Below are 461,373 nucleotides of genomic sequence, written 5' to 3'. Positions count from 1 at the left end.
CCGGTAGAGTTCGCAGTAATCCACTCTGGCGCCGCGCTTGCGCAGGGCAGCGCCGATCTTGGTGCGGCCTCCACAGCCGCGAAACACCAGCACCCGCTGATCCTCCACCTGTTGCAACCCCGGCAGCGAGAGCAGTTCCGCTGAGTCCATGGCGTTTGCGCCCCTCTCACAGTGGACCCCCTGATTTGACAGCGCCCGCGCCGTAGCGGTGCCGATGGCGTAATAGCGGGGTCCCTGGGGAAGCTGTGGCCAGTAGTCCCACAGCCACTCGAAACCGAAACGAACCGCGTTTTGCGATACGAAGATGGCGTATGCAACCTGGTCGAAATCGAGTATCTGATTTTTGATGGCGTGCAACGGCGGGCCGGAGCAAATCGGTTCTATTGCCAGCATGGGAATACTATCGACCAGGGCGCCGGCATCCAGCAGTGCCCGGCGCCATTGTTCGGTCTGGTGTTGCGGACGGGTAATCAGAATGCGTTTGTTGCGCAGAGCCATTTGGCCGCCCCCGCAGTGTCCCGGTCAGATAGTGGCAAGGATACGGTCAGCGCCCTGTGCCAGTAGCATTTCCGCCACCGCTACTCCCAGCGCTTCACTGTCTTCTGCCCCACCGCGCGCCTCCGCACGCACCAGGGTGCGGCCATCGGGGCTGCCCACCAGGCCCCGCAGCCACAGTTGCTTCCCCTCAATTTCTGCATAGCTACCAATGGGTACCTGGCAGCTGCCGTCGAGGCGTTTGACCAGTGCCCGCTCTGCGGCCAGGCGCGCATTGGTCTCCGGGTGGTGCAGGGGGCACAGCAGCGCCTCCAGATCCGGGTCGCGGCGACTCTCGATACCGACGGCGCCCTGGCCACCGGCGGGCAGCAGCAGCCCGGGGGAGAGGAAATCGCGGATGCGCTCGCGCATGTCCAGCCTCAGCAGGCCGGCCGCCGCCAGGATGATAGCGTCAAACTCACCTGCATCCAGTTTGGCCAGCCGGGTGTTGACGTTGCCGCGCAGAAACTTCACCGTCAGGTCCGGGCGCCCGGCCAGCAACTGGCACTGGCGGCGCAGGCTGGATGTGCCCACCACAGAGCCCTTTGGCAGGGCGTCGATGGTGGCGAAGTGATTGCTGACAAACGCATCGCGCGGATCCTCGCGCTCGCAGATTACCGGCAGGTGAAGCCCATCGGGGAAGGCCATGGGCACATCTTTCATGGAGTGTACGGCGATATCTGCACGTCCCTCCAGCATGGCGACTTCCAGTTCCTTGACGAACAATCCCTTGCCGCCCACCTTGGCCAGGGGCCTGTCCAGCAGCTGGTCGCCGCGGCTGGTGAGCGGCAGCAGCTCCACCTCGAGTGCCGGGTGCTCCTGCTCCAGCCGGTTTTTGACGTGGTTGGCCTGCCAGAGCGCCAGGGCACTCTCGCGGGTGGCGATGCGGATCTGCTTGATGGGCATGTGGCTTCGGTCGATTGGTTCGGAAAGGTGGGCGATTCTACCAGTTTCGCCGCAGCTTGATGAAATACCCTGTGTCAGGCGCGGGCCCGCAGCCAGTCCTCCAGGATGATGCGCGCGGCGATGGAATCTACCGGACTGTCGGCGTAGTTGCCCTTGTGGCCCCGGGCCGCGGCTTCTTCTTTGGCGGCGCGGGTGCTCAGGCGCTCATCCACATACTCTACCGGCAGGCCCGTGCGCCCGTGCAGGCGCTGGCCAAACTTGCGCGCCCTGGCTCCGAATGCGCTGTCGCTGCCGTCCATATTGAGGGGCAGTCCCACCAGCAGTACCTGTGGCTGCCAGGTGTCGACCAACTGCTGCAGTCGCTGCCAGTCGGGTTTGCCATCCCTGGCGGGTAGGGGCGGCAGTTCGCGCGCACTGTCGGTGAGGCTCTGGCCGAAGGCGATGCCAATGGATTTGGTGCCGAAATCGAATGCCAGTGCGGTGACCAATACGGCCATCAGGCATGCCCCGCCTGGCTGCCCATGCCGGCGAGGTCTATGCCGTGGCGCGCGGCCGCTGTCTGCCAGCGCTTTTGCCACGGGGTTGCAAACAGGATTTCCGGTTCCGAAGGCAGGGTGAGCCAGGCGTTTTCCGCCAGCTCCTGCTCCAGCTGGCCGGCCCCCCAGCCGGCACAGCCCAGTGCCAGCAGCACATCATCGGGGCCGCGCCCTATGGCTAGGGATTCGAGTATGTCCTTTGATGCGGTGAGGCTGATTTCCCGGTTGACCTCCACCGTCGAGTCGAAGCCGGCCCCGGCCCCGTGCAGCACGAAGCCCTGCTCCGGTGATACGGGTCCGCCCAGCATCACCACCTCGTCGCCGCGAAGGCTGGAATCTTCCAGTGACAATTGTGCAAAAACCTGGCCCCAGGTCACCTTGCTGGGTGTGTTCACCACTATCGCCATGGCACCCTCCGGATTGTGTTCGCAGACGAAGGCGATGGTCTGGTGAAAGCGCGGATCCTGCATCCCGGGCATGGCGAGAAGAAACTGGCCGCGCAGGCTGCCGTGGGTCAGGTCGCTGTCGATATTGCTAAGGTGCATAGGCGTTGGTTCAAAAGCTGTTATTGGAGAGGCGGGAGACGGCGCCGGTCACTGCAATTCTAGCCGGGCCCGGGTGGGTCGGCTGCAGCGGTGGAGAGACCGGTCATTTCAAAGCGCCAGGTGCGAATGATTTCCAGGCGGTCCGCCGACTTGCGGATCTCCGCCGGAAAGGGTGGAAAAGGTGCCGCCAGCCGCACTATTTGCTGTGCGGCATCATCCAATACAGCTTCGCCGGAGGACTTTAGGATGGTCACTTTCTCTACGGCACCGTTGGGCAGCAGTCGCACCATCATACGCAGATTTCCGGTAATCTGCCGGCGCAGTGCTTCCTGTGGGAAGTTGTCATTGCCCACCGCCTCCACCTTTTGTCGCCAGTCGTGCAGGTAGGCTGCGTCCGCCGACGCGCGGGCGGCCACCGAGGTGAGGCGGCGCACCCGCGGCCGCCGGGCGATGGTTTGGCGAATCTTGTCCAGTCGCGCCTGCAGGCTGGCAATTTCCGGGTTGAGCTGTGGCAAGTCATCGGGCGCATCGCCGCGCCGCTGTGCGGACGGTTTATCCTCCGCCAGTGATTCGGTGGCCTGCACCGGGCTGGCGCCGGTGGTAGTGATCACCTGGCGGCGCTGTTCGGCAGGCCTGGCCGCCCGCTGTTGGGGAAGGGGGTTGACGTCGCGGATGACGCTGTCGGCAATCTCGGCGCGGCGGTTGCTGGACAGCTCCCGGGGGGCTTCGGCGGTGCCGCTCGCCTGCTGGTTGTGCTGTGCCAGGTAGTCGGCGTCTTCGGGCGCCTGCGCGGCGCGGTGCTGGGCCAGGGTCACCTCCAGAGTTGGCGGTGCCTGGGGTGCTTCGGGCGCGGCAAATGCCACACCGAAAATCACTATTGCGTGCAGTGCGCAGGCGAGAAACAGCGCGAATACGAAACGGTCGTGCTGGACTGCCAGGTGCTGAGCGGTACTACCGGTCACGTTCATGAGGATTGCTGTCGCTTGCGGTCCGGTCGGCTGTGGACCGCCGAGTTTACCCCTTTTGCGCCAGCCGGTCTGTGATGGCGCTCATCAGCAGGGCGCCGATGTCGGTGCCGTAGGCGGCGTCGATCTCCCGCACGCAGGTAGGGCTGGTGACGTTGATTTCGGTCAGATAGTCGCCGATTACATCCAGACCCACAAACAGTAAACCGCGCTCTTTCAGGGTGGGCGCCACCTGCTGGACGATCCAGCGGTCCCGATCCGACAGAGGCCGTGCTTCGCCGCGACCGCCGGCGGCGAGATTGCCGCGGGTTTCACCGGCCTCGGGGATGCGCGCCAGGCAGTATGGGACTACCTCGCCGTCGACTACCAGAATACGTTTGTCGCCGTCCTTGATTTCCGGGATATAGCGCTGTCCCATAATTTGCCTGGCGCCGCGATCGGTCAGGAGTTCGAGGATGGCACCGAGGTTGGCGCCATCGGGTTTGCAGTGAAAAACGCCGCTGCCACCCATGCCGTCCAGTGGTTTGAAAATGACATCGCGGTGCTTGGCGTGAAAGGCGCGCAGCCGGGCCATATCGCGGCTGACAATCAGTGGTGGACAGCACTGGGGGAAGGCGGTGGCGAAGATCTTCTCGTTGCAGTCGCGCAGAGACTGCGGCCTGTTGACCACCAGTGCACCCTCCCGCTCCGCGGACTCCAGGATATAGGTGGCGTAGAGGTATTCGTTGTCGAAGGGCGGGTCCACCCGCATCAACATCGCGTCCAGGCGGCCCAGCTGGCATTCACTGGGATTCCCCAGTTCGAACCAGCGTGCTGGGTCGTCGAATACCTTTAGGGAGCGACCCGAGCCCATAGCGCACCCGCCGTCCAGGTAGAGGTCCGACGGCTCGAAGTAAAACAGCTCGAAACCGCTGTTCTGTGCCGCCTGCAGCAGAGCCAGGGAAGTGTCTTTGTGGAAGTTGATATGGGCGATGGGATCCATCACCACGCCGAGAGAATAACGCATAAAGGTATCCGTGCCGGGAGGGGCTGTTACGTTAGATACGTTTGTTTGCCAGGCCGGTAAGTTAAGAGGTGCCCGCGATGGGTGCAACTTTAATTTTCCCCGGGTGGCCGCAGGTGTCCGCCGGATGCGGGCCGGCGTGGCAAGGGGTGCCGGGACATAGCCCCGCACAACAGGGTTGGCTGGAGCGGCAATTGCCGGTTTTGTGGCCTTTTTGTTCCCGACGGGACCGGCGGCGAATTTTTGAGCGAAGTGGAGGCGCGCGCCGGATGCCGGTGGATTCACCCGGGGTTATATGATAAAAGTTCTATTCAATGCGTGGTCCGGGGGAAGACTTTCCACCGGGGCGCCCATGCCCTGAACGCAAAGAAAAACGGCGCTTTTGGCAATTTCTGTAGCTGCGCCGGAAAAATTAAACAGGGGATTCGGAAAACACTATGGAGCTTAACTGGGAAAGCCTGACGGTGATGGTGATCGACGATAGCAAGACTATTCGTCGCACTGCGGAAACCCTGCTGCAAAAGGCAGGGTGCACCGTGGTAACGGCCACTGACGGGTTTGATGCGCTGGCCAAGATAGCCGACTCGCGTCCCGACATCATATTTGTCGATATTATGATGCCGCGGCTGGATGGTTATCAGACCTGCGCACTGATCAAAAACAACAGCGAGTTTCGCTCCACACCGGTGGTGATGCTCTCGAGTAAAGATGGCCTGTTTGACAAGGCGAAAGGGCGTGTCGTCGGGTGTGACCAATATTTAACCAAGCCATTCAGCAAAAGCGAGCTCCTGGGGGCAATTTCTGCACATGCCAAGCCCCACCATGCCGCTTAGGTCGGGCTTTTCCTTAGCGCCGGCATATGGCCGGCGACAGAGTTCTGATATGGCAGGTTTGGTTGATAGCTTTGCCGGTCGCCGCGAGGTCCGGCATTACATAAAAGGGTGTGACGGAAGCTTGGCAAAATAAAAAAGTGGCGCTGTGCGCTGGAATGACCGCAAGGCCGCCTAGCAGACAGCTGCCGGAAAGCAAATAATACTGATAGAGATTGTGGGGGCCGGGTTGTTCGGTGCCCGCCTTTGACCCCGGTGTCGCAATGAAAGCGCCGGGGTCACTGTGCGACACGGGGTTGTGCCGCCATAGGCCAGTGAGAGGCCGGGAAAATAAGCATGCCGTCACATTCGCGCCGGTTTTTGTGCGCAGATAAAGTGAGTCGGGCAGCCTGCTTTGCTGCAGGCGTAATTGCACCAAGCACCGCACCGCCGCGTTAGCCGCGCAGCAGTGTGGTTTTAAATCTGTCGCGGGGGAAAAAATGGCCCGAGTACTTATCGTTGACGACTCGCCAACGGAAACACACAAGCTAACCACTATTTTGGAAAAAAACGGCCATTCGGTGATTGCCGCCACCAGCGGTGACAGTGGCCTCGATGTCGCCCGTGAGCATCACCCGGACGTAATTCTGATGGATATCGTGATGCCCGGACTGAACGGATTTCAGGCCACCCGACAATTGAGCAAGGACGGGAGCACCAGTGGGATACCGATTATCATCGTGACCACAAAGGATCAGGATACGGACCGTGTCTGGGGTTTGCGCCAGGGCGCGCGCGCTTACCTGACCAAACCCGTTTGTGAGCGCGAGCTTCTTGGAACCATCGCGGAGGTGTTGGCGTAAGCCAGCTGCAAAATTCTGTGCAGTCAAAACTCCACCCCTATCTCGCGCTGGTGGATATTGCCAGGCGCGCCCAAAGCCGGACTGTTGACCTGCCCGGACGCCAGGAGATTAAACCCTTCTGGAACGGTATCGGCTTTTCGCTGCTGGGCCACAGGTTCGTGATCTCCATGGAAGACGTGGTGGAGTTGTTGGAGGTCCCGCAACACACTTTTGTGCCTGGGGCGCAGCCCTGGGTGGTAGGTGTGGCCAATGTCCGCGGACGCCTGCTGCCACTGATCGACCTTGCGGTTTTTTTTCGCGGCCAGCTGACTGCGCCACAGCAGAATCGCCGGGCTCTGGTTGTGGAGCGGGACAAGATGTACGCGGGACTGATCGTCGACGAATTGTACGGAATGCAACACCTTGCGCTCGACTATGCGGATCATGCACCGGAGGATTTGCCAGAGTCATTTGCCCCTATGGTCAACGGCCAGTTTCGGTTGCCCCAGGGGCGCTGGCTGGTGTTCGATATTCCATCGCTGTTACATGACGGCCAATTTATGGATGCAGCCGCCAGCTGAGGTGGAGGATATGGCATGCCAGACTATCCGGAGGTGTCCGTCGCCACCCATCCTGCGCGCGGACAAACGATAGCTGTGGGCAGTGCGAACAACTCTAATTTTGCTAGTGAAGAGAATTGGCCTGAGACACAGGCCCGCCAGGAGTAAACTATGAAAAGAGGCTCCCAGAGCTCACTGTCCGCACTGCGCAGCAACCCCGCCGCGCTATTTATGGGCCTGCTGGTGCTCGCCACTCTGGCGGGACTGATCGTCAGCATCTATCTGGTGCAGACCCAGGACGACAGGGACAAGGAATATCTGCAGCAGATTGCCGAACTGCGCGCCCTGTCCTATCAGGTGGTGTCCTATGCCCCCGCCGCTACCGCGGGAGACCAGGAGGCGTTTGTCGAACTGCAAACAGTGGTGCGGGAGATGACGTCTGCCTGGAGCAATCTACAGGGCGCAGACGCCGCCACCCGCCGGGCACTCGAAAAAGAGCTCGCCGAGTACGGCCAGGTATGGCAGCGGGTGCGGGATCAGGTGGAGACGATCCTCGGCAACAGGGAGTCCATTCTCTTTCTGAACGATGTCGCCGCGACGCTCAACGACTCACTGCCGGAACTGCAGGCGGAGCACAACAACATTGTTGAAATTCTGCTGGCCAACAATGCCCCCGCCAACCAGGTGGAGCAGGCGCAATTGCAGGTTTGGCGCGCAGAGCGGATCGGGCGGAACATCGACAGAATGCTGCAGGGTGGTGACGACGCCGAGGATGCGGCGGACCAGTTCAACACCGATGCGAGCCTGTTCGGTAAGGTGGTGGACGGTATGAGGGCCGGTGATCTGATGCTGGGTATCCCGCGCATTACCGATCAGGAAGCCCTGCAGTCACTGGACGAAATTGCCGAGCTGTTTGACATAGTGAGCTCCTCGGTACGGGAGATCTTCGAGTCCACCCCGGCGCTGTTCGCCACGCGCCAGGCAGTTGACGGTATTGTCGCGTCGTCACCGGAATTGCTGGAAGCCCTCAGCAGCCTCAACGACAGCATTGTCTCCCTTTCGGGTGAGCGGCAGCCGAACAACCAGACCATTGCGGCCATCGCCGGCGTCTTCGTACTCTTGATCTTCGGCATGATGATCGCCGCCTTCTCCGGTACCCGCCGCAGCCTGCGCACGGAATCCGAAACCAACGAGCGCAACCAGCAGGCGATCATGCAGCTGCTGGACGAACTGGCGGATCTCGCCGACGGTGACCTGACCACCAGCGCCACGGTGACCGAGGCCTTTACCGGCGCCATCGCGGACTCCATCAACTACACCATCGACCAGCTGCGTGTGCTGGTATCGCGGATCACCGGTGCGGCGCAGGAGGTATCCGGGCTGTCGCAGGAAACCCAGCAGACCGCCCTGCACTTGGCGGAGGCTTCGGAGCACCAGGCCCAGGAAATTGCCGGCGCCTCCGCCGCCGTGAACGATATGGCGGTAACCATTGACCAGGTATCCGCCAACGCCGCCGAGTCGGCCCAGGTGGCCGAGCGCTCGGTACAGATCGCGAGCAACGGCGCCAAGGTGGTGCAAAACACCATCAAGGGCATGGATAACATCCGCGAACAGATCCAGGATACCTCCAAGCGGATCAAGCGACTGGGTGAATCCTCCCAGGAGATCGGCGATATCGTAAGCCTGATCAACGACATTGCGGACCAGACCAATATCCTGGCACTTAACGCTGCCATCCAGGCATCCATGGCCGGGGATGCGGGTCGGGGCTTCGCCGTGGTGGCGGACGAGGTCCAGCGCCTCGCGGAGCGCTCTGCCGCGGCGACCAAACAGATTGAGGCGCTGGTAAAAGCGATTCAGAGCGATACCAACGAAGCGGTAATCTCGATGGAACAGACCACCTCCGAGGTGGTGCGCGGTGCCCGCCTGGCCCAGGATGCCGGTGTGGCCCTGGAGCAGATCGAGAACGTATCCGGCAACCTGGCCACTCTGATCCAGAACATCTCCAACGCGGCGCGTCAGCAGGCGTCCTCGGCGGGCCACATTTCCAACACCATGAATGTGATCCAGGAGATCACCTCGCAGACCTCTGCCGGTACCCAGGCCACCGCCCAGTCGATCGGAAACCTGGCCACCACCGCCAATACGCTGCGGGACTCCGTCGCCGGTTTCAAGTTGCCGAGCGAGGAAAACCTGGGGGACGGTACGGAGATGTATGATGTAGCGCTGCCGGACATGGGTGAGGACGACTTCCCCTTGCTGGATGGCGGGGAGGCTGATGAAAACAACAGCGACCGGGCACTGGCCTGACAGGCCGCACTGGACTGCGACCGGGGTATAACGGGTGCCGACAGTTTTGACCCGCCGGCGGCCTCTGGGCAGGCTGGCTGGACTGCTCCGGCTAACCGACAGAATTATTGAGGGCTTGGCGTGAGTCACGACAATCCGAACTTCCAGGCCCTGGACTGGCTTGGAGACGAAATCAACGCGACCCTGGTGCAGGCGCGCCAACAACTGGAGGCATTTGCGTCTGATTCCTCTGCCGACCCACTGCCCCTGCAAAATTGTCTGGAGCTGATTCACCAGGTCCACGGCAGTCTGCATATGGCGGAGCTGGCCGGGGCCGCAATGCTGGCGGAGGAGATGGAGCAGCTGGTCCAGGCCCTGGCCAGCGGCGATGTGGAGAACTCGCAGGAGACGCAGGAATTCCTGATGCGCGCCCTGCTGGAACTGCCGCTCTACCTTGAGAAAGCAGTTTTTCAGCGGCGCGATACCCCCGTGCTCCTTCTACCCCTGCTGAACGACCTGCGCGCCGTGCGGCGCGAGCGCCTGATTACAGAGGGTGCACTCTTCTCACCGGATCTGTCCCCGCTGCAAATGGCAACCGGGGAGCATCCGGCACTCACAGCCGACAGCGCCAAGCTGACCGAATTGGTGGGCAAACTGCGCAAAATGTACCATGTGGCGGGCGCCGGACTGATCCGGGACGTCAATGGGGGCGAAAGCCTGGCGTATCTGGTCAAGGTGGCTGAAAAGATGTCGCTGCTGTACAGCGGCAGTATCCGCCGTCCCCTGTGGCAAATCCTGTTGGCGATCTTTGAAGCGATAGGGGAGCACCGCATCAACGTGATGCCGGCGTTGCGCCAGCTGTTGCGCCGTATCGATGTTGAATTCCGCCTGCTGCAGGGTCGGGGCGCTCGGGTTCTGGACGCCGGTCTGGACCGGGACCTGGTCCGCAACCTGCTGTTTTACGTATTCCTGGCCGGCCCCAACGGCCCCCGCTGCCAATCCATTTACGGGACTTTCGCCCTCGACCGCGCCGTGCCGGGTACCCCGCGACCCGATACCCAGGACGCACTGGCCATGGGCCCCGAAGCACTGGGCACGGTGATCGCTGCTCTGCGCGAGGAAGTGCAGACGGTACGCGACGCACTTGAGCCCAACAGCGGCACCGGCGAGACCCCACCGCTGGCGGCTACCGTCGCAGTTGCCAAGCGCCTTGCGGATACCCTGGGAGTCCTGGGGCTGGAGGACCAGCGCGCCCGGGCCCGCCGTGTCTACGAACCGGTGCGGGATGCCTCCCGCACTGCCGACAACCAGGATCTGCTGATGCGTGCGGCCGCGGAACTGGTGCAGCTGGATGCATCCCTCGGCGCGGTGCTGGCGAGAAAAGTACACGAGGAGCAGCCGCCGCTGATGGGCGATGCCACCGATACGGTGGTGCGCGAAGTGCGCGCGGAGCTGGAGACGGTCAAAGAGTCCATTGTCGAGTTCATTGCCAGTCACTGGGACCAGAGTTACCTGGCCCGTGTGCCCGGGCGATTACAGGAGGTGCTCGGCGGCCTGGAAATGGCCGGCTATGGTCGAGCGGCGAACATTGTGTCCGCCTGCCGCCGCTATATCTGCGAACAGCTGATGGCTTCGGCGGCAGAGCCCGAATGGAAAGTGCTGGACACCCTTGCCGACGCGATAGCCAGTGTCGATTACTACCTCGAACGCCGTGCTGAAGGGGCTGAGGAAGCCACCATGCTGCTGGCACTGGCGGAGGACAGCGTCGCCGCACTGGGGTTTGCAGTGGCGGAAGAAGTGGTGCCTGTGAACGCCGGGGCAGATGCAGAGATAAAACCACTGAGCAGCGGTGCGCAGAGCGCGGATTCCGGCGGGCAAACTCCCACCACAATTTTTGCTGAAGAAGTCGCCCCCGACGTTGATACGGCACCGGTGGCTGTTGCCGAGAGTGTTCAAACGGCGGACAGCGACGGAGCTGTTGCCGGTGATGACTTGTCCACAGAGGTCGGCGACCCCTACCAAGCGCCGGCTCTGCCCAGCGGGGCGCACCCCGCTGGGGAAGTGCCGCCGGCGGCGGTGCCCGAGGAGGACAGCGACAGCCTGATCGACGAGGAGATCCTGGCTATTTTCCTCGAGGAGGCCGGTGAGGTGTTGGATACCATCGGCGAATACTTTCCCCAATGGGCGTCGGACTTCACCAATCTGGAGGCATTGCGCGAGTTTCGCCGCGGCTTCCATACCCTCAAGGGCTCGGGCCGGATGGTCGAGGCGCTTGAGATTGGCGAGTTGGCCTGGGCGGTGGAGAATATGCTCAACCGCGTGCTCGACAAGACCGTCAAGCCCCACAAGGCCCAGGTGGAACTGATTGAGCTGGTGAGACAAAAGCTGCCATCGATGGTGGATGCCTTCCGTCAGGGTAGCGGTGATCCGGATCCGCGGCGAACCGCACAGCTGGAGGACTGGGCTGGCGGCCTCGCCCGTGGGGAAGTGCCGCCCGGCCTGCTGGTCGCCAGCGCTGAAGTTTCGGCGGTTGCGGCACCGGATTTGGACCCAGCCCCGGATGCCCTTGAGCTCGAATCGGTCCCACAGGGGGAAGTGGATGATGAGATGGGCCAGTTGTGGGAGATCTTTGCCCAGGAGGCGGAGACTCACCTGGCCACAGTGGCAGAATTCTTGAGGGAAATGCGCGCAGCGGCTCCCATTTACGGCGTGCCGTCGGACCCTCTGCACCGGGCCCTGCACACCCTGAAAGGGTCTGCGCACATGGCGGAAGTAACGCCGGTAGCGCAGATTATTGGACCGCTGGAGCGATTCGCCAAGGAGCTCCGCACCTATCAGGTCTCCATCGATGGGGATGTTTACGAGCTGATAAGCGATGGCGCCGACTATGTGCGCGAGGTGTTGGCGCAGATCCGGGCCGGAAATTCCCTGCTGGTCGAAAAGTCGGAGCAGTTCCTGGCGCGGGTGGCGGAATTACAGGAGCGGGCGGTGGGCCATTTGATTCGCGAGCGCGAGGCCAGTGAGCCCCGTGCGGTGGATCCCCAATTGCTGGCAGTGATCATGGCCGACGGTATGCGCGTACTCCTGGATGCCGACCAGATGCTGTCCCAGTGGCGCGCGCACCCCGGCGACACATCCATTTTGCATCCCGTCGTCGACGAGTTGCGGATTCTGCATCAGGCCGCGGAGCAAGCGCAGCTGCCGACGCTGGCGGAGCTGGCGCAACTGTTGTTACAGGTGTACTGCAAGGTTATCGACGGCCACCTGGAGGAGGAGCCGGCGCTGTGGGCCGCGCTGGAGCAGGGCCACAACGAACTGCTGGACCTGGTTGATGCGGTGGCTGCTGCGCAGGATTTGCCGCCAGTCAGCGTGGCGGTGGGAGAAGCGTTGCGCAACCTGGCCCAGGACCAGAGTGACTTGGGAGGTGAGGACGACTACGACTGGTCTGAACTGGGTATCGACGCGGATACATTGCCCCAGGCACCGGGTTTTGAGGCCGGGGACAGCCATAGGCAGACCGGCGAAGATGACCGGGACTGGGAAATCGAAACTGTGCCGGACCGGGCGGAATCCGGCCCCGCAGAGTCGCCCGCAACCGCTGCGGTGCCATTGACCCAAGCTTCTGAGGAACCTGTCGCCCCCGCCATTGAGGTGGACCCGGATGTGGTCGATGTGTTTATGGAGGAGGCCGGTGACCTAGTGGAGGAGCTGGAAGAGCTGATCCAGGGCTGGGAGCAGCTGCCTGCAGATGACGCTGTCAGAGAGGCGCTCAAGCGCGCATTGCACACCTTTAAAGGCGGTGCGCGTATGGCCGGCCTGATGGGTCTCGGCGAAGTGGCACACCGTTTCGAAAGTGTCATCGAGGGGATGCAGAGTGCGGCGGAGCCGCCGGCGGAATTTTTCACCGATGCCCACGCTATTTATGACTGCATCGCAGCCGGATTGGAAACGGTCCGCGCCTGGATGGCGGGAGAACAACTGGACGCTTTCAACCAGCTGCTCAGCACCGACTGGGCTGACGAGCAGCTGGCGCAGGATGCCGACCCCGAGGATTATGGGCTGGAATCAATCGCTCCGGAGCAGGTCGCCGATGAAGTGACAGTGCCGGTCACCGGTGGTGAGGCGCCGGGGCCTGAATCCGGGGCCGGACTGGACGAAATTCCCGCGCTTGTGCAATCCCCACAGGTGGGCGCAGAACCGGCGGGCAATGTGTTGCCGTTCGTGCGCAGGCAGGAGGGCCAGGACAGGCGGGAGGCTACCGCGCCCAGCCGCAGCCAGCCGCAGGAAATGGTGCGGGTGGCCGCAGAGCTGTTGGAGGAATTGGTCAACCTCGCCGGTGAGACATCCATTTCCCGCGGCCGGCTGGAAGAGCAAATGAGTGATTTCGGCCTGGCTCTGGAGGAAATGGATTCCACTTTGCTGCGCCTGAATGAACAGTTGCGCCGCCTGGACCTGGAGACCGAGGCGCAGGTTCTGTTCCGGCAGGAGCAGCTGGCGGAACACGACGATGAATTCGATCCGCTGGAGATGGACCGCTACTCCTCCATTCAACAGCTGTCGCGCTCACTGCTGGAATCCACTTCGGACCTGATGGAGCTGCGCACAACGCTGAACAACAAGGCGCGCGATACCGAGACGCTGCTGCTGCAGCAGTCCCGCGTTAACACCGAGCTCCAGGAGGGGCTGATGCGCAGCCGCATGGTGCCCTTCTCACGGCTGGTGCCCAGGCTGCGCCGTATCGTGCGGCAGGTGAGCGCGGAACTCGGCAAGCAGGTGGATCTGGTGTTCTCCAACGTGGAGGGGGAATTGGACCGCTCCATGCTGGAGCGTATGGTGGCGCCCCTTGAGCATATGCTGCGCAATGCGGTGGACCACGGCATCGAGTTGCTCGATGTGCGCGCGGGATCCGGCAAGCCGGAGCGCGGCCGCATCGATGTGGTGCTCAAGCGGGAAGGCAGTGAAGTGGTGATCACCATCGGCGACGATGGCGGTGGAATCAATCTGCACAAGGTGCGGCAAAAGGCGGTGGAAAAGGGCCTTATGCGCCCGGAAGCGGAGTTGTCCGACAACGAGATACTGCAATTTATCCTCCAGGCCGGTTTCAGTACCGCCGATCAGGTGACACAGATATCCGGGCGCGGAGTGGGTATGGATGTGGTCTCGGCCGAGATCAAGCAGATCGGCGGCTCCGTGAATATCAGCTCCAAGCAGTACATAGGCACCCAGTTTGTGGTGCGCCTGCCCTTTACGGTATCCGTCAACCGGGCGCTGATGGTGCGGGTGGGTGAGGACCTGTTCGCGCTGCCGCTGAACACCATCGAGGGGATAGTGCGCTTGAGTCCATTTGAGCTGGAGCACTATTACCGCTCGGAGGAGGCGCACTTTGACTATGCGGGCGAATCCTATAGCGTCAGTTATTTTGGCGCTCTGCTGAAATCCGGCGCCCAGCCAAAACTGGGCTTCACCGACATGCGGTTACCGGTATTGCTGGTGCGCTCGGAGGGCCACGCCATGGCACTGCAGGTGGATGCCATTATGGGCAGCCGCGAAATTGTGGTGAAAAGCCTGGGGCCGCAGTTTGCCAGCGTACAGGGGGTTTCGGGCGCGACGGTGATGGGCGATGGCACTGTGGTAGTCATTCTCGATGCCCACGCACTGCTGCGCCAGTGGGCGGTACAGCAGGCGCGCCCGCAGATGCCGGCAATCAGTTTGGAACCCCAGCCTGAGTCGGAACCGGACCAGCGCCAGCGGGAGATTATGGTGGTGGACGACTCGGTGACGGTGCGCAAGGTGACGTCCAGGTTCCTGGAGCGCGAAGGGTTTCTGGTCGCCACTGCCAAGGACGGCCAGGACGCTGTGTTTCAGTTGCAGGACCATATCCCCGACCTGATTCTATTGGATATCGAAATGCCCCGTATGGACGGCTTTGAGGTGGCGCGGCATATCCGCTCCAGCAGCCGGTTGAAGGATATTCCAATCATCATGATCACTTCGCGCACCGGGCAGAAGCATCGCGACCACGCCACATCCCTGGGGGTAAACCACTATCTCGGCAAGCCCTACCAGGAGGAAGTGCTGTTGGAGACGATTCGCGAATACATCGCCGAAGCGGCCACTGCGTAGACAAACACGAACAGCGGGAAAAAGTTGCAATGAGTGGAGTTGAGGCGCTGCCGGTGGACACGCCCCGGGAAGTGAGCAGCCTGTTGCTGCCCCTGCACGATGGCCAACTGCTGGTCCCGGTGGACACATTGGCGGAGGTGATTGGCGCTCAGACCCCGGTGTCCGCCTTCGATGCCCCCGCCTGGTATCTGGGTGAACTCACCTGGCGTGAACAACAGCTACCGCTAATTTCCTTCGAAGTGCTTCGCGGTGGCCCCCTGGCCGCAATGAACAGCAACGGCCGCGTTGCCGTGCTGAATACCGGCAGCGCACAGCAACAACTGCCCTTTATTGCACTCTGGCTGCGAGGCACGCCGAGACTGGTGCGGGTGACACCGGAGGAGCTGGCGCCCCGCGAGCAGGACTGTCAGCAGGGAGAGCTGATGCATGCGGCTCTGTCCGGGGAAGTGGTGGTGATTCCCGACCTGGCTGAGATAGAGCGCGCCTGCCTGGAATACCGCAGTCGGCAGTGACAGCAAACTCACTCGGTTAGTTAACCGGCCCTAGAACAGTTCCTCTGGTACGGATTCCTGCTCCTGCCCGTTAGGGGTTTCAGGGGGCTGTTGTCCGTCGGGGTAGGCCGGGCGATAAGAGCTGTAAGCACCCCTGCCGGGAACCCGGTCGCTGCGGAAAATCTCAAAGGTCCCACCGCCGGATGTGCGCCTGCCGGTACGGGGATCGATGCGCACTGTGACTATATCGTCCGGCTGTGCCAGGTGCCGTTCCGGTAGTCCCTTGAGTGCGGTTGACATAAAGTCGATCCAGATCGGCAGTGCCGCCGAGCCCCCGTATTCGTTCTTGCCCAATTCGCCGTTGGAATCGAAACCCACCCAAGTACTGGTGGCCAGGTAGGGGCTGTAGCCGGAGAACCAGGCGTCCCTCGGTCCGTTGGTGGTCCCTGTCTTGCCGGCGATATCGCCGCGCTTCATTACCAGCGCTTTTCTTCCGGTGCCCATCTTGATCACGTCCTTCAGCATCGAGTCCATGATGTAGCTGGTCGCCGGTGACATGGCGCGCGGCGCCTGGGGGCGGGCCTGCTCCGCCTCGACTGCGCCCGGGCTCTCTGTGCCCAGGCCGATGGGCTCTTCGCCGGGCTCGGAAGTATTTGCCGGGATACTAGTGTCGGCCAGGTCCAGTGGCTCCCGCTGCAGGGTTTCGCTGCCGGGCAGGGGGCAGTCGCGGCAGACTGTCAACGGCAGGGCCTGGTAGACTGGTTCGCCGTTTACATCGAGCACCCGCTCCAGAAGGTAGGGTTCCACCCGATAGCCACCGTTGGCGAAGGCGGCGTAGCCGCGGGCCATCTCCAGCGGGGTGAGTGCCGAACTGCCCAGGGCGATGGTGAGGTTGCGAGCGAGTTTGCTGCGCTCGAAACCAAAGTGCTCCACGTAGTCCAGGGCATTATCGATACCCAGTGCCTGCAGCAAGCGGATCGACACCATATTGCGTGAATTGTACAGGGCTACGCGCAGTCGGGTCGGGCCGCGGAAGTCGCCTTCACTGTTTTCCGGACGCCACACATCCTGCAAGCCGGCCTGTTCGAAAATAATCGGGGCATCGTTGATCACACTGGCGGCGGTATAGCCGCGTTCAATGGCGGCCGCGTATATGAAGGGCTTGAAGCTGGACCCGGGCTGTCGCGCTGCCTGGGTAACGCGGTTGAAGTGGCTCTGGTGGAAGTCGTAGCCACCCACCAGGGCGCGGATGGCGCCATTGTCCGGGTCCAGTGAAACCAGGGCCCCCTGGGCCGCCGGTACCTGTCCCAGATGCCATTCCTCCCGCGACAAGGGTTCAGCGGCCGCGACATCTGGTTCCGGGTCCGCAAAGGGATCCGGGCCCGAATCTGCGCCGTTGAGGCTGGTGCCGGGATCCGGCGCTGCGCCTTCCGCACTCGCGGAAGTGACTTCCACCCGTTTCAGCCTGATCAGGTCCCCCGGGGCAAAAATATCCTGTGCGGACTGAATGCGCGCACCGCGCGCATTCTCTGAAATATAGGGGCGGATATCGCTCAGGCCGTTCTCCCAGGGCACTTCAACCACCCGCCGGTCCCGCAGCTGGACCTGCAGGCTTCGCTCCGTCACCGCGGTCACCACCGCGGGTTCGAAGCCACCCAGCACCGGGATTTCGTGCAGCAGGTCGACCAACTGGTCGCTGTCCTGCAGCTGGGCGGGGTCCAGGCGCTCCTCCGGCCCCCGGTATCCGTGGCGGGCGTCATAGGTCTCGAGACCCCTTTGCAGTGCGTCGCGGGCGGCCCGCTGCAGCCTGCTGTCGACCGTAGTGATCACCTGGTAGCCGTCGGTATAGGCCTTGTCACCGAACAACTCAACCGCTTCCTTGCGGGCCATTTCGGCGATATAGGGGGCATCCAGGTCCAGGTCCCGGCCGTGGTACCTGGCGGTGACAGGTGCGGTGACGGAATTCTTGTAGTCGTCCTGATCTATGTAACCCAGCTCCAGCATGCGCTTGAGGATCCAGTTGCGCCGCACCAGGGCCCGGCTGGGATTCGCAATCGGGTTGTAAGTTGAGGGTGCCTTGGGCAGCCCGGCCATCATGGCCCACTGGGCCAGGCTCAACTGGTCGATGTTGCGGCCATAGTAAACCTGTGCTGCGGCCTGGAAACCGTAGGCGCGGTTACCGAGAAAGATTTTGTTGATATACAGCTCGAGGATGTCGTCCTTGCTGAGTTCCCGCTCTATCTGCAGGGAGAGCAGAATCTCGTTGAACTTGCGTACGAAGCGCTGTTCCCGGCTCAGAAAGAAGTTGCGAGCCACCTGCATGGTCAGGGTGCTGCCGCCGGACTGGATGGAACCTGTCTGCAGCAGTTGGGTGACCGCGCGCAGCAGGCCCTTGATGGAGACGCCGTTGTGGGCATAGAAGCCGGCGTCCTCGGCGGCGAGTATGGCTTTGATGAAGAGATCGGGGGTCTGCTGGATGGTGATGGGGCTGCGGCGCTTCTCACCAAACTCACCGATCAGCTCCATGTCCCGGGAGTAGACCCGCAGGGGCGTCTGCAGGCGCACATCGCGCAGACTCTCCACCGAGGGCAATCCCGGTTTGAGATAGAGAAAGATGCTGGCGAAGGCCATAGCGGCGGCGGCGGCCCCCGCTGCACTGAGCCACAACAGTGACAGCAGGCGGTTGCGGGTCTTAAAAGTCATGAACTAGCTACTGGCTGGTTAGGTGTCTAAAAACGGCTCAGATACTCAATTATACGAATATTGTGAGCCGATACCTATGCAAAAGGCGGTTGCTGCTGTAATTTAAAGTGCTATAACATGAAACTCTCATAACCTGCGGAAAAAATAAGAAAAATGGGAATACTCCCTTTTTTGAACAAAGGTCCAAAGGCCCTGCTGGGACTCGATATTAGCTCTACGGCGGTCAAATTACTGGAGCTGAGTCGCAACGGTGACAAATACCGGGTCGAGTGCTATGCGGTGGAGCCTCTGCCGGCCAACGCAGTGGTGGACAAAAATATCAACGATGTTGGCGCTACGGCCGAGGCGGTGCGCAAGGTGGTGCGCCGGGCCAAGACCAAGTTGCGCCAGGCTGCGGTGGCGGTCTCCGGTTCGGCGGTGATAACCAAGACCCTGGAGATGCCCGAAGACCTGTCCTCAGATGCTCTGGAGGCTCAGATCGCCCTGGAGGCCGATCAGTACATTCCCTATCCCCTGGATGAGGTCAATCTGGACTTCGAAGTGCAGGGGCCCTCGGACAAGGGTGAGGGGCAGGTGGAGGTCCTGCTGGCGGCCTGTCGCAGCGAGAATGTGGAGCAGCGCGTGTCCGCCCTGGGGGAAGCCGATTTACAGGCGGCGGTGGTGGATGTAGAGGCCTACGCAATTGAGCGCGCCTATACCCTGCTGGAGGGCCAGTTCCCTCCGCAGGAGCAGCTGGTGGTGGCAGTCGTGGATATCGGGGCCACCATGAGTGCCCTTTCGGTTCTCGTGGACGGCAAGACTGTCTACACCCGCGAGCAGCTATTCGGTGGCCGCCAACTCACCGATGAGATACAGCGCCGCTATGGACTCTCGGCGGAGGAGGCCGGCCTGGCCAAGCGTCAGGGCGGCAGTGGCCTGCCCGACGACTACCATGCCGAAGTGCTGGAACCCTTTCGCGATGCGGTGATTCAACAGGTTACCCGCTCCCTGCAGTTTTTTTACTCCTCCACCTCCTACAGCGATGTGGACTACATTCTGCTCGGCGGTGGTGTCGCGGCGATGGAGGGGCTGGTTGATCTGGTGGGTGAAAAACTCGGCAAGCCCACCATGGTGGCAGACCCGTTTCAGGGCATGGCGGTCGCCTCCCGGGTCAACCGCCTGGCGCTGGCCCGGGAGGCGCCCTCGATGATGATTGTGGCCGGGTTGGCGATGCGCGAGCGGGAGTTCTGATCATGGCGACCATTAATCTCCTACCCTGGCGCCAGGAATACCGCGCTCAAAAACAAAAGGAATTCCAGCAGGTCATGGTCCTGGTGATCATCGTCGCCGGCCTGTGCACTTTTTTGTGGATGAAGACCGTTGACGGTCGGATCGAAAATCAAAATGCACGCAACCAGCTACTTCAGCAAGAGATTTCCGCACTGGACAAACAGGTGCGGGAAATTAAGGACCTGAAGAAGCGCCGCCAGCAGTTGATCGACCGTATGCGGGTCATTCAGGCGCTGCAGGGAAACCGCCCCCTGGCGGTGCGCTACTTTGACGAAATGGTGCGCGCCGTGCCGGAGGGCCTGTGGCTCACAAACCTGCAGCGCACCGGCGACACGGTTCTGATAGCGGGCGTCGCCGAGTCCAATAACCGCGTATCCTCACTGATGCGCAACCTGGACCAGTCGGACTGGTTCGAGTCTCCAAACCTGACAGGTGTCACTGCGAAACCTGAGTTCGGTGAGCAGGCCAGCGCCTTTCAACTGACTGTGACGGTCACGGGGCGCAAGCAGGAAGAAGACCAGCAGCGGGCGGACGCGCCCCTTGCGGCGGCCGGATAGAGAGGCCTGACATGGCACTGGAAGATACGTTTAAAAAGCTGGGCGAACTCGATCTCAACGATATCGACTTTTCGCGTGTGGGCGTCTGGCCAATAGCCGGGCGCGTCGCACTGCTGACGCTGATCGCGGCGGTTCTGATCGGTGGGGGTTACTATGCGCTGATCGGAGACCGCTACCAGCATCTGGAGCTGGCAGTCACAAAGGAAGCTGAGCTTTTTTCCCAGTTTGAAAAAACGTCGTTTGAGGCGGCCAACCTGGATGCCTACCGGACGCAACTGGCGGAGATGGAGGAGACTTTCGGTGCGCTGCTGGAACAGCTGCCCAAAGATACCGAAGTGCCGGGACTGTTGGAGGATATCGACGATTTTGGCCGCGGCAGTGGCCTTACCATTCAGAAGATAGCACTGGAGGATGAGCAGGTGGGGGACTTCTATGTGGAGTTGCCCATTCGTATCGAGGTACAGGGCGGCTATCACGAGTTCGGTGCCTTCGTCAGTGGCATCGCCGGTATGCCGCGCATCGTCACCCTGCACGATTTCTCTATCGAAAACAGCAAGGACGGGGCGACGCTGCTGAATATGGTGATCAATGCCAAGACCTACCGTTATAAAGAGCAGGGAGACGAGGAGGGATGATGAAATACACTGCCCTTGCAATTGCCCTGTTGACACTGGCCGGCTGCAGCCAGCACAACAATCACGCGGACTTGCGCCAGCGCATGGCGGCGGTGAAGAACAAGCCCCGCGGCCAGATAGAGCCAATACCGACTTTTACCCCTTACAGCCCCTATGTATACGCTGCTGCGGCATTGCACAGCCCCTTTAGCCGCCCCATCCTCGAGGGCGACCAGGGCCCGAAGGGCCGCCGGCTGGAGGTTGCACCGGATACCAACCGCCAGCGGGAACTGCTGGAGAGCTTCAATTTCGACGCTCTGTCCATGGTCGGCACCCTTTCCTGGGGCGGTCAGATATGGGCGCTGGTGGATGATGGTGACGGCGGTATACACCGCATCACGGTAGGGAATTATCTGGGTAAAAACTACGGTCGCGTGATCAACGCGTCCCGCTCGCAACTCGATGTGCTGGAAGTTGTGCCGGATGGTACCGGGGGCTGGATTGAACGGCCGCGGGCCCTGACTTTGGAAGAGAAGGACAACCAATAATGATCAAACAGCAACTCGCCAAAGTGTTGGTTGCCGCCGGGGCAGTGTTGCTCAGCCTGGTGCTGCCGCCTGCGGTGTCCCAGGCGCAGGCCAATCAGCTCAATGATATCCAGTTCTCGGAACTGCCGGGGAGCCGGGCTCAGCTTCGGCTGACTTTCAGCGACATACCGCCGGAACCCACCGGCTACACCATTGAGCAACCGGCCCGTATCGTTCTGGACTTTGCCGGCGTGGAGAGCGCCCTGCCGCAGAAGAAATATGCCCTCGGCATAGGTGCGGCCCGCAGCGCTGTGGTGGTATCCGGCGAGGACCGCACCCGCCTGATCGTCAATCTGGATAAGTTGCCGGTGTATACCAGCGAGCGCCAGGGCAACCAGGTGGTGCTGGAGATAGGCGCGGATTCGGCCACCACCGCGTCGGTGGCCACAGCCCCGGTGACCACCCACAATCGCGACCAGGCACTGGACCTCGGGGGCCAGCAGCACTTTCGCGCCGCCAGCAACGTGGCCATCAGCAATGTGGATTTCCGCCGCGGCGAGGCCGGTGAGGGCAAGGTGATTATCAGCCTCTCCGATCCAGCGGTGAACATCGACGTGGAGCGCACCAAAGGTCGGATTCTGTTGACCTTTCTCGGCGCCGATCTGCCGGACACCCTGCGCCAGCGCCTCGATGTCACTGACTTCGCCACCCCGGTGCAATCGATCACCGTCGACTATGACGGCCGCAATACCGTCATTGCGGTAGACCCCGGCAAGGCCGACTACGACTACCTTGCCTATCAGGCTGATAACGAATATGTGTTGAGCGTCAAGCCGCTAACAGTGGCGCAGGTACGGGCGCAGGAAAAGGAATTCCAGTTTAGCGGCAAGAAGCTGTCGCTGAACTTCCAGGATATCGAAGTGCGCTCGGTGCTGCAGCTGATCGCCGACTTCACCGATCTCAACCTGGTTGCCAGTGACACCGTAGAGGGTCGTATCACCCTGCGGCTCGACGGGGTACCCTGGGACCAGGCTCTGGATCTGATTCTCAAGGCAAAGGGGTTGGACAAGCGTCAGGAAGGCAATGTCTTTATGGTTGCCCCGGCGGCGGAGATCGCCGAGCGTGAGCGCCAGGAATTGGAGACACGCCGTCAGTTGGAAGAACTCGCACCCCTGCGCACCGAGTATATTCAGGTCCGCTATGCGGATGCGCGGGAGTTGTTCAGCCTCTTCTCCGGCCAGCAGCAGGGAGGCGCTGGTGGCGGCCTCAATCAGGGTAACTTCGCCGGCGGCAGGGACGACGCAGATCAACGCAGCATCCTCTCCTCCCGGGGCAGCGCCATCGTCGACGAGCGCACAAACACGATTATTCTGACCGATACAGAAGAAAAGATTGTCCAGTTTAGGGAATTGATCGACGCCATCGATATCCCTATACGGCAGGTGATGATCGAAGCGCGAATAGTCAATGCCAATACCGACTTTACGCGGGAACTGGGGGTGCGCTGGCACTACACTGAGAACCATGACATCGACGACGGCAAAATCGGCATAGGCTCCGGCAGTCAGATAGCGGACATCCGCGATGCCGATGGGGCCGGCCCCGATGTGGATGCACCTCAGTCCTCCCACGACCCGCTGCTGGTCGATCTCGGTGTTGCGCAATCGGTGGGCAACATCGCCTATGCGATACTGAAGGACAACCTGTTTCTGGGGCTGGAACTGTCGGCTCTGGAAGACGTGGGCAAGGCGGAGATAGTGTCGCAGCCGCGGGTGGTGACCGGTGACAAACAGCAGGCCAATATCCAGTCCGGGGTGGAAATTCCCTACCTGGAGGCCACCTCTTCCGGTGCGGCGTCGGTGACTTTCCGTGAGGCGGTGCTGGAACTCAACGTTACCCCGCAAATAACCCCCGATAACAACATCATTATGGATCTGCAGATAGACCAGAACAGTGTGGGTGAGCTGTTTACCGACCTGGTGACCGGCAGCTCGATTCCCTCGATCAATGTCAACTCCCTGCAGACCAAGGTCCTGGTGCGCAATGGCGAGACCATAGTGCTGGGGGGCATTTTTGAGAGCCAGGTGATCGAGGGCGAGAGCAAGGTCCCATTGTTGGGGGATATTCCCTATCTGGGCCGTCTGTTCAAGCGAACCAACCGCAATGACGACCGCCGGGAGCTGCTGATGTTTATTACTCCGCGCATCGTCGAAGACGAACCTTATTTCTCCAAGTGATCAGCCGCTCCATCTTCCTTGTCGGCCCCATGGGGGCCGGCAAGTCCACCATCGGTAAATTACTGGCCACTCAGTTGCGCCTGCCGTTCGCCGACTCCGACCGAGTGCTGGAGGCGCGCACCGGTGCCGATATCCCATGGATTTTTGACGTGGAGGGCGAAGCCGGCTTCCGCCGCCGGGAGAGTGAAGTGTTGCGAGAGCTGTGCCAGGGCCCCACACAGGTTGTGGCGACCGGTGGCGGCATAGTTCTGGACGAGCAAAACCGTCGCCAGCTGCGCAGGCACGGACTGGTGATTTATCTGCAGGCGAGCGCCGACCAGCTCCTCAAACGCACCGCCAAGAATACCAATCGTCCCCTGCTCCAGGTTGCCGATCCACAACGGCGTATTGTGGAGTTGCTGAGCCAGCGGGATCCGCTGTACCGGGAGGTGGCGGACATTATTTGCGATACGGATCACTGCTCACCGCGCCAGGCGGTGGACCTGGTGATTGAGCGCCTGTCCCAGACGCCTACACCGGGCGATTGACGCCTTCCTCTCCGCGCCCTCTGTTATTAATCCGGCAGCTCAACTAGTCGCCGGATTAATGTGGTACAGGGATATGCCGTCGTCAGGAGCAGGCAGGCGCGAGCCCTTTCCCATAATTGCGCCGATTTTCAGGGGCGGCAATCCAATCGATACGGGATCACTTAGTGTGAAGAGGCCCTAGGGCCTCTTCACACTAACGGAGTTGGCCCTGTTGTGACAGAAAAGGTGCCAATCGAGGCAAGAGGAGCGCGGTTTGGTTGTTCCAAATGAGCGACGAGCAACGAAGAGTGGCGCCTTTTCCGGCACAACCCGAAGGGCTGCCCCTGGTTTCGCGCCCTGCGGCGTTAGAAATTGCTTATGTGGACCCACCACACTCCGCAATTCCTGCCTTGCAGGCCACAAAACCTGAAGCAGCAGGGCTATCTCAGTTAGTGTGAAGATGCCCTATTAAAAGCGCCGCTGGCGGTGCCCCAAACTGTGCTAGAGTGCTGCGCTTGCAGGCAGTTTCGAAAACCAGTGTTATCACCGCAGGTGATTCAACGGAGGACAGTGGTGCACCGTTTTAACGTCGAACTGGGAGACCGGGGCTATCCCATCGTGATCGGCCGCCAACTCCTCGGGGAACCGCAGCAACTGCAGCCTTATATCCTCGGCGATCAGGTACTGATAGTAACCAATGAAACCGTCGCCCCCCTGTATTTGGATACTTTGCGCAAAGGCTTGCGCGGTGTTAAACAGGTGGATCTGGTGGAGTTGGCGGACGGAGAGGCATTTAAGAATCTCGATACCCTCAACCGCATATTCGACACGCTTTTACAGCGGCGCCACAACCGCTCCACCACCCTGGTTGCCCTGGGTGGCGGTGTCGTGGGTGATATGACCGGATTCGCCGCGGCCTGTTATCAGCGCGGCGTCAACTTCGTGCAGGTCCCCACCACACTGCTGGCACAGGTGGACTCCTCGGTGGGAGGCAAGACCGGGGTCAACCACCCGCTGGGCAAAAATATGATCGGCGCCTTCTACCAACCCCAGCTGGTGCTGGCGGATATGGACACGCTGCAGACACTGCCTGAACGGGAACTGTCGGCGGGGCTCGCCGAGGTCATCAAATATGGTCTTATCTGTGACGCTCCTTTTTTTGCCTGGATAGAGGCGCATATAGAGGAATTGCTGCGCAGGGATACGCAGATACTCGCGCACGCTGTGCAGTTGTGCTGTCGCGCCAAGGCGACGGTGGTGGCGGAGGACGAGCGGGAGCAGGGCCGGCGTGCCATCCTGAATTTTGGTCACACCTTTGGCCACGCTATCGAGTCAGTCCAGGGCTATGGGCAGTGGCTGCACGGCGAGGCGGTCGCTGCGGGGATGGTGATGGCGGCTGAACTGTCCCGCCTGCAAGGGTATATAGATGCGGAACTGGTGGCTCGAATTCGCACCCTGCTACAGCGGGCCGGACTGCCCCAAGAGGCCCCCGAAGACATGGCCAGCGAGGATTTTTTTACCGCCATGGCGGTGGATAAAAAGGTGGTGGACGGTCGCCTGCGTCTGGTGCTGCTGCGGCGGTTGGGTGAAGCGGTGGTGGTGGACGATACACCGAGAGAGAGGATCGTCGAGGCCCTGGCAGTTTGCGGGGCGGGATGACCCGCTTTCCGCCTGTGGGTCGATTTTGAGGACTGGCTCACCAAATCCCACCCATTAAGCAGATAAATCTACTTATCAGGTCTGGAGCAGAATAAAAATCTGCATTTTCTTGCAATTGCAGGGTTGCCCCAGTAACATTGCGCGCCCCGGCGGAAAAACCGCAGGCATGAAACCACAATAACAAAAGCCCCTCAGCGGGCTTTTTTTGTCGGCGCGCCCCGCACACCGGCGCAGCACTATGGTCGACCGCGTTGGGCGGGTTCCGTAACGATAACGATGGGGAATTCTATGGGTAGCGGCCTCTATCGCTTGGATGAGTTTAAAGACAACTGTGGCTTTGGGCTGGTTGCCCATCTCAAAGGCGAGGTCAGCCACAAACTGCTGGAAACCGCGATCGAGTCTCTCACCTGTATGACCCACCGCGGCGGTATTGCCGCAGATGGAAAGACCGGGGATGGCTGTGGCCTTCTGCTACAGAAGCCTGATGGCTTCCTGCGCCGGGAAGCGCGTCGCCTGTGGGGCATCGAACTCACCCAGAACTATGCCGTCGGCGCCCTGATGCTGCCACTCGATGAGGCCGCTGCAGACCAGGCGCGGGCGATATTGCAAGGCGCGCTGGAGGCAGAGGGGCTCAGGGTCGCCGGCTGGCGGCCGGTACCTACCGACCCCGAATGCCTGGGGCCCATCGCCCGGGCATCCCTGCCCCGTTTCGAGCATCTGCTGGTCAATGATGCCGAACAGCCGCTGGGGGAGGTGCAGCTCAACGGGCGCCTGTTTGTCGCCCGCCGGCGCGCGGAGCAGCTGCTGGCCGAGGATCGGCTGGACGATGTGTATATCGCCAGCCTGTCGGCACAGGTGCTGGCCTACAAGGGGTTGATGATCCCCGCCGACCTGCCCAGGTTTTTTCCGGAACTCGCTGACCCCTATCTGGAAACCGCTATCTGCGTATTCCATCAGCGCTTCTCCACCAACACCATGCCGCGCTGGCCCCTGGCACAGCCCTTCCGCCTGCTGGCCCACAATGGCGAGATCAATACCATCACCGGCAATCGCAACTGGTCCGTGGCCCGCACGCCAAAATTCGCCAGCCGGCTGTTGCCGGAACTCGCCACACTGGCACCGCTGGTAAACCGCGAGGGTTCCGATTCATCAAGTCTCGACAACATGTTGGAAATGCTGGTGGCCGGTGGTATGGAACTGCATCGCGCGGTGCGCATGCTGGTGCCGCCGGCCTGGCAAAACGTCGAGAGCATGGATTCGGATCTGCGCGCTTTTTACGAGTATATTTCCATGCACATGGAGCCCTGGGACGGCCCCGCGGGCCTGGTGATGACTGATGGCCGCTACGCCGTCTGCACACTGGACCGCAATGGTCTGCGCCCGTCCCGCTGGGTGATCACCAGGGACGATGTGATTACCGTCGCCTCCGAAATCGGCACCTACGATTACCAACCGGAGGATGTGGTGGCCAAGGGCCGGTTGGGTCCGGGGCAGATGCTGTCGGTGGATACCCGCGAGGGCAAGTTGCTGCACACCGCCGACATCGACAACAAACTCAAGCAGGCGCAGCCCTACCGCCGCTGGCTGAAAAACAAGGCGCGCCGTATTCGCTCGACGCTGGTCACCGCACCGGTCGACAACAATTTTTCCCTCCAGCAGTTCAAGGTGTACCAGAAACTGTTCAGCTCCTCCCTGGAGGAACGGGATACAGTGGTGCGGCCCATGGCGGAGTCGGGCCAGGAAGCTGTGGGTTCCATGGGAGACGACACGCCCATGGCGGTACTGTCGCACCACAACCGGGCCCTGTACGACTATTTTCGCCAGCAGTTTGCCCAGGTGACCAATCCGCCCATCGACCCCCTCCGGGAAACGATTGTCATGTCGCTGGAGACCTGCCTGGGGCGGGAAAAGTCGGTCTTCGAAGAGACGCCGGAACACGCCGACCGAGTGATATTGTCGTCCCCCGTATTGTCCCATATGAAGTACACGGCGCTGCTGGATGTGGATCGGGTGGGCTTCGAGTCAAAAATCTTCGATCTGAATTATGATCCGCAGCGGGTCGACCTCAAGGCCGCGATAGAAACACTCTGCGCGGAAGTGGAGCGGGCGGTGCGGGAGGGTATTGTGCTGGTGGTGCTGTCCGATCGCGAGATAGCGGCGGGCAAACTGCCCATAGATGCTCTGCTAGCAACCGGTGCCGTACACCACCATTTGGTCTACGCCGGTCTGCGTTGCGACTCGAATATTCTGGTGGATACCGCCAGTGCCCGCGACGCCCACCAGCTGGCGTGCCTGGTGGGGGTGGGGGCAACGGCGGTACACCCCTATTTTTCCTACAGTATTATCAATCACCTGATCGATACCGGTGAACTGCTGCTGGATGCCGCCGAGGCGCAGAAAAACTACCGCAACGGCATCATCAAGGGCATGCTGAAAATCCTGTCCAAGATGGGTATTTCCACTGTCGCCTCCTATCGCGGTGCGCTGCTGTTCGAACTGGTGGGGCTCCACCGGGAAGTGGTGGACCTGTGTTTTCCCGGCGCCGCCAGCCGTGTCGCGGGGGCGGACTTTTCCGATCTGCAGGTCGATATGGCGGCCCGCGCAGAGAACGCCTGGAAGGCGCGCAAGCCGGTGTCGCCGGGCGGTCTGCACAAATTCGTTCACGGGCAGGAGTATCACGCCTTCAACCCGGACGTAGTCACGTCGCTGCAGCAGGCGGTGCAGCGGGGTGATTACTCTGCGTGGCGGGATTACGCCACCCTGGTCAACCGGCGGCCGGTGGCGACGCTGCGCGACTTGTTGGCGGTGCGGGAGGATATAGAGCCGATTCCCCTGGACGAGGTGGAGCCGGTGGAGAATATACTGCGCCGCTTTGACTCCGCCGCCATGTCCCTCGGTGCCTTGTCTCCGGAGGCGCACGAAGCACTGGCCCAGGCTATGAACCGCCTGGGTGGCCGCTCCAACAGTGGGGAGGGCGGCGAGGACCCGGCGCGCTTCGGTACCGACAAGGTATCGAAAATCAAACAGGTGGCCTCCGGCCGTTTCGGTGTGACCCCCCACTACCTGGTCAATGCAGAAGTTCTGCAAATCAAAATCGCCCAGGGCGCCAAGCCCGGGGAGGGCGGGCAGCTGCCCGGTGGCAAAGTCAACGACCTTATCGCGCGACTGCGCTATTCGGTGCCCGGCGTTACCCTGATTTCGCCGCCGCCGCACCACGACATCTATTCCATCGAAGATCTGGCACAGCTGATTTTTGATCTCAAACAGGTCAACCCGGAAGCACTGGTATCCGTGAAGCTGGTATCCCGTCCCGGTGTCGGCACTATTGCTGCGGGCGTGGCCAAGGCCTATGCCGACCTGATTACTATCTCCGGCTACGACGGCGGCACCGCCGCCAGTCCGATTACCTCTATCCGCTACGCCGGTTCCCCATGGGAGCTGGGTCTGGCGGAGACCCATCAGACGCTGCGCGCCAACGACCTGCGGGACAAGGTGCGGGTACAAACGGATGGTGGGCTGAAATCCGGTCTCGATGTGGTCAAGGCGGCAATACTGGGTGCGGAGAGTTTCGGCTTTGGTACGGCGCCCATGGTGGCGCTGGGCTGTAAGTACCTGCGCATCTGCCACCTCAACAATTGTGCCACCGGCGTGGCGACGCAGAACAAGGATTTACGCGACGAGCACTATATCGGTACCGTCGATATGGCCATGAACTTCTTCCGCTTCGTGGCCGCAGAGACCCGGGAGTGGATGGCCCGCCTGGGCGTGCGCACCCTGGAACAACTGGTGGGGCGCGTCGACCTTCTGCGAATTTTGGAGGGAGAGACCGGCAAGCAGCACAAACTCAATCTGACGCCACTGCTGCACACAGATTCACTGCTGGAGGGTAAGCCCCAGACCTGCCAGCTGCCGCGGAACAATCCCTGGGACCCGGGGGCACTGGCGGAGCGCATGGTGGCGGACATGCTGCCGGCCATCGAGAGCCTCTCCGGCGGCACCTTCAATTACCGCGTGACGAATTGTGACCGCTCCATCGGCGCGCGCCTGTCCGGTGAAATAGCCCGGCGCCACGGCAACCAGGGCATGGTGGATGCACCGCTGAAAATCCATCTGGAAGGAGTCGCCGGGCAGTCGTTTGGGGTCTGGAACGCCGGCGGCCTGGAAATGTATCTCGACGGCGACGCCAACGATTATGTGGGTAAGGGCATGGCGGGGGGCCGGCTGGTGATCCGCCCACCAGCGGGCAGCAGTTTCGAGTCACAGAACACCAGTATTGTCGGTAACACCTGTCTCTACGGCGCCACCGGCGGCAAGCTGTTCGCCGCCGGCCGTGCCGGAGAGCGCTTCGCCGTGCGCAATTCCGGTGCCTTTGCGGTAGTCGAGGGGGCCGGTGATCACTGTTGTGAGTATATGACCGGTGGCATGGTGGCGGTGTTGGGCCGAACCGGGGTTAATTTTGGTGCCGGCATGACCGGTGGTTTCGCCTATGTGCTGGATCTCGAGCGCAACTTCTTCGACAAATGCAACCACGAGCTGATCGAGTTGCGCCGCATCAACAGCGAGGCGCTTGAGCCCAACCAGAGTCACCTGCGCGAGGTCATCGAAGAGTATGTCGCCGCTACCGGGAGCAGCTGGGGAGAAGAGCTGCTGGACAACTTTGACGACTACCTCAGCCGTTTCTGGTTGGTGAAACCCAAGGCCGCAAGCCTGGCCGGGCTGCTGGCGGACGTGCGCAAGCGGGGCGAATAAGGGGACGACCATGACTCAGCGACTCAACAACGATTTTCAGTTTGTGGATCTGGATCGGATAGATCCGGCGAAAAAAGACATCATCACGCGCACCAACGAGTTCGTGGAGATATACCGGCCCTACAGCGAGCGCCAGGTAGCCAGTCAGGCCCACCGCTGTCTGGACTGCGGCAATCCCTATTGCGAATGGAAATGCCCGGTGCACAATTACATTCCCAACTGGCTGCGCCTGGTCACCGACGGCAATGTTATGGAGGCGGCCGAACTCTGCCATCACACCAATACCCTGCCGGAAGTGTGTGGCCGCGTCTGTCCCCAGGACCGCCTGTGTGAGGGCGCCTGCACGCTGAACGATGGTTTCGGTGCCGTCACTATCGGCAGCGCGGAAAAGTACATCACCGATACCGCCTTTGCCCTGGGCTGGCGACCGGATCTGAGCCACGTGAAAAAAACCGGCCGGCGTGTGGCCGTGGTAGGTGCGGGCCCGGCGGGCCTGGGCTGTGCCGATGTGCTGGTGCGCAATGGCGTGCAGCCCGTGGTGTTCGATAAATATCCGGAGATCGGTGGCCTGCTCACCTTCGGTATCCCCGAATTCAAACTGGAAAAGTCGGTGATGCAAAAGCGCCGCGAGATTTTTACCGAGATGGGTATTGAATTCCGCCTGAATACTGAGATCGGCAGAGACATCAGCTTTGGCCAGCTTCTGGGTGATTACGATGCCGTGTTTATGGGTATGGGCACCTACGATTACATGAAGGGTGGCTTCCCCGGCGAGGAACTGCCCGGTGTTTACGATGCGCTACCGTTCCTGGTGGCCAACGTCAATCGCAACATGGGCTGGGAGAAGAATTCCGGGGAATTTATCTCGGTCGAAGGCCAGCGAGTGGTGGTGCTGGGGGGAGGCGACACTGCCATGGACTGTAACCGCACCTCCATTCGCCAGCGGGCCAGCAGCGTCACCTGTGTCTATCGCCGTGACGAGGAAAATATGCCGGGGTCCCGCCGCGAGGTGGTCAACGCCCGGGAGGAAGGGGTCAGGTTCCTATTCAACCGCCAGCCGGTGGAAATTATCGGTGGTGGTGCAGCTGGCGGCGTCACTGGGGTCAAGGTGGTGACCACGCGGCTGGGTGAGCCGGATGAACAGGGCCGGCGGCGCCCACAGGTGGTGCCCGATTCCGAGGAAATTATTCCCGCTGACAGGGTATTGGTCGCGTTTGGTTTTCGCCCCAGTCCGGCGGATTGGTTCGCCGACCACCACATAGAGGTTGCCGACTGGGGTGGCGTCATAGCGCCGGAAGAACAGGCGTTCAAGTTTCAGACCAGCAACCCCAAGGTGTTTGCCGGTGGGGATATGGTGCGGGGTTCCGACCTGGTGGTGACCGCTATCTGGGAGGGGCGCCAGGCGGCGGAGGGCATTCTCGACTATCTGCAGGTGTAAGTAGCGGCGATATTTTCCTCGGGCGCCGCCCGCACCGGGTGCGCCCTGTCCCCGCGAGCGCCGCCCGGCTACAATAGCGCCTCCTTGCAAACGGCTGTTGTATCCATGTCCCCCAACAAATCCCCGGAATTAAAAAACGACCGATTGCTGCGCGCACTGATGCGCCAGCCCGTCGACCGTACCCCTGTGTGGATGATGCGCCAGGCAGGGCGCTATCTGCCGGAGTACCGCGCCTCCCGCGCCCGTGCCGGGAGTTTTATGGACCTGTGCCGCAACCCCCAACTGGCCTGCGAGGTGACCCTGCAGCCGCTGGAGCGTTACCCGCTCGATGCCGCGATACTGTTTTCCGACATATTGACCATCCCGGATGCCATGGGCCTGGGGCTCTACTTTGAAGAAGGCGAGGGGCCCAAGTTTCACCGGCCACTGCGCAGCGCGGCAGATATTGAGGCGCTGCAAGTAGTCGACAGTGAGCGGCAGCTGGACTATGTGATGAACGCCGTCGCCACCATTCGCCGAGAACTGCACGGCCGGGTACCCTTGATCGGCTTTTCCGGCAGTCCCTGGACCCTGGCCACCTATATGATCGAGGGGGGCTCCAGCCGCGATTTCGCGCGCAGCAAGCAGATGCTGTACGACAAACCGGAGTTGATGCACCACTTGTTGGGGGTGTTGGCGGCTTCCGTCACCGATTATCTCAACGCTCAAATTCGCGCGGGCGCCCAGGCGGTACAGATCTTTGATACCTGGGGCGGGGTTCTCAGTCATGCTGCCTACCGGGAATTCTCCCTGCAGTATATGTCGCGTATCGTCAGTGGCCTGATCAGGGAGGCCGAAGGACGGCCGGTACCGGTGATTCTGTTCACCAAAGGTGGTGGCCAGTGGCTGGAGGCGATGGCAGACAGCGGTGCCGATGCCCTGGGGCTGGACTGGACCACCAATATCGGCAGTGCCCGTGCGCGGGTGGGTGACCGTGTCGCCTTGCAGGGTAATCTCGATCCGGCGGTGCTCTATGCCCAGCCCGAGCGCATACGCGCGGAAGTGGCGACACTGCTGGAGTCGTTCGGTGCGGGCCCGGGGCACGTGTTCAACCTGGGCCACGGCATTACCCCCGGTGTGGACCCGAGACACGCCGGCGCTATGATCGAGGCGGTACACGAGCTGTCGCCGCCATTTCACGGCTGAGATATGCCGACGGGTGATTTTTCGTGACACACATCACAAGTGTTTCGCCTAGCAGGCGCTAGAATCCCTTTTTAAAGAAGCGATAGTGGGTAGCTCTATGCGCGTTTTGCGCTTCGGGCTTACTATCAGCATCGGTCAGCGATAATTGAGGCAGCGGTATTTTTCACCGTGGCAACTGAGCAAGCAAAGGTACATGTGGACGATCTGCAGCGGGGGATGTTTGTCTCCCGCCTGGATCGCCCATGGACGCGGACACCCTTTGCGCTGCAGGGCTTTTATATCCGGGACCTAGCGGACATTCGCCAGCTGCAGAAATATTGCCGTTACGTTTATGTCGATGTAGTGAAAACCACCGGCGACGTCGGTCTAACGTTGCGCCGCATGGTCAGTGCCTCTGGCTCTCGAGCAGGCTCTGGGGCCGCGGGCCGCAAGCGGGCCATCGCCATTCCCTGCCGTCCGGTGCAGGTGTCCCATCAGGCCCATCCGCTACCGTCACCCGTGCGCCGGGAGGCACACAGAGCGCGCCGCCTGTACGGTGAGCTAGACACCGCTATGCGGAATCTCTCGGCGCAACTCAAGACTGGCCGCCCCCTGCCCCTGGTTGAGATCAGACGCAATGCGGAGTCACTGGTGGACAGTGTTCTGCGCAGTCCCGATGCCGCTGCCTGGCTGGCACGGGTGCGGGACAGGGACGCGCACACATACAGCCACTCCATCCGGGCGAGTATCTGGGCCATGCTGTTCGGGCGCCACATAGGTCTGCGCCACCAGGACCTGGTGCGACTGGCTACAGCCGCGCTGTTGAAAGACGTGGGTCTCACCTGTCTGCCGCAGGAATCCGTCGCCACAGACCGGAGCGACCCCCGTGGCGAACTGGAATACCGCAAGTTTGTCGAGCTGAGTGCGCAATTGTTGTCGGCGGATACACAGCTGGATCCACAGGTCACCGATATTGTCCGCGCCCATCGCGAGCGGCACGATGGCAGCGGCTATCCGCGCGGCTTGCGGGGGGACAAGATACCAGTGCTGGCGCGCATGTGCGGCATAGTTACTTTTTACGATGAAGTCACCAATCCCCGCGACGCAAGGGTTCCGGTGGCACCCTCCACAGCGGTCGCCCGGCTGTATGACCTCCGCGACAGCGCCTTTCAGGAGCAACTGGTGGTGGAGTTTATACAGGCCATCGGGCTGTATCCCACTGGCACTCAGGTGGAACTCTCAACAGGGGAAATTGGCGTGGTGGTGGAACAGAGCTATGAGCGCCGCTTAAAGCCAAAGGTGATGGTGGTGTTGGACAGCGATAAGCAGCCACTGCCCAAGGCGCGACTGTTCGATATGGCGGCGGACGATGACGCCAAGCAAAAGCTCATCGACCGGGGCAGTTTGAGTGTCGACGACAAGATCAGGATAGTACAGAGTGTGACACCGGACCTCTACGCGAGTGTGGATGTTGCGGCAGTGCGGGACAGCTATTTGTTTAGCCGGCGGCAACTGCCATCGCTGTTGGGCCGGATCTTTAGACCTTCCCGTAGCGGCAGCCGCGGCTAACCGGTTGCCGAAAAGGCCCTCCCTAGCTTTTCTCAGCCCGGGCTTGCGGCCGTATCCGCAAGCCCTCCACCGCCAATCAACCGGCTGCGAATCTGATTTAGAACCCCGTCAACACAAAGAGTGGCCGATGTCAGTCCAGCTCTCCAAATGCCTGGCCCATGCGCACCGGGCTTTCCGCCTGCAGAGCTTCCAGCCAGCGGACCCTGTCCGCCCCCAGTAACAAAATCACTGTGGAGCCCAGCCGGAAACGGCCCAGTTCTTCGCCCCTCTCCAGCCGAACCTGATCCTTTTGCCCATAGTGGGTGGTGCGGATACGCCGCCTGTAGGGGGTAACCAGCCCCGCCCATACCGTCTCGATACTGGCGACGATCATGGCCCCGACGAGGATCACGGCCATGGGGCCGGCGCTGGTATCGAACAGGCACACCACACGCTCGTTGCGGGCAAACAGTCGCGGCACGTTTTCCGCGGTGGTCGTGTTGACGGAAAACAACTGGCCCGGTACATGGACCATCGCTTGCAGTCTGCCGGCGAGCGGCATATGGACCCGGTGGTAATCCTTTGGCGACAGATACACTGTGGCAAAGCTGCCCCCGGTAAACCGGGCAGCGGTTTCCGGATCTCCCCCCACCAGTTCCAGCAGACTGTAATCGCGGCCCTTGGCCTGGAAGATACGGCCGTTATGAATTTCCCCCAACTGGCTGATACTACCGTCCGCTGGGCACACCAGGGTATCCTCGCCACCGGCGATGGGGCGGGCTTCCGGCTTGAGGGCGCGGGTGAAAAAATCGTTGAAAGTTCCGTAGGCGGTGCAGTCCTGCTCCAGCGCTTCTTCCATATTCACGTCGTATTTCTGTACAAACCAGCGGGTAAATGGATCCTTGATCCACTTGAGGCGGGTTTCCGCCAGCACACCGGCAGCGCGGGACAAGGCGCGCTGTGGTGTGAGGTATTGCAGGGAGCAGAACAATTTCGGGTGCATAGTTTTTTTACTTTGGTTTACAGGAGTTACTTTTCCACCGGGGTTTCGGGCAGGTTACCCCACTCGCTCCATGAGCCGGGGTAGGCGCGGATGTCGAAGCCGAGGGATTTGCCCACCAGCCAGGTAAAGCCGGAACGATGGTGACTCTGGCAATGGGTCACAATTTTCTGCTCACCGGTGAGCCCCAATTGTGCCAGCAGCTGGCGCGCATCCCTGCGGATGCGCCGGTGCCGCTTGGGGTCCATCAGCTGCGTCCACTCGCAGTTGACGGCGCCGGGGATGTGCCCGCCTCTCAGGGCCAGCACTTTCTCGCCGCAGTATTCCTGTGGTGAACGGGCGTCCCAGACTGAAAATTGTGGATCTCCCAACTGCTGTAGTATCTCTTCGGCAGTGGCGGGGATGGCTGTGTCAATCTCGATGTCGATATCGCTCGGGGGCGGAATGGTGGCTTCCCGGGACAGGGGCAGATTCTCCCCCAGCCAGGCGCAGGTGCCGCCGTTCAGGTAGCTGTAGTGCCGGTGACCGATTACCTCCAGTGTCCACAGAAAGCGGCCGGCCCAGCCGCCCCCCTCATCGTCAAATGCCACCACATGGTGTTGCGGGCGCAAACCGAGGCTGCGGAATAACTCCGTCAGTCGCTCTACACTGGGCAGTTTGCCGGGTGCCGGCGGTGTGCCGGCCATCAGTGCCTGAAACGGCAGGTGCACGGCACCGGGAATATGGCCGTGGGCATAAGTTTCAGGGCCACTCAGATCCACCAGCAGCAAATCCTCGCGATCGAGCAGGCCCGCCAGCTGCTGTGGCTCGAGAATCAAAGGCAGTGACTGTGACAAGGGAATCCCTCTGCAATCCAATGGTTGTTAAAGCGGCCCGTTAGCAGGTATGGCGGCCGTCGCCACACCGGGTATGCTGTTTACTGGTGCGTTAATTTTGCCGCTGCAAGCTGTTGCGCAGATGCAGGAAGCTGTTCATACGGCGCTGGCTGATGGCACCGCGCTGCAACGCCTCGGCGATGGCACAGCCGGGCTCGTCCTGATGCCGGCAATCGCGAAAACGGCAGCGGCCGATAAAGGGGCGAAACTCCACAAAGCCCTCCAGCAGCGATTGCTCGCTCATGTGCCACAGGCCGAATTCCCGAATGCCCGGAGAGTCTATCAGATCCCCACCGCCCGGCAGGTGGAACAGTTCCGCCGCAGTGGTTGTGTGAGTGCCTTTGAGGGTGGCCTGGGAAAGAGCGCCGATGCGCGCTCCCGCATCCGGCAGCAGGGCGTTGACCAGGGAGGATTTGCCCACCCCGGACTGGCCGACAAAAACACTGGTGCCTTGAGCGAGGGTGCGCAACAACTGCGGCAGCCCTTCCCCGGTCTTGGTGGAAAGACGTATCACCGGATAGCCCAGTTGCGGGTAGGGTTGCAGAATCTCCGCCAGTGCCTCCCGGTTTTGGTGGTCAATCAAATCGATTTTATTGAGCAGCAAGATTGGTTTGATGCCAGTGGCTTCGGCTGCCACCAGATAGCGGTCGATGGCATTGGCAAAAGGTTGCGGACGGGGGGCAATCACGATGGCGATGCGATCGATATTGGCCGCCACCGTTTTCAGGTCGCCGTAGCGATCCGGCCGCTGCAATTCGGAGTGGCGCTGCAACCGTGCGCCGACTACCCCTAGACTTCCGGCAGCCCCGTCCACCGCAGGCCGCCAGGCGACCCGGTCGCCGGTCACCAGTGGGTCGATATTGGCGCGCAGATGGCAGCGCTGACGCAGCGTGCGGTCATCGCTGGCCTCCACAAGTACCTGGGTGCCATAGTTGGCGATCACAAGGCCGGTCCGCTCAGTGCCCAGATGGCCCTCCTGCAGCGCACCCTCTGCCCGCTGGGCGCTCCGGCGCGCCCTCTCCTCCCGCTCCTGCTGGATTTTGTCGATGCGCCACAACTGACGCCGGCTGAGTTTGCGTTTGCTCATTTGGGGGACCGGGGCTGACACGCCGCGGATTATAGCTTGCATCGCCCGGTCAATGCGGTACCTTGCGCGGAGTTATCGAGGAGGTCTTGTGGAGCAGAATAATTTGATCTGGATCGACCTGGAAATGACAGGACTGGATCCCGAGGCCGAGCGCATCATCGAAATCGCCACCATAGTGACAGACTCCAACCTCAACATTCTGGCCGAGGGCCCGGTCCTGGCGATACACCAAAGCGATACACTGCTCAACGCCATGGACGACTGGAATACGGAGCAGCATGGTGGTTCCGGGCTGGTGACACGGGTGCGCGAGTCGCGATTGGATGAGCGCGAGGCGGAGCGCGAAACGCTGGAATTCCTGCGCCAGTGGGTGCCGGAGGGAGCCTCTCCCATGTGCGGCAACTCCATCGGTCAGGACCGGCGCTTTCTGGTCAAATATATGCCGGCGCTGGAGCGCTATTTTCACTACCGCAATCTGGATGTAAGTTCGGTGAAAGAGCTGGCGCGGCGCTGGCGTCCCGATGTGCTGGAAGGTGTGCAGAAGCAGAGTTGCCACCTCGCGCTGGAAGATATCCGCGATTCCATCAACGAGCTGCGCCACTACCGGGAGCATTTCTTCCGCCTGTAGAGGCCCCTCTTATTGCGGGCGCCGAAGCTTGCGTTTGCGGTGCCTTCCGCTGCGCAACCTGGCCAGCGCCCAGCGGATGTGTTCCGCTACCAGCGCACTGGCGCTGGGCAGCGCCTGTTCAAGCAGTCCAATCACTTCCGGGCCGGGTTCGGAGTTGCCTATTGCCACCGCCAGATTTCGCCGCCAACGCTCATAGCCGATGCGGCGGATGGCGGAGCCGGCAGTTTTGCGCAGAAATTCCTCTTCGTCCCAGCGGAACAGCTGCGACAGCTCGCCGTTGTCCAGCCCGTGGCGGGGGTGAAAATCGGTCTCGGCAGTGGGTTTGGCAAATCTGTTCCAGGGGCAGATGATCTGGCAGTCGTCGCAGCCGAACACCCGGTTGCCCATGGGCTCGCGAAATTCCTCGGGTATAGGGCCGAGGTTTTCGATGGTCAGATAGGAAATGCAGCGACGTGCATCCAACTGGTAGGGACCGACAAAGGCATCGGTGGGGCACACCTTCAGGCAGGCGGTGCAGTCGCCGCATTGATTGCGCTGTGGCTTGTCATCCACCGGGAGTGCGAGGCTGGTGTATACCTCCCCGAGAAAAAACCAGGAGCCGGCGTTTTCGCTCAGCACCATGCAGTTTTTCCCGATCCAGCCCAGGCCGGCCTTTTCCGCCAGGGCGCGTTCCATCACCGGCGCACTGTCGGTGAAGGCGCGACCGCTACAGTGGAGTCCCCGCGCATTGCAAAAAAGCTCTATTTTCTGTGCCAGGTGCGCCAGGCGCTTGCGGATCAGCTTGTGGTAGTCGCGCCCGGTTGCGTAGCGGGAGACATAGGCCTTGCTGGAATCCTTGAGTATGCGCACCGGCGCTGTGTCCGGTGGCAGATAGTCCAGGCTTGCACTGATCACCCTCAGCGTGTTTGGCTCCAGCAATCCCGGGCGCCAGCGCTTTTCTCCGTGTGCGGCCATCCACTCCATGGTCCCGTGATGGCCGGCGCGCAGCCAGGCGGTGAGCCGTTCGCCATGCTCTTCCAGGTGGCAATCGGTAATGCCGATCTGCTGGAAGCCGAGTTCGCGTCCCCAGATCTTTATCAGTCCCGCCAACTCGGCGAGCAGTGCTTCACTTGTGGACATCGGTGAATTGCATTCAGTTAGGGACTGCCGGCGCAGCGCCCGCCGTGTGAGGTGGAACAAATTGCGCGCCGGGAGCGTTATACTTTCCACACGCCGCGCAGAGGGAAGTTTTCTCCTGCGCATTTTGCCACAGTTTAAATTTTGACCATACTGTCGGAGTCGCATGAACAGCCCTCGGCCCCTGTACAGCGCCGCCACCGTGCGCCAACTCGATCAGCGCGTGACCAACGCCTTGGGTATAGCTTCCCTGGTGTTGATGAAGCGTGCCGGGCGGGCAGTTTTTACCGAGCTGCGGCGGCGCTGGTGCGGCACCAAGCGCATCCAGGTGTTTTGTGGCGGTGGCAATAACGGCGGTGACGGCTATGTAGTGGCCGGCTTGGCCGCGCAACAGCAGCTGCCCGTCACCGTCTACGCCTGCTCCGATCCGCAGGAACTGGCCGGGGATGCACATCTCGCGTACCAATTCGCGCGGCAGGAGGGTGTGAAAATCGTTTCCTCCCTGGCGCAGATGGATACTGCCGATGCCGATGCCGATGCCGATGCCGATGCCGACACCGTCACCGTTGACGCCTTGCTGGGCACTGGCTTCCGGGGCCCGCTGCGGGAGCGCTACGCACTGGCAGTGGAGCATGTAAACAAATCCTGTGGGCCTGTGTTGGCGGTGGACATTCCCTCCGGGGTGGAGTCCGACACGGGTCACGCGGATGCCGCCGTGCAGGCGGACGCGACTGTGACCTTTATCGGGCGCAAATTCGGCCTCTACTGTGGTCGCGGTGCCGCCTGTGCCGGTGAAGTGGTGTTCAATGCCCTGGGTGCGCCGGAACAGGTATATGCGGACGCTGTGCCCCTGGCTCTTCGCTACGGTGACACCAGTGTGCCTCGGTTGCCGGAGCGCGCCCGGGACAGTTACAAGCATCAATTCGGCCATGTGCTGGTGGTCGGTGGTGACAGCGGCTTTGGCGGTGCGGCGGTGATGGCGGCCGAGTCCGCGGCCCGCACCGGAGCGGGTCTGGTATCGCTGGCCACACGGCCTCAGCATCTGCCGGCGGCGTTGACCCGCTGCCCGGAGGTGATGGTGCACCCGGTGGTCTCCGGCCAGGAACTGGAGCCGCTGCTACAGGGGCCCAGTGTAATCGCTGTGGGACCCGGGCTCGGGCGTGCGCCCTGGGGGGAGCAACTACTGGCGCGGGCCGCCCGCGCTCAGGCGCCGGTGGTGCTGGATGCCGATGCACTGAATATTCTCGCCGCCGGCCGGGTGCTGGCGGGTATGCGCCGGGACGACTGGATACTGACCCCCCATGCGGGAGAGGCCGCACGGCTGATTGGCTGTGATGCGGCGGAAGTGCTGGCGGACCCCATTGCCGCGGTCAGCGCGATTCAGCGCAAGTTCAGCGGCGTGGTGATACTTAAGGGCGTGGGCACTCTGATCGCCCACGACAAAGGCGTGGATCTCCTTAACAGCGGCAACCCCGGGATGGCCTCCGGTGGTATGGGGGATCTGCTTACCGGCATTATCGCGGGCCTGGTCGCCCAGCGTATGTCGTTGTTGCAGGCGGCCCGTCTGGGGGTCTGGCTGCACGGCGCGGCCGGTGACCGGGCAGGTCAGGACGGCCGGCGGGGTTTGCTGGCCACCGATTTGTTGCCCTGGGTGCGCAGGCTGGTGGACTGAAATGCCGACCGAACTGCAATTCACTCTGGTGGACGAAGAGGCCACCCTGGGCGCCGGCGAGGCGCTGGGACGCGCTTGCCTGGCGGTGGGTCTGCAGCGGGGACTGGCAATCTTTCTACGGGGGCAGTTGGGAGCCGGTAAAACCACCCTTTGTCGCGGTGTTCTGCGGGCCTGTGGCCATGCCGGGGCAGTAAAAAGCCCCACCTACACCCTGGTGGAACCCTATGAGTTTGGCGCCCTGCGCGTTTTCCATTTCGATCTCTACCGTTTAGGGGATGCGGAGGAACTGGAATTCATGGGGGTGCGGGACTATCTGGCACCTGGGAGTCTCAGCCTTGTGGAGTGGCCAGAGCGAGGTGAAGGTGTGCTGCCGCGGGCGGATATCGATGTTGAACTGGGAGTCCTCGATAGTGGTCGACAGCTGTGTCTGGAGGCCAATTCCAGCTCCGGCAGTAAAGTGATCGCAGCACTGGCCCACTTGCTGGGGCCGCAATCCCCGCGCGGTAAATCCGGCATGTAACCGTTTGATGTGTTGTGGGGGCTTAGCGGGCATGGGCCGCAAATCCGGGTTGAGAGGGGCCGCTTAGTTTTTTCAACAAACTGTTGAAGGCCGCCGACGGGAAGCGGTTTATGCGGATCAGGGAAGAGGCACTAACGACAACAGGAGTTTTGGCACTGTAATGAAGAAGGTGTGGAAGCAGTTGTGCGGGCTGAGCGTTGCCCTTGTCCTGGCCCTCCCGGCGATGGCGGCGGAGGTTCAGGGGGTGCGTCTGTGGAGGGCGCCGGATCACACCCGCCTGGTGTTCGATCTGACTGCTCCCGCCGAGCACCAGCTGTTTACTTTGCGAGGTCCGGACCGCGTTGTCGTCGATGTGAACAACACCCGCCTTCGGGCCCAGCTGGACGGGTTGGAACTGGAGGGAACCCCGATCGAGCGGCTGCGCTATGCCCGCCACAACGAGAAGGATCTGCGCGTGGTGCTGGACCTGAAGCAGCAGGTCAATCCGCGCAGTTTTGCCCTGCGCCGTCACCAGAATCTTCCCGACCGCCTGGTGATCGACCTGTACGACCGGGCACAAAGTGAGGAAATCTCACTGCAGCAGGTAAGCCGCGAGCGCGCCATCGTCATCGCCATCGATGCGGGGCACGGCGGAGAGGATCCGGGTGCGCTGGGTCCAGGGGGCCTGAAGGAAAAGGACGTAGTGCTCGCCATCAGCCGCCAGCTGCGGAAATTCATCGATGCCCGACCCGGCTTTTCCGCCAAACTGGTGCGCGGTGGTGACTACTATGTACCCCACCGGGAGAGGGTCAACAAAGGCCGGCAGCTGCGCGCCGATCTGTTTGTTTCCATTCATGCCGACGCCTTTATCCGCAAAAGCGCGCGTGGCGCGGGTGTCTATGCACTGTCGTCGCGGGGCGCCACCAGCGAGACGGCCCGGTTTTTGGCCCAGCGGGAAAACGAGTCCGACCTGATCGGTGGTGTCGGCAATCTCAATCTGGGGGATAAAGACGATACGCTGGCGGGGGTGCTGCTGGACCTGTCCATGACGGCCTCGATCAATGCCAGTCTCGACATAGGAAGCAGTGTGCTGGGGCAGCTGGGAACCCTAACCCACCTGCACAAGAAGCGTGTGGAACAGGCCAACTTCGCAGTGCTGAAGTCCCCGGATGTGCCGTCCATTCTGGTGGAGACCGGATTTATCACCAATCCGCAGGAGGCCAGTCGCCTGCGCGATCTCAAGTTCCAGCGCCGGCTGGCAGAAAAAATCAGTGAGGGTATAGTGTCCTACTTTGTCAGCCACCCGCCCGCCGGCACCTGGCTGGCTGCCAACCCGGCTTCCCGCTCGCGGCGCCACACCATCGCCCGCGGGGACACCCTGAGCGGTATCGCCCTGCGTTACAAGGTGTCGGTGGCGGCATTGAAAGAATTAAACGGCATCGACAGCTCGGTGATCCGTGTGGGACAGACGCTGACTATCCCCTCCGGCTGAGGTGGTGCCAGGCACCGCCCGGAGGTGGCGGCCAGCCATCGGCCGGCATTGGAAGAGCACAGGACGTATCCAGCCTATGCGCGACAGAATCGAGCAATTATCCCCCCGCCTCGCCAACCAGATCGCCGCCGGCGAAGTGGTGGAGCGCCCCGCATCAGTGGTCAAGGAACTGCTGGAAAACAGTCTCGACGCCGGGGCCTCGCGCCTGGAGGTGGAGGTGGAGAGTGGCGGCGTCAAGCGGATCAAGGTGCGTGATAACGGCCAGGGCATAGAGCGCGAGGACTTGGCGTTGGCACTGGAACGGCACGCCACTTCCAAAATCCATGTGTTGGAGGATCTGGAGGCGGTGGCTACGCTGGGTTTTCGCGGCGAGGCCCTCGCCAGCATCTCATCGGTGGCGCGGCTGACCCTGGCCAGCAGCCGCGACGACAGTGGCAAGGGTTGGCAGGTGGGTGCCGAGGGTCGGGACATGCGACCGCAGCTTGCACCGATTGCCCATCCCCAGGGCACCAGCGTCGATGTGCGGGACCTGTTTTTCAATACCCCGGCGCGGCGCAAGTTCCTGCGCACCGAAAAGACGGAATTCAACCGCATTGATGAGGTTATCAGGCGGTTGGCACTGTCGCGCTTCGATGTCTCCATCAACTTGCGCCACAACGGTAAGGGCGTGCACAACCTGCGTGCAGGTAGTGGACGGGTGGAAATGGAGCGGCGTGTGGCCCAGGTGTGCGGTCCGGCATTCATGCAAAATGCGCTGCACCTGGATGTGGAGCGCAACGGACTGCGCTTGTGGGGCTGGGTGGCCGAGCCGGCCTTTTCGCGCTCCCAGGCGGACCTGCAGTTTTTCTATGTCAACGGCCGCGCCATTCGCGACAAGGTTGTCAGCCACGCAGTGCGGCGGGCATTTGCAGATGTCCTGTATCACGGTCGTCACCCCGCATTTGTACTCTACCTGGAACTGGACCCGGCAGCCGTGGATGTGAACGTACACCCCACCAAGCACGAGGTGCGCTTTCGCGACAGCAGGTTGGTACATGATTTTCTGTTTGGCAGTCTGCAGCGCGCCCTCGCCGAGGTGCGACCGGGGCAGACTGAAGTCCAGCAGCCGGAAGCTGGCGTCGATGGGGACAGGGGGGTAACCGTTGCTCAGCAAACTATGCCGCTGACCCCCCGGCCCTCCCCGCAACGGCTGCGGGAGCAGATGCAGACCTATGGCGCCCTGCATCGACCGGAGGGCGAAACAGCGGGGGTGCCGGTCAGTGCACTGGCGCCGGCACAAGCTCCGGTTGCGGAGCAAACGCTGCCGGAGCGGGGGGAGGCTGGAGAGGTGCCACCATTGGGGTTCGCCCTGGCCCAGTTGCACGGTATCTATATCCTGGCGCAAAATGCTTCAGGATTGATTGTGGTGGACATGCACGCCGCCCATGAGCGCATCGTCTACGAGCAGATGAAAAAGGCCCACGCCGCTGGCGGCATTCAGGCCCAGCCACTGCTGGTGCCGGTCACCCTGGCTGTGAGTCAGCGCGAGGCGGACTGTTTCGAGGAGCGCAGCGAGGAGTTTGTCGCGCTGGGTTTCGTCTTGCAGCGTGCGGGGCCGGAAAGTCTGCTGGTGCGCCAGGTGCCCACAGTACTGCACAGCGCCGAAGTGGAGCAGCTGGTGCGCGACGTGCTGGCCGATTTGCTGGCCCAGGGCGGCAGCGACCGTATCGGTGAGCGCATCAACCAGATTCTCGCCACCATGGCCTGCCACGGTTCGGTGCGCGCCAACCGCCGGCTCACAGTGCCGGAAATGAACGCACTGCTGCGGGATATGGAAAACACGGAGCGCAGTGGCCAGTGCAACCACGGCCGCCCCACCTGGACCCAGATCAAACTGGCAGAGGTGGACAAGTGGTTTTTGCGTGGTCGGTAACTGGCGATGCAGTGTGAATGAGTGCAGTGAGAAAGAAAAACCGCGCGCGTTTTTCCTGCTGGGCCCCACAGCCTGCGGCAAGACGGATTTGGCTATGGCGCTCTGTGAGCGGCTGCCCCTGGAGCTGATCAGCGTCGACTCGACACTGGTGTATCGGGGGCTCGATATCGGGTCCGCCAAGCCGACGCCCGCGGAGCTGGCGCGCCACCCCCACCGGCTGATCGATATCTGTGACCCTGCCGAAGCCTACTCCGCCGGACGTTTTCGCCGCGATGCGCTGGCGGCCATGGGCGAAGTGGTCGCCGCGGGCAAGACGCCGCTGCTGGTTGGCGGAACCATGCTCTATTTTCGCGCTCTACTGGAGGGTATGGCGGAGCTGCCGCCGGCGGATCCGGCCCTGCGCGCCGAGATAGAGGCGCGTGCACAGCGCGAGGGCTGGCCGGCACTGCACCGGGAGCTGCAGCGGATCGATCCCGAACTGGCGGCGCAGTTGCACCCCAACCACTCGGCGCGTATCGAGCGGGGCCTGGAGGTGTTCAGGCTCACGGGTCAGCCACTTTCGGTGTTGCGCCGGCGACAGGCCCAGGGTGGCGTAAGGGACAGCTTCAACCTGCGCCAGTTGGCGCTGTTGCCCCGGGACAGAGAGCTGTTGCACGCCCGCATCGAGAGCCGGTTCCAGCAAATGCTGGAGCGCGGTTTTGTCGCCGAAGTGACGTCCCTGCGCGATCGCGGCGACCTGTGCGAGGAACTGCCCGCAATCCGCTCGGTCGGATATCGGCAGGTGTGGCAATTTCTGGAGGGGCGGCTGAGCCGCGACCAGATGCTGCAGGCGGGAATCGCCGCCACCAGGCAACTGGCCAAGCGCCAGCTCACCTGGCTGCGACGCTGGCCGGATCTGGTGCGTATTTACATACAGAAAGAGGATGGCCGGGTGCGCAAAAATGACGAAATCTTGGCGGAGGCCTTGAAATTTCTCAGCTGAGCATCCATAACGTGGTTGGGCTGCAAAAAGACAGGCCGGTTCAGTCAGTTCATTCGCAGAGTCCGGTCATGCCCGGCTCTTTTTTATGCGTGTATTCAACCGTAACCGTTTTTTAGTTCGCGGCATTCGCGGACGCGATTGCGGCCTGCATATCGCTTCTAGCTTTTGACAAGGAGAAAAACATGTCAAAAGGGCATAGCTTACAAGACCCTTATCTCAACGTACTGCGCAAAGAGCGTATACCTGTTTCAATTTACCTGGTAAACGGTATCAAACTTCAAGGACAGATCGAATCGTTTGACCAGTTCGTGGTTCTGCTGAAAAACACTGTCAGCCAGATGGTGTACAAGCACGCGATATCTACGGTAGTGCCGTCCCGGGCAGTGCGCCTGCCGCTGCTGAATCCGGCCGCTCAGGCCGGCGGTGCCGAGGGCGAAGGTGGCGAGCGAGAATCTTTCGGCTGAGCACTGTCCCATCCAGTGACCGGCGCCCCGGAATGACGGGGTGCCGGCGGTTTGCTCCGGGGGCGTCTGCGGGTTTTGTCCGCCACGCTATACCCCCGCGTCCCTGGCACCTGCGGGTATCCGGCGTATTGAGCCTGTTCGAGAGAGTACTTCTTGTTTTTTGACCGACCTGAATCCGGTGAGCTGGCGGTACTGGTGCACCTGCAACTGTCCGCCATCGACAGCCCGGGCGACCCCCGAGAATTTGAGGAGCTGGCGCTGTCTGCCGGCGCCGATCCAGTGGCTTTCATCTTTGGTCAGCGCGCCGCGCCGGCCCCCAAGACGTTCGTCGGCCGGGGCAAGCTGGACGAGATCCAGCGAGCGGTGAAGGAGCATGGCGCAGAGCTGGTCATTTTCGACCACACCCTGTCCCCCAGCCAGGAGCGCAATATAGAGCGCGAACTGCGCTGCCGGGTGTTGGACCGCACCGGTCTGATTCTGGATATCTTTGCCCAGCGGGCCCGCACCCATGAAGGCAAGCTCCAGGTTGAGCTGGCGCAGTTGCGCCATATGGCCACCCGCCTGGTGCGCGGGTGGACACACCTGGAGCGGCAAAAAGGTGGCATAGGCCTGCGCGGGCCCGGTGAAACCCAGCTGGAAACGGACCGCCGCCTGTTGCGCGCACGTATTGATTCCATCGAGAAAAGGCTGGAGAGGGTGCGTCGCCAGCGGGCCCAGGGGCGGCGTGCGCGGCGCCGCGCCGAGGTCGTCACTGTATCCCTGGTGGGCTATACCAATGCCGGCAAGTCTACCCTGTTCAATCGTCTTACCGGCGCCGGTGTTTACGTGCGCGACCAGCTGTTCGCCACCCTGGATCCTACTATGCGCCGGGTCGAACTGCCCAATGTGGGTACCGCGATCCTGGCCGATACGGTGGGTTTTGTGTCCCATTTGCCCCATCGGCTGGTTGAGGCTTTTCGTGCCACCCTGGAAGAGGCAGCCAGTGCCACTCTACTGCTGCATGTGGTCGACGCGGCTGCCGAGGATCGCTTGCATCTGATGGAGCAGGTGCAAAACGTCCTCGGCGAAATAGGTGCGGGAGAGCTGCCGCAGTTGGTGGTGTACAACAAAATTGACCTGTTGCAGGACCGGGGTCCGGCGATCGACCGCGATGGGCAGGGCATTCCCCGCGCCGTGTGGCTGTCGGCGGCCACCGGAGAGGGCTGTGATCTGCTGCTTGAGGCTATCGCCGAACTTGTCGGGGAGCAGCTGGTGTCCGGCACTCTGGTACTGCCGGCACACCAGTCGCGGCTGCGTGCTCAACTTTATGAGGTCGGCGCCGTACAGGCGGAAAGCTATCGTGAAAACGGTGACTGCGAACTGCGCCTGATCCTGCCGCGCGGCGACCTGCAAAGACTGCTGGCACCCTTTGGCGACTCAGAGGGTGCTCCCCACTGGCAGCCCCTAAGCGAACCATAGTCGGGGCAAGCTGCGATATTTCATCGGCGAAGGATGCTAGAATCTGGCCCTAAGCAAACGCCTAACGATCAGAGTTGGAGTAATTAAATGGCCTGGAACGAGCCGGGTGGTAATAACAAAGATCCCTGGGGTGGCGGTAACCGCAACGGCGGTCCACCGGACCTGGACGAGGTGCTGCGCAAGCTGCAGCAGAAACTGAGTGGCTTGTTTGGGGGCGGAGGCCCGGCCGCCACCGGTGGCGGCAGCAGTTCGGGGCGCTTCCCCTGGGCGCTGGTGCTGATAGTGGCGGCGGTGCTCTACGGACTCTGGGGCTTCTACCAGGTGGATGCCAACGAGTCGGCAGTGGTATTGCGCCTGGGCAAGTACCATTCCACGGAAACCGCCGGACTGCACTGGAATCCGCCGCTGATCGATCGGGTCACCAAGGTCAATGTCACCGAGGTGCGGACCGAGAGGACCACCGGGCAAATGCTCACGGAGGATGCGAATATCGCCGAGGTGGTACTGCAGGTCCAGTGGCATATCGACGATGCCGAGTCCTATGTGTTGCGCGTGCGCGACCCCCTCAAGAGCCTGCAGGAAGCTACCGAGAGCGCACTGCGTCACGTGGTGGGTTCAGCTTCCCTGGAGGGTGTTATTTCTCAGAACCGCACCCAGGTTTCCGCAGATACGCAGAAGCGCCTGCAGGAATACCTAGATATGTATCAGACCGGCATCCGTATCGATGTGGTCAACCTGACCGACGCCACGGCGCCGCGCGAGGTGCAGGACGCCTTCGATGACGTGGTGCGGGCGCGGGAAGACGAGGTGCGCCTGCAGAATGAGGCGCAGGCCTACGCCAATCAGGTGATTCCGGTGGCGCGGGGCCGCGCCCAGCGCCTGATCGAAGAGGCGGAAGCCTACAAGACCCGTGTAGTCGAGTCGGCTCGCGGTGAAACGGTGCGCTTCGAAAAACTGTTGCAGGAGTATCAGGCAGCGCCGGTGGTGACCCGCGAGCGCCTCTACCTGGATACAGTGCAGGAGGTGATGAGCAATACCTCCAAGGTGATGGTGGATGTGGAGGGCGGTAACAACATGATGTACCTGCCCCTGGACAAATTGGCGAGAGAATCCGCCGACCGCACCGCCCAGACCAAGGATGTTACTCCAGCGGTAATTGACGAAGTGTACCGGCGTGTAGTCGAGCGCTTCCGCGGCGAAGCCGGCAACGGTCGCCGCGGCCGTGAAGTGCGCTGAGGGGGCTAGCTATGAACAACAGAACACTGATCATTGTCGCCGCATTACTGCTCGCCATACTGGCGATTTCCAGCAGTGCATTTGTGGTGAAGGAAACCGAGAAGGCGGTGCTGCTGCGCTTTGGCGAGGTGGTGCGCAGCGACTATGGACCGGGTCTCTACTTCAAGATTCCGCTGGTGCACCAGTTGCGCAAGTTCGACGCCCGTATCCAGACCGTGGACTCCAGTCCGGTGCGCATGTTGAACAGCGAAAACAAATTCATGATGGTGGACTCCTACGCCAAGTACCGTATTTCCGACGTGGATCGATTTTATGTGGCCACCCGTGGCGATGAGCGCAACGCGGTACGGCTGCTGGCGGAGCAGATCAACGACCGGCTGCGCAACCAGTTTGGTGTGCGCGACCTGCACGAGGTGGTCAGCGGGCAGCGCGACGAGCTGATGGCGGAAATCACCAAGAATCTCAACCAGGCGGCACAGGGCAACCTGGGTGTGGAGATCATCGATGTGCGGGTCAAGCGCATCGATCTGCCGCCGGAGGTCTCCGAGTCGGTATTCCAGCGTATGCGCGCCGGCCGTGAGCTTGAGGCCCGGGACCACCGCGCCAAGGGTGAGGAGGCCAGCGAGCGTATTCGCGCCAACGCCGATCGCCAGGTGGTCGAGATAGGTTCCGAAGCCTACCGTAAATCGGAAGAGTTGCGCGGCGCCGGCGATGCGGAGGCGGCCAAGATCTACGCCCAGGCGTTCAACAAGGACCCGGAGTTCTACAGCTTCACCCGCAGCCTCAAGGCCTATCGGGATTCCTTCAACGATCGCGCCGACACGCTGCTTCTCAAGCCGGACAGTGAGTTCTTCCGCTATCTGAAGGACTCCGAGGGCGGCACGGATCAATGAGTGACGGGCGCTTCGAGCGCCCACTACCTTCCGGCTTACAGTTGGTGTTAAAATTGCGCAAACCGGGCGTCGCCCGGTTTTTTCGTGTTTGCGGGCCGGGCCCGGTTGGCTGGGTCTGCGCGTGCCATCTTGCCCCGTTCCGTCCAGGTGGACGGAACCACTGTTGAACAAGTGTCATTTTTACCATGACCCAAGCTGATCGCTGGTTGCTGCCGGACGGCATCGCCGAGATATTGCCCGCCGATGCCAAGAGCATTGAGACCCTGCGCCGGCGCCTGCTGGATCTCTATCACAGCTGGGGCTACGAATTGGTGATTCCGCCGATGGTGGAGTTCACCGACTCGCTGTTGATCGGAATGGGGCGGGATATAGACCTGAGCACTTTCAAGGTCACCGATCAACTGTCCGGCCGCACCCTGGGTATCCGTGCGGACATCACCCCGCAAGCCGCCCGCATCGATGCCCACAGCTTTCCCCGTACCGGTGCCAACCGCCTGTGCTACGCGGGCCAGGTACTGCACACGCGACCGCGTACCGCCATGGCCTCCCGCGCGCCCATCCAGATCGGCGCGGAGTTGTATGGGGTCGACAACCTGCTGGCGGATATCGAAGTGATATCGCTGATGCTGGAATCCCTGTTGGTCGCGGGGGTAGAGCGGATTCATCTGGATCTCGGCCATGTGATGATATACCGCAGTCTGGCGACAGCAGCGGCGCTGGACGACGATCAACAGCACGAACTCTTTGCCCTGTTGCAGAGCAAGGCCAGTGCCGATATTGAGCGCTGGGTAGCCGCCAACGTCGCCGAACCCCGCTGTGCCCGCTGGCTCTGTACGCTGCCGCAGCTGGCGGGGAGCGAAGACTGCCTGGCCCGGGCCCGGGATCTGTTCAGCGATGCACCCGCGGATCTGAGGGGCGCACTGGAAGACCTGCGTCGGACTGCCAGCCACCTGGCGCGGCGTTATCCGGCGGTGGAACTCTTCTTCGATTTGAGTGAAGTGCGCGGCTACGATTACGAGACCGGACTGGTGTTCGCCGCCTATACGCCGGGCTATGGTCAGGCCCTCGCCAACGGCGGTCGCTATAACGGTATCGGCGCAGTATTCGGTCGCGAGCGGGCCGCTACCGGTTTCAGTACCGACCTGGTGGCACTGAATACCCTCGGTTGCGGCGGGGAGCCGGAGCGTGGTGCCATCCTTGCGCCGGCGGCCGAGGATGAAGAGCTGTGGCATGCGGTACAGGCGTTGCGCGAGCGCGGCGAGGTAGTGATCAGCGCCCTGCCGGATGGCGGTGCAGATGAACTCTGCGCCCGTTGCGAGCGCAAACTGGTCCTTGAGGGTGGTGAATGGCGGGTAGAGCCGCAGAGCTGACCAGGGATTTCCCGAGGCTGGTGGTGGAGTGCCGAACTTTGCAGCGCCTGGGGTGTGCATCTGGGTCAGCTATTAACCCGACGCTGAATTAAGTTGCCGAAGTAGTGCGGCACAGGTCATTGAAGCTCAAGCAATTCCGCGTAATTGCACAGGTTTTCAAGGGCGACAATCCGCGGCTGCCAATACCAGCGGCCGGGTCAACGAGCTAATGCGTTAACGGTGGGATTTGCGTAGATGGGCAAAAATGTAGTGGTGCTGGGTACCCAGTGGGGCGATGAGGGCAAGGGTAAGATCGTCGATCTGCTGACGGAAAAAGTGGCCCTGGTGGTGCGTTTCCAGGGTGGTCACAACGCCGGCCATACGCTTGTGATCGACGGCGAAAAAACCGTTTTACACCTGATTCCCTCCGGTATTCTGCGCCCCAGTGTGACCTGCCTGATTGGCAACGGTGTGGTGCTGTCGCCGGAAGCGTTGCTTGTGGAAATGGACGAGCTGCAAGCGAAAGGTGTGCCGGTACGCGAGCGCCTGCGTCTGTCTCCCGCCTGCCCGCTGATTCTTCCGGTGCATGTGGCACTGGACCAGGCGCGGGAAAAGGCGCGCGGTGCCAAGGCGATCGGCACCACCGGGCGCGGCATAGGCCCCGCCTACGAAGACAAGGTGGCACGCCGGGGACTGCGTCTCGGGGATCTGCGCAATTGGGACAGCTTCTGTGCCCAGTTGCAGGAGCTGCTCGAGTACCACAATTTTATCCTCACCCACTACTACCAGGAGGAACCGGTGAGCTTTCGGGAAACGCTCGCCCGGGCCGAAGTCTGGCGTCGTGAACTGGTGCCGATGATTGCCGATGTAGCCGACCAGTTGCACTGTGCGCGGGAGCGCGGCGACCATATTTTGTTCGAAGGGGCCCAGGGCTCGCTGCTGGACATAGATCATGGCACCTACCCCTATGTCACCTCGTCCAATACCACCGCGGGAGGAACCGCCACCGGTTCCGGGTTCGGCCCCCTCTATCTGGACTATGTGTTGGGCATCACCAAGGCCTACACCACCCGTGTGGGCAGTGGGCCCTTCCCCACCGAGCTGGAGTGTGATGTCGGCCAGCACCTGGGGGAAAAGGGGCACGAATTCGGTGCTACCACCGGTCGCAAGCGCCGCACTGGCTGGTTCGACGCCGTGGCTGTCCGCCACGCCATCCGCATCAACAGTATTTCCGGCCTCTGCCTCACCAAGCTGGACGTGTTGGACGGCCTTGAGGAAGTAAAAATCTGTGTCGGTTACCGCGACAGCGCCGGTCAGGATGTACCCGTACCTTTCGATGCCGCCGGTTGGGAGGGGGTGGAGCCGGTTTACGAAGCCATGCCCGGCTGGAGTGAGAGCACCTGCGGGGTGCGCCGGGAATCGGAGCTTCCGCAAGCAGCGCGGGACTATATCGCCCGTATCGAAGAACTGGTCGGTGCCCCTATCGATATTGTCTCCACCGGACCCGACCGCAGTGAAACCATAGTGCGGGCCTCATCCGCCCTCTGCGACATGGGGATCCACAGCCCCAGTGAATGACCTCGCTGGGGCCGCCAGCCCTGTTTCTTCAGGTGGCTAAGTCGAAAGGCGCTGAAAGCCGATGAATCACCGGTCGGCCGTTGTGCTTGCGGCGCTGACAAACAGTGTCCATTATGGAACTGCCTTGTGGGTTATGGTCACGCCGCGGACCCCAAGCTACCGCCAACTGGCAGTCCCACTTATTCGTCGGTTTTCACTGGCGGCATTACTGGGTCGTGACAGGTCTGTCTGACTGCCAAAGAGAAATTAGTGTCAACAGGCCCTAGAGAGATGTCCATGTCCAGCCATCATGCCGGTGCTCTGGCGCCACGCTACAGCCTCGCGGAGGAGATCGCCAACAGCGTCAGCCACGGTATAGGCGTACTGCTGGCCATTGCCGGACTGGGAGTGCTTTGCGCCTTCGCCGCATTAAAGGGCGATGTCTGGCACCTGGTGAGCTGCAGTATCTATGCGGGGACACTCATACTCTGTTTCGGCACCTCAACCCTGTATCACAGTATTACCCACGCCCCCGCCAAGCGCGTGCTGCGCACCCTGGATCACGTCAGCATCTTTTTGCTGATTGCCGGCAGTTACACGCCGTTTACCCTGGTGACTTTGCGCGATGTGGGGTTTTCGCTGGGTTCCTGGGGTTGGTGGCTATTCGGGATTATTTGGGGCCTGGCGCTTACGGGACTGGTGATTCAGTTTACGCCGCTGAAAAAAGTGCGGGCCCTCTCGATCACCCTCAGTGCATTGATGGGATGGGTGGTCTTGCTGGCGATAGAACCGCTGTTGGGCAGTCTGGCGCCCGGCGGCCTGTGGCTGCTGCTGTTGGGGGGGCTCTGCTACACCGGCGGTATCGTTTTCTACCTCTGGCGAAGCATGCCGTTTCACCACGCCATTTGGCATCTGTGCGTTCTGGCAGGTGCGGTGCTGCACTTCCTGGCAGTATTGTTGTTCGTGATTCCCTGAGCCACCATTCATCCACAGCCCGGTTTCCAATCCGCGCACTTATAGCGCCTTCCGGCTTTCGATTTGCAGCCAATCGCCCTACTCTATGACGGCAATCAATCGCCACAGGAGTAGTTATGTTCCGCTCATTATCCTGGCCATGCCAGCTGTTCTGTATCCTGCTTGCCTTTGTCTCCCCGGTGACTGTCGCCAGTACAGATCAAGGTTTCGAGCAGTGGAAGCGGCAGTTCCGCAAGGAGGCCCTGAGTCAGGGTATTACTCCGGAAGTATTCGACCGCGCCTTTGCCGGCGTCAATACGCCTGACCAATGGGTACTGGACAAGGCCAATTATCAGCCGGAATTCAAGGCACCGGTCTGGCAATACTTCGACAACCGGGTACAGCAAAGGGCGATTCAACAGGGGCGACAGAAACGCGAGGAGCTGAAGCCGTGGCTGGACAGGATAGAGCGGCGTTTTGGTGTAGACCGGGATATATTGCTGGCCATCTGGTCCATCGAGTCCAGCTATGGTGCGATTCTCGGCAATCAGGAGGTTGTGCGAAACCTGGTCCGCTCCCTTGCCACCCTCGCCTATGCGGATCCGAAGCGCAGTAAGTTTGGGCGTCAACAGCTCATCGCCGCCCTGAAGATTCTCCAGAGCGGAGATATTGACGAGGGGCACCTGGTGGGCTCCTGGGCTGGCGCCATGGGCCACACACAATTTATTCCCACCAGCTACCTGGCGTATGCGGTGGATATCGACGGTGACGGCAGGCGCGATATCTGGAATTCGGTCCCCGACGCGTTGGCTACCGCCGCCAGCCTGCTGGCAAAAAATGGCTGGCGCACCGGCGAAACCTGGGGTTACGAGGTGGTTATCCCAAACCGCAAACTACCGGCCGGGCGGCGTACTTTGGCGGAGTGGCAAAAGCTAGGTGTTCGCCGTGCCAATGGCAAGCCGTTTCCTCGTCCTGCCGATAAAGCCGAACTCAAACTGCCGGCGGGACCTGATGGCCCCGCATTCCTGATGTTAAAGAATTTTCGTGTGATCAAGCGCTACAACAACTCGGACCGTTATGCCACCGCCGTGGGACTGCTGGGAGATCAGATAGGTGGTGGCAGTGGACTGGTCCACGACTGGCCGCGACCGTTTACGCCTATTGATAGCACCGAAGTTGAAGAGCTACAAAAACTGCTCCGGGAAAAAGGCTTCTACGATGGAGAGATCGACGGTAAGGCCGGACCTGCGACACGCAAGGCGATCAGGGTGTTTGAGCAAAGCCTGGGCGCCGAAGTACAGGGCTACCCGAGTAGGGAAATCCTGGAGCGGCTGCGTGGTGGTCGGTGAGGGGATAGGAAATGACCAGGGATAGCTACTCTTTGCCAATATCCTCAACGCCGACAGCACACAGACTGTAATGGGCAGTGATTCTGTCGGCGGTTAACACAACTGTCGGGTTGAAACCCAATACACCTTACCGATTCTATATATGGCCGGAAGTGGTACATCCCTGTACCGTATTAACCCAGTAATTTATTGAATTTGTGGGTTAATAGTATCGGCGCCACTCCTTAAGCTTAATGTCCGGTTTCGTAATGCATTGTGGCTTCTACAAATTCGATACTGCCGTCATCGTAGTGGATGTAGGCCTTTCCCCTTTGTATGGAATAGGCAGGTACATTAACTATACATGATAAGCCAGAACTGCATCCGTCAGTCCAGACAACTCGATCAATAGATTTGGTAATATTGACGATACTCCAGCTTCCTGTGGTCGAATTGCCAAAGCTAAAATCTATTCCAAAACAGGAGGAGGTGCCATTGCCAAACACATTGCCCCCGGGTTGCACACTCAAGTGACATACCATATCTGCTGAGAAGGCAGGCAGTGCGACTATTGCTAATAGGGTTGCCAATAGTATTTTTTTCATAGTCGTATTCCTATTCTTAAGTTTAATATCCAGTTTCGTAAAACATGGTGGCTTCTACCAGTTCGATACTGCCGTCATCGTAATGGATATAGGCCTCTCCCTCATTGGCCGTATAGGCATAGACGGTTACTCCACATGAAAGGCCGGAGCTGCAGCCTTTGGTCCAACGAATTCGATCAACAGGCTTCATAATATTGGTAATAGTCCAAGTCCCTGAGGTCGAGCCGCCAAAACTAAAGTCCAGTCCAAAACAGTGGGAGGTGCCATTGCCAATGACGGTTCCCCCAGGCTGCTGTACATTCAGGTTGCATATCATATCTGCAGAGAACGCAGGCAGTGCAGACATGGAGGCTGCAACCAGTAGAAATGCCAATAGTATTTTTTTCATAGTCGTATTCCTAATCTTATTATTTATGGGGTCTATCGTTACCGCGATTAATTCGACGGCGAACACGAGCCTATCACCAGTATTTTTTCTGTACCACCGCCAAAAACTCTATAGCTATAGGAATGCGACTAGGTTAACAAATTGTTTACAGTTGGTAATTTTTAATTATGAATTTATTTTAATTAACTGGCGCATAAAGCAACTAATAAATCGAGTCTTGGAGTTTCTTAATTTTCTAATGAATCTGTAAAAGTAGCTGGACCCAATTATCGTTGATAAAATTAGACCGTTTTTTTTGCACAGTTTTACGATTTCGGTTTAATTTTAATCTGGTACAGCACCAAATATGCACATAAAAAGGCATTTTCTGTGACTAAACTGTCGCTAGCCTGGATATCCTGGCTGATAGGACAATTCGTGCTGGTAGGTCAAATCAACCAATAGTCTATAGGGGTATATCAAAAAATACGACGATAAACTTGGTGTGCTTTCCTCCTCCTGAGTTTTGAGCGAAAGCATCTATGATGGGAAAGTGGATTTTGCTCAATAAGTGTTCGACAAATTTCTGAAATTTATTCTTTCTTTGTATCTCATATCGCTTAAAGTTTTCGGACAGGTCGGTCGACGGGTATTCATTGATCGATTCGAGCAAGGTGTCGAATCTCCGCAAAATTCGTGCTTATCAGCAGGGTCCCGTTTCGGAACACCGGCCTCAGCAGATTATTGCGCCCACCGAGAGCAGTCGCAGCCACTGTATACAACTTGCCCCGGTCATCTACGGTAAGTGCCAGGCGTCCGCGCTTGGATTTTTTTTCCGGATCGGTGACTGGGTCCTTGTAGATGGGCTGCCAGTGGCCATTTATGCGGATGGCACTGGCCTTCATGGCGAAGTTCATGACATCGCGGTCGAGTTTTTGCAGCAGTTCGCCGCCCATGCCAAAAGTGATATTGTCAGCGCTGATTTTCCGCTCTTTCATCGCCTGAAGGATTTTGGGTATGGAGTGACGCGATACGCCGTCGCCCTGTATTACCCGGATGAAGTCCGGCAGTACCCGGTAACCCCTGGTATTCTCGCAAAAGCCGAAGATACGCATCAGTCGCTCCAGGCTTTCAGTCACTATGGCGACCGGATCACCGGAGTCCGGTCTCAACACCAGAGTTCCGCCAGTGTTGACCACGCGGCTGCGCAGTTTGCCACCCCAGAGGTTTTCGATCGCATGCCAGAGGTCGTAGCTGTCGCTCACCACGGCCAGGGTTTTACCCGGCCCCGCAAACCGGTCGAGCATATTGGCGTAGGCATCGACTTCCCGCTCCCTGCCCCAGGCGGTCATGGTGCAATGCTCGGCGGCCGGAATGGAGTGGCCTGCCATGTCCGCGGCATAGAAACGGCGGGCTGCCACCAGTCCCGCTACCGTATCGGTGCCCTGGAAATTCACCAGGTGCGCCATGCCGCCCAGCATGGCGGATTCCTGACTGGTGGCACCTCTGGCACCGAAGTCGTGTAATTTGAACGGCAGTCCCTCCAGATTGTCGGCCGTCTCGCGCAGGAAACCAGCGATGCGCTTTTTGATCTCCCTGCTCTGGGTGGCCACCGTGGTGGGGTACCAGATGGCGCGTAATAAAGCGGTTTCCATATAGCTGGTGAGCCAGAAGCAGGCCGGGCAGGTATTCACCATCTGCAGCATCACATTGTGCGATGGAACCGGTGTGCCCTCGGCAACTGCGGAGATTTCCAGTGGCAGCAGACCGCCGTGGGCTGCGACGATATGCTCCCAGCCGGCGCGGTGAAACGGCAGCCCGTGTTGATGCAGAAGCGTTTCCGCTGCAGCGATATCCGCTGTGCTAATAGGCTGCAGCAAGTACTCTTTCACAAAAGCCTGCAAGCCAAAGAAGACCGCCTCGGGAAACTGCCCTCCCCGGCACTCTATGTAACTGCTCACATACTCGGAGCCGGACGGGTACTGGAGATAGTGGCTCGCCTTGTAGCTGTCGGTATTCAGGATCAGGTTGTGTTTCATCGTCCGGGGGATCTGTTCACGGGGTTGTGTCGCCGAAGGCGGAGGGCAATGCAAGCCATTGGCAGGGGTTCCATTCCACGCAGTCGCACAGGGTTTCAGACTCAGAGGCGGTATTTCTTCCTTTGCTTGCCGGCGAAAGGCTATCCTTGCCATGACCGGGTGGAGCGCGGCCCTTCCCAGAAAACTTTAGCTGCAAATCTGTCGACGGTCGGAACGGGTTAGGGACTGCGGGTGAATATTTTCACATGGGGATTGGCGACGTCTCATGGAGTATAAGGATTACTACAAGATTCTGGGCCTGGAGCGCGACGCAGACCAGGCGACAGTCAAGCGCGCCTACCGCAAACTGGCGCGTAAATATCATCCCGATGTCAGTGAAGAAGAACAGGCGGAGGACCGCTTCAAGGATGTCAACGAGGCTTACGAGGTCCTGAAAGATCCGGAGAAACGTGCCGCTTACGACCAGCTTGGCAGTAGCTACCATTCCGGACAGGAATTTCGGCCGCCGCCGGGCTGGGATGCAGGTTTCGAATTTCATGGCGGTGGCTATACGGAAGCGGACCCGGGTGCTTTCAGTGACTTTTTCGAGAGTTTGTTCGGCCGAGCGGGCGGTTTCGCGCAGGGCTTCGGCGGCGGTCATCAGCCCCAGTTCCACGCGCACGGAGAAAACACTTACGCCCGCATCGCCATAGCGCTGGAGGACAGTTACGGTGGTGCGACCCGGCAGATCACCCTCAAGCATTCCGAGTGGGGCGAGGATGGGCGCCCGCATACAGTAGAGCGAAAGCTGAAGGTGAAAATTCCCCGGGGGGTTACCGAGGGGCAGCAGATCAGGCTTGCGGGCCAGGGAGAACCGGGAATTGGTTCGGGTAAGCGGGGCGATTTATACCTGGAAGTCACCTTTACCCCTCACAGCCTGTATCGCGTCGAGGGCAAGACAGTTTATTTGGATCTGCCAGTGTTGCCTTGGGAGGCTGCGCTGGGTGCCAAAGTGGAGGTGCCCACCCCGGATGGCCCGGTTAACCTGACCATTCCACCAAACAGCGCCAACGGGCGCAAACTGCGTCTCAAAGGGCGTGGAATACCCGCGGCAGAGCCGGGGGACATGTATGTGGTGCTGGAGACGGTGGCGCCACCGGCCCACAGTGAGGCGGAAAAAGATGCCTATCGGCAATTTAGCCAGGCTTTTGAATATGACCCGCGCAGCGGGCTGCGGAGCTGACAGGAGATAGAGATGCCGTCAGATAAAGACCAGACAAAGGCTGCCGCAATCCTCGATGAACAGAGTCAGCTCAGCCTCAGTGAACTCTGCCGCGCCTGCGGCCTATCGGCTGAGTATATATTGGCATTGGTGGAGGAAGGCGTTATAGAGCCCCAGGGCAGATCCCAGGCGCTCTGGCGCTTCAGTGGTATCAGTGTGCGGCGGGTGCGTCGCGCCAGTACCCTGGAGCGGGACCTGGGTATCAACCTGGCCGGTGCAGCACTGGCAGTGGAATTACTGGAGGAGATTGAGCGACTGAGGGTACGTCTGGCCCGGTTTGAGAGAAGGCCCTAGCAGGTTGTTGAAAAGGGCATCCTGCCTGTTTCAGCGCACGAAAAGCAAAAAATGTGATTTTCACTTTTCTCCCAAAATCAACGACTTAGGCGCCGCCGATTTTGCCGGAACATCCATATTCCGGTACCAGGCGTCGAAATTCTTCCAATTTCAACAGCCTGCTAGGCAACCGCAGCTCGGCCCACGGTTACCACCAGATAGCCCATATAGGTGCAGTATGCCAGCAGCAGCACTGCACCTTCCCAGCGGTTGATTCGCCCCTGGCCGCGAAAGCCGTATGCAAACAGGTACAGCAGCAGGGTCAGACCCACTACCGTGGGCCAATCGCGGGACAGCACTTCCGGCGGTACCGAGTCCATAGGCGCTATGGCACCGGCAATGCCTACTACCGCCAGCAGGTTGAACATGTTGGAGCCCACCACATTGCCCACCGCAATGTCGAACTCCCCTTTGCGGGCTGCCGCCACTGTCGCCGCCAGTTCCGGCAGTGACGTTCCCAGCGCGACTATGGTCAGGCCGATAATCAAATCGCTGACCCCGAGCGCCTCGGCGATAGATACCGCGCCCCACACCAACAGCCGGGAGCTGATGATCAGCAGTGCCAGCCCCCCCAGGACCCAGAAAATCGCCCAGCCCAGGGGCATCACGTGGGATTGGAGCTCTCTTTCCACCTCACCTGCCAGCACATCGCCCTTGCCCTTTAGCGCTGCGTAAATAGTCCAGCCGATAAGGCCGACAAAGCCCGCCAGCAGGATCAGGGCCTCCCAGCGCTGCAGAGCACCATTCCACAGGAAGGCACCGGTGAGACAGCTGATGGCCAGTAGCAGCGGCAGCTCCCTGCGGACTATTTTTGAGTGCACTATCAGTGGCACAAACAGAGCGGTAAAACCCAGGATAAGACCCGTGTTGGCAATGTTGGAGCCGTAGGCGTTGCCCAGCGCCAGTCCCGGGCTGCCACCCAGGGCGGCGATGGCGGATACCACCATTTCAGGCGCAGAGGTGCCAAAACCCACAATCACCATACCGACCACCAGCGAAGGTACGCCGGCGTGGGTAGCGGTAGCCGCGGCGCCCTCTACAAAGCGGTCGGCGCTCCAGACCAGCAGGATGAACCCGGTAATGATAGCGAGGGAAGCGAGCAGCATTTTCTGTTCCTGATAGCAGTTACCGGGACCACCGGACCCTATAGCGGGGTTTGCGACCCGCATTCAAGTTTCGCAGCCGGCGGGTGGCAGTGCATGCGCGCCGGGCCATGCCGGCACGGCCGGACAAGCAGGGCACGGGAGGGCGATTGTACCCGCCCGGTAGAATAACGAAAGTATCCTGCCCGGGAGCCGTTCCTGCCCAGGTGGGTTAGGACCGCCGGCGGGTGTGGTGAAATTACCCGGTGGTGGGAACTATATTCGTGGAAAGACTGCTGGGAGTGGGGAAACTGCCGCAACCTGAGCGAGAAAATTCAGTGGCGATTTTTTTCAACAACAGACCCTAGGGAACCTCTGATTAAGTCAGTACTGTCTCAGCGGAGCCTGTGGCACCGCTTGGCAAGGCGCTGCGCGAAGGTCAAGGCTGGTTGTCCTTGATGAGCGCAGCAACACAGTCCAAGTGGCGCCACAGGCCCGCCCTACGGGGCTTTCCGTCGTGTCCGCCCGCTGCGTTGCAGCCGCTTGAAAGGCGGCCAGCATTCCTGCGCGACTGCGCCTAACTGGCGAACTCGACGCAATGCCTGAGATTGCACTGACTTAATCAGAGGTTCCCTAGCTCCAGCCAGCGGCGGCAGTGTCCCTTGCCGCACTGGGCTGCCACTTGTTGCGCGGTCCCACGACCGCATCCTACAGGTGGTCAGGCTGGCCGAAGAGTGCGCTCTTGAACCTACCGTCGTGGACGATGGGCTCCGCGGTAGGGCCGGCTGTAGTGGGGACGGGCGCGATAGTAACGGCTTGAGCGGTAGTAACGGTGCCCGCGGTAGCCGTGGTGATGGTAGTAGCGATAGCGCGGGTAGCCGTGGCGATAGTAGTAGCGGTACGCCGGGTAGGTACGGTAGCGATAGTAGCGGGGGGAAGAATAGTAAAATGAAATATTGCTCGAGGGGTAGGCGTAGGGGCTGCGGTAGTAATAGCTCGGGTAGCTCGACGAGTAACCGCGCGCATAATAACTGCCGGAATAATAGCCATCCGAGGCACAGGCTCCCAGGCCCAGCGCTGCAAATACAGTGGTGCTGATGAGCACCGTTTTAAGCTCTCTGTTCATAGCAGTATCTCCCGTGGGACATCTCCGTTGATGACGGCATTCCCTGCGGCTACTGCTCGCCGCTCGCCCTCGGTTGGATAAGGCGGTCCTTTCCGGGGCCGCCGGGAAGTGAGTTCACAGGAATCGCGGCCGCGCCAATGGAGGCCGCATGGTGATGGGGTGTGTTGAGACTGTTTGGCTTGTAGCTGCCGCCGCACAGGGTTTGGTTGACGGGAAGTGTGCCTGGGCAGAAACAGCCTGTGGAATAGGGCGGATGAGCCCTGGTGACACTGCCGGCGCCGCCAGGGCCGCTCCCATAGGGCACAGCGAGATGAATGACGGGTTGGAACGCTGCCATATCAAGCGCCCGGCGCCCGTCACCAGCAACTGCTCGGATCGTCGCTTCACTACAGACCTCCACGCCTTTCGGCGGGTACAGCGTCTACTTTCAGCCTAGCACTGTTGGCGTGAATTTCATCTTTTGTGTTTCGCCCAGGTTACTCCCTCACCCTGCGGGTTCGGGCTCAAAAAGAGCCGTCACCGGGAGCGGATACGGCTGGTTTGTATCCGCAACAGGCCCTAGCTTAGTGTCGTGGGGAGGCGGACCCCACCGATCCGCAATTGGCAGTGGGGCGCCGCCACTGGGCGTCTGCTGGTGTCCTTTACTGGGCCCGGGGGAGATGGTTATTCATCGGTGTCCTCGACAGTATTGGTGGCGAGTATCTTCGAGTTCATCAATGCCCGCTGCAGTCCTGGGATAAAGGTGGCACCGTGCACCACCTGTACGCTGGAGCCTTTCAGGTCATCGCCGAACGGCTGGTAGCGGCCACCGAGGCAGTCGGATAAAAAGGCTTCCGCGGCGGCGAAAAAAGACAGTCGGTTTTCCGGCTTCTGAAAACCATGTCCCTCATCCGGATAGAGAATATAAGTTACCGGAATCTCCCGCGCTTTCATCGCCGCTACTATCTGATCCGATTCCGCCTGCTTCACCCTGGGGTCATTGGCGCCCTGGCCGATGAGCAGGGGGCGCACAATTTTGTCCGCGCGATGCAGGGGTGAGCGCTCCGTCAGCAGCTTTCTCCCCTCTTCCGTATCCGGATTGCCCACGGCGGCATGCAGGGTGGAGCGGAAGCTCTCCCAATAGGGTGGTATCGAGCTGATCAATGTGTTGAGACTGGACGGCCCCACTACGTCCACACCACAGGCGAATTTCTCCGGTGTGAAGGTGAGCCCCACCAGGGTGGCATAGCCACCGTAACTGGCACCCATAATTGCCACCTCATCCGGGCTGGCAATGCCCTCGGCTATGGCCCAGTCCACCGCGTCCACCAGATCATTGTGCATGGCCCCGGCCCACTCGCCGTTACCGGCGTTGACGAACCCCTTGCCAAAGCCAGTGGATGCGCGGAAGTTGACCTGCAGCACCGCATAGCCGCGATTGGCCAGCCACTGGGCCTCGGGGTCGAAGCCAAAGCTGTCCCGCCCCCAGGGGCCGCCGTGCACCAGCAGCACCATGGGTATCGGCGCCGCCAGGCTGCCGCCCTGGTCGAGATCAGCCGGCAGGGTCAGGTAGGACACCAGATCCCTGCCATCGCGCGCGGAAAGGACCAGCGGGTACATCTTCGCCAGCGGCAGTGTCGCTAGTTTGGGGTGAGTGGTGAACAGCGTCGACAGCGTATTATCGCGGGTGTCGAAAACCTGGTACCGGGGCGCTGCGGCAGCGCTATCGGTATACAGAACCCACTGGCTGGCGTCGAGGGTGGAGCCGAGGATGTTGAAGTCACCGCGCACCTGTTTTTCCAGAGTGGCCAAGTCCTCGGTGTAGGCGCCGTCCAGGGGAATCCAGGCATTGGTCTCGAAGTTAATGGCGTAGGCGATTGGCAGGTGCCTGCGCGGATGCATGAGCACATTGGCAATATCCGCCTTGTTCGACTCGGCGATAACAACCTTGTGGCCGCTGTCCAGCGCATAGTGGACCAGTGCCGCCTTGTCCCGCCCGCGGCTGTCGAGCATGTAAAATCCAGTGTTGTCGCCATCAAACCCGAGAATGTGTGTGGTCAGTGCATCCTCGAAATCCACTTCGAACACTTCCAGCCAGTCGTCGTCAGCAAATTCGTATACGCGGTAGCCGCCACTGGGCGTCGATTCGGTAGCGAGCCTCAGCTTGAGGTCGTGATCCAGAAAAAACTGGGCGAAGCCGTCATTTTCCTGCAGCAGCTCGCGCCCGGCGGTTTTCAGATCGACTTTATAGAGATCGTGCCAGCGCGGGTCCCGGTCGTTCATGCCCACAATAACTGTACCCGGGTGGGTTTCGCTCTGCGCGACCATCTGCGCCTGCACACCGTCGAACGGAGACAGGTCGGTGATTTTGTTATTGTCCAGATCTACGGCGTAAAGGTGCCAGTTTTCGTCGCCATCGCGGTCGCGGATATACAGCAGGTGGCGGCTGTCCAGTGCCCAGAAATGGCTGGGTATACCGCGCCCCGTATCCCGCGTGACCGGCTTCGCCGAGTCTATGTCGCCGGCGGGTGCTACCCAGAGATTCATCACTCCGTTCAGGGGAGCGCGAAAGCTCATCATTTTCCCGTCCGGACTCAGTCGCCCCTGAAAGCGGCTCGGGTTGCCGAATAACAATTGCCGGTCAATGAGGGGCGGAGCCTGCGCTGTGGATTTTGTTTGTTCGGTGTTTATTCCGGTTTCTTCTTTTTTGTTGGCATCGGTCTGTTTGTCCGGCGCACACGCCGAGAGCAAAGCGGCAATGGAGAGGGCCCCTAAAAATCTCAATCGATTTATTGTTGGTCGCTTCATCACTAATTCCTTGTCTGCTTGCAGGTGCTTCCTATTTTTTTACCAGGGCAGCATCGCACAGGCGCTTGGGGGAAAGAAGGGGCGGATCCGGGGCTGAAGAAATTTGTGGCGTGGAAATTATTTCATGCAAAAAAAAGGCGCCAGCAGAAACTGGCGCCTTCTGAGAGTCTGGGTTCAGCCTCGCGGCTGGACAACCATCACTGATTTCCCGGCAGCAGATCCTCCGCCACAAAACCCCGGTATTCTGAGCCTGCGAGTAACTGCTTGGCCTGTTGAATATCCGGCGCGAAATACCGGTCCTTGTCGTAAAAGGGTACACGCGCGCGCAACAGTGCCTTGGCCTGCTCCAGTTTGGCCGTGGTTTTCAGCGGTGCGCGGAAATCCAGTCCCTGGCAGGCAGCCAGCAGTTCCACCGCGAGAATACCGCAGGTGTTGTCGGCCATATCCCGCAGGCGCCGCCCGGCAAAGGTGGCCATGGATACATGGTCCTCCTGGTTGGCGGATGTGGGCAGCGAATCCACACTGGCGGGATGGGCCAGGGACTTGTTCTCACTGGCCAGGGCCGCCGATGTTACCTGGGCGATCATAAAGCCGGAATTGACACCGCCGTTGTCCACCAGAAAGGGCGGCAGTCCGGACAGGTTGGTGTCGATCAGCAGGGCCATGCGCCGCTCCGAGAGGGCGCCGATTTCCGCCAGCGCCAGGGCCAGGTTGTCTGCCACCATGGCCACCGGCTCGGCGTGAAAGTTGCCGCCGGAGATAATGTCGGAATTTTCCGGCTGGGCGCCATCGGTAAACACCAGGGGGTTGTCGGATACACCGTTGGCCTCCGCCAGCAGCACTTCGGCGGCGCAGCGGATCTGCTGTAAGCAGGCGCCCATCACCTGTGGCTGGCAGCGCAGCGAATAGGGATCCTGCACTTTTTCACAGTCCTCGTGGGACTTGCCGATGTCACTGCTGTCACCCAGCAGGTCGCGGTAGCTGGCCGCCACATCCCGCTGTGCCAGCTGGCCGCGGGCGGCGTGGATGCGATCGTCGAACGGGCGGCGGGAGCCCTTGGCCGCCTCCAGGGTGAGGGATCCGGTGACCAGTCCGCCGGCAAACAGATCCTCCGCCGCGAACAGTCCCAGCAGTGCGAAGGCGGTGGAAGCCTGGGTGCCGTTCAGCAGCGCGAGGCCCTCTTTGGGCGCCAGTGTGAGGGGGCCCAGCCCGGCTTTTTTCAGTCCCTCGCTCGCGGGTTTGCGCGCGCCGTCGATAAAGACTTCCCCCTCCCCCAGAAGCACCACGCTCATGTGGGCCAGTGGCGCCAGGTCACCTGAAGCACCCACCGAGCCTTTTTCCGGAATCGCCGGGAAAACACCGGCGTTGACCAGTTGGATCAAAGCTTCGATGACTTGCGGGCGCACTCCGGAAAATCCGCGCGCGAGAGAGTTGATTTTCAACACCATGAGCAGGCGCACCGTGGCCTCATGCATAAAATCCCCGGTGCCGGCAGCGTGGCTTAAAACAATGGCCCGCTGCAGAGTCTCCAGGTCTTGCTGCTCGATACGGGTGTTGGCCAGCAGACCGAAACCGGTGTTGATGCCGTAGACAGTGCGGCCCTGACTGATCACCTGCGCCACTGTCGCCGCCGATGCCTCGATGGCGGTGTAGGCACTGGGGGCCAGAGAGAGCTTGACCGGCTCGCGGGCCGCGCGGCGAAGCTGCGCCAGGCTCAGCTGGCCGGGATCTATTTCCAGTTGATACATAAATATTTTCACCGAAAAATACGTGTTCGATTATATCTTCGTGCTTGCGGGCAAAAATTGAATCAGCCGTTCAGCATGGGCAGATCCAGGTCCAGCTGGCGAGCGCAGTTTTTGGCAATGTCGTAGCCGGCGTCGGCGTGGCGCATCACGCCGGTGGCCGGGTCGTTCCACAGCACGCGCTCGATGCGCTTGCGCGCGGCCTCGGTACCGTCGCAGACAATCACCACCCCGGCGTGCTGGCTAAAGCCCATGCCCACACCGCCGCCGTGGTGCAGGGAAACCCAGGTGGCGCCCGAGGCGGTATTCAGCAGCGCGTTCAACAGAGGCCAGTCGGACACCGCGTCGGATCCGTCCAGCATCGCCTCCGTCTCGCGGTTGGGGCTGGCTACGGATCCGGAATCCAGGTGATCGCGACCTATGACCACCGGCGCCTCCAGCTCGCCGCTGGCAACCATTTCGTTGAACGCCAGGGCCAGCCGTGCGCGGTCCTTCAGGCCCACCCAGCAGATACGCGCCGGCAAACCCTGAAACTGGATGCGTTCGCGGGCCATGTCCAGCCAGTTGTGCAGCTGCGGGTTGTCCGGTATCAGTGCCTTCACCATGGCATCGGTCTTGTAGATGTCCTCCGGGTTGCCCGAGAGGGCGGCCCAGCGGAAGGGTCCAATGCCCTCGCAGAACAGAGGGCGGATATAGGCGGGCACGAATCCGGGAAAATCGAACGCATTCTGCACCCCTTCCTCGAGGGCCATCTGGCGGATGTTGTTGCCGTAGTCGAGGGTGGCTGCGCCGCGCCGCTGCAGCTCCAGCATGGCCTCCACCTGGATTGCCATGGACTGCTTGGCCGCCTTCACTACTGCGGCCTCGTCCTGTTTGCGCATCTGGGCCGCGTATTCCAGGGTCCAGCCCCTGGGCAGGTAGCCGTTCAGAGGGTCGTGGGCGGAAGTCTGGTCGGTGACGGAATCCGGTGTGATATTGCGCTCTACCAGCTGCGGGAAAATTTCCGCGGCGTTGCCCAGCAGGCCCACGGACACCGCCTGCTGCTTTTCCCTGGCATCCGCAAGGATATTCAGGGCCTCGTCCAGGCTGGTCGCTTTTCGGTCCAGGTAGCCGGTGCGCAGGCGGAAGTCGATACGGGTCTCATCGCACTCCACCGCGATCATACTAAAACCCGCCATGGTGGCCGCCAGTGGCTGCGCGCCGCCCATGCCGCCGAGGCCGCCGGTGAGAATCCACCTGCCCGCGGCGGCGCCATCGAAATGTTTGCGCGCAACGGCGGCGAAGGTTTCGTAGGTGCCCTGCACTATGCCCTGGGAACCAATGTAGATCCAGGAGCCGGCGGTCATCTGGCCGTACATGGCCAGCCCCTTTTTATCTAGCTCGTTGAAGTGTTCCCAGGTAGCCCAGTGCGGCACCAGATTCGAATTGGCCAGCAGTACCCGCGGTGCATCGGCGTGGGTCCTGAACACACCCACCGGTTTACCGGACTGCACCAGCAGGGTTTCGTCGTCCTCCAGGCGTTTCAGCACCTCGACAATTTTGTCGAAACACTCCCAGTCCCGTGCGGCCCGGCCGATACCGCCATAGACCACCAGATCTTCGGGCCTTTCGGCGACGTCCGGGTCCAGGTTGTTCATCAGCATGCGCAGTGGCGCTTCTGTCAGCCAGCTTTTTGCATTCAGCGCAGTACCGCGGGGTGCAGTAATCCTGCGGCTGGGGTCGTGACGTTTATCGGCAGTCATGGTCACCTCGAATCCTGTGATAAGTGGTTCGGATATTCCCGGGTGCGACAATCGCTCCGGTTTTTTTGTAGGTTAAAACCGCAGTAGTGCACCCAGACGGTAGCGGTTGCCGGGGTGTATCAAACGGGCAAAGCTCACTGTGCCCGAGCTGCTTTTAGTGCGGCGCCAGATCTGCAGGCAGGCGCTGCCGGCCTCTATTTGCAGTGCCTGCGCAACCGGGCCGTCGGCAGCTATCGCCTCTACCGTGGTGTCCGCCTCGGTCAGCGGTGCTACCCGGGACAGATAGGCGTTCGGCGTGCTGCTGGAAAAGTCCTGACGCAGATATTCCGGGGCAAGCGCCGGATTGGTGTAGCGCTCCTCCCACTGGACCGGCAGGCCGTTGTCCCTGTGCACTATGATTGAGTGAAAGGTGCGTGCACCCTCCCCCAGAGACAGTGCCAGGGCCACTTCAGCGGTAGCGCACTGTGCCTCCAAAACCAGAACCCGGCTGCTGTATCTGTGGCCGCGGGCCGAGATTTCGTCGGCGATATTGCGCACTTCCAGCAGCGAGCCGGCGGGCACCGGCTCGGCGACGAAGGTGCCCAGCCCCTGTGTCCGCTGTAACACACCCTCATCGGTCAGTTCACTCAGGGCGCGGCGCGCGGTCATGCGGCTGACACCAAACTCCTGTGCCAACTGGTTTTCCGACGGCACCTGAAAGTGTATCGGCCAGTCGCCGGACTCAATGCGACAGCGCACATGGCGCTTGATGGCAAGGTAGCGGGGCTGCCCCGGCACCGATGGCACATCTGCTGAAGGTTCTGTTGCAGTATTCATAAACTCAGGTAGAGTGCGGCCTCGTCTTGTATATGCTTGTATATACAAGATCAACTATGAATCGGCGACCCCGGTCTGTCAAGGTGGTCACTGGACCCCAGGCGTGGCAAGGTTCACCTCTGGCGCCGACCTTCGCCGGGGCCCGCACCCGGGGCCGCCTGTAGACCGGGGTTAAAATAAGAGGAAAACGCACCGTGAGCCTTCTATGACAGAACGCTGTGACCTGTTGATTACCAATGTGCACGCCGCCACCATGGACCCCTCTGTCAGTGGCGCCTATGGCGCTGTGGAGGATGCGGCGGTCGCCATCACCGGCGACAGGATCGTATGGCTGGGGCCGCGCAGAGAGCTGCCCCACTGTGCCGCAGACCACAACATCGACGGCGAGGGTGGTTGGCTTACCCCCGGACTCATCGATTGTCACACCCACCTGGTGTACGGCGGTCACCGAGCGTCCGAGTTCGCCCGGCGCCTCGGCGGTGAGAGCTACACAGAGGTGGCACTATCCGGTGGCGGAATTTTATCCACGGTGCGCGCTACTCGCGCCGCCAGCGCCGAGCAGCTCTACCGCGCCGCCGAGCCGCGCCTGCGCGCCCTGCTGGCCGAGGGTGTGACCACGGTGGAAATCAAATCCGGCTACGGGCTCGACCTGGACACAGAATTAAAACAGCTGCGCACCGCGCGGCGGCTCTCCCAGCACTACCCGGTGGCAATTACCACCACCTGCCTCGCTGCCCATGCGTTGCCGCCGGAGTACGAAGGCCGCGCAGATGAGTACATAGATCTGGTGTGCGAAGAGATACTGCCGGCAGTGGCCCGCGAACAACTGGCCGACGCGGTGGATATGTTCTGTGAATCCATCGCTTTCTCCGTGCGGCAGTGCCAGCGGGTCATCGACTGTGCACGGGGGTTGGATCTGCCCGTCAAGGTGCACGCTGAGCAGCTGTCCCGGTCCGGCGCCACTGCCATGGCTGCCGGGGCCAGCGCCCTATCGGTGGACCATGTAGAGTATATTAGCGACGAGGATATAGCGGCCATGGCCGCCAGCGGCACAGTGGCGGTGTTGCTGCCGGGCGCTTACTACACATTGCGCGAAACCCAGAGGCCGCCGGTGGAGACGCTGCGTGCGGCCGGTGTCTGCATGGCACTGTCCACGGATCTCAACCCCGGTAGTTGTCCCATAGCGTCGCTGAGGCTGATGATGAATATGGGCTGCAATCTGTTTGGGCTCACCCCCGCCGAAGCTCTGGCCGGCGTCACCCGCAGTGCGGCCCGCGCCCTGGGAATGTGTTGTTCCCGCGGCGCTTTGCGGCCCGGGTTGCGCGCCGACATGGTGCTCTGGCCTATGGATACCCCGGACCAGTTGGCCTACGAAATAGGCGCACTGCAACCCGCACAGATTTTTTTTGGAGGCCGGGATGTTACAGCTGGCTGATATGCGCCTGTGGAGCGGCCGCACTGATGCTGAGGACGGCAGGGCGGGCGAGCGCTGGCACCAGCGCATTACCCCCCTGCAACTGGACAGTGCTCCGGGACTGGCGGTGCTGGGTTTTGCCAGCGATGAGGGGGTGCGCCGCAACCAGGGGCGTATCGGTGCCGCCAAGGGTCCGCGTATTTTGCGCCTGGCGATGGCCAACCTGCCGGCCACTTTCGACCGGCCCCTGTACGACGCGGGCAATGTGCGGGTGGAACAGGCGGACCTCGAATCGGCTCAGGCACTGTTGGGGGCGCGGGTTGCGGAACTGCTCGACGGAGGCCACTTTCCCCTGGTACTGGGGGGCGGTCACGAAATCGCCTTCGGGAGCTATCAGGGAATTGCCCGCTGGATGCGTGAACTGCACCGGGATAAAAGCCTCGGCATCATCAATTTTGATGCCCACCTGGACCTGCGTATTCCGTCACCGGCCGGCAGTTCGGGAACGCCTTTTTATCAAATTGCCGAGGAGTGCAAACTCGCCGGCAAACCTTTCAACTATCTGTGCCTGGGTGCGGCGGACAATGCCAATACCGATGCCCTGTATCGCCGTGCCGCGGAACTGGGCGCGCAGGTGATCCGCGACCGGGAGATCACCGCCTGGAACCTGGATGTGACGCTGGAAAGGATCGCCGCATTTATCGATGCGGTGGACCTGGTCTATCTCACTGTGTGCCTGGACGTATTTCCGGCAGCGGTGATGCCGGCAGTGAGCGCCCCCGCCAGCAGGGGGGTACCGCTGGAATTGTTTGAACCCATGCTGGATAGGGTGCTGAACTCCGGCAAGGTCTGCCTGGCAGACATGGCTGAATTCAATCCCTACTTCGATATCGAGGATCACGCCGCGCGTACCGCTGCGCGTATCGGCTTCCAGATCGCCAACGGTGTAATGCCTAAGGCCTGTTCAAAAAGCCTCCACGACCAGCCAGCTTGATTTGCGGCCCGTACCCGCCGGTTCGAAACAGCCGCCCACCCTTAACCCGGCGACTCCATAAGTCACCGGTTAACGGGAAGGGCCTGTGCGCCTGGAATCTGCTGGCTCACTTCCTACCAAAGACAAAGAGAAAAAGGTCCGGGTAATTTCCACTGGAAAAATTTTCGTAAGTTTTTTCACCGCCCAGGTACTGTAGAGGTAACAACAGGGGGTGAAGTGGAATCACGCGACCAACTTTTTCAGCAGCTGCTGGCCGAGCACAGTGGGGGCGTGTCCCGCGTCGCAGCGACCTATGCGCGCGGCATCGGCGAGCGCGAGGATCTCACCCAGGAGATCTGGCTGGCAGTATGGCGGGCCCTGCCCGCATTCCGCGGCGAGGCGAGCCTGAAAACCTTTGTCTACCGCATCGCCCACAACCGCAGTGTCTCCGCGCTGGTGCGTCGCCGCCCGCCGGGTGATGCGCTGCAGGACGCCGAAGAGCCGGAGGACCCGACGCCGGGGCCGGCGCAACAGTATGCCGCTCTGCGGGATGCGCAAAGCCTGCTGGCCGCTGTGCAAAAACTGCCGCTGGGTTTGCGCCAGACACTGAGTCTGCGCCTGGAAGGTTTGAGTTACGAGGAAATTGCCGAGGTACTGGGGGTTTCGGAATCCAATGTGGCGGTAAGGCTGAATCGCGCGCGCCAGCGACTGAGCGCACGCCTGACAAGGGAAGAGTAGATATGGCTGATGGGAACAACGGTCACTGGCGACAACTGGAAGCGCTCTGGCAGCAGCAGCCGGTTGCACTGCCGGTGCCGGAAGAATTGTGCAAGCTGGTTAAGCGCCAGGCCCTGCGACTGCGTATCTTCGCCGGCCTGGAGTGGTGTATGGCGGCGCTGCTGGCGGTCTACGCACTCTATAGCCTGGGACAGGGTATGACCCTCAGCAACCTGGCCTGGAGCCTGATTCTGGTGGGCCTGGTGGCCTGGGCCCTGCGCTTTTCCATTGGCAACCGGCGCGGTATCTGGCACCCGTTGGAGGAGTCCACCCAGGCATATCTGGCACTGGCACGCGAACGGCTGCAGCGCAAGCGCGCCGCCATTCGGTTCGCCTGGATTCTCTTTGCCACCGAACTGGCTATTTTTGCCCTTTGGCAACTGCTGGCGGCCTTCGGCTGGCTCGACCCCCTGTTTAATCTTTTCTCCTGGCGGGCGCCGCTTACTATCGGTGTGATCGCTGGAATTCTCGGCGCCTGGAGCTGGCTGGCAAGCGCCCGCATCCGGCGGGAAACACTTGTGTTTGAACAGATTCAACACAGCCAGGAAGAATAATTTTAAGGAAAAAACCCAACCGCGACAGAACAGATAAAACTCGATTATTTTTTGAATATTCAGATTTTTTAATTTGCAGGAGAAACCTAATGTTTACGGATTTTGATCAAACTCTGGCGGCGTTTACCGAGGCCTTCCGCCAAATGAATTGGGTGCAGGTGCTGATGTTCACACTGTTTTTTCTGGTGGTGTGGTTTCTGCCGGCAATCGTGGCACTCTTCTGTAACCGCCGCCATTTGGGCAAGATATTCATTGCCAATATCCCCGCCATCGCCTCCTGGGTGGTCTGGTTCGGCCTGCTGGCCTGGGCGGCGACGGGTCGTTTGACACAGAAAAAAATCGCCGAAGAACCATAAACGCCAAAAGCGGCAATCGCTATACGCCGGCAAGTTATTTAGTTACCGGGCTAATAATTGAAATCGCAAGCCGCTGGAAGAGAGCGCTGAAATACTGCAACCAATATGCAACTAGTTGCATATTGGTTGGGTAGCGGCTATGGTTGGAAAATCAAGATAACAATAGGGCGCTGCCCATGGCTGCTTCGAAACCGGCTTCCCAGGCCCCAAAGCCCAGCCGCTTGCGTATTGGACGGCGCTACCGCGCCACCCGACTCGATCCCCCCTACGATGCCATCGTCATCGGCTCCGGCATTGGCGGGCTCACAACGGCGGCCCTGCTCAGTGCCGTGGGTCGCAAGGTACTAGTGCTGGAGCAGCACTATACCGCCGGGGGCTTCACCCACGCCTATGATCGCAACGGTTACGAGTGGGACGTGGGTATTCACTATATTGGTGACGTGGGTGAACATCCCACCATGGTCCGCAAGCTGTTCGACTTTCTCTCGGATGGCCAGTTGAAGTGGGCACCGATGGATCGGACCTACGACCGGATCTTTCTCGGTGACCAGCAGTTCGATCTGCGCGCCGGGCCGGAGGCATTTATCTCCGGTTTCCTGGAGCGCTTTCCCGGCGAGGAGCGGGCACTGCGCGAATATCTCAAGCGGGTTTCTGCGGTGGGCCGGGCCATGCCGCTGGTGACCATGGAAAAACTGCTGCCGCTCTGGTGCGGTCCCCTGTTGTCGCTGATCAAAAAGTGGAGCCTGCCGCCCTATCTGCACAAAACCACCTATGAGGTGCTAAGGGAACTGACCGACAACGAAACGCTGATTGCCGCGCTCGCCGGCCAGTGGGGTGACTACGGCATGACCCCGGATGTCGGCAGCTTCATGGTCCATGCTTTGATCGTCAAACACTATCTGTACGGTGGCTACTATCCAGTGGGCGGGGCCAGCAAAGTGGCCGAGACCATTATTCCGCGGGTTCAGGCCAGCGGCGGTGAAGTGTTTACTTATGCAGAGGTTGAGACTATTTTGCTCGACGGCCACCGTGCCGTCGGTGTGCGCATGGCCGACGGCACCGAGATCCGCGCACCGCTGGTAATCTCCAGCGCCGGTGTATTCAATACCTTTGCCCGGCTGCTGCCCGCAAGCGCGGCAGAACATAGCGGTTATCGCAGCCAGCTCACCAAGGTGCGCCCGTCCATGGCGCATCTGTGTCTGTACATCGGCTTGCAGAAAACCGCTGAAGAACTGGGCTTGCCGAAAACCAACTACTGGCTGTATCCGGGCGCTGACTACAGCGGCAATGTGCAGAAGTTCCTCGAGGACCCCAACGCCGAAATCCCGCTGGTCTACCTGTCTTTCCCCTCGGCCAAGGACCCCAGTTTTGCCCGGCGCTATCCCGGCCGCGCGACCATCGAAATCGTCGCCCCGGGGCCCTATGAATGGTTTGCCCAGTGGCAGGAGCAGCCCTGGGGCAAGCGCGGGGCGGACTACGAGGCCCTCAAGGAGGACTACAGCCAGCGCCTGCTGGAGTATTTGTACCGGCACTTCCCCCAGCTGCGCGGGCAGATCGATTACTACGAACTCTCCACCCCCTTGTCCACACGCTATTTCTGCAGTTACGGGAAGGGGGAAATCTACGGCCTGGACCACGATCCCGATCGTTTCAAGCAGACCTGGCTGCGGCCAAAAACCCGTATCAAAGGTCTCTTTCTCACTGGCCAGGATATTATGAGCTGCGGTGTGGCGGGGGCCATGGTGGCCGGTATGGTTACCGCGCAGAGTATCCTGGGTCTGCGCCGGGGGCGGTCACTACTGAAACAAGTCTTCGCCGATTCCGCTTCTGCAACGGTGAAAGAAACGGACCCGGGGCCGGGCTCCGTTTCCCGCTCCCCCTGACTCCAGAGAGCCCCTGGTGCGGGAAAGGCTGATTTTGCCTGGGGCAGGTGTCGTGGGGTGCCGCTGGTAGCGAACCCCGGTGATGGGACAGGTCCAGCGGGGACCTATGACGGTGCAGTGAGGGGCAGGTAGGTTTGAGAATGAAAAAAAGGCCGCTGGGGGCGGCCGAGTTAGGGGGTCAATATTCGCAGCGGGTCAGACGTCGAGTTTTACCAGGTCGTAGGGGGCCAGCGCCGGGATTGCGGACTGTAGCTTTTGCTCGGTGCTGTCGATCACCGCTATCTGACTGCAAAGTGCCTCCACCCTCTGCTCAAGCCGCTCGGCCCGCCGTTCCACTTTGTGTCCGATTTCCTCTGCCATCTGTTCAGCTTTGGCATCAATACTGCCGCCACCGGTAAATACCGCTTTTAGAGTGTGCCAGGCGATGGCGCTGGCGGACTTTCGCGCAAGCCGCTCCACCTGGGGCTCCAGTTCCTCGTCGACCATTTGCGCGATGAAGGTGTCCGTTTCCGAGTGGTCAAGGGTATACACCTCACCGTTTTGGTTCAGGTGGTCCTCTACCCGCTGGCGCAAAGCGTCCGCGGCCTGTTTCATATCGAGGGTATCCGGGTGATCCGCTCCGAGCGCGGCCAGTGCAACGGAGACACCGTCGAGGGCCAGTTCCACCGCTTCCAGCGACACCAGGGTCAACTCGCGGCCGGCCTGATGCAGCTGCTGCTGGTACTGCCTGAGCAGCCGTTGCTGAGCGCTGTTCAGGGCGACCTTCCGGCCATCCACCAGCAGCTGGTCCGGGGCGGCGTAATGGAACAGGGTGTCGTGGTCATCTGCCGCGGCCCTGGCTTCGATAAAACCGGGGCCGACACTCACCGAATGGCGTAGCTCCGCGGAGCATTGGACGTCGTCGTCAATGGACAAATCAATGTTGTGTGCCCAGGCACAGCTGCCGGCGACCGCAAAGCAGGACACCAGGCCGAAGTTGGTGAGGGGTTTCCACATAGAGCTAATACCAAGGTTTTTATCGGTTGGCATTAGGACGCGCTCAATTGAGAAATGGATGCGCCGCGGGGAATTATTTTTTAGGTAACTGAACACGAACCCCCGGACAATCCGGAGGGTGCAAAAAAAGGGGCCAGAGGCCCCTTTCCCATCCTGTTACAGTGGTTATGGGTATCAGCGGTTTGGCTTACCGCCTCCATTGCCACCGCCTCCACTACCGCCACCGGGGTTAGAGCCGCTACAGGCGTTGGCGGCCAGATAGTCAAACGCAGCCTTGGCCTGGACCAGACCATAGCCATAGGCGTTGTCCCGACCGGCGGCGCCCAGGTCTTCCGCCGTAGCGTCCAGGGCAGCGCGGATTTCACCCGGAGCACAGGACGGATAGTGGCTCCAGACCAGCGCCGCGACACCGGCCACATGTGGCGTGGCCATGGAGGTGCCATTGTTATAGCCGTAGTCGCTGGCTTCCACAGATACAGTGGCGGAGCTGCCCAGCTGTGCCAGCAGTGCTGCGCCGTCGGTATCGGAAATGCCCACCGAGGGAATGCCGGTGACAGTTTCACCCAGGGTGCCTGACAGGGGGCCCGCTTCGTTGTTGTAGATGATGGCGCCGATACCGCCGCCGGCTTCACAGGCCTGTACCTTTTCAGCAAAGGAAATGTCGCCGCGGGATATAAGGCAGACTTCACCCGCTGCCGCTGTGCAAGCAGTGTCACCCAGACCGCAATCCACCAGAGCGCCGCTGGCGGAGCCGTGGGGACTGCCTTCCATACCCAGGGCCGCTACAGCGTTGCCGGAAACTGACAGGGATGCATCGGTGCCGCTGCCCACCGGAACAGAGGACAAAACGGCCACTCCGGGGGCCGACAATTCAACCTGGTCTGTCTGCTGGGAGAAGTCGGCGATGTTCTTGTCGCTGTCGATGGCCGCCACGGATACGACGGAGTCGTAGGAGGCCGGGTAGGAGTGGCGGGTGTTGCCGTCGTTGCCGGCGGCGGCTATGGAGAGTACGCCCTGGCTGTACAGGTCGCCAAAGGCCCGCTCCTCGGTGCGGGACTTGCGCTCACCACCCAGGCTCATATTCAGCACCTCGGCGCCATTGGTGACGCAGGTGTCCGCTGCTGCCACCAGTGAGGAAGAGTAGCCCCAACCATCTGGATTGAAGACTTTGACGATATGCAGGTTGATATTGCCGTTGGGCAGCACGCCCACAACACCGGTACCGTTATTGATGGCGGCAATGGTGCCGGCTACGTGAGTGCCGTGACCAAGCTGGTCCTCGTACCAGTTGCCGGTGCCAGAGTCATTGGTGCCGGTCACTGCATTGCCCGACAGATCCTCGTGGGCAATATCGTAACCGGAGTCGATGATACAGACAGTGCGGTTGCCCGCGGCCATATCGCTTACCTGATCCGCCTGCACCATGGGAATACCGAAAGGGACTTCCTGTGCCATGGGATAGCGTTTCACATCCGGCTCAACATATTCCACGTTGGGGTTGTTCGCCATTGCCCGCAGTGCCTGTTGCGGCAGGTAGGCCGCCATGGCGTTGCGCTTGTCCAGTGCCAGTGCGGACCGGCCGCCGGCCTGTCGCATTTGCGCTTTTACTGCGGCACCTTTGCCGGCTTTGAATTTGATGATGTAGCGCTGGTCGTCGGCGCTGGCGTAGGAGGAAACTGCAAGCGCGACCGCACTGGCCGCGAACATGGACATCGTTTTTCTCATAAATACTCTCCGCAGTGGGCTGTTTTTTTTTAATATTCTTACTGCCAGCGCCCCGACCAAATCACCGTAGCCGTAACAAGTGGTAGCCTGGTCCGCGCGGTTGGTAGAAGAGAGCGAACCGTAGCAGTTTCACAATAGCAGCCAATGAAAAAATGTCGACGGTGTGAACAAGTTGGCAATTTGAATGCAAAAAAATTGACGTAACGGTTAAAAATATCCGCAAACTGAGGTGGCGAAAACTCTGTTTTTATCGTAGGAAATGCTTTATTGGGCCTGTCCCGCAGTGACAAAATCCCGGCCTTTAATAAAATATCCAAAAGCCGAAATGTCAATTCAGACCGGTGTGTTGGGCTTGTGCCCGCCTCTGCAGAAATTCCAAAAATCAATGTGACCAAAAAACACTTGACCGTCAGCTTGAGTCGAGACGCTATTTCCAATCCCGGCATACAAAGACGGCCATTTACCCCCTGGCTGGAAAGCTGCCAAATATTTCTTGTTTGACAGTATTTTGACAAAAACCCCACAAGACACTGACACAAGACTCAATAGAATAGCGACACCCAAATCGCTGTAGATCATTGATGATGTGTCCGGATGTCGAACAGGCCGAAAGCTCCGGGTGGGCCTGGCCATTACTGTGTCGCCTTCGTGTTCCCTTCACTGGCTTTCTCGCTGCCGGTGGACTGGCAACCGGCGTCCACTGGGTCGTAATGGCTCTGGTTGTCTCTCTCACCGGCCAGCCCGCCATTGCCACTTTCGTCGGATCTGCGTCCGGCGCCGTGGCTAATTATGGCTTGCAACGCCAGCTGGCTTTTCCCAACGCCGGCAGTCACCGGCAGGCCTTTTCCCGCTATCTCCTGTCCTGTGCGTTGGCATGGGGCGCCAATCTGTCCTTTTTCATCCTGTTGAATCAGATTATGCAGGTTACCGTTATCGCCGCGCAGCTTGTCACCACTGCAATGGTGGCCGCCATGAATTTTGTCGTTTATAAAAGGTTGGTATTCAATGACAAATTATCTTAATCCCCTACCCGATCGGTACCAGGATTTGTTGCTGTCGATCGTAGTGCCCGTGTTTAACGAAAGCGCCATGCTGCCGGTATTTTTCCAGCAGGTCCTGCCCATCGTAAAGGCGCTGCCACTCAGGGTAGAACTGATATTCGTCGATGATGGCAGTGAGGACGACAGCGCGGAATATCTCAAGCGGGCCCTGCATAAGCATAGCGAACAAAAGCTGATTAAACTCAGCCGGAACTTTGGCAAGGAGGCCGCAGTGACTGCGGGGCTGGAACATGCCCGCGGGAATGCCGTGGTGATTATGGATGCCGATCTGCAGGACCCCCCGGAATATATACCGGTTATGGTGGATACCTGGTTGTCAGGCACCGATGTGGTGCTTATGCAACGCCATTCGCGGGTCGGCGAAACGCTGTTGAAACGGCTGAGTGCGCATTTATTTTACCGCTTGCTCAACCGGACCAGTCGTACCGAGATTCCGGTGGATACGGGGGATTTTCGCTTGATGAGCCGCCGTTCAGTCAATGCGCTGCTATCGCTGAAGGAGCGCAACCGTTATATGAAGGGCCTGTTTGCCTGGGTCGGCATGCCCACCAAAGTGATTCACTACGATCGGGCGCCCCGTGCTGCCGGGACAACCAAATGGAGCTTTTGGGGTCTTTTGGGGCTGGCCCTGGAGGGATTGACCTCCTTTTCCATCTCGCCATTGAGATGGGCGGCGGGAGTGGGACTCCTGGCCGCTGCCACCGGGGCATTGTTCGGCATCTGGATTGTGGCCAAAACCCTGTTGATCGGCGACGCCGCCGCCGGCTATCCGTCGCTGCTGGCCATTGTCACCTTCCTGGGTGGCGTGCAGCTGTTCAGCATCGGCCTTGTTGGGGAATATGTCGGCAAGACCTATATGGAGACAAAGCAGAGACCCGTCTATCTGGCCGAGGAAATTATTGCCAGCCCATCGGCAGGTAAAACGGCGAAAGTCCAACACAGGGAACCGGTGCAGCATGTCAAAGTGGTCTAATTACTGGTTCCTGGTTCTGGGGGCCGTCGCGATCAGTCGCCTGGCCGCTATGGCAGTATTGCCATTCGTGGATACGACCGAAGCGAGGTATGGGGAAATCGCCCGCCTGATGGCCGAGACGGGCGACTGGATCACCCCCTGGTTCGAGCCGGGAGTCCCGTTTTGGGGTAAACCGCCACTTTCGTTCTGGGCCCAGGCCGCTGCCATAAAAGCACTTGGATTAAGTGAATTCTCCCTTCGCCTTCCCTCCCTGCTGGTTACCGGTGCTATGGCACTTCTTGTCTGGCACCTCGCGCGGGAGTATCGGGGCGTGAACACAGCCCGCTGGGCTGTTGTGATCTTTGCCAGCATGGCGCTGCCCTATGTCAGTGCCGGGGCAGTGATGACTGATGCCTATTTCGCTTTGGGCACCACCCTGTCCCTGGCTGGATTCTATCTGGCGATACAGAAAGCCGGCAGCATCTGGGGCTGGTTGTTTTTTCTGGGGCTGGCAATTGGACTGCTGGCCAAAGGGCCATTGGCAGTGGTGCTGGTGGCCATACCCATAACCCTATGGATACTGTTTGGTCTTTGTCGTTTGCGAGAGCTGGCCATTCTGCCCTGGCGGGCGGGAACGCTGTTGACACTGGTGCTCGTGCTGCCCTGGTATTTATGGGCGGAAATCAAGACACCCGGGTTTCTGCACTACTTCCTGTTGGGTGAACATATCCTTCGCTTTATAGATCCCGGCTGGTCTGGTGACCTCTATGGTAATGCCCACCTGCAGCCCAAAGGCATGATATGGGTATTCTGGCTGTGGGCCAGTTTTCCCTGGGGAATTTTGTCGATACTCCTGAGGGTCTCTGCCGGCTCGAAAAGTGGCAATCTATTCGATCGGGAATTTTGGCGGGACAAGAAGCTGGTTTTTGTGTTGGCTTGTGCCCTGGGGCCGCTGCTGTTTTTTAGCCTCGCCAGCAATCTATTGTGGACCTATGTGCTGCCGTCATTGCCATTTAGCGCAGTGCTGATAGCCGCGCAGATTACACGGTACAGCAGGTCGCCATGTGGCAGACGCCTCCGCAACAGCCTGGCGCTGGTGTCGCCGCTTCTGTTGCTATCCGTCACACTGGCATATGGCCTGGGTGATTACAGATTGAAGAGTGAAAAGAGTCTGGTTGGCCACTATAATCAGCGCAGTGATGCCGGGCACAGCCTTTTGCTCTATTTGGGAGACTTGCCATTTTCCGCGCGTTTTTACTCTCGCGGAACCGCTCAGTCAGTAACTTATGCGCAATTGACAGCGATGTTGAAAAGCGGCAGCTATGATGAGTATTTTATTGCAATTCCCCGCGGGCGGCTAAGTGACGAAAGGTCTGCAATGCTTGCGGATACCGGTATCCGCGAGTTCAAAAATCGCAGATATGAACTGATTTCCATTGACCGCTCGACCCCTGATTCTGAGAGTTTGAGTAGTGCCGAATAGTACTGAAATAAGGGATTGCGGAACTAAAATCCGCCTTCTGATCGTGGAAGACCAAATCGATTTGGCTGAAAATCTATTTGAGTTTTTGGGAGAAGAGCGCTATGTGCTGGATTTTTCTCCGGACGGCCTTACCGCACTGCACTTGTTGGCCACCCATTCCTATGATGTGGTCGTTCTTGATCTGATGTTGCCGGGTGTAAATGGATTTGAATTATGCCGCAGAATCCGCGCGGACCTGAAATGTAAAGTGCCCATTATTCTTACCACAGCATTGGGTTCTCTGGCGGACAAAGAGAAGGGATTTTCCTGCGGTGCTGATGATTACCTGGTAAAGCCGTTTGAGCTGAGGGAATTACAGTTGCGTATAGAAGCTTTGTATCGGCGGAGCATACTAAAAGAGTCGGGGCTCAGGGCGGGAAGTGTCTCTTTTGATCCGGAAACCTTGACCGTTGAGCTATATGGAAAAAGTGTCCAGTTGACAGGTATTCCCGCCAAAATTTTTGAATTGCTGATAGGTGCCTATCCGAAGATTATCAGCCATGAAGTCATGCATGAGGCTATTTGGGGAGAGGATGGCAGCGAGCATGAAGGGCACAGCTTGCGCACACATATCTATGCCCTGAGAAAGATATTGCAGAGCAATTTTGACGTCGGCTTGATAAAAACCGTGCACGGGCGTGGCTATCAATTGATAACTATAGAGAAGAAGAGTGCGGCCAAATGAGGCAAAGCGCACTCTACACCCGTCTTCTGAAAACCATATATTTAATGGTTGCGATTACGGTGCTTATATGCGTACTGGCGGTGGAATTATTCTTTGAGGATGTGGAAAGCAGGGCTTTAAATTTTGAGTTGCAGGCGAATGCAGATTTTTTCAAGGCAAATATAGAGGGGAATAAATTCCAGCATTGGAAAACGGCTGATTTGGAAGCATTCTTCTTGCCCCAAGATGGAAGCGATGCCCGCCTTCCGGAATTATTCAGAGGTAGGGAGGCGCCGTCTTTTGATGAAGTGAAAATTGATGGAAAAACCTTTCTGATCACTGTTGAACAAGTTAATACTCCCTCCGGAAAGCTATATCTGGCTAAAGATTTTACCAGTATGGAGAGGCGCGAATTCATCGTCGAAGCTTTTCTGGTTTTATTCGCTGCTATTATGCTGGTGGCGGGGTTTTTCGTTTCAAAAGGAAGTGCGCGCCTATTAATAAAGCCCCTGGAAAAACTCTCCAGAGATATTCGCGTTGTAAAGCCGGGGGTTTCAATGCAACGGCTCAAGAGAGATTACCGTGATATAGAGTTTGTAAGGATTGCGGAATCCTTCAATTTGTTTCTGTCGGAACTAGAATTTCATATCAAGCGGGAAAAAGCTTTTGTCAAGCTGGCAAGTCATGAATTGCGTACTCCTCTGGCAGTTATCAGCGGCGCGCTGGAGATTCTGGAGCAGCGCCGCGATCTTACGGAAAAGGACCAAAAAACCCTGTCCAGAATTGGTAATGCGACCAGGACCATGCAGCAGGATACGGAGATGCTGTTGCAGTTGGCGCGCGGAAAGGCGGATGATGAAAACCTGACTCAGGTGAATGTGCCAAGGCTGGCCGAGGAGGTGGTAGCAGACTTGGGCAGCAGTAATCGCAGTTTTGCCAATCGGGCAGAAATTATTTCAGAAGCTTCTGTCCCCCGGATTTATACAAATCCCGTATTGGTGCGTATGCTGCTGCGCAATCTGATCAAGAATGCCCTGGTTCATACCCCCTCCAAGGTGGAGATACATCTGGACGAGGAGCAAATTCACATCAATGACTTTGGCGGCGGCCTTCCACCACCTATCGTCAGCAAGGTGACAAGCTCCAGCTACAAGGAATCGGGGGGCTTACAGGAAAGTAGTTTTGGGCTTCTGATCGTTCAGTTGATCTGCGAGCGCCTGAACTGGCAACTGGAAATTGCCCAGTCATCGAAAAGGGGTACACGCTTTGTCATTCATATGAATAGACCCCTACAGGAATAAGCCATGGAAGGACGTCGCCTACTCTAGCAGGTTGTTGAAAAAGGCATCCTGCCTGTTTCAAAACACGAAAAGTGAAAAATGTGATTTTCACTTTTCGCCCAAAATCAACGACTTAGGTGTCGGTGATTTTGCCGGAACATCCATGTTCCGGTACATAAGGCGACAATCCAATCGCTGATGGATCATCTATCGGAGTGCGGGTTCAATAATTGCTGTCACTGCTTCCAGGGTCGCTTGCAAGTTCTCCCAGTCGCAAAGCTCCCGGATTCGGAGCGCGCAATGGACAGGGTTAATGGACAGGGTTACAGAGCCGATGGATCACAACCAGTGGAGAAGCTTCTCCCCTTAAACCGCCGTTTTGTCCCGATCCTGGTATCCCAGCCGGCCCCCCATCCCCGCCCCGGCTGTCTCCCACCCATCCCATTTCGCCGCAGGGAATCCCGATTAACGTACTTTTAATCCGGGATATCCTGTTTGTCCCCACCACCGATTGATGTGCCCGCGAAACCGGGCAAACTGCGATTATGGCGTGCGCATCGCCAGGTTCGGGTGCCTGTGCCGGGTCTGGGCCGGCGGCAAAAGGGTAACCAAGCGACAGCGCCGATAGGCATAAATTACGCTTCAGTCAAAATATAAATACCATTCGGGGTAGTGTCGATGAGAAGAACAATTTTCCATAAGGATCGGCTGGCGCTGACCATTTCTGTCGCCCTGGGGGCCACCGCATGCCCGCAGCTTCTTGTGGCCCAGGAAGTAGACACGGGGCCGCTGGAGGAGATTACCGTAACTGGCATTCGCGCCAGTCTGACCCGGTCCATGGACGTGAAGCGGGACAGTAAAGGTATTGTCGATGCCATCTCAGCGGAGGATATCGGCAAGTTTCCGGATACCAATCTGGCGGAATCCCTGCAGCGCATCACCGGTGTGTCCATTGACCGCCAAAATGGTGAGGGTAGTAAGGTCACTGTGCGCGGTATTGATCCCGAGTTTAACCTGGTGACCCTCAATGGCCGGCAGCTGGCCCGCACCACCGGTGGCCGCTCCTTTGACTTCCAGAATATCGCCTCCGAAATGGTCACCGGGGTATCCGTGGCCAAGAGCAGCAATGCACTGGTGCCCAGTGGCGGTATCGGTTCCACCATCAACTTGCTGACCGCGCGCCCGCTGGAGATCGGCGAGCGCCGCATCAACTTTGCCGCCAAAGGCGTATTGGACGAGTCCTCCCAGGAAGGCGGCATCACCCCGGAATATTCCGGCTTCTACTCCGACACTTTTGCCGAGGGCACTTTTGGTGTGGCCATTTCTGCCAGCGTGGCGGAGCGCGAGAGCGGCAGCCAGCAGGCACTGGTGGGCACCGGCTGGCGCAGCTTTCCTGGCAGTGTGGATCAAAATTATGATGCGGGCACTGGCGATTGGGGCGGTGTGCCCCAGGACAACCAAGTGAACCGGCCCGGTCCCGACGACATCTATTCGGTGCCGCAGACCACCATCTACAAGTTTGAGGAACAGCAGCGCAAGCGTTCCAATGGCCAGTTGGTGTTGCAGTGGGCACCCAATGACGATATCACCGCGACCCTGGACTATATGCACTATGCCAACGATATCGCCAAGCAGCACAATGATATCTCCGCCTGGTACACTTTTGCGCCGTCAGAAAACGTCTGGACCGACGGTCCAGTGGCGTCGCCGCTCATCTACTCGGAAACCTATGACACACCCCAGGATCTGTCCATGGGCGCGGGCAGTGTGGCCGAAGCCTATCGCGGCGACACATTGGGGTTGAACCTGCAGTGGCAGCTCAATGAGCGCCTTTCCCTGGCATTGGATACACATCACTCCGAGGCCGAGCGGCGCCCGGACAGCCCCTGGGGCTCCAATGTCACCCTTTCCACTGCGGCGTTTATCCGCACCAGCGCCACCACGGATTTTACCGGGGAGCTGCCGGCGCTGGCGGTAGGCGGCGGCAACGCGGTTAAGCCATCGGATATGCGAATTACCGGCAGTGTGTTTGGCAATTCCCGTGATTTTTCTGAAATCGACGCCTACCACTTCAGCGGCAACTTTGAATTCAATGAATCCTCCGATATCGATTTTGGTATCAGCAGCCAGGAAGTGACCAATCACTCCCAGTCTGTGAATGTGCAGCGCAATGCCTGGGGGGGTGTGGGCGCGGAGGGGGATTTTGATGATTCCTTCTTCCCCGCTGACAGTATTCAGGACAAATTCGATATTTCCACCGGTGATTTCTCCGAGATTGGTGGCGCAGACATTCAGGACATCTATTTCGCGTGGGATTTTGACCGGGTGCGCGCGCGGGCGGAAGAACTCTACGGCGACCAATTAGAGTCGGGTTTTATAGGTGACTGTGGCACCCAATTCTGTCCCTCTACGGATTACAGCGCCGATGTGGACCGCTTGACCACCGAAACCACCACGGCTTTTTACACCCAATACAACTTTGAATCCGCACTGGGCTCCATGCCTTTCGACGTTCATCTCGGTCTGCGCTACGAGGACACGGAAGTTGATTCCACATCTGCAGCCATTATTTATGATGCGGCGGACTGGATTGCGGCAACTGAGATAGCACTGGTGCCCACTGGTGAGCGCCAATTTTTTACCGACAAGGGTGGTTATGACTACTGGTTACCGAGTTTTAACCTAAATTTTGAACTGCGCGATGACCTGTTTGTACGCGCGGCCGCCAGCAAGACCATAGGCCGCCCGGACTACAACTCCATCAAGGGTGGTACTACCCTGGGGACCCTGGGCAACCGCAATGAATTTGGCGGTTCTACTGGCACTCCTGCATTGTTGCCATTGGAATCGGTCAATCTGGATCTCTCCGTTGAATGGTACTACGGCGAGTCCAGCTATGCCTCCATCGGCTTGTTTAAGAAGGAGATCTCCAACTTTATCACCCAGGTTAAGGAGGAGCAGAATTTCTTTGGTATAGCGAATCCGGCCGACGGCGCTTGGTACAACGAAGCCGTGGAAGCGGTGGGAACCGATGCGCTGGCGATAAAGCGGTATATCGCCGAAAACTATGGTAGCAGTGAATTTGTCACTGTCGCCATAGATCCGGAAACCGGCGATATTGATCCGTCGAAAACTGTGATCAGAGGTAACCCGGAAACCGATGAATTGGTGAAGTTCCTAATCGACACGCCGGTCAATAGCGACCGCGACGAAACCGTGGATGGCCTGGAACTTGCAGTGCAACATGTCTTTGGTGAGACCGGCTTTGGGGTGATCCTCAACTACACCATGGTGGACTCCGGCCTGGAGTACAACCCCTACCTGTTGGAGGACCAGGAGGCGCTGGTTGGTCTCAGCGACTCCGCGAACCTGATTGCCTTCTACGATAAAAATGGCCTGCAGGCGCGGGTGGCTTACAACTGGCGCGATGACTTCCTGAACTCCCGCGGCCAGGGCACCGGCGCCAACCCGCAGTTCACCGAAGCCTACCAGCAGGTGGACCTGAATGTGAGCTACGATGTGCCGCAGTTGCAAGGTCTGCAAGTGTTTCTGGAGGGCTTGAACGTGACCGAGGAATACAGTCGTGTTCACGGGCGCGCCAGGGAGCAGGTGCTCGGTGTTTACCAGGGTGGAGCCCGCTGGCAATTGGGTGCGCGCTACGCATTCTGATAGCATCCTGGAATAATGCAGAGAGCTATGGAAAGCCGCTGATTCCCAGCGGCTTTTCTGTTGACGGAGACGGCCCGGCGAGTCAATGGCAATGTCCCTTTGTGTGGCCCAGTTTCCAACCGGTGGTTACAAGAGTATGAGTAGGCTTGACCCGACAACCCGACACCTGGTGATCGTTGGAGGCGGTAGTGCCGGCTGGCTTACGGCCGCCCTGTTGGGGGCCGAATTCGCCGCTGACCCGGATAGTGGTGTGCGGATAACACTGGTGGAGTCCCCCCAGATACCCACAGTGGGTGTGGGTGAGGGCACCTGGCCGTCCATGCGCGGAACCTTAAAGCGCATAGGGATTGCGGAAACCGAGTTTCTGCGTCAGTGCGATGCCAGCTTCAAACAGGGCAGCCGTTTTATCGACTGGGTCAGCGGCGCGGGGGAGGAATACTTCCACCCGTTCACTCCTCCGGTGGCTTTTCAACAATTGAATCTGGCACCCTACTGGCAGGCGTACCGGGATCAGGTCTCCTATGCGGACGCTGTGTGCGGACAGGCCCAGGTCAGCCGCGGCTGCCTGGCACCCAAGATGCTATCCACGGCGGAATACGCCTTTGCGCTGAATTATGGTTACCACCTGGATGCGGCCAAGTTTGCCGCTTTTCTGCAGCGCCACTGCACGGAAAAGCTTGGGGTTGTCCACCGGCGGGAGCGGATTACCCGCATACAGAATGACCCCGATGGTTATATTGCACTCCTGCACATGGAATCGGGCGCTCAATTGCAGGGGGATTTATTTGTAGACTGCAGCGGCGCGGCGGCGCTGCTGATTGGCGAGCATTACGGTATTGGGGTCCGGCCCCAGGGGCGGACGCTGTTCAACGATCGCGCCCTGGCGACCCAGGTCGCCTATGCGCAGGAGGACAGCCCCATCGCCTCCTGTACCCATTCCAGCGCCAGGGATGCGGGCTGGGTCTGGGATATCGGTCTGCCCTCCCGGCGCGGTGTCGGCTACACCTACTCCAGTGCCCACAGTACGGATGCCCAGGCGGAGCAGGTGTTGCGTGACTATATCCAGCGAAACGGTGGCGGGGACCTGCTCACCGAGCCGCGGCAGATCCGCTTCAACCCCGGCTATCGGGAGAAGTTCTGGCACCGGAACTGCGTCGCCATCGGCATGGCGGCGGGCTTTATCGAGCCGTTGGAAGCTTCGGCGCTGGTAATGGTGGAAAAGTCGGCCCAGATGCTGGCCGAGCAGTTGCCGCCGAATCGCGCCGCCATGGCGGCGGTGGAGCGCCGCTTCAACCGGCGTTTCAGCGCGCACTGGCAACGTATTATCGATTTCCTCAAACTGCACTATGTACTGTCGAAGCGGGAGGACAGCGATTATTGGCGCGACCACCGCACGGCGGCGGGCATCCCTGACAGCTTGCGGGAGGCGCTGGAAATCTGGCGTCTTTACCCGGCCTCGCTGAATGACGCGGTGATGGCGGATGAGTTGTTTCCAGCGGCCAGTTACCAGTATGTACTGTCCGGTATGGGACTGATATCGGCGACGGAGGCATTTTCGCGGCGTCGCAAAGACACGGCGGAGGCGGAGCGGCTTTTTCGCGAAAATGCCGAGCAGACCAGGAAAATGCAGCGGGCCCTGCCCACCAATCGGAACCTGCTGCGGCAGCTCAGGGAGGTGGCGCTGCCAACTATTTAGACCCTGGCAGGTTACCAGGGCATCGAATGAATCAGAAGTGCCCCAGGCCCCGTTAAAAGTGGTTGTTCGACAGGCTGCCGGGGGGGCTCCGCTCACGCGGGGTTGCAGAATTGGATAAGTATAACGAGGTAAATATGACCAAGGCGGTACCACTCAACAGCGTTGACCACAGCGAGCTTCGCGTTATTACGGAGCGCTCTGCGGCCTACGGCGACGACGTCTGGTATGCACTGACGTTTCCACTTGAATTCCGCTCTCTGCAGGCTAGCTATCCAATTTTCTTTCAGAAGGATGCGCGCACGGGAAAATTTCTCTGCCTGGCGTTGCTGGGCTTTACTGAGGGCGAAAACCTGTATCTGCGCGATGGCCGCTGGGACGCCTCCTATGTGCCGCTGGCTATCCGCCGCCAGCCATTTCTCATCGGCCGCCAGACGGTTTTCGAAGAGGGTCAGGAAAAAAATCAGCGGGTGGTTCACATCGATCTGGAAAATCCGCGGGTGAACAGTGAAAAAGGCGAAGCCCTGTTTTTGCAACACGGCGGCAATTCGCCCTACCTGGACCAGGTGGCGGACATGCTGGAAGCCATTCACCAGGGGCTGGGCCAGAACGAGGGGTTTATTGCCGCACTGCTGGCCCACGAGCTGCTCGAATCCTTCACCCTCGATATCACCCTGGACAATGGTGAGCGCAACCAGCTGGTGGGCTTTTACACCATCAATGAGGACCGGCTGCGGCAACTGGACGGAGAAACGCTGGCACAGTTGCACAGTGCCGGTTATCTGGAGGCGATTTTTATGGCGATGGCATCGCAGTCCAATGTGCGCCGGCTGATGGATGAGAAAAACCGCCGGGTGGCCGGCGGGTGATTCCGGTGGATACGAGGGGCGAGGACCTGTTTGCTGCCCTGCCGCCGGTGGCGGAAATGGACAAGTTGCCTGCGGACAGTATCGCCGGGAAAATTCGCGGACTTTCTCAGCCATTGGTGATACGGGATTTCTGTGCCCATTGGCCTGCAGTGGTGGCCGGTCGTGCAGCGCCGCGGCAGGCGGCCGACTATCTGCGCGGTCACTATAAGGGTGTGCCGGTATCCGCCTGTTATGGCGCCCCGGAAACCGGCGGCCGGGTGTTTTACAATGAGGAACTGAGCGGTTTCAATTACCGGAGTGTGCGCGAGGACCTGAACCGGGTTCTGGACGATATTCTCGCCTGTGCCCATAGTGAAAAACCGCCAATGATTTACATGGCCTCTACCGATGTGGGCCACTGGTTCCCCGGTTTCGCCGCCGAAAACGATGCGGGAATTAGCCAGTTGAACCCGACAGGATTTCTGTGGCTGGGCAATCGCGTACGGATTGCCGCACACTACGATTTGCCCGACAACCTGGCCTGTGTAATCGCCGGTCGCCGCCGCTTCACCCTGTTTCCACCGGAGCAGATCGCCAACCTTTACCCCGGCCCACTGGAGTTTGCCCCGGGCGGTCAGGAAATCAGTTTGGTGGATTTACACAACCCAGACTTCGAGCGTTTTCCGCGTTTCCAGGAGGCCCTGGCCTCTGCGCAGGTGGCCGAGTTACATCCGGGTGATGCCCTGTTCCTGCCGGGCATGTGGTGGCATCACGTGGAGAGCCTGGATTCCTTCAACCTGCTCTACACCCAGTGGTGGCGGGACTCACCGGCCTATATGGGCCGCCCCATGAATGCCCTTCTGCACGGGATTCTGAGTATTCGCGATCTGCCGGAAAGGCAGCGCGACGCCTGGAAGGCACTGCTGGATTACTATGTGTTCGATGCGGATGGCGCCGACCACATAGCGGAGCCCGCAAGGGGCGTGCAGAGGCGGCCACTCAGTGAATTGCAGGCGCGCCGGCTGCGGGCGGAACTGCTCAACAGGCTGAAGCGCTGACGACGGGATTGGGCAGGGCCTGGCTATTTTTAACCGAGACGTCAAGTAATGACTGAAAATCCTATCAAAAAAGTTGTCATCGCCGGTGGCGGCACCGCTGGCTGGATGACAGCCGCTGCCCTGGCTAAATTGATCGGCAAGCACCTGGACATCCGCCTGATCGAGTCCGACGCCATCGGCACTGTGGGTGTCGGCGAGGCAACCATTCCCACCCTGCACATTTTTCACCAGTTGCTGGGGTTGAAAGAGCAGGAGGTGATGGCGGCGACCAACGCTACCTTCAAGCTGGGCATCATGTTCGAAAACTGGCGCGATATTGGCGTCGATTATCTGCACTCCTTCGGCTCCCTGGGCAAGGATTGCTGGGCGGCGCAATTCCATCACTTTTGGCGCAAGGGGCTGGACAAAGGGATCGATTTTGAGATCGGCGACTATTGCAAAGAACACCTGGCCGCCCGTTCACACCGCTTCGCCGCCCTGCCCAATCAGGATCGCAACCACGCCTATCACCTGGATGCCTCTCTGTATGCGCGCTATCTGCGTGGTTTTGCCGAAACCCATGGGGTAAGCCGCACCGAGGGCCAGATCCTGGAGGTACAGCTCAACCGGGACAATGGTTTTATCGAGGCACTGCACCTGGACACTGGCGAGTGTGTGGAGGGGGATCTGTTTGTCGACTGTACCGGTTTTCGCGGGCTGCTGATCGAGGGCGCACTGCACAGCGGCTACCACGACTGGACCCACTGGCTGCCCTGTGACCGTGCCATCGCAGTGCAGACGGCGACGGTTGCGCCACCGGTCCCCTATACCCGCTCCATTGCGCGGGAATCCGGCTGGCAGTGGCGAATACCACTGCAAAGCCGGGTGGGCAATGGGCTGGTGTATTGCAGCAGGTATATGGACGAACAGCAGGCAAGCTCGCAACTGCTGGAGAATCTTGAGGGGGAGCCAATCAGCGATCCCCGGGTGATCCCCTTCCGCACCGGAACCCGGCGCAGGCACTGGAACAAAAACTGTATCGCTATCGGGCTGTCGGCCGGTTTTATCGAGCCGTTGGAGTCCACCAGTATCCACTTGATTCAGCGCAGTGTCGTGCGCCTGATGCAGTTGTTTCCTTCGCGGGGAATCTGTGTGGCGGATGTCAATGAATTCAATGCGCAAACGATCCATGAAATGGAATATATCCGCGACTTTATTGTGCTGCATTACCATGTCACTGAACGCAGCGACAGCAAATTCTGGCGCTACTGTCGCTCGATGCCGATTCCCGACAGCCTGGCCCATCGCCTGGAGATGTTTCGAGACAGCGGCAGTTTGTTTAAATACGAGGCGGACCTGTTTGGCGTGGCATCCTGGGTGCAGGTGATGCTCGGCCAGGGATTGATGCCCGCCCGTCACCACCCCATCGCCGACCTGATGGGGGATGCGGAGCTGGCCAGTTTTCTCGACAATATTCGCCAGCAGGTGCGCCGTCAGGTGGAAAATCTGCCCGGCCATCTGGACTTTCTGGATCACTACTGCAAGGCGCAGACTGTGTGAGCGAGGCCGGCAGCAAAAAAGCGCCTGCCCTTATCGGCAGCGGAAGGCGGATCGGCACCGAGCGCACTCCGGTGCTGGTCATCGACGGCTTCACCCCCTGGACCGAACCGTTGCGGCGCAACGCCCATGCCGGTAGTTTTGCCGAGGATGGCGCCACCCTGTATCCGGGCCTGCGCGCCAAAATGCCGAGGGAGCCGGCGCTGGCGGTGCTGGAGAGGGTTTATCGGCAGCTGTATGGACTTTACCGGATTCCGAGTAGTTTGCGCCTGAAGCCCTTGCAGGCGTATTTTTCTCTGGTAACCCGATCCCCGGCGGAACTGGATACGCTCCAGCGCATACCCCACTTCGACACTTCGTCCCCTTTTTTCTTTGCCCTGTTGTTGTACCTCAATCCCGGCAGTCACGGGGCCACCGGTTTTTTTCGTCACAAGCCCACGGGTTACGAGCGTATCGGCGACGACCGTGTGGATTCCTATTTGGTGTCTGCCAGTGAGTATATGCAGAGTGCCGGAGCGCCTGCGCAACAATACTGCACTGGGACCACGGGTCAATATGAGCTGTACCATCAAATTGAATATCTTCAGCACCGCCTGGCAATCTACCCGGGCAATCTGTTGCATTCGATCCTGGTGGATTCAGAGCGTGATATCTGTGCCGACCCCACCAGGGGACGTCTCACGGCCAATATTTTCTTCGAATTCCGCTGAGTCCCGGTCGCCTACGATTTGTACCTCCTTGCCGAAAAGCGGCCTTTAGGCTGGTGCTTTTGTGTTACAAGGTCACCTGGGCCCCACTATTTTTGGGGCGGCCATCCAACCGGTGAGGGGTCATCGATTAGATGGTCGGGTTAATAAAAGTGCAGTTTGAGGAATAAGAACAATGGCAACACTGGGAACCAATGTCGAGACGGGTTCGCTCGATACCAAACAGCGGGAAGCTTCCGGCTACCGGTTTGCGCTGGTCGCGCTCACCTCGCTGTTTTTTATGTGGGGCTTTATCACCTGCTTGAACGATATTCTCATTCCGCACCTGAAGGGTGTGTTCGATCTGAACTATGCCCAGGCGATGCTGGTGCAGTTCTGCTTCTTCGGGGCATATTTTCTCGTTTCACTGCCGGCCGGTTCGCTGGTGAGTCGGATTGGCTATCAGCGTGGCATAGTGGTTGGCCTGTCGGTGGCAGTGGTCGGATGCCTGCTGTTTATCCCCGCTGAACGACTGCAGGCTTATCCGCTGTTTCTGTTTGCCCTGTTCGTGTTGGCGGCGGGGATTACTGTGTTGCAGGTGTCGGCGAACCCCTATGTGACCGCGCTCGGCAGCGAGCGCACCGCCGCCAGTCGCTTAACCCTGACCCAGGCGTTCAACTCCCTGGGCACTACAGTGGCGCCATTTTTTGGTGCCATGCTGATCCTCTCAATCGCTATCCCCGCCGGTGGGGAAGCGGCGGCGGCCCAGCGGGCCTCCGCGGTCGAGGGGCCCTACTTAATGCTGGCCGCGGCCCTGGCGGCCCTAGCGGTGACTTTTGCATTGCTGAAGTTGCCGCGTATCGACAGCCATAAGGTGGTGACCGGTCTAAACGACTTCGCCGCCTTTGGTAAAACCCTCGCGCACCGCCACCTGTTTCTCGGTGCCATCGCGATTTTCCTCTATGTCGGCGCGGAAGTTTCTATTGGCAGTTTTCTGGTTAACTTCCTCTCCGAAGACTCCATAGCCGGTATCAGCGAACAACAGGCGGCGTTTTATGTCTCCCTGTATTGGGGCGGAGCCATGGTAGGCCGCTTTATCGGTGCCGCCGTGATGCGCTATGTTTCCGCCGGTGCTGTGCTGGGCGCCTGCTCGCTGGGTGCCTGCGTGCTGCTCGCTATCACCATCCTCGGCAGTGGCCGGGTGGCCATGTGGGCAGTGCTGGCGATCGGTTTGTGCAATTCGGTGATGTTTCCGACTATTTTCAGCCTGGCACTGGCCCGCCTCGGTGCTCTGACCAGCCAGGGTTCAGGTATCCTCTGTATGGCGATTGTCGGCGGCGCTCTGGTGCCGGTGCTCCAGGGATTGCTGGCGGACCGGATTGGCATTCAGCTGGCGTTTGTGCTGCCGATCTTCTGCTATCTATACATCTTTTACTATGGTGCGGCTGGCCACCAGGTGCGCGGGGCTCGGTAAGTTCCGTCGCCGTGTGGCGGATCGTCGGAAACAGTTCTCCCCTATTTGCCGCCAGCGGGGTTCAAAGTGTGGACCCTCTGGCGTGGCCCGCCCCCTTATCCGGTTGGCAAAAAAACCTCGTATTTATTTTTTCAACCTGCTTTCGTCCGCATCTACTCCTCAACTCTTAGGGGCAGATCAAGCACCCGTGCTGAGAAAAGCCAGGTAAGGCTTTTTCCGCAACCTGTCGCGCCCCCAAGCCCCTCTATGCACCGGGTCTATACTGCGGTGGTGGTTGCGGTAAAGGTTATTTCCAAGAGATTTTTCCGCGTGTCGGTTTGAAATTGCCGACTGCTCTCCATGATTTTTTTGGCGTTGAACTGAACCCAATTGCCATTGCTGAGAACGCCAATGGGTTTTGGTGGCTCTGCGGGCAAGGTCAATGCTCCGGGAGAATAGAGTATGTTGAAGCTGTCAGATTTTTTTATTTTATCCGCTGTGGCGGTGTCTTTTGCACTATCGGGTTTTCTCTGGTTCAACGGTTATCGGGAGCAGGGGTTGTTTACCTCCCTTTGGGTACCCAGCATTCTCGCTTTTGGGATCTATTTCAAAGTGTCGGCCATTCTGACACGGGGATGAGGGAAAATGTCCGATTCAATGCTGCTGGCGATAGCGGCGGGGGTCTTCCTACTGTTGTTGGTGGGTATCGCCCTGACCATTTATGAGTTTCACAAGGCGGGGGCGGAGCCGGTCGCAGATACCCGTGACAGGTCCGACATACGGGGCCGCTGATACCACCCGCCTGGCTGCCATGATGCGTTTGCGGTTGGGGATCAGTTTTCGCTGTCGAGAAGGGCGCTGTAGCCCGCGCGGAAGTCCGGAAACTTCATCTGGTAACCGCTTGCCAGCATGAGTCTGTTATTGAGTTTTTTCGATTGCCGCCCACAACTTTGCACAAATTCGCGCAGGTGTGCACTGGTGTAGCCCATCGCCTTGGCGAGCCATTGCTGTAATTCGTGCAGCGGCACCGGCGTGCAATCGGAACCGATGTAAAGTTGTTCCGGCGACCAGCCCAGCCGCTGCTGCGTAATCAGGTGGGTCAGGAAACCGACACAGTCATCCACGTGGATGCGATTGGTGAACTGCGTGGGTTCGGCCGGGGCACAGCGTCCGGCGCGCACCTGTGAGAGCATCCGGTCGCGACCCGGACCATAGATACCGGCGAAACGCACCACACAGACTGTCGGTGCGGCCCTGCGAATGATTTCCTCTGCCGCCAGCAGTTTATCCCCCTGAAAGTTGGCGGGGGACGCGGGTGTGCTTTCGTCGATCAGTTGATCGCTGTTCTGGCCGTAAACCCGTGTGGACGATACCCAGATCAGCAGCCGCGGTGGGCGGGGCAGTTTCGGCAGCACCTCTGCCAGGGTGGTGGCGGTATCCACATAGGCGTGCTGATAACCATTGGGAGAGCGGTCCTTGGGGGTAAAAGTGGCCAGTATCACATCCGCGCCATCGGCGAGCAGTTCCGCGACGGCCTCTTTGTTGGTGGCATCCCCCCGGCGCCACTGCAGAGCACCGGCGCGGCGCCTGCGTGCCAAAGCCACCAGTGGATTGCGACGCACACCGTAGACGGAGAATTCCCGCTTGGGCAACTGCGCAGCCAACCGCGCCCCCAGATCCCCGCAGCCAAATATCCAAACTTTTTCTTGAGCCATATCAGTACACGGGCGGTCGGGCCGCTACTGCGTCCCCCCAATGCCGCGATCCTTGTTGAAACTTTGAACCCCCGTGTGGCTGCCCGGTGAATACCGTTTGGAGAAACCCCGCCTTTGAAGAGGGGTTTCTCCAGGCTGCCCTGAAAACTGCTAGCGGTTCATGCGCCTGATCATTCGGTAAATGAACAGCAGGATGATTGCGCCAACCACCGCGGTGACAATGTCACCGGGACCAAAACCTGTCACCGGTCCACCGATACCCACCATGGAACCCAGCCAGCCGCCAATAAATGCGCCGACAATGCCAATCACCATGGTGACGATCCAGCCACCGGGATCCGGTCCCGGCATAATCCATTTGGCCAGTGCGCCGGCGATAAGACCCAAGATAATCCAGGATAAAATGCCCATAGCAAGCCTCCGTTCTAGTCGTTCCTCTATATATAGCAAAAGTTAGCGCCTAATTCCTTATTTGCCTGCCAATATTGGAAAAATCTACCAACTTTTACACCCTCTCAGTGACCGGATCACACTATACGCCCTTCTTGGCACCTTGTTGGATCGAGCTTGCCGCACTTTGCCTGTCCCCCCAAATTTCCGGCGCAACCGGGCTGGGACACCGAGTATTAGAGTCGTGCAGACCCGAACTGCGATGGATGGTCACATTTGCGCATGGCCAGTGACGATTATTTATGAATAATTACTATCATCACTGGGTAGCTGATTGTAAAAGCCATGACACTCAACGAGTTGCGTTACATAGTCACACTGGCGCAGGAGAAGCATTTCGGCCGCGCGGCCGAACGCTGTTTTGTAAGCCAGCCAACCCTGTCTATCGCGGTGAAGAAACTCGAGAAAGAATTGGGCGTGGCATTGTTCGAGCGCTCCAAAACCCGGGTACAGCCGACCCCCCTGGGCGAGCGTATCGTGGGTCAGGCGCAACTGGTGTTGGAACAGGCGGCCGCCATCAAGGATATTGCCAGCGCCGGCAAGGACCAGCTGTCGAGCCCCTTGTCGGTGGGTGCCATCTTTACCATTGGCCCCTATCTTTTCCCCCATTTTATTCCCCAGCTTCAGCTGCGGGCGCCGGATATGCCGCTCTATGTGGAGGAAGGTTACACAGCCACGCTGCGCCAGCGCCTGCGCAAAGGAGAGCTGGACACCATCATCATCGCGCTGCCATTCACCGAACCGGACGTGGTTACCCAGCCCCTCTATGACGAACCCTTCATGGTGTTGATGCCGGTCTTCCACCCGCTGGCAAAGCAGAAAGCCATAGATCCGGAACAGCTGGCGGGGGAAAACGTGTTATTGCTGGGGGAGGGCCACTGTTTTCGCGACCAGGTGCTGGAGGCATGCCCGGATCTGCAGCAGTCCATGGAGCGCCAGGGGGGCAGTGCCCAGGTGCGCACCGTAGCAGACGGCAGCTCTCTGGAAACCCTGCGCCATATGGTGGCCTCCGGCCTGGGTATCACCGTATTGCCCATGTCGGCGGCAACCGGCTCGCAATATGCTTCGGGCCTGCTGGAAACACGGCCGTTCACATCCCCCAGCCCGCAGCGGACGGTGGCGCTGGCGTGGCGCGCCAGTTTTCCGCGCCATCAGGCGGTCGATGTGCTGCGGGATGCCATTAACCAGTGTCAGCTGGGGGCGTGACGGCGGGCGGTGAGGGATCTGGCGGATCAACCGGTAACAGTGCTCAAGGGCGTGGGCGACAGGGTGGCCCAGGTACTGGCCAGGCTGCATATCAACACGGTGCAGGACCTGCTGCTGCACCTACCCTGCCGCTACCAGGACCGCACCCGCATCACCCCTATCGCCGGCCTGCAGGCAGGGGTGGACGCTGTGGTGGAGGGGGATATCCGCGCTGCCGATATCCTCTACGGCCGCCGCCGCAGCCTGGTGGTGCGGCTGCAGGATCACAGTGGCACACTATCGCTGCGTTTTTTTCACTTCACTGCAGCACAGAAAAATCGCTTTGCACCCGGCACCCGCCTGCGCTGTTTTGGCGAGGCGCGCCGCGGTGCCGCAGGCCTGGAACTGTATCACCCGGAAACTCTGATCCTGCACGGTGAGTCGCCGGCGATCCCGGATAGTCTCACCCCTATCTATGGACTGACCGAGGGCATGACCCAAGCCCGTCTGCGCCGCCTGGTACTGCAGGGGCTGGAGTTGCTTGTAGACGGTGGCGTCGACGAACTGCTGCCGCCGCAGTTACTGCCACCGGGCATGGATGGCCCCCTCGCCGGCGCTATCCGGTTTCTGCACGCGCCCCCGGCGAGTGCGGACCCGGCGCAACTGGCTGAAGGGCAGCATCCGGCACAGCTGCGGCTGGCTCTGGAAGAGTTGCTGGCACACCACCTGAGTTTGCTGGCATTGCGGCGCGGCATGTCCAGGATCGGTGCCCAGGCACTGCCGGAAAACCCCGCGCTGCGACGCGATTTTCTCGCCCGCCTGCCCTTTGCCCTGACCGGCGCCCAGGAGCGGGTTTGTGCGGAGATCGCCACTGACCTCGCCAAAGCCGCGCCGATGATGCGCCTGTTACAGGGGGACGTGGGATCCGGCAAGACACTGGTTGCCGCCCTGGCGGCGCTGCAGGCACTGGCTAACGGCGCCCAGGTGGCGGTAATGGCTCCCACGGAAATACTTGCGGATCAGCACCGGCGCAACTTCTGTAGCTGGTTCGAACCATTGGGAATTTCGGTGACCTGGCTGGCCGGTGGTCTCAGGGCGGCGGAAAAGCGTCGCCAGCTCGCCGCTATCGGCTGCGGTGACACCCAGCTGGTAATCGGTACCCACGCGCTGTTCCAGGCGGAGGTGGTGTTCGCCAACCTGGCCCTGGTGATCATCGACGAACAGCACCGCTTCGGCGTGCGCCAGCGCCTCGAACTGAGGGACAAGGGCAGTGCCGCCGGCGACACCCAGCGCCTGCAGCCCCACCAGTTGATCATGACCGCCACACCGATTCCGCGCACGCTGGCCATGTCCGCTTTCGCCGATCTGGACTGCTCCGTGATCGACGAACTGCCGCCGGGGCGCCAGCCCATCAATACTGTCGCTATTTCCAATGAGCGCCGCGACCAGGTGATAGAGCGGGTGCAGGGGGCCGTGGCCGAGGGGCGCCAGGCCTATTGGGTGTGCACCCTGATCGAGGAATCCGAAACTCTGGAGGCCCAGGCGGCGGAGTCCACTGCAGCCGAATTGGCCGCGGCACTGCCGGGGCTCAGTGTCGGTCTCGTGCACGGCCGCCTGAAACCGGAGCAGAAAGAGGCTGTCATGGCCGCCTTCAAGGCGGGACAACTGGACCTGCTGGTGGCGACCACGGTCATCGAGGTGGGGGTGGACGTCCCCAATGCCAGCCTGATGATCATCGAGAACCCGGAGCGTCTCGGCCTGGCCCAGCTGCACCAGCTGCGCGGCCGGGTGGGTCGGGGCTCCATCGCCAGCCACTGTGTACTCCTCTACGGTACACCGCTGTCGCAAACGGGCCGCGCGCGGCTGCAGGCGATGCGGCGGCACAGTGACGGCTTCGCCATCGCCGAGGAAGACCTGCGCCTGCGGGGGCCGGGGGAAATACTGGGAACCCGGCAGACCGGCGAAATAGAACACCGGATCGCAGACCTGCAGAGGCATGCGCACCTGTTGCCCCAGATACAGAAAATCGCTGCTGACCCGGCGCTCAGCGACCCGCTGCGCCAGCAGCTGATCGCCCGCTGGTTACAGAACAAGCCGCGTTTTGCCGAAGTCTGAGCGACGGGCGGTTGCTCTCTGGCGCGGTAGCTGGCAGCCTTGGGGTGCTTATAGACGCCTGCGAATGAAGGCCTGACGTTAAACGCCCATTTTCTGTATCCAGGGAGAGCAACAAATGACAAAAATGACGACTATGCTCTGCAGCCTAATGCTTTCTGGATCGCTGCTCTTGACTGCAGAGAGCGCCACTGCCCAGGGCGGGCTCTTTGGCCTGGGGGCGGATGAGGCCAATCCCACCCTGACCATAGACCCCATTCGGATCCACCTGAACATCCCGGTGCCGGTCAACGGCGCCAAACTCTATCAGCTGCTCGCCCAGGCCGGTGGCGAAGGGGAACTCAGCGCGTTGCGGAATGCGGCCCTGGCCCGGTACCGCGCGCAATTCGACAGTGAAATGCAACGGCATTTGCGGGAGTTTTTCGTCGATGAGGAGGTTCCACTGACGCAGACTGAGGCGCTGTTGACGTTGCGCACCATCGCGCAGCTCACCGTGGTTAAAAACCTGGTGGCGCTGGAGAGCAGCGACGGCTATGAAGTTGAGCGCGGTACCATACGTCTTGAGGGGTCGGTGCGCATAGAGGTTCGCGATCGCGCCGATCGCAGCCTGTTTAGTCGCGATATAGACGTCGGCAGGCTGAGGGTGAAAAAAGATTACACCGTGAAGTCCGCCGCTGACGGCAGCAACAGCCAGGATACCACCGATGCCGCTATTAGCGAGGTCCTGAGCGAAGTGGCGAGGAGGTTGGTGCGTCGCGCAGACGGCGACCTGGAGGCCGACGAACTGCGCGATCTGCTCCCCGCCACCGGTTAACAGGCCCTAACCGGTTGCTGAAAAACCCTTTGCGGCTTCCATAAACCCGGGTTTGCGGCGCATGTCCGCAAACTCTCCACGACAAATCGAGCCGCCAGGCCTGAATTGCGATCCCGAAAATCCCTGCCAGGGGATTCCGCCGCAGTCAGCGGGCGGCGGTGGCCGCAGCGGCACCGTCGATCGCGGTGTAGTTGCGGTCATTGAAAACGCTTTCGTCGAAAGCGCCCTCACTCTTCGCCACGATGGTGCTGATGACAGAGTCCCCGGTGATGTTGATCGCGGTGCGCACCATGTCCAGCAGGCGGTCGACGCCTATCACTATGGCAATCCCCTCCAGCGGCAGGCCCACCTGCTGCAGAACCATGGCCAGCATGATCAGCCCGACGCCGGGCACACCTGCAGTTCCAATGGAAGCCAGGGTTGCGGTGAGAATGACTGTCAGATAGCCCGCCAGGCCTATGTCGATACCGTACAACTGGGCGATAAACACCGTGGCTACACCCTGCATGATGGCGGTGCCGTCCATGTTGATAGTCGCCCCCAGGGGGATAGTGAAGGCCGCCACCTTGTTGTCCACCCCCAGGCGCTTTTCCACCGTGGAGAGAGTCACTGGAATCGTCGCCGCCGAAGAGGCCGTGCTGAAGGCGAACACCATGGCCGGACGCATTTTTTTCAGCAGTTCGAGGGGGTTCAGTCCCGACAGCAGCTTGAGCAGAATCGAATAGACACCCAGCGCGTGCAGCAGCAGGGTCGCCAGCACTACCAGGAAATACTTGCCCAGCTGGAATATGGCATCGACACCCAGTTGCGCAATCTTGTTCGCCAGCAGGGCGAATACCCCATAGGGGGCAAATACCATCAGCACGCCGACCATGCGCATAATCACATCGTTGAGGTCACTGAAGAAATCGGCTACGCGGCGGCCGGCCTCGCCGGTGCGGGCTACGGCATAACCCATCAACAGCGCGAACACGATAATCTGCAGCATATTGCCCTTGGCCATGGCGTCCACCGGGTTGGTGGGAAAGATATTCACCAATACCTCCGACAGGGGTGGGGCCGGCTTGGGCTGAAAGGTCGCATCGGCCACCACGTCTGTCATGCCCATACCCGGCTGGAACAGCAGCGCCATGCACAGTGCCAGCGTGATCGCTGCAGCGGTGGTCACCAGGTAGAGCACCACGGTTTTGCCCGCCAGCATGCCCATGCGGCTGCCCTCGGACAGGGCGCAGGCGCCGCAGATCAGCGATACCAGCACCAGCGGTACCACCATCAGCTTCAACGAGGCGATAAATATGCGCCCGATGATGTCGAACAGGCCCTCTGTCAGGTAGCTGTTGATAAACTCGGTCACGCCGCTGCCCAGCAGTTGACTGGCATTGAGGAAATTCAGCAAAACGCCGACGACTATGCCCAGCAGCATCGCCATTACGATTTTGGTGGTGAGGCCCATAGCGATATCACTCTTCGGAAGGGTTCATTATTGTCTCGTGGGAAAGGGCACTATATCCGTCGCCGCGCCCCTGAGCAAAGGTCCAACCTTGCGGCTTGATCAACCCCACCGCCGAGCGGGTACAATGCGGCTTTGATTTTGCACCGAGGGCAGCGTTGTACCACTCTCCCTATGTTCCGCACGGAGCCTGGCTGGCTGAACCGCTGGAGGCTGTGCACGGCCAGCCGCCAGCGCGGCTGCGGCCCTGGCTGTTGTATCCGGGCTCGTTGACCGCGGCACTGAAGCAAGAGAGCCGCGGGTGCCTGGCCGTCAGGGTGCTCAGCCAAAGCTGGCGGCGACCGGCGCAGGAGGAGCGCCGCACACTGGGCCTGCGACCGCGCCAGCTCGCCCTGGTGCGCGAGGTGTTGTTGTGTGGCAGCGGTGTTCCCTGGGTTTACGCGCGCAGCGTGCTGCCCATGCGCAGTCTGCAGGGCAAGTCCCGCTATCTGCGCAGCCTCGACGACCGGCCGCTGGGAGAGCTGCTGTTCTGCGAGGCGGATATGCGGCGCGGCCCCATTCTGCTCAACCAGTTGCGGCGCAACCCGGACTGCCGGCTGGCGGAACTGGAGGACGCAGGGGACAGTGCCTGGGGGCGCCGCTCCACCTTCTGGTTGCGCGACAAGCCCCTGTTGGTGGCGGAGACCTTTCTCAGTAGCTTTCGCCCCGCGGGACCGCCCTGTACCGGCGCCGCCGGACAGCAGCCCAGCGATATAAAGCTCGGGGAGACAGAGTGATCAGTCAACAAATCGCCCAGCGCTGGCCGGCGGTACTGCCCTATTGGCAGCTTGCCCGCATGGACAGGCCCGTTGGCTGGATGCTGCTGCTGTGGCCCACCTGGTGGGCGCTGTGGCTGGCGTCCCCGGGGTGGCCCGGACTGCACCTGTTTGCGGTGTTTACCCTGGGAGTGTTGTTGATGCGGGCCGCCGGCTGCGCGGTCAACGACTTCGCCGACCGCAATGTGGACGGCCGGGTGAAGCGGACCGCAGCGCGGCCACTGGCCACCGGCGCGGTCAGTGCGGCCGGCGCACTGTGGCTGTTTGCCGGCCTGAGCCTGGCGGCCTTCCTGCTGGTGCTGACTACCAATGCATTGACGGTAAAGCTGTCGCTGCTGGCGGTGGTGCTGGCGGCCGCCTACCCATTCGCCAAGCGCTACACCCACCTGCCCCAGGTGGTCCTGGGCGCGGCCTTCAGTATGGGTATACCCATGGCCTTTGCCGCCAGCACCGGTGCAGTGCCGCCGCAGGCATGGCTGCTCTTCACCGCCAACCTGCTGTGGACAGTCGCCTACGATACCTTTTACGCGATGGTGGACAGGGACGACGACCTGCGTATCGGGGTCAAGTCCACCGCCATATTGTTCGGGGAAATGGACCGCGCCATGACCGGTGCCCTGCAGGGAATGACAATTTTTGCGCTGCTGTTGATCGGGCGGCAGTTTCAGCTGGGCGCTGTCTATTTGGTCAGCCTGGCGGCGGTCGCGGGCCTGTTTGTATACCAGCAGTGGCTGGTGCGGGAGCGCCGGCGCGAGGCCTGTTTCAAGGCTTTTATCAATAACAACTGGGTCGGCGCACTGATCTTTGCTGGAATTTTGGTGGACCAGTTCATCAATGGATAAAACCAGTGCCCAGATTTCCCGCCAGTGTTGGGATTAAATCCCCAATGCTCCGGCGATTGTTTCCCCCCGAATTTTTGCCCCGGTGATCGTTACCCATGGGTCATTAAATTAATGTGCAGGGCGTTCCGGCTGTCATATATTTGTCACTGAGTTGCCGTTAAATGTGCGTCGAACGGACATCACTTATGGGATCAGGATGCACAGTAAAACCATTCTAATCGTCGATGATGAAGCGTCAGTGCGGGAAATGCTGCGTGTGGCGTTGGAGATGGCAGACTACCGCTGTATCGAAGCGGAGAATGCCCAGGCCGCGCACGCCCTGGCAATCGATGAAAAGCCGGATCTGATGCTGCTGGACTGGATGCTGCCGGATATTTCCGGTGTAGAGCTGGCCCGCCGTCTCAAGCGGGACGAGTTGACCGCCTCGCTGCCGATTATCATGCTCACCGCCAAGGGCGAGGAGGATCACAAAATCAAGGGGCTGGAAACCGGCGCCGATGACTATATCACCAAACCTTTCTCCCCCCGGGAGCTGGTGGCGCGCCTGAAAGCGGTATTGCGCCGCGCCGGGCCGTCTTCACCGGAGGAGCCCCTCACCGCCGACAAACTGGTGCTCGACCCCATCTGCCACCGGGTCACCATCAACGGCCGGGCGGTGGATATGGGGCCCACCGAATTTCGCCTGCTGACTTTCTTCCTCTCCCATCAGGAGCGGGCCTATACCCGGGCCCAGCTGCTGGACCATGTCTGGGGTGGCAATGTGTATGTAGAGGAGCGCACCGTGGACGTGCATATCCGCCGTCTGCGCAAGGCGCTGAGCCTGGACGGCCACGAGCGCTATGTGCAGACGGTGCGCGGTACCGGCTATCGCTTTTCTGTGCAAACTGCGGAAAAAGTGTGACAATTCCCCCACGCGGGATCGGGGGTTCGCTGGACAGACCCGGGCCCCGGCGCGAAAGATTACCATACCAATAAAATGCCGGCGCCCAGAGCGAATGGTCGCTACGGACCTGCCCCCGCTCGAATCCAATGATGGAGAGAACCAACCACCATGCTGGAACGCAGTATCGGCGAACTCGCGCGCTTTCTGGTCATTGCTCTCGGCTGTATTATTTTCGGTTTCTCGTCTGGGAACTGGCTGTTAGCGATTGCCATGGGGCTTGCCATTTATGTGAGCTGGATGCTGTGGCAGCAAAGTCGCTTTAGCCTGTGGCTGGCCAACGGCCGCCGGGGTGCAGTGCCCACCATGTTTGGTATCTGGGGCGAGATCTTCGACGATTTTTACCGGATGCAGCGCCGTCACCGCCGCGAGAAACAGAAACTCCACACCATGTTGCGCCGGGTCCAGGACAGCACCGGCGCCCTGCGCGAGGGCATTGTGGCACTGGAGGATGGCGGCAATCTGGCCTGGTGGAATCCGGCTGGGGGCGAATTGCTGGCGCTGCAGCCCGGGGATACCGGTCAGCCACTGGTGAATTTTGTGCGCGATCCGGGTTTTGTCCGCCTGATGCACACTGGGGAGCCATCTGCCGGCACACCGCTGACCATGCCGGCGCCGGGGAACGAGGCGCGCACCCTGCAGCTGGAGGTCACCCGTTTCGGACGCGATGAGGCCTTGGTGATAGTTCGCGATATCACCCGCCTGCACAACCTGGAGCAGATGCGCCGGGATTTCGTCGCCAATGTCTCCCACGAGCTGCGCACACCCCTGACGGTGATCGCCGGCTATCTGGAAACCCTGGAAACCAGTGGCCAGGCACCGGCGGGCTGGCAGCGCCCGCTGCTGCAGATGCGCGAGCAGGCAGACCGTATGACCGACCTGGTCAACGACCTGCTACTGCTGTCGAGGCTGGAGACGTCCGAACTCGATCATGGTAGCGACAGGGTGTCGGTCAGGGAATTGATCGGGCAGGTCGCCCACGAGGCCCGCAGTTTCAGCGGCGGGCAGCATGAGATCAGCATCGATTGTAGCGGGGACGCGGTGCTGACCGGGGAGGCCTCGGAATTACACAGCGCCTTTGCCAATCTGGTACTGAATGCAGTCAGATACAGCCCGGAAGGCGGTCCCATCGCCCTGCGCTGGTGGGTGGATGAGCAGGGAGGCCACTTCTCCGTGCGGGACAGTGGTATCGGCATAGAGCCCATTCATATTCCGCGCCTCACCGAGCGTTTCTATCGTGTCGATGCGGGCCGCTCCCGGGACAGTGGCGGCACCGGCCTCGGCCTTGCCATTGTCAAACATATACTGCTGCGCCACGGCGCCGACATGACCATAGAAAGTACGCCGGGCTGCGGCAGTACCTTTGCCCTGCATTTCCCACCCCATAAACTGGACTCGGCAACGGCGGCCTGAGTTAGGGCCAACTTACTCGGTGTGAACAGACCTAGCAGGCTGTTGAAAAATACTTTCTCAACAGGCCCTAGTCTCCCAGCTCTTGCAGCAGCCGCTCAATACCGTCCCTGCGGTACGTCACCTCCTGGCCTTCGCTGACGGCCTGCGCCTGGTGGCCCAGGGTGACATGGTACAGTTGGCGTTCAGAGTCCCGCACCAGCAGGTGTTCGCGCCCGTCGTCATCCACAGGCAGTTGATCGGTGGATATCAGAGCGTCGCGCAGGGCGCGCAGGCGAGGCACATCCCGGTAGCGGTCCAGATCGCCGGAGAGGCGTTTCTTCATGCGTTCGCATTCGTGTAGGGCGGTGGCCGTCTCCCGGTACTTGGCGAAAAAAAATACCGCTGCAATGGCGAAGGCGATAACCACGGACATTTCAAACCACTCGGGCATCTCAACTCCCCTCTATTGTTTTGTGCCACACCATCAACTGGTTGTTGGCCGGTAGGTAATTCAGTTCCGTCCGTCGCAGGCCCGCCGCCTCCGCCAGGCTGTCGAGCCACTCCAGGTCGCGGATGCCCATGTCCGGGTCGCCCTGACGCAGGCTCTGATCGAAAGCGGCATTGCCCTGGCCCACAAACTCGCCGCCAATCTTAACAGGCCCGTACACGATCAGGCGCCCGCCGGGGCGCAGGGCCAGGGGCAGGTGCCGAAACAGGGCCTCTACCGTTACCGCGGACATTATGTGAAAGGTGTTAGCGGTAAAAATAGTGTCGGCTTGAACCGGTGGCCATTCGCCACTCACATCCAGCTGCAGGGGCGGCAGCAGGTTGGTCGCCGGTTCCGCTTCCAGCCAGGCGCGGATGCCCGGCAGCTTGTCAGCGCGGTCGGTGGTCTGCCAGCGTACATGGGGCAGGCGGGGGGCGAAATAGACCGCGTGCTGGCCGGTACCGCTGCCGATCTCCAGCAGGCACTGGGGGTCCGCCAGCAGGCGCTTTAGGTGAGATAGTATGGGTTCCCGGTTGCGCCCGCAGGAGGGTGCGTCCGGCAGAAGACCGTCGCGGGGCGCATTCATGACGCCTGCTCCCGGGTGAAGACCCAGTCGTTGCCCTGCGACAACTGGGGGTTAAAGGCATAGCCAGCCTCGGTGAAGGCTTTCAGTTCTGCGGCCTTCGTCACCCGGTGGTCTATGGCCCAGCGGCTCATCAGGCCGCGCGCTTTCTTGGCGAAAAAACTGATCATCTTGTATTGGCCGTTCTTCAGGTCCCTAAAATGTGGGGTGACAATCTCGGCCTGCAGTTCTTTTGGCTGCACCGACTTGAAATACTCATTGGATGCCAGGTTGACCAGTTCGCGGCTTTTCAGTGCACCCAGCTGTGTATTTAATGCCCGGGTGATCTTGTCACCCCAAAAATCGTAGAGGTTGTTGCCGCGGGCGTTGGCAAACTTGGTGCCCATCTCCAGGCGATAGGGCTGCATCAGATCCAGCGGCCGCAGCAGGCCATAGAGGCCGGACAGAATACGCAGGTGTTTTTGCGCATAGGCGAAGTCGCGTTTGCCCATGGTCTCCGCATCGAGACCAGTATATACATCGCCTTTGAAAGCGAGCAGCGCGGGGCGGGAGTTTTTCTCGGTAAATTTTCGCTTCCAGCTCTGGAAGCGGTCGTAATTCAAGGTGCCCAGCTTATCGGAGATTTTCATCAGGCTGGAGATATCCTGAGGGCTCAGTTTGCGCAGCTCTTTGACCAAGGCGGCTGAATCGGTGGGGAATTCCGGCTCAGTAGAGTCCAGTGCCGGTATATCGCTGTCGTAGTCGAGCGTTTTGGCCGGGGAAATGACGATTAACATAATTGTCCTTGGTTGCTGTTGCGGAGGTTACTCGGGCGCTAAGATATCCCGCCACCAGTTCAGCGGCGTCTGCCCGTCCTCCGGGTCGTATACGTTGCCGTAGTACCAGACGCTATTGGCTCCGTCGCAGGCCTGGTTGAGAATCTTCTCGATGTCCGCAAAGCCGCAACTCACGTGGATGCTGTAGACCAGCAACCTGGGCGTCTCCAGGTCCAGTTCGCCGCCGAGTTTCTCCAGTTGCGGGGTCAGCTGGTCGGACAGCGCGCTACTGTCACCGCGACACAGTACCCTGATGGCCAGGTTGCCCGAGCGCTTGACCAGTTCGAACTGCTGCTTGTGTTTGTCGACCTTGATGGTGTCGCCGCTGGCGATCCCCTTGACAAAAGCCGGAGAGCGCACCAGTTGGCAGCTGTGGTCCTCGTTAACCCTCACCTGCAATCTTTCCACTACCGGTTGGCCGTCCGGGTCGGTGCCGGCAAATAGTTCGATAGTCTGCAGTGCCGCCATAACCCAACCCCTTGAACTGTGTAAACTATGCGCCAGTAAGGTTCGCATTATACAGGGAGGAAGCCATGTTTCCGCGCGCTATTACCGCCATTTTGCTGGCGGCGTCACTGCTGGCCGGCTGTGCGGTCAATCCGGTTACCGGTGAAAGGCAACTGTCACTGATTTCCCCGGGCCAGGAGCTGGCGCTGGGTGCGCAGCAATATCCCATCAACCAGCAACAGCAGGGTGGTCAGTATTTGATCGACCCGGCATTGCAGGATTACGTTGCCCGGGTTGGCAGTAAGCTGGCAAAGGTATCCGACCAGCCGCAGCTGCCCTACGAATTCGTGGTGCTGAACAACTCGGTACCCAATGCCTGGGCCCTGCCCGGCGGAAAGATAGCGGTTAACCGGGGCCTGCTGGTGCTTCTCGACGATGAGGCGGAGCTGGCGGCGGTGCTGGGTCACGAGATAGTCCACGCCGCCGCGCGCCACTCCGCCGCGGCCATGTCCCAGCAGCAGGTATTGGGCGCCGGCCTCGCCGTGCTAGGTGCCGCCACCAGGGAAACCGGTTATGGCGATCTGGTGAATCTCGGCGGCCAGTTGGGGGGCTCCGCCTATATAGCCCGTTACGGGCGCGGCAACGAGTTGGAATCGGATCGGTACGGTATGCAATATATGGCCGCCGCCGGCTACGATCCCCAGGGTGCCGTGCGACTGCAGCGCAAGTTCGTCGAGTTATCCAAGAACCGGCAGGCCGGTGGCCTGGACGCCCTCTTCGCCAGCCATCCGCCGTCCCAGGCTCGCGTCGATGCCAATCTTCGCCACGCGCAGAAGCTGCCCAGGGGGGGCACAAGCAACCGCATTGGCTATCAGCGGGCCATCGCCCAGCTCAAGCGCGATGCGGACGCCTATGATCGTTATGACAAGGCCCAAGTCGCAGCCAGGGACAAACAGTATGATCGCGCCCTCAGTCTGGTGCGCGAGGCCCAGAAGCGACAGCCCAGGGAGGCCTCCTTTTATCAGCTGGAGGGGGATCTGCTGGCACAGAAAAAGCGCTACAGGGCCGCCTACAATGCCTACGACCAGGCGCTGCAGAAAAACCCCGGACTCTTCTCCAACTGGCTCAAGCGCGGTCTCGCCAGCGCACAGCTGAAAAACTACAGTGAAGCGGAGCGCGATCTGACCCGTTCCCTGCGCTATCTGGAAACGCCCTACGCTCACTACTATTTGGGAGAGGTAAACGAGAAGCAGGGGGATCTCAAAACCGCCTACAGTCATTACCAGACCGCGGCCAAGGGCGGAGGCCAGATTGGCAGCGCCGCACAGGCACGGATAGAGGCTTTGGCCGGAAAGGGCTGATTTCACCTGAGCGGATGCCGGTGGGACGCCACAAGCGCAATCAAAATATAAGCCTTGGGTTGTAGCGTTCCATTTAAAGCTCTCCGACAAGGCTGGCGACCGGGCAAAGAGAGGATTATTTGATTGGTCGCCAGAATAAGGCCCCAGCTCAATTACCGTAACAGACCCCGGCAGGTGACTGCAAAAGTTCTCTTTGGCGTTTTTCATCCCGGGTCTGCGGCGCAGATTCCCGGACCCTTAGCGAAAAATCAAGCAGCCTGTGGTTAACCCGGGAACTTATCGAGCTGTCAGCTTGATGATTAGAATTGTAAAGATAAATCTACGGTGTATTGATTGGACTCTATATCGTATTGATTTAACTGCTGTATACCATGCTGGTAACCTACTTCGGCAAGAATATTCGGGGTGAAGAAGTGCGAAAAACTTATACCATAGCGATTGTTCTCACTTGCACTCAGGCCAATAGAGGTGAAGCGGGAGAAATAGTACTCCCCTCCCAGGTTCCATAGGCCGGAGTTGCTAAACAAGGAGCCGTTAAGTGTAAAATAGGTTTCATCTCCCAGGTCCTTGAAATATTTAGTGGAAAATACTGATTCGGTATCAATTCCCAATGCCTCAAACGTAAAGCCAATATAATCCGTTTCATTAAATGGATGGCGGTACTTCCCTGTAAGCACGGTTCTCGTATCCCCATCCAGACTCTGGCCACTCACCTTGGCCATAAAGTTGGGCGTGAAAAAATAGCCTGCCGTTGCAGTATACAGCTGCTGTCCATTGAATTCGCCAATTGAGCCGCCGATAAGAAAACTATTGGCGAAATATTCGCCACCTATATTCCCGTAATTGGAATCAGAAAACTCACCTTCCGCCCGTATATATCCAGCATGGATATTGCTGATGCTATTGATATAGTCAAATTCCTTTAAAGGGCCAAGTGCACTCTTATCCGAGAAGAAATAGGTACTGCCGATAGAATAAAAATCTGTGTTACTTCGAAGTCGCTGGGGCTCATACCGTTCTAGATCCCTGCTCCAGCCATGTATCAGCTGGTCGGATAGGCTGCGATTAAATCCCGCGCTGGAAAAGGACTGGTACTGCTCTGCAACTGCCGATACGGAAAGCAGGCAACAAATGATCAGGCAACTCAATCTCATGCGATTATTCCTTATTTGTATAGATCATCCAGGTGGTTCCGGGTCCCTGCTGCAGGTTGGACGCCGGACCTTTATCCTGGTGGAGATATTGCGATCGCCCTGGTTAGTTGGCCTTGTTGGAAATAAGTTCCATCTCGTTCGCGTTATTTAGAACGGTATTGGTACCAAGTAAGGATTGCCGTTAGTCTTTTGATTGCATCAGTAGGCCTCTTTGACACACTTCAAACCCTTACGGGATACTGCTTGTAGAGGTCCATATAGAAATGGGACAGCGAGTTTGCCAGGTGGAGGAGCCACAGTTGGGTGTAGGTTGGATAGCAACGTTTGCCTTGGGGCTTTTTGTAGCTTAGTGCCTGTTAGATTCGAAGCTTACAGGGACTTGTAAAAAGGGCCGCTTTAAGCGGCCCTGGGGTATAGCCGGTAAACGGCGGCTCTTAAAGTTGTACAGTCAGGCCGAGCAGGAAAGTATCAGTGTCGACACCGCTACCGGCGTTGTAGCTCACTATGCCGGCAGTATCGCTGCCAGTGTTGTAGGCTAGCTTGCCGGAGATATTGCGGTTAAAGAAGTGGGAAACCCCGACTCCGAAATTTTCGCCCCGATCATAGTCGGCAAAAACAGAAGTTTCCCTGCTGAAATAGTACTCGGTGCCCAGCTTCCAGTAGTCGTCAAAATCATCATGGCTGGTAAAGCTGGCACTGGCAGTAATCCAGGTTTCGCCGCCCAGATCTTTAAAGAGCTTGGAAGACAGGGTGCGACTTTCCAAGTCGTCATCCGTTGAGAAGTCGAAACCGATATAGCCGCTGTCACTCAATTGGTGGTTGTAGCGCGCATTGAACAAATAGTCAGCGTCATTGTCTTCCCACTGGGTGCGCTCCACGCTCAGCAGGAAGTTTGGGGAAAACAGATAGCCCACAGAGGCGTTGTAAAGGTTGGTTTCGTCGATATTCACGATGCCGCCGCCAACCACAAAACCATTGGTTGCAAAGTACTCGCCACCGACACCCACAGCATTCGCATCGTCGTCAGGGAAGTCCAGATAACTGTAGCCAGCAGAAATCTTGGTGATTTTGTTGATGTAGTCGAACTCCTTCAGCGGGCCCAGGGTCTCTCTGGGAGCAAAGTAGTAAGTGGTATCCAGATCAAATTCATCAATATCCACACTACGGTCGGAAGTCGAGAATTCATTGTTGGTGTATTGGGCATTGGTGATGGACTGATAACTCTCGGCAGCTGCGGAAGTGGCACATACCATGAGGGGCAGGGCGACAATTTTGAACTTCATTGCGATTTCCTTGTTAGATCGTGGTTCCAATTGGAGGGGTCGATGGTAAGGATTTTTCCTGAATGGGAAATGAATGGACGGAGTGGTGCCGATGCAGCGGGTGGCCCGGCAGGCGAATTGCTTTCAGTTTGCGCTGACCGACGGCTTTACCAGCCACTCGGGACGCTCAAACTCCCCTATGGGCTGCACTTCCACAAAGGGGGCGGCACTGCGAATGATATGATCGATTTGCGGGTCGTGCTGCGCCTCCATGGCGTCCCGGTGCGCCTTGCTCTCCCAGCTGGCGATGGCGATCAGCCGGTTGGGATCGCCGACACAGCGCCTGAGTTCCGTGCCAAGTGCGCCCGGTGCCCTCTGTATGAGTTTGGACGCTCGTACCCAGATAACGGCGTATTCCTCGGCACTGTGCCCTTCCTTGATTCGGACCTCGAAGATATATTGCACCGGCTGCTGCTCCCTGTTTTTATAGAGGATGCTCCAATATTAACCCGGCAACCTGTTTATTGACTCGGCGATCCAATAGGTTGTCGGGATAAAAGTTGCCGGGGTAATCATAAAAAAGGCCGCCCGAGGCGACCTTGTTACAGGCTGCACTGTGTTTACAGGTTGCGCAGGTTTTCCCGGTGCCCGTGGCGAATATCCGCGCCCTCCACCAGGTAGACCACCTGCTCGCAGATATTTTTGGCGTGATCGCCGATCCGCTCCAGTGAGCGCAGAGTCCAGAGAACATTGATCACGCGGGAAATACTTCTGGGATCTTCCATCATGTAAGTGACCAGCTCGCGCAGGGCACTGCGGTAGTCCATATCCACCTGTTCATCCTCTGCCAGAGTACTCATGGCGGCCCGGACATCGAAACGCGTGTAGGCGTCGAGCGCGTCGTTGAGCATCCTGCGCACCGCATTGGCGATGTGGCGGATTTCCGTGTAACCGCGCGGCGCGCTGCCCTCTTCCGTCAGGGCAATCGCCAGTTTGGCGATTTTGCTGGCTTCGTCCCCGATACGCTCCAGGTCGCGGGCAATGCGAATAACTGACATCACCATGCGCAGATCGGAAGCGGCGGGCTGGCGCTTGGCGATAATCAGCGTGGCGTGTTCGTCGATGGCCATTTCCCGCGAGTCGATCTCCTCCTCGATGCGCAGGACCCGCTCCGCCAGCTCACTGTCCGCATTGGCAAGTGATTCGACCGCGTCTGCCACCTGGCGGGCAACCTGGCCGCCCATTTCCAGCATCTCGGTCTTGATGCTCTCGAGATCCTCGTTGAACTGGCGGGATATATGTTGATCGAAATGCATGTCCATAGTCTGTTCGCTTCTGTTCGCGCAAGTGTAGCCCAGGGAATCAACCGAAACGGCCGGTGATATAGGCTTCGGTCAGCTCGTGCTGTGGATTGGTGAACACTGTCTCGGTGTCGTTGACTTCGATCAGGTGGCCCAGGTGGAAGTAGGCGGTGCGCTGGCTGACGCGGGCCGCCTGTTGCATAGAGTGGGTGACTATCCCGATGGTGTAGTTCTTGCGCAACTCGTCGATCAGCTCTTCGATACGCGCGGTGGCGATGGGATCCAGGGCCGAGCAGGGTTCGTCCATAAGGATGACCTCGGGGCTCACGGCGATGGCGCGGGCGATGCACAGTCGCTGCTGCTGGCCGCCGGACAGGCCTGTGCCCGGTTTGCCCAGGCGGTCCTTGACCTCGTTCCACAATCCGGCGCGGCGCAGGCTGTTCTCGACAATCTCATCCAGTTCCGCGCGGCGGTTGGCGATACCGTGGATTTTCGGCCCATAGGCGACATTGTCGTAAATGGATTTGGGGAAGGGGTTTGGCTTTTGGAACACCATGCCGACCCGTGCGCGCAGAGGTACCACATCGACTTTGGGACCGTAAATAGGTTCTCCGTCCAGTGTCAGCTCCCCCTCGACGCGACAGCCTTCGATGGTGTCGTTCATGCGGTTGAGACAGCGCAGAAAGGTGGACTTGCCGCAGCCGGAGGGACCGATCATGGCCACCACCTGGTTGCGGCCTATGTCCAGGCTCACTTCGTGAATTGCATGGGTATCGCCGTAGAAGACATTGACCTTGCGCATGCGCAGCTTGGCGTCGTCACAGATTGGTTGGCCGACTGTCTCGCCGACTCTGGCATTGGTGTCCACAGTAGTTGTTCGCTCCACCGTTTTGGCTTGCGCCGCCTGGCCGGCATCCAGAGTCATCATACTAGTCATAGGGTCAGTTCCAGTTTATCAGCCGTTACCAGCGGCGCTCGAGTTTCTTGCGCAACAGCACTGCACTGGCGTTCATTAGGATCAAAAAGCCCAGCAGCACCATAATGGCGGCGGAGGTGCGCTCCACGAAAGCGCGCTCGGGACTGTCGGCCCAGAGGAAGATCTGCACCGGTAGTACCGTGGCGGGATCGGTAATACTGTGCGGTACGTCGACGATAAAAGCCACCATACCGATCATCAGCAGCGGTGCCGTCTCGCCCAGGGCCTGGGCCATGCCGATAATGGCACCGGTGAGCATACCGGGCATGGCCAGCGGCAGCACATGGTGGAACACCACTTGCATACGGGACGCCCCCATGCCCATGGCGGCTTCGCGGATGGACGGGGGCACCGACTTCAGCGACGCGCGGCTGGAGATGATGATGGTGGGCAGCGTCATCAGCGTCAGCACCAGTCCACCCACCAGGGGCGCCGAACGGGGCAGCTCGAAAAAATTGATGAAGATTGCCAGGCCCAGCAGGCCAAACACAATGGAAGGCACGGCGGCGAGATTGTTGATGTTGACCTCGATCAGGTCGGTCCAGCGATTTTTCGGCGCATACTCCTCCAGGTAGATGGCCGCAGCCACGCCGATCGGGAAGGACAGCGCCAGTGTCACCAGCAGGGTCAGCAGGGACCCCATCAGGGCGGCGCGAATCCCCGCCTGCTCCGGCTCGCGGGAATCGCCGTTGGTGAAAAAGGTGGTGTTGAAGCGTTTTTTCAACTCACCGCTGTCGCGCAGCTGTGCAATCCAGTCCGCCATCCGGTCGGAGGTGCGGCCGCGAAACCCCTCTCTGCTCTCAGCGAGGCTTTTGACATAGGTGTCCACATCGTCGTCCGCGGCCAGCCACACCCGCTCGGTCTGGCCGAGGAGTTCCGGGTTGGCCCGCAGCCGGTCCCGCAGCGTAAAGGGGGCACCGGTGGAAACCAGCCGATAGAGTTCGCGCCGGTCGCTGCGACCGGTGACTTCAGGGAAGCGCTGGCGCAGCGACTGGCGAATCACGCCGGTGAAGTTGGCCGCGGTGAGGCTGGCGTCATCCACGGTGTCTATGTCCAGAACTGCGGGATCGTAGCTTATTTGCAGTTCGATGGCGGTCTGCACAAAGGCGCCACTGCCCTTGCTGATAATGTCGGTGAACAGTATCAGTACCGCCAGCACGCCGAAGGCGATGCTGCCGATTCCCAGGCCGCGAAACAGTTTTTCCTTGCGGTGGCGGCTGCCGAGACGTTGCTCGATACGCGCGCGCACTTCTGCCTGAGTCAGATCAGTCATACTGTTCCCGATATTTTTTTACTACGTGCAGGGCGATAAAGTTCAGTACCAGGGTGGACAGGAATAGCATCAGGCCCAGGGCGAATGCGGCCAGGGTTTTGGGACTGTCGAACTCCTGATCCCCCACCAGCAGGGTCACTATCTGTACCGTGACCGTGGTGACCGATTCCAGCGGGTTGGCGGTGAGGTTGGCGGCCAGACCTGCAGCCATCACCACAATCATGGTCTCGCCGATGGCGCGGGAGACCGCCAGCAGTACTCCGCCGACAATACCCGGCAGTGCGGCTGGAATCACCACTTTGCGCACCATCTCGGAACGGGTGGAGCCGAGGCCCAGGGAACCGTCGCGCAGGGATTGCGGTACGGCGTTGATGACGTCGTCGGACAGGGACGATACAAAGGGGATAATCATCACCCCCATTACCAGGCCCGCCGCCAGCGCGCTTTCGCTGGAGGCCTGCAGGCCCATAGCGGTGGCCAGGTCCCGCACAAAGGGCGCCACCGTCAGCGCAGCGAAAAAGCCGTAGACCACTGTGGGAACACCGGCGAGTATTTCCAGAACCGGTTTGGCCGCCGCGCGCACCCGCTTGCTGGCGTACTCAGCCAGGAAGATAGCGGACATCAGGCCGACGGGAACCGCCACCAGCATGGCGATGGCGGACACCATCAGGGTACCGGTAAACAGCGGCACAGCGCCAAAGGCCCCACTGGAGCCCACCTGGTCCTCCCTCAGTGCCATCTGCGGACTCCAGTGCAGTCCAAACAGGAATTCCGTCAGCGGCACCGACTGGAAGAAGCGCAGGGACTCGAACAGTACCGACAGCAGAATGCCAACGGTGGTGAAGATGGCGGCGGAGGCGCAGCCAACCAGTATGACCCGCAGCACCCGCTCCACCTTTTCCCGCGCCCGCAGTTCCGGCGAAAAGCGCAGCAGGGCGTAAATCCCCAGGCCCAGGGATAAAATCAGCACTATGACAGTCTGCAGTGTCTGCGCGGTGCCGCGCAGGCTGGTGAGTTTTGCCGCAGCCGCCTGCACTTCCGCCGATGCCTGCCCGAACAGGTTTCCCGCCGCCAGGTTCTGCACCTGCGCATACAGAAGGTCGCGCCCGGCGACAGTGTCGGGTTTGTCGGGGAAGGAGTGCATTACCAGTGCGCGGAGGATGGCGTCGTCAAACAGCAGCCAGGCGCTCAACAGGAGCAGGGCCGGCAGGCCGCACCAGAGTGCTATGTGGGTGCCGTAGTAACCGGGCAGAGATGCCAGATGGCGCACACCACCCATGCTGCGCGCCGCTGCCAGGGCGCGGCTGACACCGGTGCCGTAGGCCACCAGGACCAGCAGCAACAACAGGGCAAATAAGGTCGGGGTTTGCATGGACAGAGCGCTCTTTATATTCCGCCGGCATTATCCGGACTTTTTGCAGGCTTTGCAGCGGTAAATGGCGTTTGCGCGCGGGCGCTTTACTGGTTTGAGTCGGCGGGTCTTGGGTGAAACCAAAATGAAAAGGCCAAGACCCAGGGGCTTGGCCTGTCACCCTTTTAACTCAGTTCTCCCTGTTATTCCTTGATCGCGAGATTGGTCAGGGCATTCATCTTGCGCACATTGGTGGCAACCTCCTGGCGCCTGGCGGTGGACAGGGGGATCATACCCTTGTCGGCCAGGTAACCGTCTTCGCCCCAGGCGCGCTCATTGGTGAACTCGGCCAGGAACTGTTTCATCCCCGGAATCACGTCTATGTGGGCTTTCTTCACATAGATGAACAGCGGGCGGGATACCGGGTAGCTCTGTTCGGCGATGGATTCAAAAGTCGGCTTGTGATTCTCGATCACTGAGCCCTGTACCTTGTCGGCGTTCTGATCCAGGAAGCTGAAACCGAAGATGCCCAGCGCATCGGGGTTGGCCACCAGTTTGTTCACGATCAGATTGTCATTCTCGCCGGCTTCTACATAGGCACCGTCTTCACGGACTGTGTGACAGATAGCCTTGTAGGCGTTTTTGTCCTGTTTCTTTTTCGCCGCAATCCAGTCGAATTTCTTACAGCCACCCTCCATCGCCAGTTCGGCGAAGGCATCGCGGGTACCGGAAGTGGGGGGTGGGCCCAAAACTTCGATCTTTATCGCGGGCAGAGCCGGATTGACGTCCTTCCAGGTCTTGTAGGGGTTGGCAACCAGGGTTTTGGAGCCGTCGGGGTTGGGTACCTCCCTGGCCAGCGCCAGGAAAATGTCCTTGCGGGTCAGTTGCAGCGGGTCGGCGCCCTTGGCGTTCGCCAGTACTATTCCGTCGTAGCCCACTTGCACTTCCACCACATCCACGCCATTGTCGTTACAGGTCTTTAGCTCGGATTCCTTGATGCGGCGGGAAGCTCCGGTGACGTCGGCGGTGGTTTCGCCCACGCCCTGGCAAAACAGCTTCATGCCGCCGCCGGTACCGGTGGACTCCACCACCGGGGTCTTGAACTGGGTGCTGCGGCTAAAGCGCTCGGCGACCGTAGTGGTGAAGGGGTATACGGTGGACGAGCCGACGATACTGATATGGTCGCGAGCAGCCATGGCCGCCTGAGATGCTGCAATGGTCAGAGTGGCCAGGGAGGCGGCCAAAATTCGCTTGGTCATTGATAGCTCCAGTGTTTGGATAGGTTTCACGCGGCGATGCTATGAACAGTGGGTGACGATTCTATGAAGGAAAGATGACAAAAAAATTACAGTCGCCGCCGGATGCCCTCTGGCGCCCCTGTGTCCCAGCGGGTACGCTTGGGTCCTGGAAAAAACTATAAGATGTGATGAGACAATCTCCCATTTCCCCCCTGTTGCGATGGACACACCGCCTCGACTGGCTGGCGGACGCCACCGGCCTTGTGCTGGGCTGGTTTACCCTGGCGATGGTGTTGCTGCAGAGCGCCGTTGTGGCGCTGCGGTACGGTTTCAACAGCGGCTCCGTGGCCCTGCAGGATTCCGTCATTTACCTGCACGGTGCCGTCTTCTTGCTGGGTCTCGCCTACGCCCTGCGCACCGGCGCCCACGTGCGGGTGGACGTCTTCTACCGCCGTATGGGTGAGCGCGGCAGGGCCTGGGTGGATGCGGTGGGGACACTGGTGTTCCTGCTGCCGCTGTGCGCCTTTATCCTGGTTGGCGGCTGGCAGTTCGCCACCGCCAGCTGGGCCGTGCACGAGGCCAGCGCCAGCGCCGATGGTCTGGGCGGAGTCTATCTGCTGAAGAGCCTGCTGCCACTGGCGGCGGCGACCCTGGCACTGCAGGGACTGGCGCAGCTGGGGCGGGCGATAAATACCCTGGTGCAGTTAGAGTTGCAACAGGCCCCGCAGAGGCGGTCGCCGTCCCCGGCCGCGACCCAGGTGGAGGAGGCGGGGGTATGATGGAGCTGGTTCCCGCGCTGATGTTTGTCGCTGTGTGCGCGGCGCTGATGTTCGGTTATCCGGTAGCTTTCACCCTGGGGGGTACGGCACTGCTGGCAGCGGGGCTGGGTATAGTCGGCGGTGTCTTCGACCCGGAACTGCTGCGGGCCTTCCCGGACCGGCTGTACGGCATCATGCAAAACGGCACCCTGATGGCGGTGCCGCTGTTCGTGCTGATGGGGGTCATGCTGGAGCGGGCCAGGATCGCCGAGGAGCTGCTGGTCAACCTGGCCAGGGTATTTTCCCGGGTGCCCTCGGGCATGGCGGTTTCGGTGGTGGTAGTGGGCGCCCTGCTCGCTGCCAGTACCGGTATCGTCGGCGCCACCGTGGTTACCATGGGGTTGATGTCGCTGCCCACCATGCTCAAGCGGGGTTATTCGCCCACCCTGGCCACCGGTACCATCTGCGCCACCGGCACTCTCGGGCAGATTATTCCCCCCTCCATCGCCCTGGTGCTGTTGGGCGATACCCTGTCCAATGCCTATCAGCAGGCGCAGTTGTCCGCCGGCATCTTTAACCCGCAACCGGTAAGTGTGGGGGACCTGTTCGTCGGCGCCATAGTGCCGGGCCTGCTGCTGGTGTTGGGCTACATTCTCTACCTGCTGCTGATCGCCCAGCGCGGGCGCCCGGCGGTTGCCAGTTCCACCGAGGAGACGGTGGATTTTTACCGGATTGTCGCCAGCCTGGCGCCGCCCATTGCGCTCATGGTACTGGTGCTGGGCTCCATTATCAGCGGTGCCGCCACCCCAACCGAAGCCGCGGCGGTGGGCGCCCTGGGTGCGGGGCTGCTGGCCGCAAGCCGCGGTGCGCTGAACTGGACCAGAGCGGGGGAAGTGGGGCGCAGTACCCTGCAGGTGACGGCGATGGTATTTGCCATCCTTATCGGCGCTTCGCTGTTTTCCCTGGTGTTCCGCGGCTACCAGGGCGAGGAGCTGGTGACCGGCTTTTTCACCAGTCTACCGGGCGGTGTTTTTAGTGCCACCCTGCTGGTGATGCTGGCGATCTTTTTGCTGGGGTTTATTCTCGATTTTATCGAGATTACTTTCGTCGTGGTGCCGATAGTGGGACCGGTGCTGCTGGCTATGGGCGTGGACCCGGTATGGCTGGGCATTATGATCGCGATCAATCTGCAGACCTCCTTCCTAACGCCGCCCTTTGGTTTTGCGCTTTTCTACCTGCGCGGGGTAGCGCCGCAAGAGGTGGCCACCGGTGCCATCTACCGCGGCGTAATGCCTTTTATCGCCATCCAACTGCTGATGTTGTGCCTGCTGGCCTACTGGCCCGCGCTGGCCACCTGGTTGCCGGGACTGCTGTCATCCTAGGGCCTGCCGGAAATCAGAGACACATTATCAGGGCGGGTACCCTACAGTCCCCGCCGCTTCCACAGATAGTAAATCGCCGGTAACAGCAGCAGGGTCAGCAGCATGGCGCTGACCATGCCGCCCACCACTGGGGCGGCGATGCGTTTCATCACCTCGGAGCCGACACCTCCGCCGAGCATTACCGGAATCAGACCGATAAATACCGTGGCGGTGGTCATCAGCACCGGGCGCATACGCTGCCCCGCACCGATACGGATCGCCTGGCGCAGGTCTGCCAGCCTGGTGCGGGTACCGGCTTCCGCAGCCCTTGCCTGTGCCGCCGCCCAGGCCTGGTTCAGGTAGACCAGCATGATCACGCCGATTTCCACCGCCACCCCTGCCAGAGCAATAAAGCCCACGCCCACCGCCACCGAAAGGTTGTACCCCTGCCAGTGCAGCAGCCACAGGCCACCGATCAGCGCCGCCGGCAGGCTGCCCATGATCACCAGTACCTCGGTGAAACGGCGGAAGCTGAGGTAGAGCAGCAGCACTATGATGGCGAGGGTCAGTGGTAGCAGAAGTCCCAGTCGCTGCTGCGCCCGCTGCAGATACTCGTATTGGCCCGACCAGATCAACGAATATCCCGGTGGCAGGGTCACGCTTTCCGCCACCAGTTGCTGTGCTTCCGCGACCCAGGAACCCAGGTCGCGCCCGGCGATATCGATATATACCCAGCCGTTGGGGCGCGCATTCTCGGTCTTGATCATCGGCGGTCCGTCCTGCACCGAGATTTGGGTAACGTCACCCAGGGTCAGGTGGTTGCCGTTGGGGGCCACCAGCGGCAGTGTCCGCAGACGCTCCGGGGAGTCGCGCCAGTCCTGCGGATAGCGCAGGTTGACCGGGTAGCGCTCCAGTCCCTCCACGGTTTCGGCGACCTGCCGGCCGCCCACCGCAGTCTCGATCGCCGCCTGTACGTCGTCGATATTCAATCCGAAACGCGCGGCGCGGGCCCGGTCAATATCGATATCCAGGTAGCGGCCCCCCTCCACCCGTTCGGCGTAGACGGATGCGGTACCCTGCACCTGGGGCAGCACCTGTTCCAGGCGCTTGCCGATATCCTCTATCTTGTGCAGGTCCGGGCCGGCCACTTTGATGCCGACGGGCGTCTTGATCCCGGTGGCGAGCATATCGATGCGGGTCTTGATGGGCATGACCCACACATTGGCCACACCGGGAATCTGCACTGCGGCATCCAGCTCCGCGCGCAACTTCTCCTTGGTCATACCCGGGCGCCACTGGTCGCGCGGTTTAAAGCGCACAATGGTTTCCATCATCGTCAGTGGCGCCGGATCGGTGGCGGTGTCGGCCCGGCCTATCTTGCCCCATACCTGGGCCACTTCCGGGACCCCCTTGATCATTTTGTCGGTCTGTTGCAAGAGTTCCCGCGCCTTGCCGATGGAGAGCCCCGGATAGGTGCTGGGCATATACATCAGGTCGCCCTCGTCCAGGGGCGGCATAAATTCACTGCCGAGCTTGGACAGAGGGTAGAGGCTGCTCAGCAGCAACAGTAGCGCTATGGAGATCACCGAGCGGGGAAACCGCAGTGCCAGGTCCAGTACCGGGCGGTACAGGAATGTCACCCCCCGGTTGACCGGATTGGCCTGTTCCGGGCGGATACGGCCGCGCACACAGTAGCCCATCAGCACCGGCACCAGCGTAATGGCGAGACCGGCGGCTACCGCCATGGCATAGGTCTTGGTGTAGGCCAATGGCGCAAACAATCGGCCCTCCTGGCCCTCCAGTGCGAATACCGGCAGGAAGCTCAGGGTGATGATCAGCAGGCTGAAGAAGAGTGGTGGCCCCACCTCTGCCGCAGCGCGCCCCACCAGTTGCCAGTGGGCCTGCTCAGACAGGGAGCCGGCGTGTTTGTCCCGCTCCAGGTGCCGGTGCAGGTTCTCTATCATGACGATGGCGCCGTCCACCATGGCGCCGATGGCGATGGCGATGCCCCCCAGACTCATGATATTGGCGTTGATCCCCTGCAGGCGCATCACTGCGAAGGCGCCGAGAATGCCCAGCGGCAGGCTGATGGCGATCACCAGGGACGACCGCAGGTGGAACAGGAACAGGGCGCACACCAGCGCCACCACGATGAACTCTTCCAGCAGCTTGTGGCTGAGGTTGTCCACCGCACTGTCAATCAGGTTGCTGCGGTCGTAGGTGGGGACTATCTCCACCCCTTCCGGCAGACTGCGGCGCAGTTGGTCGAGCCGCTCAGTGACGCCCTTGATCACCGAGCGGGCGTTTTCGCCGAAACGCATCACCACCACGCCGCCCACTGCCTCGCCTTCGCCGTTCAGTTCGGAGATACCGCGGCGCATCTGCGGGCCTGTGGTGATATCGGCCACGTCCTGCAGCAGCAGGGGGGTGCCGCTGTCGCTGACTCCCAGGGGTAGTTGTTTGAGGTCGTCGATGCCCTGGAGATAGCCGCTGGCGCGCACCATATACTCCGCCTCGCCCATCTCGATTACCGAGGCGCCGGCTTCGTGGTTACCCCGGCTGATGGCGCGCTCGATAGTGGCCAGGTCCAGGTTGTAGGCCCGCAACCGCAGTGGGTCCACCTGTACCTGGTACTGGCGAACCATGCCGCCCACCGTCGCCACTTCCGCCACGCCGGGCAGTGTCTGCAACTCGTATTTCAGGAACCAGTCCTGCAGGGTGCGCAACTGGGCCAGATCGTGGCGGCCGCTGCGGTCCACCAGGGTGTAACTGTAGATCCAGCCCACGCCGGTTGCGTCCGGGCCCAGCTCCGGGTTGGCGCCCGGCGGCAACTGTGTCGCCACCTGGCTCAGGTACTCCAGCACCCGCGAGCGAGCCCAGTACAGATCCACGTCGTCATCGAAAATGATGTAGACGTAGGAGTCGCCGAAGAAGGAATAGCCGCGTACGGTTACGGCACCGGGCACCGACAGCATGGCGGTGGTGAGTGGATAGGTGATCTGGTCCTCCACCACCTGGGGCGCCTGGCCCGCATAGTGGGTCTTGATAATGACCTGCACGTCGGACAGGTCCGGCAATGCGTCCACCGGCGTGTGCCGCAGACTGTAGAGGCCGCCCAGGGCGAGTGCCACTGCGGCCATCAGTACCAGGGCCCGGTTGGCCAGCGACCAGTAAATTATGCGGGTGATCATTACTGCTGGCCCCCCATGTGGTTCCCGTCCCTGTGCTCCTGCATAGTGCCCGGGTCGCCGGACATGGATGGCCCCATCATCGGGTCATCGGTACTCGGTGCCGGGCTGCCGGCGCCGTCACCGCTCCGGGCTGAAATCACTTCATATTTGCCGTCGTCGCGCCGGCGCAACTGCACCATCACATCGCCGCCGGTCTCCAGTGCCTGTCGCAGCACCGGACGGGCCGTTTGGGCGACAAAAAAGCCCATTGTCATCGGGGTCCAGTTCCACTCCAGTACCGCGCCGTGCTCGAGCCGCGCATAGTGGTTATCGTCGGGCATGCTCAACACCTGCGCCGTGACCCAGGGCTGAAGCGAATCCGACGGCTGCGCGATGCGCTCCAGGTCGGCGCTGACGCTGGATTCCGAGTCGATCAGGAACTGCGCCGAGGTCACTACCCGGTCGCCGCTCTGCAGACCCTGAAGAATTTCAATCCGGTCGCCGAACTCGCGTCCCGCGCGCACCCGCACGGAGCGGAAATTGCCGCCGCCCAGAGCCATGACTACGCGATCCATGGTGCCGGTGCGGATCAGCGCAGCGCGGGGTACCGTGAGCGCCTCCACCTCCGGGCCGTCCAGTTGCAGATCCACGAACATGCCCGGGCGCAACAACTGGTCCGGGTTGTCCACCGCCACCCGCACGGTCAGCGTGCGGGTCTGCTCGTCCAGGCCCGGCAGTACCTGCAGGATGCGGCCCTGCCAGCGTCTGGCGGGATCTATGTCGGCGGTGACCTCAACTTCGGCACCCTCCTGTACCTGCTGGCCCTCGCGGGGAAATACCTGGCCCTCCACCCAGACAGTGGAGAGTGGTCCCACCGAGATCAAGGCGGTGGCCGGAGTGATATACATACCCTCGCGAATGCCCAGGGTATCCACATAGCCGCTGGCCTCCGCATAGAGAGTGAGGGTGTCACTCACCTCTCCGGAGGCCTCTACCCGCTCTATTTGCTCGCGGGGGATGCCCAGGTTGCGCAGTCGCTCGCGGGTGGCTTCCAGCAGGATGCGGTTGCCGCTCTCTACCGCCGCCACCAGCTCTCTCTGGGCCGTGACCAGTTCCGGTGAATAGAGCCCCAGCAGCGGCTGGCCGGCGCGCACCCTGTCTCCCGCCGCCTTGACCCAGGTGCGCTGCACCCAGCCGCTCAGGCGGCTGTGCTGTTGCTGCATGTATTTTTCGTCCAGCCCTACCAGCCCGACTGCCTGCAGGCGCGGTGATAGGTGTTCCCGTGTGGCGGTGTTTGTGCGCACCCCCAGGTTCTGTTGTACCTGCGGGGGTATGCGCACTGTGCCGGGCGCCTCCGCCATGGCCCCCTGCTCGTCTTCGTAGACCGGAACCAGCGCCATACCCATGGGAGATTTGCCGGGGGCGTCGCGGCGAAAACTGGAATCCATGGGGGCGACCCAGTAGGCCACTTCGCGTTCACCGCTGTCCGCTGGTGCGCCGGAGTCGCGGCTCCCGGCGATCCACCAACCCGCAGCCAGCCCCAACAGTGCTGTGACGGCAGATAACAGGCTCGTTTTCATATCGGTATTCCTTAGTGCCGGCGCCAGTCTGGCCGGCAAATCAATTCGTTTACTTGCTTGCCGGAACTTGCGTCTGCGCCAGGAAGTAGCGCACCTGCGCCAGCGCCCGGTAGTAGCCGTAATCCAGTCGCACCGCATTGATCTGCGCCTCGATAACATCCAGGCGGGCATCGATTACTGCGTCCAGGTCGGTGGTGTCGCTGGCGTAGCCGCGCAGCACCGCGGCGGCGGTGGCTTCCGCCTCGTCGAGAAGAGAGTGCTGATACAGCTGCCGGCGCTGGGCCAGGCTGTGCGCATTGGTGGCGGCGGCGTTAAGGCCCGCGAGCAGGGCCAGCTGCAGGTTCTGGCGTGCCAGGATACCGGCCCCTTCCCGTGCCTGGGCCGAGGCCAGGCGCTTGTCCTGGCGTTTGCCGGTAAACAGTGGCAGGTCGAAGGAAACGGTGGCACTGGCCAGGTCACTGCCGTCACTGAGTGGCGTCAACTCCCGCTGGCCGTAGGAGACCTCGAGGCTCCACTGGGGCTTGTAGGCCTCCCGCGCCAGGGCCACTTCCGCTCCCCGCGCAGAGACCTCGGCCTCCGCCGCCAGCAGCGCCGGGTGGCCGGCGATGGCATCCGCCTGTATTGGTAACGACACAGATGTCAGCCACTGCTCGAGTCTCGCCCAGTGGGGCAGCGATCTGTCGATATGGCGCCAGGCAGCGGCGCCGAGCCAGCGACTGAGTTCACTGCGGGTGGTGTGGATATCCCCGTCCACGGCGACGATACGGTCGTCCACGCGCGCCACGGCCAGTTGAGACTGCAGCAGCTGCTGTGACTGTATCTGGGTCTCGGCCAGGCGGGTGCGGTTGTAGGACACCAGCTCCGCCAAACGGGCGCGGTTTTGCTGCAGCAGGTCGCGGGTGCGCAACTGCTCCGCCAGGGTCATAAAGGTCCGGGAGACATCGCGCACCAGCTGGCGCTCGCGGTCATCGGAGCGCGCGAAGCCGGACTCGGCGCGCAGAGCGCCACGCTCCCCGGCGAGCCGCGCCGAGTCCCCGCGGGGGAGCTGCTGGCGAATACCGATGACTTTCTGTGTCATCGGCTGCTGGTCGAAGGCGAGGCTGTCGGTGGGCAGATTGGCGACGCCGATACGGACGGTCGGGTCGGCCCACTGGGCGTCGGCGATGGCCGCGGCACTTTGCGCCTCGGCCTCCCGGCGGGAGCCCGCGATGCCTGGATCGTTTTGCACCGCTAAGGCCACAGCCTGAGCCAGATCGATGGTCTCTGTGCCGGACATCGGGTTTTGATCGGCGCCCCGCGCCGCGGCCGAGCCATAGCCGGCCGCCAGCAGTGCGCCCAGGCACAGGGCCCGGAAATTGACAAACATGGGATCAGTTCCTGTCAGGTTGAAGTCACACAGGCGCCTGGCGAGCGCCGTTAAGGCTGGGACTTAACCTGCGATGGGGGGGCGGAACAGAGCTGAGGTAGGGGGTGTGGCAATGCTAAAAGCGGGGCTGGTCAGCGTCGATGCAACAGCGGGCCAGTCGGCTCCTGTGGGGGCCGGGGCCAGGGCAAAGGCACCGGAGAAACAGCTTCCCGTCTGGCAGACCAGTTGGCAAAGGCTGGCGGCGATGTCAGCTGAGCCAGTGTCGTCCCCGGCGCAGCAGGGCATGTCGCCGTGGGCCGACATGGAAGTCAGGTGATGGCTAGCGACCGGTTCACCCGGTTCGGAATTCCTGTCACAGGATTGCCCCGCAGCCAGAGCCAAACTCTGGGCGCTGAGAAGCAGTAACAGGAAAAATGCAACCAGATAACGCATAAAGGCAGTCTATGGTTGGCCTGTCAGCGAGTCAAGGCGACCCGGGCAGATGTTATCTGGGCGTGATAAATCACCCGATACCAATAGAACCCGTTGGCTAAATAGTGCCCAGTTTGTGTTAGAATACGCCAGCGCCCGGGGCCGCTGCCACTGGGTGAAAACCAATAACTCTAACGATGTACGAGTGTTTCATGTCACCGATCGATGAAGAACCTTTGCCCAGCGGCACCCTGACCCTGCAGACTCTGGCCATGCCCGGGGATACCAACCCCCAGGGAGATGTTTACGCCGGCTGGCTGATGTCGCAGATGGATCTCGCCGGTGCCATTCTTGCACAGACCATTGCCCGCGGCCGGGTGACCACGGTGGCCACGGGCAATATGGTGTTTTTACGGCCGGTGCCGGTGGGTTCCACCGTCAGTTGCTATGCCGAGGCGATGGAAGTGGGGCGCTCGTCGATCCGCACCATGGTGGAGGTCTGGCTGACCCGGGTGGATTCCGGTGAGCAGGTGAAGGTGACAGAGGGGGAGTTTATATTTGTGGCTATTGATGACCATGGCCATACCCGGCCCCTTCCCAGCTAATCCCGCCTCTGCTTCGGGGCGGTATGGCGTCCAGCCCTTCCGCCCGCTTTATCCAGTGACCCCTGCGTTTGCTAATCCTCCGCTGAGTCCTCTTCCGAAATGGCGCGGGCCTGGTAATAGGCTTCCTCGCTGATCTGGTGGTAGGGGACCACTTGGGACTGGAATTCCTGCAGGGCCTTATAGATACGCGCGAACTCCGGGTCGTCCGCCGCAGTTTCGTCCAGGATCTGGGCATTGACGCTTTTCAGGTGCGCGATCACATCGTCGGGCAGACGGCGTAGCTGCACTCCGTGCTTTTCCACCAGCTCCCTCAGTGCGCGGTTGTTGCGCGCGGTATATTCATCGAGCATATCCTGGTTTGCATCCCGGGCCGCAGTGCGGACTATCTCCTGCAGATCCGCCGGCAGCTTTTCAAAGGCGCTTTTATTGACGATAAATTCGAGGATAGAGCCCGGCTCGTGCCAGCCCGGGTAGTAATAATATTTGGCAATCTGGTGAAAGCCGAACGCCAGGTCGTTGTAGGGTCCAACCCATTCGGTGGCGTCAATCACACCGGTTTGCAGGGCGGTGTACAGCTCTCCGCCGGGGATGGTGACAGCGGTACCACCGGCGCGGTTCAGAACCTCGCCGCCGATGCCGGGGATGCGCATCTTGAGGCCCTGCAGGTCCTCGACGGAATTGATCTCCTTGTTGAACCAGCCGGCCATTTGCACCCCGGTGGACCCGCCGGCCATGGGGATCAGATTGAATGGGGCGTAGATTTCCTCCCACAGCTCCAGCCCCCCACCATAGTGCAGCCAGCCGTTCATTTCCTGGGCGTTCAGGCCGAAGGGTACGGCGGTAAAAAACTGCGCTGCGGGCAGCTTGCCCTTCCAGTAGTAGGCGGCGCCGTGGCCCATCTGCGCGGCGCCCTCGGAAACCGCCCCAAATACGCCCAGCGCGGGAACCAGCTCCCCGGCGCCGTAGACTTTTACTTTCAGCCGCCCGCCGGACATGGCCTCTACCGTTTGCGCGAAACGCTCAGGTGCGCTGCCCAGGCCGGGGAAATTCTTTGGCCAGGTAGTGACGAGTTTCCAGCTAAAGGTCTCGCTACCAGCCTCCCCTCCCAGCCGCTGAACCGGGCCCTGGGATGCCCGGGAAAGCACCAATGCGCCAAAAGTGGCCACCAGCAGGGCGAGGAGTGTGAGGATAACCAGGGGATACCAGTAAGTTCGTTTCATAATATTCAGATCGCAGACGACTTCTGTTCAGGCCAGCGTCATTCTTTTTCGGTGTACCGGGCAGGCGGGCGATGGCTGCAGGTCCAGGGCTTTCGCCGGCCGGGACGATAATAAATAAATCAACGCCGGCAGATTACGATATAAAGCGACATTCGTATACTGCTGTCGAAGCCGGATACCACGGCTGACAGATATCGGGGTTCCGGAATGCCGCCATCAAGCGGCCGCAACCCCCGGTCCGGCATTCCCTACAGAGGCTCCTGCCGTTCAGAGGGTGGGGTATAGCGAGGCCTGGCTACTGCGTGGGATCTGGGATTGGCAGTATTGGGTCGTTGTGGACCAGTGGTTGTCTACCCCCGGTTAATACGTCCATAGAGGCCACACCCAATACCTTTTTCAGGGATAGCACTGTTGTCGACTCGAGGGGGAATCGTTTCCGTCACCTCTGCTATTGATTGTGTGGCCACAGGTATGGCGAAGGAGCGGCCAGTTGATGCTTAGGGAAGCACTAGCAGGTTGTTGAAAAAGGCATCCTGCCTGTTTCAAAACACGAAAAGCGAAGAATGTGATCTTCACTTTTCTCCCAAAATCAACAACTTCGGCGTCGTCGATTTTGCCGGAACATCCATATTCCGGTACCAGGCGTCGAAATTCTTTGAATTTCAACAGCCTGCTAGTCGTCAAATAAAGTGAGCCTGCCGAGCCAAATAAAACTTGTGTGTACGGATACGAAAAAGCATATATAAATAAACCAAAAAATATCTCGATTAATAAAAAGAATTTCGGGAGGAGCAATATGATTAAACAGGTGCCGATTTTAACCGCCGTAGGCGCACTACAGTCAGGTTAATAACAGGATTCAGTAAAATTTCATTTGAGCCATAGTCAAAATTCCCTATAAGGTTGCAATGCTGTTTGAGGTACTACCATTCAACTTAAAAAGGGGTGTTACTATGAAATTCTTAGCAAAAGTATTGCTTGCCTCAGCTGCAGTTTGTTTTTCATCCATGAGTTCGGCCGACCCTATTCAAGATTTATCCATGAATTTGTATCAGGCGGGTTGGTATCCGAATTTTATCCAGGGCATAGGGCCTTTAACCTGCGTGAGAACCTGCGATATATGGGTTAACTCACGACCCGAGCGGGAAAATAGCAGCATCGTGGACCCGGACAGCCAGCAGGCAGCGGTATGTAAGATTACACGGGATGTCAGTATTATTGTCGAGGGTGTCAATGACCCCACATCCCATTGGATTTATGGCAATCAGTTTGATTCTGAGGCGGTATGTCATGTGGCCCATAGGGCCAATTGGGTGGAGCGCAGTGAATATTATATGTGCCTGTGTGTGCGCCCAAGTACATTGCCTCAACCGCTATAACACACGAAAGTTCAGTTCGTAGTATTGGGCTAAGTGTAGTCGATTCATCTATCAAACGATGACTATAGGGATAGGCTGGCAACCTTGCTTTTATTGGGTTGCCAGCCTGATCAATTGGCATAAAAGTACCCAGATCATACTCATGCATATTTATCTGCTCAGGTTAAAGTTTGAGTGCGGTCTGGAATCTGATTGGCGCCAGAGAGTTAGTCTGGCCTGTGAATGATCAGTTGGTCTTATGGCGCCGATAGCTTTATCAATATGTCAGGATTTTCGAAATCCGCTAGTCAGAAAATAACGATCACTCTAGTGAAATAAAAAAGATAATTTGCACAAATTTGACGAAAGTCAATCTAGGTGGCATTCCTTTGATAAGCTGGTTTGTCAATAAAGGTGGCAGCTTGTACTGCTATTTTAAATCGTATCAGAAAAACTTCTGTTTCTTTAAAAAACAGTATAAACAATCCCACGCCTAGAAAATATTTTTATAAATAAATTTTGTTTGGTTGTTCGCTGGTTAAAATAAATCGCGTAGAACTAATTGGCTGTGTAATCTTATCCAGATTGCCAACAATGTCCCATATTTGCGCAAGTTTTTTGTTGAATTAGCTTTGTGCCATTCAGTAAGGTGGTGGGGCTGTTTGAGGTACCTCAATTACTATTCAGTAAAAAAGGAACTTTATCCATGAAATATATAATAAATGTAGTAATTGCCTCAGCGATGGCTTTTTTTTCACTGGGCAGTGTGGCCGATCCTATTCAGGATCTTTCGATGAATGCCTATAGGGCGGGCTGGTATCCCAACTTTTTTCAGGGCGGAGGCCCGTTGACTTGTGCGCAAACCTGTGAGGCATGGGTTGGTACGCGCGCCGAGCGGGAAAGAAGCACTAACGTGGATCCCGATAGCTTCGAAGCCGCTGTATGTAAAATTACCAACGATGACGTGATTATCATCGATCCGGTTAATGACATTACATCGCACTGGATATATGGCAATCAGTTTGATGATGAACCGAGGTGTTATGCGGCCCACCGCGCTCTCTGGGTGGAGACCAGGTCACGCTATATGTGTTTGTGCGCGCGCCCTATCAATATAACCCCCGGTGATCCAATACCACTGGGCTGATCCTTCCACTAAGCAGGTCCAGGGACCTGTAGGGCACAGGGAGGTGCCAAGCCGGCGGTTGCACTACCGCTGCTGATCTGGCACAACAGAAGTGCTTTCCCATCAGCCAGCACAGGCTTGAATCTGCCCGCAACCAATTCGGTGTTATAGCTCAGCCGTCTTTTTTGTAGTGGAAGTCGAAGTGAATGCCAAGAAGCGGCGATACCCTAGCAGGTTGTTGAAAAAGGCATCCTGCCTGTTTCAAAACACGAAAAACGAAGAATGTGATTTTCACTTTTCTCCCAAAATCAACCACGTAGGCGTCGCCGATTTTGCCGGAAGATCCATATTCCAGTAGCAGGCGTCGAAATTCTTCGAATTTCAACAGACTGCTAGACTTCGCCTTTCCGCAAAATTTCCCTTTATTAAACCGGCAAGTGAACAGCTGGCTCCTCTTGAATACCTGTATTACAAGGGCTTGTGTATGCCTCTGATACAACATTCAGACAACCAGTTTGTTGTGGAATTAATATGAGTTGTTAACGGGTCAGCTGGTAGTTGATTGCCTGACGGATGGGTCTGAAGTTGTTGCTGATACGCAAAACCGCCTTGCGCAGTAATTTGGCCGGTGCGCGATTATTGGTAAACAGGTCCACGATCAGGTTGGTGCCACGGTAGATCGGCCGTGACTCGAGGCGGTGCTGAAGCTGGAAGAGCCCCAGAGCTTTGTTCAGAGGTTTTCCATCGACCAGGCCGCTTAGCCTGGCCAGTTGCGCGGCCAAGGTGTTGGCACTGGCAATCCCCAAATTAAAGCCGTGGGCAGTCACCGGGTGCATTCCAACCGCAGCGTCGCCCACCAATGCCAGTCTCTGTGCGTAAAAGCGCCGGGCGTACACGGCCACCAGCGGATAGCAGAAACGCGGGCTGGCGCTGGTTACACTGCCCAGAATGCCACTGCTGGCACGCGCCACATAATTGACAAATTCCTCGTCGGACAATGCCATCACCCCCTGGGCGCTGTCGCTGGTTACTGTTACCACTGCCGATGACTCCTGGGGCTGCGCCAACGGCAACAGTGCCAGGGTAGCGCCATAGCCGAAACACTCCTGTGCGATCCCCTTGTGGGGCAGGCTGGTGTGGATGCGTCCGACGATGGCACTGCGCCCGAAGTCATGCATCTCGGCGCCGATCCCGGCCATACGGCGGACTTCGGAGAAGCGGCTGTCGGAGGCAACCACCAGGGAGGCAGTTACCGTTTGCCCGTCTTGCAGGGACAGGTGACGGCAGTCCCCATCCAGTTCCATATGGGTTACGGTGGAGTCGGCACAAATCTGGATGCCCTGCTGCTCGCTCACCACCTGGTGGAGCGCGCGGCGGATTGCCGAATTGGCGACAATGTAACCCAGGGGTTTGTCGGCACTACCGCGATCATCACCGAATTTCAGGCAGTAGGGTGAAGCCCCGTCGGTCACATGAGCGGACTGGAGAGGACCGATTTCACCGGTGCTCAAATGCTGCCAGGCGCCCAGTCTTTGCAGCAGGCGCACGGATTTATGGGTTAGCGCTATTTCCCGCCCATCGTCCTCCGGCACCGCCAGGCACTCTCCGGGCTGGCGGTCTAGCACTCTGACCCGAAAACCCAGCCGGGCGGCGAAAGCGGCGCAGGCCAGGCCCGCAGGGCCGGCTCCCACTATGGCGATGTCGGTTTTAGACATACTGACCTCTTTATAGCGGATCTCAGCCCCGCCACTGTTGCAACCGCTCCTGGCTTAGGACCCGATGCGGCTCTGGAATTATGGTGCTCAATGGACTCCGCGCGCGCGCACCACCTGGTAATTGCGGCGGAAGTACTGCACAGGGACGCTCCATACATGCACCAGGCGGCTGAAGGGGAACAGCAGGAACAGGGTCATGCCCAGCAGGATATGCAGCTTGTAGATGATATTGACATCGGCAATGGCTGCGGCAGCGGAGACACCGTCAAAAGTGACGATGGACTGGGCCCAGGCCATCAGCTTGAGCATCTCGGCACCGTCCATATGGCCGGCGGAAACCGGGATGCTGATCAGCCCCAGGATCAACTGGGCGTATAGCATCAGCAGGATGGTGAGGTCCATTTTGGACGTGGTGGCGCGCACCCGTGGGTTGGTGAGGCGGCGTTTGATCAGGATGGTGAGGCCGATAAAACAGATCACCCCGAAGAAACCGCCGATCCCCATTGCCATCATCTGCTTGGTGGAAGCCTCAATGCCGAGGAAGTGCCACACCGCTTTGGGTGTAAGCAGGCCGACAAAATGTCCCGCGAGAATGGCGATCACCCCGATATGAAACAGGTAACTGCCGATGCGCAATTGTTTGCGCTCCAATAACTGACTGGAGCCGGTGCGCCAGGTGTACTGGTCGCGGTCGTAGCGGATCAGGCTTCCCACCAGGAACACCGTGAGGGCGATAAACGGATAGATGGCGAAGAGCAGCGTATTCAAATAATGCATAGTGTTACTCCTGTGGTGCAGGCTGGGCAGGATTCTGCGTGGTATCTTTGGAGGGGGCCCAGGTGAGGGGCTGGCCGTCGCGCAGCTGCGCAGCGCTGGGCCGCGCTATCGACTGGTCGCATTTACCGGTAAAGCTGACCACCTCTTCCTCCCAGATTTTGTCCAGCGCTTGTGGGGTGTCGTCGCGCTCCTCATTGGCAACCTCTTGTTGGAGGGCCGACAAGTCGACAGATACCCCGGCCATCTGCAGCAGTGCATCCATCAGCAGGTGATAGGGACTCTCGCGCTTGGACAGGCGCGCGCTGAGCAGGGCGATCACATGGGTGATGTCGTGGACCCATTCATAGGCGCCTTCGCCCTGGGTGGCACAGAATTCCAGGTAGATAGGCAAATAATCCGGCAGCTCGCGCTGGCTCAGTGCCAGGCCGGCGGCCCGGTAGCGTTCCAGCAGATCCACCATGGCCTGACCGCGATCGCGGGATTCGCCGTGAATATGCTCGAACAAATGCAGGGACACGGCGCGTCCACGCTCGAACAGGCCGTCGTACTCGCTCTGCCAGTCCAGTGCATCCATACACTCATAGTGGGAGATAAAAGCCAGCAGCCTGTCACGCAGGGGCGCATCCAGTTCGTCGGACTCTGCCACCCAGTTGGTGAGTTCATTCAGGTTGCGCACCAGTTCGTCGGACGGATAGTCCAGCAGCCGCGAAATCACATTTAATACTTTCATCGGTTTTCTCCCCTGCCTCAATCGATTAGTTTGGCCGGGATCACTTCGCGCCCCGTCTGCTTTTTGCCACCAAAGATATTGGTGCTGTCATTGCCGGTGCTGCAGCCGTTGCCGAAACTGAAGCCGCAAGCGGATTTGATATCGTAGGCGTTTTCGGCGTAGGCCTTGTGGCTGGTGGGTACCACGAAGCGGTCCTCGTAGTTGGCCAGGGCCATATAGCGGTACATCTCCTCCACCTGGGCCACACTCAACCCCGCCGCCTCTAACAGTTCGCGCTCCTGTATGCCATCCACATGGATGCCGCGCATATAGGCGCGCATTACAATCATGCGCTCCAGCGCGCGGGCCACCGGCTTCTCGTCGCCGGCGGTAAGCAGGTTGGCGAGGTATTGCAGCGGGATGCGCAGGGTGGAGAGATCCGGGATCTCGGCGCCGCGGCCCACGGTGATGGTTTCCACCTGGCCGGCCTGCACTGCGTTCTGGATCGGTGACAACGGCGGCACGTACCAAACCATGGGCAGGGTGCGGTACTCCGGGTGCAGCGGCAGGGCGATCTGCCAGTCGATGGCCATCTTGTACACCGGGGATTGTTGCGCAGCTTCGAGCCAGGCTTCGGGGATACCCTCGGCGCGGGCAGCTTCCTGGACCTTGGGATCGCTGGGGTCGAGGAAGATATCGCACTGGGCCTGGTAGAGGGCTTTTTCGTCTTCTACCGCAGCAGCTTCCTCGATGCGGTCGGCGTCATAGAGCAGCACCCCCAGGTAACGGATACGGCCCACGCAGGTCTCGGAACAGATAGTTGGCTGGCCCGCCTCAATACGCGGGTAGCAGAAGATACACTTCTCGGATTTACCGGTTTTCCAGTTGTAGTAGATCTTCTTGTAGGGGCAGGCGGATACGCACATGCGCCAGCCGCGACATTTGTCCTGATCGATCAGGACGATGCCGTCCTCTTCGCGCTTGTAGATGGCACCACTTGGGCAGGAGGCCACACAGGCGGGATTGAGGCAGTGCTCACACAGGCGCGGCAGGTACATCATAAAGGTGTTTTCGAACTCACCGTAGATATCTGCCTGGACCTGCTCGAAGTTCTTGTCCTTCTTGCGCTTGTCGAATTCGGTACCGAGAATCTCCTCCCAGTTGGGACCCCATTCGATCTTCTCCATGCGCTCGCCGCTGATCAGCGAGCGCGGACGGGCCACCGGCTGGTGCTTCTGCTCCGGCGCCTTGTGCAGGGTCTGGTAGTCGAAGTCGAACGGCTCGTAGTAGTCGTCGATTTCCGGCATATCCGGGTTGCCAAACAGGTTGGCCAGCACCCGGTGCTTGCTGCCGATCTTGGGCTGCAACTTGCCGTTTTTCTTGCGGGTCCAGCCGCCGTTCCACTTGTCCTGGTTTTCCCACTCTTTGGGATAGCCGACACCGGGTTTGGTCTCGACGTTATTGAACCAGGCATACTCGACCCCCTCACGGGAGGTCCAGACATTTTTACAGGTCACCGAGCAGGTGTGGCAGCCGATACACTTATCGAGGTTCAGCACCATGCCGATCTGGGCTCTAACTTTCATTGCTACACCTCCTCTCGGGTCGGCTCTTTGACGTCTTCGCCATCCAGCCAGTCGACCTTGTTCATTTTTCTCACCACCACAAACTCATCCCGGTTACAGCCCACAGTGCCGTAGTAGTTAAAGCCGTAGGACTGCTGGGCGTAGCCGCCGATCATATGGGTGGGTTTCATCACCGCGCGGGTTACAGAGTTGTGGATACCGCCGCGGGTGCCGGTGGTTTCCGCTCCCGGTGTATTCACGATGCGCTCCTGGGCGTGGTACATCATGGCCATGCCGTCCGGCACCCGCTGGGACACCACCGCGCGAGCGGCAATGGCGCCGTTGACGTTGAAGATTTCGATCCAGTCGTTGTCTTCAATACCCGCCAGCTTGGCGTCGTTCTCACTCATCCACACAATGGGGCCACCGCGGGACAGGGTGAGCATCAGCAGGTTGTCGGAGTAGGTACTGTGGATGCCCCACTTCTGGTGCGGGGTAATCCAGTTCAGCAGTATTTCCTTGTTGCCGTTGGGCTTCTGGTTCAGCACCGGCTGTACGGTTTTCAGGTTGATGGGCGGCTTGTACACACACATGGTCTCACCGAAGTCGCGCATCCACTCGTGATCCTGGTAGAACTGCTGGCGGCCGGTGATGGTGCGCCAGGGAATCAGCTCGTGCACATTGGTGTAGCCGGCGTTGTAGCTCACATGCTCATCTTCCAGGCCGGACCAGGTGGGTGAGGAGATAATCTTGCGGGGCTGCGCCACAATATCGGCGAAGCGGATCTTCTCGTCTTCCTTGGGCTTGGCCAGATGGGTGTGATCGCGACCGGTAATCTTGCCCAGGGCCTCCCAGGCTTTTACTGCTACCTGGCCATTGGTTTCTGGGGCCAGTGACAGGATCATCTCGGCAGCATCTACGGCGCTGTCGATACGGGCGCGGCCATCGCGGGCAGTTTCATCCTTCCAGGTGCGGTTGAGCTTCTTGAGGAAGTCCACCTCGTCATCGGTATTCCAGCTGATGCCCTTACCACCGTTGCCGAGTTTTTCCAGTAATGGGCCGATAGAGGTAAAGCGGTTGTAGGTGTTGGGATAGTCGCGTTCCACCTCGATCATGCTCGGCGCGGTAACACCGGGAATCAGGTCACACTCACCCTTCCACCAGGCCTTCACCCCAAAGGGCTGGGCGATTTCGGTGGGGGTATCGTGGTGGATTGGCAGGGTTACCAGATCCTTCTCCACCCCCAGGTGGCCGTCGGTCAGTTCGGAGAATTTCTTCGCCACACCTTTGAAGATGTCCCAGTCGCTGCGCGCTTCCCAGGCCGGGTCCACCGCTTTGGTGAGGGGGTGGATAAAGGGGTGCATATCGGAGGTATTGAGGTCGTCCTTCTCATACCAGGTGGCCGTTGGCAGCACGATGTCGGAATAGAGACAGGTGGTGGACATGCGGAAGTCCAGTGTCACCAGCAGATCGACTTTGCCCTCACTGGGGGTATCGTGCCAGGCCACATCTTCCGGCTTCTTGCCGCCGGCTTCGCCCAGGTCCTTACCCATCAGGCCGTGCTTGGTGCCGAGCAGGTGGCGCAGCATGTACTCGTGGCCCTTACCGGAGGAACCCAGTAGGTTGGAGCGCCAGATAAACATGTTACGCGGGAAGTTCTGCGGGTTATCCGGGTCCTGGTTGGCGAACTTGAGCGCGCCACGCTTGAGCTGCTGCACGGTGTAATCCTTGGCGGACATACCCGCAGCAGCGGCATCTTTGGTCAGTTGCAGCGGGTTCATACCCAGCTGCGGTGCGGAGGGCAGCCAGCCCATACGCTCGGCACGGCTGTTGTAATCGATAATGGAAGCCTGCCACTTGCTCTTGTCGGCCAATGGCGAAACCACTTCGTCCATCTCCAACTTCTCGTAGCGCCATTGGCTGGCGTGGTTGTAGAAGAAGGAGGTGCCGTTCATATGGCGCGGCGGACGCTGCCAGTCGAGACCGAAAGCGAGGGGGGTCCAGCCGGTTTGCGGACGCAGTTTTTCCTGCCCCACATAGTGGGCCCAGCCACCGCCGCTCTGGCCGATACAACCGCACATCATCAACATATTGATGAGGCCACGGTAGTTCATATCCATGTGGTACCAGTGGTTGAGGGCAGCGCCCACAATCACCATGGAGCGTCCACGGGTCTTGTCGGCGGTATTGGCGAACTCGCGCGCTACCTGGATAACGTTCTCGCGGCGACAGCCGGTGATTTTCTCCTGCCAGGCGGGAGTGTAGGGCTTGTCTTCGTCGTAGCTGTGGGCACAGTTGGGATCGTCGAGGCCGTGCTCTACGGCGTAGTTGGCCAGGGTCAGATCGTAGACGCTGGCGACTTTGATCACCTCGCCTTCTTTGTTCTGTACAAACTTCACCGGCACCTTGTAGTCGATTACATCGCTGTGGTCGGTGTGCTGGAAGTAGTCGTGTTCGTGGGTCTGGCCACCGAAGTAAGGAAAGGCCACCTGAGCAATTTCATCGGCGCAGTCTTTCAGGCTGAGCTTCAGCTTTACTTCTTCACCTGTGAGGCCGTCGCGCTGCTCGATATTCCACTTGCCCCGCCCGTCCTTCGCTGAGGGCTCTCCCCAGCGGTAACCTACGGAACCCTGGGGGGAAACCAACTGGCCATCGCAATTGACGGCGATGGTCTTCCACTCGGGGTTGTTGTCCTGGCCGAGGTTTTCCGCCAGGTCGGAAGCGCGCAGGAATCGGCCCTGCACCAGCTTGCCGTCGCGCTCTTCCAGGGTCACCAGCATCGGCATATCGGTGGTGGTGCGCACATATTCGGTGAAGTAGGCACTGGGCTTGTCCACATGGAATTCTTTCAGGATCACGTGGCCGAAGGCCATCGCCAGAGCCGCATCGGTACCCTGGCGCGGTGCCAGCCAGGTATCGCCAAACTTGGAGCACTCGGAGTAGTCGGAGGTGATTACGCAGGTCTTGGCACCCTTGTAACGCACCTCGCTGAGGAAGTGCGCATCCGGGGTACGGGTCTGGGGCACATTGGAGCCCCACACGATCAGGTAATTGGAGTTGTACCAGTCGGCGGACTCGGGCACGTCGGTCTGCTCACCCCAAATCTGCGGGGAGGCGGGCGGCAGGTCGCAGTACCAGTCGTAGAAACTCAGGCAGTTGCCGCCGATCAATGACAGATAGCGGGCTCCGGCGGCGTAGGACACCATGGACATGGCGGGGATCGGCGAGAAGCCGGTCACCCGGTCGGGTCCGTATTGCTTGGTGGTGTAGACGTTGGCGGCGGCAATCAGCTCGTTGACCTCGTCCCATTTGATCCGCACAAAGCCGCCCATTCCCCGGCGCTCTTTGTAGGATTTCGCTTTGGCCGGGTCCTCCACAATACTCGCCCAGGCCTCTACGGGATCTCTGTATTTCAACTTGGCTTCGCGCCAGAGTTTTACCAGGCGCTTGCGGATCTTCGGGTACTTGAGGCGGTTGGCGGAGTACATATACCAGGAGTAGCTGGCACCGCGCGGGCAGCCGCGAGGCTCGTGGTTGGGCAGGTCCGGGCGGGTGCGCGGATAGTCGGTCTGCTGGGTCTCCCAGGTGACCAGGCCGTCTTTCACATAAATTTTCCAGCTGCAGGAGCCGGTACAGTTCACCCCGTGGGTGGAACGCACGATCTTGTCAAACTGCCAGCGGCGACGGTAGCCGTCCTCCCAGCTACGATCGTCGTCAGTTTTCTCCCCGTGTCCTCCGGAAAAGGGCTCTTTATTTTTTTTCAGGTATTTCAGTCGGTCCAGGAAATGGCTCATGCAGTACTCCCAGGGCATCAAAATGCAGTTAAAGCAGAGATTTAGCGGGAATATAAAAGCGCCCTTCGCCAGGATCACCTGACCAAAAAGGGGTAGAAATGCGGTCAACTACCCCCGAGGAGGTAGGGAAAGTGGGCTGGTGGACGACCGGTATTGTGTGACGAGCCACTATTGGCAAGGGTGGCGATCAAAAAACAGCCTAAAGGTCGATTTTTGTGCGAAACTGGCGGTCTTTGGTGGTACTCACTACTTTGAACGGCTGTGGGCGGCACAATAGGAATCTCCGACCACAGCCGCCCGGGAGCAGAGCGAAGCGGATATGCTGAACCGAATCCGACAATCCATCGTCTACCGCATCGGCACGCTTATGCTGCTCACGGTACTGGTGGCCCTGAGTTCCATGATGGCTTCGTACATTATTTCCGATGCCGCCGGGAATGATGCCGCCGCAGTGAACCTGGCCGGCTCCCTGCGCGCCATGAGCTACCGGCTTGCAGCTACCGCACCCTCCGGCGACATACAGGCCACCGATGAGCTGGCGGACGAGGTGGCACAGCGCCTGGCAAGGGTGCTGAGCATTTCCGACTTCAGCACCAGCGACAATCTGCGCGCGGCACGTCACTACAACAAGGTGATGCACAGCTGGGAGGAAGAGATACGCCCGCTGCTGCACTCGGTCGCGGGTGGCCACACCGATATGGGTTCCCTGCAACTGGCCAGCCGCCTGGAACCCTTTATTGCCGACGTAAACACCCTGGTGTTCGACTACCAGACCATCGCCGAAGAGAAGATCAATTTGCTCCGCCTGGTACAGGTGGCTTCTCTATTCGCCATAGTGGCATTGGTGTACCTGTCCCTGTATATACTCCACCGTTCGGTGGAACAGCCCCTCAAGCAACTCACCAACCGCTCCCTAAGCATTGCCCAGGGAGATTTCAATCAGCACCGGTTGGAAATCGACAGCAAGGACGAGCTGGGCGTGCTGGCACGCACCATCAACTATATGAGTGACGAGATCCACGCTACCCAGCGGGACCTGGCCCACCGGGTCGAACTGAAGACCGCGCAACTGCAAAAGAGCCACGAGGCGCTGGACTTCCAGTACCGACTCGCGCGGCGTATCGGCGAAGGGCCCCTGGCCGGGGCGGAATTGGAGCAGTGGCTGAAGGAGTTCGCGAGTGTGGCCGATCTGGACAACCTGGACCTGTGTCTGATGACCCCGGAGGGCGAGTCTCCTTACGAGCATCTGGTGCAGGGGCACGGCAGCAGCCAGTGCACAGGTAGTGATTGCACCTCGTGTGTAAGCCACTGTGGCGCTTCCGATGATGGTGAATTCCGCGTCTACCGCTTTCCCCTGGAAGTGGACAGGCGCAACTACGGCGTGTTGATGTGTACTCTGCCGAGTGGCAACAGTCTGGACGATGAACAACAGCAGCGCCTGGGCACTTTCGCCGACAGTGTTACCGCCGCCATCGCCATCAACGAGCGCGAGGCCCAGGAAAGGCGCGTTGCCCTGCTGGATGAGCGCGCCATTATCGCGCGGGAACTGCACGATTCTCTGGCGCAGTCTCTCTCCTACCTGAAAATCCAGGTAACCCGGCTCAACCGCGCCAACCGCCGCGAGCAAGTGGACAGGGCCGCAGTGGAGGAAATCATCGCGGAACTAAAACAGGGCCTGGATGCCTCCTATCGCCAGCTGCGCGAACTGCTCACCACTTTTCGCCTGCAGGTAGGCCCCGGTGGCCTGCGCGATATCCTGGAGCAGTCCATCCTCGCCTATCGCGAACAGCATCCGCAGATCACTATCTTGCTGGACTATCACCTGGACGAAGTGCCCCTCACCCCCCACGAGGAAATCCACCTGCTGCAGCTGGTGCGCGAGGCCTCGCAAAATGCGGTCTACCACTCCCAGGGGAACATGGTGCAGATCAGCCTTATCCAGGCCGAAGACCAGTCCCTGAATGTTCGCATCCGCGACAACGGCATCGGTATCAGCAGTGCGCCGGAAAAGCGTAACCACTTCGGCATGTCTATCATGCAGGAACGCGCCAGCAACCTGAGCGGTGAGCTGGAAATCGGCCGGCGCGCCGAGGGTGGCACCGAGGTGCGGTTCAATTTTATTCCCCACTATGCCCGCGAGCGGGAGCTGGTGTGGCGGCAGCCAGTGTAGACCTCACAGCTACCGCCAGATTGCGCCGGTTAGTGAAAAAACACATTGAATAGCAGGCCGGCGAGAATCGCCATACCAAAGATCACCAGCAGGAAGGCCACGATCATGGGTTTGCGGAACAGCGACTTCAGCAGAATCACTTCGGTCAGGCTGGCGCCGGCGCTGCCGATGATCAACGCCATCACGGCTCCCATCCCCATACCTTTTGCCAGCAGCGCCGCGGACAGGGGAATCACTGCTTCCGCGCGTATATACAGCGGCACACCGATCACCGCGGCCAGGGGCACCGCCAGCGGGTTGTCCGCCCCGGCGTATTTGGCGATCAGCTCGGCGGGCATAAAACCGTAGGTAAAGGCGCCGATGGAAATCCCCAGCAGCAGGTAGGGCATTACTCCCTTGAACTGGCTCCAGGTCTCGGCCCAGACTCGCGCCCAGCGGTTATCCGGCGCGGCGATCGCGGCGGCACCGCCGCCACAGGCAGTGACTGAGCCGGTTGTGTCCCTACCCTTACCACAGCTCGAAACGGGTGCGGCACTATCCCCTGCGCCATTGGCGCCGCCACAACCGGTGGCAGTTTTGCCGTTCAATAACTCCGGGCGTATATAGCGGGCGAAGCGCATTTTCTCCAACAGGTAACCGGCGGTTACGGAAACCGTCAGGGCGATGGCTGCATAAGCCAGCGTGACGTTTAGACCGAAGGTGGCCAGGAACAGCCCGATGATAATGGGGTTCAGGAGCGGCGACGTGAACAGGAAGGTGACCGTGGGTCCAAATCCGGCGCGGGCCTTCAGCAGGCCGGTCAGCATAGGAATGGTGGAGCAACTGCAAAAGGGGGTTACGCCACCGAGCAGCGCGGCGGAGAAGTAGCCCCTGCCGTTCTTGGAGCTCAGGATCGACTGGATTTTACCCGCGGGCAACACGTCCTGGATTACACCGACAATAAAGCTGATCACCAGAAACAGTGCGGTCAGTTCGACCCCCAGCAGGGCGAACATTCCCAGCGCTTCCTGCAACATCGCTAGGGTATCGGGAGACATAACAATACCTCTATATTTCTAGGTTAATAGAAATATCTTATCCCAACCTTTTTGTCGATGCAAGATATTTCTGGTAATGTCGAAATATACCGATTGACCGGGGATTCCCTATGCAGGCCGAAACCGTCGCCACACGCTTCGCGGAGCTGGGCCATATCACCCGCCTGGAGATATTCCGTTTGCTGGTCAGGGGCGGGCACCAGGGGATACCCGTGGGTGAGATTCAGGCGGCCCTGGGCGTGCCAGGCTCCACCCTATCCCACCATATCAACCGGCTGGTATCTGTGGGGCTGGTGGAGCAGCGGCGGGAGGGGCGAACCCTGTATTGTGTGCCCCAGTACCAAGCCCTGTTCGGCCTGATTGAGTTTCTGCAGGAGGAGTGCTGTGTGGATGAAAGGCCCGGGCGGGACCAATGAGTCGCGGTGCCCCGCCCCATACGCCCGGTCCCCTGATTCGCGGCTCAGCGCCACTCCACCCGACTACCCATAATGATCCCTGCCCCTAGCTTGTGGCAGTAATGGCGGCCGCTTATATTGGCGGTTGTTTTTTGCGAGCCGGCAACCGCTGGCCGCACTGGGCAGACTCGGCTGCAACCGGGGGGGAGAGCCGTTTGGACTGGTTGAAAACACTGCACGTTACCCTGGCCGGGGCGTCCTTTGCGGGCTTTCTGCTGCGCACCGGTGGCGCGCTGGCAGCGGCTGCCTGGGTGCGGGCGCGGTTCGCGCGCACTGTGCCCCACCTGCTGGATACGGCACTTTTTATCTCGGCGCTGGCGCTGCTGGCTCGCCTGCACTGGCTTCCACTGCAGCAGCCGTGGCTGCTGGCAAAGCTGGGCGCATTGGTGGGATATATTATCTTTGGGGTTATCACCCTGCGCGCCGCCACCAATAACCGGGTGCGGCTGCTGGCGGCGCTCGGCGCCTGTGGCTGCTTCCTGTATATGCTGGGGGCGGCAATAACCAAATCGCCCTGGCCGTTTAGCTGAAGCGTCGCTATGGCCAGGCCGTTGCGCAGGCGCAAACCGGACAGGGTCAGCGCCATGCGCGCCCTTATCGGCAGGGCCCGCAGTAGCTTCCCCTTCTCCCTCCCCGCAGCACAGCTGTGCGCCGGTCCCTGCCGCGGCTGTGCGAAAAAACTGCTGGAATTTATCGATCTGGAGCTGTGGCAGTGGGAGCAGCGCCTGGCTGCGGGCGAGGTGCCGAGCTTCGGTGACCTGGCCGCGCTGGGCAAGTGCTGCCGCCGTGTTCAGGCGGCGCTGGCGGCGAACGGTCTGCTGACACTGGCACCTGGGGCCGGTGAAAATGTGGCGGCCGGCTGACCGCTCAGGTCAAAGCTCAGCCCGGATGGCCGTCCGGGCGCGCCCGAAACAGCATCGGGGTGTAATAGCGCAGAAACAGGGCGTAACCCAGCACCCAGGCCGCCACCGCCAGAAGGAAACCCGAGGGTACCGGGGCCCAGAAGACGCGCGCCAGGGCCGAGATCACCAGGGCGGCGAATGCAACCGGCATCAGGGCCGGTGCCGACAGCTTGTGGCCTGTATGGCCCAGGCTGACGCGGCTGATCATGGACAGAATCAGGCCGCCGATGCCACCCACTGCGAAAGCGTGTATTGCGGCACTCTGGGTACCGGGCCCCACCCCGCTCCAGGCCGAAGCGGCGAGAAAAAAGCCCAGTATCACCAGCCAGTAACTGACCTGCAGTGACCACACCAGTGGTTCGCGCCAGATCTCGCGGCAATACCAGCGATATGCGCGCACCAGTTGCAGTAGCCCCAGCACCAATGCCAGCAGCGCCCAGACTGGCTTGGGCAGACCGCCTGCCACCGCAACTAGCAGGAGCACCATTGCCAACTGTGTGCCCGTCTCGACCACCGCCAGCCTGTCCGCCTGCACCACTTGGAAGCGCCGCGCGGTAAAGAAGGGGATCACCCGCCCCCCGATCACCAGGATAATTCCCGTCACCAGCAGCAGGGTCAACAGGGCCGCGTGCCCCTGCCGGGCCGGCAGCAGCCAGTGGTAGGCGGCCAGTCCGGCAAAGGCCAGCAGGGCCGGCAGCACAAACAGGTTGCGCCACTGTCTGGCGCGCAACACCCGCCCTCCCAGCATGACCGCCGCAAGTAGGAAGAACGTGCTCTCCGCCACCACCGGCAGCCAGATGGGCACTGGTGCAAACAGGTAGCCGAGCCGCGCCAGCAGCCACAGAGCCACCAGCAGTATCAGCTGGGTGCCCCGGGGGGAGGGAATACTGGTCCACGTCTGCATGGCGGTGCCGAGAAAACCCACCACCACTGCGGCGGCAAAGCCGAACAGCATTTCGTGGGCGTGCCATGTGATACCGCCGCGCAGTGCCAGCAGATGCCAGCCGGAGAGTTGTGCCTGCCACACGACCAGCGCGAAGATACTCCACGCGGCGGCACCCCAGAAAAACGGTCTAAACGGCATACGCCAGATCGGCGTTATGGCCTCCTCGTGACCGCGATCAAGGATTTGCTTCATTCCTGTCCTCTCTCTGGCCCGGAAAAACAAACGGAGAGGCAGAGCCTCTCCGAAAACGTACTGGGGTGCAAGCTGCACCGGTCACGGGTTGTAGAATTCCCCGTTGCGGCGCAGGTAGTACCAGTAGTTGATCACCAGGCACAGAGCGTAAAAGACCGCAAATCCCACCAGCGCATACTCGGGGGTAGTGGCCTTGATCTGCTCGCCGAACACCTTGGGGATGTAAAAGGCACCATAGGCGGCCACCGCGGAGGTCCACCCCAGTACCGGGCCCGCCTGTTCCTTCGGAAAGACCATGGCGATGGTGCGGAAAGTCGAGCCGTTGCCGATACCAGTGGCCGCGAACAGCACCAGGAACAGCAGGAAGAAGGGCAGGAAAAACTCTTCCGGGGTGGCCGAGTTGTAAGCCGCCTTCATGTAGTAGGCCGCAGCCAGGGCGCTCACCACCATGGTTATGGCGCATACCTGGGTGACCAGGGCGCCGCCGATGCGGTCGGCGATCCAGCCACCTACCGGGCGGATGAGGGCGCCGATAAAGGGGCCCATCCAGGCGTACATCAGCGCGCTGGGACCATTGTCGTTGATGGTGTCGTGGGTCATGACTCCATCCACCATCACGTGGCTGTATCCGAAGATCACCTTGATGGCCAGCGGGAAAGCCGCCGCGAAGCCGATGAAGCTGCCGAAAGTCATGGTGTAGATGACGCTCATGGCCCAGGTGTGTTTATTGTTGAAAATACGGTACTGGCGATTGAGGCTGGACCGGATGTCGCCGGGGATCAGCTTGAGGCCGAATACTGTGGCCGCTATCACCAGCACCAGTACGATTTCCTTGGGCACTCCCCAGCCGGAACCGTTGGCCGCCTGCGGCAGCAACAGCCACAAACCGGCAATAGCGGTGACGAAGCCAATACCCAGCATCAGGGTCATCTTGACCATGGACATCAGCGCATTGCCCACGTCCGGGGAGACTTCCTCGGTGCGCAGATTGTTCATCCCCAGCCAGCCCACCACCGCCAGCGGGACAAGCAACAGCAGCCATACAAAACCGGCGTTCTGAATCCAGGCATCGGAGCCCGCCGGCACCTTGCCGATCAGGGAGCCGGAACTGCTCACCAGAGTCATGGGGTCACCGCCGGCCGCGCCAAAGGCACCGAAGGTCATAAACAGAGGTACCAGGATCTGCATGGTGGTTACGCCGAAGTTGCCCAGACCCGCATTCAGACCAAGCGCCAGCCCCTGTTTTTCCTTGGGAAAAAAGAAACTGATGTTGGACATGGAGCTGGCGAAGTTGCCGCCGCCGATACCGGACAGCAGCGCCAGCAGTTGGAAAACCCACAGCGGAGTCTCTTTGTTTTGCAGCGCAATACCGGCGCCCAGAGCGGGAATCATCAGCAGCGCGGTGGTGAATACGATGGTGTTGCGGCCGCCGAACAGGCGAATGAAAAAACTGCTGGGAATACGCAGTGTCGCGCCGGTCAGGCCGGCAATTGCCATCAGTGTGAACAGGTCTGCCTTGGCGAAGGGAAAGCCGAGGTTCAGCATCTGGACCGTGATAATGCCCCAGTAAAGCCATACGGCGAAGCCGCACAGCAGGCTGGGAATAGAGATCCACAGGTTTCGGTTAGCGATCTTTTTGCCCCTGGACTGCCAGAAGCGGCTGTCTTCAGGGCTCCATTCGTATATGTCGGACACAGTGGCCACTCCTGTCGAAAGTTTTTTGTGCTGCCACTATGATCCGCCTTCGGCCACCCCTCAATTACCCTCAGTAAGTAACCCCTTTTGCCCCCATCGACCGCGGCTTAACCCTTTGTGGGTAGGCATGAATACGGGTTGCCTGTGGTAAAGTCATCAGTCGAATCGATTAATCCGGCACCCGAATCAACTGCCGGGTTACCAGCACAGGTTTTGCAGGTACCGCTATGTCCCAAGCCGCAACTGTTATGATGGTTGATGACCATCCGCTGTTTCGCAAAGGTCTGAAGCAATTGTTCGCCATGGAGCCCTGCCTGGAACTGGTCGCGGAGGCCAGTAGTGGCGAAGAGGCGCTGGAGCTGGCCGGGCGCTACGAGCCCGACATCATCCTGCTGGATCTGAACATGCGCGGTATGGATGGTCTGGACACACTCCGCGCCATGCGCGCCGCCGACATCACCTCGCGCATAGTCATGCTGACTGTGTCCGACAACAATGCCGATGTGGTGTCCTGTATCCGCGCCGGTGCCGATGGCTATCTGCTCAAGGACATGGAACCCGAGGACATTCTCGACCAGGTCATAGAGGCCACCCACGGCAGGCTCGCCATCAGCCAAAGGCTCACTGAAATTCTGGCCTCGGCGCTGCGCAAGCCGGATAACTCCGGTGCCGATGCCCTTTCCACCCTCACCAGCCGCGAATACCAGATACTGCAATTAATTGCCGATGGTCTCAGCAACAAATTGATCGCCCGCGAGCTGGGCATCAGCGACGCCACTGTGAAAGTACACGTAAAACACCTGTTGAAAAAACTCGGTATGCGCTCCCGGGTGGAAGCGGCCGTATGGATGGTCAACCAGAAACGGCCCGAATCCGATTGACCGGGGAGTAACCGATGGCAGACTGCTGTAGCCAAACGGGCCTGGTGCCGATTGAATTGGCCCGCGCCAAATTGCTGGACTCGCTGACTGCTGTTGACGGGACTGAATCGGTGCCGCTGGACAGAGCTTCGGGCCGTATCCTGACCCGATCCATTCAGTCTGCCGTCGACCTGCCTCCCGGTGACAACTCGGCGATGGACGGCTATGCGGTGCGGTATACGGATCTGAGCCATCGCAAACCCCTGGAGCTGATCGGCCGCGCTTTTGCCGGTGAACCCTATGCCGGCAGGGTCAACCCCGGTACCTGTGTGCGCATCATGACCGGCGCGCTGGTGCCGGCTGGCGCCGATACCATTGTGATGCAGGAACAGGTGGAGACTGACGCCGAATCGATTTTTGTGAGCGGTGAGGTTCGCCAGGGCGATCACATCCGTCGCCGCGGCGAGGATGTGGGTAGGGGCCAGGAACTACTGGCCGCCGGCACACGCATATCCGTAGCCGATGTCGCCCTGCTGGCCGCCGCCGGTATCGGCGCCGTCGAGGTAAAGCGCAGGCCGGTAATCGCCCTCCTCTCCACCGGCGATGAGTTGTGTCAACCGGGAGAAACCCTGGCTGAGGGGCATATTTACGACAGCAACCGTGTTGCTCTGCGGGCGGCGCTGGCGGAAATGGGTCTGGAGGTTCTGGACCTGGGTATAGTGCCGGACGACAGGCCGGCCATAGGCGCCGCCTTGGAGCGCGCGGCGCGGGAGGCCGACGCCGTCATCACCTCCGGCGGTGTATCCGTGGGCCAGGCGGACTATACCCGGGAACTGTTGCAGGAGCTGGGCCAGATCGATTTCTGGAAAGTGGCGATGAAACCCGGCAAACCCTTTGCCTTCGGGCGCCTGATGGGCAAGCCCCTGTTCGGCTTGCCGGGCAATCCCGTATCGGCGCTGGTCACCTTTTACCAACTGGTTGTGCCCGCCATGACCCTGATGCAGGGTGGCCGCTGGACGGGTCCCACAACCCTGGCCGCCAAATTGCTCAAGCCGCTGAAGAAAAAGCCCGGGCGCACGGACTTCCAGCGCGGCAGCTTTCACAGTGACGCCTGCGGAAGCCTGCTGGTGGAGCCGGTGGCTACCCAGGGCAGCCATATACTCTCGGGGCTGGCCGCCGCCAACTGCTTTATCGTGCTGGGCCGGGACAGCGGCAGTGCGGAAGCCGGCGAAATTGTCTCTATCGAACCCTTTCGGGCGCCGCTGGGCTGAATCTCGGCAGTCGGTCAAGCACAGGCGTTCCTTTCTCCCTCCTGCCTCCAAAAAACCACTGTCCTTTTTTAGTCATCGACGTGTCCAGAGGCTAAACTGCTTGCGCATCAAGTTTGATCCGCATTATGAACACAGAGCTTGTAATCGGCGGTATTGCCGTCGCACCCGGTGAGAGCCGACAAATAGACCTGCCGGTGGTGCACCTGTATACCGGTACCGGAATGGCCATCCCGGTTTACGTGCAGCGGGGAAAGAAGCCCGGGCCGACAATTTTTGTCTGCGCCGCCCTTCACGGCGATGAACTCAACGGCATCGAAATAGTCAGCCGGTTGATCGGCAGCCGCGGTTTGAAATCGCTGCGCGGCACCCTGATTGCCGTGCCAGTGGTCAATGTCTACGGCGTGTTGGAGCAGTCCCGCTATCTGCCCGACCGTCGCGACCTGAATCGCTCCTTTCCCGGTTCGGCCAAAGGCTCCCTGGCGGCGCGTATGGCCCACGTATTCCTGCAGGAGATAGTGTCCAAGTGTGACTATGGTATCGACCTGCACACAGGTGCTGAGCACCGCAGCAACCTGCCGCAGATCCGCGCCAATCTCGACGATGAAAAAACCAATGCCATGGCGCGCGCGTTCGGCGTACCGGTACTGCTCAACTCCACTTTGCGCGATGGCTCCCTGCGACAGGCCGCGGCCGACCTGGGTACCTGTATCCTGCTGTACGAAGCCGGCGAAGCACTGCGCTTCGACGAATTGAGTATCCGCGCCGGCGTCAAGGGGATAATGAATGTGCTGCGGCATTTGGACATGCTGCCCCAGGGGCGCGGCAAGCGCGTCGTCGAACCCTTCGCCGCCCGGAGCAGTGGCTGGTTGCGCGCCACCGACAGCGGCATCGTCAAACACCGGAAAGCACTCGGGGATCATGTTATCCGGGGTGAGCTATTGGCTACCATCACCAATCTCTACGGCCAGGAAATCAACCGGGTTGTCTGCAACACCGATGGCATCATTATCGGGCGGCAGACTATACCCCTGGTCCAGGAGGGTGAGGCCATGTACCACATCGCCTACTTTCACGAGCCCCACGAAGTGGCCGAAAACCTGGAAATACTGCAAGACAGCTTACTGCCCGATGCGAACTTCTAATGGCGCCCAGCCGGGCATCTGAACTGCCGTGCCAACAAGGAGTCGCGAAGTTCGGGGTTGTTCTGGACTAGGACCAGCTCGGTTAATGTCAACAGGTCCTAGCCAAAACCTCTAGCGGCGGAGGGCAGGGGCCACCGACATAGTGTCTATTCAACTAAAAAGATATTTTAGGCGCCAATTATGCTACAGAGTTCCTCCAATAGGGTGACGTGGCGCACCTTTACTTGTACCCTTCCCGGGTGTGTAAGTTCCTTCTAAACAGTTTGAATTAATCGAATATTCGCCGTTTTATCCCTTGGAAGAATCGAATAATTAAATGCGTCGCTTTGCACTGGTGGGGTTACTTACAAGTGCGCCCTCCAGTTTCAAAAAGTAAAAAGAGTCATTGACCTTGGCACGGATTCCTAAATCAATACTCGGCCTGAGTGGATTACTGGTACTTTTTTGCCTTAGCCAGAATACACTAAGCTCCCAGACAATCACCGCTGATGCTGGATACTGCATGGCGCAGGAATCAAAAAGTGGACTCACCCTTACAGGGGGTGCAACGGAAAATACCTCTGAGCTTTGCTTCACTCGCTTCAACGAGTTGTCCGCTGGATTAGCGAAAATAATCCCCGTGAACATTTCAGCGGTTCCGGTACGTAATGGGCATGAGCAACGCATACTGAATATCCCCCGCCAGCAGTTGAAAACCAAGCAGTTCCTCAAGCAAAGGCCGCTGCTGATCTTTTCGGCTCCTCACGAGCGATACGCATTGGCACAGCTTTGTCATGAATTAATCCGCGAAGGATTCGAACTGCCCAAAATATTGATCGGCGAGCGCCCCAGTCGATTTGCACAAGTTGATCATGCCCCTGTTAAAGCAGAAGACTTTCTAGTGGAGCTGAGCCATTTTGGGGCCATAACCATCGCTTCTAATGAGGAAATTGCACAAGCGCTGGCCGAGCTTGGTATCCCCGCCATTCAGGGTGACAGCAATTCGAATGAGGCAATGATGGCGCGCAGTGCCCATACCAACCATTCCCTAAATGGCTATTTGCCGGTTTTTTTGGTGACCGAATCCGCTCGGGAGCAGGGGGTACAATCCCAATTGCAACAAGCCCTACCTAATGAAGCCTTTGTAGTGGCCGGTGGAGTCAGTGCCATCAGAAGTGCACTTAAGAATGGCGCGGCTGGTGCTGTTAAACGAATGAGCCCTGAGGAGATGCCTGCCTGTGCCGGTTAAGAAAAGGCTCATTTCTCAGCTAGCAGTATCCACAGTTGCCATGCTGTTGCTGATTGTTGGAGCTGTGTGGCTATTTGGGCCGGTTCCAGAGGTAAAGGGAAATTACGATATCGCGAAGACCATTCGCTATAGTTTCCAGGTAACCAATAACTCCAGTCAACATATTGATGCCGCGAGTTTCAGCGTATTTGCCCCGGTAAAGCAGAATGCCTTCCAAATGACAGGGATGCTAAGGGCAAACCTGCCTTTTACATTGGACGCAGACCAGTCCGGTAACCAGGCGCTGGTATTCGAATTAAAGAATCTCGCTCCCTTTGCGAGTCAGGTAGTGAACATCACGGCTCGGGTAAATCTGGCCAGTACACCGCAGCCCTTTGGGCCGAACCCAGATTCATTGTTGGGGGAAGAAGAGGGTATTGAAACCAGCGCGCCGGAAATCAATGTGTTGGCGGAAAGGCTCGCCGGCCACCCGGAGCAAATTAACAGCTGGCTGTACAGCAATATTACTGATATCGGCTATGTGATGGAAGACAGAGGTGCCCGCTATGCGGTGACGGAAAAGCGGGGGGACTGCACTGAGTTCGCTTCGGCCTTTGTCGCTCTGGCCCGTGCTTCAAATATCCCCGCTAGAATGATTGGCGGCTTTACCGTCAGCCATTCGGGTCGCCTGCGGGCGGAAAACTATCATAATTGGGCGGAATTTCGGCGGCATAAACGCTGGAATATCGCGGACCCACAAAATAATAATTTCGATTCGAATTATGGGTCCTATATTGCTTTTTATAACTTTGACCAACACTCACGTCTTGAAAATAGCCAGCGATTTCTCGCCTATGATAGGCGATTGAGTGTGCAAATGAATTAAATGCTCAGGTGCCAATAAAGGGTATATATAAGTTTTTCGTACCTGATGTAAAACTGGAATATCGTTTATATTCGGCTTGATTTGTCGAATCTTTTAGGGGGAGCTGTGAAGAACATTTTATTTGTATTGGCCGCATTAGTGGCCACTTTTGCGAGTCCCGCCTATGCAAGCGATATTCCAGATTTAACCCTCCAACAATCAGATACCGTTATCATAAGTAACGATACTTATATAGCTGCAGATAATCATACCTTTGATAATAAGCATATTCTAATTGATGGATCTGTGCTGACGGTGGACGGTTCTCATGTTTTCTCGAGCCTGGTTCTGGAAAACAATGCAAGCCTAACTCATTCAATCGACTCGCCGGAATTGTTGTCGCTAACAATTGAGGGAAATTTAGCAATACAAGATGGCTCAAAGATCGATGTAAGCGAATTGGGTAATTTGGCGTCATCAACAAATTGTGCAGGCTGTGGCGGGGCTTATGCGAGTTTTGGAGGGGGGCAGGGGGAGGATCCTTATGGCGACTATAAAAAGCCTATCGATCTGGGTATGGGTGGATCACATTCTTTGTCTGGTGCAGACGGTACTAGAGGCGGTGGTCGTATTTACCTAAGCGCCAAAAAAATCCTTTTAAATGGGGATATATTGGCTAACGGTGAATCCCGGACAGGTTATGTCGATGGCGGTTACTCTGGTGCAGGGGCTGGTGGCTCCATATTTCTAGTGGCCGAGAGTATAGAAGGAAATGGCGACGTTAGGGCAAACGGTGGTTCAGGAAATGGTTCATATTCCAATGGTGGATCCGGTGGGCGGATTGCGATTTATATAAATTCCGGCAATAAGTTCGATTTCTGGAGCAGAGTCGCAGCTAAAGGAGGTTGGGGTAAAGTCTACGGGGGCCCTGGAAGTGTGTTTTTTCACGATGGAGCTATTGCCAATCTAACTATCGAAAATGCCGGGGGAGAGTTTGGTAATTTAAAGCACTGGCAAATTGAAGAGGGTACTCCAAGTGTTGGAAGTGGCTATCCATATCCACCAAGCTTCGGTGGTGTTTACTATTTGAATGGTTACTCCAGTAGTGGAAGCTCCATAATTTCACAGAACATTAGTCTTGAGAGGGTTGAGTTTTCCGATAGTGATTTATTAGAGGGTGAAGTAGAAATCTCCGTAGACTGGTTGCAATCTTCATATTACACGGAAGATGAAGGTGAGTTGGCTTTTCGCTTTCTGGATGAAAATGGTGATGTCATTTCCGAAAGCTACAGCGGCCTTGCGAGTACTGCCAACCGAGTATGGGAGCAAAGATATTTTTCAACAAAAATTCCCGCGGGATCGAGATCGGTAGATTTATTGGTTAAAGCTTCACGTCAAGATGGCAAGGGCAGTAGTGCATATTTTGATAATCTCGATGTAAAAATTAATATGGCTGGGCACGACCCTCTAGCTGAAGAGGATTTTGCTGGAATCCTGCTCATAGACAATAGAGCTTCGAATGGGAGTGTGGAATCTTTCTTTCTGGATCACAACGAAGTAACTGAAATACTATTGAGAGATGCTTCAGTAGATATTGCGGCTGAGGTTAATTTTTCGAAGTTTAGGGTGCGCGGCAATCACAACGCGGTGGTCAAACTTCCAGGTGAAATTGAACAGGCAGAAGAGGATATAGTTATAGATGGCTATAAGCTCGTTGCCGTAGGGTCAAATAACCTGCAGGGTATGCTGGCACTGGTGAATAGAGCTGAATTAACTAGCGTGGTATACGGGGAAACCGACAAGCCATTGGAGATTCTGGCAGAAAATATATTCATATCGAATAACTCTATCGTAGATGTCAGTGCCAAAGGGAGATTTCCTTTGGGCGGAGGCTCATTTTTGTCGGGCGGTAGCTACGGAGGTCTGGGCGGCAGGGGCTCAGATGGGAACCCGGCTAGTCCCATATTTGGTAATTTTAAATCGCCGTTTGAATTTGGAGTCGGTGGCTACGGTGCTAACGCCAGCGATGAAGAGACGCGGGGTGGCGGTGCAGTCAAGCTGGTTGCGCGTCAAAAATTGGAAGCTTATGGGGGACTGAGAGCCAACGGTGAATCACTGAGCAATATCGGGGGCGGAAGTGGCGGCTCCATTTGGATTGAGGCCGGTGAACTTGTGGGAAGCAGTTCCTTACATATAGAAGCAAATGGTGGTTCCGCCTCCGGTGCCGCAACTGGAGGTGGGGGCCGGATTGCCATTTATTATGACTCGATTTCAGGCTTTAACCCCAGAAATGAAATATTTGCGCCAGCAGGCTCCGGCAGTTATGCGACGGCCCATGGTGGCCCCGGAACAATTTATTTGTTTGATCGATCTGCGGAGATAAATCCTGGCCGTCTACAGATTAATAATCGTGGTACCAGTCAAAGCTATGAGCCATATATGCTTTCCGGTGAGGTCAATATTCCACATTATTTTGATGATGTTCGGGTAGTCATCGAAGAAGCTGTGCACCTAGCTGCACCTATTTCTGGAAGCGACCATGGGCAGGTATTTATTGCGGTAAACGGTGAATTCACCACTAATGATGATAGCCTGACTGTTGATGGATTTACTCTGGAGTTATCGCAGGACTATAGTTTTGAAACGATTACCATACAGAACGCCGGAAAAATCACAACTGCAGTTGCTTCGGAAGATTTTTCTGCTGGCATAACTTTGAGTGCTACCGACTTCTATATAAGTTCCAATTCCTATATTGATGTAAGCAATAAGGGTCGTTTCCCGGATTCCGGTGAACACTGGAAGTCCGGCGGGAGCTATGGCGGTTTAGGAGGAGTTGACCCGGTTTCTGGTACGGTTTCCTCTACCTTTGGTAGCCTGGAAGCCCCTGCAGATTTTGGCGTGGGTGGTTATGGTGCAGATGAAACAATCCAGGGCAGCCGTGGGGGTGGTGCTATCAAGCTGGTGGCCAGTAATAGACTTGAAGTCTACGGTGATATTTTGGCCAATGGTCAAAGTGGGGTCTATCAGGTGGGCGCGGGCAGTGGCGGGTCTATTTGGATCGAAGCGAAGACATTAATCGGCAATAGTTATACCTTGATTGAATCCTCGGGCGGAAATGGATATCAGGCAGGAACCGGCGGTGGTGGCCGTATAGCGATCTACTACGAGTCTATTTCCGGTTTTAATACCAGACACTCTGTATTTTCCAGAGCCGGAAGAAATTACTCTTCCGCTACTGGGTATGGTGCCCCGGGAACAGTTTATCTGTATGACCGCACCTTGTCTGAAAATAATGCACGTATGCAAATTATCAATCAGGGAACTGGGGACGTTTACAATCCATATATATTGACGGGCGCTGTCGATATCCCTATTTATTTTGAAGATATACAGGTAACAATCGACCAAAATATTGATCTGTCTGCACCCCTAAACTTCAAAGATTCAAAGGTATTACTGAAAGATGGTGTGCACCTGGGAAGCCCTATTTCCGGTTCCGGATATGGCTCAGTATATATTACTGCAGAAGGTGATTTTACAGTAAAGGATGCTGAGCTGGTCGTAGACGGGTACACCCTGGAGATGCCGCAGGACTATAATTTCGACTCCATTAGAGTGCAGAACAGTGGCAAGATTACAACACCAGAAGCCTCTGATAGCTTTACATCCGGAATCACCTTAAGCACTACCAACTTTTATATCAGTTCCAATTCTTATATTGATGTGAATTCGAAAGGAAGGAAGCCGATAGAAGGAGAGCATTGGAAATCTGGAGGAAGTCACGGCGGCCCCGGAGGTATAGATCCCGCTTCCGGATCCACCAATTCGACCTTTGGTGACTACAAGCTTCCTGGCGAATTCGGCGTAGGGGGCTATGGCTCCGATATGTCCGTAGAAGGAACCCGTGGCGGTGGGGCGATCAAACTTATTGCTACTGAAAGATTTGAACTCTATGGTGATATTTATGCAAATGGTGAATATAAGGCCTATATAGGTGGTGGTAGTGGAGGTTCCATCTGGATTGAAGCTGGTGAACTAGTAGGAGGTAGCTATACCACAATTCAGGCCTATGGTGGAAACGGCTATTATTCGGCATCGGGTGGTGGTGGACGAATTGCGATTTATTATGATGTTCTCTCCGGCTTCGATCCAAAGACAAGTCCCAGAAGCTATATATACGCCAGGCCAGGCATTGGAGGCTCTGCAACTGCGCGAGGTGGCGCAGGTAGTATTTATCTTCATGACCGCTCCCAGGTTAGCAACCCTGGGCTGTTGCAAATTCTGAATGAATCCACATCCAGTGTATATACACCGTTTCTGATCGATGGATTGATAGATAGCCCGATACAGCTAGCATATATTTACGCGGAAATAGTCGATGGCGCGCATCTTGCAAACCCAATTTATGGCTATGGATTTAATAATACCTATATTAAGGCAGAGGGGGATTTCTCCGTTGCCAATGGCGAGCTTGTAGTTGATGGTTTTAGCTTAGAGCTGCCTCAGGATTACAACTTTGAAAATATCTCCATTCGCAATAGTGGAAAGATTACAACCCCGGCAGTATCGGAGAATTTTACTTCAGGTATTACTTTGAGCGCGACCGATTTTTATATCAGTTCCAACTCCTTCATTGATGTGAGTGCCAAGGGACTTGGCCCTCTCGATGGGCAGCACTGGAAATCCGGAGGCAGCTATGGTGGTTTGGGAGGGCGGGATCCACTGACAGGAAATTCTGATCCCATCTTTGGATCTATCGAGGCGCCAGTGGATTTTGGTCGGGGTGGCTACGGTATTGATGATACCGTTGAAGGGAGTCGTGGTGGTGGAGCGATTAAGCTGGTGGCCTCCAACCGATTTGAAGTTTATGGAGATATCCTAGCACATGGTCAGGGTCGCCCTTATCGCATTGGCGCGGGAAGCGGTGGTTCTATCTGGATTGAGGCTAAAGAGCTTATTGGTAACAGTAATACCCTAATAGAAGCCTCCGGCGGAAGAGGGTATCAGGCTGGTACTGGTGGTGGTGGGCGGATCGCCATTTATTATGATTCGCTATCGGGCTTTGCACCTCGAGATAAAGTATTAGCCATGGCAGGCTATAATTATTCAGCGGCAACTGCTTATGGTGGGCCAGGGACGGTTTATTTGTATGACCGATCCTTATCAGCTAATAATGGTAAGCTGCTGATAACCAACAGGGGGGTCTCCGGTAATTACGAGCCCTTTCGAATTACAGGGCAGATGATCACACCTCTGAATTTTTATAATACGAATGTAGAGATTGACGCTGGAGCACATTTAGGTGCTTCAATTTCCGGTTCTGGCTATGGCAATTCCTATGTAAAGGCAGTGGGCGACTTCACGGTTGCCAATAACGCTTTAGTTGTGGATGGTTTTACGTTAGAGCTGCCGCAAGATTACAGTTTTGAGACCATAAGGGTGGAAAACAGTGGCAAGATCGCAACTCCCCTGGCTTCCGATACATTTACCTCAGGTATTACCCTGAGCGCGACCGATTTTTATATCAGCTCCAATTCCTTCATTGATGTGAGTGCCAAGGGGCTTGGCCCCCTCGATGGGCAACACTGGAAATCCGGGGGCAGCTATGGCGGCTTGGGGGGACGGGATCCCCTGACAGGTACTTCTGATCCCACCTTTGGATCTATCGAGGCGCCAGTGGATTTTGGTCGGGGTGGTTACGGAATTGATGAAACCGTTGAAGGCAGTCGAGGTGGTGGGGCCATAAAATTGGCCGCTAGTAATCGTTTCGAAGTATATGGAAGTATACTTAGTGATGGTTCACAAGATTATTTGAAGGGAGGTGGTAGTGGTGGTTCAATTTGGATTGAGGCTAGAGAGTTTATAGGTGGAACAAACACAAAAATACGCGCTGAAGGGGGAGATGGGCACTCTTCTGCGACCGGGGGCGGGGGTAGGATCGCAGTCTACTTCGATATCATTTCGGGGATCGATACAGTCTCACAAATTTTAACCAGATCGGGCAGTCATTGGGGGACAGTAACGGCCTATGGAGGTCCTGGGTCTGTCTACCTCTATGATCGCTCTCTTGCTTCTAAGAATGAATTAATTCAAATCAAGAACCATAGCTCTTCAAGTTCATATGAGCCATATAGATTGAGTGGGCAAGTTGATAAGCCGTTATATTTTTTGAATGTTCGAGCGATAATTGAGACTGGAGCACATTTAGCTGCTTCAATTTCCGGTTCTGGCTATAGCAATACCTATGTAAAGGCATTGGGCGACTTCACGGTCGCCAACAACGCTTTATTTGTGGATGGTTTTACGTTAGAGCTACCGCAGGATTACAGTTTTGAGACCATAAGGGTGCAAAACAGCGGCAAGATCACAACTCCCCTGGCCTCCGATACATTCACCTCAGGTATTACTCTGAGCGCAACCGATTTTTATATCAGTTCCAATTCTTTTATTGATGTAAGTGCCAAGGGGCTTGGCCCCCTCGACGGGCAACACTGGAAATCCGGGGGCAGCTATGGCGGTTTGGGGGGGCGGGATCCCCTGACAGGTACTTCTGATCCTATCTTTGGGTCTATCGATGCGCCAGTGGATTTTGGTCGGGGTGGTTACGGGATTGATGAAACCGTTGAAGGGAGTCGTGGTGGTGGAGCGATTAAGCTGGTGGCCTCGAATCGATTTGAAGTTTATGGAGATATCTTAGCGCATGGTCAAGATCGCCCTTATCGCATTGGCGCGGGCAGTGGTGGTTCCATTTGGATTGAGACCAAAGAGCTTATTGGCAACAGTAATACCCTGATAGAAGCCTCCGGCGGAAAGGGGTATCAGGCTGCTGCCGGTGGCGGTGGCCGTATAGCAATCTACTATGAATCCTTAACTGGGTTTAATCCTCAGCATGAAATTTTTTCCCGCTCCGGAAGTAATTATTCCTCTGTAACGGCCTATGGTGGTGCGGGAACCGTCTATCTTTATGATAAATCATTGCCGGCAAATAACGCCCATATCCAAGTTATCAATCGAAGTAACAGTAGTCTGTATGAACCCTATATTATTTCCGGAAACCTTGATATTCCGTTGTACCTTGAAGATGTAAGGCTGACTATCGAGGCGGGTGCTCAACTTAATGCGGCTATAAGGGGTGAAACTTATTCCTCTGTATATGTTAAGGCTGAAGGGGATTTTACTGCCGCCGACGATGCTCTAATTGTGGATGGTTTTACACTGGAACTACCCCAGGACTACAGTTTTGAGAACATAAGGGTGCAAAACAGTGGCAAAATTACCACACCCGTGGCTTCCGATACCTTTACTTCTGGCGTTACTCTGAGTGCGTCCGATTTTTATATTAGTCCTAATTCCTATGTTGATGTCAGCGGTAAGGGATTCCCGCCAAGTGAAGAGGTTGGCTATTTATCCGGTGGTAGTTATGGAGGTCTGGGCGGCCTGGTAGATGGTAACGAGACCAATCCAATCTACGGCAGCGCCGTCGCGCCAAGCGATTTCGGCACCGGTGGTCGCTATAGGGACGATAGCCAGTCGGGTTCTCGTGGTGGCGGTGCAATAAAAATAGTGGCGGAAAGGCTACAGCACTATGGCTATATCTATTCGTCGGGAGCTGGCAACTATAGCTATCGGGGTGGAGGCAGCGGAGGTTCGATTTGGTTAGACATCGGCGAGTTGATTATTGGCAGCTATGGGTATATTCATGCCGATGGTGGTTATGGACGCTATGCGGGGCCCGGTGGAGGCGGTCGCATAGCGGTATATTATGAATCCTTGGATGGAAATATTTCATCGAAAACGCGGGCTAATAGCGGTGGACGGAGTGGTTCCGCCGTTGCGGGTGAGCCAGGTACAGTTCACGTTGCACAAAAAACTGCCGCTTTAAGGGTTCGTTCGGTCACCCCGGATGGTAACCATGGGGAGCTTATTTCCGGTGTCATTGTGCAGTTCAATGTGGGCGTAAGCACTGATTCTTTGGATATAAACGATTTCCAATTATTGGATGAAGAGAACGGGCCGGTTGCAGTCATTGCCGTTACGTCTATTGATGATATTCGCTATCAAGTTGACTTTGAGAAAATCTTGCCCGAGGGCTCATACATATTGTCTATTGGGCCGGATATTTTTGGCGCCAATGGACTGGGCATGGACCAAGATGAGGATGGGATCGAGCAGGAAGTCGAAGACGATCGCTTTGTAACCACAATTATTCTTGATGTCACCCCTCCCCAGTCTCTCACACTGAACCAGCCGCTTGCCCCGGCAGTGATCAGTTCCAATAGTAGATGGGTGACCCTGTCTGGGAATAGGGAAGACAACACTTCAATTGTTGTAAATGGCAGTGAGATTGTTGCCGCGGGTTCGGGAAGCTGGTCTGGGAACTACTATGTATCCGAGGGGCAATCCACAGTAGAAGTCGTTGCCCGGGACCTCAGTGGAAACCTGTCTGACCCGGTACTGCTGATTTTTAATATAGACAGTAAGGCACCGAGCATATCCGCTGCCAACCCTACCGGCAGTATTAATATTGCGCCTCCTTTTGTAACCCTGGTGGTCACGGAAGAAGGTAGCGGTGTTGATCTGGAGAATAGCCAACTGATAGTTAAGCGCAACAGCGTCCCCCTATCCGGTACGATTGCATTGTTCGAGGGCCAGGTACAGTTCACCCCCGAAGCACCATTCCTGGATGGTAATTATGAAATCGTTGCGCAGATCGCAGATACGTTGGGTAATCTTTCCTCAAAACGCACTTACACCTTTACCCTGGATTACACGCCGCCAGCTGCACCGGTTTTAAACCCTTACCCACAGGTTACCACGGTTAACGCCCAGGTCTTCGGCGGTACCAAGGAAGCCGGCGGTGCGGTATTGGTGAATGGCAGCCTGGCGGTATTGAATTCATCCGATACCGATTGGAGTATCCAGGTGGCGTTGCTGCAGGGGGATAACACTATTTCATTCACCGTGCGTGATGCGGCGGGAAATGTGAGTGATGCCGCGGTAGCACAGATTCACTATGACAATACGCCACCAGGTGTCGTAGATCTGTCCATCAACCCCAATGGTAGTGGCACTGAGTTGATTCTGGACTGGAGTAGCTATAGCGAGTTCGACAATGGCAATGATATTGCGGAGTATCGCATCTATCAGAGTGCCACCGGTTTTTCCGATATCGCCGGCAAGGCTCCCGTGGCAGTTGTGCCTCAGGGAAGCAAGCAGTATCGATTGGAAGGGTTGCCCCGCGGTGCATTGATGCACTTTGCGGTGGTGGCCTACGATTCCCAGGGATTATTTAATCCCTCAGTCAATTCCACAGCGGCGACGCCGGTGGATACCGAAGCACCGGACGAAGTAAGCAACCTGGTGGTGACTTCCGGAGCGGATAATCTGGTATTGCGCTGGAGTCCATCTGCAGATTCTGCCGATGATCTGGCGGGCTACCGGGTAGTCTTTACGCAGGATCCAGCGGGCCGGGTGGATGATATTCCTTTGACATCCCTGGCCGACCCCCGGGCGATGGTAGAGTATCAAGTAACGGATTTGAGTCCAGCCACCGCCTACCCGTTACGGGTTTCTGCTTACGATAATGACGGCAATACCTCCAATGGCATTGCGGATTCCGGAACCACTCTTCTGTCAAATCCTACCTCTGTAATTGCGGAGGCCGGAAGCAGCCGTATTGATATTCGCTGGTCCAGCGTTGTTCCTTATGCGCTGCTTAAAAATTATGCGGTCTATGTCCAGGAAAGTAATTTCAGCAGTATTACCGGTCTGCAATATAAGTCGCTGCGCAGTAAGGGGAATGAGTCGGATGCCGAGCACAACTGGTCCCTGGCGGGCCTGGAAAACGACAGGACATATTATGTCGCTGTGGTATCAGTCAACAATTCCGGGGGCTCTGAACAGCTAGTGACACCGGTGGCGGTAACCCCGGTGGCGGATTCCGAAGGCCCGCAAATTACCGCAGCGCAATACCGGCAGGACAGCCAATTGCTGGATCTCAGTATTGTCCCCGAATTGTCTCAGGATGGTGATTTCAATATCACTGCAACTGATGATTCCGGCGTTGCCCGTGTGGAATTTTATCTGGACGGCCAGTTACTGGGTACTAAATACGCTCCCAGGGGGGATGCCTTTGCCCATGATATTGCCCTGCTGGGTGTTGCCGATGGGGATCACACCCTGACGGTGAAAGTCTACGATGTCTGGGAAAACGTGACCATCGCGCAATACTCCTTTAGCGTGGCCCTGGCCTCGCCTCTTGCACCGCAAATTACCAGTCCGGTGGAGGGGTGGCTGACCAATAAGGCACTGGTCACCATTGCCGGCACGGCGGAAAAACAAACCCGGGTCCAGGTTTACCGCAACGGTGCGCCTGTAGCCAATCCGGATGCCGTGGACAGCTATGGCAGGTTCCAGGTGGAAATCTCCCTGGAAGAGGGGGACAACCAGATTACAGCGGCGGCGGAATACCCCGGCCGCAGTGGCTTCGGCGCCCAGAGTGCGGTGCGCAGCATCAGCCTGAATACCGCCATTCCCGATGCGCCCGCAAATGTCGCCGTGATCGAACGGGAGCTGGGGCAGATTTCCCTGTCCTGGGATGCGGTCACCAGCGATGACAGCGACAACCAGATCGCCGGCTATAACGTCTACCGCGCCGGTGCCCTATTCAGTTCGGTAGTGGAGGCACAGCGGATCAACGGGCAACTGTTGACGGAACTGAAATACAACGACCTGCCCGCGGACGACGGCCACTACTTCTACGGGGTAACGGCGGTGAATAGGGCCGCTACCGAAGGCAGCCTGTCCAGGCTGGTGGAAGCCGAAGCGGACAGCGAGGGGCCCCGTGCCCTGCAGGTGAGTTATCAGTCTGACGGTGTCGTGGACAGCACCACGGGCCGCCACGGGCCGGGCAGGGTAGAAGTGGCGGTGCAGTTTGATGAGCCATTGCGCAACAAACCCTATTTCGCCATGGCACCGGAGGGCGGCGTGCCTGTCGCGGTGGAACTCACTAAGGACTACAGTGATGACACCCTCTATACCGGCAGTTTTGTGATTGAGCCGGGTACACTCTCCGGCACAGCCTATGCGGTGATGTCAGCCCATGACCAGGTCGGCAACCGCGGCACGATTGTGGAACAGGGCACCAGCCTGTTGATCGATGCCCGGGGGCCGGAGGTGATCGCGCTTACGCTAAATCCCGGCGCGCCACTAAAAGTGCACGAGCAGGACGGTCTGCTTGTGGAGGTGGTGCTGCAGTTGAGTGATGAGGTAAAACCCGGCGACATGCCCAGATTGGTGCCACTGGTGGGTAACGCTACAGTGAGCGGCCTGGAGGACGGCATAGTACTTAGCCGGGATTCCCAGTCCACCCAGGGCCAGCCTTTATGGGTGGGCAGCTTTACCCTGCCAACTGCCGCCGGACAGGATGAAAGCGGCAACCCCACCGTGGAAAACCTACGTTTTGATTTCCAGGCGCTGGATGACCTGGAGAATCTGGGCGATAAAATCCGCGTGGCGAATAGTTTCCAGGTGTACCAGGGCGATCTGCCGCCCCTGGCAATTCCCCGAAACCTGCGCGCCACTGCACAGCCCGGCGCCGAAGTGACGCTGCAGTGGGAGGCAGTGGAGGACGCCCGCTATGTGGTTTACCGCAGGGCGGAAAACGATGGGGAATTTACTGAAATTCTGCGCCTGTCTGAGACCAGTGCCCAGGATAACCTGCCCAGCGATGGCGATTACTATTACGGTATTGCCAGCGAGCGCCGCAGCAACGACCAGATTGCAGTCAGTGCCATGAGCGCGCCGGTCAAAGTGGGCGCCGACAGCATAGCGCCGGCCAAACCCACCGAACTGGCGCTGGAATTAAATGGGGCCGGCATCGTCGCCACCTGGCAGGCACCCAGTGCCGATGCCCAGGGTAATCCCGAGATGGTGGACGGGCTCAGTTACAACCTCTACCGCCTGGATCTGGCGCAAGGGGAAAATGCAACTGCGGAAACCCTGCAGGGAATTGTGCCGCTGCAAACCGGCATCCCGGACACCATTGCCCTGGATGCCAAGCCCAGCGAAAACGCGCACGCCTACGTAGTTACCGCGCTGGATGAAGCCGGTAATGAGTCCCTGCCCAGCGTCACCGCCTACCTCAATTTCGGCCTGCTGCCGGTGTCCGACCTGAGTATCCAGGTGGATAGCAGCGGCAGCCCGCGACTGCAGTGGAACCACAGTGGCACCGCCATCGCAGGTTACCGGGTCTATGTGGGGGAAGACGGCAGCCTGCAGGAAATTACCAGTGCCGTGATTCCCCACAGCGGCAATCCCACGACTTTTGTGGATAGTGACTACAGTGCTGCCGGGCAGGGGGTAAACACCGAGCGCCGCTACACCGTCGTTGCGGAAGACAGCCAGGGGGCTGCCAGTATCGGCCACAGCCTGTTGCTGCCGGCACTGTCAGTGGAAGTGGTGGATGCACCGGAGGGTGAGGCTGCCATTAGCCGCGGCGTGATGAATGAAGTGCGTTTCCGCATGCAGAATCGTGGCAGTAGTGATGTCAGTGGGGTCAAACTGTTTGCCACTGTCAGTGACAATGGCACTGACCGCCAGCACCAGTCGATACCCTTCAGTGTTGCCGCCGGCGACCTGGTGGAAGTCCCGATCATTATCGGTGGCTATAAAAAGCTGGACATCTTGAGTGATATCCAGCTGCGCCTGGAGCAGTCCCCCCTGCCTGGTGAGGCGATATTTATTCATACCGAAGATCAGGCACTGGTGGGTGATGCCGCGCTGCGCCTGGAGCTGGAAACAGACGCCCTCTATCGCGGGGGCGTCGGCAGAGTGCGCTTCACCATGGAAAACACTTCCACGGTGGAAACCGAAGTACTGGTAGCGCGCAGCAATGGCAGCGCCGCCTCCGACGAAGTGCGGGTGCGCATTGAGGACGTGGATGGCAACCTGCTCGCCCTGCAGCCGGTGCAGCAGTTTACCGGCGACGTGATTACTGTGGCCAGTGGAGAAACAGTCGCCCGGTTGCAACCCGGCCAGACCTTCGTGTCCGACTGGGTTGAGGTGCCGGTGCCCGCCGCCGCCCCGGATGATGTGACGGTTGCGCTGGAAATCGATCATTTCCGTTACCATACCGGCAAAGCTACCCAGGTGGTGATCGAGGGCAATGGCACCCGCACCCAGGCCTCCCTGCAGGAAACTGCCTACCTGGGTGAGCTGGAAAGTGTAACCCCGGCACAGGTATACAATTCCGGGGACGCAGTCACCATCACCGGGCGTGCGGTGGATCGTCAAAGCGCCGCTCCTATGGGCAATGTCCCCCTCTCGCTGGTCATGGAACTGCGCGGTTTCGAGCGCAATGCCTCGGTCATTACCGATGGCTCCGGCAACTTCTCCTACAGCTTTGACCCGCAGGGGCAGAGCGGTAACTGGCGGGTTTCCGTGATCCACCCGGACAGCCTCGGCCGCCCGGCCCAGGGCGGGTTCGCCGTGCTGACTTCCTCGGTAACGCCCCGGCAACTGGATGTGAATATTCCGCGCAACTACACCCAGAAAATGCCGATCACCATTACCGCCGGCCACGGCACAGAGCTGACGGATGTGCGCCTGGTATCGGTGGCCGCGCCCGATGAGGAGCAGTTGCAGATTCCCGGTGGATTGCACCTGGATCTCGGTTCCACGATCGCACTTGCCGAACAGGAGAAAGGGGTGATCAACCTCTCCCTGTCCGGCGACAACCTGGCGCCGGAACAGGGCTATCTCTACTTCCAGGTGCTGGCTTCGGTCAACGGGGTCGAGCTGGTACTGGAAAAACTCTCGCTGGAATACCGCCTGTCGGAAAGCCGCCCGGCGATTCAGTCCACGCCGTCCTTTCTGGATACGGGCGTCGCCCTCAACGGTACCACCACAGAAACCCTGAGGGTAAAAAACACCGGCTTCGATGCGCTGCGCAACACCACCCTCACCCTGGTGGACAGCGAGCAAAATCCCGCACCCGCCTGGGTACGTATTGATGGCACCGCCACTTTGGGGGAATTGGCCATTGGCGACAGCCGCGATGTCAATATCAGTTTCAGCCCGGATAACACTGTGCAGCAGGGGAATTATGAGTTTCACCTGTTGGTGCAGGGGGACGGTGGCCACAGTTTTGCCCTGCCGCTGTTTGTGGCAGTAGTGACCTCGGAGGTCGGCAATGCCTTCTTCCATATCAGCGATATCTACACCGCCACCCTGGATGAAGACAATAAGCTGATTCCGGGGCTGGCCGGCGCCAGAGTCGAACTGCAAAACGAACAGGTTCTGTCGGAAACCCGCACCATCGACAGCGATGCCAATGGCGAAGCCTTCCTGCAGGACCTGCCGGCGGGTCGCTATGCCTACCGTGTCACCGCCTTCGATCATGAAAGCGTCTCGGGCCGCCTGTGGGTGAAACCCGGGGCCACGATTGCGGAGGATGTATTCCTGATGAACCAGATAGTCAGCGTGGAATGGCAGGTGAATGAAATCAACCTGGAGGATCGCTACGAAATCAAACTGGAAGCCACCTTCGAAACCCAGGTCCCGGTCGCCGTGGTGATGCTGGATCCCATCAGCGTCACCCTGCCGGATATGCGCAAGGGCGATGTGTTTACCGGGGAACTGAGCCTGACCAACTATGGCCTGATCCGCGCGGAAGAGGTCAGCGGCCGACTGCCCACCGGCAATGATGTAGTTTCTTTCGAGTTTCTCGCCCAGGTGCCGCAAACCCTGGAGGCCGGGGAGGTGGTGTATATCCCCTACCGCATCACCGCCCTGCGCGACTTCAATCCCAATGAGGAGGGTGAGGCCAGCGGTGCCGGCTGCGGTACCTATAACTACCAGTACCAGGTGGGCTACCAGAGCCAGTGTGCCAATGGGCAAATTGTACCCGGTGGCACCTCCACCTACTGGGCCACCGCCTCGCGCGGTTCCTGTGGCGGCGGTAGTGGCGGCGGTGGCGGTGGCGGCGGCTACTACTATGGTGGCGGTGGTGGCGGTGGCACCAGCTATGGTGGCGGCTACTCGCCCATCAGTGATGACGACACTCTGCGCTGTGCGCCGGACCCGGCCTGTGACGGCCCCTGTAACAAGGACAACAGCAGTCCCCAATAACCCGTGCGCGGTGCATCCTCATTCATTGCGGGAGCATCGCCCTTAAAAAACAAAACAAAACAAAACAGAACAGAACAGAACAGAACTTGTTGGTGGATGTGGAGCATTCGCCCTTAGTAAAGACCAGGAAACTACCATGCAATTTTTTACCGGGGCATCCGCACAGGCATTAGCGGCAGGCTTGAAGGGCAAGGGCGGCGCAATACCAATCCCCCCGGCTCTGGCAGCGACACTTTGCCTCTGCATCTTACTGGGCACTCCCCAGGCTGTGGCCAGGCCGGGAATCAACAGCGATGGCGCCGCACCGAGGGCGGTGAATTCCGCCAATCGGGAAGACATGGAGGATATGCGGGTAAAAGTGCTCGGTGGCGATGTGCGCATGACCCGCCGCTGGACCCGCAGTGGTTGGGAGTGGAACAGCCGCTGGAACCCGATTCTTACCTACAGCGAATACAAATCCCAGCTGGATGCCCGGCAACAGGCCGATTTGAATACCGCCGAAAGCGAGGCCCGCATAGCTGCCCTGCGGCACTTCGGCAAAGGCGCCTTCAGGTCCGGTGGTGGCGGAGGTGGGCGCTTTGGCCTGGCCGCCCGGCAGAGTGTTCCTACAGAAAGCTGCAAGCTGCCCTATGAGCACTACCTGTTTCGCAATGGTCAGTCCTATCGCCCGGAAGAGTTTCTCGCTGGTTTTGGCTGTCCCACACCCGTTGGCGATGAGTATCACGCGCAGCTGCTGTTTACCATTACCAAACAGGATAACAACTACACCTGGCGGGACAGAAGGGGCAACCTGACTTTTTATGAAGCGGGCAGCCTGGCTCATTACGAGGACAGAAATGGTGTTCGCGTCTCACTGGAATATGAGGGCGGACGGGTTAAGTCCGTTAAAGACCATCACGGCAATACCGTAATTAGCTACCACTGGCGCGAATTACAGGATCAGGTGGATGGGGAAACCGCCTCCACCTATGTGCTGGAAAAACTGGAAGACTACACCGGCCGCACAGTGACCTATCACTACGGCGAAGACAGTGCGGACAGCCTCAACTACCGCCAGTTGGTTGCTGTAACCGATGTGCGCGGCCATAACTGGACCTACCAGTACCGCACCCTTTCGGATGGTGAACGCACCCTGAAAAGCCTGACCGATCCCAATGGCCGTATTATTACTTACTCCACCAATGCCGATGGCGATATCAGTGGCTATGAAAATGCCGACGGAGCCGGTATCAGTTATAGCCACAGTTACGACCGCCAGGCGGAAATCTATACATTTACCAGGCGCGACAAATCCGGCGTAATTACCGAAACCTGGCATGATGCAGCCGGCATGCCCATCAAACAGTCCATTGGCGGCGAACTGCAATATACGATTGAATATCAGTATTCGGGCAATAATACCGCCGCGTCCCTGGCCGACCGTTATAGTTTCACAGGCGCAGCTCGCAGTGGTGGTGGGAGTGGCTCCTTCAGTGCCAATAATGACCCGGTGAGGTTGGTCAGCAGTATCACCACCGACGCCCGTGGTCTGCAAACCAAGCGCTATTACGATACCTTTCGCAATGTCACCCGCACCGAATATGCCGATGGCAGCGATACCACGACAGAGTGGAATACCAGGCTGACCCTGCCCCTGCGCGAAAAAGATCACCGGGGTGTGATTACCGAATACGAATACGATGAGCGCGGCAATCTATTGACATTGACCGAAGCCGTGGGCACCTCAGAACAGCGAATCACCCGTTATACCTACGACCAGTACGGACAGGTACTCAGCCAGATCACCGGTGAATCCACCGCTGGCAATACCGCCCTGGCTACTACCACTTGGGAATACGACGCCCACGGAAACGTCACCAGGATGGTCAGCCCCGAGCAGGAAGTAACCGAATACAGAGACTACGACGCAAATGGCGATGCCCATACCCTGGTGGACGCGCGCCTGAAAACCTGGGCCAGCGACTTCGATGCGGTGGGCAACCAGTTGTCGGGATTAAATCCCTACGGTCAGGGCTACCGTTACCAATACGATGCCGCCGGGGACCTGGTTAAAGTCACCGATGCCAGCGGCAGCAGCCTGCATATCGTCAATAATGCCGCCGGCCTGCCGCGCAGTGTGACCGACGACAATGGCAATCAACTGGCTCTGGCGTATGACAAGGGCAATCGACTGGTCACTGTCACCGATGCCGAGGGAGCGAGCATCGGGTTGGAATACGACGGCCAGAACCGCTTGCAGGCCCTGGTGGATGGCGAGCAGAACCGCACCCAGTACACCTACCAGCAGAATCTACTTTCTAAAATCCAGTACCCCACCTACGCCGAAGGGCTGGGCTACGACAAGCGCAATCGTATCGAGCAGAGCAAGCAGAACGCCAACAATCTGGAGTACCTGCGCACCTATGGTTATGACCTGGGGCAAAACCTGACCAGCGACACCGATGCCCTGGCGAACACCGAACAATACCAGTACGACGCGCTGAACAGGCTGGTGGCGATTATCGATCCGGTCAATGGCGAGGAAAAGAAAACCCGGTTTAGCTACGATGCCCGCGACAACCTGCTGCAGGTGGAAGACCCGGAAGGGCGCTTGACGGTTTACACCTACGACAAAGCCGACCGCCTGAAAACGGAAACCAAGCACGACTTTATCGGTACCAACAAGCAGCGTGTCTATCACTACGATGCCAATGGCAACCAGGTTGAGGTCATCAACCCCCAGCAGGAAAAGCGCGGCTACACCTATGACGATGCCAACCGCCTGCGCAAACTGGCTGTCTTTGCGCACAAAGATAACGCGCAACCGGTCAAGGTGGTGGATTACCACTACAACACCAAGGCCCAGTACACCGGTTATACCCAGCAGCCCGGTGCCGATACTGCCAATGCGACCGCGGATATTGTTCATCACGGGGAAGCCTATACCTACGATGCACTCAATCGTCTCGAATCCGTGCGGGTGGATTATTACGGAGAAGGTGCGCAGGCTGCGGAAATTACGTTCTCCAAAGGTTACAGCTACAGCTACTACGGCAATGGCCTGAAGAAGACCTATTCCAATCCGGAAGGTATTACCTATACCTACTACTACAACAAGAACAACCAGCTGGCGGCAGTGCATGTGCCCGGGGAGGGGCAGCTGGCGTGGACCAATTTCAACTGGCTGACTCCGCAGACCTTGTTGTTGTCCGGTGGTAATAAGATCACTTTGACCTATGACGACTTCCTGCGGGTGAAAGAGCGGATTCTGGAAGACTCTGCCGGTAACGATAAGGCCACTGCGGTGTACGAGTATGACCTAGAGAGCAATATCAAGAGTATCAACACCGAGCATGGGGCTTATGCGTTTGATTATGACGATTTGTACCGACTTACTGAGGCAGATTACCCGCTAGACAATGCGGCAAACGATGAGCAGTTTGGGTATGACGGGGTGGGCAACCGAACCGATTATGCGGCCGGTGAGGTTGCGGGGACGGAATTTATTCCGTCCTCCTCTGAGGTGTTGGAATACAACGATCACAACCAACTGACGGGAATCACCGGGGAGGATCCGGCAAGCTTCCAGTACAACGACAATGGTCACACCACGCAGAAGGTGCAGGGTGGGGTTACCTGGGATTATCGCTACAACCATGAAGAGCGTTTGATTGCTGTCGATAAGAATACCCAGACGGTAGGGGAGTATCAGTACAACCCTTACGGCCAGCGGATTCGCAAGCAGACCGATAGTGCAACTTACTTCCTCTATACCGAAGAGGGGATGGCTGCGGAATATGATGCGGGTGGGAATCTAGTTAAGGAGTACCACTTCAAGCCGGGTATGCCGTGGATGACTGAGCCCCTGTTCCAGCGGGTGGCTTCCGGGGAGGTTTATTACTACCAGAATGATCATTTGGGTACGCCGCAGCGGATGGTGGATAAGTCTGGGGCTGTGGTTTGGGAGGCGAGGTATGAGGCTTTTGGTAAGGCTGAGGTGCTGGTTGAGGTTATTGGGAATGAATTGAGGTTTCCGGGGCAGTATTTTGATGGGGAGTCAGGACTAAATCAGAATTATTTTCGTGATTATGACGTTATTTGGGGGAGGTACCTTCAAGAAGATCCCATTGGCCTAAATGGTGGACTCAATTTTTATGCATATGGGATGGCCAATCCAAGAAAGTATATTGATCCAACAGGTGAAATTGGTCTGCCGGGAGCAATTATAGGTGTTGCAGTCGGTTGGCTAACAAGTGCGTTGATGGGATGTGATTATAGCTGGGAAGATGCTGTGACAGATGCTGCGTTAGGTTTCGTGGGTGGAATAGGTGCATCAGCAGCAAGAGGTGCCGCTACGAAGGCATTCGGCCATTCTTTAAAAGGAAAGAAGTGGTCAAAAGCAAGTAAGAAGTGGGGTGACGTTTCACCCAGGTATAGGAAGTATCAAGAGCGACATGGAAATGCACCTGATGGGCCCTGGGAAGCTCATCATTGGAAATTTCCCCGTGGTGGTGAAAAAGGGCCTACGTGGAAAAATCATCCAGCGAACTTGCATCCTATGCCCAAAGATAAGCATCGGAGGATGCATGGATCATACAATGGGATGCGTGAGTACACGCCGATAGAGAAAATGTGGCATGGATCACCAAATTGGTATAAGCAGGGGCAAGTTGCTGGCGGTGCTGCAGGCGGTTTGGCAGGAGGAGTTTGCGGGTGCTGACAAAAAATCTATCTTTTCCTGTTCTCTTGTTCTCCCGTAATTTTTTACAGGGAGCTATTTATTCAGAGAGGCAACTTTGTTTGAGGACCGTCGGTAGTTATGAGGTGGGAACGTATGAGGGGGCTGAAATTCTGGATTCTAATGGAGCTCTTTATAAGGTGAATCGGGTAATCTCGACTAAGAATTTTTTCTCCACGTGTGACAATTTTTTAGTTGATATACAAACACTGTTTAGTCGCCCGTCTTCAGAAAGAGTGATTTGGGTATTGTTCGATATCCAGTTTGTTGCTGATTTAGACTTTAATGCCTCCAAGCGGAAGGTCTCAAAGTTTGTCGAGGAAAATGGATTGTTTGATCGAAACTTGGAGGTTGATGATTCTATCGCCCGGCGGTTAGATAAGTTCAAATCTGTTAAGGATCTTTGCGGCAATCTTCGCGGGTATTCAAAAGAATAAGAATAAAGGGACTGAATAAAGGGGAAAAATCTATTTAAGACGCCCAAATAAACAAGGCAGGGAGTGACGCCGGGAAGGATCGAGAAGAGCTATGCCAAGTAAGGCTCGAATATTGGTGGCGAATATGCCACATCACGTTGTGCAGCGTGGGCACAATCGTGAGGCGCCAAAATAACTAAGTAGTCTCGCGGATGAGGATTATCAGTATTACCGGGACAACTTGTTCGAATGGAAGGATAAGTTGGAAATCAAGTTGTATGCCTGGTGTTTGATGACCAACCATGTTCATCTGCTAGTGGGGCCGGGGGATCGGGCGGAATCGATTTCATTGTTGATGAAGCGGATTGCCGGTCGGCAGGCGGCTTATGTGAACAAGCTGGAGGGTCGTCGGGGGTCTCTGTGGGAAGGGCGCTTCAAGGCGAGTGTGGTTCAGGCGGAGTCGTACTTTCTGGCTTGTTGCCGGTATATCGAACTAAACCCGGTGCGCGCCGGGATGGCGCGCGGGCCACGGCAATATAATTGGTCCAGCTAGCGCGAACGGGTTGGGCCCGATTTGAGCTGTTTACTCGACAGCCGCCCAGAGCTGTAGAGGCTCGGGCGCACTGGTGCCGAGCGGTTGGCAGCGTATAAAGAATTTGTGAAAGCCGGCGTGTCGTCTGACGAACTGGTTTTCTTGAATGGGGTCTGGTCTCGCAACCAGCTTACTGGCAACCGCTGGTTTGCAGATGAGATCGAACGCAGGGTAGGGTTTAGGATTGAACATCGCCGGCCCGGCAGACTGCAAATGGAAATAGATTGACGTCGGGCTGCTACGGCAGCCTGGCGAACAAATAATTAAACGAAAGCATTACGACAATTAGGAACAGAAAACATGTTGCAGCGTTGGGGAATACTGACGGCATTTTGGATCTGCGCACTGGGTGTGCCTGCTATCGCTACAGCTCAGGAAGAGGCTCTCTGCGCGGAAGTGCGGATCGAGATACTGCAGGAGCTGACACTGGAGCGCCAGGGCTTTGAGGCCATCATGCGTATCACCAACAGCCTGGATACCTTTGCCATCGAGGATGTCGCTATTACGGTGGATTTTACCGATGCCGAGGGCAACCGGGTCACTGCCACTTCCGACAGCTCCGCCAGCGATGCGGAATTCTTTATCCGTATCGATGACACCCGTAATATCGGTGCCCTGGTAATCGGCGAGGACGGCGCTGTGACCGATGGCGAAATCCCCGCCGGCAAGGTGGGGGAATTCCGCTGGCTGATCGTACCCACCGCCAATGCCGCCGGGCAGACCGACAATGGCCAGCTGTTTTTTGTCGGGGCCACCCTGTCTTATGCCTATGGGGGCAAGGAGGAAGTGGTGCAGGTGGCGCCGGACTCCATTGTGGTCAAACCCCAGCCGTTGCTGACCCTGGATTATTTCCTCACCGAACAGGTGGTGGGGGACGATGCCTTCACTACAGAAATCGAACCCCCGGAGCCCTATACGTTGGGTGTGCGTATCGATAATAACGGCTACGGCACTGCGCGCTCGGTGAATATCGAATCCGCCCAGCCGCGGATAGTGGACAATGAGCAGGGCCTTGCGATCGACTTCGCCATCACCAGCAGCTTTGTGGAAAATCAGCCCGCAAGCCCAAGCCTGTTGATCAATTTCGGCGATATAGCGCCCCAGGCCATGAAGGCGGGGCGCTGGGTGATGGAATCCACCCTGTCCGGGCAGTTTACCGATTTCGCCGCCAGCTTTACCCACGCCGATGAGTTGGGCGGTGAACTGACCTCACTAATCGATGCCACCCATGCCCACCTGCTGGTCGGGGATGTGCAGGTGGATCTGCCGGGGCGGGATTCGGTATTGGACTATCTCGCCTATGGCGGTGACGGTAATCTGACCCTCTACGAAAGTGAAAATACCGGTGCGGACCTGGCCCTGTGCCGCAGCTGTGCGGAGGTAACCACCCTGTCCTATTCCCTGGGTTCTGGAAGCGGCGGTGCCCGGACCCTGAGTGGCAGCGCTGCAGAGGGTTTTGGTTATATCCAGGTCAGCGACCCCTATGCCGGTGCAAAAGTATTACAGGGGGTGACAGGGGATGATGGCCGTGTACTGAATAGCAATAACTATTGGCTGTCGAAAAAACGCGCCGCCAATAAGGTGGATTTTGATTATTTTATCAATGTTTTCGATTTCAACGGCAGCGACAGTTATACGTTGCAGTTTGTCGATTCGGTGGCAGTGCCCCAGGCACCGGTAATCCAGGCGATTCTGGACCGCACCGGCCATGAAGGCGGCCAGGTTGGCTTTTTGGTGCAGTCCTCGGATCCCAACGGGACCGTGCCGCAACTGGCCGCCAGCAGCCTGCCCTCCGGGGCCGTTTTTGCCGACGGCGGTGACGGTACTGGAATTTTCCGCTGGGCGCCGTCCATCGGTCAGGCGGGCGATTATGTGGTTTCCTTTACCGCCAGCGATGGCGTTCTTTCCGGTAGTCGCAGCGTCAATCTGACGATCAATCCCGCCTCGGATATCGATGGTGATGGCCTCGACGACGCCTGGGAAATGGAACATTTCGGCAACCTGGACCGCGATGGCAGCGGTGATTATGACGAGGATGGCCGCACCGATGCCGAGGAGGAGGAGGCCGGTAGCGATCCCACGGTGCCGGAGGTGGCCCCAGGGGCGCCGCAGCTGACCAGCCCGCTGTTCGATGGGGAAATACTCGCGGGTGCCGTGGAACTGCTGCCGCAACTCACGGTGACCAACGGCGCGCACGCCGCGGATTTGTCTGTCGCCTATGAATTCGAAGTCTATGCCGACGAGGCCATGCTGACACCGGTCGCCAGCTCAACCGTCGAGGAGGGGGCTGATTCCACCCTCTGGGCGGTGGTCGCTGATGACCTTTTGCCCGGTCGGGCATTTGAGGATAACAGCCTCTATTACTGGCGCGCCCGCGCGATTACGCGGGTGGAAGCCGGCAGCGGCGATGTCCCTGTGGCCTCCCGTTGGGAGACCAGCCGCTTCTTTATCAATACCGCCAACGACGCCCCCAGCGCGCCCGCGATCCAAGCTCCCCAGCGGGACGCCATAGTGGCGGATACCCGCCCGGAATTGATTGTGGCCCACGCCTTCGATGTGGACCGGGATGCGCTCACCTATGGTTTCGAGCTGTTCCACGAATCCGATCTGGACAATCCCAGCGCCCAGGTTTCCGGTCTTCTTCCCGGCGGCAATTTCCAGGTCCGCTGGCAGGTGCCGAATCCCCTGGCGGAAGACAGTGCCTACCTGTGGAAGGCCTGGGTGCAGGATGAACACGGATCGCGGACCGAGAGTGCCCTGGGCTCTTTCCTGGTCAGTGGTCTGAATCACGCACCCGCGGCGCCCTCTGTGCTGTTCCCCACTGGTACTGTGTCCGCCTGGCTGGCCAATAACGGAGTGGAATTGCGCCTGTCCAACGGCGCCGACCCGGAGCAGCAGCCCCTCACCTATTACTTTGAGCTGGATACCCGGGCCGGCTTCGACGGCGACAACAAACTGGTTTCCGGCCCGGTCAGCGAAGGGCAGGATGAGACCCGCTGGATCGCGGAGGGCTTGCAGGAGGACACTCCCTATTACTGGCGCGCCAAGGTCAGTGATGGCGAAGTGGAGAGCCAGTGGGTCGCCGCCAGCTTTACCGTGGATACGGACAACACAGCGCCGCCGCTGCCCAGTCTGCAAAACCCTGGATCCGGGGCTGTGGTGCAAAGCCTGCGCCCGCTGTTTGAAGTGAACCCGGTCACCGACCCCGACGGGGATACGGTGCAGTACCGTTTCGAGGTGTTTTCCGATGGGGATTTGACCCTGCTGGTGGCGAGCCAGGTACAGGCAGGTACCCAGTGGACTCCGGCGTTCGATTTTAACGACAACAGTCATTACTTCTGGCGTGCCCGCGCCGAGGATGCCAGGGGGGGTGTCAGCGGCTGGAGTGCCGTCAATGGATTCTTTATCAATGAAGATGGCATTGACGATGCGCCGCAGATCACCCTGGTATTGCCCGATAGCGCGGTTACCGTCAGTGAAGCGGAATTGCTGATTCAGTGGCAGGACAGCGATCCGGACAGCAATGCCAGTATCTCCCTTTACTATTTGTACGAGGGCGGAAGCAGAACCCTGATTGCCGGAGGTATTGCCGAAGACGAGGACGGCACCGCGGACCAGTACCGCTGGGATGTATCCGGTCTGCTCGCCGGCAACTACACCCTGGAGGTGGAAATCAGCGATGGGGAAACTACCGTAACCGCCAGTGGCTGCTGCATCATCGAGGTGCCCGAGCGGAGCAACCCCATTCGCGTGCAGGCGCTCACGGCGCTGGAGACCGATGAAGCGGGTACCGGTGTGGTCGCACTGGAAGTCAGCCTGGAACAGGCCCTGCAGGCGGGCACCAGCCTGACCCTGAATATGTCGGTGTCGGACAGCACCGAAGCGCAGCTTCTCGGCGACCCCTATCTGCAGTTTACCGCAGATAACTGGCAGACCCCGCAGACCATTCAGTTATTGGGTCTGGATGATTGCCTGGTGGATGGGGATAGTGGTTACAGCCTGATATTCCAGCCGTCCCAGAGCGATGATCCAGCCTACAGCGGACAGCTGTTGGATAGTGTCGGCCTGATCAACCGGGACAATGAAACCACTGGCCAGCTGTTGTTTATCTGTGAGTATTCCCCGGTGGACCAGGTGGTGGTCAACGGCGGTGCGGAGCTGGAATCCAGCTACCGGGTAGGTTTAGACAACCGCGGTCCGGGCCTGGTGGATGCCAGCGCAAGCCTCACTCTGTTGCCTTCACCGGACTTGAACTATTCCGCCACTGTTGTCAGTGGCGGCAGTCTGACGTTTACCGGTATTTCAGCGCAGGGCAGTGCTTTTAGCAACGAGCAGCTGGTGATCCGCCATCCCGCCGGGCAGCCGCTGGATTTTGCCAAATTCTCCTGGAGCATAGAGCCGGGGGACTCCATGACCAATGTGGAGGGCAATAACAGCAATAATACCCTGCAGGGGACAGAGAGCGCGGATACCATCGATGGCAAGGGCGGTAACGATACCATTTATGCCGGAGACGGCGATGATGTCATTATCGGCGGCAGCGGTGCCGACGCGCTCTATGGCCAGGGCGGTAACGATACCTTTATTGTGGAGGGCAATGACGGCAGCGCTGACCGCTTCGACGGCGGTGAGGGGTTCGACCAGATACTGGGGGGCAGCGGCGACGATAGTATCCGTATCAGTGTGTTCAGTGGCAGTGCCACGGTGGAGCGTATCGATGGTGCCGGCGGCTACAATGCCATTTACGGAACCAGTGCCAACAACACCCTGGATTTCTCCAACACCGAACTGCTGAATATCGCCTTTATCGATGGCCTGGGAGGCAATGACACCATCTATGGCAGTCCCGGCAGCGATAAGATTATTGGCAACAGCGGCAGCGACAACCTCTACGGTAATGCGGGCGACGATATTTTTTATATCAGCGGTCTGGATTCGGGCGCAGACCGTGTCAACGGCGGGACCGGTTTCGACCGGGTGATCGGTGCCGAGGGGGACGACTGGTTCCGCTTTAGTGTATTCAGCGGTGATTCGCGGGTGGAAGCCATAGACGGTGGTGATGGTAGCAACTGGATCATTGGCACTTCGGCCAACAATACCCTGGATTTTCGCGGTGTCAGCCTGCTGAATATTGCGCGTCTGGATGCGGCGGAGGGCAACGACACTCTCTATGGCTCCAGTATCGCGGATGAAATTGTCGGTGGTTTGGGCAGCGACAGGTTGTATGGTGAAGGGGGCGATGACCGTTTTCTGCTGACCGGCGGTGATACCGGTTTTGATGTGTACAGTGGCGGTGAAGGGGACGACTGGCTGCTGGGCAGCCCCGGCGATGATATCTTCCGCTTGAGCGTTTTTTCCGGTGCAGCGACGGTGGAAGTGATCGATGGGGATGGTGGCGACAACCGGATCATTGGCAGCTCCGCCAATAACACCCTGGATTTTACCAACACCCGCTTGCTGTCCATCGAACGCATCGATGCTGCTGCGGGCAATGACACTGTTTACGGTTCCGCCGCGGTGGACAGGATTGAAGGCGGTGTCGGTTCCGACGTGCTGTACGGTAACGGCGGTGCGGATGTCTTTCTGCTGACCGCGGGTGATACCGGATTTGACCAGTATCGCGGCGGCGAGGGCAGCGACCGGATTCTGGGTGGCTCTGGGGATAACGAAATCCGCCTGAGTGTATTCAGCGGTGATGCGCGGGTGGAAATTATCGACGGTGCCGGTGGCAACAACCGGATTCTCGGTTCCTCCGCCAATAACACTCTGGATTTTTCCGATACGCAGCTGGACAATATTTTTGCGATCGATGCCGGTGCCGGCAACGATACGGTATACGGCAGCCAGCAGGCGGATCGGATTATGGTGAGCGCCGGTTCCGATAACCTCTACGGCAGTGGCGGTGACGATACCTTTGTTCTGGGTGAGGGGGATACAGGCGTTAACCGCGTCGATGGGGGCGCGGGTTTCGATAGGCTGCTGGCGGGTGACACCGACGACCAGATCAAATTTTCTGTATTCAGCGGTTCGGCCACCGTGGAGTTAATTGATGGTGGCGCCGGCACCAATACACTTCAGGGCACCAGTGCAAACAATAGCCTGGATTTTCGCAGCACCGAGCTGACCCGGATTGCATTGATCGACGGCGCTGCCGGCAATGATTTGATTTACGGTTCCTCTGGTGCCGACGTGATCGAGGGTGGCCTTGGCAGCGATAATCTCTACGGTGAGGGTGGCGATGATATTTTCCGGCTTACCCCCGGGGATACCGGCGCTGATACCTATCGTGGTGGCGAGGGGCGCGATACCCTGATGGGTACCGCATCCGATGATATTTTCACCTTCAGCGTGTTTGCCGGAGATGCCAGGGTGGAGGTGATCGACGGCCGGGGTGGCAGCGACAGGATAGTGGGCACCAATGCCAATAACACCCTGGATTTTTCTGCCACCGAGTTGGTGGGGATCGCCCGGATTGATGGTGCCGCCGGCAACGATGCCGTTTACGGTACCAGCGGGGCGGATACCATTATCGGCGGCCCGGGAAGCGATTACCTGTCCGGTGGCGACGGCGACGATACCTTTGTATTTACCCAAGGGGACAGGGGGGCGGATACCTATAGTGGTGGTCAGGGTCACGATCGTTTGCTGGGTACGGATGGAGATGATGATTTTATTTTCAGCAACTTTACCGGTGCCAATATTCTGGAGGAGATAGATGGCGGCAGTGGTGAAGATCGCATTCTCGGTACCAGTGCCAACAACTCTCTGGACTTCAGCGCGACACAGTTGAATGGTATTGCGCTGATTGACGGGGGCGCAGGCAACGATACCCTAAAGGGCTCCGCCAGCGGCGATCTGCTCGCCGGAGGTATGGGCAGCGATACGCTGTACGGCAATGGTGGTGATGACATTTTTCTGCTCACCGCGGGCGATAGCGGTTACGACCGCTATGAAGGGGGAGACGGTGTCGACACCCTGCGGGGTGGAGATACGGATGATGCATTCCGTTTTAGTGTTTTCTCCGGCAGCGCCACTGTTGAGGTGATCGACGGAAAGGCGGGCGTGAACACCATTATTGGCAGCACCGCCAACAACACCCTGGACTTCCGCCATACCAACCTGATCAATATTGCGGCGATCAAGGGCGCTTCCGGCAACGACACCATCTACGGCTCCGCGGGGAATGACGTCATCGAGGGCGGCATCGGTAGCGACAACCTCTACGGAGAGAGTGGCGATGATATTTTCCTGGTAACCCCGGGAGACACCGGCTACGACCGCTATTCCGGTGGCGCGGGTAGCGATGAAGTGCGTGGGACCGCCGCCGATGACCTGATCCGCCTGTCCGCCTATTCGGGAACTGCCATCGTGGAAGCCATTCGCGGCTTTGGGGGTGTGGATAAAATCCAGGGCACTACAGGCAACAATAGCCTGGATTTCTCCACCACTCTGCTGGATTCCATAGAGGAAATCAGTGGGGAAAAAGGCAATGACACCATTATAGGTTCCAATGCTGGGGACACTATCCGCGGCGGCGAGGGCAGTGACACCCTCAGGGGGGGCGCCGGCGATGACAACTATCTGTTTGCCCGCGGCGATGGCCTGGATGTCATCGCAGATAGCGGCAATAGCCCCGCGGATATTTTATTGCTTGAGGGTGCAATAGCACCGGAGGATCTCTGGTTGGTCATCAACGGCAATCACCTGGATATCTATCTGCTTGCCGGCACGGAAAAAATTCAGGTGCGCGACTGGCAGTCAAGCGAGAATGCCATTGAAACCATTGCCACGGCATCGGGAGCCCGGCTGCCAATCGCCAATATCCCCGCCCTTGCGGACCTGATGACGGCGATGGGCGTGCCAACCAGTGGTGTGATCAGCCTGACTGCGACGCAGCAATCGGTTCTAGGCACCGCCCGGGAGAACGCCTGGCAGTAACAACCTGGCAACTAAGATAAGTTGCCAGGTTGTTAATACCGATTTTGCTGGGCTTGACCTTGCTAAGAGTGACATGGCGGATATTTCATTGTATGCTCGGTAGTAGCTGCTGCCCGCACAGGCTCTCACGCAAGCTGCCATAACTTCGTGACAATCACTTCAATCTTGTGGTGTTTGACTCCAAGCTTTGACCCTTCCCCTCCCAGATATGCGGGTGAACTCATTCAGTGGGAGCGGAGCCTGTTAAAGGAGTTGCGTCCAGAAAAAGCGCGGGTCAGGTGAAAAAAGTTTTGTACTTTTGGTCCGCAAAGCTATTCATGGAGTTGGCTGAATATGAGGCTATTATCAAGGTGGCGATCCACTCCGTGGGCGAGTATTTGAAACGCTACCTGTATAAGGATTACTTCAAGATTAAATTTCACTTCAGCGCATTGGTTAAAGAAGCTGTAATCAAAATAAGGGGGAGTTTTTGTTAGATGTTTAAGCCACTTATTTATTTTATACTACTGCTGAAAATTTTATTTTTCTCGCCTTTACTTCATGCCAACTTTGATAAAGCCATGGAGATATATAATACTGGGAAATTTTATGAGGCAAAAACAGCCTTCGAAGCACTTGCTGCTATTGGAGACAGATCCTCTTTATTTAACCTTGGTGTTATGTATTACCGCGGGGAATCTGTGGTAAAAAATCCGGTTAAAGCCTATGTTCTGATGCGAATCGCGAACGATGGAGTTGGTGACGAAAATTTTTCGCATGTTGCCAAATCTATATTTGCAAAGTTTGATGAAGCTCAGAGAATTGAGGCTGAGCAATTATTTGTCGAATTAAATACTATCTATAATGTTTCCGAGATTGAAAATAATATCTTTCCCAAACCCCTAAGTGATGCAGATTGTGTCCCGGAAACCACTCCTATCAAAAAAACTACACCACGATATCCTTCATCTGAGCTCAGCTCTGGTCGAATGGGGCTCGTTCATATGGAATTTACCATTTCTCCTGAAGGCTACCCCCGCGATATTATTGCAACCAGATCCACAAGTAAAGACTTCACAAAAGCAAGCGTAAAAGCCATTAAGCGCGATTTATATAAACGACCAGCGGATGGAAAGCCGATTTATAACCATAGAACTATATACACCTATAAGCTAGAGGGGGCTAGCGTTAAAGTCAGAACCAAGCAGCTTACTAAGGAGTTAAATGAACTTGCAGCGGCTGCGGATAGTGGCGATGCAGTGGCCCAATATATCTATGGTTCTCGTCTTAACACCTTCCGATATTTTAAACGTTACTTGGAAAAAGTTGATCTGCAGTATAAAACTGCTAACGCTTGGTTCACTAAGTCCGCCAAAAGTGGCCTTCCCAATGCCCAGTATGAAATTGGGCGCAATATGCTTGCAGGTAGAGGGTGTGAGGTAGATGTTGTTAATGGCTATAAATGGATTAATGCGGCGGCTATCGGTGGTTACTCGCCAGCGCAAAATACCCTGGCCCAGTCTGCACTTTCTGAGCAGGATAATTTGCCTGCAAAATCACGCGCTGCCATTGCTTGGCTGAGGAATTCTGTGCAGTCCAATAACTTTACAGCAAGGTTATTGTTGGCCTGGGAACTCTCAACTTCCAATTTCAGTGAACTCAGAAATGGAGAGGAGGCCCTGAGGTTGCTTGAATCCAAGGCCGATAATTATTTTGATGAAGTGAGAATCATGGAAACCAGGGCGGCGGCTTACGCGGAATCTGGTAACTTTAAAGCGGCCATCAAATGGCAGAAGAAAGCACAAAAACTTGCCAGCAGTCTCGGTTGGAGTATTCCGCTGATATCGGAACGCCTGGACGGATATCGCCAGAATGTGCCCTTTAGGGGATCCTACTATTGAATTCCAAAAATTGATTGAACAGGCATTCAGGGCGCCTGGAGTGTTCAAACCTTCCCCGAGAGTGCCATTGAAATCCGACAACTCAATAAGTTGCCGGATGAAGGTAATACAAGGATGTACTACCGCCGGGCGGAAGTCTGTGCAAACCCCTGAAAAGCCAGCTATTGCACCTAATTGCGCAGCTTCTCAAGGGCGATAATCCAATCGATGAGGGGTCGTCAATTGGATTACCGGGTTGATGCTGTTGGCGACCTCCCCCAGTGGGGTCAGTTGTCCTGCAGAAAACGGGCGATGGTGCGCACGCCCTGCCCCTTGGCGCCCTGGGCCCAGAGATCGGTTGCGCTGGGCTGGTAGGAGCCGGACAGGTCCAGGTGCGCCCAGCCCCGACCCTGGTCGCGCACAAACCGCGCCAGGAAGGCCGCTGCGGTGGTGGCTCCCGGGCTGCCCGGGGCACCCACATTGGCGATGTCCGCAAAGCCCGAAGGGATCTGCTCCAGGTGGAATTTTTCCAGGGGCAGGCGCCAGGTTTTTTCATGTTCATGGGCGGCGGCATCCAGTATCCGCCGGGCCGAGTCGTCCTCCAGGCTCAGCACGCAATTGTAATCCCGCCCCACGGCGATTTTGGCGGCGCCGGTAAGGGTGGCGGCGTCGAGAATCCAGCGCGGCTCCTCCGCCGAGGCGGCGATCAGGCCGTCCGCCAGCACCAGCCGGCCCTCCGCGTCGGTATTGAGTACTTCCGCGGTTACGCCATTCTTGTAGTGGATGATGTCCCCCAGCTTGAAGGCGTGGCCGGAGACCAGATTCTCCGCGCAGCACAGGTACAGCTTCACCCGCTTGCGGAGCCCGCGGGCTATGGCGAGCGCAAGGCCCCCGCTGACCATGGCGGCGCCACCCATATCGGATTTCATGGTGGCCATATTGTCCGAAGGCTTGATGCTGTAGCCGCCGGAGTCGAAGGTGATGCCTTTGCCCACCAGGCAGAAGTCCACCGGTGCACTGTCGTCGTCCCCGGGGTTGTAATCCAGTTGCAACATGGCCGGCTCGCGTTCACTGCCGCGCCCCACCTGGTAAATGCCGGCGAAGCCCTGCTGCTGCAGCTCCTCGCCGGCAATGATTTGATAGCGCACCTGGTCCGGGGCCAGCTTGTGCAGCATAGACGCGGCGCTTTCGGCCAGAACCCGCGGTGACACTTCTTCGGGGGAACCGTTGGTGATTTCGCGCACCCAGCGCAGGGTCTGCTCCCGCGCCTGCAGTTCCTCCAGTTGGGCCCTGTCCCCGTTCCCCCAGTCCAGTTGGTTGTCGCGCCTGGGGTTGTAGTAACCACACCAGAATGCCCAGCGGCTCTCCATATCCCAGCCGTCCCCGCTCAGACTGACCGCCGGCACGCCCATGCCGTCGAGGCGGCGCGCTGCGCGCTGCGCCGCGACCGAAGCGCCGCCGGTCGCTTCGCTGGCGTGCACAGTGGCGCCCTGGGCGGAAAAACTCAGCAGCGCGTTTTGGCCCCAAATCTCCGGCGCCGGGGTTTGTACCAGTTGAACCTGCATAGTGTCGGTCATAGGGTTTCCTGTTGTCGGTCAGTTGTCGGGCGGTGAAATTAACCCAAAGTGGTGTATCCCGTCCAAGCTTCCGGCTGCGGAGGATATGGTTGACCGGGATCTGGGCTGGTCAATGCACGCCGACCGGCCACTATTTGGGGTGGGCTATATCGCTGTGATTGACCAGCTCCCAGGGCAGGCCCCGGTTGCGGTAGATTCGTTTGTTTTTGTTGGGGTAGTCGGCTACGTCGTGATCCAGGCGCTGGCCCACCACGATACACCGCAGAAGTTCTCTGCCCGTATTGCGCATGGTGTGGGGCGGACCGCCTGCGGGATAGCCGATAAAGTCCCCGGCGGTCACTGTGTGGATCTCCTCGCCGATCTGGACTTGGGCCTCTCCCTGAAGAATGTATACGCATTCATCTTCAAACCGGTGGCAGTGATATTCGGTGGATTCCCGTCCCGGTTCCAGTTCGATGATATGGAACCCAAAACCGGATATTCCGGTGAGATCGCCCAGGGATTTATTGCGACGCACGGCGTTGGGGTTGAGGAAGTGCACCTTGTGCTCGCCTTCCATTGCCACAATCTGCGCTTTTTTCAGGATGTATTCACTCATGTTCCCCGCTCCGTTGTCGCTTATATTGTCGACGGATCTGCTGTTGCCTCTGTGGCCCCCGCCGGTGGGCGCCGGTAGAGCATCAGCAGCGCCAGGACAAAACCCGCCAGCAGGCCGCCGGCGTGTGCCCAGTAGGCGACGCCGGCGTCGCCATAGAAGTAGCCGAGCAGTTCCTTGGCCAGCCACAGTGGCAGTATCAGCAGCGCGGGTGCGCTGAATTTTCCCAGCAAAGAGCCGCTCCTGCCCAATGCGTGCAGCCGGGCCAAGCCGTAAATGGCTACGCATGCGCCCATGACTGCGGAAACGGCTCCGGATGCGCCGACCATAGGCATGGGGCTGCCGGCGTCGGCCACCAGGTGCAGGCCGGCAGCGGCGAGACCGCCGAACAGGTACAGGGCCAGAAATCTCAGGTGTCCGAGGGCCAGTTCCACCGACAGGCCAAACAAAAGCAGGAAGATCATATTGCCGATCAGGTGATCCCAGCTCCCATGCAGGAACATATGCGCGAGCCAGGGGGAAATTCCGGGGTCGGACGGCACCAGCCCGAGGGCAAAGCTGCTGAGCCTGTCGCGCAGGGTGGCGAACTCACGCCGGGCGTCCAGCCACTCCGCCTCTCCCCCGGCCTGTAACTGGGGCAGCAGCCAGCGGTGGAATTCGCGGTTGGCCATCAACTCCCGGTAGACGAAGTCCTGCCCCTGGGCGTCCAGCTGAGAGCGCCACTCCGGGTGTCTCTCGTTGACGTAGATCAGAAACCACTGTTCCTCCAGCAGGGGCAGTTCGCTGGAAAAGTAATAGTCCTCGGCCTTCTGCCAGCGCTTTTCGTCACCGCTCTGGTAGAAGACGAAAACCAGCAGGTTCAACGCGATGAGAGCAACGCATATGAGCGGCAGCCCGGGCCGGCCGGACCTGTTGTGGGCGGGGGTGGTCAGCACAGGCTGCGGTGTCCCGGGGCAGTGAGTGAAAGGTCTGGGCACCAGAATACAGGCCGGGGGCTGGCGAAACAAACCGCCCCCCTGGTGCTGGGGTCCGCCGCGCGGGCGATGGTGATTGCGGGGGATTGGCTATTTCTTTACCTGGCGGGTCACCACCAGGGGCGTGTCCCAGCTGCGCAAGTGGAGATCCCGTTGGGGGAAGGGCACTTCGATGCCGTGCTCACCGAATGCCCGCAGCAGCTCCAGGTTGTAGAGTGCCCGCGGATCACCCAGGGGGGAGACCATGTTGCTGTTGATCCACACCACCAGCTCGAAGTTGAGGGCGCTGTCGCCAAACTCCATCAGCCAGACTTCGGTTTTGCGACGCCAGTCGGTGTGGGTGATGGGCACCCGCTCGGCGGCCTGGATGGCGGCCTCCCGCACTAGGTCTGGGTCGGAATCATAGCCGACCCCGAAGGGTACATGGATGCGCCGCACCGGATCATCGAGGGTGTGGTTGATGACCTGATTGGCCACCAGTTCTGAGTTGGGCACCAGAATGTCGATGTTGTCGCGGGTGGTGATGCGGGTCGAGCGGACATTGATGTCGCGGATACGGCCGAAGACGCCCGATTCCAGCTCCACCAGATCCCCTACCCGCAGGGGTTGTTCAAACAGCAGGATCAGCCCGGAAATGAAATTGGAAAAGATCGCCTGCAGGCCGAAGCCGATGCCCACCGACAGGGCCCCTGCCACCAGCGCCAGCTTGGAGGTGTCCAGCCCCAGCATGATAAGCGCGACCAGCAGGGCTATGGCGATGATGCTGTAGTGGAGTACCCGCCCCAGATTGTACATGGAGGATTCGGCAGCTTTTTTCCTGCGCACCAGACGGTTGAGGAAGCGGCGGATCAGGTTGGAAAGCAGCCAGGCGGAGATCAGCACAAACAGGATTCTTGCCACCACCCGCAGGGTGATGGGGGTCTGCGAAATCGTAAACAACTGATAATCCGCCAGGCGGCGCCAGCGCGAATAGGCGACATTGGAAAAGTATGCGGCCCGCTCCCGAACCGTTGCCCACCACCCTTTGCGCTGTTTGAATACCGCGAGCTGCGCGGTTTGGTACCGCTCCAGATCTTTTATCAGGTCGTCGATACGGGCGATGCCGCCGCTCACCTTTTCAAAATACTCCCACCAGCGACTCATGGCCCGGGGTTCTTCGCTGGCCCAGCTGGCGATCTGGCGCTGGCGCAGGTTCAGCTCCCGCAGGGTTTGGTCCACCACTGTACGGGCCGCTGCCACCAGGTCGCGAATTGGCACCAGTGATTGGTCCCCGGTCTCGGGATCCAGGGCCGAATTGATAGACAGGAGTATCTCCCGTTTGCGTTTTTCCAGCCGCAGTTCGGTCTCCTGTACCTCCAGCTCCAGCGCCGCCAATTCATTTTCCGCCGCCGCCGCCGAGTCGCTGGATAGGAGTACGGCGCTCTGCAACTTGTTGCGCCGCTCCACCAATGTGCCGATTTCCCCGTCCCGGGTTTCGATCTCCCTCTCCAGCCGATCGCCGCTGGCGGCGCTGAAAGTCAGTTCCGCCAGCATGCGCGTCAACTGTACATTGGCCAGCTCGATTTCCTCCTGCCACGCCTCCAGCTGTTGGGTGGTGACGGCAAGGCGCTCGATGGTGTTCAGGTGTTGCATCTCCGCCAGGAAGAGTGTCAGGCCGGCGACCATGGCCTCTCCCTCGTCGTCACCCACTCCGCGGAACACAGTGACCTGTTGGCGCAGCTTGCCCAGTGACTGCTTGGTAGCCTGGTCCAGTTTGCGGGTCTCCAGCTTTACACTGAGCGAGCGTTTGCGTGCCCGCGCCAGAATTGCGTCGGCTTGCGCCCACTGGTCCACATTGGGATTTTCCGGAAACTCGATGCCCGGCAGCAGGGCTATTTGCTGATATTCCTGGGCTTTGTCCCAGGTGGCCTGAATGTTGGTAAAGCTGTTGTCGATCTCCTGCGCCAGCTCCTGCAGGGGTGCAGAGGGGGGTAACCGCTTACTCCACTCGCGCCAGCCCTCCTCCAGTGCCTGGAGCCACTGCTGTCGCTCCTGCAGAGACAGCTCCGGCCACTGGGTCCACCAGTCGGCGGCGGGCGCGCTGAAGTCGGGCACCTCCGGCTGAAACTGTGTTGGCTTGTCCAGGCCCGGCAGCTGCGCTATGGCGAGGGTGCTGAACAGGGTGAAGGTGAATCCAAGCCACGCAAAAGCGCAGCGACGGAGCAGGCGGCGCCACCGTTGTGCGGGGGGGGGAGAGAAGAGATGGCTGGTGCCCACCATAGCCGGCCTGTTTCCCTGGCACTGTTGAGCCGACATTCGGCATAAATTGCCCCGGCAGTTTATGGAGTTGCCGGGTTAATGGCTGCAAGGTACAGCCCTGGTAAAAGTGTAGCCGAGGCGCCGGACTGCCCGTGACCGCTGTGCCTGTTCGGGGGTTGGCGTCAGTTGTTGTGGTCGCGCCGGTACTGGCGCAGGCAGCGCTGATAGACCAGCCGGTTGCTTCTGCCCGGGTCAAACCGGCGTCGGTCTTCCCGATTGGCAGTGTGCCTGCGGCGACCGGCATCGGTGGCGATAAAGCGGCAATAGCTTTCCCGATCCACACGGTCTTCCCAATAGGGCGCCCGCAGTGTTTCGCTGTCTCTGTCCCCGGTATCGGAGCGGGTTTGGATGGGGGGGAAGGCGCGTGGATAGACGGTAATTTCCGGCGCCAACGGATCCCGGTAGTAATTGCGCCAGTTATAGGGGGGGCTGGCCACGGTATAGGTTCTGTGGGTGGCGCTGTAGAGAAAGAAGGTCCCGGTACCGGAGAGAAAATAGTGTTTGCCGTCGATGGAAAAGAAGGTGCCCTGGGATGGTAGTCGCGGAACTGTCGCTCCCAGCGGCGCTTCTACGGGCACAAAGTACCGCTGTTCCCTGCGATAAAAATAGCCGTTGGAAAAATAATAGGTTTGTCCCTGGTGGCTGAGTGTTACCGCGTCACCTGGCAGCACAGGCAAAAGATCCTGTGCCCTGCCCCTGTCTGTATGGAAAACCGCCCCCAGGGCGGCGGTGACAACCAATACAGAGATCAGTCCCATAACAGACAATCCCACAACCACCGGATTGTCCAAAGTGTAGTCGGTGACCTATAGGCCACCCAGCCGGGGGCGGCCCAGTGGGGTTACAGAGTGGACTGGGGTTCGGTATCCGCGGTTTCGCGCCCGGCGACTTCCGGCAGTACCTTGACCTTTTGCCCCGGTTGCAGCCGCTCGGCACCCCGCACTATGACTTTGTCTCCGGCCAGGATGCCGCCGCTGACCCCGATCCAGTCGCCATCCCCATTGCCGGTTTGCACCGCCAGCCGTTCGGCGGTGGCGTCATCGGATACGCGGAATACAAAGGCGCTGCCCTCGCGCAGTACCAGCGCGTCCCGCGGCACTGCGACCCTCTGCTGGCTGGGGGCGACGGGCACTGCCACCTGAACCGGCATACCCACTATCCAGCCGGACTGCTGCGGCAGGCTTACCATCAGTTTCACGCGGCGTGAATTGTCGTTGGTCACCGGCACCGACTGGCGTACCCGCCCCTGCAAAAGTCCCTGTCCGGGAAGACTGTCGGTCTCCGGCTGTGAAACTGCATCGCTGCGCAAGGTAATCAAATCCCCGCTTTGCAGCAGCGGCAGGGAGACAATGGGAATGTCCGCCTCCACCTCCAGCTGCGACATATCCAACGCCCGCAGCAGCTGCTCGCCGGAACGCACATACTCGCCGGCCTGGCGCTCGCGGCTCACTACCAATGCGTCGAAGGGCGCGCGGATGTCGGCCTTGGCCAGCTCATAGGCGATGCGGTCGCGCTCAATCCGCGCCGTCTGCAGATCTTCCGCCATGGCCTCGCGTTCCGCCTGCTGTTCATCCAGTGCCGCGCGGGAGGTACTGTTGGTTTCGCTGAGCTTGCGCAGGCGCTCCAACTGGGTATCCAGGTAGGTGAGGCGCGCCTGCAGCTGGCGTATGCGGCTCTCGGCGCTGCGCAATTGCAGGCGCCAGCGGGTGGCGTCCAGCTGTGCCAGGCGCTCCCCCTTTTTGATGATGCTGCCGGGCTCGGCGACAAACTCCAGCGCACCTTCCAGTTCGGCGGCGATTCTGATGTCCCTGCGGCTGACCACCCGGCCCGGCGACCACTGGCTCGGGGCTATGTTTCGCACCTCGGCGCTGTCCACAGCCACGGCGGCCGGCCCGGGTTGGGCCAGGGCCGGCATGGCTGCACTCGCGAACAGGAGGAGCGCCCAGGCCGGTATCGTCTTTTTCATGGTGTATTCCTTATGGCCGTCCGGCCGCGCCAGCCCGCAAACCTCGGCAGGGAGAAACCGTCGGTCTGCAACAGGGCCGGCAGTAGAATCAGGGTGAAGAAGGTGCTGACGGCCATGCCGCCGACGATCACTGCGGCCATGCCGCGGTAGATGACGCTGCCTTCACCCGGTGCGAGCAGTAGTGGCAGCATGCCGAACACGCTGGTGAGGGTGCTCATAAAGATGGGCCGCAGGCGCAGACGCAGAGCCTGTTCCACCGCCGCTGTGCGCGTCGCCCCTTCCCGCTCGGCGGTGCGGGTCTGGTGAACCAGCAGTATGGCGTTGTTCACCACCAGTCCCAGCAGAATAACGAAGCCGATCATGGTGAGGAGATCCAGGGGCTGAAAGCCGATCAGGTTCAGCAGCCGCAGGGCCAGCACCCCGCCCACAGTCGCCAGTGGCACTGTGAGCAGTACCAGCCCCGCGTCCCGCAATGAGCGGAACAGGCCGCTCAACAGCAGGAACAGGATAACCAGTGCGAGGACAAAGTTCTGCGCCAGGGCGCGCAGTGCCTGGTCCAGGTCGCTGGCATTGCCGCCCACCAGGATGTTGCCGTCGGCGGGCATCACCGCCTCTATCTGGGGCAGTATTTCGGTATCGATTTGCGCCCGCACTTCCTCCAGGGAGACGTTGTCTGGCGGCACTATATTCAGTGTGATGGTGCGGCGCCCATCCACCCGGCGCAGACTGCCGGGGCCGACGTTGCGCTCTATGCGGGCCAGCTGGTTGAGGGGCACTACCTCGCCGCTGGGGGTTGCCAGTGGGGTATTCTGCAATTGCTCCGGGGTATTCCACTGGCGGGCTTTGAAGATGACGTCGAGACGTTTTTCGCCGTTGAAGTATTCGCCCACATAGAGACCGTTGCCGAGGGCGCGGATCAGCCCGCCCAGATCCTGGCGGTTCCAGCCCTGCTCGTGCATGGCGCGGTCGTGGGGGTGTACCGTGAGTTCCGGCTCCGACAGAGCAAGTCCCGGATTCGGCTGCACCGGTACCCCGGGCATCACTTCCTCGATGACCTCGACCCCGCGCGCCGCCGCCTGCATCAGTCCGTCGGCGTCACGGGACTGCAGGTGCAAAGTGATCTGGCGGTCGCCGCCGAACTGGCCGAACAGGTTGCCGCGCGCGGCGAAGCCCCGCAGGTCCGGGATATCCACCAGCACTTCCTCGCGCAGAATACGCTCCATTTCCCCGGCCTGGTCCATGTCCTTGACCCGCACGCCCATGGTGCCGCCATTGGGCCAGGCGAGGATATAGTAGTTTTTCAGTGCCGGTTCCCGCTCGCCCCGCATGTAGGGCCCCATGCGGTGGTCCAGCTCGGCGATTATCTCCCGCGAAATAGTGCCGGTGTTGGTGGCGGCGGGAAAATTCAGCCACACGTCCACGGCGTCGCGTTTTACCGGCGGCAGATAGTCGAGCTTGGGCAGCAGCAGGTAACTGGCCCCTACGGGCAACAGCAGCAGTGTGCAGATCACGCGCCAGCGGCGCCCGGATGTGCGGGTCAGGCGCATGACCCCCCCGGTGAGTTTTCCCCAGGCGGGTGCCAGGCGGTCGCGGCTGGAGAGGTCCGGCAACCACAACCTGGCGGCCACCGGCACCACTGCCACCGCCACCAGCAGTGAGAATACGACAGCCACGGCGATGGTCAGCGCCAGGTCGCCGAATACCTGCCCCTCCACACTGTCGAGGAAAAATACCGGGAGGAAAATCGCCACAGTGGTGGCGGTGCTGGCCAGCAGTGCACCCCAAACCTGACGGGCGCCCTCGAGACTGGCGTCTTCCGGCCGGCGGCCGCTCTCGCGCAAGCGCAGTATGTTTTCCAGCACCACTATGGCCGCATCCAGCACCATGCCGGTGGCAAACGCCAGCCCCGCCAGGGAGATGACGTTCAGGCTGCGCCCGGCCGCCGAGAGCACCACGAAAGTGGCACACAGGGAGATAGGAATGGCCGCGGCGACAATCAGGGTGGCGCGCATGCGGCGCACGAACCACCACAGGATTCCCACCGCCAGCAGAATGCCCAGTATCAGGTTGCCACCCAGTAGATTGAGTGCCCGATAGACGAATACCGATGCGTCGAAGGACTGCACCAGGGTCAGCTGTTCCGGCCCCAGGGTTGTCCGGTTCAACGCTTCCACTTCAGCTTTTACCCGCTCCAGGGTGGCGAGCATGTTGGCGTCGTTGGCGCGGTTGATTCGCAGGGATACCGCCGGATTGCCATTTTGCGTGGCGAGACCATTGGCGTCGGAGGGCGCCACGCGAACTTCGGCAATGTCGCCGAGGCGGACCGGGCGGCCGTCGCGCCATTCCAGCACCAGCTGCGCCAGGTCATCGGGATGGTATTCGCCGGCGAAGCGCAGTGTGTAGCGTCGCCTTCCGACATCGGTAAAGCCGCCGGAAACATCCCGCGCTGAGGCCAGCTGCCGGGTGACGGCAGGCAGCTGGATACCCAGCTCGGCGGCTTTCCAGGGGTCGAAAACCACCTGCAGCTCTTCGCGGGCGGAGGCACCGTTCTGCGCCTCGACACTGGCGACTCCGGGCACGGCTTCCAGCGTTGGGCGGATGACATCGTCGATCAGGCCGGTGTAGTCATTCAGGCTGTTTGGATTGCCCGGCAGTTGCTGCAGAAAGAAATAGGTGAGGGCCGGGGTGCCGCCGCCCCATCCCCCCAGCATCACCCTGGGCGGTTCCGCATCCCGGGGCAGGGGCGGCAGGCTGCCCATACGGCTGATGACATCGATCAGCACCTTGTCCATGTCGGTGCTCATGGCGAATTCCAGATTTACCCAGGCGCCTCCGCGGCCGGCGTTGACCTGCATCTGCTCCAGACCTGTGAGGCCCTGTAAAACCGATTCGATCGGCTCGACGATTTCCGCTTCGATTTCTTTCGGCGAAGCGGCGCGCCAGCCGGCCTGAATGGTAATGCGCGGGTTGTCGATGTCCGGAAACAACTGGACCGGAAGCTGACTGGCGAGAAAGAGTCCCAGCAGAACCGCCATGACGACCGCGACGGCGGCGGCGGCGGGGTTTTTCAGTGCGGTGGCAGTGAGGGCCATACCCCAATTCCATATTGGTTTTTATTGTCTGGCAGATTAGCTGTTCGGCCGGTCCGGGCAATACCCTTGCGTTCAGTCGCCGGTTTTTTCGGACCAATTCCAGGATGGGATTTTGGCGCGGGTTAATGCGGTACAGGGATGTGCCGCCGCAAGCCGTTGGGAAGCAATTAATTCTGCGTAATTGCGCCGCTTTTTAAGGGCGACAATCCAATCCATGAAGGATCATCTATCGGATGTGAATAGTTACAGGAAGTGCTGCACTTTATTCTTGTAACTACGGCTCATTTTCAGGCGCTCGCCATTGTTGAGCACCAGATAGTATTCACCGTTGATATGGGCACAGATTTCCCGCACCCGCTCCAGGTTGACGATGGTGGAGCGGTGAATGCGCTGGAAGGCTTTGGGATCCAGCTGTTGTTCCAGCTCCTTCATGGTAATGCGCATGACGTGAGTTTCACCTTCCGCATGTACGCACATATAGTCGCCGGCGGCGTCTATCCAGTCGATTTCCCGGGCTGGTACCAGGGTGATTTTACCGGCGTCCTTGATGGCGATTTTTTCCGGATACTGGCTGCCGCCGAGATCTCCGGCAGCAAGTCGCTGCTCGAGTTCCAGGGGCGATTCGTTGGTCAGGCCGGCCACCGCTTCCAACAGCTGCTCGCGCTGATTGGCGATATCCGCGCTGGCGCGTTTTTCACGCACCCGCGCCAGTGCCGCTGCCAGCCGCTCCTCTTCAATGGGTTTTAGGACATAGTCCACGGCGTTGATCTCAAACGCCTCCACCGCATACTGGTCGTAGGCGGTGACGAACACAATCTGCGGCAGCTGTTCCGGGGGCAGGTCGCGCACCAGTTCGAGACCGCTGATACCGGGCATCTGAATATCGATGAAGGCCACATCCGGCTGCAGTTCCAGTATCCGCTCGCGCGCTTCGCGACCGTTGGTGCATTCCGCCACTATGTCCACATCGCGGAGTTTTTCCAGGCGTAAACGCAGACCCCGCCGGGCCAGCGGTTCGTCATCCACTATGACGGCGGAGAGTTTTGTCGTGCTGTCGCTCATGCGCTATTCCTTTTCGAACGGAATTCTGATGTGTACTGCCAGGCCGCCCGCCGGCTGGTTGCGGAATCGGACCTTTTGTTCAACTCCGTAAAGCGAGCGCAGTCGGTCGCAGGTATTGCGTATGCCCACGCCGCGGCCGGAGCCCAGTTGCGCCAGTTCCGCTTCCGCAACCCCGGGGCCATTGTCACTGACCTCCAGTAACAGTTCGCCGGCAAAGGTGCGTGCGCCAATGGTAATCTTTCCTCCCATTTCGCGCTGGGAAATGCCGTATTTTACCGCGTTTTCCACCAGTGGCTGTAGCAGCAGCCCCGGGACCAGCGCCTGGGGTGAATCCCCTTGCAGATCGATGTCCACCTGCAATCGGTCGGCGAAGCGCACCTTCTCAATGTCCAGGTACAACATCAGCGCCTCCACTTCCTTCGCCAGGGTCACCTTCAGCATGGGGTCATTGTCCAGGGAGTGGCGCAGAAACTGCGACAGGCGTGTGACCATGGTGTTGGCGGTGCGCCCATCCTGGTCCAGGATCAGGGTCGAAATGGCGTTCAGGGTATTGAACAGGAAGTGCGGATTGAGCTGGTAGCGCAGCATTTTCAGCTGCGCCTGGTGTGCCATGGATTCGGCGCGCAGAGTCCTTTCCTGCTGGGTCAGGGAGGCCTCGTAGTATTTGATTCCATAGTAGAGCGCGCCCCAGGTCAAAAAGATCAGAAACGAGTAGGAGAACCAGTAGATCGCCAATACCATCGGGTGCTCGTCGTTCTTTATACCGTAGAGCCACACCGATCCCCCCCATTTGAAGGCCGCCCACACCAACGCCGCCGCTATGACAACGCCGAAGGAGCCGAACAAACGCTCCAGGGGTCCCTTGTCCCAGAGTTTGCGAAAGCCGCGACGCATGAGTTCGGACAGGGCGATTCCCGAGGCGGTGGCCGCGGCAATATAGCCGGTGTGGAGCCAGTGGTTTTTCACCCAGAAGAAGCTGCCCACGAAGGTCAGGAGGGTATAGCCGCCCCAGCCGGAAAGCTGCAGTGCCCAGTAGCGCCACCGGTGTGAACCCAGCCGCTGCCACAGCCATTCAATTGCTCTGTTGCCCATAAAGCCCCACAGTTGCCGCTAACCGCCGCCGCGGGTAGCGAGTTGACACTTCTACAAGCCTTCATACTAAATGGGCCGGGGCAATGGCGGAATGCCACCGGGCGCAGCATTGTCACAGGTTGCCGCATTGGCGTGTGTCGGTGCGGCACTATTGACCCGGCAAGGGGTTAAGGAACCCGGTGGGGGGACTGTGGATCGAGGATGTGGATGAACTACTGGCTGTTTAAATCGGAACCGGACGTGTACGGAATCACCGATCTGGCGGCGGAGCCCGGCAGGACGGGGCGCTGGGATGGTATTCGGAATTATCAGGCGCGCAACTTCCTGCGCGATCAGGTACAGGTGGGGGACGGGGTGCTCTTCTACCACAGCGCCTGCCGGGTGCCCGCGGTGGTGGGTACGGCGGAGGTGGTGCGGGCCGCCTATGCGGACCCGGCCCAGTTCGACCCGGGCAGCAAATACTTCGATCCCAGGTCTTCCGCGGCCAAACCGCGCTGGTACTGTGTGGACATCCGCTGGGGCAGCCAGTTCGCCCGGCCGGTGCCGCTGGCCGCAATCAAGCGGGATCCGGAGCTGGCGGAGATGGTGCTGGTGCGGCAGGGGCGGCTGTCTGTTCAACCGGTGACGGCGCGGGAATGGCAGAGAATTCTGGACCTGGGCGGTCACTAGCCGCCGGCGTCACAGGAATTCCGCTATCTCATCCAGTGGTTTTTTCTCGATAGCCGGCACCAGCGCCCCCTCCGCCGGCATGCCCGCCACCAGGATCATATAGGGTTTTTCGGTGGCCGGACGACCGAGGATCTCGTTGAGGAATTTCATCGGGCTGGGAGTGTGGGTCAGCGTTGCCACACCGGCATTGTGCAGCGCCGCTATCAGCATGCCGGTGGCGATACCCACGGATTCGGCGGTGTAATAGTTTTTTAGCTTTTCACCGGCGTCACCGCTGCTGAATTTTTTCAGGAAAATCACGATCAGGTAGGGCGCTGTCTGCAGAAAGGGTTTGTGCGCATCGGTGCCCAAAGGCTCCAGTGCGTTGAGCCATTCGGTGGAGGCGCGGCGCTGGTAGAACTCGCGCTCCTCCTCCTCCGCCGCCAGTCTGATCCGGCGCTTGATCTCCTCGCTCTGCACCACCGCGAAGTGCCAGGGTTGCATATTGGCGCCGCTGGGCGCGCTGCCAGCGGTGCGAATCGCGTCCTCGATCACCCCGCGCGGTACCGGGGCGGCGGAAAAATCACGCACACTGCGGCGCGCCCGCATCTGTTCATAGAAGTCGCGCCCGCGCTTGCGCATTTCCGCTTCATCGAGATGTTCGAATTCCAGCGGCTGGAAATTTTTGCTTTCACTCATGGGGACTCCGGTACAGCATTTCACACGACGCCCTTGGTGCGCGCGATCATCAGGCTCAGCAGGGAAAGCAGGGTGAGGACACCGACTATCACCGCCAGCAGCAGCCATGGTCGAAACGGTTTGCGCTCCACATCGTTGACACCGGTATGCAGGAATTTGTCCACCCGGGCCTGGTCCTCGTCGGACAGTTTTTTGGGGTGGAACCCGCTGTCAGAGGTTTTGGGTGCGTCTCGTTTATCGGGCATAGGGACTGTGGGCTTATATTTTTTCTGTAGCGAGTTTAGAGGAAAGCCTCCCCTGATGAAAGCGCCGCCGCTGCGCCCGGCGCCCTGTTGTTGGGTTTGTCCACAAGGGATAAATACCGCAGCCGAAACCCCGGGCGCCGGAGGTCCCCACCCGGTTTTGGCAGGAGCTGCGCACCCGGCTAAAAACTGTCCGGGTTGCGAATGATCTGCTGCGCCCTGGATTTCAGTGCCCCCAGTTCCCGGGGGTCCATCTTGTCCAGCAGGCTCAGCATCATCGCCATGCGGGGATTGCCCTGGAAGTGTGCGCGTTTCTCCGCCAGGAAGTTCCAGTAGAGGCTGTTGAAGGGACAGGCACTGTCCCCGGTCTTCTCTGTGACCCGGTAGTGGCAGTCCTCACAGTAGTTGCTCATTTTGTGGATATAGCTGCCGCTACTCACATAGGGCTTGGTGGCCACAAGGCCGCCGTCGGCAAACTGGCTCATGCCGCGGGTGTTGGGCAGCTGTACCCACTGTACGGCGTCTGTATAGATGCCCAGATACCAGGCGTCCACCTGATCCGGGTGTACCTGGGTCAACAGGGCGAAGTTGCCGGTGATCATCAGCCGCTGTATGTGGTGGGCATAGGCGTGTTCCAGACTGTTCCTGATGGCGTGGTGCAGGCAGTTCATGCGGGTGTGGCCGGTCCAGTAGAAGTCCGGCAGGAGCCGCCGGTTGCGAAGGCGGTTGCAGTTTGCATAGCCGGGCATTTCCCGCCAGTAGACGCCGCGCATATACTCGCGCCAGCCGAGGATCTGCCGTACGAACCCCTCCACCTGACTGATATGGATCTGGCGTTTGTGGGCCCGCCAGTGGGCGAGCACTGCCTCAATCACCTCGCCCGGGTGCAGCAGTTTGCTGTTCAGGGCGAAGCTGAGGCGGCTGTGAAACAGGAAGTCCTCACCGGGATCCATGGCGTCCTGGTAGTCGCCGAAGTGCACCAACAGTTGCCGGCAGAAGTGGCGCAGGAGCTTCAGACAATCGGCGCGGGTGCTGGGCCAGTTGAAGTGCAGTGGATCTATATCGCCCACAGTGGCGACGCCAGCGGCGGTAATGCGCTCCAGGGTGGCGCGAACATCCTTGCGAAAACCAACCCCGCGGGGAACCGCGGGCTGGCCCCGCCACTTTTTGCGGTTGCTCTGGTCGTAGTTCCACTGTCCGCCCTCCGGTTTGCCGTCGCCGGTCATGAGGATCTTGTGCTTGCGGCGCAGCTGGCGATAAAAACTTTCCATCAGCAGGGTCTTTTTGCCCTGGAAGTATTCCGCCAGCTCGGTGCGTGTGGTGAGGAAGTGCTCACTGTCGACGGCTTCGCATTCAATATCGAGATCCTCGCTCAGCTGCCGGAGCTGCTGTTCGAGCCGGTATTCGTCCGGCAACTGGTATTCGAACCTGCCGATGCCATGCTTGCGGATCAGATTGCGGATATTCTGCTCCAGCCGCTGGGTATTGTGGGGGTGATCCAGTGGGTAGTGAATGACCCTTTTGCCGCGGGATTCCAGCCAGCGGGCGAAGGCCTGCATGGCCTCGAAGAAGGCCACCAGTTTCTGGATGTGGTGCCTGGCGTAGTCGGTCTCCTGGCGCATCTCGGCGATAAAGTACAGGGTGTCTTTATGGTCGTTGCGATACCAGCTGTGCCTGTGGTTGAGCTGGTCGCCGAGGATCAGGCGCAGAGTTTTCACAAACGATGTCCGTTTTGAGGTTGCGCGGCCGCAGCGCCGGCAGCGCTCAGTTGCGGTGTCGCCGGCCGATACCAGTGCCCGGGCCTGTTGTCCCGAACAGGGCTCTTCGGGTCGCAAATCCGGTTCGTAACTGCTTGATTTGTCCTGGAGGCTTTGCGGACATACGCGGCAAACCCGATTGAGGAAAGCCTGGGAAGGCTTTTTCAACATTCTGATAGAGGTTAGTTCAGAAGCGGTATCGCAAGAGCCTTGTCTTAGTGTCAACAGGCCCTAGGCAATTATCCCCTGGGTCTGGAACTGTTGGATTTGTTCCGCGCTGTAACCCAGCGTGCGCAAAATCTCATCGGAGTGTGTACCGGGCTGTACGCCGGCACTGTGGCGCATGGGTTTGTCGGGGCCAAAGTTCAGGGGGGTGTTGATTTGTGTCTGCTCGCCGCCTCCGGGCAAGCTGGCCTGGCACAGCATTCGCCGCGCCTTGATCAGGTCGCTCTGCGCGGCTTCGGAAAAAGTCAGCACCGGCTCCACGCAGGCATCCAGCGGTGCCAGGTCCCGCAGCCAGTGATCGAGACTGCGCGTGGCTATGACTGCGGCGATGTCCCGTTTGAGGGATGGCTGTTGCTCCGGGTCCAGCAGGCGCTGCTGCCAGTCCGGGTGCCCCAGCAGTTGAAAAAAGCGCCCGGCAAACTGTGGTTCCAGCCCGCCCACGGCCAGGTGGCGGGCGTCGGCGGTGGCATAGTAATCGTAGTGGCTGCCGCCGTTCAGCAGCTCCTGTTCCAGCTTTGGTTCCCCGGCGCCGGCCAGTGCGTTGGCGCCGCAGATGGCGTTGAGGGCAAAGGCGCAGTCGGTAATGCTGAGGTCGATATGTCCACCGCGGCCAGTGCACTGGCGCCGGTACACGGCGGCGAGAATACCCATGACCGCATGGTGGGCGCCGCCGGCGATATCCGCTACCTGGGTGCCGCTGAGACTGGGGCCGCCGTCGCGCCGGCCCGAATAGCTGGCCAGGCCGGACAGAGCCAGGTAATTGATGTCGTGCCCGGCGCGGGCCCGCAGGGGGCCGCTGTGGCCATAGCCGGAGATGGAGCAATAGATCAGGTCTTCGCGGACCTGTTGCAGAGCGGCGTAATCCAGGCCCAGTTTGGCCATCACCCCGGGGCGGAACTGCGCCAACACTATGTCGTACTCGCTTAGCAGGCGCCGTATTATTTCTATGGCGCAGGGGTCTTTCAGGTTCAGTGCGAGAGATTTCTTGTTGCGATTGATGGTGGCGTGGGCCGCCGACGCGGCGCCAACCTTGGGGGGCAGGCTGCGCAGCAGGTCCGGACGCGTGGGGGATTCGATGCGCAGCACTGTGGCCCCCATATCCGCCAGCAGCATGCTGGCGTAGGGGCCCGGCAACAGGGTGGAGAAGTCGAGTATTTTAAGGCCGTTCAGTGGGCCCTGGATTTCCCTCATGGTCGTTTCGTCACCCGAGTGCCGCCCCCGATGTCAGTCCTTGAGCAACTCCCGGGAGATAATCACCTTCATAATCTCGTTGCTGCCGGCGTAAATACGCTGCACCCGCGCATCCGCCCAGGCGCGGGCGATAGGGTATTCCCACATGTAGCCGAAGCCCCCGTGCAACTGCACACATTCGTCCAGCAGTTTGCACTGGAAGTCGGTGGTCAACAGCTTGGCTTTGGCCGCGGTGGCCACGTCGAGCTTGCGCGCATAGTGCAATTCCAGGCAGCGGTCGACAAAAACCCTGAGTGCGGTCAGCTCGCTGGACAACTCCGCCAGCTTGAACTGGGTGTTTTGGAAGGCGGAGATGGGTTTGCCAAACGCCTTGCGTTCGCGCACATAGTCGATGGTCCACTGGAGAGCGGCCGCAGAGTTGGCTATGGCACCGATGGCCACGCTGAGCCGCTCCTGCGGCAGTTCCTGCATGAGGTAGACAAATCCTTTCCCCTCGGCCCCAAGCAGATTTTCCGCCGGTACCTCGACGTCGTCGAAGAAAAGCTCGGAAGTGTCCTGGGCCTTCATGCCGATTTTTTCCAGGTTGGTGCCCCTTCTGAATCCGGGCAGATCCGCTTCCACCAACAACAGGCTGATGCCGGAGGCGCCTTCGCCCGGATCGGTCTTGGCCACCACCACTACCAGGTCGGCCATCTGACCGTTGGTGATAAAGGTCTTGGAGCCGTTCAACACATAGTGATCGCCGCGCCGGACGGCGGTGGTGCGCACGCCCTGTAAGTCGGAGCCGGCACCCGGCTCGGTCATGGCGATGGCGGTGACTATCTCACCACTGATGCACCTGGGCAGGTAATTCTGTTTCTGATCGTCGGAGCCGTAATTGGCGATGTAGGGTACGGCGATATCGGAATGCAGCCCCCAGCCGATGCCGGTGAGACCCAGATGCGAGATCTCCTCGCCGATGATGGCGTTGTAGCCGAAGTCCAGTTCCAGCCCGCCGTAGGCCTCGGGAGCCTGGGGGCACAGGAAGCCCATTTCACCGGCCTTGTTCCACAGGGCGCGGTCCACCTGTCCGTCCTTTTCCCATTGGGGATGGTGGGGCACCGCTTCATTTTGCAGAAACTTGCGCACTGTATCGCGAAACTGCTCATGTTCTTGGGTGAATACGGTTCGGGGGATCATGGCGGGTCTCCGAATTTATTGCGGTTCATCTCTCAATTGTTGCCTTTTTGCGGCCAGAATCCGCAGTGATTCCGTCGGCTGCAGCCGCTGGCCGTAAACTTCGCTGAGCGCCAGGGCGCGGCGGCAGAAAGCCTCGGGGCCGTATTGATTGATATACTGCAGTGCGCCACCTGTCCAGGGCGGGAAACCAATACCGAAAATGGAGCCGATATTGGCATCGCGCACACTGCGCAGCACCCCTTCGTCATAGCAGCGCAGGGTTTCCAGGACCATGGTGAACAGCAGTCGCTCCTGCAGATCCCGCAGTGGCGGCTGTTCATCACTCGGGGGAAACTCTCTGCGCAGGGCCGGCCACAGACATTTCTTGCGATCCTCTGGGTAATCATAAAAACCGCCGCCCGCGGCTTTGCCGGCGCGGCCCAGGGCGAGCATGCGGTCGATGACCGTATCCGCCGGGTGGGCGGCGGGGACCCGGTTTTCCCGCCGTATGTCGGCCAGGGTCTGCTGGCGGATTTTCGCCATCAGTGCCAGCGACACTTCGTCACTCACCGCCAGTGGTCCCACGGGAAAGCCCGCCAGCAATGCCGCGTTTTCGATCAGGGCGGGGCTGACGCCCTCTCCCAGCATGGCGATGGCTTCACTGGTATAGCAGCCGAAAACCCGCGAAGTGAAAAAGCCGCGACTGTCGTTGACGACGATGGGTGTTTTGCCAATTTGCACGGCGAAGGCAAAGGCGCGGGCAATAGTGGCATCACTGGTGTGCTCACCGCGGATGATTTCCACCAGTGGCATTTTTTCCGCCGGTGAGAAGAAGTGCAGGCCGATAAAGTTTTGCGGCCGCTCCGCGGCCTCGGCGAGGCCGGTGATGGGCAGGGTGGAGGTGTTGGAAGCGAAAATGGCGTCCTCCGCCAGTTGCGCCTCGGTATCTGCAGTCACTCTCGCCTTGAGGGCGCGATCCTCAAATACGGCCTCGACAACCAGTTCGCAGCGGCGCAGATCCTCTGCCGCGGTGGTGGGGTGAATGCGGTCGAGGATGGCCTCCATGCCGGCTGTATCCATAGATCCCTGTTGCACACGTTTTTGCAGGGATTTTTCCGCGTAGTCTTTCCCCTTTGCGGCGGCTTCTGCGGAAACATCTTTCAGGACCACCTGGACACCCTTGGCGGCGCAGGCATAGGCGATTCCGGCGCCCATCATGCCGGCGCCGAGAATACCGACTTTGTTCAGGGGAGTGGTGTTTATCTCCCGCGCACTTGCTGGCAGAGAGGCGCCGGCCTTGATGGCGTTCAGACCGAACCAGAAACTGCCGATCATGTTTTTCGCCACCTGCCCACAGGCCAGCTGGACAAAGTAGCGGGATTCAATACGGGTGGCGGTGTCGAAATCCACCTGCGCCGCTTCCACCACCGTGGACAGGATAGCCGCCGGTGCCGGCTGGTGGGCACCGGCTCGCTGTCTCTGCATCGCTGGCGCCGCGATGAGAAACCGGGCATTGAGGGGATCTTTGGCATCGCCACCGGGCATCTGGTAACCGGGCCTGTCCCAGGGCTGCGACATGGCATCGCCGGCGTTGGCGAGGACAAAGGCGCGGGCGCGGTCCAGCAGTTCTCCCTCGTCTTTGGCCAGCTGGTGGATCAGGCCCGCTGCCAGGGCCCGGACCGGCGCCAGTTGCCTGCCCTCCAGTAAATAGGGCAGGGCGCTCTGCATGCCCAGCAGGCGCGACATGCGCACACAGCCGCCGCCTCCGGGGAGCAGCCCCAGGGTCACTTCCGGCAAGCCAATTTTTGTCGTGTGGCGGTCGATGGCGATACGGTGGTGGCAGCTCAGGGCAATTTCCCAGCCACCGCCGAGGGCGGCGCCGTTGATGGCCGCCACCACTGGCTTGCCCTGGGTTTCCAGCCAGCGCAGATCCTCTTTCAGTGCCTGGCACTGCTGGAACAGTTGCTGGGCATCGTCCTCGGTGGCGTTGTAGAGGCGGTTCAGATCCCCACCGGCAAAAAAACTGCTTTTGGCGGAGCGCACAATAATGCCAGTGTAGCCCCGGTCGGACAGCGCCTGTACCACAGAGCGCAGAGAGTTGGTGAAGTCGCCGTCCATGACGTTGGCGGAGGCGTTGGGATTGTCCAGAATCAGGTGGATTATGTTGTCGCTGTCTTTTTCTACGCGGATGGATTTCATGGTCTGCGCCCCGCTCTAAAGCCGCTCTATGACGGTGGCGACACCCATGCCGCCGCCCACGCACAGGGTCACCAGGCCGTAGCGCAGCTGGCGTCGCTCCAGTTCGTCGAGGAGTGTTCCGATCAGCATGGCGCCGGTGGCGCCCAGCGGGTGGCCCATGGCGATGGCGCCGCCGTTGACGTTGACTTTCTCGGGGTCGATATCCAATTCGCGCTGAAAGCGCAGCACCACTGCAGCGAAGGCCTCGTTAACCTCAAATAAATCGATATCCCCTGTTTTCAGCCCCGCTGCCGCGAGTGCTTTTAGGGTCGCGGGAGCCGGGCCGGTGAGCATGATGGTGGGATCGGTACCCACCACCGCGGCGGCAGCAATACGCGCGCGCGGGGTGAGACTCTGTTCCCTGCCCGCCCGCTCGCTGCCGATCAGCAACACCGCCGCACCGTCGGCGATGCCGGAGGAGTTGCCGGCGGTGTGCATATGTTGGATGCACTCCAGCTGGGGATAAGCTGCGCGGGCGACGCTATCGAACCCCACAGCACCCACTGCGGCAAACGACGGCTGCAATTGTGCCAGCCCCTCCAGGGAGGTGTCGGCGCGCACCAGTTGATCCCGCTGGAGAATGACCAGACCACTCTGGTCCCGCACCGGCACTAAAGATTTCCCGAAGGCGCCACAGGCCCAGGCGGCATCGGCCCTTTGCTGCGAGCGGAGGGCGAAGTTGTCCAGATCCTCGCGGTTGAAGCCATCGAGGGTGGCAATCAGGTCGGCACTGACCCCCTGGGGAATGAAACCGGTATCCAGTGCGGTGCGCGGGTCTGCCGACCAGGCGCCGCCATCGCTGCCCATGGGTACCCGCGACATGGATTCCACCCCGCCGGCCACGATCAGGTGTTCCCAGCCGGAGCGCACTTTGGCGGCCGCCAGATTCACCGCCTCGGCGCCGGACGCGCAAAAGCGGTTCAGGGTGACACCGCCCAGATCCCAGTCCCAGCCTGCGACCAGAGCGGCGGTCTTGGCGATGTCGGCACCCTGGTCGCCGATGGGGGTGACACAACCCAGCACTAGGTCGTCCAGTTGCCCCGTATCGAATTGAGAGCGGCTTTGCAGCGTGCCCAGCAGGCTGGCGAGGAGGCTTATGGGTTTGACTTCGTACAGTGCACCACCGGGCTTGCCCTTGCCCCGCGGCGTGCGGAGGGCGTCGTAAATATAAGCTTCGCTGGGCATGGCTCGGCCTCTCTTATCATTGATCCGGCACAGTCCGGCGCCGGGTCGGCACCCCGGCTGTTTTGTTTCTCCGCGCAACCGGCTGGCGCTGAGGTTACCTTAGTCCGGCTGCAGAGCGGCGCAATGACGACAGGCGCCAGCGGCAGTGACGTTGGCGCCTCGGGGAACGGAAAGCAGGATTGGTACCGCAGGTGTTGACCATAAAGCCACCGCTGAAAAATCGCAGTGGTTTATTCGGAATCGGACTAATACGCCGATGTGGTGGCCATACACTGAGTGGAGATGTTGAGCGGTATCCAGTGGTGAGGACAGATCATGGCCGACAATGTATTGGAGTTGGCGGGGCGTCAATTGGGTTCCCCGGGTCTGAATGCGCTCGGCAGTGCCCTGGGCCTGCCGTCGGGAGGAGAGGCGGCAGCGGTCGATAGTGGGGTGGCCTCAGTACTGGCGGGCATGCTGAACAAAAGTGAGAGCAAGACGGGGCTCACCAGTCTCTTTAAGGCGATCGCCGACAGCGATGAGCTGGATTTTGCCGCAATCAGTACTACCTTTGGCGACGCAGCCGGGATGAGCGGCCTGCAGCAGACCGGGGGCAAGGTGCTGGAATGCCTGTTTGGCAGCAAGGCCGCCGATGTGGGCGGTTTGCTGGCGGGCAGCCTGGGAGTTGGCAAGAATACCGGACTGGGCCTGTTGCAAGTGGCCGCTCCGGTGGTGATGTCGCTGTTCAGTACCAGGGTCAGGGACGGTGGCCTCGACATGGGTGGCTTTGCCACCCTTTTGTTTAGCCAGAAAACAATTATTCAGGACAAGCTGCCCGACGGCTTGTTGAAAACCATCGGGGTACACGAGTTCGCGGACCTGGGGCAGCATCTGGAGCCCCATGGCCACCGGGAGCCCCTCACAGTGCGCCCGCGAAAACCGGTCGACAAGGGCAGGGGTTTCGGCAAGTGGGTCTGGCCACTGCTGATCGTGCTGGCGGTGCTTTACAGCCTCAATTTGTGCGCGCGCCGGGATGCCGGCAGGGAGAGTAATGGCGCCATAGTCCTGGAGGAGGAACAGCTGGTGGTGGAGACTGCGCCGGATTTTGCCCGCAGTCTGCGTGACCATATCGCCGGCGCCGAGCGCGACCCCAACCCCAACCGTACTTTTCCCCTGGGCATCCGCTTCGGCGAACACAATGCCACCGCCACCAGCAGCTCTGTGCCGGATGTGCAGGCCTTGGCAGCGATCATGACCGAATATCCGGGCCTCTCTATCGTCATCAGCGGCCATGCCTCAGGGGAGGGGAGTGAGGCGGCCAATCGCAAGCTGGCGCAGGAGCGCGCCGACACAGTGCGACAAATGCTTTTGAGGTTGGGTATAGCCCCCAACCGGATTGGTGCTGCCGCTATGGATTCCGCCGGATCACCGGCAGGTAGGGACGGCGCGCAAGGCGGACAGGAGAGCCACCCCATTACCGTCCGGGTGGTGACGGTCCGCTAACCTCTGAGCGACGTTGTTACCCGCTGACTGCGAATACCTGCTTTAGCGCCCCGCGTTGTTGCGATATTTGTCTCGATAGGCGCCCGGTGCCAGGCCGGTCCATTTTTTGAAGGCGCGATTGAAGGCGCTGGGCTCGGAAAAGCCCAGCCGCTCCGCTATTTCCGCCACAGCGGTTTCCTGCTGCTTCAACTGGTATACCGCCATGTCGCGGCGCACCGAGTCCTTGATGTCCTGCCAGCTGTTGCCCTCTTCCTTTAAGCGCCGGCGCAGGGTTTGCGGGGACGTGTGCATCCGCGCCGCCACACCGTCGAGGGACAGGTTTTCCACCGTATCCTGTTGTTGCAGCATGCGGCGGACACGGCCGGTGTAACTGTTGTCAGATTTGTATTGCGTCAACAGGCATTCCGGCGCGCGGGCGAGAAATTCCCCCAATTGCTGCTCATCCCGCACCAGCGGCATCTGCAGATAGCGGGTGCTGAATACCAGGCAGGTCTCCCGCTGGTGAAAGTAGTGCCGGCAGGGAAACATGTCACTGTAGTCCTCGCCGTAGTCCGGTGGCGGAAAGGCCAGGTGCACACGCTCCAGCAGGATAGTGCGGTCGATCAACCAGCTGAAAAAGCGCAGCCAGATAACGGCGATGGATTCAACGAAAATCTGGTTTGGCAACTGCCGGCGGTTGCTGTGGTGGATCAGCAGGCGCGCCTCCTCACCGTCTTCCACCAGTTTTATGTGGAGGTCGTCACAGACCATGGCCACGAAACGGCCCGAGCGCGCCAGGGCCCGTCTCAGGTTGGGGCTGCTGAGCAGGGCGTGCCCCATCATGGCGAAGGTGCCGGGGAGCCAGGGGCGGGAGAGAAAACCGCCGGACTCGTCGCCCAGTAAATCCCATTCGCGGCGCAACAGGCTGGCGACTTTTTCCCGGCCGATGCGGCAGTCCGCGTCGTCCAGCCGTACGGGGTCTATCCCCGAGTCCAGCAGCAGTTGTTGTGTGTCCAGGCCCGCCGCACGGGCTCCCGCCAGTTGTGCCTTCAGTGCAGTGGCGAGAATACCCGGCTGCACTTCGCTCGGTATCTGAGTCTCGGTTTCCACAGTCTCAGTCCTCGATCTTGTCCTGCACCGACAATGGATCGCCGGTGTGGCCTGGGATTATGCGCCAAGCAGTGCTGAAAGTCAGGCCAGTCTTGCGGCCCTGTCCGGGAGTAAGCCAAACAGGCCCTGTTCAGGTGCATCCTGTGTCTGATCCTCTGTGGTTGCTGCGGGCCTCGCTTCCGCAGTGTGAATACAAAGCCTGGGCAGGTGGGAAGGGTCGCTCGCTTCGCGAATGGCGGCCCCATGGCCGCCCGGAAGGGTGAGCTGGGAATCGCACTGTGTTACAACAGTGTTCCAGGTAACGGTGGAAGTGGATTATGTCTCTGCAACTGGAAAGCCAGCTCAACCCAACAATTTGTCGGCGGATGTTGATCGCCTACCTGATTGAACTGCTGCCCAAAGCCAATAATCCGGCTCTGGAAGAGGCCACTGGCTGGCCGCGACGCACGGTACAGGACATCATCGCCAAGGGATTGCCCGGGCATGGCGCCCGGGTCGAGTTCATACAGGAGGGAGTGCGCAACAACGACGGTTACTATGTGCTGCGCGACTGGGGTTCTTTTGACCGGCAGTGGGTGCGCGAACACCTGCCGGCAATCCGTCGGGCACTGGGGGTGCCCGCGGACTGATACAGGCCCAGACAGCTGCCGGTGGCGGCAGCTGAATCTACTCGGCGGGTTGCGCGGCCTGCTGCAGAATCTTGTTGACCCTTTCCAGCAGCGCCGGATTGTTTCTCAGGCTGGCGGCAATCTGTTGATACTCCTCCTTGGACAGGCCGGCCTGATTGATCGCCGCCACCATTTTCCCCTGGGCTTCCCGGTTGATGGCTTCCGCCTCCTGAATATCCGCCGCAGCCTGCAACTTGGGCGCATATTCGCGGCTCAGGACGACGATGGCCTGGTAGGCGCTGGCAAACTGCTGCAGCTTGGGCTCGCTGTAGGCCGGCGCTTTCGCTTCCGTTGTCTGGGCCTGGACCGCGGCGGTGGGAAGGGCCAGCAGCAGCGCCACCAGCGCCAGGCAGTGGAGGAGAGTTTTCATTGTGCACCTTTGGCAATACTGGGGACGCTTTTGCCGGTAGAGAAGGCGCCCAGCGTCGTAAATGGGCTGCAACCGCGCTCTTTCGCAGCAAAAAGCGCCTGATGGTCAGTTCAGGGTAGCCAATCTGACCAGTGGTTTGCGTCTTTTGCTGCCAGAAGGAAAGATATGGCCCCAAATTGGATTGGCACTGTGGGAAGCCCGGGGCGGAGCTAAAAAATCCCCAGAAACCTGCCCCGTTTGGGCAGGGATTCCTCACATCCCGCCAGCTGGCGCCGATAGGTGCGGGCCTGGGCGGAGACCTTTTTGGATACCCCTTTCAGCCAGGCCTTGTTGCGGAAACTGCGGCGGTTAAAGCCGCCGTGACCCTCGTGGTAGGCCAGGTAGAGGTGGTAGGTATCGTCTGTGCGAATGCGGCACTGCCTGGCGCTGGTGTTGTTGTACCAGCCGACAAAATCGATCGCATCCCCGAAATCGTCCCGGTCCGCGCCGTAATTGCCGGAGGCGCGTTCATAGGTTTGCCAGGTAGTGCCGAGAGCCTGTGGGTAACCGTAGGCATCGGATGGTCGAGGGCCGGGGATAAAGCCCAGGATCTTGGTGCGGGGGGGGCGCGCATCGTGCACAAAACGGGATTCCTGGTGCAGCACCGCCATCATTATGGGGATGGAGGATCCCCACTTGCGCTCTGCCTTTTTGGCGTCCCGGTACCAGTGTTTCTTTTCGCGGAAAATGGCACAGATATCGCCGGTATTGCTCGGAGGCGTGGTGGTGCAGCCGGCCAGTGACCCCGCTGTCCCCAGTATCAGTATCAACAGCCGGCATTTTATTGTTGTGGCGTCCATGGTGGCTTGGCATCCATATCAGTTTGGCATTTATTTGGCGGTGATTGTCTTTACCCCGGAGCTGGTTCCCAGCAACAGCAGGTCCGCGGGCCGCTGGGCAAAGATACCGTTGGTTACCACCCCGGTGAGATTGTTGATGGCCCGCTCGAGCTGTGGCGGATCGGTAATACACAGGTTGTGTACGTCGAGGATGACATTGCCATTGTCGGTAGTCACGCCCTCGCGGTAGACAGGATCGCCGCCCAATTTGACGATCTCACGACCCACCAGGGAGCGCGCCATGGGAATCACCTCCACCGGCAGGGGAAAGCGGCCCAGTACCGGAACCCATTTGCTCTCGTCGGCGATGCAGACAAACTCGCCGGCGCAGGCGGCAACTATTTTCTCCCGCGTCAGCGCCGCACCGCCGCCCTTGATCAGCTGCAGGGCGGCATTGGTTTCGTCGGCACCATCCACGTACACCTGAATGTCGTCCACGCTGTTGAGATCGTAAACCGGGATGCCGTGGGCCCGGAGGCGCTGTGCCGACGCCTCGGAGCTGGCGACGGCACCGTCGAAGCGGCCTTTCAGTTCCGCCAGCAGGTCGATGAAAAAATTGGCGGTGGAGCCGGTGCCCACGCCGATGATGGAGCGCGGCTCCAGTTTGGGGGCGATATAGTGGATGGCGGCACCCGCGGTGGCGCGTTTGAGTTGGTCCTGGGTCATGATAGGGTAGCTTTCCGCAATTTTTTCCGGCTATATGCCATTTTTGTGAAAATAATGTTCGCGCAGTTGGCTTTGAGGTGGCATTGCTGCTGTTGCAGGGTTAGACTGGCACCTTGTGCCACCTGTTGTCACGCCCGGCCCCAGGCACTGATTTTAACTGTTACCACGACCGATTCATCCAATGCCCGAGTCTTACATCAAGCGCATTTTAGACGCGCGGATTTACGATGTCGCCACCGAAACACCGCTGGACGTTCTGGGGGCCCTGTCCCATCGCCTGCACAACCGGATTCTGCTCAAGCGCGAGGATCTGCAGCCGGTGTTCTCCTTCAAGATTCGCGGCGCTTACAACAAACTGCTGCGGCTGCCGGCGGAGCAGCGGGCGCGGGGCGTAATTGCCGCGTCTGCCGGCAACCACGCCCAGGGGCTGGCGATGGGGGCGGCACAGTTGGGTGTGCGCGCCACCATAGTCATGCCGACCACAACACCGCAGATCAAAGTCAACGCGGTGCGTATGCGCGGTGCCGAGGTGGTGCTGTGGGGCGATAGTTTTGACGAGGCGGCGGCGCACGCCCACCGGCTGGTGGAGGAGCGCGGCCTGGTGCCCGTGCATCCCTACGATGATCCGGATGTGATCGCCGGACAGGGCACTGTCGCCATGGAACTGCTGCGGCAGCACTCCGGTCGTCTGGATGCGGTTTTTATTCCGGTTGGCGGCGGCGGTCTGGCCGCGGGTATGGCAGCTTATATCAAGTATGTGCGACCGGAGGTGAAAGTATTTGCCGTGGAGCCGGAGGAGGCGGCCTGTCTCGAGGCGGCACTGGCGGCCAATACCCGGGTGCGCCTGCCCCAGGTGGGGCTCTTCGCCGACGGGGTGGCGGTGGCGCAGATAGGCAGCGAGACTTTCCGCGTACTGCGGGAGACGGTGGATGGAGTCATTACTGTTTCCACCGACGAGATGTGCGCGGCAATCAAAGACATTTTCGAAGGTACCCGCTCCATTGCCGAGCCAGCCGGTGCCGTCGGGCTGGCGGGCCTGAAGAAGTATATCGAGCAGAATCGCTGCAGCAATGCCGTGCTGGCGACAGTCTGCAGCGGTGCCAACATCAACTTCGACCGCTTGCGGTATATCAGTGAGCGCACCGAAACCGGTGAGCGGCGCGAGGCGGTGCTGGCGGTTACGATTCCCGAGCGCCCCGGCAGCTACCTGCAGTTTTGCCGGGACCTGGGGGACAGGGCCATCACCGAGTTCAACTACCGCTACGCCAATAGCGGTGAGGCGCATATCTTTGTGGGCGTGCAGGTGACGGCGGACGGCGACCGCCGCCGCACGGTGGAGGGGCTCTCGGCCGCCGGCTACAGCGTGACTGACCTCACGGACGACGAGATGGCCAAGCTGCATATCCGCCACCTTGTCGGCGGGCGGGCCGCGGGTCTGGAAAACGAGGTGGTGTACCGGTTCGAGTTTCCCGAGCGCCCCGGTGCCCTGCGCAAGTTCCTGGAGCAGCTGGCGGGGCGCTGGAATATCACCCTGTTTCACTATCGCAACCACGGCGCCGCCTATGGCCGGGTCCTGGTGGGCCTGCAGGTGCGCCCGGCGGAGCGCGGCGAACTGCAGGCGCTGCTGCAGCAACTGCAGTTTCCCTTCTGGGACGAGACGGACAGTCCCGCCTACCGTTTCTTTCTGGCCAGTTGAAGCTGGGGGACGGTGAGGGCCAAGTGACTGCCCGGCAGGGGCGCGACTGAACTTTTTCAGGTGAAAACGCGACAGTTTTCACAAAATTCCGCTGGAGATCCGTTATTATTTGCTTGGCGGACAATTATTTTGCCAATTGTGGAACCTTTGCGTTGAGCCGAATCTAATGCAGGGTGAAACACCGATAATAAAAGTATATATCCTACAGGATGGTCCTTATGAAACCCGATGCACTGACAATCGCTGTGGTTGTCTTTGTCGCGGGCGTCCTGCTGAGTAGTGTCGGCCTGACCGAGGTTTTCGCTTCGGATCCGGAACCGCCGGCGGCCCTGCAGCAGGGGGTGGTGACGCGCTGAGCGTACACCTGGCCCGCAGTTAAAAAAGCCGAGTGCCTTGTGCCCTCGGCTTTTTTATTGGGTTTTCAGCGGCAGGGGTAAAGGCGCCGGTCGGTCACTACCGCCTGCAGTGGTATGTCCCAGCTGTCAGTGGGCAGTTTCCCCACACACTGAAATTGATGGGCCACCCCCACCAGGTCCGGGCCGGCGCCCCGCAACAATCCTTTGAGGGCGAAGGTGCGGTCGTAAAAGCCGGCCCCCATTCCCAGCCGGGCACCACCGGCATCGAAGGCCACCAGTGGCAGCAAGACCAGGTCGAGCTGTTGCGGCGGCCGACTGTGGCCCTGCAGCGGCTCGGGTATCTGGAAGCGGTTGCGGTAGCCGGGGCTGTCACCCCGCCAGCGACGGAAATGCAGCTGTGGCCGCGGGGTGGGTGCCAGCACCGGCAGATAAAAGTATTTGTTGGGGTGGCGTTGCAGCAGCCCGCGAATATCCACCTCTCCGTCCATGGGCCAGTAGATGCCGATGTGTCGCGCGCGCAGCAACTGTGGCGTGCGTTGCAGGTGGTTGATCACGTTGCGCCCGTTCAGGCGCTGCTGATAGACGCTGAGGCTGCGTCGCGCGGAACGCATATGGCGGCGCAGTTGCACTTTGCTTTCCGTCATAGTGTCAGGCGTCTGGGAAAAGAATCCGGAGGGAGGAGTGTTTAAGGGCCCCGAGTGTGCGGCTGCAGACATAGCCTTGAACCGTAGGGTTCAAGGAGGTGGCTTCAGGAATACAAAAGGCTTTCCGCTGCGTGGCGGACCTGCACACCAGCATCCGCTGGAAGCCCCCATGATCGGATTATCGGCTCGAGGACATAGTCAACTGGCCAACACCCCAGGGTCTAAAAATTATAACCCGTGTCGCTGCAAAAGGGTAACAACGATGGCGGTTGCGAAAGCGTTGTTGACTGGCCCTGTAAATCCTGCGACCGGGCCAAAGCGGAACCCAACCGCGCGTTGATGCCAGCCGCTGGAAAGCGCCGGGTACAGCGGGTTTTACCAGTCGGGGTGAGAGGTAGTGGGAAGACCAGGTCGCTTTTGAGAATCAGGTTTCGCCCGAGTCGATTTCACTGAGCGCGGAGCGCACCTTGTCCCGCAGCCGCGAGACCATTTCCTGCTCCAGGGGTGCCCGGATCAGTTCCGCCTTGGCCTGAATCAGCTCGTGGGCGATGTTGAGAGCCGCCATCACTGCGATACGCTCGAGGCCAACCACCGAGCCACTCGCGCGAATGCGCGACATACGCTCGTGCAGCAGGCGGGCCGACGCCTGAAGCTCCGCGCGCTCCTCTTCGGTGCAGGCGACACGGTAGTCTTTGTCGAGGATGGAGACCGATACGGTTTCCAGGGTCGGTTTTGCGTCACCCATCAGGAATCTTGCGCTAGCCCTTTGAGGCGGTTGATCATGGACTCTACCCGACTGCGGGCCACTTCATTATTTTTTACCAGGCGCTGCCGCTCCTGCTGCCACTCGGTTTCCTGCCGGCGCAGTTCGCGATTGTCCTTCGCGAGCTGCTGGCAGCGCGCGATGAGCGTATCCACCGTGCTTTCTAACGCTTGTAACTTGTCCATATTTCCCGCGTCTTATGTCCGTGCCCCATTGGCTCGCAGCGGGACAGACTGCGAGGGATTCCGCTACTATATTGCCGCTGTATGGGGTGGTCAATCGCCCCGCCTTGTCGGGCCTGTGCAATTCTAATCCCGACCTCGCCTGTCTGCTGTCGACTGATTCCGCTTGCGGTAGAAAACGACAAGTTGCATAAAGTTTGAACGAAATTTCAGGAAGTGATTATGAGCGCCGCTCCGCCCAGCTACGATACCCTCTCCGCAGCTATTCTCGCAGCGGGCGGCGAGAGCGATCCCAGTGAATTGCACGGTTTTGTATGCGGCCTCCTGTGCGCCGAGAAAGCACCGGATAGCAGCTTTTGGCAGGGTGAGCTGGCCCGGATACTGGCACTCGAAGCGGTGCCGGCGGCACTGGAAAATTCCATGGCGCGATTGGCCCAGGTCAGCGCTGAACGCTTGCGGGACGATAGTTTTGAGTTTCAGCTGCTGCTCCCGGACGATAGTGGCATAGACCTGCGCGCCCAGTCACTGGGGCAGTGGTGTCAGGGATTCCTGCACGGTTTAGGTGTCGGGGCGCCGCCGGGGATAAAGTCGCCCGGTTGTCGCGAGGCGCTGCAGGATTTGAGCGAGATAGCTCAGATCGATGCCTTGGGGGTGGAGGAGTCCGGGGAGGCGGAGCAGCAGTTGTTGCAGGTACAGGAATATGTGCGTGTGGCGGTGCTGACTATCTTTACCGAGATTGTGCAGATCGGCGGCGCCGATCAGGGCAGTAACACCCGCGGCCAATGAGCATCGGCAAGCGAGAATACGCCCGCCGTCGCGCGCGCCTGATCGCCGGGCTGCCGCAGGGCAGCCTTGCTGTGGTGCCCGCGGCGCGGGAGCAGCTGCGCTCCCGGGACACCTATTTTCCCTTTCGTCAGGATAGCGATTTCCTCTATCTGACCGGATTTGCCGAGCCGGAGGCACTGTTGGTGCTGGTGCCGGACCGGGCTCAGGGACGGGAGCTGCTGTTTTGCCGCGAGCGCAACGCGGACAAGGAGCTTTGGGACGGGCCGCGCCTGGGGCCGGAAAGGGCCGCCGAGCAGTGCGGTCTCTGCGATGCTTTCCCGATCAGTGACCTGGACGACATTCTGCCGGGCCTGCTGGAGGGACGCACGCGGGTCTATTATACGTTCGGGCGCTACCCGCAGCTGGATCGGCGCTTGCAGCGCTATCTGCACACCATAGGCCGGGCGCCGGGCAGTGCCGGGGTGCCGGAGCTGGTGGACCTCGACCGCCAGTTGCACGATTTGCGTCTGATCAAAAGTGCGCAGGAAGTGCGCCTGATGCAGAGTGCGGCGGAAATCACCGCGGAGGCCCACTGCCGGGCCATGCGCCGTTGCCGCGCGGGCCTGTATGAGTTTCAACTGGAAGCGGAGATTCTGCACACCTTCGTCGGTGCCGGCGCCCGCCAACCCGCCTACCCGACAATCGTCGGCGGCGGCACAAATGCGCTGGTGATGCACTATTGCAGCAACAATGCGGTGTTGAAAAACGGCGACCTCGTGCTGGTGGATGCCGGTTGTGAGCACCGCGGTTACACCGCCGACGTGACCCGGACCTACCCGGTCAACGGGCGTTTCAGCGGTGAGCAGAAGGCCCTGTATGAAATCGTGCTGGCGGGCCAGGCGGCGGCCATCGACAAGATTCGCCTGGGTGCCCACTGGGACCACCCGCATATGGCCAGTGTGGAGGTGATTACCCGCGGTTTGGTGGACCTGGGCCTGCTGCGGGGTGACGTTAGCGGGCTGATTGAGGCGGGTGCCTACCGCCGCTTCTATATGCACCGGACCGGCCACTGGCTGGGGATGGATGTGCACGATGTGGGCGATTACCGGGTACACGGCCAGTGGCGCCAGCTGGAACCGGGGATGGTGATGACGGTAGAGCCGGGTATTTATATCGCCGCGGACGATGACCAGGCACCGGAGCGGTATCGCGGCATAGGTATCCGGGTTGAGGACGATGTGGCGCTGATGAAATCCGGTCCTCTGGTGCTGTCATCCGCCGCACCCAAGACGGTGGCGGAAATTGAGTACACTATGCGCCAGGGTGTAGTGCAGGAGGAATTGTGGTGAAGCTTGGGTCCCGCATCGATGTGGCCATCGTCGGCGGAGGCATGGCCGGTGCCAGCCTGGCACTGCTGTTGGCAAAGTTTTGCCCCAATCTCTCGGTGGCACTTCTGGAGCAGCGCCCATTGATGGACCCGGGTGCCAGCATTGCGCTACCGAGTTTTGACACCCGTGCGACGGCTCTGGCGGCGGGGAGTCTGCAGTTGTTCGATGAGCTGGGTCTCTGGCCGCAACTAAAGCCCTACTGCGCGCCTATCTCCCGGGTCAGGGTCAGTGACCGCGGGCGCGCAGCGGGCGTGGCCTTCACTGCAGACAAACAGCGGCGGGCCAGCTTTGCCGGTATGTTGGGTGCGGTGATCGAAAATGCGGCGCTGGGACCGGTTCTGTATCGCGCCCTGGCGCAACTGCCGGTAACGCTGGTGTCCCCGGCGCAGGTGGAGCGGGTGCGCGTCTGCGATCAAGGGGTGGATTTAGGCTGGCAGGGTGAGGACGGACCCGGCTGTCTTGCAGCGCGCCTGCTGGTGGTTGCGGACGGTGTCGACTCACCCCTGTGCCGGCAGTTGGGCATTGAAACCGAGAGGGTCGAGTATCGACAGAGGGCGTTGGTGGCCACACTCGCCACCCAGCGGGATCACGGCGGCGTCGCCTACGAGCGCTTCACGGACCGGGGCCCCATGGCGATGCTGCCGCTTCCGCGACGGGACGGCAGCCACCGCATGGCCCTGGTGTGGACCTGTCCCGAAGAGGACGCCGGCGAGTTGCAGGCGCTGTCACCGGCGGCATTTGTTCAGCGGGTACAGTCTGCATTCGGCTGGCGCGCCGGGCGTATCCTCAGGTCGGGGGAGCTACAGGGGTATCCCCTGAGCCTGCATGTGGCCCGGGAGCAGTGGCGGCGCAATCTGGTACTGCTGGGGAACTGCGCCCATTTTCTGCACCCGGTGGCGGGGCAGGGATTTAACCTGACCCTGCGCGACAGCTACCACCTGGCGACGACACTGGCTGCGGGTTGTTGTACGGGTGAGTCACCCGGTCAACTAAACTTGCTGGAGGAATACGGCCGCGCGCGTCGACTCGACCAGCAGCTGACCATCGGATTCAGCGACCGCGTGCCCGCCCTGTTCGCAGCGCCGGGATTGCTGGCGGGCGGCCTGCGCCAGGCGGGGCTGCTGGGATTAAATCTTGCCCCATCCCTGCGGGCGAGCTTTATCGGCCAGGCGGCGGGTTTTGGGCTTTAACAGGCTGTTGAAAAAATAGTTTTCAACAGCCCGCTGTACCGAACAGGGATGCTCGGATCGCAAATCCAGTGTGCAACTGTTTGATTTGTAGTGGAGGCTTTGCGGACATGGGCCGCAAAACCGGGTTGAGATAAGGCAGGGGAAGGCTTTTTCAACAATCTATACAAGGGCCCGCGGACCGGTGCGGAAACATTGGAAACAGGACGCCATGAGCAGACGACGGCTGGATATTGTGATTGTGGGCGCGGGCATGGTCGGCCTGACCCAGGCCGCCCTGCTGGCAGTGCGCCACCCGCAGCTGCGCATCGGGGTGCTGGAGGCGTCCACCGATGCGCCGCGGATTGCGCCACAGCACTATGATCCAAGGGTAGTGGCCCTGACCAAGGGGTCCCAGAATCTGCTCGAGGAGGTGGGTGTCTGGGGTGAAACCACAGCCCGGCGCGCCTGCCCCTATACGGTGATGCGGGTTTGGGATGCCGACGGCACCGGCTCTGTGTGTTTCAACAGTCGCGACGTGCAGATGCCGAATCTGGGACACATTGTGGAAAACAATGTGCTCACGGCCGCTCTTTGGGCCAGGGTGGCGGAGCTGTCCAATGTCGAGATGGTGACTGGCTTCCGGCTGGAGAACTGGTGGCGCGACTGTGGCCACTGGTTTCTGCAACCCCGCAGAGATGACGAGAATGTGATCGAGGGGCTGCAGGAAAACGTCGACACGGTGAGTACCCGCCTGCTGATCGGCGCCGACGGCGCGCGCTCCCGGGTAAGGGATCTGCTGCGTATCCGCGCAAGCGACACCGTCTATCGCCAGATGGCGCTGGTCTGTATCGCCCGCTGCGAGCGCAACCACCAGCACACCGCCTGGCAGCGCTTTCTAAAGAGCGGTCCGCTGGCGTTCCTGCCGTTGGAGGGCCTGGGGGATGACAATCACTGCGCAGTCGTCTGGTCGGCGGACGACGAACTGGCGCGCGAGCTGCTGATGCTCGACGACGCTGCCTTCGCCCTGAACCTGGAGAAGGCATTCGAGAGCCGCCTGGGGGCGGTGGAGTCGGTCGGCGAACGCCTTTCCTTTCCCCTGCGGGCGCGCCATGCGGAGCGCTATTCCGGCCCGGGCGCAGCACTGATCGGTGACGCCGCGCACAGTATCCACCCCCTGGCCGGCCAGGGAGCCAACCTCGGCTTGCAGGATGTGCGGGTGTTGAGCGAGGAAATAGCGCGCGCACTCAAGCGGGGGCTTGAGCCATCCGATGCATCGGTGCTGTCGCGTTACCAGCGCCGCTGCCGCGGTGAGAATGCGGCGACACTGAAAGCGATGAGCACCTTCAAGTCACTGTTTGGTGCCGGGGACCTGCACTGGCGCTGGCTGCGCAATACCGGGCTCAATATGGTGGACGCCAGCCCGCTGCTGAAAAAGCGTATTATCCTCCGAGCTATGGCGGTGTGACGCCGGCGGAGGGGAGTGGCACCTGTCGCTGAGGCCCTGTTTTTTCGCGCCGGTTTACTTTAGTCTCATCCTTCTGGTCCCTGACCTGTAACCGCAATCTAAAAAGGCACCGGCCTTGGACGACTGGATTCCCGTTCGTGAATTTCCCCTCAATCAGGATCTGGCGGAGCTGGCACAGTTTATCCAGCGCTGCCGGCTGCCCCTGCGTATTTCCGAGGTGAACAACTGTCAACTGCTGACCACTCTGGATCCGGCGCTGCACCGCTTGTTGCCGCCGCTTCTGGACCGCTGGCAGGCGGGGGAAATCAGCCTTGCGGATATCCGTGTGGGGCCGGCCGCTAACCTATCTGAAGTCGATGCAGCCACCGAGAAAGACAGCGGGGCGGCAAAGCGTGCGCCGATAGCGGTGCCGCTGCCCAGTTGGCCGCTGAACAGGACCCCTCTCTGTCTGGTGCTGATTGCGCTGTGTTTTGTCGGCTGGTTGCTGTTGCGGGAAAATCTGGTGCAGGCACTGCTGATTTTTCCCGATCGGGGCGGCGGCCTGGGCCTGCCGCAGTCGACACTGGCGTGGCATCTCGAGCGGGGGGAATACTGGCGGCTGTGGTCGCCGGCCATGGTGCATTTTTCCCTCCCCCACGCCCTCTTTAATGCCCTCGGGATCTGGATACTGGGGCGCCCGCTGGAGGTTCGCGCCGGTACACTGACCTTTGCACTCCTGGTGGGTATCAGCGCACCGGTGTCCAATCTGGCGCAGTATTTCTGGGCTCCCGAGACCTTGTTTGGCGGCATGTCCGGCGTGGTCTACGCCCTGGTGGGCAGTGTGGCGGTGCTGCGCTATCGCTACCCCCAGTGGCGCGATGTCCCCTCGGGGCTGGTGGTGCTGGCGTTGGCTTGGCTGCTGTTGTGTGCCAGTGGCATAGTCACCTGGGTGTTCGGCGTGGGCGTTGCCAATGCGGCCCATATCGGCGGCTTTATCTGTGGCTTCCTGCTGGCCTGGCTCTATATTCTGGCTGGCGGGGGGCGATATTTCTCCGCGCCGCAAAGCGCTGCCGCGGTCGATGGAAAAGATACGGAAAACCGATGATCCTGCTGTTTGTCTATGTTCTGATTGCCCTCGGCTTCTCATTTTTGTGTTCCATCGCCGAGTCCGTCATCCTCAGTGTGACGACGCCTTATATCAGTCTGCTGGAGCGCGAGGGCCACAGGGCGGGCCCGGTGCTGCGCAGACTCAAAGGGGACATCAACGCGCCCCTGGCGGCCATTCTGACTCTGAACACCATCGCCCACACCGCCGGTGCCGCCGGCGCCGGTGCACAGGCGGCAGCGGTGTTCGGCAGCCAGTACCTGGGTATTGCGTCCGCTATCCTGACATTGCTGATACTGGTCTTCTCCGAGATTATCCCCAAGACTCTGGGCACTTTTTACTGGCGGCAGCTGGCACCGGCGACGGCCTATGGCCTGCGTTTTTTGGTGTGGGTGCTTTTCCCGTTCGTAAAAATGTCCGAGTGGCTCACCCGCGGCTTGTCCCACGGCCCGACGCTCACCGGATTCAGCCGCGAGGAATTTGCGGTGATGGCGGAGCTCGGCCGCGCGGAGGGGCAGCTGGAGGAGCGCGAGTCCAGTATTTTGCGCAACCTGTTTTTCACTCTGCAGGACCAATCGGTGCGGGAGGTGATGACGCCGCGCACCGTGGTGTTTTCCCTGTCTCAGGACGCGACTATCGGCGAGGCTTACGAGGAGGTGGAGAAAAGCCGCTTTTCCCGTATCCCGATCTACGAGCGCGGCGATCCCGTGTGTGTGGTGGGGTTTGTGTTGAAACAGGACCTGCTGATGGCCTACCTCAGCGGCCAGCGGGATGAAAAGCTGGCCGATTTCCGCCGCGACATGCTGATGCTGCCGGAAACGGCGACCATTTATCAGGCGTTTCAGAAGATGCTTGCGCGGCGGGTGCAAATCAGCGCAGTACTGGATGAGTACGGCGGGCTCGAGGGGCTGGTAACGCTGGAGGACCTGCTGGAGACACTGCTCGGGGAGGAGATTGTCGACGAAGCGGACCGGACGCCCGATCGCCAGGAACTGGCAAAGCGGTTGTGGCGCTGGCGCTCCAAACGCCACGGACTCAAGGTCGACACCAGTGAGGAGGAAAAGGATGATGCGGACACCGATTCGGGTGAGGGCGACAAGTCCGGCCGCGACCATTAACCCGGCGGACTGTTAGTTGCCGGATTAATGGCGATCAGTATGACGCAACCAGCCGCTGGAGGGCGGCACTGCTCTGGAAAGCGCACCAGTGGCGCCGGTAGAATACGCGGCTTCGATAGCACTGACGTTGAGAAGAAAGATGGGAAACAGAACGCCTCTATATGACGCACATGCCGCCATGGGCGGCAAACTGGTGGACTTTGGTGGCTGGGATATGCCCTTGCACTATGGTTCGCAGTTGGAGGAGCACAATAAGGTGCGCAGTGCCGCGGGTATGTTCGACGTCTCGCATATGACGGTGGTGGATATAGACGGTGAGGGTGCGCGGGACTATCTGCGCCACCTGCTGGCCAACGACGTGGCCAAACTCGACGGTCGGCCCGGCAAGGCTCTCTATACCGGAATGCTCAATGAGAGGGGTGGCGTAATCGATGATTTGATCGTCTACCTGCGCGACCCCGGTTACCGGTTAGTGGTGAACTGCGCCACGCGCGAAAAGGATCTGGCGTGGATGCGACAGCAGGCGGCAGCTTTCGACGTAACCCTGAGTGAGCGCCCGCAGCTGGCGATGGTGGCGGTTCAGGGGCCGGAGGCAATTGACAGGGCCAAGCAGGTATTGGGCATCGAGTGGACGGCGGCGATAGACGGATTGAAACCCTTTCACAGTGCGGTGGCAGGGGAGTGGTTCGTGGCCCGCACTGGCTATACCGGTGAAGACGGCCTCGAAATCATGTTGCCGGGGGAGGATGCCGAGGGGTTTTGGCGCGCGCTGGCGGAAGCGGGCGTGGCGCCCTGCGGGCTGGGCGCCCGGGATACACTGCGCCTGGAGGCCGGTATGAACCTCTATGGCCACGAGATGGACGAGGATACCTCGCCGCTGGCAGCCAATATGGGCTGGACCATCGCCTGGGAGCCGGCGGAACGGGACTTTATCGGTCGCGCCGCACTGGAACGGGAAAAGGCCGCCGGTCCCGGCGAGAAGCTGGTAGGGCTGGTACTGGCGGAGCGCGGTGTGTTGCGCGCGGGGCAAGCGGTGGTAGTGGAGGGGAGCGAGAAGCGGGGTATCGTCACCAGCGGCACCTTTTCCCCCACTTTGGGTCACTCAGTGGCACTGGCCCGGGTGCCTGCCGCCACCGGCGATACGGCGCAGGTGGAAATCCGCAACAAGCTGGTACCGGTGAAAGTTGTGAAACCCTGTTTCGTGCGCAACGGCGAGTCCCTGGTCTGACCGGTATGGGGCGGGGATGCTCCCGGCCCCGGGCAGTTGCGCGAAAAAAAATTATTCATGAGGCTTAATCGAGGAATCATCGCATGAGCGAAATTCGCAATGAAATGAAATACCTGGCCAGTCACGAGTGGGCGCGCCTGGAGGAGGACGGTACCGTCACCATCGGCATCAGCGATCACGCCCAGGAGGCGCTGGGCGATGTGGTCTTTGTGGAGACCCCCGAGGTGGGCACGGCCCTGGCCGCCGGGGACGAGGCCGGTGTGGTTGAATCCGTAAAAGCAGCCAGTGATATCTACAGCCCGGTATCCGGCGAGGTGGTTGCGGTCAACGCAGTGCTGCAGGACGCGCCGGAGACTGTCAACGCCTCGCCTTATGACGATGGCTGGTTCTTTCGGGTGAAGCCCGCCGATGTCAGCGAGCTGGACAAGATGCTGAGTGCGGATGCCTACCGGGAGCAGGCCGAGGACTGACCGCTACAGGTGATTCGCCCAACGTCTACTGGGGCTGTAGCAGAGCCTTCAGCCCCATCTTCTTCAGGGTTTGCTGCAGGGTAGCTTCGATTTCCTCCGGGCACTGCATGGCCAGTACCTTGCACAGCAGTTCCTGCGCCTCCGCGGTAGTGATTGCGCGCAGAGCCGCCTTGACCCGCAACAGGTTGGTGGCGTTCATGGACAATACGTCGTAACCCATGGCGAGCAGCAGCAGGGCGCCACCGGGATCACCCGCCAGTTCGCCGCAAATACCGACCTTGGTGTTGCAGGCGTGTCCCGTGTCGACGATTTCCCGCAGCGCCCGCAGTACCGCCGGGTGCAGGGAGTGATAAATATTGGCCACGCGGCTGTTGTTGCGATCAACCGCGAGCAGATACTGGGTCAGGTCGTTGCTGCCCACCGACATAAAATCCACCTGCGCCGCCAGCTCCCGTACCTGGTATACCGCGGACGGCACCTCGATCATGAGGCCGAGGGGCGGCATGGCGATTTTGAAACCTTCGTCCAGCAGTTCTGTGTAGGCCCTTTGCACCAGCTTGCGCGCCGCCTCGAGTTCACCGACACCGCTGATCATGGGCAGCATAATACGCAGATTGTCCAGGCCCAGGCTGGCTTTCATCATCGCGCGCACCTGGGCGAGAAAAATCTCCGGGTGATCCAGGGTTACGCGAATGCCGCGCCAGCCCAGAAAAGGGTTGGTCTCCTCAATGGGGAAGTAGGCCAGCGCCTTGTCGCCACCTATGTCCAGCGTGCGCATGGTGACCGGCCGAGGTGCAAAGGCTTCCAACTGCTCGCGATAGATCTCGCGCTGTTCCTCTTCGGAGGGGAAGCGGTCGCGCAGTAAAAAGGGTACCTCGGTACGGTAGAGACCCACGCCTTCGGCACCCCGCTCCAGGGACCGCACCACGTCGGCCATCAGCCCGGTATTCACCCACAGGCGCACCCGGTGGTGGTCGGCAGTCTCGCAGGGCAGCGCCGCCAGGTGGTCCAGGTTGCGCTCCAGTTCGCGCTCCTCGGCCACGATACTGTCGTAGCGCCGGCGGAGTTCACGGCCGGGGTGCACATACAGTTCGCCGCGGTAGCCGTCCACAACCAGATCGGCACCGTCCACCTGTTCGTAGGGCAGTTCCTGAGCCCCCATCACCGCCGGCAGCCCCATGGCACGGGCAATAATTGCCACGTGGCTGTTGGCCGACCCTTTCACCGACACCAGGCCGATCAGCTTTTGCCGCGGTACCTCCGCCAATACTGCCGCTGTCAGCTCTTCACCGATCAGGATGGTGTTGTCCGGGTAGTCGCGCTCGCTCTGCTGCTGTTGGTGCAGGTGCATCAGCACCCTGGCACCCAGGTCGCGCACATCGGCGGCGCGGTCGCGAAAGTAGGAGTCGGACATGGCCTCGAAGCGGCGCACATGTTCCAGCATTACCTCTGCCCAGGCGCGGCTGGCGCTCAGTTGCTGGCGGATACGGGCGGTGACCTCCACCGCCAGAGAACTGTCGTCCAGCATGGCGGTATAGGCATCGAACAGGGCGCGCTCCTCGCGGTTCAGCTCGCCCTTGAGCCTGTCCCCAACGGCGCGAATTTCATCTCGCGCACCGGTGAGGGCCTGCTGGAACAACACCAGCTCTGCCTCCACGTCCATGCAGCAGGCATAGGGTACTGCGGCCAGGTTGGCCAGGGGGGCGACGATATGGGCGCGACCTATGGCGACTCCGGGGGAGGCTGCCAGTCCGCGGAACTTCGCCTCGCGGCGCTGCTCGCCCATCACCGCCAGGGCACCGGTGGCCTCGGCGTGGGCGATAACACCGGCCAGCTGTGCTGAGAGTGTGATCAGGAAAGCTTCTTCACCCTCGTCGAAGCGGCGTTTCTCCTCCTGCTGCACCACCAGCACACCGAGTACTTCCCGGTGGTGAATGATCGGCGTGCCGAGGAAGGCACTGAAACGCTCTTCTCCGGTGGCGGGAAAATAATGGTAGGCGGGATGCGCCTGGGCCTGCTCCAGGTTGATGGGTTCGGCGCGGGTGACCACATTGCCGACCAGGCCTTCGCCGGGGGCCAGATAGACATTGCCGACCGCACTGGGGTTCAGCCCCTGGGTCGCCATCAGTACATAGGAGCCGGACTGCTTGTCCCGCAGGTACACCGAACACACCCGGGTGTGCATCACTTCGCGCACGCGGCGCACAATAATATCCAGCACCGCGGTGAGGTCGCGGGCGCTGTTCACCTGCTGTACGATGGAACGCAATGATTCGAGCAAAGGCCTGTCCTCGCCTTGGTGGACTCGCAGTGGGGCCGCCAGGGGCGGTATGGGTCGCGCGCTTATCCCTGCCCGCGCAGCCAGCGTTTCTCCAATTGTATTTGTTGGGGCGCCAGTTCGGTCAGTGCACGCCGGTAGACCTCGCGCTTGAAGGTCACCACTTTGGCGAGCGGGTGCCAGTAATTCACCCAGCGCCAGTGGTCGAACTCCGGCTTATAGCCGTTGTTGAAACTGACGGCGCTATCCGGCGCCTGCAGGCGCAGCAGGTACCACTTCTGCTTTTGCCCGATGCACAGGGGCTCGGTGCGGCGCCGGATCAGCCGCTGTGGCAGCCGGTAGCGCAGCCAGCCGCGTGTACAGGCTATGAAGCTGACCTGATCCCGGGTCAGCCCTATCTCTTCGTACAACTCGCGGTAAAGGGCCTGTTCCGGGGACTCGCCCGGGTTGATGCCGCCCTGGGGGAACTGCCAGGCATCCTTACCCCCAACCCGCCGCGCCCACAGCGCCTGGCCGCGGGCGTTTAACACAATAATGCCGACGTTGGGGCGAAAGCCCTCGGCATCGATATTGCTGTTACCAACACTGCCGTCTAGCTTCCGGCTTTTGTCGGGGTTGACACTGCGGTTTTGCTGTTTGGCGGATCGGCGGCGGTTCTTTCGTTCGGCTTGCGATGGCTTGCCGTCGCCCAAAATAACATCCTCACAATAGGGTGTGCGCGGCTGTAGGCCGCACAGCTTGCCCGGCATTGTTCCACAGGGTGGGGGCAACGGCAATTGACAGTATTTGGCCGTGTGCGCCAGTCGTCAAACGGGTAACATTGCCCGCCGCCCAAAGGTTTTTCGCAATTCCGGGGCGGGGGTTTGGCGGCGACCGAAACCTGTTGGATCGACCTTCAAACGGAGGGATGGCAGTGCAACTGGCAATTTTTGACCTGGATAACACCTTGATCGGCGGAGACAGTGACCACGCCTGGGGAGAGTTCCTCGTGGAGCGAAACCATGTGGATGTCGCGCGCTATCGCTCTGCCAACGACCGCTTCCTGCGCGATTATCAGCGCGGGGAACTGGATATCTTCGCCTACCTGGAGTTTGCCCTGGAGCCCCTGGCACAGCTGTCCCGCAGCCAGTTGGACAATCTGCACCGGGAGTTTATGAACGAGGTTATCAGCGAGATCTGGCTGCCCGGTGCCGAAGCGTTAATTGGTCGGCATCGCCGCCAGGGGCGTCATATTATGATTATTACCGCCACCAACCGCTTCGTGGCGGAGCCAATAGCGACTCGCCTGGGTGTGGATACCCTGCTCGCGACCGAACCGGAGCTGGTGGAAGACCGGTATACCGGCAGGGTGGTGGGCGAGCCCTGCTATCAGGCCGGCAAGGTGGCGCGGTTGCATCGCTGGCTGGCGGAGAATCCGGAGTTCAGCGCCGAGGAAAAGTGGTTCTACAGCGATTCCATCAATGATCTGCCACTGTTAGAACAGGTGGAAAATCCGGTGGCGGTCGATCCGGATGCACGGTTGAAAGAAGAGGCGCTTAAGCGCGGTTGGCCGGTAATCAGCCTGCGTGAAATGGACGCTTAACCCGGCGACTTGTTTAGCTGTCGGGTTATATAGCGGGGATCTCAGGGCCGCAGATTGCGCTTGTAGTTGCCCGTTTGGTTGTACAGGGTTTGCGTACCTGGGCCGCAATGCCAGGTTGGGATAAGCTTGGTGGAGAGCAGCCGGGTAAGGTTTTTGCTGCGACCTGCCGGGGTCGGTACGGATTCCGCGCCAGCCCTGTGCCGCCTCTCTATAGCGGGCCGGCGACTGCGATTGGGTCTGAACAGGCGCGGAAAGACTTGTGAGGCCTGGGGGGCAAAGAAAAGTTGGGGGAACCAGTGATCGGGAATATTTGGGGTAAGGCGGGGCCGCTATTGTTTTTGGTGGTGGGGCTGGCCCTCGCCGCCTGTGACCGCGAGGCTTCGCCGCAGTTGCCGGATACGGAGCAAAAGTCGGTGGCGCGGTTGTTTAGTGTGGAGGCGGCCGAAACGTTGTCGAAGTCTATCTGGCAGTCGGGGCAGGCCCAGTTGATCGATACACAAGCGGCGGTGAATGAACTCAATGGCGCCGTTACCGGGCTGCTGGAAGCACCCAGCGAAGATCACCTGGAGGTGGCCAGGCTCGCCTGGCTGAACGCACATCGGCAGTTTGCCGCAGCGGTGCCCTACATCCGCCTGGGGTTTGCCCCGGCGACCCTGAGGGACGAAGGGCGCCGGCTGCAATTGTCGGTGGACAGCTGGCCGGTTCAACCCGGTTATCTGGATACGGTGCCCGGGTACTCTGAGAGTGGTATCGTCAATGACACCGCAGTCGAACTGACGTTGTCCAACCTGCGCAAGCAGCACCGCCTGACCGCCCACGAGGAGGCCAGTCTGGGATTTCACGCCATGGAGGTGATGTTGTGGGGGCCCACCGGGGAGCGTACCGCACAGCAGTTCGCGCCTGTGGGCGAGGGGCAGAAGCCCGAGGCGCGGGCGGCCAACCGCCGCCGGCAGCTGACCCGCCTGATCGGTCAGGCTCTGGCAGAGGATATCGACGAGCTGGCAGGGCGTTGGCCGATGGCTGCCAATGACCTTTCGCGGCACTTTCTCTCCCTGGATCCGGCAGCGCGCCTGCGGCAGATTCGGGCCATTCACACCCAGGTGGTCGATGAGGAATTGTTGCCGCGGCTACCGGAAAGCTCTGAAAGCGATGTCGAAAGCGGTCGCGCGGCGGACTCAAAACTGGCGTTGCTGGCTATGCTGGCAACCCTGCGCGAGAACTGGTTGATGAATAATGGCACCGGCCTGGCCAAGCTTTTGCTGGAAGCCCCGCAGGCAGAAGCCCTGGAGGGCACTTTTGCGATGCTGGAGGAACTGCTGCGGAATGCGGAGGACCCGATCGAGCTGGCGGAACCGGATCAGTTGGCGCGCTCGCGCGAACTGCTGGAGGAGCTGGCAGGGCTGATGAGCGGCACCGCGGAGGCCCCGGCGGCAGAGCAGGAGGTGACTCCGGTCTCCGCACCGGTCCAGGAGTGAGACCGCCCTCCCCAAAAAAGACAAACCCCGGCGCCTGGCCGGGGTTTGCGTTTGCGTGAGCCGCCTTAGCGGCGCTCCGCTACCAGCGTCGCACCGGGCCTGTGTCCACGTGGACGAAGTTGCTCTTGGGGTAGTAACCCACTCCACCCGCCTTGAGATCCAGCGCAGCCTGGCGAAGTTTGCTCAGGGCTACACCGGGCATACGGATGTCCAGAGCCATGCCGCGGGTGTGGTAGCTGCGGCGGGCAACACCGCGGCCGGCAGCGCGCAGTTTGGCGTTGGTCTTCTTTGAACGATAACCGGAGATGATCTCAATCTCGCCGTTATAGTTCAGTTTTTCCTTCAGCTTGTACACTATGTCGAACAGCTTCGGGTCCATGCGCGTCACCTCGTTGGCACGGTGGTCACGCAGCAGCCGGTTAAATTGCTTTAAGCCAGCGCTGTCATAATCGCCGTCAGACCAATAGGCGGTGTTCAGCCGTTCTCCGGTATGCAGATTGCGCATCTTTAAACTGCGGACCTTGCCTACTTTTGCCAATGCTGGCCCGGCACCCACAGCCGCCGCAGTTGCGCAGGTCACGGCCAGGAACCGGCGTCTGGATGGATTCTTCATACCCTACTTCCGCCTCGTCGTGTTTTTCAAAGCTGACTCGCATTCGCTATTGGCGCCATCGAGCACGCAGAGACTGTATAAAAAATAACCTGATGTTACAAACCTGATAGTGCTGATCAGCAATTGTTTGCAGGATTGCCCTGGTATTTTGTTTCACTTTGAGCTACCGCCGGATCCGGGCTATGGGCTTTTGGTGGAAGTGGGCCGGAAGCGGTGAAGATAGCGTTGTCATTTTGTTTTCAGTACGGGAATTTCATTTCTCTGTGACTGGTTGGTTTTAGCTTTGTCTTTTGTGGGTGAGGGTCCCACTTGAATACCGCTGTCCGATTTGTGCGAGCTGAGTTGGGAGGGGGCGACGGTCAAGCCTGCCTGCTGTGGACCAAGTGAGTTGAACTAGTCGGATTCGTCCGATGGGTCACGGTGATAGATGTCGCGGCGAAACTGCACCTGTCCGCTATTGTCCACCCAGGCGGTGATATAGGTGATCACCAGGCGCGGTGGCCGTTCGACACGGATATTGACCCTTTCCCCTGCGGCCGTGGCCCGCGCGACGCTCACCCTGTCCCAGCCCTGGCGGCGCAGCAGCGCATATGCCAGCTCCTCCGGTTCTTTCAGTCGCACACAGCCGTGACTAAAGGCGCGCTGGCGTCGTTCGAACAGGCTCTGAGCCTGGGTATCGTGCAGGAAAATGGCCTGGTTGTTGGGGACAATGAACTTTACCCGCCCCAAGGAGTTCTCCGGGCCACCCATCTGGCGCAGAGTGGCCTGGCCCGCCGCGGCGCGGGACAAACTGTCCTCTGTGATCGGTACCGTATTGCCTCCGCCGTAACTGATCACGCGATAGCCGCGCCGGTGCATGGCTCCCGGATTGTTGCGCGCCTTGGGCAGCAATTCCGTCAGGAGAATATTGCGCGGTACCGTCCAGGTGGGGTTGAACACAATATTGGTAATGCGGGTCCGCAGTTCCGGTGTGCGGGTACTGGTTTTTCCCACTACGGTTTTCATGCGCAGCACAACCCTGCCCTTTTCCACCAACTGCAACTGATAGGCAGGCACATTGACCAGGACATAGGGGCGCTCTTTCGGTAGTGAGAGTTTTTCCCAGCGATCCGCATTGACTTCCAATTGCCGCGCCCGCGTGCGCGGAGGCACCGCCAGCTCGCGCCGGGTGTATCGGTCCAGCCATCCGGTGGGTTCGAGACCATGGCGCCACTGATAGTGCTCAAGGGCCCTTTGCAGGCTGCCGTCGAAGCGCTGTAGATCCAAACCGGTGGAGTTCTGTAGGGGTCCCGGCAGTCCCTGGTGATCGCCATACAGCTGCATTATCCGGTAAAGCTGACGCACCCGCGGGCCATAGTCGCCGGGTTTCAACGGTGGGCCCTGGGAAAGGGGTTGCCACGACACTGACAGCCGGTGGTAGCGTTGGGCCTGGGTGCGCAACTGCGCACCCGCCCGCGCCGGGTTTATGGCGGCCTCAGTCCGCCGCGCCTCACCGCCGTTCGCGGGTGTCGCAGCGGGCGGAACGCTGAGCGCTGCCGCCAGGCCGATTGCGGCCACCAGTGCCAGGTGGCCGCTCCTGAGTGCCATTGTTCAACCCCTCTGATCGCTTTGGGAGCCATTGTCTGCCGATGCATCGGTGGGGTCTGTTTGGTCGCGGCCGTAGATATCAGGCCGGAACTGCAGCAGCCCCTCCTCGTCGACCCAGGCACTCCAGTAAGCGATATACACCGGCAGTGGTTTCTTCAGCTCCACTGCCCGGGTGCGGTTGCTGTTGATATAGTGTTCCGCCCGTTCAGGGCTCCAGCTATTTTGCTCAGTCAACATCAAGCGGGCGAACTGCAGCGGTTTCTCCAGGCGAATGCAGCCGTGGCTGAAGGCCCGCTGGCTCTGCTTGAACAGGTGTTTGCTGTTGGTGTCGTGGAGAAAGATGGCTTCCGGGTTGGGAATTACAAACTTGACCCGCCCCAGTGCATTACCGGGTCCGCCCTTCTGCTGGAGGGTGACCTTGCCCCGTCGGGTCGCGGCGATATTGTGGGCCGTAAAAGGTACAGAGCGCCCCTTGTGGTTCACCAGCCGGTAGCCGCTGGCGGTCAGTCTGGCGGCCCCCTTGGGCAGCAGTTCGCGCACGGCGATGCTGGGGGGCACCCGCCAGATGGGATTGAACACCAGTCGGGTCAGGCGGGTGGTGAGCTGTGGTGTGGCGTGCACCGGCTTGCCCACCACCACGCGCATACGGAGTTGCTCGCGCTCATTGTGGATCAGTCGCAGGCTGAAATCCGGAATATTGACCACTATGTAGCGGGGTCCAAGGTCCCTGGGCATCATGTCCCAGCGGCTGAGGTTGGCCGCCAGAGTCCGCACCCGCTGCTGCGGGTTGACATTGAGAAGCCGCCGGGTGCGCTCATCCACCAGGGCGTCCTCCTGCAGTCCGTGGCGGCGCTGGAAGCGGCGCACTGCCCGCTGCAGCCGCGGGTCGTATAGATCGGCCAGATTGGTGTCGGTATGGTCACGCAGCGTAAGGTCGCCATACTGCATCAACAGGCTGCGCAGCCTTCTGACCCGGGGATGGCGCATTCCCGGTGCCAGTGTCTGCCCCCCGTCCAATGGCTGCCAGACGTCGCCCTGGGTCAGGGCGGTGTAGCGTGCCAGCTCCTCGCGCATCAGGGTGTACTGCCGGTCCACCGGAGTGAAGGGGTCCATGGTGTCGCCGCTACCGCCCTGTAGCGGTTGACTGAGCATTTCCGGCGCGGTGGCAGTTCTGCTCTGGTCTGTCCCGTCAGCGGTGCAGGGTGTGCTGTCCAGCGCCAGGTAGAGTGCCAGCACCAGGGCGCCGCAATAATGGGGCGGGGCGTGCAAATACCGGTGATCATTGCCCATAAACTACCCCCGTGAGCCGGGAGGGCTCGCCGTGGTTGGGAGACCTTACTGGCAGTGGTAATTTGTGACCGCCGCTGCGCCAATAATTTTTATGGCGCAGGCTTCCGGTCTAAGGGGGAAATGGGAATATGCCCCGGGGTCGCTAATAGCCCGGGCCGCTGAGGACCCCGGAATACCGGGGAGTCATTGAAGCTTGCGTCAGTACCGGGAGGAAGCCAGCCCAGGGGCCTTGAGGGGTCGATGGGTTGGCCATGAGGGGCGGTGAACAGCCGTCACCTAGCCGGTGAAGGTCCGGTCTAAAACTGATTGGCGCTGAGGCCGTCCTTATCGTAGATATCGGGGCGGAAATTGAGCAGTCCATCTCCATCGACCCAGGCGGTCCAATAGGTCACATACACCTTTACCCGTTGGGTCAGATTTACCTCAGTGGTTTCGTCGCCGACGGTGAGCTGATCGATACGCCACTGGTCCCAGTGGCCTTCGGGGCTCAGCAGAGCCTCCGCCAGGTGTCGCGGCTTCTCCAGCCGAATACAGCCGTGACTGTAGCCGCGCTTGGTCAGTGAGAAGAGGCTGCGGGCACGGGTGTCGTGCAGATAGATATCGTGTTTGTTGGGGATCTCGAATTTGATCCGCCCGAGAATATTCTCCTCCCCGCCCATCTGGCGCATCAGATAGGAACCGGCACCGGCAGCGGACAGGTTTCCGTTAGTGAGGGGCAGGTGCTCGCCGCTGCCGCTCACCACCCGGTATCCCAGTTTTTCCATTCCGGCGGGATTGGCGCGGGCCTTGGGCAGAATTTCCTTTACCAGGATGCTGCGGGGTACTGTCCAGGTGGGGTTGAACACCACGCGGCTTACCCGTGTGGTGATTTCCGGTGTGGCGTGCTCCTTCTTGCCCACCACCACGTTCATCGACAGTCGAACCCGGTCATTTTCCACATAATGCAGTTTGTACTCTGGGATATTGACCTGAATAAACCGGCTGCCGAGATCATTGGGCAGGGATTCGCGGCGGCGAATATTGAACTCCACGATACGCGCGCGCGCGGCGGGAGAGAAGTTCAGCCGTTTACGGGTGCTGCGGCCGACAATGCCATCGGGTTTGAGGCCATGGCGCGACTGGAAACGCAACACTGCTTCGTGCAGCCGGCGGTCGAAGCGGTTTCTCTCGCCATAGCTGTAGTAACTGGGAAAGTCACCATAGAGGGTGAGCATATCCCGCAGCAGGGCCACATGCGGGTGCTTGGCGCCGATGGTCATAGCCGGGCCGGCCGGCATGGGCCGCCAACGGCCACTGGCGGCCAAATCCCGCAGGCGCACCAACTGGTCGCGCAGGGCGACAGCATCGCCGCCGTAGGGGGCATTGTCCGGATAATAGGGGCCTTCGCTGTTTTCCGCCTGCTCGGTGGTTGTATTTGGGTTGTTACTGTTTTGGCGGTGTTGCAGTGTGCCGTAGCGAGATGGTGGCCGGCCGGTGGAAAAACGGGACCGGGTGCCGCCGCGCGCCGCATCGTTGGAATAGTGCCGCGAGCGGTCGATCTGGTATTGCTGCCGGTAGCGCCGGTAATTGTTGGTCGATTCGGCCCGGCGGCGGTCATAACCGCGAAAATACAGGCGTCCACTGGGTGTCGGTTCGCTCTGGCGCTGGGGGCGGAATGACACCAGGCGGAATCCCGGATCGTAATTCTGTACCGGTGTGATATCGCGGCGTGGCCGGTTTTTCGGCCTGATCTTATCCAGCTGAGTATCCTGAGCGTAGGAAACAAAAGCATCCGTCAACAATACGTCCAGCACTGCCGCCATTTGCAGGCGTTGGGGCGTGTCGCGCAGGGTGCGATCGAAATAGCCCAGGTGATAGCGGTAATCCACCATGCTGCTGGGGTTGCCGGAACTGGAGGCAGTCAGCTGCTTGAGTAGGTCGTTGGCGGTATCGCTCAGGCTGTAGTTGTCGAACCAGAGCAGCCGGTAGTCGGTTCGCTCGTAGATGCGCTTTACCGCGGCGGGGTTGAAGATCGGATCCTGGGCCGGCCAGGAGTCCGGGTTTTCCACCAGCCAGCGCACCAGATGTGGGCGCACGGCATTTTCCGGCAGTACCGGCACCGTTTTCTGATTGGCGGTGAAGGCGTAGAAGAGGACGAACACGCTCAGGCTGCCGAGAAAAAGCAGTGGCAGCGGCGACTTGCGGGTGCGGTGCTTAGGGTTGAAATAAAACATGGTACCTCAGCGATGCTGCGGGGTCCGGTGCGCCAACAGTCGCGCCCGCCGGACACCGGATCCTTCATACCTTCCCAACCGGTAGAGAGCCGGTCCCATGGTCTATCCCTGGTGGCGGCTCACCTGCGTCATGCGTCCCGCGCGACCTTCCTTATATATAGGCCTGGGCTGGCCCTTACGTTGCGCGTAAGTCAACCAGCTTCAGCCTTTGAAACTAAGTATGGCAATAAACGCAAAACTTGCCTGACGCTTTAATCTTTTTATTGCCCTGGGACAGGTCTTTTCCTGACTATTCGGTCGGGGTGCCTGCCTGCCCTCTGGGCAACGCCGGCGCGGGTCTGAAGAGGTCTCTGTGGCGTAGGTCAGTCGAGTGCAAAATGGCGCAGGGGCGCCAGTTTCTCGCCCCGCTGGTAGCTTTGCTCCCAGAATTGGATATGGCCATCTTTATCGACCGCAACCAGAGTGCTGGCGCGGGTGCCGTAGCCGCCGGAAGGGTCATCCGCATAGGCTGCGGGTAAGTCCCCCCGCCCGATTTGCACAAATATTGGCGACAGGGCCAGCTCCATCTGCTTGCTCACACCTGTGTCGGGCAGCGCCGCTTCCGCTCCGGGCTGCCGGTCCTGCAGCAGGGCCAGGCCCGGGCTTACGAAGTTGTCGTCGCTCAGCTGTGTATCGATACCCTGCAGCAGCTGCGCAATTAGACGTTTGCCTTTTTTCACCTTGGGCCAGGGCGCATCCGGAGCGCCGTTGGAGATGCCGTGAATACCCGGTGTAAAGGCAAAGGGCTGGTGGCGGTTGCCGGCACAGATCAGCTCGCCGACCGCTCCGTGTTGATACAGCAGTGCATTGAAGCCGCGGTAACGCGACAGCTTCAGAGTAGCGGCATAGCGTGCGGGCAAAACCCGGTGGCGGAGGAAGGCCAGGGGTATGTCGCCGCGGGAAAGCGGGTCTACAGGGACCGGTTGCAAGGGTTCACGGATATTGGTTACCGCTGCGACCCGGCCGGGTGCCACGCCGGCCCAGGTGCCGCCGCCCTGCAGATCCCGCCCGGCCACCAGGTCCGTGTCGGGCCAGCGTGCGGCGGGCTGGGTGGGGCGCCGGTAGTACTCGTCCCGGTTGGCGAATAGCAGCAGCGGGTATTCGGTGTGGCAACGGTAGGCGAACAGGAGAAGACACATGCAGTTTTGGGCTCCGTAGCGGGAGACGGCCCTTTCTCTTTGGTGGCCTTTGCCACCATAATACGCGCTCAGCTCCCAAACCTGACTAGCCCATGCTGACTTACCCAGAAATTGACCCGGTTGCGGTGTCCATAGGCCCGTTGAAAGTGCACTGGTACGGCTTGATGTACCTGGCCGGCTTTGCCGCCGCCTGGTGGCTGGCGCTGCGTCGCGCGCGCAAACCCTGGTCGCCGGTGATCAAATCCGAGGTGGAGGACCTGATCCTCTACTGCGCTATCGGCGTCGTGGTCGGAGGGCGGCTGGGTTACATGTTTTTCTATAACTTCCCGCAGTTGGTGGCTGATCCGCTGGCACTGGTGCGGGTATGGGAAGGCGGCATGAGCTTCCACGGTGGTCTTATCGGCGTGATGCTGGCCACAGTGCTCTATGCGCGCCGGATCGGCACCACCTTTGCGGACCTGATCGATTTCGTGGCACCGCTGGTGCCCATCGGCCTGGGTCTGGGACGGATGGGCAACTTTATTGGCCAGGAGCTGTGGGGGCGTGAGACGACGGTGCCCTGGGGCATGGTATTCCCGCGGGATCCAGATTTGCTGGTGCGCCACCCGTCGCAGCTCTACCAGGCTTTTCTCGAGGGCTTGGTGCTCTTTGCGGTACTGTGGTGGTTCTCCAGCAAGCCGCGGCCGCGCCTGGCGGTGGGGGGGCTGTTTGTGCTGCTCTACGGAATCTTCCGTTTTGCGGTGGAATTTGTGCGGGAGCCGGACAGACTTATCGGTTTCGACCTGTTTGGCTGGATGACCAGGGGCCAGCTGTTGAGCCTGCCGATGATTGCCGCCGGGGTCCTGCTGCTGGCGTGGAGCTACCGTACCCAGCCACTGCCCCAGGGGCGTGTGCGGGAATCCGGTGGATCCTGACGTATGCGGCAATATCTCGACCTGATGCGCCATGTGCGCGACCAAGGCGCGGTCAAGAGCGATCGCACCGGCACCGGTACGCGGAGTGTGTTCGGCTACCAGATGCGGTTTGATCTGGCCGCGGGGTTCCCGCTGGTTACCACCAAAAAGCTACACCTGCGTTCCATTATTCACGAGCTGCTATGGTTTCTGCGCGGCGACACCAATATTGCTTATTTGCAACAACACGGCGTGCGTATCTGGGACGAGTGGGCCACGGCGGAGGGTGATCTGGGGCCTGTGTACGGCCGGCAGTGGCGCTCCTGGCCGGCCCCCGACGGCCGTTGTATCGACCAGATCAGGGCGTTGCTGCACCAGCTGCAAACCCGGCCCGACTCCCGCCGGTTGCTGGTCAGTGCCTGGAATCCCGCGGACCTGCCCGATGAGGGGGCCTCCCCGGCGGCGAATGCGGCCGCCGGGCGCATGGCGCTGGCGCCCTGTCACTGTCTGTTCCAGTTTTATGTGGCGGATGGCAGGCTGTCCTGCCAGCTCTACCAGCGCAGCGCCGATATTTTTCTCGGTGTGCCGTTCAATATCGCATCCTACAGTCTTCTCACTCTGATGCTGGCCCAGGTTTGCGGGCTGGCGCCGGGGGAATTTATTCACACCTTCGGTGACGCCCACCTCTATGCCAACCATATGGAGCAGGTGGCGCGGCAGTTGGAGCGAAAACCACTGCCTTCACCCACCATGCACCTGAACCCGGAAGTGACGGATCTGTTCGCCTTTCGTTTTGAGGACTTCGAGTTGCGCAACTATGAGGCGCACCCCCATATTCCGGCTCCGGTGGCGGTCTGAAATGACGGCTGCTATTGCTATAATCGCCGCGGTTGCGCGCAATCGGGCCATCGGTATCGGCAATGGTCTGCCCTGGCGGCTGTCCGGTGACCTGAAGTTTTTCAAGCAGGTGACTATGGGTAAGCCATTGGTCATGGGGCGCAAGACGTACGATTCCATCGGACGGCCGCTACCGGGACGCCGCAATATCGTCGTTAGCCGCGACCCGGACTGGTCCGCCCCCGGTGTTGAACCGGTGCCTTCCCTGGAGCAGGCGCTGGAACTGGCCCAGGGGGCTGCGGAGGCCTCCGGGGTCGGAGAGGTGATGGTCATTGGCGGGGCAGAGGTCTACCGCCAGCTGTTGCCCCTGGCGACCCGGCTGTACCTGACCGAAGTGGAGGCTGAGGTCGCCGGAGACGCTTTTTTCCCGCCACTGGGAGAGGGCTGGAAAGAGGTGACCCGAAGCTGTTACCCGGCTTCGAAAGTGGATGAATACCGATACTGCTTAGTTCAATACGACAGGTTAAAATAAAAACAACTTGATTAAATCATAATCTAACTGGTAGTTTTGCTTACTAATTGTACAAATAGCTGACTGCAAATGTGTGCGTAACACCCGGGATTGTTACCCGTTCGTTACCTTGCTACTCATGCAGGTCGATGGGAATCATCGGCATTTGAATAATCAATTCGGCTGTTTACAATGTGCGGCTCTTAGCTGTCTTCAAACCAAAACCCAACCGCGTTGTGGCAGCTAATCCATCGCGACCATGTTGTGAAATATCGAACCCACTGGGGGGTCTAATGAAAACCAAGCGATTCATGGCTGTGGCGCTGACCACTGCGCTGTCTGCCGGCGCACTCTATGGCGGCGTAGCCACTGCGGATACACTCGACAATGTTCTGGCGGTTGGCCAGCAGCGTACCACCGCTGCTCAGGCTTCCCAGAAGCGCATTGACAAGATCGCCGAAGAAACCAGCAGCCTGCTGCAGGACTTCAAGGTGGTCAACAAAGAGATCGACGGTCTGCAGGTGTACAACCGTCAGCTCGAGAAGCAACTGGCCAACCAGCGGACAGTGCTCAACGACCTGGACGAATCCATCGAGAATGTGACTGTAATCGAGCGCCTGATCCAGCCGCTGATTCTGCGCATGCTGGATGGCCTGGAGCAGTTCATCAAACTGGATGCCCCATTCAAGCTGGAAGAGCGCCTGGGCAACCTGGAAGGCGTCAAGTCCACAATGGATCGCTCCGACGTTTCCGTGGCGGAGAAATTCCGTCAGGTGCTGGAGCTCTACAATTTCGAAATGGAATACGCGCGCAAGATAGACAGCTACGGCGCGACCCTGGATGTGGACGGTCAGGAGCGCGAAGTCAACGTGCTGCAGATCGGGCGTATTGCACTGGTGGCGCAGACCACTGACTCCAAGATTTCCCTGGCCTACGACAAACAGCAGAAGGGCTGGGTCGAAATCGATGCTGGCGAATACCGCCGGGCCATTCTGCAGGGGCTGAAAATCGCCAAGAAACAGGCCACCACTGATATCCTGACCATGCCGATCCCGGCTCCGGAGGCTGCGCAATGAATACCTCTATCGCCAAACGCCTAGTATCCATGACGGCCGCCCTGGCCGCGGCTGGACTGATCAGCGTTACCGCTGTGGCGCAGGAAAAAGCCGCCACCCTGGATCAACTGTTGCAACTGGTGCGCAGCGCCAAGATCTCCGAATCTGCAGAGCACAAGAAGCGTGAAGCCGACTTCAGACGCCAGAAAGCCAATCAGCAAAACTTGCTGACCCAGGCTGAAAACACCCGCGATGCGGAAGAGCGCCGCTCGGCGGAGCTGGAGAACCAGTATCAGGAACAGGAAACCCTGGTACAGCAAAAGCGTCAGCAACTGGATGAGCGCATGGGCTCCCTGAAAGAGCTGTTCGGTCACTTGACCTCCACCGCTGGCGACCTTCGCGCCAACCTGGACAGCTCTATAGTCTCCGCCCAGTATCCGGGCCGCACCGAGTTCCTCGACTCTCTGATCGAAAAGATGAACTCCCAGACCAAACTGCCCACCATCGAAGAGATAGAGCGTCTCTGGTATGAGCTGCAGCGTGAAATCGTGGAATCCGGCAAAGTGGTCAAGTTCAGCGGTGCGGTGATCAAACCGGATGGCGAGCAGGCGGAGCAGGAAGTGGTTCGCGTGGGTAACTTCAACCTGGTCTCGGACGGTCGCTACCTGGAAATGACTGACGCCAATAAGATGGCCGAACTTATCCGCCAGCCGGACAGCAAATACCTGTCCATGGCCGCCGATCTGCAGGCCGCAACCTCCGGCTTCCACGCCTTTGGTGTCGACCCGACGGGCCCTACCGGTGGCTCCTATCTCAAGGCCATGATCAACACCCCGGATTGGGTTGAGCGCTGGCATCAGGGTGGCCCTGTGGGTTACATCATCACCGCCGTGGGCGCCTTCGCTATGCTGCTGGCCATCTGGCGCCTGATCGCGCTGTCCGGCATGAGTGCCAAAGTGACTGCCCAGCTGCGCTCCTCTACCCCCAACACCAACAACCCGCTGGGTCGTGTGCTGGCGGTGGCCGAGGAGAACAAGGGTATCGATGGAGAGACCCTGGAGCTGAAGATGGAGGAGGCGGTACTGAAAGAGCGCCCCGCAATCGAGTCCGGTCTCAACCTGTTGAAGATTATCGCTATGGTGGCGCCTTTGCTGGGTCTGCTGGGTACCGTGACCGGTATGATCATCACTTTCCAGGCGATTACCATCTTCGGCGCCGGCGATCCCAGGGCCATGGCGGACGGTATCTCCTCAGCCCTGATCACCACCGTGCTGGGCCTGTGTGTGGCTATCCCGACCGTTCTGATGCACACCATTGTGAACGGCCGCGCCAAGCGTATCCTGCACGTTCTCGATGAGCAGAGTGCCGGTATCGTGGCGGAAAACGCCGAGCGTAAATAAGAGGAGGCGGCAACATGCACGCATTGATTGACGCATGGGCCGCCGTCAACGCCTTTATGGCGTCGGGCGGGCCAGTACTGCTTCTGATCGCCGGCCTGACCTTCTTTATGTGGACGCTGATTTTCGAGCGGGTGTTCTACTTCAACCGAAGTCTCAAGGTCGATGTGCAGGGTGCGGTGGACCAGTGGGAGGCGCGCCCTGAGCGCAAATCCTGGAGCGCACACCAAATCCGTCACGCAATGGTTTCCCGGGTATCCGAGAAGATTCAGGACAATATGGACATGATCCAGGCCTGTGTGGCCCTTGCCCCCCTGTTCGGGCTGCTGGGTACGGTTTGGGGTATGATCAATGTTTTTGAGGTTCTCGCGATCACCGGTGGTGGTGATGCCAAGCAGATGGCCAGTGGTGTTTCCATGGCAACCATTCCCACAATGGCGGGGATGGTTGCGGCACTGTCCGGCGTGTTTGCCAACACCTATCTCACCCGCAAGGCGGAGCGCGAAACCCAGCTGCTGGAAGACCATCTGACGATGGATCACTAAGGCACCACACGAGGCGAACAGCTGCGCCTGTCCGCCGTGAAGGTTTAGCAAGCCGGATATTTTCGCCGGGGTGCCCATGGCGCGGCCCCGGCGGGAAAGTTCGCTAAGAGAGTTGCAATGAGCAAGAAACAAAATACGGCAGAAGAGGAAGCTGGAGCGATTGACCTCACGCCCATGCTGGACGTGGTGTTCATTATGCTGATCTTCTTTATCGTCACCGCGACCTTTATCAAGGTGCCGGGCGCCGACGTGATCAAGCCGGAAGCGACGACCGCTGAACTCAAGACCGCCTCCATTCTGGTAGCGATTAACGAAAACAACGAAGTCTGGATCGCCAAGGAGCGGGTGGAAGACCGCATGGTCAAGCTCACCCTCGAGCGCCTCTACGCGGAGAATCCGAAGGGGTGGTTGGTGATTCAGCCCGACAAGAAAGCGAGTGTCGAGAAGATTGCCCTGATCGCCGATGCGGCCAGGAGAATTGGTATCGAGAAAGTTTCGGTCGCGACAGAAAAGAGTTGACAGCTATGAATCCGGTAAGATTAACAGGGGCGGGTGCGTTGGCACTGGCTACCACCTTTGGTCTGATCTTCACCATGCATCAGCTGATTGAGGCGAACATGAAAGCTCCGGAAGATGTGGAGCAGATCAAGATTGCCGATGTCGTGATGCCCGAGCAGGAGATCGAAACCCAGTACGACACCAGTAAGCCGGACAAACCGGACGAGCCGGAGGAGCCGCCACCCGAGGCGCCGGAGCCGGAGTTCGATGATCCGAATCTGGACAACAGCATCAATATTGCTGCGCCGCGGACATCGGTTGACCTGAGGGTTGGCGGGATCGGCGGTTTCGCCAGCGAGGGCGACTATCTGCCCATCGTGAAGGTCGCGCCCCAGTACCCCCGGCGGGCGCTGCAGCGGGGTATCGAAGGCTATGCAATCGTCGAGTATACGGTGACCAAAAACGGTTCTGTGCGTGACCCGCGGGTGGTGGAAGCCTATACTTTGGATGGCAATCCGACCACTATCTTCAACAGTGCAGCGGTCAAGTCTGCATTGAGATACAAGTACAAACCGCGAGTGGTTGATGGTGAGCCGATCGAAGTACCCGGTGTGAAAACCAAGATCAGCTTTACTCTGGACAAGAGCTAAAGGGGAGGCCTATGAAATTGACCACCATGGCGAGAGGGTTTTCCAGATTCGTTCTGCGTACCTCCGTGGCTCTGCCTCTGGTACTGGCACCGGCGGCGAGTGTCACGGTGCTTGAGGCGCTAGGTGTGTCCGCGACCTTCGCCCAGGCCGAAGCGCAAAGCGACCAGAAAACGCGCAAAGTGCCGGCGATGCGGGAAAACGTGTTCAAGAAACTGGGCAAGGTGCAGGAGGCTGCGGATGCGCAGAACTGGCCCGCCGCCCTGGCCGCGTTGCGGGACATGGAGGCCGGCAAGAGTAAATACAATGCCTACGAAGTGGCGCAGATGTATTACTTCTACGGCTTCGTATACTACAGCATGGAGCGCTATCAGGACGCCATCAACGCCTATAAGCAGGTGCTTGCGCAGGGTGTGGAGAATATCCCGGTAGGGGTTGAGTTGAATACACTCAAAACCATCGCGCAGCTGTACCTGGCCACCGAGAACTACAAGAGTGGACTGGACTATCTGAATCGCTGGTTTGCCGCCGCCGACAAGGTGAACGCGGAGGACTATGCTCTGCGCTCCCAGGCCCACTACCAGTTGGGTGATGCGGCCAGTGCACTGGCCGACGTCAACCGAGCGGTTTCCATGTACGAGAAAGATGGCAAGGTGCCAAAGGAGAGCTGGCTGAGCCTGCAGCGCTTTCTCTACTATGAAAAGAACGATTACAACAAGGTGATCGATATTCTCGAGAAGCTGGTGAAGCACTACCCGAAAGGGGAGTATTACAAGCAGCTGGCGGGCATGTACGGTGAACTCAAGCGGGACAGGGACCAGCTCTATATGATGGAAGCGGCCTATGCCGCCGGGGCGCTGCAGAAAGAGAAGGAACTCCTGAATATGGCCTATCTCTACATGGGTAACGATACACCCTACAAGGGTGCCAAGGTTATCCAGAAGGGGTTCGATGAGAAGAAGATAGAGCGCACTTCCAAGAACCTGGAAACCCTGGCCCAGGCTTACCAAATGGCGCAGGAGTTGCAGAAGTCGATTCCGCAGCTTGAGGCGGCGGCCAGATTGTCCGACAAGGGTGATCTCTATGCGCGACTGGCCACCATCTACCTGGACCTGGACCAAAACCAGAAGGCAGTGGAGGTGGGTTCCAAGGCGCTGAATAAGGGCGGTGTCAAACGTCCGGATCAGCTTTACATTGTGATAGGCATGGCCAATGCGAACCAGAAGAAATACGACGCCGCACTGGTGAGCCTGAGGAAAGCACTGAAAGACGAGCGTTCCAAGAAGTTCGCCGAGCAGTGGATCAGCTTTGTGGAAGGTGAAAAGAAGCGTGAAGAGCAGTTGGCTATCTGACCGGATTCGCTTTTCGACGCCAAAAAGGCCGCACACTACTGTGCGGCCTTTTTTTTGATGATTTCCTGTCTATCTTTCGGGCAACCTGACTAAATGTCGAACTATTAATGAGAATTATTTGCAAATTCGCCAAAATCAGTTATTAATGAACTTGAGCTGATCAGCTTTTTCATGGCCGCCCTGTCGGCCGACCATTTAAACACCCGACAAGAATAAGGAGAGGTGTTATGGATAGAGCTTGTTCAGCAACTCCCTGGACCCAGTTCACACCCACTGCTTCCGCCCTAGCTGTGCGCAACTGGCTGCTGGCCGCTGTTGTGACTCTGTTACTGATAAGTGTGATGAGCCAGCTGATCGCCACGGATTATCAGTTGCCGCAAGCGGAGCCAGGTCCACCAGTCGCCGATGTGCATCTGCCCAAGTTAATACCGACGGTAGAGCCGTACAAACCGCCGGTACCCGTTACCGATCCCCAACAACCGCCACCACGCCCACAGACTAAACAAACGGTAGAGCCGACGACGATTAACGTTTCTCTGCCGCCACCGGTACCGGGGGACAACCCTATTGACACGACCGCGGTCAGTCGCGATCCGCTGCCGGTATTTAAGCCAGCTCCACGCTATCCGTCGATTGCGTTGCGGCGTGGACTGGAGGGCTATGTAGTGGTGGAGTTCAGCATTGGTACGGCGGGCAATGTACTGAATCCTCGGGTTGTCGGCGGCTACGACAGTGCGGGCAATGTCACCGATGTGTTTAACCGTGCGGCCCTGGCGGCGGTGGCGCGGTTCAAGTATCAGCCGCAGTTGGAGGATGGCGAGCCGACCGTACGTCACGGTGTGCGCAACCGTATCCGCTTTACCCTGGCGGATTAGCACCCTGTTATAGAGTTTTCGGATACAGGTGCTAGTTGCCGGGATAATAGCAGGCCACTGGTAAAGTCTTTACCAGTGGCCTGCTATTCATCATCCAGTGTCCGCACAGCGCCGCGGTCGGCGCTGGCGGCCAGCATCCCATAGGCCCTCAACGCCTTGCTCACCTTCCTTGGGCGCATCTGCGCCGGGCTCCAGCCGCGGGCATTCATGGCCTGGCGGCGCCGCTCCAGCTCTGCATCATCGATGTCCACCTCTATGGTGCGCGCGGGGATATCGATGCGGATACTATCCCCCTGTTCGACGAGGCCAATGGCCCCTCCGGACGCTGCCTCCGGGGATACATGGCCGATTGACAGACCCGAGGTGCCGCCGGAGAAGCGGCCGTCGGTAATCAGGGCGCAGGACTGGCCCAGGCCCTTGGATTTCAGGTAACTGGTGGGGTAGAGCATCTCCTGCATCCCCGGTCCGCCTTTGGGGCCCTCGTAGCGCACTATCACCGCCTCCCCTCCCTGCACCTCTCCGGCGAGGATCTGTTCCACTGCGGCTTCCTGGCTCTCGACTACGCGCGCGGGCCCGCAGAAGTGCCACAGGGCCTCATCGACGCCGGAAGTCTTCACCACGCAGCCATCTGGAGCGAGGTTGCCAAACAGCACTGCCAGGCCGCCCTGGTCGGAATAGGCGTGCTCCACCGAGCGGATACAGCCGCCCTGGCGGTCCTCGTCCAGACTCCCCCAGCGTGTGGCCTGGCTGAAAGCGGTCTGGGTGGGGATGCCCCCGGGGCCGGCGCGGTAGAAATCGCGCACTGATTTGTCGTCGGTACGGCGGACATCCCACAGTTTCAATGCCTCGCTCAGGGAGTCGCTGTATACCGTGGGTAGCGAGGCGTCCAGCAGACCGCCCGCCTCCAGCTCTCCCAGAATGGCCATCACGCCCCCGGCTCTATGCACATCCTCGATGTGGTATTGCTGGGTATTGGGCGCCACTTTGCACAGCTGTGGAATCCTTCTGGACAACTGATCTATATCCGCCAGGGAGAAATCCACCTGGCCTTCCTGCGCCGCTGCGAGCAGGTGGAGAATGGTGTTGGTGGAGCCGCCCATGGCGATGTCCAATGCCATGGCGTTGAGGAAGGCCCCCCGGTTGGCGATAGCCCTGGGCAGCGCCCTGGTGTCTTCCTGCTCGTAATAGCGTTTGGCGAGGGCGACTATTTCGCGGCCCGCGCGCAGGAACAGCTCCCGGCGGTCGGCGTGGGTGGCGAGGAGGGTGCCGTTGCCGGGTAGTGCCAGTCCCAGCGCCTCGGTCAGGCAGTTCATGGAGTTGGCGGTAAACATACCGGAGCAGGAGCCGCAGGTGGGGCAGGCGGAGCGTTCGTACTCGGCCACCTCCTCATCCGATGCGCTGTCGGTGGCCGCAATGACCATCGCATCCACCAGGTCCAGCTTGTGCTCCGAAAGCTTGGTTTTGCCCGCCTCCATGGGGCCACCGGAGACAAAAATGGTGGGAATGTTCAGCCGCATGGCGGCCATCAGCATGCCGGGTGTGATCTTGTCACAATTGGAAATACACACCAGGGCGTCGGCACAGTGGGCATTCACCATATACTCCACCGAGTCGGCAATAATTTCACGGCTCGGCAGGCTGTAGAGCATGCCGTCGTGACCCATGGCGATACCATCGTCCACCGCGATAGTGTTGAACTCCTTGGCGACTCCACCGGCTTTCTCGATCTCCCGGGCGACCAGCTGACCCATGTCCTTCAGGTGCACATGGCCCGGTACGAACTGGGTGAAAGAGTTGGCCACCGCAATAATGGGTTTGTGAAAGTCGTCGTCTTTCATTCCGGTGGCACGCCACAGAGCGCGGGCGCCAGCCATGTTGCGGCCGGCGGTGGAGGTTCTTGAGCGGTATTCAGGCATCTTGGTCAGTCCGCTGAAACAGATAAAATGGGGGCTAGCTTAACAAAAAAGCGCCAAATTCGGGACAATTTGGCGCTTTACGAAAGCTAATTGGTGTTTCTTAGGATACAGATCCTGCCTGGATGGGTCCAGGCGGCCGCTTGTCTCTAGGCCAACCGTTTTTGGAGTACGCGGGAATTTCGCTGAATATTGTAGAGAGACTTCCGCGCCGCCGGTAAATCCTGCACCGCAGCCACCGTAAAGCCCTGTTCGACGAACCAGTGCTCTGCCTGGGTGGTGAGCACATAGAGGGCATCGACACCGAGTACCCGCGCCTGCCGCTCCAGGTGGTGGAGCAGCTTGGCCCCGCGGCGGTTGCCGCGAAAGTCCGGATGGATGGCGACACAGGCGATCTCCGCGGCCACGGCCTCGCCTCGTTTATCCCGAATGGGATAGAGCGCAGCGCAGGCTACTGGTGTGCCGTCCACTTCCACCAGGGTGAAGTGGTCAATCTCGGCCTCCAGCTTTTCCCGCGGGCGCCGGACCAGTATCCCCTGCTTTTCCAGCGGGCGGATCAGCCCCAGAATACCCCCCACGTCGGTAATGCGCGCACGTCGCACCACCTCGTAGCTGTCCCGGTAAATCATGGTGCCGGCACCCTCGCGGCGAAACAGTTCCTGCACCATCGCCCCGTCCTGGGTGTAGCTCAGCAGGTGGGCGCGCGGAGTGCCGGCGTTACAGGCGCGGATGGCGCAGTCGAGGGCACTGGACTGCAATGCCTCCGCGCGCTGCTCGGCCTGTACCAGGCTCAGTTCAAATAGCGGTTGGCCGTCCATCAGCAGCTGGGGCGCACGGCGGAAAAGCACCAGCTTCTCCGCCTGCAGCGCGCGCGCCGCCTCGGCGGCCAGTTCCAGATAGTTCACATTGAACAACTCCCCGGTGAGCGACGTGCCCAGGGGTGACAGGAGTACCAGTGCCCCCTGTTCAAGAGCGAGATTGATGGTATCGGTCTCCATGCGCCGCACTGTGCCGGCCCAGCCCAGATCTTCGCCGTCCAGGACGCCGATAGGACGCGCGGTGACGAAGTTGCCGGAGACCACTTTGAGGGCCGAGCGCGCCATGGGTGAGTCCGGCAGCCCCTGGGAGAAAGCGGCCTCGATATCGAAGCGCAGTGTTCCCACGACGGACTTGATCACCTCCAGTGTGTCCCGGTCCGTAACCCGGATATCGCCGTGAAACTGACAGCGGCGGCCGTGCCCGGCCAGAGCCTGGTTGACCTGTGGGCGCGCGCCGTAGACCACCACCAGCTTGACCCCCAGGCTCACCAGCAGGGCCAGGTCGTGCACCAGATTGCGAAAATTGGCGTGCTCCAGGGCCTCGCCGGGGAGGGCGATCACCACAGTACGGCCGCGCAGATCGTTGATGTAAGGCGCCGCATGTCGAAACCAATTGAGGGAGGCGTTGGTGTCGCTCAAGCTCAATTCCCCTGTCGTTAACTTTTACCAGTGCGCCTTTAGGGCCAACTCAGTTAGTGTGAACAGGCCCGGACAGGGCGCCGGTTTCCCCTTGCAAATATAAGCTTACAGGCAAAACTTGGCGATCAGTCCGCGCAGTATGTCTACCATCGGCTCTATGCGCTCCTGTCCCAGATACTCGTCGGGCTGGTGAGCCTGATCGATATCGCCGGGCCCCAGTACTATGGTGTCCATGCCCATGCGTTTGAAATAGGGCGCTTCGGTGGCGAAGGCGACGCTTTCCGCCCGGTGTCCGGTGAGTTTTTCCGCGGTTTGAACCAGCTCGCTGTGGCGATCCTGCTCAAACGCCTCGGTGCCGTCAAACAGTGCCCGGCATTCCAACTGCACCTGTTCTTCACTGACACTGTCCTGCAGGCGCCGCTCCAGTTCCCCGCACAGATCTGCCAATGCCATGCCCGGCAGAGGGCGCAGGTCAAACTGTAATTCCGCTGAGCCGCAGATGCGGTTGGGGTTGTCACCGCCGTGGATACAGCCCAGGTTCATGGTGGGAACCGGCACCGCAAACCCGGGGTTTTGGTAGCTGTCCTGCCACTCGGCTCGCAGCGCCAGCAGCGCGCCAATGGCCTTGTGCATCGCCTCCAGCGCGCTGGCGCCCAGGGCCGGGTTGGAGGAGTGACCGGAGCGCCCGGTGATCTGCACCGCCTGCATGGTGATGCCCTTGTGCATATGCACCGGCTTCAGGCCTGTGGGTTCCCCCACCACCGCGTAGCGCGCGCGCGGGCGGCCGGCCTTTACCAGAGCCCTGGCACCCGCCATGGAGGTTTCCTCATCGGCAGTGGCGAGAATGATCAGCGGCTGCCGCCGGGGCTTGTCGAGAAAAGTCTTGGCGGCTTCGATGGCCAGGGGGAAAAAGCCCTTCATGTCCGCAGTGCCGAGCCCGTACAGGCGGCCATCGCGCTCCCGCAACTGGAAGGGGTCCGACTGCCAGCGCCCCTCGTCGTAGGGGACCGTATCCGTGTGTCCGGCCAGTACCAGGCCGCCGTCGCCAGGGCCGCCTGCGGATAGTGTGGCGATCAAGTTGGCTTTGTGGGGCTGCCCCGGCAGCGGCAGGATTTCGGCTTTGAAACCGAGCGTTTCCAGCCAGGCGGCGAGCAATTCGACCACTGCCAGGTTCCCCATATCCAGTTTGGGGTCGGTGGCGCTGACACTGGGAAGTGCCACCAGTTGCTGTAGCTGCCGCATCAGGTTTGGAACTGTCGCCATCGTCCGCCTCACTCTGTGCTGTTCCTACACAAGGGTCCACATGATTGGCCGTCAACCGGGCAGGCAAACCCTTGGCCTTTCCATTGGATCGCCGATATTCAAATAGTGGCGCAACAGCCTCTGGTGTGAAAGTCGGTGTCGCTTAATCCTACAGGCCGGCAGCTGCTGTTCTGGTGCGGCCCCGGTTGTAGCGGCTACTGGCAACCACCGCCGCCACGATGACCACGCCGCCAACAAAAAGCCGGGTAAGGTCGGTTTCGCGATTCCAGAGTAACAGATTCACCAACAGCCCGGCGGGTACCAGTGCGTTGTTCATGGCCGCCAGGGTAGCGGCGGATACCTGGGTGGCGCCTTTATTCCACAGAAAATATCCCAATCCGGAGGCGACGATACCCAGCCATAGGAGCACCGTCCACTGTTCCACCGTGCGGGGGTAGTTGGGAGTCCCGAGTCCCCACCAGGCGCCGGTAGCTACCAACAGGGCTCCCAGGTAAAACCAGCCGAAGGTCTGGCGCGCCGGCAGGCGGGGATGGGTTTGTGCGAACCGCCGATAGGCGACCTGGCCGAACGCGAAGCAGAGATTGGCGCCCTGTACGACACAAAAGCCGCGCCAGAAATCGCCGGACAGATGGTCCCAGCGAATGATTGCCGCCCCAAATACCGCCACCGCGGCAATCAGCAGATTCCAGCCCGACAGCTGCCGCGTCAGCAGGTCGTAGATCAGTGCAAGGTACAGGGGTGTAAAGATGGTAAACAGCAGTACTTCCGGCACACTAAGCAGCAGAAATGACTGATAATAAAACAGGTACATCAGCCCCAGCTGGACCGCGCCTATACCCATCAGGGCAAAGGCGCTGCGGGCCGGCAGACCGCGCCATTGCAACAGCGGTAAAAATACCAGTGCGGCGAGAAATACCCGGCTCAATACCGAAAAATAGCTGTCCACCTGTCCGGCCAGGTAGACGCCGATCAGGCTGAAAGAAAAGGCCCAGAGGGCGGTGACAAATAGGAGTAGTGGCATTGGAAGAAAGGTGTCTCGTGGGCGATGGTCAGCGCCGGGCGCTGGCCTGCCTGTGGCAGTGCCTGGGCCGGGTGAGCGAATTTAGTTTTACCGCCAGCAATGGCCCCGGCTCTGCCACCGATTGGCACGGTCACGGGCGTGGTCAGGTTGTTGCCGAAACAGCGGCCTCACAGTTACTGTTCGAGGAAAGCGCGCATTTTACCCATAGCGACGGGCGTCGGGTCAAAATGCAAAACCGCTATCGCTGGACCCTGTTGCAGGACAGCCTGAAGCTGGAACACCTGCGCCGCGCTGTGCCGGTACTCTTGTTTGAATTGGCGCCAGTCACCGCCCACGGCTTCCGCCAGGTGACTCCCCATCATTGCGGTCGCGATACCTATACCGCTGAACTGTTACTGCACCGGCCGGATATCGAGCTGATCTGGCAGATACAGGGACCGCATAAAAATGAGCGGCTGCATTACCACTACTGGTGAACAACCTGCTAGAGCCTGATTTCACCGCGCATATAGGTCACGGCCCTACCCCGCAATATCACTCTGTTGCTTTGCAACTGGCATTCCAGCACTCCTCCGCGGGCGGAGATCTGCCGCGCCTGCATTTGTGCCAGGTCCAGCTTTTCCGCCCAGTATGGCGTCAATAGGGTATGCGCAAAGCCGGTTACCGGATCTTCGTCGATGCCGACATTGGGGGCGAAAAAACGGCTGACAAAGTCGCATGGGTACTCATCGCCGGTGGCGGTGCACACCACTCCCTGGTACGGCAGGGCGGCAACGGATCGCATGTCCGGTTTCAGTGCCGCCACCTGGGCGGCACCGGCAAATTCCAGCAGCAGTTTTCCCCCTTCACTTTCTTCCCTGACCGCGTTGCGTGGCAGACAGCCGAAGGCCTGCTTTAAGTTGTCGGCAAAAGCCCCGCTGGTGGTCAGGGGCTGCATCTTCTGCGCGGGAAAGTCCATCGCGATCAGATCCTTCTCGCGCTGCACCCGCAGCTCGCCGCTCAGGGTACTAAAGAGAATCTCCCGGTGCCCGCAGCCAAGCTCGGTCCACAAAAGGTGCGCGGCCGCGAGGGTGGCGTGGCCGCAAAGGGGGACCTCCGACGCTGGAGTGAACCAGCGCAATTGGAACCCCGCCGCGCTCGGCACGGTAAAGGCGGTTTCCGACAGCTGGTTCTCGGTGGCTATCTGCTGCAGCAGGTCATTGGGCAACCACTGCTCAAGAGGCACCAGGGCTGCCGGGTTGCCTCCAAACAACTCCGCTGTGAAGGCATCGGCCTGAAAAATGGGTAGTCGCATGGACATTCCTTTTGCGGGTGGCACGGTGGTGCAAAAAAAGGGAAGCGCATAAGGCTTCCCTATTTTTATCAGAGCAAAAGACCGGTTGCTAGAACAGGCCCTAGCCGAATATGCCTTTAAAGAAAAAGAAAAACAGGATGGCAAGGCCGGCGCCAGCCGGCAATGTGACCACCCAGGAGGCGGCAATGGTGGTGACCATACGCAGGTTGAGGGCGCCGATACCTCGGGCCAGGCCAACGCCCAGCACAGCACCTACCAGGGTGTGAGTGGTGGAGATCGGCAGGCCGGTTCCTGAGGCCAGCACCACTGTGGCCGCCGCACCCAGCTCGGCGGCAAAGCCGCGGCTCGGCGTCAGTTCAGTGATCTTGCGGCCAATGGTGGCCATGACCTTAAAACCGTAGGTAGCCAGGCCCACGACGATTCCCAGTCCGCCCAACAGCAGTATCCACGAGGGCATGGTGGCCTTTGCGGTAACCGCCCCCTGCTGGATGGTATTGACCACCGCCGCCAGCGGTCCCACGGCATTGGCGACGTCGTTGGAACCGTGGGCGAAGGCCATGGCGCAGGCGGTAAAAATCATCAAAATCGCAAATACCCGCTCCACATTGGCAAAGCGGTTTTCTTTTTCCCGCTCCGGGTCGCGCTTGACGCGCTTGAGCATCACCACACCCACAGCCATAACCACCAAGCCGACAATGGCCGCTATACCGGCATCCTGTATAAAGCTCAGCTGGATAGCGGCATCCTTGAACACATGTTTGAGACCCTTGGTCAGAGTCACCATGGCGATCATCCAGCCTACGGCAAACATGTAGAAGGGAATGTAGCGCTTGGCATTGCTGAAGGGATCTTCGGTATTGAGGATCAGCCGCTGCACGCTGCGAAACAGCATGAATGAAATGGTGCCTGCCAGCACCGGGGATACGACCCAGCTGGCAACAATGCTGCCCACCTTGCCCCAGGAGACCGCGTCGACGGAAATACCTACCGCGGAAAAGCCGACGATAGCGCCGACAATGGAGTGGGTGGTGGACACAGGCCAGCCGAGGATACTGGCGATCAGCAGCCAGGTGCCGGCAGCCAGCAGCGCCGAGAGCATACCGTAGACAAGTAACTGTGGCTGGTCGGAGAATATCTCTGAATCGATGATGCCCTTGCGGATGGTGGCCGTGACCTCTCCGCCCGCCAGATAGGCGCCGGCGAACTCAAATACCATCGCGATCAGAATTGCCTGCTTGATGGTCAGCGCCCGGGAGCCCACGGAGGTGCCCATGGCGTTGGCAACGTCGTTGGCGCCTACACCCCAGGCCATAAAAAAGCCGAAAATACAGGCGAGAATCAGCAGAATAGTGCCGTACTGGCTGATAATTTCCACGGTGCCCCCTTAGCGCGCCAACAACAATTGCAATCGGTTACCCACGCTGTGGGCGCGATCGGCCAGAACGCCGATCCATTCAATGACCCGGTAGAGGAAAATCACATCCACCGGTGGGAGTTCTTTTTCGATTCCGAACAGCTGTGCGCGGATTTCCACTTCCAGCCTGTCGGACTCGCGCTCCAGGTCGTCCAGTTCCTCGGTCATACGCTGGACGATTTCCACTTCCCGGCCCGCGAAACCGGATTCCAGCAGCTCATCCAGTTCGTTGATGGCTCGCAACGCCTGGGCCGAGGCGGCCACGGCGCTGTCGACAAAGGTTTTCATCTTCGGCTGCAGATCCGCGGGGATCTCCATCTTGCGGCCCGTGGCCAGCCCGGCGATATCCTGGGCGGTATTGGCCACTTCGTCCTGGGCCCGCAGCAGTTCCAGCAGGTCGGAGCGGGATACCGGCAGAAACAGGCTGTTGGGCAGGTGCAGGCGCAGGTCGCGCTTGATATCGTCGGCGTGATTTTCGCTGGCAGAAATGCGTTTTTGCAGTGTTTCCGCCGTTTCCAGGTCGCGCTCCATCAGGGCCGCAAAGAAGGGCACCAGGTCGGCGGCGGCCTGCTGGGCGGCGGCCATGTGCTCCTTGATGGGTTTGATGGGGGACTGGCCAAACAGGTTGGCGATGTTGGACAAGGGCATGGTGAGCTCCGTTGCTCTGGACGCAAGCGCGGCATGGTACCCCAAGATGTGCGCAGCGCGGTAATTCGGGGCAAAGTGCACTGTGGTACGGCGCCGATAGAGCTACAATGCGCCGTCAGGCCAATCGAAAATAGATGATGGAGTGTCCGCTATGGGGGCCAGATTGACGGACAGGGTACTGGACTTGCCGGGTTTGCTGGAGGAGCTGGTGTCGGCGGGGCTGGTGAGTCGCAGGGATGCCAACCGCCTGGTGGGGACGCCGCGCTCCGCCGAACAGGCGCAGATGCACCCGCTCACTTATATCGCCAGCTGTGCACTGGAGCACCAGGGCGACGCCGGTGGGGTGCTCGGCGCGGAGCTTCTGACCCAGTGGCTGGCGGATGCTTCGGGCCACGACATCTATCACATAGACCCACTCAAGGTGAATGTGGCTGCCGTCACTGAAGTGATGAGCTTCCAGTTTGCCAAGCGCCACGAAATTTTGTGTGTCGAAGCGGGCCCCGAGGAACTCCTGGTCGCCACTGCTCAGCCCTATACCAGCGGTTGGGAGGAGCAGCTGGGGCACACCAGCGGCCGGCAGATCAAACGGGTGGTGGCGGACCCGGCGGATGTGCGGCGCTACTGTGTGGAATTCTATTCCCTGGCCAATTCCATTTCCGGGGCCAGCGGTCTCAAGGGTAGCTCCTCTTCCGGTAACTTCGAACAGTTGCTGGAGCTGGGCAGTCTCAAGGACCCGGACGCTAACGACCAGCATATTGTCAACATCGTCGACTGGTTGCTGCAGCACGCTTTCGATCAGCGTGCCAGTGATATCCATATCGAACCGCGCCGCGAAATAGCGCGTATCCGCTTCCGGATCGACGGTGTGCTGCACCCGATCCACGAGCTGCCGGACCAGGTCAACGCCGCGGTGACCAGCCGCCTGAAAATACTGGGCCGCATGAATGTGGCGGAAAAGCGCAAACCCCAGGACGGCCGTATCAAAACCAAGCGCCCGGACGGTAGCGAAGTGGAGCTGCGTCTGTCCACACTGCCCACCGCCTTTGGCGAAAAACTGGTGATGCGGATCTTCGACCCCGAGGTACTGGCACGCTCCTATAGCGACCTGGGACTCAGCGGCGACGACCTGGCGCGCTGGCAGGCGATGCTGGGGCGCCCCAACGGCATAGTGCTGGTCACCGGCCCCACCGGTTCCGGCAAGACCACCACCCTGTACACCGGCCTCAAGCAGCTTGCCACCAGTGCGGTCAATGTATCCACCATCGAAGATCCCATTGAAATGGTGGAGGAAAGTTTCAACCAGACCCAGGTCCACCACACCATAGGACTGGATTTTGCCGCCGGTATCCGCACCCTGATGCGCCAGGATCCGGACATCATCATGGTGGGGGAGATCCGCGACCTGGAGACGGCACAGATGGCGGTTCAGGCGGCGTTGACTGGTCATCTGGTTATTTCCACCCTGCACACCAACGATGCCCCCACCGCTGTGACCCGCCTGCTGGACCTGGGGCTGCCACACTATCTACTGAAGTCCACAGTGCTGGGTGTGATGGCCCAGCGCCTAGTGCGCACCCTCTGTCCGGCGTGCAGGCGGGAGGGCGCTGCCGACGACGGCGACTGGCAGGCGCTGGTGCGGCCCTGGAAGGCACAGTCACCGCAAACCGTATACCTGCCGGGGGGCTGCCTGGAATGTCGCAACACCGGCTACCGGGGCCGGCAGGGGATCTACGAGATACTGCCATTCAGCACGTCAATCCAGGCCCTGGTGACCGCCGACTGCGATTTGGAGCAGCTGCGCCGCCAGGCCATGCGCGAGGGTATGAGCAGTCTGCGGCTGTCCGGTGCCAGAAAAGTCGCTGCCGGTATCACCACTGTGGCGGAAGTACTGCGGGTGGCACCGCCACCGGACATCGCTTTTTGATCTCTGCCGTGACACGACCTGAGTATGATGAGCTCCCCTATGTTTGACCCGGATATCTGTCCCGTGGCGCTGCAACCGCTTTTACAGCGGCGCTGGCACCACTGGGTGGATTCGGTGGAGCCGGAAATTGTGATCGAGGTGAAAGCGCTGCTCGGCGACGGGGACAATCGACTGGCACTCGCCCGCTGTCTGGTGGGCTCCGAATTTTTTCTGCAACAGTGCTGCCGTTTCCCGACGCTGTTGCCGCAATTGCTACAGCGGGATGATCTGGGGTTGTCCGCCGATGGGCTGGGCGCCATCGACACAGAGGCGGAATTGCAGTCGGCCCTGCGGCATCTGCGCAACCGGGTTACGGCGGAAGTGATCTGGCGCGATTTTGCCGGTCAGTGGGACATTCCCACCACCTGTGGGCGACTCACGGATCTGGCCGAACTCTGTATTCAGGTAGCCCTGGACTGGCATCACCGGGCACTGGTTTCCCGCTATGGCGAGCCCCGCGATGGATTGGGGTGGCCACAGTCACTGCTGGTGCTGGGTATGGGCAAGCTGGGTGCGCGGGAATTGAACCTGTCCTCCGATATCGACCTGATCTTCGCCTTCCCGGAGCCCGGCCATACGGATGGGGCAGAAGTGCTGGAAAACCAGAAGTTTTTTCAGCGCCTGGGCCAGCGCCTGATTAAGTCCCTCGACACCATCACCGCCGACGGTTTTGTGTTTCGTGTGGACATGCGCCTGCGTCCCTATGGCGACAGCGGCCCATTGGTGAGCCATTTCGCCGCGCTGGAGGATTACTACCAGACCCAGGGGCGGGAATGGGAGCGTTTCGCCATGGTCAAGGCACGCCCGGTGGCGGGAGATCCGGAGGCCTGTGCCGAACTGATGGAATTGCTGCGGCCCTTTACCTACCGCCGCTATATCGACTTCAGCGCCATCGATGCCCTGCGGGAAATGAAAGCACTGATTCAGCGCCAAGTGCGTGCCCGTGGGCTGGACAGCAATATCAAGCTGGGGCCCGGCGGTATTCGCGAAGTCGAGTTTATTGCCCAGGCCTTCCAGCTGATCCGCGGCGGGCGCGAGCCGGCCCTGCGCGAGCGCAATCTGCTAAAGCTGCTGCCGCTGCTGGAGAGTGACGGACATCTGGCCCAGGGGGTCGCGCGGCAACTGGTAAACGCCTATCTGTTACTGCGCAGAGTGGAGCATGCGCTACAGGCGGAGCGGGATCGGCAAACTCAGTCGCTGCCGGCAGAATCGGAGCACTGCGAGCAACTGGCGTTTGCTCTGGGTCGGGCGAACTGGGTGGCGCTGGAAACCGAATTGAAGGCGGCGCGGAGGGTGATTGAGCGGGAATTCGACCGGGTGATTGCACCGCCGGAAGAGATTGCCGCGCCCAGTGCTGCCGAGGAGTGGCAGAGCCTGTGGCTGGGGTGTGGCAGCGACGCGGGGAAGGACGCCAATCTGGCCACACTTGAGCGGGCGGGGTTTGCGCCGCCCGGCGAGGCGCTGCGGCTGCTGTCGGAACTGGCAGGCGCGCGGATCGTTGCCGCGTTGCCCAATACCGCCCGGGTGCGGCTGGACCGCTGCATACCGCTGTTGCTGGCGGCTGCGGCGGGAGAGCCACAGCCGCTGCTGGCGCTGGACAGAGTTTTGCCCCTGATACGCGCGGTGCTGCGGCGCAGCGCCTATCTGGTTCTGATCAACGAAAACCCGCCGGTGCTGACACAGTTGCTGCGCCTGTGCAGTGCCAGCCCCTGGATCGCTGATCAATTGGCGCGCCATCCCATCCTGCTGGACGAACTGCTGGATTCGCGCCGGTTGTTGGTGCCAGCTACGGCGCGGGATATTGCTGACGAATTGCGCCGCGACCTGTTGCGGATCGACCCGGACGACCTGGAAACGCAGATGGAGGCTCTGCGCCACTTCAAGCAGGGTCAGAGCCTGCGTATCGCCGCTCAGGAAGTGAGTGGCGCCCTGCCATTGATGAGGGTGAGCGACTCCCTCACCTGGCTGGCGGAGGCCATCCTGCAGCAGGCGCTGCAGCTGGCCTGGGCCCAGCAGCGGGATAAACACGGCCTGCCTCCCGGCGCATCCGACGAGGACATGCGCTTCGCCATCATCGCCTACGGCAAGCTCGGCGGTCTGGAGCTGGGGCACGGGTCCGACCTGGATCTTGTCTTCGTGCACGATGCTGACCCCGGGCAGGTGACTGACGGCGCCGCCCCCATCGACACTGGCCGTTTTTACACGCGCCTGGCCCAGCGCCTGATCCATATACTGCAGACACGCACCCTGAGTGGCCCGCTGTACGAGGTGGACACGCGGTTGCGCCCCTCCGGCAATTCGGGCCTGCTGGTGACGCCGCTGGTGGCGTTCGGCAAATACCAGCGCGAGAGCGCCTGGACCTGGGAGCACCAGGCGCTGGTAAGGGCGCGCCCGGTGGCCGGCAGCCGCCGTCTGAGTGGCGATTTCGAGCAGCTGCGGCTCGAGCTGCTATGTACACAGCGCGATGTGCAAACATTGCGCGGGGAAGTGGTAACAATGCGCGATAAGATGCGTGCGCACCTCGACAGCAGCAATAATCAAACATTCGATTTGAAGCAGGGGCGCGGCGGTATTGTCGATATTGAGTTTATGGTTCAATATGCCGCTCTGGCCTGGGCGCACAGGGCGCCATCGATAGTGCGGTACTCCGACAATATCCGCATTCTCGACAGCCTCATTGAGGCGGGCCTGATGCCGGCCCACCAGGCCGGTCATTTGATCGATGCCTACAAAGCCTACCGATCCGAGAGTCACCGTCTGGCATTACAACGACTGCCGGGCGCTGTTGACAATAATCAGTTCAAAGCGGAGAGAGAGACCGTCTGCAACTGCTGGCAGCAGCTGCTGGGCTGAGCCAGGCCGCGGTCCGCTCTAAGCTTAAACTGTGTCTGTGGTCCGAGTTACGGTTTTGTAGGAGTTCATCATGTCTTTTGCCGATCGCGACGGCGTTATCTGGTTCGACGGCGAGCTGGTTCCCTGGCGGGATGCCAGGGTCCATGTGCTCACCCACACACTGCACTATGGAATGGGTGTCTTCGAGGGTGTGCGCGCTTACGGGACCGACAGCGGCACCAGCATTTTTCGTCTGCACGACCATAGCCGCCGCCTGTTCCGCTCCGCCAAGATTATGAATATGGCCATGCCATTCGATTTGGAGCAGATCGACGAGGCCCAGCGGATGGTGGTGCGGGAGAACCATCTGCAACAGGCGTACCTGCGGCCGATGGTGTTCTACGGATCCGAGGGTATGGGCCTGCGTGCCGACGCCCTGCGCACCCACGTGATTGTGGCGGCCTGGGAGTGGCCCAGTTACATGACGCCGGAAGCGCGGGAACTGGGTATCAAGGTGAACACCTCCTCCTATACGCGCCACCACGTCAATATCAGCATGTGCAAGGCGAAGGCCAACGGCAATTACATTAACTCCATGCTGGCCCTGCAGGAGGCCGTCCGCAATGGCTGCGAGGAGGCGCTGTTGCTGGATCCAGAGGGCTATGTGGCCGAGGGCAGTGGGGAAAATGTGTTTATCGTCAGCGACGGCGTGCTGTTTACCCCGGAGCTGACCTCCTGTCTGGACGGCATCACCCGCAACACGGTCATCGAGCTGGCCCGCGAGTGCGGTCACCGGGTGGTGGAAAAACGCATTACCCGCGACGAAGTGTATATCGCCGATGAGGCATTTTTTACCGGTACCGCCGCCGAAGTGCTGCCGATCCGCATGCTGGACGGTCGCACTATCGGCCGGGGTCGCCGCGGCCCGGTCACCAGGCGTTTACAGGAGCTGTATTTCGACGTGGTGCAAGGGCGCAGCGCGGCACATCGGGGCTGGCTGACCGATGTATTGGACCCGGTCGAGCCGCAGGCTTATGGGGCCTGACCGGCCAGCACCTGCCGGATGCCACAGAATGCGGTAGGTGATCGGCTCTTCCCCTATCAGGCGGTGTGAATATCCGGGCGGCCGACACAGTAGTAGTGGAAGCCGGCCTGGCGCATTTCCTCCGGCTCGTACTGGTTGCGGCCGTCGAAGAGCACCGGTGCTTTCAGTGCGGCTTTCACCGCACCGGTATCCAGGGCCTTGAATTGCTGCCACTCAGTGGCAATGATCAGCCCATCGGCGCCTTCCAGGGCCTCCTCCTTGGTGTTGCACAGTTCCAGGTCCCCCCGGTCCCCATAGAGGCGCCGGCACTCCTCCATCGCCTCCGGATCGTAGGCGCGCACCGCGGCACCCTGTGCCCACAGCCGTTCCATCAGCACGCGGCTGGGCGCCTCGCGCATATCGTCGGTGTTTGGCTTGAAGGAAAGGCCCCAGAGGGCGAGGGCCTTGCCCCGCAGGTCGCCCTGGTAGTGCCCGCTGATCTTGTCGGCCAGATAGTGTTTCTGTTGCTGGTTGCGGGATTCCACCGCAGTGAGGATATCGGCGTTCAGGCCCCATTGTTTTGCCGAGGAAATGAGGGCTTTGACATCCTTGGGAAAGCAGGAGCCGCCGTAACCGATGCCGGCGTAGATAAAATGGTAGCCAACGCGGGGGTCTGAGCCGATGCCTTTGCGCACCGCCTCTATGTCCGCGCCCACCCGGTCGGCGATATTGGCCATCTCATTCATAAAACTGATCTTGGTGGCCAGCAGGCAGTTGGCGGCGTATTTGGTCAACTCCGCGCTTTTTACATCCATTACCAGGATTTTTTCGTGGTTGCGGTTGAAAGGTGCATACAGGTGACGCAGCTTCTGCTCAGAATCCCACTCCGAAGTGCCGATGACAATGCGATCGGGACGCATACAGTCGGCGACTGCGGATCCCTCCTTGAGAAACTCCGGATTGGAGATTACATCGAACGCCAGCGCAGCCCTGTCGCGTCGCGCCAGCGTATCGCCCACGGCTGCCCGCACCTTGTCCGCCGTACCCACCGGCACGGTGGACTTGTTAATAATGTATTTTTTGCATTCCATGTGTTCAGCGATGGTCGTGGCTACTGCCAGCACATGGCGCAGATCCGCGGATCCATCTTCATCCGGTGGCGTGCCCACGGCGATAAAGATCAGTTCACCGTGCCCGACCCCTAAGGCGGCATCAGTGGAGAAAGACAGGTTGCCGGTGGCTACGCTGTTTTTCACCATCGGTTCCAGGCCCGGTTCGTAGATGGGGATTTGCCCCCTTTGCAGGCGGGCGATCTTGTCCGCATCGATATCAATACAGACTACTTTGTTGCCGGCTTCCGCCAGTACTGCGGCTTGCACCAGGCCCACATAGCCGGTTCCGAATACGGTGACATTCATTTGTTTGACTCTGTTGTTATGGTTGCAAAACCACTGTACTGGGATGGCAGCTGCTGCCTGCTGGATGCTTTTTGCAGCACCGTGGCCTGAAGTTGGCTGCGCGCCAGCAGCAGCGCCAGCGGAATCCAGTAGAAAAACCAGATATAGGAGGGTTTTACCAGCGGCTGCTGGGCGTAGATGGCCATTGCCACTGTGCCGAAGCCAAACCAGGCTGCGATGAGTCCCGGTATCCAGGTTGACAGCTTTTCCCGGGACAACACCGTATAGACGGCGCCCAGGCCCTGCCAGGCACAGGCGGCCAACCCGAGCAGACCGGAAAAGCGGGCCACATCCAACAGGTAATTGTGTGGATGCGGCAACAGGTGATGCAGTTTAATAAATTGTTTGTGCACCAGTCCCGATCCCAATAGGGGTGCCTGAGCAAACTCCCGCCAGGCTTGGCCCCAGAGTTCCAGGCGGATCGAGTAGGCATTGCTTCTGTGCAGCAGCGGCAGGTCGCCAAACAGCGCCAGATATCCCAGCGGCAGCGCAGCCAATGCCGCCAGTAGAAGCAGACCCCGCAACAGACGCGAACCGCTAATAAAGGCCGCCAGCAGTAGCGCGCACAATGCCATGACCAGGGGCAGCTTGGTTTGCGACAGGACTATGTAGAGGCAGGAAACAACCAGTCCGCTCCAGGACAGCCAGCGCCAGGGGCGGGCTGACTGTGCGATGCCGTAACAGCAAAACAGGGCGTGAAAGCCGAACAATATGCCGGTTTTGTCGATATCGCCCTCCAGGGAAATACCGCCGATACGCCGAAACTGCTGCAGGCCGCCGTCGAGTCCGTAGGCGATCAGCGAGGCCAGACCGGAAACCAGTCCCACTGCGACCAGTGCCAGCAGCCACTGGTGCAGCGCCCTGTCGCCGCGGCGCTCCAGCACCAGATAAGTACCACAGTAAAACAGTGCCAGGTAGAGCACTAATTTCAGATAGAAGCTGGTTTTTCGCTGGACATCGGCGACATCGGCGGATGCCCACAGTGTCGACAGTGCCAGCACCAGTGGCAGGGTACAAAAGGCGGCAAACTGCCATGACCAGACGAAACGGTAATCCCTCCGCCAGAGCATCAGCAGCAGGGCGGCCGGCAGCAGAGTGAGATAAAAAGCGGTCTGCACGCCCGCCACTTTCGGGGCCAGGTAGAAGCCGCACAGCAGCAGGAGCATGCCCCCATAGGCCAGCGTTGACAGTCCCGCTATCCACTTTGAGTCCTGCTGGCGATACAGGCCGGGAGAGAGGATTGCGTTGTTAATTTCTGATCCAGACATAATCGTGGCTGTAGGGCAAATTCATGGCGCTCTCGACAATATACTGCGCGTAGAGCCTATTGTTGATTTCGCGGTGGAAAAACGCTCGGGCACGACTGGCCCAGTGTCGCCGCCTGGCATCATCTTCGTGGAACTCCAGCAGGCGCCGCAGCAGCGACTCCTCACTGTCGAAGTACACAAGGCTCTCCGCCGGCATAAACTCGTCGAAGCGCGCTGCGGCATGGGTGAAAACCAACAGGCCATTACCCGCCATCTGGGCGATCCGCGCCGAGGAGTACCATTGCAGTCCCTCCTGCCGGTTGAGGTTCAGGCCCATTTTGCTGTCACCGAGCATGCGGTCATAGTCCCGTCCCCAGACGGTCGGCTGGTCGAACATCCCGGGTGTGGCGAAACGAAAATCCTGCGGGAGCCGTTCGCGGAGGTAATCGACCAGTTTGCCGCGCTCCGTATAGGCCTGGGCTTTGCTGCAAAACAGCAGATCCACACTCTGGTTGCTGTGGGCGCTGCAGTCCCAGGTTTCCACCGCCGGGTCCACCGGGTTGGGCATATGCCACAATGTTGCCTCCTTGCCCTCGAAGCGCGCCAGTTCCGCGACACCGGTAGAGACAAACATGGCGTCGGCAACTTCGCAGCGCATGGCGATATTGGCGGCGTTTCGGGGGACGAACAAAGGGTCGTTATTGCATGCGGCTATGACTGTTTGCGGCCGCATACGGCGAATCTCCGCAAAAGTCTTGTTGTCGATCAGGTCGCAGTGGCCAAATACCAGTAGATCTGGCTCGAACGCCTCCACGGTCTGTAGGAGTCGTCGGTTGACTTTTTTGCGGCTGGCGAGTTCGCGAATGCGCAGCGGCGCTTCGAAAGCGGCCACATCGCGGTCGCTGAAAGCCAATACGTTGTGACCGGCGCGCACCAGGCCGGTATATAGCTTGATCGCCCAGCTAACGCGGGTATGGCCATATTTCCGCTGTTGGTGATTGTCGACGTGGATGATACGCATAGGATCTGGTGTGCCGCTGGGGTTATCTCTCGCCGCCGATCGACAGGATTTTGCAGAACAAAGTGCGGGCGCGGGGCGACGCCGCGGCCGCTGGATTATACTGCATGCTTCCGGTGCTTCAATAGAGCCTTTCTATGGGCTAGCATGGCTCTTCGGTATTTTGAGGGTTTGCGATAAACTTCCGCGGTTCCAAAGGTCAATCCCAGGGTTTCCCAATTGCAGCTGACGATCTGGCGCTTTCTCGATGGAAACCGCGCGCACGAAAAACAAAGTGCGGCGTTGATAAGCGGTCTGCGCGATTGTATCGGCGATACATTGGATTGCTACGATATTGCACCATTGACACTCTTCCAACTGTTGCGTCGGGGGCTGCCCGCGGAACTGCAACAGCTCCCCCTTCCCCACTTTATCGTCGGTGCCGGTCATCGCAGTCATTGGCCGATGCTGCTGGCCAGACGCCGCTTCGGCGGCCGCAGTGTCGTGATCATGAAGCCTTCGTTGCCGCTGTGCTGGTTTGATTTCGCCATTATTCCGGAACACGATCGGCCTCCCGCGCTGGCCAACGTGATTGTCAGTCAGGGTGCCCTGACCGAACCCCTGCCCGCGGGCCCCACTGTTGCTGGCCGCGGTCTGATCCTCCTGGGGGGGCCGAGCAAACACTTTCGCTGGGACGGTACAAAAGTGCAGGCGGTGGTGGAAAAGTTACTGCAGATGCCGGGAGACTGGATAGTCTCCGACAGCCGGCGCACGCCGTTGGGGGTGCTGGAAAGGTTGCGTGGCAGCGGGGGAAAGATTTTTCACTGGCGTGATTGTCCGCCCGACTGGCTGGCGGAGCAACTGGCGCAGGCTGAGCGTATCTGGGTGACCGGTGACAGTATTTCCATGCTGTTCGAGGCTTTGCAAAGCCGCGCTCAGGTGGGAGTCATAGCGCTGCCCAGCCGCCGGCGGAACAACAAGGTTCGCGCCGCGGTGCAGCGCTTGCTGGACCAGGAAATGCTGGTGGATGCATTGGCCTTGGAGCAGGGTGAATGCATAAAGGCTGTGCCCAGGGAACCACTGGCGCAACAGAGACTCTGTGCGCGGGCATTGCTGCGGCGCAGCGGTATGGTTGAGTCGTGAGCACTGAGTATAAGCAGGGAGAACCGCTGCGTATCTGCCATCTGTTTACCAGCCAGGAAACCGGCGGTCTGGAAAAGCATGTGCAGGAGCAGTGCCGCTGGCAGGTGCAGAATACATCCGCACAAGTCTGTGTGGTGGCGCACCCCCGTTACCGGAAACTGTTTGCTAGCGAAGTGCGCTTCATAGCCCTCGACACAGACCGGGGGCGCCGCAATCCCCTGTTTCTGCTGGCATTGCTGCGCACCCTGCGTCAGGAGCATTTCGATCTGGTCCATGGCCACGGTGGCAAGCCTGCCTATCTGTTACAAAAGCTGCAGCCGTTGCTGCGAGGTCGATGTGTGATTACGCGCCATAATGCACCCAATCCGAAGGATGGTATAGCGCGCCATTTTCCGCAGCGAATCGCGGTCAGTCACAAGGCAGTGGAGGATTCCGCGCTGGACTGGCGGGTGATTCCCAACGGCACCCAACTGCCGGCGGACGCCGGAAGCCTCCCCGAACAGCTGCAGCCTGGGCGTCCGGCAGTGATTGCGGTGGCGCGCCTGGTTGCGGCCAAGGGTATCGATCTATTGCTGCAGGCCTGGGGAGATACCGCCCGGGGTGAGGCGCAGTTGTATATTGTCGGTGACGGTCCCGAGCGCACAGGACTGGAGGCGCTGGCAAAAGAGCTGGGTATTGCTGACAGCGTAAAATTTGTCGGGTTTTCACCCCAGGTCGCCTCCTGGTATCGGGCGGCGGATTTGCTGGTGATCTCCTCGCGCTATGAAGGCGGCCCCTACACGGTGGCGGAAGCACTGCTTAGTGGCTGCCCTGTGGTTTCAACCGATGTGGGCTATGTGGCGGAGAATATTCCCGCACGCTGGCTGGCCCGGGACCTGAATCCACCCACCCTGGCGGCCCTGCTGACCGAGGCATTGGGGGATTTGGGGGCCCTGCGTGAGAGTTACCGGGAGAGTATTGCCCGCGCCGCCGGGCGGCTCACACTGGAAGCGATGGCAGCGGATACCTGGCGGGTATATCAGCGCGCGTTGGCGTGATCCCCGGTCTCTAAGTGCTGCGGTGCTCGGCTTCCTTCCAGGTCAGCCTCTTGTCTGACACTTCCCAGTGAATACGGCGCCACATGCGCTGTATTCGCCGTCGAATGTAATGCCGCCTGGAAACGCCAAGCCACTCCGGAAACAGCAGCTGGCTGGAGCGTCCCAGGCCGTCGATGACTACCAGCTCGGGGGCGCCCCGCCGCACCTCTACAACCAGATTGTGGGGCAGGATATTCTTGGTGAGTACCTCCGTTTCCAGCAACCACTGCGTGAAACGTTCCAGCGCCGCCCTAATGGAGGTATCTAGTCCGTGCTTCTGCAGATAGCGCTCCAGAGTCGGCGCTGGACGGCCCTTTTCATCCAGAATCAGCTGGGTCACTGCAGCCCTGCCCCGGGTGCTTTGCTGTAGGCCATACCAGCGTGCCAAGTGGAACCATACTGGGCTGTCGGGGCCCTGGTTGCGCAGAGCGCGCTGGTTGTAACCGGCCTGCTCGCGCAAGTTGTCATCAAAGCGGGCGCTGCCAGTCAGACGTTTGTACCAGGGTGCCCGCGCACGCAATTCGGCAATGCGGCCAGCGCGCATCACCTTGACACACTTGTTTGGCTCCAGCGGGTGGCGGTAGCAGTGGCGGTTGCCGCCACTGGCAAAAGGCTGTTGGTCGCTCAGGTCGATCACGCTCTGGCCTTCCCGGATTCATTTAGCAGTGACTTGTACAGGCTGAGGGTGCGTCGAACCAGGGTGTCCAGCGTGAATTCACTGTCCAGGGTCGGTTTAGCGTCGCTTCCCAACAATTCCAGCGTTTTTTCAAACAGCTGTTCGGCATTACCGTTTGCCACCAGTCCCTCTGGAAAGCAGGCCCGCAGGGACTCCGCCGGGCCACCCAGGTTGTAGCCGATGATCGGCGTACCTATCGCTGCCGATTCAATAACCGTACGACCGAAGGGTTCCGGCCGCCTGGAGAGGTTATACACCAAGTCGGATTCACAGTACCAGTAGCGGATGTCGCTGCGTTGGCCCACGAAGGTCAGCCGGTCCTCTATACCCAGTGTTTTAACCTGCTGTTTAAGCTCGTTAGCATAGTGCTGCTTGTTGGCCTCGGCCCCGCCGAGAATTACCCCCTGGATATCGTTTCGATGGCTGCGGAGGCGTTGGACCAATCGTATGAAGTCTTCCTGTCCCTTCCAGCGGGTCAGGCGCCCGGGTAGCAGCAGCCAGCGTTTGCCGGCCAGCTGCGGAAATTCCTGTTCGACGGACTGGCGCCAGCCGGCTGGTGGCCGCAGATGTGGATGGAACTCCCCGGTGTCCACGCCGCGGTAGATGACCTGTGGCGGTCGTTGCAGGTATTTTGCGTAATGGGCCAGCAGGTAATCTCGCACGCATTCCGAGATGGCGATTACCTGCTCACTGCGGGCCATGATGGCGCTGTATGGGCTGATAGAGTAGAGGCCGTGGGCGGTAGTCACCAGGCGTGGTCGTGTGCGCGGATCCAGCTTGCGCCAGGCCAGGTAGGTCAGCCATGCCGGTATCCGCGAGCGGACATGGAGTATGTCCGGTTGCTCCGATGCGATCAGCCTGCGCAACGGGCGCACGGTACTGAGACTGGTGACCGATTTTCTGTGGATTGGCAGGGGTATATGTCGCGATCCCTCCCCCTGTAACTGTGTCACCAGTTTGCCGCCACTGGATACCACCAGTGACTGGTGGCCGGCCTGCACCAGGGCACGGGCCAGGTCCAGGGTGCCGCGCTCTACGCCACCGGTGTTTAGAGCCGGCAGCAGCTGCATAACTTTCATGGGTGGTTTACCAGGATCGGGTGGTGCTTAGAGCTTGCGAACTGCCCGCCCACATTTGCAGTCTGCGCCAGTGGCGTACGCGTCACTTTTGGCCTTTGACTTAGTTCGCTATTTGCAATGCATGGTCGCCTATTATAGACATCCAGGAATGGCGGGTATAGGCTGTGTTCCCAATAGCCGAATCGTCCGCCTGCGATCCAGTGTCATTTCTGGTGGGCTTTTGGCTTTGGATCTGTTGTTGGCACCGCATTCCAGAGTTGGTCCTGCAGACGAAAGAACCTTATTTTTCAATTCGCGGTTGTTAGAGTTTACCGGCAATTACAGTACAGTAAGCTATCCGGTTGATGTTGCCGCAGGCCAGTGTGGGCCGATTATACAGGATGGACTTCACGTATGGGCGCCACTAACCCAGAGGCGGTCGTCAAGCCGGTGATCGAGGACGGATCCGGCGGGCGGATAAATCAAACAGGTTTTAAGTTACAGCCGCTACTGTGTGTCTGTGTCTGCACCTGCAAACGGCCCAAGTCGCTGCGCGGGGCCCTGCAGAGCCTGGGTGCCCTCCAGTTGCCGCCGGATGTGCGCGTTGCCGTAACGGTCGTGGACAACGACCCCGAAGGGCAGGCGGGCAGGGCGGTGGTGGAGTCCCTGGCCGGAGAGTTTCCACTGCCGTTGGAGTGTTTATTGGAACCGAGGCGGGGCATTCCCTATGCCCGCAACCGCTGTATCCACGCGGCCAGTGCCAAAAATGCAGACTACCTGATATTTATCGATGACGACGAATGGGTGGCGCCGGACTGGCTGACCCGGCTGTATGGTTACGCCAGGTTTCTGGGTGGCAGTGCGGTGGTCAGCGGCAGCGTGATCAGCCAGTTGCCGGCCGCCGCACCGGAATATTATTCGATGTTCTTTTCCCGCCGCCGGCGCAAAACCGGCGAGCGGCTTACCTACTGTGCCACCAACAATGTCCTGGTGCCCATGGGGATTGTCGAGGAACTAGGACTGCGCTTTGATGAGAGGGATCCCTTTGCCGGCGGGGAGGATGTCATGTTTTTCACCGAGGCCAGCACCAAGGGCGTGGAGATAGTGCATTGCGCCGAAGCCACTGTCTACGAGGCGGTGCCCGTCGGCCGCGCAAACCTGCGCTGGCTGTCGCGGCGAAAGTTTTCTGTCGGCGTCACCCTGGCAAAACAGAAACTGGTCTGTGGGCGCAGTCGCGCCGGGGTACTGGCCTCGGCCCTGTTTCAGTTGCTCACCGCATGCGCCAGCCTGCCGTTCGCCATGGTGACGGGCAGACGTCTGGGCTCCAGGGCATGGTTGCGACTGTGTCGCTCGACCGGTATGGCCTGTGGCGTTTTTGGTGTCCGGCCGCAGTTCTACCGGGTGGTGGAAGGCAGTTGAGCAACGCGTTGCGCTGAAAGTCCCCTGCCGTTCCGTATAGAATATCCTGTGACAGCGCCGCCGGAATAAGCGGCGGATACTATGGACCGGTTGCTTCCCAATTGATGTTGACTCTCTATTCCTGGCTGTTTCGGCTGGCGCTCCCGTTTGTGCTGCTGCGGCTCTGGTGGCGCGGCCGGGCACAGCCCGACTACCGGCGCCGAATCCGCGAGCGCTGCGGGCGCGTGCCCGAACGGCTCAGCCGTGCCCCCCTAATTTGGGTGCACTCGGTGTCCGTGGGTGAAACCCTGGCGGCGGTGCCCGTGATCGCTCGGCTTTCCCGGCGCCACCCGCAGTGGCAGTGGCTGGTCACTACCATGACTCCCACCGGGTCGGAGCGGGTGTTGCAGACGCTGAAGCCACTGCTCGGCGGGCGTTTGCTGCACTACTATCTGCCCTATGATCTGCCCGAATGCCTCAATCCCTTCCTGGATCGCCTGCGCCCGCAGATGCTGGTAATCGTCGAGACGGAGCTGTGGCCGAATCTGCTGGCAGCCTGCGCCCGGCGCGAGATTCCGGTATTGCTGGCCAATGCCAGACTGAGCGAAAGGTCCGCGCGGGGTTACCGGCGTTTTGCCGGATTGACCCGGGCTATGCTGGATAATTTATCGGCGGTGGTGGCGCAGTATCCGGCCGATGCCGAAAGGTTCGTCAAGCTCGGGCTGTGCGCAAATAAGGTTGGCATCAGCGGCAATATCAAATTTGACCTGCGCATCGACCGGGGACTGGTGAGCGAGGCCCAGGTACTGGCGCACCGATGGCGCGGAAAAGGCCGCAGTGTCTGGTTGGCGGCGAGTACCCACGGGGGGGAGGAAGAGCAGCTCCTGGATGCCTTCGCAGCACTGCGGCGGGAGTTCCCCCAATTGCTGCTGGTATTGGTGCCCCGGCACCCGCAGCGATTTGATGCCGTGGCGCGCCTGGTGCGCGAGCGCGGTTTCAGGCTAAAGCGGCATAGTAGCGGCGACTGGCCCGATGAGAGCGACCAGGTTCTGCTGGGGGACACCCTGGGCGAACTGCTGCGATTCTACGGTGCCTGTGATGTGGCTTTTGTGGGGGGGAGCCTGGTACCTGTGGGTGGCCACAATATGATCGAGCCGGCCGCCTGGGGAATACCGGTGGTTTGCGGCCCCCATCTGTACAATTTTGCCACCGTTGCCGGAATGCTGACCCAGGCCGGCGCCATGAGGGTGGCGGACGATGGCACACAACTGGTGTCAATTGTCGCTAACTGGCTGCGGGATGAGGGCGCGCGGCAGAGTGCGGGATTGAGTGGGAAACAGGTGGCCGAAGCCAATAGCGGCGCTCTGGAACACCTGGTGGATGAGGTGGAGAAGCTGGCTGTCGGCCGCCTAGCAGGCTGAGCAAAACCGGGAATGGCTTTTTCAGCAACCTGCTAGGCGGCTGGTAAACGAACTATTTCACCGAGGTGGGGACACTGGTGGGCAAGGGGTCCGCGACCCTGGTGACCGGAATTGCCGGGTTCAGGCGGCTGTCCAGCTGCTGCAGGTCCAGCGGCGCCAGCAGCCCCGCGAACCGCTTCAGGTTCAGGGTGTTGAGTACATAGTCGTACAGCGCATTGGCGTATTGGGTCCTGGCATCAAACAGGGTGCGCTGGGCCAGCAACACATCGACGATATTGCGCGTACCCACCTCGTAACCAGCCTGGGTGGCATCCAATGCACTTTTTGCGGATACCACCGCCTGTTGGCGGGCTGACACCCGCGAAACGTCGGTGACCACCGCCCGGTGCAAAGTGCGGGTGTTCTGGATGGTATTGCGCTGGGTCAGGTTGCGCAGGTCTTCCGCCTGGAACGACTGGTTGCGGGCTTCCCGGCGGCTGGCGCTGATACGGCCACCAGAATAGATGGGCACGTTCAGGGTAATTGCGGCGACGGTGGATTCTGTCCTTGTGTCAATGGGCAGGGTTCTCGATCTTTCATTCTGTATCTTGGTATCGCGGTCGCCGTCATCATGGGTGTTCCGATAACTGATCGAGCCGGTCAGTGTGGGCAGATGTTCACTGGCGGCGGCCCTGGCATTGTAGCGGGCGGCGTCGGCGGCCAGGCTGGCGGCCTTGAGATCGAAGTTGTTCTGCAGCGCAAAGTCCACCCAAGCACTGCGCTCTATGGGGTCCGGTGGCGCCACACTGAAATCGGCCTGTAGCGGTGCCACCTGTTCGTGATTGGTGCCGGTGAGCACTGACAGAGCGTCGAAATTGCTGAGCAAATTGTCCTGCGCTGTTAGCCGCCGGGCCACCGAGCTGTCGTAGGCGGCCTGGGAGTCATAGACATCGGTAATGGCGGTCAAGCCTACCTCGAAGCGCTGCTGGGTTTGCTCCAGCTGCTTGGCCAGCGCCTCCTCCTCGGCGACGGCGGCCTCCAGCACATCGTGGGCCCGCAGCACGTCAAAATAGGCGGTGGAGACCCGCAGCATCATATCCTGTTGCTGGGCACTGAATTCCGCCGCCGCCTGCTCGCTGACTTTCTTTCCCTGCTGATAGCCAAACCATGCCGGCAGATCAAAAATAGCCTGGTCCAGACGTGCAGAGTAGACGCGTCCGTCGATGGTGGTATTGCTGTCGTTTGGAGTGGCGATTACCGTGTCCGGGCCAAAAGTATAATCAAATTGAGTGCCTCTGGATTTGGTACGACTGGCCTCAGCACTGCCATTAATCTGTGGCAGCAGCGCCGAGCGGCCCAGGTTCTTGGCCTCCAGGCCGGCGTTGTAGGCGGCGCGGTCGGCGGCCAGCTGCTGGTCATTGTCCAGTGCCTGGAGATAGATCTCCCACAGAGTGTCGGCCTGAGCCTGCACGGCGCCCAGGCTCAGCAGGGCCGATGCAAGCAGGTGTTTCAGCGGACGCCTGATACGGCCGGGCGCACTGGCTAACTCGTTTCTTTTCATTGATCCTAACTTCCCATGGTGTATGCGGTCTCAAAAGTGCCAGCCTCCCCGACTGGTCAGACTCACCTGGGCGAGCCTTGCAGCGCGTGAGTGTAACGCCGGGCCAACGGGGCGTCGAGGCGACGGTGCCGGCTTTTTGGTATATCTTCGTTAAGCTGACACAACGGTGCGGTTATCGGTCGGCGAATCGCGGCTGCGGATTGGCGTCCGGGGCAATGGCCACCCGCTATAGACGCGGGCGGGTGCAAGGTTGGATGCAATGGCTTGGAATTAAAGGACAGTTTGCAGCAATGGGACCAACGGCGATCGACCACAGAGTCCGGGATCCAAACCGGAAGCGTGCCTGCCACGAGTGTGATTTGCTGCTGGACAAGGGTATAGCGCCCCCGGGCGACAAGCTCTCCTGTCCCCGTTGCGGAGCCACCATTCACCGCAATCCCTCGCACAGTGTGCACTACACAGCCGCGCTCAGTATTACCGGATTGGTGCTGTTTGTTCCCGCTGTGAGTCTGCCGTTACTGCACTTTTCCATCCTGGCCCTGGGTGCTGAAAATACCCTGTTCAACGGGGTTCATTCGCTGTTGGGTGCCGGTTTTGTCTGGCTGGCTTCACTGGTACTGTTTTGCAGTGTACTGGCACCACTGGGCAAGTTTTTATTATTGACCTTTGTCAGTATCGGTTGTCACTTCCGTACTTTGGACGGACCTGTGACCGGTGCGGTGCGCTGGTACCAGCACTTGAAAGACTGGGGCATGCTGGATGTTTATCTCCTCGGTCTGCTGGTGGCACTGGTGAAGATGGAAGACCTCGGCAAGCTGGTGGTGGAGCCGGGCTTTTACTGTTTCTGCGCGCTGATGGTGGTGTCGAATCTGTCCATGCTTGCCTTTGACCAGCAATCTATATGGAACCGCATGGAGCGCCGCCGGCGGGTTGCGTTGCCCGCAGCCGAAGGGGGTGAAGTCGGATGAATCCGAACAGGGCGCTGGCACAGGGGTTGGTTACCTGCCTGAGCTGCTATCAGCTGCTGCACCTGCCGGCGGGTGCCAGCAGCGGGTGTTGCGTGCGCTGTGGGGCGCGGGTGTACGGCCGGGTCGAGAGAAGCCTGATGCTGACCTGGGCCCTGGTGATCACCGGTGCGCTGTTGCTGATTCCCGCAAACATCCTGCCGGTGACTACAGTTATTTATCTGGGTTCCGGCGAGCCCTCAACCATTATTAGCGGCGTTTTCCAGCTGTATCACGCGGGTCTCTGGGGTATAGCGCTGATTGTGTTTGTCGCCAGTATTGCGGTACCGGTGATGAAGCTGGTGGGACTGACTATTTTGTTGATTCAGGCGCAGTGGCTGCCACCCAGAAACCCGGTGCAGAGTATGAAGCTCTACCGGCTGGTGGCGGCTATCGGCCGCTGGTCGCTGCTGGACCTATTTATGATCTCCATCCTGGTGGCATTGGTGGATATGGGCTTGATTGCACGAGTGGAAGCGGGGCCGGGCAGCACCGCCTTTGCCACAGTGGTGGTGGTCACCATGCTGGCGGTGCGCGCCTTCGATCCGCGCCTGATCTGGGATGCGGTGGAGCGGCAGTCCGTATCGCCCAGCGCAGCTGCCCCCACCGGGGGGGATGCCTATGGCTGAGCCGCAAGTCGCCCAGCCGGAGGTGCGCCGCAGTCGCGGCCTGCCGCTGGTGTGGCTGGTGCCCCTGGTCGCGGCGCTGATCGCCGTCTGGCTGCTCTATCGCGACCTGGCCCAGGGGGATATTCAGGCGACGATTTTGTTTCGTACCGGAGATGGCCTTGTGGGGGGCAAAACCGTAGTCAAATACGCCGGTGTGGATATCGGCGTAGTGCAGAATTTCCGCCTGGTGCAGAATGCGGAAGCGCTGGGTGGCGCCGACGGGGTACTGGCGGAGGTGGCGTTCAATCCCAGTGCGGCCTATCTGCTGGTGCGCGGCAGCCGTTTTTGGCTGGTAAAGCCGGAAGTCTCGATCACCGGCATCCGCGGGCTCGAAACACTGGTATCGGGCAACTACATCGCCCTGGAACCGGGTAACGGTGTGCCGGAGAGAAAATTTGTCGCGGTGGATAAGCCGCCGGTCACGGTTTCCGGCGAGGGATTGCGGGTCGTGCTCAAGACGCCGCGCCTGGGGTCGCTGAGTCGCGGTTCGCCGGTCTATTACCGCCAGCTCGAAGTGGGGGAGGTGGAGAGCTACCAGCTTTCCGAAGACGGCACCGAAGTGGAGGTGGGGGTGTTTGTCCGCCGTGAACACGCGGGCCTGGTGCACCGCGGCAGCCGCTTTTGGAACAGCTCCGGGGTTTCCATCGAGGCCGGCATCGGCGGCGTCTCGGTGGATATCGAATCCCTGGCGTCGCTGCTGGCGGGCGGGATTTCATTTTATACGCCCAAGAACCAGCTGCACTCACCCCTGGCGAAGGACGGTGCCCAGTTCAAGCTGTTCAAGAATTTTGAGTACGCCGATGCCGGTATTCCCGTTACGCTTCATTTCGAGCGCGGGGTCGAGGTGACCCCGGGAACCACAGAGGTATTTTATCGGGGCATCATGGTGGGCAAGGTCAGTGATGCCAAGCCCAGCGCCGGCATCGACGGTATGGAAGTCCAGGTGATGATGAATCCTATCACCGATGATCTCTTGAGTGAGAATACACGCTTCTGGATGGCGTCGGCGACACTGGATCTGTCCGGGGGGCTGAGCGAACTGCTGCAGGGCAAACGCATTGAAGTGGATCTGCGCCGCGGCCAGCGATCGGTACGTGAATTCTCCGCCCGGGCCGTGGCACCGGAGCGGGACCTGCGGGAGCCGGGTCTGCACCTGCAGTTGACCGCCAAAGATCCGGGCTCCCTGCAGCGCGGTGCCCCCATCCATTATCGGCGCATCGAGGTGGGGCGGGTGCAGGGCATGGAGCTGCGCAAGGATGGTACTGGTGTCACTGTCTTTGCAGTGATCCAGCCCCGCTATGCGCACCTGGTTAACAGCCACAGCCGTTTTTGGAATGTGAGCGGCCTGCGCGCCAAGGCGGGCCTGGCCAGTGTCGAGGTGGAAGCGGACTCGCTGCTGACCCTGGTGCGCGGTGGTATTGCATTTGGCAATGAACTGGCCGCTACAGGTAAAGTTGCGCCGGCACCCGATGGTGCCCGGTTTCAACTTTACCCCAACCGGGAAGCGGCGCTGGAAGACGGAATCAGGGTGCGTATCGCGCTGCCGTCGGCGGAGGGGTTCAGGCAGGGTGCACCGTTGCGCTACCGGGGTATACAGGTGGGCGAGGTGGAACAGTTGCAGCTGGGACAGGATCTCGATTCCGTCTGGGCCATCGCCAAACTCTACCGGCGCGGTGAGCGGTTCGCCCGCGCCGGTACCCGCTTTTGGGTAGTGGCACCTCAAGTCGGGCTGGAAAAAGTCGCCAATTTGGATACCCTGGTCACCGGACGCTACCTGGCTTTGGAGCCGGGTGGCGGTGAACCGCAAGCAGAGTTTGCGGCCCTGGCCGAGGCGCCAAAAGTGAACCTGGCCGAAAGCCTGCAACGCCCTGGCTTGACAGTGATCCTCGATGCATCGCGCCGCGGGTCCCTGAGCGCGGGCAGCCCAATTTACTATCGCCAGGTGCAGGTGGGGGAAGTGATCGGCTATGCCCTGGGGGAACTGGCGGACCGCGTGTACATATACGCCTACATAGAGCCCCGCTATCGTCCGCTGGTTCGCGAAAATACCGTTTTCTGGAACGCCAGCGGAGTGGAAGTGAACTTTGGCCTGCAGACCGGACTCACAGTCCACACAGAGTCGGCGCGCGCGCTGCTGGCCGGGGGTATAGCGCTGGCCACGCCGGAAGGGGCGGAGATGGGGCGGGAAGTGGAGTCCGGAAGCCACTATCCACTCTACCCCGAAGCCGAATCCGAATGGCACCGCTGGCGCCCCAAAATACAACTTTACGCCACTGACGAGCCGCAAAAATAGCGTCATTATGGCGACCGGATCGCTCACAATAAGAGGTAGGGAGTAAATGATGATGCGAATAGAAATGCTTGCCCGGCTCGCAGCCGGCTTGTTGGGTGCGGCACTGTTGGCCGGTTGCGACACGGTGCAAACACAGAGAATCGAACCGCGTTCCGCGCCGGAGGCTTTCTCCACGTATGCCTGGGGACGATCGGGGTTGGCCACGGTGCCCGAGGCATCGGCGCAGTTGGTGGAGCTGGACGAAACCCTGCGCGCTTCGGTATCGGCTTTGATGAGCGCCCGCGGCTATCAGTTGATCGAGGATCCGACACGGGCGGATATGGTCATGGACTATCAGGTGGCCGTGATCGAGGAACAGTTTGCCGGGGACCCAACGGACAGCAGCTGGGATGCCCAGTTTGACAGCAATGCCCCCAGCGGCGTGGTCGAACTGCCCGCCCGCACCGGCGCGCCGCGGTTCACTCTCACGCTGGGGCTTGGGCGGCCCGGGGGCATGGCGCTGTGGGGCGGCAATGCCACCAAACTGATGACCCGTCCCGAAGACGCCAATGAGCGCCGCCGTATCATCGACACCGCTGTGCGGGAGCTGCTGGAAAGTCTGCCCGCGCGCGTTCAGTAAGGTTGTACTGCAGTCACCCGACTCCGCCGCGCGGCGGGTGGTTGCTGTTGCATGTCACATGGTTGTTTTCATCAGTGTGGCAGGGATGCTGTTTCTTGTGATGTCTAGCAGTAGGAGAGACTATGCCTGCCTTTCAAACAACATCGAAGACGGTTCTGTTGTGTGTCCTGGCGTTGTGGTTGACAGCCTGTGCCAGCGCTCCCCCCGTGGCGGTGGATTATGATCCACAGGCCGATTTCTCCGGGTTCAAAAGCTACTTCCTGCTCGATGCCCTCGCTATAGGACCAGTGGCGCCGCTGGAGATGAAACGTGCGCGCCAGTCTCTGGATGGAGTCCTGCGCACCCACTACCTGCCGGCCGCGAGCCGCGACGAGGCAGATTTTCTGGTGCGGGTGCAGATAGTGGCGTCGGACAAGGTTGCGGTCTACCAGGACAGCTTGGGTTTATACGGTAGCGGCTACTACTGGGGCTGGGGTGTGCGGGCACCGCTCACAGTGCGCGAGTATCGCGAGATGTCTCTGGTAGTGGATGTCCTCTCACCATCCAACGCGCCCCTGTGGCGAGGCAGCCTGGTTTCAGATGCGCAGCGCGCCGGCAGTCCGGAACAACAGCAACAGCGGCTGCGCGAGGAAGCGACGCAGATTCTCAGCCGTTTCCCGCCACATTTGCGGTTGCGCGACAGGGGATAAGCGGCAATACAGAAGAGTGGAAACATGGATAAGGACCTGAGCCCGAAATTCGGCCACGAGGATGTGGAGATCATCGCCCGCGCACCTGTGTTTCAGGGATTTTTTACTATGCTCCGGGTGAGACTGCGCCACCGGCTTTATGGCGGCGGCTGGAGCGAGGAGTTCGAACGGGAACTGTTCGTGCGCGGTGCCGCGGTGGGGGTTTTACTGTACGATCCGCGTCGGCAACTGGTGGGCCTGGTGGAACAGTTCCGTATCGGTGCCCTGGCAAGGTCGGGAGGACCCTGGTGTCTGGAGTTGGTTGCAGGGATGGTGGAGGACAGTGAGTCGCTGGAGAGTGTCGCCCGGCGCGAAGTGCTGGAAGAGGCCGGGATAGCTGTCGACGGCTTGCACCATATCCGCAGTTATATGCCGAGCCCCGGTGGCAGCAGCGAGCGCATGCATCTGTTCTGTGCCCTGGTCGATTTGCATGAGGTCGAGGGCTATTTTGGCCTGGACCATGAGCACGAGGATATTCACCTGCGTGTGCTGCCCCTGCCGGTGGTGTTGAAGGCATTGGAAACTGGGTGTGGGGAAGGCTGTGTGATCGACAATGCCGCCACCATCATCGGTTTGCAATGGCTGCAATTGCATCGAACGGAGTTGAAGCCCAACCACTGACGTAATGAGACCCACTGGTCATCGATTCTTGGATTCCGCCGCTGGCAAGGGGCTTGAACTGAGATCTAGATCACGGCGACAACAGAGGCTGAGTGTCAATAATGGCCCCACCGACAGATACTGAAACGGAAGCGCCGCCGGCTGAGCAAAAGTCGCGCAAGGCGCAACATAAGCCTGCTTATCGGGTAAATCTGTCGGATTACCATGCCGACTGTGATGCCAATTATGTGCGCCTGTGCAAGTTGTTACCGGGCCTGGAGGAGCGGTGCTACTGGCGCTACCGTATGCCTGCCGGCGCACTGGAAATGTCCGTGCAGGAGCGCTCGCGCTATACCACCGAAGTGCGCCTGAGCGCCTGTAGGGATCGGGGTGACAGTGACTGGTTGATGCCGCCACAGCTGATAGTGCGCCTCTACCACGATACGCGCATGGCGGAGGTGGTGGCGGTTGGGGGGCGCGGACCCCTGGGTGAACAGGGAGTGAACTTCACCTATCCAAATCCGCGCATGGAGCAGGCCGACGAGCGTCAGCAGGTCAATCGCTTTTTGGGCGAATGGCTGGGACATTGTCTGACCAACGGCCGCGTGGAGTTTGATTTGATACTGGAGGGTCGGCGGTTCTGAGTATGCACCGACCACACAGGGAAGTGACTGGATGGTGAGAGAGTGAGCGAAGCGTCGAGCGGATCTGTGTATCGTCTGGTGCAGTTTACCGACCCCCATATCGGAGGGCGGCCGGATTACCAGTTGTTGGGCCTGGATACCGGCTACACCCTGGGTCAGGTACTGGAAGCCATAGCGCGGGATCAGTCCTCGGCCGACCTGTTGGTGGCCACTGGTGATATCACCGCCAATGGCTCCGATGCAGCTTATCATCGCTTCCTGCAGCAGATGCAGTCTGTCACCAAGCCCTGGTACTGGCTGCCGGGTAATCACGATCGCAGCGCGCTTATGCAGCAGCTTGCCCCGGGGCACTGTACCGATGCCATTGAACTGGGCAACTGGCGGTTGTTACTACTCGATACCAGCGTGGAAAATCAGATTTGCGGCGGCCTGAACGACGATCAGCTGGACCGTCTGCAAATGCAGCTCCACGAGTGTGGCGATCACCCGGTAATGATCCTCATGCACCATCAGCCGGTGCCGGTTGGCAGCGACTGGATCGACGGGCATATGTTGCGCCGGGGTGCCCCGCGCCTGCTGAGTATGGTAACTGAGGCAGCTAATGTGCGCGCACTGGTGTGGGGACATGTTCACCAGCAGTTCGACAGCCGACTCGAACACTGTGGCCTGCATGCCACCCCCTCAACCTCGATCCAGTTCACCCCGGGCAGTGGTCCTTTTGCCGTGGACGACTGCATGCCCGGCTACCGCTGGTTTGAACTCAGCGCCGACGGCAGCTACCGCACAGGGGTTGAGAGGGTCACCATTGCCGAGTACGACGTCGATCTGGACTCCGACGGTTACTGATCGCCAACGCTATTAGAAGGTGATACCCGCCCTTGGGTCTGACGCTGCGGGCTGTGACTGGCGTCGCCCCGCCCTACAATGAAGTCTGCGGTGCCGAGCAGTTGAGGTTCAGCATGATAAAGGTCCTGATTGCCCCAGTGCCCCTATTAGCGGCGGTGCTGGTCTTACTGGGTGGCTGCCAGCAGAGCGGTACCACCACAACCCCATCCCAACTCACGTCTACCGCCGAGACAGGCAGGTCAGCCAGCAGCGGTGCTTCCGGCCTGGTGCCGCGCGCGGGTGGGGCAGGTCTGAATAGCGTGGAAGCCGCCTTTGCCCTGGATGTCAGCGGTGCCTCAGTGTACGTCGAGCCATTGGTCATCGATTACAGGCGCAGTGCTCAAACCGGCCCCCGACGCCTAGGGGAAGGGGACCTTCAGCTGGGGCCCAGTGACCGGGCGCGACTGCAATCATTGACAGCGGGGGCGTTTAACGAGCGCTTTCTCGGCCCCAGAGGAGGGCGCCTGGCCACAGATCCGGGCGGCGCGGACTATCGTCTGCGGTTGCGACTGGAGAATTTTGCCCTGAGTGGCCCCCTGCAACTGACGACAGGTCTGCAGCGCACCTTTGCCCGGAGCAGCGCCCAGGGCACCCTGACAGGCGGGCTCTACAATCGGGAAGGCCAGTTGGTCATGCGATTCCGCAGCCGCAACCTGTATCGCGAGCGCGCGGGAGGGCTGGGTTCAGCGCGCTTTGAGCGCTTCTCCAGCGCCAGCTTCTGGGCCGAAACCCGCGCCTCCATGCGACGCACTTTTTCCAGCCTGGGTGCCAGCCTGGATGGGGGTGGGCGTTAAACCCTGGCGCAGAATCATATAGCCCCGCTGTCGCTTGCCGGTGAGGCTGGACACAAGGTGCGCCGCGCGCCGTCTATAGGCGGCGGATGGTTTGCACATTGCACCGGAAAAGGCCCGAGAAAGGGCTTTGCTCCCGCAAGGACCGGGCTATAATTCGCGGCCATGTCCGCCCAGCAATCTGCCAATCCGTCGCTGTTGATCTATCTGCACGGCTTTTTGTCTTCACCGCAGTCGTTCAAATGCCGGTCGATGTGCGACTGGCTGGTGCGGGCGCACAGCGATATCGCCTTCGCTGCACCGCAGCTGTCGCCGCACCCCGGCAAGGCCATGGCAGTGTTGACCCGGCTGATCGATGGCCGCTTCGCGGCCGATGCGGATTCCAGAGTCGGGCTCTTGGGTAGCTCCATGGGTGGATTTTTCGCCACAGTGCTGGCCGAGCGCTATCGGCTTCCCGCAGTGCTGGTCAACCCCGCCGTTCGCCCCGCCCGGTTTATGCCCGCCTACCTGGGGCAGACCCTGACTCCCTACAGCGGCGAGGCGCGGGACTATCGCTTAACCGAAGCTGACGTTGATACTATGCAGCAACTGGAAGATGAATTGCCGCAGCCACTGACGAGCCGTTACTGGCTGCTTGCACAGCGGGGCGACGAGACATTGGATTGCCGCGAAGCGGAGGTGTTTTACCGCGGTGAGCGGCAAACTGTAGAGGATGGCGGCAATCACAGCTTTGCAGGGTACGAGCGTTATCGTCAGCCTATAATCGATTTTTTATTTAAGCAGCAGTAATAAGCAGTATGGACAACTATTCCGCCGAAGATATCGAGGTGCTCACGGGGCTGGATCCGGTACGTAAGCGCCCCGGCATGTACACCGATACCACCCGTCCCAACCACCTGGCCCAGGAGGTCATCGACAACAGTGTCGACGAAGCACTGGCCGGGCATGCGAAGAAAATTGAAGTGGTGCTGCACAAAGACAATTCGCTATCGGTGAGCGATGACGGCCGGGGTATGCCGGTGGACATACACCCGGAGCAGGGGCGTCCGGGAGTGGAAGTCATCCTCTCCACCCTGCATGCCGGGGGCAAATTTTCCAACAAAAACTACCAGTTTTCCGGTGGTCTGCACGGTGTCGGGGTTTCCGTGGTCAACGCCCTGTCCAAAGTTCTGGAAGTCACCATCCAGCGCAACGGGCAGATTTATCGTATGGGGTTCCACAACGGCGACAAGGCCTCGGAGCTGGAAGTGATCGGTAGCTGCGGCAAGCGCACCACCGGTACCAGCCTGCGTTTCCTGCCCGATCCCAAATATTTTGATTCCATCAAGTTCTCCGTGCGTCATCTGCGCCACCTGTTGCGCGCCAAGGCGGTGTTGTGTCCCGGCCTGACGGTGGTTTTTATCAATGAACAGGACGGGGAATCGGATCAGTGGTATTACGAGGACGGTCTCACTGACTACCTAGCCGCCGCCAATCAGGGCTGGGAGGTATTGCCCGCAGAGCCATTCGTAGGCAGTTTCAGCGCCACCAGTGAAGCGGCCGACTGGGCTGTACAGTGGCTGCCCCAGGGGGGCGAAGTGACGACCGAGTCCTACGTCAACCTTATACCCACCGCCCAGGGAGGCACGCACGTCAACGGCCTGCGCGCCGGCCTGCTGGATGCGATGCGGGAGTATTGTGAAATCCGCAACCTGGTACCCCGCGGCGTCAAACTTGGCCCCGAGGATATCTGGGCCCAGTGCAGCTATGTGCTGTCCGCCAAACTTGCAGAACCGCAATTTTCCGGCCAGACCAAAGAGCGCCTGTCTTCCCGTGAAGCGACTGCATTTGTGTCCGGAGTGGCCAAAGACGCCTTTAGCTTATGGCTGAACCAGCATACCGGGGAGGGGGACAAGCTGGCCGAGTTGTGTGTCAGCAACGCGCAAAAACGCCTGCGTTCGGCTAAGAAAATTGCACGTAAAAAGGTTAACCAGGGCCCCGCACTGCCGGGCAAACTGGCGGACTGTGCCAGTGGTGATACCAGTAGCTCGGAACTGTTTCTGGTAGAGGGGGACTCCGCCGGCGGCTCCGCCAAGCAGGCGCGGGACCGCGAATTCCAGGCCATAATGCCGCTGCGCGGAAAGATCCTGAACACCTGGGAAGTGGATTCGGCGGAAATTCTCGCCAGCCAGGAGGTGCATGATGTCGCTGTGGCGCTGGGCGTAGACCCCGGCAGCGACAATCTGGAAGGATTGCGCTATGACAAAATCTGTATCCTCGCAGACGCCGACTCCGACGGGCTCCACATCGCTACCTTGTTGTGTGCATTGTTTCTGCGACACTTTCGCCCTCTGGTGACAAACGGTCACGTCTATGTGGCTATGCCTCCTCTGTATCGCATAGATATCGGCAAGGACGTCTACTATGCGCTGGATGAAGCGGAGAAGCAGGGGGTTCTCGACCACATAGCGGCGGAAAACAAGAAAGGCAAAATCCAGGTCACGCGGTTTAAAGGGTTGGGTGAAATGAATCCGCTGCAACTGCGGGAGACCACTATGGATCCCAATACCCGCCGGCTGGTGCAACTGTATGTGGATGCCGGTGATGACAGCAACCAGCTGCTGGATATGTTGCTTGCCAAAAAGCGTGCTGGAGATCGCAAACTGTGGCTGGAAAGCAAAGGGAATTTGGCTGAAATAGGCTAAGTGTAAATTTTACCAAAAGTTTATAAATTTTTATGGTAATCCTATAAAAATTTTATACTTCGAGAAAGGAATCTCGGAGTATCCTGCGTCCTGTCGTTTCACTGTGCGCTATAATTGTGGCTCCGAACTAGGCGCCAGCCAAACAAGAAAAAGGGTTGCCTGTTCTTTTGTAGCCGTGATAAATCACAATTCCATGCTTGAACTTCTCGCCAAACGTACCGCTGACCACTTGCGACTCGCCCCAAGATCGCCGAAATATTTGTGCCTGCGAGATGCCATTGTGCAGATGATCTCCGAAGGACTTCTCAGCGAAGGTGATCGTATACCTACGGAGCAACAACTTGCCGCAGCGCTGCCCGTTAGCTTGGGGACAGTGCAAAAAGCGCTGAACAACCTTGTGGAAACCGGCGATCTCTATCGCCAACGGCGGCGGGGAACCTTTGTCGCGGAAAGCGAGCGCCGCCACCAGTTAGGGTATCCTATCTTCTCTTTTTTCCGCCCCGATAACACCATGGTGCAGCTGACCTTTGTCAAACTGTTGAAACGGGAGCGCGTACAGAAATCGGGGCCTTGGAGTGACAGACTGGGGTCCTGTGCTGAGGGCTATGTACATTTGGTGCGTCGAGACCGCATCGACGGTGTTTTTAATTGCCATACGGAACTCTATCTGCGAGCGGATACCGCTGAACAATTGATGCAAGTGGATAGCACTGTACTGGAACAGGAAAGCATCCTGCCCCTATTGCAAACGCTGCACAGCGAACAAAAATTTCAAGCGCAAAACCAAGTTGGCTGTGTTCGTCTGCCGCGGCCAATAAGGGAAGTGATTGATACGGAAATGCCCGAGGAAAGTTGGGGGATACGCCTTGAAACGCTTTATCAATTGACAAGTGGCAGCACGGTTGTCTGGCAAGTAATGCATATCCCCATCAATGAATATCGTCTGAATTTCCTGGTTGCCCACGCCTGATTGCGCTGGGGGTAGATAATAGGCACTGTGTGACCTGGCTGAGAATTCCACCCAATGCCTAGGGCCTGCTGACACTAACTGAGTTGGCCCTGTTGTGACAGAAAAGGGGCCAATCGAGGCAAGAGGAGCGCGGTTTGGTTGTTCCTAATGAGCGACGAGCAACGAAGAGTGGCGCCTTTTCTGGTACAACCCGAAGGGCTGCCCCTGGTTTCGCGCCCTGCGGCGTTAAAAATTGCTTATGTGGACCCACCACACAGCGCAATTCCTGCCTTGCAGGCCACAAAACCAGTGGCAGCAGGGCTATCTCAGTTAGTGTCAACAGGCCCTAGCTCAACACCAGTGGGTAGCATTGTCAGCGGTCCGCAAACGCCACAAGTGACCATTTTGGGCCTCGCCATAGCCTCACTGTCCTGAATTTTTCAACACGATCAGTATCCGAATTAATACCGTAGAAGCTGGTCGATAAGCATGGGCTTATTTTTGTTTAAAAATCCTTAAATAAACAAATTTATCACTTGCAAATATATATATAGTAAAAATTTACTGCATATAAAGTACTTTAGTAGGATAAATGTAATTACTGGGCTTCAGGCTATCTATCTATTTTCTATTCTCAATAAAGAGATTAATCCTGTCTTTTTATAACAAATCAGTATATATAAATACTATATAGTATTGACGGGCGATTTGTTTGGCGCTTATTCTCACCTCCGGCTATTCGAAAGATAACGCGCCAGATTCAGTTTTCTGCGGAGGTTTATTTCCATGAGCTGGACCACTGTCTGCACAAAAGAACAGATACAGGAAGACTTTCCCTGCTCGGTAGAGATCAACGACAAGAAAGTTGGGGTTTACCTAGTGGAAGGGGCCTATTACGCCCTTGAGGACATCTGCCCTCACGCCTATGCACTGCTGTCCCAAGGGTTCGTTGAGAACGGCCAAGTGGAGTGCCCGCTGCACGAAGCCGTGTTCGATATCAAAAGTGGCAAGTGTATTCACGACGTGGGCTTTGGCGGCAAGAGTTTACAGACCTACCCCATTCGGATCGTCGATAACGCCATTCAAATCCAGACCGATAACCAGGAGTCCGATTCGTGAGCGAGCAGAACTTCAACCCCCAGCTCAAACAGTGGGCCCAAATTATCCCTTCCAGCGAAGCCGGCCAGGGTCGGATAGAGCAGCCCGGCGGATTCGACAATCGGGTATGGCAGACCCGTGAAAGACCTGCCGAGCCCTTTGAGCTGGCCCTGGCGGAAGCCCTGGAAAGTGCCTTTGAAGGCGGTGCAGAAACCTTCGAAGAGTTGCTTGTGGCGCTACAGACGCAAAAGAGCTTGGATCGCCAGGGCTGCCTGTGGAGCGAGCAGACTTTGCTAAACGAATTAACCGTGCTCGGGCAATAGCCGCCTTTGTCGGTACCAGCGGCATAACAATTAAGAGGTTCACTATGCACACCCTTTCTTCCCCCGAGCAGGCAGTTCGCGATTATTTGGACACCGGTTTGCGTTCCTTATGGTACCCGGTGATTGCCAGCTGGGAGCTTGGCTCCGAACCCTTGGGCATCACCCGACTGGGTGAGAACATCGTATTGTGGCGCGACAATGAGGGCGTTGTGCGTGCCATTGAGGATCGTTGTCCGCACCGGGGCGCACGTCTGTCCCGGGGCTGGAATCTGGGGGACAGGCTGGCCTGCTGGTACCACGGCGTAGAGGTAGACGGAGAGGGCCGCATTCGCGACGTTCCCGCGGTGGACAACAGCCCCCTGGTGGGCAAGAAGTGCCAGCGCCACTATTCGGTGATTGAAACCCAGGGCGCCATTTTTCTCTACTTTCCCACCGTCGAGGGGGAGCCGGTTCCGGAATTGCAGTTGCCTCGGGAATTGAGCGACGACAGCTACAGCAATTTCTTGTGTGTCGCCAGCTGGCGCTGCAACTACCAATACGCCGTCGACAATGTGATGGACCCCATGCACGGGACCTACCTGCACGCCAATTCCCACTCTATGGCCGAGGGCAATCGCCAGGCGGAAATGGAACTCAAGCCCACCGAAAGCGGCTTTGTGTTCAAGAAGACCGATCAAGCCGGGGTCAACTTCGACTGGGTGGAGTACGGCAATAGCGGCGCCCTGTGGCTGCGTCTGTCCATTCCATATAAGAAGTGCTTTGGCCCCGGCGGACCCTTTTGGATCGTGGGTATGGCGGTGCCGGAAGATCGCGACCACTGTCGAGTGTTTTTTTGGCGTATTCGCAAGGTGGAAGGCTGGCAGCGCCAGGCTTGGCGCTTCCTGTACCGCACCAAACTGGAAAAACTGCATTGGGATGTGCTGGAACAGGACCGCATGATCCTGGAAGCCCTGGACCCCGCCGCCCGGGATCTGGAAAACCTCTACGAACACGATGTGGGTTTGCAGCGCCTGCGGCGGGTGATGCAAAAACTTGCCAAAGCGCAGTTGGCCCGGCGCGCTGAAGCCGAATCGAGCCAAGGGGCAGGGCACTGATGCGGGGCCAGTCTCTTGCGGGCAAACGCTTGTTAATCACCGGCGCCGCCCGCGGTCTGGGTCGTGCCATCGCCGAGGCAGCTGCCGCTGAGGGCGCGCAGCTGGTTCTGAGCGATTTGCTCGACAAGGAATTGACGGCCACTGCCGAAGCGCTGCGCAGCAGCGGTCATTCGGTGGAGACCCTGTTGATGGATCAGGGCAACCCCGATGCGATCAACTCGGCCATGGCAAGCCTTCGGGGCCCTCTACACGGATTGATCAACAACGCCGCCGTGGCCACCGACGTCGGCGGCGCGCTGATGGAAGACTACGATCTGGCGCTGTGGGACAGGGTGATGCAAGTGAATGTGCGCGGCCTCTGGCTCACCACCCGCGCAGCCCTGCCGTTGATGGAAAAAGCCGGGGGTGCCAGCGTCGTCAACCTGGCCTCGGATACAGCGCTGTGGGGCGCGCCAAAACTGATGGCCTACGTGGCCAGCAAGGGTGCTGTGATCGCCATGACCCGTGCCATGGCTCGGGAATTGGGCGAACGCCAGATTCGGGTCAACACCATCGCTCCCGGACTCGTCCGCGGACAATCAACCGACTATGTCCCCGCAGAGCGCCATCGCCTGTACGCGGAGGGGCGTGCCCTAAAACGGGAGCAGCAGCCGCAAGATGTCTGCGGCAGTGTGCTTTATCTGCTCTCGGACTGGTCGGAATTTGTCACTGGTCAATTGCTGCCGGTGAACGGCGGTTTTCTTTTTAACTAAACGGTTACTTTAGCGGAGCCAATCCATGGGCATTATCGGAATCGAAGAACTGGAATTTGGTGTGCAGGATATTGAGGCTGCCGCCCGCTTCGCCGACGACTTCGGTCTCGCTCGCGCCGCGGATTGCAGCGGGCAGTTCCCGGCTTTTGAGACCCTTGACGGCGCGCGCATTTTGCTGCGGGATCTCAACGCGCCTGAGTTGCCGCCCGCCTTTGAATCCGGTTCCACCCTGCGGCGCATCACTTGGGGAGTGGCCGATCATCAAAGCCTAGAAACCATGCGCGCGCGCATGCAAGGGCAACCAGGCTTTATCGATGGTGGCGATCACTTGCAGTGTCGCGACCCCAACGGCCTGACCCTGATGGTGCGAACCAGCACCTTGCGTCCTGTGGACCTGGAGGTGCCGCCGATCAATCAGTGGGGCGATATGCGCCGCGTAGACCTGCCCAGTCCCGTGTATGAAAAAGCCGAGCCAATTGGCATTGGCCACGCGGTGTTTTTTGTTGCCGATCTGGCCGAGAGCGAAAGCTTTTATCGCGAGGTAATGGGATTCCACGTTTCTGACCGCTATACCGATCGCGGTGTTTTTATGCGTATGCAGGCGCGCGGCGGTCACCACAATATTTTTCTGCTCAAGTTGCCCGGTCGCACGGCCGGCCTGAACCATGTCGCCTTCACCGTGCGGGATATCCACGAAGTGATTGGTGGGGGACTGGCGATGCACCGCAAACAGTGGACCACCTTTATCGGCCCGGGTCGCCACCCGGTGTCTTCAGCCTACTTTTGGTACGTCAACAGCCCAATGGGCGGCCCCTTTGAATACTACACCAACGAGGATTATCTGACCGAACACTGGACCCCCAGGGAACTGGTGCACTCGCTGGAATCTTTTACCGAGTGGGGTGTCGAGGGCGGTATCGACATCCACACCCGACGCCAGAAGCCCCGAGCAGTGGAGTCTTGAGGTGGACAAGGTTCTGGTAATCGGCGGCGGCCAAGCGGCAGGGTGGGCTTGCAAAACGCTGCGGGCCGAAGGTTATGACGGTGCGATCACCGTAGTGGCGGAAGAGGCGCATGATTTTTACGAACGCCCGCCCCTGTCCAAAGATGCCTTGACTGCCGATGCACCGCTGCCGCGGTTGTTTTCGCCGGAGGATATGGCTGCGCTCCAATTGCGTTGGAAGCGCCCGGCACGTGCTGTCGCCATAGACCGTGCATCTCGGCAGGTGACGCTTGCTGACGGCGAACGCCTGTCCTACGAACGTCTGCTGGTCGCCACGGGTGCCCGCGCACGCCTGCCGGTGGCTGACTGGGCACAGTTGGACCGGGTGGTGACATTGCGAAGTTGGGATGACGCACAAGTGCTGCGCCGCCGACTGGCGACTGCACGCCGCGTGGCGGTGATTGGCGGCGGCTGGATTGGCCTGGAAGTTGCCTCCAGTGCCCGTGCTCTCGGGCTGGAGGTGGCAGTGTTCGAGCGCGCACCTGGTTTGTGTGGGCGCAGTGTCGGCCCTGAAGTGGCAGAGGCCATCGCCGAATTGCATCGCGAAAACGGTGTTGCCTTACATCTGGATTGTGGTGACCTCCATCTGGCGCAAACGCCTTCCGCCATTCATGTGAGCGCCGGTGGCAATAGTGAATCTTTCGATCTGGTGGTGGTGGGCACTGGAGTACAAATCAATTTAGAGCTGGCCCGCGACGCAGGCCTGGACACAGACCAAGGGGTGCTGGTGGATGAGGCGGGGCGTACCAGCGATCCACATATTTTTGCCGCCGGCGATGTGGCCCAGCATCCGCAATTGGGTATTTGCCTGCAATCCTGGGCGTTCGCGCAAAATCAGGCGACAGTGGCCGCCCGCGCCCTGTTGGGCCAAGCGGTCGGCTACCGGGAGCCCGCTTGGCTCTGGTCTGATCAGTGCGGACGCAATATTCAAATCCTCGGCACGCCGGTCGCTAATGGCCACTGCGTAGTACGCCGGGAAACGGCAAGTGCAGTGTTCTTTTACCTGGACGCTGACAATCGATTGGCGCAGATGGTGGCCTTTGATCAGCCACGTGCCATCAAGTTAGGCAAACGCTGGATAAACACCGGGTTGGCGCTGGATACCAGTCTCCTCGCCAATCCCGACTTCAACCTGATGCAGCTTCGCTAGCCCGCGACACAATTCGCGGCACGAGTATGCAAAGCAACCATGGGATCAGACGATGACAATAATAGCGGTTAACAAGCCGGCCACGGCGCCAAACACGAGTACAACCAGTGCAAAGCAATGGGCCATTCCACTGGCCTTGCTTACCTGCGTGATTCTCTCCTTTTTCGACAAGATCAGTATCGCTGTACTGCTGGCCATTCCGGCGTTTCAGGCCGATATGGGAGTGGTGGGGGACACCACTAAGCTCGGCTGGTTGATGTCGGCATTTTTGATTTCCTATGGCCTCTCGTCCATGTTTCTCAGTTCTCTCGCCGACGTTATCAGCCCTAAGCGTTGCCTCTATGCCATCATGATTGTGACCGCACTGATCATGGCGCTGATGGGGCTGGTTGATAACTACCAGCATATGCTCACCCTGCGCATTGTGCTGGGGGTGGTTGAGGGCCCGCTGTTTGGCATCGCCTACGCCATCGTCAAGCGGAGTTTTCCGCTACGGGAACAGGCCCGTGCCACCATGCTGTGGATTATCGGTACCCCGATCGGCGCCATGATCGGCTTTCCCCTCACGTTTCAGATTTTGCAAACCTTCGGCTGGCGCGCCACCTTTTTCACAATGGCACTGTTGACGATACCGATCCTGCTATTGATGTGGGCGGTGTTTCGCAATCAGCTCCATCTGGATTACACAACGCCCGAGGGCGAGCAGCGCGACCGTCAGCCGATCAGTGCGAAAGCTTACCTGTCGGCTTGTCGCGAGCTACTGGCAAACACCCCATTCGTTGCCGTGTGCCTGTTCAACGCCGCCCTGCTCAGTTACCTGTGGGGCCTCAACTCCTGGCTACCCACCTACTTGACCCAGGAGCGCGGTGTGCAGCTGAGAGATGCCGGGCTGGTTTCCGCGATCCCCTTTGTGTCCATGCTCTTGGGGCAGTTTGTCGGCGCCAGCCTGTCGGATCGCTACGACCGCCGCGCGTTGATGTGCGCCTTGCCGCTGATCTTCGCTGGGGTCGGTATTCTCGCTCTGTTGGCGTTTGACAATAGTGTTTTGGCAATCGCCGCGTTGGCCTTTAGCACCTTTTGTTGGGGCATGGTGCCGCCGAGCATCTTTACCCTGGTGGGCAAGCTGGCACCCGCCGACAAAATTTCGAGCTATGGCGGTGTCGCCAACGGTTTTGGCAACCTCACTTCCGCTTTTATGCCCGTCGCCATTGGCGCCTTGATCGCCTTTACCGGCAGCGTGAACTTCGGCCTGTTGTTTATGGCGTTGCTGGCGTTGATTGGCGGAGCCCTGCTACTGCCGCTGGTGCGGCGCTACTAGCGCGCCCGGCCATTACCGGAACCTGAAATAGAGGAGACAACCATGACCGCACAATCCGCCACCATGAAGCGACCCGCCGACATGAACTTTTCCGACTGGATAGAGAGTCGCGTTGCACGCTACAAGGGCCGTACCTACGACTGGAGCGCACTGAAATTCCAGGCAGATTTCGACCCCAAGTACCGGCGCGCGCAGATGCGTTATATCGGCACTGGGGCCACCGGGGTTGCCACGGACACCAATACCATTCCCGCGGAACATTTCACTTTTTCCACCATGGTACTGCCTTCCAAGTGTGAAGGCCCCCTGCATGTGCACGATGATGTAGAGGAGGTCTTCTTCGTACTCAAGGGACAGATTCGCCTGTTTTTAAAAGATGGTGATGACTACACCGAAACCGTGTTGCAAGAACGCGATGTGGTATCGGTTCCCCCGGGTATCTACCGTGGCCTGCTCAACGAAAGTGAGGAAGAGGCATTGATGTGCGTGATGTTGGGCACACCCAAGCCCAAGATTCCCACCTACCCGGAAGATCACCCGCTTTCCAAAATTAAGCGCAATTAAGGCGGCGATAGCTCGTGCAGATAAAGCGTTTGCAACTGTCAGCGGGTCCGCTCTATTACCGCGAGAGCGGTCGCGGCCCGGCATTGGTGTTGCTGCACGGCATCAGCTCCGGTGCTGCCTCCTGGGAACCACTAGCGGCGCATCTGCCGGACTATCGCCTGCTGGCTTGGGATGCCCCTGGTTACGGCCAAAGTCAGCCGCTGGCGAACCCGTGTCCCAACGCTGCCGATTACGTGCAGCGCCTGGAGGACTGGCGCCAAGCGCTGGACTTGGAGAGTTTCGTCTTGGTGGGCCACTCCCTGGGCGCCATGGTCGCCGCCGCCTATTGGCGGGCCTATCCGGAGCGGCTCGCCGGGCTGGTGCTGGCCAGCCCCGCAGCGGGTTATCAGTACGCTGCACAGGAGAAAAGGACCGCCGTCTATCGCAGTCGCTTTACGCAGTTGCAGGACATGGGCCACAAGGCCTATGCCGCGGCGCGCGCACCTCACCTGCTGCGCCGCAATGCTTCCCCGGAGGATATCGCCCGGGTGCAGGCCGGCATTGAACGACTCAATATCGACGGGTTTCGGCAAGCCAGTTGGATGTTGGCGGAAGACGCCATCGCCAACTATTTGAATACTTCGTTGGCGCTTCCGGGGCTGGTGCTGTGCGGAGAAGAGGACTCCATCACCCCGCCGAAGGGTGCGCGAGAACTGGCACAGCACCTGTCTCTACCTTATCGGGAAATCCGCGGCGCCGGTCACGCTTGTTATATCGACGCGCCTTTGGCGTTCGCCGCTGCCTTGCGAGGCTTCGCCACCCGGGAAAAGTTCGCCACTGTCAACGGGAGGACCTCAGTGTGAAATTGTCGATTGACAACCGTGTAGCGGTGGTAACGGGTGGCAGCTCAGGTATCGGCTTTGAGACGGTAAGACTGCTGTTGGCCGCTGGTGCGCGCGTTGCCTTTTGTGGGCGCAACAGAGAGCGTCTGGAAAATGCGCGTGTGTTGCTGGAGCGCGATTACCCGAGCGGTGAGCTGTTGGCGCTGCCCTGCGATGTTTTGAATGAGGACGACTGCCGCGAATTTGCTGTGGCGGTAAAAGAGCGTTTTGGTGGCTGCGACCTGTTGATTGCCAATGCGGGTCAGGGTTTTGTAGCGCATTTGGACGATACCCCTGAGGAGGCTTGGCTGGGCGAGTCACGCCTAAAACTATTCGGTGTGCTGAATCCCTTGGCCGCCTTTCGTCCTTTGCTGCGCAATTCCGACATCGCCTCGCTCACCTGTGTGAACTCGCTGCTGGCGCTGCAGCCGGAGCCACACATGATCGCCACTTCAGCGGCGCGCGCGGCGTTGCTCAATTTAACCCACTCTCTATCCCATGAGTTGATTGGGGAAGGCATTCGCGTCAATTCGATTTTGCTCGGCATGGTGGAATCCGGCCAATGGCGGCGGCGTTTCGAACAGCGTGGCGAGCGATCGCAGAGCTGGGAGCAATGGTCCAGCGCCATAGCGGCCAAGCGGGGCATCCCCATGGGCCGCCTGGGGCGGCCGGAAGAAGCGGCGCGGGCGCTGGTGTTTTTAGCGTCGCCATTGGCTTCTTTCACCACCGGCGCCGCGCTCGATGTATCCGGTGGCTTCAACCGGCATCTATAGCGGCGCCGTACTTTTAACTGAGAGGAGTCCAGCCCTTGGACAAGAAATTAATGATGATCGGCTACGGCGCTATGGGTCGGGCAGTACACCGACTGTTGCCGGAGGGCTTTCGCCTGCATTGGGTAGTGGTGCCTGTCGCCAGCGCCGCCGCAACCCGCGAGCAGCTGGGCGGCCATACCAAGGTGCTGGTGAATCTGGATAACTTTGATGAACGTCCGGATCTGGTGGTGGAGTGCGCCGGCCAAGCGGCTTTGGAGGAGCATGGCGAGGCATTATTGCGCCGCGGTCTCACCCTGGTTTCGGTGGCCAGCGGTGCCCTGGCGAATCCAGATTTACGCGGGCGTCTCGACCAAGCCTTGCAAGAGGGCGGAGGGCGCCTGGAAATCGCCACGGGTGCTGTTGCCGGTATGGACGGCTTGGCGGCGGCTCGCAGTGGCGGTCTCGACAGCGTTTTATATGAGTCCTGCAAGGCGCCCCGAAGCTGGGCCGGCAGTCACGCGGAAACCTTGATCGATTTGGATCGGGTAACGGAAAAAACCGTTTTTTACCAGGGCAGTGCTGGTGAAGCGGCGCGCTTGTTTCCCGCCAACGCTAATGTGGCGGCCACCATTGCCCTGGCCGGCGTGGGTATGGAGGCCACGCAGGTGCGATTGGCAGTCGATCCTCTAACCGAACGCAACAGCCACCGTATCCATGCGGTGGGGCGCTTTGGTGAATTCAATATGGAGATCCGCGGCGTGCCACTGGAGGACAACCCCAAGACATCCATGCTGGCCGCTTTATCTGTGGTGCGCGCCTGTCAGCGCCACCTGGACCCAGTTACCTTATAAATAGAGTCACCCTATGCATAAGCCCCGGATACAGCCTATTTTTATTGCCGGCGAATGGCGCACTGGGCGCGGTGCGCCGCTGATCTCTCAGTTTCCCGCTGATGGCTCGGTTAATGCTGAGTTGCGTGCGGCCAGCGTCGAAGACGTCGAAGAGGCGGTGGTAATGGCTGACGCCGCCCAGCGCAGCGCCGCCTGGAGAGCCACATTGCCACACCAGCGCGCCGCCATCCTCGCGCGGGTATCGGATCTGCTGTTGTCTCGTGCAGAGGAACTGGCGGCTCTGCAGACCCGTGACAATGGCAAGCCGTTGGCGGAGACACGTGCCTTAGTGGCCAGTGCGGCGGGCACCGCGCGCTATTTCGCCGCTGCCTGTGAGACCCTTGAAGGCGAACTGCCAACCCCGCGCAACGGGGATTTCATGACGTTTAGCCAGTACGAGCCACTGGGGGTGGTAGGGGCCATCACACCCTGGAACTCTCCGATCGCCAGTGAAATGCAAAAGATCGCCCCAGCCATCGCTGCCGGCAACGCGGTGTTGCTTAAACCCGCCGAGGCCACGCCACTGGCGGCCTTAAAACTGGCGGAATTGTTTCAGGAAGCCGGGCTGCCGCAGGGATTGCTGAGTGTGCTGCCGGGTCGCGGCAGCGTAATCGGAGAAGCCATCGTCCGCCACCCGTTGGTGCGCAAGATTTCCTTTACCGGCGGCACAACTACTGGTCGCCACCTGGCCCACATCGCCGCCGATAAATTGATCGGAACCTCCTTGGAGTTGGGGGGTAAGTCGCCCACCATTATCTGCGCAGACGCAAATCTGGAGCAGGCGGTCAAGGGAGTCGCCTACGGCATTTTTAGTTCCGGCGGCCAGGCGTGCATTGCTGGTTCACGGTTGTTTGTCCACCGCAGTATCTACCAGTCGGTGTTGAAGCAGTTGTGCCAAGTGGCACGTCAGCTGCGTGTGGGGCACCCGGAAAAGCCTGGCATTCATGTGGGGCCCTTGATTAATGAGCGGCATAGGGAGCAGGTCGCCAGCTATGTGGAGCGTGCGCGTGCAGAGGGTGGGCGTGTATTGGTGGGCGGTTGTCCTCCCGAGGATTCAGCACTCGCCGACGGTAGTTACTATCTGCCCACCGTAATTGAGGGGCTGCCAAATCACAGTGTCGTGTGTCAGGAAGAAATCTTTGGTCCAGTTTTGGTCGCGCAGCCTTTCGACGACGAGGCGTCCCTGCTGGCCCAGGCCAATGACAGTGTTTACGGCCTCGCGGCGGGTATCTGGAGCGCGGACTACCGCGCGGCACTAAAACTGGCCGAGCAGCTGGAGGTCGGCACTGTGTGGATCAATACCTACAAGAAATTTTCCATCTCTACGCCTTTCGGTGGCTACAAGGAGAGCGGCCTGGGGCGAGAGAAGGGTCGGCGGGGCATTCTCGCCTATATGCAGCAGAAAAGTATCTACCTGGGTCTCGATCCGAACCCGATCGGCTGGTGCGACTGATAACTGCTGCCCTGAGCGCGGCGAAATTCAAAAGATGAGTACAACATGAGCAAAGAGATCACCGTTGGAGATGCGCTAGTTCGCACCTTGGAACAGCAGGCCGTGAGTGCAGTTTACGGTGTCATTTCGATTCATAACCTGCCCATTGCAGACGCTCTCGGCCGTCGCGGCAGCCCTCGTTTCGTGCCTGCCCGCGGTGAGGCGGGAGCGGTCACCATGGCGGATGCCCACGGTCGCCAGACTGGATTGGGGGTCGCGCTTACCAGCACCGGGGCGGGTGCTGGCAATGCTGTAGGCGCCCTATTAGAAGCTCTGAACGCCGGGACCCCACTGTTGCATATCACCGGTCAGGTGGAGCGACAGTATTTGGGCCGCGATGCCGGGTTTATTCATGAGACTCAAGACCAATTGGGCTTTTTGCGCGCCTGTTGCAAGGGCGCCTATCGAGTGACCAGCGCTGAGCAGGCGGTGCCGATCGTTCGGCGCGCAATTCGCGAGGCGATGACCGCCCCCATGGGCCCGGTGAGTGTGGAGATCCCCATCGATCTACAGGGGGCCTTGTTCGATGGATTTTTGCCGAGTGCGCCGGTGGCGCCGGCGAGGCCGCCGGCATTGGCGAATTGTCGGGTCCAGGCCCTGGCGCAACGATTGCGCACCGCCACGCGGCCCCTGTTGTGGGTAGGGGGTGGTGCCTTGGGGGCTGGCGATGCCGTGCGACGCCTGGCGGACGCGGGCCTGCCAGTGATTTCCAGCACCCACGGACGGGGCATAGTGCCCGACAGCCATCCCCGTAGCTTGCGCGCTTTTCACAATGCAGAAGCGGTCGAGGCGCTGTTTGCACAATCGGATCTATTGATCGTCGCCGGCTCGAAACTGCGCTCAAACGAGACCAAGACCTATTCGCTGGCACTGCCAGAACCGCTGGTGCAGATCGACATCGACCCGGCTGCGTGTCATCGCAACTATCGGGCGGATGAATTTATTGAGGGGGACTGCGGCGAAGTTCTTACGGCGCTGGCGGATTGTTTTGACGGCGAGAGCTTGGCCGACGGTCAATACGACGGCGATATTTCCAGTGCGATAGCACAAGCGGAACAAAAACTTCGTGCACAGATGGGCCCCTATGCGGTGCTTTGCGATGCCGTGCGCGCGGCATTGCCCGCGGATGGCTTGTTTGTGCGCGACATCACCATGTCTGGCAGCACCTGGGGTAGCCGCTTGCTGCCGATTGAATTTCCCAACACCAACATTCACTCCCTGGCGGGCGCCATCGGTATGGGGTTACCGATGGCCATCGGTAGTGCGGTGGCACAGCCTGGACGCAAAGTTTTGGGGCTGGTGGGGGATGGTGGCCTGATGCTTGGTGTTGGCGAGATCGCCACTATGGTACAGGAAAATCTGGACCTCACCTTGCTGGTTATGAACGACGGCGGTTACGGCGTGATGCGGGGTATACAGCGCAATCACTTTTCAGACCGCCAGTACTACAACACCTTGCTTACGCCTCAGTTTACCACCCTGGCGGATTCTATGGGGCTAAAACATTGGCAAATTCGTGACGCTTCTCAGGCGAGCGAGTTGCTGTTCCAGGCGGTGTCCCATGCTGGCCCCGCACTGGTAGAAGTGGACATGGCTTGTTTCGGCGAACTGAAGTTTGCCGGCCCACCGCAGCGGAAGCTTTTTTGAAACAGAAAGAAAGACAACTGAGAGAGATTAAAATAATGAGAGTTGATAAATCCTTGCACCTTTGCAGTACTTTTATCGCACTGTGTTTTTTGTTCGAAACCGCGGTTGCTGCCGAAACAACAGAAGACCCGGTGGATTCCAATCTGGATCTCGGCGGAGCCCTGCGCCTGCAGCATCGCTACGAAGACTGGGATTCCAGCAGCAAAGGTGGTGCTGGCAAGATTGATTTTGAGTCCCTCACGCTCAAGCTCAAGGGCAATCAAGGCAACTTTTTTGCCGACGCTTCTTATTACCTGCGCTACCTCAATGATGAGGAAATCAACTCGCTGGAACACGGCTATGTAGGTTATCGTTTTTCCAGCGATCGTCAGCTTCAGCTCGGTTGGGCCTATGAGCCGTTTGGCCTACAACCTTATCCCCAATTTGGCTGGACATTCAATATTCCTTTTTATCTGGCGATGGGACATTCCAGTGCCCTCGGTGGAAAATACGTCCAGGAATTCGGTGATTGGGATATACAGCTTGGGGCTTTTAAAAAAGCCATACCGGTGGAAAACCGCTTCTCCCCCAACATGGCCGACGCCAAGGATGTCGATGACGCCTTTGTGGCGCCGACAAACCGCCTACAAGCCAACGAGAAGGAAAATCAATTCAACCTTCACCTGAATCGTGAATTCAAGGGGGATGGCTGGGATGGCACCTTCGGAGTGTCTGCCTATCGGGGAGACTTGGTTAACCGGCTCAGCGATGGCGATGGCGACTACTGGGGCGCAGAGCTTCAATCTATCATCCACCGGGGCCCCTGGACACTGGCACTTCAGGGTATCCGTTACGCCTTCAACCCCAACAATCCTGCCGGGGTCAGCGAAGACAGTGTCCTCTTTGCCGGGGCCGGCACGCCCAGTTATCTGGTGGCCGCAAAAGGCAGCATCGGTGTCGCCAACCTGGCTTACGATCTGCCTGTAAGCAGCCTGGGGCCGGTTAAAAAATTACGCTTGTACTCCGATTACAGCCATTTGCTCAAAGACAAGGCTGGTTGGGATGATTCACAGATGGCGACTCTTGGAGTTCAGTTCTTTGCCTGGCCAGTAATGGGTTGGCTGGACTTCACCTGGGGCAGGAACCTCAACGTCATGGGCGGCCGTCCTGGCGGTGTCGGCTTGGCTTCCGCGGATGCTTCCGGGAGTGATCGGGTGGAATTTCGCACCAATCTCAATATAGGCTATTACTTTTAAGGCTGTTTGACGGCCTGTGGCGAAAATCTGGCCATAAACTTATAGTCTATTAATTCGTAAACTTGCTATCTCCGATCTGTGGTCTGAACCCCCATCATTTCGGAGGTATCTGCTTTGACAGCCCAGCTGTGCGAGTGTATTGGTAATCCCCCATTATCAACCAAAGCTAAAAGTAGAGAGTTATACGACCTCCAGCCTCTCACTTTGGGGTAGCCTGATTTCTCCAGACAGCCCCGATTGTTACCATAGGCAATCGGGAGTATGTAATGACTATCAGAAAGGCTTATTCAATAGAGTTTCGCTCAGAGGCTCTAAAGCTGCTCCTCAAGCAGGGGTGGACGCAGGCGGAGGCGGCCCGGAGGTTGGGTATCTCCAAGGGGACGCAGCAAATTAGGTGGTGGTTGAAAGGGCTGGGGGCGCCATCGTTCGCAGTCCTGAAGACGGAGTGATAATGTTGCTACACAAATAAGTTGAGAATGAGATTGATTCCGACAACTTTTATAATCATATAGTAAAAATAGCTTTATGGGATTTTGCTAAAACTTCCCTTAAGTAATTGATTTCACGCAACTTTATTTATAATGTCCCGGTAAACTGCACAGTTAGGGTCTGTTGACACTAACGGAGTTGGCCCTGTTGTGACAGAAAAGGTGCCAATCGAGGTGAGAGGAGCGCGGTTTGGTTGCTCCAAATGAGCGACGAAGAGTGGCGCCTTCTCCGGCACAACCCGAAGGGCTGCAGCTGGTTTCGCGCCCTGCAGTGTTAGAAATTGCTTATGTGGACCCACCACACAGCGCCATTCCTGCCTTGCAGGCAGTGGCAGCAGGGCTATCTCGGTTAGTGTCAACAGGCCCTAAGTAAGGGTTGATATGGGCGAAACTTGGTTGAGTTTCTTTATTTTAGGATATGATATATCATAATTCAGTTAAAATGCACATGCCTGAATTGAGCGTGAACGAATCAGAAGGGTTGTTGTGAGAGATACTTTGGGAATCTTGGCTTCCGGCTTATGCTTGCTCCACTGTATGTTGATCCCTGTTTTACCTGCCCTGGGGGGACTGGGGGTATTGGTCGCGCTGCAGGGGAGCCAGTATCTCCACTTGGCTTTGCTCATACCAGTGGTACTCTTGGCCCTGGCGAGCTTCCCGGCTTCATGTAGGCGCCATCGGCGCCATGCGGTGATGATTGCTGGGGTTTCTGGGATCTTGTTGTTAGTTATTGCGTTATACCTGGAGGGTATTTGGGAGCTACTTGCCAGTATCCTGGGAGCTGGCCTGTTAATCCTCGCTCACTGGGTAAACCGACGCCTGATCTATCGAGCGGTGCTGGCTGATTAGGTAAAGGTCATGAAATCTATAGGGATTGTTTTTATCATTGTGTATCTTTATCGATGCCCTGGCAGCTTGTTGAAAAAGGCATCCTGCCTGCTTCAAAACACGAAAAGCGAAAAATGTGTTTTTCACTGTTCTCCCAAAATCAACGACTTAGGCGTCGCCGATTTTGCCGGACATCCATGTTCCGGTACCGGGCTGGTAAAATAATTCGAATTTCAACAGCCCGCTAGATGGGTGATCATGCCTTTGACAGGGCAATAGATTTTTTTATGAAATTTTGCGTTGCCGAAGCCTATTTGTTCACCTCAAAGAGAAACAATCACGAATGAAATAAATTATGAATGTATCCCAAATTAAAAAGACCTTGAGTGCGGCCGAGGAAACTTGCCGTAGTTCAGGGGTTCGGTTTACCGAGAAGCGCAGAAATGTTCTTACCATCCTGCTGTGGTCAAAAATTCCTCTCTCTGCCTATGAGATAGCAGAGCAGTACAAACGTGACTATGGTGATTCAATTCCCGTCATGTCCGTTTACCGAATGCTGGATTTCCTGGCTGAAGAAGACTTTGTCCACAAGCTTAATTCGGAAAACAAATACCTGGCGTGCACCCATATTACTTGTGACCACAGTCACCAAACGCCACAATTCCTGATTTGCAATCGCTGTAACAAAGTGCGGGAAGTCGGTATCAAGCCCGAAGTGATCGCAGCGTTGCGTGAAACGGTTAAGAATGCGGGCTACCATTTCCAAACATCCCAGCTGGAGCTGGATTGCCTCTGTGACAAGTGCGGTCAGGATGCAGCTTAGTGGTCAATAAGCAGTTGGTACAGGGGGTGCCTGCGAATGTTATCACCGGCTTTCTCGGTGTGGGTAAGACGACCGCGATTCGCCACCTTCTGGAAAGCAAGCCCGATGGTGAACGCTGGGCTGTTCTGGTAAATGAGTTTGGAGAGGTGGGTGTTGACGGCGCATTTTTTAAGCCGGACCAGGAAGACAGCGTTTATATCCGAGAGGTGCCCGGTGGCTGTATGTGCTGTGCGGCCGGCTTGCCAATGCAGGTTGCTTTAAACCAGTTACTGGCTAAATCCAGACCCCATCGATTATTGATTGAGCCTACGGGCCTGGGACATCCTCGCGAGGTATTGGCAGCATTGTCTGACGTTGTACGTAGTGGTGTTTTAGATCTTCGCTGTACACTTGCTTTGGTAGATGCCCGCTGTATTGAAGATGATCGCTACTTACGTAGTGAGACTTTTCGACAGCAGTTAGAAGTTGCTGACCTGGTGATAGCCAACAAGTCTGATCTCTATGGTCCTGAGGACTTGCAAAACCTCCAGCGTTTTCTCTCATTCTCAGGTAAAGACACTGAGCAGCCTTTGCAAGTGGTGGAGCAAGGGCGTATCGAATTAGATTGGCTTCATCTCCCCAGTCGTTTCCAGGCTTCTGCAGGGGGCAATCACCAGCATCCGGCTCCGAAGGAGGCGGATGAAGTTGAGCTATTACCAGCGTGTGGTTATCTCCGTTCAGAGAATAGCGGCGAGGGTTATTATAGCTGTGGCTGGCGTTTTAGTCCGGAATTTATATTTGACTATGACGCGCTCTTTTCGCTATTCAGCGCCGCTGAAGCGGAAAGGATCAAGGGTGTATTTATTACCGGGCAAGGTGTTTTCGGATTTAATAGGGCTGGCGAAGTGTTAACAGTGCTGGAGTTGGATGACATATTGGAAAGCCGGGTAGAAGTGCTTAACCAGATACGCCTGGGCTGGGATGAAATGGAACGATCCTGGATCGACGCCATAGCAGGTGATCAGAATGCAGAAACGAAAGTTTTTAATGAATCCAGATAGTTGTTGGGCCAGATACTTAAGTCTGGCCTGACCTATAGGATGTCTCTGACTTTAATAAAAATTGTTGAGTAAATATGAAAATAAACCATTCAATCGTTTTCAGGATTGCAACTGCTGCACTGCTCGTTGGTGCCAGTTATTCCAGTCTTGCTGCAGGGAAAAAGAGTGTTTCGACCGAGGGGATGTGGCAACCACACCAGCTGCCTGAGCTGTCCAAAGAACTTCGCGGATATGGTCTTGAGCTGGATCCGGCCAGCATGACCAAACTCACTGAATTTCCAATGAATGCGGTGATCAGTTTGGGAGGCTGTTCGGCCTCCTTTGTCTCTCCACAAGGATTGGTGATTACCAATCACCACTGTGCCTACGGCTCGATTTCTTACAACTCAACAGAATCCAGGGATCTACTTGCGGAAGGTTTTCTGGCTGGGGATTTATCGGAAGAACTACCTGCCGCTCCTGGTTCCCGTGTCTATGTCACCGTAGAAATGAACGAAGTGACAGATAAGGTCAACGACCGTCTGACTGATGACATGGATGGCGCCGCACGTTTTGCCGCAATCGAAGAAGCGGAGAAGGCACTGGTTTCCGAGTGTGAAAAAGATCCGGGGCATCGCTGTGAGGTTTACAGCTACTACGGTGGTTTGAATTACTACCTGGTCAAGCAATTGGAAATCCGCGATGTGCGTTTGGTTCATGCACCTGCGTCTTCAATCGGAAAGTTCGGCGGCGATATCGATAACTGGATGTGGCCTCGCCATACCGGCGATTACGCTTTCTACCGTGCCTATGTTGGTAAAGATGGCAAACCGGCCGATTACTCCAAGGATAATGTCCCTTACCAGCCCAAGCACTACCTGCCCGTAGCGGCAAACGGACCTAAAGAAGGTGACTTTGTCATGGTTGCCGGTTATCCGGGCCGTACAAACCGTTATCGCACTGCGCAAGAAGTGGAAAGCAACTTCAACTGGTATTACCCGAACATGCAGCGGGTATTGGGGGAGTGGTCTGAAACCATTGGTGCTGCTACCGCTGACAATAAAGATGCGGAGCTAAAGTATGCCAGTCGCGTGGCAGGCTTGAATAATTACTCCAAAAACTTTACCGGCATGATGGAGGGATACCAGCGCAGTGATCTGTTACAGCACAAACAAAAGCTGGAAAAAGATTTGCAGGCCTGGGTGAATTCTGACAAAGCCCGCCAGAAGAAATACCAGTCTACTATCGATGACCTGGAGGCATTGGTTGTTGAAGAAGAGTCAACCCGTGAACAGGATCTGGCCATCAATTATATGGATCGCTCCGCCATGTTGGGCGCCGCGCGCAAATTGTATCGTTTGGCCAAAGAGAACGAAAAACCTGATGCCGAGCGCAAACCGGGTTATCAGGAGCGGGATCTGACACGATTCACAGAGAGTATGCGTCGTATTGAACGAAGCTACCACCCATCGGTGGACAAGCAGATTTGGCTCTACTTCCTGGAGCGCTACCAGGCGCTTCCGAAAGAACAGCGTATATCCAGCTTTGATCGTTACCTGAACATCGATAAAGGCAATGCTGGTTTAGAGGCAACTCTCGACAAGATGTACAGGGACACAGAGCTTTCCGATGTCGAGGTGCGTGAAGGCTGGATCGGCAAAAAGCCTGAAGATTTCAAAGAGAGCAAAGATCCGTTTATCCAGTTGGCCGTGGCCATGTACGATGACATGCTTGTGCGTGAAGAGCATGAGGATTCCATGAAAGGGCGTTTTGCTCAACTCCGCCCGGAGTATATGGAACTACTGATCGATTATTACCAATCACTGGGCAAGCCGGTCTACCCTGATGCAAACAGCTCCCTTCGTGTGACCTATGGTCTGGTCAAAGGCTATCAGCCACCAGCCGGCACCATTAAAGAGGCTGCCGATGGCAACGATGGTAAGGAGGGATTTGTAGCTTTTACAACCCTGCGCGGCATAAAGGCGAAGTACACCGGCGAGGATCCCTTTGATGCCCCTAAAGCCCTGATGGAAGCTATTGATAAGAAGGACTTTGGCCGTTACTACGAAAAGCAGCTGGATTCAGTGCCGGTGAATTTCTTAAGCACCGTAGATATTACCGGCGGTAACTCCGGATCTCCGACAATGAATGGTCGCGGCGAGTTGGTAGGGGTAGTGTTTGATGGGACCTACGATAGCATCAATGCTGACTGGGACTTCACTGATAGTACCCGGGCGATTCATGTCGATATCGCTTACATTCTTTGGGTGATGGAGAATATCGACGGTGCCGGATATTTGGTACGCGAGATGGGTCAATAATCTTACTGCCGGCCAGTAGCATCACTAAACCAATCGGGACTGATTGTTTAGTGATGCATTGGGAGCAATCTTTTCCTTACTGGTTTTCATGCTCCAAAAGCTTTTTCTGATCAATATGGCGGTGATCCGGGCTGGCACCTCGAGTGAACACCACTTGTCCACCTATTGCCGGGGTGCCGAACACCGCCTATCGACCCAGTTTTTTGGCCGTTTTGCCGCCTATCCCCCAGTTTTGCTTGGGAATTTCCTGGACAAGGACTCTAACATTCTCTTCGGGTGCATTCAGTGAGCGGCAAATGGCGGCCGTCACCTCGGCAATTAGCGCCTCTTTTTGTTCTTCGGTGCGCCCTTCCATCATATTGATATGTGCGATCGGCATAATCGATTCCTCTTAATAAAGTGCCACTGGTCCAATAGCTGTAATCACGAGAGCAAGCCTGTCGCTTCGCACTGCATCAAAGCAGCGCGGCACCAAAGGCGTTAGCGTGATTACACGAAGCGGCCGCTGATGGTGCCCAGATCCTGATACCTTACGCAGAAGCTATCACCTTTGTTCACCTGCACTGCAGCAGTGATGGCGCCCACCATTACAAAGGACCCGGCTGGCAGTTCCTCACCCCGTTCGCCCAGCATATTGGCCAGCATGGCGACTGAGGCGGCGGGGTGACCCAATACTGCGGCGCCGGCCCCCACCTCGACCACTTCGCCATTCACTTCCATCACCACGCCTAAATTGCGCAGATCCAGATCGCCCACATCCGCCATCCGACCGCCAGTAAAAAAGCGGGTAGAGGAGGAGTTGTCCGCGATGACGCTCTTCAAATCAAATTTGAAGTCCTTGTAGCGTGAATCGATCACTTCCACCGCCGGCAGAACGAAATCCGTGGCCCGCAGTACATCGCCGATATGTACTCCCGGGCCTTTTAGGGGCGCCTTGGTGACAAATGCGAGTTCCGCTTCAATCTTGGGGTGAATCAACTCATCATGCTTGACTTCCCCGCCTTCCGGCACAGAGAAATAATCGGCCAGAAAGCCGTAGCAGGGATGCTCTACTCCCATCTGCGACATCTTCGCCCAGGAGGTAAGCCCCATTTTCATGCCCACTATCTTATGTCCGCGGGCCTCCTTGCGACGGCGGATCTCCCACTGGATGTCAAAGGCATCCTCGTAGGTCATCTGCGGATAATCATCCGTGATTTTGGTAATTTCGTATGCCTGCAGCTCGGCGTTTTCGCAGTGTTCCGCCAACTGTTCAATTTGTTCTCTGGTCAAGTTACCCATCAGATTAACCCTTTGTCTTTGGCCATGGTCAATGCCAGGTCTTCAATCATGTCTTCCTGTCCGCCTACAGTGCCGCGACGTCCCAGCTCCACCAGAATATCCCGCGCGGGGATGCCATACTTGGCTTCAGCGCGCTGGGCAAACAGCAGGAAGGAGCTGTAAACGCCGGCGTAGCCCAGTGTCAGCGCATCGCGGTCGACGCGAATCGGTTGGTCCATCATCGGCACAACGCGGTCCTCGGCCACATCCATAATTTTGTACAGATCAATATTGTGAACTGCGCCCATTCTATTCAGTACCGCTACCATCACTTCCAGCGGCGTGTTGCCGGCACCGGCACCCAGCCCAGCAACGGAGCCGTCGATACGAACAGCACCCGCTTCCATCGCTGCCAGTGAGTTGGCAATCGCCATCCCCATATTGTGGTGACCGTGAAAACCGATCTCGGTATCGGATTTCAGCTGTGCGCGCAACAGGCTGATTTTTGCAGACACTTCTTCCGGCAGCATATAACCGGCCGAGTCGGTGCAGTAGATGCAGTTGGCACCGTAGGATTCCATCAACTGAGCCTGTTCCAGAAGTTGTTCTGGCGTAACCATATGGGCCATCATCAAAAAGCCGACCGTATCCATCCCCAGGCTGGCGGCGAGATGAATGTGCTGCTCGGAGACATCCGCTTCCGTACAGTGGGTGGCTACACGGATAGTGCTGACCCCAAGATCGCGGGCCACACGCAAATGGTCGACAGTACCAATCCCGGGCAGCAGCAACGCCGATACTTTGGCCTGCTTCATTTTCGGGATAACTGCGTCCAGATACTCCTCATCACTGTGGGCCGGAAAACCGTAGTTGACGGAAGCGCCACCCAGGCCGTCACCGTGGGTCACTTCGATCAATGGTATGCCGGCCTCATCCAGGCCTGTGGCAATATCCACCATCTGCTCCAGGGTGATCTGGTGACGTTTAGCGTGCATACCGTCGCGCAGACTCATATCGTGGAGCAGGACTTTTTTACCTTGTAAATTCATTGATTAAGCCTCCACTTGACCGCGAGCGGGCAACTCCAGCGCACCCAGGTCCACTTCTTCGGCGAATATTTCCGCAGTGCGCAAACCAGCCGCGGTCATGATGTCCAGGTTGCCGGCATACTTTGGCAGGAAGTCACCCAGGCCTTCCACTTCAATAAAGATGGAGACGCGATTGCCGTCAAATACAGGACCGTTCACCAGTCGGTAGCCGGGTACATACTTCTGAACTTCCTGCACCATGCGGTGGACTGAGTCGGTAATAGCCGCCTGATCGGGTTCCGTTGCGGTCAGACAATGGATGGTGTCGCGCATGATCAGGGGCGGTTCGGCAGGATTAATAATGATGATTGCCTTGCCCTGTTTGGCCCCACCCACTTTTTCCACAGCACCAGCGGTAGTGCGGGTGAATTCATCGATGTTTTTACGTGTACCCGGCCCCACCGAGCGGGAGGATACGGTGGCAATGATTTCTCCGTAATCAACTGGTTGGATACGTGACACCGCAGCCACCATAGGAATAGTCGCCTGACCACCGCAGGTGACCATATTGACGTTCATTTCCAGGTTCCTGGTGTGATCGGCCAGGTTGACTGGTGGTATGCAATAGGGACCGATCGCCGCCGGCGTGAGGTCAATCATAATTACCCCCAGCTCGTTCAACTTGCGGCTGTTCTCGGCATGTACATAAGCGGAGGTGGCATCAAAGGCAATGCGGATATCGTCCTCCAGTACATGGGGCAACAGGCCGTCCACACCAGCTGCCGTGGTGCGGATACCCATTGCCCGGGCCCGCTTGAGACCTTCGGATTCCGGATCAATACCGACCATCCATACCGGCTCTATCCACTCCGAACGCTGCATTTTCATCAGCAGGTCTGTGCCGATGTTGCCAGGGCCGATAATGGCCGCTTTTAGTTTCTTGCTCATTGTCAAATCATCTGCCCGGTTAAATGAAGCGAACGGATGCGGAACCAATGCCGCCAATACTGACGCTCATATGGTCGCCGGCCTGTACCGGTGCCAGCGGTACCAGTGAACCCGACAGGATAACTTCACCCGCTTTCAGGGCGATGCCGAATTGGCCGAGGGTATTGGCCAACCAGGCGACACAGTTGACCGGGCTGCCCAGTGCCGCAGCACCGGCTCCGGTCGAGATGACCGCGCCATTTTTTTCCACCACCATACCGCAGGTGGTCAGATCCACTTTGCGCGGGTCGATCGCTTTATCGCCCAGGATAAACAGCCCACAGGAGGCGTTATCTGCGATGGTGTCCTGGATTTTGATCTGCCAATTCTCGATTCGTGAGTCGATCACTTCGAAACAGGGCATCACGCACTCGGTCGCCGCCAATACCTCGGCGTTGGTGATACCCGGCCCCATCAAATCCTTTTTCAGGATAAAGGCAATCTCGCCTTCGGCCTTGGGCTGAATCAGCTGCTCGCTGATAGGCATCTCCTGACCCTGGCTGAAGGCCATCTTGTCAGTGAGATAGCCGAAATCGGGCTGATCAACCTTCAGCATGGTCTGCACAGCCTTGGAAGTGAGGCCAATTTTTTTACCGATTACCCGTTCGCCGGATTCTAGGCGGCGTTCCAGCATGCGCTGCGAAATGCTGTAGGCATCGCCGATGGTGATATCCTCAAAGCGAGTCGTCAGAGGAGCAACCGCTTCGCGCTGCACCATCGCCTGATACAACTCATCACCGAGGTCTTGAATCTGTGTCTTTTCCATTTTGAAATACCAATAAATGTTTCTAAGGTCCGCATAGGTGCTTGTATCTGCGACCGCTCATCACTGTTTACAGTTTGATGCAGATATTCTTAAGTTCGGTATAGAATTCGAGTCCGTGCACACCACCTTCACGACCGATGCCTGATTGTTTGGCGCCCCCAAAGGCCGTACGCAGATCCCGCAGGAACCAGCTATTGACCCAGACAATTCCCGCTTCCATCTGCTCGGCCACGCGCACCGCACGGGCGCTGTTCTCGGTCCAGATCGCCGCCGCCAGGCCATAGTCGGTATCGTTGGCCAACTCGATCACTTCTTCCTCAGTGTCGAAGGGGCGGATATGACAACAGGGACCAAAAATTTCCTCACGTATCACACGGGCATCGTCGGCCAGTCCAGTCCAGATGGTGGGTTCGATCCAGGCACCGTCATTCAGCGCAGAACCCATATCCGGCACGCCGCCACCAATCTCGACTTTGGCCCCTTCTTCTACCGCAAGCTGGTAGTAAGACAACACCTTGTCCCGGTGTTCATGACTGACCAGCGGCCCAAAGTTGGCGTCGGCGTCCTGTGGACGCCCGAGTTTCAATTTGCTCACTTCCTCTTTTAGGCGCGCCAGGAATGCGGCAAAGATGGGGCGTTCAACATAGATGCGTTCTGTACCCAGACAAACCTGGCCGCAGTTCACAAACGCAGAACGCATGGTGCCTTCTATGGCCTTTTCCAAATCACTGTCTGCAAATACAATGCCCGGGTTTTTGCCACCACACTCCAGCGAGATGTTGCGCAGCCCGACCGCCGCCGCCTTCATGATGGCTTCTCCCGTGCAGGTTTCGCCGGTGAAGGTGATCGCATCTACCTGTGGGTGGGTGGTGAGAAATTCACCGGCTGATCCCGGCCCCAGGCCGTGTACCACGTTAAAGACACCGGCTGGGACACCGCACTCGTTCATCACGTCCCCCAAAAGGGTGGTAGTCGCCGGGGTCTCCTCTGAAGGCTTTACCACTACGGTGTTGCCACAGGCCAGTGCAGGGCCCACCTTCCAGGTCATTAGCAGCAGCGGCAGATTCCAGGGGCAGATCACGGCAATCACGCCTTTTGGGGTACGGTGTCCCACATTGAGTGCGCCCTGGCCGTCCGGAGTATCCAGGCGGAAACCTTCGGTGGGGTGATTCGCCAGAGTCTCTGAGAATGCCTTGAAGTTGGCCGCCCCGCGCGGGATATCGATATGGCTGGCAATACTGTAGGGTTTGCCCGTATCGCGGCATTCCGCTTCGAGAAATTCATCGAAGCGCGCATTGATCCGATCGGCCACTTTATTCAGTAACTGAATACGCTGGGTTTGGGTAAACTGGCTCCAGGGGCCCTTCAGCGCCCGTTTAGCCGCAGCTACAGCGGCATTGACCTCATCTTTACCGGCTTCGTGCACCTGACCAATCAGGCTGCCGTCAACGGGGCAAATGTTATCGAAGGTCTTACCGCTCGCCGAAGTAACAAACTCGCCGTCGATAAAATGTTTAAACTCTTGCATAAAACACCCTGATTTTTGCAGTCTAAAGTTCTGCACAAAATGCCATCGCCAGATCCTGAATGACCGTATCTATTTCTGGCATTCGCGAACTACAATTGCCTGGAAACCGTGGTCACTAGGCAAAGCTTCTCTGCAGTACCTTCAGGCCCTCTTTCAAACACTGCTGCTGCCCGGCACCGAGACCGGAGAGCACTTTCCCCTCGTGTTCAATCGCCTTGCCCAGCAGTTTATCGGCCAGCTGCTGGCCTTTGTCCGTCAGCCGAAATTCATTGCCGCTCACCGACAACAGTCCTTTTTCCTGCAACCATTCACCGATATCCGCCAGTTCCTGCAGGGGTTGGGAGACAAAACGGCTGATATTTTCCTGTGTCATGGGTTTGCCGTCGGCCAGTAGGGTCAACACCCGCCACTCTTCGGTGTTAATGCCAAATTGACTTAACTGGGGGTAAAAATCCGCAGCATAGGCATTCAGGGCCTGGCGCAACTGGTACAACAGGTAGTCATCCAGAAAACCATGGGCCTGCAAAGATTCGGCGGGTGCTTTGACTGCGGGGTGGGTCAGCGGTACCGCGTAGCGGCCATTGTGGAAGACCAGTGAGCTGACGTTTTCCTCGTAGTGGTAGTCAGTCACCTCACCGACGATAATAAAGTGATCGCCGCCTTCGTAAACCTCCCAGGTGTTGCATTCAAACCAGGCGGCGACATCCGGCAGCAGCGGCGACCCGTTGGCACAATCGCGGGTGTCGATACCCGCGAACTTGTCCTCGCCCCTGCGGGCGAAACCATTGGACAATTCCACCTGATCGTTGCGCAATACGTTGACGGCAAAGCCCCGGCCTTTGGTGAAAGACTCCAGGCTCCAGGCGCGCTTATCGATACTCCACAGCACCAGTGCCGGGTCGATCGACAGGGTATTGAAACTACTGGCGGTCATGCCGATAGGCGCACCCCCGGCATCTCGGGTTGTGATCACCGTAACCCCGGTGGGGAACTGGCCCAGCGCCCGGCGGAAATCTTTTGGATCAAACGACATCATAGATCTCCGATATCAAGTCAGGGCGGTCAGGAACCGTTCGTTGAGCTGGCGGTCATGATAGAAAATCGCCTTGCCCAGTTTGTCCGCATCCCAGGTAACGGGCGCATGGTCGGGGTAAAAATAATCACCGCCGCAGAATACTTCGTTGCGATTACCGGAAGGGTCGAAAAAGTAGATGGTCTGGCCGTGGGTGAGACCATGGCGGGTGGGACCTATATCGATAGAGGTATCGGTCATTGAAATCAGGTCACCCGCGCGCAGGATATCTTCCCAGGTTTCAAGCTTGAAGGAGGCGTGGTGGAATTTACCCGGTTCCTTATGATCGATGAAGGCAACATCGTGGGCCTTCATGCTGGTGGTGAGGAACTGGGCAACACGTGTTCCATCCGGGGTCACAACCTGCTCAGAGAGGTCGAAGCCGAGTACATCCCGGAACAAATCCAGTGTCTTGTCCAGCTCAGGACCGTACAGCAGGCAGTGGTCAAAACGCTGTGCCTTCATACCACTGAGGTCGCGCGGCCAGGCTTCCGGATTGTGGTTGCCCACCCCGTAGCGCCCGGTCTGGACCTTGGTTGCGAAGACTTCGAAGTTGTGGCCGCTGGGAGCCTGGAAGCGAATGCGTCGCCCGCAGTCCTTCAGTTCACCCGCAGGGATTTCCTCCGCGTCTACGCCATAGGCCAGCAGCGCCTGTCGCAGCTGCTCAAGTGTGTCTTCGTTCACACACTTAAAGCCCATGAAGTCCATTCCCGGCTGGTCCGCCTCGACCAATACGACGGAGAACTTGTCGACCTCTGTCCAGCCTTTAAGGTAAATACGGCCCTGTTCGTCACGGTCAACCTCGATCAGGCCGAGCAGGTCCACATAGTGTTTGATCGCTTCGTCAAGATCCAGTACACGGATTTGTACATGTCCTGGTCGCATTACACCTTTTTTCATCGCTATTTCCCTCAGTTGGGTTTTTATCGTCGGTCGATCTCAACTGGCACCGTCTATTTGCATCGCGCCAGTCAACAGTTGTCAGATATCCACTACCAGTCGACCACTCTTGGCTCTGGAGCAGCAGAGGGCAATCTGGTCGTTATCTTCTTTTTCTTCATCCGTCAGAAATTGATCCCGGTGATCGGGGGTTCCCTCAATCACATCGCAAATGCAGGTGCCGCAGACCCCTTCTTCACAGGATACCGGCACCTTCACGCCAGCTGCTTTCAGGGCTGTGGCAATACTTTCTTCGGGACCAACCTGTACCGTGATATCACTGCTTTCGGCGTATACTTCAAACGCCTCGCCACTGACGTCTACCTCGGCACTAAAGTACTCAAAGTGAATCTGTGACTCGGGCAGACCCGCCCCTTTTGCCTGGTCGATCACCCATTCCATAAAGGCGCTGGGGCCACACACATAGAGGTGGGCATCCGGGTGGGATTCCGCCAGCGCTTTCGGTTTAATCAGGCTGGCTTCGCCACAGTCGTCGAAGTGCGTCACCAGGGATGCCCCAAACTCGCGCTGGAGCTCCTCCAGGAAAGCCGCTTTACTCTCACTGCGACAGCAGTAGTGCAGCTCGAATGACTTACCAGCTGAGCGCAACGCATAGGCCATCGCTATCATCGGCGTGATGCCGATACCTCCGCCGATCAAAAGGCTGTGTTGGGCCTCCATTGCCAATGGGAAATGGTTGCGCGGTGCACTGATTTGCAGTTTTGCTCCGGCTTGCAATTCCGCATGGATCTGGCGGGATCCGCCCCGGGAGTTGGGATCATTGAGAATACCCAGGCGATAGTGGCCCTGGCCCGGTGCGTTGCTGAGCGAGTACTGACGGATCAGTTCCGGTGCCACCACCACATCGATGTGCGCGCCGGCTTCGAATTCCGGCAGGGGACTGCCATCTGCCGCCGCCAGCTCAAATACCGAGATCTCATCGGTGTGGTCGTCGCGGCCGGTGACAATTACGTCCATGAGGGTGTTTTCGATACTAATAGTCATAGAGGTAACCTCAGCGCATGAACAGGCCGCCGTTGATGTCCCAGGTAGCCCCGGTGACGAAAGCGGCTTCCGGACGTGCCAGCTGCACCACCGCGTCACCGATGAAATCGGCATCCCCCAGTTGTCCAACCGGGATTGCGGCCAACAGGCCGGGAAGGCGGGATTCCGGTACCAGTGCTTTTACCATCGGCGAGTCAATCGGACCGGGGGCGATGGCATTCACGGTAACCCCCTGTGCAGCCAGTTCTTTGGCAAACACTTTGGTCAGTGTCAGGATGCCGCCTTTGGAGGCGGCGTAGTGGGCCCCGGTAGAGGTGCCACCATTCTGGCCAGCCAGGGACGAGAGATTGATGATGCGTCCGTAGCCCTGATCGGCCATATGGCGACCGATCACCTGGCAGCCGACAAAGGTGCCACCCAGATTGATATTGACAATGTTATTGAACTCTTCCGCTGAGATTTCCATGACCGGAGTGGCACGGGTAACGGCTGCGTTATTCACCAGCACATGCAGCGTGCCCCAGTACTCCAGTACCTGGTTCAATGCCGTTTCAAACCCGCTTTGGCGGGCCACATCGAGACACAGGCCCAGGGCAGTGTTGCCGCTGGAATCCAGCAGCTGCGCGGCCCTATGGGCGGCCTCGCCATCGATGTCACTGAGCACCACACGGTAACCGGCGCTGTGCAGCTTTCGGGCGATATGCTGGCCAAGGCCCTGGGCGGCTCCGGTCACCAATGCCACCTGTGACTCTGCAGATACCGACATAAGCAAATCCCTCAAAAGATAAAGCTGACGGTGCGCAGGAAACCGTCGCTGTGCAATAACTTGACGACTTTCTGTTGCAGCTCAAACCCACCGGATTTCGGTTTCAGGGTGTATTCGACGTTGGCCGGATAAGTAACCAGCTTGCCGTGGCGCAATTCATTGAGGGTCATGGCACAGCGCGCTATGACTAAATCCTCACCGGCTTCGAGGATGCGCACACGGGACACCATGCGCACTGTGTAGCTCACGGAGCGCGCAGATACGGATTCGCCGTTTTCCAGGCGAGCCACACGCATACGGCGCATGTCGGCGTCATCCAGTGCCAGATTCAGGGTATTCAGGTAATCGGTTTCATCCAGGTCCGCCGGAACGATATAGAGACCGGAATCGGTCCACAGTGACAACCATTCCTGGTAGTTCTTATGGTCCAGCAGATCTCCCTCATAGCCGATAAATTCGGTTACCTGGGTCAACAATTGTGTATTGGTATTCACGATTTATTCCCCCTTTCCGGCAGCCATCATCTTTTTATATTGACGGTAGGCACCGCGCATTCCGGTTTCCGAGCACACCGCGCCGGCGGTGTTGCCGTCCGCAGATTCATGCAGGTTGTTCATGCCCCGGTTGACCAGAATCCAGCCGTCTTTGCCCGCGTTGGCACCTTTCTGTACACGTTCCCAGGCCTCGCCGTCATCCGGCGTACCAAACCCCATTGGGCCCTGGAAGTGTTCGTGCAGACGCATGCGCTTGCGATTGAAGGCGTTGGGTGCACCATCGCCACCCAGGGCCACATGCTGAATTTCTGTCTCGCCCACGCTGACCGGACGCAACACGCGGAAAAAAGCCATGGAGCAGGAGACATTGGGAAACAGGTTGAGGTTAAAGCCTGTGCCGTGGGCAGCGCGCACCAGTTTTTTCACTTCGTCTTCGGACTTGCCTTCATCGCGCAGCGCTTGGGCCAGCTCGGAGAAACGTTCTGGAATCGGCTGGTCGAGATCCTCTTCCAGGTCCACCAACTGTGGAATCATCACCATCACACTGTGACCATTACCCAGGTCTTCCACAAAGCCATCGCCATCGAGGAAATCGAAGATGTCTGCGGTCGCCTCATCCAGTGAGCTCACAAAGGACTTGTGCACAATGGGGAAATGGTAGGCATCCGTGGTGTTTTCCAACTGGATTTTCCAGTTGCCTGGAAAGTTGAAGCGGTGCTCACCCAGCACTTTTACCGGGTAGCCACCACCTTGTTTCATAAACAGGTCGATCCACTTCCTGGCAGCACCGAGAAACTCCTCCAACGGCTCTATGTCGTTTTTGAAAGTGGCGAACACCATCCCCTGGTAGGTTTCAACACGCAAGCTTTCCAGGGGCATGTCTTTTTTGTCGAAGACACCTTCGTATTCTTCCGGTTTCGGCAACGCGCGCAGGCTGCCGTCCAATCCGTAGCCCCAGCCGTGGTAGGGGCAGGTGAAGGCCTTGGTTTTACCCTTGCGCGCTTCACAAACGGTAGCGCCGCGGTGGCGGCAGCGGTTCTGCAATACATGCAGATTTCCCTTGCGGTCCCGGCTGAGGATAATTGGCTGCCGGCCTATATAGGCGGTCCTGAAACAGCCGGCTTCGGGGACTTCGCTTTCGTGACCTACAAATACCCAGGTGTTGTTAAACACCTTGTCCAGCTCTTCCTCAAAGATGTCGGGGTTCGAATACAGGTCTTTGTGAACGCGCCCCTCTTCCACCATCTCAGCTGCTTTCAGGCTGAGATTTTCTACGTCGATCAACTCACTCATGTTTGTAACCTCTTTGTCCAATTTCTCTGCCCGGCTTTGGCCGGGCGAGATTGTTATTCTTCCGGCACCGGTAGCGGCTGCGGATTGTCCCAGGGAGTCTGCACCGGACGGTTGAAGCGACTGGTGGTACAGAAATGGGCGATCTTCCAAGCGCCTTCGGACAGGCGAAAGCGCACATTGAGCAGCGCACTGCTGAGCTGGGAGCGACCGTCGGCAAAGGTGGCCGTTTGCAACAACACCCAGCTGCCTTCGGCTTCGGAATCACTCAGTACCGCCACTTTTTCTGAAGTGAGAAAATGCACGTTGAGTGCGAAGTGCGCCGGTGGCTGTGTGTAGCGCGCAAACATTGTCCGGATCGCTTCGCGTCCTTCCCGGCGGCCGAATGTCGCCGCATAGCGCTTGCCTTTTCCTTCCCAAATGGCGTCCCCGGTAAACAGTGCCATGAGTGGAGCCAGATCGAAGCCTTCATCCAGGTGGTCGCACAGCCGCATATATTCGTGCAGGCAGGCGCTGATATCCCGGCTCGCCTCCAGGTCACTAACCCGTTTGCGCAGCTGCTCCAGTTCGCTCACTTCTCTATCCTCAAGCCCGCTGTACAATCAGTTCACGCCCAATACGCGCCTCTACCTGGGCGTAGCGCCACAGTTTGTAGGGAGTTTCGCCCACTGCTGTAGTTCGGAACAGGTTGCAACAGGCAACTACGGTGGCGTAGTCGGCCACATCGGCAAGCAGGTAAGTGGTCCATGGATAGCCACTTGAAGGGCCAACCATGCTCTGGTCGTCATCCATGTTGCCAATCACTTGCACACCGTCCATGTCGTGAATGCCATTCCACATTTCGCCGAAGGCCGCCCATACATCCAGTTGCTCGGGGCGGGCCGCGTCCATAAAGTTCTGGTTGATACCCATGCAAAACAGAACGCGAAGGGGCTTGTTATCACTCATGATCTATCTCTCCATTCATTTGATTCAGTGGCGTTGCCTTGCTTCATAGCCACCTTTTTATTCACAGCGGTTGCTTCAATTACAGCGTTTCGTACAGGTCACAGATAACCTGGCAATGGGTCATGTCCAAAGAACATTGCGCCAGCGTTTTTCAGGGTGATGGCGCCCATAAAAGCGTGCTGGGTACACATCATCGAATCACGCACAACCCGTGACAGCGGGTGGTCGTTGTAGCTGCCGGTCATCCCCGTCACTTCATAGGTGGAACGAATCACTTCGGCACAGTCGTGGGTCAGGTGGGTAGCTGCCAGTCGAACCAGATTGGTCTGCTCAGGGGACGGCTTGCCCCCGGCCAAAACGGTATTCCACGCATCTTCGGTGGTCTGGTAGAAGAAAGCGCGTGCGGCCCGCAGCCTGGCTTCCGCCTTGGCGATTTCAATCTGTACATGCTCGCGTTCCCCCAGGTTGGGGGCGCCGGTAACGGACTTGCGCCCCGCCGCCATTGCCTGCACCACATCCAGGGCTTCACGGGCAAGGCCGGCAGTAGTCACCGACAATACCTGGGCGGCAAAAGCCAGTGACGGGTAGCGGAAGAAGCTGGATTCGATATTGGGCTTGCCGCCGCGGATAAAGGTCCACTCCTCCGGTACAAACACCTCTTTCACTACCAGATCGTGACTGCCGGTGCCGACCATGCCAATCACATCCCAGTTGGGCTCGATGCTTACCTGCTCGGCCGGCATCACCGCCATGCGGGGCAATGCATCACCGCTATCCGGCTGAATACCCACTCCAATAAGTGAGGCACCCATAGAGCCGCTGCCAAATTTCCAGCGGCCGTTCACAATGTAACCGCCGGGGACTTTTTTCGCGGGTTGCAGTGGGAATATACCGCCGGCAAACACAACGTCGGGGCTGTCCGCCCAAACTTTTTCAACGGTTTCCGGGGGTAACGCCGCCAGGTATGCCGGGCTCATCCCGAAACTGGCCACCCATCCGGCAGAGCCGTCGGCCGCGGCCATGGCTTCTACCATCTGTAAAAATTCCATCGGGCTGCGCTCATCACCGCCTTGTGACGCGGGCACCATCGCCCGGTAAACACCGATCTTCCTGAAAGACTCGATAATGTCCTGGGAGATGTATTTCTGATCTTCAAACTCCTGCCGGCGTTTGCGGACATCATCTAACAGGGCATCAAAAACCTTCTCCCCACCCCACAGGGATTTATCGATCTGATAACCAGGCATGCATTGGTCCCCTTGCTTATCGCCTTATGGTTTTAATTGGTCTGGCCGGCCTCAAGCAGTGCATGAGCCGCTGCGAATACGGCCTCATCTTCATGCTTGCGGCCCACCAGTTGAATTCCGATTGGATTGCCATTCACCTCGAAAGGGATGACCAGGGCCGGGTGGCCGGACAGATTGAACGGCCGCACCAGGGCCGTCATCTTCAAATCCATCTGCCCCTCCCGGGCTTGCTGCAGGGACATGGGGCCCCTGGGCATTGCCGGCAGGACCAGAACATCTGCCTGCTCCAGCAGATGATCCACTTCAGCGGTGAATGTCTCGCGTAACTTCTCCGCCGCCTCTACTTCCGGGGCCGCAACTGTACCGGCGCGTGCCAGCCGGGCTGCCACATCAGTGCCGATCAGGCCCGTCGCCAGCAGCTCCGCCGTTGCCGCGGAGGTTTCCACATTAATTACCGCCAGCGCTGCCTGGAAAGCTTTATCGAGCAGGGGCAACTCAACGCGGATTAACGATAGCGGGGATAAAAAAGTGTCGAGCGCTGCCTCCACCGCTGGCTCTGCACCAGTGTGGGTCAGTAACGCAAATCGAGTTGGCGCTAACGCCGGCCCAGGCTTGAAAGAGGGATCGATGGCCTCCTGGGCCTCCTGTAGCATGGACAGGTCAGCGGCAAAAGGGCCCACGCAGTCGAGGGAGCTGGACGAAGGCCAAACACCGCGACGACTGACGCGGCCAAAGGTTGGCTTGAAACCAAAGACTCCACAGCAGGCCGCGGGGATCCTTACTGAGCCGCCGGTATCTGTCCCCAGTGCGTAATCCGCCAGGCCTTCGGCAACTGCTGCTGCTGATCCACTGGAAGAACCCCCGGGAATTAACTGGGGATAGTGTGGATTGATGGGTGTGCCAGAGTGATGGTTGATACCGGTTACCCCAAAGGCCAGCTCGTGCATCACCGCCTTACCAATAATGTGATGCCCCGCCGCGAGCAGTTGCCCAACCACATCGGCATGCTGCGCGGCGGGGACGGCATCATCACAAGCCTTGCTGCCCAGGCGGGTTGGCAGGCCGGCAATGTCGATAGAGTCTTTGATGGCGACTGTTCGCCCATCTGGGGCACCCAGTTCGCAACGGGAAACCAGTACTGTCATAAGGCTCTTCTTGTTATCACCATATTCTTCCGCAGTTTTTGATCGGGTAATCTGCTCAAAATCTGTCATCGAGAATTATATAATTCACTTGAATTGTCAACTAAATATTGAGTAAAAACCGATCAAAATCGGTAGAGGATGCTTCTGTAATTAAGCGCGATGAGATAACAAAAATACCTATAAAATGCTCTAAAATGCATTTTTTTGTGCTATTTAGATATGAAATTAGATTTTTTCAATAAAAATGTACTCTTTAGTGCAATCAGGAGGTGTCGGTTAGGTAGATCAGAATGGTTTATTTGGCAAATATATGTGACCAGAAAGGCGCATTTAGTTGGACAAAATTGGGTGAAATTTTCACCCTGACAGGATTGGCTATATACTTTCCAAATCAACTTTAACCTCCGCCTACAGGCGGAACCGCAAGAGCGCTTCCTCCCCCATGACCAACAGATCCAAGTCAGACAGGTATGACCCCCTCAGTGATAATTTCAAACGGCAGGAATTTCCCTTCTACTGGGTAGCGCAGCTCAACGCCCTCTACACCCAGGAAATGGAGCGATTGCTGAAGAGGGTGGGTATGGATGTGCCCCGCTGGCGCATCATCATGATCCTCAAGGAACATTCACTACTGAGCATTTCTGAGATCGCGGATCACGCGGTGGCCAAATTACCCACCACCACGAAGATTCTCTACCGGATGCAGGATGATGGACTGGTCCGACTGACAGTGTCGCCCGAGGACGGCCGGGTAACGCTGGTTTCCCTGACGGATCTGGGCCTGGAGCAACTGGAAGTGATTCGCGGCCCCGCCAGCCAGCTGTTCAAGCGCAGCTTCAAAGGACTGACGGTTGCCCAAATTGAGCGCACCAACCGGCTGCTGGCAATGATCTATAACAATCTGCGTCAAAGACCTGATTGACCTACGAATTACCACCAGTACCAATGAATTGAGCCCCCTGGCAATAGTCCCCGTGATTAGCGGAAGATAAACAGGATTGAACCAGCACTGCCAGTCCACCGCGTGTATCAATTAGCTCTTTTTGTCCTCCACTATCGGGGCATCCATCGTGTGCCTGCTGACCCCAATCTCCGGGGGGGCGGGTTCAATCAGCATGTCGCTGCGGGGAAATACCCGGCAAGCCAGCGCAGTGCCTTCCGCTGCCATTTCCGGTGTGACCCAGGCGCTGCTCATACGCTTGCCGACATAGTCACCGCGCAAAATACGGATACGGCACTTGCCGCAACCACCGCCACGGCAACCGACAGCAATAAAACTCTTGCCCGCCTGCTCCATGGCCACCAGGAGACTCCGGTCGGACCGGGCGGTGAAATCTCCGCCGTCTGGCGTCTTCACGACAATGCGGTGTTCCCTGATATCCTCACTGCCGGTATCCGTCTGCTTATTCGTAGTCATGGCTAACTGACAGACTGCTTAAAAGAGTTTACCCGGGTTCCTGCCTGTGAGGTTTCGCCCTGTGGTTGTTGAGGTGGAATTCCTCTTGAACAAAAGTGGCGCCGGAAAGCCGAGGCTTCCACCGCAATTAGCTCAACAACTTGCTGACTGCAACACCAATGAAAGTTGCAATTGCATAGCCAAAAACACCGCACATGATCCCCGGCGTAATCAAATTCCGCCAACCCTTAGAAATCGCGATTGCACTGGTGACCGCCGGGCCAACCAAAGCCGCTGCTGAGGCCACCAGGGTTTCCTCCATGGTGAACTTGAAAGTGCGACCCAGGTATATTGTCAGTAGCAGGTGGCCGAGAATAGTAAACATGCCGTAAAAGAACAGTGTTATTGCCACGCCGAAGAAGGCGGATGTATCGGTGCCGGCGCCAACAACGGCGAAGAACAGGTACATCAGCAACAGACCAATCTCAAACTCCCCTTCCAGTTTGGCCATGGTCTGGGGAAATAGGTTGGCCACCAGTAGACTGAATAGTGTAATCAGAAGAAAAGTATATTGTTGATAGCCGCTAACCTCTGCCAGCCACTGGGAGATGGTACAGATCACAAAACTCAATGCCAGTGCGCCAGAGATATGGGACAGCTTGAGTTGCGCCGTATTTTCATCCGACTTTAACGTATCCAGTTTAATACCCGGCGACTGTTGTGTTGCGCCAAAGTAGTGCAGGAGCCAGCGGAAAGAGGGGAGGGCCAACAGCAGCATCAGCGCCAATATACTCACTATACTGCTGGCGCTAATCGCGGTGCTGAACTCCGTCTCGCTCATTCCCATGACCTGCGAGACCGCCAAAAAATTCACGGCGCCGCCAATAAATCCACCGGTATAAACTCCCGCCACCTTGGGGCCAATTTCCCCCAAATTAAACAGGAAAAAACCTGCTATGGCTGCAGTTACAGTCGCTGTACTGGCGATCAGGAATACAAGCATTACCCGGCCGCTATCTTTAAAGATCCTGCGGAGGTTACTTTTGAACAGCAATAGGGGAATAGCCAGTGGGACCAGACTGGAGCCCACAAAATCATAGGTGGGCGCCTTGAAGGGAATAATACCGAAATTCGACAGTAACATAGCTGCCAGCAATATCCATACGACCCCGGAGATCCGTTTGCCAATAGGCCGGGTATCTATCCAAAACCCGAACCAGACCAGGCCCATAATAACGGCGCAAATGGCCATGGTGTTGTCTGCAGAGATTAAGCTCATAGTCAATTTCCTACAGCGGCAAATAGATTCTGCCAATAAAGGGATTTTTCTTTCAATGTTTTATTATCTTGCTGTTTTTGCTGCTCGCAGCTATAAGCCGCCAGGAATCCATCGTGGGCGTCCGCCAGGCAGGCGTCCAATAACTGGGATAGCAGTTCAGAGGGAGTTATTCCCAGCATTTCCCCCATGGCGTGTATTCTGGCTTGCTGCACGACAGAGAATTCGTAAGAAGCAATCGCAGTGCCCTCTGCTGCCGGTGCTGAATCACCAGCAGCCTTTAATTTTTCAGAATTCAATCGGCAGATGAGTGCTTGTGTATGCATTGTCTTTATTGCTTAGTTGCAGTTGGCATTGATGCCATTGGTATAATGGCGCCACGATGTTGTACTACAGTGCCCGCCAGTTGCTGTCCCAGCGATACCGCTTCCACACAATCGAGCCCCCGCAGGCGGCCAATTAAATATCCGGCATTAAACGAATCCCCAGCCGCCGTGGTATCGAGCGCCTTGACAGGGTTTTCCAGCGGACACTGTGTCTGCATATCGGCGTGGAACAGTGTGCACCCCTCTACCCCCTGTTTGACGACCAGTTCAGAAGCGTCGTAGGCCCGCAACCTTTCCATCAGCGAATTGGATGATTCCCCGGGGTAAAGCAGAGCTTCGTCTTCCAGTGTTGGCAGAGCTATGTCCGCCAGAGAGTAGGCCTGTGCAAACAGTTGGCGAGCGCGATCGGGATCAGGCCATTGTCTCGGTCGGTAATTGCTGTCGAACGCAATGACGCCACCGGAATGCTTGAAGTGAGTGAGAAAGTCCAGCCAGTACTGAAGTGATTGATCGGAAAAAAGGGACATGCTGATGCCCGTGAAATAAATCACATCCGCGTCAGCCAATCGGTCAAAAATACGTTGCCGTCTATCGGCGTCGTCGAATAGTTGCCTGACCGGTGCCTGGTTGCGCCAATAGTGAAAGCAACGCTCTCCCGCATCGTCGGTCTCAATGGCATAGAGCCCCGGCAGGGCGCCTGGAAATCGCTCTACCAGTGCCGTGTCCACCTGCTCCGCCTGCCACTGGCTGAGCAGCCAGTCGCTGATGGTGTCGTCACCCAGAGCGGTCAGGTAGGCTACCCGGCCACCCAGCCGGGCCATATAAAGTGCGGTGTTGAAGGTGTCGCCGCCGTAGGAAAAGCTGGCCGCCAGCCTGGCCGATGATGCCAGCCCCTGGGGCAGGGACAACTCAACCATACACTCACCCATAATCGCAACCCGACTGCCGGGTTTGCGCGGAAGCTTCAGGTTTGAAGCTTCATCACTCATAAGCTGAGTTCCAGTGCGTAAATAAGGCCGCGTAACTCCGCCAGCCCTTTCATTCGACCCAGCATGGAATACCCGGGATTGGTATCCTTGCCTATATCGTCACCAAGCAGGTGACCGTGGTCAGGCCGCATAGGAATCTGGCTGTTTTCAAGTCCCTCTTCCCGCCGGCGGCGCTCTTCCAGGAGCAGTGCCTTTGTCAGGGCAAACATGTCGTTGTCACCTTTCAGGTGCTCCGACTCATAAAAGGATCCATCCGGCTGTCGGCTGACATTGCGCAAATGGACAAAGTGAATCTGCCGGCCAAACTCCTCCACCATGGCTACCAGATTGTTGTCGCCCCTGGAGCCGTAGGAACCTGCGCAGAGTGTCAATCCATTGCTGGGGCTCTGTACCGCATTCAGCAGCGCCCTGGCGTCGTCGGCGGTGGAAACCACGCGAGGCAGTCCGAACAGGGAAAAGGGTGGGTCATCAGGGTGAATACACAGCCTGACGCCATGCTTTTCAGCGGTAGGTACCACATCGGAAAGGAAGGAAAACAAATTTCGCTGGAAGCTTTGATTGTCTACATCCTTATACTCCGCAATAGCGGCGCGAATGCCTTCGCGATCAAACCCCTCTGCACCACCGGGCAGCCCGGCGATAATGTTTGCCTCCAGCAAGTCAATCTCTTGCCGGGTCATGGAGCCAAACCGCGCTTCAGCCGCGCTCAACTGCTCGGCAGTATAATCCGCCCTGCCGCCTTCCCTTTTTAGAACATAGACATCGTAGGCGATGAAATCGTCCATACGAAACTGGAGCGCATAGCTTTCGTTGTCAAGTTTGTAGTTCAGGCTGGTCCGGGTCCAGTCAACCACGGGCATAAAGTTGTAGCAAACGGTATTGATACCCGCTTTTGCCAGGTTGATCAGCGTCTGTTTATAAGCTTCGATATACTGTTGATAGCCACCGCGCCGCAGCTTGATATCATTGTGTAGTGGAACGCTTTCCACCACATTCCAGCTCAGGCCACTTTTCTCGATTTCAGCTTTGCGCTGCGCGATTTCCTCCAGGGGCCAAGCTTCGCCAATATCCAAGTGATGGAGGGAAGTAACCACATGGGAGGCCCCTGCCTGAACAATATTCTCCAGGCTTACCGGATCCTTGGGGCCAAACCAGCGCCAGGATTCTTGCATATTTCACCTCGTTGTTACAGACGGACAACTACCGATTTAAGTTCTGTATATTGCAGCAGGGCTTGGTGTCCATTCTCTCGTCCCCAGCCCGATTGTTTATATCCCCCAAAGGGAACCGCCATATCCGGAATGCCGTGGCAATTCACCCAGAGTAACCCCGCTTTTATTGCCGCCGCAGTTCTGTGGGCGCGACTGACATCAGCGGTCCATACACTGGCTGCCAGGCCATAGTCGCTGTCGTTGGCCAGTGCAATAATGTCGTCGTCATCGCTAAACGGTAAGACGGTCAATACAGGTCCGAAAATTTCTTCACGAACCAGGCTCATATCCGCGTTGACCTCGGTAAATACTGTTGGACTGATATAGTAGCCACCCTGTGTTTCCAGAACCTGGCCGCCGCACAACAAGCTCGCGCCCTCGGCCAGGCCCGCATCGATCTTTTGTTTTACCGAATTGAGCTGTCGCGCTGAGATTAATGGGCCCATTTGGGTGTCGGTATCACAGGCATCACCAACAACCAGTGACTCCGCGCGATGCTTGATTTTGGCAATAAGCTCCGGGTAGATATCGCGGTGGACATAAAGGCGCGAAGCTGCCACACAAACCTGTCCCGCATTGGAGAAGATGGCTTCGATAGCGCCCTGGGCTGCCGCTTCAACATCCGCGTCGGCAAAAACGATCATGGGCGACTTGCCGCCCAACTCCAGGGATACCTTCTTCAGGTTACCCTTGGCGGCCTCGACTATTTTTTTCCCCACTTCGGTGGAGCCTGTGAAGGAGACCTTGTCCACATCCCTGTGTGCCGCCAGGTGGTGGCCAATGGTGACGCCATCCCCCAAAACGATATTGACCACTCCTGACGGAATACCCGCCTCCATCATCAGCTCACCCAGCAGTATGGTGGAAAGAGGGGTTTCCTCGGCGGGTTTGATGATGCAACTGCAACCGGCCGCCAACGCCGGTGCCAGTTTCCAGCACGCTTGTACCAGTGGGCCATTCCAGGGCACGATGAGTGCAGCCACGCCGACCGGTTCGCGCCGCGTATAGACATGAAACTCGGAATCAGGGGCTCCTGAAAGACTCTTGCTGTCCCCTTCGAGCTTGGTGCACCAGCCCGCATAGTAGCGAAAGCACTCGGCAGCAAAAGGCACTTCGCCATTTTTGGCGGAGAGATATAATTTCCCCCCATCCAGCATTTCCAATTCAGCCAGCTGCTCAGCGTGCTCATCCATCAAGTCCGCCAGCTTCCACAGTATTTTGGCTCTGGCAGTGCTGCTTAGACCCGTCCAGCGCTGCTCATCAAAAGCCTTTCTGGCGGCCGCCACGGCGCTATCCACATCCGTCGTGTTTGCGGGGCTATACTGGGAAATAGCTTTCCCATTGCTGGGATTGAATACCGGCAGGCTCTGCTCTGAACACAGCCACTGACCGTTCACCAAACTCCCCTGGTGTTGTTGTAAACGCCGCTGAGTTTTCTCTGAGATCTCGTGCTGCATTTGCTTAGGTCCGCATATAGTCTGCCAAAGCGGATAAAACCGCTTGGTTCTCCTGGTCCAGGCCAACACTGATTCTCAGATATTGATCCGATCCCCCGGCCGGTCTGGGTATTATTCCCCGGGACTGCAGAAAAGCCGCTGCATCTGATCCGCTTTTACCCTGGGATTCCGGGAATTTCATCAGATAGAAGTTGGTTTGACTGGGAATAATCTCTATACCCATAGCACCAACTGCTTCTCTAATATGAATCAGGGAGGCTTTGTTGTGGGCCTTTATCCGGGCCGTAAACTCTATATCTTTGACCGCTGCCTTTGCTGCTGCCAGAGCCGGTCCGTTGGTATTGAATGGTGTGCGAATTCTCCCCGCAGACCTGACAACGGACTCAGGACAATATGCCCATCCAATACGCAATGACGGCAGGCCGTATATTTTTGAGAAGGTTCGCGTCATCACGACATTTTCAAACTCTTCTACCAGTGACGAACCGTCTTCATAGCTTTCATCCCATACATACTCGGCGTAGGCATCGTCGATCAACAGAAGGCAATTTTCAGGCAGGCCGGCGTGCAGTCGCCTTAACTCGGAGCCGCTGATAAAGGTTCCGGTGGGATTGTTGGGATTGGCGATGGTACAAAAGCGGGTTTTTTCCGTAACCCGCTCCAGCAATGCGTCCACATCCACCCGGTAGTCCTTTTCCGGTGCGATCACCAATTCGGCGCCCTGGGCAACGCAGTGAATGTTGCTCATAATAAAACCGTTTTCACTGAGCAGCGCCTGATCCCCGGGGCGCACATAGGTTCGCACCATCAGTTGAATCAGCTCGTCTGAGCCGTTGCCGCAAATAATTTTGTCAGCATCCAGGTTGTGCACTACAGCTATGGCATGGCGCAGTTCATACTGGCTGCCGTCCGGGTAGCGGTTCAGTGTCGCCGCAGCATCCTGGTAAGCTTCCAAGGCCCTTGGCGACGGCCCGTGGGATGACTCGTTTGAGGATAATTTGATGGGGTTGCTGACCCCGTCTATCTGGCTTTGCCCCTGCTTGTAGGGAGCCAGTTTCAGTACCCCGGATACCGGTTCGAGTTTACTCATAATTCAGCCTCGTGCAGTGCGCCGGTTTATTTGCAAACGGATTTGCGGTTTTGCGGCATCATCAAAAAAGGCCAGGGTGCCGGGAAGAATTCATCTATCGCCACTTCGATGATACTGGGCCCACGCTGGTCAAAGGCCTGGCGTATGGCCTGGCGCATAGTCTCCGGGTCCGAGGCTTTAAAGCCCGCAGCACCGAAACTTTCCGCCATTTTGACGAAGTCCGGGTTGTGCAGGTCCGAGCAGATTACGCGGCCGTCAAACCACTCCTTCTGCTGGCGCTGTACATTGGTGAAGCGTTTGTCATTGAAGATGATCGTCACCAGTGGCAGCTGGTACTGTACCGCCGTTGCCAGTTCCTGCATGGTGAACATAAAGCCACCGTCGCCACTGATTTGGATTACCTTCTTGTCCATATTGCCCGCCATCACTCCCAGTGCGGTGGCATAGCCGTAGCCCAGGGTGCCCTGGTAGCCAGCGCTGATATGCTGGCGGGGTTTGTATACGGGGAAACCATACCAGGAGACGAAGCCCACCTGGGTAACTTCGTCGACGAATATGCCATCTTTGGGCAACTCTTCGCGGATAACGTCCAGGTAGGCCATCTGCGGCCCCACCTTTTGCCGGATCTCGGCGTCGACCGCGGTCTTAAGCGCGACAAGCTCCTCTTCGCGGCTTTCTGAACGGTGATCCTTGAGGTTTTCCAGCAGCGCTTGCACCACTTGTGCTGAGTCCCCAACGATACCCACCTCGGGCTTGCATATGCGGGAGATCTGTGTGGGATCGATATCCACCCTAATCAATTTAAGGTCGTCATCCTTGCCCCACATGGTCAGCGGCCAGTTTAACCGTGTGCCGATTGCCAATACCGCGTCTGTATCCCCCCAGAGTCGATGTCCCATGGGGAAATTGGCGCTCAGGTAATGTTCACTGGATACGATGCCCTTGCCGCTGCGGCAGGCCATTACCGGTGCCTGCAGCCTTTCCGCCAATGCCTGGATTTCATCACTGGCTTCCAGTGCTCCGGAACCCACGACAATCATCGGCTTGCGCGCATTGCGCAAAACCTCGGTTGCCTCGGCGACAAGCTCTTCGTCCACCGGCGGGGTGATATACCCGGTCACCGCAGGTAAAATTTCCACTTCGGCCTGTAATGCCATGATGTCCATGGGCATTTCGACTTCAACTGGGCGCGGATAACCGGATTGTAGTTGTTTGAACGCCTCGGCAATTTTTTCCGGTGCCTGACTCGGGTAATCGATCGACGAGGACCATTTGGTGATATGGCTGATCATGCCCAATTGGTCATCGATTTCATGCAAGTCCCCATATCCTTTACCGATAGCGGTGGAGGGGATTTGCCCCGAGATACACAAAACCGGCGCATAGTTTGACCAGGCTGTGCAGAGCGCGCCGGCCGCGTTCAGCAATCCCGGCCCAGGCACTACAGCACAGGTACCCACCTTGCCTGTGGATTTGGCATAGCCATAGGCCATATAGGCAGTACCCTGCTCGTGACGGGTATGAATGAGTCGGAAGTCCTCGCCTTCCTTGTACATTGCGTCGAACAGAAAATCCAGCTGTCCACCGGGTAGTCCGAAGACGGTGTCTACACCATTGGCACGCAAGGACTTAATGATCGCCTCGCCCCCTGTCATTTTTGTCATGATTGAAACCCTACTGCTAAAACTGTGACTATTTATTACGTTGCGATATCGGACGCTTGGCGCTGCTATTGCTCGCTTGCCGCATGGCTTTGCGTCGACGATAGCGAATCAGGAAAACTGGAAAGGCCAGCAGGTATAGCCACACCATGGGAACCTTCAGCGCCTTGCCCAATGCGGACACCACATCATCGGGGCTCACGTATACCCGGCTCTGCATGGCTTGATCCGGATGGCTGTGGATAATCAGGTGGTCTTTCTTGTATTCGAAATGACCGAACTCAAAATCTATATCCGCCAGTTTACTTTTGACTTTCATAATGACCTCTTAGGTTTTTTTGAGTCGCCCAGTCGACTGTGCGTAGTCAATACGCTTCTGCAACAACTCTGATACCTGTCCGGGCTCCATCCCCGCCGGCGGTGTAAATTGCCCACGGGCGTAGAGGTCGTCGAACACTTCCTTACATATGGAAATTTTTTCCACCAGCGCTTTCGGGGGTTTTCCGGAAGGGAAGCGGTTGGGTGGATAAATGGAATTGGTATACATCTCCCGAAAGCCCTCGGTGCGCACGTCAATCCAGCAGTTGTGATTGGTTTTGGTCCGGTACATGCGCAGCGCCTCGATATCGATGGGGACCGCTAACACCTGCTCATTGGGGTAGGGCGCCTCGCGCAGCATCATGCCGGTATAGTCGATGGCGAAGGAGTGCCCCGGGCAGAATGCTTTCGGGTAGTAGTCGTAGTTTACGCTGCCCCAGTTGGCACCAAGCAGGTAGCACATATTGTCGTGGGCCCGGGTACGACGGGTAAAACGCCAGAAATCCCAGGGTTCTGAAACCCCTTCGAACTCCTGTATGGCACCCGGGTGACAAATGACCTCTGCGCCGTTATAGCCCAATGCCCTGGAGACTTCGGGGGTACAGCCATCGTGGCAGGTCATGGTACCCAGCTTGCCTATTTCGGTATCAATCACCGGGAACAGGTCTTTGATGCCGCCGCCGAAGTGTTCGCAGTATTCGTCAAAGATATCGTGCGGACTGGTTCCCAATCCCAGTGAAGCGTTGATATGCCACTTGTGATATTTCAATACCACTTCGCCGGTGGGGCCCACGATAAAGTTGGTGTTAAACCAGCGGTCTGGAAATTCCGCAACCTGCTCCACCACACCGCCACCGCAAATGTAGAGGCCGTATTCTTTGGCAATCTCGCCGAGTTGATCAATTTCCGGACCGGGGATGGTCACCGCTTTCTTCATCTGGTCGGAAATCTTGCTTTCACCTTTGCCAGGCGTGCCCACACCCTGCATAAAATACTCGGGCAGAATTACCAGGCGAACCGGTACTTCCCAGTGGTAGCCCACGCCAAAATGGATCAGGTTTTTCACCCGGTCCAGGTTCAGCTGGATGCCTTCGCGGTCATTGACCACATTCACTTCGGGCTGAATGATCAGCGCCGTATATGGATCCACTTTCTTCTGTGTCATATTTGTTCAGCCCTATGCTTAAAAAGCAAAATCGTCGTCTTCTTGTTTGATACCGAGATCCAGCAGAATCTCGTTGGCGGCAATGGTGCCCATACCGCAAATACCACCTCCGGGATGGCAGGAAGGCCCGGTCATATAGAATTTCTTCACCGGACCACGGTAATCGGCGTAATTGGGGAAGGGGCGAAAGGCGCCCATCTGCGCCAGCGTTCTCTCACCACCGGTAGTGACGCCGCGATGGAAACAAAGGTTGGCTCTCGCCAGGCTCGGCCCTGTTTCCACATATTCCGCCAGGATATTGTCGTCGGTCATATTGGTGGTGTAGTTCCGCAACTGGGACAATAGGGTGTTGCGACAGTAGTCAGCGCCGATCTTCTCCCAGTTTTCACCACTGGCGAGATCCACCGGCACGAAGGTGTCCATAATCAGCGTGTGCTTGCCGTCTGGGGCACGGGTGGGGTCCATTTGTGTCCAGGCGGCAGTCCACAAGAACGGGTCGCTGGGCGCCTGTCCAGCGGCGATTTCCCGGTACTGCTTGTCGATGTCGGCAACGGTTCCAAACATGCGCTGAAAGGCGGTCGCGTTCATATCCGCACCGCCCTTGAAATGGGGCGCTTCATTCAGAGCGTAATGCACCCGGGCAATCGTGATGTCGCCAAAGCTGAAATTGCGCACCATTTGTTTGAAACCGCTGGGGAGTTCATTGTCTTCGAATCCCTTTAAGTAGGTCTGGAAAGGATCCAGAGCGCTGACTACACCCTGGCGGGCGAATATTTCGCGGCCATCTTCCAGGCGGATGCCTTTACATTCATTGTTTTCGGTAATGAATTTGTCCAGTGTTGCGCCGGTCAGAACAGTGCTGCCGTTGGCCTCAATATAGCGGCGCATGGACTCAGACAGCATGCCGCTGCCGCCCTCGGGGATGGACTGGCCATAGTAGTGAATACTGGGGATCATCACGTAGAAGCCGGCGGCGGTGCCCAATTGATCCGGCAGGGTCTGAGGTGCCATAGCCCACCCCAGGATGAAGGCGCGAACATGGTCGTTTTCAAAATTTTCCAGGGTGAACTGGCGGGAGCTGAGCTGGTAGTCCCGCAGGCGCTTTAAGCCCTCGGGGTTGTTCTCCAGGCCTTGATACATATAGCTTGGAGGCGCCGGTGGGGAGAACATTCCCTTGATTACGCCATCCTGAATCTCACCAAACTCCTGGTAAATTTCGCGGTAGCGGCGGGCATCATTTTTGGAGTACTCGGCGATGGTATCGCAGGTCTTGTCCACGTCCTTATAGACTACGATTCCCTGTCCTTCGTATTTATTGGGGTGACCGGTGATCTGGTCCTCGGACCAGATGTATTTTAGGCCGTGTTTCTCAAGTTCAGGTTTCAGTTCCTTGAAATCGGGATTCAGATGAATCCAGACATGGGAGGAGCCAAAAGGATCATGCTTGAAGCCCGGCAGGGTCAACTCCCGGGTCAAGGCTCCACCTCCAACCCAGTCGTTGCGCTCAGCTACCAGTACTTTGAGGCCATTCTTTACCAGCAGTGAGGCACATATCAGGCCGTTGTGGCCGCCACCCGCAATAATGACATCGTAATCCGCCATTTAACCCCCTCTCCACTCCCCACGCTTGGCGGGGTCAAAATTTTATGAGTTCCTGTTTCGGCTGCCCTGGCTATCCTAGTAGCCTTAGGGAGCCACAAGCTATCAATAACCCCATTAATTGTCAAACGTTCAGAAAGCGAGTTAGGTAATTAGTAGGTAAGGAGTATAAGGATTTGGTTCATATAAACAGCAGAAGCTGCTTTTTTTGGCTAATTTTTAACCTACTTCAAAGTAGATGGCCGCTTAGTTTGGATGGTCGACTGGCATAAAAGGTTTAGTCAATCTAGTTATAAACCCATTATTTGTCTATTGATTAGATTAAATAGTAGATTTTGGGTAGAATCTTGTGGGCTAAATATTCTTAACAGGGAACATAATGGAAACCGAAGAGATCTCGCGTAAAAACACCCGGGGACAGGTGAACGCGGCCGTGCATACCCTGGGCCGGCGGATTGCCAACGGGACCTACGCCGAGGGGAGCACATTAGCCATCGAACAGGATCTTGCGGCTAATTTGGGTGTGGGCCGCAACGCATTGCGAGAAACTGTAAAGGTGCTATCCGGAAAAGGCTTGTTGTCCACGGCCCCTCGCAGTGGTACCAAGGTGCGCCCCAGGGACGAGTGGAATATGCTCGATCCAGACGTGCTGGCGTGGCATGCAGACCCGGATACGGCTACCCGCGAATTTATGCTCGATCTCATAGAGTTGCGTCATATTATTGAGCCCAAAGCCGCAGAACTGGCGGCGAAGCGGGCAACCCGGGAAGATATTTCAAACATTTTGTCGGCTTACGATGCCATGGCCAACTGCGGAGAAGATCTGCAAAAGCGCATAGAGGCGGATATTGAATTTCACACCGCAGTGCTAAAAGCCTCGCACAATTCGGTGCTTACTCATTTCAAGCACGCCATTTCAACCTATTTGCGGGCGCATGTGAAACAAGGTGAGGCCCAGACGGAAGAGGTCAGCCAAGCCGATTTGGAGCGCCACTATCAGATCGCCCTGGCCATCGCTTCGGGTGAGGCCAAGTCCGCCTGCAGTCTGGCTAAGGAGATGCTCAATCTGAATCGCCGCCACTTCGACTAGTACTCTTTCCCCAGCCCCCTCCAGGCAGTGCCCTTTTGCGGGATCTCCAATCGCTCCCTGCAATCTGGTGCGAGAGTGATTGAAGCCCGATGGCCCTGGCGCTCAAATATTGGGTCGTCAGTTGCGATGAAGCCCGCCCCTTACAGCCTGACTCCACCCTTTATAGGGGTCATCACCCGCGTCGAAAGGATCAATAATATTCCTGACTTTTCCTCAGCAAATCATGCAGTTACAGGCATGAGTTGCGTCCTGGATATCGCTGTTTCGGACTGCCTCCTGTTGGAAAAGCCTCTTTCAGTAGCCGGACATTAACCTGGCAACTTATTTAGTTGTCGGGTCAGTAGCTACACCTGTGGTGCCATAGGTCCATTGATCCTCTGTTGCGGGGCGAATGCAAAGCCGGCTTCTCATAACGGATGCCGGGTGCCTGGAGCGCTGGGCGCAACTCGGTTTTTCCTTGGGTCTCCCTCTGATGCCCTGGTGCTCAAATTGGCCGTTTACTGGAGCGGTATCCAGCATACCGGCATACCCAATAGCATTAAATTCTATGAGTAAAATCTGCTTAATGGGATTAATTGTTTCCATGGCATTCTTAAAAGAATGGGCCAAAAGTCCAGTTTAACTACAATATTGACAGGATAGTCACTTATTTTGACGATGGTTGGTGTAAAAAAAGGGGGTTAAATCTGTTGACCGGTGATTATTAATGGGATTATATTGAGTCCCGGTTTGGGTGGTATATGTTCTGGCTATAAGCCATTCCTCGCTTTATGAGAAGACCTGAGCCCCCATAAGTTAATAATGAGAGGAGGCGTTACAAGATGATCAATGGGAGATCTTTGAGTCCATTGGCCGCGGCGATAATGGCATTGGGCTCAGGTGTCGGTTTTGCTCAAAGCGACACTGATACCAAGCAGCTCGCCTTGGAAGAGGTGGTTGTCACCGCGCAGCGGAGAGAGGAATCACTTCAGGACGTACCTATCAGTGTTTCAGCCTTTACCTCTGAATCCATCGAAAAGGCGAATATTACTTCTGCTTCCGACTACCTGGCGGTAACGCCCAATGTGGCATTCTCCGAGGATGGAGAGGGCGGAAGTCGCAGCATCAACATCAGTATTCGCGGCGTCAGCAATATCACCCTGGACGGTATCTCCACCGCCAACTCCATTGGTTACTATATCGATGAGCTTTCCGTTGGCAGTGTGGCTCAGGGCACTATCAACCCACAGTTGCAGGACGTGGAGCGTATCGAAGTCCTGCGGGGGCCGCAGGGCACCTACTTTGGCCGCAATGCAGTCGGTGGTGCACTCAATATCACCACCAAAAAGCCCGACGACCAGTTCCTTTTTGAAGGTTCAGTGAAAGCGGGTAACTTCGGCAGCAAAGGCGCCGAAACGGTGATCAACGTTCCCATTAGTGACAAGCTGATGGCGCGTGCCGTACTGGGCTACGATGAATCCGATACGCCTATCAAGAATGTGAACCCCCTGGGTAACGATCCGTTTTATGAGTATACGACGGGGCGCGTGTCTATCCGGGCTTTGCCAACCGATGACATCACCCTCGATCTAAGTGTGACCCATACCCAGGAAGACGAGGGTGGGGACATCAGCATCCCGTCAGGGGTGGTCGACCTGGACACCCAGTCGATTTTTGGCATTGGGGCGCATGATGCCGTTGACTCAGGTCAGGGATTTTACCCCGAAAACAAAACCCGCATCGATCGCGATACCCGCGAACTCAATGAAAAAGAGTTCACAGTCGTCAATGCACGATTGACTTGGGAACTGGAGAACATGACATTCAAGTCAATTACAGGTTGGCTTGATAGCTCTTTCGACCGTGTTGCTGACCTCGATGGCATTCCATTTACCTTTGGCCCCTTGCCGCTTCGCCGGGTGAATGACTACGCTGGCGACTCGATCAGCCAGGAATTTCGCTTGCAGTCCGCCGGTGAAGATACCGTCGACTGGACAGCAGGTCTCTATTACGTAAAAGATGAGTTGGATCGCAATAATCAGATCCAGATTTTGCCGAAAGACGACCCTAATGCCGCAGTGCCACTGGGATTTATCAACAGCAATATACAGGAGTTCGATTACGAGAGCTCGGCAGTATTCGGCGAAATGGTATGGCACTTGAATGACCAGTTTGACCTGACCCTGGGTGGACGTTATTCCCGGGATAAAGTCACTGCCAGCGAAATTGATCTTGTCGCCAGGCCTGTACCGGTAAAAGATACTGTGGAGTTTAGCGACTTTTCTCCGCGGGTAGTGCTGCGCTATATACCCACTGATGATCTCACCCTCTATGGCAGCGTTTCCAAGGGCTATAAAGCGGGTGGAACAGACGTGACAGGTGGCTCCAGGACCGAGGGGGCAGAATTTGATCCCGAAGAGCTCATTAACTACGAATTAGGTTTTAAGAGTTCTCTCCTGGATGGTCGTGTGAATCTGTCGGGCGCCATATTTGCGCTGAGATGGGATGACTTCCAGGTACAGACCAGTCGTCTGGAAGATCCGACTGATATCGGCTCGGATATTTCAACTACGCAAAATGCCAATGAAGCCAGTGCTGAAGGTATAGAGCTGGAAATGCTGGCACTGTTGACGGAAGGGCTAACCTGGTCGGTGGGCCTTGGCTATATCGACGCACAGTTTGATGACTATCAGGATGCTGTATTGAAAGGCGAGACCAACGGCTTGCCCAATGTGGTCGATGTATCTGGCCAGCCGTTGCCGCGCACGCCGGAATGGACATTCAACACAGCCCTGGAGTATCGCTTCAACGTCGGTGGAATGGACCCCTATGTGCGTGCCCAGTGGGCCTATACCGACGAAACGGTTAGTGATATTGAGGGGGTTGGCTCGTTGGTTGGTCAGACAGTCAATGGCGATCCGTTCAACCTGCCGGAATTTCCCTATCAAATTGACAGCTATGATGTGCTCAACTTGAGCGCTGGCCTGGAGACGGATAGCTACCGCGTGTCGGCATTTGTCAAAAATGCGCTGGATGAAGACTACTATACAGGTACCGCGGATAATTTCGGTGCCGCAGGTATCCGGCTTCGTCCTCACTACCGGGAATTTGGTGTGAAGTTTACCTACATCTATTTTTAGGTAAGTTTGTAACAGCGTCGTAATTGACAACTTGTTTGTCTTGTTAGCGGGTGGCCAATGGTCACCCGCAGTTTTTTGGGGATTTAATTTTTAGGAATAGTGCTATTTGATGGTGTAAGCTCTAAGTAAGTTTTCCTGTATGAAGCGGGCGAAAATCAATATTGTGACAGTGAGTGATAAACTGATGAAGCCATTGATGGTTATCACCGGTGCAGCCAGTGGCTTGGGTGCCGAACTGACGAAGCAGGCATTGATTGCTGGTTACCATGTCCTGGCGATTGTGCGCAATAAAAGCAGCTTTAAAAATTCCACTGCTTCTGAGAATAGCGCACTGCACATTTTGCAGCTTGACTTAAATCGCCATGATTGTGGTGAAGTGCTGCAGGAGAAGCTTGCTGTCATGCTCAATGATGGTTTTAGCTTGAAAGCGCTTATCTTTAATGCCGGAGAGCACCATTGTTCAACAATAGAAGAACATCCTTTGGAAGATGCAAAGCGTCTGTTCGATACTAATTTCTTTTCCGTCTTGCGATGCTTGCAGGAAGTTCTCCCTCTTATACGGGAGCGGGGAGAGGCGCAAATCTGGGCAACCAGCTCTCTGTCGGCACATATGGGCCTGCCCTCCGATGGGCTTTACGCAGCAAGTAAGGCGGCGCTGGAGAGATTGTTCGAAAGCCTGCGCTTGGAGTTGGAGCCATTTGGTATCGACGTTGGATTGCTGGTACCCAGTACATTTGAATCCCGCCTGATGCGACAGGAGCAGGTAGTCTCGGAGAATTCATCCTGCGACCAAGCCCAGCGGACAGGTAGCACGTCAACGCCAGGAAAATCTGTAACGATTCTGGCTTCCAGGTTTCTGGAAATTTTAAAAGGGACGCCAGAAAGTTTTCGCTATCCTGGAGACAGTAAGGCCGAAGCTATTTTGGATCAGCTTTACGTAGATTTTGGAATTCAAAGACTGGGTCTGGCAAAACAGTGGTCAGATCGCAACTAAGAATATTAAGAACTGTTATAAATGCAACTTATTGAAACATACTTTTTATTAATCTAAATATACTGGTTCAGTAATTCCAGGCTATTGCAGCAACTCTGGGAGATTCGGACGAAAAACTTTGCCAATTTTAACCAGTTTGTCACCGGCCAGCCTGATTCGTTCCTTGTCTTGTGCGACTACCTTGTCCTTATTTACCAAAAAAGATTTGTGTACCTGAATAAACCGGTCTTTGGGCAAGGTTTCGACAAAGTGTTTAAGGGTTGCGGCAGTAAGCAGGCAGGAATCTTCCAGCCAGACCTTGACGTAATTGCCATAGGCTTCAAAGCACTGCACCTTGTCCAGATCAATTTTTCGATGCTCCCTATCCACCCGAATCACAATATGGCCCGGCACCACAGGTACTACCGTTTCTCCAGCGCGGCTTCGAACCTTATCCAGCGCCTGGGCAAAGCGCTCGGCGCTGATGGGTTTCAGCAGGTAGTCGGTCACATCCAATTCAAAGGCTTCCAGCGCATGCTCCTGGTAGGCAGTGCACAGAACCACCTGCGGCCGGCCAAGCATTACTCTCAGCATATCCAGGCCCGAGAGCACCGGCATATGAATATCCAACAGGATCAAATCCACCGGCTGCCTGGCCAGAAAAGCCAGGGCCTCGGCGGCGTTATAGCACTGCCTTACTATCTGGATATCGGCGTGGGCGCGGCTATGGTGTAGCAGCACTTCATGGGCCAGGGGTTCATCATCAATAATCAGGGTGTTCACAGTTGTAGCCTGAGTCGGGCATGCCAGTGCTGCTCTTGCGCTTGGCTCAGCAGGGCAAAGCGCTGCGGGTAACTTAATTGCAGGCGGCGTTTCAGGTTTACCAAACCCATACCATCCGGCACCTCATTGGCAGGCCGTCGGGGCAGGCTGTTATTACATTCAAACTCCAGTTCAGCATCCTGTATCCGCAGGGAGAGCCGGATATGGCACTCGTCCTGGCTGACCTCCGCTCCGTGTTTAAAGGCATTTTCCACCAGCATAATCAGCAGCAGAGGGGCAATCTGCCACTTGCCATCAGGTACCCGAAAATCCGTTTCGATCCGACAGCGACGCCCTGTCCGCACTTGCTGTAATTCCAGGTAGTTTTGCAGGTAGGCCAGGTCATCCTCCAGCGGTACTCTGGGTTTTTGTCCCTGGTAAACCACATAGCGCAGCAGGTCAGACAGTTTCAATACCAAAGGCGCGGCCTGGCCTGATTGTGCCAGGCACAGGGCATAGAGGCCGTTCAGGGTATTAAACAAAAAATGCGGGTTAACCTGCTGCTGCAGTACTTTAAGCTCGGCCTGGGCCTGTTCCCGGGTGAGTTCAGCCAGGTCATGGGCGCTCTGCTGGCGTTCAAAGGCCAGAATCAAGGGCATGCTGATGGCCCAGATGATGGTCGCCACAAGCAGATTCAGGGTATCGAAGGGGTTATGGTTTTCCGAGGGCAACAGGCTCAGTCCGGCAATATTCAAGGGTAACTGTAATAGCAGGGCGCCGAACAACGGATAAGACAGTAGCAACCAGCCGGCACTGCACAGCAAAAACAAATAGACACCCCGGCCTGCCAACACCTTTCGGATCAGCAAATAGCGATTGACCCAGTAGTAGGCGAATACCACCAGCGCCATCAGAGAAAACTGCCACAGGTAATACAAGGTAAGTGGCCATTGTTTGAGCATCTGACCAATATCCAATCTGGGTTCCAATGGCTGGTTGTGCATGGGGTCAGGGTTATATACAAAGATACCGCTCATCAGTATGACCCAACCACCGAGACACAGCAGCAGGGCCGCATCCAGCGACAGTAGATAGCACCACCAGGATGGCCTGCTACGGGCGCCCGGTAAGTGCTGGTAGGCCTGGTGCAACCAATACATCAGCGACAGCCCCGCCGCCAAGCCCCAAAAGGGTACACCCAGCATCAATTCCCTATTGTCCAGCAGCCTTTCCTGTAGCGCCAGGCTGCAGGCCGGATAGGCGATAAACCCCAATGTCCAGCACAGGTAACGCCGCCAGCCAGATAAAGACGGTAGCAGAAACTGCGCTATCAACAGCGGCAGGCTTTCCACCAGCAGTTGCAGTGCCGGCAACCAATAGAGCGCCCAAATCCCGTGAACGTCGAAGTCGTGGCTTTGGGTTTGCGGTACATCATTGTGCAGGCGGATTACGGTTTCCGCCAATACCGCCACCAATACCGGCAACAGTGGCAATAGGGCTTGTGGGTTCGGGGGGGAAGTGACCAATCTCGCCATGCTGGGGAAACCTGCTCGCAAAGCGCAAATGCCAATTGTTGGCTAGCTGCCAGGGTCTGTCAGCCAAATCATGACAAACCTATCCATTTTACTGATAAACGACAATTTACCCCACTGAATTCATTATGTCATAAAAACCATCTGCTTCGTCATCAAAGCCTTTATGCCCTATACAGCCGTAGTTAGCCTGATAAAAAACCACGGGATGCCCCAATGCTACAGCTCCACAATATCAACAAAACCTACCGGGATGGCACCCGGGCCCTTAAAGACATCTCGCTGCAGTTGGGCACGGGCATGCTGGGCCTGCTAGGTCCTAACGGTGCGGGCAAGTCCAGCCTGATGCGCACTATTGCCACCATACAGGCGCCGGACAGCGGCCGTATCCTGTTTGAAGGGCGGGATATGGTTCAAGAGCCGCATCGGCTACGCAGCCGGCTGGGTTATCTGCCCCAGCACTTTGGTGTCTACCCACATATTTCCTGCTACGCCCTGCTTGAGCATCTGGCAATACTGAAGGGCTTGCAGGACAAACCGCAGCGCCGCCGGCAGATTGATCAGGTATTGGCGCTGACCAACCTCACCGGACAGGCAACCCGGCAGTCAAGCCATTTTTCCGGTGGACAGCTGCAGCGCTTTGGAGTAGCCCAGGCCCTGCTAGGCAACCCGCAGATTCTGATTCTCGATGAACCCACCGCCGGGCTGGACCCGGCCGAACGGCTGCGCCTGCACCAGCTATTACACGATATTGCCCGAACACGCCTGGTGCTGCTCTCCACCCATATTGTTGAGGATATTGAGCATTTGGCCGGGCACACCGCCCTATTGATCGACGGTGCAATTGTTGCCTGCGGTCATACCCGCGCCTTATTCAGTTGCCTGGACGGAAAGATTTGGCAGGGTCCGGCCAAAAACCCGTTACCCGACAATACACAACTGCTCGGCCAGCGCCTGCACTATGGCAAGCCGATGGTGCGTCTCTTCAGCCAACAGTGCCCGGCTGCGGAATTTGAACCCGTTACACCCAGTCTGCAGGACAGCTATTTTCTGGCCCTGCAAAAACACACAGGGGCAATCGCCTGATGGTTGGCGCGCGCATTTTTAATGAGGTGCAACTCATCCTGCGCCAACCGCTTTGCTGGATACTGGCACCATTGGCGGGTCTGTTCGGTTTTTTTGTCGGCCGGGGCATCCATATTCGTCAGGCAGAGTTGTTCAATGACCCGCATCTGTTCCATCTTGTGGGTGCCTTGTGCCTGATGGCACTGCCCTGGGCAAGCTGTCTGCTGGCCGGATTTGCCCTGTATCGCGCCACTGGCCATAAGATGCACGAGTTAACCCTGGCGGCCCCACTATCCCAGGCCAGGCAGCAGGCCATTCAGGCCACCGGCCTCTGCCTGGTGCTGATCCTGCTCGGTGTACTGGCGGCACTTGGTGTGCTAGCTGGCCTGGTCAGCAGTGCCGAAAAGCTACCGGATACGCTTGGCTTGCTGACTGCAGCTTTAAAATTACAGGGCTTGCAACTGTTAGTCGGTATACCGGCAATATTGCTTTTTGTGTCGACCTTCTGGCTCCTGCGTAACCTGAGTCCATCGCCACTGCTGGTTTATATGGGCGGTTTTTTGTGGTTTATCAGTTATATCCTGCTGGCCAGTGCCAGCGGCTCACCGCTAATGGCGAGTTCCCAAACACCCGCACCCTGGTTGTTAAGCGTAATGGGATACCTGGATTGGCTTGGTCTTACAGCACTAATGGCCAAACAGCCTGATGTACTCCTGCTCAGTGTAAACAGGATACTGATTTGCCTTACTGCCTTCACAATGGCCTTTATCGCGTTTCACCTGGCCGGGCATTGTTTCGCGTATCGGGCAAAATCCTCAGCACAGCGTTTAAGCCAGCCGCGCGGACAAACTCCAGCCCTGTTCGCCTTTACTGCGGTTAAACCGCGGGGTCTTGTACAGTTTTCAGCCCTGGTGCGCATGCAGTGTGCGCAAGTTTTTCAATCCCCGGTGGTGTGGTTGCTGGGCCTGATCTGGTGTTGTGTGGTCATTGGCGAAACTTATCCGTCTTTCAACCATGCAGAACCAGGTGCACAGTTGGCTGGGCGGAGCTTGGACGCCATCAACCGCACTATGTGGGATTTGGTACCGCTGGCTGGCTCAATGCTGCTGCTGTATTTCAGTGATTGGCTGACCCGGCGCGATCAACGGCTGAATATCGCGGGTATTGTTGATGCCCTGCCATTCTTCCCATCCGCTGCGCTACTGGCCAGAGTGATCAGCCTGCTGGTCCTGCTCCTGGCATTGTTGCTGCTGGCCGCCATGGCATCCACAGTGTGCCAGTGGCTGAAACAGAGCCCTATAGAGCTGGGTGACTATGGGCATTTTATCCTCTACTCGGGACTGCCGCTGGCAGCACTGGGAACCGTGTTTCTGGCCATTCAGGCAATTGTACGCAATCGCCTTGCTGCACTGGTACTCTGTTGTCTGCTGTTGATCCTGCGCTTTACCCCCCTTGCCGTCTTGCTGGGTATACATCACCCCTTGCTGCGCCCGTTTGCTACACCGCTGATGGCTGCGGATGGGTATATCGGCTATAGCGCTAATCTGGACGGTTTCCGGGCCTTTACCCTCTTCTGGTGCCTGCTGGCCACACTGCTGCTGTTCACCGTCATTCTGGCAAATTCTCGGGGCCGAAAAACCGGTATGCACTGGCGAAACATTTCGCCCTTGCTGGGTTTTGCTGCGCTGGCCGGCTTGCTGGTGCAGCAAGGGATAGGCATCCAGACCGGGCTGGATGCCAACGGTCGCAATTTGGACCCGGACAGCCGCGCAGCTTTGCTGGCTGATTATGAAAAGGGCTATCGGTCTTTTGCCGAGCTGCCGATGCCGGTCATTGCCAAGGTCAGCACCCGGGTGGATTTCTTTCCCAGGCAACGCCAGGTACGGGTGAATGGACACTATCAGCTGCAAAACCCCCACTCCCAGGCAGTGCAAACCCTGCTGGTGGGTGAGCACTGGCAAACCCCACTGAGCCATATCAGCCTGAATGCAGAAGCCGAAGTGGAATACAACCGCAAGCTGGGCCAGCGGGTGTATCAATTGGCAACGCCACTGTTCCCGGGGCAATCCCTGAGGCTGGATTTCAGCCTGGTGCTGGTCCAAAACGGTTATCAGCCGCTGCCCGCGCATAAGATACTCACCGAGAACTTCAGCTATCTGCGCGCTGTTCCCTACTTTCCAACTATTGGTTATCAGTCAATACGCGAACTTGACAACGAGAACCTGCGCCGACAATTTGAGCTGCCGGAAAAACCGCAGCAGTCTGTGGAACAGGCACTGACCTCAAGGGATAAAAGTAGAGATGGCTACGACTGGTCGCAAATGGATACACAAATCTCTACCCCAATCGGCTATCAGAGTTTTACTCAGGGCGAGTTGGTGAAAAGCTGGCAGCAGGATAAGCGCCAGTTCCGTCACTTTGTCACCCGGCAGCCGGTACGTAATCTGCAGGGTTTTATTGCGGCACCCGTGCAACTGAGTAGCCGCCGCTTGGGCACGACAACTCTACAGGTAGCTTATTTGCCGCAACATCGGACCAATGTGGAAATGACGCTGGATGCCATGGCGCAAACAGTCAGTTTTTTATCTTCACATATCGGTCCCTATAACGGCCATACCCTGACCCTGGTGGAAAAACCCGACATCGGCCCCACTGGCTATGCTCTGCCGCAATTGATGCTAATTAGCAGCCGGGTCGGCTTTCGCAGCCTGCAGAATGCAAAATTGCCCTTCAGCCAGGCCTATCGGCGCGCCGTACATGAAACTGCGCATCAATGGTTCGGTCATTGGTTTGGCAATGGTATTGCGAAAGACAGCGCCTTCCTGGTGGAGTCCCTGGCCAAATACATAGAACTGGTGATGCTGGAGCATTACCGGGGCAGAGCTGCCATGCGGGCGCTGATTGCCTATGAACGCGCGCGTTATGAAATGGCCGAAGGCCATAACCGCCAAGCTTTGCTCAGCCTGGTCAGCGCCGAGTCCCCCCATGACCAGTATTCCCGCGCTACCCTGGCTTTTGCCCGGCTGCGCCAGGCAATAGGCGATACCCCTATCCTTGCCGCTCTTGGCGAGCTGAACAAAAAGCATGGCTATCCCGCCCCGCCGGCCAGCTCTGTGGATTTTGTCGATGCCCTTGTGCGCCAGGTACCTGCCCAGCGCGAATTGATCGAGACCCTGTTTATCCGCCCTGTACCTGTGGCCCAGTGGTTGGAGGATCTAAAAACAGAATAACCCCAAAGTTGCCGACTGTATGGGGTTAGCTCCTATCAGTGGTCATTTGACTTCTATAAAGGGAAATAGATAAGTCAGTTATTTGCTCTCTCAAGTAAAGCCTTTTTATCCATATCGCTCGAATACCATCGATGCCGTAGAAAGCACCTGCAATTTGGCCACAGATAGCTGCAGTCGTATCGGCGTCATCTCCAAGATTTGCGGCGGCCAGTACAGCTTTGTCATAGCAGGCTGTTGAAATTCGCAGAATTTCGACAGCCTGGTACCGGAATATGGATGTTCCGGCAAAATCGATGACGCCTAAGTCGTTGATTTTGGAAGAAAAGTAAAAATCACATTTTTCGCTTTTCGTGTTTTGAAACAGGCAGGATGCCTTTTTCAACAACCTGATAGGAGTCCGTTGTAGCGAAACACTATTGTTAGGTTTTGAATCTATTGTGTGTCTCTTCCTTCCTTTATGTTCTTCCTGTTACCTTGGGCCTTCAATATTTCTGGCGAAGAAGTGGCTCTGGCCATCAGCTTTCACCCGGTAGAGTTTGGCGGGGCGGTTGCTGCCTGTTTTGACATTTCCGGTTTCCTCCAAAATATCTGCATCCAGGATGCGTCGCCGAAAAGATTTTTTCTCAACGCTATTTCCCAGCACTATCTCAAAGGTCTGCTGCAGTTCAGTTAGCGTGAACTCACGGGGCAGTAAATTAACGGGCAGCGATGTGTACTGCACTTTGCTTGTTAGGCGCCCATGGCAACTTTTCAGTATCTCCGCATGATCAAAAGCCAGGTCAAAATGCTGTTCTGCTTTCTCCACCGGGACCCAGGCCACTTCTTCGGAGCTGCCGTCCCTGCTAAGCCTGATTTCCTCACTGGCAATCAAGGCCAGATAGGCCACCGTCACAGACCAGCCCCTCGGATCCCTGTCACGGCTACCAAAGCTCTCTACCTGTTCCAGGTAGGGGGTATCGACACCGGTTTTCTCCAGTAACTTGCGGCGGGCGGTATCCGCCAGTGTCCTGTCTCGCTTGAGGTCGATAAATCCCCCGGGTAGTGCCCAGAAGCCCAAAGCGGGGTGTTGCGCCCGCTTTACCAGCAGGACCTGCAGTTTGCTATCTCTAACCGTAAAGATTGCCATGTCGACGGAGGTGAGGGGTACATCAAAGTCATGGATATTGTAATCAGTCAAAAATGCCTTTTCTGACAGTTTTCGGGCCATTTGGGTTACCAGTGGACAGTTAGAGTCTATAAGCCACTATGTTAGTGTCATAACGACACTAAGAAAAGGGGCCAGAATATATGCTTATGAATTTTTTCAATCCGGAGGGTTGACATATAAGTGGCACTGAGCCACTATCTCCTCAAGCTAACCGCAGAGGTGGGAATCACCCGGTTAGCTACAGCCAGCCAGTTCGCGCTGGCATGCGTACCGGCCCGGATAGACTGGGCTGTGTTCCGGTCCTTCCTTCAGGAGAAATCTCCAGGTAGAGAAGGGGTAATAGCAGCAAGGGGTTTGCTGACATGACTAATAGCAACAACAAGCTATTCGATTTTCTGGTCTTTATCGGCCGTTTCCAGCCATTCCATCGGGGACATCTCGCCGTTGTCGAGGCAGGCTTGGCGCGGGCAGAGCAAATGATCATCCTGTGTGGCTCCGCCCACCAACCCAGGTCGGTCCGCAACCCTTGGACCGTGGCTGAACGTGAAGCCATGATCCGCGGCGCTGTGCGGGAAGAGGATAACTCCCGCATCCATATCGCCCCTTTGATGGATATTGTTTACAACGACGAGTCCTGGGTAAAAAATGTTCAGGCAACCATCAATGGTATGGTCACTGCGCACCACCGCGTGCCCCATCGCCGGCCCAAACTCGGGCTCATTGGCCACAGTAAGGATCACAGCGCCTACTACCTCAATTTATTCCCCCAGTGGGGGGCGGTGGAAGTAGAGAATTTCAAAGGGATCAGTGCCACACCTATCCGCGAGTCCATCTTCGCCCAGGGCAGTAACTACATCGCCGGGGATGCCGTGAATGTGTTACCAGCTAATGTACAGCGGGAAATGGCGGCCTTCTGTGAAACCCCCGCCTTCGCTGCGGTGAAAGGTGAACAGGAGTTTGTCGCAAAGTACAGGCGGGCCTGGGAGGCAGCTCCGTATGAACCGACGTTCGTCACCGTCGATGCAGTCGTGGTCCAGAGTGGCCATGTTTTGATGGTGGAGCGCAAGGCGCGACCCGGTAAAGGCTTATTGGCCCTACCCGGTGGTTTTGTCGACCAGGGAGAGAAGCTGGTGGATGCCTGCCTGAGGGAGTTGCGCGAAGAGACCCGTTTAAAGGTGCCGGCGCCAGTGCTCAAAGGCTCTATCAAGGGCCGACAGGTTTTTGATGATCCGCACCGCTCGGCCCGGGGCAGAACCATCACCCACGCTTTTTATATCGAACTCCAGCCCAACAAGGAGCTGCCTAAAGTGAAGGGCGGAGATGATGCCAAAGATGCCATGTGGGTACCGCTGGCCGACCTGGACCCCAGCCAGATCTTTGAGGATCACTACTTCATTATTCAGGAACTGACCGGAATGTAAAACAAAGCCCTCCCTTTCATAAGGGTTTGTGAGGGCAATAACCAGGAGAAGGGAAAGACCCGACTCCCTTATCGATGACAGGAGGATTTCCGTCATGACCATTGCAAATCGCAACTTCATTTTAAATGCGGATTCTTATAAGGCATCTCACTACCTCCAATATCCACCCGGTACCAGCCAGGTCTCCAGTTATATAGAGGCGCGCGGTGGGGAGTTCAAACAAGCGGTTTTTTTTGGGCTGCAGATGTTCATCAAGGAATATCTGGCGAGGCCCATCACCGGTGGTGATATCGACGAGGCCAAGACGGTGTTCGAAGCCCACGGTGTACCCTTCAATGAAAAAGGCTGGCGCTACATTCTGGAGGCCCACAAGGGGTATCTGCCTATAGAGATCCAGGCGATTCCGGAGGGCACCCTGGTACCCGTAGGGAGCGCTATGGTACAGGTGACCAACACGGACCCCAACTGTGCCTGGTTAACCAGTTATGTGGAGACGGCGCTGCTTAGAGCCGTATGGTATCCCACTACAGTCGCCACCGTTTCCTGGCATTGTCGTCAAGTCATCCAGCGCTATATGCAGGAAACCTGCGATGACATCGAAGGTATCGGCTTCAAGCTACACGACTTTGGCGCCCGTGGTGCTACCACGGAAGAAGCTGCAGCACTCGGCGGAGCGGCACATCTGGTGAACTTCCAGGGTACCGATACCCTGAGCGGTATCATGGCGGCGAGACGCTACTATGGTGCAGATATGGCGGGGTTTTCTATCCCCGCCGCCGAGCACAGCACCATAACCGCTTGGGGACGGGAAAATGAGGCCGCAGCCTACGCCAACATGCTGCAGCAGTTCGCGGGTCCCGGAAAGTTGGTGGCTGTAGTGAGTGATTCTTACGATCTGTGGAATGCCATCGACAATATCTGGGGCGATGAACTGAGGGGGAAAGTCGAGGCTAGCGGTGGCACTCTGGTAGTCCGCCCCGATAGCGGTGACCCCGTCACTATTGTGACCGAGACCATAGAACGGCTGATGAACAAGTTCGGCTACAAAGTGAATGGCAAAGGCTACCGGGTATTGCCCGACTACATAAGGGTGATCCAGGGTGACGGTATTTCCCAGAGAACCATTGAAGCCATTCTCGAGGCGATGAAGCAGCGCAAACAAAGTGCCGACAATATCGCCTTTGGCATGGGGGGAGAGTTGCTGCAGAAAGTCAACCGCGACACCATGAAGTTCGCTATGAAAGCCTCTGCAGCCAAAGTCGGGGAAAGCTGGCGAGAGGTTTACAAAGACCCCGTTACCGACCGCGGCAAGCGCTCTAAAAAAGGCCGGCTGGCAGTTATCAGGGATGGCAAGGGGGTGGTGAAAACCATAGGTGTACAGGATCTGGGACAACGGGTGAACCTGCTGCACAGTGTGTTCAAAAATGGCCGCTTGACCAGGGAGTTCAACTTCGACCAGGTGCGCATCAATGCGTTGCAGGGAGCGGTGGCCGAGGGGGAACAATTGGAAGCAGTGGTCTAAGCCGTTAAAACCAACAGGTGGTTGGGATAGACCCGACCCTCTCACACACAAGGGTGACCACAGTGGCACCTGCAACGGGCAAGGAGTTTGTCATGTTGAACATCAACTATATCAAGGTTGATCCCACAACCTTTCTTATCCAGTTCGTCAAGGGGCGAGCCAGGCGAAAAGGGAATGGCCTGGCCCTATGGTACTATGCGCCAAGCACCTCCCTGGTGGCAATTCCCTCCACAACAACCGATCTGCCATTTATTTTCAAGGAGATCACCAAGGACTTCCAGGAAATCACTGTACAGGGGCAGTTGGTATACCGTATCGCTGACCCGGAAAAAATAGCCGCTCTGATGAACTTCACTCTCAAGCCGCAGAGCAGTGGCAACCACTTGGCATACAGCACCGATGACCCGGAAAACCTGCGAAACCGCATCGCCAATCTGATACAGGTGGAAATGCGAAGTGCAATAGAGCAGCTACCCCTGCGGCAGGCACTGAATGCCTCCCAATCCCTGATGAAGGTGATAAAAGTAGAGCTGGCCAGATCGGAGGTGCTGGATACTCTGGGCGTTGAAGTGGTGGATCTGTCTATAGTGGCTATCAAACCGACCCCGGAAACCGCTCGCGCACTGGAAGCTGCCGTTCGGGAGCGGCTTCTGGAAGAGGCTGACGTGGCGATTTACCGACGCCGTAATGCCTCGATTGAGCAGGAAAAAATCGTAAAGGAGAACGAACTCAATAGCGAAATTGCTATTGAGGTCAAACAGCGGGAAATTGAAGAGACGCGACTGGCCGCCGAGCGCGCCATCCAGGAACAGCGCAATAAAATCCAGCGCGAGCAGCTGGACGCCAGTATGGATCGCGAGAGGGCCACTAAGGAAAATGACCGGAAGATTGCCTTTGAAATGGAAACAGCCAAAGGTGCCATCCAGGCGGAGCGTTTGCGTGCAGAGCGGATGCAGCGACAGCAGCGCAGCGAAATGGAAGGCGAACAGCTGGAGTCAGACGTGTTACTGGAGCGGCAGCGCAAAGATCTGGTAGAGTTGACGGTGCGAAACGAACGCATGCGGGCGGATGCCAAAGCCTACGATGTCGCAGCCACTATGGAGGCGCTGTCCAGGGTCGACCCCAAAGTGTTGGAGGCAATGACTATGGGTAATCTCGATCCGCGGCAGCTGATGGCGCAGGCCTTCAGGGAGCTGGCCGCTGGTGCTGATAAAATTGGCCAGCTCAATATCGCACCGGACCTGCTCCAGTCTATTGCGGGAAAACTACAGCCTGGTGCAGCCAAGGGCGGCAATAAACTGCCATAGGCCACATCAAACAGGACATTAGTCATGGGTGAGGATACCAAGGTTATTCTCGTTACCCGCCGCACACGGCTGGAGGCGTTGGTGGCGCAATACAATACTGAAGCGCAGGCAGAATTTGTGATTCAGAGCCGGGGTGGGGATTTTAATGACTATAAAGCAGAATTCACTGTCTACCAGCAGTCGGTCATGCAGGTGGAAGCGGAGCTTAGGGGCTTCGCCCGCTTGCATCGCATAGAGCGGGAATTCTTGCCAAACTTTATCTTTGGACCCAGGGATATTGTAGTGGTCGTAGGGCAGGATGGCCTGGTGGCTAATACGTTGAAGTACCTGAGTGGCCAGCCGGTGATTGCCATTAATCCGGACCCAGCGCGTTTTGACGGTGTGCTGCTGCCCTTCATGGTGGCGGACCTGAAGACGGTTTTTGCGGATGTCGTGCAGGGCAGTTACCTGTCAAAGCAGATCACCATGGCCAAGGCCAGAGTGAATGATGGGCAAGAGCTGATAGCCGTCAATGATTTCTTTATAGGTCCCCGCTACCAGATATCCGCCCGGTATGAAATTTCGGTGGATGTGCATACCGAGCAGCAGTCCTCCAGTGGTGTTATCGTTTCCACCGGTCTGGGCAGTAGCGGCTGGATGAAAAGTGTGGTAGCGGGTGCCGCAGGTGTCACTGGTTCTGAAGAGGGAAAAGTTCTCGAGCCTATGGAATGGAATTCCGACTATCTTAGGTTTGCGGTCCGGGAGCCTTTTCCCAGTAATACCACCGGAACGGAACTGGTGTTTGGGATTCTGGAAAAGCATGCGGAGCTGGAATTGTCGTCACTAATGGCTGAAAACGGTGTGATATTTAGCGACGGAATGGTGGAGGATGTCATAGCTTTCAATAGCGGCAGCAGAGTTGCTATTGGGGTGTCTGAGCATAAGGGATTGCTTGTGGTCTGAATGTCCACTTGTGGAGTTTTATAGATATTTTTTACGGGTGTAAATAATGTTTTCCATTGTAGTACGGATGCGCCGTTGGAGAAGGGCTCCCGGTTACCAAGCTTCGAAAAGCGCATAGGCCCAGTTACCAAAGAAGAAGTAGGAGTATGCTTACGAAAGAAGATCGGATGTTTTTTTAGATCTCTCTGTGCCGGTTTTCCCGTCACGTGGGGTGTTTACGCCCTGGGTATTCTCCTGCTGTAAGTGCTTATGGGGGAAAGCCCATATGCAACTGGAATCCGCATATCGAAACGGACTCCTTCGGCCAATGGCCGGTAACCTTCCTCGTCTTCCAAGACCTATTCATATGTTACCTATCCGTAGCCTAGGCCCGGTGGCCGGGGGAATCCCCGGGGCAGGAGCTTCCCGGCCTCGAGGTGCTATAGAGCCCAGCGCCTATGTGATTGTGAAGACGCCTGGCGTCAATGTGGTCACGATATTGCCGAAAAGTAGCCCGGCCTCTCGGTGAGCAATCCGATCCTGAATGTACCCGGCTCGCCGAAGCTGGAGACCCCTAATCCAGGGAGTGGTCACGGCAGCTAGTGTCTGTCACCAGATGGGGCTGGTGGCGTAGCAAAAGTCGTCTCCGGCAACGGCCGTTCGGCTTGATGGCCTGCAGATTCCACCGATGCGCCCCTTTGTTAACTGCTTCTTAACCGCCGCGACGATAGGCTGGCCCCCTGTTTCAGGAGTCCCGAATATGATCTATCGCCCATTGATACTCACAATGATATTACTGACATCAGGGCAGGTGTTTTCCCAGCCACCTCCCACTCCGGTCTTCGTTGCGGAAGTGAAGCGTGTCCAGTGGGTTGAGCCAATTGAAGCATTGGGGACCCTGCAAGCCGATGAGAATGTGATTATCACCTCGACGGTCACCGAAAAGGTGACCCGGATCAATTTCGACGACGGCGACCGGGTGGCCAGTGGTGACCTGCTGCTGGAAATGGATGCATCCGAAGAGCGGGCACTGCTGTCCGAGGAACGGTCGCGCCTCAGTGAAGCGGAGTTGCAGATCAGGCGGCTCAACCCGCTCATTGCCAAGGGGAGCGCCCCGGAATCGGCGCTGGATGAGCAGGTTCTCAAGAAGCAGACTGCCCAGGCGCGCATGGAAGCCATCCAGGCCCAGATACGTCAGCGGCAAATCCTGGCTCCCTTCGACGGGGTTATCGGTCAACGCAATATCAGCGTTGGCGCATTGGTTCAACCGGGGACTGTGGTTACCACCATCGATGATGACCTGACCATGAAGCTGGACTTTTCAGTGCCGGCGCGTTTTCTGTCGCTGCTGACCCCCCAATCCGAGGTTACAGGAACCACCGCCGCCTGGCCGAACGAGGTGTTCCGCGGAAGCCTGAGTAGTGTCAATAGCCGAATTGACCCGGTTACCCGATCCATCTCAGTCCGGGCGATATTGCCAAACCCCGACCACAAGCTGCGCCCGGGCCAGCTGATGCGGGTGCGTCTGCTGACGCCGGCCAGATCGGCGCTGATGATTCCGGAGGAAGCGCTGTTGAGTCGCGGCAAACAGGAGTTTGTCAGGCGTATCACCACTGAAGACAACCGCACAGTGGCCACACAAGTTGCAGTGACCATTGGTGCCCGTCGTCAGGGCGGCGTGGAGATTCTGGCGGGCCTGGCAGAGGGGGACCAGGTAGTGACTCACGGCAATGTCCGTCTCAGCCCCGGGGCCACAGTGGAAGTGAAGGCGGTACAGGCAGATGACAACCAATTGGTGGATCTGCTGGCACAGCCGCGCTCTGGGGAGCTGACGCCGTGATTTTGTCTGATATCTCCGTCAAGCGGCCTGTTTTTGCCAGTGTGCTGTCGATTCTGCTGGTGGCATTCGGGTTGGTGGCTTTTGAGCGGTTGTCCCTGCGTGAATATCCGCATATTGATCCGCCGGTTGTTACCATCGAGGTTAACTACCCGGGTGCGCCCGCCAATATTGTCGAGACCCGCATCACCGAGGTGGTGGAGGAACGTATAGCGGGTATAGAAGGTGTGCGGTTTATTGAATCCTCTTCCCAGGATGGCCGGTCCCGCATCACCCTGGAATTTTCCATCAACCGCGATATCGATGCGGCAGCTAATGACATACGGGACCAGATCTCCGGTATTGCCGATGACCTGCCGGTGGATGCCGATCCCCCGGAGGTACAGAAAGTCGACAGTAATGACGACGTGATCATCTGGCGGAATTTAACCAGTGACAGCATGACCGTACAGGAGCTGACCGATTACGCACAGCGCTTTCTGGTTGATCAGTATTCCACTGTGGATGGCGTTGCCCGGGTGCGTATCGGTGGTGGCCAGGATACCGCCATGCGCATCTGGCTGGACCGGGAGGCAATGGCGGCCCGCAACTTGAGTGTTGGCGACATCGAGGCGGCACTACGCGCCGAGAATGTGGAGTTGCCGGCGGGCAGACTGGAATCTGAAACGCGGATCTTTCGCGCCCGGGTTAACCGCCAGTTTATTGAACCGGAACATTTTGCCTCCCTGGTGGTTGGTCGGGGCGAAGATAATTATCTGATTCGCTTGGGTGATATTGCTGAAGTTGAACTGGGTGTGGTGGAGGACAGAACATTTTTCCGCGGTAATGGCGTGCCCATGGTGGGCATCGGGATTATCCGCCAGTCCACCGCGAATACCATAGAGGTGGTCGACGGCGTACTGGAATTGACCGAACGTCTCAACCATAGTCTTCCCGAAGGCATGTCGATCGAGGAAAGCTACAACGCGGCGGTGTTTATCGAGGCATCCATTCTCGAAGTGTATTTCACGCTCCTGATTGCCATCGCCTGTGTGGTTCTGGTTATCTACCTGTTTCTGGGCCGGGCCCGCGCCATGTTGATCCCCGCCGTGACGGTACCGGTTTCGCTGGTGGCAACCTTTATTGCCATGTATGCGTTTGGTTTTTCCCTGAATTTACTCACCCTCCTGGCACTGGTGTTGGCCATCGGCCTGGTGGTCGATGATGCCATTGTGATGCTGGAAAATATTGTCAGGCGCATGCAGGAATACGATGAGCCGCCATTGATTGCCGCCTACCGCGGCGCCAAGCAGGTGGGGTTTGTGGTGATCTCGACAACCGTAGTGCTGATAGCAGTCTTTGTGCCTATCACGTTTCTTGAAGGGGATATTGGCCGGCTGTTCACGCAGTTTGCACTGACCATCGCCGCCGCTGTCAGCCTGTCGTCTCTGGTGGCCCTGACACTTTGCCCCATGCTGGCTTCCAAACTCCTGAAATCTGGCCAGGATGACACCCAACCCAGCCGCTTGGTCAGGTGGGTGGACTCGGACTCAACCCGATTGCGCGATCGCTATATCAGCCTGTTGAAACTGGCGTTGCGACGACCACTGATCGTCTCCCTGGTGGTCGCCCTTGTGGCCGTGATTAGCTTTATGGCCTATCCGCGTATAGCCCAGGAATTCACCCCCTATGAAGATCGGGGGGCATTTTTCCTCATCGTGAATGGTCCCGAGGGTGCAAGCTATGCCTTTATGGAAGAGTATATGGATGAGATTGAACGCCGCTTGATACCCTTTGTCGACAATGGGGAAATCAATCGGTTGCTGGTCCGTACCCCCCGCTCATTTGGCAATATCGAAAACTTCAACTCCGGTTTTGCTATCGCCGTACTCAATGACTGGTCCGAGCGCCGCCCCGCCAAAGCGATTATGGCTGATGTAAGTGCTGCCCTGGCAGACCTTCCCGGAGTTCGCGCCTTCCCGGTGATGCGGCAGGGGCTGGGTGGCGGCGTCAGCAAGCCGGTACAGTTTGTTCTCGGGGGTAGTAATTATGATGACCTGGCCGAATGGGTCCAGATACTGCAAGAACAAATAGATGCCAATAATCCCGGCCTGAATGGTGTCGATACCGATTACAAAGATGTCCGGCCACAATTGGACTTCACGGTTGACTACGACCGGGCGGCGGACCTGGGGGTGAGCATCACGGAAGTGGGGCGCACCCTGGAAACCATGATGGGGGGGCGCAGGATCACAACCTACCTCAATGACGGTGAAGAATACGATGTGATCGTTGAAGGCATGCGCGACAACCAGCGGTCTCTGACCGACGTCAGCAATATCTACGTGCGTTCCAGCCGGTCTCCGCAGTTGATTCCCATCTCCAACCTGGTTGACATCCAGGAGTATGGTGCTGCCGAAACCTTGCCCCGTTTCAATCGAATTCGCTCCATTACCCTGGAGGCAAACCTGGGCGAAGGGTACAGCCTGGGGGAAGCCCTGAGTTATCTGCAACAATTAGTTCGCACCCATTTGCCGCCCGAGGCTATGATCGACTACAAAGGGCAGAGCCGGGATTTTATTGAGTCAGGGAGCTCGATTTTATTTGTCTTCCTGTTGGGGCTATTGGTGGTCTATCTGGTCCTGGCTGCTCAGTTCGAAAGCTTTATTCACCCTCTGGTTGTGATGATGACAGTGCCCTTAGCCTTGGCTGGCGGATTACTGGGGCTCTATTTCACCGACAACTCGCTGAATATTTACTCGCAGATCGGCCTGATTATGCTGGTGGGGCTGGCGGCCAAAAACAGCATCCTGATCGTGGAATTTGCCAACCAGCTGCGCGAGCAGGGCATGTCCTTTGATGCGGCCCTGATGGAAGCCTCATCAACCCGCTTTCGGCCTATCCTGATGACCGGACTGACGACCATTGCCGGTACAATTCCGCTGGTCCTCACCAGTGGCGCCGGTGCGGAAACCCGCATCGCCATTGGCACTGTCGTACTGGCGGGTGTAATGATGGCGACGGTGTTTACCCTGTTTATCGTTCCGGTTGCCTACCAGTTAATTGCCCGTAGAACCGGCTCGCCAGGCGCCATCTCCCGCGCCATTGCCGAAGCCGAATCACCGGCTGTCTGAAGCAGGGGTAAAAATGAAGGCGCGAGTACATGCGGTTTTATTCTGGCTGCTACCACTACTGGTCAGCTGTCGTGGCGTCCCTACGCATCCGATGCTGACGCCGTCGGAGGCGAGTCCGGTCACCGACTACAGCTCCTTTGAGCAATACGTTGCGAAAACCGAGCAGCTATTGACAAGGCACCGGTACTTTCTCACCAGTGATACACAGGCGGAGATCACCGCCAACCTGCCGTTCGAGCGTTCCGCGGGCAAGGACCTGAAACCCACAAGAGGCGTGCTGTTGATCCATGGGCTTGGGGATTCCCCCTGGTCATTTGTGGATATTGCCAAGTCTTTGAGCCGGCATGGTTTCCTGGTTCGCACCCTGTTGCTGTCCGGCCACGGAACCAGGCCCGCAGATATGCTTATCGCCGATCACGATAGCTGGCAACAGGAAGTCCATCGACAGGTTGCACTGCTAAAGGCCGATGTCGAGGAAGTATATCTGGGAGGATTTTCGACAGGTGGTAATCTGGCGTATCTTGAAGCGGCCGCAGATCCGGTGATCAAGGGGCTGATGTTGTTTTCACCGGGATTTGAATCCGGGCAGCCACTGGCAAGGTTTGCCCCGCTGCTCAGCCGCTTCACGCCCTGGCTGTTTGTGCCGGACCCCGATAGGCTCACAAACTATACGCGCTATGCCAGCATGCCCACCAACGGCTTTTCCCAGTACTACAAAACCAGTGCAAAAGCCATGTCGAGGCTCAGCAGGGAAAAATTCCGGCGGCCGGTATTTATCGCGCTGAGCGAACACGACAGTGTCCTGGACAGTGCAGAAATACACAGACTGTTTGTTAAAAACTTCACCCATCCGCAAAGCCGTCTTATATGGTTCGGCACCTCACCACCGGGCCTGGCAGATGAGCGCACTCTTTACCTCGACAGCAAGCTTCCGTCCCTGCGGATCAGCAACATGTCTCATATGGGTATTCTCTTTTCCCCGGATAACCCCTATTACGGTATCCATGGCAGTGAGCGTATTTGCCATAATGGGCAGGAGCTCGAAGACGCCAGTGACCATTGTCGTAGTGGTGGCGAAATCTGGTACAGCGCATGGGGCTATAATGAATCAGGCAAGGTCCATGCGCGTCTGACCTTCAACCCCTATTTCGGAGCTATGATGAAGGAAGTCAGGTCCACTTTTACTTTTTAGGCGCATAAAAATAGATTGATTTTCAAGCTTTAAGAGTGCAAAAGTCATCGAATATTCACTTGGGGCAGAGTAAGGCAGGGGGCCGGGCTGGCATTTATGCCCTTAGATTCAGCCCCGGGGAACCCGAAGTAAAAGAATTGAGATAGTAGGTGTCGGATAGCTATTGCACAGGAGTTCATCGATGACTGTTATTGTGGTTGAAGACGATCGTGCTTTGGCAAGTACTATCATAGATTATTTGGAAATCGAAAATATTGTCTGTGACTATGCCAGCGATGGCGTTAATGCCCTCAACCTGATTCGGGCGAACAGCTATCAGGTTATCGTTTTGGATATCAACCTGCCCCGTATAGATGGTCTGAACGTTTGCAAGCAATTGCGTGCCAGCGGCAATACCACCCCGATCATCATGCTAACAGCTAAAGACAAGCTGGATGACAAATTAAATGGTTTTCGCGTGGGAACTGACGATTACCTGGTCAAACCCTTTGCCATGGATGAACTGGTGGCCCGGATTCGTGCTTTGAGCGGCAGGTTGAGCGGGCAAACCACAAAGATATCCGTTGGGGACCTGACTCTGGATTTGGACCAGAATATTGCCAGCCGGGGGGATCGTATCCTAAAACTATCTCCGACCGCTTTTAGGCTGCTCGAAATATTGATGCGGGCAAGCCCCAGGGTGGTCAGCAAGCAGGTATTGATCAATTCTGTTTGGGGCGACGATTACACTGATGCCAACAATCTGAAAGTCCATATCCACCATATACGAAAACAGGTGGATCATCCGGAGCAAGTTCCGCTGGTTCACACAATCAAGTCATCCGGTTATGCAGTGAGGTCCGCCAATGAAAATTAGGACCCGCCTCAATGTTGTATTTACAGTTACCTGTATTCTCGCGTGCCTGGTCATGTCGCGAATATTCTTTGTGCTTATGTTCGATTATTTCAAAGAAGGTACCGGAACCGCTACCAAAACTTTTCTTGAGGATGCTGCCAGGCAGGATATATCTGGAAATACCACCCAGTTTGATATTTATATTCGAAAGAACTGGAGTGAATTTCCCGAAGACTTCAAGAAATATGCGAAAAAGCTTCCGTCAAAAGAGGGCGATATCGTCAAGTTTAAAGGCCATATGCCATTGCTTCATACACCCGATAAGCTTTATTATGTCCTGATGACGCGCAATAAAGCGGGGGATGAGGTCTACGTTGGTAAGCGGGTTGACTGGCACAAAACCGAAACTATGATCGGTAATTTCAGTGTGCATATTTACTGGAGGCTATTGCTGCTAAGTATATTTTTCTCAGCAATTTTTGCTGTTTTCCTGCTATTTATCCTTAGAACTATAGTATCTCCATTGGAGTCTCTTAAAGCCTGGGCTCAGGAAATTTCCAGTAAGAATATTGCAGGTAAAAATACATTTGAGCCAAAATTTCGCTACAAGGAGATTTCAGATATTGCTGAAATTATAACTGACAGCCTGGCAAGAAGGCAGGAGAGTATAGATAGGGAAAAAGAATTTCTCGAATTTTCCAGCCATGAACTGCGGTCACCCCTGGCCGTCATGAAGAGCAATGTGGATTTGTTGAAAAAACTTGACCTTCATTACCCGGACAAGGTTGATATTGCGGTAAGCCGTCTCGATTTTGCAACCACCACCATGTCTCGACTGGTGGATACTTTTCTCTGGCTCAGTCGCGGCGATAACCAGCCAGTTGCCTATGAAATCATAGATCTCGAGGAGCTGGTTACCCAGGTAGCTTCCGAAATGCAGTACCTGACAAAGGGGAAGCCGGTATCGATAGAAATTAACACCAGCCCCTATAAAACCTCGCTACCTCTAATGCCGTGTCTCATTTTGCTGAGAAATCTAATTGGCAATGCTTTTCAGCATGTTTATGAAGGCGCTATAGTTATCCATCAGGATGCCGATTCTATTAAAATAGTTAACAAGCATCATGCTGTAGACAGCGGTCATAATTCCGGATTCGGGTTGGGGCTGAGGTTGGTCGAAAAAATTTCGGCTCAATACAACTGGAAAGTGAAAATCGAGAAGTCAAAAGAGTATTTTCAGGTGGTGGTGAGATTTTCGTAATTGTTGTCCAAGCTTTTAAGGGGAAAGCGTCCGCGGGTAGGGCCCCTGGATTTGGAGTATAAATCTGGGAAGAATATGACTGACGGCCTCCACATAGGGATGCGGAGGCCGCTGCAAACTTTAGCCTAAAGCCTAATGTGGCACTTGTGAACTCAGCAGTGTCATGGCGAAACCAGCTGCCACTGGGATCGCTCTAGAGGGCTTTTATCACAATAATCCAGGTACAGGGCTCTCCATCTATCCCGGCTGCTCAATGTTTGAGCTGATTTGTCTCCAACGACAATACATAGATTTGATCCGCTGAGCTCCAGTTGTTTATTTTGCTTGAATGTGAATTTTTTGTGCATGGACGGACTGGCAAATACACCCCTTTCTTCACAGGGTTTTAGCATTAGACTGGTTCTCGGTAATAGCGTGCTTCCGGTCCCCATGGCGGTGACACAACGGTCAAAAGCGGTAAAGAACAACATACTGTCCGCATTGTGTTCAACCAGTCCGTCTGGTGCGGCGCCGGGCTTACAATTATGTGCCACAAGAGGCTTGTCCGCGCGGAAATTTCCTCTGACCCCCTGCACATCGAAACAGTATCCATCATTCGGGCGATCAAGCTTGTCAACCAGCTGCAAATACTTTGGCTCGTCGGCGTAAGAATGAGTCCAGCTAAAGACTAGAAATACTGCAGTTGAGGCGCAGGAAATAGCTTTATTAATCATCGATAAGTGAACTCCTTGGATGAATAAGTATTGAAGTGAAACTCTAGCACAGGCGGGTAGGCCTGAGAATAAACTTTCCAAAGTAAGACAGGCGGTTAAAAACAGTTTGTAGATTTTGGCGACAATTTAAGCTATTGATGCTGTGATTCCTGATTTTGTCGCGGCCTGTGAAGTCATAGACTTTTTTATTGCCGGGGAGTTCATAGTGAAGTCCCAATGGCTGGAGACTGATAAATAGGGCCTGAAGCTGTAATGGTGTCCTTACCAATCGAACTGGTGGCAGGGCTTTGGTTGGCGCAGTCCTGAGTTGAGTCTAATTTGAACCTGAACAGATGTATGTGGATGTGGTTTTGCTTATCGTTCAGTCGACAACGAAATTTGGTATCGAATGGATGCGCTGAGATTAGCTGTGAGAAACTCTTGTCGATTTGGATAGCTTCTCCGGTATTATCAATTGCCCGTGCGGGTTGTTGAGTTAAAGTAATCCCCCTATAACCGGTTCATAGGACTTCAGGAATCAGATTCAGATCGCCAAAGCATTACGGGATAAGCAGGTAGATGACAAAGGCCCTACCCGGTTTGGAACCCAGTTCTTTTCGGTCGCTATATTTCTGTGGGTACGGCTTGAGTTGGCGGCTTATAGGTCCTGAAATGGCTGGCTTGTACCAGTGTGGATATTGGGAAAAGCTGCAGGATGGTGAATGGGCGTCTAATCATGTATCTCTGGAAATTGATGAGAGATTTTGATTTTTCCTTAATCTCTGATCACAGGGCATGAATTTTTATTGGATAATAGTGAATACCAGGATTTTGTATTTATTCAACGGTTTGCGTACAAACTGTGCAATATGTGCAGCCCTGTCGCAATTCAAATCCTGCCACCTTATGAGTATTAATATATCCACAATAATTTGTTATTGGTGAGTTCATAAAAACTCTGTAGAATCCCGGTCATATACATAACAAGAATAACAGTCATATGGACCAGCCTTCTTTCAGTATCAACCCCAAGGGTTTGGAGTGTTTCCGCTCTATCATGGCGACGGGCAGTGCCACTGCTGCCGCCCGGCACCTGGGCCTGACTCAACCCGGCGTCAGTCGCCTGTTGGGTGTGTTGGAATCCTATCTGGGTTTTGAGCTCTTCTATCGGGAAAAAGGCCGGTTGATTCCGACAGAAGAGGCGTTGACGCTGCACCCGGAGGTGGAGTTGGCGCTGGACAGCCTCGAGCGGGTCACCAGGCTGGCGCAGGGTCTGAAGGATTCAGATATGGGAGCCCTGCGAATCGTCGCTCCGCCCAGTGTCGCTGAGGGTATGTTGTCGGATTTGGTCAGTCGCTTTCTGGTGGCCTATCCCAGTGTACAGATCAGCCTGGATTCCCATAGCGTGGATACTGCCACCAAGATGGTGGCTCTGCGCGCGGTGGACTGCGGTTTTCTCAAGCTGCCCGTCGATTACCCAGGCCTCAGTGCCCACTCCCTGTTCGTCGCTAATACGGTTTGTGCCCTCGGCGGTGACCACCCGCTGGCGCAAAAGGATAAGATAAGTGCCCAGGACCTGCAGGAGGAACCGCTGATTCTGATGGGTAAGGGGCGGCATTCCCGGGTGCAGATAGAAAAGGCCTTTCACAGCGCGGGTGTAAAAATGCGTGTGCAGGTGGAGACGCATACCATCGCTGGTGCCTGCGCTTTCGCCCGGCGTGAGACCGGTATCGCTCTGGTCAATGGGGTGCTGGCCCGGCAATATGCCGGCGGTTCCCTGGTGTTTCGCTCCTTCGTGCCCGAGATAGCACAAGAATACGCTTTTGTGACCTCGGCCCATGCACCCATGACGCGAATCACTCGAACCTTTTTCGGTTTTTGCAAAGAGTATTTTACCGGTGAAAGTGGGGGCGGACAGGGCCTTCATGTTGTTTAAAGAGCGGTACAGCGGCGTTGTGGAGCGGTGTGCCTGGGGCGGTTTAAGCTGGTTGCAGTGTGTGTCCGGCCTGGCCCCTTAGATATCTCCCCGACCCCGGTGGCATTGAGGTGAGGGGTTCCCTAATTGTCGCACGGCAGTTGTGGTATTTTCCCAGCCGCTGAATAACTACTTATGCGTGCGGAGCAGACCGGGGGTGAAAGCGCTCCAGGGGGCGCTGGTGATTACGGCGCGCAATAGAGTTGATAAAGAGTCTGCAGCAGTGCCAGCACCCGCCGATCGCGGATTCGGTAGTAGATGTGTTTTCCCTCACGGCGGGTGGCCACCAGTCCTTCCCGGCGCAATATGCCCAGTTGTTGTGACAGGCTGGGCTGGTGGATATCCAGTTGCTCCTCCAGCTCGCTTACGCATAGTTCTTCGTGACTGAGCTGACACAGCAGTAACAACCTGTCCCGGTGGGCCAGAGAGCGTAGCATGGTTGCCGCCTCGGCCGCTGAGGCGCGTATTTTTTCCACTCGGATGCTGGAGGTCTTGGGCATATCCGGGCTCTTTGCCGCCTGAATTCCAAAAACAAATTCTATTTGTAAACATAATACAGAATAATATATTGTTGCCAAGCTTACGGAAGTTAAGAGACAGGTATATGTCGATAAGAAAAACCGGGCCCCTGGTTGAGCCCTTTTTGGATAAAGCTTCAGAGACCTGGAGTTACGTGGTGTACGACCGCCCCGGAGGCTCCGCCGCAATAATAGACCCGGTGCTGGATTTCGACGTCCCCTCCGGCCGCACGGGAACCGCCAATGCCCAGCGACTGGTGGATTATGTGCGTGCGCAGCAGCTCAGCCTGGATTGGATTCTGGAGACCCATGCCCACGCGGACCACCTGTCCGCGGCACCATTCATTCGTGAACAACTGGGCGGCAGGGTGGGCGTCGGTGAACATATCCGCGATGTACAGAAAATCTTCTGCGATGTTTTCAATCTGGAAAGGGAGTTTCTGGTGGATGGCAGTCAGTTTGATCACCTGTTTGCCGATGGGGATAGTTTTACACTGGGCGATCTGCAGGGGCGGGTCATCTACTCACCGGGCCATACCCCGGCAGACATGGCGTGGCTGATCGGCGACGCGCTGTTTGTCGGCGATACCCTGTTTATGCCCGACGTCGGCAGCGCCCGCTGCGATTTTCCCGGCGGCGACGCGACCCAGCTCTACCGTTCGGTGCGACATCTACTGGAGCTGCCGGAAGACACCCGCATGTTTATGTGCCACGACTATCCTCCGCAGGGTCGCGATAGGCACTGCTGTGAAACCACCGTGGGTGAGCAGAAGCGCAGTAACATCCATATGCGGGCGGGTATCAGCGAGGCGGAGTTTGTGGCCATGCGCCAACAGCGCGATGCCACATTGGAGGTGCCGCGGCTGATTCTGCCTTCCATCCAGGTGAATATCCGGGCCGGCCAAATGCCGCCGGCGGAGGACAACGGCACTGTGTACCTGAAGATTCCCGTGGACAAATTGTAAGGAATGTCCCTCGGCCCCTGGACCGGTGGAAATATGGCCTATGGATAAATTCGCCCCAATCCCCGCTGCGGGTAAGCGGATAGGTATAGTCCGCAGCGGTGGCAGTCTCTCATGCCGCTTCTGCAAGGCCGCGAGGCATCGTCAGAGCACGGAACGAAAGTACCCGGTTATACGGGGGGCAACTTGCAATTCCGGCAGTGGCTCGGATGCTTCGGACTCTTGATTGTTATGGGAAGATTCAAGAACTATCTGCCGATTTTCGGCTGGCTTAAAGACTACAATAGTGCCTCCTTGCGCAGCGATTTACTGGCGGCAATGATTGTCACCAGCATGCTGATTCCCCAGTCCCTGGCTTATGCCTTGCTGGCCGGCTTGCCTGCGGAAGTGGGGTTATATGCGAGTATCGCGCCCCTGGTCGCCTACGCTGTTTTCGGCAGCAGTCGTACCCTTTCGGTGGGACCGGTTGCCATAGCCTCGCTGATGAGTGCAGCGGCATTGGGGGAAGTGGCCCTGCAGGGCAGTGAAAGTTATCTGGCAGCGGCCGCCATGTTGGCACTGTTTTCCGGGTTGTTTCTGCTGTTACTGGGGTGGTTGCGCCTGGGTTTCCTGGCCAGCTTTTTGTCCCATCCGGTTATCTCGGGATTTATCACCGCTTCGGGAATACTCATCGCATTCAGCCAGCTCAAACACCTTCTGGGTATCGAGGCAGGCGGTCACAGCCTGCCGCAGTTGGTACAGTCGATGCTGACCGATCTGTCGCAATGGAGCCCCTATGCGCTTGGGCTGGGACTCGGAGTCGGCGCATTTCTGGTCTGGATGCGAAGCGGCGCCGTGAGCTTGCTGACGCGCCTATCCGTTCCGCGCCACCAAGCGGCACTGCTGGCAAAAGCGGCACCCCTGGTGGGCATTGTGGTCACTATACTGCTGACCCTGTGGTGGGACCTGGAGCAAAGACAGGTGGCACTGGTGGGGGCTATTCCTGCGGGTCTGCCATTGCTGTCGGTGCCGAACCTCAGCTGGTCGCTTGCACAGCAGCTGCTGCTGCCGGCATTGATGATATCCATTATTGGCTATGTGGAGTCGGTGTCGGTGGGTAAAACCCTGGCGGCAAAACGCCGACAAAAAATCGGATCTAACCAGGAGCTTATCGGCCTCGGCGCAGCCAACCTGGCCGCGGGGTTTTCCGGGGCCTTCCCCGTTTCCGGTGGTTTTGCCCGTTCAGTGGTTAACTTCGATGCCGGCGCAGTTACCCAAATGGCCAGTATTATTACCGCAGCTGGCATTGCCCTCGCTTCGGTTTTTCTCACACCTTACCTATACTACCTGCCCAAAGCGACACTGGCGGCAATCATTATGGTGGCCGTGCTGTCGCTGGTGGATTTTTCCATTTTAAAAAAAACCTGGCGGTTTTCCAGAAGCGATTTCTTTGCGGTACTCATCACCATTTTGGTCACCCTGATATTTGGAGTGGAGGCGGGCGTTTCTTGTGGCGTGATCGCTTCCATTGTGCTGTTCTTGTTACGCACTTCAAAGCCGCATATAGCAGAAGTAGGGCTGGTTGAAGGGACAGAGCATTTTCGCAACATAAAAAGGCATAAAGTGATCACTGATCCTCAACTCCTCAGCATTCGTGTGGACCAGAGTCTGATGTTTTCCAATGCCGGATTTCTCGAGGATCGCATTTACGCAGATCTGGCCGGCAACAGGCAGGTACGCCATGTGATCCTGATGTGCAGTGCAATTAACGAAATAGACTGGAGTGCCCTGGAAGTGCTAGAAGCAATCAATAGTCGCCTGGTAGAGCAGGGTATTGAGCTGCATCTGTCCGAAGTCAAGGGCCCGGTCATGGATTCTCTGGTGCGTACGGGATTTCTTGGGCACTTATCGGGAAAGATATTTTTAAGTCAGTACCAGGCATTTGAACAATTGCGCTATAGAAGCGACCGGCAGTTAGTGTCGGAGGTATAACCAGTCGCCTCTCAGTCTGATACACGGTTGTATTTCAAGGTGCAGCGCAAGCACATACAGCCGGGTGTGGCACATAGGAGCAGCTCCGGTAGCGTCTCTTCTTCGACAGCAGGCTTTGTCCTGCGGCTAATGCCGATCAGCTCTTAACGGCTGGGTGTGGCCCATTGCCGCGAATACTATTCACACTGTAGATTGATAGTACTCCTGCACAATTGGCCGGGGCGTTGCTGATTCAACTGTGCGGAAGGCAGAGGTTTTACGCAATTAGATGTGGAACCTTTAAAATCCCGACGGGTCTATTTAACAAATTGCCACCCTTCAATTGACCCTGGATACCTGGAAGTCCTCACATCGGGTGGCGCGGTTTATTTTTTGAGCAAAATGGCGCATGAAACCTGAAGTCTGTACACTGTTTTAAATAAAAGGACAGACTTCCTGGGCGCTGCTCAAACTGCAAAGGCTTTATGCAACCCCCCGAGCCGCTTCGTTAATGCATAAGAAGGAATTGTACCTTCAATAAGATTGCTCGGGCAAAGTCGGAGCATTTGGTTGAGAAACGCTATTTTGCCAAGTAATGACTTTCGCGATAGCTAAATTAATCGCCATAGCAATGAGTCGGTCATAATTATTATGGAAAGCCCGTAAGGATTCATAGATTCCCTCCCAGGAGCTAAACACAAGGTGTAATAAGGCACCGGTAAACAGTGGTGTGATTGCTGCTAAAGAAAGTGCTACGGCACCTATCATCCATTTTTTATGCTGTGCAATACGCCCTTTTTTAATATGCACAATGGCGACACAAAAAGCGGTGCAAATAGCGGTACTCATAATAAGCAAGGAAACAAAACGCCCACCCAGCTCATGTGGTGAAAGCATCAAATGCATCCAAACCCCTGACAAAGCCATAATACAGCCCGAGGTAACAGCCAGTCGTCCGCCTACTTTGTGCCATACCGACCGACGCACTCTAATTCGGGGTGAAAACTGCCAAGGCATAGTCAAAAAGAATAACACGCCAGCCGTTGCATGCGTTAGTATCGCCGCAGGTGTAGCAAAGTACTGTGCATTGATGACATCCGACACCCCCGCCACAGCGCCGCTGCCAAACAGGACCAAAGCTAGGATAACAATTGCAGGGATACCAGGTATGGCAGTTATCAATAATAACCCGGCCACCACGGGCCAGTTGAATGTAATAACCTGTTTAGTATGCCGAGTTTGTGCGGTCATTGTTTACTTTCTTTTCCGTTTGATAAAGCTTGAGCACAGTATTTCGCAAGCCTGAAAAGACATCGTCCAACCTTATTGGCAAGGACCATTTTCACCTGTCAGGCTGTTGAAATTCGAAGAATTTCGACGCCTGGTGCCGGAATATGGATGTTCCGGCAAAATCGACGACGCCTAAGTCGTTGATTTTGGGAGAAAAGTGAAAATCACATTTTTCGCTTTTCGTGTTTTGAAACAGGCAGGATGCCTTTTTCAACAACCTGCTAGATAGGCACTCAAGAAGCACAATAAATCAGCAACTTTCCGCGAAGCGGGCGGTATATTGCAAGCCACCAGAGGGAGATATGTTACAGCCCCATCAACCCCATCAACCCCATCAACCCCATCAACCCCATCTGCCCTTGATGGCGTTTCTCGCTTTCTTGATTCTTGATGTACTCTCGAATTAGCTGCTAATCTGGGCCAACTGTGCCAACGCAGTAGCCCCTGCCCCAGAAATGCCTGCCGGTGAAATTTCCCTTGACCTGCAAGTGCTCACGCAATATTAGAATCGCCGACTTGCCTTTAAGGAGCGCTACCGTATGAACCACACCGAACTTGGGAGGAATCCTCAACAATATGTGGATGCGCTCCTTCATTGCATAATCCTCGGCTAGGCCAATTACTGCTTGGCAGCAAAGATCACGGAATATGGCTCCGACCTGTCTTCTTAAAGTACCAAATATCATTTTTTTCGACACTTCTGGACAAATACTATGTGATACCTGCAATAATGCTTAACGTGGACTTGGATCTGCCTGTCTCTCATATGGCCAGCTAAAAGAACCTGCCGTTTAATGGGTGGCTATATCCTCTACCCTGTACGACTGAACGGCACAGCCGTGTCAAGCCTCACCGACAGAGGTGGTGGTTTCCTACGTATTAATCCAAGGTGTGGACTTGTAAAATGAGCTTACTTTAAATATAAAAACAAAACCAAGGAGCCAACTGATGAGTGACCAGCCGATTCTCTTTTCTCTCAATATTGCAACGCTTTGCATCATCCTTTTTAGCACTCATCAACTGGTTTTGCGTGCACATGGCAGGCAGATGTACTGGCCACTGGCGCTGTGCTTAATGTCTATTGGTATGGTCATTTGCCTGCCTTCAGTTCAGCGGCTGATACCTCAGTTTCAAGTGATCAGCTTGATACTTTCAATGCCCGCGCTACTGTTGATTGCCCCTTGCTTATGGCTCTATACCAATGGCCTGACCAGCCAGATACCATGGCAGCTTAAACTAAAGGACGGTATGCATTTAGCACCCGCAGCTTTTGGCTGTTTGATAGCTTTAGTCGCGCTTTGCTTGCCAGCACAGTACTTAAATGCAATATTAGTCACAGAAGAACACAGTGTTATTGAGCAAGCACCTGGCCTTTATCGCAATACCATCTATGGCTTGCTGATCTCAGCGTTTCTGATTGTATTAGGCTGGGTATTGCAGTCTGCTTGGTACGCCTGCAAAATCGTCTTTAGGCTAAGAGTTTATCGTGCTCAGCTTCAGGATGTATTTGCCTCCACCGAACAAAAAGAACTGCGTTGGTTAAACTGGCTATTGATAGTAGTGGGCGGAGTTTGGATGTTTACCGCGTTCAATTTGGTGCTCGACAACCTTTTCAGTCCAATGCACTTTGACGCTCGGCTTTATGCTTTGATGATTTTTATGGTGATCTATAGCCTCGCACTTTGGGGGCTAAGACAAAAACCAGGTTTTGCAGAGCTTTATGCCGCATCGCCCTCTGCCGGCAGCACATCTATCGAACTGAAATCCATCAGTGGAAGTTCAGATAACGGTGAGCAAAAATACCAGCGCAGTGCATTGAGTGCGAAGCAGGCGACCAAAATTGCGGAAAAAATAGAGCTTGCCATGAAGAGTGATAAACTCTACCTTGATGCAGCTTTATCACTCCCAAAACTGGCTGCACATATCCACACTTCACCAAACTATATATCACAAACGTTAAACGAAACATTGGACGTGCGTTTTTTCGATTACGTAAATCAATATCGAGTATCAGCGGCTAAGACACAGCTAAGAAAAACGGACTCCACGATACTCGAGGTGGCCATGGCAGTTGGTTTCAACTCAAAGTCGGCATTTTATACCGCGTTTAAGAAGTACGTCAAAATTACACCTAGCCAATATAAAAAGCAATATCACCCAGCCAATTAGTAAAGTAAGCGGATAGGTTTTATTTAAGCTAGTTTTTCTAAATTGTCTATCCCATTTTGGAAAATTGACGATTAAGATTGATTATTGATTAGGTATAAAAAAATAAATAGGCACTTCAATGCTTTGGCTTATACTATATTTAATTCCGGTGACTTAGCCTTGAAATACTGGGTATGTTTTTTTGTATCTAATGGAATTAAATGTTTAAAATCGACAAATTTCTTAATAGTTTGGATTGATTGAAAAAAACAGCCAAAAGTATGACGAGTCGAAAACTAGAATAGATTTGAAAAATTGTCCTTAGACAACACTATCTGGAGGGGCTACATCTGAAGAGGTTTATGTGCTGTCAAGACACAATGGGTATCAAGAATCCGTTAAAGAGGGCGAAAGCCACGCAGGTGGCGGTTAAAGGGTAAGCGTGGTCCGGGAACACTCGAAAAGGAGAAGCTGCTAACTGGGGGTGATCCAGAGAGGCAGTGCGGTTGTTATTCATATGCTTGAGAATGTTAAACAGGAGATCATTCGTCCAATTCTAGCAAAATATGCCGGAAAGAGAACAAGCGCCTATACAGATGAATATGATATTAATAACCGGGTCAATGCCTGGGAGTATAAGCGACTTTCAGTTTGTTATTCGGATGGTTGATATGCAAAGGATTATGGTGGCGATGGATTTAAGGGTAGAAAAAATCTTGCATTTTATTTGATTGCCAATTCTACAGCTTTATCCGCATGGATTTTCATTGTATCGTAAAGCGGAATGCGAGTGTGTTGTTGTTTAACTAGCAGTGCGATTTCAGTGCAGCCAAGAATCGCGGATTCCGCGCCTTTTAAATGTAAGTTATCAATTATCTGAAGATAAGATTGTCTGGATGAATCACTGATTTTCCCGAGGCATAGCTCTTTATAAATCACCTGATGAATGATCTCTTGTTCATGATTATCTGGTATAACGACGTTAATCCCATACTTTTCTGATAATCTGGTTTTAAAAAAATCTTGCGTCATAGTGAATTTGGTTCCAAGAAGACCGACTTGCCTGATTCCCTCAGAGATAAGTTTTTCGGCTGTTGCATCCGCGATATGGATGAGAGGAATAGAAATGGCAGATTGAACCTCCTCTGCCACCTTGTGCATAGTATTTGTGCAGATCAGAAGGAAGTCGGCTCCACCTGCCTGAACAGATTGCGCCGCCCTGGAAAGGATGTATGCAGTTTCTTTCCAGCAACCTTTGTGTTGCAGTTTTTCTATTTCATGAAAATCAACACTGTAGAGACAGATTTTTGCGGAGTGTAATCCACCTAGGGCTTGCTTTACGCCTTCGTTTATGGCTTTGTAATAGCTCAAAGTTGACTCCCAACTCATTCCCCCTAGCAGGCCAATTGTTTTCATTGCTCACCTAATGAATTCATATGTCAGATAAATTTCCTGGTTGTAGTTTATTCATTAGTCCCCTGGCTAACAGCTTGATATGTCTCTGGAATATAACGAAAATGTCCAGTAATTTCATAGGTAAAGAGCATGTCATCCAATACTGGACCTGCGCCAATGTTGTGAGCGACAAGAGGATTTCCGCTGTGTTTGGAAATTCTGTCTGTGATGATACCAATATGGGGTAAATTGCCTGGAAGCATCCAGGTAACGATATCCCCTGGAGTATAATCTGTGGGTAATTGGCTTATCTTCAATGTGATCCCCTGTCGGGAGAAAAATGACTGAAGGTTCGGTACCCGTCGATGATCTATATTGCGATCTGGCTTATTGAGCCCCCAAATTCGCTTCGAAGGATAGTCATTAAAATGAGCCGAAATATCCTCGTGGACAAGTTTTTGCAAATCGACGCCGACTGCACGATAAGATCGTATAACTACATCAGTGCAAACCCCAATATGGCTTGGTACATCGCCGTTAGGATAAGGGATTGAGTGGTAAGAGCCGTCATAGACAATTTGTTGAGTGGTCCGAAAGAGAGCTGCTTCGACCAGCTTGTCTTCAAAGCTGGCGTATGAATTTTGCGAAAACGCTAATATTATCAGAAGCAGGAATTTACGCATAAAGCCCCCTCTCTCAATATTTGTATAATAAATCTACAAAGTTTTTAAAATGGCAATGTTCAAATTAGAGTCACAATAGCTGTTTGCAATTTACCAGCTCATGACTTACATGGAAGATTAAATTTCTAAGTTTATAAGTCGGTTTAATGGGCGACGCGTCTATTTGCCGGTTTCCCAACTGTCAATCTATTATTGGTTTCTATATTTCCAAATAATTGATTAGTGCGTCAGGCAATGTATCCCGCCAATTCAAGTGGGAGTGCCCCTTTTGTACTCCCTGTAACTTAGCTTATATCCTTGATGGTTATGGATGGATTTACCATTAACGCTTTTCGCGGATTTCCTGAAAGAGAAAATAATCAACTAGCTAACAGGAGTTGGCACAAATGTCCCATATAGAAAGTGAGTTATTGTTACCAGTATTCCAAAAAATGGTACTGAATGTCACCCCCTGTATTTATTGGGTTTTTGGGGGGCGCTGTTCCTCTTGCAGGGGAACCGTGGCGATGATCGAAAATTCTTCTGGACTGGGGCTGGCTCAAAAAGGTATGTAGGAATCCAGTATCACCCAGCCTATCTTTTCGGGTGACTACTTGTGATTGGATGGGTAAGGGAGATGACCTGGATCTTTGTTGACCCTCGAAGTGTCATTGGGAAATTGGATCACAGGTTGCCCGGGACATGGTGGACAAGCCGGCAGGGTGCCGGGCTGTCCACCATGTCCCGGGGAGTCAGTCGGCCTCGGTAGTGGTGAATTCGTTACACACCACCACGTCCACGTCCAGGTTGCCGATGACGCGCTCCGCTGTGTTGCCGCGCAGGAGGGAGCCGGTGGCCCCGTACTGGTTGAGGGTGCCCATGACCACCACATCCGCATTGATTTCGCGGGCCACTTCGGCCACCACGTCGCTGGTGTAACCCTGTTTGACGTGGATGCGGTCAGTGGGGACACCGGTCTTTTGAGCCAGCTTTGCCAGGGCACCGCGATCCGGGTAGAGCATGGAGTCCAGGTAGGCATTGACCAGGTGTAGCTCGGCACCGTAGTTGGCGGCGATATAGCGCGCCCGCTCGCTGACCTGGCGGTTGAGCTGGCGCTGCTGGGTGGTCTGCGCCTGGTAGTTGACGGTGGCCAGTACCACCTGGCGCCGGTCCTTGGCACCGGGGCGGATCAATACCACCGGACACTTGGCCTGCTTGAGCACCTGCCACTTGGACTCGGCAAAGGTGAAGCGGCGACTGGCCTTGGCGTGTACCGGCAGGTAGATCATTTCGGCGTTGCAGCGCTTGGATTCCTGGATGATGGCGTCCTGCCAGTCACTGGACCAGCAAACGGTGATTTCGCACTCCAGCCCGGCGCTGGTGATGGGCTCGCGAATCTGCTCGCGAAACCAGGATTCATCGCGGAACAGATGGTCGTTGACGGCTCGGGTGTCGACGGCTTCGCCATCGACGGCCACAAATACGGCGAGGCGCGGTTGCGGGTCGCGCAGTTGTGAAGTGGCCAGGGCACGTTCCAGTGCAACATGCCGGTCATCATTGGGGTCGACGACGACGAATAAGGTGTGCTGCTGTTGCATTTTTTCTCCAAGTATCGCTGAAAATAGAGATCAGATGGCCATCCCTCCGGTGGGGCTCTTTGTCCCCGGAGCCGGTATTGGTATCGCGTGATTCGCAGTCCGGTAAGCCAATATAAACCCGGATAAATCCCGTGAAGCGAGGCATTTGTGTCTGGGCCTGCCGGGGATGGGCACTGGGTGGGTCTGTTTCACTGCCGGATGCAGAGTATCTCCGCCGGATGTTGTTACTTTATGGCGGGATGATAGCAGATCCCAGGGGAGGGGTCTTGAGGCAGGTCAACGGAAATGCGAACCGCGGCTGGCCGCGGTTCGCGGGCGATTGAGGGATTAGCGGCCGACCCGAAATATACGGTAGCCGAGAGGCGCCAGGTGGACTGTGACACTGCCCTCGCCGTTCTCCACCTTAAGCTCAGCGGTAGCGGTCTCATCGAGCTGGCCTGTCAGGGGATAGCTGCCATCCGCCAGTTGCCAGGCCTGGATCAACTGCGGGGGCAGGCGCAGAGCGATCCGGGTTCCCTGAGGGGCAAAATTGGCGATGACGATGAGGCGCTGGGCACCGGACCAGCGTGCGAAACTGTAGAGTTTTCCGGTGTAGTCGCTGTTGTGCTTGCGGTTGAATTGGTGCAGGTCCGCGAATTCCCCCCGCAGGGCCTCACTGTGGGTGGAAAATCTCAGCAGGCGGCGGTAGAAGTCCCGCAGGGCTCTCTCGTCACCGGTCAGCTGGCCGCCGTCAAAGCGGCCGTGGTTGTTCCAGCGACGGATGCTGGGTACCGAGCCGTAGTCAAAGATGGAGGTGCGGCCGGCCTTGCCGAAGCCGGCGTCCTCGCTGGCGGTCTCGCCCAATTCCTGGCCGAAATAGATCAGGGTGGGGGCGGGGGAAAGCGTGGCCGAGACCACCATTCCGGGCCTGCCCGCCGCGGCGCTGCCGGCGAAGTCCGCGCTGGCAATACGGTGCTCGTCGTGGTTTTCCAGGAAGTGCAGCATATGTGGGGCGATATCGGCCAGGCTGGCCTGGACCCGGGCGATGGCGTCGGTGCTGCCCCCGCCCTCCATCACCGCGCGGATTGCATCGTAGGTGCCGACCTTGTCGTAGAGGTAGTCCATTTTGCCCAGGTAAATGTAGTCCCGGTAGCGGTCGGGATTGTATATCTCCGCCAGCAGCAGTGCCTGGGGGTTGCGCATCTTGATGGCGGAGTTCAGGTAGCTCCAGAACTCCACCGGTACCATGCCGGACATGTCGAAGCGAAATCCATCCACACCGAAGTCGAGCCAGTAGAAGGCGATATCGCGGAATTTGTGCCAGGAGTCAGGCAGGTCCTTGTCCGCCCAAAAAGCCGCGTGTTCAGCGATTGTCTTGTCGCCGTAGTTGGGGGGGAGTTCGGGAAAATCCCTGCTGCCGTCCGGGCGCAGGCCAAAATTGACCTTGACCGTTTCATACCAGTCGTCGATACGCGGCTGTGCGGCCCGGGCGCCATTGCCGGTCCATTTGGCCGGGCTCTCCGCGAAGGCGCCGTCCACCAGTGGGTGCGGCTCGCCGTTGAGTGGTCGATAGTCCCCACTGTCGGGAACCCTGAAATCCTCGCCGGGGACATAATAAAAGTTGTTGTCGCGGGCATAGGTGACCGAGGTATCGTCATCCGCCCCGAAGTCGCGCACCCCCTGGGGTTTGTTCAGGGAGTGGTAGGCGCGGGCCACATGGTTGGGCACTATATCGATGATTACCCTTAGGCCGGCATTGTGGCTGCGTTCAACCAGTGCGCGAAATTCCCGCAGGCGTTGCGCCGGGTTGTCGGCCAGGTCGGGGTTCACACTGTAATAATCCCTGATGGCGTAAGGGGAGCCCGCCCGGCCCTTCACCACGTCCGGGTCGTCACTGTCGATGCCATAGGCGGTGTAGTCCCCCACCAGGGCGTGGTGCAATACCCCCGTGTACCAGATATGCGTAGCTCCCAGATCGCGAATTTCCGCCAGTGCCCCAGGGGTGAAATCACTGAACTTGCCGACGCCATTGTCCTGGATGGTGCCCCAGGGTTTGTTGGTGGCATTGGTATTGCCGAACAGGCGCGTCATCACCTGGTAAATCACCGGTTTTTCCACCGGCGCGCCTGCCGCAGCGGCCTGCCCGGTGTCCGGGTCCCCGCCGTCGCAACCCAGGGCGACCAGTGCCAAACCCGCGGTAAAAAGTTTTTTCAGCATTATATCCATGGCAGTAACGTCGTTGTTGTCATCAGTTGCAGTCGGACTTGGTGGCGTCTGTCAGAACTCCACTTTCAGGGTGCTTTGTGTTTGCTTCCAGTCGAACTTGATCCGCAGTTGCCGGGCTCGCCGGTCGAACCAGGCACCGGTGGTCGCTCGGGCAAATTCCTTTTCCCGCTGGAACAGTGTCAGTTGTCCACCGTTGGCGGTCACTTGCGCGGGCGCATCTGTCCAGTTGTGCAGATTCAGGCTTATCCGGCGTTGCTCAGGCTCCCCGGTGTAGCCAGCCCCCTCCCGGTGGAATAAAAACCGGATTCCGCTCTGCTCCCGGTTGGCGTCGAAGTGCAGTTTGCGATAGCGGCCGGCTGTAAAGGCATTGACGGTCTCGCCGTCGTCCTCGTAGATATAGCCACTGGAGCGCGGGGATGAGGGGTGGGCATAGTAATCCAGCGTGAGTTCCGCGCTGGAATAGTTCCCTGTGTTGGCCATGTCGGCCACGGTTGGGATAAAGGCGCCGGCGCGCACCAGCACCGGGATTGTCTCCAGGTCTACGGCGATAGAGGCGGTATCACCGGAATATTGATTGTCGTTCCAGTAATCGAACCAGACACCGCCGGGCAGCTTCACGTCCACTTTTCGGACGCCGGCGGCGGTGATCGGTGCCACCAGAAATTCGTCGCCCCACAGGTAGGCGTCATGGCGATCCATCAGCTGCGGCTTGTTTTCATCAGTGAAAAACAATGGGCGCATCAGCGGCATACCCGCCTGGCTGTTTTCGAATGCCAGGGTGTAGTTGTAGGGGAGCAGTCGGTAGCGCAGTTTGATAAATGCGCGGGTGATATCGCGGGTTTTGCGGTCGTGGAATACCGGTTCAGAGGCGATGTGTTCCTGCGCATGGGGGCGGTAGACGGGCTGAAAAACTCCGTATTGCAGCCAGCGGATATAAAGCTCCCGGTCAAATTTGTCGCCGCCGGCGAAGCCGCCCAGGTCCGAGTGGGTGTAGCCGAAACCCAGCAGACCCATGGACAATGCCAGTTCCACCTGGGGTTGCAGGCCGCCCCAGGAGCGCGCCACATCGCCGGTCCAGGGAATCATGCCGAAGCGCTGGGAGCCGGCAAAGCCGGCGCGCATCATAATAAAGGGGCGGCGTTGCGGGTAGGCAGCGGTTTGTCTTTCGTGTAGCAACTGCGCCCAGCGGTGGCCGTAGGCATTGTGTATTTCGTCGGCCATTCCGATGGCGTGCACCGTGTCCGATGGGTGCACTTCCGGCTCGCCGAGGTCGCCCCACCAGCCGCTGACGCCCTGTTGCAGCAGACCATCGTAGATATTCCAGAACCAGTCGCCGGCACGCTCGGAGAAAACGTCGATCAGTCCGGTGTTGCCAAAGTAGAAATCGAACCGCTTGGGCTGCCCGGCAAGGTTTTTTGCCAGTGCGCCGGCGGCCACCGCCTGGTCCCATCGTTCCGATGTGGAGAGTACAAATGGCTCGGTGACGAGAATGGTATGGATTCCGCGCCGATTGAAATCCGCTATCATTTCTTCGGGCTGTGGGAAGGCGTTTTTGTCCCAGGCCAGGTTGCCCATATGGCCCTGGATATCCGCGCCGAACCAATAGAGATCCAGTACCACCGCATCCAGGGGGAAATCCTCCGCGGCGAATTTATCCACCGTGGCCCTCACCTCCGCTTCGCTATGGTAGCCAAAGCGGGAAGCGAAATTGCCCAGCGCCCAGCGCGGCGGCAGTGGTTGCCTGCCGGTCACATCCACATAGTTTTCCATCAGTTGGGGATAGCTTTTGCCGGTGGCGATAATGTAGGAGGTGCGGCCGCCGACGGCCTCGAACTGCAACACATCGTCTTCGCTGGCACCGAGGTCGAGGTTGCCGGTGGCACTGTTGTCAAACAGCAATATATATTTGTTGCTGGACAGTATCGCGGGCAGGCCAAAATACATTTGTTCCGATTCGGTGCTGTAACCATAGTGTGCCCGGTTGTAGAGGGGCAGGCGTTTGCCGCGGCGGTCCATACCCAGTACCCGCTCGCCGCCACCGAGTAGCTTTTCACCTTCTTCCAGTGAAAAGCGGAAACCGCGCAGTGTCTGGTTGGCGAAAAATCCCGACTCCTCCTGAGTCAGCAGTTTGCTGCCGCGATAGTACTGGATTCTGAAAGGTTGTTTGTGAATAACGGCGCTGAGGCCGGCGAGGCTATAGGTGAGCTGGTCAGGTTGCTCACTCAGCTGGGCGGTGAGCGGCGCCCGCTGTCCTCCGGCGATGGCAAAAGAAGGTAGTTGCCGGACGCCCTCGCGCTGGTAGTGTACTTCCAGGGCGCTGTCGTTGAGGGGCCTGAGGCTGACGGTGGCATCGCTGAGTTGCACAATTAGTGCATCCCCGCTCAGCCGGTGGTGGAGGTAGTGGCGTTCGCCGGCATTCACCAGCCCCGCGATCAGCAGGGCCATTATTATTGTGCAGCTGCGTATTACACTTTTACCGGTCATCATCACCTCTTATTTAGGTCTTAGCGGTTGCTGTCCTCACAGCAACCCTTCAGGAAATTTATTACCTGCGCGCCCTTTGCTGCCTGGACAGTGGCTGGGGCGGCAGGGTATTGCCTGTAATTCAGCAGCGGTGCAATTGATCCGCCGGGAAAATCCTTGCAGGTTGCTGCATAATCTTTTCCTGGCTTTCCTCAATACGGGTTTGAGATGCATGTCCGCAAACCCTTTGCGATAAATCGAGCAGCTACACGCTTGATTTGCTGATCCTTACTTTGTTCCTGGATGGGCTGGGGGCTCAATAGATCTCAGCAACCAGAACGTCCCTGGCGGGCAGCTCCAGACGGGACAGGGGGTAAATGTTGCCGCTCACGATATCGCGGGCTCTCTTTTTCCCCGCGAGGACCTCGGAAAAACGATCGATATCCACTGTTGCCGGCTCGCTGCCTTTGTTCATGGCCACCATGACGATTTTTTCGTCGTCGTAGCGGAAATAAACGTAGGTATTGTCGTGGGGTGCAAACTGCATCAGGCGGCCCCGGTGAATGACCGGGTTGTCCCGCCGCCAGCGAAACAGAGTCCGGACAAAATCCTGGGCCTGTTTCCGTTTGTCGCTGAGCCCTTTGCCGGTAAAGGCATTGACGGCGTCCCCCTTCCAGCCGCCGGGGAAATCTCCGCGCACAACACCATCGTCGCGGTGCTTGGGGCTTTCCATCAGCACTTCGTCGCCGTAGAAGAACTGGGGTATGCCGCGCATGGTGGCGAGATAGGCGATCGCCATGCGATAGAGCCCCGGATCGTCGTCGAGTTGGCTGAAGAGGCGGCTGGTATCGTGGTTGCCGCCAAAGATCACCAAGCGCTGCGGGTTGGGGTATACGAAATCGTGGGCCAACCCCTGGTAAAGGGAGGTCAGTCCGCTGTTCCAGTTATCGTCCTGGGCCAACCCCTCGCGCAAGGCGTAATGCAGGGGGAAATCCATCATGCTTTTCACGCGGCCGCCGGTGACTTCGCCGTTTTCTTTTCGCTGCCAGCGGGCGATCAGAGGAGCGCTGCGGGTCCACTCCTCACCCACGATATTGAAGTTGGGGTACTCGCGGTGGACACGTTCGGCCCAGGACTGCAGAAAGTCCGGGTCCGGGTAGGTATAGGTGTCGGCGCGAATACCACTCAGGCCCGCAAACTCTATCCACCAAATGGTGTTCTGAATCAGGTAATTGGTCACCAGTGGGTGGCGCTGGTTCAGGTCGGGCATGGAATCCACGAACCAGCCGCGCAGAAACTGGCTCTTGTCGGTTTCGCTCACATAGGGATCTGCCAGTGCGATCAGGGCGTGGTTGGTGATGGTGATCTCATCCGCGCCCGTGCCGTTGAGCCAGTTCTGGTCCGGCAAGTCGTCCATCCACCAGTGCCCGTCGCCAATATGGTTGAGCACCATATCCTGGATAACGCCAATGCCCTTGGCGTTCGCAGCGGCGACAAACCGGCGAAAATCCTCGTTGGTACCAAAGCGCGGATCGATACGGTAGTAGTCTGTGGCGGAGTAGCCGTGGTAGGAGTATTCCCTCTGGTCGTTTTCCACCAGCGGATTGGGCCACAGGGCGGTAAAGCCCAGGTCGGCAATGTAGTCCAGGTGCCGCTGCATACCGGCGATATCGCCGCCGTGGCGGCCGCCGGGAGCCTGGCGGTTTGGGGCTTCCTGCATCCCGGGCACTGTGTCGTTATCCGGATTGCCGTTGGCAAAGCGGTCCGGCGTGATCAGGTAGATGGCGTCGCGACTGTCGAAGCCGCGGCGGCCGGCGGAGCCGGGCCCACGCTCGCGCAGGGAATAGGCGAAGCTGGCGGCGATCCGCTCACCGTCGAGCAGGGCTATGTCCACTGTGCCCGGCGCGGCCTGCGCGGAAATGGACAGGTTGATGAACAGGTAGTTGGGGTTGCCCAGGGTTTCCGAGCCCAGGAGGGTGACTCCCGGGTAGGACAGGCTGGGCTTCAGACCGGCCAGATTTTCTCCGTAAAGCAGCAACTGGAGCTGCGGCTCATGCATACCCGCCCACCAGAAGGGAGGCTCCACGCGCTCCAGCGGATCCGCCGGGCGGCCTATTGAAACCTGCGGCAGGCAGAGCAGCGCAACAGCCAGGCCCGAGAGCGCTTTTGTCATGGATTACCTCCAGGTGCCACCTCGGCACGAATTTATTCTTTTAAGCCGCCAATCCAACCGATGGTCCACACATCGTTTGGATTGACGCCCTTGAAAACCTGCGTAATTACGTAAAATCGCCCGCTTTTCAAGAGGTTGCGCCGGCCTCTGTCCGGCGACGACACATCCTCGTACCCCATTAACCCGGCAACTTATAGAGTCGCCGGGTTAATAACAGCCCATTGTTGCCCAGTGGCACAGCTTTTCACTCCCCCCCGGCACAGGGGGAGTCTTGGCGCATAAATCATCCACCACCCCCGGGGGGAGGATGTGTCGCTCGATTCGGGTACTTGAAACTGCCGCTGAGGTTCGCGGGGTGGTCGGCCGCGAGGGGCAATGCTGAGACACATAGTAATGGTGAGAAACCCTATGAATAGAATCTTTTGGACAGTGGCGCTGATGACTGTCAGCCTGGTCGCACAGGCGGAATGGTACCTGCGGGGCACACACAACAACTGGCAGGCCGACCCCATGCAGGATGTCGGTAGCAATACCGTCGTCGCCAACAGTGTGGTTTTTATGACCGCTGGGGAAATCAAGTTCGACCGCTGGGGGGACTGGAGCGAGAACTACGGCGCGAACCAACAGCAGAATGGCGCCAATATTCCAGTCGCTGCCGGCACCTGGGACATTTCCTTTTATACCGATACCAAGGATTACCGCATTGACCCGGCGAATCCGTCCGGTGGCGGTCTGCAATTGCATCTGCGCGGCACCCACAACGGCTGGGCAACCGGTGATCTGCTCAGTGACCTGGGTGGCGGTCAGTACGGGGCCTGTCGCAACTTCGTCGGTGGGGACGGAAACGGTGGCCCGCGTTTCAAGATTGACCCCAACGGTGGTTGGGGCGGTGACGAATTCCCGGCATCGGATGTGGCAGCGAGTGGCTGGACTGAAATAGTAGTGGACGGAAACAGCCTTTCGCTAGTTAGCGTAACCACCGACCTTGGCGAGAACTGCGGTATGACGGACTTCCGTTCGCGCAGTATGTATTTTGTGTTTGTGGATCGCTTCGCCAACGGTGATTCCACCAACGACAATGGCAACAATGCTGCCGCCACCTCGACAGTGAAGCAGAACGGTGGCTTGTCCGAGTGGAAGAAGTACTGGGGCGGCGATATCCAGGGGTTGATCGATAAGCTCGATTACCTGCAGGCCCTGGGTGTCTCGGCGATCTGGGTCACGCCCCTCAATAACAATATCGACAACTCCGGCAGCGATGGCGCCTACCATGGCTACTGGGGCCGCGACTTTTACGAAGTGGATGAACATTTGGGGGACTGGGCGCTGGTGGACCAACTGGATGCGGCGATGGAGGCGCGCGGCATGAAACTGGTGTTGGACATTGCCCTCAACCATTCCAACCAGGATGACCAGTACGAGTTCGGTGCCCTGTATAAAGAGGGCGTATTTGTTACTGATTATTTGCAGGATAATGGTACCTGGTATCACCGCAACGGCGCTATCGCCGACTGTGGCGACAGTGACCCGGCCACCCAGTGCCCCGGTGAATGGAACGACCCCTGGTCCTTCCGCAACAAGACTTTGTTCAACCTCACCGATTTCAACCATGGAGTGAGCGCAAACAGCACTGCGGACCAGTACCTGATCGATGCGGCGCTCAAGTGGATGTCCCACGGTGTCGACGCTTTTCGGATCGATGCGATCAAACATATAGAGCCGGGTTTTATCAATCGCTTTAGCGCAGCGGTACGGGCAGTGAATCCGGATGTATATATTTTTGGTGAATGGTATGGCGCCGGTGCCGGTGACAGCCTGTCGATGCAATTTCTCAACGAGGGTCGGGGTTCGGAGTTGCTGGACTTCCGCTTGCGCGACCATATAGAGAACGCAATCGCCGGTGACATCACCATGACCGCACTCAATGCCCATATCGAATCGCGCACCGGTGCCATGGGTGGTCGCGAGAGCTGGCAACCGATATTTCTCGACAATCACGATGCCACCCGCACCAGTGTCTATCTGCAGACCAGTGGTCCGGTGGACAATGGCCGCACCGGCAAGGGGTTTAGCAAGGCGCTGGCGGATGCGCGCCAGAATCTGGGTATGGCACTGGTGATGACACTGCCCGGCATCCCCACCGTTTACTACGGTAGCGAGCAGAACTCCACCTGGTTTACCGCCAATGGCGATGGCCAGATAGGGCACGACCCCTACAACCGCGAGGCCATGCCGTCGTTCAGCCAGACCACCACCGCATTTCAGCGGATCAAGGCGCTGGCAGAATTGCGTGCCCAGAGCCCGGCGCTGGCAAGGGGCAGTTATACCGAGCGCTGGATCAATAGCGATATCCTGGTATTCGAGCGCCAGGCCGCCGGTGATTCCGTAGTGGTGGCGGTCAATCGCGGGGGCAGCACCTCCATTACTGTCAGTGCCTTGGGACTGGCGGATGGACAGTACAATAGCTTAACCAGTGCCGATGTGGTGAATGTCAGCGGTGGCTCAGCGGTTCTGAACCTGGATGCCAACGAAGTGATAGTGTTGCACTGATAACCTGTTGTTGGGGAAAGCCAGGGAAGGCTTTTTCAATAACCCGGCCCTCCACCCCCGGTGGGGAGGAGGGCCGGGTTGTCCGCGCCTGCGACAATCCGGGCATAACCATAAGCGCGTGCAACAGATTCAGCGGTGATTGCTATGTCCGATCCGGTAGCCGGGGCCCCGGTCCAGCCCAAACTCCCCTTCTGGCAGGTGTGGAATGTAAGCCTAGGATTTCTCGGGGTGCAGTTCGGTTTTGCCCTGCAGAATGCCAACGCCAGCCGGATTCTGTCCGACCTGGGGGCGGACCTGCATTCGCTGTCGCTGTTCTGGATAGTGGCTCCATTGATGGGGCTGATTGTGCAGCCGATCGTAGGCTCCGCTTCCGACCGCACCTGGAACCGCTTTGGCCGCCGCAATCCCTATATACTGTTTGGCGCAGTCGCGGCGGCATTGGGGATGGCGTTTATGCCCAATGCTAGTATCGCAGTGGTCTTTATTGCGCCCATCCTTTTCGGTGGTGTGATGCTGGCGCTGATGGATGCGGCCTTTAATGTCACCATGCAACCCTTTCGCGCCCTGGTGTCCGATATGGTGCCCTCGCAGCAGCGCACCCTGGGCTATTCGGTCCAGTCCCTGCTGATCAATATCGGCGCTGTGCTGGGTTCCACGCTGCCCTTTATTCTCACCAATGTGGTGGGGCTGGAGAATACTGCGCGGGCCGGTGAAGTGGCGCCCTCGGTGATTTGGGCCTTCTATGTGGGCGCTACCGTGCTGCTGGGCAGTGTCCTGTGGACAGTGGTGCGCACCCGGGAATACCCACCCAAACAGTACAATGCTTACAAGGGCATCGATGAGGCACAGCTTGCCCGGGAGCTGGCGGAGCGCCAAACCCTGTGGCAACGGCTGCGGGGTTTCATGGGGTTGCTTTGGGATATGCCTAAAACCATGCGTCAACTGGCGCTGGTGCAATTCTTCTCCTGGTTCGCGCTGTTTATCATGTGGGTATACACCACCCCCGCTATTACTCAACATGTGTGGGGTGTGGAGGCCAAATGGTTCGATCACGATTATCTGGCCACTCTAGACCAGATCCCCGCCCATATCGCCGCGGCCAAAGGGGCAGCCGGTGACTGGGTGGGGATTATCTTTGCCGCCTACTCGCTGTTTGCAGCGGTTTTTTCTATCGCTCTGACCCGTATTGCCACTGCGCTGGGGCGCAGGGCGACCTACTCCCTGTCCCTGTTGCTGGGCGGCCTGGGGTATATCAGTTTCCTGCTGTTTCGGGGCGGTGAGGCGATCCAGGTCAACCTGCTGATTACCCAAGTGACTGTGCCCTCCGGTGCGCTGGGTCTGTTGCTGCCCATGGTGGGCGTGGGCATTGCCTGGGCGGCGATTCTGGCCATGCCCTACGCGATCCTGTCCGACGCCCTGCCCGCCAGTAAAACCGGTGTCTACATGGGCATCTTCAACTTCACCATCGCCGCGCCGCAGATTCTGTCGGCCCTGGTGGCGGGCCCGATACTGCACAGTGTGTTCGACAACCGGGCCATCTACATCATTGTTTTGGCCGGGGTATTTATGCTGTGTGGCTCTGTATCGGTGTGGTTTGTGCGGGAAACGGGCACTGCAGCGGGTGAAGTGGAGCCGGGGGCGGCCACTGCCTGACTGAAACCTCTTCCTAGACGTTGGCGCGGCGGTTTTGACAGAGGCGGGTGCCTCTTCATAGACTCGTTGGTTTGCTGACTGGCACCCGAATTTCCTATGTCTTTGTTAGAGTCCATCGATGCGGCACTGGCCGCCTTCGCCTCATTCGTCTGGGGCACGCCTCTGCTGGTACTGCTGGTGGGGGGCGGCCTGACACTGCTGCTGCTCTCCCGGGGCAGGCCCTACCGGCATCTCGGCCACAGTGTCGACTTGCTGCGGGGAAAATACGACCGCCCGGATGACCCCGGACAGGTACCGCACCGGCAGGCACTGTCCACCGCCCTGTCGGGCACCCTGGGCCTGGGCAATATCGCCGGTGTGGCGATAGCCATCAGTACCGGCGGCCCCGGCGCCATCTTCTGGATGTGGGTAACGGCGGTGGTGGGTGTGGCCACCAAGTTCTATACCGCGACGCTGGCGGTTATGTACCGCGGCCACGATGCCTCCGGCGAGCTGCAGGGCGGCCCCATGTACGTGATCCGCGAGGGACTGGGGCGGCGCTGGATGCCGCTGGCGCTGCTGTTTGCGGTGGCGGGCCTGTGCGGCATGCTGCCGGTTTTTCAGTCCAACCAGACGGCGCAGCTGCTGCGGGAATCCTTCGCGGTACCGCTGGGGATCGTGGGCGGGGATGGCTCACTGTGGTTCGACTTCGCCATAGGTCTGGTGCTGGCACTGGCGGCTGCCGTAGTGATTGCTGGCCGTATCCAGCGTATCGGCAAATTCGCCGAGCGACTGGTGCCGTCCATGGTGCTGTTCTACCTGGCGTTGACCGTCATCGTAATCGGCCACTTCTGGCGCGAGGTGCCGGCGGCTCTGGCAATGATCTTCGATGACGCTTTTTCCGGTCAGGCGGTGGCCGGTGGCACACTCGGTGCCGTGATTGCCACCGGTATCAGTCGCGGAGCCTTTTCCAACGAGGCGGGGATCGGCACTGAGTCGCTGGCGCACGGTGCGGCCAAGACCAGTGAGCCGGTGCGCGAGGGTGTGGTGGCCATGGTGGGGCCCATCATCGACACATTGGTGGTCTGTACCTGTACCGCCCTGGTGATTCTGCTCACCGGGGTATGGCAGCAGGGAGTGGGCATGGAGGGGATCTCATTGACCGCGGAAGCCTTTTCACAGGTCTTCGGCCAGTGGGGGCCGCTTTTGCTGTTGGCCATGGTGTTGCCTCTGGCGTTCAGCACCATCGTCACCTTTTGGTATTACGGTGTGAAGTGTTTTGTGTTTTTGTTTGGTACCCGCTTCCAGGCTTTCTACACTGCGCTCTATATCGTCTTGATCGTGATCGGCGCCGTGGCGTCCCTGAACTCGGTCAACAGCATCATTATCGGTATGTACGCGATTATGGCGATACCCACCATGACCTCTACGCTGCTGCTTGCGGGCAGGGTCAACCGCGCGGCGCACGATTATTTTACCCGTCACCAGTTGGAGGCCCCGCCGGTGGCGGCGAATTAAAGGACTCAGTACAGCAAGGCCGGGGTATACACCCCGGCCTTTTTGGTTGCGGAATCCGAATTGCCAGCCTTCATCAGGGCACCACGCTGACCTTGGTGCCCATGGGCGCATTGGCGAAGAAGACCTGCGCCATATGCCAGGGCAGCCGTATACAACCGTGGGAGGCGGGATAGCCGGGCACATAGCCAGCGTGCATGGTGATAGCGCCGTTGATACGCATCATGTAGTCCATGGAAGCACCGCGGAACACCGAGCCGGGAGGGCGTCGGTGGCGGCGTACGTCCACATTGCTGCGCAGCACATAGCCCCGCCGGCTCACATAGTGGCCGTAGAGGTTGGAGCGGTGGTTGAGTTTCTTTTCCGACACGCGAAAGCTGCCGGTGGGGGTGCGGTGGCCGGCCATACCGGTGGAGACCGGAGACATGCCCACCAGGCGGCCGCCCTTGTAGAAATAGGCCGCCTGCTCGCTCAGGTCGATACGGATGTGCGCCGCGCCGCCGCCCGCACCGTGGCGCCACCAGGACCGGGCCGTGTACCGGGAAGCACCCTGTTGCATATGGCGGGGGTTGCGGTAGGAGCGGTTATAGCGCCCACCGTAGTTGTTGGAGTTGCGATAGTAGCGGTGGCCGCGGTAGCCGCGGGGATTGCGGTAGGCACGGCCGTGGCGCGCATTCTGTTGGTTCAGTTGTCGGTAGTACTCGCGCACATAGGGCGGTGGGTTGTTGGGGTCGCGGTAATCCCGGCCTTGCGCTTCCGGCGTCATCAGGGATGTACCGCCGAGAAGCAGCAGCGCGACCAGTGAAGATCGGGTTAACAGTGATGAACGGCTTTGCATTGCGCACCTCTCTGTTGGGCAGAAACGGCGAGTTGCGAGCTGCAGCTTCGGCACGCGCCGTCGCGGGGCACAAAGTGACCCGGCGCCGGAGCGGCGTGGCAACAGGCATTGATTTCCCCAGTACAGCGCCGGTGTCTCCCGACTTGTGCCGCTGAATGGGCCCGCAGTGGTCGCGACCGCAACGGGTGCGAACGATGTTAGGGTGGCGCAAATTGCCCCATTACAACGAATGAGTATGAATGGCGCTGTGGATAGTCCGAAAGAGACGCTGGCGGATCCCAGGGGGAGCTGGAAAAGCGCTAATGCCATATCCGGGCTTGTCGAAAGTAGCCGTTGGGCGGTGGCAGGCGTAAGCCCTTGAAAAGCAAGCGATTCCGCGCACTTGCACAGATTTTTCAAGGGCGACAATCCAATGGATGAGAGATTGTCTATTGGCTTATGGGGCGGCGCAGTACCCGCGCGCCGGCCAGGGGCAGGTCCAGTTGGCCGGCACTGCAGCGGCCGGGCAGTATAGCGGGGGTGATGTCCTCAGCGTCGGCAAACCGGGCCGGCAGGGTCAGGGTTTCGTCGCCGGCGCCTAGGTTCAGGGCCACGAAAAATTCTTCGGTTTCAGCGCGGCGACAAAATAACAGCAGCGCGTCGCCGTCTTCGATGACTTCCTGTTCCGCCACCGCGAGCCCAGGCCACTGGCGATGCCAGTTGAGCAGGGCACGAAACTGGTTCAGCGTCGAGCCCGGGTCTTCTTCCTGAATACTCACCGCCTTGCCGCGATGCACCGGCGGAACCGGCAGCCAGGGCTTGACCCTGGAGAAGCCGGCGTTGATCTCGCCGTGGTCGACCCAGGGCATGGGGGTGCGGCAGCCGTCGCGGCCCTTGAACTCCGGCCACAGGCTGATGCCGTAGGGGTCGCGCAGATCCTCGAAGGCGATATCGGCCTCCTCCAGGCCGAGTTCCTCGCCCTGGTAGAGACACACGCTGCCGCGCAGGGTCAGTTGCATCAACAGGAACAGCGGCAACCGGGCCCTGGCCTGTTCGTTGCTGAAGCCTTTGTTCCAGCGGGTCATGGGGCGCGGTACATCGTGGTTGGCGATGGACCAGCAGGGCCAGCCCTGAGCGATTACGCGGCGGTTCTTGTGCAGGGTTTCGCGCAGAAAGTCGGCGTTGCAATCCTCCGCCAGCAGGTCGAAGGAATAGGCCATGTGCAGCCGCTTGCCACTGGTGTAGTCGGCCATGATCTCCTGGGTTTTGTCATCGCACACTTCACCCATGGCCACCGTGCCCGGATACTGCTCCAGCAGCTGGCGCACCCGTTGCAAAAACAAAAGGTTTTCCGGCTGCGACTTGTCGTAGACATGCCACTGGTAGCGGTAGGTGTTGACGGGCGGCAGCCCCCTCTCGTCCAGTGCTGGCGGTCGGGGGGGGTTGTCGGCCAGGGACTGGTGGTGGAAAGCGTGATTGATGGCGTCCAGGCGAAAGCCGTCCACACCCCGGTCGAGCCAGAACTTCAGGTCCGCCAGCAGCTGCGCCTGAACTGCCGGGTTGTGCAGGTTCAGGTCCGGTTGCTGTTCGAGGAAATTGGTCAGGTAGTACTGGCGGCGGCGACTGCACCAGCGCCAGGCAGTACCGCCAAAATTGGACATCCAGTTGTTTGGCACACTGCCGTCCGCTTTGGGGTCGGCCCAGACGTACCAGTCGGCGCGGGGGTTGTCTCGACTGGAGCGGCTCTCCCGGAACCAGGGGTGCTGATCGGAGGAGTGGCTGAGAATCTGGTCGATAATGACTTTGAGATGGCGCTGGTGGGCCGCCTCGATAAGGCGGTCGAAATCGTCCAGGTTGCCGAACAGCGGGTCCACGTCCCGGTAGTCGGATACGTCGTAACCGAAATCCGCCATGGGGGATTTAAAAAACGGCGATATCCAGATGGCATCGACCCCGAGAGACTGCACATAGTCGAGTTTCTGCGTTATACCGGCCAGATCCCCGATACCGTCGCCGTTGGCGTCGCAAAAGCTGCGCGGGTAGATCTGGTAGATAACACTGTTGCGCCACCATGCGGTGCTTTTACCACTCATGACTACTGCCCTAAGGATTGTCGCTTCCAGGATTGATTATGGCGCTACCCGCCGGGGCTGTGCCTCCTCCCCGGGTGGGGGAGGAGAGGACGTCAATCCAGGGGCCGGTCCTGGATCGAGCGCAGCATCTGTTCCGCCAGGGCTATGGCCTCCTGCCGGTCCTTGACGTCCAGCTTTTGGTAGAGGCTGCGAATGTGGGTCTTGATGGTGCTCGGTGCGACTTTGAAATGACGGGCGATGCGCTCGTTCGAGAGTCCGGAGTGAATGGCATTTAACACCTGCCACTCCCGCGGGGTCAGCGGGGAGTGGCGCAGAAAGTCGGGTATTGCGTCGCTGTCGAGTATCTCGCGGATAATGGTTTCATCCAGCTCGATGCGGATGCCGCCGTCCAGCTCCGGCTGCTGTTGCGCCAGGCGGATCAGCCCCTGGGCCTTGTCGCGCTGCGCATCGCTGAGATCCCGGTCCGGCAGTGCTTTCAGGATGACGATCAGCGGCTTGCCCAGCTGCAGGAAACTGGCGGTAAAGTCCCGCTCCACGGCGATGCCCAGCGCCTCGCGCATGGCGTCCAGAGCGTTGTCACGCTGCCCGCGCAGCCACAGTAGCTGCGCTTCCAGCACCAGGTTGCGCAAACTGTCCGTGACCAGCCCACACTCGCTCGCCATCTGCTGCAGGCGGCTCAGCAGCCGGTTGGCATCGGACCAGCGGTGGAGTTCGATCAGGGCGCGCACATGGTTGCGCCCGTGGCACTGTTCAAAGTGGTTGCTGGGGCGGTCGGACACCGGCTGCGCCTGCTCCAGCCAGGCGGCGATGTCGGCCTGCTGGCCCAGGGCGCGCCAGACGCGGATTCGCACGGCGTCCGCGTTGGCGACCCAGTCGCGATGATAGCGCTCGCCCGCCAGCAACCGGTCGATACGCGCCAGCCACTCCAGGGACTCGCCGCGCTCGCCCCGGGCAGCCGCCACCTTCAGCAGGGTGGTGTATTCCGGCAGCAGCCAGCGCTCCCCTACCTTGCGGTTGATCTGCATACCGCGGCGGGCGGAATTGGCGGCCGCGTCCAGGTCGCATCTCTCCCACTCCAGCAGGCTGCGTAGCCGGTAGATAAATTCCGAGATCGGCAGGCTGCCCAGCCGCTGGTCTTCCACCAGCTGGTGGGCGCGTCGCTGCAGTGCGGCGGCCTTTTTCCACAGGCCCTGGGCGATGGCGATCTCGGCCTGCTGGCAGATGGCCCAGGCGGCGCTGGGGTAATCCTGTTCCGCTACTGCCAGTGCCTCCACTTCGAGCAGGTGGGTGTTGGCGGTCTCCACCTCGCCCAGGCAAAAACCGGTTTCGCCGGTGACTAACAGGGCGGCGATACGCTCGCCGAGCTGCTCCGGCCGCAGCAACCCCAGGGCCTCCTGGGCGTATTCCTTTGCCTGCAGAGTCTGGCCGCGGGCCACGGCGGTCTGGGCGCGCATGGTGGCAAAGGCGCCCTCGAAGTCGCGCCACTGCCCGGGGTCCTCCCGCTGCAACCAGCTCTCGGCGGCGGCGAGGAATTTTTCGCACTGGGGGTATTCGAAATTGTCCCTGGCCATCTTGGCGGCCAGCAGGGTAAAGCGGGCGCTGCGCTGCAATTCGCCGGGCCCCAGCCAGCGCAGACAGTCGTTGAGCAGGCGTGTCTGCCCCTCGCGCAGAAACTGTTCGCCACGCTCGCTCAGGAGTCGCTGCAGTCGCTCGCCATCCTCCGCCGCGCGGGCGTGGCGCAGCGCTTCCAGGGGCTGGTGCAGCTGCAGCCAGGTGTCGCTGGCGCGGCGGTGCAGATCCTGCACGCGGCTCGCGTCGGTGAGCTGGCGCTGCAGGAAGCGGGCGAAGACCGGATGGTAGCGGAACCACTGGCGGCTGGAGTCCTGAGCCTGCAGAAAGAGACCCCGCTGAGCGGCCTGTTCCAGCAGCAGCTGTCCGCCGCTCTGGCCGCTGAGCGCCTGTGCCAATTCAGCGTTGATCCGGGTGAGAATCGAGGTACAGGCGAGCAGTTCGCGCAATTCCGGTTCGAGTCGTTCCAGCACTTCCTCGGCCAGGTAGTCGAGGATATGGCTATGCCCCTGTTCCAGCTCGCCCAGGTAGCGGTCCACCGCCTGGCGGTCGCGCACGGACAGGGCGAACAGCTGTACCGCCGGCGGCCAGCCCTCGCTCAATTGCAGCAGCTGTTCGACGCGATCGCTTTCCAGTGTGAATGGCAGGCGTTGCTGCAGCAGCTGTGCAATCTCCCCGCTGTTGAGCGCCAGTTCGGCGCTGTCCAGTTCCAGCAGGCGCCCCTGCACCCGCAGCGCGGCCAGGCCCAGCGGCGGCTGGCTGCGACTGGTGAGGGCGATGCCCACGCCGGCAGGGGCGTGTCGCAGCAGGAAGCGGGTGGCGCTGTGTACTTTGTCGTTGTCGATATGGTGATAATCGTCCAGCACTATGCGCAATTCACTGGGCAGGCTGCGCAGCTCCGCCAGCAGCTGGCTGATCATCAGCGCCGGGTCCGGACGCTGCTGTGCAGCGAGCAGGGCGTGGGTCTCGGGTACGCCATTGCCGGTGGCCCTGTGCACACTCTCCACCAGATAGCGGCAGAACTGGCCGGGGTCATTGTCGCTGGCATCCAGGGAGAACCAGGCGATCGGGGATTCCAGGCCCGCAGCCCAGGAGGAGATCAGCGTGGTTTTACCGTACCCGGCGGGTGCCGTGACTATCAGCAGCTGGTCAGCGGAGGTTTCCCTCAACCGCGACAGCAGGCGGGGTCTTTCCAGCGTGTGTTCGGGGCAGTCGGGGAGGCTGTATTTCGAGGTCAGTAACATCGCTCAGCGCGGATCGCTCGCATGGATTGAAGTGGTGGCCACATTATGCACCAAGAAACCGGTTTGGCTATTACTGCCGCCCACCCCGGGGTGCGTGACCGCTCGCTTTTCAACTGTCGGTCTAAGTGTTACTTTCACTCGATTCAGCGGTGCCGGCTTTCTAACAATAACGAAAGGCACTGAACGGTCTTCCTCAGTGCCACAATATCTATCAGGGGCGAATATGGCCGATATAGTCATCCTGGCGGCACAGGGTATGGGTGCGGTGGACGAGAACTTTGCCGAACCTCTGTTTACCGCACTGCGGCATGGTCTTGAGGATGAAGACTGGTCGCGCTTGTACTGCGGCAGCATTCTGTGCAAGGGACATCTGCAAAACAACATCGAGCGGGTGGGTGAGGTGATGCAAAAGCGCGATATGGATTTCATACGCGCGCGCAAATTCCTGCTCCACGGTATGGCCGAAAGCGCCGCGCAGCTGCAGGATATACAGCAGCGCGGCGGCAACTACGACAAGGGCCAGCAGGCGATCTACGCCGGTTTGGAGAAGGCCGCTGCCGCGGCGGGCGACCAGGCGCCGGTGATACTGCTGACCCATTCAGTGGGTTGCGTGAACCTGTCCAACTACCTCTGGGACGCACAGCGCCCCACCGTCAACCACGGCATCTGGCGCGACGGCGGCCCGCGGGGCGTGCACAAGGGGTCGGGGCGGGATCTGTTCCTGCGCTTCAAAACTCTCAGCCATTGGTACACCCTGGGGCCCACCAATCCGCTGTGGTGCGCGGGCCTGCCGCGGGACCAGATCCAGGCGGTCACTGCGGATACCCGCGGTTATCATTTCCGCTGGAAGAATTTCTATCACCCGGACGACCCCTTCGGCTGGCCGCTAAAGCCGTTGAGTCCGTCGTACAACCAGGCGGTTTATCGCGACTACGAGACCCGGCCCTTGTCCGATTGGAGCGGCGGCCACTGGGGGCCGCAATGGACAGCCCACGCTGGCTACTGGGACAGTGCACTGGTACAGCAGGCGCTGTTGGAGGACCTGCGCCAGTTGTTAAAGAAGGCCGGCGACAGCGGCCGCTCCTCGCGCAGGGCTGGCGTTGTGGAGGCGGTAGTATAATATTGTCGCGCATATTTTCCGGCTAGCAGGTTGCTGCAAGGCTTCCCTGGCTTTTAAGCCCGGATTTGCGGCCTATGTCCGCAAGCTCTCCACGACAAATCAAGCAGTTACAGGCTCTAGATGGCTCTTCAATTTCACACGGTTCCGGTTACCCCGTTTCAGCAGAACTGTACCCTGTTGTGGTGTGAGGACACCAAGCGCGCAGCGGTGGTGGACCCCGGCGGCGATGTCGAGCGAATTCTCGCCGCGGTGGCGGAGCGCGGACTGAAGCTGGAAAAAATTCTGCTCACACACGGCCACCTGGACCATGTGGGTGGCACAGTGGAACTGGTGAAACAGTTGCAATTGCCTGTGGAAGGGCCCCACAAGGAAGATGCTTTTTGGATCGAGCAGTTGCCTTTACAAGCACAGATGTTCGGATTTCCCGCAGTGGAGGCGTTTACACCGGACCGCTGGCTGCAACAGGGCGACACAGTGACCCTGGGGGACGAGACATTGGAGGTCCATCACTGCCCCGGCCATACCCCGGGGCATGTGGTTTTCTTTTACCCACCGGGCAAGCTGGCGCTGGTGGGGGACGTGTTGTTTGCCGGTTCCATCGGCCGCACGGATTTCCCCCGCGGTGACCAGGATACTCTGATCCGCTCCATTACCGAGCGGCTGTGGCCACTGGGGGATGCGGTGCGCTTTATTCCCGGCCACGGCCCCATGTCCACTTTTGGCCAGGAGCGTCGCAGCAACCCCTTCGTGGCGGACAAGCGCTTTGGCTGAGAAGGGTGATGGGTGCGGCGGCAACCACAAGGAACCCCTGTAGAAATGGCAATCTGGAAGAGTCGGGCATCCCTTGAGGAACTGAACCTGTTGGTCGCCGATGTGATGCCCGGCCTGCTGGGCATGGTATTTACCGAGTTGGGTGACGGACACCTCACGGCCACCATGCCGGTGGACCGGCGCACCCGTCAGCCCCAGGGGATTCTGCACGGTGGCGCCAGCGTGGTGTTGGCGGAAACCCTGGGCTCCGTTGCCGCCAACCTGGTGGTGGACGCCGCGAGCTTTTACTGCGTCGGTCAGGAAATCAATGCCAATCACCTGCGCCCAGTGGCGGAGGGATTGGTGACGGGCACGGCCAGGCCGGTGCACATAGGGCGCAGCAGCCAGGTGTGGGAGATTCACATCAGCGACCCCCGTGGAAAGCTTTGTTGTATCTCCCGCATCACCATGGCGGTGGTGGCCTACCAGCGGTGATGAGCGAAGCGCAGCGGTTTACGTTTGCAGGCATACCCTATCGGCTGGTCCGTTCGACCCGGCGCAAACGGTTGGGTTTGGTAATGGCGGCGACAGGTGTGGAGGTGCGCATTCCGCAACGCTGCGCCGAGCGCCACGGACACCAGTTTTTGCGCGACAATATCCAGTGGGTGCGCGCCCAGCTTGTACGCGCTGATGAGCGCGCGCGGGAAATCCCCTCCTATCTCTACCAGTTGGGTGAAACTATTCCCTGGCTGGGGCGTGCACACCGTTTGCAGCGCGCTGCAGACCCTGCCGACAGCGGAGTGAAAGACGGCGTCCTGGCGGTGTTCACCCAGGCGCGGGAACCGGATGCCGCACAGCTGCGCCCGGCCCTGCACCGGCTGTTGAAGCGCGAGGCGCTGGCGCTGCTGACAGACAAGTCGCAGGAACTGGCGGCCCTCACGGGGGTGCAGTTTTGCGCGGTGAAAGTGCGGCGCACCAAGACCAAATGGGGTCATTGCAGCCTGGGCGGCGAACTGCAATACAACTGGCTGGTGTGCCTGGCCCCGGAGGCGGTGGTGGATTATCTGGTGGCACACGAGGTCAGCCACCTGCACCATCACAACCACAGCCGTGCCTTCTGGCGGCAGGTGGAGAGTGTCTGCCCAAACTACCGCGAGCTGCGGCGCTGGCTGCGCGACAATGGCCACCGGCTGGTGGTCTAGGGAACCTCTGATTAAGTCAGTACTGTCTCAGCGGAGCCTGTGGCACCGCTTGGCAAGGCGCTGCGCGAAGGTCAAGGCTGGTTGTCCTTGACGAGCGGAGCAACAAGGTCCAAGTGGCGCCACAGGCCCGCCCTGCGGGGCTTTGCCTCGAGTCCGCCCGCTGCGTTGCAGCCGCTTGAAAGGTAACCAACATTCCTGCGCGACTGCGCCTAACTGGCGAACTCGACGCAAAGCCTGAGATTGCACTGACTTAATCAGAGGTTCCCTAGGGCCTGTGGCACCGTTTGAAGCTGCTGGGCCCTTACCCAGTGGCGCCGATCTGACGTACACTGCGAAAAACTCCCGAGGTCCCGGTGCCATGCAAGTCGAGCCCCTGACAGACGATTTCGAAGCCAACTGCGCGCGCTTTCTACCGGAGGCGACCGCCCAGGGCTGTGTCTGGGCACTGCAGGGGGAGGAGGGATTCGCGCTGTGCGAATCCGAGCGACATCCGCAAACCGATGTCATGCCCTTCTGGTCCCTGCAGGCTTTTGCCGAGGTGCACGCAGGTGGCGAATGGAGTGGCTACCAACCGGTTGCCATAGCCCTGGAGGAATTCATGGACGACTGGCTGACGGGTATGCACGAGGATGTTCTGCTAGTGGGCATCAACTGGAACGGCGACCTGGAGGGTGTGGAGCTTGAGCCGCTGGACCTGCTGGAACAGTTGGAGCAGGCGCTGTCCTGAGTGGGAGCCTCCCCGAGCGGGGGGAGAAAACAACAAGGCACGAGGTCTCAGGATGGGACAGTTTCTCGGTTTGCGCACGGTGATTTACGGTGTCACGCGGATCGCCGACGCCAGGGCCTGGTACTGCGAATTGCTGCAGCAGGAGCCCTATTTTGACTCTGAGTGTTATGTCGGCTTCAACGTCGGTGGCTATGAGCTGGGGCTGAATCCGGACGCTCGCAGCGCCACCAGCCGCGCGGATGGCGTGGTCGCCTATTGGGGTGTCAGCGATATGGCCGCCCAGGTCGAGCGTATCAGCGCCCTGGGGGCCAGGCAGCACAGCGAGGTGGTGGATGTGGGGGATGGCATTCTGATGGCGACTTTCCTCGATCCGGACGGCAATATCTTCGGGATCATAGAGAACCCTCACTTCCAACCGGGGGTAGGCGAGACACAACCGGAGTAGTTTCTGTGAGCAAGGCACCGGCGTCCAGATTTCGCCCGTCCGATCACCAGTTTGCCGCCGACAGCCTGGCGCAGATAGGGCGGGGCTATGTGGTGCCGGATAGGGTCGCACTGATCACCGGCTGCTCCAGCGGCATCGGGCGCGAACTCGCACTGGCCCTGCACCGCCGCGGCACCATAGTGATCGCCACTGCGCGGCGCCCGGAGAGCCTGCAGGAACTGGCGGACCTGGGCATTGCCACCGAGGCGCTGGATGTGAATTCACCGGCCGATATCAGTCGGGTGGTGCACGCCCTCCGGGCCGCCTACGGCCGTCTCGATATCCTCATCAACAACGCCGGCTACGGACAGATGGGGCCGCTGCTGGAGTTGGATACCCGCGTCCTCGAACACCAGTTCCACACCAATGTTTTTGCACCCATGGCACTGATCCGCGCCTGCACCCCGCTGATGCGCTTGGCGCGGCGCGGCATCATCTGCAATATCGGTTCCGTGTCCGGCGTGGTGCCGACCCCTTTCTCCGGCGCCTACAGCGCCTCCAAGGCGGCGCTGCACTGTCTCTCGGATGTGTTGCGGCTGGAGCTGAAACCTTTCGGGATACGCGTGATGACGGTTCAGCCGGGCGCCATAGCGTCGGAGTTCGGCCGCCATGCGGAAGTGTCCCTGCGCGGTTTGCTGGCGCCGGACTCCTGGTACAAACGCCAGGAAGAGGCGGTGCGCGCGCGTGCCCAGCTGTCGCAGCAGGACGCCACCCTGGCCAGTACTCTGGCGCGCAGGCTGGTGAGCGAGCTGCTGCGCAAGCGCCCCCCGGCAGTGGTGCGGCTGGGGAACAAAAGCCGCCTGTTGCCGTGGATGGTGCGCTGGCTGCCGCGGGGTCTGCGGGACTGGATCATGGCGCGGCGCTTTGGGTTAAACCGCAGCGCGGCCAGCCCCTAGCAGGCCATTTTAATGTCAACAGGCCCTGGCTAGGAGCCTGTCGCCAGCCACTGGGCGACTTCATCGAAGTCGCCGCGAAACAGAATTTCTCCGGGCTGCTTCTGCATCAGATAGTCGTAGGCGCCATCGTAGTAGTCCGTCAGCAACGCCATCACCAGCGGGATAAAGGCTTCGGTGGTGCCGTTTTCACGCAGCTCGCGGTTGGCTTCCTGCAACTGGGCGTCCAGTTGCCGGTGGCGCAGGTCGCCGAGCCGCTTGCGAATCCGGCCCAGGCTCTCTCTCAGTTCCTCTCCCAGGGCCAGTTCGGGGCCCTGATCGGCATCCGCAAAGCGCTCCAGGGCATCGGCGACGTAATCGCGGACTATGCGCCGCGCGCGTTTTTCCACCGACTCCAGCACCAGCACCCTGGGCGCCGCCGCCATGGCCTGCTGCAATACCGGCGGCAGTGCGCAGCGGCCGATCAGGCGGCTCTCGTCCTCGACAAAGACAGGTCCTCTGCCCTGCGCGAGTTTCAGCAGGTCGATGCTGACCCGGTTTTCAAAATCGATCTGAGCCGGTTGCGCATGTCGGGTGCGGCCGAAACTGGAGCCACGGTGGTGGGCTATGCCCTCCAGATCCAGTGCGCGGCCGGCGCGCCGGATCAAATCCGTCTTGCCACTGCCGGTGTGGCCGCCAATCACCACCAGCGGTAACCCGGCGCAATGTGCTTCCAGCTGTTGCAGCAGAAAGGCGCGCATGGCCTTGTAACCACCCTCCACCAGCGGCATTTCGATACCGCTCTGCCGCAGCAGTTGCTGGGCGGTGCGCGAGCGCAGGCCGCCGCGGAAACAGTAGAGGTGAGCAGCCCGGTGGCGGGTTGCGAAGGCGCGCCACTGCGCCAGCCGCTGCGCCAACACCCCCTCGGTGGCCAGCTTCCAGCCCAGCGCCACCGCCGCCGCCTGGCCGGCGCGCCGGTACTCGGTACCCACCAGCTCGCGCTGCCGGTCGTCCAGCAACGGCAGGTTGCGTGCCTGGGGAAAGGCGCCGCGCGCGAATTCCACCGGCGCACGCACGTCCATCAGCGGAGTATCGTCGAGAAAAAGCTGTCGATAGTCAGCCGTGTTCTGGCACAAATTACACCTCCCAATTTCCCCCGCCAGTGTAACCTGAATGCATGGGTTTCTCTCCTGTCACCGGCGTGGGTAAGAAGTGCCGCTTATGACCGCAGCTCAACTGATCATCCTGGTGATTCTCGCTGTTACCGTGGCCCTCTTCATCTGGGGGGCCTGGCGGCACGATATGGTGGCCCTCGCATCCCTGCTCGCCTGTGTCTTTACCGGCCTGATCGATCCGCAGGACGCCTTTGCCGGTTTTGCCCACCCGGCGGTGGTTACCGTGGCTTGTGTACTGGTGCTCAGCCGCGGCCTGCAGGGCACCGGGGCACTGGATGCGCTGGCCCAGCGGATGATTCCCAGCGGTGGCGGCAAGGTGCTGGCGATCGGTGCGCTCACCGGCGTGGGAGCGTTGCTATCGGGATTTATGAACAATGTCGGTGCCCTGGCGCTGCTGATGCCGGTGGCCGCGGATGTGGCGGAGAAGCATGAATTGCCGCCCGGCAAAGTGCTGATGCCCCTTTCCTTTGGAACCATCCTCGGCGGCATGACCACTCTCATCGGTACGCCGCCAAACCTCATAGTTTCAGGTTTTCGAGCCACCGCCGGGGTCGGCAGCTACGGCATGTTCGACTTCACGCCGGTGGGGCTGGTGGTGGCTATGGTGGGGGTGCTGTTCGTGTGCCTGATCGGCTGGCGGCTGGTGCCGGCACGGGGTCAGGTGGGTGCCGCCACTTTTGATACTGGCACCTACCTTACCGAGGCATTGGTGGGGGAGAAGAGTGCCGCCGCGGGCAAAACGGTGTGGGAGATCACCCGCCTGCTGGTGGAGGAGGACGCGCAGGTGGTCGGTATAGTGCGCAACGACGCGCGGGTTGCCGCCGCCCGCGCGGGGCAGCGTGTCAACGCCGGTGATATTCTCGTGATCGAAGCGGAGCCGGAGGCGCTTGCATCGGTTATATCGAGCCTTGGTTTAACCCTGGCCGGGGGCCCCGCCCAGGGCGATGCGCAAAAGAGGACGCGGGAGGCGGAGGCCAGGGGCAGTGCGGGGAAGTCCGTCGCGGCGGACGCCGACGGGAAAATAAGAGGCGCGACCAAGCGCGGCAAGGAAAGGGACAGAGCGACCGGTGGCGAAGAGGTGCAGTTGCGGGAACTGGTGGTGATGCCGGATTCGTCCCTGATCGGCCGAACCGTGCAGCACCTCCACCTGCCCAGTCATTACGAAGTCAATTTGCTCGCCCTGTCCCGCCAGGGGCGGCGCACTGTGCGGCGACTGCGTTCCACACCGCTGCTGGCCGGGGACGCGCTGCTGATGATGGGCACCGACGACGACATCAATACGTTGGCCGCCGACAAGGGCTGTGTGCCGCTGGCGTTTCGCGATATCAGTATCCCCAACAAGGAAAAGGCGGCGGTGGCACTGGTGGCGATGGCCCTGGCGGTGGCGGGGGCCACCTTCGGCCTGCTGCCTGCCGCCATCTCCTTCGCCACCTGTGTACTGGCTTTCATGGCCCTGAAAGTGGTGCCCTGGCGGGGTGTCTACGACGCCATCGACGGCTCTGTGCTGGTCCTTCTGGGTGCGCTGATCACCGTGGCGGAGGCGATGGAGACCACCGGCGCCGCGGACCTGGTGGCCCAGGGCCTGTTGGATACCCTGGCTCAGGGAGAGCCGCTGGTGGCGCTGGTGCTGATTCTGGTGATCACTATGACCCTGTCGGATTTTATGAACAACGCCGCCACGGCAGCGGTGATGTGTTCCATCGCCATCGGTGTCGCGGAGCAGCTACAGGCGAATCCGGACAGTTTCCTGATGGCGGTGGCCATAGGCGCCTCCTGTGCGTTTCTGACCCCGGTGGGGCACCAGAACAATATGTTGATACTGGGTCTGGGGGGCTTCCGTTTCGGCGATTACTGGCGCATGGGCCTGCCGCTGGAAATTCTGGTGGTGCTGGTCAGCGTGCCCATGCTGTTGTGGGTGTGGCCGCTGTAACTGCGGCCGGCGCCAGCTGTCAGGCGACGGAGTCGTCCACCGGTTGCGCCAGCTCGGCGAGATAGTTGCCACAAAAACGCAGGGCGTCGGTGACTGTGACAATGCCCGCCAGGTCGCCCTCGCGCATCACCAGGACCGAGCCAATACCGGTATCGGCCATCGCCAGCAGTATGCGGTCCAGGGGGTCGTGAATGTCGGCTATGTAGGGGCGTCGCGCACAGAGGTCGGAGACATAGAGTTGCTGTTCCTCCAGCCGGTGACCGGGGGAACTGGCCCGTTCGATATTGTTGCGGGATATGACCGTTTCCAAGTCGCCATCGCGGGTCACTGGCAGATGGTGCACATTGTGTTCTTCCATCAGCGCCAGCGCCGACTCCGCAGTGGCGTTAATATCGATATGGTAGGGAAACGGCGTCATTAGTGCCGCCAGGGTCGGAATATGGTGCATATCTCGCTTTCTGGACATGGCATCTGGAGCTGTTGTGGTTCGAATTGAAGCTTAGGTCAGTAATGGCGTTCGACCAAGCTTCAAATATCACATGTATATCACAGGTGGCACATATCCCCTTATCAAATGATAATTGCCGGCTACAATAGTGTCATTAGCGGTTGATATCTGACGCAAAGCCCTTATTATGCGCAACGACGACCAGGAGAATTTACTTGCAGTCGGTCGTGGTGCCTTGAATGTTTTGCGTAAGGCGACTCCAAACTCCGGAAAGCGAAGTAACGGTAACGGTATTGCAAAGGCTCATGTGGTTATATCAGTGCCGTTAATTCCACTGACAGTTTAATTAGGATGATACCCGTATAGCCATTGCATATTGCAATCGCGACGTCAATACGGTTTTGTCCGCAATGACAATTGCTGTTAATCCGGGGATCAAATAAGTCGTATGTGACTTATCTGATGATCGCTCTTGAAATACCGGCGTAATCCCGAGGATTTGCCTGTATTTCAGGGGTCAGCCGGCATTTGGCTGGTTGTGGCACCGCCCTGTGCCGCGTTGATCCGACGAGTGGTTTGTTTGTCGGGTCAATAACCCGGGCAAATGTTCGTTATTACGAATAGCCGGGCCGCAGTCAGGTGGTGCCCGGAATTTATACTTAATTATCAAAATTATGGTCCCAATGAGGTTGTTTTAATGTTTCAAGAGTACGATCAGATCGAGATGCAGATTGCTGAACACCAGGCAAAGATCGAGGAATTGCAGGAGCAAAAGGCCCTGGCGGAACACAGGAAGGCGGGTGTGATCGCTTTTGATAAAGCACTGGTAAACCTGGCAGCCGAATACAAAATGGAGGAGGAGGAGCTATACGTCGCGCGCGGGGAGCAAATCGTTGAATGGCTGGTGGCGCAACTGGATAATGAAAACGCGCCGGATTATGTCCAGACCCTGAAGACGCGTGTGGCCCGCTCGCTTAAGAGAAGCAGCGAAACGCCCCGCCGTAAACGCGCCGCGACCGCCAAGCCGAGTGAGCCAAAACTGGAGACCGGCCACTATCGCAATCCCTATACCGGTGCCACCATCGAGAAGAAAAAGCGCAATCCCAAGCAATTGAACGAATGGATCGAGGAGCATGGTCTGGAAACTGTGCAGGAGTGGAAGATCTGAATTCCCGGGCCAGGTAGGGCAATCAAATAGATTTGTATAATTATTTTATTAATGCGGCACCCTAATAAGGTGTCGCATTAATAGGGTACCAGGATATGCCGCCGCTGAAAGGCTGGTGTAGTTGGTAGCGGATTGCTTCCATTTTGCCATTTCGAAACCAAACTGCGCGTTGTAAACCCTAGCAGGTTGTTGAAAAGGGTATCCTGCCTTTTTCAACACACGAAAAGCGAAAAATGTGATTTTCACTTTTCTCCCAAAATCAACGACTTAGGCGTCGCCGATTTTGCCGGAACATCCATATTCCGGTAGCAGACTGTCCAGCGCGACGGTTTTTCTATGGGTTGCGGGGTTCCAGTAACTGCTGGACAAATGTTTCCACCACTTCTGAGGCGGGGCCGTAGCGGTGCTCGGCGAAAGCATCGCCCACCTCGGACCGCTCCAGGTTCAGTTCGACACTGTGGGCTCCGGCCAAGTTAGCGCATTCGACGAAACCCGCCGCCGGGTACACATTGCCGGATGTCCCTATGCTGACAAACAGGTCGCAGCGGCTCAGTGCTTCATATATCCGCTCCATTTCCAGCGGCATTTCACCGAACCAGACCACATGGGGGCGCAGGGTGCCGGCCAGTTGGCAGCATTGGCACAGGGCTTCTGTGGACAAGTCTTCCCGTAACGGAAACAGGGTGCCGCTGCTGCTGCAGCGGGCCTGCAACAGCTCCCCATGCATATGGATCAGATTGTGACTGCCGGCGCGCTCGTGCAGGTCATCGATGTTTTGCGTGATCAGTAAAAACTCGCCGTTAAATTCCCTTTCCAGTCTTGCCAGTGCCCTGTGGGCGGGGTTGGGCGCCGTGTCCCCATACAACAGCTGCCGGCGGCGCGCATTGTAAAAACGCTGTACCAGTGCCGGGTCGCGCAGGAAGGCCTCCGGTGTGGCCACATCCTCAAGGCGGTGGTTTTCCCACAATCCGTTGGCGTCGCGAAAGGTGCGGATGCCGGACTCGGCGGAAATCCCGGCGCCGGTCAGGACCACTATCTGCTGGTATTGCATTTGCTCTCCGGGGTGCAAGGCCGGGGTGACAGAACGGCGCCCCGGCGTTGGATGGGATTCTAGCGCGCTACTCAGTGCAGTTTCAGCGGCGGCTTCACAAAGCGGTTGGCCTGGCCGATCAGGTAGATCAGCATCGCCTTGGGCCAGCCGTGTATCGCCGCCAGGTGCATACGGTAGAGGGAACGGTAGGCGAGACCCGCCAGACGCCCCTCGATGGTCAGGCTGCCCTTTACCAGCGCGCCCATCAGGTTGCCCACCGCAGTGTACTTGCTGAGGGACACGAGAGAGCCGCGGTCGCGGTAGCGGAAAGGTTGCAGAGGCCGGCCTTCGATCCTGGCGATGAGATTTTTCTCCGCAGTGACCGCCATTTGCTGGGCGGATTGGGCGCGGGGTGGCACCCGCTGCGAGGCGCTGTCGATACAGCCGGCACAGTCCCCGATGGCGAAGATATCCGCATCGGTGATGGAGACCAGCTCGGGGGTGACTTCTATCTGGTTGAGGCGGTTGGTAGCCAGCCCGTCCAGCTGTGAAAGGAAGTCGGCGGCTTTTACCCCGGCGGCCCAGAGACGCAGAGAGGCTGGAATGAATTCCCCCTCCGTAGTGACCAGCCCCCTGTCGTCGGCCCGCGCCACGGTGCAGCCGGTCAACACACGCACACCCAGGCGGCTCAGCTCGCGCTCGGCATTGTTGCCCAGACGCGGCGGCAGCGCCGGCAGCAAGTGGGGCCCGGCCTCGAGCAACGTCACCTGCAGCGAACCCCGCGGGATATGTCCGTAGCGGCCGATTTGGCGCGTTGCATCCATCAGCTCCGCGGCCAGTTCCACCCCGGTGGCCCCACCGCCGACAATGGCGACTTGTATTTGCTCGGTGATGTGGGTTTCCAGCTGCAGGAACCGGTCCAGCAACTGGCGGTGGAAACGGCGCGCCTGTTCGGCACTGTCCAGAAACACACAGTGCTCCCGCACACCGGGGGTATTGAAATCGTTGCTCTGGCTGCCCAGTGCCAGCACCAGCAGGTCGTAGGGGATTTCGCGGGCCGGGACCAGCTCGCGGCCATCCTCGTCCTGCACCGGCGCCAGTTCGATGGCTTTGCGTTCCCGGTGGAGTTTTTGCAGCGCGCCCAGTTCAAACCGGAAGCCGTTGCGCCGCGCGTGCACCTGGTAGTTGAGGGCGTCCAGGCTGGTGTCCAGTGCCCCGGTGGCGACCTGGTGCAGCAGGGGTTTCCAGATATGGGTGCGGTTTCTGTCCACCAGGGTCACACTGGCCACCGGTGTCTGGAGGCGCCGCTTCAGCAGGGGCGAAAAGCTGAAGTAATGGCCCAGGCGGGTGGCCAGTTGCAGGCCGCCGGCGCCACCGCCGACGATCACGATATTTTTCATTGGGGGTCTCCCTGTCGATTACCTAAATCCGACTCCCACAGCGAAGATAGCGGTGCAGTTTTGCCGCCGATAACGGCCGGGCTTTCGCCCAACAGCTTTGCTCCCAGATTATCGGGGTCCGGGCCTGCCTTACTTCACCGGCTGGGGGGGTAATTGTGGGTTAGCAGCTGCCGCCAGTCGCCGCTACGCAGCAACCGTACAGGCCGCTGGTTGGATGCGTCATCCTCCCGGTCGGCCTGGTTGATTTCAGTGACACATCCTACAATGGCAGCGCTTTCCAGTCCCGCCTGGTGCAATTCCCGCAGGCATGCCTCCGCCCCGGCCGCGGGTACGGCGGCCAGTAACCCACCGCAGGTTTGCGGGTCTATCAACAGCGCGGCCTGCGGTATGCACCGCCACTCCTGGGGGTTGGCAATGCGGTCCATGGCCTCAGCGTTCTGTGGCGCCAGGCTGGAAAGCCAGCCCTGTTCGATGCAATAGGCAGCGCCTTCCAGCACCGGCAGCCGGTCCGCAATCAGCGTCACGTGCAAATCGACCCGGTCGCCCAGCATCTCCAGCAGGTGTCCCAAGAGTCCAAAGCCGGTGACGTCGGTCATGGCGTGAGCGCTGTGGGCAGCGAAAACGCGGGCGGCCGTGTCGTTACTTTGCAGCATGGAATCGATCGCCCGGGCGACCCAGCGGCCCTGTGCCTGGCCCTGTCCCTCAGCGGCGAAAATAGTGCCGACCCCCAGGGGTTTGGTGAGGATTAGACAATCGCCAGCACGCAATCCGGTCTTCTCCACAACCCCACCCGGCTGCGCCAGTCCATTCACTGTGAAACCCAGTTGCAGATCCGTGCCTTCCGCGGAGTGGCCGCCGCTCAGGACACAGTGGTGTCGGTTGAGTTCGTAAACTGCCCCCCGCAGCAACTGGTACAGGTCCCGCTGGGTGAGTTCCGCGGCGGCGGTGGGCAGGGTCGCCAGTGCCTGGGCGGCAATGGGCTGAGCGTGCATTGCGAACAGGTCCGACAGTGCGTGCAGCGCCGCCAGGCGGCCGCATAGCCAGGGGTCGCTGACCGGCGCCCGCAACTGGTCGGAACTCTGTACCAGCAGCTGGTCCGGGGGCAGCTCCATGACCGCGGCGTCATCGCCGACTCCACGCAGCAGGTAGCGCGACTGTTGCCGGGGCAGGCGCCGGAGTGCAGCGGACAGAACCCCCGCCCCGATTTTTGCGCCGCAACCATTGCAGCGCATAGCTGCCAGACTGACTCCCTCCCGCTGATCGATACCCTGCCGGGGGCGCGGTTGAGACGCCCCGGCGGTGGATTCGCTCATCGACACTGGCAGATCGCTGAAGCGGTGCATGAATTTTTGATCGATGGCGTCTTTCCAGCGCCAGGGGAGTTCACCCGCGAACGCCAGTCCGTTGCGCACCGCGACCGCGCGCCTGCCGCCGCAGGACAGCAGGCTCAGAAAGCGTCTTTGCGGGCGGTATTGCCGCGCGGGGCTATTGCTGAGGGCGGCGCGCAAATTGTGAAATAACACAGGTCCCTGGCGCACAGCATAGACCCCCGCCTTGGGCAGCGGAGAGGCGGCAAAACTGGCCACATCACCGACGGCGAAAACCGTCGTCTGCCCCAGTGCGCGCAGCTGCGTATCCACCAGAACGAAGCCGCGCTGATCCAGTTCCAGTCCCGAGTCCGCCAACCAGGCCGGCGCACCGGCCGGTGTACACAACAGCACCTCATCCAGGTGCAGCGGCTTGCCTCTGTCACTGATCAGGCCCTCGGCGGTGATGGCGGACACTTTCCAGTTGCGGTGGACGTGCACCCCTAGCCGGGTCAGCTCCCGCGCCACCAGCCTGCGGGCCATGGGCGGATAGCCTTGCGGTATCTGTTCACCGGAGTGAATCAGGTGGACCTGCACAGCGCCGGTCTCCAAAGGTTCCCGCAGTGCCCAGGCCAGGGCCATGGCCAGTTCGCAACCGCCGGCGCCGCCGCCGACGACGCCCAGGCTGGTGGAGGTGGGGTTTTCTCTCAGCCGCTGTTGAAGGCTTTGCCAGTGGGCATAGAAACGGCCGACGGGCTTGATCGGAGTGGCATGCTCAGCGCCGGGCAGGTTCTGCACCGGCGTCGAGCCCACGTCCAGCGACAGCAGGTCGTATTCCAGTTCCGGGCGCCCCTGCAGGTGAATTCTCCTCCGCACCGGATCGATATGCTCCGCCGCCGCGCGGATAAAGCGCGCTCCCGCCGCCCGACACAGCCGCATTAAATCGATATGGGTTTGGTCGAACTCGTAGTGCCCCGCGATCAGGCCCGGCACCATGCCGGAGTAGGGCGTCTGTATCTGCGGCGAAACCAGGGTCAGGCGTGCGCCCGGCAGCGGGTTCATGGCCCACATCTGCAGCACTATGGCGTGGGCGTGTCCGCCGCCTACGAGGACCAGGTCCTGATAATTTGGGTGCGCCTGCATCAACTGTCGTCTCCGTCTGGGTTCGATCGGTTCGGCACCTGCCACAGGGGTCGCCACAAGTGCGGGTGCATTATGGCGAAAAGGAAGCGGTGGCCCCAGTGGCGCTGGTCTTTAATTAAGTGGCACAAGTGCAGCCGCGACTTGCGTGAAATTCATTTCTGTAAGCCTTAACTGATAATGCCAACACCCTATATGGCTAATTCGACACACCGTCATGTGCGCCTGTTGTGGTGGCTCCTGGGTCTGTTGCTGGTGGTCGGTGTCCTAAACATTATGGCCGGCGCCCTGTTGGTGAACCGTCTGGAAGCCTGGCTGGAACAACGCGGCTTGACGCTGGAGGTGGGGTCTCAGCAGCTGTTTCTGCCCGAATTGCGTGTGCAGATGCAGGGGGTGTCTGTGCGCGGTGCAAGGGGGAAGCGATTCACTGCCCGCGAGCTGATGCTCGATTACAGCTGGTGGCAACTGTTGCGCGGGCGCCTGCGCGCGCAGGAGGTCTACCTGCGGGGCGTATCCATGGAACTGGAGTCCAGCCCCAGTGAATTTGGACGGGCCTGGGATATCGGTGGCTGGTCGCTGGTGCCGGGCGGCGAGCGGCGCGACCGCAACCTGCGCCTGGAGATCGGGCGGCTGGATATTCGCGACAGCCGTGTTTGCTATCGACACCGACCCCAGTGGTCCACCCCGAGCTGTGTGGGTGTTGGTCAACTCAGCGCCGCAGACTGGGTGCTGGACATGCGCCGCAGCGGCGACCAGCGCTTGCAACTGCAGCTGGGCGCGGATGCAGTCGACCTGCGCGACCTGCTGGCGGAGGAAGCGGGCAGCGGGAGGGCCGACGCCGTGCTGGTGCGGGCGCAGTTGTCGCGAAGTTTTTTTACCTGGCCCGACAACCGGATCTCCGTCGGCCATGCGCGCTTCAGCCGGTTTGGCAGCTGTCCGCCTCAGCGCTGGGCCGATGCACTGCCGGCGCTGGGGCGTTTGATCGGCCACTGCGCCACCGCCCGGCGGTTGCAACTCAGCGGGGGGGCTGAGTTTGGTTTTGGTCCCGGCGCCGAGGTGCGCTGGCACAGTGCCGAGGGGCGGGACCTGGTGCTGCGCTACCAGAACCGCCGCTGGCAGAACTGGCGCGCCGGCTCGGTGGCGATCGGTGATTTTTCCTATGTGCGTGCGCAAAAAAAACTCCATTGGCAGCTCGGCCTGGCGCGGGAGTTCGACTGGTGCCCAAAACAGTGGCGCAACCACCGGCAGCACTTTTGTGTGCGCGCTGGCAAGCTGCAACTGCCGTCTCCTGTAAGTTTCGACTGGAAGGATTCCCTCCTTGTGGCGGTGGGACCCGGCCGCCTGCGGCGAACGCAGGTACTGGACGTCGCCGGGGACAACAGCGACCCCTTCACCGTCAACGCCGTGCAACTGGAGGGTGTCGGCTACCGCGCCGCCAGCCGTCAACTCTCCCTCTCGGGACTGGACCTGGACAGCGCCGCCGGCTGCCTGCCGGGGCGTCTGTCGCAGGGGGATTTTTACTGTCTGCGGCTGGAGAGTTTGCACGGGACTGAAGGTCTGGATCTGCGTTTCCCTTCCCGGGCCGCAGACAGCTCCTGGGGGCTGTCCGGTGGTCCCCTGCAGTTGGCCGGGTTGTGGTTGCAAAGGGGCGGTGAAACACAGTTGCAGTTGCGTGCGCTGCATTGGCGGCAGATTGATGCCATGCGCGGTGAGGGTCCTCTGTTGTTGCAGGACTTTTCCGCGCAACTGTTGCGGGGATGTGTCCCGGCCGGGATCTGGGGGCAGGTCGACGAGCCCCTCTGTGCCGATGTCAGTGCGCTCAGTGGCGATGGGGGCTTTGTCTGGCAGCCGGGAGCCAGGGGTTATTGGGTAATGGGTGAATTGCGCGCCGAAAGAGCGCTGTTTGCCGATAGCTTGCGGGGCCAGGGGGGCCTTTTAGTGGAGAAACTCCACACCGGGGCGGGGTTCTATCGTGTGCGGACCGGTGCCAAGGGCCTCTGGCAACATTCCCCCGGGCTTGCGTCCGGGACAGTTGCGGGTGCGGCCGGAACTCGCTCCAACACCGGTGTGCCGGGGGCGGAAAAGGGCCTGTTGCCGGAGGAGCTGGAGCGGCGCCGCGCCCGGGGCAGTAAGGCGGCCGGTGGGCCAGGTTCGATTGCGGACCCCAGCGCCGAGCTGCACAGTCTGTCCCTGTCGCGGGTATCCGGCTGCCTGTCGCGGGGCTGGGCCGAGGCTTTGTACCGGGATTTTACCCATATGCCCACCTGTGTGGACCTGATTAATCTGCACCAGCGCCGGCCGTTGCGACTGGCCTGGAACCGGGCGGGGGAGGATACGGCAGCCGGTTTTGCGCTGGAGGGGGCGGAGTTGTCGCTGGATGAGGCCAGGGCGCGCAGCTACGGTGGCGAGCAGCTGCTGGAAGTGCAGGCGTTGCGCATGCCGGCAATGCGCCTGGGTTATGCCCCCGGGGACTTTCGCTTCGAAGCGCCGGACCTGTCCCTGCAGCAGTTGGAAGCCTGTCGGCCCGGTGGCATGGCGATGCCGGGCAGTATTCGCTGTGTTGAGGTGCGGCGCGTCCGCGCTGGCAATCCCTTTGCGCTTGTGGTGAGCCGCCGGCAGGTGGTCGCCAAGGTGACGGAATCCTCTGTGTACCTTATTAGGGCGACAGATATAGATGGCACCGAGCTACTGGGTATGGAGCGGCTGCTGGTGCCGCGCTTGGAGGTGGCCTGGCACCGGCAGAGCGACAGCCCCGCTGAACTGGCGGTGGAAAAACTCTCACTGGAAAAACTGCACGGCTGTCTGCCGCCCGCCGGCGATACGGAAGGGACGACCTACTGTTTGAGTTTGCGACAGTTAAACACTACCGGGAACAACGGGTTCGAAATGGCGGACATACAGCTGCGTTCCGCGGTGGATAAGGAGGCCTGGAGTGTCGCCGGTCTCGCGGTGGGCGGGCTTACCCTGTCCCCACAGGCGCTTGGGTTTGGCGCTGTGCAGCTGACGGACTTGCGGGGATGTGGCGGCGCCGGGTGGCCCTCCACCGATTCGCCGGAGGCCTGCCTGGAAATACAGAGTCTGCACTTGCAGGCGGGCAGCCGTATAGGCTTGGCCGACGGCCTGCCACCGCTGCAGTTGGCGGCCCTGGAATCATCGCCGCTGGTCTACCCTGCCAGCGGTGAAGGCGACACGCAGCTGTCGCTGCAGAGTATTTCCTGGACACAGATGCAGTGGCTCGGCGAAAGCCGCTACCGCTTGCAGGATTTTGCCCTGCGGGACTTGAATGGCTGTTTGCCGCCCTCTGCCGGTGGCGACCGGCGGCGCTGTGCCGCCTTGAGAGAGTTAGGGCTGGCCGGTACCCAGACACTGTCCTTGGAAGCGCCTTTTTCGACCACCGGGGTGATTTCCGTGCGTGAAGCCAGTATCGGCAGTGGACCGGATGCCTGGCGGATTGAGGAGGCCTACCTGGAGCAGCCGGTGCTGGACCAGAGCGCGGACCGGGTCCTGAGCGGCAGCCTGAATCAGTTGCGCGGCTGCGCCACCTTAGTCGGCCCGGCGGGCCGGCGGATGCACCCCTGTTACCGGATTGGTCCGGTCCGTTTCGCTGCTGTGGAGCGCGTCGACTCCCAACTGGTGGTGCGCGACCTGGCGGTGGATGGAGTTCAAGTGACCCAGGCCGATCCTCCACTGGGGCTGCCCGCCCCGCTGTTGCAATTGGGCGCAATGGAGCTGGTGCGCCTTACCATCGGAGATATGGGGGTGGAGGTGGCCGGCATGCGTGTCGCAAATCTGGCAAGCTGTATACCCAATGGGGTTTTTGCGCGGGTGAACCACTGTGTGTCCGCGGAACGCCTGGCCGCGAACGGGCGTATGGCGGACGGCGGGAAGTTTTTCCTGCAGGAGTTGCAGCTAGGGGAATTGCAGCTGCAAAACCACACTGGATGGCAACTGTCGGAATTGCAGTCCGCCAGGTTGCAGGACTTCTCCTGGGATGGCGACAAGCTGACACTGGCCCTGTTACAGGCGGCAGACCTGAAGTTGATCGCTAGGCCAGCGCGCGGAGCTGAGGCTGAGAGGGATCCCTGGGTCATCGAAGTGGGGGGGCTGAGCATGGAACAGCTGCGGTACGGGCGCAGCGGCCGGGCACTGCAGCTGTCCCGTATCGCCCTGGGACAGCCCAAATTGATACTGGAGCGGGACCGGGATGGACATCTGCCGGTGAGAGCCGGCTTTGCGGCGCTGACCGGGGGGGACAGCCGGGCGGACAGGCCCGCGCGGGAGGCGGGGGGGCCGCGGTTCCGCTATCGCCTGGAGGAACTGGCGGTGCAAGAGGGGAATTTTGTCTGGCTGGACCGTTTGGGTGAGTTCGGTGCCCGGGTGCCGGTGGACGGCATAAACCTTTTATTGCGCGGGGCAAGCAATTACCCGCACCACGCGCCCGCGAGACTGTTCGTCAGCGGTCATCCGGGGCAGCAGGGGAAACTGCAGGTGCAGGGGGAAATCGACTATCTGGCAAATAAAAAGTGGGATGCGAGCCTTAGCGGTTATCTGCTCAACGCCAATCTGATTCCCGCCACACCTTATATTGCCAATCTGCTCGGGTTTAAGATTTTGCAGGGGCAGATGGACGCACAGTTCGAAATTGCAATCCGCTCCAACAAGGTGGACGCCAGCGTTGACATCACGCTGCACAAGCCGCGGGTACGGCGGGTGCGCGACAGCGACCAGTTGCAGGTGGAGTCCAGCATGATACCGCTCAACGTGGCCTTGCTGTTGCTGGAGGACGGCCAGCAGAACGTCAAATTTTCCATGCCCGTTAGCGGCGATCTGTACGACCCGAAATTTTCCTTCAGCTTTATTTTCAGCCACCTGCTGCAACAGGCTATCCTCGAGACCCTGTTCAGCTATTTCACACCCCTGGGCTTTTACACCCTGGCGAAACGGGCCTGGGCCAGATTCCAGTGGGTGCGCATAGCGCCGGTGGACTTTGCCCCCGGTAGCGCAGAGCTGGATAACGACGCCAAAGCGCAACTGGCGCGGGCGGTCGAAATTTTGCGCAGGCACCAGGTGGCGCGCCCGGGGGTGTGCGGCATCGCCAATGCCCGCGACTGGCAGGCACTCTATCCCGGCCAGGCCGTCAGCCTGCGCGCCGCGCGCAAGGTGCGGGAGCGTTTTTACCGCGCGCCGAGCCCCGACAAGTATCGGGAGTTCGAGTGGCTGGCGGAGCAGAGGAGCCAGGCGGTAAGCCGCTATCTGTTGGATGGCGGTATACTCCCGGACCGGTTTATTCAGTGTGCGCCGGACTATGACGGCGGGGACTTCGGGCGGCCGCGGGTGGAGTTTTCCCGCTGAGAACGTCGCCGGCGGCCCTGGGGGTGGGATCTGGCCCGGCCCTGAACCCCGTGCAGCCGTCACTTCTGGCGCTATCGGCGCGGGGAATATCTGTATTCCCGCGCGACCCGCCGCCCTGCACTTTGAACCCTCCGTCAATCGCCGCCATAATTCGTCTTTTGGCGAACCCTATATTGAGATCGACGCAGTATGACCGACACTTCCGTCTATGAGGCTTCCGAGCGCCTGTCGCTGAAGGAGTACACCGAGAAGGCGTACCTGGACTACTCCATGTACGTGATTCTGGATCGGGCCCTGCCCAATATCGGCGACGGCCTGAAACCGGTGCAGAGACGGATCGTCTACGCCATGAGCGAACTGGGGCTGAAGAACTCCGCCAAACACAAGAAATCTGCCCGCACCGTCGGCGACGTGATCGGTAAGTACCACCCGCACGGCGACAGCGCCGTCTACGAAGCCATGGTGTTGATGGCGCAGTCCTTCAGCTACCGCTATCCGCTGATCGACGGCCAGGGCAACTGGGGGTCGCCGGACGATCCCAAGTCCTTCGCTGCCATGCGCTACACCGAATCCCGCATGGGCAAGTATTCCGAGGTGCTCCTGTCGGAGCTGGGACAGGGCACTGTCGACTGGCAGCCGAACTTCGACGGCACTATCGACGAGCCAATGGTACTGCCCGCGCGGGTACCCAATATCCTGCTGAACGGCACCACCGGCATCGCTGTGGGTATGGCCACCGATATTCCGCCGCACAACCTGCGCGAAGTGGTCGACGCTACCGTAGCGTTACTGGAGAACCCCAAAGCCTCGGTGGCGGAACTCTGTGGCTATATCCAGGGCCCGGATATGCCCACCGAAGCGGAAATTGTCACCCCCCGCGGGGATCTGCTGAAGGTCTACCAGAGCGGCCGCGGTTCGATCAGGATGCGCGCGATCTGGAGCAGGGACGAGGGCGACATAGTGATCACCGCGCTGCCTCACCAGGTGAGCGGCGCCAAGGTACTGGAGCAGATTGCCCAGCAGATGCAGGGCAAGAAGCTGCCGATGATTACCGATCTGCGCGATGAGTCGGACCACGAGCACCCCACCCGCCTGGTGATAGTGCCCAAATCCAACCGCGTCGATCTGGAGCAGGTGATGAGTCACCTGTTCGCCACCACCGACCTGGAAAAGAGCTACCGCGTCAACCTGAACATGATCGGCATCGATGGCCGGCCCCAGGTAAAACCGCTGGACAAGATCCTGGGGGAATGGCTCAGTTTCCGCACCGTCACCACCCGCCGCCGGTTGCAGTTTCGCCTCGACAAAGTGGAAAAGCGCCTGCACCTGCTGGCCGGTTTACTGGTTGCCTTTCTCAATATCGATGAGGTGATTGAGATTATCCGCACCAGCGACGAGCCAAAGCGGGAGTTGATGGACCGCTTCCAGCTCAGCGAGGCACAGGCGGACTATATCCTCGATACCCGCTTGCGCCAGTTGGCGCGCCTGGAGGAAATGAAGATCCGCAGCGAGCAGGCGGAGCTGGAGAAGGAGCGCGATACGCTTAGCAAAACACTCGGCAGTGCGCGCCGCCTGAAGACCCTGATCAAGCGGGAACTACTGGAGGCCGCCAAAGAGTTCGGCGATCAGCGCCGTTCGCCCATTGTCGCGCGCACTGAGGCCAAAGCCTTCAGCGAGGAGGAGTTGTTGTCCTCCGACCCGATTACGGTGGTGCTGTCGGAGAAGGGCTGGATCCGCGCCGCCAAGGGCCACGAGATAGATCCCTCTGCACTCAATTACAAGGCGGGCGACGGGTTCAAGTTCGCCGCCCGCGGCAAGAGCAACCAGCCGGTGTTATTGCTGGACAGCAGCGGCCGCAGCTATTCCATCGCCTCCCACACGCTGCCCTCGGCGCGCGGTCAGGGGGACCCGCTCAGCGGGCGCATCAATCCGCCTTCCGGTGTCACCTTCGAGGGGTTGTTGATGGGGGCCGAAAATCAGCGTGTGGTGCTGGCCAGTGATGCCGGTTACGGTTTTGTCGCCAGGTTCGCGGACCTGCAATCGCGCAACAAAACCGGCAAGGCCCTGTTGACCCTACCCAAGGGTGCCCGTGTATTGCCTCCCTGCAATGTCGAAGACCCGGCCTCGGCCCTGCTGGCGGCAGTGACCAATGAGGGCCGTATGCTGGTGTTTCCGGTAGCGGAACTGCCGGAACTGGCCAAGGGCAAAGGTAATAAGATTATTAATATTCCGTCTGCGCGGGCTGCCAGCCGTGAGGAAACTGTAGTGGGCATTGCGGTTTTGGAAGGCAGTGCACAATTGGTAATTCACGCTGGCAGACGCCACACCAAAATCAAAATGAGTGAACTGGAGTACTACCAGGGAGAGCGCGGTCGCCGTGGCAACAAACTGCCGCGCGGCTTCCAGAAAGTGGACCGGATAACAGTGATGGAGTGAATAGGCTGCACCAGGCGGCGCTGTGACGATTACAACGGATACCGGTAGCCTCCGGACTGCCAGGTACAAAGCAGTGCTCCGCTTGGAGTTGTCGCTATGGTTATGTGCCGGTCTTGAGAAGATTACTGCAAAATCTTCCCAGGCTTTCCTCTACCCGGGTTTGCGGAACGTACCCGCAAACCCTCCACCCCAAATCAAACAGTTATATGCTTGGTTTGCGGTCCGAGCATCCCTGTTTTTAACAAGCTGCTGTAGGCTCACAGGAAATGTGAATCAATTCTGGGACCGGAGAGCAAATGTCTGCCCGGTGATTGGGTATTGGAAAAGGAATTGTAAACAATATTACGGCGACAGAATTGAAGTTTGTTGGGTGTTGTTATCTTTTCAGCCCCACGCCAATAACTCTCTGCAATTTGGTAGTTCATGCAGGCGCACTTTAAGTTTCGGTGTTTAAGAGTCTCCCTTCCGTGGACCGGAAACGTCAGTGTTGAAGCAAAATTATACTTGTCAATAATTTCACGAAAATATCAATTATAACCCAAAAGTTTGCGACTGGAACAAATGTGCAAATCAGAGTTTTGCATACTTCACATTAAAAGAATCGGGCGCCGACCTTCTAATTTCTATCCTAAAAATATAAAAAAATAACACTCTATATTGCTTTTAGTGTGAGATGCATTTACTTCCAATATCTGCTCCGGGTTAGATAGCTTGATTGTGTTGGGTGTGCCGCTGTTACATGGAAGAGGGCTGGGCTCTCAGTGCTTGAAATTTTTTTGGTTATTCGGGTTTGTCACTACTCGATCATTGGCGACATCTGATGCAATTCATCCGGCAATCGCTATAGCCGCACAATTGAAAAATCATCTCCCAGTAGTTTGCAATAGGGAAGCCAAAAACAACTACTTTGACCGGAGGTTGTATGTTTAACAGAAGCTGTATTGCTCTATTTTCTTCGCTTGCTCTCTCCTCGGTGATTTCTGTCTCAGCCCAGGCAGATTCCTGGGTGCTGGTATCCCATGGCAATAGTATCCAGGAGGATACGCTCAGCGATATTCAGGCAGCCGGGGGCCAGGTGCAAAGGGCAGTCCCGGAAATTGGTATTTTACTGGTGGAGGCCGATGCGGAATTTGGTGCGCACGCCAATACAATTTCGGGCGTCAAGTATGTGGGGGCCAATTCCACGTTTGACTTTCAGTGGCCCGTGGCTACCGAGGGCCCTGGGTTCGATGATGTGGGCAATCCACCCAACAGCGGTGACGATGATTTCTACTTTGATCTGCAGTGGGGGCATGATGCAGTCAATGCTCCGGAAGCCTGGAACAAAGGTGTAACCGGTAATGGCGTAAGGGTCGCGGTGATTGACGGTGGCTATGATCTCGATCACCCGGATCTGATGCCCAATATCGACTTGGCTGCCAGTATGGACTTTACCGGCGAGGGACTCGAATACGGCCCGGCCGATACCTTTAGCCATGGCACCCATGTGGCGGGCACTGTGGCTGCGGCAGACAATGGCTTTGGCGTTATTGGAGTTGCGCCGGAAGCGACTTTAATTCTGTTAAAGGCACTGGGCGATGCGGGTACCGGGTCATTTGGCGATGTGGCTGCGGCTATAGTACACGCCGCCAATATGGATGCGGACGTGATTAATATGAGCCTGGGAGCTTCATTTCCCGCCAGCGTGGAGGGGGCCGCCGCACTCAGAACTTTGATGTCCCGAGCCACCAACTACGCCTATCAGGCCGGTGTGACCATTATCACCTCTGCCGGCAATGACGCCAGGGACGGTGATAAAGATAGGGATACCATTACCCTGCCCGCCGATTCCCCGCATGTCATTTCTATTTCCGCAACCGGGCCGAGGGGTTGGGCTGCGGGCAACAGCGATTTGAATCAGCTGGCCATCTACTCCAACTATGGCCAGTCCCTGATCGATTTTGCCGCACCGGGTGGCGATCCCGAGTACTTTCAGCAAAATAACGATGTGTGCCAAGTGGCAGGCGTCGTACAGTTTTGCGGAGTATTTGACTTTGTTTTCAGTACCGGCAACGGTGGCTGGTACTGGTCAGTGGGCACCAGTATGGCCTCCCCCCACGCCGCAGGAGTGGCAGCGCTTATCATTCAGGAGAATGGTGGCGAAATGCACCCCGCGCAAGTGGAAGCCAGGATGGCCAGATTATCCGCCGACCTGGGCAAGCCCGGCAATGACGATGATTATGGGGCCGGTCTGGTCCAAGCTCCTTAGCAGGCTGTTGAAACTCGAAGAATTTCGACACCTGACTTGCTGCCGGAATATGGATATTCCGGCAAAATCGGCGACGCCTAAGCTGTTAATTTTGGGAGAAAAGCGAAAACCACATTTTTTGCTTTTCGTGTTTTGAAACAGGCAGGATGCCTTTTTCAGCAGCCTGTTAGGGTAGTGGAGTTTAATCTTCAAGTAGCCGCTATCAATTGACAGAGTAAACGATAACTCCAAACCGTACCCCTTCCACTGGAAAGACAAAGTCCGCCGCTCGCCGCGGACTTTGTCTTGTTTGCTGAAAAACCTCCACCCTGTGATCTGGCGCCGACAACGGATGTCTATCTAGTTGCACAGGCACCCCTTGTGTTTCCCGTCCGGGGTGTCGCGAGACCTGTTGCGCGGGAAAGGTTGTGAACCCTGTGCTGTCCGGATTTTCGGGCTGAGAAAGTGAATGAGCGTTGAAGTACTTTATTGCAAGTGTGGAGAGGAGTTAGGGAATTGTCGCTTTTTAGCACATAGTCTGCACTACTCCAAAGCGTATATAGCCCGCTAGAGCGCCAGATTGCCGCTGTGCCTTGAGCTGCCCGATTTGTACTACACTGGTGTAGCTCAAAATAGCAGGAGGCTGAATTGACTATGAGCTTGCCAAACCGGTCCCATACCGCAGACTGGCCGGATCTCTCCTTAAAAAGTGGATCGGATACGGCAGCAACCCTCCATATGTTGACCCAAATTGTTGGCAAGATCCGACTGGCACAAACACCCTGGACAAACCACTCCTGGCATGTCCCCCTCTATATGACAGCGCGGGGACTCAGCTCGTCCCTGGTTCCCTATGATGGCAAGGCATTTGAAGTCAACTTCAACCTGCTCGACCACCTGCTGGTGATCCAGACAACGGATGGGGGGCAGGAGTCTATAGCCCTGGAGCCCCGGCCTGTTTGCGACTTCTATGGGGATATTGTCGGGGTGCTCGAGAAACTTGGGCTGGATATAAAAATCTTTACCGTACCGAGTGAAGTAAGTGATGGAATTCCATTCGAAAAGGATACCAAGCACTGTCACTATGACCGGGAATTCGCCACCCGCTTTTGGCGCGCATTGGTACAGATTGATCGGGTTTTCAAAGAGTTTCGCGCGCACTTTATGGGAAAATGCAGTCCTATCCACTTTTTCTGGGGCAGTTTCGACCTGGCAGTAACACGATTTTCCGGTAAAGAGGCGCCGGTTCACCCGGGGCATGTTGCACACTGCCCGGACTGGGTGGCCCAGGAAGCCTATTCCCACGAAGTAAGTAGTGCCGGGTTTTGGTTGGGCGGAGGCCCAATCAAGGGGCCATCCTTCTACTCCTATGCCTATCCCACACGGGAGGAATTCCCCAAAGCCAAAGTTGCACCGCCGGAGGCCTACTATTCCAACGAGGTGGGTGAATTTATTCTTTCCTACGAAGATGTACGAACAGCGGCATCTCCTGACGAAATGCTACTGGAGTTTCTGCAAAGCACCTATGAGGCAGCCGCTGATAGCTTGGGCTGGGATAGATCCAGTCTGGAGTGTAAGCTTGTGCCAAGCCGTTAGCTTAACATTGGCGAAGCGGAATTTCTGTGAAATCTCGCGAGCGAAATTTTAAGTTATTTTCGTTCTGCAATAACTTATAAATAAATTTCTACGCATATCGATCAAGCTTAGAAGAGAAAATATATTCGATGGCGCGATACTATTCTGTGAAAATAGAAGGGTCATTTGATATTTAGAAGTGAAGGCAAATAAGATCTGAGGTGCTATATTATGCACAATTAGAGAGGTTTTCCTGTTTTGGCACTATAGACGGTGGTAATGCTTAATGTTTATCTGGCAATTATTCCTTTCCCTTTTGGTTGCTTTTGCTGTCAATTTTGTTTCTGCGGAATCCTTTCCTGAGGAGCTGCGCTCTGATGACCCTGATGTCGCCAAAGAGCAAAAAGCGGTTTATGATCTGATTTTGAAATATCAAACGGCTTTGAATTCAGGAGATACAAAAACAATTCTAACCTTGTTTTCCCCTGAAAGTTATTCCCAGTGGAATAATAAGCCGACGGATGATACCTCTGAAGAGCGGCGCAAGCGATATAAACGTCTGTTTGGAGAGGAAAAATTTGAAACGGATTTTCAGTTTGACAGTATTGAGGTTCATGGAAATATGGCTTTTGTGCGTACCCACCATGAGCGCGGCGCCACGGTGGTGAATATAAAAACAGGGTATACCTCCATAGATCTAAACCGGGAGTTGTTTGTTCTGCAGAAGATAAATGGGGAGTGGCTTATTCGCGTTTATATGTTTAATACGAATCCCATCCAGGGGGAAGCCTAGAGCTTTCGGGCTTTAAACAGGGTAAAATATAACGGTAATGAATCTGGTATTGATAAATAAATTAACGCCTTTGGCGATTTTTATTTTTATAAACCTTAACACCACATGACAGACGGTGTCTGATTTCGACTCCAAGAGGATATTGAGCGACTGGTCAACTATAATTTTTAAATGTCAGAATTCCTTCCCCAATCAAAGGAGGGGTGACCATGAGGCGTCCGAATGCTGCATTACTAGCTTGGCTGGTGATTCTATTCATTCCAGCAATTGGCTGGTCAAAGGGTGAAACCGCAAAAATAGAGATAGAGGGCGAAAATCTTGCGGCCCCGATCGAGATCACTGATTCAAATATTGTCAAACAGTTTAATATTTGGAATGGCCCCGGTGTAAGTATGCGAAATGCGCGTAGCGTAAAGCTTCCGCCCCGTTACTTGGACCCAAGTAAGCCTGGCGGTAGGTTTATTGATTGGTCTAAAGGTAAGATTGTGGATCGGCCACCGGGATTATACCGTTACAAAGTTGCTTTCTACATCGCGAGTGCTAGATCCAAAGATGAAGTGATGGGCGTGTACGCGGTGACGTATGAATTCGACCCATCGGTTGAGCTGGGCTATATGTACCTACCTGGATTTGCCGACGGGAGTATGAATACTAGATTTATTGACCGCGGAGTAGAAGGAAATTGGTTTTTCTCTTCAAGAAAGTGGGAAGAAATCGTAAGGCCGCTCATTGAAAATGCCCAAGAAATGAGTGGTGATCCGCCCGCAAGGTAACCTAAAAATGCTAACTCGGCATGTCCGCTTTTGGCATATGTCAGATATTGATTTCGTCTTGTGAATCAGTTGCTGTCAGCCAGGTTTTCCCTGAATTAATCCATTTTATTTAAAAATGACAAAAATTCTTGTGGCTGTTTTATAAATTCTACTGTGTGATTTTACAGCTAAAGAATAAACAGGTTCTAGCGGGGGTGCCGTTCCCTTCGATTAATATTCGAAGCTTCAAAAGTTGCATTTTTCGCGATAGACACTGCATTGGAACCTTTGCCGAATGCAACAATCTCTTCCCCCACGTTTATTGATTTGATTTCTCCGTTAACTTCAAGGGTGGGTGTATCATCCCCCATCGAAATCAGCGATCCTCCAATATTCAGTTCTTCCACAATACCCCCTTCTTTAATACTTACCGCAATGGCTTTAAGATTAACGACAACACCCTTGACCAGGCTGGAACCGGACTGGCCGTAGGTTTTGACATCTTCGCAAATGGTGATGCGATTGAGTGGCTTGCTGATCTGGAGGCCGACACTGCCGTCGCCATGGGTGGTGATTGAATGGATTTCGAGTTCCTGCAGAGAGCCGTCATACAGGTTAAAACCCCGTGAGCCATCGCCCCTTGTGATAATCTCTGCATCGATTTTAAGTTTGTCAATATTGCCAAAGTTTACAAAACCTATTGCGCTGGGACCATAGGAGAGCAGCTGGTCTAAAACATGCCAGTTTTTGACATCGCCCCACAGGTCGAGCACCATATCGTTGGGGCCGAAAGTGACTACTCTTTCCTTATTCACCACTTTCTCAAAGAAACTGCCGTAGCAAATGAATACTCCGCCACTAATCAGGTTGGGTGTTGCCGGTGATATACCCCCATCGGTAAATATTCCCTTTGTGGATACTTCTTTTCCTTTAACGACGCCTCCTACATTACTGCTCTCTGAATAGCCAGATACGAATATTCCGCTACCCCTAACCGGCGTCGCCGGTGTGCCAATGGCAATATTGGTTAGCCGAACCGTCAATTCGGTGTTTTCGGGACATTGATTCCAGATGTTAAATCCACCCTGCAAGGTCTCCACAGCATATTTAAACGGACGCTGTTCCCGACCTCTAACGTCGGCTTCAATCACATGGACGTCTTCAGCCACTAGCGTCCCCATGTTGAAACCCTGCGCGGCGATGATATTGACCTGGCCATAGGTCTTGACATGGTTCATCGACAGTGTCCCGAAATCCTCGATTTGGGGATGATTCCAGATGGCCTGCTCCACCGGGGGGCAAACTATGGTGATATTCTTTAAGGTATTATTCGACGTCAAGCCAAGGCCTTTGGACTTGAATTCGAGGCACCCGCCGGAAAGGCACTGGCCGTCGCCAAGTATCATCACGCCAATGTTGGATATGGTTCCCTCTATCCGAATGTCCTTTTCGTTCTTCTCTATGGCTAATTGCAGTTCAGACAGTGAGTGAACCCTTTTCATCTGTAATCTCCTACGTATATAAGCCCAGCGCCTAATTACGTTAGTTGAGCAGCGGATTATTGTCCAATGGCTGCATCGGAGGTTTTTCGTCGGGAAGTGACCCCGAAGAACCGGATGGTAAGGCGGACGGATTTCATGCGTGGCTTAAGGTATCGCCGGCACAGAGGCAGCTGAATCCCTATCGCAGGCTTCTCTCTACTGGTGGATGGATTAGGGACTTCTATGCCGGAAGGGTTGGGTGGCTCCATCGGAGACTCTATGGGAAGCCGGCAACTGGAAAAACCAATGTTTAAGCGTTGCGACTTTCCGGGCTACTTGGTAATTGAGATATGCGGGTTCGCGTGGGTGGATGAGGCAAATTGTTTTGGGGCGAGATTGGTAACCAGTCAAGTTTACGGCCAGTGTCGATGTCCGCGAGACTGTCCCGGCGGTCAGGGTTTGATTCCGCTTTGCAACACTGTCGATACAGATAGCAGTTTGAATCCGGGGCCGGAACCTGTTGATAGAGGCATTATGAAAGCCCGGGTCTTTCGGGGTTGACACAAGCCTCCTTAGTAATTATTCGACAAATATCGGTAATTACTGTCTGTATAGACAATATTAACCTGGCCAATTGCTCCCGTGGCTTGGCAATCTGTAGTCGGTGTCACAGAACAGCCAGGAGGGCTTTCTTATAATGCCGCCTTGATTCTATCGCAAACAATTGGATTGACCGGAACCGCTATGAATAAGCCCTTGAAGTCATTCGCCTTATGTAGCCTGTCCGTGCTCCTTGTCGCCTGTGGTGGTGGTGGCAGTTCAGACAATGGGGATGATGCTGAAGAGGTTCCAACCAGTGTAATCAGTGGTGGAGAGGGCAGTGTGGTGGAAAACACCACAACCACAGCCTCCGGCAGGCTTGTGGACAGTGCCGATGGCGGCAGAACTTTTGAGGCCAGTCACTTTCAGGGACTTTACGGTGAACTGGAGACATCTGCGGATGGCAGCTGGACCTATACGCTGGACAGTGAACTGGCGGACCCCCTGGACGGAGGTGAGCAGGTGGTGGATGCGTTCACTGTGGGTGTGGATGGCAGCGGCACAACTGCCACCGTTACCCTATCGGTCACCGGCTACGACGATCCTTACAGCTTTCAGCCTGAGTCGCCCCTGGCGTTGATGGTCGCGGGCAGTAAGACATTTGCTTCTGGCACCCTGACCCTGGAGGATGTGGACGGCAATACTCCGGAATTCACTCCGGGTGTCGTTTCCGGCAGTTACGGCGATTTCCGGCTGGACGCGAACGGCGCCTGGGAATATAGCCTGAATAGCAACGTGGACAGCCTCAATGCCGGTGAGTCCGCAACGGACTCCGTCACTTTTACACTGAGTGATGGTTCAGAGCAGACGGTGGTCTTTTCTGTTTCCACCCTGGAGGCGACGGAAAACACTATCGTGTTCGTGCTGATGAATTTTTCCGACGGGTCGGCGACGGACAGGGCCAGTATGGCGGATATCGCGGATATGGTATTTAACGACGTGGATTCGCTGGACAACAGTTACCGGAAAAACTCCCTGGGTCAGTTGGGCTTCCTCCGCCATCGCACCAACGACAATTCCCTGGATTACTACTGCTATGGGGAGCCGAGTATCGAAGAGAGTTCCCTGGACTGTTTGAGTTTCGATATTCCCGACAGTCAGAATGGCGGTATTCTGAGTATGCAGGATGCCGCGGACCGCGCCGGTCTCGGCGGCGAGTATACCGACCGAGGGTTTACCTGGCGGGACAAGGCCTATCAGTGGGCGCGGGACAACTTCGTGGACGACCAGGGCCAGCCTTTGAATCTGCGCGACTGGCGCCATCAGGTGTTTATCTACCCACAGGCCGCCAGGACAGCGGGGTTGGTGGGGACCGGCATCGCCAGCGTGACAGGCGGGATGAGCATGGTGGTCTCCTCTTCGGACCAGAATATCCTGGGGCATGAGCTGGGCCACAACATCGGCCTCGGCCATGCCGGCTGGGACAGCAACAATGACGGGGATGTCGAGGATAGCGGCGACAGTGAGTATGGTACTGACGGCGCATTTATGGGCAACCGCTTCCAGTCCCGGCTTTTTGGCGGCGCGCACCGGGATTACCTGGAATGGTATAGCCTGTTTCCGCAATACAGCGTTAGCGTAGAGCGGCTGGCAAATAGCGCCCGAGATCTGGAGATACAGGCAATTGAGCTGACGGCCGGTGAACTCGCGGGCGACCTGCCCCAGCAGCTGAAGGTGGCGAGCGCCGGCAGCCGCAACGGTCAAAGCTATTATTATGTCAACTACCATGTGGCCCATGAGGTGCTCAATCCCCGGCCGCACTTTCAGCATTCAGTGACGGTTCACTATCTCAATGGTAGAACTTCCAACCATGTCGCTGTACTCAAAGAGCCCGGCGACAGTTTTAGCGATGAGTCTGCCGGACTCAGTATCGCCTACAAGTCCAGGGATGCAGCCAGGCAGTCGGCTGTGATCACCGTTACCTATGGCGAGTGACAGCCCGGTGGTTTGCGCTGGTATTGCAGCGGTGGCGACTAACAAGAAGAGCGGGGGACCTTTTGATTGCCCGCTCAATGGGACAGAAAATAGACGGGGTGCAGAGTATGTTTAGAGTTTTGGCACTGACAGCAGGGTTGGCTTTTAGTCTCCTCGCCCAGGCGGAAGAGGTGGTTACCGGAACCCTGGAAGAGCTTATCTTCGAAGACTTTGAGAGCGGGAAGGTGGAGCGCCGCTTTTCCCTGAAGGATGAGCAGAGCGGTAACTACTATTTTCTCGACGCCGGGGAACTCAAGCGCAGGGGCATGAAGTCCGGGGACCGGGTAACCATCCGCGGTGAAATGGACAGCCGGCGCATTCTTCAGGTGCGGGAGACGCAAAAGCTCGAAGCCGCCCGGGAGGAATAGAAAAAGGCGCATGCCGCCGGGTCTGGCCCGGCAGGGTGCAATGCCGGGGGCACCTGCAATAGTGGCGCCTGCAGTACCTTCAGCACGGCGTCGCGGGCCCTTGCCCTATTGGTGACATCGCTGACCCTGGGCGCCATTGTGCCTGCCTGGGGACACAAAGGGTTTCCTGTATTTTCCCCTCTTCCCTGTTTCCCGCCATTTCCGGATGCCGCTGCGCATATGGTCGGTTTGCGCAAATCATAAGGATGCTTATAATACGCGCCATTAAAATAAGGGAATATTATGAAGACCGACAACGAAAGTGCCTTGGGCGAGCCGGAGCCGCAACAGCCAGTGCAAGAGAGTGCGGCCAAAATGAGCTTCGAACTCCACAGTGCAGCGCGCCTGATGCGGCGCGACTTCGACCGGCGTGCCGGGGCCCACGGCCTCAGCCGCTCGCGCTGGCAGGTGTTGTGGCAGCTGGCGCGGGACCAGGGAGTGAAGCAGGCGGAGCTGGCCGAGCGTATGGATGTGGCGCCCATCAGTCTGGCGCGACAACTGGATAAATTGCAGGACGAGGGGTTGATAGAGCGGCGCCAGGATCCCAGCGATCGCCGCTGCTTCCGTATTTTTCTTACTGAAAGCGCCACACCGGCGCTGCAGGTGCTGGGCGATCTGGCGCTGAAGACCCGGGCCAGGGCACTGACAGGCTTCTCAGCCGAAGAAATACAACTGCTGCAGACGCTGCTGGGGCGGCTGCGGCTCAACCTGACGTGAGTTCTCTGAGCGGGGCCGAGCGGAGGAATGTTCGCGTGATCAAAGAATGGATGAAAGTTGCGGCCCGGGTTTCACCCCGGCGCCTGGGGTTTGCCGCCGGAATTTTGCTGGCGGCACTGGTGACGGCTTGGTGCCTGTTTGGTGGCCGCGGCAGCGTATATACGGAGAACGCCTATATCAAGGCGGACAAGCTGTCGCTTTCATCGGAGGTGAGCGGCGTCATCGCCACAGTGGCGGTGAAGGCGAATCAACAGGTGGTCAGCGGTGAGTTGTTGTTGCAGCTGGACGAGACGCCGTTTCAACTGGCGGTGGAGGAAGCGGAGGCGCACCTGAGCCAGATACGCAATCGACTGTTGGCCCGCCGCGCCGACTATGCGGAGGCGGTGGCCACTCTGCAACAGGCGCGCAACGATGCGGACTACTTCCGGCGCCAACTGGAGCGCAACGAGAAGTTGGGCCGAGTGGCTCTGTCCGAGTCCCAACTGGACGACTCGCGCCAGCAACTAGAGCGGGCGCAGGCCAAGATTGCCATCAACAGTGAAAAGCTGGCCAGTTTGCGAGCCGAGTTGGGGGGCAATCCCCAGGCGCCACTGGAGGCGCAGGCGGACCTGAAAGTGGCCCAGGCGCAGCTGGACAAGGCGCGCTATGAACTGACGCAGACCAGAATTCTGGCGCCGGTAGATGGGGTCATCGCCAATGAGGTACCCCAGGCGGGTGAGATGGCCCGCGCCGGTGTCGGCCTGATCAGTATGCTGGCGGCGAAGGGTATCTGGGTGGAGGCAAACCTCAAGGAGACCCAGCTGGCGCGGGTGCGCGCCGGCCAACGGGCCGAAGTGACCCTGGATGCCTATCCGGACTTTACCTGGCAGGCGCAGGTGGAGAGCCTGAGCCCTGCCAGCGGCAGTGAGTTTGCGCTGATCCCACCACAGAATGCCAGTGGCAACTGGGTCAAGGTGGTGCAGCGGGTACCGGTGCGCCTGCGTCTTTACCCGGTCCAGGATGCACCGCCGTTGCGTGCCGGTATGAGCGCCCAGGTACGCATCGATACCAGTGAGGACGACACAGTGGTTTCGGCCCGTTCCGCAACGGATGAAAAAGACCGGGTGGTGCTTTAACTGGATTGGCCTTGTTGTGATAGAAAACGCGCCAATCGAGGCAGTAGGAGAACGGTTTGGTTGCTCCAGATGAACCACAGGTAACGAAGGGTGGCGCTTTTCCCGTCGCAACCCCAAGGGTTGGCTCAGTTAGTGTGAGCAGGCCCTAGGCGTGGGGCCCGCCGCCGGCAGCCGGCGCGGCAATGAGCTGATGATCACGGTCAGTATCATGCTGGCCACCGTTATCCAGGTGTTGGACACCACCATCGCCAACGTGGCCCTGCCCCATATGCAGGGCAGCCTCGGCGCCGGCAGTGATCAGATTACTTGGGTGCTCACTTCCTATATCGTGGCCGCAGCCATTATGACGCTGCCGGTGGGTTACCTGTCCCGCCGCTTTGGCCGCCGCAACCTGTTTCTGTGGTCGGTAGCCGGATTCACCGCCGCCTCCGCCATGTGCGGCCAGGCCTCCAGTCTCGACGAGATGGTACTGTGGCGGCTGTTACAGGGTGTTTTTGGCGCGGCGCTGGTGCCCCTGTCCCAGGCCACGCTGTTGGATACCTTTCCCCGGGAGCGCCATGCGTCCGCCATGAGTATCTGGGGTCTGGGGGTTATGATCGGGCCGGTCCTGGGACCAACCCTGGGGGGCTGGCTCACCGAGTATCACTCCTGGCGCTGGGTTTTCTACATCAATTTGCCCCTGGGCATATTGTCGCTGATAGGCATCTATCTATATCTGCCCGAGGACCGTAAAGAGGCGCCGCGCTTCGATGCCCTGGGCTTTGGCCTGCTGGCTCTGGCGGTGGGTGCCCTGCAACTGTTGCTGGACCGCGGCGAGCAGGTGCACTGGTTTGAATCGCTGGAAATTCAGGTTTATGGAATAGCCGCGTCATTGGGCTTGTATCTGTTCCTGGTCCACTCCCTGACCACCAAAACGCCCTTCCTGTCCCCCGGACTGTTTCGCGATCGCAACTATGTCTCGGGGCTGGTGTTTATCTTTGTGGTCGGCATCATCCTGCTGGCCACACTGGCATTGCTGCCCTCATACCTGCAGCAGTGGAAGGGTTATCCGGTAGTGACCACTGGCCTGGTGATGATGCCGCGGGGACTGGGAGTCATGGCGGCGATGCTGGTGGTGGGGCGACTGCTGCGGTTTATCGACGGCCGGCTGTTGATCCTGGTGGGTATCCTGTGTGTGAGCCTGTCACTGCACTGGATGTCCGGCTTCACCCTGCAGGTGTCCCAGTCCGCGCTGGTATGGACCGGGCTGCTGCAGGGTGCGGGCCTGGGACTGGTGTTCGTGCCCATCTCCACCCTCGCCTATGCGACCCTGCCGGCGGCACTGCGGGGGGAGGCGACGGCACTGTTCAGTCTGTCGCGCAACCTCGGCAGCAGTATCGGCGTGTCCGTGGTGACGGCGGTATTGACGCGCAATCTGTGGGTGAACCAGCAGCAGTTGGGTGCGCGCCTGCAGCCTCCGGTGGAGCTCTCGGACACTGCCAGGGGAGAGGCACTGGCAGCGCTGCCGGCCCAGGTGGTACAGGAAGTCAGTCGCCAGGCGGCGGAGATCGCCTATGTGAACGATTTCCAACTGCTGATGTGGATCAGCCTCGCCGCCATTCCACTGCTGTTGTTGCTGTCCGGTCCGCAGCGGGAGGCCACTGCTGGTTGAGCAGTTACCGGTAGGGCGCAGGGGCTTGGCTACACTTATGCCCTGACAGTGAATATGGACAGGCGCGGTTATGGGAAAGTCGATCTCAAGGGCGTTGATCCTGGCCAGCTCAGTGGCATTGGGTTTCAGTCTGGTTGCGGTGGTCCAGTCCCAGGAACCAAAGCCCGCAACTTCCGCTACCAAACGCGCGAATGCAAAAGTCACGGACGCGCTGCCCTTTAATGACCGGCAGGATTTTGCTGACGTTAAGCGCGGCCTTATTGCGCCACTGCCCGACGGTGGTGTGATCAAGGATGCAAAGGGCAATGTCATATGGGACCGGAGCGCCTACGACTTTGCCATGGACAGTGCCGCCCCGGATACCGTGAATCCCAGTTTGTGGCGTCAGCTGCAGCTCATCTCCCAGGGTGGCTTGTATGAGGTGATACCGGGGATCTATCAGGTGCGAGGGGCAGACCTTTCCAATATCACCTTTATCGAGGGCGATGAAGGGGTTTTGGTGATGGATCCCCTGATCTCTAAGGAAACCGCTGCTGCGGCTTTGGCACTGTATCGCAAACACCGCGGCAACAAGCCGGTGCTGGGGGTTATATATACCCACAGCCACTCGGATCATTTTGGAGGGGTCCGCGGTGTGGTGGACGAGGCCGATGTGAAAGCGGGCAAAGTGAAAATCATTGCACCGGAAGGTTTCGTCGAGGAGGCGGTGAGTGAAAACGTGTTCGCCGGCAACCATATGGGGCGCCGGGCGAGTTTTATGTTTGGCAATCTGCTGCCCAAAGGTCCCAAGGGAGGGCTGGGCACGGGCCTGGGGCTGGGTACCTCAGCCGGCGAGGTGACTTTTATCGAGCCGACGGAGGTCATCACCAAAAACGGGCAGACGGTGGAACTCGATGGCCTGACCTATGAATTTTTGCTAGCGCCGGGATCAGAGGCTCCCGCGGAGATGCATTTTTATATACCCCAGCTGAATGCCGTAACGGCGGCCGAGAATGCCAATCACACGCTGCATAATCTGTATACCCTCCGGGGGGCCAAGGTCCGGGATGCGCGGGCCTGGTCCTCTTACCTGGATGACACATTGCGCCGTTGGGGAGACAAGGCCAAGGTGTTGTTCGGCCCACACCACTGGCCGACCTGGGGCCGGGAAAATGTGGTCAACCACCTTAAAAAACAGCGCGACCTGTACAAGTATCTCAACGACCAGACCCTGCGGCTTGCCAATCACGGCTACAACATGGTTGAGGCGGCGGAGATGATGGAGCTTCCCCCTGAACTGGCCGACTACTGGGCAAACCGGGGTTACTACGGCAGCGTCAACCACGACACCCGCGCGGTGTGGAATTATTATCTGGGTTTTTTCGATGGCAATCCGGCGCGCCTGTACCCCCTGCCTCCGGCGGAGGCGGGCAAGCGATTCGTGGAGTATATGGGGGGATCGGACAAGGTGATGGAGCGCGCCAGAAAAGATTTTGATGCGGGCGATTACCGCTGGGTTGCGCAGGTGATGGACCAGGTGGTCTCTGCGGAACCGGACAATGATGCCGCGCGAAACCTGCTGGCAGATGCACTGGAACAGCTGGGTTACCAGCAGGAGAATGGCTCCTGGCGCAACTTCTTTCTCAGCGGTGCCAAGGAGTTGCGGGGCGGAGTGCAGAAGCTGCCCGTTCCGGTACCCGCCAGTGCCGACTCTATTCGCAGCATGCCCATAGAGGACTTTTTCGACTACCTTGCCATCCGGCTGAATGGCCCCAAGGCGGCGGGGAAAAACATCTCCGTCAACCTATCGCTACCGGACGTGAAGGGTAATTATTCTCTGGTGTTGGAAAATGGCGTACTGAATTACGGTGCGCCTGTCGATCGTCCGGACACGAGCCTGACTATCAACCGCAGCGATCTTAATGAAATTATTCTCGGCACGGTGGCTGTGGAAGACAAGTTGCAGGACGGGTCACTAAAACTGACCGGGGATCGGGAACAGCTGAAAACTCTGCTGTCCCTGCTCGACACTTTCGAATTCTGGTGGAATCTGGTAACACCCAACCCGCCAATGAAAAACTAGCGCCCTTGATCCGGTGCAGTCACTGGTGTTTTGAGGGTGGCAATAGCCGCTTAGCTGGGCCGGGTCCAGGTCTGGGTGCGGTAGAAGAAACCCAGGTAGCCGCGCACTTTCAGCTGCCCGCCCTCGAGCCAGAGCTTGCAGTCGTAGACTTTGCCGTTGTTGGGGTCCAGAATCTGTCCGCCCTCGTACTTGTCGCCGCTTCTCACCATGCCGGTGATGACATCCATGCCCACGATGGGTTTGCCTTTGCGATCGCCGGGACATTTATCGCACACTGTGTCGTCGGGCCTCATCAATAGGTCCACGACACGGCCGTAATATTTGCCGCCCTTCTGATAAATCTCGACAATGGATTTTGCCTGTCCGGTTTCGTCATCGACGGTTTGCCAGTTTCCCAACACGTCGGCGGCGCTGGCCTGCAGCGCAAACAGCAGGGCGGATGTCGCCCACAGCAGATTTCTCATCATTGTTCATATCCTTAGCTATGCAGGTGACCAGGAGCATACACCAAGTCGCTGGTGGAAAAGAGAATCTATATCCATTGTAGCCCTGGCGCGTGAAGTTTATTGTCCATGCCTCGACTTACCGCCGGTTCAGGAGGAACAGCTGATGGGCATATGCTTGCCCGATGCCGGCGGGGCCGCCGCCCAGGTTTCGTGCTCCGGGTGCTCGTCAAAGGGGGATTGCAGCAGTTCAAACAGGGTCTGCAGCGGCTGAAAGTCGCCGGCTTCGGCGGCGTCTATGACTTTCTGCGCCAGATAATTGCGCAGGATAAACTTGGGGTTGGCGGCCAGCATGGCGCTGTTGCGGTCGTCGCCACTGTCATCCCGGGCCAGCCGTTCGTCATAGTGGTGCAGCCAGTCGAGCAGTGCCTGGTGGTGCGGTTCCGGCAGCAGATTTATCAGGGCGCCGGGCGGGCGTTCGCCGCCATAGTGGGCCAGGGCGCGGAAGAACAGCGTATAGTCGGCCCGGGCCGCGGCGAGCAGTTGCAGCAGATCGGCACAGAGTTTGTGATCCCCCTCCTCGGGTTTGGCGAGACCGAGCTTGCGTCCCATGAGCGCCGCATAGTGATCCGTCAGCTGTGGCTGAAAATCTTCCAGGGAGTCCCGCAATGTGTCGGTGCTGACCAGCGCGGAAAAAGCGTGCGCCAGGGCGTTCAGATTCCACAACACCACCCCCGGTTGTTGCTCGAAGGCGTAACGGCCCGTGTGGTCGGAATGGTTGCAGATAAATTCCGGCTCGTAATCGTCGAGAAAGCCGTAGGGACCGAAATCGAAAGTGTCGCCGATAATCGACATATTGTCGGTGTTGAGCACCCCGTGGGCGAAGCCCTGGGCCTGCCAGGCGGCCACCAGCTCGGCACTGCGCCTCACCGCGAAGCGCAGCAGTGCCTCGGCCCGCTCCGGCGGCGGCAGGGAGAGACTCTGGGGCAGGAAGCGCCGGCAGACAAAGTCAATCAGTTGCTGTAGTGCCTGCAGTTGCCGGGTGTAGAAGAGGTACTCGAAATGGCCGAAGCGCACATGGGTGCGCGCAACCCGAATCAGCATGGCGCCGGTTTCAATGCTTTCACGGGTCACCGGTTCGTCGCTGCCCACCAGGCAGAGGGCGCGGGTGCTGCGGATACCCAGGCCGTGCAGTGCTTCTCCGGCAAGGTATTCGCGAATAGTCGAGCGCAGCACCGCGCGCCCGTCGCCAAAACGGGAATAGGGCGTCTTGCCGGCACCTTTCAGGTGCAGCTCCCACAGTCGCTGGTCCTGTTCTATCTCGCCCAGCAACAGCGCGCGGCCGTCCCCAAGGTCGGGATTGTAGACCCCGAACTGGTGGCCGGTGTACTTCATGGCGAAGGGCCGGCTGCCCGGCAGCAGACGCTTGCCGCAGCCGATGGCGGCCCAGGCCGGGTCGCCGGCTGTGGCGGGGTCTATACCCAGCAGCGTCAGCACCTGTGGATTGACGTGCAGCAGGCGGGGGTGTTCAAACGGCGTGGGTGCAACCCGGCTGCCAAAAACCTCGCCGAGGTCGGCGTAGCGGTGGCTGAGGGCAACTTGGGTCAACTTCTTCATTGTGGGCTCAATTGCAGGCTGAGGGGCTGGTTCTGCCAATGCTCCGACTCCTGGTACAACAGATCCTCGATAGCGGGATGTCGATCCAGCCACGACTGGTGTACGCGCAGAGTGTAGCCGCCCGCGTGGGCAACCAGTTGCAGCTCGCCGGCGTTGCGGTCACTGCGGTCCCGGTGAATGGTACAGGCCAGCCGCAGGCACAGCAGCAGGTCCGGACTGGGGTGGAAGCCGTAGTGCTCCCGCGGCGGTTTGATGCGCCCGCGCTGATTGCGCACCAGGTGCGCGATGTTTTCCTGCTCGCTGGTACCGAAACCCGCCAGGTCCGCGTGTTCGATCATATAGGCGCCCAGCCTGCGGAAGTCGCTGTGGGACAGGGCCAGACCCAGCTCGTGCAGTTGCGCGGCCCAGCGCAGGCGCCGGTGTTCGTCGTCGGACTGGGGGCGCAGCTGCGACAAAAAGTGCAGGGCTGTGTCACCGACGCGCTGCGCCTGGCGCCGGTCCACCCGGGATTGCTGCATCAGCGCTGCCACCGTATCGCTGCGCCTGTCGCCGCCGTGCAGGCGACCGGCGAGATCGTGCACTATGCCCTCGCGGATGGCGTAGGGGGAGACGCGCATGGCGCGGATATCGAGTTCACAAAAGATGCCGTGCAGTATCGCCAGGCCGGCGGCAAACACCGGTCGTCGTTCCGGCTCCAGGCCGGCCAGGTCGATCTCCTCCACCCGGGGGGTGTCGGCCACCTTTGCGGCGAGTTGGTCCAGCGCCTGCCGCTCGATCTCCCCCGGCTCGCCACGATTGAGAATCCGGGCGACGGATTTGATGGTGCCGGAAGCGCCGATCACTTCGGCCCCGTCGGCCAGGTGCTGCAGTTCCTGCAGCTCCGCCCGTGCAGCGCGGCGCGCGCGCTGGAAATTATTGCCATTGGCGGTGCGAATTATGCCGTCGGTGAAAAAACGCCTGCTGTATGAGACGCAGCCCATAAACAGGCTCTGTAACTGCTGTGGGGTTTCGACCCCGCGCACCAGCTCGGTGGAGCCGCCGCCGATATCGATGACACAGCGCTGTTGCGGGGGGCCGGTGGCAGCGGCCATCACACCGCTGTAGATAAGGCGCGCCTCCTCGATGCCGCTGATAATATCGATGGGCACGCCGAGGATGGATTCCGCCCGCTCCAGGAAGTCGTCGGCATCGCGGACCAGGCGCAGGGTATTGGTGCCGACACAGCGCACATGGTTCGCCGGCAGGCCGGCCAGCACCGGGCGGAAGCGGTGCAGTGCCGCAAGGGCCCGTTCTGCCACCGCCGGGTCCAGGTGGCGCTCTGGGTCCAGGCCCTCTGCCAGGCGCACCATGGAGCGGTCGGTGTGCAGGCGCACCATACGCTGTTCACGAAACTCCGCCAGCAACAGGTGGAAGCTGTTGGACCCCAGGTCCAGTGCGGCATAGCGTTCGATGTCCTGCTCCATGCACTACTCAGTCAATAAACTGTCATCTGAATGTAGCAAACTGCCCTGCTATGATTAACCCGGCAGTCAATCAGTCCCCTTGTTCCCCCGCTGATTGCCGTCCCTGAAATCCACTGAGGTAAGGGTATGCAGGCACTCACTTCCAGTGCCGGGGCCCGACCGGGAATCGGATTGGCCCGGGTCCATTTTGATCGGACGTTTTTGCATGCCCAATAATACGCCCCTCTACCCCAAAGAGCTAAGCTGGCTCTCTTTCAACGAACGTGTGCTGCAGGAAGTGGAGGATGAGAGTGTGCCCGTTATCGAGCGGGTGCGCTTTCTCGGGATCTTTTCCAGCAACCTGGATGAATTCTACCGTGTGCGGGTGGCGGATGTGCGCCGCCTGGCCGCGTTTGCCAAGGGGCCGGAACAGAGAGACAGGTTCCGCGAACTGTTGAACAGAATCAACGAAAAGGTGTTGCGGCTTCAGCACCGCTCCTTTGCCGCCTACAGCAAGGTGTTGGCGGATCTCGACAGGCACCAGATCCACATAGTCAACGAAGATCAGTTGTGTGAACGCCAGCTCAGTTTTGTGGAAAATTATTTTCACGACGAAGTACTGCCGGAGCTAGAGCCCTTCTTTATCGATGACCGCGACACCATGCCGCTGCTCAATGAGGTCAGTATTTACTTCGCCATTTACCTGCGCCTTGAGGACGGTTCCGAACGGTTCGCGGCGATGGAGATCCCCACCGACAATCTGCCGCGTTTCGTGACGATTCCACCGCGCCGGGACCGGCAGGAAAAAGTTTACATAGTGCTCGACAACATCATCCGCGCCTGTCTGGCGGAGGTGTTCCGCAATGTGTTGCCGATCAAGTCCGCACAGGCCTATATGTTCAAAATCAGCCGCGACGCGGAGCTGGAGCTAGGAGAGTATATAACCCAGAACATCGTCGACCGTGTGACCAAATCCCTGAAAAAGCGCAAACAGGCAGACCCGGTACGCCTGGCCTACGATGCCAGCATGCCGGAGGTACTGTTGCAGCTGGTGAAGAAGAAACTGAAGATGGGGCGCTATGACAGCTATACACCCGGAGGGCGCTACCACAACTCCAAGGATTTTATGGCCTTTGCAGCGGACTCGGCGCGGCTCTGCTACAAGCGCCCGAAACCGATTCTGATCCTGCCGCGGGGGGAAAGTGTATTCGACCAGCTGAGGCGGCGCGACCAGCTGCTGTATTACCCCTACCACAGCTTCCGCGCCATCACCAACCTGCTGATATCGGCCGCCATCGATCCCCAGGTACGGGAAATCCGTATCAATCTCTACCGGGTGGCGAAAAATTCACGTGTGGTGGCGGCGCTGGTGAACGCAGTGCGCAATAACAAGCGGGTCACGGCGGTGGTGGAATTGCAGGCGCGCTTCGATGAGCTGGCCAATATTCACTGGTCCAATGAACTGCGCGACGCCGGGGTCAATGTCATCTACGGCGTTCCAGGACTGAAGGTGCACTGCAAGCTGATTTCCATCCTGCGCCAGGAGGGCGGCGAGCGGGTTTACTACAGCCACCTGGGCACGGGCAATTTCAACGAGAGCACTGCCAGGGTCTACTGCGATTTCAGCCTGCTTACCAGCGATCAGGGGCTGGGGCAGGATGTTTACCAGGTGTTCGAGTTTATCCAGTACACACATCAGCGCCCCACCTACAACTATATCGCGGTGTCGCCCTACACCAATCGCCCGGCGCTGATCGCCGCCATCGACCGGGAGATCGAAGCCGCCGAGGCGGGCAGGGAAGCGGCGCTGTTTTTCAAGTGCAACAATCTGGTGGACAGCCAGGTGGTGGAGCGGCTCTACCGCGCCAGCGCCGCCGGGGTCAGGGTTCGTATCATAGTGCGGAGCATGTGCTCACTGGTGTGTGAAACCTCGGGGCTGTCCGACAATATAGAGGTGATCAGCCTGGTGGATAAGTACCTGGAGCACGCGCGGGTATACCTGTTCCACAATGACGGGGACCCCCAGGTGTGGCTGTCATCCGCCGACCTTATGACCCGCAATCTGGACCACCGGGTGGAAGTGACTTTTCCCATCACCGATGAAATGCACCGGGATTCCATCAAAAAAATTATGGAACTCCAGTGGAGCGACAATCATAAGGCGCGGGTGCTGGATGCGGAGCAGAGCAACACCCGTATCGCCAACCGGGGCACTGGGCGGGACCTGCGGGCCCAGGATGCTATCTATACCTACCTGAAGCGGCAGAAGTTGTCGGAGCAATGACTTTGGTGCCGGCTTTTTCAGCAACCTGTTAGCGATTAAAACCCACCATTTGCCCGCGGCTGAACGAGAACCGGTAGCGCTCGCCGGTCCTCAACTGGTCCCGACAGCGGGATTGGACCACTATCCGCGGGTATTGGGGGGTCACCACCCAGGTGCCGTAATCCCCCCTGGGGCCCCGCTCAATCAGAGTGAAATAACCGCCGCCCGCGCAGTTAGGGGTGCCTTCGCAGGATTTGTAACTCCAGACATAGGCGCTGACATCGTATTCCTGTGGGAGCTTGTCCGATGCGCGGAAAGGAGTGTCCGGGTCGCCTGTGGTGATAAAGAGGTCGGCAAACGTCAAATGGCTGAAGCCGCGCGCCCCGTTGCTGCACCTGGTTGTGTGCCGGAGGACGCCGTTGCTGTCCCTGCCTTTGACCCCGGGCATTTCACTGGGCAGGTAGCCACAACCCTGGGCCAGCAGAAGGTATAGAGCGCAGATAGCTGCCGCTGGGGCGCGAAAGCGCACACCTTTCTCCTTTGGGGAAAATTCCTTGCCTATTAACCCTGCAATCCAATGGATGATCCCTCAGCGATTGGATTGTCGCCCATGAAAACCAGTGCAATTACACGGAATCGCCTGCTTTTCAAGGGCTTGCGCCGGCCTGTACCGCATTATCCTGGCAGCTTGGTTTGTCGCCGGGATAATAAAGACTATAGCGCTAAATTATTGCGTGGGTTGGGCAGTGTTACTGCGGCGCCGGAAGCGCCACTTGCGCCGATAGGGAAAGGCGCTCTCGATATGTCCCGCGCGTATCCGCTCCTGCAGGTGCTGCCAATAGCGGTAATCGTATAAGTCGCTGTGCTCATCTTCGAATGCTTCGCGGGCGGCGTGATTGCCGGAAAAGAAGAGGCGGAACTCCTGCGGAAAGACGTCATTCTCGTTCACTGTGTACCAGGGGATATCCGCCAGCTCCTGTTCCGGCATATGGGTGTCGGGAATCCTGCGGAAGTTGCAGTCGGTGAGCGGGCAGAGTTCGTCGTAGTCATAGAAAACCACCCGTCCATGCCGCGTTACGCCAAAGTTCTTCAACAGCATATCGCCGGGGAAAATATTCGCCGCCGCCAGCTGCTTGATCGCGTTGCCGTACTCCTCCATGGCTTCGCGCACCTGGTCCCCGCTGGCGTGCTCGAGATAGAGGTTGAGAGGCTCCATGCGCCGCTCTACATAAAGGTGCCTGATGATGACCCACTTGTCGTCCATATGCAGCTTGGAGGGCGCCAGCGCCTGCAGTTCCTCCAGCAGTTCGTCGCTGAAACGGTTGCGGTAAAAAATAAAATTGGTGTACTCCTGGGTATCCGCCATGCGGCCGACCCGGTCGGAGCGGGATACGAACTTGTATTTTTCCCGCACTATTTTTTCGGTGACTGTCTTGGGCCGGTCGAACCTGTCCTTGATCACCTTGAACACCACCGGATAGGAGGGCAGCGTGAAGACGCTCATGACCATACCGCGAATCCCCGGAGCCACCACAAACTTGTCGTTGCTCGTTTTCATATGGGCGAGAATATGCCGGTAAAACTCGGTTTTGCCGTGCTTGTGAAAACCGATGGAGTTGTACAGCTCCGAGCGCTCTTTCAGTGGCATTATGGTGGACAGGAAGCGTACGAAGCGCGATGGAATAGGCGCGTCCACCATGAAGTAGGAGCGGGTAAAACTAAAAATGATACTGGCGGAGTCGTTGCGGTACAGCACAGTGTCGACAAAGATTCCGCCGCGGCCGTTGTTCAGACAGGGCAGCAGCAGGGGAATCACCTGTCCGTCGAACATCATGCGCCCCACCAAGTAGGCGGCCTTGTTGCGGTAAAATACCGACTCCAGCATATCCACCCGCAGCAGCCTGTCGTCCGCCAGCCCGGCCAGCGGCCGGGCCCGCAGCACGGCGCAGATATTCTCAACATCCCGCGGCAGCTTTTCCCAGGGGATGGAGAAGCCGTAATCAGTGAGAATGTCCCCGATCATGGATTCGAGGCCGTCGGCACCACTGTAGCTGATGTAGATGCTGTAATCCCGCAGCGGCTTGTCGTCGGGGGTGCGCGAAGGCTTCACAAACAGGTTGCTGTCGTGGATATGCGCGTGCTGGAACTGGCTGCAAAACACCGAGTTGAAAAAGGTTTCGGCAATTTCGTAGTTGCTGTGATTGGCGATCAGCTGGGCAAAGGTGTGGCGGGCGTCACGCCACAGCGCCAGCGCCGCCGTGTCCTTGCTGGTGACCGAGTGCACCAGCTTGAGCACCTGGTTGACTTTGGTTTTATAGAGGTCGATGCGCTCCCGGTTGGCCTGGTGCGCCTCGTGCCAGGCGGCCCTTTCGAAGCGCGCCTTGGCCCCCAGGGTGATGTTCTGAAAATCGGCGAAGTAGGCGTCGAAGCCATTGAGGATCGTCTTGGCGATGCGTCGCGCTGTCGGAGAGTGATTGGTCATGCGCTAAACTCTTGCCATTGGTGCGGCTTCTCGGGTAGTTTGCATTGCCCTATACGGCGGATGTTAGCACGGTGAGCGGGAGCGGGACTTGGACGATTGGATCAGTAGCTTTGTCTTTTTCTTTGCGGTGATAGACCCGGTGGGAACACTGCCGGTGTTCATCGCGGTGACGGCCCGCCATTCGGAGTGGCAAAAGCGCAAAATCGCTTTTTTGTCCGTGGCGGTGGCGACCGGCATTCTGCTGTTCTTTCTGGTTGCGGGCCAGTTTCTGCTGGAGAGCATCGGCGTGCCCCTGTCCGCGTTTCAGGTATCCGGCGGTGTGGTGCTGTTCCTGTTCGCCCTCACCATGATCTTTGGGCCGGGCAAGCCGGAACAGGAAGTGGAAATGGTGCAGAGCGGCCACGAGACCGCCATTTTTCCCCTTGCCGTGCCATCCATCGCGTCGCCGGGGGCCATGCTGGCCGCGGTGGTGTTGACCGATAATCACCGCTTCGACCCCATCCATCAGATGCGCACCGCTACCGCCATGCTGCTGGTGCTGGGCCTGGTTTTGCTGCTGTTGCTGACCGCCCGCTGGGTGTATCGCTGGATTGGTGATGCCGGTGCCAGTATCGTCAGCCGGGTAATGGGACTGATCATCGCCTCGGTGGCGACCACCAATGTACTGCTGGGGGTGCAGCAGTTTTATGCCATGTAGCCAGGCCCGGTTCGGGGGTAGCGGACTCCGGGTCAGCGGATGTACTTGGCAGCCTCGCGCGCTTTGGCGCGAATTTCTTCCGGTAGTGGAATATAGCCCAACTCGTCCGCCAGTGCCTGGGCCTCGTCACTCAGCATGTAATTCACCAGCAGGTTGAGGGCCTCCGCCTCGTAGCTGTTGTCGTGCTCGGTGGGGATTATCAGCCAGGAGAAGTTGGTGATGGGGTAGGCCTGTACATCCTCCGGGTCCCAGGTCCAGGCAACCAGATCGGGCACTTCGCTGGCAGGTAGTGTGTCATTGGGGAAGCTGATGCCGACCAGTGCCGCGGCTCCTGTATGCAGTCCCGGGTCGATATAGGTGCCGGCGCGGTTTTCCAGTTTGGCCACCGGCAGCCCGGTCAGTTTGGCGTAACCGTAATTGAGGTAACCGATGGCGCCCGGTTTTTGGGATATCCGCGCGGACACACCGTCGTTTTTGGGCGCCTTGATGATATTGGCCTCGCTGGGCCAGCTGGGTGTGATTGCAGGGCCCACTTTGTTCCTGAACTCCTCGCTGATGGCGCTCAGGTGGCCGGTGAACACATAGCTGGTGCCGGATGCGTCGGAGCGGGTCACCAGGGTGATATCCAGGTCCGGAAGGTCGATGTCGGGATTGGCCGCCGCAATTTGCGGGTCGTTCCATTTGGTGATTTCACCCAGGAAAATCTTCGTATACACCTTTCGGGGCATATACAGTTCTTCCACACCCGGCAGGTTGAACGCCAGTACGATTTTGCCGGCAGTCACCGGCAGCAGCACCAGGCCGTGGGTTGCCTGCGCCATCTCCTCGTCGGTCATGGCGGCGTCCGATCCAGCGAAATTCACCACATCGTGGATAAAGTCCAGCACGCCGGCGCTGCTGCCCTTGGCGTGGTAATCAATAGTCACCGTCTTGTATCTGTCGGTGAAGTTTTTGAACCACTGGGAAAAAATCGGATGTGGGGAAGAGGCGCCGGATCCATACAACTGCACTGACTTGGTGAATTCCGGGGCCGGTTCCTCTTGTTTGGGGGGATCGGCCGCGGGTTCGGGGGCCGGTGCTTCGCTCTCTTTTTTACCAGTGTCGCAGCCGCACAGGATTGCCAGTGCCAGCAGCAGGGAGGTAAGTCCCGGGGAGACGGCGTTGCGGATCCTGGCGGTGGCGTGCATGCAGCGGCTTCCCCGGATTTAAGACAGGCGCTGTCGTGAACACAAGCGGCGACAGCGCGGATTTGGCAGAGATACCCTAGGATTCTAGTTCAGTGGGTCGATAGGGTCCGGGGTGCCGGCATTTTGGCTGCGGGAAAATTCAGCTGCCCACGGGTCCGCCATCCCGTCTGCGGATGGCCACTACCGAGGGCCTGGGGGGCAGCTCCGGATCATTGTCCGGCCAGCGGTGCGCCGGCTCATCGAATGTGGAGTCGCGGCTGTCAGCGGGGTGTTGCACCGCCACGAACAGAGTGGTGCCATCGGGGGTGAATTCCGGACCACAGACTTCCGCCCCCAGAGGGCAGCCGAAGAAGTGTTTGGGTATGGCGCGCCCCTCGCCTTCGGTGGCCATGGCCCAGAGGCCGTCGTGGAAACCGAAATCCTCGCAGCCATCGGTGGCGATCCACATGTTGCCACGCTGGTCGAAGGCGACATTGTCGGGGTTGGCAAACCAGCCGTCGGGTGAAATGTCCCCGGCGGACTGCTGTCCGTAGGCGCCCCGCTCGGCCGGGTCTTCGGCCTGGGGGTTGCCCCCCAGCAGAAAAAGATTCCAGCGGAAAGTGTCGCTGGTGTGATCGCGGTTGCCCTGTGTGCCCGGCGGCACTATTTCCAGGACGTGGCCGGCGCTATTGCGCGGCCGCGGGTTGCTGGCATTCAAGCCATCCTCGCCGCGCCGCTTGTTTTTGGTCAGCATGACATAGGTGCAGTCATTGACGGGGTTGGTCTGCACATCTTCGGGTCGGTCCATGGGCGTTGCACCCAGCAGTGTGGCGGCGCGGCGCGCATCGATAAGCACATCGGCCTGGCTGTGAAATCCGTTGTCGGCGGTGAGGGGGCCGAGACCGAATACCAGCGGCAGCCAGCGTCCACTGCCATCTTGATCAAATCGACCGGCGTAGAGGGTACCCTCGCTGAGCAGCTGCCGGTTGTCCGCCTGAGTTTCATAGCGGCCGCTGGACAGGAAGCGGTAGACAAACTGGTGCTCATCGTCATCGCCCCCGTAAGCGGCGATGAGCTGGCCCGGCTTGGCCACCAGGGTAAAACCCTCGTGCTCGAATCGCCCCAGGGCGGTCAGTTTGCGCGGTGTGCTTGTGGGATCGTAGGGATCTATCTCCACCATCCAGCCGAAACGATTGGGCTCATTGGGCTCCCGCTCGATATCGAAGCGGGAGTGGTGGTCGCCCCAGTTGCGGTTGTCCGGCCCTATGCCAAAATCCCGGTGGTTGCGGGCTTCCGCCGGGTCGGCGACCTTGTCCGGATTCCCCTGAAAGGCGTCGCCAAAACCCTCTTCGGCAATTAACAAGGTACCCCAGGGTGTTTTGCCGCCGGCGCAGTTGGCGATGGTTCCGACCGGGCGCCGCCCGCTGGGGTCGGCACTGGTGCGCAGTCTGGGGTCGCCCGCGGCGGGGCCGACTATTTCCATCGGCGTGGTGACGGTGATGCGGCGGTTGTAGGCACTCTCCAACACCGGCCGCCAACCTTCATCGGTTTTTTTTACCTCGACGATGGAGTGGCCGCAGGCGGCCATTTCGATCGCCACATGCTCCGCGCTCACTTTGCGGCCGGCACTGCGTTTATCCGCGTAACCGGGAAACATCAGGTGGGGCAAAGTGTATTCGTGATTGACACACAGCAGGCCCGAGCGGCTGTTGTGGCTGCAGCTGTGGCGCAGCCCCTCGGCGGGGCCAACATTGCTGTCCAGGGGCATAAAAGCGATAAAGTCGTTGTTGTAGCCGAAGCGCCTTTGCTGTTCAGCGGGGGTCAGCGCGGCGGGCTTAAAAGTGTCGCCCCCCGCGTCGATAGGGTCACCCCAACGCAGCAGTATGTCGGCGGTATAGTCTTTCGGCAGGTGGTGCCTCGCGTCCAGCCTATGGGGAATTTCCGCAAAACCCAGGTTTTTTTCTGCGCTGCGGTGTCCGCTGCTACAGGCCGTCAACAGGGCCGCACCGCCACCGGCTGCAAGCCCCAATGTCTTTATAAAGTGCCTTCGAACTGGATTTCGCGGATTCTTGCTCATTAATTTTCACCTTTTTGCCGGCCGCGCGGTATGGACCGCCGGGTTAATAATCAGCTAAGCCGGAGCATAAATTCTGCCGCCCTTTGGTGAACTTTGTATGACAACCGTAAAAAAACTGTCACGCAACGTTAATCATGGCCCACTAGGCTGCGCCCCATCAAATTTATGGCCTAGCACAAAATGGCAAGGGGGTAACGTGAACAATAAATCACTCTGCGGTGTGAAGGGTGGGGTGCCACTCACCACCCTGGCGGTCTTCGCAATCAGTGTTAACCTGGGTGCCCAGGAAACGCCAGACGATAGCCCCCGAGCGATGGAAACCATTGAGGTGACGGCCCAGGCGGCCAACGCCAGCAGTGCTATCGAACGGCAGCGGGCGTCCGACAAGGTTGTCTCGGTGTTGACTTCGGAGGCCATCGGCTCCCTGCCGGACGCCAACGTGAGCGAAGCGCTGCAGCGGATTCCGGGCGTGTTTATTGAACGGGACCAGGGCGAGGGCCGCTTTGTCGGCGTGCGTGGTATAGACCCGAATCTGAATGCCGCCAGCATCAACGGCATGGGCATCCCGGCCCCGGAGCGGGACCGCCGCTCCGTTGCGCTGGATGTGATTCCGTCGGATTTGCTCTCCAGCCTGGAAGTGTTCAAGACGCTGACTCCGGACATGAGTGCCGATTCCATCGGTGGCGCCATCGAGATCAAGAGTCTGAACGCATTCGATCGGGATGGGCGCAGCGTCAAAATGACGGTTGAGAACGGTTACAGCGCCCTGCAGGAGGAGACCAGCCCCAAGCTGTCGGGCGCTTTTACCGAGGTATTCGAACTGGACGGGCGCGAGCTGGGCGTGGCGCTGGCCGCCAGCTGGCAACAGCGTAACTTCGGTTCCGAGAACATTGAGACCGATGGCGTGTGGCAGCCACTCACGGCTCTGGATGGCAGCGAGGCCGTTGGTGCCACTGAGCTGGAGCAGCGGGACTACACAGTGACCCGTGAGCGCACCGGCCTGGTGGCCAATTTTGACTATCGCCCCAACGACAGCACTGAATTTTTCCTGCGCAGTCTCTATTCCGATTTTTCCGACGAGGAACAGCGCCAGCGCAATTCGTTTAAGTTGGACGAGGAGAACGACGAGCCGGACACCATCGCCGAAGGCTTTGCGGTCTGGTCCGGTGCCGCACTGGAAAAAGAGCTGAAAGACCGCTCTGAGGAGCAGAAGATTTTCTCTGTGGTCGCCGGTGGCGAGCACAGCTTTGCCCAGTGGGGCGTGAATTACTCGCTGGGCTATTCCCAGTCAGAGGAAAACGAACCGGGCCGCCGGGATACCACATTCGTGCAGGAAGGGCTGCAGCTGGGCTATACCCGTGCCGGTGAGAGACCTCAACTGACGGCCGGGGAGGCCGCATTCACCGCGGCCAATTACGAACTGGACGAACTGGTGGTTGAAAACAATTTCACCGAGGACGGGGAAACCAGCTTCCGTCTGGATATCAGTCGCGAACTGCAGCTGGCGGGCAACCCTTCGTCGCTGCAGTTTGGCCTCAGCGAACGCCGCCGCAAAAAGAGTGATGACGTCAATGCAACCGTCTACGACGGTTTTGGCGGTGACTACACACTGGCGGACTTTGCTGCGGACAACCTGGATTACAGTCTGGCCGATTTCGGTCCGGCGGTGAATCGCAGTGCCCTGAATCGTTTTATTAGTGCCAATATCGACAGCTTTGACATTGACGCCACCGATACGGCGCTGAATTCCACCCGCGACTATAAGGTGGAAGAGGACGTCTCTGCTCTTGATGTCATGAACAGCATCGACTTTGGCAACGGCAATCTGGTCTATGGCCTACGTTACGAGGCGACCGAGTTTCGCGCCAATGGTTGGCGCGCCGTGGAATCCGATGACGCTGTAGAGGGTGCCACCCAGGTGGCGGAAGATGTATATGTTTCCGCTACTGCCTATCAGCGGGAATATCACCACATCTTCCCCAGCGTAAATCTGAAGTACCAACTCAGTGATAATATACTGCTGCGCGGCGCCTATACCGAATCGCTGGCCCGCCCGTCCTTTGGTTATTTAAACCCGTCCCCCGCAGCCGTCGAGTACGATGATGGAGAGCTGGAGGTGGAGGCGGGCAATCCAAACCTGGATCCATTCGAGTCGCAGAATCTGGATTTTTCCTTTGAGTATTACGCCGATACCCTGGGGATGTTTTCCGTGGGTGTTTTTTACAAGAACATCGATCACTTCATCGCCATTGCGGATGTGGCCGATCGTGTGGATCTCACCCAGTTCCTGGGCGGCCTGCCGATCGAAGAGGCGCAGGTGTTGCAACCCATCAATGGGGACACAGCGACTCTGACCGGCGCCGAGCTCGCCTGGACCCGCGGCTTCGACAATGGCCTGCTGCTCAAGGCCAACGCCACCTTTACCGACTCAGAGGCGCAGCTGGACCTGGGTCACGGGACCAGCCGCAGCGAAACCATTTCCCTGCCGCAGCAGGCGGATACGGTTGCCAACCTGATTCTCGGATATGAACGCGACGCTTTCAGTATGCGCCTGTCCGCCGCTTTCAGGGGCGCACGCCTGCTGGAACTGGACCTGGAAGACGCGGCTTTCGATCTGTACGAGGACGACCATTTGCAGTTTGATCTGACTGCAAAATACAGTTTTCAAAACGGCGTGCAGTTGTCCTTTAGCGGTATCAACCTGACCGATGAACCTTTCTACGCCAATCGCAATGGTTTCAACGGTCAGTACGAGGAGTATGGCCCCTCCTATGTGCTCGGTCTGACCTACAGCAATTTTTAACTTCGTGCAGTAGCGCAGTTTTCAGTGCTGCCTGCTATCAGTGGCTATTGAGAAACAATGTCGATTCCAGTGTCCACCGCGCCGGCGGCGGGGTAGTTTATGGAGGTTTAACTGGTGCGAGAGTCCGCAAACGCTATGAGAAAAAACGGTTGGCAATATGGATTGGCGGCACTGGTCCTATTGTCTGTCGGTGCATGTCAGCGGGAGGCATCCCGGGACCTTTCGCCGTCGCCCTGGCGCCCTGTAGAGGAGATGAATTTTCCCCACCTGCAGGCCAGCCAATTGTCACCCTTCCAACTGGGTGGCCTTGATTATGTATTGCTGGGCAGTGAGGTCCGGGGCCTGGTGCTGGCCGATGCCGACGGCAGTCGGGTTCTGGAGTCCGGCAGTGGCAGTGTGGAGCATTTCGCCACCCAGCGTCAGGCGGACGGCAGCTGGCTTGTAGCCGCCTATGACGGCGACGTCGGTGAATTACAGCTGCGCCGCCTCAGCGCTGTCTCTGGCGAAGCCGGACCGACAATGCATTTTCTCGGCGCTGTTGATCTCTCCGCATCTCCCGCCGCTCTGTGTTTTTCCCGCCAGGCGCAGCGCGCGCACCTGTTTGTGATCGGCGAAGACGGCGTGGGCCGTGAGTTCATTGTGCATACAGCGCCGCAGGCGTGGCAGTTCAGTGAGGTGCGCCTGCTGTATTTTGGTCCCCAGGTCACCAGCTGCGTGGTGGACGACCGGCGACAGCAGCTGCTGGTGGCCCAGCCTCCCCTGGGTATCTGGGCTTTGCACGCCAGTGCCGAAGCGGATGAAAACCGCAGGGTTGTTGTCCCCGGCGGTGCACTGGGGGAGGAGTTTGGCGGGCTTTGGTTGGACAGAGACAGAGACGAACTCTGGGTTGCCGGTGGCGCGCGGGTGCGGGCTTACAGTCTGGGCCTGCTGCCGGGCACCCCGGTATTTGAGCGCGCCCTGGCGGATATGGCGCCGGTCTCCATTGCCTTGCAGCGGGACCTTTTGCTGGCACTGGGTGAAGAGAGCAGCCGGGTGCAGAAATACGATGTGGCGCGGTCGCCAGCCGTTGCCGGGGCACAGGCTCCTGTGGCCGCAGCGCCAATTCCACAGGTGCTTCCCCGCGCCCAGACGCAGCCGGTGGCTTCCGGGGGCGATGCCGCCGACGATCCCGCCATCTGGGTCAATGGGCGTGACGCCAGTGCCAGCCTGGTGCTGGGCACGGACAAGAAGCATGGACTCAACGTCTACCGGCTCGATGGCACTCTGGTGCAGCAGTTTCCGGTGGGCCGGGTCAACAATGTAGATCTGCGTCCGGTGGCGCAGGGGCGTTTCGCTGCACTGGCGGCAGCATCCAATCGCACCACTGCGGGGATCAATCTGTTTGGCATCACTGCGGACGGGTTGGTGGAACATCTCGGGCTGCGCCCGGTCTCCATGGGCGACCCCTACGGTCTCTGTATGTACCGCCGGGATGGCAACTTCTATGCCTGGTTGTCCGACAAGGACGCAGGCCTGCAACTGCTGGAAATCCAACTGCAGGACAATGGGCTGGAATGGCAGCTGCGCAAGGTCGCCGAATTACAGGTCGCCAGTCAGGTAGAGGGCTGTGTGGTCGACGACGAGCGCGGCACCCTGTTTTTCGGCGAGGAGGATGGTGGGGTCTGGCGGCTGGATATCGCCGCATTCCTGGCCCACCGCGCCGGGCCGGAACTGGTGGCACCGGTGGATGGCGGGCAGCTGGTGGCGGATGTGGAAGGCATGGGGCTATACCTGGACGGGCCCCACAGCTATCTGGTGGTATCCAGCCAGGGCAACGACAGCTATGTGCTGTTCAGTCGCGATGGCAGCGAGTTTGTCGGCCGTTTTCGCGTCGCGGCCAATCTGCAGTTGGGAATTGACGGCAGTTCGGAAACAGACGGGTTGGATGTCACCAGTGCCATGCTCGGTGCCGATTACCCCCAGGGCCTGTTGGTGGTGCAGGATGGTCGCAACCGCATGCCCGGCGCGGCTCAGAATTTCAAACTGGTATCCTGGCAGGATGTCATGCGGCAGTTGCCTGCGGGTCACTCTGACTGAATTGGTGGCACCTGCGGCTGGCGGTGCTACAAGCACCGCCATAGTCGGGTTCATATCTCAGAAGTGGGTGCTCCAGCCAAGGGACAGTGTGTTGGCGTCGAAGGTGCCGCGCAGCTCATCGCTGCCCATGCTCTGCAGCGTCTCCCACTCCAGGCGCAGTGCCCAGGCATTGTCGTGCACATAACTGACACCGGCCCCATAGCCATACATAAAGCCTGTGTCGCCGTTGCTTCCCCTGCGATTGACGTTGTCCAGTTCTTCGAACACCTCACCCGTATTCAGGTCGACGAAGGTGACTAGATCCTGGCCGGTTTGTTTTTCGTGCAGTTGCCCGCTCCAGAAGCCGCCGCCGAGTTTTCCAAACAGACTGAAACTATCCCCTGCCAGTGGCCAGTGCCCCACTATATAGCCGGCGCCCAGATGCGTTTCCACCTTGTCGATGATATGCAGAAACTTTCCGAGGTCGTTGCTGAGATAGAAACCCAGTTCGGTCCGGTTCAGGCGCTGCAAACTGGCCTCCACGGCCAGATACGGCGACCAGCGCCAGCCGGCGTAGAGCTTCACACTGCTACCGGTATCGCTGCACTTGTCACTGGAAGCCATTTCGGGGCCGGCATCGACGCGCTGCACAAAGCGATCGGCGGCCTCGCAGAAGCCGCTTTGTCCGGTATCGCCAAAACTGATACCGGCGTAACGGTGGGAGTAAAAGTCGGCGCTGGCCAGGTTTGGCAGCGACAGAAGGGGTACCGCTAGCAGAAAAGAGGGTCTGGTCATGACGTCACCTGCTGGCTGGAAAAAAGTTTATTCTTGTGAGGCCCTCCGGGCCTGTTATTTATACGGCGATTCTATTGTTCTGAACAGGCCCTGGATCATCGCCCTTGAACTCTGGGAATTGTCCCGGGGCGGTGCTCCGGGAAAAAGCATCGGGGCCCGGTTAGAGACCCAGCTCCGCGCGCAACGCCGCCAGTCTTTGCGCGTTTTCCTCTTTGCCCAGGGGCTCGCCGGGACTGTCCTCCAGTTGCAGCTGCTCCGGCGGTGCAAGTTTCTGTCCTTCCAGTACCTGCGCGCATATCCTGCGATAGTGCTTGGCAAATACCGGGAAGGCAACCGATTCCGGGTTGTTGGCGAGGAAAAACCAGTTGGCCTCGCGCCCGGCGTGGTACACAGCCGGGTGGCTCCAGTGGCAAGCGGCCTTGGGACTGGGGGCGTTGCACGCCTCCCGGTAGGCGGCGCGGGCCTCCGGCAGTCCCCTGTCACCGGCGGCGCACAGCTTGAGCATCTTGTGCACTGTGGGCAGGTATTCGCTTTGCAGAATGGCTCGCTTGGCGCCGGCCATTATCTCTTCCGGGGTGAAGGCGGCCAGGGCTTCGAGCCACAGCCGCTGGGCATGGTGCAGTGTCTGGGTGTCCGGAAACGCCGCGCTGTACTGGTTGTGGTAGTTCAGTTTGAACAGGCCGAATACCTGGTTGACGGCGGCTACCTTTTCCCGGTCAGTTGGCCCAGCTCGTGTCTGCGAGGATGTCCCCGATGGAGCGGTCGCGGGTTCGCTGGTTTTCGTTGTTGGTACTTTGCTGGGTGCCATGTGCCCGTCCTATCGCCAGTTTGTTGCGCTCCGCCCATTGGTGGCGCGCGTGGCGCACAAACACGGCGTCCCAACTCTTGCGCGCCGCGTTTTGATCGCGCCAGTAGAGAATGAATTCCGGCACCAGTGCCAGGGCGAAGTCCCGTTCTATTTCACACTGGTTGACCAGGTGACTCAAGCAGTCGCCTCCCGGCTGCCAGTTGCGCGGAATAGGCTTGGCCACCGGATTCTTCTCGATCCCCTGGCAGAAATAGGCCCACTCCTCGCGCGCATACTCGATGAACAATTCACCCCAGCGCGCACTGTGGCCACCGCGCTCCAGCCATTTGTAGATAAACTCCGGCAGCAGCTCGGCGGCGAAACTGGGGTTGATGGCCAGGCGCCGCAGCTGCTCCCAGGTGTGCTCACTGGGCTGCCAGTCGCGGGTCATGGCGGCGGGCCTGCGCTTTTCGATAAAGGGGGTGTCCTGCTTCTCCCAGTCCTCCATCACCCAGTCGTTGAATTCCAGGTCCCAGGAAATGGATTGCTTGCCACTGGAGCCGTGGTAGTCACGAAAACGCTGTAGCGCCCGCTGCACAAAAGTGCTGGGTACCCCCTCGTCCGCCAGCTTGCGCAATGTCTCGTCGACCGGGCGCCAGTCCGCCGGCAGCGGCTGCTTCCGCTGCGCGGTGGCCCGGAATGCCTCCCATTTGGTTTTCACCTGCTTGAGAAACAGAGCGCCGAAGGAGTGGCGCGGCTGGCCCCGTTCACGCCAGTAGGTGACAAACTCCGGCAGCTGTTCGCGCACGAAGTGTTCCGGCACCCCCAGTTGCGTAATGCGCGCAAGCGTCTCCTGATCCGGCTGCCAATTGGGGGCAATGGTGTTGGCGCTGCGGGAGCTGGGTGCGGCAACCGGCGGTATTTGTCGTGCCCTCGAGTCGCCGGGGGTGTAGTCGCCCGGCAGTGCGAATTTAAGCAGGCTGCTTTCGCCGTAGGGTGCTGCGCCCAGCAGCAGGGCGCCCTGGTTGCGCAGGCTGGTGGCGACCCTCTGGATGTCCGCCGGCTGCCAGAAGGGCAGTTGCAGCTGCAGCTGCCGGGCATCCGCACTGTACCAGTCCCGCCCCGGGTGGGATTCCGCCGGCAGGAAGGGCAGCAGATCACCCAGAGCCGTCAGCAACACCGCTTCCTCCAGGCCGAGGGTGGCGGCCAGAGCCGGTGAAATACTCAGGGGACGTTCGGGAAGCAGGGGGTGTCGCATAGTGGCATTCTAACATCCGCACATCGGCTGTGCGCGGTGTCTTTTGGTGCCAAACCACTCGTTCGACAGCACGGTGGGGTGGATCCGCGACCTTTTCCTTGCGCGGATTTTGGGCCGGGATTTAAGCTTGACTATCGAAGTACCAGTGGCGGAGTGGTTATGACCGGTCAAACACTAAACTTTCGACTGCGCGGCATCCGCTGTGCCAGCTGTGTCAGCAAGGTAGAGGCAGCTTTGAAGTCTGTCCCCGGTATCGGGGAAATCAGGGTCAACCTCGCCGATCGCTCCCTGAGCGTGGCGGGGCAGGTCAGTGAATCCCAGTGCATCGCCGCTGTCAGGGCGGCGGGCTACGACGCCGAGCCGGTACACCCGGACGCGCGCGAGTCGCGGGAGAGGCAGCGCGAAGAAGAACGGCGCCTTTACCACTCCCTGTTGTGGCGCTGTGCCGCGGCACTGGGCCTGGGAGTGCCGCTGATGGCCTGGGGGCTGTTGGGCGGTGACATGGCGGTGACCACTCTGGGGCAACAGTTATTGTGGGGCCTGGTGGGGCTGCTGACATTGGCGGTACTGGTTTTCTGTGGCGGACATTTCTTTACCGGTGCCTGGCGGGCTTTTCTGCATCACAGTGCCACCATGGATACCCTGGTGGCACTGGGAACCGGTGCCGCCTGGCTGTTTTCCATGGCCGTGGTACTGATGCCCCAGGCACTTCCCGAAGCCGCGCGGCACGTTTATTTCGAAGCCAGCGCCATGATTATCGGCCTGATCAACCTGGGTCAGGCACTGGAACTCCGCGCCCGCAGTCGCACCGGCTCGGCGGTGGAGAAACTGCTGGAACTGCGGGATACCACCGCGCGGGTGCTGCGCGCCGGGTCCGAGGAGGATGTGCCGCTGGAGCTGGTGCAGGTAGGGGATCGCATCCGGGTGCGTCCCGGTGAAAAAATTCCCGTGGATGGTACCGTCGAGGAGGGAGCCAGTCTGGTGGACGAATCCATGCTCACGGGTGAACCGGTACCAGTGCGCAAGGCGGCGGGGGATTTTCTGGTTTCCGGCACTCAGAACCAAAATGGCAGCCTGCTGTTTCGGGCGGAAAAAGTCGGCGCCGACACACGTCTGGCCCATATCGTCAAGATGGTGCAAAACGCCCAGAGTTCGCGGGTCCCAATCGCCCGCCTGGCGGACAAGATCTCCGGTATTTTTGTACCGGTAGTCATAATTTTCGCCCTGTTGGCAGCGCTGGTCTGGTTTAACTGGGGACCGCCGCCGCAGGCTGCCCATATGCTGGTGGTGCTCACCTCGGTATTGATTATTGCCTGTCCCTGTGCCCTGGGTCTGGCCACCCCTATGTCGGTGATGGTGGGCGTGGGCAAGGGGGCCGAATACGGTGTGCTTATTCGCAATGGCAAGGCGCTGCAACAGGCCAGCAAACTGGACACCCTGGTGGTGGATAAAACTGGCACTTTGACCGAGGGCGCGGCGCGGGTGACCGATATTGTCACCGGCGGTGACAGGAGCGAAGCGGAACTGCTCACCGTCCTCGGCAGCCTGGAGCTGGGTTCGGAACACCCGTTGGCGGCGGCACTGGTGTCGGCGGCAAAGGACAGGCACCTGACGCTGAACGCGGCGACGGATTTCAATGCCGTTATCGGCCAGGGTGTGACGGGCACCGTCGAAGGCAAACGAGTGGCGTTCGGCAACCGGAAATTGATGCAGCGGGAAAGTGTCGACATCAGCCACTGGCAGGAACGCGCACACGCACTGGCGGACCTGGGGCGCACGGCCATCTTTGCGGCCATCGATGGCAGGGCCGCCGGCATTATTGCGGTTGCCGACCCGCTGCGGGCCGATGCCGGGGCGGCGGTGGCGCGGCTGCAGTCACTGGGTTTGCGGGTAGAGATGCTTACCGGCGACAACCAGGCTACGGCGGAGGCGGTGGCGCGGCAGGTGGGAATCGAGAGGGTGCATGCGGATCTGCAGCCGGAGGACAAACAGCGTATCGTCGCCGAGTTACAGCGGGGTGGCGAGCTGGTGGGGGTGGCAGGTGATGGCATCAACGATGCACCGGCACTGGCGCGCGCGGATGTAGGTTTTGCCATCGGCGCCGGGACCGATGTGGCAATTGAAACGGCCGACGTGACTCTGATGCGCTCTTCCCTGCATGGGGTCGCCGACGCGATTGAACTGTCCCAGGCCACCCTGCGCAATATTCGCCAGAATCTGTTCGGTGCCTTTATTTACAACACTTTGGGAATACCCATAGCGGCGGGAGTGCTCTACCCCTTGACCGGCGCTTTGTTGAGTCCGGTGGTCGCCGGTGCCGCCATGGCTTTTTCATCGGTCACGGTAGTGAGTAATGCCGGCCGTCTGCGGTTCTTTCGACCGACGGAGGCTCGGGTATGATGCATTTATTGGTCAACCTCACCGGTTTGCTGTTGATTGGTGCCACCGTCTGGTGGTTCTGGCTGGGGCCGACAAAAACCGCTGCCGCCGTGCCACCCTCAGCGTCGAAGCTGGAAATACTGGTCAAGGATGGCGTCTACCAGCCTGATCAAATCCTGTTGCCGGCGGGCCAGCCCACTGAACTGATTTTTCGGCGTGAGGACCCCAACCCCTGTGCCGAACATGTCCTTTTCCCCGACCTTGAAATCAGTGCCCAGCTGGCATCTGATACCAGCACCAGCCTCCAGCTGCCGGCACTGAAGGCCGGTGAATACCCGTTTCACTGTCAGATGCAGATGTACCGCGGCCGGCTGCTGGTGGAGTGATATTGGGTGAGGGGGCTCTCCGCAGTCTGTCGTCCCCAGCAGGGATTTAGCAGGCTGTTGAAATTCGAAGAATTTCGACGCCTGGTACCGGAATATGGATGTTCCGGCAAAATCAACGACGCCTAAGTCGTTGATTTTGGGAGAAAAGTGAAAATCACATTTTTCGCTTTTCGTGTTTTGAAACAGGCAGGATGCCTTTTTCAACAACCTGTTGGGGCTCGCAAATCAAGCGCGTAACTGCTTGATTGGTTGTAGAGGGCTCGCGGACATGCACCGCAAACCGGATTGAGGAAAGCCAGGGGCGGCTTTTTCAATATCCTCTTTAAGGAACCCGAGAGACAACCCATGAGTAAGGAAAGCGAAGGGGCGAACGATATTCGCGACTACAAAAAAGACCTTCGCCACCTGCAGATTGAGCTGGTCAGGTTGCAGCGACACCTTATAGCCGAGCAGTTACAGATACTCATTATATTTGAAGGGCGTGACGCCGCTGGCAAGGACGGCTGTATCAAGCGCATTGTCGAGCACTTGAGCCCGCGGGAAACGCGGGTGGTGGCACTGGGAAAGCCCTCAGACCGGGATCAAAACAGCTGGTACTTTCAGCGTTACGTTTCGCACCTGCCGGCAAAGCAGGAGATGGTGCTATTCAACCGCAGCTGGTACAACCGCGCCGGGGTGGAGCGGGTAATGGGCTTTTGCACCGAGCACCAGTACCAGGATTTTGTTATGTCCGTGGTGCCCTTCGAGCATATGCTGGTGGATTCCGGCATACAGATTCTCAAATACTATCTGGATATTGATCGCCGGGAGCAGGAAGAGCGCCTGCAGGCGCGGCGTCAGGATCCGCTAAAACAGTGGAAGGTGAGCCCGGTTGACGAAGTGGCGGTAGAACACTGGCGCGCTTACAGTGTGGCCCGCAACGAGATGTTTGCCGCAACCCACAATGAAATCACGCCCTGGTACCTGGTGCGGGCCAACAACAAGAAGCGCGCGCGCCTCAATGTCATCCGCCATATGCTGAGCCGTATTGACTGGCCCGGCCGGGAGCACAGAATCGACCAACCCGATCAACAGGTGGTGTTTCCCTACAACGCCAAGCACCTTTTGACTGAGACAATCGCCCCCTGATTGCCCGGGTCCGGCGGGAACAGGCCCTCATCTCAGTTGTCTTATCAGCCCGTGAGTCCAATCCATGATCCGTCATCGATTGGATTGACGTCCTCAAAAAGCTACGCATTTCCCCGGCAACTTTCCGCCCCATTGCGGGCCAGTTTGCCGGAAGGGGCAAACTCATCCTATAGATAAATTCTATTGAGCGCATAATAACAATTGTCTTTATGCGTTCATTGGCCAGGGATAACCTGCAGCTATCCGGTGAGCGTCGAGTTGGCGCCCTGGTCCCCGGAGAGTGTACTGGCCCCACTATGCTTTTTGGGCATCTCTTTTTGCACCTGGAGTAGGAGAACAACCTTGAGCAAGAAACTAACCACAGCTGCCGGCTGCCCCGTAGCCCACAATCAGAATGTGATGACCGCCGGCCCCCGCGGTCCCCAGCTGCTACAAGATGTCTGGTTTCTGGAAAAACTGGCGCACTTCGACCGCGAGGTAATCCCGGAGCGGCGTATGCATGCGAAGGGGTCCGGTGCTTACGGTACCTTTACCGTGACCCATGACATCAGCAAATATACGCGGGCTAAGATCTTCTCCGAAATCGGCAAACAGACGGAGTTGTTCGCACGTTTTACCACCGTGGCGGGGGAGCGGGGCGCAGCGGACGCGGAGCGGGATATTCGCGGTTTCGCCCTCAAGTTCTACACCGAGGAGGGCAATTGGGACCTGGTTGGCAACAACACGCCGGTATTCTTCCTGCGCGACCCGCTCAAGTTCCCGGACCTGAATCACGCGGTAAAACGGGATCCCCGCACCAATATGCGCAGTGCCACCAATAACTGGGATTTCTGGACCTCGTTGCCGGAGGCATTTCACCAGGTAACCATCGTGATGAGCGATCGCGGAATACCGGCCAGTTACCGCCATATGCACGGCTTTGGCAGTCACACCTTCAGTTTTATCAATGCGGATAACGAGCGTTTCTGGGTCAAATTTCACTTTAAGACCCAGCAGGGAATTAAAAATCTGACCGACGGGGAAGCTGGCGAATTGATTGGCCGCGATCGCGAAAGTCACCAGCGCGACCTGTATGACGCTATCGAGAACAAGGATTTTCCAAAATGGACCCTGTATGTACAAATCATGCCGGAATTGGAAGCCGATACAGTCCAGTTCAACCCGTTTGACCTGACCAGAGTCTGGTCGCAAAAAGACTATCCGCTGATTGAGGTGGGGGAGTTTGAGTTAAATCGCAATCCTGAAAACTTTTTTGCCGAAGTCGAGCAGGCCGCTTTTAACCCCGCTGCGGTAGTACCGGGTATCGGCTTTTCCCCGGACAAGATGCTGCAGGGCCGCCTCTTCTCCTACGGCGATGCGCAGCGCTATCGGTTGGGGGTAAACCACCACCAGATTCCGGTGAATGCACCCCGCTGTCCTGTTCACAGCTATCACCGCGACGGGGCCATGCGCGTGGACGGCAACCACGGCTCTACCATCGGTTACGAGCCAAACTCCCACAAACAGTGGGAGGAGCAGCCGGACTATGCCGAGCCACCACTGCGTATTTCCAATGATGCCGACCATTACGATCACCGCATTGACAGCGATTACTTTTCCCAGGCCGGGGATCTGTTTCGCCTCATGAGTGAGGAAGAGCGGCAGCGCCTGTTGGAGAATACTGCCCGCTCGATGGAAGGCGTGCCGGACTTTATCAAGCAACGGCATCTCGACCATGCGTATCAGGCCGACGAGGCTTACGGACAGGGCCTCGCGGCAGCTTTGGGGATGGAGAAATAATTCCTCCACAGGAACATTAGGTGCGCCCTGTGTGCTCCAGCGGATGCCGGCGAGCGGTGTATTCTGTTGCCGGTCGCCTCCCTTTGGCTGGCCTTGAACAGGCTCTAGCAGGTTGTTGAAAAAGGCATCCTGCCTTTTTCAAAACCCGAAAAGCGAAAAATGTGATTTTCACTTTTCTCCCAAAATCAACGACTTAGGCGTCGCCGATTTTGCCGGAACATCCCTATTCCGGTAGCAGGCGTCGAAATTCTTCGAATTTCAACAGTCTGCTAATCGATAGCTGAACAAGTCTTCCATGGCTTTTCCCAGTCCGGGTTTGCGGCTCTAGCGGTCAAACCTGCCCACTGTTGGTGCGGCTGTTTTCCCGGTCAACCCCGGGCGGTTACACTGTGCCCCCTGTGCGGTGACGACCGCGATCGACCGGGAGAGGGGCCTTGGCGAAAAAAAGCAAAACCGCTTACGTTTGCAACGAATGCGGAGCGGACCATACCAAGTGGTCCGGCCAGTGTGGCGCCTGTGGGGCCTGGAACAGTCTCAGTGAGGTGCGCCTGGGCCGCGGGCGCAGTGCTATCGATGGCCAGAGTGGTTACGCCGGGGCAGCCGGTGCGGGCGAAGTGCAGAAGCTTGCCGAAATCGATCTGAGCGAGCTGCCGCGCATTCCCACCAATGCCGGAGAGCTGGACCGGGTGCTGGGCGGTGGATTGGTGCCGGGTTCGGTGGTCCTGATTGGCGGTCACCCGGGCGCCGGCAAATCCACCATTTTATTGCAGACCCTGTGCCATCTGTCACAGCAGATGCCGGCCCTGTATGTCACTGGCGAGGAATCCCTGCAACAGGTTGCCATGCGAGCCAAACGGCTGGGACTGCCGATGGATCAACTGCAGGTGCTGTCGGAAACGGACGTGGAGCGCATCTGCCACATCGCCGGCACCGTTAAGCCGCGGGTGGTGGTGGTGGACTCGATCCAGGTCATGCATATGAGCGAAGTGCAGTCGGCACCGGGATCTGTGGCCCAGGTGCGGGAAAGTGCCGCCTACCTGACCCGCTTCGCCAAACAGACCGATACCGCCATGATTGTGGTGGGCCACGTCACCAAAGATGGCAGCCTGGCGGGCCCCAAGGTACTGGAACACATTATCGACTGCTCCATTCTGCTGGAAAGTACCCACGACTCCCGTTTCCGCACCCTGCGCGCCCACAAGAACCGCTTCGGCGCTGTCAATGAGCTGGGTGTCTTCGCCATGACGGAACAGGGTTTGAAGGAGGTTTCCAACCCCTCGGCCATATTCCTGCAGCGGGCCGAGGAGGTGGCGGCCGGCTCCGTGGTGACTTCCGTGTGGGAGGGCACCCGACCCTTGTTGGTGGAGTTGCAGGCGCTGGTGGACGACAGCAGTCTCGGCAACCCCCGCCGGGTGGCCGTCGGTCTGGACCAGAACCGGCTCAATATGCTGCTGGCGGTATTGCACCGTCACGGCGGCCTGTTGGTTGGCGACCAGGACGTCTTTATCAATGTGGTGGGAGGCGTGCGGGTGATGGAAACCAGCGCCGACCTGACGCTGCAACTGGCAGTTGTATCCAGTTTTCGCGACCGGCCGCTGCCGCGGGACCTGATGGTCTTCGGGGAGGTTGGGCTGGCGGGTGAAATCCGCCCTGTACCCTCCGGTCAGGAGCGTTTGCGCGAAGCGGCCAAGCACGGTTTCCGCAAAGCCATAGTACCCGCCGCCAACCGGCTGAAAAATGATATCGACGGGATGGAGATGGTGCCCGTCAGAAGCCTCGCGGAAGCACTGGCGGCGATTGACGCGTGAAGTGGTGTTGTGGCCTTCTGTTGAGCTGCCTGGTACTGCCGGCCAGCGCCTATGAACGCATTGCCTCGCTCAATCTGTGTCTCGATCAATTGCTGCTGAACTGGGTGGCGCCGGAAAAAATCGCCTCAGTGACCTGGCTGTCCGCCAACGATCAATACCGGCGCGCACCACTGCCCGGGCATGTCTATCTGAACCGCGGCCAGGCGGAGGAGCTGCTGCACCTGCGACCGGATCTGGTGCTGGTTGGCCAGTACGGCGGCGGCCGCGCGGCGGCGCGGTTACAGGCGTTGGGAGTACAGGTGGTGCGCATCCCCGACGCCCACAACCTGGAGCAGTTGGAGCAGCAGTTGCACCAGTTGCAGCAGGTGCTGGGGCCACTGCCCCGGTTGCAGGCCCAGCGGCGGCGACTGCGCCAGCTGCTGGACCGGACGGCAGTCGATACAAGCAGCCGGAACCGGCCGGGAGCGCTGATTCTGTCCGCCAACAACATCACTTACGGCGACGGCATGCTGGAGCACCAGTTGCTGCAACAAGCCGGGTTTGCCAACCTCGCCGCAGAGCAGGGCATTCACCAACTGGGTCGCGTCAGTCTGGAGCAGGTCATAGCGGCACAGCCGGAGCTGCTGGTGTTCTACGGTGGTGACAGTGCTTTTGCGCTGGCGCACCTGGCCAGCCGCCACCCGGTTCTGAGACCCTATATCGATAGCGGCCGGATTTATACCCTGCCCGCAGAACTGGGCTATTGTCCGGCGCTGGTGGCAGTGGAGGTACTTAGGCAACTCGAGGAAAAGAGAAAAACCCTTGGCGAATAACCCAAAAGCCCCTCTGTTGTTACTGATCTTACTGCTGCCGCCCGCACTGGTGCTGGCCTTGCTCAGCGGTCCGGTGGATATCGATCTGTTGCAGGCTCTGCAGCTCGGCTGGCGCAGTGAGGAAGGTGACGCTGTCATTCTGTGGCAGTTGCGCCTGCCGCGGGCACTGCTGGCTCTGAGCGTGGGCGCGGCTCTCGGTATGGGGGGTGCGGCCATGCAGGGGATGTTGCGCAATCCCCTGGCGGAGCCCGCGCTGCTGGGGGTGAGCAGTGGTGCGGCGCTGGCGGCGATAATCCTGCTCTACTATGGCCTTGCCTGGCAGTCGGGCTGGTTGTTGCCGCTGCTGGCCATCGGTGGCGCCTTTGCCGCAGTGGCCGGGGTCTGGCTGCTTGCGGGGCGGGGCGCCAGTGCCGGGCGACTGGTGCTGGCGGGGGTGGCCATCAATGCGTTTCTGTCCGCCTCTATAGCCCTGGCCCTCAATTACGCGCCGAGTATGTTCGCGATGCAGGAAATCGTCTTCTGGCTGTTGGGATCGCTGGCCAACCGGGGCTGGGACCAGTTGCTGTTGGCACTGCCATTTATGCTGTTTGGGGGCCTGTTATTGTTTGCAGCGCGCAACTATCTGCGTGCGCTTTCACTGGGTGAGGCCAGTGCCGCCTCCCTGGGCTTTGGCGGTCGCCGCTATCCCATGGCGATACTGTTGGGAATTGCTGCAGCGGTGGGGGCGGCGGTGGCGGTGGCGGGTACCATCGGATTTATCGGTCTGGTGGTGCCGCACCTGATGCGACCGCTGGTGCGTCAGGATCCGGGCCGGTTGTTGTGGGCCAGTGCCCTCGCCGGTGCCCTGTTACTTCTGTTGGCGGACATTTTCGTGTTGAATTTTATCGGTACCCAGGAATTGCGCATTGGCGCGGTCACCGCCTTTATCGGCGCGCCGTTTTTCTTCTGGCTGATCGCCGGTACACGGCGGGAGCGGTTCCTGTGAGCACAGATAGTCTGGAGGCCAGCTGCCATCAGCTGTGTTTGCGGCGTCACCGCCGGACTGTACTCACCGGTATCGACTGCGCTTTCAAGCCGTTCCAGCTGACCGCCGTGGCGGGCCCCAACGGTGCCGGCAAAAGCAGTTTGCTGGCAGCCCTGGCGGGAGTGTTGACACCCTCCTCCGGGAGGGTGGAACTGGGCGGGCGCGATGCGGGCCAGCTTTCCGCGGTACAGCGCGCGCGCATCAGTGCCTATTTGCCCCAGGCCGAGTCTCCGGCCTGGAGTTTTGTCGCCGCGGATCTGGTGGGGGTGGGGCTGCTGCCCTGGGGACGGATTGCAAACCGGCAGCAGCGCATCCACTGGGCTTTACAGCAGGTGGATGCCGGCGCCCTGGCCGGGCGCCCGGTGACCCATCTGTCCGGTGGCGAGCTGCGGCGGGTTCAGTTGGCGCGCCTGCTGGTGGGCGAGGCGCCACTTTTGATCGCCGACGAACCCACTGCGGCCCTGGATATCCGCCACCAGTTGCAGCTGATGCAGACGTTTCGAGCGCTGGCTGCCGGGGGGAAAACGGTGGTGCTGGCGCTCCACGACCTCCAACTGGCGGCCCGCTACTGTGACCGTATCCTGCTGCTGGAACAGGGACAGCTGCGTGCCCAGGGCACCCCTGAGGAAGTGTTGACCCCGGATCTGGTCAGCGAGGTTTACGGCGTGAGCAGCAGCTTGCGGCGCCGCAACGGCGTGACTGAATTTATGCCTCTCGACCTGCTGCCGTAGTTGGCAGGTGCTGTCAGCTGGCTATCACCAACAGGCCAAACCGGCGCGCTTTGCCGCGACTGCGTTGACCCGACTCCTCTGGCCCGCTAACCTTGCCGCCGCTTTGGGTGCCCAGCAGCACTGCCAGATGGGGTGGTGCTTGGTTGGGTTAAATGGGAAGTCCGGTATCAATTTACATAAATCCGGCGCTGCCCCCGCAACGGTGATTCGCGCGAGCGATCAGCCCGATACCAGCCCCGAGCGAAGCGTAGGATAAAGCGGAGGGCTTTGTCTGGTCCGTGTGGGGTGCCGGCCCAGTCCGCCGACACCGCTGTATGCACTGATTGTACTCACCCTCCCTCAATTCGTTTTTGACTTCGAAATTGGGGAACCCCTGTGAAAAAAACACTTGTCGCTGCGGCTGTTATCGCCGCCAGCCAATCTGTGTCCGCCGACGGTGCGGACGGCCTCGAACTGGTTTCGGTAACCGCGAGCCGTGTGGAGATCCCGCGCGAACAGCTCGGCGTTTCCGTTTCTGTGCTGACCCGGCCCGAAATCCAACGTCTTGGCTACACCAGCCTGATGGACGTGTTGCGCACTCTACCGGGCGTGTCCATCAGCAACAGTGGCGGTGCCGGCAAAGTCAGCTCCCTGTTTATTCGCGGAGAGAGCAATTACCGCACTTTGGTGTTGCTGGATGGCGTCAATATCGCCGACCCCACCAGCCCGCAGGTTTCCACCCAGCTGCAACATCTACTCGCGGCGGATGTGGAGCGCATCGAGGTTTTGCGGGGCCCACAGGGAATGATGTACGGCGCCGGCGCCGGCGGTGTCATCAATATAGTGACGCGAAAAGCGCAATCGGACCTGGAGGGACGCCTGGCGCTGGAGGCGGGGCGCTATGGTACTACTACCGGCTCCGCCGGTGTCGGGGGCCGGAGGGGGGCATTCGATTATGCGCTCAATGTCTCCACCCTGGACACAGAGGGATTTAACAGCCGCGCCATGGATTTATCCGGCGAGCGCGACGGCTACCGCAATCGCACAGCTGACGCCAGGCTGGGTTACCGTTTCAGCGATACCCTGGACTTGAGCTTGCAGCTGCGTCACAACGACAATGAAACCGATTTTGACGGTTGTTTTTTCTCGCCCAGCAGCGATTGCGTGGACCAGTTCACCCAACAGAGTTACCGCCTGGGGCTGGGCTATAGCGGTGCGGGCAAGCACCAGCTGGATCTGGCGGAACAGCGCATCGAGCGCGACAACCTGGATGATGGGATCAGCACTTTCGCCGTCGAGGGCACCATCCGCGAACTGAACTATGTGGGCAACACTGCGGCCGCAGGCGGTGAACTGGTATGGGGAGCGGAATACGAACAGCAGGAGTTCGCCAGTGCTTTCAGCGATCAAGAGATCGATAGCCTGGGGCTGTTCAGCGAATGGCGTGGCGACATGGCCGGCAAGTTGTTTTATACCCTGGGGGTTCGCCACGAAAATCTCGAGACCGATGATCGTGTCAGCTGGCGTTCCAGTTTGGCCTATCCAGTGTTGCTGGGGCCGAATCAACAGTTGAAGCTGCGTGCCAGTTATGGCACCGGTTACCGGGCCCCCAGTCCTTTCGAGGTGTCCTACAACCTGGGTGAGGGTGTGGCGCCGGTGGGACCGGAAACCAGCCGGGGCTATGAAGTGGGTGCCGAGTATCGTCTGGGTAGCGCATTGGAAGCGGAGCTGGTGTTGTTCGACCAACAGATCAGCGATGCCATCGTGTTTGACTTCAGGCTCGGCAGCTCGGGCTTCGGTGCCTACCGCCAGGACCCAGGCGAGAGCAGATCCCGTGGCATTGAACTGTCCCTGGGTGGGGCCTTTGGGGAGCACCTGGACTGGTATTTTAACGGTACACTGCTGGACAGTGAGGATGCCGGAGGTAACCAGCGTCTGGGTGTTGCGCAACAGGTCGCCAATCTGGGGGGCAGCTATCGCTGGTTGGGGGATGCTGTGGTCATGGGTGTCAACTGGCAGTATGTGGGGGACCGGAAGAACCTCAATCCAAGGGCTTTCGGTATTGTTGGGCTGGATCCCTACAACAAGCTGGACCTCAAGCTATCCTACCAGCTGTCGTCCCGTGTGGCGTTGAGCTTGCGCGGGGAAAATCTGCTGAATGAAGACTATCGGGAAGTGGCCGGCTTCAACACTGCTGGGGCCGCAGTCTATGGAGGGGTGCAGCTGCGTCTTTAGCAGCCTGCTGTCCCGAACCGGCGGTAGCGCGACCCGGGGTGAAGGAATATGAGCGATAACAGTAGCGACGAAAGCCAGCGCCAGCGCCACAAGCAGCGCATGCAGAAACGCAAGAAAATCGTCGACGCGGGTATTGCCCAGGCACTGGAGCAGCGCGGGGTGGTGGTGGTTTACACCGGCGAGGGCAAGGGTAAGACCACTGCCGCCATTGGTACGGTTACCCGCGCCCTGGGCTACGGTTACCGGGTTTTCGTGGCCCAGTTCATCAAGGGCACCTGGGAGTGCGGAGAGAAAAATCTATTGGCCGGTTTGCCGGCGGAGCAGTACTCGCTGGAATGGCACCAGATGGGCACCGGCTTTACCTGGGAAACCCAGGACGATGAAGTCGACCGGGCGGCGGCGCAGGCGCTGTGGGACAAGGCCAGCAAAGCCCTGGCCGATCCCGACGTGTATCTGGTGGTGCTCGATGAGCTGACCTATGCGCTCAACTACCGCTGGCTGGACAGGTCCCACGTGCTGGCGGCCATCGACAGCCGTCCACAGGCGCAAACGGTGGTGATCACCGGTCGCGGAGCCAGGCAGTACCTGCTCGATATTGCCGATACCGTCAGTGAAATGCGCTCCCACAAGCACGCCTTTGCGGCCGGCGTGGCGGCACGCCGGGGCATAGAGTGGTGAGGCTGGGTCTCGCGGTGTTAGGGATGTCCCGCTGCGGCCTGCAGTTCAGTGAACCCCGGCGGGTTCTGTCTCTGTCAGCAACTGGCGGCGACGCTCCATCGGGGTGCAGTTGAACCAGCGACGGCAGGACCGATTGAGCGAGCTCTGCTCGCGGTAACCCAGCAGGGAGGCGATGTGAGTCATCGATGCCCCCGGCTGCGCCAAGTATATCTCCGCCTGCTTTCTGCGTGTGCGATCGATGATCTCTTCGAATACCAGCGACTCTTTGGCAAGCTTCCGCTGCAGGGTGCGTTTGTGTAGCCCCAGGTGCCGCGCCACTGCGGCGAGTGTGCACTGGTGGCTGGGCAGCAACTCGTATATCAGTTGTTCCACCCGGCGGATCAGGCCCAGAGGTTGGTGCAGCGCATCCCCGTCTCGATATTCCGCCGCCAGCCGATTCAGTTCGGCGTGGTCCTGTGGAATTGGCTTTGACAACAGTTCGGAGCGGAAAAACAGGGCATCAATATCGCCGGAAAATTCTACCGGCGCACCAAATACTGACTGGTAGCGGCGGTGCTGCAAAGGCACTGGAGCGCGCATCTGGACCTTTGTCAGAGGGAAGCTTCCGGCACCGATCAGCTGTAGCAGTTTGTGGATTGTGCGCAGGGCCAGCTCCACGGACTGGCGCTGACAAACCTCCCCCTGCCCCAGCTTTAGCACCATACGCGCGAGACCGCCCCGATGGGTGGTTTGCACCTCCATCAGGATACCCGGGGAGGATTGGCCCAGATAGCCTAGGATGGTCTCCAGGCCCTCTCTGACAGTGGCTTGTGCCAGGGCGAGTGAGGCGATTTCTGCCAGGATACGGGTGTCCTGCAGTTCGGCCAACCGCAGCCCGAAGTCCGCGCAGTCGAACTCCTGTGCGGAGGTTTCGATAAGATGGATTCTTGTGTTCAGTGGCAGCTCCCGCGCCGGATTTGCCGCCTTTCCAGGGTCTATATCGCAACGTCGCAGCAGCGTATCGGGATCCTTGCCAAGGCTGGCAACCAATGTGTAGAAGCCGCTAAATGAGTTGGTTTTGAGTAACATCACACTATCCTGGATTGTCCGGTCCATGCCGGGGCGCGGCGGGAGAACATTGACGGCCGCTGCCCCTCCCACCCTTATAGGTGTGAGAGCGGAGTACCCTTGTGGCTTTTCGCAACCAGGGAGAATCCGTTTGAAAGCGGCTGTGAATGACTGTTACCGGAGAACGTCGAACGGGTAATTAGCGGGATTAAGAAAGGAGTCAGATACCAAGCTCCGCCAGAATTTCGTCAACCTTGCTCGCGGCTTTTTATATCGCCGAGATGCCTTGGCCTTAAGGCCAATGGTGCCAGCTATACCTTTTATGTTCCGAATCGGCTGTAATATTACTCGGTAATTTCCGGTGATGTTTTGACAATTGACGACATTTGCCCGCGGCAGTGCTGAAGTATTAAAAGTATCTGCGGACGGTTTTGCCGGGTTTTTGTTCTTATTGGAACGCTGTTCTCAAATAAAAATGCTATCGTCTCCCAAATCGAGTCAATTCTCATTGAGAGGAATATAATTTCCAGCACACAAATTTTTCTCAGTCACCGGGTTTATGTGGCCGTCTGTCGAAAACAAGCGATCCGGGGGACCCTGTCTGCGGAAAGCGCCCCTGCTGGCGCCGGTGCCGCCATAATGTGGCGGTGAATTGGAAGTCCGAGAGTAGTCCTTTCCTGTTATCCGGGCCGCAATGAGAAGTCATAGCCAGCACCGATAGAACCTATTCAGAGATGGGGCTCCGTATCCACTTTATTAGCCGGACAATCCAGTCGATGATCTCTCATCGACTGGATTGTTGCCCGTGAAAGCCTGCGCAATTACCCGGACTTGTATACTTTTCAATGGCTTGCGGCCGCCCCGAACGGCGGCGGCAAACTCATGTGGACAATCATGCCTGTCAGAGAAGTGGACCTGTGGCTTGCGGGTATCGGGGGCGACTGCTGGGCCTGGGGTGGGCAGTTGGGTGGAAGTAGAGGGTATGACTCGGTGACTTTGGAGTACCTGGTAGCCGTTCCAGGTCGGGGAAGGCGCGATACCCTGCTGGGATGGAAGATTGTCCGTTGGTGAGGGCCAGCAGTGGTGTGAATGTGCCATAATCGGCCAACTCAGCGGTCAATTTCAGCGGTGGAAGAATGAAAATTGGAGTATTGAAGACTGACGATGTGCGCGCAGAGCTGGTGGGAGACTTCGGCGAGTACCCGGAGATGTTCGCCGAGTTGCTGAACAGCCAGGACCCGGGTCTGGAGTTTGTAACCTACGAAGTGCAGCGCGGCCACTTGCCGGACCAAATCGATGAGGTGGATGCCTACTTGATCACCGGCAGCAAAACCGGTGTTTACGAGGACAAGGCGTGGATAGCGCCACTGATGGCGTTCGTGCGCAAGTTGCATGAGGCCCGCAAACCCACCATCGGCATCTGCTTCGGCCACCAGCTGATTGCCCATGCACTGGGCGGCAGGACGCGCAAATCCGACAAAGGCTGGGGTATCGGTGTGCACAGTTACGAGATGCAGGAAACCCCCGCGTGGATGTCCGAACCCATGCAGAGGTTCAGCCTGCTGGTCAGCCATCAGGATCAGGTGGAGGAGCTGCCGCCCGGCGCCCGGGTGCTGGCGTCCAGTGAGTTTTGTCCCATGGCGATGGTTCAGATCGACGATCATATGCTTACTTTTCAGGCCCACCCTGAATTTACCAAACCCTACTCCCGGAGCCTGATGGAACTGCGTCGCGAAGTCTTTGGTGAGGAGCTGGTGCAGAAGGGGCAGGCCTCTTTGCAGAACGATATTCACGAAAACACGGTGGCCAAGTGGATGCTGGAATTTCTGCGTAAGTAACGGCTGTTGCAATTAACCCGTCAATCCAATAGATGCTCTCTCCTCGATTGAATTGTCGCCCTTGAAAACCTGTGCAATTACGCGGAAGGGTTTGCGCTGGCCTCCGCCCGGTAGTGGTACATCCTTGTGCCACGTTAACCCGGCAACTAAGTAAGCTGCTGGGTTAATAAATGTGGGCGTGGTTCGGTGTTACCTCGACTTGCAGTTGCAGCCTGTGGAGGACGTTTGAGCACCGCTTTGCTCGCTCCAAAAAGAGTTGCTTTTGCCATTAGAGGTGAACGGCTTGGTTTGTGGTTGTTGAACCCAGACGCTAATCGTTGTTGCCAGGTGGATTGAATGGGAGGTGTTGTGGTTTGCTTTCTACCAGCCAGAACTGCTTTGCTGCCCGGTTTAAAAGCCGCTATAAGCTGCCATTTGTACGGGGGAAGATGTTCGGTTTCGAGGGTTTTCTCACCCAATGCTTGATACAAATTGCACAGGGTTGATGAATCTGCGGCAAAAAGCAGCCTGTCTCTCTGATAAATAGGCCGCGATTGTTCAGACTGGAAACCAGTAGGTATTTTCTATGAGGTCTACCGCAAGTTGCATTTGTCCCCCCACCGGTATCCTTTTTACTCTTTCGCCAGAGCCTGGTCACACTAGGGCCTGTTAACACTAATTTTGATAAAATCTGCGTTTATGGAAATCACAAAATCGCAGTTCAAAATTATCGAACACCTGCTGCCTTTACAGCGGGGTAACGTCAAAATACCGAATATCCAGGTCATAAACGCTGTTTTGTACGTGGCAGAGCATGGTTGTAAGTGGCGAGGGCTGCCTGAGCACTTTGGTAATTGGCACAGCATCTACACCCGTGTAAATCGCTGGGCTAAAAATGGTGTATTGGATCATGTCTTTGGTGTCCTTCAAGATGCCGATGTGATCAACATTCAAGTNTATCGTGGGTTGGCAAAGAACACCAACCGGTTGTATGTACTAGCTGGTCTGTCAAACCTGCTTCGCAGTCAAAAATATCTTCTGGCTTAGGGCCAGTGCACCTGGAATCTGCTGAGAAGTAGATTCCAGGTGAAAAAACAAACAATCTCAGGGTTGTTTTGGTCAAATTCAGGCCCGCACCAGAAAATACTGATACTGCCGTAGCGATTGTTGAGTTATTCAGACGTTCCTTAACACTAATTTTGATAAAATCTGCGTTTATGGAAATCACAAAATCGCAGTTCAAAATTATCGAACACCTGCTGCCTTTACAGCGGGGTAACGTAAAAATAGCGAATATCCAGGTCATAAACGCTGTTTTGTACGTGGCTGAGCATGGTTGTAAGTGGCGAGGGCTGCCTGAGCACTTTGGTAATTGGCACAGCATCTACACCCGTGTAAATCGCTGGGCTAAAAATGGTGTATTGGA

At 58.6% G+C, this 461,373-nt stretch carries 360 protein-coding genes, 1 other RNA gene, 2 pseudogenes and 1 riboswitch (1 of these 364 only partly in view); of the genes and pseudogenes, 206 read left to right on the top strand and 157 right to left on the bottom strand.

Annotation, left to right across the window (positions count from 1 at the left end; all coding sequences use genetic code 11):
* The 6 genes from ABVT36_RS04075 to gshB form a co-directional block, all read right to left on the bottom strand.
* Nucleotides 1-498, bottom strand: the 5' portion of a protein-coding gene (locus ABVT36_RS04075; protein WP_368455387.1) for a uroporphyrinogen-III synthase. 261 nt of this gene lie to the left of the window's left edge; the window shows 498 of its 759 coding nt (coding positions 1-498); it begins with the start codon at nt 496-498; its stop codon lies off the left edge, out of view.
* 24 nt (nt 499-522) lie between these two features.
* Nucleotides 523-1,440, bottom strand: a complete 918-nt coding sequence (gene hemC, locus ABVT36_RS04070; RefSeq protein WP_368455386.1) for a hydroxymethylbilane synthase — start codon at nt 1,438-1,440, stop codon at nt 523-525.
* A 74-nt stretch (nt 1,441-1,514) separates the two neighbouring features.
* Nucleotides 1,515-1,937 carry a Holliday junction resolvase RuvX gene (gene ruvX / locus ABVT36_RS04065; RefSeq protein WP_368455385.1) on the bottom strand — a complete coding sequence of 141 codons (423 nt, stop codon included), beginning with the start codon at nt 1,935-1,937 and terminating at the stop codon, nt 1,515-1,517.
* Nucleotides 1,937-2,521 (bottom strand): YqgE/AlgH family protein, encoded by a 585-nt coding sequence (locus tag ABVT36_RS04060; RefSeq protein ID WP_368455384.1) that lies wholly within the window; start codon nt 2,519-2,521, stop codon nt 1,937-1,939. Before ABVT36_RS04060 ends, ruvX begins: the two co-directional genes overlap by 1 nt.
* A gap of 59 nt (nt 2,522-2,580) precedes the next feature.
* Entirely contained in the window at nt 2,581-3,489 is a 909-nt protein-coding gene (locus ABVT36_RS04055; protein ID WP_368455383.1) for an energy transducer TonB, read from the bottom strand.
* A 46-nt stretch (nt 3,490-3,535) separates the two neighbouring features.
* Nucleotides 3,536-4,492 carry a glutathione synthase gene (gene gshB, locus ABVT36_RS04050; protein WP_368455382.1) on the bottom strand — a complete coding sequence of 319 codons (957 nt, stop codon included), beginning with the start codon at nt 4,490-4,492 and terminating at the stop codon, nt 3,536-3,538.
* Nucleotides 4,493-4,926: 434 nt separating this feature from the next.
* Between gshB and pilG the strand changes: the two genes are divergently transcribed.
* The 6 genes from pilG to ABVT36_RS04020 all read left to right on the top strand — a co-directional run bounded on the left by pilG (nt 4,927) and on the right by ABVT36_RS04020 (nt 15,624).
* Entirely contained in the window at nt 4,927-5,322 is a 396-nt protein-coding gene (gene pilG / locus ABVT36_RS04045) for a twitching motility response regulator PilG (RefSeq protein ID WP_067084389.1), read from the top strand.
* A gap of 476 nt (nt 5,323-5,798) precedes the next feature.
* A complete protein-coding gene (gene pilH / locus ABVT36_RS04040; RefSeq protein WP_367148859.1) occupies nt 5,799-6,161 on the top strand; it encodes a twitching motility response regulator PilH in 363 nt (120 codons plus the stop codon).
* Nucleotides 6,162-6,178: 17 nt separating this feature from the next.
* Entirely contained in the window at nt 6,179-6,721 is a 543-nt protein-coding gene (locus ABVT36_RS04035) for a chemotaxis protein CheW (protein WP_367148858.1), read from the top strand.
* A 150-nt stretch (nt 6,722-6,871) separates the two neighbouring features.
* Nucleotides 6,872-9,010 (top strand): methyl-accepting chemotaxis protein, encoded by a 2,139-nt coding sequence (locus tag ABVT36_RS04030; RefSeq protein ID WP_368455381.1) that lies wholly within the window; start codon nt 6,872-6,874, stop codon nt 9,008-9,010.
* 120 nt (nt 9,011-9,130) lie between these two features.
* Entirely contained in the window at nt 9,131-15,112 is a 5,982-nt protein-coding gene (locus ABVT36_RS04025; RefSeq protein ID WP_368455380.1) for an Hpt domain-containing protein, read from the top strand.
* Nucleotides 15,113-15,141: 29 nt separating this feature from the next.
* On the top strand, nt 15,142-15,624 hold the full coding sequence (locus ABVT36_RS04020) for a chemotaxis protein CheW (protein WP_368455379.1): 483 nt from the start codon (nt 15,142-15,144) through the stop codon (nt 15,622-15,624).
* A gap of 30 nt (nt 15,625-15,654) precedes the next feature.
* Here the strand turns inward: ABVT36_RS04020 and ABVT36_RS04015 are convergent, their stop codons facing one another.
* Nucleotides 15,655-18,306: a penicillin-binding protein 1A gene (locus ABVT36_RS04015; protein ID WP_368455378.1), complete on the bottom strand. Its 2,652-nt coding sequence runs from the start codon at nt 18,304-18,306 to the stop codon at nt 15,655-15,657.
* Nucleotides 18,307-18,459: 153 nt separating this feature from the next.
* Here ABVT36_RS04015 and ABVT36_RS04010 point away from each other — a divergent pair, with 153 nt between their 5' ends.
* From ABVT36_RS04010 to ABVT36_RS03960, 11 genes are all read left to right on the top strand, one after another.
* Complete coding sequence (locus ABVT36_RS04010; protein ID WP_367148853.1) at nt 18,460-19,536, top strand: pilus assembly protein PilM; 1,077 nt, start codon at nt 18,460-18,462, stop codon at nt 19,534-19,536.
* Nucleotides 19,537-19,538: 2 nt separating this feature from the next.
* Nucleotides 19,539-20,132, top strand: coding sequence for a PilN domain-containing protein (locus ABVT36_RS04005; RefSeq protein ID WP_367148852.1), 594 nt, complete (start codon nt 19,539-19,541; stop codon nt 20,130-20,132).
* 11 nt (nt 20,133-20,143) lie between these two features.
* Nucleotides 20,144-20,767 (top strand): type 4a pilus biogenesis protein PilO, encoded by a 624-nt coding sequence (locus ABVT36_RS04000; RefSeq protein WP_368455377.1) that lies wholly within the window; start codon nt 20,144-20,146, stop codon nt 20,765-20,767.
* Nucleotides 20,764-21,294, top strand: coding sequence for a pilus assembly protein PilP (locus ABVT36_RS03995; protein WP_367148850.1), 531 nt, complete (start codon nt 20,764-20,766; stop codon nt 21,292-21,294). The genes ABVT36_RS04000 and ABVT36_RS03995 overlap by 4 nt, the downstream gene beginning before the upstream one ends.
* Nucleotides 21,294-23,510 (top strand): type IV pilus secretin PilQ, encoded by a 2,217-nt coding sequence (gene pilQ, locus ABVT36_RS03990; protein WP_368455376.1) that lies wholly within the window; start codon nt 21,294-21,296, stop codon nt 23,508-23,510. Before ABVT36_RS03995 ends, pilQ begins: the two co-directional genes overlap by 1 nt.
* The gene (gene aroK, locus ABVT36_RS03985) at nt 23,510-24,037 is read left to right on the top strand and encodes a shikimate kinase AroK (RefSeq protein ID WP_368455449.1); all 528 of its coding nucleotides are present in this window, start codon (nt 23,510-23,512) and stop codon (nt 24,035-24,037) included. Before pilQ ends, aroK begins: the two co-directional genes overlap by 1 nt.
* Nucleotides 24,038-24,589: 552 nt before the next feature.
* Nucleotides 24,590-25,675 (top strand): 3-dehydroquinate synthase, encoded by a 1,086-nt coding sequence (gene aroB, locus ABVT36_RS03980; RefSeq protein ID WP_368455375.1) that lies wholly within the window; start codon nt 24,590-24,592, stop codon nt 25,673-25,675.
* Between the two features lie 288 nt (nt 25,676-25,963).
* Nucleotides 25,964-30,424: a glutamate synthase large subunit gene (gltB, locus tag ABVT36_RS03975; RefSeq protein WP_368455374.1), complete on the top strand. Its 4,461-nt coding sequence runs from the start codon at nt 25,964-25,966 to the stop codon at nt 30,422-30,424.
* A 10-nt stretch (nt 30,425-30,434) separates the two neighbouring features.
* Nucleotides 30,435-31,862 carry an FAD-dependent oxidoreductase gene (locus ABVT36_RS03970; protein ID WP_368455373.1) on the top strand — a complete coding sequence of 476 codons (1,428 nt, stop codon included), beginning with the start codon at nt 30,435-30,437 and terminating at the stop codon, nt 31,860-31,862.
* Nucleotides 31,863-31,967: 105 nt separating this feature from the next.
* A complete protein-coding gene (gene hemE / locus ABVT36_RS03965) occupies nt 31,968-33,047 on the top strand; it encodes a uroporphyrinogen decarboxylase (protein ID WP_368455372.1) in 1,080 nt (359 codons plus the stop codon).
* Between the two features lie 168 nt (nt 33,048-33,215).
* Entirely contained in the window at nt 33,216-34,595 is a 1,380-nt protein-coding gene (locus ABVT36_RS03960) for an HD-GYP domain-containing protein (protein ID WP_368455371.1), read from the top strand.
* Nucleotides 34,596-34,725: 130 nt separating this feature from the next.
* On the opposite strand, the gene asd is transcribed toward ABVT36_RS03960, so the two are convergent.
* The 3 genes from asd to rsgA all read right to left on the bottom strand — a co-directional run bounded on the left by asd (nt 34,726) and on the right by rsgA (nt 37,536).
* A complete protein-coding gene (gene asd, locus ABVT36_RS03955) occupies nt 34,726-35,577 on the bottom strand; it encodes an archaetidylserine decarboxylase (protein ID WP_368455370.1) in 852 nt (283 codons plus the stop codon).
* A 26-nt stretch (nt 35,578-35,603) separates the two neighbouring features.
* Nucleotides 35,604-36,398, bottom strand: a complete 795-nt coding sequence (locus ABVT36_RS03950) for a sulfurtransferase (RefSeq protein WP_368455448.1) — start codon at nt 36,396-36,398, stop codon at nt 35,604-35,606.
* Nucleotides 36,399-36,501: 103 nt separating this feature from the next.
* A complete protein-coding gene (gene rsgA, locus ABVT36_RS03945; RefSeq protein ID WP_368455369.1) occupies nt 36,502-37,536 on the bottom strand; it encodes a small ribosomal subunit biogenesis GTPase RsgA in 1,035 nt (344 codons plus the stop codon).
* A gap of 52 nt (nt 37,537-37,588) precedes the next feature.
* Here rsgA and orn point away from each other — a divergent pair, with 52 nt between their 5' ends.
* Nucleotides 37,589-38,164 (top strand): oligoribonuclease, encoded by a 576-nt coding sequence (gene orn / locus ABVT36_RS03940; protein WP_368455368.1) that lies wholly within the window; start codon nt 37,589-37,591, stop codon nt 38,162-38,164.
* A 9-nt stretch (nt 38,165-38,173) separates the two neighbouring features.
* On the opposite strand, the gene queG is transcribed toward orn, so the two are convergent.
* Nucleotides 38,174-39,283 carry a tRNA epoxyqueuosine(34) reductase QueG gene (gene queG, locus ABVT36_RS03935; RefSeq protein ID WP_368455367.1) on the bottom strand — a complete coding sequence of 370 codons (1,110 nt, stop codon included), beginning with the start codon at nt 39,281-39,283 and terminating at the stop codon, nt 38,174-38,176.
* Between the two features lie 163 nt (nt 39,284-39,446).
* Here queG and ABVT36_RS03930 point away from each other — a divergent pair, with 163 nt between their 5' ends.
* From ABVT36_RS03930 to ABVT36_RS03870, 13 genes are all read left to right on the top strand, one after another.
* Nucleotides 39,447-40,952 (top strand): NAD(P)H-hydrate dehydratase, encoded by a 1,506-nt coding sequence (locus ABVT36_RS03930; RefSeq protein ID WP_368455366.1) that lies wholly within the window; start codon nt 39,447-39,449, stop codon nt 40,950-40,952.
* A 1-nt stretch (nt 40,953) separates the two neighbouring features.
* Nucleotides 40,954-41,472 (top strand): tRNA (adenosine(37)-N6)-threonylcarbamoyltransferase complex ATPase subunit type 1 TsaE, encoded by a 519-nt coding sequence (tsaE, locus tag ABVT36_RS03925; RefSeq protein WP_368455365.1) that lies wholly within the window; start codon nt 40,954-40,956, stop codon nt 41,470-41,472.
* 160 nt (nt 41,473-41,632) lie between these two features.
* Nucleotides 41,633-42,943 carry an N-acetylmuramoyl-L-alanine amidase gene (locus tag ABVT36_RS03920; RefSeq protein WP_368455364.1) on the top strand — a complete coding sequence of 437 codons (1,311 nt, stop codon included), beginning with the start codon at nt 41,633-41,635 and terminating at the stop codon, nt 42,941-42,943.
* A 76-nt stretch (nt 42,944-43,019) separates the two neighbouring features.
* On the top strand, nt 43,020-44,855 hold the full coding sequence (gene mutL / locus ABVT36_RS03915) for a DNA mismatch repair endonuclease MutL (RefSeq protein WP_368455363.1): 1,836 nt from the start codon (nt 43,020-43,022) through the stop codon (nt 44,853-44,855).
* A 13-nt stretch (nt 44,856-44,868) separates the two neighbouring features.
* The gene (gene miaA / locus ABVT36_RS03910; protein ID WP_367149982.1) at nt 44,869-45,837 is read left to right on the top strand and encodes a tRNA (adenosine(37)-N6)-dimethylallyltransferase MiaA; all 969 of its coding nucleotides are present in this window, start codon (nt 44,869-44,871) and stop codon (nt 45,835-45,837) included.
* Nucleotides 45,838-46,019: 182 nt separating this feature from the next.
* Entirely contained in the window at nt 46,020-46,301 is a 282-nt protein-coding gene (gene hfq / locus ABVT36_RS03905; protein WP_367149981.1) for an RNA chaperone Hfq, read from the top strand.
* Nucleotides 46,302-46,454: 153 nt separating this feature from the next.
* Nucleotides 46,455-47,759, top strand: a complete 1,305-nt coding sequence (gene hflX, locus ABVT36_RS03900; protein ID WP_368455362.1) for a ribosome rescue GTPase HflX — start codon at nt 46,455-46,457, stop codon at nt 47,757-47,759.
* Between the two features lie 87 nt (nt 47,760-47,846).
* Complete coding sequence (hflK, locus tag ABVT36_RS03895; protein ID WP_367149978.1) at nt 47,847-48,995, top strand: FtsH protease activity modulator HflK; 1,149 nt, start codon at nt 47,847-47,849, stop codon at nt 48,993-48,995.
* 11 nt (nt 48,996-49,006) lie between these two features.
* Nucleotides 49,007-49,888 (top strand): protease modulator HflC, encoded by an 882-nt coding sequence (hflC, locus tag ABVT36_RS03890; protein ID WP_368455361.1) that lies wholly within the window; start codon nt 49,007-49,009, stop codon nt 49,886-49,888.
* A 185-nt stretch (nt 49,889-50,073) separates the two neighbouring features.
* The gene (locus ABVT36_RS03885; RefSeq protein ID WP_368455360.1) at nt 50,074-51,258 is read left to right on the top strand and encodes an ATP phosphoribosyltransferase regulatory subunit; all 1,185 of its coding nucleotides are present in this window, start codon (nt 50,074-50,076) and stop codon (nt 51,256-51,258) included.
* 234 nt (nt 51,259-51,492) lie between these two features.
* Entirely contained in the window at nt 51,493-52,815 is a 1,323-nt protein-coding gene (locus ABVT36_RS03880; RefSeq protein ID WP_368455358.1) for an adenylosuccinate synthase, read from the top strand.
* 276 nt (nt 52,816-53,091) lie between these two features.
* Nucleotides 53,092-53,769: a hemolysin III family protein gene (locus tag ABVT36_RS03875; protein ID WP_368455357.1), complete on the top strand. Its 678-nt coding sequence runs from the start codon at nt 53,092-53,094 to the stop codon at nt 53,767-53,769.
* A gap of 116 nt (nt 53,770-53,885) precedes the next feature.
* Nucleotides 53,886-55,097 (top strand): lytic murein transglycosylase, encoded by a 1,212-nt coding sequence (locus ABVT36_RS03870; protein WP_368455355.1) that lies wholly within the window; start codon nt 53,886-53,888, stop codon nt 55,095-55,097.
* A gap of 230 nt (nt 55,098-55,327) precedes the next feature.
* Here ABVT36_RS03870 and ABVT36_RS03865 read toward each other — a convergent pair whose 3' ends face one another.
* The 3 genes from ABVT36_RS03865 to ABVT36_RS03855 all read right to left on the bottom strand — a co-directional run bounded on the left by ABVT36_RS03865 (nt 55,328) and on the right by ABVT36_RS03855 (nt 58,087).
* Nucleotides 55,328-55,681, bottom strand: coding sequence for a hypothetical protein (locus tag ABVT36_RS03865; RefSeq protein WP_368455354.1), 354 nt, complete (start codon nt 55,679-55,681; stop codon nt 55,328-55,330).
* A 22-nt stretch (nt 55,682-55,703) separates the two neighbouring features.
* Complete coding sequence (locus ABVT36_RS03860) at nt 55,704-56,069, bottom strand: hypothetical protein (RefSeq protein ID WP_368455353.1); 366 nt, start codon at nt 56,067-56,069, stop codon at nt 55,704-55,706.
* Nucleotides 56,070-56,701: 632 nt separating this feature from the next.
* On the bottom strand, nt 56,702-58,087 hold the full coding sequence (locus tag ABVT36_RS03855) for a nicotinate phosphoribosyltransferase (protein WP_368455352.1): 1,386 nt from the start codon (nt 58,085-58,087) through the stop codon (nt 56,702-56,704).
* Nucleotides 58,088-58,352: 265 nt separating this feature from the next.
* Between ABVT36_RS03855 and ABVT36_RS03850 the strand changes: the two genes are divergently transcribed.
* Both ABVT36_RS03850 and ABVT36_RS03845 read left to right on the top strand, forming a co-directional pair.
* The gene (locus ABVT36_RS03850) at nt 58,353-59,309 is read left to right on the top strand and encodes a DnaJ C-terminal domain-containing protein (protein ID WP_368455350.1); all 957 of its coding nucleotides are present in this window, start codon (nt 58,353-58,355) and stop codon (nt 59,307-59,309) included.
* A gap of 12 nt (nt 59,310-59,321) precedes the next feature.
* On the top strand, nt 59,322-59,642 hold the full coding sequence (locus tag ABVT36_RS03845; RefSeq protein ID WP_367149969.1) for a chaperone modulator CbpM: 321 nt from the start codon (nt 59,322-59,324) through the stop codon (nt 59,640-59,642).
* Nucleotides 59,643-59,803: 161 nt separating this feature from the next.
* On the opposite strand, the gene ABVT36_RS03840 is transcribed toward ABVT36_RS03845, so the two are convergent.
* Nucleotides 59,804-60,787, bottom strand: a complete 984-nt coding sequence (locus tag ABVT36_RS03840) for a calcium/sodium antiporter (RefSeq protein ID WP_367149968.1) — start codon at nt 60,785-60,787, stop codon at nt 59,804-59,806.
* 724 nt (nt 60,788-61,511) lie between these two features.
* Nucleotides 61,512-61,889 (bottom strand): hypothetical protein, encoded by a 378-nt coding sequence (locus tag ABVT36_RS03835; protein ID WP_368455349.1) that lies wholly within the window; start codon nt 61,887-61,889, stop codon nt 61,512-61,514.
* Between the two features lie 253 nt (nt 61,890-62,142).
* Here ABVT36_RS03835 and ABVT36_RS03830 point away from each other — a divergent pair, with 253 nt between their 5' ends.
* The gene (locus ABVT36_RS03830; RefSeq protein ID WP_368455348.1) at nt 62,143-62,325 is read left to right on the top strand and encodes a hypothetical protein; all 183 of its coding nucleotides are present in this window, start codon (nt 62,143-62,145) and stop codon (nt 62,323-62,325) included.
* Nucleotides 62,326-62,552: 227 nt separating this feature from the next.
* On the opposite strand, the gene ABVT36_RS03825 is transcribed toward ABVT36_RS03830, so the two are convergent.
* From ABVT36_RS03825 to hutC, 4 genes are all read right to left on the bottom strand, one after another.
* On the bottom strand, nt 62,553-64,676 hold the full coding sequence (locus tag ABVT36_RS03825) for an alpha/beta fold hydrolase (protein WP_368455347.1): 2,124 nt from the start codon (nt 64,674-64,676) through the stop codon (nt 62,553-62,555).
* Between the two features lie 197 nt (nt 64,677-64,873).
* Nucleotides 64,874-66,424, bottom strand: coding sequence for a histidine ammonia-lyase (gene hutH / locus ABVT36_RS03820; RefSeq protein ID WP_368455346.1), 1,551 nt, complete (start codon nt 66,422-66,424; stop codon nt 64,874-64,876).
* 62 nt (nt 66,425-66,486) lie between these two features.
* Nucleotides 66,487-68,163 (bottom strand): urocanate hydratase, encoded by a 1,677-nt coding sequence (gene hutU, locus ABVT36_RS03815; RefSeq protein WP_368455345.1) that lies wholly within the window; start codon nt 68,161-68,163, stop codon nt 66,487-66,489.
* A 72-nt stretch (nt 68,164-68,235) separates the two neighbouring features.
* Nucleotides 68,236-68,979, bottom strand: coding sequence for a histidine utilization repressor (gene hutC / locus ABVT36_RS03810; RefSeq protein ID WP_368455344.1), 744 nt, complete (start codon nt 68,977-68,979; stop codon nt 68,236-68,238).
* 205 nt (nt 68,980-69,184) lie between these two features.
* On the opposite strand from hutC, the gene hutI reads away from it, so the two are divergent.
* The 6 genes from hutI (at nt 69,185) to ABVT36_RS03780 (ending at nt 74,936) form a co-directional block, all read left to right on the top strand.
* A complete protein-coding gene (gene hutI, locus ABVT36_RS03805) occupies nt 69,185-70,414 on the top strand; it encodes an imidazolonepropionase (RefSeq protein WP_368455343.1) in 1,230 nt (409 codons plus the stop codon).
* Nucleotides 70,398-71,387: a formimidoylglutamase gene (hutG, locus tag ABVT36_RS03800; protein WP_368455341.1), complete on the top strand. Its 990-nt coding sequence runs from the start codon at nt 70,398-70,400 to the stop codon at nt 71,385-71,387. Before hutI ends, hutG begins: the two co-directional genes overlap by 17 nt.
* A 216-nt stretch (nt 71,388-71,603) precedes the next feature.
* Nucleotides 71,604-72,104 carry an RNA polymerase sigma factor gene (locus tag ABVT36_RS03795; RefSeq protein ID WP_368455340.1) on the top strand — a complete coding sequence of 167 codons (501 nt, stop codon included), beginning with the start codon at nt 71,604-71,606 and terminating at the stop codon, nt 72,102-72,104.
* 2 nt (nt 72,105-72,106) lie between these two features.
* On the top strand, nt 72,107-72,697 hold the full coding sequence (locus ABVT36_RS03790; protein ID WP_368455339.1) for a hypothetical protein: 591 nt from the start codon (nt 72,107-72,109) through the stop codon (nt 72,695-72,697).
* Nucleotides 72,698-72,786: 89 nt separating this feature from the next.
* Nucleotides 72,787-73,053, top strand: a complete 267-nt coding sequence (locus ABVT36_RS03785) for a superinfection immunity protein (RefSeq protein WP_368455338.1) — start codon at nt 72,787-72,789, stop codon at nt 73,051-73,053.
* A 176-nt stretch (nt 73,054-73,229) separates the two neighbouring features.
* Nucleotides 73,230-74,936 (top strand): phytoene desaturase family protein, encoded by a 1,707-nt coding sequence (locus tag ABVT36_RS03780; protein ID WP_368455337.1) that lies wholly within the window; start codon nt 73,230-73,232, stop codon nt 74,934-74,936.
* A gap of 195 nt (nt 74,937-75,131) precedes the next feature.
* Here ABVT36_RS03780 and ABVT36_RS03775 read toward each other — a convergent pair whose 3' ends face one another.
* Both ABVT36_RS03775 and ABVT36_RS03770 read right to left on the bottom strand, forming a co-directional pair.
* The gene (locus ABVT36_RS03775; protein ID WP_368455336.1) at nt 75,132-75,932 is read right to left on the bottom strand and encodes a DUF2884 family protein; all 801 of its coding nucleotides are present in this window, start codon (nt 75,930-75,932) and stop codon (nt 75,132-75,134) included.
* Between the two features lie 174 nt (nt 75,933-76,106).
* Nucleotides 76,107-77,657 (bottom strand): S8 family serine peptidase, encoded by a 1,551-nt coding sequence (locus tag ABVT36_RS03770; RefSeq protein WP_368455335.1) that lies wholly within the window; start codon nt 77,655-77,657, stop codon nt 76,107-76,109.
* A 581-nt stretch (nt 77,658-78,238) separates the two neighbouring features.
* On the opposite strand from ABVT36_RS03770, the gene ABVT36_RS03765 reads away from it, so the two are divergent.
* From ABVT36_RS03765 to ABVT36_RS03710, 12 genes are all read left to right on the top strand, one after another.
* Nucleotides 78,239-78,679 (top strand): GtrA family protein, encoded by a 441-nt coding sequence (locus tag ABVT36_RS03765; RefSeq protein ID WP_368455334.1) that lies wholly within the window; start codon nt 78,239-78,241, stop codon nt 78,677-78,679.
* A complete protein-coding gene (locus tag ABVT36_RS03760) occupies nt 78,663-79,691 on the top strand; it encodes a glycosyltransferase family 2 protein (protein WP_368455333.1) in 1,029 nt (342 codons plus the stop codon). Before ABVT36_RS03765 ends, ABVT36_RS03760 begins: the two co-directional genes overlap by 17 nt.
* The gene (locus ABVT36_RS03755; protein ID WP_368455332.1) at nt 79,675-81,153 is read left to right on the top strand and encodes an ArnT family glycosyltransferase; all 1,479 of its coding nucleotides are present in this window, start codon (nt 79,675-79,677) and stop codon (nt 81,151-81,153) included. Before ABVT36_RS03760 ends, ABVT36_RS03755 begins: the two co-directional genes overlap by 17 nt.
* On the top strand, nt 81,143-81,877 hold the full coding sequence (locus tag ABVT36_RS03750; RefSeq protein ID WP_368455331.1) for a response regulator transcription factor: 735 nt from the start codon (nt 81,143-81,145) through the stop codon (nt 81,875-81,877). The genes ABVT36_RS03755 and ABVT36_RS03750 overlap by 11 nt, the downstream gene beginning before the upstream one ends.
* Nucleotides 81,874-83,157, top strand: coding sequence for a sensor histidine kinase (locus ABVT36_RS03745; protein ID WP_368455330.1), 1,284 nt, complete (start codon nt 81,874-81,876; stop codon nt 83,155-83,157). The genes ABVT36_RS03750 and ABVT36_RS03745 overlap by 4 nt, the downstream gene beginning before the upstream one ends.
* Before the next feature lie 657 nt (nt 83,158-83,814).
* Nucleotides 83,815-86,805 carry a TonB-dependent receptor gene (locus ABVT36_RS03740; protein WP_368455329.1) on the top strand — a complete coding sequence of 997 codons (2,991 nt, stop codon included), beginning with the start codon at nt 83,815-83,817 and terminating at the stop codon, nt 86,803-86,805.
* 136 nt (nt 86,806-86,941) lie between these two features.
* Entirely contained in the window at nt 86,942-88,501 is a 1,560-nt protein-coding gene (locus ABVT36_RS03735) for a tryptophan halogenase family protein (protein ID WP_368455328.1), read from the top strand.
* Nucleotides 88,502-88,611: 110 nt separating this feature from the next.
* The gene (locus tag ABVT36_RS03730) at nt 88,612-89,367 is read left to right on the top strand and encodes a SapC family protein (RefSeq protein ID WP_368455327.1); all 756 of its coding nucleotides are present in this window, start codon (nt 88,612-88,614) and stop codon (nt 89,365-89,367) included.
* 5 nt (nt 89,368-89,372) lie between these two features.
* A complete protein-coding gene (locus ABVT36_RS03725) occupies nt 89,373-90,404 on the top strand; it encodes a cupin-like domain-containing protein (protein WP_368455326.1) in 1,032 nt (343 codons plus the stop codon).
* 48 nt (nt 90,405-90,452) lie between these two features.
* Nucleotides 90,453-91,943 carry a tryptophan halogenase family protein gene (locus ABVT36_RS03720; protein ID WP_368455325.1) on the top strand — a complete coding sequence of 497 codons (1,491 nt, stop codon included), beginning with the start codon at nt 90,453-90,455 and terminating at the stop codon, nt 91,941-91,943.
* A complete protein-coding gene (locus tag ABVT36_RS03715; RefSeq protein WP_368455324.1) occupies nt 91,940-92,650 on the top strand; it encodes a DUF6445 family protein in 711 nt (236 codons plus the stop codon). Before ABVT36_RS03720 ends, ABVT36_RS03715 begins: the two co-directional genes overlap by 4 nt.
* A 172-nt stretch (nt 92,651-92,822) precedes the next feature.
* Nucleotides 92,823-94,100 (top strand): sugar MFS transporter, encoded by a 1,278-nt coding sequence (locus ABVT36_RS03710; protein ID WP_368455323.1) that lies wholly within the window; start codon nt 92,823-92,825, stop codon nt 94,098-94,100.
* A 257-nt stretch (nt 94,101-94,357) separates the two neighbouring features.
* Here ABVT36_RS03710 and ABVT36_RS03705 read toward each other — a convergent pair whose 3' ends face one another.
* Complete coding sequence (locus ABVT36_RS03705; protein ID WP_368455322.1) at nt 94,358-94,618, bottom strand: hypothetical protein; 261 nt, start codon at nt 94,616-94,618, stop codon at nt 94,358-94,360.
* Nucleotides 94,619-94,724: 106 nt separating this feature from the next.
* Between ABVT36_RS03705 and ABVT36_RS03700 the strand changes: the two genes are divergently transcribed.
* On the top strand, nt 94,725-94,871 hold the full coding sequence (locus tag ABVT36_RS03700; RefSeq protein ID WP_368455321.1) for a hypothetical protein: 147 nt from the start codon (nt 94,725-94,727) through the stop codon (nt 94,869-94,871).
* Between the two features lie 41 nt (nt 94,872-94,912).
* Here ABVT36_RS03700 and ABVT36_RS03695 read toward each other — a convergent pair whose 3' ends face one another.
* Nucleotides 94,913-95,794, bottom strand: coding sequence for a sugar nucleotide-binding protein (locus ABVT36_RS03695; protein ID WP_368455320.1), 882 nt, complete (start codon nt 95,792-95,794; stop codon nt 94,913-94,915).
* 150 nt (nt 95,795-95,944) lie between these two features.
* On the bottom strand, nt 95,945-96,205 hold the full coding sequence (locus ABVT36_RS03690; protein WP_367149936.1) for a GlsB/YeaQ/YmgE family stress response membrane protein: 261 nt from the start codon (nt 96,203-96,205) through the stop codon (nt 95,945-95,947).
* A gap of 324 nt (nt 96,206-96,529) precedes the next feature.
* On the opposite strand from ABVT36_RS03690, the gene ABVT36_RS03685 reads away from it, so the two are divergent.
* The 3 genes from ABVT36_RS03685 to ABVT36_RS03675 all read left to right on the top strand — a co-directional run bounded on the left by ABVT36_RS03685 (nt 96,530) and on the right by ABVT36_RS03675 (nt 100,355).
* Nucleotides 96,530-97,450, top strand: a complete 921-nt coding sequence (locus ABVT36_RS03685; protein ID WP_367149935.1) for a hydrogen peroxide-inducible genes activator — start codon at nt 96,530-96,532, stop codon at nt 97,448-97,450.
* 9 nt (nt 97,451-97,459) lie between these two features.
* On the top strand, nt 97,460-99,544 hold the full coding sequence (gene recG / locus ABVT36_RS03680) for an ATP-dependent DNA helicase RecG (RefSeq protein ID WP_368455319.1): 2,085 nt from the start codon (nt 97,460-97,462) through the stop codon (nt 99,542-99,544).
* 115 nt (nt 99,545-99,659) lie between these two features.
* Nucleotides 99,660-100,355, top strand: a complete 696-nt coding sequence (locus tag ABVT36_RS03675; protein WP_368455318.1) for a hypothetical protein — start codon at nt 99,660-99,662, stop codon at nt 100,353-100,355.
* A gap of 145 nt (nt 100,356-100,500) precedes the next feature.
* Here ABVT36_RS03675 and ABVT36_RS03670 read toward each other — a convergent pair whose 3' ends face one another.
* A complete protein-coding gene (locus ABVT36_RS03670; protein WP_367149931.1) occupies nt 100,501-101,808 on the bottom strand; it encodes a dicarboxylate/amino acid:cation symporter in 1,308 nt (435 codons plus the stop codon).
* Nucleotides 101,809-101,903: 95 nt separating this feature from the next.
* On the opposite strand from ABVT36_RS03670, the gene ABVT36_RS03665 reads away from it, so the two are divergent.
* The 4 genes from ABVT36_RS03665 (at nt 101,904) to phoR (ending at nt 105,815) form a co-directional block, all read left to right on the top strand.
* Nucleotides 101,904-102,581: a chorismate lyase gene (locus ABVT36_RS03665; RefSeq protein ID WP_368455317.1), complete on the top strand. Its 678-nt coding sequence runs from the start codon at nt 101,904-101,906 to the stop codon at nt 102,579-102,581.
* Nucleotides 102,578-103,462 (top strand): 4-hydroxybenzoate octaprenyltransferase, encoded by an 885-nt coding sequence (gene ubiA, locus ABVT36_RS03660; RefSeq protein ID WP_368455316.1) that lies wholly within the window; start codon nt 102,578-102,580, stop codon nt 103,460-103,462. The genes ABVT36_RS03665 and ubiA overlap by 4 nt, the downstream gene beginning before the upstream one ends.
* Before the next feature lie 196 nt (nt 103,463-103,658).
* Complete coding sequence (gene phoB / locus ABVT36_RS03655) at nt 103,659-104,363, top strand: phosphate regulon transcriptional regulator PhoB (protein ID WP_368455315.1); 705 nt, start codon at nt 103,659-103,661, stop codon at nt 104,361-104,363.
* A 150-nt stretch (nt 104,364-104,513) separates the two neighbouring features.
* The gene (gene phoR, locus ABVT36_RS03650; RefSeq protein WP_368455314.1) at nt 104,514-105,815 is read left to right on the top strand and encodes a phosphate regulon sensor histidine kinase PhoR; all 1,302 of its coding nucleotides are present in this window, start codon (nt 104,514-104,516) and stop codon (nt 105,813-105,815) included.
* Between the two features lie 67 nt (nt 105,816-105,882).
* Here the strand turns inward: phoR and ABVT36_RS03645 are convergent, their stop codons facing one another.
* Genes ABVT36_RS03645 through ABVT36_RS03630 form a run of 4 tightly spaced genes read right to left on the bottom strand, consistent with a single transcriptional unit; the run spans nt 105,883 to nt 108,147 of the window.
* Nucleotides 105,883-106,245 carry a hypothetical protein gene (locus ABVT36_RS03645; RefSeq protein WP_368455313.1) on the bottom strand — a complete coding sequence of 121 codons (363 nt, stop codon included), beginning with the start codon at nt 106,243-106,245 and terminating at the stop codon, nt 105,883-105,885.
* Between the two features lies 1 nt (nt 106,246).
* A complete protein-coding gene (locus ABVT36_RS03640) occupies nt 106,247-106,867 on the bottom strand; it encodes a DUF938 domain-containing protein (protein ID WP_368455312.1) in 621 nt (206 codons plus the stop codon).
* Nucleotides 106,864-107,640, bottom strand: coding sequence for a peroxide stress protein YaaA (yaaA, locus tag ABVT36_RS03635; protein ID WP_368455311.1), 777 nt, complete (start codon nt 107,638-107,640; stop codon nt 106,864-106,866). Before yaaA ends, ABVT36_RS03640 begins: the two co-directional genes overlap by 4 nt.
* A gap of 27 nt (nt 107,641-107,667) precedes the next feature.
* Nucleotides 107,668-108,147, bottom strand: a complete 480-nt coding sequence (locus ABVT36_RS03630) for a DUF4265 domain-containing protein (protein ID WP_367149923.1) — start codon at nt 108,145-108,147, stop codon at nt 107,668-107,670.
* A 65-nt stretch (nt 108,148-108,212) separates the two neighbouring features.
* Here ABVT36_RS03630 and ABVT36_RS03625 point away from each other — a divergent pair, with 65 nt between their 5' ends.
* The gene (locus tag ABVT36_RS03625) at nt 108,213-109,487 is read left to right on the top strand and encodes a M48 family metalloprotease (RefSeq protein WP_368455310.1); all 1,275 of its coding nucleotides are present in this window, start codon (nt 108,213-108,215) and stop codon (nt 109,485-109,487) included.
* A 299-nt stretch (nt 109,488-109,786) separates the two neighbouring features.
* On the opposite strand, the gene ABVT36_RS03620 is transcribed toward ABVT36_RS03625, so the two are convergent.
* The 8 genes from ABVT36_RS03620 to ABVT36_RS03585 form a co-directional block, all read right to left on the bottom strand.
* Nucleotides 109,787-110,641, bottom strand: coding sequence for a putative porin (locus ABVT36_RS03620; RefSeq protein WP_368455309.1), 855 nt, complete (start codon nt 110,639-110,641; stop codon nt 109,787-109,789).
* 434 nt (nt 110,642-111,075) lie between these two features.
* A complete protein-coding gene (locus ABVT36_RS03615; RefSeq protein WP_368455308.1) occupies nt 111,076-111,924 on the bottom strand; it encodes a putative porin in 849 nt (282 codons plus the stop codon).
* 123 nt (nt 111,925-112,047) lie between these two features.
* A complete protein-coding gene (locus ABVT36_RS03610) occupies nt 112,048-112,368 on the bottom strand; it encodes an antibiotic biosynthesis monooxygenase (RefSeq protein WP_368455307.1) in 321 nt (106 codons plus the stop codon).
* Between the two features lie 155 nt (nt 112,369-112,523).
* Nucleotides 112,524-113,225 carry a phosphate signaling complex protein PhoU gene (phoU, locus tag ABVT36_RS03605; RefSeq protein ID WP_368455306.1) on the bottom strand — a complete coding sequence of 234 codons (702 nt, stop codon included), beginning with the start codon at nt 113,223-113,225 and terminating at the stop codon, nt 112,524-112,526.
* Between the two features lie 40 nt (nt 113,226-113,265).
* Nucleotides 113,266-114,006 (bottom strand): phosphate ABC transporter ATP-binding protein PstB, encoded by a 741-nt coding sequence (pstB, locus tag ABVT36_RS03600; RefSeq protein WP_368455447.1) that lies wholly within the window; start codon nt 114,004-114,006, stop codon nt 113,266-113,268.
* 160 nt (nt 114,007-114,166) lie between these two features.
* Nucleotides 114,167-115,453 (bottom strand): phosphate ABC transporter permease PstA, encoded by a 1,287-nt coding sequence (pstA, locus tag ABVT36_RS03595; protein ID WP_368455305.1) that lies wholly within the window; start codon nt 115,451-115,453, stop codon nt 114,167-114,169.
* The gene (gene pstC, locus ABVT36_RS03590; protein ID WP_368455304.1) at nt 115,446-116,825 is read right to left on the bottom strand and encodes a phosphate ABC transporter permease subunit PstC; all 1,380 of its coding nucleotides are present in this window, start codon (nt 116,823-116,825) and stop codon (nt 115,446-115,448) included. The genes pstA and pstC overlap by 8 nt, the downstream gene beginning before the upstream one ends.
* A 182-nt stretch (nt 116,826-117,007) precedes the next feature.
* A complete protein-coding gene (locus ABVT36_RS03585) occupies nt 117,008-118,063 on the bottom strand; it encodes a PstS family phosphate ABC transporter substrate-binding protein (protein ID WP_368455303.1) in 1,056 nt (351 codons plus the stop codon).
* A gap of 167 nt (nt 118,064-118,230) precedes the next feature.
* Between ABVT36_RS03585 and ABVT36_RS03580 the strand changes: the two genes are divergently transcribed.
* Both ABVT36_RS03580 and ABVT36_RS03575 read left to right on the top strand, forming a co-directional pair.
* The gene (locus tag ABVT36_RS03580) at nt 118,231-118,821 is read left to right on the top strand and encodes a TRAP transporter small permease subunit (RefSeq protein WP_368455446.1); all 591 of its coding nucleotides are present in this window, start codon (nt 118,231-118,233) and stop codon (nt 118,819-118,821) included.
* Nucleotides 118,818-120,182, top strand: coding sequence for a TRAP transporter large permease subunit (locus tag ABVT36_RS03575; RefSeq protein WP_368455302.1), 1,365 nt, complete (start codon nt 118,818-118,820; stop codon nt 120,180-120,182). The genes ABVT36_RS03580 and ABVT36_RS03575 overlap by 4 nt, the downstream gene beginning before the upstream one ends.
* A 41-nt stretch (nt 120,183-120,223) precedes the next feature.
* Here the strand turns inward: ABVT36_RS03575 and ABVT36_RS03570 are convergent, their stop codons facing one another.
* The 4 genes from ABVT36_RS03570 to ABVT36_RS03555 form a co-directional block, all read right to left on the bottom strand.
* Nucleotides 120,224-123,352, bottom strand: coding sequence for an efflux RND transporter permease subunit (locus ABVT36_RS03570; RefSeq protein ID WP_368455301.1), 3,129 nt, complete (start codon nt 123,350-123,352; stop codon nt 120,224-120,226).
* On the bottom strand, nt 123,352-124,911 hold the full coding sequence (locus tag ABVT36_RS03565; RefSeq protein ID WP_368455300.1) for an efflux RND transporter periplasmic adaptor subunit: 1,560 nt from the start codon (nt 124,909-124,911) through the stop codon (nt 123,352-123,354). Before ABVT36_RS03565 ends, ABVT36_RS03570 begins: the two co-directional genes overlap by 1 nt.
* 49 nt (nt 124,912-124,960) lie before the next feature.
* Nucleotides 124,961-126,277, bottom strand: coding sequence for a TolC family protein (locus ABVT36_RS03560; RefSeq protein ID WP_368455298.1), 1,317 nt, complete (start codon nt 126,275-126,277; stop codon nt 124,961-124,963).
* A 63-nt stretch (nt 126,278-126,340) separates the two neighbouring features.
* Nucleotides 126,341-126,709, bottom strand: a complete 369-nt coding sequence (locus tag ABVT36_RS03555; RefSeq protein ID WP_368455297.1) for a hypothetical protein — start codon at nt 126,707-126,709, stop codon at nt 126,341-126,343.
* A gap of 191 nt (nt 126,710-126,900) precedes the next feature.
* On the opposite strand from ABVT36_RS03555, the gene ABVT36_RS03550 reads away from it, so the two are divergent.
* The gene (locus ABVT36_RS03550; RefSeq protein ID WP_368455296.1) at nt 126,901-127,293 is read left to right on the top strand and encodes an acyl-CoA thioesterase; all 393 of its coding nucleotides are present in this window, start codon (nt 126,901-126,903) and stop codon (nt 127,291-127,293) included.
* A 71-nt stretch (nt 127,294-127,364) separates the two neighbouring features.
* On the opposite strand, the gene ABVT36_RS03545 is transcribed toward ABVT36_RS03550, so the two are convergent.
* The gene (locus ABVT36_RS03545) at nt 127,365-128,513 is read right to left on the bottom strand and encodes a TRAP transporter substrate-binding protein (RefSeq protein WP_368455295.1); all 1,149 of its coding nucleotides are present in this window, start codon (nt 128,511-128,513) and stop codon (nt 127,365-127,367) included.
* A 953-nt stretch (nt 128,514-129,466) separates the two neighbouring features.
* Here ABVT36_RS03545 and ABVT36_RS03540 point away from each other — a divergent pair.
* Together ABVT36_RS03540 and ABVT36_RS03535 are read left to right on the top strand one after the other, a co-directional pair.
* Nucleotides 129,467-129,892, top strand: a complete 426-nt coding sequence (locus ABVT36_RS03540) for a hypothetical protein (protein WP_367150478.1) — start codon at nt 129,467-129,469, stop codon at nt 129,890-129,892.
* A 685-nt stretch (nt 129,893-130,577) separates the two neighbouring features.
* Nucleotides 130,578-131,018: a hypothetical protein gene (locus ABVT36_RS03535; RefSeq protein WP_367150477.1), complete on the top strand. Its 441-nt coding sequence runs from the start codon at nt 130,578-130,580 to the stop codon at nt 131,016-131,018.
* 151 nt (nt 131,019-131,169) lie between these two features.
* On the opposite strand, the gene ABVT36_RS03530 is transcribed toward ABVT36_RS03535, so the two are convergent.
* The 6 genes from ABVT36_RS03530 to ABVT36_RS03505 form a co-directional block, all read right to left on the bottom strand.
* A complete protein-coding gene (locus ABVT36_RS03530) occupies nt 131,170-131,382 on the bottom strand; it encodes a hypothetical protein (protein WP_368455294.1) in 213 nt (70 codons plus the stop codon).
* Nucleotides 131,383-131,536: 154 nt separating this feature from the next.
* Entirely contained in the window at nt 131,537-132,712 is a 1,176-nt protein-coding gene (ubiM, locus tag ABVT36_RS03525) for a 5-demethoxyubiquinol-8 5-hydroxylase UbiM (protein WP_368455293.1), read from the bottom strand.
* Between the two features lie 87 nt (nt 132,713-132,799).
* Nucleotides 132,800-133,489 carry a respiratory nitrate reductase subunit gamma gene (gene narI, locus ABVT36_RS03520; RefSeq protein WP_368455292.1) on the bottom strand — a complete coding sequence of 230 codons (690 nt, stop codon included), beginning with the start codon at nt 133,487-133,489 and terminating at the stop codon, nt 132,800-132,802.
* A gap of 4 nt (nt 133,490-133,493) precedes the next feature.
* On the bottom strand, nt 133,494-134,219 hold the full coding sequence (gene narJ / locus ABVT36_RS03515) for a nitrate reductase molybdenum cofactor assembly chaperone (RefSeq protein WP_368455291.1): 726 nt from the start codon (nt 134,217-134,219) through the stop codon (nt 133,494-133,496).
* 17 nt (nt 134,220-134,236) lie between these two features.
* Entirely contained in the window at nt 134,237-135,784 is a 1,548-nt protein-coding gene (gene narH, locus ABVT36_RS03510; RefSeq protein WP_368455289.1) for a nitrate reductase subunit beta, read from the bottom strand.
* Between the two features lie 2 nt (nt 135,785-135,786).
* A complete protein-coding gene (locus ABVT36_RS03505; protein WP_368455288.1) occupies nt 135,787-139,557 on the bottom strand; it encodes a nitrate reductase subunit alpha in 3,771 nt (1,256 codons plus the stop codon).
* Nucleotides 139,558-139,876: 319 nt separating this feature from the next.
* Between ABVT36_RS03505 and ABVT36_RS03500 the strand changes: the two genes are divergently transcribed.
* Complete coding sequence (locus ABVT36_RS03500; protein ID WP_368455287.1) at nt 139,877-141,727, top strand: histidine kinase; 1,851 nt, start codon at nt 139,877-139,879, stop codon at nt 141,725-141,727.
* 29 nt (nt 141,728-141,756) lie between these two features.
* On the opposite strand, the gene ABVT36_RS03495 is transcribed toward ABVT36_RS03500, so the two are convergent.
* On the bottom strand, nt 141,757-142,764 hold the full coding sequence (locus ABVT36_RS03495; RefSeq protein WP_368455286.1) for a permease: 1,008 nt from the start codon (nt 142,762-142,764) through the stop codon (nt 141,757-141,759).
* Nucleotides 142,765-142,874: 110 nt separating this feature from the next.
* On the opposite strand from ABVT36_RS03495, the gene ABVT36_RS03490 reads away from it, so the two are divergent.
* The 3 genes from ABVT36_RS03490 to ABVT36_RS03480 all read left to right on the top strand — a co-directional run bounded on the left by ABVT36_RS03490 (nt 142,875) and on the right by ABVT36_RS03480 (nt 144,082).
* Nucleotides 142,875-143,180 carry an ArsR/SmtB family transcription factor gene (locus tag ABVT36_RS03490; RefSeq protein ID WP_368455285.1) on the top strand — a complete coding sequence of 102 codons (306 nt, stop codon included), beginning with the start codon at nt 142,875-142,877 and terminating at the stop codon, nt 143,178-143,180.
* Nucleotides 143,181-143,374: 194 nt separating this feature from the next.
* Complete coding sequence (locus ABVT36_RS03485) at nt 143,375-143,749, top strand: SirB2 family protein (protein ID WP_368455284.1); 375 nt, start codon at nt 143,375-143,377, stop codon at nt 143,747-143,749.
* A 9-nt stretch (nt 143,750-143,758) separates the two neighbouring features.
* Nucleotides 143,759-144,082: a hypothetical protein gene (locus tag ABVT36_RS03480; RefSeq protein ID WP_368455283.1), complete on the top strand. Its 324-nt coding sequence runs from the start codon at nt 143,759-143,761 to the stop codon at nt 144,080-144,082.
* A gap of 16 nt (nt 144,083-144,098) precedes the next feature.
* Here the strand turns inward: ABVT36_RS03480 and ABVT36_RS03475 are convergent, their stop codons facing one another.
* Together ABVT36_RS03475 and ABVT36_RS03470 are read right to left on the bottom strand one after the other, a co-directional pair.
* Complete coding sequence (locus ABVT36_RS03475; protein WP_368455282.1) at nt 144,099-145,259, bottom strand: NnrS family protein; 1,161 nt, start codon at nt 145,257-145,259, stop codon at nt 144,099-144,101.
* A gap of 81 nt (nt 145,260-145,340) precedes the next feature.
* On the bottom strand, nt 145,341-146,954 hold the full coding sequence (locus ABVT36_RS03470; RefSeq protein WP_368455280.1) for an antiporter: 1,614 nt from the start codon (nt 146,952-146,954) through the stop codon (nt 145,341-145,343).
* 227 nt (nt 146,955-147,181) lie between these two features.
* On the opposite strand from ABVT36_RS03470, the gene narL reads away from it, so the two are divergent.
* The 11 genes and pseudogenes from narL to ABVT36_RS03415 all read left to right on the top strand — a co-directional run bounded on the left by narL (nt 147,182) and on the right by ABVT36_RS03415 (nt 182,974).
* On the top strand, nt 147,182-147,835 hold the full coding sequence (gene narL / locus ABVT36_RS03465; protein WP_367150461.1) for a two-component system response regulator NarL: 654 nt from the start codon (nt 147,182-147,184) through the stop codon (nt 147,833-147,835).
* A gap of 14 nt (nt 147,836-147,849) precedes the next feature.
* Nucleotides 147,850-149,085, top strand: coding sequence for a gephyrin-like molybdotransferase Glp (glp, locus tag ABVT36_RS03460; protein WP_368455278.1), 1,236 nt, complete (start codon nt 147,850-147,852; stop codon nt 149,083-149,085).
* 125 nt (nt 149,086-149,210) lie between these two features.
* Nucleotides 149,211-150,227: a succinylglutamate desuccinylase/aspartoacylase family protein gene (locus tag ABVT36_RS03455; protein WP_368455277.1), complete on the top strand. Its 1,017-nt coding sequence runs from the start codon at nt 149,211-149,213 to the stop codon at nt 150,225-150,227.
* Nucleotides 150,228-150,729: 502 nt separating this feature from the next.
* On the top strand, nt 150,730-151,455 hold the full coding sequence (locus ABVT36_RS03450) for a hypothetical protein (protein WP_368455276.1): 726 nt from the start codon (nt 150,730-150,732) through the stop codon (nt 151,453-151,455).
* On the top strand, nt 151,445-152,320 hold the full coding sequence (locus ABVT36_RS03445) for a transglutaminase family protein (protein ID WP_368455275.1): 876 nt from the start codon (nt 151,445-151,447) through the stop codon (nt 152,318-152,320). Before ABVT36_RS03450 ends, ABVT36_RS03445 begins: the two co-directional genes overlap by 11 nt.
* 6,237 nt (nt 152,321-158,557) lie before the next feature.
* A complete protein-coding gene (locus ABVT36_RS03440; RefSeq protein ID WP_368455274.1) occupies nt 158,558-167,431 on the top strand; it encodes a fibronectin type III domain-containing protein in 8,874 nt (2,957 codons plus the stop codon).
* Between the two features lie 136 nt (nt 167,432-167,567).
* Entirely contained in the window at nt 167,568-172,130 is a 4,563-nt protein-coding gene (locus ABVT36_RS03435; RefSeq protein ID WP_368455273.1) for an RHS repeat-associated core domain-containing protein, read from the top strand.
* Nucleotides 172,124-172,585: a hypothetical protein gene (locus ABVT36_RS03430; protein WP_368455271.1), complete on the top strand. Its 462-nt coding sequence runs from the start codon at nt 172,124-172,126 to the stop codon at nt 172,583-172,585. The genes ABVT36_RS03435 and ABVT36_RS03430 overlap by 7 nt, the downstream gene beginning before the upstream one ends.
* A gap of 199 nt (nt 172,586-172,784) precedes the next feature.
* Nucleotides 172,785-173,117: pseudogene (locus ABVT36_RS03425) on the top strand (transposase); the annotation flags it as partial.
* A 339-nt stretch (nt 173,118-173,456) separates the two neighbouring features.
* On the top strand, nt 173,457-181,094 hold the full coding sequence (locus ABVT36_RS03420) for a hypothetical protein (RefSeq protein WP_368455270.1): 7,638 nt from the start codon (nt 173,457-173,459) through the stop codon (nt 181,092-181,094).
* 476 nt (nt 181,095-181,570) lie between these two features.
* Nucleotides 181,571-182,974, top strand: a complete 1,404-nt coding sequence (locus tag ABVT36_RS03415) for an energy transducer TonB (protein WP_368455269.1) — start codon at nt 181,571-181,573, stop codon at nt 182,972-182,974.
* Between the two features lie 266 nt (nt 182,975-183,240).
* On the opposite strand, the gene pepB is transcribed toward ABVT36_RS03415, so the two are convergent.
* The 9 genes from pepB to ABVT36_RS03370 form a co-directional block, all read right to left on the bottom strand.
* Nucleotides 183,241-184,530: an aminopeptidase PepB gene (pepB, locus tag ABVT36_RS03410; RefSeq protein ID WP_368455268.1), complete on the bottom strand. Its 1,290-nt coding sequence runs from the start codon at nt 184,528-184,530 to the stop codon at nt 183,241-183,243.
* Nucleotides 184,531-184,660: 130 nt separating this feature from the next.
* On the bottom strand, nt 184,661-185,128 hold the full coding sequence (locus ABVT36_RS03405; RefSeq protein WP_368455267.1) for a cupin domain-containing protein: 468 nt from the start codon (nt 185,126-185,128) through the stop codon (nt 184,661-184,663).
* Nucleotides 185,129-185,148: 20 nt separating this feature from the next.
* Complete coding sequence (locus ABVT36_RS03400) at nt 185,149-186,060, bottom strand: rhomboid family intramembrane serine protease (protein ID WP_368455266.1); 912 nt, start codon at nt 186,058-186,060, stop codon at nt 185,149-185,151.
* A gap of 129 nt (nt 186,061-186,189) precedes the next feature.
* A complete protein-coding gene (locus tag ABVT36_RS03395; protein ID WP_368455265.1) occupies nt 186,190-188,358 on the bottom strand; it encodes a mechanosensitive ion channel family protein in 2,169 nt (722 codons plus the stop codon).
* Nucleotides 188,359-188,519: 161 nt separating this feature from the next.
* Nucleotides 188,520-189,155 carry a DUF6515 family protein gene (locus ABVT36_RS03390; RefSeq protein ID WP_368455264.1) on the bottom strand — a complete coding sequence of 212 codons (636 nt, stop codon included), beginning with the start codon at nt 189,153-189,155 and terminating at the stop codon, nt 188,520-188,522.
* 83 nt (nt 189,156-189,238) lie between these two features.
* Nucleotides 189,239-190,363: an efflux RND transporter periplasmic adaptor subunit gene (locus ABVT36_RS03385; protein WP_368455263.1), complete on the bottom strand. Its 1,125-nt coding sequence runs from the start codon at nt 190,361-190,363 to the stop codon at nt 189,239-189,241.
* Complete coding sequence (locus ABVT36_RS03380) at nt 190,360-193,455, bottom strand: efflux RND transporter permease subunit (protein ID WP_368455262.1); 3,096 nt, start codon at nt 193,453-193,455, stop codon at nt 190,360-190,362. The genes ABVT36_RS03385 and ABVT36_RS03380 overlap by 4 nt, the downstream gene beginning before the upstream one ends.
* Nucleotides 193,456-193,698: 243 nt before the next feature.
* Nucleotides 193,699-194,517: a LytR/AlgR family response regulator transcription factor gene (locus ABVT36_RS03375; RefSeq protein WP_368455261.1), complete on the bottom strand. Its 819-nt coding sequence runs from the start codon at nt 194,515-194,517 to the stop codon at nt 193,699-193,701.
* 3 nt (nt 194,518-194,520) lie between these two features.
* Entirely contained in the window at nt 194,521-195,609 is a 1,089-nt protein-coding gene (locus tag ABVT36_RS03370; protein WP_368455260.1) for a sensor histidine kinase, read from the bottom strand.
* A 207-nt stretch (nt 195,610-195,816) separates the two neighbouring features.
* Between ABVT36_RS03370 and ABVT36_RS03365 the strand changes: the two genes are divergently transcribed.
* On the top strand, nt 195,817-196,278 hold the full coding sequence (locus ABVT36_RS03365) for an EVE domain-containing protein (RefSeq protein ID WP_368455445.1): 462 nt from the start codon (nt 195,817-195,819) through the stop codon (nt 196,276-196,278).
* 9 nt (nt 196,279-196,287) lie between these two features.
* Here the strand turns inward: ABVT36_RS03365 and ABVT36_RS03360 are convergent, their stop codons facing one another.
* The 7 genes from ABVT36_RS03360 to ABVT36_RS03330 all read right to left on the bottom strand — a co-directional run bounded on the left by ABVT36_RS03360 (nt 196,288) and on the right by ABVT36_RS03330 (nt 204,952).
* Complete coding sequence (locus ABVT36_RS03360; protein WP_368455259.1) at nt 196,288-196,956, bottom strand: nitroreductase family protein; 669 nt, start codon at nt 196,954-196,956, stop codon at nt 196,288-196,290.
* A gap of 20 nt (nt 196,957-196,976) precedes the next feature.
* Nucleotides 196,977-197,201: a DUF3094 family protein gene (locus ABVT36_RS03355; protein WP_368455258.1), complete on the bottom strand. Its 225-nt coding sequence runs from the start codon at nt 197,199-197,201 to the stop codon at nt 196,977-196,979.
* Nucleotides 197,202-197,380: 179 nt separating this feature from the next.
* Complete coding sequence (locus ABVT36_RS03350; protein ID WP_368455257.1) at nt 197,381-198,916, bottom strand: cryptochrome/photolyase family protein; 1,536 nt, start codon at nt 198,914-198,916, stop codon at nt 197,381-197,383.
* Nucleotides 198,917-199,186: 270 nt separating this feature from the next.
* Complete coding sequence (locus tag ABVT36_RS03345; protein WP_368455256.1) at nt 199,187-200,371, bottom strand: CaiB/BaiF CoA transferase family protein; 1,185 nt, start codon at nt 200,369-200,371, stop codon at nt 199,187-199,189.
* Nucleotides 200,372-200,404: 33 nt separating this feature from the next.
* Complete coding sequence (locus ABVT36_RS03340) at nt 200,405-201,550, bottom strand: acyl-CoA dehydrogenase family protein (protein WP_368455255.1); 1,146 nt, start codon at nt 201,548-201,550, stop codon at nt 200,405-200,407.
* Nucleotides 201,551-201,565: 15 nt separating this feature from the next.
* A complete protein-coding gene (locus ABVT36_RS03335) occupies nt 201,566-203,728 on the bottom strand; it encodes a 3-hydroxyacyl-CoA dehydrogenase NAD-binding domain-containing protein (RefSeq protein ID WP_368455254.1) in 2,163 nt (720 codons plus the stop codon).
* 15 nt (nt 203,729-203,743) lie between these two features.
* Nucleotides 203,744-204,952, bottom strand: a complete 1,209-nt coding sequence (locus ABVT36_RS03330; protein ID WP_368455253.1) for an acetyl-CoA C-acetyltransferase — start codon at nt 204,950-204,952, stop codon at nt 203,744-203,746.
* 315 nt (nt 204,953-205,267) lie between these two features.
* Here ABVT36_RS03330 and ABVT36_RS03325 point away from each other — a divergent pair, with 315 nt between their 5' ends.
* On the top strand, nt 205,268-206,434 hold the full coding sequence (locus ABVT36_RS03325) for a DUF937 domain-containing protein (protein ID WP_368455252.1): 1,167 nt from the start codon (nt 205,268-205,270) through the stop codon (nt 206,432-206,434).
* A 42-nt stretch (nt 206,435-206,476) separates the two neighbouring features.
* Here ABVT36_RS03325 and ABVT36_RS03320 read toward each other — a convergent pair whose 3' ends face one another.
* Nucleotides 206,477-207,523 carry an AraC family transcriptional regulator gene (locus ABVT36_RS03320; RefSeq protein ID WP_368455251.1) on the bottom strand — a complete coding sequence of 349 codons (1,047 nt, stop codon included), beginning with the start codon at nt 207,521-207,523 and terminating at the stop codon, nt 206,477-206,479.
* A 317-nt stretch (nt 207,524-207,840) separates the two neighbouring features.
* Between ABVT36_RS03320 and ABVT36_RS03315 the strand changes: the two genes are divergently transcribed.
* On the top strand, nt 207,841-208,152 hold the full coding sequence (locus tag ABVT36_RS03315) for a helix-turn-helix domain-containing protein (RefSeq protein ID WP_367148594.1): 312 nt from the start codon (nt 207,841-207,843) through the stop codon (nt 208,150-208,152).
* A gap of 37 nt (nt 208,153-208,189) precedes the next feature.
* Here ABVT36_RS03315 and ABVT36_RS03310 read toward each other — a convergent pair whose 3' ends face one another.
* The 3 genes from ABVT36_RS03310 to rpiA all read right to left on the bottom strand — a co-directional run bounded on the left by ABVT36_RS03310 (nt 208,190) and on the right by rpiA (nt 210,105).
* The gene (locus ABVT36_RS03310; RefSeq protein ID WP_367148595.1) at nt 208,190-208,561 is read right to left on the bottom strand and encodes a DUF4168 domain-containing protein; all 372 of its coding nucleotides are present in this window, start codon (nt 208,559-208,561) and stop codon (nt 208,190-208,192) included.
* 209 nt (nt 208,562-208,770) lie between these two features.
* Nucleotides 208,771-209,400, bottom strand: a complete 630-nt coding sequence (locus tag ABVT36_RS03305; RefSeq protein WP_368455250.1) for a hypothetical protein — start codon at nt 209,398-209,400, stop codon at nt 208,771-208,773.
* 30 nt (nt 209,401-209,430) lie between these two features.
* Nucleotides 209,431-210,105 (bottom strand): ribose-5-phosphate isomerase RpiA, encoded by a 675-nt coding sequence (gene rpiA, locus ABVT36_RS03300; protein ID WP_368455249.1) that lies wholly within the window; start codon nt 210,103-210,105, stop codon nt 209,431-209,433.
* Nucleotides 210,106-210,286: 181 nt separating this feature from the next.
* On the opposite strand from rpiA, the gene ilvA reads away from it, so the two are divergent.
* Both ilvA and ABVT36_RS03290 read left to right on the top strand, forming a co-directional pair.
* Nucleotides 210,287-211,801, top strand: a complete 1,515-nt coding sequence (gene ilvA, locus ABVT36_RS03295; RefSeq protein WP_368455248.1) for a threonine ammonia-lyase, biosynthetic — start codon at nt 210,287-210,289, stop codon at nt 211,799-211,801.
* A gap of 218 nt (nt 211,802-212,019) precedes the next feature.
* Nucleotides 212,020-212,157, top strand: a complete 138-nt coding sequence (locus ABVT36_RS03290) for a hypothetical protein (protein WP_367148600.1) — start codon at nt 212,020-212,022, stop codon at nt 212,155-212,157.
* A gap of 65 nt (nt 212,158-212,222) precedes the next feature.
* On the opposite strand, the gene ABVT36_RS03285 is transcribed toward ABVT36_RS03290, so the two are convergent.
* From ABVT36_RS03285 to ABVT36_RS03270, 4 genes are all read right to left on the bottom strand, one after another.
* A complete protein-coding gene (locus tag ABVT36_RS03285) occupies nt 212,223-212,801 on the bottom strand; it encodes a 5-formyltetrahydrofolate cyclo-ligase (protein WP_368455247.1) in 579 nt (192 codons plus the stop codon).
* A gap of 43 nt (nt 212,802-212,844) precedes the next feature.
* Nucleotides 212,845-213,025: non-coding RNA, 6S RNA (gene ssrS / locus ABVT36_RS03280), on the bottom strand.
* Between the two features lie 200 nt (nt 213,026-213,225).
* Entirely contained in the window at nt 213,226-213,546 is a 321-nt protein-coding gene (locus ABVT36_RS03275) for a cell division protein ZapA (protein WP_367148603.1), read from the bottom strand.
* The gene (locus ABVT36_RS03270) at nt 213,546-213,749 is read right to left on the bottom strand and encodes a TIGR02449 family protein (protein ID WP_367148604.1); all 204 of its coding nucleotides are present in this window, start codon (nt 213,747-213,749) and stop codon (nt 213,546-213,548) included. Before ABVT36_RS03270 ends, ABVT36_RS03275 begins: the two co-directional genes overlap by 1 nt.
* 219 nt (nt 213,750-213,968) lie before the next feature.
* On the opposite strand from ABVT36_RS03270, the gene ABVT36_RS03265 reads away from it, so the two are divergent.
* The 8 genes from ABVT36_RS03265 (at nt 213,969) to gcvH (ending at nt 222,433) form a co-directional block, all read left to right on the top strand.
* Nucleotides 213,969-214,532 (top strand): UPF0149 family protein, encoded by a 564-nt coding sequence (locus ABVT36_RS03265; RefSeq protein WP_368455245.1) that lies wholly within the window; start codon nt 213,969-213,971, stop codon nt 214,530-214,532.
* Complete coding sequence (locus ABVT36_RS03260; RefSeq protein ID WP_368455244.1) at nt 214,529-215,860, top strand: aminopeptidase P N-terminal domain-containing protein; 1,332 nt, start codon at nt 214,529-214,531, stop codon at nt 215,858-215,860. The genes ABVT36_RS03265 and ABVT36_RS03260 overlap by 4 nt, the downstream gene beginning before the upstream one ends.
* On the top strand, nt 215,857-217,089 hold the full coding sequence (gene ubiH, locus ABVT36_RS03255; RefSeq protein ID WP_368455243.1) for a 2-octaprenyl-6-methoxyphenyl hydroxylase: 1,233 nt from the start codon (nt 215,857-215,859) through the stop codon (nt 217,087-217,089). The genes ABVT36_RS03260 and ubiH overlap by 4 nt, the downstream gene beginning before the upstream one ends.
* 208 nt (nt 217,090-217,297) lie before the next feature.
* Nucleotides 217,298-218,533, top strand: coding sequence for a UbiH/UbiF/VisC/COQ6 family ubiquinone biosynthesis hydroxylase (locus tag ABVT36_RS03250; protein WP_368455242.1), 1,236 nt, complete (start codon nt 217,298-217,300; stop codon nt 218,531-218,533).
* Between the two features lie 115 nt (nt 218,534-218,648).
* Nucleotides 218,649-219,617 (top strand): rhomboid family intramembrane serine protease, encoded by a 969-nt coding sequence (locus tag ABVT36_RS03245; protein WP_368455241.1) that lies wholly within the window; start codon nt 218,649-218,651, stop codon nt 219,615-219,617.
* Nucleotides 219,614-220,735 (top strand): CNNM domain-containing protein, encoded by a 1,122-nt coding sequence (locus tag ABVT36_RS03240; protein WP_368455240.1) that lies wholly within the window; start codon nt 219,614-219,616, stop codon nt 220,733-220,735. Before ABVT36_RS03245 ends, ABVT36_RS03240 begins: the two co-directional genes overlap by 4 nt.
* A 139-nt stretch (nt 220,736-220,874) precedes the next feature.
* Nucleotides 220,875-221,963 carry a glycine cleavage system aminomethyltransferase GcvT gene (gene gcvT, locus ABVT36_RS03235; RefSeq protein WP_368455239.1) on the top strand — a complete coding sequence of 363 codons (1,089 nt, stop codon included), beginning with the start codon at nt 220,875-220,877 and terminating at the stop codon, nt 221,961-221,963.
* Between the two features lie 83 nt (nt 221,964-222,046).
* Nucleotides 222,047-222,433: a glycine cleavage system protein GcvH gene (gene gcvH / locus ABVT36_RS03230; RefSeq protein WP_368455238.1), complete on the top strand. Its 387-nt coding sequence runs from the start codon at nt 222,047-222,049 to the stop codon at nt 222,431-222,433.
* Between the two features lie 25 nt (nt 222,434-222,458).
* Here the strand turns inward: gcvH and ptsP are convergent, their stop codons facing one another.
* Both ptsP and ABVT36_RS03220 read right to left on the bottom strand, forming a co-directional pair.
* Complete coding sequence (gene ptsP / locus ABVT36_RS03225; protein WP_368455237.1) at nt 222,459-224,714, bottom strand: phosphoenolpyruvate--protein phosphotransferase; 2,256 nt, start codon at nt 224,712-224,714, stop codon at nt 222,459-222,461.
* 62 nt (nt 224,715-224,776) lie between these two features.
* The gene (locus ABVT36_RS03220) at nt 224,777-225,280 is read right to left on the bottom strand and encodes an RNA pyrophosphohydrolase (protein WP_367148719.1); all 504 of its coding nucleotides are present in this window, start codon (nt 225,278-225,280) and stop codon (nt 224,777-224,779) included.
* Nucleotides 225,281-225,624: 344 nt separating this feature from the next.
* On the opposite strand from ABVT36_RS03220, the gene ABVT36_RS03215 reads away from it, so the two are divergent.
* Together ABVT36_RS03215 and ABVT36_RS03210 are read left to right on the top strand one after the other, a co-directional pair.
* Nucleotides 225,625-226,293, top strand: coding sequence for an HAD family hydrolase (locus ABVT36_RS03215; protein ID WP_367148614.1), 669 nt, complete (start codon nt 225,625-225,627; stop codon nt 226,291-226,293).
* A gap of 296 nt (nt 226,294-226,589) precedes the next feature.
* Nucleotides 226,590-227,768, top strand: a complete 1,179-nt coding sequence (locus ABVT36_RS03210; RefSeq protein ID WP_367148615.1) for an imelysin family protein — start codon at nt 226,590-226,592, stop codon at nt 227,766-227,768.
* Nucleotides 227,769-227,847: 79 nt separating this feature from the next.
* On the opposite strand, the gene ABVT36_RS03205 is transcribed toward ABVT36_RS03210, so the two are convergent.
* The 5 genes from ABVT36_RS03205 to ABVT36_RS03185 form a co-directional block, all read right to left on the bottom strand.
* The gene (locus ABVT36_RS03205; RefSeq protein WP_367148616.1) at nt 227,848-228,381 is read right to left on the bottom strand and encodes a DUF882 domain-containing protein; all 534 of its coding nucleotides are present in this window, start codon (nt 228,379-228,381) and stop codon (nt 227,848-227,850) included.
* 393 nt (nt 228,382-228,774) lie between these two features.
* Nucleotides 228,775-229,968, bottom strand: a complete 1,194-nt coding sequence (locus tag ABVT36_RS03200; RefSeq protein ID WP_368455236.1) for a murein L,D-transpeptidase — start codon at nt 229,966-229,968, stop codon at nt 228,775-228,777.
* Nucleotides 229,969-229,971: 3 nt separating this feature from the next.
* The gene (locus tag ABVT36_RS03195) at nt 229,972-231,258 is read right to left on the bottom strand and encodes a murein L,D-transpeptidase (RefSeq protein WP_368455235.1); all 1,287 of its coding nucleotides are present in this window, start codon (nt 231,256-231,258) and stop codon (nt 229,972-229,974) included.
* Between the two features lie 296 nt (nt 231,259-231,554).
* Nucleotides 231,555-233,471: a murein L,D-transpeptidase gene (locus ABVT36_RS03190; protein WP_368455234.1), complete on the bottom strand. Its 1,917-nt coding sequence runs from the start codon at nt 233,469-233,471 to the stop codon at nt 231,555-231,557.
* Nucleotides 233,472-233,833: 362 nt separating this feature from the next.
* Nucleotides 233,834-234,649, bottom strand: coding sequence for an NRDE family protein (locus tag ABVT36_RS03185; RefSeq protein ID WP_368455233.1), 816 nt, complete (start codon nt 234,647-234,649; stop codon nt 233,834-233,836).
* 92 nt (nt 234,650-234,741) lie between these two features.
* Between ABVT36_RS03185 and lgt the strand changes: the two genes are divergently transcribed.
* From lgt to ABVT36_RS03135, 10 genes are all read left to right on the top strand, one after another.
* On the top strand, nt 234,742-235,563 hold the full coding sequence (lgt, locus tag ABVT36_RS03180) for a prolipoprotein diacylglyceryl transferase (RefSeq protein WP_368455232.1): 822 nt from the start codon (nt 234,742-234,744) through the stop codon (nt 235,561-235,563).
* 3 nt (nt 235,564-235,566) lie between these two features.
* A complete protein-coding gene (locus tag ABVT36_RS03175) occupies nt 235,567-236,400 on the top strand; it encodes a thymidylate synthase (protein ID WP_368455231.1) in 834 nt (277 codons plus the stop codon).
* Between the two features lies 1 nt (nt 236,401).
* On the top strand, nt 236,402-236,911 hold the full coding sequence (locus tag ABVT36_RS03170; protein ID WP_368455230.1) for a dihydrofolate reductase: 510 nt from the start codon (nt 236,402-236,404) through the stop codon (nt 236,909-236,911).
* 272 nt (nt 236,912-237,183) lie between these two features.
* The gene (locus ABVT36_RS03165) at nt 237,184-237,966 is read left to right on the top strand and encodes a DUF3450 domain-containing protein (protein ID WP_367148624.1); all 783 of its coding nucleotides are present in this window, start codon (nt 237,184-237,186) and stop codon (nt 237,964-237,966) included.
* Nucleotides 237,963-239,345: a MotA/TolQ/ExbB proton channel family protein gene (locus ABVT36_RS03160; RefSeq protein WP_367148625.1), complete on the top strand. Its 1,383-nt coding sequence runs from the start codon at nt 237,963-237,965 to the stop codon at nt 239,343-239,345. The genes ABVT36_RS03165 and ABVT36_RS03160 overlap by 4 nt, the downstream gene beginning before the upstream one ends.
* 14 nt (nt 239,346-239,359) lie before the next feature.
* Complete coding sequence (locus tag ABVT36_RS03155; RefSeq protein WP_367148626.1) at nt 239,360-239,887, top strand: MotA/TolQ/ExbB proton channel family protein; 528 nt, start codon at nt 239,360-239,362, stop codon at nt 239,885-239,887.
* Nucleotides 239,888-240,004: 117 nt separating this feature from the next.
* Nucleotides 240,005-240,406, top strand: coding sequence for an ExbD/TolR family protein (locus ABVT36_RS03150; RefSeq protein ID WP_367148628.1), 402 nt, complete (start codon nt 240,005-240,007; stop codon nt 240,404-240,406).
* A gap of 5 nt (nt 240,407-240,411) precedes the next feature.
* Entirely contained in the window at nt 240,412-241,035 is a 624-nt protein-coding gene (locus tag ABVT36_RS03145) for an energy transducer TonB (protein ID WP_367148629.1), read from the top strand.
* A gap of 11 nt (nt 241,036-241,046) precedes the next feature.
* Complete coding sequence (locus ABVT36_RS03140) at nt 241,047-242,384, top strand: tetratricopeptide repeat protein (protein WP_367148630.1); 1,338 nt, start codon at nt 241,047-241,049, stop codon at nt 242,382-242,384.
* A gap of 227 nt (nt 242,385-242,611) precedes the next feature.
* The gene (locus ABVT36_RS03135) at nt 242,612-243,259 is read left to right on the top strand and encodes a TonB family protein (RefSeq protein ID WP_368455229.1); all 648 of its coding nucleotides are present in this window, start codon (nt 242,612-242,614) and stop codon (nt 243,257-243,259) included.
* A gap of 83 nt (nt 243,260-243,342) precedes the next feature.
* Here the strand turns inward: ABVT36_RS03135 and ilvD are convergent, their stop codons facing one another.
* The 4 genes from ilvD to ABVT36_RS03115 form a co-directional block, all read right to left on the bottom strand.
* A complete protein-coding gene (gene ilvD, locus ABVT36_RS03130; protein WP_368455228.1) occupies nt 243,343-245,175 on the bottom strand; it encodes a dihydroxy-acid dehydratase in 1,833 nt (610 codons plus the stop codon).
* A gap of 146 nt (nt 245,176-245,321) precedes the next feature.
* The gene (gene argA, locus ABVT36_RS03125; protein ID WP_368455227.1) at nt 245,322-246,629 is read right to left on the bottom strand and encodes an amino-acid N-acetyltransferase; all 1,308 of its coding nucleotides are present in this window, start codon (nt 246,627-246,629) and stop codon (nt 245,322-245,324) included.
* Nucleotides 246,630-246,734: 105 nt separating this feature from the next.
* Nucleotides 246,735-247,892 (bottom strand): acetylornithine deacetylase, encoded by a 1,158-nt coding sequence (gene argE / locus ABVT36_RS03120; protein WP_368455226.1) that lies wholly within the window; start codon nt 247,890-247,892, stop codon nt 246,735-246,737.
* 148 nt (nt 247,893-248,040) lie between these two features.
* Nucleotides 248,041-248,913, bottom strand: a complete 873-nt coding sequence (locus ABVT36_RS03115; protein WP_368455225.1) for a DMT family transporter — start codon at nt 248,911-248,913, stop codon at nt 248,041-248,043.
* Between ABVT36_RS03115 and ABVT36_RS03110 the strand changes: the two genes are divergently transcribed.
* Nucleotides 248,913-249,389, top strand: coding sequence for a DUF6314 family protein (locus ABVT36_RS03110; protein WP_368455224.1), 477 nt, complete (start codon nt 248,913-248,915; stop codon nt 249,387-249,389). The two genes, ABVT36_RS03115 and ABVT36_RS03110, sit on opposite strands and share 1 nt — an antisense overlap.
* Before the next feature lie 8 nt (nt 249,390-249,397).
* On the opposite strand, the gene ABVT36_RS03105 is transcribed toward ABVT36_RS03110, so the two are convergent.
* The 3 genes from ABVT36_RS03105 to ABVT36_RS03095 all read right to left on the bottom strand — a co-directional run bounded on the left by ABVT36_RS03105 (nt 249,398) and on the right by ABVT36_RS03095 (nt 252,269).
* A complete protein-coding gene (locus tag ABVT36_RS03105; protein ID WP_368455223.1) occupies nt 249,398-250,207 on the bottom strand; it encodes a PhzF family phenazine biosynthesis protein in 810 nt (269 codons plus the stop codon).
* 100 nt (nt 250,208-250,307) lie between these two features.
* Entirely contained in the window at nt 250,308-251,582 is a 1,275-nt protein-coding gene (locus ABVT36_RS03100) for an inorganic phosphate transporter (protein ID WP_367148638.1), read from the bottom strand.
* Nucleotides 251,583-251,591: 9 nt separating this feature from the next.
* Nucleotides 251,592-252,269, bottom strand: coding sequence for a TIGR00153 family protein (locus ABVT36_RS03095; protein WP_367148639.1), 678 nt, complete (start codon nt 252,267-252,269; stop codon nt 251,592-251,594).
* Between the two features lie 151 nt (nt 252,270-252,420).
* On the opposite strand from ABVT36_RS03095, the gene ABVT36_RS03090 reads away from it, so the two are divergent.
* From ABVT36_RS03090 to ABVT36_RS03080, 3 genes are all read left to right on the top strand, one after another.
* Entirely contained in the window at nt 252,421-254,193 is a 1,773-nt protein-coding gene (locus ABVT36_RS03090; protein ID WP_368455222.1) for a GspE/PulE family protein, read from the top strand.
* Between the two features lie 24 nt (nt 254,194-254,217).
* Nucleotides 254,218-257,085 carry a bifunctional [glutamate--ammonia ligase]-adenylyl-L-tyrosine phosphorylase/[glutamate--ammonia-ligase] adenylyltransferase gene (gene glnE / locus ABVT36_RS03085; protein ID WP_368455221.1) on the top strand — a complete coding sequence of 956 codons (2,868 nt, stop codon included), beginning with the start codon at nt 254,218-254,220 and terminating at the stop codon, nt 257,083-257,085.
* A gap of 70 nt (nt 257,086-257,155) precedes the next feature.
* The gene (locus tag ABVT36_RS03080) at nt 257,156-258,109 is read left to right on the top strand and encodes a branched-chain amino acid transaminase (protein WP_367148642.1); all 954 of its coding nucleotides are present in this window, start codon (nt 257,156-257,158) and stop codon (nt 258,107-258,109) included.
* Between the two features lie 56 nt (nt 258,110-258,165).
* Here ABVT36_RS03080 and ABVT36_RS03075 read toward each other — a convergent pair whose 3' ends face one another.
* From ABVT36_RS03075 to ABVT36_RS03065, 3 genes are read right to left on the bottom strand one after another with little or no spacing between them, the layout of a single operon-like run.
* Nucleotides 258,166-259,506 carry a UDP-glucose/GDP-mannose dehydrogenase family protein gene (locus ABVT36_RS03075; RefSeq protein WP_368455220.1) on the bottom strand — a complete coding sequence of 447 codons (1,341 nt, stop codon included), beginning with the start codon at nt 259,504-259,506 and terminating at the stop codon, nt 258,166-258,168.
* The gene (locus ABVT36_RS03070; RefSeq protein ID WP_368455219.1) at nt 259,503-260,813 is read right to left on the bottom strand and encodes an O-antigen ligase family protein; all 1,311 of its coding nucleotides are present in this window, start codon (nt 260,811-260,813) and stop codon (nt 259,503-259,505) included. The genes ABVT36_RS03075 and ABVT36_RS03070 overlap by 4 nt, the downstream gene beginning before the upstream one ends.
* Nucleotides 260,794-261,813 carry a glycosyltransferase gene (locus ABVT36_RS03065; protein WP_368455218.1) on the bottom strand — a complete coding sequence of 340 codons (1,020 nt, stop codon included), beginning with the start codon at nt 261,811-261,813 and terminating at the stop codon, nt 260,794-260,796. The genes ABVT36_RS03070 and ABVT36_RS03065 overlap by 20 nt, the downstream gene beginning before the upstream one ends.
* A gap of 216 nt (nt 261,814-262,029) precedes the next feature.
* Here ABVT36_RS03065 and ABVT36_RS03060 point away from each other — a divergent pair, with 216 nt between their 5' ends.
* Nucleotides 262,030-262,932 carry a mitochondrial fission ELM1 family protein gene (locus ABVT36_RS03060; RefSeq protein WP_368455217.1) on the top strand — a complete coding sequence of 301 codons (903 nt, stop codon included), beginning with the start codon at nt 262,030-262,032 and terminating at the stop codon, nt 262,930-262,932.
* Nucleotides 262,929-263,969, top strand: coding sequence for a glycosyltransferase (locus ABVT36_RS03055; protein WP_368455216.1), 1,041 nt, complete (start codon nt 262,929-262,931; stop codon nt 263,967-263,969). Before ABVT36_RS03060 ends, ABVT36_RS03055 begins: the two co-directional genes overlap by 4 nt.
* A 10-nt stretch (nt 263,970-263,979) precedes the next feature.
* Here the strand turns inward: ABVT36_RS03055 and ABVT36_RS03050 are convergent, their stop codons facing one another.
* A complete protein-coding gene (locus ABVT36_RS03050) occupies nt 263,980-264,645 on the bottom strand; it encodes a YrbL family protein (RefSeq protein WP_368455215.1) in 666 nt (221 codons plus the stop codon).
* Entirely contained in the window at nt 264,642-265,763 is a 1,122-nt protein-coding gene (locus ABVT36_RS03045) for a glycosyltransferase family 4 protein (protein WP_368455214.1), read from the bottom strand. The genes ABVT36_RS03050 and ABVT36_RS03045 overlap by 4 nt, the downstream gene beginning before the upstream one ends.
* Nucleotides 265,764-266,156: 393 nt before the next feature.
* On the opposite strand from ABVT36_RS03045, the gene ABVT36_RS03040 reads away from it, so the two are divergent.
* Both ABVT36_RS03040 and waaA read left to right on the top strand, forming a co-directional pair.
* Nucleotides 266,157-267,161, top strand: coding sequence for a glycosyltransferase family 2 protein (locus ABVT36_RS03040; RefSeq protein WP_368455213.1), 1,005 nt, complete (start codon nt 266,157-266,159; stop codon nt 267,159-267,161).
* Between the two features lie 104 nt (nt 267,162-267,265).
* On the top strand, nt 267,266-268,561 hold the full coding sequence (waaA, locus tag ABVT36_RS03035) for a lipid IV(A) 3-deoxy-D-manno-octulosonic acid transferase (protein WP_368455212.1): 1,296 nt from the start codon (nt 267,266-267,268) through the stop codon (nt 268,559-268,561).
* A 52-nt stretch (nt 268,562-268,613) separates the two neighbouring features.
* On the opposite strand, the gene ABVT36_RS03030 is transcribed toward waaA, so the two are convergent.
* The gene (locus tag ABVT36_RS03030) at nt 268,614-270,101 is read right to left on the bottom strand and encodes a TolC family outer membrane protein (RefSeq protein WP_368455211.1); all 1,488 of its coding nucleotides are present in this window, start codon (nt 270,099-270,101) and stop codon (nt 268,614-268,616) included.
* 290 nt (nt 270,102-270,391) lie between these two features.
* On the opposite strand from ABVT36_RS03030, the gene ABVT36_RS03025 reads away from it, so the two are divergent.
* The 31 genes from ABVT36_RS03025 to ABVT36_RS02875 all read left to right on the top strand — a co-directional run bounded on the left by ABVT36_RS03025 (nt 270,392) and on the right by ABVT36_RS02875 (nt 301,623).
* On the top strand, nt 270,392-271,069 hold the full coding sequence (locus tag ABVT36_RS03025) for a paraquat-inducible protein A (protein ID WP_368455210.1): 678 nt from the start codon (nt 270,392-270,394) through the stop codon (nt 271,067-271,069).
* Complete coding sequence (locus ABVT36_RS03020) at nt 271,066-271,734, top strand: paraquat-inducible protein A (RefSeq protein WP_368455209.1); 669 nt, start codon at nt 271,066-271,068, stop codon at nt 271,732-271,734. Before ABVT36_RS03025 ends, ABVT36_RS03020 begins: the two co-directional genes overlap by 4 nt.
* Nucleotides 271,727-274,066, top strand: a complete 2,340-nt coding sequence (locus ABVT36_RS03015) for an MlaD family protein (protein ID WP_368455208.1) — start codon at nt 271,727-271,729, stop codon at nt 274,064-274,066. The genes ABVT36_RS03020 and ABVT36_RS03015 overlap by 8 nt, the downstream gene beginning before the upstream one ends.
* Nucleotides 274,067-274,112: 46 nt before the next feature.
* On the top strand, nt 274,113-274,685 hold the full coding sequence (locus tag ABVT36_RS03010; RefSeq protein ID WP_368455207.1) for a DUF4136 domain-containing protein: 573 nt from the start codon (nt 274,113-274,115) through the stop codon (nt 274,683-274,685).
* Nucleotides 274,686-274,807: 122 nt separating this feature from the next.
* Nucleotides 274,808-275,374, top strand: coding sequence for a DUF4136 domain-containing protein (locus ABVT36_RS03005; protein WP_368455206.1), 567 nt, complete (start codon nt 274,808-274,810; stop codon nt 275,372-275,374).
* Nucleotides 275,375-275,398: 24 nt separating this feature from the next.
* Nucleotides 275,399-276,034, top strand: a complete 636-nt coding sequence (locus tag ABVT36_RS03000) for an NUDIX domain-containing protein (protein ID WP_368455205.1) — start codon at nt 275,399-275,401, stop codon at nt 276,032-276,034.
* 101 nt (nt 276,035-276,135) lie between these two features.
* Nucleotides 276,136-276,657, top strand: a complete 522-nt coding sequence (locus ABVT36_RS02995; protein ID WP_368455204.1) for a DUF1249 domain-containing protein — start codon at nt 276,136-276,138, stop codon at nt 276,655-276,657.
* Between the two features lie 42 nt (nt 276,658-276,699).
* Complete coding sequence (gene cpdA / locus ABVT36_RS02990) at nt 276,700-277,503, top strand: 3',5'-cyclic-AMP phosphodiesterase (protein WP_368455203.1); 804 nt, start codon at nt 276,700-276,702, stop codon at nt 277,501-277,503.
* A 32-nt stretch (nt 277,504-277,535) separates the two neighbouring features.
* A complete protein-coding gene (locus ABVT36_RS02985; protein WP_368455202.1) occupies nt 277,536-278,336 on the top strand; it encodes a hypothetical protein in 801 nt (266 codons plus the stop codon).
* 162 nt (nt 278,337-278,498) lie between these two features.
* Nucleotides 278,499-279,122 (top strand): YqiA/YcfP family alpha/beta fold hydrolase, encoded by a 624-nt coding sequence (locus ABVT36_RS02980; protein ID WP_368455201.1) that lies wholly within the window; start codon nt 278,499-278,501, stop codon nt 279,120-279,122.
* Between the two features lie 8 nt (nt 279,123-279,130).
* A complete protein-coding gene (gene parE / locus ABVT36_RS02975) occupies nt 279,131-281,017 on the top strand; it encodes a DNA topoisomerase IV subunit B (RefSeq protein WP_368455200.1) in 1,887 nt (628 codons plus the stop codon).
* A 103-nt stretch (nt 281,018-281,120) separates the two neighbouring features.
* Nucleotides 281,121-281,987: a GntR family transcriptional regulator gene (locus ABVT36_RS02970; RefSeq protein WP_368455199.1), complete on the top strand. Its 867-nt coding sequence runs from the start codon at nt 281,121-281,123 to the stop codon at nt 281,985-281,987.
* 765 nt (nt 281,988-282,752) lie between these two features.
* A complete protein-coding gene (locus ABVT36_RS02965) occupies nt 282,753-283,085 on the top strand; it encodes a Rieske (2Fe-2S) protein (RefSeq protein WP_367148665.1) in 333 nt (110 codons plus the stop codon).
* Complete coding sequence (locus tag ABVT36_RS02960) at nt 283,082-283,387, top strand: recombinase-like helix-turn-helix domain-containing protein (RefSeq protein ID WP_368455198.1); 306 nt, start codon at nt 283,082-283,084, stop codon at nt 283,385-283,387. The genes ABVT36_RS02965 and ABVT36_RS02960 overlap by 4 nt, the downstream gene beginning before the upstream one ends.
* Before the next feature lie 44 nt (nt 283,388-283,431).
* On the top strand, nt 283,432-284,481 hold the full coding sequence (locus tag ABVT36_RS02955; RefSeq protein ID WP_368455197.1) for a Rieske 2Fe-2S domain-containing protein: 1,050 nt from the start codon (nt 283,432-283,434) through the stop codon (nt 284,479-284,481).
* Entirely contained in the window at nt 284,481-285,233 is a 753-nt protein-coding gene (locus ABVT36_RS02950; protein WP_368455196.1) for an SDR family oxidoreductase, read from the top strand. Before ABVT36_RS02955 ends, ABVT36_RS02950 begins: the two co-directional genes overlap by 1 nt.
* Before the next feature lie 25 nt (nt 285,234-285,258).
* On the top strand, nt 285,259-286,197 hold the full coding sequence (locus ABVT36_RS02945) for a VOC family protein (RefSeq protein WP_368455195.1): 939 nt from the start codon (nt 285,259-285,261) through the stop codon (nt 286,195-286,197).
* A gap of 1 nt (nt 286,198) precedes the next feature.
* Nucleotides 286,199-287,386, top strand: coding sequence for an NAD(P)/FAD-dependent oxidoreductase (locus ABVT36_RS02940; RefSeq protein WP_368455194.1), 1,188 nt, complete (start codon nt 286,199-286,201; stop codon nt 287,384-287,386).
* Between the two features lie 52 nt (nt 287,387-287,438).
* Nucleotides 287,439-288,704, top strand: coding sequence for an MFS transporter (locus ABVT36_RS02935; protein WP_368455193.1), 1,266 nt, complete (start codon nt 287,439-287,441; stop codon nt 288,702-288,704).
* Nucleotides 288,705-288,746: 42 nt separating this feature from the next.
* Complete coding sequence (locus tag ABVT36_RS02930; RefSeq protein ID WP_368455192.1) at nt 288,747-289,268, top strand: cupin domain-containing protein; 522 nt, start codon at nt 288,747-288,749, stop codon at nt 289,266-289,268.
* A gap of 14 nt (nt 289,269-289,282) precedes the next feature.
* Nucleotides 289,283-290,110, top strand: a complete 828-nt coding sequence (locus ABVT36_RS02925; RefSeq protein ID WP_368455191.1) for an alpha/beta fold hydrolase — start codon at nt 289,283-289,285, stop codon at nt 290,108-290,110.
* Entirely contained in the window at nt 290,107-290,901 is a 795-nt protein-coding gene (locus tag ABVT36_RS02920; protein WP_368455190.1) for an SDR family oxidoreductase, read from the top strand. Before ABVT36_RS02925 ends, ABVT36_RS02920 begins: the two co-directional genes overlap by 4 nt.
* 35 nt (nt 290,902-290,936) lie before the next feature.
* Nucleotides 290,937-291,731, top strand: coding sequence for an aspartate dehydrogenase (locus ABVT36_RS02915; protein ID WP_368455188.1), 795 nt, complete (start codon nt 290,937-290,939; stop codon nt 291,729-291,731).
* A 13-nt stretch (nt 291,732-291,744) separates the two neighbouring features.
* Nucleotides 291,745-293,223: an aldehyde dehydrogenase gene (locus tag ABVT36_RS02910; RefSeq protein ID WP_368455187.1), complete on the top strand. Its 1,479-nt coding sequence runs from the start codon at nt 291,745-291,747 to the stop codon at nt 293,221-293,223.
* 45 nt (nt 293,224-293,268) lie between these two features.
* Nucleotides 293,269-294,909 carry a thiamine pyrophosphate-binding protein gene (locus tag ABVT36_RS02905; protein WP_368455186.1) on the top strand — a complete coding sequence of 547 codons (1,641 nt, stop codon included), beginning with the start codon at nt 293,269-293,271 and terminating at the stop codon, nt 294,907-294,909.
* The gene (locus ABVT36_RS02900; RefSeq protein ID WP_368455185.1) at nt 294,906-296,144 is read left to right on the top strand and encodes a hypothetical protein; all 1,239 of its coding nucleotides are present in this window, start codon (nt 294,906-294,908) and stop codon (nt 296,142-296,144) included. The genes ABVT36_RS02905 and ABVT36_RS02900 overlap by 4 nt, the downstream gene beginning before the upstream one ends.
* Before the next feature lie 266 nt (nt 296,145-296,410).
* Nucleotides 296,411-296,593, top strand: a complete 183-nt coding sequence (locus ABVT36_RS02895) for a transposase (protein WP_368455184.1) — start codon at nt 296,411-296,413, stop codon at nt 296,591-296,593.
* Between the two features lie 525 nt (nt 296,594-297,118).
* Nucleotides 297,119-297,481, top strand: a complete 363-nt coding sequence (locus ABVT36_RS02890; protein WP_368455183.1) for a MerC domain-containing protein — start codon at nt 297,119-297,121, stop codon at nt 297,479-297,481.
* Between the two features lie 334 nt (nt 297,482-297,815).
* On the top strand, nt 297,816-298,283 hold the full coding sequence (locus tag ABVT36_RS02885; protein WP_367148683.1) for a Fur family transcriptional regulator: 468 nt from the start codon (nt 297,816-297,818) through the stop codon (nt 298,281-298,283).
* Nucleotides 298,283-299,323: a GTP-binding protein gene (locus ABVT36_RS02880; protein WP_368455182.1), complete on the top strand. Its 1,041-nt coding sequence runs from the start codon at nt 298,283-298,285 to the stop codon at nt 299,321-299,323. Before ABVT36_RS02885 ends, ABVT36_RS02880 begins: the two co-directional genes overlap by 1 nt.
* 74 nt (nt 299,324-299,397) lie before the next feature.
* Nucleotides 299,398-301,623 (top strand): S46 family peptidase, encoded by a 2,226-nt coding sequence (locus ABVT36_RS02875; RefSeq protein WP_368455181.1) that lies wholly within the window; start codon nt 299,398-299,400, stop codon nt 301,621-301,623.
* A gap of 187 nt (nt 301,624-301,810) precedes the next feature.
* Here ABVT36_RS02875 and ABVT36_RS02870 read toward each other — a convergent pair whose 3' ends face one another.
* From ABVT36_RS02870 to ABVT36_RS02795, 16 genes are all read right to left on the bottom strand, one after another.
* Nucleotides 301,811-302,002: a 4-oxalocrotonate tautomerase gene (locus ABVT36_RS02870; RefSeq protein WP_367148687.1), complete on the bottom strand. Its 192-nt coding sequence runs from the start codon at nt 302,000-302,002 to the stop codon at nt 301,811-301,813.
* 110 nt (nt 302,003-302,112) lie between these two features.
* Nucleotides 302,113-302,904 (bottom strand): 2-oxo-3-hexenedioate decarboxylase, encoded by a 792-nt coding sequence (gene dmpH, locus ABVT36_RS02865; protein WP_368455180.1) that lies wholly within the window; start codon nt 302,902-302,904, stop codon nt 302,113-302,115.
* On the bottom strand, nt 302,904-303,932 hold the full coding sequence (gene dmpG, locus ABVT36_RS02860) for a 4-hydroxy-2-oxovalerate aldolase (protein ID WP_368455179.1): 1,029 nt from the start codon (nt 303,930-303,932) through the stop codon (nt 302,904-302,906). The genes dmpH and dmpG overlap by 1 nt, the downstream gene beginning before the upstream one ends.
* Nucleotides 303,933-303,935: 3 nt before the next feature.
* Nucleotides 303,936-304,859 carry an acetaldehyde dehydrogenase (acetylating) gene (locus tag ABVT36_RS02855; protein WP_368455178.1) on the bottom strand — a complete coding sequence of 308 codons (924 nt, stop codon included), beginning with the start codon at nt 304,857-304,859 and terminating at the stop codon, nt 303,936-303,938.
* Nucleotides 304,860-304,878: 19 nt separating this feature from the next.
* A complete protein-coding gene (gene dmpE, locus ABVT36_RS02850) occupies nt 304,879-305,664 on the bottom strand; it encodes a 2-oxopent-4-enoate hydratase (RefSeq protein ID WP_368455177.1) in 786 nt (261 codons plus the stop codon).
* Between the two features lie 67 nt (nt 305,665-305,731).
* The gene (locus ABVT36_RS02845) at nt 305,732-307,192 is read right to left on the bottom strand and encodes a 2-hydroxymuconic semialdehyde dehydrogenase (RefSeq protein ID WP_368455176.1); all 1,461 of its coding nucleotides are present in this window, start codon (nt 307,190-307,192) and stop codon (nt 305,732-305,734) included.
* Nucleotides 307,193-307,307: 115 nt separating this feature from the next.
* Nucleotides 307,308-308,225, bottom strand: a complete 918-nt coding sequence (locus ABVT36_RS02840) for a flavin reductase (protein ID WP_368455175.1) — start codon at nt 308,223-308,225, stop codon at nt 307,308-307,310.
* 15 nt (nt 308,226-308,240) lie between these two features.
* Entirely contained in the window at nt 308,241-309,164 is a 924-nt protein-coding gene (locus tag ABVT36_RS02835) for a catechol 2,3-dioxygenase (protein WP_367148695.1), read from the bottom strand.
* 81 nt (nt 309,165-309,245) lie between these two features.
* A complete protein-coding gene (locus ABVT36_RS02830) occupies nt 309,246-310,208 on the bottom strand; it encodes a 2Fe-2S iron-sulfur cluster-binding protein (RefSeq protein ID WP_368455174.1) in 963 nt (320 codons plus the stop codon).
* A 10-nt stretch (nt 310,209-310,218) separates the two neighbouring features.
* Nucleotides 310,219-310,974 (bottom strand): SDR family NAD(P)-dependent oxidoreductase, encoded by a 756-nt coding sequence (locus ABVT36_RS02825; RefSeq protein ID WP_368455173.1) that lies wholly within the window; start codon nt 310,972-310,974, stop codon nt 310,219-310,221.
* 11 nt (nt 310,975-310,985) lie between these two features.
* Nucleotides 310,986-311,468 carry an aromatic-ring-hydroxylating dioxygenase subunit beta gene (locus ABVT36_RS02820; protein WP_368455172.1) on the bottom strand — a complete coding sequence of 161 codons (483 nt, stop codon included), beginning with the start codon at nt 311,466-311,468 and terminating at the stop codon, nt 310,986-310,988.
* Nucleotides 311,469-311,471: 3 nt separating this feature from the next.
* Nucleotides 311,472-312,761: a Rieske 2Fe-2S domain-containing protein gene (locus ABVT36_RS02815; protein WP_368455171.1), complete on the bottom strand. Its 1,290-nt coding sequence runs from the start codon at nt 312,759-312,761 to the stop codon at nt 311,472-311,474.
* A 53-nt stretch (nt 312,762-312,814) separates the two neighbouring features.
* Entirely contained in the window at nt 312,815-313,333 is a 519-nt protein-coding gene (locus ABVT36_RS02810; RefSeq protein ID WP_368455170.1) for a nuclear transport factor 2 family protein, read from the bottom strand.
* A gap of 10 nt (nt 313,334-313,343) precedes the next feature.
* On the bottom strand, nt 313,344-313,706 hold the full coding sequence (locus tag ABVT36_RS02805) for an IacB protein (RefSeq protein WP_368455169.1): 363 nt from the start codon (nt 313,704-313,706) through the stop codon (nt 313,344-313,346).
* A gap of 98 nt (nt 313,707-313,804) precedes the next feature.
* Nucleotides 313,805-314,953: an acyl-CoA dehydrogenase family protein gene (locus ABVT36_RS02800; protein ID WP_368455168.1), complete on the bottom strand. Its 1,149-nt coding sequence runs from the start codon at nt 314,951-314,953 to the stop codon at nt 313,805-313,807.
* 32 nt (nt 314,954-314,985) lie between these two features.
* Nucleotides 314,986-316,098 (bottom strand): amidase, encoded by a 1,113-nt coding sequence (locus tag ABVT36_RS02795; protein WP_368455167.1) that lies wholly within the window; start codon nt 316,096-316,098, stop codon nt 314,986-314,988.
* Between the two features lie 442 nt (nt 316,099-316,540).
* Between ABVT36_RS02795 and ABVT36_RS02790 the strand changes: the two genes are divergently transcribed.
* The gene (locus tag ABVT36_RS02790) at nt 316,541-317,020 is read left to right on the top strand and encodes a MarR family winged helix-turn-helix transcriptional regulator (RefSeq protein WP_368455166.1); all 480 of its coding nucleotides are present in this window, start codon (nt 316,541-316,543) and stop codon (nt 317,018-317,020) included.
* A 111-nt stretch (nt 317,021-317,131) separates the two neighbouring features.
* Here the strand turns inward: ABVT36_RS02790 and ABVT36_RS02785 are convergent, their stop codons facing one another.
* From ABVT36_RS02785 to ABVT36_RS02735, 11 genes are all read right to left on the bottom strand, one after another.
* The gene (locus ABVT36_RS02785; RefSeq protein ID WP_368455165.1) at nt 317,132-317,515 is read right to left on the bottom strand and encodes a 2Fe-2S iron-sulfur cluster-binding protein; all 384 of its coding nucleotides are present in this window, start codon (nt 317,513-317,515) and stop codon (nt 317,132-317,134) included.
* A 127-nt stretch (nt 317,516-317,642) separates the two neighbouring features.
* Nucleotides 317,643-318,773: a DUF819 domain-containing protein gene (locus tag ABVT36_RS02780; protein WP_368455164.1), complete on the bottom strand. Its 1,131-nt coding sequence runs from the start codon at nt 318,771-318,773 to the stop codon at nt 317,643-317,645.
* 2 nt (nt 318,774-318,775) lie between these two features.
* A complete protein-coding gene (locus ABVT36_RS02775) occupies nt 318,776-319,096 on the bottom strand; it encodes a hypothetical protein (RefSeq protein WP_368455163.1) in 321 nt (106 codons plus the stop codon).
* Between the two features lie 5 nt (nt 319,097-319,101).
* Complete coding sequence (locus tag ABVT36_RS02770; protein ID WP_368455162.1) at nt 319,102-320,085, bottom strand: sugar kinase; 984 nt, start codon at nt 320,083-320,085, stop codon at nt 319,102-319,104.
* Nucleotides 320,082-321,257, bottom strand: coding sequence for a mannonate dehydratase (gene uxuA, locus ABVT36_RS02765; RefSeq protein WP_368455161.1), 1,176 nt, complete (start codon nt 321,255-321,257; stop codon nt 320,082-320,084). The genes ABVT36_RS02770 and uxuA overlap by 4 nt, the downstream gene beginning before the upstream one ends.
* Nucleotides 321,258-321,271: 14 nt before the next feature.
* Nucleotides 321,272-322,693: an aldehyde dehydrogenase gene (locus ABVT36_RS02760; protein WP_368455160.1), complete on the bottom strand. Its 1,422-nt coding sequence runs from the start codon at nt 322,691-322,693 to the stop codon at nt 321,272-321,274.
* A gap of 64 nt (nt 322,694-322,757) precedes the next feature.
* Entirely contained in the window at nt 322,758-323,843 is a 1,086-nt protein-coding gene (locus ABVT36_RS02755) for a histidinol-phosphate transaminase (RefSeq protein ID WP_368455159.1), read from the bottom strand.
* A 26-nt stretch (nt 323,844-323,869) separates the two neighbouring features.
* A complete protein-coding gene (locus ABVT36_RS02750) occupies nt 323,870-325,507 on the bottom strand; it encodes a thiamine pyrophosphate-dependent enzyme (RefSeq protein WP_368455158.1) in 1,638 nt (545 codons plus the stop codon).
* 28 nt (nt 325,508-325,535) lie between these two features.
* Nucleotides 325,536-325,823 carry a hypothetical protein gene (locus ABVT36_RS02745; protein WP_367148713.1) on the bottom strand — a complete coding sequence of 96 codons (288 nt, stop codon included), beginning with the start codon at nt 325,821-325,823 and terminating at the stop codon, nt 325,536-325,538.
* A 9-nt stretch (nt 325,824-325,832) separates the two neighbouring features.
* Nucleotides 325,833-326,987 (bottom strand): nitrilase-related carbon-nitrogen hydrolase, encoded by a 1,155-nt coding sequence (locus ABVT36_RS02740; protein WP_367148714.1) that lies wholly within the window; start codon nt 326,985-326,987, stop codon nt 325,833-325,835.
* 18 nt (nt 326,988-327,005) lie between these two features.
* Complete coding sequence (locus ABVT36_RS02735) at nt 327,006-328,589, bottom strand: phytoene desaturase family protein (RefSeq protein WP_368455157.1); 1,584 nt, start codon at nt 328,587-328,589, stop codon at nt 327,006-327,008.
* A 376-nt stretch (nt 328,590-328,965) separates the two neighbouring features.
* On the opposite strand from ABVT36_RS02735, the gene ABVT36_RS02730 reads away from it, so the two are divergent.
* From ABVT36_RS02730 to ABVT36_RS02720, 3 genes are all read left to right on the top strand, one after another.
* Nucleotides 328,966-329,676 carry a FadR/GntR family transcriptional regulator gene (locus ABVT36_RS02730; protein ID WP_367148716.1) on the top strand — a complete coding sequence of 237 codons (711 nt, stop codon included), beginning with the start codon at nt 328,966-328,968 and terminating at the stop codon, nt 329,674-329,676.
* Between the two features lie 848 nt (nt 329,677-330,524).
* Entirely contained in the window at nt 330,525-332,795 is a 2,271-nt protein-coding gene (locus ABVT36_RS02725) for a TonB-dependent receptor (RefSeq protein WP_368455155.1), read from the top strand.
* 139 nt (nt 332,796-332,934) lie between these two features.
* On the top strand, nt 332,935-333,789 hold the full coding sequence (locus tag ABVT36_RS02720) for an SDR family NAD(P)-dependent oxidoreductase (protein ID WP_368455154.1): 855 nt from the start codon (nt 332,935-332,937) through the stop codon (nt 333,787-333,789).
* A gap of 81 nt (nt 333,790-333,870) precedes the next feature.
* On the opposite strand, the gene ABVT36_RS02715 is transcribed toward ABVT36_RS02720, so the two are convergent.
* Both ABVT36_RS02715 and ABVT36_RS02710 read right to left on the bottom strand, forming a co-directional pair.
* Nucleotides 333,871-334,551 (bottom strand): LytR/AlgR family response regulator transcription factor, encoded by a 681-nt coding sequence (locus ABVT36_RS02715; RefSeq protein ID WP_368455153.1) that lies wholly within the window; start codon nt 334,549-334,551, stop codon nt 333,871-333,873.
* Nucleotides 334,548-336,065 carry a sensor histidine kinase gene (locus ABVT36_RS02710; protein ID WP_368455152.1) on the bottom strand — a complete coding sequence of 506 codons (1,518 nt, stop codon included), beginning with the start codon at nt 336,063-336,065 and terminating at the stop codon, nt 334,548-334,550. The genes ABVT36_RS02715 and ABVT36_RS02710 overlap by 4 nt, the downstream gene beginning before the upstream one ends.
* A 213-nt stretch (nt 336,066-336,278) precedes the next feature.
* On the opposite strand from ABVT36_RS02710, the gene ABVT36_RS02705 reads away from it, so the two are divergent.
* Together ABVT36_RS02705 and ABVT36_RS02700 are read left to right on the top strand one after the other, a co-directional pair.
* Nucleotides 336,279-337,148, top strand: a complete 870-nt coding sequence (locus ABVT36_RS02705) for an ATP-binding cassette domain-containing protein (RefSeq protein WP_368455151.1) — start codon at nt 336,279-336,281, stop codon at nt 337,146-337,148.
* Nucleotides 337,148-340,357 (top strand): hypothetical protein, encoded by a 3,210-nt coding sequence (locus tag ABVT36_RS02700; RefSeq protein WP_368455150.1) that lies wholly within the window; start codon nt 337,148-337,150, stop codon nt 340,355-340,357. Before ABVT36_RS02705 ends, ABVT36_RS02700 begins: the two co-directional genes overlap by 1 nt.
* A gap of 25 nt (nt 340,358-340,382) precedes the next feature.
* Here ABVT36_RS02700 and ABVT36_RS02695 read toward each other — a convergent pair whose 3' ends face one another.
* Nucleotides 340,383-340,739: an ADP-ribosylglycohydrolase family protein gene (locus ABVT36_RS02695; protein ID WP_368455149.1), complete on the bottom strand. Its 357-nt coding sequence runs from the start codon at nt 340,737-340,739 to the stop codon at nt 340,383-340,385.
* Between the two features lie 87 nt (nt 340,740-340,826).
* On the bottom strand, nt 340,827-341,564 hold the full coding sequence (locus tag ABVT36_RS02690; RefSeq protein WP_368455148.1) for an NUDIX domain-containing protein: 738 nt from the start codon (nt 341,562-341,564) through the stop codon (nt 340,827-340,829).
* Between the two features lie 302 nt (nt 341,565-341,866).
* Between ABVT36_RS02690 and ABVT36_RS02685 the strand changes: the two genes are divergently transcribed.
* The 9 genes from ABVT36_RS02685 to ABVT36_RS02645 all read left to right on the top strand — a co-directional run bounded on the left by ABVT36_RS02685 (nt 341,867) and on the right by ABVT36_RS02645 (nt 354,913).
* Nucleotides 341,867-342,925: a bifunctional nicotinamide-nucleotide adenylyltransferase/Nudix hydroxylase gene (locus ABVT36_RS02685; protein ID WP_368455147.1), complete on the top strand. Its 1,059-nt coding sequence runs from the start codon at nt 341,867-341,869 to the stop codon at nt 342,923-342,925.
* 94 nt (nt 342,926-343,019) lie between these two features.
* On the top strand, nt 343,020-344,447 hold the full coding sequence (locus ABVT36_RS02680) for a nicotinate phosphoribosyltransferase (protein WP_368455146.1): 1,428 nt from the start codon (nt 343,020-343,022) through the stop codon (nt 344,445-344,447).
* 92 nt (nt 344,448-344,539) lie between these two features.
* On the top strand, nt 344,540-345,754 hold the full coding sequence (locus ABVT36_RS02675) for an SPFH domain-containing protein (protein WP_368455145.1): 1,215 nt from the start codon (nt 344,540-344,542) through the stop codon (nt 345,752-345,754).
* A 24-nt stretch (nt 345,755-345,778) separates the two neighbouring features.
* A complete protein-coding gene (locus ABVT36_RS02670) occupies nt 345,779-346,696 on the top strand; it encodes a sugar kinase (RefSeq protein ID WP_368455144.1) in 918 nt (305 codons plus the stop codon).
* A gap of 739 nt (nt 346,697-347,435) precedes the next feature.
* Complete coding sequence (locus tag ABVT36_RS02665) at nt 347,436-348,515, top strand: efflux RND transporter periplasmic adaptor subunit (protein WP_368455143.1); 1,080 nt, start codon at nt 347,436-347,438, stop codon at nt 348,513-348,515.
* Nucleotides 348,512-351,625: an efflux RND transporter permease subunit gene (locus ABVT36_RS02660; RefSeq protein WP_368455142.1), complete on the top strand. Its 3,114-nt coding sequence runs from the start codon at nt 348,512-348,514 to the stop codon at nt 351,623-351,625. The genes ABVT36_RS02665 and ABVT36_RS02660 overlap by 4 nt, the downstream gene beginning before the upstream one ends.
* Nucleotides 351,626-351,638: 13 nt before the next feature.
* Nucleotides 351,639-352,817, top strand: a complete 1,179-nt coding sequence (locus ABVT36_RS02655; RefSeq protein WP_368455140.1) for an alpha/beta hydrolase — start codon at nt 351,639-351,641, stop codon at nt 352,815-352,817.
* Between the two features lie 181 nt (nt 352,818-352,998).
* Complete coding sequence (locus ABVT36_RS02650) at nt 352,999-353,673, top strand: response regulator transcription factor (RefSeq protein ID WP_368455139.1); 675 nt, start codon at nt 352,999-353,001, stop codon at nt 353,671-353,673.
* Entirely contained in the window at nt 353,663-354,913 is a 1,251-nt protein-coding gene (locus ABVT36_RS02645; RefSeq protein ID WP_368455138.1) for a sensor histidine kinase, read from the top strand. Before ABVT36_RS02650 ends, ABVT36_RS02645 begins: the two co-directional genes overlap by 11 nt.
* A 161-nt stretch (nt 354,914-355,074) precedes the next feature.
* On the opposite strand, the gene ABVT36_RS02640 is transcribed toward ABVT36_RS02645, so the two are convergent.
* Entirely contained in the window at nt 355,075-355,626 is a 552-nt protein-coding gene (locus ABVT36_RS02640; protein ID WP_368455137.1) for a hypothetical protein, read from the bottom strand.
* 979 nt (nt 355,627-356,605) lie between these two features.
* Between ABVT36_RS02640 and ABVT36_RS02635 the strand changes: the two genes are divergently transcribed.
* Nucleotides 356,606-357,541, top strand: coding sequence for a LysR family transcriptional regulator (locus tag ABVT36_RS02635; RefSeq protein WP_368455136.1), 936 nt, complete (start codon nt 356,606-356,608; stop codon nt 357,539-357,541).
* 224 nt (nt 357,542-357,765) lie between these two features.
* Here the strand turns inward: ABVT36_RS02635 and ABVT36_RS02630 are convergent, their stop codons facing one another.
* A complete protein-coding gene (locus ABVT36_RS02630; RefSeq protein ID WP_368455135.1) occupies nt 357,766-358,080 on the bottom strand; it encodes a metalloregulator ArsR/SmtB family transcription factor in 315 nt (104 codons plus the stop codon).
* Between the two features lie 104 nt (nt 358,081-358,184).
* On the opposite strand from ABVT36_RS02630, the gene ABVT36_RS02625 reads away from it, so the two are divergent.
* Together ABVT36_RS02625 and ABVT36_RS02620 are read left to right on the top strand one after the other, a co-directional pair.
* Entirely contained in the window at nt 358,185-359,063 is an 879-nt protein-coding gene (locus ABVT36_RS02625) for an MBL fold metallo-hydrolase (RefSeq protein ID WP_368455134.1), read from the top strand.
* 228 nt (nt 359,064-359,291) lie between these two features.
* Nucleotides 359,292-361,031 (top strand): SulP family inorganic anion transporter, encoded by a 1,740-nt coding sequence (locus tag ABVT36_RS02620; RefSeq protein WP_368455133.1) that lies wholly within the window; start codon nt 359,292-359,294, stop codon nt 361,029-361,031.
* 513 nt (nt 361,032-361,544) lie between these two features.
* On the opposite strand, the gene ABVT36_RS02615 is transcribed toward ABVT36_RS02620, so the two are convergent.
* Nucleotides 361,545-362,261, bottom strand: a complete 717-nt coding sequence (locus tag ABVT36_RS02615; protein WP_368455132.1) for a DUF2306 domain-containing protein — start codon at nt 362,259-362,261, stop codon at nt 361,545-361,547.
* A gap of 449 nt (nt 362,262-362,710) precedes the next feature.
* Nucleotides 362,711-362,998 (bottom strand): IS200/IS605 family transposase, encoded by a 288-nt coding sequence (gene tnpA / locus ABVT36_RS02610; protein WP_368455131.1) that lies wholly within the window; start codon nt 362,996-362,998, stop codon nt 362,711-362,713.
* Between the two features lie 250 nt (nt 362,999-363,248).
* On the opposite strand from tnpA, the gene ABVT36_RS02605 reads away from it, so the two are divergent.
* Nucleotides 363,249-364,469, top strand: coding sequence for a helix-turn-helix domain-containing protein (locus tag ABVT36_RS02605; RefSeq protein WP_368455129.1), 1,221 nt, complete (start codon nt 363,249-363,251; stop codon nt 364,467-364,469).
* 702 nt (nt 364,470-365,171) lie between these two features.
* On the opposite strand, the gene ABVT36_RS02600 is transcribed toward ABVT36_RS02605, so the two are convergent.
* From ABVT36_RS02600 to ABVT36_RS02575, 6 genes are all read right to left on the bottom strand, one after another.
* Nucleotides 365,172-365,864: an aspartate/glutamate racemase family protein gene (locus ABVT36_RS02600; protein ID WP_368455128.1), complete on the bottom strand. Its 693-nt coding sequence runs from the start codon at nt 365,862-365,864 to the stop codon at nt 365,172-365,174.
* Between the two features lie 47 nt (nt 365,865-365,911).
* Complete coding sequence (locus ABVT36_RS02595) at nt 365,912-366,526, bottom strand: DUF1287 domain-containing protein (RefSeq protein WP_367149662.1); 615 nt, start codon at nt 366,524-366,526, stop codon at nt 365,912-365,914.
* 731 nt (nt 366,527-367,257) lie between these two features.
* A complete protein-coding gene (locus ABVT36_RS02590; protein WP_368455127.1) occupies nt 367,258-368,103 on the bottom strand; it encodes a universal stress protein in 846 nt (281 codons plus the stop codon).
* A gap of 327 nt (nt 368,104-368,430) precedes the next feature.
* On the bottom strand, nt 368,431-370,299 hold the full coding sequence (locus ABVT36_RS02585; protein ID WP_368455126.1) for an alpha-amylase family glycosyl hydrolase: 1,869 nt from the start codon (nt 370,297-370,299) through the stop codon (nt 368,431-368,433).
* Between the two features lie 60 nt (nt 370,300-370,359).
* A complete protein-coding gene (locus tag ABVT36_RS02580) occupies nt 370,360-372,753 on the bottom strand; it encodes a TIM-barrel domain-containing protein (protein WP_368455125.1) in 2,394 nt (797 codons plus the stop codon).
* Between the two features lie 334 nt (nt 372,754-373,087).
* Nucleotides 373,088-374,944, bottom strand: coding sequence for a glycoside hydrolase family 13 protein (locus ABVT36_RS02575; protein WP_368455124.1), 1,857 nt, complete (start codon nt 374,942-374,944; stop codon nt 373,088-373,090).
* 408 nt (nt 374,945-375,352) lie between these two features.
* On the opposite strand from ABVT36_RS02575, the gene ABVT36_RS02570 reads away from it, so the two are divergent.
* The 3 genes from ABVT36_RS02570 to ABVT36_RS02560 all read left to right on the top strand — a co-directional run bounded on the left by ABVT36_RS02570 (nt 375,353) and on the right by ABVT36_RS02560 (nt 380,644).
* The gene (locus tag ABVT36_RS02570) at nt 375,353-377,494 is read left to right on the top strand and encodes an alpha-amylase family glycosyl hydrolase (protein WP_368455123.1); all 2,142 of its coding nucleotides are present in this window, start codon (nt 375,353-375,355) and stop codon (nt 377,492-377,494) included.
* Nucleotides 377,495-377,638: 144 nt separating this feature from the next.
* Nucleotides 377,639-379,147 carry an MFS transporter gene (locus ABVT36_RS02565; protein ID WP_368455122.1) on the top strand — a complete coding sequence of 503 codons (1,509 nt, stop codon included), beginning with the start codon at nt 377,639-377,641 and terminating at the stop codon, nt 379,145-379,147.
* A gap of 96 nt (nt 379,148-379,243) precedes the next feature.
* The gene (locus tag ABVT36_RS02560; RefSeq protein WP_368455121.1) at nt 379,244-380,644 is read left to right on the top strand and encodes an alanine/glycine:cation symporter family protein; all 1,401 of its coding nucleotides are present in this window, start codon (nt 379,244-379,246) and stop codon (nt 380,642-380,644) included.
* Between the two features lie 73 nt (nt 380,645-380,717).
* Here ABVT36_RS02560 and ABVT36_RS02555 read toward each other — a convergent pair whose 3' ends face one another.
* From ABVT36_RS02555 to malT, 3 genes are all read right to left on the bottom strand, one after another.
* On the bottom strand, nt 380,718-381,479 hold the full coding sequence (locus tag ABVT36_RS02555) for a L,D-transpeptidase family protein (RefSeq protein ID WP_368455120.1): 762 nt from the start codon (nt 381,477-381,479) through the stop codon (nt 380,718-380,720).
* A gap of 428 nt (nt 381,480-381,907) precedes the next feature.
* On the bottom strand, nt 381,908-383,551 hold the full coding sequence (locus ABVT36_RS02550; RefSeq protein ID WP_368455119.1) for an alpha-amylase family glycosyl hydrolase: 1,644 nt from the start codon (nt 383,549-383,551) through the stop codon (nt 381,908-381,910).
* 92 nt (nt 383,552-383,643) lie between these two features.
* A complete protein-coding gene (malT, locus tag ABVT36_RS02545; protein ID WP_368455118.1) occupies nt 383,644-386,364 on the bottom strand; it encodes an HTH-type transcriptional regulator MalT in 2,721 nt (906 codons plus the stop codon).
* Nucleotides 386,365-386,587: 223 nt separating this feature from the next.
* Here malT and ABVT36_RS02540 point away from each other — a divergent pair, with 223 nt between their 5' ends.
* The 7 genes from ABVT36_RS02540 (at nt 386,588) to ABVT36_RS02510 (ending at nt 391,543) form a co-directional block, all read left to right on the top strand.
* A complete protein-coding gene (locus ABVT36_RS02540; RefSeq protein ID WP_368455117.1) occupies nt 386,588-387,484 on the top strand; it encodes a hypothetical protein in 897 nt (298 codons plus the stop codon).
* A 120-nt stretch (nt 387,485-387,604) separates the two neighbouring features.
* On the top strand, nt 387,605-388,255 hold the full coding sequence (locus tag ABVT36_RS02535; protein WP_367149648.1) for an MBL fold metallo-hydrolase: 651 nt from the start codon (nt 387,605-387,607) through the stop codon (nt 388,253-388,255).
* A 45-nt stretch (nt 388,256-388,300) separates the two neighbouring features.
* Nucleotides 388,301-388,729: a hotdog fold thioesterase gene (locus ABVT36_RS02530; protein WP_367149646.1), complete on the top strand. Its 429-nt coding sequence runs from the start codon at nt 388,301-388,303 to the stop codon at nt 388,727-388,729.
* Nucleotides 388,729-389,436 carry a M48 family metallopeptidase gene (locus tag ABVT36_RS02525; RefSeq protein WP_368455116.1) on the top strand — a complete coding sequence of 236 codons (708 nt, stop codon included), beginning with the start codon at nt 388,729-388,731 and terminating at the stop codon, nt 389,434-389,436. The genes ABVT36_RS02530 and ABVT36_RS02525 overlap by 1 nt, the downstream gene beginning before the upstream one ends.
* A 358-nt stretch (nt 389,437-389,794) precedes the next feature.
* The gene (locus ABVT36_RS02520) at nt 389,795-390,163 is read left to right on the top strand and encodes a DUF2750 domain-containing protein (RefSeq protein ID WP_368455115.1); all 369 of its coding nucleotides are present in this window, start codon (nt 389,795-389,797) and stop codon (nt 390,161-390,163) included.
* Between the two features lie 52 nt (nt 390,164-390,215).
* Nucleotides 390,216-390,608, top strand: coding sequence for a VOC family protein (locus tag ABVT36_RS02515; RefSeq protein ID WP_367149642.1), 393 nt, complete (start codon nt 390,216-390,218; stop codon nt 390,606-390,608).
* 5 nt (nt 390,609-390,613) lie between these two features.
* A complete protein-coding gene (locus tag ABVT36_RS02510; protein ID WP_368455114.1) occupies nt 390,614-391,543 on the top strand; it encodes an SDR family oxidoreductase in 930 nt (309 codons plus the stop codon).
* Between the two features lie 29 nt (nt 391,544-391,572).
* Here ABVT36_RS02510 and mnmH read toward each other — a convergent pair whose 3' ends face one another.
* Entirely contained in the window at nt 391,573-392,655 is a 1,083-nt protein-coding gene (mnmH, locus tag ABVT36_RS02505; protein WP_368455113.1) for a tRNA 2-selenouridine(34) synthase MnmH, read from the bottom strand.
* A gap of 85 nt (nt 392,656-392,740) precedes the next feature.
* Here mnmH and ABVT36_RS02500 point away from each other — a divergent pair, with 85 nt between their 5' ends.
* Nucleotides 392,741-394,624, top strand: coding sequence for an SLC13 family permease (locus ABVT36_RS02500; RefSeq protein WP_368455112.1), 1,884 nt, complete (start codon nt 392,741-392,743; stop codon nt 394,622-394,624).
* 19 nt (nt 394,625-394,643) lie between these two features.
* On the opposite strand, the gene ABVT36_RS02495 is transcribed toward ABVT36_RS02500, so the two are convergent.
* A complete protein-coding gene (locus tag ABVT36_RS02495) occupies nt 394,644-395,090 on the bottom strand; it encodes a CBS domain-containing protein (RefSeq protein WP_367149638.1) in 447 nt (148 codons plus the stop codon).
* A gap of 679 nt (nt 395,091-395,769) precedes the next feature.
* On the opposite strand from ABVT36_RS02495, the gene ABVT36_RS02490 reads away from it, so the two are divergent.
* Entirely contained in the window at nt 395,770-396,240 is a 471-nt protein-coding gene (locus tag ABVT36_RS02490; RefSeq protein WP_367149637.1) for a hypothetical protein, read from the top strand.
* A gap of 334 nt (nt 396,241-396,574) precedes the next feature.
* Here ABVT36_RS02490 and cobB read toward each other — a convergent pair whose 3' ends face one another.
* The 3 genes from cobB to selD form a co-directional block, all read right to left on the bottom strand.
* Entirely contained in the window at nt 396,575-397,291 is a 717-nt protein-coding gene (cobB, locus tag ABVT36_RS02485; protein ID WP_368455111.1) for a Sir2 family NAD+-dependent deacetylase, read from the bottom strand.
* Nucleotides 397,292-397,362: 71 nt separating this feature from the next.
* A complete protein-coding gene (locus tag ABVT36_RS02480; RefSeq protein WP_368455110.1) occupies nt 397,363-398,670 on the bottom strand; it encodes an NAD(P)/FAD-dependent oxidoreductase in 1,308 nt (435 codons plus the stop codon).
* 134 nt (nt 398,671-398,804) lie between these two features.
* Complete coding sequence (selD, locus tag ABVT36_RS02475) at nt 398,805-401,120, bottom strand: selenide, water dikinase SelD (protein WP_368455109.1); 2,316 nt, start codon at nt 401,118-401,120, stop codon at nt 398,805-398,807.
* Between the two features lie 192 nt (nt 401,121-401,312).
* Between selD and ABVT36_RS02470 the strand changes: the two genes are divergently transcribed.
* From ABVT36_RS02470 to ABVT36_RS02445, 6 genes are all read left to right on the top strand, one after another.
* Nucleotides 401,313-406,469 (top strand): DUF748 domain-containing protein, encoded by a 5,157-nt coding sequence (locus ABVT36_RS02470; RefSeq protein WP_368455108.1) that lies wholly within the window; start codon nt 401,313-401,315, stop codon nt 406,467-406,469.
* Nucleotides 406,470-406,658: 189 nt separating this feature from the next.
* Nucleotides 406,659-408,905 (top strand): DNA topoisomerase IV subunit A, encoded by a 2,247-nt coding sequence (gene parC / locus ABVT36_RS02465; RefSeq protein WP_368455107.1) that lies wholly within the window; start codon nt 406,659-406,661, stop codon nt 408,903-408,905.
* A gap of 922 nt (nt 408,906-409,827) precedes the next feature.
* Nucleotides 409,828-411,153 (top strand): S8 family serine peptidase, encoded by a 1,326-nt coding sequence (locus ABVT36_RS02460; RefSeq protein ID WP_368455106.1) that lies wholly within the window; start codon nt 409,828-409,830, stop codon nt 411,151-411,153.
* A gap of 633 nt (nt 411,154-411,786) precedes the next feature.
* Complete coding sequence (locus ABVT36_RS02455; protein ID WP_368455105.1) at nt 411,787-412,728, top strand: DUF5996 family protein; 942 nt, start codon at nt 411,787-411,789, stop codon at nt 412,726-412,728.
* Between the two features lie 265 nt (nt 412,729-412,993).
* Nucleotides 412,994-413,500, top strand: a complete 507-nt coding sequence (locus ABVT36_RS02450) for a hypothetical protein (protein ID WP_368455103.1) — start codon at nt 412,994-412,996, stop codon at nt 413,498-413,500.
* Nucleotides 413,501-413,709: 209 nt separating this feature from the next.
* Nucleotides 413,710-414,273, top strand: a complete 564-nt coding sequence (locus ABVT36_RS02445; RefSeq protein WP_368455102.1) for a hypothetical protein — start codon at nt 413,710-413,712, stop codon at nt 414,271-414,273.
* Between the two features lie 185 nt (nt 414,274-414,458).
* Here ABVT36_RS02445 and ABVT36_RS02440 read toward each other — a convergent pair whose 3' ends face one another.
* Complete coding sequence (locus ABVT36_RS02440) at nt 414,459-415,754, bottom strand: hypothetical protein (protein ID WP_368455101.1); 1,296 nt, start codon at nt 415,752-415,754, stop codon at nt 414,459-414,461.
* A gap of 723 nt (nt 415,755-416,477) precedes the next feature.
* Here ABVT36_RS02440 and ABVT36_RS02435 point away from each other — a divergent pair.
* The 6 genes from ABVT36_RS02435 (at nt 416,478) to ABVT36_RS02410 (ending at nt 424,259) form a co-directional block, all read left to right on the top strand.
* On the top strand, nt 416,478-418,268 hold the full coding sequence (locus ABVT36_RS02435) for a VCBS domain-containing protein (protein WP_368455100.1): 1,791 nt from the start codon (nt 416,478-416,480) through the stop codon (nt 418,266-418,268).
* Nucleotides 418,269-418,375: 107 nt separating this feature from the next.
* On the top strand, nt 418,376-418,675 hold the full coding sequence (locus tag ABVT36_RS02430) for a hypothetical protein (RefSeq protein WP_368455099.1): 300 nt from the start codon (nt 418,376-418,378) through the stop codon (nt 418,673-418,675).
* A 282-nt stretch (nt 418,676-418,957) separates the two neighbouring features.
* The gene (locus ABVT36_RS02425) at nt 418,958-419,431 is read left to right on the top strand and encodes a MarR family winged helix-turn-helix transcriptional regulator (RefSeq protein WP_368455098.1); all 474 of its coding nucleotides are present in this window, start codon (nt 418,958-418,960) and stop codon (nt 419,429-419,431) included.
* A gap of 35 nt (nt 419,432-419,466) precedes the next feature.
* Complete coding sequence (locus ABVT36_RS02420; protein WP_368455097.1) at nt 419,467-420,546, top strand: HlyD family secretion protein; 1,080 nt, start codon at nt 419,467-419,469, stop codon at nt 420,544-420,546.
* A gap of 151 nt (nt 420,547-420,697) precedes the next feature.
* Complete coding sequence (locus tag ABVT36_RS02415) at nt 420,698-422,197, top strand: DHA2 family efflux MFS transporter permease subunit (RefSeq protein WP_368455096.1); 1,500 nt, start codon at nt 420,698-420,700, stop codon at nt 422,195-422,197.
* A gap of 70 nt (nt 422,198-422,267) precedes the next feature.
* Nucleotides 422,268-424,259: an alkyl/aryl-sulfatase gene (locus ABVT36_RS02410; RefSeq protein ID WP_368455095.1), complete on the top strand. Its 1,992-nt coding sequence runs from the start codon at nt 422,268-422,270 to the stop codon at nt 424,257-424,259.
* 50 nt (nt 424,260-424,309) lie between these two features.
* Here the strand turns inward: ABVT36_RS02410 and ABVT36_RS02405 are convergent, their stop codons facing one another.
* The 3 genes from ABVT36_RS02405 to ABVT36_RS02395 all read right to left on the bottom strand — a co-directional run bounded on the left by ABVT36_RS02405 (nt 424,310) and on the right by ABVT36_RS02395 (nt 427,782).
* On the bottom strand, nt 424,310-424,726 hold the full coding sequence (locus ABVT36_RS02405; RefSeq protein ID WP_367149617.1) for a DUF2147 domain-containing protein: 417 nt from the start codon (nt 424,724-424,726) through the stop codon (nt 424,310-424,312).
* 126 nt (nt 424,727-424,852) lie between these two features.
* Complete coding sequence (locus ABVT36_RS02400) at nt 424,853-426,319, bottom strand: YdiU family protein (RefSeq protein WP_368455094.1); 1,467 nt, start codon at nt 426,317-426,319, stop codon at nt 424,853-424,855.
* A complete protein-coding gene (locus tag ABVT36_RS02395) occupies nt 426,316-427,782 on the bottom strand; it encodes a Ppx/GppA family phosphatase (protein ID WP_368455093.1) in 1,467 nt (488 codons plus the stop codon). Before ABVT36_RS02395 ends, ABVT36_RS02400 begins: the two co-directional genes overlap by 4 nt.
* A gap of 205 nt (nt 427,783-427,987) precedes the next feature.
* Between ABVT36_RS02395 and ppk1 the strand changes: the two genes are divergently transcribed.
* Complete coding sequence (gene ppk1 / locus ABVT36_RS02390) at nt 427,988-430,045, top strand: polyphosphate kinase 1 (RefSeq protein ID WP_368455092.1); 2,058 nt, start codon at nt 427,988-427,990, stop codon at nt 430,043-430,045.
* Between the two features lie 28 nt (nt 430,046-430,073).
* On the opposite strand, the gene ABVT36_RS02385 is transcribed toward ppk1, so the two are convergent.
* Both ABVT36_RS02385 and aceK read right to left on the bottom strand, forming a co-directional pair.
* Nucleotides 430,074-430,553, bottom strand: coding sequence for a hypothetical protein (locus tag ABVT36_RS02385; RefSeq protein WP_368455091.1), 480 nt, complete (start codon nt 430,551-430,553; stop codon nt 430,074-430,076).
* Between the two features lie 198 nt (nt 430,554-430,751).
* Nucleotides 430,752-432,506, bottom strand: a complete 1,755-nt coding sequence (gene aceK, locus ABVT36_RS02380; RefSeq protein WP_368455090.1) for a bifunctional isocitrate dehydrogenase kinase/phosphatase — start codon at nt 432,504-432,506, stop codon at nt 430,752-430,754.
* Nucleotides 432,507-432,594: 88 nt separating this feature from the next.
* On the opposite strand from aceK, the gene ABVT36_RS02375 reads away from it, so the two are divergent.
* Complete coding sequence (locus tag ABVT36_RS02375) at nt 432,595-433,203, top strand: MarC family protein (RefSeq protein ID WP_367149611.1); 609 nt, start codon at nt 432,595-432,597, stop codon at nt 433,201-433,203.
* Between the two features lie 32 nt (nt 433,204-433,235).
* Here ABVT36_RS02375 and pstS read toward each other — a convergent pair whose 3' ends face one another.
* Entirely contained in the window at nt 433,236-434,390 is a 1,155-nt protein-coding gene (gene pstS / locus ABVT36_RS02370; protein ID WP_368455089.1) for a phosphate ABC transporter substrate-binding protein PstS, read from the bottom strand.
* Between the two features lie 139 nt (nt 434,391-434,529).
* Nucleotides 434,530-436,446 carry a PhoX family phosphatase gene (locus tag ABVT36_RS02365; protein ID WP_368455088.1) on the bottom strand — a complete coding sequence of 639 codons (1,917 nt, stop codon included), beginning with the start codon at nt 436,444-436,446 and terminating at the stop codon, nt 434,530-434,532.
* Nucleotides 436,447-436,642: 196 nt separating this feature from the next.
* On the opposite strand from ABVT36_RS02365, the gene ABVT36_RS02360 reads away from it, so the two are divergent.
* Nucleotides 436,643-439,249, top strand: a complete 2,607-nt coding sequence (locus tag ABVT36_RS02360) for a TonB-dependent receptor (protein WP_368455087.1) — start codon at nt 436,643-436,645, stop codon at nt 439,247-439,249.
* A 135-nt stretch (nt 439,250-439,384) separates the two neighbouring features.
* Nucleotides 439,385-441,325 (top strand): phytase, encoded by a 1,941-nt coding sequence (locus ABVT36_RS02355; RefSeq protein WP_368455086.1) that lies wholly within the window; start codon nt 439,385-439,387, stop codon nt 441,323-441,325.
* A gap of 57 nt (nt 441,326-441,382) precedes the next feature.
* Here ABVT36_RS02355 and ABVT36_RS02350 read toward each other — a convergent pair whose 3' ends face one another.
* The 3 genes from ABVT36_RS02350 to ABVT36_RS02340 form a co-directional block, all read right to left on the bottom strand.
* Nucleotides 441,383-442,099, bottom strand: coding sequence for an outer membrane beta-barrel protein (locus ABVT36_RS02350; protein ID WP_367149606.1), 717 nt, complete (start codon nt 442,097-442,099; stop codon nt 441,383-441,385).
* Between the two features lie 160 nt (nt 442,100-442,259).
* Nucleotides 442,260-442,907, bottom strand: a complete 648-nt coding sequence (locus tag ABVT36_RS02345) for a replication protein P (RefSeq protein WP_368455085.1) — start codon at nt 442,905-442,907, stop codon at nt 442,260-442,262.
* Complete coding sequence (locus ABVT36_RS02340; protein WP_368455084.1) at nt 442,816-444,144, bottom strand: DnaT-like ssDNA-binding domain-containing protein; 1,329 nt, start codon at nt 444,142-444,144, stop codon at nt 442,816-442,818. The genes ABVT36_RS02345 and ABVT36_RS02340 overlap by 92 nt, the downstream gene beginning before the upstream one ends.
* 159 nt (nt 444,145-444,303) lie before the next feature.
* Between ABVT36_RS02340 and ABVT36_RS02335 the strand changes: the two genes are divergently transcribed.
* From ABVT36_RS02335 to cobO, 10 genes are all read left to right on the top strand, one after another.
* Complete coding sequence (locus tag ABVT36_RS02335) at nt 444,304-446,544, top strand: heavy metal translocating P-type ATPase (RefSeq protein WP_368455083.1); 2,241 nt, start codon at nt 444,304-444,306, stop codon at nt 446,542-446,544.
* Complete coding sequence (locus ABVT36_RS02330; protein WP_368455082.1) at nt 446,541-446,909, top strand: cupredoxin domain-containing protein; 369 nt, start codon at nt 446,541-446,543, stop codon at nt 446,907-446,909. The genes ABVT36_RS02335 and ABVT36_RS02330 overlap by 4 nt, the downstream gene beginning before the upstream one ends.
* 345 nt (nt 446,910-447,254) lie before the next feature.
* Nucleotides 447,255-448,037 (top strand): polyphosphate kinase 2, encoded by a 783-nt coding sequence (gene ppk2 / locus ABVT36_RS02325; RefSeq protein WP_368455080.1) that lies wholly within the window; start codon nt 447,255-447,257, stop codon nt 448,035-448,037.
* A 342-nt stretch (nt 448,038-448,379) separates the two neighbouring features.
* Complete coding sequence (locus ABVT36_RS02320) at nt 448,380-449,816, top strand: catalase (protein WP_368455079.1); 1,437 nt, start codon at nt 448,380-448,382, stop codon at nt 449,814-449,816.
* 434 nt (nt 449,817-450,250) lie between these two features.
* The gene (radA, locus tag ABVT36_RS02315; protein ID WP_368455078.1) at nt 450,251-451,624 is read left to right on the top strand and encodes a DNA repair protein RadA; all 1,374 of its coding nucleotides are present in this window, start codon (nt 450,251-450,253) and stop codon (nt 451,622-451,624) included.
* Nucleotides 451,621-452,436 (top strand): ABC transporter substrate-binding protein, encoded by an 816-nt coding sequence (locus ABVT36_RS02310; RefSeq protein ID WP_368455077.1) that lies wholly within the window; start codon nt 451,621-451,623, stop codon nt 452,434-452,436. The genes radA and ABVT36_RS02310 overlap by 4 nt, the downstream gene beginning before the upstream one ends.
* A complete protein-coding gene (locus ABVT36_RS02305) occupies nt 452,426-453,421 on the top strand; it encodes a FecCD family ABC transporter permease (RefSeq protein ID WP_368455076.1) in 996 nt (331 codons plus the stop codon). The genes ABVT36_RS02310 and ABVT36_RS02305 overlap by 11 nt, the downstream gene beginning before the upstream one ends.
* A complete protein-coding gene (locus ABVT36_RS02300) occupies nt 453,418-454,191 on the top strand; it encodes an ABC transporter ATP-binding protein (RefSeq protein WP_368455075.1) in 774 nt (257 codons plus the stop codon). Before ABVT36_RS02305 ends, ABVT36_RS02300 begins: the two co-directional genes overlap by 4 nt.
* An 88-nt stretch (nt 454,192-454,279) precedes the next feature.
* Nucleotides 454,280-454,445, top strand: a riboswitch (cobalamin riboswitch).
* 121 nt (nt 454,446-454,566) lie between these two features.
* On the top strand, nt 454,567-456,405 hold the full coding sequence (locus tag ABVT36_RS02295; RefSeq protein ID WP_368455074.1) for a TonB-dependent receptor plug domain-containing protein: 1,839 nt from the start codon (nt 454,567-454,569) through the stop codon (nt 456,403-456,405).
* A 48-nt stretch (nt 456,406-456,453) separates the two neighbouring features.
* Nucleotides 456,454-457,083, top strand: a complete 630-nt coding sequence (gene cobO, locus ABVT36_RS02290; RefSeq protein ID WP_368455073.1) for a cob(I)yrinic acid a,c-diamide adenosyltransferase — start codon at nt 456,454-456,456, stop codon at nt 457,081-457,083.
* A gap of 45 nt (nt 457,084-457,128) precedes the next feature.
* Here the strand turns inward: cobO and ABVT36_RS02285 are convergent, their stop codons facing one another.
* Nucleotides 457,129-458,151, bottom strand: coding sequence for an AraC family transcriptional regulator ligand-binding domain-containing protein (locus tag ABVT36_RS02285; protein ID WP_368455072.1), 1,023 nt, complete (start codon nt 458,149-458,151; stop codon nt 457,129-457,131).
* An 873-nt stretch (nt 458,152-459,024) separates the two neighbouring features.
* Between ABVT36_RS02285 and ABVT36_RS02280 the strand changes: the two genes are divergently transcribed.
* From ABVT36_RS02280 to ABVT36_RS02265, 4 genes and pseudogenes are all read left to right on the top strand, one after another.
* Entirely contained in the window at nt 459,025-459,201 is a 177-nt protein-coding gene (locus ABVT36_RS02280) for a hypothetical protein (RefSeq protein ID WP_368455071.1), read from the top strand.
* A 65-nt stretch (nt 459,202-459,266) separates the two neighbouring features.
* Nucleotides 459,267-459,968, top strand: coding sequence for a gamma-glutamyl-gamma-aminobutyrate hydrolase family protein (locus ABVT36_RS02275; RefSeq protein WP_367149587.1), 702 nt, complete (start codon nt 459,267-459,269; stop codon nt 459,966-459,968).
* A 678-nt stretch (nt 459,969-460,646) separates the two neighbouring features.
* Nucleotides 460,647-460,903, top strand: a pseudogene (locus tag ABVT36_RS02270) (transposase); the annotation flags it as partial.
* A gap of 261 nt (nt 460,904-461,164) precedes the next feature.
* The coding region (locus ABVT36_RS02265) for a transposase (RefSeq protein WP_368455444.1) at nt 461,165-461,373 on the top strand (209 nt) is incomplete at its 3' end.

It is taken from the genome of Microbulbifer sp. TYP-18 (assembly GCF_040932045.1).
Taxonomy (GTDB): Bacteria; Pseudomonadota; Gammaproteobacteria; order Pseudomonadales; family Cellvibrionaceae; genus Microbulbifer.
This window is presented reverse-complemented; position numbering and strand designations above follow the sequence as displayed.

Coding starts and splice junctions, on each gene's coding strand:
- hemC (WP_368455386.1), bottom strand. CDS start 1,440: ATGCCCATCAAGCAGATCCGCATCGCCACCCGCGAGAGTGCCCTGGCG.
- ruvX (WP_368455385.1), bottom strand. CDS start 1,937: ATGGCCGTATTGGTCACCGCACTGGCATTCGATTTCGGCACCAAATCC.
- ABVT36_RS04060 (WP_368455384.1), bottom strand. CDS start 2,521: ATGCACCTTAGCAATATCGACAGCGACCTGACCCACGGCAGCCTGCGC.
- ABVT36_RS04055 (WP_368455383.1), bottom strand. CDS start 3,489: ATGAACGTGACCGGTAGTACCGCTCAGCACCTGGCAGTCCAGCACGAC.
- gshB (WP_368455382.1), bottom strand. CDS start 4,492: ATGCGTTATTCTCTCGGCGTGGTGATGGATCCCATCGCCCATATCAAC.
- pilG (WP_067084389.1), top strand. CDS start 4,927: ATGGAGCTTAACTGGGAAAGCCTGACGGTGATGGTGATCGACGATAGC.
- pilH (WP_367148859.1), top strand. CDS start 5,799: ATGGCCCGAGTACTTATCGTTGACGACTCGCCAACGGAAACACACAAG.
- ABVT36_RS04030 (WP_368455381.1), top strand. CDS start 6,872: ATGAAAAGAGGCTCCCAGAGCTCACTGTCCGCACTGCGCAGCAACCCC.
- ABVT36_RS04020 (WP_368455379.1), top strand. CDS start 15,142: ATGAGTGGAGTTGAGGCGCTGCCGGTGGACACGCCCCGGGAAGTGAGC.
- ABVT36_RS04015 (WP_368455378.1), bottom strand. CDS start 18,306: ATGACTTTTAAGACCCGCAACCGCCTGCTGTCACTGTTGTGGCTCAGT.
- ABVT36_RS04010 (WP_367148853.1), top strand. CDS start 18,460: ATGGGAATACTCCCTTTTTTGAACAAAGGTCCAAAGGCCCTGCTGGGA.
- ABVT36_RS04005 (WP_367148852.1), top strand. CDS start 19,539: ATGGCGACCATTAATCTCCTACCCTGGCGCCAGGAATACCGCGCTCAA.
- ABVT36_RS04000 (WP_368455377.1), top strand. CDS start 20,144: ATGGCACTGGAAGATACGTTTAAAAAGCTGGGCGAACTCGATCTCAAC.
- ABVT36_RS03995 (WP_367148850.1), top strand. CDS start 20,764: ATGATGAAATACACTGCCCTTGCAATTGCCCTGTTGACACTGGCCGGC.
- pilQ (WP_368455376.1), top strand. CDS start 21,294: ATGATCAAACAGCAACTCGCCAAAGTGTTGGTTGCCGCCGGGGCAGTG.
- gltB (WP_368455374.1), top strand. CDS start 25,964: ATGGGTAGCGGCCTCTATCGCTTGGATGAGTTTAAAGACAACTGTGGC.
- ABVT36_RS03970 (WP_368455373.1), top strand. CDS start 30,435: ATGACTCAGCGACTCAACAACGATTTTCAGTTTGTGGATCTGGATCGG.
- hemE (WP_368455372.1), top strand. CDS start 31,968: ATGTCCCCCAACAAATCCCCGGAATTAAAAAACGACCGATTGCTGCGC.
- asd (WP_368455370.1), bottom strand. CDS start 35,577: ATGCACCCGAAATTGTTCTGCTCCCTGCAATACCTCACACCACAGCGC.
- rsgA (WP_368455369.1), bottom strand. CDS start 37,536: ATGAGCAAACGCAAACTCAGCCGGCGTCAGTTGTGGCGCATCGACAAA.
- orn (WP_368455368.1), top strand. CDS start 37,589: ATGCGGTACCTTGCGCGGAGTTATCGAGGAGGTCTTGTGGAGCAGAAT.
- queG (WP_368455367.1), bottom strand. CDS start 39,283: ATGTCCACAAGTGAAGCACTGCTCGCCGAGTTGGCGGGACTGATAAAG.
- ABVT36_RS03930 (WP_368455366.1), top strand. CDS start 39,447: ATGAACAGCCCTCGGCCCCTGTACAGCGCCGCCACCGTGCGCCAACTC.
- tsaE (WP_368455365.1), top strand. CDS start 40,954: ATGCCGACCGAACTGCAATTCACTCTGGTGGACGAAGAGGCCACCCTG.
- ABVT36_RS03920 (WP_368455364.1), top strand. CDS start 41,633: ATGAAGAAGGTGTGGAAGCAGTTGTGCGGGCTGAGCGTTGCCCTTGTC.
- mutL (WP_368455363.1), top strand. CDS start 43,020: ATGCGCGACAGAATCGAGCAATTATCCCCCCGCCTCGCCAACCAGATC.
- hfq (WP_367149981.1), top strand. CDS start 46,020: ATGTCAAAAGGGCATAGCTTACAAGACCCTTATCTCAACGTACTGCGC.
- hflK (WP_367149978.1), top strand. CDS start 47,847: ATGGCCTGGAACGAGCCGGGTGGTAATAACAAAGATCCCTGGGGTGGC.
- hflC (WP_368455361.1), top strand. CDS start 49,007: ATGAACAACAGAACACTGATCATTGTCGCCGCATTACTGCTCGCCATA.
- ABVT36_RS03885 (WP_368455360.1), top strand. CDS start 50,074: ATGACCCAAGCTGATCGCTGGTTGCTGCCGGACGGCATCGCCGAGATA.
- ABVT36_RS03880 (WP_368455358.1), top strand. CDS start 51,493: ATGGGCAAAAATGTAGTGGTGCTGGGTACCCAGTGGGGCGATGAGGGC.
- ABVT36_RS03875 (WP_368455357.1), top strand. CDS start 53,092: ATGTCCAGCCATCATGCCGGTGCTCTGGCGCCACGCTACAGCCTCGCG.
- ABVT36_RS03870 (WP_368455355.1), top strand. CDS start 53,886: ATGTTCCGCTCATTATCCTGGCCATGCCAGCTGTTCTGTATCCTGCTT.
- ABVT36_RS03865 (WP_368455354.1), bottom strand. CDS start 55,681: ATGAAAAAAATACTATTGGCAACCCTATTAGCAATAGTCGCACTGCCT.
- ABVT36_RS03860 (WP_368455353.1), bottom strand. CDS start 56,069: ATGAAAAAAATACTATTGGCATTTCTACTGGTTGCAGCCTCCATGTCT.
- ABVT36_RS03855 (WP_368455352.1), bottom strand. CDS start 58,087: ATGAAACACAACCTGATCCTGAATACCGACAGCTACAAGGCGAGCCAC.
- ABVT36_RS03850 (WP_368455350.1), top strand. CDS start 58,353: ATGGAGTATAAGGATTACTACAAGATTCTGGGCCTGGAGCGCGACGCA.
- ABVT36_RS03845 (WP_367149969.1), top strand. CDS start 59,322: ATGCCGTCAGATAAAGACCAGACAAAGGCTGCCGCAATCCTCGATGAA.
- ABVT36_RS03840 (WP_367149968.1), bottom strand. CDS start 60,787: ATGCTGCTCGCTTCCCTCGCTATCATTACCGGGTTCATCCTGCTGGTC.
- ABVT36_RS03835 (WP_368455349.1), bottom strand. CDS start 61,889: ATGAACAGAGAGCTTAAAACGGTGCTCATCAGCACCACTGTATTTGCA.
- ABVT36_RS03830 (WP_368455348.1), top strand. CDS start 62,143: ATGAGCCCTGGTGACACTGCCGGCGCCGCCAGGGCCGCTCCCATAGGG.
- ABVT36_RS03825 (WP_368455347.1), bottom strand. CDS start 64,676: ATGAAGCGACCAACAATAAATCGATTGAGATTTTTAGGGGCCCTCTCC.
- hutH (WP_368455346.1), bottom strand. CDS start 66,424: ATGTATCAACTGGAAATAGATCCCGGCCAGCTGAGCCTGGCGCAGCTT.
- hutU (WP_368455345.1), bottom strand. CDS start 68,163: ATGACTGCCGATAAACGTCACGACCCCAGCCGCAGGATTACTGCACCC.
- hutC (WP_368455344.1), bottom strand. CDS start 68,979: ATGAATACTGCAACAGAACCTTCAGCAGATGTGCCATCGGTGCCGGGG.
- hutI (WP_368455343.1), top strand. CDS start 69,185: ATGACAGAACGCTGTGACCTGTTGATTACCAATGTGCACGCCGCCACC.
- hutG (WP_368455341.1), top strand. CDS start 70,398: ATGTTACAGCTGGCTGATATGCGCCTGTGGAGCGGCCGCACTGATGCT.
- ABVT36_RS03790 (WP_368455339.1), top strand. CDS start 72,107: ATGGCTGATGGGAACAACGGTCACTGGCGACAACTGGAAGCGCTCTGG.
- ABVT36_RS03785 (WP_368455338.1), top strand. CDS start 72,787: ATGTTTACGGATTTTGATCAAACTCTGGCGGCGTTTACCGAGGCCTTC.
- ABVT36_RS03780 (WP_368455337.1), top strand. CDS start 73,230: ATGGCTGCTTCGAAACCGGCTTCCCAGGCCCCAAAGCCCAGCCGCTTG.
- ABVT36_RS03775 (WP_368455336.1), bottom strand. CDS start 75,932: ATGTGGAAACCCCTCACCAACTTCGGCCTGGTGTCCTGCTTTGCGGTC.
- ABVT36_RS03770 (WP_368455335.1), bottom strand. CDS start 77,657: ATGAGAAAAACGATGTCCATGTTCGCGGCCAGTGCGGTCGCGCTTGCA.
- ABVT36_RS03765 (WP_368455334.1), top strand. CDS start 78,239: ATGATGTGTCCGGATGTCGAACAGGCCGAAAGCTCCGGGTGGGCCTGG.
- ABVT36_RS03760 (WP_368455333.1), top strand. CDS start 78,663: ATGACAAATTATCTTAATCCCCTACCCGATCGGTACCAGGATTTGTTG.
- ABVT36_RS03755 (WP_368455332.1), top strand. CDS start 79,675: ATGTCAAAGTGGTCTAATTACTGGTTCCTGGTTCTGGGGGCCGTCGCG.
- ABVT36_RS03745 (WP_368455330.1), top strand. CDS start 81,874: ATGAGGCAAAGCGCACTCTACACCCGTCTTCTGAAAACCATATATTTA.
- ABVT36_RS03740 (WP_368455329.1), top strand. CDS start 83,815: ATGAGAAGAACAATTTTCCATAAGGATCGGCTGGCGCTGACCATTTCT.
- ABVT36_RS03735 (WP_368455328.1), top strand. CDS start 86,942: ATGAGTAGGCTTGACCCGACAACCCGACACCTGGTGATCGTTGGAGGC.
- ABVT36_RS03720 (WP_368455325.1), top strand. CDS start 90,453: ATGACTGAAAATCCTATCAAAAAAGTTGTCATCGCCGGTGGCGGCACC.
- ABVT36_RS03710 (WP_368455323.1), top strand. CDS start 92,823: ATGGCAACACTGGGAACCAATGTCGAGACGGGTTCGCTCGATACCAAA.
- ABVT36_RS03700 (WP_368455321.1), top strand. CDS start 94,725: ATGTCCGATTCAATGCTGCTGGCGATAGCGGCGGGGGTCTTCCTACTG.
- ABVT36_RS03695 (WP_368455320.1), bottom strand. CDS start 95,794: ATGGCTCAAGAAAAAGTTTGGATATTTGGCTGCGGGGATCTGGGGGCG.
- ABVT36_RS03690 (WP_367149936.1), bottom strand. CDS start 96,205: ATGGGCATTTTATCCTGGATTATCTTGGGTCTTATCGCCGGCGCACTG.
- ABVT36_RS03685 (WP_367149935.1), top strand. CDS start 96,530: ATGACACTCAACGAGTTGCGTTACATAGTCACACTGGCGCAGGAGAAG.
- ABVT36_RS03675 (WP_368455318.1), top strand. CDS start 99,660: ATGACAAAAATGACGACTATGCTCTGCAGCCTAATGCTTTCTGGATCG.
- ABVT36_RS03670 (WP_367149931.1), bottom strand. CDS start 101,808: ATGGGCCTCACCACCAAAATCGTAATGGCGATGCTGCTGGGCATAGTC.
- phoB (WP_368455315.1), top strand. CDS start 103,659: ATGCACAGTAAAACCATTCTAATCGTCGATGATGAAGCGTCAGTGCGG.
- phoR (WP_368455314.1), top strand. CDS start 104,514: ATGCTGGAACGCAGTATCGGCGAACTCGCGCGCTTTCTGGTCATTGCT.
- ABVT36_RS03645 (WP_368455313.1), bottom strand. CDS start 106,245: ATGCCCGAGTGGTTTGAAATGTCCGTGGTTATCGCCTTCGCCATTGCA.
- ABVT36_RS03640 (WP_368455312.1), bottom strand. CDS start 106,867: ATGAATGCGCCCCGCGACGGTCTTCTGCCGGACGCACCCTCCTGCGGG.
- yaaA (WP_368455311.1), bottom strand. CDS start 107,640: ATGTTAATCGTCATTTCCCCGGCCAAAACGCTCGACTACGACAGCGAT.
- ABVT36_RS03630 (WP_367149923.1), bottom strand. CDS start 108,147: ATGGCGGCACTGCAGACTATCGAACTATTTGCCGGCACCGACCCGGAC.
- ABVT36_RS03625 (WP_368455310.1), top strand. CDS start 108,213: ATGTTTCCGCGCGCTATTACCGCCATTTTGCTGGCGGCGTCACTGCTG.
- ABVT36_RS03620 (WP_368455309.1), bottom strand. CDS start 110,641: ATGAGATTGAGTTGCCTGATCATTTGTTGCCTGCTTTCCGTATCGGCA.
- ABVT36_RS03615 (WP_368455308.1), bottom strand. CDS start 111,924: ATGAAGTTCAAAATTGTCGCCCTGCCCCTCATGGTATGTGCCACTTCC.
- phoU (WP_368455306.1), bottom strand. CDS start 113,225: ATGGACATGCATTTCGATCAACATATATCCCGCCAGTTCAACGAGGAT.
- pstB (WP_368455447.1), bottom strand. CDS start 114,006: ATGCGCAAGGTCAATGTCTTCTACGGCGATACCCATGCAATTCACGAA.
- pstA (WP_368455305.1), bottom strand. CDS start 115,453: ATGACTGATCTGACTCAGGCAGAAGTGCGCGCGCGTATCGAGCAACGT.
- pstC (WP_368455304.1), bottom strand. CDS start 116,825: ATGCAAACCCCGACCTTATTTGCCCTGTTGTTGCTGCTGGTCCTGGTG.
- ABVT36_RS03585 (WP_368455303.1), bottom strand. CDS start 118,063: ATGACCAAGCGAATTTTGGCCGCCTCCCTGGCCACTCTGACCATTGCA.
- ABVT36_RS03580 (WP_368455446.1), top strand. CDS start 118,231: ATGAGACAATCTCCCATTTCCCCCCTGTTGCGATGGACACACCGCCTC.
- ABVT36_RS03575 (WP_368455302.1), top strand. CDS start 118,818: ATGATGGAGCTGGTTCCCGCGCTGATGTTTGTCGCTGTGTGCGCGGCG.
- ABVT36_RS03570 (WP_368455301.1), bottom strand. CDS start 123,352: ATGATCACCCGCATAATTTACTGGTCGCTGGCCAACCGGGCCCTGGTA.
- ABVT36_RS03565 (WP_368455300.1), bottom strand. CDS start 124,911: ATGAAAACGAGCCTGTTATCTGCCGTCACAGCACTGTTGGGGCTGGCT.
- ABVT36_RS03560 (WP_368455298.1), bottom strand. CDS start 126,277: ATGTTTGTCAATTTCCGGGCCCTGTGCCTGGGCGCACTGCTGGCGGCC.
- ABVT36_RS03555 (WP_368455297.1), bottom strand. CDS start 126,709: ATGCGTTATCTGGTTGCATTTTTCCTGTTACTGCTTCTCAGCGCCCAG.
- ABVT36_RS03550 (WP_368455296.1), top strand. CDS start 126,901: ATGTCACCGATCGATGAAGAACCTTTGCCCAGCGGCACCCTGACCCTG.
- ABVT36_RS03545 (WP_368455295.1), bottom strand. CDS start 128,513: ATGAAACGAACTTACTGGTATCCCCTGGTTATCCTCACACTCCTCGCC.
- ABVT36_RS03540 (WP_367150478.1), top strand. CDS start 129,467: ATGAAATTCTTAGCAAAAGTATTGCTTGCCTCAGCTGCAGTTTGTTTT.
- ABVT36_RS03535 (WP_367150477.1), top strand. CDS start 130,578: ATGAAATATATAATAAATGTAGTAATTGCCTCAGCGATGGCTTTTTTT.
- ubiM (WP_368455293.1), bottom strand. CDS start 132,712: ATGTCTAAAACCGACATCGCCATAGTGGGAGCCGGCCCTGCGGGCCTG.
- narI (WP_368455292.1), bottom strand. CDS start 133,489: ATGCATTATTTGAATACGCTGCTCTTCGCCATCTATCCGTTTATCGCC.
- narJ (WP_368455291.1), bottom strand. CDS start 134,219: ATGAAAGTATTAAATGTGATTTCGCGGCTGCTGGACTATCCGTCCGAC.
- narH (WP_368455289.1), bottom strand. CDS start 135,784: ATGAAAGTTAGAGCCCAGATCGGCATGGTGCTGAACCTCGATAAGTGT.
- ABVT36_RS03505 (WP_368455288.1), bottom strand. CDS start 139,557: ATGAGCCATTTCCTGGACCGACTGAAATACCTGAAAAAAAATAAAGAG.
- ABVT36_RS03500 (WP_368455287.1), top strand. CDS start 139,877: ATGCTGAACCGAATCCGACAATCCATCGTCTACCGCATCGGCACGCTT.
- ABVT36_RS03495 (WP_368455286.1), bottom strand. CDS start 142,764: ATGTCTCCCGATACCCTAGCGATGTTGCAGGAAGCGCTGGGAATGTTC.
- ABVT36_RS03490 (WP_368455285.1), top strand. CDS start 142,875: ATGCAGGCCGAAACCGTCGCCACACGCTTCGCGGAGCTGGGCCATATC.
- ABVT36_RS03480 (WP_368455283.1), top strand. CDS start 143,759: ATGGCCAGGCCGTTGCGCAGGCGCAAACCGGACAGGGTCAGCGCCATG.
- ABVT36_RS03475 (WP_368455282.1), bottom strand. CDS start 145,259: ATGAAGCAAATCCTTGATCGCGGTCACGAGGAGGCCATAACGCCGATC.
- narL (WP_367150461.1), top strand. CDS start 147,182: ATGTCCCAAGCCGCAACTGTTATGATGGTTGATGACCATCCGCTGTTT.
- glp (WP_368455278.1), top strand. CDS start 147,850: ATGGCAGACTGCTGTAGCCAAACGGGCCTGGTGCCGATTGAATTGGCC.
- ABVT36_RS03455 (WP_368455277.1), top strand. CDS start 149,211: ATGAACACAGAGCTTGTAATCGGCGGTATTGCCGTCGCACCCGGTGAG.
- ABVT36_RS03450 (WP_368455276.1), top strand. CDS start 150,730: ATGGCGCAGGAATCAAAAAGTGGACTCACCCTTACAGGGGGTGCAACG.
- ABVT36_RS03435 (WP_368455273.1), top strand. CDS start 167,568: ATGCAATTTTTTACCGGGGCATCCGCACAGGCATTAGCGGCAGGCTTG.
- ABVT36_RS03420 (WP_368455270.1), top strand. CDS start 173,457: ATGTTGCAGCGTTGGGGAATACTGACGGCATTTTGGATCTGCGCACTG.
- ABVT36_RS03415 (WP_368455269.1), top strand. CDS start 181,571: ATGTTTAAGCCACTTATTTATTTTATACTACTGCTGAAAATTTTATTT.
- pepB (WP_368455268.1), bottom strand. CDS start 184,530: ATGACCGACACTATGCAGGTTCAACTGGTACAAACCCCGGCGCCGGAG.
- ABVT36_RS03405 (WP_368455267.1), bottom strand. CDS start 185,128: ATGAGTGAATACATCCTGAAAAAAGCGCAGATTGTGGCAATGGAAGGC.
- ABVT36_RS03395 (WP_368455265.1), bottom strand. CDS start 188,358: ATGGTGGGCACCAGCCATCTCTTCTCTCCCCCCCCCGCACAACGGTGG.
- ABVT36_RS03390 (WP_368455264.1), bottom strand. CDS start 189,155: ATGGGACTGATCTCTGTATTGGTTGTCACCGCCGCCCTGGGGGCGGTT.
- ABVT36_RS03385 (WP_368455263.1), bottom strand. CDS start 190,363: ATGAAAAAGACGATACCGGCCTGGGCGCTCCTCCTGTTCGCGAGTGCA.
- ABVT36_RS03380 (WP_368455262.1), bottom strand. CDS start 193,455: ATGGCCCTCACTGCCACCGCACTGAAAAACCCCGCCGCCGCCGCCGTC.
- ABVT36_RS03375 (WP_368455261.1), bottom strand. CDS start 194,517: ATGAGCGACAGCACGACAAAACTCTCCGCCGTCATAGTGGATGACGAA.
- ABVT36_RS03370 (WP_368455260.1), bottom strand. CDS start 195,609: ATGGGCAACAGAGCAATTGAATGGCTGTGGCAGCGGCTGGGTTCACAC.
- ABVT36_RS03365 (WP_368455445.1), top strand. CDS start 195,817: ATGAACTACTGGCTGTTTAAATCGGAACCGGACGTGTACGGAATCACC.
- ABVT36_RS03360 (WP_368455259.1), bottom strand. CDS start 196,956: ATGAGTGAAAGCAAAAATTTCCAGCCGCTGGAATTCGAACATCTCGAT.
- ABVT36_RS03355 (WP_368455258.1), bottom strand. CDS start 197,201: ATGCCCGATAAACGAGACGCACCCAAAACCTCTGACAGCGGGTTCCAC.
- ABVT36_RS03345 (WP_368455256.1), bottom strand. CDS start 200,371: ATGAGGGAAATCCAGGGCCCACTGAACGGCCTTAAAATACTCGACTTC.
- ABVT36_RS03340 (WP_368455255.1), bottom strand. CDS start 201,550: ATGATCCCCCGAACCGTATTCACCCAAGAACATGAGCAGTTTCGCGAT.
- ABVT36_RS03335 (WP_368455254.1), bottom strand. CDS start 203,728: ATGAAATCCATCCGCGTAGAAAAAGACAGCGACAACATAATCCACCTG.
- ABVT36_RS03330 (WP_368455253.1), bottom strand. CDS start 204,952: ATGCCCAGCGAAGCTTATATTTACGACGCCCTCCGCACGCCGCGGGGC.
- ABVT36_RS03325 (WP_368455252.1), top strand. CDS start 205,268: ATGGCCGACAATGTATTGGAGTTGGCGGGGCGTCAATTGGGTTCCCCG.
- ABVT36_RS03315 (WP_367148594.1), top strand. CDS start 207,841: ATGTCTCTGCAACTGGAAAGCCAGCTCAACCCAACAATTTGTCGGCGG.
- ABVT36_RS03310 (WP_367148595.1), bottom strand. CDS start 208,561: ATGAAAACTCTCCTCCACTGCCTGGCGCTGGTGGCGCTGCTGCTGGCC.
- ABVT36_RS03305 (WP_368455250.1), bottom strand. CDS start 209,400: ATGGACGCCACAACAATAAAATGCCGGCTGTTGATACTGATACTGGGG.
- rpiA (WP_368455249.1), bottom strand. CDS start 210,105: ATGACCCAGGACCAACTCAAACGCGCCACCGCGGGTGCCGCCATCCAC.
- ilvA (WP_368455248.1), top strand. CDS start 210,287: ATGCCCGAGTCTTACATCAAGCGCATTTTAGACGCGCGGATTTACGAT.
- ABVT36_RS03290 (WP_367148600.1), top strand. CDS start 212,020: ATGAAACCCGATGCACTGACAATCGCTGTGGTTGTCTTTGTCGCGGGC.
- ABVT36_RS03285 (WP_368455247.1), bottom strand. CDS start 212,801: ATGACGGAAAGCAAAGTGCAACTGCGCCGCCATATGCGTTCCGCGCGA.
- ABVT36_RS03275 (WP_367148603.1), bottom strand. CDS start 213,546: ATGGGTGACGCAAAACCGACCCTGGAAACCGTATCGGTCTCCATCCTC.
- ABVT36_RS03270 (WP_367148604.1), bottom strand. CDS start 213,749: ATGGACAAGTTACAAGCGTTAGAAAGCACGGTGGATACGCTCATCGCG.
- ABVT36_RS03265 (WP_368455245.1), top strand. CDS start 213,969: ATGAGCGCCGCTCCGCCCAGCTACGATACCCTCTCCGCAGCTATTCTC.
- ABVT36_RS03260 (WP_368455244.1), top strand. CDS start 214,529: ATGAGCATCGGCAAGCGAGAATACGCCCGCCGTCGCGCGCGCCTGATC.
- ABVT36_RS03250 (WP_368455242.1), top strand. CDS start 217,298: ATGAGCAGACGACGGCTGGATATTGTGATTGTGGGCGCGGGCATGGTC.
- ABVT36_RS03240 (WP_368455240.1), top strand. CDS start 219,614: ATGATCCTGCTGTTTGTCTATGTTCTGATTGCCCTCGGCTTCTCATTT.
- gcvT (WP_368455239.1), top strand. CDS start 220,875: ATGGGAAACAGAACGCCTCTATATGACGCACATGCCGCCATGGGCGGC.
- gcvH (WP_368455238.1), top strand. CDS start 222,047: ATGAGCGAAATTCGCAATGAAATGAAATACCTGGCCAGTCACGAGTGG.
- ABVT36_RS03205 (WP_367148616.1), bottom strand. CDS start 228,381: ATGAAGAATCCATCCAGACGCCGGTTCCTGGCCGTGACCTGCGCAACT.
- ABVT36_RS03200 (WP_368455236.1), bottom strand. CDS start 229,968: ATGGCACTCAGGAGCGGCCACCTGGCACTGGTGGCCGCAATCGGCCTG.
- ABVT36_RS03195 (WP_368455235.1), bottom strand. CDS start 231,258: ATGGGCAATGATCACCGGTATTTGCACGCCCCGCCCCATTATTGCGGC.
- ABVT36_RS03190 (WP_368455234.1), bottom strand. CDS start 233,471: ATGTTTTATTTCAACCCTAAGCACCGCACCCGCAAGTCGCCGCTGCCA.
- ABVT36_RS03185 (WP_368455233.1), bottom strand. CDS start 234,649: ATGTGTCTTCTCCTGTTCGCCTACCGTTGCCACACCGAATACCCGCTG.
- lgt (WP_368455232.1), top strand. CDS start 234,742: ATGCTGACTTACCCAGAAATTGACCCGGTTGCGGTGTCCATAGGCCCG.
- ABVT36_RS03175 (WP_368455231.1), top strand. CDS start 235,567: ATGCGGCAATATCTCGACCTGATGCGCCATGTGCGCGACCAAGGCGCG.
- ABVT36_RS03170 (WP_368455230.1), top strand. CDS start 236,402: ATGACGGCTGCTATTGCTATAATCGCCGCGGTTGCGCGCAATCGGGCC.
- ABVT36_RS03165 (WP_367148624.1), top strand. CDS start 237,184: ATGAAAACCAAGCGATTCATGGCTGTGGCGCTGACCACTGCGCTGTCT.
- ABVT36_RS03160 (WP_367148625.1), top strand. CDS start 237,963: ATGAATACCTCTATCGCCAAACGCCTAGTATCCATGACGGCCGCCCTG.
- ABVT36_RS03155 (WP_367148626.1), top strand. CDS start 239,360: ATGCACGCATTGATTGACGCATGGGCCGCCGTCAACGCCTTTATGGCG.
- ABVT36_RS03150 (WP_367148628.1), top strand. CDS start 240,005: ATGAGCAAGAAACAAAATACGGCAGAAGAGGAAGCTGGAGCGATTGAC.
- ABVT36_RS03145 (WP_367148629.1), top strand. CDS start 240,412: ATGAATCCGGTAAGATTAACAGGGGCGGGTGCGTTGGCACTGGCTACC.
- ABVT36_RS03140 (WP_367148630.1), top strand. CDS start 241,047: ATGAAATTGACCACCATGGCGAGAGGGTTTTCCAGATTCGTTCTGCGT.
- ABVT36_RS03135 (WP_368455229.1), top strand. CDS start 242,612: ATGGATAGAGCTTGTTCAGCAACTCCCTGGACCCAGTTCACACCCACT.
- ilvD (WP_368455228.1), bottom strand. CDS start 245,175: ATGCCTGAATACCGCTCAAGAACCTCCACCGCCGGCCGCAACATGGCT.
- argE (WP_368455226.1), bottom strand. CDS start 247,892: ATGGCGACAGTTCCAAACCTGATGCGGCAGCTACAGCAACTGGTGGCA.
- ABVT36_RS03115 (WP_368455225.1), bottom strand. CDS start 248,913: ATGCCACTACTCCTATTTGTCACCGCCCTCTGGGCCTTTTCTTTCAGC.
- ABVT36_RS03105 (WP_368455223.1), bottom strand. CDS start 250,207: ATGCGACTACCCATTTTTCAGGCCGATGCCTTCACAGCGGAGTTGTTT.
- ABVT36_RS03095 (WP_367148639.1), bottom strand. CDS start 252,269: ATGCCCTTGTCCAACATCGCCAACCTGTTTGGCCAGTCCCCCATCAAA.
- ABVT36_RS03090 (WP_368455222.1), top strand. CDS start 252,421: ATGGGGGCCAGATTGACGGACAGGGTACTGGACTTGCCGGGTTTGCTG.
- glnE (WP_368455221.1), top strand. CDS start 254,218: ATGATGAGCTCCCCTATGTTTGACCCGGATATCTGTCCCGTGGCGCTG.
- ABVT36_RS03080 (WP_367148642.1), top strand. CDS start 257,156: ATGTCTTTTGCCGATCGCGACGGCGTTATCTGGTTCGACGGCGAGCTG.
- ABVT36_RS03075 (WP_368455220.1), bottom strand. CDS start 259,506: ATGAATGTCACCGTATTCGGAACCGGCTATGTGGGCCTGGTGCAAGCC.
- ABVT36_RS03070 (WP_368455219.1), bottom strand. CDS start 260,813: ATGTCTGGATCAGAAATTAACAACGCAATCCTCTCTCCCGGCCTGTAT.
- ABVT36_RS03065 (WP_368455218.1), bottom strand. CDS start 261,813: ATGCGTATCATCCACGTCGACAATCACCAACAGCGGAAATATGGCCAT.
- ABVT36_RS03045 (WP_368455214.1), bottom strand. CDS start 265,763: ATGAAAGTTATGCAGCTGCTGCCGGCTCTAAACACCGGTGGCGTAGAG.
- ABVT36_RS03040 (WP_368455213.1), top strand. CDS start 266,157: ATGGGCGCCACTAACCCAGAGGCGGTCGTCAAGCCGGTGATCGAGGAC.
- waaA (WP_368455212.1), top strand. CDS start 267,266: ATGTTGACTCTCTATTCCTGGCTGTTTCGGCTGGCGCTCCCGTTTGTG.
- ABVT36_RS03030 (WP_368455211.1), bottom strand. CDS start 270,101: ATGAAAAGAAACGAGTTAGCCAGTGCGCCCGGCCGTATCAGGCGTCCG.
- ABVT36_RS03025 (WP_368455210.1), top strand. CDS start 270,392: ATGGGACCAACGGCGATCGACCACAGAGTCCGGGATCCAAACCGGAAG.
- ABVT36_RS03020 (WP_368455209.1), top strand. CDS start 271,066: ATGAATCCGAACAGGGCGCTGGCACAGGGGTTGGTTACCTGCCTGAGC.
- ABVT36_RS03015 (WP_368455208.1), top strand. CDS start 271,727: ATGGCTGAGCCGCAAGTCGCCCAGCCGGAGGTGCGCCGCAGTCGCGGC.
- ABVT36_RS03010 (WP_368455207.1), top strand. CDS start 274,113: ATGATGATGCGAATAGAAATGCTTGCCCGGCTCGCAGCCGGCTTGTTG.
- ABVT36_RS03005 (WP_368455206.1), top strand. CDS start 274,808: ATGCCTGCCTTTCAAACAACATCGAAGACGGTTCTGTTGTGTGTCCTG.
- ABVT36_RS03000 (WP_368455205.1), top strand. CDS start 275,399: ATGGATAAGGACCTGAGCCCGAAATTCGGCCACGAGGATGTGGAGATC.
- ABVT36_RS02995 (WP_368455204.1), top strand. CDS start 276,136: ATGGCCCCACCGACAGATACTGAAACGGAAGCGCCGCCGGCTGAGCAA.
- ABVT36_RS02980 (WP_368455201.1), top strand. CDS start 278,499: ATGTCCGCCCAGCAATCTGCCAATCCGTCGCTGTTGATCTATCTGCAC.
- parE (WP_368455200.1), top strand. CDS start 279,131: ATGGACAACTATTCCGCCGAAGATATCGAGGTGCTCACGGGGCTGGAT.
- ABVT36_RS02965 (WP_367148665.1), top strand. CDS start 282,753: ATGAGCTGGACCACTGTCTGCACAAAAGAACAGATACAGGAAGACTTT.
- ABVT36_RS02955 (WP_368455197.1), top strand. CDS start 283,432: ATGCACACCCTTTCTTCCCCCGAGCAGGCAGTTCGCGATTATTTGGAC.
- ABVT36_RS02950 (WP_368455196.1), top strand. CDS start 284,481: ATGCGGGGCCAGTCTCTTGCGGGCAAACGCTTGTTAATCACCGGCGCC.
- ABVT36_RS02945 (WP_368455195.1), top strand. CDS start 285,259: ATGGGCATTATCGGAATCGAAGAACTGGAATTTGGTGTGCAGGATATT.
- ABVT36_RS02935 (WP_368455193.1), top strand. CDS start 287,439: ATGACAATAATAGCGGTTAACAAGCCGGCCACGGCGCCAAACACGAGT.
- ABVT36_RS02930 (WP_368455192.1), top strand. CDS start 288,747: ATGACCGCACAATCCGCCACCATGAAGCGACCCGCCGACATGAACTTT.
- ABVT36_RS02910 (WP_368455187.1), top strand. CDS start 291,745: ATGCATAAGCCCCGGATACAGCCTATTTTTATTGCCGGCGAATGGCGC.
- ABVT36_RS02905 (WP_368455186.1), top strand. CDS start 293,269: ATGAGCAAAGAGATCACCGTTGGAGATGCGCTAGTTCGCACCTTGGAA.
- ABVT36_RS02895 (WP_368455184.1), top strand. CDS start 296,411: ATGACTATCAGAAAGGCTTATTCAATAGAGTTTCGCTCAGAGGCTCTA.
- ABVT36_RS02885 (WP_367148683.1), top strand. CDS start 297,816: ATGAATGTATCCCAAATTAAAAAGACCTTGAGTGCGGCCGAGGAAACT.
- ABVT36_RS02875 (WP_368455181.1), top strand. CDS start 299,398: ATGAAAATAAACCATTCAATCGTTTTCAGGATTGCAACTGCTGCACTG.
- ABVT36_RS02870 (WP_367148687.1), bottom strand. CDS start 302,002: ATGCCGATCGCACATATCAATATGATGGAAGGGCGCACCGAAGAACAA.
- dmpH (WP_368455180.1), bottom strand. CDS start 302,904: ATGGGTAACTTGACCAGAGAACAAATTGAACAGTTGGCGGAACACTGC.
- dmpG (WP_368455179.1), bottom strand. CDS start 303,932: ATGAATTTACAAGGTAAAAAAGTCCTGCTCCACGATATGAGTCTGCGC.
- ABVT36_RS02855 (WP_368455178.1), bottom strand. CDS start 304,859: ATGAGCAAGAAACTAAAAGCGGCCATTATCGGCCCTGGCAACATCGGC.
- dmpE (WP_368455177.1), bottom strand. CDS start 305,664: ATGGAAAAGACACAGATTCAAGACCTCGGTGATGAGTTGTATCAGGCG.
- ABVT36_RS02845 (WP_368455176.1), bottom strand. CDS start 307,192: ATGCAAGAGTTTAAACATTTTATCGACGGCGAGTTTGTTACTTCGGCG.
- ABVT36_RS02840 (WP_368455175.1), bottom strand. CDS start 308,225: ATGTCGTTTGATCCAAAAGATTTCCGCCGGGCGCTGGGCCAGTTCCCC.
- ABVT36_RS02835 (WP_367148695.1), bottom strand. CDS start 309,164: ATGAAAAAAGGTGTAATGCGACCAGGACATGTACAAATCCGTGTACTG.
- ABVT36_RS02830 (WP_368455174.1), bottom strand. CDS start 310,208: ATGACTATTAGTATCGAAAACACCCTCATGGACGTAATTGTCACCGGC.
- ABVT36_RS02825 (WP_368455173.1), bottom strand. CDS start 310,974: ATGTCGGTATCTGCAGAGTCACAGGTGGCATTGGTGACCGGAGCCGCC.
- ABVT36_RS02815 (WP_368455171.1), bottom strand. CDS start 312,761: ATGAGTGAGTTGATCGACGTAGAAAATCTCAGCCTGAAAGCAGCTGAG.
- ABVT36_RS02805 (WP_368455169.1), bottom strand. CDS start 313,706: ATGAGTGATAACAAGCCCCTTCGCGTTCTGTTTTGCATGGGTATCAAC.
- ABVT36_RS02800 (WP_368455168.1), bottom strand. CDS start 314,953: ATGCCTGGTTATCAGATCGATAAATCCCTGTGGGGTGGGGAGAAGGTT.
- ABVT36_RS02795 (WP_368455167.1), bottom strand. CDS start 316,098: ATGACAGTACTGGTTTCCCGTTGCGAACTGGGTGCCCCAGATGGGCGA.
- ABVT36_RS02790 (WP_368455166.1), top strand. CDS start 316,541: ATGACCAACAGATCCAAGTCAGACAGGTATGACCCCCTCAGTGATAAT.
- ABVT36_RS02785 (WP_368455165.1), bottom strand. CDS start 317,515: ATGACTACGAATAAGCAGACGGATACCGGCAGTGAGGATATCAGGGAA.
- ABVT36_RS02780 (WP_368455164.1), bottom strand. CDS start 318,773: ATGAGCTTAATCTCTGCAGACAACACCATGGCCATTTGCGCCGTTATT.
- ABVT36_RS02775 (WP_368455163.1), bottom strand. CDS start 319,096: ATGCATACACAAGCACTCATCTGCCGATTGAATTCTGAAAAATTAAAG.
- ABVT36_RS02770 (WP_368455162.1), bottom strand. CDS start 320,085: ATGAGTGATGAAGCTTCAAACCTGAAGCTTCCGCGCAAACCCGGCAGT.
- uxuA (WP_368455161.1), bottom strand. CDS start 321,257: ATGCAAGAATCCTGGCGCTGGTTTGGCCCCAAGGATCCGGTAAGCCTG.
- ABVT36_RS02755 (WP_368455159.1), bottom strand. CDS start 323,843: ATGAGTAAACTCGAACCGGTATCCGGGGTACTGAAACTGGCTCCCTAC.
- ABVT36_RS02750 (WP_368455158.1), bottom strand. CDS start 325,507: ATGACAAAAATGACAGGGGGCGAGGCGATCATTAAGTCCTTGCGTGCC.
- ABVT36_RS02745 (WP_367148713.1), bottom strand. CDS start 325,823: ATGAAAGTCAAAAGTAAACTGGCGGATATAGATTTTGAGTTCGGTCAT.
- ABVT36_RS02740 (WP_367148714.1), bottom strand. CDS start 326,987: ATGACACAGAAGAAAGTGGATCCATATACGGCGCTGATCATTCAGCCC.
- ABVT36_RS02735 (WP_368455157.1), bottom strand. CDS start 328,589: ATGGCGGATTACGATGTCATTATTGCGGGTGGCGGCCACAACGGCCTG.
- ABVT36_RS02730 (WP_367148716.1), top strand. CDS start 328,966: ATGGAAACCGAAGAGATCTCGCGTAAAAACACCCGGGGACAGGTGAAC.
- ABVT36_RS02720 (WP_368455154.1), top strand. CDS start 332,935: ATGAAGCGGGCGAAAATCAATATTGTGACAGTGAGTGATAAACTGATG.
- ABVT36_RS02710 (WP_368455152.1), bottom strand. CDS start 336,065: ATGGCGAGATTGGTCACTTCCCCCCCGAACCCACAAGCCCTATTGCCA.
- ABVT36_RS02705 (WP_368455151.1), top strand. CDS start 336,279: ATGCTACAGCTCCACAATATCAACAAAACCTACCGGGATGGCACCCGG.
- ABVT36_RS02700 (WP_368455150.1), top strand. CDS start 337,148: ATGGTTGGCGCGCGCATTTTTAATGAGGTGCAACTCATCCTGCGCCAA.
- ABVT36_RS02690 (WP_368455148.1), bottom strand. CDS start 341,564: ATGGCCCGAAAACTGTCAGAAAAGGCATTTTTGACTGATTACAATATC.
- ABVT36_RS02685 (WP_368455147.1), top strand. CDS start 341,867: ATGACTAATAGCAACAACAAGCTATTCGATTTTCTGGTCTTTATCGGC.
- ABVT36_RS02680 (WP_368455146.1), top strand. CDS start 343,020: ATGACCATTGCAAATCGCAACTTCATTTTAAATGCGGATTCTTATAAG.
- ABVT36_RS02675 (WP_368455145.1), top strand. CDS start 344,540: ATGTTGAACATCAACTATATCAAGGTTGATCCCACAACCTTTCTTATC.
- ABVT36_RS02670 (WP_368455144.1), top strand. CDS start 345,779: ATGGGTGAGGATACCAAGGTTATTCTCGTTACCCGCCGCACACGGCTG.
- ABVT36_RS02665 (WP_368455143.1), top strand. CDS start 347,436: ATGATCTATCGCCCATTGATACTCACAATGATATTACTGACATCAGGG.
- ABVT36_RS02655 (WP_368455140.1), top strand. CDS start 351,639: ATGAAGGCGCGAGTACATGCGGTTTTATTCTGGCTGCTACCACTACTG.
- ABVT36_RS02650 (WP_368455139.1), top strand. CDS start 352,999: ATGACTGTTATTGTGGTTGAAGACGATCGTGCTTTGGCAAGTACTATC.
- ABVT36_RS02645 (WP_368455138.1), top strand. CDS start 353,663: ATGAAAATTAGGACCCGCCTCAATGTTGTATTTACAGTTACCTGTATT.
- ABVT36_RS02640 (WP_368455137.1), bottom strand. CDS start 355,626: ATGATTAATAAAGCTATTTCCTGCGCCTCAACTGCAGTATTTCTAGTC.
- ABVT36_RS02635 (WP_368455136.1), top strand. CDS start 356,606: ATGGACCAGCCTTCTTTCAGTATCAACCCCAAGGGTTTGGAGTGTTTC.
- ABVT36_RS02630 (WP_368455135.1), bottom strand. CDS start 358,080: ATGCCCAAGACCTCCAGCATCCGAGTGGAAAAAATACGCGCCTCAGCG.
- ABVT36_RS02625 (WP_368455134.1), top strand. CDS start 358,185: ATGTCGATAAGAAAAACCGGGCCCCTGGTTGAGCCCTTTTTGGATAAA.
- ABVT36_RS02620 (WP_368455133.1), top strand. CDS start 359,292: ATGGGAAGATTCAAGAACTATCTGCCGATTTTCGGCTGGCTTAAAGAC.
- ABVT36_RS02615 (WP_368455132.1), bottom strand. CDS start 362,261: ATGACCGCACAAACTCGGCATACTAAACAGGTTATTACATTCAACTGG.
- ABVT36_RS02605 (WP_368455129.1), top strand. CDS start 363,249: ATGAGTGACCAGCCGATTCTCTTTTCTCTCAATATTGCAACGCTTTGC.
- ABVT36_RS02600 (WP_368455128.1), bottom strand. CDS start 365,864: ATGAAAACAATTGGCCTGCTAGGGGGAATGAGTTGGGAGTCAACTTTG.
- ABVT36_RS02595 (WP_367149662.1), bottom strand. CDS start 366,526: ATGCGTAAATTCCTGCTTCTGATAATATTAGCGTTTTCGCAAAATTCA.
- ABVT36_RS02590 (WP_368455127.1), bottom strand. CDS start 368,103: ATGCAACAGCAGCACACCTTATTCGTCGTCGTCGACCCCAATGATGAC.
- ABVT36_RS02585 (WP_368455126.1), bottom strand. CDS start 370,299: ATGCTGAAAAAACTTTTTACCGCGGGTTTGGCACTGGTCGCCCTGGGT.
- ABVT36_RS02580 (WP_368455125.1), bottom strand. CDS start 372,753: ATGGCCCTGCTGATCGCGGGGCTGGTGAATGCCGGCGAACGCCACTAC.
- ABVT36_RS02575 (WP_368455124.1), bottom strand. CDS start 374,944: ATGACAAAAGCGCTCTCGGGCCTGGCTGTTGCGCTGCTCTGCCTGCCG.
- ABVT36_RS02570 (WP_368455123.1), top strand. CDS start 375,353: ATGAATAGAATCTTTTGGACAGTGGCGCTGATGACTGTCAGCCTGGTC.
- ABVT36_RS02565 (WP_368455122.1), top strand. CDS start 377,639: ATGTCCGATCCGGTAGCCGGGGCCCCGGTCCAGCCCAAACTCCCCTTC.
- ABVT36_RS02560 (WP_368455121.1), top strand. CDS start 379,244: ATGTCTTTGTTAGAGTCCATCGATGCGGCACTGGCCGCCTTCGCCTCA.
- ABVT36_RS02555 (WP_368455120.1), bottom strand. CDS start 381,479: ATGCAAAGCCGTTCATCACTGTTAACCCGATCTTCACTGGTCGCGCTG.
- ABVT36_RS02550 (WP_368455119.1), bottom strand. CDS start 383,551: ATGAGTGGTAAAAGCACCGCATGGTGGCGCAACAGTGTTATCTACCAG.
- malT (WP_368455118.1), bottom strand. CDS start 386,364: ATGTTACTGACCTCGAAATACAGCCTCCCCGACTGCCCCGAACACACG.
- ABVT36_RS02540 (WP_368455117.1), top strand. CDS start 386,588: ATGGCCGATATAGTCATCCTGGCGGCACAGGGTATGGGTGCGGTGGAC.
- ABVT36_RS02535 (WP_367149648.1), top strand. CDS start 387,605: ATGGCTCTTCAATTTCACACGGTTCCGGTTACCCCGTTTCAGCAGAAC.
- ABVT36_RS02530 (WP_367149646.1), top strand. CDS start 388,301: ATGGCAATCTGGAAGAGTCGGGCATCCCTTGAGGAACTGAACCTGTTG.
- ABVT36_RS02525 (WP_368455116.1), top strand. CDS start 388,729: ATGAGCGAAGCGCAGCGGTTTACGTTTGCAGGCATACCCTATCGGCTG.
- ABVT36_RS02520 (WP_368455115.1), top strand. CDS start 389,795: ATGCAAGTCGAGCCCCTGACAGACGATTTCGAAGCCAACTGCGCGCGC.
- ABVT36_RS02515 (WP_367149642.1), top strand. CDS start 390,216: ATGGGACAGTTTCTCGGTTTGCGCACGGTGATTTACGGTGTCACGCGG.
- ABVT36_RS02500 (WP_368455112.1), top strand. CDS start 392,741: ATGACCGCAGCTCAACTGATCATCCTGGTGATTCTCGCTGTTACCGTG.
- ABVT36_RS02495 (WP_367149638.1), bottom strand. CDS start 395,090: ATGTCCAGAAAGCGAGATATGCACCATATTCCGACCCTGGCGGCACTA.
- ABVT36_RS02490 (WP_367149637.1), top strand. CDS start 395,770: ATGTTTCAAGAGTACGATCAGATCGAGATGCAGATTGCTGAACACCAG.
- cobB (WP_368455111.1), bottom strand. CDS start 397,291: ATGCAATACCAGCAGATAGTGGTCCTGACCGGCGCCGGGATTTCCGCC.
- ABVT36_RS02480 (WP_368455110.1), bottom strand. CDS start 398,670: ATGAAAAATATCGTGATCGTCGGCGGTGGCGCCGGCGGCCTGCAACTG.
- selD (WP_368455109.1), bottom strand. CDS start 401,120: ATGCAGGCGCACCCAAATTATCAGGACCTGGTCCTCGTAGGCGGCGGA.
- ABVT36_RS02470 (WP_368455108.1), top strand. CDS start 401,313: ATGGCTAATTCGACACACCGTCATGTGCGCCTGTTGTGGTGGCTCCTG.
- parC (WP_368455107.1), top strand. CDS start 406,659: ATGACCGACACTTCCGTCTATGAGGCTTCCGAGCGCCTGTCGCTGAAG.
- ABVT36_RS02460 (WP_368455106.1), top strand. CDS start 409,828: ATGTTTAACAGAAGCTGTATTGCTCTATTTTCTTCGCTTGCTCTCTCC.
- ABVT36_RS02455 (WP_368455105.1), top strand. CDS start 411,787: ATGAGCTTGCCAAACCGGTCCCATACCGCAGACTGGCCGGATCTCTCC.
- ABVT36_RS02450 (WP_368455103.1), top strand. CDS start 412,994: ATGTTTATCTGGCAATTATTCCTTTCCCTTTTGGTTGCTTTTGCTGTC.
- ABVT36_RS02445 (WP_368455102.1), top strand. CDS start 413,710: ATGAGGCGTCCGAATGCTGCATTACTAGCTTGGCTGGTGATTCTATTC.
- ABVT36_RS02440 (WP_368455101.1), bottom strand. CDS start 415,754: ATGAAAAGGGTTCACTCACTGTCTGAACTGCAATTAGCCATAGAGAAG.
- ABVT36_RS02435 (WP_368455100.1), top strand. CDS start 416,478: ATGAATAAGCCCTTGAAGTCATTCGCCTTATGTAGCCTGTCCGTGCTC.
- ABVT36_RS02430 (WP_368455099.1), top strand. CDS start 418,376: ATGTTTAGAGTTTTGGCACTGACAGCAGGGTTGGCTTTTAGTCTCCTC.
- ABVT36_RS02425 (WP_368455098.1), top strand. CDS start 418,958: ATGAAGACCGACAACGAAAGTGCCTTGGGCGAGCCGGAGCCGCAACAG.
- ABVT36_RS02410 (WP_368455095.1), top strand. CDS start 422,268: ATGGGAAAGTCGATCTCAAGGGCGTTGATCCTGGCCAGCTCAGTGGCA.
- ABVT36_RS02405 (WP_367149617.1), bottom strand. CDS start 424,726: ATGATGAGAAATCTGCTGTGGGCGACATCCGCCCTGCTGTTTGCGCTG.
- ABVT36_RS02400 (WP_368455094.1), bottom strand. CDS start 426,319: ATGAAGAAGTTGACCCAAGTTGCCCTCAGCCACCGCTACGCCGACCTC.
- ABVT36_RS02395 (WP_368455093.1), bottom strand. CDS start 427,782: ATGGAGCAGGACATCGAACGCTATGCCGCACTGGACCTGGGGTCCAAC.
- ppk1 (WP_368455092.1), top strand. CDS start 427,988: ATGCCCAATAATACGCCCCTCTACCCCAAAGAGCTAAGCTGGCTCTCT.
- aceK (WP_368455090.1), bottom strand. CDS start 432,506: ATGACCAATCACTCTCCGACAGCGCGACGCATCGCCAAGACGATCCTC.
- pstS (WP_368455089.1), bottom strand. CDS start 434,390: ATGCACGCCACCGCCAGGATCCGCAACGCCGTCTCCCCGGGACTTACC.
- ABVT36_RS02365 (WP_368455088.1), bottom strand. CDS start 436,446: ATGAGCAAGAATCCGCGAAATCCAGTTCGAAGGCACTTTATAAAGACA.
- ABVT36_RS02355 (WP_368455086.1), top strand. CDS start 439,385: ATGAGAAAAAACGGTTGGCAATATGGATTGGCGGCACTGGTCCTATTG.
- ABVT36_RS02350 (WP_367149606.1), bottom strand. CDS start 442,099: ATGACCAGACCCTCTTTTCTGCTAGCGGTACCCCTTCTGTCGCTGCCA.
- ABVT36_RS02345 (WP_368455085.1), bottom strand. CDS start 442,907: ATGGCACCCAGCAAAGTACCAACAACGAAAACCAGCGAACCCGCGACC.
- ABVT36_RS02340 (WP_368455084.1), bottom strand. CDS start 444,144: ATGCGACACCCCCTGCTTCCCGAACGTCCCCTGAGTATTTCACCGGCT.
- ABVT36_RS02335 (WP_368455083.1), top strand. CDS start 444,304: ATGACCGGTCAAACACTAAACTTTCGACTGCGCGGCATCCGCTGTGCC.
- ABVT36_RS02330 (WP_368455082.1), top strand. CDS start 446,541: ATGATGCATTTATTGGTCAACCTCACCGGTTTGCTGTTGATTGGTGCC.
- ppk2 (WP_368455080.1), top strand. CDS start 447,255: ATGAGTAAGGAAAGCGAAGGGGCGAACGATATTCGCGACTACAAAAAA.
- cobO (WP_368455073.1), top strand. CDS start 456,454: ATGAGCGATAACAGTAGCGACGAAAGCCAGCGCCAGCGCCACAAGCAG.
- ABVT36_RS02285 (WP_368455072.1), bottom strand. CDS start 458,151: ATGTTACTCAAAACCAACTCATTTAGCGGCTTCTACACATTGGTTGCC.
- ABVT36_RS02280 (WP_368455071.1), top strand. CDS start 459,025: ATGCCTGTCAGAGAAGTGGACCTGTGGCTTGCGGGTATCGGGGGCGAC.
- ABVT36_RS02275 (WP_367149587.1), top strand. CDS start 459,267: ATGAAAATTGGAGTATTGAAGACTGACGATGTGCGCGCAGAGCTGGTG.